At 60.2% G+C, this 453,906-nt stretch carries 442 protein-coding genes, 16 tRNA genes, 1 pseudogene and 1 riboswitch (2 of these 460 running past the window's edge); of the genes and pseudogenes, 169 read left to right on the top strand and 290 right to left on the bottom strand.

Features of this window, described 5'->3' with window-relative positions; all coding sequences use genetic code 11:
- The 8 genes from NBH21_RS06380 to NBH21_RS06345 all read left to right on the top strand — a co-directional run.
- Positions 1-595 carry the 3' portion of a septal ring lytic transglycosylase RlpA family protein gene (locus tag NBH21_RS06380; protein ID WP_250914736.1) on the top strand. It extends 452 nt beyond the left edge of the window, so the window shows 595 of its 1,047 coding nt (coding positions 453-1,047); its start codon lies off the left edge, out of view; the stop codon is at positions 593-595.
- A 55-nt stretch (positions 596-650) separates the two neighbouring features.
- Positions 651-1,808: a D-alanyl-D-alanine carboxypeptidase family protein gene (locus tag NBH21_RS06375; RefSeq protein WP_250914735.1), complete on the top strand. Its 1,158-nt coding sequence runs from the start codon at positions 651-653 to the stop codon at positions 1,806-1,808.
- Between the two features lie 112 nt (positions 1,809-1,920).
- A complete protein-coding gene (gene tmk / locus NBH21_RS06370) occupies positions 1,921-2,613 on the top strand; it encodes a dTMP kinase (protein ID WP_250914734.1) in 693 nt (230 codons plus the stop codon).
- Positions 2,610-3,638, top strand: a complete 1,029-nt coding sequence (locus NBH21_RS06365) for a DNA polymerase III subunit delta' (protein ID WP_250914733.1) — start codon at positions 2,610-2,612, stop codon at positions 3,636-3,638. Before tmk ends, NBH21_RS06365 begins: the two co-directional genes overlap by 4 nt.
- Before the next feature lie 139 nt (positions 3,639-3,777).
- Complete coding sequence (gene metG / locus NBH21_RS06360) at positions 3,778-5,334, top strand: methionine--tRNA ligase (protein WP_250914732.1); 1,557 nt, start codon at positions 3,778-3,780, stop codon at positions 5,332-5,334.
- Positions 5,335-5,339: 5 nt separating this feature from the next.
- On the top strand, positions 5,340-6,122 hold the full coding sequence (locus NBH21_RS06355; protein WP_250914731.1) for a TatD family hydrolase: 783 nt from the start codon (positions 5,340-5,342) through the stop codon (positions 6,120-6,122).
- The gene (locus NBH21_RS06350; protein ID WP_250914730.1) at positions 6,119-6,931 is read left to right on the top strand and encodes an MBL fold metallo-hydrolase; all 813 of its coding nucleotides are present in this window, start codon (positions 6,119-6,121) and stop codon (positions 6,929-6,931) included. Before NBH21_RS06355 ends, NBH21_RS06350 begins: the two co-directional genes overlap by 4 nt.
- 80 nt (positions 6,932-7,011) lie before the next feature.
- Complete coding sequence (locus NBH21_RS06345) at positions 7,012-7,332, top strand: DMT family transporter (protein ID WP_250914729.1); 321 nt, start codon at positions 7,012-7,014, stop codon at positions 7,330-7,332.
- A 285-nt stretch (positions 7,333-7,617) separates the two neighbouring features.
- Here the strand turns inward: NBH21_RS06345 and hpaI are convergent, their stop codons facing one another.
- The 8 genes from hpaI to coaD all read right to left on the bottom strand — a co-directional run bounded on the left by hpaI (position 7,618) and on the right by coaD (position 14,377).
- Positions 7,618-8,424, bottom strand: coding sequence for a 4-hydroxy-2-oxoheptanedioate aldolase (gene hpaI / locus NBH21_RS06340; RefSeq protein WP_250914728.1), 807 nt, complete (start codon positions 8,422-8,424; stop codon positions 7,618-7,620).
- Positions 8,425-8,523: 99 nt separating this feature from the next.
- Entirely contained in the window at positions 8,524-9,087 is a 564-nt protein-coding gene (gene recX / locus NBH21_RS06335) for a recombination regulator RecX (protein ID WP_250914727.1), read from the bottom strand.
- Complete coding sequence (locus NBH21_RS06330; protein ID WP_250914726.1) at positions 9,084-10,256, bottom strand: MFS transporter; 1,173 nt, start codon at positions 10,254-10,256, stop codon at positions 9,084-9,086. Before NBH21_RS06330 ends, recX begins: the two co-directional genes overlap by 4 nt.
- Before the next feature lie 187 nt (positions 10,257-10,443).
- Positions 10,444-11,574 (bottom strand): tRNA guanosine(34) transglycosylase Tgt, encoded by a 1,131-nt coding sequence (tgt, locus tag NBH21_RS06325; protein WP_250914725.1) that lies wholly within the window; start codon positions 11,572-11,574, stop codon positions 10,444-10,446.
- A 4-nt stretch (positions 11,575-11,578) separates the two neighbouring features.
- Positions 11,579-12,664, bottom strand: a complete 1,086-nt coding sequence (gene queA, locus NBH21_RS06320) for a tRNA preQ1(34) S-adenosylmethionine ribosyltransferase-isomerase QueA (protein ID WP_250914724.1) — start codon at positions 12,662-12,664, stop codon at positions 11,579-11,581.
- A 75-nt stretch (positions 12,665-12,739) separates the two neighbouring features.
- On the bottom strand, positions 12,740-13,249 hold the full coding sequence (locus NBH21_RS06315; protein ID WP_250914723.1) for a peptidylprolyl isomerase: 510 nt from the start codon (positions 13,247-13,249) through the stop codon (positions 12,740-12,742).
- A gap of 31 nt (positions 13,250-13,280) precedes the next feature.
- Positions 13,281-13,850, bottom strand: coding sequence for a peptidylprolyl isomerase (locus tag NBH21_RS06310; protein ID WP_250914722.1), 570 nt, complete (start codon positions 13,848-13,850; stop codon positions 13,281-13,283).
- Positions 13,851-13,882: 32 nt separating this feature from the next.
- Positions 13,883-14,377 carry a pantetheine-phosphate adenylyltransferase gene (gene coaD / locus NBH21_RS06305; RefSeq protein WP_250914751.1) on the bottom strand — a complete coding sequence of 165 codons (495 nt, stop codon included), beginning with the start codon at positions 14,375-14,377 and terminating at the stop codon, positions 13,883-13,885.
- 198 nt (positions 14,378-14,575) lie between these two features.
- On the opposite strand from coaD, the gene NBH21_RS06300 reads away from it, so the two are divergent.
- The 3 genes from NBH21_RS06300 (at position 14,576) to NBH21_RS26045 (ending at position 15,172) form a co-directional block, all read left to right on the top strand.
- On the top strand, positions 14,576-14,749 hold the full coding sequence (locus NBH21_RS06300) for a hypothetical protein (RefSeq protein ID WP_250914721.1): 174 nt from the start codon (positions 14,576-14,578) through the stop codon (positions 14,747-14,749).
- 80 nt (positions 14,750-14,829) lie between these two features.
- On the top strand, positions 14,830-14,979 hold the full coding sequence (locus NBH21_RS06295; RefSeq protein WP_164490805.1) for a hypothetical protein: 150 nt from the start codon (positions 14,830-14,832) through the stop codon (positions 14,977-14,979).
- Positions 14,980-15,037: 58 nt separating this feature from the next.
- The gene (locus tag NBH21_RS26045) at positions 15,038-15,172 is read left to right on the top strand and encodes a hypothetical protein (protein ID WP_257791094.1); all 135 of its coding nucleotides are present in this window, start codon (positions 15,038-15,040) and stop codon (positions 15,170-15,172) included.
- Between the two features lie 131 nt (positions 15,173-15,303).
- On the opposite strand, the gene gyrA is transcribed toward NBH21_RS26045, so the two are convergent.
- On the bottom strand, positions 15,304-18,123 hold the full coding sequence (gene gyrA, locus NBH21_RS06290; protein ID WP_250914720.1) for a DNA gyrase subunit A: 2,820 nt from the start codon (positions 18,121-18,123) through the stop codon (positions 15,304-15,306).
- A gap of 187 nt (positions 18,124-18,310) precedes the next feature.
- On the opposite strand from gyrA, the gene NBH21_RS06285 reads away from it, so the two are divergent.
- Positions 18,311-18,940: a MarC family protein gene (locus NBH21_RS06285; RefSeq protein WP_250914719.1), complete on the top strand. Its 630-nt coding sequence runs from the start codon at positions 18,311-18,313 to the stop codon at positions 18,938-18,940.
- A gap of 184 nt (positions 18,941-19,124) precedes the next feature.
- Here NBH21_RS06285 and NBH21_RS06280 read toward each other — a convergent pair whose 3' ends face one another.
- Positions 19,125-19,658, bottom strand: a complete 534-nt coding sequence (locus tag NBH21_RS06280) for a single-stranded DNA-binding protein (RefSeq protein WP_250914718.1) — start codon at positions 19,656-19,658, stop codon at positions 19,125-19,127.
- A gap of 263 nt (positions 19,659-19,921) precedes the next feature.
- Between NBH21_RS06280 and uvrA the strand changes: the two genes are divergently transcribed.
- The 3 genes from uvrA (at position 19,922) to NBH21_RS06265 (ending at position 25,478) form a co-directional block, all read left to right on the top strand.
- Positions 19,922-22,843, top strand: coding sequence for an excinuclease ABC subunit UvrA (uvrA, locus tag NBH21_RS06275; RefSeq protein ID WP_250914717.1), 2,922 nt, complete (start codon positions 19,922-19,924; stop codon positions 22,841-22,843).
- Between the two features lie 26 nt (positions 22,844-22,869).
- Entirely contained in the window at positions 22,870-23,670 is an 801-nt protein-coding gene (locus tag NBH21_RS06270; protein WP_250914716.1) for a DUF72 domain-containing protein, read from the top strand.
- A 161-nt stretch (positions 23,671-23,831) separates the two neighbouring features.
- Entirely contained in the window at positions 23,832-25,478 is a 1,647-nt protein-coding gene (locus tag NBH21_RS06265) for a Na/Pi cotransporter family protein (RefSeq protein WP_250914715.1), read from the top strand.
- Here the strand turns inward: NBH21_RS06265 and NBH21_RS06260 are convergent.
- Positions 25,470-26,945, bottom strand: coding sequence for an NAD(P)H-hydrate dehydratase (locus NBH21_RS06260; protein ID WP_250914714.1), 1,476 nt, complete (start codon positions 26,943-26,945; stop codon positions 25,470-25,472). The genes NBH21_RS06265 and NBH21_RS06260 overlap by 9 nt on opposite strands.
- Before the next feature lie 44 nt (positions 26,946-26,989).
- Here NBH21_RS06260 and NBH21_RS06255 point away from each other — a divergent pair, with 44 nt between their 5' ends.
- Genes NBH21_RS06255 through glnA form a run of 3 tightly spaced genes read left to right on the top strand, consistent with a single transcriptional unit; the run spans position 26,990 to position 29,100 of the window.
- On the top strand, positions 26,990-27,265 hold the full coding sequence (locus NBH21_RS06255; RefSeq protein WP_250914713.1) for a hypothetical protein: 276 nt from the start codon (positions 26,990-26,992) through the stop codon (positions 27,263-27,265).
- 26 nt (positions 27,266-27,291) lie between these two features.
- Entirely contained in the window at positions 27,292-27,630 is a 339-nt protein-coding gene (locus tag NBH21_RS06250; RefSeq protein ID WP_006727717.1) for a P-II family nitrogen regulator, read from the top strand.
- 60 nt (positions 27,631-27,690) lie between these two features.
- On the top strand, positions 27,691-29,100 hold the full coding sequence (gene glnA, locus NBH21_RS06245) for a type I glutamate--ammonia ligase (RefSeq protein WP_163905517.1): 1,410 nt from the start codon (positions 27,691-27,693) through the stop codon (positions 29,098-29,100).
- A gap of 229 nt (positions 29,101-29,329) precedes the next feature.
- On the opposite strand, the gene NBH21_RS06240 is transcribed toward glnA, so the two are convergent.
- Positions 29,330-30,370 carry a TAXI family TRAP transporter solute-binding subunit gene (locus NBH21_RS06240; RefSeq protein ID WP_250914712.1) on the bottom strand — a complete coding sequence of 347 codons (1,041 nt, stop codon included), beginning with the start codon at positions 30,368-30,370 and terminating at the stop codon, positions 29,330-29,332.
- A 19-nt stretch (positions 30,371-30,389) separates the two neighbouring features.
- Positions 30,390-31,451 carry a coiled-coil domain-containing protein gene (locus NBH21_RS06235; RefSeq protein ID WP_250914711.1) on the bottom strand — a complete coding sequence of 354 codons (1,062 nt, stop codon included), beginning with the start codon at positions 31,449-31,451 and terminating at the stop codon, positions 30,390-30,392.
- 261 nt (positions 31,452-31,712) lie between these two features.
- On the opposite strand from NBH21_RS06235, the gene NBH21_RS06230 reads away from it, so the two are divergent.
- Both NBH21_RS06230 and hspQ read left to right on the top strand, forming a co-directional pair.
- Complete coding sequence (locus NBH21_RS06230) at positions 31,713-32,642, top strand: DMT family transporter (RefSeq protein ID WP_250914710.1); 930 nt, start codon at positions 31,713-31,715, stop codon at positions 32,640-32,642.
- Positions 32,643-32,716: 74 nt separating this feature from the next.
- Positions 32,717-33,046, top strand: a complete 330-nt coding sequence (gene hspQ, locus NBH21_RS06225) for a heat shock protein HspQ (RefSeq protein WP_250914709.1) — start codon at positions 32,717-32,719, stop codon at positions 33,044-33,046.
- 110 nt (positions 33,047-33,156) lie between these two features.
- Here hspQ and NBH21_RS06220 read toward each other — a convergent pair whose 3' ends face one another.
- Positions 33,157-33,792, bottom strand: coding sequence for an invasion associated locus B family protein (locus NBH21_RS06220; RefSeq protein ID WP_250914708.1), 636 nt, complete (start codon positions 33,790-33,792; stop codon positions 33,157-33,159).
- Between the two features lie 269 nt (positions 33,793-34,061).
- On the opposite strand from NBH21_RS06220, the gene NBH21_RS06215 reads away from it, so the two are divergent.
- The 4 genes from NBH21_RS06215 (at position 34,062) to NBH21_RS06200 (ending at position 38,525) form a co-directional block, all read left to right on the top strand.
- Entirely contained in the window at positions 34,062-35,864 is a 1,803-nt protein-coding gene (locus NBH21_RS06215; protein ID WP_250914707.1) for an extracellular solute-binding protein, read from the top strand.
- 122 nt (positions 35,865-35,986) lie between these two features.
- Positions 35,987-36,658 carry a DsbA family oxidoreductase gene (locus tag NBH21_RS06210; protein ID WP_250914706.1) on the top strand — a complete coding sequence of 224 codons (672 nt, stop codon included), beginning with the start codon at positions 35,987-35,989 and terminating at the stop codon, positions 36,656-36,658.
- A gap of 57 nt (positions 36,659-36,715) precedes the next feature.
- The gene (locus tag NBH21_RS06205) at positions 36,716-37,663 is read left to right on the top strand and encodes a DMT family transporter (RefSeq protein ID WP_250914705.1); all 948 of its coding nucleotides are present in this window, start codon (positions 36,716-36,718) and stop codon (positions 37,661-37,663) included.
- A gap of 238 nt (positions 37,664-37,901) precedes the next feature.
- A complete protein-coding gene (locus tag NBH21_RS06200) occupies positions 37,902-38,525 on the top strand; it encodes a GntR family transcriptional regulator (RefSeq protein ID WP_250914704.1) in 624 nt (207 codons plus the stop codon).
- Between the two features lie 59 nt (positions 38,526-38,584).
- Here the strand turns inward: NBH21_RS06200 and NBH21_RS06195 are convergent, their stop codons facing one another.
- The 5 genes from NBH21_RS06195 to cysG all read right to left on the bottom strand — a co-directional run bounded on the left by NBH21_RS06195 (position 38,585) and on the right by cysG (position 43,529).
- Entirely contained in the window at positions 38,585-39,397 is an 813-nt protein-coding gene (locus NBH21_RS06195; RefSeq protein ID WP_163905497.1) for a ferredoxin--NADP reductase, read from the bottom strand.
- A 174-nt stretch (positions 39,398-39,571) separates the two neighbouring features.
- On the bottom strand, positions 39,572-40,084 hold the full coding sequence (locus NBH21_RS06190; RefSeq protein WP_250914703.1) for a DUF934 domain-containing protein: 513 nt from the start codon (positions 40,082-40,084) through the stop codon (positions 39,572-39,574).
- A gap of 10 nt (positions 40,085-40,094) precedes the next feature.
- Positions 40,095-41,765: a nitrite/sulfite reductase gene (locus NBH21_RS06185; protein WP_250914702.1), complete on the bottom strand. Its 1,671-nt coding sequence runs from the start codon at positions 41,763-41,765 to the stop codon at positions 40,095-40,097.
- An 8-nt stretch (positions 41,766-41,773) separates the two neighbouring features.
- A complete protein-coding gene (locus tag NBH21_RS06180; protein WP_250914701.1) occupies positions 41,774-42,088 on the bottom strand; it encodes a DUF2849 domain-containing protein in 315 nt (104 codons plus the stop codon).
- A 1-nt stretch (position 42,089) separates the two neighbouring features.
- Entirely contained in the window at positions 42,090-43,529 is a 1,440-nt protein-coding gene (gene cysG, locus NBH21_RS06175; RefSeq protein WP_250914700.1) for a siroheme synthase CysG, read from the bottom strand.
- 277 nt (positions 43,530-43,806) lie between these two features.
- On the opposite strand from cysG, the gene NBH21_RS06170 reads away from it, so the two are divergent.
- Both NBH21_RS06170 and mazG read left to right on the top strand, forming a co-directional pair.
- The gene (locus NBH21_RS06170; protein WP_250914699.1) at positions 43,807-44,388 is read left to right on the top strand and encodes a deaminase; all 582 of its coding nucleotides are present in this window, start codon (positions 43,807-43,809) and stop codon (positions 44,386-44,388) included.
- Positions 44,389-44,405: 17 nt separating this feature from the next.
- Complete coding sequence (gene mazG, locus NBH21_RS06165) at positions 44,406-45,242, top strand: nucleoside triphosphate pyrophosphohydrolase (protein WP_250914698.1); 837 nt, start codon at positions 44,406-44,408, stop codon at positions 45,240-45,242.
- 31 nt (positions 45,243-45,273) lie between these two features.
- Here mazG and hflX read toward each other — a convergent pair whose 3' ends face one another.
- From hflX to dusB, 9 genes are all read right to left on the bottom strand, one after another.
- A complete protein-coding gene (gene hflX, locus NBH21_RS06160) occupies positions 45,274-46,674 on the bottom strand; it encodes a GTPase HflX (protein ID WP_250914750.1) in 1,401 nt (466 codons plus the stop codon).
- Positions 46,670-46,921: an RNA chaperone Hfq gene (gene hfq / locus NBH21_RS06155; RefSeq protein ID WP_099057781.1), complete on the bottom strand. Its 252-nt coding sequence runs from the start codon at positions 46,919-46,921 to the stop codon at positions 46,670-46,672. The genes hflX and hfq overlap by 5 nt, the downstream gene beginning before the upstream one ends.
- Positions 46,922-47,030: 109 nt before the next feature.
- Complete coding sequence (locus NBH21_RS06150) at positions 47,031-47,894, bottom strand: D-amino-acid transaminase (protein ID WP_250914697.1); 864 nt, start codon at positions 47,892-47,894, stop codon at positions 47,031-47,033.
- 128 nt (positions 47,895-48,022) lie between these two features.
- Positions 48,023-49,399, bottom strand: a complete 1,377-nt coding sequence (gene trkA, locus NBH21_RS06145; RefSeq protein ID WP_250914696.1) for a Trk system potassium transporter TrkA — start codon at positions 49,397-49,399, stop codon at positions 48,023-48,025.
- A gap of 58 nt (positions 49,400-49,457) precedes the next feature.
- Positions 49,458-50,822: a nitrogen assimilation response regulator NtrX gene (ntrX, locus tag NBH21_RS06140; protein WP_250914695.1), complete on the bottom strand. Its 1,365-nt coding sequence runs from the start codon at positions 50,820-50,822 to the stop codon at positions 49,458-49,460.
- Positions 50,812-53,082, bottom strand: a complete 2,271-nt coding sequence (locus tag NBH21_RS06135) for a sensor histidine kinase NtrY-like (protein ID WP_250914694.1) — start codon at positions 53,080-53,082, stop codon at positions 50,812-50,814. Before NBH21_RS06135 ends, ntrX begins: the two co-directional genes overlap by 11 nt.
- A 193-nt stretch (positions 53,083-53,275) precedes the next feature.
- The gene (gene ntrC / locus NBH21_RS06130; RefSeq protein WP_250914693.1) at positions 53,276-54,727 is read right to left on the bottom strand and encodes a nitrogen regulation protein NR(I); all 1,452 of its coding nucleotides are present in this window, start codon (positions 54,725-54,727) and stop codon (positions 53,276-53,278) included.
- The gene (locus NBH21_RS06125) at positions 54,727-55,860 is read right to left on the bottom strand and encodes a two-component system sensor histidine kinase NtrB (RefSeq protein ID WP_250914692.1); all 1,134 of its coding nucleotides are present in this window, start codon (positions 55,858-55,860) and stop codon (positions 54,727-54,729) included. The genes ntrC and NBH21_RS06125 overlap by 1 nt, the downstream gene beginning before the upstream one ends.
- The gene (dusB, locus tag NBH21_RS06120; RefSeq protein ID WP_280924968.1) at positions 55,857-56,861 is read right to left on the bottom strand and encodes a tRNA dihydrouridine synthase DusB; all 1,005 of its coding nucleotides are present in this window, start codon (positions 56,859-56,861) and stop codon (positions 55,857-55,859) included. The genes NBH21_RS06125 and dusB overlap by 4 nt, the downstream gene beginning before the upstream one ends.
- A gap of 187 nt (positions 56,862-57,048) precedes the next feature.
- Between dusB and NBH21_RS06115 the strand changes: the two genes are divergently transcribed.
- On the top strand, positions 57,049-58,263 hold the full coding sequence (locus NBH21_RS06115; RefSeq protein WP_250914691.1) for a bifunctional 2-C-methyl-D-erythritol 4-phosphate cytidylyltransferase/2-C-methyl-D-erythritol 2,4-cyclodiphosphate synthase: 1,215 nt from the start codon (positions 57,049-57,051) through the stop codon (positions 58,261-58,263).
- The gene (locus NBH21_RS06110; RefSeq protein ID WP_250914690.1) at positions 58,260-58,757 is read left to right on the top strand and encodes a CinA family protein; all 498 of its coding nucleotides are present in this window, start codon (positions 58,260-58,262) and stop codon (positions 58,755-58,757) included. The genes NBH21_RS06115 and NBH21_RS06110 overlap by 4 nt, the downstream gene beginning before the upstream one ends.
- Before the next feature lie 19 nt (positions 58,758-58,776).
- On the opposite strand, the gene NBH21_RS06105 is transcribed toward NBH21_RS06110, so the two are convergent.
- The 16 genes from NBH21_RS06105 to NBH21_RS06030 form a co-directional block, all read right to left on the bottom strand.
- A complete protein-coding gene (locus NBH21_RS06105; protein ID WP_250914689.1) occupies positions 58,777-59,226 on the bottom strand; it encodes a type II toxin-antitoxin system RatA family toxin in 450 nt (149 codons plus the stop codon).
- 40 nt (positions 59,227-59,266) lie between these two features.
- Positions 59,267-60,670 (bottom strand): pyridoxal phosphate-dependent decarboxylase family protein, encoded by a 1,404-nt coding sequence (locus tag NBH21_RS06100; protein WP_250914688.1) that lies wholly within the window; start codon positions 60,668-60,670, stop codon positions 59,267-59,269.
- Positions 60,671-60,852: 182 nt separating this feature from the next.
- Entirely contained in the window at positions 60,853-61,422 is a 570-nt protein-coding gene (locus tag NBH21_RS06095) for a P-loop NTPase family protein (protein ID WP_250914687.1), read from the bottom strand.
- Positions 61,423-61,496: 74 nt separating this feature from the next.
- Positions 61,497-62,480 carry a lipoyl synthase gene (gene lipA, locus NBH21_RS06090; RefSeq protein ID WP_250914686.1) on the bottom strand — a complete coding sequence of 328 codons (984 nt, stop codon included), beginning with the start codon at positions 62,478-62,480 and terminating at the stop codon, positions 61,497-61,499.
- 42 nt (positions 62,481-62,522) lie between these two features.
- On the bottom strand, positions 62,523-62,777 hold the full coding sequence (locus NBH21_RS06085; RefSeq protein WP_250914685.1) for a GlsB/YeaQ/YmgE family stress response membrane protein: 255 nt from the start codon (positions 62,775-62,777) through the stop codon (positions 62,523-62,525).
- A gap of 65 nt (positions 62,778-62,842) precedes the next feature.
- A complete protein-coding gene (lpdA, locus tag NBH21_RS06080; RefSeq protein WP_250914684.1) occupies positions 62,843-64,288 on the bottom strand; it encodes a dihydrolipoyl dehydrogenase in 1,446 nt (481 codons plus the stop codon).
- A gap of 77 nt (positions 64,289-64,365) precedes the next feature.
- The gene (locus NBH21_RS06075; protein WP_250914683.1) at positions 64,366-64,605 is read right to left on the bottom strand and encodes an HP1242/YdcH family protein; all 240 of its coding nucleotides are present in this window, start codon (positions 64,603-64,605) and stop codon (positions 64,366-64,368) included.
- Positions 64,606-64,695: 90 nt separating this feature from the next.
- Positions 64,696-65,334 (bottom strand): SGNH/GDSL hydrolase family protein, encoded by a 639-nt coding sequence (locus NBH21_RS06070; RefSeq protein WP_250914682.1) that lies wholly within the window; start codon positions 65,332-65,334, stop codon positions 64,696-64,698.
- A complete protein-coding gene (locus NBH21_RS06065) occupies positions 65,331-65,783 on the bottom strand; it encodes a hypothetical protein (RefSeq protein ID WP_250914681.1) in 453 nt (150 codons plus the stop codon). The genes NBH21_RS06070 and NBH21_RS06065 overlap by 4 nt, the downstream gene beginning before the upstream one ends.
- Positions 65,784-65,799: 16 nt before the next feature.
- On the bottom strand, positions 65,800-67,140 hold the full coding sequence (locus NBH21_RS06060; protein ID WP_250914680.1) for a pyruvate dehydrogenase complex dihydrolipoamide acetyltransferase: 1,341 nt from the start codon (positions 67,138-67,140) through the stop codon (positions 65,800-65,802).
- Between the two features lie 15 nt (positions 67,141-67,155).
- Positions 67,156-68,547, bottom strand: a complete 1,392-nt coding sequence (locus NBH21_RS06055; RefSeq protein ID WP_250914679.1) for a pyruvate dehydrogenase complex E1 component subunit beta — start codon at positions 68,545-68,547, stop codon at positions 67,156-67,158.
- Between the two features lie 18 nt (positions 68,548-68,565).
- Positions 68,566-69,612, bottom strand: coding sequence for a pyruvate dehydrogenase (acetyl-transferring) E1 component subunit alpha (pdhA, locus tag NBH21_RS06050; RefSeq protein ID WP_250914678.1), 1,047 nt, complete (start codon positions 69,610-69,612; stop codon positions 68,566-68,568).
- Between the two features lie 148 nt (positions 69,613-69,760).
- On the bottom strand, positions 69,761-70,078 hold the full coding sequence (locus tag NBH21_RS06045; RefSeq protein ID WP_250914677.1) for an FtsB family cell division protein: 318 nt from the start codon (positions 70,076-70,078) through the stop codon (positions 69,761-69,763).
- A gap of 142 nt (positions 70,079-70,220) precedes the next feature.
- Positions 70,221-71,495, bottom strand: coding sequence for a phosphopyruvate hydratase (eno, locus tag NBH21_RS06040; protein WP_163905456.1), 1,275 nt, complete (start codon positions 71,493-71,495; stop codon positions 70,221-70,223).
- A 208-nt stretch (positions 71,496-71,703) separates the two neighbouring features.
- Positions 71,704-72,552, bottom strand: a complete 849-nt coding sequence (gene kdsA, locus NBH21_RS06035; protein ID WP_163905455.1) for a 3-deoxy-8-phosphooctulonate synthase — start codon at positions 72,550-72,552, stop codon at positions 71,704-71,706.
- Positions 72,549-73,442: a VOC family protein gene (locus NBH21_RS06030; protein WP_250914748.1), complete on the bottom strand. Its 894-nt coding sequence runs from the start codon at positions 73,440-73,442 to the stop codon at positions 72,549-72,551. The genes kdsA and NBH21_RS06030 overlap by 4 nt, the downstream gene beginning before the upstream one ends.
- A 217-nt stretch (positions 73,443-73,659) precedes the next feature.
- Here NBH21_RS06030 and lexA point away from each other — a divergent pair, with 217 nt between their 5' ends.
- Positions 73,660-74,370, top strand: coding sequence for a transcriptional repressor LexA (lexA, locus tag NBH21_RS06025; RefSeq protein ID WP_099057759.1), 711 nt, complete (start codon positions 73,660-73,662; stop codon positions 74,368-74,370).
- Here the strand turns inward: lexA and NBH21_RS06020 are convergent.
- Positions 74,351-76,837 (bottom strand): ComEC/Rec2 family competence protein, encoded by a 2,487-nt coding sequence (locus tag NBH21_RS06020; RefSeq protein ID WP_250914676.1) that lies wholly within the window; start codon positions 76,835-76,837, stop codon positions 74,351-74,353. The genes lexA and NBH21_RS06020 overlap by 20 nt on opposite strands.
- Positions 76,838-77,171: 334 nt before the next feature.
- Between NBH21_RS06020 and gltA the strand changes: the two genes are divergently transcribed.
- The 6 genes from gltA (at position 77,172) to NBH21_RS05990 (ending at position 84,231) form a co-directional block, all read left to right on the top strand.
- On the top strand, positions 77,172-78,461 hold the full coding sequence (gene gltA / locus NBH21_RS06015) for a citrate synthase (protein WP_250914675.1): 1,290 nt from the start codon (positions 77,172-77,174) through the stop codon (positions 78,459-78,461).
- Positions 78,462-78,766: 305 nt separating this feature from the next.
- On the top strand, positions 78,767-80,659 hold the full coding sequence (locus NBH21_RS06010; RefSeq protein WP_250914674.1) for a peptidylprolyl isomerase: 1,893 nt from the start codon (positions 78,767-78,769) through the stop codon (positions 80,657-80,659).
- A gap of 21 nt (positions 80,660-80,680) precedes the next feature.
- A complete protein-coding gene (trpD, locus tag NBH21_RS06005) occupies positions 80,681-81,703 on the top strand; it encodes an anthranilate phosphoribosyltransferase (RefSeq protein WP_250914673.1) in 1,023 nt (340 codons plus the stop codon).
- Between the two features lie 9 nt (positions 81,704-81,712).
- The gene (trpC, locus tag NBH21_RS06000) at positions 81,713-82,528 is read left to right on the top strand and encodes an indole-3-glycerol phosphate synthase TrpC (protein ID WP_250914672.1); all 816 of its coding nucleotides are present in this window, start codon (positions 81,713-81,715) and stop codon (positions 82,526-82,528) included.
- A complete protein-coding gene (gene moaC / locus NBH21_RS05995; protein WP_250914671.1) occupies positions 82,525-83,010 on the top strand; it encodes a cyclic pyranopterin monophosphate synthase MoaC in 486 nt (161 codons plus the stop codon). The genes trpC and moaC overlap by 4 nt, the downstream gene beginning before the upstream one ends.
- Positions 83,011-84,231, top strand: coding sequence for a molybdopterin molybdotransferase MoeA (locus tag NBH21_RS05990; protein WP_250914670.1), 1,221 nt, complete (start codon positions 83,011-83,013; stop codon positions 84,229-84,231).
- Between the two features lie 23 nt (positions 84,232-84,254).
- Here the strand turns inward: NBH21_RS05990 and NBH21_RS05985 are convergent, their stop codons facing one another.
- The 5 genes from NBH21_RS05985 to NBH21_RS05965 form a co-directional block, all read right to left on the bottom strand.
- The gene (locus tag NBH21_RS05985) at positions 84,255-84,677 is read right to left on the bottom strand and encodes a hypothetical protein (protein WP_250914669.1); all 423 of its coding nucleotides are present in this window, start codon (positions 84,675-84,677) and stop codon (positions 84,255-84,257) included.
- Between the two features lie 132 nt (positions 84,678-84,809).
- Entirely contained in the window at positions 84,810-86,447 is a 1,638-nt protein-coding gene (locus NBH21_RS05980; RefSeq protein WP_342452002.1) for a CTP synthase, read from the bottom strand.
- Between the two features lie 134 nt (positions 86,448-86,581).
- Positions 86,582-86,983, bottom strand: a complete 402-nt coding sequence (gene secG / locus NBH21_RS05975) for a preprotein translocase subunit SecG (RefSeq protein WP_250914667.1) — start codon at positions 86,981-86,983, stop codon at positions 86,582-86,584.
- Positions 86,984-87,076: 93 nt separating this feature from the next.
- Positions 87,077-87,847 (bottom strand): triose-phosphate isomerase, encoded by a 771-nt coding sequence (tpiA, locus tag NBH21_RS05970; protein WP_163905434.1) that lies wholly within the window; start codon positions 87,845-87,847, stop codon positions 87,077-87,079.
- 160 nt (positions 87,848-88,007) lie between these two features.
- The gene (locus NBH21_RS05965; RefSeq protein ID WP_250914666.1) at positions 88,008-88,895 is read right to left on the bottom strand and encodes a lipase family protein; all 888 of its coding nucleotides are present in this window, start codon (positions 88,893-88,895) and stop codon (positions 88,008-88,010) included.
- Between the two features lie 219 nt (positions 88,896-89,114).
- On the opposite strand from NBH21_RS05965, the gene parE reads away from it, so the two are divergent.
- Together parE and NBH21_RS05955 are read left to right on the top strand one after the other, a co-directional pair.
- Positions 89,115-91,184, top strand: a complete 2,070-nt coding sequence (gene parE, locus NBH21_RS05960; protein ID WP_250914665.1) for a DNA topoisomerase IV subunit B — start codon at positions 89,115-89,117, stop codon at positions 91,182-91,184.
- A gap of 523 nt (positions 91,185-91,707) precedes the next feature.
- Positions 91,708-95,793 carry a putative Ig domain-containing protein gene (locus tag NBH21_RS05955; protein ID WP_250914664.1) on the top strand — a complete coding sequence of 1,362 codons (4,086 nt, stop codon included), beginning with the start codon at positions 91,708-91,710 and terminating at the stop codon, positions 95,791-95,793.
- Positions 95,794-95,927: 134 nt separating this feature from the next.
- On the opposite strand, the gene NBH21_RS05950 is transcribed toward NBH21_RS05955, so the two are convergent.
- Both NBH21_RS05950 and NBH21_RS05945 read right to left on the bottom strand, forming a co-directional pair.
- Positions 95,928-97,658, bottom strand: coding sequence for an ABC transporter ATP-binding protein (locus NBH21_RS05950; RefSeq protein WP_250914663.1), 1,731 nt, complete (start codon positions 97,656-97,658; stop codon positions 95,928-95,930).
- 143 nt (positions 97,659-97,801) lie between these two features.
- Positions 97,802-98,263: a GNAT family N-acetyltransferase gene (locus NBH21_RS05945; RefSeq protein ID WP_250914662.1), complete on the bottom strand. Its 462-nt coding sequence runs from the start codon at positions 98,261-98,263 to the stop codon at positions 97,802-97,804.
- 165 nt (positions 98,264-98,428) lie between these two features.
- Between NBH21_RS05945 and NBH21_RS05940 the strand changes: the two genes are divergently transcribed.
- Positions 98,429-98,863 (top strand): hypothetical protein, encoded by a 435-nt coding sequence (locus NBH21_RS05940; protein ID WP_250914661.1) that lies wholly within the window; start codon positions 98,429-98,431, stop codon positions 98,861-98,863.
- A gap of 9 nt (positions 98,864-98,872) precedes the next feature.
- Here the strand turns inward: NBH21_RS05940 and NBH21_RS05935 are convergent, their stop codons facing one another.
- Positions 98,873-100,009 carry a DUF2336 domain-containing protein gene (locus tag NBH21_RS05935; RefSeq protein ID WP_250914660.1) on the bottom strand — a complete coding sequence of 379 codons (1,137 nt, stop codon included), beginning with the start codon at positions 100,007-100,009 and terminating at the stop codon, positions 98,873-98,875.
- A gap of 91 nt (positions 100,010-100,100) precedes the next feature.
- On the opposite strand from NBH21_RS05935, the gene NBH21_RS05930 reads away from it, so the two are divergent.
- Positions 100,101-100,823 carry a hypothetical protein gene (locus NBH21_RS05930; protein WP_250914659.1) on the top strand — a complete coding sequence of 241 codons (723 nt, stop codon included), beginning with the start codon at positions 100,101-100,103 and terminating at the stop codon, positions 100,821-100,823.
- 8 nt (positions 100,824-100,831) lie between these two features.
- Here the strand turns inward: NBH21_RS05930 and NBH21_RS05925 are convergent, their stop codons facing one another.
- Together NBH21_RS05925 and NBH21_RS05920 are read right to left on the bottom strand one after the other, a co-directional pair.
- Positions 100,832-101,446, bottom strand: coding sequence for a flavin reductase family protein (locus NBH21_RS05925; RefSeq protein WP_250914747.1), 615 nt, complete (start codon positions 101,444-101,446; stop codon positions 100,832-100,834).
- Positions 101,446-102,030, bottom strand: a complete 585-nt coding sequence (locus NBH21_RS05920; protein ID WP_250914658.1) for a nitroreductase family protein — start codon at positions 102,028-102,030, stop codon at positions 101,446-101,448. Before NBH21_RS05920 ends, NBH21_RS05925 begins: the two co-directional genes overlap by 1 nt.
- Before the next feature lie 108 nt (positions 102,031-102,138).
- Here NBH21_RS05920 and NBH21_RS05915 point away from each other — a divergent pair, with 108 nt between their 5' ends.
- Positions 102,139-103,089, top strand: coding sequence for a hypothetical protein (locus NBH21_RS05915; RefSeq protein WP_425340376.1), 951 nt, complete (start codon positions 102,139-102,141; stop codon positions 103,087-103,089).
- A gap of 16 nt (positions 103,090-103,105) precedes the next feature.
- On the opposite strand, the gene NBH21_RS05910 is transcribed toward NBH21_RS05915, so the two are convergent.
- The 4 genes from NBH21_RS05910 to NBH21_RS05895 all read right to left on the bottom strand — a co-directional run bounded on the left by NBH21_RS05910 (position 103,106) and on the right by NBH21_RS05895 (position 107,030).
- Positions 103,106-103,948: a lysophospholipid acyltransferase family protein gene (locus NBH21_RS05910; RefSeq protein ID WP_250914657.1), complete on the bottom strand. Its 843-nt coding sequence runs from the start codon at positions 103,946-103,948 to the stop codon at positions 103,106-103,108.
- Positions 103,949-104,050: 102 nt separating this feature from the next.
- A complete protein-coding gene (gene thrS, locus NBH21_RS05905) occupies positions 104,051-106,072 on the bottom strand; it encodes a threonine--tRNA ligase (protein ID WP_250914656.1) in 2,022 nt (673 codons plus the stop codon).
- Between the two features lie 117 nt (positions 106,073-106,189).
- Entirely contained in the window at positions 106,190-106,576 is a 387-nt protein-coding gene (gene yidD, locus NBH21_RS05900; protein ID WP_250914655.1) for a membrane protein insertion efficiency factor YidD, read from the bottom strand.
- 4 nt (positions 106,577-106,580) lie between these two features.
- A complete protein-coding gene (locus tag NBH21_RS05895) occupies positions 106,581-107,030 on the bottom strand; it encodes an iron-sulfur cluster assembly scaffold protein (RefSeq protein ID WP_250914654.1) in 450 nt (149 codons plus the stop codon).
- Between the two features lie 278 nt (positions 107,031-107,308).
- Here NBH21_RS05895 and folE point away from each other — a divergent pair, with 278 nt between their 5' ends.
- The 3 genes from folE to NBH21_RS05880 all read left to right on the top strand — a co-directional run bounded on the left by folE (position 107,309) and on the right by NBH21_RS05880 (position 109,503).
- Positions 107,309-107,914 (top strand): GTP cyclohydrolase I FolE, encoded by a 606-nt coding sequence (gene folE, locus NBH21_RS05890; RefSeq protein ID WP_250914653.1) that lies wholly within the window; start codon positions 107,309-107,311, stop codon positions 107,912-107,914.
- Positions 107,915-107,978: 64 nt separating this feature from the next.
- Positions 107,979-108,446 (top strand): phosphoribosyl-AMP cyclohydrolase, encoded by a 468-nt coding sequence (hisI, locus tag NBH21_RS05885; RefSeq protein WP_250914652.1) that lies wholly within the window; start codon positions 107,979-107,981, stop codon positions 108,444-108,446.
- 103 nt (positions 108,447-108,549) lie between these two features.
- Positions 108,550-109,503, top strand: coding sequence for a patatin-like phospholipase family protein (locus NBH21_RS05880; protein ID WP_250914651.1), 954 nt, complete (start codon positions 108,550-108,552; stop codon positions 109,501-109,503).
- 55 nt (positions 109,504-109,558) lie between these two features.
- On the opposite strand, the gene NBH21_RS05875 is transcribed toward NBH21_RS05880, so the two are convergent.
- On the bottom strand, positions 109,559-109,993 hold the full coding sequence (locus NBH21_RS05875; protein WP_250914650.1) for a CBS domain-containing protein: 435 nt from the start codon (positions 109,991-109,993) through the stop codon (positions 109,559-109,561).
- Positions 109,994-110,219: 226 nt separating this feature from the next.
- Complete coding sequence (locus NBH21_RS05870; RefSeq protein WP_250914649.1) at positions 110,220-110,972, bottom strand: rhomboid family intramembrane serine protease; 753 nt, start codon at positions 110,970-110,972, stop codon at positions 110,220-110,222.
- 343 nt (positions 110,973-111,315) lie between these two features.
- Here NBH21_RS05870 and NBH21_RS05865 point away from each other — a divergent pair, with 343 nt between their 5' ends.
- From NBH21_RS05865 to NBH21_RS05840, 6 genes are all read left to right on the top strand, one after another.
- Positions 111,316-111,927: a PilZ domain-containing protein gene (locus NBH21_RS05865; protein ID WP_250914648.1), complete on the top strand. Its 612-nt coding sequence runs from the start codon at positions 111,316-111,318 to the stop codon at positions 111,925-111,927.
- Positions 111,928-112,523: 596 nt separating this feature from the next.
- Positions 112,524-113,135 (top strand): transglutaminase-like cysteine peptidase, encoded by a 612-nt coding sequence (locus NBH21_RS05860; protein ID WP_250914647.1) that lies wholly within the window; start codon positions 112,524-112,526, stop codon positions 113,133-113,135.
- A 269-nt stretch (positions 113,136-113,404) separates the two neighbouring features.
- Positions 113,405-114,196 (top strand): hypothetical protein, encoded by a 792-nt coding sequence (locus NBH21_RS05855; protein WP_342452001.1) that lies wholly within the window; start codon positions 113,405-113,407, stop codon positions 114,194-114,196.
- 134 nt (positions 114,197-114,330) lie between these two features.
- Positions 114,331-115,782, top strand: a complete 1,452-nt coding sequence (locus tag NBH21_RS05850) for a D-alanyl-D-alanine carboxypeptidase (RefSeq protein ID WP_250914744.1) — start codon at positions 114,331-114,333, stop codon at positions 115,780-115,782.
- A 46-nt stretch (positions 115,783-115,828) separates the two neighbouring features.
- Positions 115,829-116,098: a hypothetical protein gene (locus NBH21_RS05845; protein ID WP_250914646.1), complete on the top strand. Its 270-nt coding sequence runs from the start codon at positions 115,829-115,831 to the stop codon at positions 116,096-116,098.
- 27 nt (positions 116,099-116,125) lie between these two features.
- Positions 116,126-116,653 carry a gamma carbonic anhydrase family protein gene (locus NBH21_RS05840; protein WP_250914645.1) on the top strand — a complete coding sequence of 176 codons (528 nt, stop codon included), beginning with the start codon at positions 116,126-116,128 and terminating at the stop codon, positions 116,651-116,653.
- A 21-nt stretch (positions 116,654-116,674) separates the two neighbouring features.
- Here the strand turns inward: NBH21_RS05840 and NBH21_RS05835 are convergent, their stop codons facing one another.
- The 3 genes from NBH21_RS05835 to NBH21_RS05825 are packed head-to-tail and all read right to left on the bottom strand — an operon-like array spanning position 116,675 to position 118,846.
- Entirely contained in the window at positions 116,675-117,070 is a 396-nt protein-coding gene (locus NBH21_RS05835) for a Fur family transcriptional regulator (protein ID WP_099057726.1), read from the bottom strand.
- Between the two features lie 5 nt (positions 117,071-117,075).
- On the bottom strand, positions 117,076-117,891 hold the full coding sequence (gene znuB / locus NBH21_RS05830) for a zinc ABC transporter permease subunit ZnuB (protein WP_250914644.1): 816 nt from the start codon (positions 117,889-117,891) through the stop codon (positions 117,076-117,078).
- A complete protein-coding gene (locus NBH21_RS05825; RefSeq protein WP_250914643.1) occupies positions 117,884-118,846 on the bottom strand; it encodes an ATP-binding cassette domain-containing protein in 963 nt (320 codons plus the stop codon). The genes znuB and NBH21_RS05825 overlap by 8 nt, the downstream gene beginning before the upstream one ends.
- 105 nt (positions 118,847-118,951) lie before the next feature.
- On the opposite strand from NBH21_RS05825, the gene znuA reads away from it, so the two are divergent.
- Together znuA and NBH21_RS05815 are read left to right on the top strand one after the other, a co-directional pair.
- Positions 118,952-119,968, top strand: a complete 1,017-nt coding sequence (gene znuA / locus NBH21_RS05820; protein WP_250914642.1) for a zinc ABC transporter substrate-binding protein ZnuA — start codon at positions 118,952-118,954, stop codon at positions 119,966-119,968.
- Positions 119,969-120,051: 83 nt separating this feature from the next.
- Complete coding sequence (locus NBH21_RS05815; protein ID WP_250914641.1) at positions 120,052-121,245, top strand: GTP-binding protein; 1,194 nt, start codon at positions 120,052-120,054, stop codon at positions 121,243-121,245.
- A gap of 121 nt (positions 121,246-121,366) precedes the next feature.
- Here NBH21_RS05815 and lpxB read toward each other — a convergent pair whose 3' ends face one another.
- The 14 genes from lpxB to NBH21_RS05745 all read right to left on the bottom strand — a co-directional run bounded on the left by lpxB (position 121,367) and on the right by NBH21_RS05745 (position 135,573).
- Positions 121,367-122,554 carry a lipid-A-disaccharide synthase gene (gene lpxB / locus NBH21_RS05810; protein ID WP_250914640.1) on the bottom strand — a complete coding sequence of 396 codons (1,188 nt, stop codon included), beginning with the start codon at positions 122,552-122,554 and terminating at the stop codon, positions 121,367-121,369.
- Positions 122,551-123,426, bottom strand: a complete 876-nt coding sequence (locus tag NBH21_RS05805; protein WP_250914639.1) for an LpxI family protein — start codon at positions 123,424-123,426, stop codon at positions 122,551-122,553. The genes lpxB and NBH21_RS05805 overlap by 4 nt, the downstream gene beginning before the upstream one ends.
- A 3-nt stretch (positions 123,427-123,429) precedes the next feature.
- Positions 123,430-124,245, bottom strand: coding sequence for an acyl-ACP--UDP-N-acetylglucosamine O-acyltransferase (gene lpxA, locus NBH21_RS05800; RefSeq protein ID WP_250914638.1), 816 nt, complete (start codon positions 124,243-124,245; stop codon positions 123,430-123,432).
- Complete coding sequence (fabZ, locus tag NBH21_RS05795; protein ID WP_250914637.1) at positions 124,242-124,709, bottom strand: 3-hydroxyacyl-ACP dehydratase FabZ; 468 nt, start codon at positions 124,707-124,709, stop codon at positions 124,242-124,244. The genes lpxA and fabZ overlap by 4 nt, the downstream gene beginning before the upstream one ends.
- Positions 124,702-125,766: a UDP-3-O-(3-hydroxymyristoyl)glucosamine N-acyltransferase gene (gene lpxD / locus NBH21_RS05790; protein ID WP_250914636.1), complete on the bottom strand. Its 1,065-nt coding sequence runs from the start codon at positions 125,764-125,766 to the stop codon at positions 124,702-124,704. The genes fabZ and lpxD overlap by 8 nt, the downstream gene beginning before the upstream one ends.
- 51 nt (positions 125,767-125,817) lie before the next feature.
- Positions 125,818-128,175, bottom strand: a complete 2,358-nt coding sequence (bamA, locus tag NBH21_RS05785; RefSeq protein WP_250914635.1) for an outer membrane protein assembly factor BamA — start codon at positions 128,173-128,175, stop codon at positions 125,818-125,820.
- Positions 128,176-128,368: 193 nt separating this feature from the next.
- Positions 128,369-129,502 carry an RIP metalloprotease RseP gene (gene rseP / locus NBH21_RS05780; protein WP_250914634.1) on the bottom strand — a complete coding sequence of 378 codons (1,134 nt, stop codon included), beginning with the start codon at positions 129,500-129,502 and terminating at the stop codon, positions 128,369-128,371.
- Positions 129,503-129,536: 34 nt separating this feature from the next.
- Positions 129,537-130,370, bottom strand: a complete 834-nt coding sequence (locus tag NBH21_RS05775; protein WP_250914633.1) for a phosphatidate cytidylyltransferase — start codon at positions 130,368-130,370, stop codon at positions 129,537-129,539.
- A gap of 8 nt (positions 130,371-130,378) precedes the next feature.
- Positions 130,379-131,122, bottom strand: a complete 744-nt coding sequence (locus NBH21_RS05770) for an isoprenyl transferase (protein WP_250914632.1) — start codon at positions 131,120-131,122, stop codon at positions 130,379-130,381.
- A 44-nt stretch (positions 131,123-131,166) separates the two neighbouring features.
- Complete coding sequence (gene frr, locus NBH21_RS05765) at positions 131,167-131,727, bottom strand: ribosome recycling factor (RefSeq protein ID WP_250914631.1); 561 nt, start codon at positions 131,725-131,727, stop codon at positions 131,167-131,169.
- Between the two features lie 50 nt (positions 131,728-131,777).
- The gene (gene pyrH / locus NBH21_RS05760; RefSeq protein WP_250914630.1) at positions 131,778-132,500 is read right to left on the bottom strand and encodes a UMP kinase; all 723 of its coding nucleotides are present in this window, start codon (positions 132,498-132,500) and stop codon (positions 131,778-131,780) included.
- Between the two features lie 102 nt (positions 132,501-132,602).
- Positions 132,603-133,529, bottom strand: a complete 927-nt coding sequence (gene tsf, locus NBH21_RS05755; RefSeq protein WP_250914629.1) for a translation elongation factor Ts — start codon at positions 133,527-133,529, stop codon at positions 132,603-132,605.
- A 247-nt stretch (positions 133,530-133,776) separates the two neighbouring features.
- Positions 133,777-134,544: a 30S ribosomal protein S2 gene (rpsB, locus tag NBH21_RS05750; protein WP_250914628.1), complete on the bottom strand. Its 768-nt coding sequence runs from the start codon at positions 134,542-134,544 to the stop codon at positions 133,777-133,779.
- 198 nt (positions 134,545-134,742) lie between these two features.
- The gene (locus tag NBH21_RS05745; protein ID WP_250914627.1) at positions 134,743-135,573 is read right to left on the bottom strand and encodes a cell envelope integrity EipB family protein; all 831 of its coding nucleotides are present in this window, start codon (positions 135,571-135,573) and stop codon (positions 134,743-134,745) included.
- A 118-nt stretch (positions 135,574-135,691) separates the two neighbouring features.
- Here NBH21_RS05745 and NBH21_RS05740 point away from each other — a divergent pair, with 118 nt between their 5' ends.
- The 5 genes from NBH21_RS05740 (at position 135,692) to NBH21_RS26035 (ending at position 138,820) form a co-directional block, all read left to right on the top strand.
- The gene (locus NBH21_RS05740) at positions 135,692-136,162 is read left to right on the top strand and encodes a RidA family protein (protein WP_250914626.1); all 471 of its coding nucleotides are present in this window, start codon (positions 135,692-135,694) and stop codon (positions 136,160-136,162) included.
- A complete protein-coding gene (locus NBH21_RS05735; RefSeq protein ID WP_250914625.1) occupies positions 136,159-136,893 on the top strand; it encodes a glycerophosphodiester phosphodiesterase in 735 nt (244 codons plus the stop codon). Before NBH21_RS05740 ends, NBH21_RS05735 begins: the two co-directional genes overlap by 4 nt.
- Positions 136,894-136,903: 10 nt before the next feature.
- A complete protein-coding gene (locus tag NBH21_RS05730; protein WP_250914624.1) occupies positions 136,904-138,094 on the top strand; it encodes a GNAT family N-acetyltransferase in 1,191 nt (396 codons plus the stop codon).
- A 69-nt stretch (positions 138,095-138,163) separates the two neighbouring features.
- Complete coding sequence (locus NBH21_RS05725; RefSeq protein WP_250914623.1) at positions 138,164-138,589, top strand: HIT family protein; 426 nt, start codon at positions 138,164-138,166, stop codon at positions 138,587-138,589.
- A gap of 102 nt (positions 138,590-138,691) precedes the next feature.
- Positions 138,692-138,820, top strand: coding sequence for a hypothetical protein (locus NBH21_RS26035; protein ID WP_257791093.1), 129 nt, complete (start codon positions 138,692-138,694; stop codon positions 138,818-138,820).
- Between the two features lie 6 nt (positions 138,821-138,826).
- Here the strand turns inward: NBH21_RS26035 and NBH21_RS05720 are convergent, their stop codons facing one another.
- Positions 138,827-139,684 (bottom strand): urea carboxylase-associated family protein, encoded by an 858-nt coding sequence (locus NBH21_RS05720; RefSeq protein WP_250914622.1) that lies wholly within the window; start codon positions 139,682-139,684, stop codon positions 138,827-138,829.
- 122 nt (positions 139,685-139,806) lie between these two features.
- Here NBH21_RS05720 and NBH21_RS05715 point away from each other — a divergent pair, with 122 nt between their 5' ends.
- Positions 139,807-140,688, top strand: a complete 882-nt coding sequence (locus tag NBH21_RS05715) for a LysR substrate-binding domain-containing protein (protein ID WP_250914621.1) — start codon at positions 139,807-139,809, stop codon at positions 140,686-140,688.
- Positions 140,689-140,729: 41 nt separating this feature from the next.
- On the opposite strand, the gene NBH21_RS05710 is transcribed toward NBH21_RS05715, so the two are convergent.
- The 8 genes from NBH21_RS05710 to cysE all read right to left on the bottom strand — a co-directional run bounded on the left by NBH21_RS05710 (position 140,730) and on the right by cysE (position 147,400).
- Positions 140,730-141,065 carry an AzlD domain-containing protein gene (locus tag NBH21_RS05710; RefSeq protein WP_250914620.1) on the bottom strand — a complete coding sequence of 112 codons (336 nt, stop codon included), beginning with the start codon at positions 141,063-141,065 and terminating at the stop codon, positions 140,730-140,732.
- Complete coding sequence (locus NBH21_RS05705; protein WP_250914619.1) at positions 141,062-141,814, bottom strand: AzlC family ABC transporter permease; 753 nt, start codon at positions 141,812-141,814, stop codon at positions 141,062-141,064. Before NBH21_RS05705 ends, NBH21_RS05710 begins: the two co-directional genes overlap by 4 nt.
- Positions 141,815-142,003: 189 nt before the next feature.
- Entirely contained in the window at positions 142,004-142,420 is a 417-nt protein-coding gene (locus NBH21_RS05700) for a nuclear transport factor 2 family protein (protein WP_250914618.1), read from the bottom strand.
- Between the two features lie 190 nt (positions 142,421-142,610).
- Entirely contained in the window at positions 142,611-145,082 is a 2,472-nt protein-coding gene (gene clpA / locus NBH21_RS05695; protein ID WP_250914617.1) for an ATP-dependent Clp protease ATP-binding subunit ClpA, read from the bottom strand.
- Between the two features lie 9 nt (positions 145,083-145,091).
- Positions 145,092-145,442: an ATP-dependent Clp protease adapter ClpS gene (gene clpS / locus NBH21_RS05690; RefSeq protein ID WP_099057701.1), complete on the bottom strand. Its 351-nt coding sequence runs from the start codon at positions 145,440-145,442 to the stop codon at positions 145,092-145,094.
- A gap of 249 nt (positions 145,443-145,691) precedes the next feature.
- Positions 145,692-146,045, bottom strand: coding sequence for a phasin family protein (locus NBH21_RS05685; RefSeq protein ID WP_250914616.1), 354 nt, complete (start codon positions 146,043-146,045; stop codon positions 145,692-145,694).
- A 199-nt stretch (positions 146,046-146,244) separates the two neighbouring features.
- Positions 146,245-146,448, bottom strand: coding sequence for a DUF3126 family protein (locus NBH21_RS05680; protein ID WP_099057700.1), 204 nt, complete (start codon positions 146,446-146,448; stop codon positions 146,245-146,247).
- Between the two features lie 127 nt (positions 146,449-146,575).
- The gene (gene cysE / locus NBH21_RS05675; RefSeq protein WP_250914615.1) at positions 146,576-147,400 is read right to left on the bottom strand and encodes a serine O-acetyltransferase; all 825 of its coding nucleotides are present in this window, start codon (positions 147,398-147,400) and stop codon (positions 146,576-146,578) included.
- A 74-nt stretch (positions 147,401-147,474) separates the two neighbouring features.
- Between cysE and NBH21_RS05670 the strand changes: the two genes are divergently transcribed.
- Positions 147,475-148,278 (top strand): enoyl-CoA hydratase-related protein, encoded by an 804-nt coding sequence (locus NBH21_RS05670; RefSeq protein WP_250914614.1) that lies wholly within the window; start codon positions 147,475-147,477, stop codon positions 148,276-148,278.
- Here NBH21_RS05670 and NBH21_RS05665 read toward each other — a convergent pair.
- Positions 148,275-149,060, bottom strand: a complete 786-nt coding sequence (locus NBH21_RS05665) for an alpha/beta fold hydrolase (protein ID WP_250914613.1) — start codon at positions 149,058-149,060, stop codon at positions 148,275-148,277. The genes NBH21_RS05670 and NBH21_RS05665 overlap by 4 nt on opposite strands.
- A gap of 168 nt (positions 149,061-149,228) precedes the next feature.
- Here NBH21_RS05665 and NBH21_RS05660 point away from each other — a divergent pair, with 168 nt between their 5' ends.
- Complete coding sequence (locus tag NBH21_RS05660; protein WP_112830162.1) at positions 149,229-149,474, top strand: zinc-finger domain-containing protein; 246 nt, start codon at positions 149,229-149,231, stop codon at positions 149,472-149,474.
- A 25-nt stretch (positions 149,475-149,499) separates the two neighbouring features.
- Entirely contained in the window at positions 149,500-150,666 is a 1,167-nt protein-coding gene (locus tag NBH21_RS05655) for an FAD-dependent monooxygenase (protein ID WP_250914612.1), read from the top strand.
- Between the two features lie 2 nt (positions 150,667-150,668).
- On the opposite strand, the gene NBH21_RS05650 is transcribed toward NBH21_RS05655, so the two are convergent.
- Positions 150,669-151,859, bottom strand: coding sequence for a cystathionine beta-lyase (locus tag NBH21_RS05650; protein WP_250914611.1), 1,191 nt, complete (start codon positions 151,857-151,859; stop codon positions 150,669-150,671).
- A 359-nt stretch (positions 151,860-152,218) separates the two neighbouring features.
- On the opposite strand from NBH21_RS05650, the gene NBH21_RS05645 reads away from it, so the two are divergent.
- The 4 genes from NBH21_RS05645 to NBH21_RS05630 all read left to right on the top strand — a co-directional run bounded on the left by NBH21_RS05645 (position 152,219) and on the right by NBH21_RS05630 (position 156,488).
- A complete protein-coding gene (locus NBH21_RS05645; protein WP_250914610.1) occupies positions 152,219-153,247 on the top strand; it encodes an amino acid ABC transporter substrate-binding protein in 1,029 nt (342 codons plus the stop codon).
- A 96-nt stretch (positions 153,248-153,343) separates the two neighbouring features.
- Entirely contained in the window at positions 153,344-154,537 is a 1,194-nt protein-coding gene (locus tag NBH21_RS05640) for an amino acid ABC transporter permease (RefSeq protein ID WP_250914609.1), read from the top strand.
- Position 154,538: 1 nt separating this feature from the next.
- Positions 154,539-155,696: an amino acid ABC transporter permease gene (locus NBH21_RS05635; RefSeq protein WP_250914608.1), complete on the top strand. Its 1,158-nt coding sequence runs from the start codon at positions 154,539-154,541 to the stop codon at positions 155,694-155,696.
- Positions 155,697-155,714: 18 nt separating this feature from the next.
- Positions 155,715-156,488 carry an amino acid ABC transporter ATP-binding protein gene (locus NBH21_RS05630; protein WP_163905316.1) on the top strand — a complete coding sequence of 258 codons (774 nt, stop codon included), beginning with the start codon at positions 155,715-155,717 and terminating at the stop codon, positions 156,486-156,488.
- 96 nt (positions 156,489-156,584) lie between these two features.
- On the opposite strand, the gene NBH21_RS05625 is transcribed toward NBH21_RS05630, so the two are convergent.
- Positions 156,585-157,340 (bottom strand): nuclease, encoded by a 756-nt coding sequence (locus NBH21_RS05625; protein WP_250914607.1) that lies wholly within the window; start codon positions 157,338-157,340, stop codon positions 156,585-156,587.
- Positions 157,341-157,938: 598 nt separating this feature from the next.
- On the opposite strand from NBH21_RS05625, the gene NBH21_RS05620 reads away from it, so the two are divergent.
- Positions 157,939-158,511, top strand: coding sequence for a transglutaminase-like cysteine peptidase (locus NBH21_RS05620; protein WP_250914606.1), 573 nt, complete (start codon positions 157,939-157,941; stop codon positions 158,509-158,511).
- 153 nt (positions 158,512-158,664) lie between these two features.
- On the opposite strand, the gene NBH21_RS05615 is transcribed toward NBH21_RS05620, so the two are convergent.
- The 5 genes from NBH21_RS05615 to NBH21_RS05595 form a co-directional block, all read right to left on the bottom strand.
- Positions 158,665-158,741, bottom strand: a tRNA-Arg gene (locus NBH21_RS05615).
- A 63-nt stretch (positions 158,742-158,804) separates the two neighbouring features.
- Positions 158,805-159,110, bottom strand: a complete 306-nt coding sequence (locus NBH21_RS05610; protein WP_250914605.1) for an ETC complex I subunit — start codon at positions 159,108-159,110, stop codon at positions 158,805-158,807.
- Between the two features lie 512 nt (positions 159,111-159,622).
- Positions 159,623-159,696: transfer RNA gene (locus NBH21_RS05605), tRNA-Pro, on the bottom strand.
- Between the two features lie 92 nt (positions 159,697-159,788).
- Positions 159,789-160,265, bottom strand: coding sequence for a DUF192 domain-containing protein (locus NBH21_RS05600; protein ID WP_250914604.1), 477 nt, complete (start codon positions 160,263-160,265; stop codon positions 159,789-159,791).
- A 13-nt stretch (positions 160,266-160,278) separates the two neighbouring features.
- Positions 160,279-160,857: a cold-shock protein gene (locus NBH21_RS05595; RefSeq protein WP_250914603.1), complete on the bottom strand. Its 579-nt coding sequence runs from the start codon at positions 160,855-160,857 to the stop codon at positions 160,279-160,281.
- A gap of 184 nt (positions 160,858-161,041) precedes the next feature.
- On the opposite strand from NBH21_RS05595, the gene gloA reads away from it, so the two are divergent.
- The 4 genes from gloA to NBH21_RS05575 all read left to right on the top strand — a co-directional run bounded on the left by gloA (position 161,042) and on the right by NBH21_RS05575 (position 162,994).
- Complete coding sequence (gloA, locus tag NBH21_RS05590; protein WP_250914602.1) at positions 161,042-161,482, top strand: lactoylglutathione lyase; 441 nt, start codon at positions 161,042-161,044, stop codon at positions 161,480-161,482.
- A 159-nt stretch (positions 161,483-161,641) separates the two neighbouring features.
- Positions 161,642-162,442, top strand: coding sequence for a hypothetical protein (locus tag NBH21_RS05585; protein WP_250914601.1), 801 nt, complete (start codon positions 161,642-161,644; stop codon positions 162,440-162,442).
- Positions 162,443-162,628: 186 nt separating this feature from the next.
- Positions 162,629-162,703 (top strand) — tRNA-Glu (locus NBH21_RS05580).
- Positions 162,704-162,919: 216 nt separating this feature from the next.
- Positions 162,920-162,994, top strand: a tRNA-Glu gene (locus NBH21_RS05575).
- A gap of 97 nt (positions 162,995-163,091) precedes the next feature.
- Here NBH21_RS05575 and recJ read toward each other — a convergent pair.
- The 6 genes from recJ to NBH21_RS05545 all read right to left on the bottom strand — a co-directional run bounded on the left by recJ (position 163,092) and on the right by NBH21_RS05545 (position 169,183).
- On the bottom strand, positions 163,092-164,894 hold the full coding sequence (gene recJ / locus NBH21_RS05570; RefSeq protein ID WP_250914743.1) for a single-stranded-DNA-specific exonuclease RecJ: 1,803 nt from the start codon (positions 164,892-164,894) through the stop codon (positions 163,092-163,094).
- A gap of 168 nt (positions 164,895-165,062) precedes the next feature.
- Entirely contained in the window at positions 165,063-165,272 is a 210-nt protein-coding gene (locus tag NBH21_RS05565; protein WP_250914600.1) for a hypothetical protein, read from the bottom strand.
- A gap of 248 nt (positions 165,273-165,520) precedes the next feature.
- The gene (locus NBH21_RS05560; protein WP_250914599.1) at positions 165,521-165,739 is read right to left on the bottom strand and encodes a hypothetical protein; all 219 of its coding nucleotides are present in this window, start codon (positions 165,737-165,739) and stop codon (positions 165,521-165,523) included.
- A 208-nt stretch (positions 165,740-165,947) separates the two neighbouring features.
- Positions 165,948-167,267: a homoserine dehydrogenase gene (locus NBH21_RS05555; RefSeq protein ID WP_250914598.1), complete on the bottom strand. Its 1,320-nt coding sequence runs from the start codon at positions 167,265-167,267 to the stop codon at positions 165,948-165,950.
- A gap of 62 nt (positions 167,268-167,329) precedes the next feature.
- A complete protein-coding gene (locus NBH21_RS05550; RefSeq protein ID WP_250914597.1) occupies positions 167,330-168,547 on the bottom strand; it encodes an LL-diaminopimelate aminotransferase in 1,218 nt (405 codons plus the stop codon).
- A 228-nt stretch (positions 168,548-168,775) separates the two neighbouring features.
- On the bottom strand, positions 168,776-169,183 hold the full coding sequence (locus NBH21_RS05545; RefSeq protein ID WP_250914596.1) for an SHOCT domain-containing protein: 408 nt from the start codon (positions 169,181-169,183) through the stop codon (positions 168,776-168,778).
- Positions 169,184-169,292: 109 nt separating this feature from the next.
- On the opposite strand from NBH21_RS05545, the gene NBH21_RS05540 reads away from it, so the two are divergent.
- From NBH21_RS05540 to radC, 4 genes are all read left to right on the top strand, one after another.
- Positions 169,293-171,188 carry a PHA/PHB synthase family protein gene (locus NBH21_RS05540; RefSeq protein ID WP_425340375.1) on the top strand — a complete coding sequence of 632 codons (1,896 nt, stop codon included), beginning with the start codon at positions 169,293-169,295 and terminating at the stop codon, positions 171,186-171,188.
- A gap of 88 nt (positions 171,189-171,276) precedes the next feature.
- Positions 171,277-171,996: a DNA/RNA nuclease SfsA gene (gene sfsA, locus NBH21_RS05535; RefSeq protein WP_250914594.1), complete on the top strand. Its 720-nt coding sequence runs from the start codon at positions 171,277-171,279 to the stop codon at positions 171,994-171,996.
- 38 nt (positions 171,997-172,034) lie between these two features.
- The gene (gene map / locus NBH21_RS05530) at positions 172,035-172,871 is read left to right on the top strand and encodes a type I methionyl aminopeptidase (RefSeq protein ID WP_250914593.1); all 837 of its coding nucleotides are present in this window, start codon (positions 172,035-172,037) and stop codon (positions 172,869-172,871) included.
- A gap of 3 nt (positions 172,872-172,874) precedes the next feature.
- Positions 172,875-173,723, top strand: a complete 849-nt coding sequence (radC, locus tag NBH21_RS05525) for a RadC family protein (protein ID WP_250914592.1) — start codon at positions 172,875-172,877, stop codon at positions 173,721-173,723.
- A 31-nt stretch (positions 173,724-173,754) separates the two neighbouring features.
- Here radC and recQ read toward each other — a convergent pair whose 3' ends face one another.
- Positions 173,755-175,614: a DNA helicase RecQ gene (gene recQ / locus NBH21_RS05520; protein ID WP_250914591.1), complete on the bottom strand. Its 1,860-nt coding sequence runs from the start codon at positions 175,612-175,614 to the stop codon at positions 173,755-173,757.
- A gap of 182 nt (positions 175,615-175,796) precedes the next feature.
- On the opposite strand from recQ, the gene sthA reads away from it, so the two are divergent.
- On the top strand, positions 175,797-177,227 hold the full coding sequence (sthA, locus tag NBH21_RS05515; RefSeq protein ID WP_250914590.1) for a Si-specific NAD(P)(+) transhydrogenase: 1,431 nt from the start codon (positions 175,797-175,799) through the stop codon (positions 177,225-177,227).
- A 59-nt stretch (positions 177,228-177,286) separates the two neighbouring features.
- A complete protein-coding gene (locus tag NBH21_RS05510; RefSeq protein WP_250914589.1) occupies positions 177,287-177,448 on the top strand; it encodes a hypothetical protein in 162 nt (53 codons plus the stop codon).
- A gap of 72 nt (positions 177,449-177,520) precedes the next feature.
- Here NBH21_RS05510 and tig read toward each other — a convergent pair whose 3' ends face one another.
- The 4 genes from tig to NBH21_RS05490 all read right to left on the bottom strand — a co-directional run bounded on the left by tig (position 177,521) and on the right by NBH21_RS05490 (position 181,149).
- Positions 177,521-179,002: a trigger factor gene (gene tig / locus NBH21_RS05505; RefSeq protein ID WP_250914588.1), complete on the bottom strand. Its 1,482-nt coding sequence runs from the start codon at positions 179,000-179,002 to the stop codon at positions 177,521-177,523.
- Positions 179,003-179,190: 188 nt separating this feature from the next.
- A tRNA-Leu gene (locus NBH21_RS05500) sits at positions 179,191-179,275 on the bottom strand.
- 183 nt (positions 179,276-179,458) lie between these two features.
- Positions 179,459-180,049 (bottom strand): GDYXXLXY domain-containing protein, encoded by a 591-nt coding sequence (locus tag NBH21_RS05495; protein WP_250914587.1) that lies wholly within the window; start codon positions 180,047-180,049, stop codon positions 179,459-179,461.
- The gene (locus NBH21_RS05490) at positions 180,046-181,149 is read right to left on the bottom strand and encodes a DUF2157 domain-containing protein (protein ID WP_250914586.1); all 1,104 of its coding nucleotides are present in this window, start codon (positions 181,147-181,149) and stop codon (positions 180,046-180,048) included. Before NBH21_RS05490 ends, NBH21_RS05495 begins: the two co-directional genes overlap by 4 nt.
- A 662-nt stretch (positions 181,150-181,811) precedes the next feature.
- Here NBH21_RS05490 and NBH21_RS05485 point away from each other — a divergent pair.
- The 3 genes from NBH21_RS05485 (at position 181,812) to trmFO (ending at position 183,892) form a co-directional block, all read left to right on the top strand.
- Positions 181,812-181,958 carry a DUF1127 domain-containing protein gene (locus NBH21_RS05485; protein WP_250914585.1) on the top strand — a complete coding sequence of 49 codons (147 nt, stop codon included), beginning with the start codon at positions 181,812-181,814 and terminating at the stop codon, positions 181,956-181,958.
- A gap of 259 nt (positions 181,959-182,217) precedes the next feature.
- A complete protein-coding gene (locus NBH21_RS05480) occupies positions 182,218-182,361 on the top strand; it encodes a DUF1127 domain-containing protein (protein ID WP_099059989.1) in 144 nt (47 codons plus the stop codon).
- Positions 182,362-182,476: 115 nt separating this feature from the next.
- A complete protein-coding gene (trmFO, locus tag NBH21_RS05475; RefSeq protein WP_250914584.1) occupies positions 182,477-183,892 on the top strand; it encodes a methylenetetrahydrofolate--tRNA-(uracil(54)-C(5))-methyltransferase (FADH(2)-oxidizing) TrmFO in 1,416 nt (471 codons plus the stop codon).
- A gap of 226 nt (positions 183,893-184,118) precedes the next feature.
- Here the strand turns inward: trmFO and NBH21_RS05470 are convergent, their stop codons facing one another.
- The 5 genes from NBH21_RS05470 to yajC all read right to left on the bottom strand — a co-directional run bounded on the left by NBH21_RS05470 (position 184,119) and on the right by yajC (position 188,905).
- Positions 184,119-184,580: a hypothetical protein gene (locus NBH21_RS05470; RefSeq protein ID WP_250914583.1), complete on the bottom strand. Its 462-nt coding sequence runs from the start codon at positions 184,578-184,580 to the stop codon at positions 184,119-184,121.
- An 80-nt stretch (positions 184,581-184,660) separates the two neighbouring features.
- The gene (locus NBH21_RS05465) at positions 184,661-185,521 is read right to left on the bottom strand and encodes a phytoene/squalene synthase family protein (RefSeq protein ID WP_425340388.1); all 861 of its coding nucleotides are present in this window, start codon (positions 185,519-185,521) and stop codon (positions 184,661-184,663) included.
- An 11-nt stretch (positions 185,522-185,532) separates the two neighbouring features.
- A complete protein-coding gene (locus tag NBH21_RS05460) occupies positions 185,533-185,928 on the bottom strand; it encodes an Mth938-like domain-containing protein (protein WP_250914742.1) in 396 nt (131 codons plus the stop codon).
- Between the two features lie 8 nt (positions 185,929-185,936).
- Positions 185,937-188,489, bottom strand: coding sequence for a protein translocase subunit SecDF (gene secDF / locus NBH21_RS05455; RefSeq protein ID WP_250914581.1), 2,553 nt, complete (start codon positions 188,487-188,489; stop codon positions 185,937-185,939).
- A 65-nt stretch (positions 188,490-188,554) separates the two neighbouring features.
- Entirely contained in the window at positions 188,555-188,905 is a 351-nt protein-coding gene (yajC, locus tag NBH21_RS05450) for a preprotein translocase subunit YajC (protein ID WP_163905137.1), read from the bottom strand.
- Between the two features lie 214 nt (positions 188,906-189,119).
- Here yajC and NBH21_RS05445 point away from each other — a divergent pair, with 214 nt between their 5' ends.
- A complete protein-coding gene (locus NBH21_RS05445) occupies positions 189,120-189,992 on the top strand; it encodes an ATP-binding protein (protein ID WP_250914580.1) in 873 nt (290 codons plus the stop codon).
- 83 nt (positions 189,993-190,075) lie between these two features.
- Here NBH21_RS05445 and NBH21_RS05440 read toward each other — a convergent pair whose 3' ends face one another.
- The 14 genes from NBH21_RS05440 to NBH21_RS05375 form a co-directional block, all read right to left on the bottom strand.
- Positions 190,076-191,641 carry a peptidoglycan DD-metalloendopeptidase family protein gene (locus tag NBH21_RS05440; protein WP_250914579.1) on the bottom strand — a complete coding sequence of 522 codons (1,566 nt, stop codon included), beginning with the start codon at positions 191,639-191,641 and terminating at the stop codon, positions 190,076-190,078.
- 160 nt (positions 191,642-191,801) lie between these two features.
- Positions 191,802-192,443, bottom strand: a complete 642-nt coding sequence (locus NBH21_RS05435) for a protein-L-isoaspartate(D-aspartate) O-methyltransferase (RefSeq protein ID WP_425340374.1) — start codon at positions 192,441-192,443, stop codon at positions 191,802-191,804.
- A gap of 8 nt (positions 192,444-192,451) precedes the next feature.
- Positions 192,452-193,225 carry a 5'/3'-nucleotidase SurE gene (surE, locus tag NBH21_RS05430; RefSeq protein WP_250914577.1) on the bottom strand — a complete coding sequence of 258 codons (774 nt, stop codon included), beginning with the start codon at positions 193,223-193,225 and terminating at the stop codon, positions 192,452-192,454.
- Positions 193,226-193,241: 16 nt separating this feature from the next.
- Positions 193,242-194,525, bottom strand: a complete 1,284-nt coding sequence (gene serS / locus NBH21_RS05425; RefSeq protein WP_250914576.1) for a serine--tRNA ligase — start codon at positions 194,523-194,525, stop codon at positions 193,242-193,244.
- Between the two features lie 113 nt (positions 194,526-194,638).
- Positions 194,639-195,454 carry a twin-arginine translocase subunit TatC gene (gene tatC / locus NBH21_RS05420; RefSeq protein ID WP_250914575.1) on the bottom strand — a complete coding sequence of 272 codons (816 nt, stop codon included), beginning with the start codon at positions 195,452-195,454 and terminating at the stop codon, positions 194,639-194,641.
- A complete protein-coding gene (gene tatB, locus NBH21_RS05415; RefSeq protein ID WP_250914574.1) occupies positions 195,451-196,161 on the bottom strand; it encodes a Sec-independent protein translocase protein TatB in 711 nt (236 codons plus the stop codon). Before tatB ends, tatC begins: the two co-directional genes overlap by 4 nt.
- A 48-nt stretch (positions 196,162-196,209) precedes the next feature.
- Positions 196,210-196,407 (bottom strand): twin-arginine translocase TatA/TatE family subunit, encoded by a 198-nt coding sequence (locus tag NBH21_RS05410; RefSeq protein WP_250914573.1) that lies wholly within the window; start codon positions 196,405-196,407, stop codon positions 196,210-196,212.
- A gap of 33 nt (positions 196,408-196,440) precedes the next feature.
- A complete protein-coding gene (locus tag NBH21_RS05405; protein WP_250914572.1) occupies positions 196,441-197,547 on the bottom strand; it encodes an ABC transporter ATP-binding protein in 1,107 nt (368 codons plus the stop codon).
- A gap of 99 nt (positions 197,548-197,646) precedes the next feature.
- Positions 197,647-198,384, bottom strand: coding sequence for an SMC-Scp complex subunit ScpB (gene scpB, locus NBH21_RS05400; protein WP_425340387.1), 738 nt, complete (start codon positions 198,382-198,384; stop codon positions 197,647-197,649).
- Positions 198,385-198,392: 8 nt separating this feature from the next.
- Positions 198,393-199,190 (bottom strand): segregation and condensation protein A, encoded by a 798-nt coding sequence (locus NBH21_RS05395; protein ID WP_250914571.1) that lies wholly within the window; start codon positions 199,188-199,190, stop codon positions 198,393-198,395.
- A gap of 71 nt (positions 199,191-199,261) precedes the next feature.
- A complete protein-coding gene (nagZ, locus tag NBH21_RS05390) occupies positions 199,262-200,290 on the bottom strand; it encodes a beta-N-acetylhexosaminidase (RefSeq protein ID WP_250914570.1) in 1,029 nt (342 codons plus the stop codon).
- A gap of 116 nt (positions 200,291-200,406) precedes the next feature.
- Positions 200,407-203,265, bottom strand: a complete 2,859-nt coding sequence (locus NBH21_RS05385; protein WP_250914569.1) for an SPOR domain-containing protein — start codon at positions 203,263-203,265, stop codon at positions 200,407-200,409.
- Positions 203,266-203,330: 65 nt separating this feature from the next.
- Positions 203,331-205,091: an arginine--tRNA ligase gene (gene argS / locus NBH21_RS05380; protein WP_250914568.1), complete on the bottom strand. Its 1,761-nt coding sequence runs from the start codon at positions 205,089-205,091 to the stop codon at positions 203,331-203,333.
- 65 nt (positions 205,092-205,156) lie between these two features.
- Complete coding sequence (locus NBH21_RS05375; RefSeq protein ID WP_250914567.1) at positions 205,157-206,374, bottom strand: deoxyguanosinetriphosphate triphosphohydrolase; 1,218 nt, start codon at positions 206,372-206,374, stop codon at positions 205,157-205,159.
- Positions 206,375-206,582: 208 nt separating this feature from the next.
- Here NBH21_RS05375 and erpA point away from each other — a divergent pair, with 208 nt between their 5' ends.
- Together erpA and xth are read left to right on the top strand one after the other, a co-directional pair.
- Positions 206,583-206,912, top strand: a complete 330-nt coding sequence (gene erpA, locus NBH21_RS05370) for an iron-sulfur cluster insertion protein ErpA (protein ID WP_250914566.1) — start codon at positions 206,583-206,585, stop codon at positions 206,910-206,912.
- Between the two features lie 4 nt (positions 206,913-206,916).
- A complete protein-coding gene (xth, locus tag NBH21_RS05365; RefSeq protein WP_250914565.1) occupies positions 206,917-207,705 on the top strand; it encodes an exodeoxyribonuclease III in 789 nt (262 codons plus the stop codon).
- Between the two features lie 64 nt (positions 207,706-207,769).
- On the opposite strand, the gene exoR is transcribed toward xth, so the two are convergent.
- From exoR to NBH21_RS05320, 9 genes are all read right to left on the bottom strand, one after another.
- The gene (gene exoR, locus NBH21_RS05360) at positions 207,770-208,564 is read right to left on the bottom strand and encodes an exopolysaccharide production regulator ExoR (RefSeq protein WP_250914740.1); all 795 of its coding nucleotides are present in this window, start codon (positions 208,562-208,564) and stop codon (positions 207,770-207,772) included.
- Between the two features lie 537 nt (positions 208,565-209,101).
- Positions 209,102-210,274, bottom strand: coding sequence for an OmpP1/FadL family transporter (locus NBH21_RS05355; protein ID WP_250914564.1), 1,173 nt, complete (start codon positions 210,272-210,274; stop codon positions 209,102-209,104).
- Positions 210,275-210,678: 404 nt separating this feature from the next.
- The gene (locus NBH21_RS05350) at positions 210,679-213,522 is read right to left on the bottom strand and encodes a valine--tRNA ligase (protein ID WP_250914563.1); all 2,844 of its coding nucleotides are present in this window, start codon (positions 213,520-213,522) and stop codon (positions 210,679-210,681) included.
- 122 nt (positions 213,523-213,644) lie between these two features.
- A complete protein-coding gene (locus tag NBH21_RS05345) occupies positions 213,645-214,514 on the bottom strand; it encodes a PopZ family protein (protein ID WP_250914562.1) in 870 nt (289 codons plus the stop codon).
- A gap of 168 nt (positions 214,515-214,682) precedes the next feature.
- The gene (locus NBH21_RS05340) at positions 214,683-216,074 is read right to left on the bottom strand and encodes a TolC family outer membrane protein (protein ID WP_250914561.1); all 1,392 of its coding nucleotides are present in this window, start codon (positions 216,072-216,074) and stop codon (positions 214,683-214,685) included.
- Between the two features lie 256 nt (positions 216,075-216,330).
- On the bottom strand, positions 216,331-217,002 hold the full coding sequence (locus NBH21_RS05335) for a protein-L-isoaspartate O-methyltransferase family protein (RefSeq protein WP_250914560.1): 672 nt from the start codon (positions 217,000-217,002) through the stop codon (positions 216,331-216,333).
- Between the two features lie 181 nt (positions 217,003-217,183).
- Positions 217,184-217,516, bottom strand: coding sequence for a hypothetical protein (locus NBH21_RS05330; protein ID WP_250914559.1), 333 nt, complete (start codon positions 217,514-217,516; stop codon positions 217,184-217,186).
- Between the two features lie 117 nt (positions 217,517-217,633).
- A tRNA-Cys gene (locus NBH21_RS05325) sits at positions 217,634-217,707 on the bottom strand.
- A 172-nt stretch (positions 217,708-217,879) separates the two neighbouring features.
- The gene (locus NBH21_RS05320; RefSeq protein ID WP_250914739.1) at positions 217,880-218,164 is read right to left on the bottom strand and encodes a hypothetical protein; all 285 of its coding nucleotides are present in this window, start codon (positions 218,162-218,164) and stop codon (positions 217,880-217,882) included.
- Between the two features lie 162 nt (positions 218,165-218,326).
- Here NBH21_RS05320 and NBH21_RS05315 point away from each other — a divergent pair.
- From NBH21_RS05315 to sseA, 6 genes are all read left to right on the top strand, one after another.
- A tRNA-Asn gene (locus tag NBH21_RS05315) sits at positions 218,327-218,401 on the top strand.
- Positions 218,402-218,669: 268 nt separating this feature from the next.
- Positions 218,670-218,906, top strand: a complete 237-nt coding sequence (locus NBH21_RS05310; protein ID WP_250914558.1) for a hypothetical protein — start codon at positions 218,670-218,672, stop codon at positions 218,904-218,906.
- Positions 218,907-219,146: 240 nt separating this feature from the next.
- Complete coding sequence (locus NBH21_RS05305; protein ID WP_250914557.1) at positions 219,147-220,589, top strand: cryptochrome/photolyase family protein; 1,443 nt, start codon at positions 219,147-219,149, stop codon at positions 220,587-220,589.
- A 307-nt stretch (positions 220,590-220,896) separates the two neighbouring features.
- Positions 220,897-221,937 carry a cysteine synthase A gene (locus tag NBH21_RS05300; RefSeq protein WP_250914556.1) on the top strand — a complete coding sequence of 347 codons (1,041 nt, stop codon included), beginning with the start codon at positions 220,897-220,899 and terminating at the stop codon, positions 221,935-221,937.
- A 4-nt stretch (positions 221,938-221,941) separates the two neighbouring features.
- Positions 221,942-222,679, top strand: coding sequence for an alanyl-tRNA editing protein (locus tag NBH21_RS05295; protein WP_250914555.1), 738 nt, complete (start codon positions 221,942-221,944; stop codon positions 222,677-222,679).
- Between the two features lie 39 nt (positions 222,680-222,718).
- Entirely contained in the window at positions 222,719-224,158 is a 1,440-nt protein-coding gene (sseA, locus tag NBH21_RS05290; RefSeq protein WP_250914554.1) for a 3-mercaptopyruvate sulfurtransferase, read from the top strand.
- Between the two features lie 75 nt (positions 224,159-224,233).
- Here the strand turns inward: sseA and NBH21_RS05285 are convergent, their stop codons facing one another.
- On the bottom strand, positions 224,234-225,073 hold the full coding sequence (locus tag NBH21_RS05285; protein ID WP_250914553.1) for a DUF4344 domain-containing metallopeptidase: 840 nt from the start codon (positions 225,071-225,073) through the stop codon (positions 224,234-224,236).
- A 167-nt stretch (positions 225,074-225,240) separates the two neighbouring features.
- Between NBH21_RS05285 and NBH21_RS05280 the strand changes: the two genes are divergently transcribed.
- Positions 225,241-225,711 carry a DUF1203 domain-containing protein gene (locus NBH21_RS05280; RefSeq protein ID WP_250914552.1) on the top strand — a complete coding sequence of 157 codons (471 nt, stop codon included), beginning with the start codon at positions 225,241-225,243 and terminating at the stop codon, positions 225,709-225,711.
- 102 nt (positions 225,712-225,813) lie between these two features.
- Here NBH21_RS05280 and ald read toward each other — a convergent pair whose 3' ends face one another.
- Positions 225,814-226,932, bottom strand: coding sequence for an alanine dehydrogenase (ald, locus tag NBH21_RS05275; protein WP_250914551.1), 1,119 nt, complete (start codon positions 226,930-226,932; stop codon positions 225,814-225,816).
- Positions 226,933-227,089: 157 nt separating this feature from the next.
- On the opposite strand from ald, the gene NBH21_RS05270 reads away from it, so the two are divergent.
- The 3 genes from NBH21_RS05270 (at position 227,090) to NBH21_RS05260 (ending at position 230,174) form a co-directional block, all read left to right on the top strand.
- Entirely contained in the window at positions 227,090-227,551 is a 462-nt protein-coding gene (locus NBH21_RS05270; protein ID WP_250914550.1) for an Lrp/AsnC family transcriptional regulator, read from the top strand.
- A 102-nt stretch (positions 227,552-227,653) separates the two neighbouring features.
- On the top strand, positions 227,654-227,989 hold the full coding sequence (locus tag NBH21_RS05265; RefSeq protein WP_250914549.1) for a PilZ domain-containing protein: 336 nt from the start codon (positions 227,654-227,656) through the stop codon (positions 227,987-227,989).
- A 196-nt stretch (positions 227,990-228,185) separates the two neighbouring features.
- Positions 228,186-230,174: a bifunctional 2',3'-cyclic-nucleotide 2'-phosphodiesterase/3'-nucleotidase gene (locus tag NBH21_RS05260; RefSeq protein ID WP_250914548.1), complete on the top strand. Its 1,989-nt coding sequence runs from the start codon at positions 228,186-228,188 to the stop codon at positions 230,172-230,174.
- A 173-nt stretch (positions 230,175-230,347) separates the two neighbouring features.
- Here the strand turns inward: NBH21_RS05260 and NBH21_RS05255 are convergent, their stop codons facing one another.
- On the bottom strand, positions 230,348-231,349 hold the full coding sequence (locus NBH21_RS05255; protein WP_250914547.1) for a LysR family transcriptional regulator: 1,002 nt from the start codon (positions 231,347-231,349) through the stop codon (positions 230,348-230,350).
- A 138-nt stretch (positions 231,350-231,487) separates the two neighbouring features.
- On the opposite strand from NBH21_RS05255, the gene NBH21_RS05250 reads away from it, so the two are divergent.
- On the top strand, positions 231,488-232,102 hold the full coding sequence (locus NBH21_RS05250; protein ID WP_250914546.1) for an FMN-dependent NADH-azoreductase: 615 nt from the start codon (positions 231,488-231,490) through the stop codon (positions 232,100-232,102).
- Here the strand turns inward: NBH21_RS05250 and NBH21_RS05245 are convergent.
- From NBH21_RS05245 to NBH21_RS05235, 3 genes are all read right to left on the bottom strand, one after another.
- Positions 232,099-233,361: a GGDEF domain-containing protein gene (locus NBH21_RS05245; RefSeq protein ID WP_250914545.1), complete on the bottom strand. Its 1,263-nt coding sequence runs from the start codon at positions 233,359-233,361 to the stop codon at positions 232,099-232,101. The two genes, NBH21_RS05250 and NBH21_RS05245, sit on opposite strands and share 4 nt — an antisense overlap.
- A gap of 137 nt (positions 233,362-233,498) precedes the next feature.
- A complete protein-coding gene (gene amt, locus NBH21_RS05240) occupies positions 233,499-236,699 on the bottom strand; it encodes an ammonium transporter (RefSeq protein WP_250914544.1) in 3,201 nt (1,066 codons plus the stop codon).
- 140 nt (positions 236,700-236,839) lie between these two features.
- Entirely contained in the window at positions 236,840-237,163 is a 324-nt protein-coding gene (locus tag NBH21_RS05235; RefSeq protein WP_250914543.1) for an HlyU family transcriptional regulator, read from the bottom strand.
- A 213-nt stretch (positions 237,164-237,376) separates the two neighbouring features.
- On the opposite strand from NBH21_RS05235, the gene NBH21_RS05230 reads away from it, so the two are divergent.
- Positions 237,377-238,312, top strand: coding sequence for an alpha/beta hydrolase (locus NBH21_RS05230; RefSeq protein WP_250914542.1), 936 nt, complete (start codon positions 237,377-237,379; stop codon positions 238,310-238,312).
- On the opposite strand, the gene ilvA is transcribed toward NBH21_RS05230, so the two are convergent.
- Positions 238,305-239,555 carry a threonine ammonia-lyase gene (gene ilvA / locus NBH21_RS05225; RefSeq protein ID WP_250914541.1) on the bottom strand — a complete coding sequence of 417 codons (1,251 nt, stop codon included), beginning with the start codon at positions 239,553-239,555 and terminating at the stop codon, positions 238,305-238,307. The two genes, NBH21_RS05230 and ilvA, sit on opposite strands and share 8 nt — an antisense overlap.
- Positions 239,556-239,657: 102 nt before the next feature.
- Here ilvA and NBH21_RS05220 point away from each other — a divergent pair, with 102 nt between their 5' ends.
- The 3 genes from NBH21_RS05220 (at position 239,658) to NBH21_RS05210 (ending at position 242,010) form a co-directional block, all read left to right on the top strand.
- The gene (locus tag NBH21_RS05220) at positions 239,658-241,112 is read left to right on the top strand and encodes a TrkH family potassium uptake protein (RefSeq protein ID WP_250914540.1); all 1,455 of its coding nucleotides are present in this window, start codon (positions 239,658-239,660) and stop codon (positions 241,110-241,112) included.
- Positions 241,113-241,198: 86 nt separating this feature from the next.
- Positions 241,199-241,795, top strand: coding sequence for a hypothetical protein (locus tag NBH21_RS05215; protein ID WP_250914539.1), 597 nt, complete (start codon positions 241,199-241,201; stop codon positions 241,793-241,795).
- A gap of 129 nt (positions 241,796-241,924) precedes the next feature.
- Positions 241,925-242,010: transfer RNA gene (locus NBH21_RS05210), tRNA-Leu, on the top strand.
- 100 nt (positions 242,011-242,110) lie between these two features.
- On the opposite strand, the gene NBH21_RS05205 is transcribed toward NBH21_RS05210, so the two are convergent.
- Both NBH21_RS05205 and wrbA read right to left on the bottom strand, forming a co-directional pair.
- Entirely contained in the window at positions 242,111-242,368 is a 258-nt protein-coding gene (locus NBH21_RS05205; RefSeq protein ID WP_250914538.1) for a PilZ domain-containing protein, read from the bottom strand.
- Between the two features lie 145 nt (positions 242,369-242,513).
- On the bottom strand, positions 242,514-243,110 hold the full coding sequence (gene wrbA, locus NBH21_RS05200) for an NAD(P)H:quinone oxidoreductase type IV (protein ID WP_163905048.1): 597 nt from the start codon (positions 243,108-243,110) through the stop codon (positions 242,514-242,516).
- Between the two features lie 297 nt (positions 243,111-243,407).
- Here wrbA and NBH21_RS05195 point away from each other — a divergent pair, with 297 nt between their 5' ends.
- The 3 genes from NBH21_RS05195 (at position 243,408) to gpt (ending at position 245,864) form a co-directional block, all read left to right on the top strand.
- Complete coding sequence (locus tag NBH21_RS05195; RefSeq protein WP_250914537.1) at positions 243,408-244,196, top strand: competence/damage-inducible protein A; 789 nt, start codon at positions 243,408-243,410, stop codon at positions 244,194-244,196.
- Between the two features lie 95 nt (positions 244,197-244,291).
- Positions 244,292-245,134 carry a universal stress protein gene (locus NBH21_RS05190; protein ID WP_250914536.1) on the top strand — a complete coding sequence of 281 codons (843 nt, stop codon included), beginning with the start codon at positions 244,292-244,294 and terminating at the stop codon, positions 245,132-245,134.
- A 232-nt stretch (positions 245,135-245,366) separates the two neighbouring features.
- Positions 245,367-245,864, top strand: a complete 498-nt coding sequence (gene gpt / locus NBH21_RS05185) for a xanthine phosphoribosyltransferase (protein WP_250914535.1) — start codon at positions 245,367-245,369, stop codon at positions 245,862-245,864.
- A gap of 84 nt (positions 245,865-245,948) precedes the next feature.
- On the opposite strand, the gene NBH21_RS05180 is transcribed toward gpt, so the two are convergent.
- Complete coding sequence (locus NBH21_RS05180; RefSeq protein ID WP_250914534.1) at positions 245,949-246,359, bottom strand: winged helix-turn-helix transcriptional regulator; 411 nt, start codon at positions 246,357-246,359, stop codon at positions 245,949-245,951.
- 54 nt (positions 246,360-246,413) lie between these two features.
- On the opposite strand from NBH21_RS05180, the gene NBH21_RS05175 reads away from it, so the two are divergent.
- Positions 246,414-246,740 carry a nuclear transport factor 2 family protein gene (locus NBH21_RS05175; protein ID WP_250914533.1) on the top strand — a complete coding sequence of 109 codons (327 nt, stop codon included), beginning with the start codon at positions 246,414-246,416 and terminating at the stop codon, positions 246,738-246,740.
- A complete protein-coding gene (locus NBH21_RS05170) occupies positions 246,737-247,519 on the top strand; it encodes an SDR family oxidoreductase (protein ID WP_250914532.1) in 783 nt (260 codons plus the stop codon). Before NBH21_RS05175 ends, NBH21_RS05170 begins: the two co-directional genes overlap by 4 nt.
- Positions 247,520-247,558: 39 nt before the next feature.
- Here NBH21_RS05170 and NBH21_RS05165 read toward each other — a convergent pair whose 3' ends face one another.
- The 3 genes from NBH21_RS05165 to NBH21_RS05155 form a co-directional block, all read right to left on the bottom strand.
- A complete protein-coding gene (locus tag NBH21_RS05165) occupies positions 247,559-248,092 on the bottom strand; it encodes an SRPBCC family protein (RefSeq protein ID WP_250914531.1) in 534 nt (177 codons plus the stop codon).
- Complete coding sequence (locus tag NBH21_RS05160; protein WP_250914530.1) at positions 248,089-248,457, bottom strand: ArsR/SmtB family transcription factor; 369 nt, start codon at positions 248,455-248,457, stop codon at positions 248,089-248,091. The genes NBH21_RS05165 and NBH21_RS05160 overlap by 4 nt, the downstream gene beginning before the upstream one ends.
- Positions 248,458-248,586: 129 nt before the next feature.
- Positions 248,587-250,491 carry a methyl-accepting chemotaxis protein gene (locus NBH21_RS05155; RefSeq protein ID WP_250914529.1) on the bottom strand — a complete coding sequence of 635 codons (1,905 nt, stop codon included), beginning with the start codon at positions 250,489-250,491 and terminating at the stop codon, positions 248,587-248,589.
- Between the two features lie 807 nt (positions 250,492-251,298).
- Here NBH21_RS05155 and NBH21_RS05150 point away from each other — a divergent pair.
- Both NBH21_RS05150 and NBH21_RS05145 read left to right on the top strand, forming a co-directional pair.
- The gene (locus tag NBH21_RS05150; RefSeq protein WP_250914528.1) at positions 251,299-255,111 is read left to right on the top strand and encodes a vitamin B12-dependent ribonucleotide reductase; all 3,813 of its coding nucleotides are present in this window, start codon (positions 251,299-251,301) and stop codon (positions 255,109-255,111) included.
- A gap of 318 nt (positions 255,112-255,429) precedes the next feature.
- Positions 255,430-255,717, top strand: coding sequence for a GIY-YIG nuclease family protein (locus tag NBH21_RS05145; RefSeq protein WP_250914527.1), 288 nt, complete (start codon positions 255,430-255,432; stop codon positions 255,715-255,717).
- 397 nt (positions 255,718-256,114) lie between these two features.
- Here NBH21_RS05145 and NBH21_RS05140 read toward each other — a convergent pair whose 3' ends face one another.
- Complete coding sequence (locus tag NBH21_RS05140; RefSeq protein ID WP_113442880.1) at positions 256,115-256,318, bottom strand: DUF1059 domain-containing protein; 204 nt, start codon at positions 256,316-256,318, stop codon at positions 256,115-256,117.
- A 132-nt stretch (positions 256,319-256,450) separates the two neighbouring features.
- Positions 256,451-256,882 carry an OsmC family protein gene (locus NBH21_RS05135; RefSeq protein ID WP_112830248.1) on the bottom strand — a complete coding sequence of 144 codons (432 nt, stop codon included), beginning with the start codon at positions 256,880-256,882 and terminating at the stop codon, positions 256,451-256,453.
- A gap of 993 nt (positions 256,883-257,875) precedes the next feature.
- Between NBH21_RS05135 and NBH21_RS05130 the strand changes: the two genes are divergently transcribed.
- On the top strand, positions 257,876-258,187 hold the full coding sequence (locus NBH21_RS05130) for a DUF1883 domain-containing protein (protein ID WP_250914526.1): 312 nt from the start codon (positions 257,876-257,878) through the stop codon (positions 258,185-258,187).
- A 12-nt stretch (positions 258,188-258,199) separates the two neighbouring features.
- Here NBH21_RS05130 and NBH21_RS05125 read toward each other — a convergent pair whose 3' ends face one another.
- Positions 258,200-259,510, bottom strand: coding sequence for a replication-associated recombination protein A (locus NBH21_RS05125; RefSeq protein WP_250914525.1), 1,311 nt, complete (start codon positions 259,508-259,510; stop codon positions 258,200-258,202).
- On the bottom strand, positions 259,507-260,913 hold the full coding sequence (locus tag NBH21_RS05120; RefSeq protein WP_250914524.1) for a DegQ family serine endoprotease: 1,407 nt from the start codon (positions 260,911-260,913) through the stop codon (positions 259,507-259,509). Before NBH21_RS05120 ends, NBH21_RS05125 begins: the two co-directional genes overlap by 4 nt.
- 168 nt (positions 260,914-261,081) lie before the next feature.
- Between NBH21_RS05120 and NBH21_RS05115 the strand changes: the two genes are divergently transcribed.
- Together NBH21_RS05115 and NBH21_RS05110 are read left to right on the top strand one after the other, a co-directional pair.
- On the top strand, positions 261,082-261,435 hold the full coding sequence (locus NBH21_RS05115; RefSeq protein ID WP_250914523.1) for a lysozyme inhibitor LprI family protein: 354 nt from the start codon (positions 261,082-261,084) through the stop codon (positions 261,433-261,435).
- Between the two features lie 145 nt (positions 261,436-261,580).
- Positions 261,581-263,917, top strand: a complete 2,337-nt coding sequence (locus NBH21_RS05110) for a calcium-binding protein (RefSeq protein ID WP_250914522.1) — start codon at positions 261,581-261,583, stop codon at positions 263,915-263,917.
- A gap of 235 nt (positions 263,918-264,152) precedes the next feature.
- On the opposite strand, the gene ilvD is transcribed toward NBH21_RS05110, so the two are convergent.
- On the bottom strand, positions 264,153-265,988 hold the full coding sequence (ilvD, locus tag NBH21_RS05105; RefSeq protein ID WP_250914521.1) for a dihydroxy-acid dehydratase: 1,836 nt from the start codon (positions 265,986-265,988) through the stop codon (positions 264,153-264,155).
- A 226-nt stretch (positions 265,989-266,214) separates the two neighbouring features.
- On the opposite strand from ilvD, the gene NBH21_RS05100 reads away from it, so the two are divergent.
- The 3 genes from NBH21_RS05100 to msrQ all read left to right on the top strand — a co-directional run bounded on the left by NBH21_RS05100 (position 266,215) and on the right by msrQ (position 268,511).
- Entirely contained in the window at positions 266,215-266,703 is a 489-nt protein-coding gene (locus NBH21_RS05100) for an RICIN domain-containing protein (protein WP_250914520.1), read from the top strand.
- Positions 266,704-266,907: 204 nt separating this feature from the next.
- The gene (gene msrP / locus NBH21_RS05095) at positions 266,908-267,855 is read left to right on the top strand and encodes a protein-methionine-sulfoxide reductase catalytic subunit MsrP (protein WP_250914519.1); all 948 of its coding nucleotides are present in this window, start codon (positions 266,908-266,910) and stop codon (positions 267,853-267,855) included.
- Positions 267,856-267,857: 2 nt separating this feature from the next.
- Positions 267,858-268,511, top strand: coding sequence for a protein-methionine-sulfoxide reductase heme-binding subunit MsrQ (gene msrQ / locus NBH21_RS05090; protein ID WP_250914518.1), 654 nt, complete (start codon positions 267,858-267,860; stop codon positions 268,509-268,511).
- A gap of 60 nt (positions 268,512-268,571) precedes the next feature.
- On the opposite strand, the gene NBH21_RS05085 is transcribed toward msrQ, so the two are convergent.
- A complete protein-coding gene (locus NBH21_RS05085; RefSeq protein ID WP_250914517.1) occupies positions 268,572-269,060 on the bottom strand; it encodes a DoxX family protein in 489 nt (162 codons plus the stop codon).
- A gap of 467 nt (positions 269,061-269,527) precedes the next feature.
- Between NBH21_RS05085 and NBH21_RS05080 the strand changes: the two genes are divergently transcribed.
- Genes NBH21_RS05080 through NBH21_RS05070 form a run of 3 tightly spaced genes read left to right on the top strand, consistent with a single transcriptional unit; the run spans position 269,528 to position 271,725 of the window.
- Positions 269,528-269,965, top strand: coding sequence for a YciI family protein (locus NBH21_RS05080; RefSeq protein WP_250914516.1), 438 nt, complete (start codon positions 269,528-269,530; stop codon positions 269,963-269,965).
- 29 nt (positions 269,966-269,994) lie between these two features.
- Positions 269,995-270,417 carry a VOC family protein gene (locus NBH21_RS05075; RefSeq protein ID WP_250914515.1) on the top strand — a complete coding sequence of 141 codons (423 nt, stop codon included), beginning with the start codon at positions 269,995-269,997 and terminating at the stop codon, positions 270,415-270,417.
- A 48-nt stretch (positions 270,418-270,465) separates the two neighbouring features.
- Positions 270,466-271,725 carry an RNA polymerase sigma factor gene (locus NBH21_RS05070; RefSeq protein ID WP_250914514.1) on the top strand — a complete coding sequence of 420 codons (1,260 nt, stop codon included), beginning with the start codon at positions 270,466-270,468 and terminating at the stop codon, positions 271,723-271,725.
- Between the two features lie 142 nt (positions 271,726-271,867).
- Here the strand turns inward: NBH21_RS05070 and NBH21_RS05065 are convergent, their stop codons facing one another.
- The 32 genes from NBH21_RS05065 to rpsL all read right to left on the bottom strand — a co-directional run bounded on the left by NBH21_RS05065 (position 271,868) and on the right by rpsL (position 292,002).
- On the bottom strand, positions 271,868-272,329 hold the full coding sequence (locus NBH21_RS05065) for a GNAT family N-acetyltransferase (RefSeq protein WP_250914513.1): 462 nt from the start codon (positions 272,327-272,329) through the stop codon (positions 271,868-271,870).
- A gap of 221 nt (positions 272,330-272,550) precedes the next feature.
- Entirely contained in the window at positions 272,551-272,976 is a 426-nt protein-coding gene (rplQ, locus tag NBH21_RS05060) for a 50S ribosomal protein L17 (protein ID WP_099057576.1), read from the bottom strand.
- A gap of 125 nt (positions 272,977-273,101) precedes the next feature.
- On the bottom strand, positions 273,102-274,112 hold the full coding sequence (locus NBH21_RS05055) for a DNA-directed RNA polymerase subunit alpha (RefSeq protein WP_112830265.1): 1,011 nt from the start codon (positions 274,110-274,112) through the stop codon (positions 273,102-273,104).
- Between the two features lie 100 nt (positions 274,113-274,212).
- Positions 274,213-274,602: a 30S ribosomal protein S11 gene (gene rpsK / locus NBH21_RS05050; RefSeq protein WP_007598338.1), complete on the bottom strand. Its 390-nt coding sequence runs from the start codon at positions 274,600-274,602 to the stop codon at positions 274,213-274,215.
- Positions 274,603-274,737: 135 nt separating this feature from the next.
- Positions 274,738-275,106 (bottom strand): 30S ribosomal protein S13, encoded by a 369-nt coding sequence (rpsM, locus tag NBH21_RS05045; RefSeq protein WP_099057574.1) that lies wholly within the window; start codon positions 275,104-275,106, stop codon positions 274,738-274,740.
- A gap of 227 nt (positions 275,107-275,333) precedes the next feature.
- Positions 275,334-275,984 (bottom strand): adenylate kinase, encoded by a 651-nt coding sequence (locus tag NBH21_RS05040; protein ID WP_250914512.1) that lies wholly within the window; start codon positions 275,982-275,984, stop codon positions 275,334-275,336.
- Positions 275,981-277,321, bottom strand: a complete 1,341-nt coding sequence (gene secY / locus NBH21_RS05035) for a preprotein translocase subunit SecY (RefSeq protein WP_250914511.1) — start codon at positions 277,319-277,321, stop codon at positions 275,981-275,983. The genes NBH21_RS05040 and secY overlap by 4 nt, the downstream gene beginning before the upstream one ends.
- A gap of 230 nt (positions 277,322-277,551) precedes the next feature.
- Positions 277,552-278,031 carry a 50S ribosomal protein L15 gene (gene rplO, locus NBH21_RS05030; protein WP_250914510.1) on the bottom strand — a complete coding sequence of 160 codons (480 nt, stop codon included), beginning with the start codon at positions 278,029-278,031 and terminating at the stop codon, positions 277,552-277,554.
- A gap of 16 nt (positions 278,032-278,047) precedes the next feature.
- Positions 278,048-278,257 carry a 50S ribosomal protein L30 gene (rpmD, locus tag NBH21_RS05025; RefSeq protein ID WP_006728669.1) on the bottom strand — a complete coding sequence of 70 codons (210 nt, stop codon included), beginning with the start codon at positions 278,255-278,257 and terminating at the stop codon, positions 278,048-278,050.
- Between the two features lie 14 nt (positions 278,258-278,271).
- A complete protein-coding gene (gene rpsE, locus NBH21_RS05020) occupies positions 278,272-278,841 on the bottom strand; it encodes a 30S ribosomal protein S5 (protein ID WP_099057569.1) in 570 nt (189 codons plus the stop codon).
- A gap of 143 nt (positions 278,842-278,984) precedes the next feature.
- Positions 278,985-279,347, bottom strand: coding sequence for a 50S ribosomal protein L18 (gene rplR / locus NBH21_RS05015; RefSeq protein ID WP_250914509.1), 363 nt, complete (start codon positions 279,345-279,347; stop codon positions 278,985-278,987).
- Between the two features lie 12 nt (positions 279,348-279,359).
- Positions 279,360-279,893 carry a 50S ribosomal protein L6 gene (rplF, locus tag NBH21_RS05010; RefSeq protein WP_163904986.1) on the bottom strand — a complete coding sequence of 178 codons (534 nt, stop codon included), beginning with the start codon at positions 279,891-279,893 and terminating at the stop codon, positions 279,360-279,362.
- 42 nt (positions 279,894-279,935) lie between these two features.
- A complete protein-coding gene (rpsH, locus tag NBH21_RS05005) occupies positions 279,936-280,334 on the bottom strand; it encodes a 30S ribosomal protein S8 (RefSeq protein WP_099057566.1) in 399 nt (132 codons plus the stop codon).
- A gap of 12 nt (positions 280,335-280,346) precedes the next feature.
- On the bottom strand, positions 280,347-280,652 hold the full coding sequence (gene rpsN, locus NBH21_RS05000; protein ID WP_099057565.1) for a 30S ribosomal protein S14: 306 nt from the start codon (positions 280,650-280,652) through the stop codon (positions 280,347-280,349).
- 33 nt (positions 280,653-280,685) lie between these two features.
- A complete protein-coding gene (gene rplE, locus NBH21_RS04995; protein ID WP_250914508.1) occupies positions 280,686-281,243 on the bottom strand; it encodes a 50S ribosomal protein L5 in 558 nt (185 codons plus the stop codon).
- The gene (gene rplX, locus NBH21_RS04990) at positions 281,236-281,544 is read right to left on the bottom strand and encodes a 50S ribosomal protein L24 (protein ID WP_163904984.1); all 309 of its coding nucleotides are present in this window, start codon (positions 281,542-281,544) and stop codon (positions 281,236-281,238) included. The genes rplE and rplX overlap by 8 nt, the downstream gene beginning before the upstream one ends.
- A gap of 13 nt (positions 281,545-281,557) precedes the next feature.
- Positions 281,558-281,926 carry a 50S ribosomal protein L14 gene (gene rplN, locus NBH21_RS04985; RefSeq protein WP_007770138.1) on the bottom strand — a complete coding sequence of 123 codons (369 nt, stop codon included), beginning with the start codon at positions 281,924-281,926 and terminating at the stop codon, positions 281,558-281,560.
- Between the two features lie 236 nt (positions 281,927-282,162).
- Complete coding sequence (rpsQ, locus tag NBH21_RS04980; RefSeq protein ID WP_046792687.1) at positions 282,163-282,399, bottom strand: 30S ribosomal protein S17; 237 nt, start codon at positions 282,397-282,399, stop codon at positions 282,163-282,165.
- Between the two features lie 13 nt (positions 282,400-282,412).
- Positions 282,413-282,613 (bottom strand): 50S ribosomal protein L29, encoded by a 201-nt coding sequence (gene rpmC / locus NBH21_RS04975; RefSeq protein WP_099057562.1) that lies wholly within the window; start codon positions 282,611-282,613, stop codon positions 282,413-282,415.
- Positions 282,614-282,624: 11 nt separating this feature from the next.
- Entirely contained in the window at positions 282,625-283,038 is a 414-nt protein-coding gene (rplP, locus tag NBH21_RS04970) for a 50S ribosomal protein L16 (protein ID WP_009109534.1), read from the bottom strand.
- A 38-nt stretch (positions 283,039-283,076) separates the two neighbouring features.
- Positions 283,077-283,799: a 30S ribosomal protein S3 gene (gene rpsC, locus NBH21_RS04965; RefSeq protein WP_099057561.1), complete on the bottom strand. Its 723-nt coding sequence runs from the start codon at positions 283,797-283,799 to the stop codon at positions 283,077-283,079.
- On the bottom strand, positions 283,799-284,188 hold the full coding sequence (gene rplV / locus NBH21_RS04960; RefSeq protein WP_099057560.1) for a 50S ribosomal protein L22: 390 nt from the start codon (positions 284,186-284,188) through the stop codon (positions 283,799-283,801). Before rplV ends, rpsC begins: the two co-directional genes overlap by 1 nt.
- Before the next feature lie 2 nt (positions 284,189-284,190).
- The gene (gene rpsS, locus NBH21_RS04955; protein ID WP_062282885.1) at positions 284,191-284,469 is read right to left on the bottom strand and encodes a 30S ribosomal protein S19; all 279 of its coding nucleotides are present in this window, start codon (positions 284,467-284,469) and stop codon (positions 284,191-284,193) included.
- A gap of 16 nt (positions 284,470-284,485) precedes the next feature.
- Entirely contained in the window at positions 284,486-285,322 is an 837-nt protein-coding gene (gene rplB / locus NBH21_RS04950) for a 50S ribosomal protein L2 (RefSeq protein ID WP_163904982.1), read from the bottom strand.
- A 17-nt stretch (positions 285,323-285,339) separates the two neighbouring features.
- Complete coding sequence (locus NBH21_RS04945; RefSeq protein ID WP_163904980.1) at positions 285,340-285,633, bottom strand: 50S ribosomal protein L23; 294 nt, start codon at positions 285,631-285,633, stop codon at positions 285,340-285,342.
- On the bottom strand, positions 285,630-286,250 hold the full coding sequence (rplD, locus tag NBH21_RS04940; RefSeq protein ID WP_099057556.1) for a 50S ribosomal protein L4: 621 nt from the start codon (positions 286,248-286,250) through the stop codon (positions 285,630-285,632). The genes NBH21_RS04945 and rplD overlap by 4 nt, the downstream gene beginning before the upstream one ends.
- 12 nt (positions 286,251-286,262) lie before the next feature.
- Positions 286,263-286,901, bottom strand: a complete 639-nt coding sequence (gene rplC / locus NBH21_RS04935; protein ID WP_099057555.1) for a 50S ribosomal protein L3 — start codon at positions 286,899-286,901, stop codon at positions 286,263-286,265.
- 173 nt (positions 286,902-287,074) lie between these two features.
- Positions 287,075-287,383 carry a 30S ribosomal protein S10 gene (gene rpsJ, locus NBH21_RS04930; RefSeq protein WP_006728688.1) on the bottom strand — a complete coding sequence of 103 codons (309 nt, stop codon included), beginning with the start codon at positions 287,381-287,383 and terminating at the stop codon, positions 287,075-287,077.
- 298 nt (positions 287,384-287,681) lie between these two features.
- Positions 287,682-288,857, bottom strand: a complete 1,176-nt coding sequence (gene tuf / locus NBH21_RS04925; RefSeq protein WP_163904961.1) for an elongation factor Tu — start codon at positions 288,855-288,857, stop codon at positions 287,682-287,684.
- A gap of 93 nt (positions 288,858-288,950) precedes the next feature.
- On the bottom strand, positions 288,951-291,050 hold the full coding sequence (gene fusA, locus NBH21_RS04920; RefSeq protein ID WP_163904976.1) for an elongation factor G: 2,100 nt from the start codon (positions 291,048-291,050) through the stop codon (positions 288,951-288,953).
- Positions 291,051-291,081: 31 nt separating this feature from the next.
- A complete protein-coding gene (rpsG, locus tag NBH21_RS04915; protein WP_099057553.1) occupies positions 291,082-291,552 on the bottom strand; it encodes a 30S ribosomal protein S7 in 471 nt (156 codons plus the stop codon).
- Positions 291,553-291,630: 78 nt separating this feature from the next.
- A complete protein-coding gene (gene rpsL, locus NBH21_RS04910) occupies positions 291,631-292,002 on the bottom strand; it encodes a 30S ribosomal protein S12 (RefSeq protein WP_003507760.1) in 372 nt (123 codons plus the stop codon).
- Positions 292,003-292,505: 503 nt separating this feature from the next.
- Between rpsL and NBH21_RS04905 the strand changes: the two genes are divergently transcribed.
- Positions 292,506-292,799, top strand: coding sequence for a transcriptional regulator (locus NBH21_RS04905; RefSeq protein ID WP_163904974.1), 294 nt, complete (start codon positions 292,506-292,508; stop codon positions 292,797-292,799).
- Between the two features lie 72 nt (positions 292,800-292,871).
- Here NBH21_RS04905 and NBH21_RS04900 read toward each other — a convergent pair whose 3' ends face one another.
- The 14 genes from NBH21_RS04900 to NBH21_RS04835 form a co-directional block, all read right to left on the bottom strand.
- A complete protein-coding gene (locus NBH21_RS04900; RefSeq protein ID WP_250913284.1) occupies positions 292,872-293,927 on the bottom strand; it encodes a cytochrome-c peroxidase in 1,056 nt (351 codons plus the stop codon).
- A 181-nt stretch (positions 293,928-294,108) separates the two neighbouring features.
- Entirely contained in the window at positions 294,109-298,323 is a 4,215-nt protein-coding gene (rpoC, locus tag NBH21_RS04895; RefSeq protein ID WP_250913283.1) for a DNA-directed RNA polymerase subunit beta', read from the bottom strand.
- 183 nt (positions 298,324-298,506) lie between these two features.
- A complete protein-coding gene (gene rpoB, locus NBH21_RS04890; protein ID WP_250913282.1) occupies positions 298,507-302,643 on the bottom strand; it encodes a DNA-directed RNA polymerase subunit beta in 4,137 nt (1,378 codons plus the stop codon).
- 260 nt (positions 302,644-302,903) lie between these two features.
- Complete coding sequence (gene rplL / locus NBH21_RS04885) at positions 302,904-303,284, bottom strand: 50S ribosomal protein L7/L12 (protein ID WP_250913281.1); 381 nt, start codon at positions 303,282-303,284, stop codon at positions 302,904-302,906.
- 67 nt (positions 303,285-303,351) lie between these two features.
- Entirely contained in the window at positions 303,352-303,870 is a 519-nt protein-coding gene (gene rplJ, locus NBH21_RS04880) for a 50S ribosomal protein L10 (protein WP_250913280.1), read from the bottom strand.
- 344 nt (positions 303,871-304,214) lie between these two features.
- Positions 304,215-304,910 (bottom strand): 50S ribosomal protein L1, encoded by a 696-nt coding sequence (gene rplA, locus NBH21_RS04875; protein ID WP_163904965.1) that lies wholly within the window; start codon positions 304,908-304,910, stop codon positions 304,215-304,217.
- Positions 304,911-304,912: 2 nt separating this feature from the next.
- Positions 304,913-305,344: a 50S ribosomal protein L11 gene (gene rplK / locus NBH21_RS04870; RefSeq protein WP_099057545.1), complete on the bottom strand. Its 432-nt coding sequence runs from the start codon at positions 305,342-305,344 to the stop codon at positions 304,913-304,915.
- 149 nt (positions 305,345-305,493) lie between these two features.
- A complete protein-coding gene (gene nusG / locus NBH21_RS04865; RefSeq protein WP_099057544.1) occupies positions 305,494-306,024 on the bottom strand; it encodes a transcription termination/antitermination protein NusG in 531 nt (176 codons plus the stop codon).
- Positions 306,025-306,042: 18 nt separating this feature from the next.
- Positions 306,043-306,243 carry a preprotein translocase subunit SecE gene (gene secE, locus NBH21_RS04860; protein ID WP_112831869.1) on the bottom strand — a complete coding sequence of 67 codons (201 nt, stop codon included), beginning with the start codon at positions 306,241-306,243 and terminating at the stop codon, positions 306,043-306,045.
- Between the two features lie 192 nt (positions 306,244-306,435).
- Positions 306,436-306,511: transfer RNA gene (locus NBH21_RS04855), tRNA-Trp, on the bottom strand.
- Between the two features lie 200 nt (positions 306,512-306,711).
- Positions 306,712-307,203, bottom strand: a complete 492-nt coding sequence (locus NBH21_RS04850; protein WP_250913279.1) for a GNAT family N-acetyltransferase — start codon at positions 307,201-307,203, stop codon at positions 306,712-306,714.
- Between the two features lie 197 nt (positions 307,204-307,400).
- Positions 307,401-308,576: an elongation factor Tu gene (gene tuf / locus NBH21_RS04845; protein ID WP_163904961.1), complete on the bottom strand. Its 1,176-nt coding sequence runs from the start codon at positions 308,574-308,576 to the stop codon at positions 307,401-307,403.
- Between the two features lie 220 nt (positions 308,577-308,796).
- A tRNA-Gly gene (locus NBH21_RS04840) sits at positions 308,797-308,870 on the bottom strand.
- A 23-nt stretch (positions 308,871-308,893) separates the two neighbouring features.
- Positions 308,894-308,978 (bottom strand) — tRNA-Tyr (locus tag NBH21_RS04835).
- 207 nt (positions 308,979-309,185) lie between these two features.
- Here NBH21_RS04835 and rlmB point away from each other — a divergent pair.
- Genes rlmB through NBH21_RS04820 form a run of 3 tightly spaced genes read left to right on the top strand, consistent with a single transcriptional unit; the run spans position 309,186 to position 312,101 of the window.
- A complete protein-coding gene (rlmB, locus tag NBH21_RS04830; protein WP_250912770.1) occupies positions 309,186-310,070 on the top strand; it encodes a 23S rRNA (guanosine(2251)-2'-O)-methyltransferase RlmB in 885 nt (294 codons plus the stop codon).
- Positions 310,067-310,843 carry an HAD-IIB family hydrolase gene (locus NBH21_RS04825; RefSeq protein WP_250912769.1) on the top strand — a complete coding sequence of 259 codons (777 nt, stop codon included), beginning with the start codon at positions 310,067-310,069 and terminating at the stop codon, positions 310,841-310,843. Before rlmB ends, NBH21_RS04825 begins: the two co-directional genes overlap by 4 nt.
- Positions 310,844-310,883: 40 nt before the next feature.
- Positions 310,884-312,101 (top strand): glycosyltransferase family protein, encoded by a 1,218-nt coding sequence (locus NBH21_RS04820; RefSeq protein ID WP_250912768.1) that lies wholly within the window; start codon positions 310,884-310,886, stop codon positions 312,099-312,101.
- 21 nt (positions 312,102-312,122) lie between these two features.
- Here the strand turns inward: NBH21_RS04820 and NBH21_RS04815 are convergent, their stop codons facing one another.
- The 3 genes from NBH21_RS04815 to NBH21_RS04805 all read right to left on the bottom strand — a co-directional run bounded on the left by NBH21_RS04815 (position 312,123) and on the right by NBH21_RS04805 (position 313,468).
- On the bottom strand, positions 312,123-312,611 hold the full coding sequence (locus tag NBH21_RS04815) for a hypothetical protein (protein ID WP_342451992.1): 489 nt from the start codon (positions 312,609-312,611) through the stop codon (positions 312,123-312,125).
- A gap of 116 nt (positions 312,612-312,727) precedes the next feature.
- Positions 312,728-312,940, bottom strand: a complete 213-nt coding sequence (locus NBH21_RS04810; protein WP_099057536.1) for an alkylphosphonate utilization protein — start codon at positions 312,938-312,940, stop codon at positions 312,728-312,730.
- Positions 312,941-313,392: 452 nt separating this feature from the next.
- Positions 313,393-313,468 (bottom strand) — tRNA-Thr (locus NBH21_RS04805).
- 167 nt (positions 313,469-313,635) lie between these two features.
- On the opposite strand from NBH21_RS04805, the gene NBH21_RS04800 reads away from it, so the two are divergent.
- On the top strand, positions 313,636-314,409 hold the full coding sequence (locus NBH21_RS04800; protein WP_250912767.1) for an NAD kinase: 774 nt from the start codon (positions 313,636-313,638) through the stop codon (positions 314,407-314,409).
- Between the two features lie 10 nt (positions 314,410-314,419).
- Complete coding sequence (locus NBH21_RS04795) at positions 314,420-314,977, top strand: hypothetical protein (RefSeq protein WP_250912766.1); 558 nt, start codon at positions 314,420-314,422, stop codon at positions 314,975-314,977.
- 30 nt (positions 314,978-315,007) lie between these two features.
- Here the strand turns inward: NBH21_RS04795 and NBH21_RS04790 are convergent, their stop codons facing one another.
- The gene (locus NBH21_RS04790; protein WP_250912765.1) at positions 315,008-315,661 is read right to left on the bottom strand and encodes a TetR/AcrR family transcriptional regulator; all 654 of its coding nucleotides are present in this window, start codon (positions 315,659-315,661) and stop codon (positions 315,008-315,010) included.
- A 158-nt stretch (positions 315,662-315,819) separates the two neighbouring features.
- On the opposite strand from NBH21_RS04790, the gene NBH21_RS04785 reads away from it, so the two are divergent.
- Positions 315,820-317,058 (top strand): multidrug effflux MFS transporter, encoded by a 1,239-nt coding sequence (locus NBH21_RS04785; protein ID WP_250912764.1) that lies wholly within the window; start codon positions 315,820-315,822, stop codon positions 317,056-317,058.
- A gap of 56 nt (positions 317,059-317,114) precedes the next feature.
- On the opposite strand, the gene prfB is transcribed toward NBH21_RS04785, so the two are convergent.
- From prfB to NBH21_RS04770, 3 genes are all read right to left on the bottom strand, one after another.
- A protein-coding gene (prfB, locus tag NBH21_RS04780) for a peptide chain release factor 2 (protein WP_250912763.1) occupies positions 317,115-318,243 on the bottom strand; the annotation gives its coding sequence in 2 pieces (ribosomal slippage) (positions 317,115-318,173 and positions 318,175-318,243; 1,128 coding nt in all).
- Between the two features lie 102 nt (positions 318,244-318,345).
- Positions 318,346-320,802 (bottom strand): penicillin-binding protein 1A, encoded by a 2,457-nt coding sequence (locus NBH21_RS04775; protein ID WP_250912762.1) that lies wholly within the window; start codon positions 320,800-320,802, stop codon positions 318,346-318,348.
- A gap of 220 nt (positions 320,803-321,022) precedes the next feature.
- Positions 321,023-322,213, bottom strand: a complete 1,191-nt coding sequence (locus NBH21_RS04770) for an N-acetylmuramoyl-L-alanine amidase (RefSeq protein WP_250912826.1) — start codon at positions 322,211-322,213, stop codon at positions 321,023-321,025.
- 757 nt (positions 322,214-322,970) lie between these two features.
- Here NBH21_RS04770 and NBH21_RS04765 point away from each other — a divergent pair.
- A complete protein-coding gene (locus tag NBH21_RS04765; RefSeq protein ID WP_250912761.1) occupies positions 322,971-325,859 on the top strand; it encodes an Rne/Rng family ribonuclease in 2,889 nt (962 codons plus the stop codon).
- A gap of 140 nt (positions 325,860-325,999) precedes the next feature.
- Here NBH21_RS04765 and NBH21_RS04760 read toward each other — a convergent pair whose 3' ends face one another.
- On the bottom strand, positions 326,000-327,157 hold the full coding sequence (locus NBH21_RS04760; protein ID WP_250912760.1) for a pyridoxal phosphate-dependent aminotransferase: 1,158 nt from the start codon (positions 327,155-327,157) through the stop codon (positions 326,000-326,002).
- Positions 327,158-327,359: 202 nt separating this feature from the next.
- On the opposite strand from NBH21_RS04760, the gene NBH21_RS04755 reads away from it, so the two are divergent.
- From NBH21_RS04755 to aat, 5 genes are all read left to right on the top strand, one after another.
- Positions 327,360-328,121 (top strand): DsbA family protein, encoded by a 762-nt coding sequence (locus tag NBH21_RS04755; RefSeq protein ID WP_250912759.1) that lies wholly within the window; start codon positions 327,360-327,362, stop codon positions 328,119-328,121.
- A 132-nt stretch (positions 328,122-328,253) separates the two neighbouring features.
- The gene (gene aroQ / locus NBH21_RS04750) at positions 328,254-328,691 is read left to right on the top strand and encodes a type II 3-dehydroquinate dehydratase (protein ID WP_250912758.1); all 438 of its coding nucleotides are present in this window, start codon (positions 328,254-328,256) and stop codon (positions 328,689-328,691) included.
- 22 nt (positions 328,692-328,713) lie between these two features.
- A complete protein-coding gene (accB, locus tag NBH21_RS04745; RefSeq protein WP_250912757.1) occupies positions 328,714-329,184 on the top strand; it encodes an acetyl-CoA carboxylase biotin carboxyl carrier protein in 471 nt (156 codons plus the stop codon).
- Between the two features lie 4 nt (positions 329,185-329,188).
- Positions 329,189-330,538, top strand: a complete 1,350-nt coding sequence (gene accC, locus NBH21_RS04740) for an acetyl-CoA carboxylase biotin carboxylase subunit (RefSeq protein WP_250912756.1) — start codon at positions 329,189-329,191, stop codon at positions 330,536-330,538.
- Between the two features lie 12 nt (positions 330,539-330,550).
- Positions 330,551-331,165, top strand: a complete 615-nt coding sequence (gene aat / locus NBH21_RS04735; protein WP_250912755.1) for a leucyl/phenylalanyl-tRNA--protein transferase — start codon at positions 330,551-330,553, stop codon at positions 331,163-331,165.
- A 162-nt stretch (positions 331,166-331,327) separates the two neighbouring features.
- Here aat and NBH21_RS04730 read toward each other — a convergent pair whose 3' ends face one another.
- The 6 genes from NBH21_RS04730 to gatB form a co-directional block, all read right to left on the bottom strand.
- The gene (locus NBH21_RS04730) at positions 331,328-331,567 is read right to left on the bottom strand and encodes a hypothetical protein (RefSeq protein ID WP_250912754.1); all 240 of its coding nucleotides are present in this window, start codon (positions 331,565-331,567) and stop codon (positions 331,328-331,330) included.
- 106 nt (positions 331,568-331,673) lie between these two features.
- Positions 331,674-332,060 (bottom strand): DUF2155 domain-containing protein, encoded by a 387-nt coding sequence (locus NBH21_RS04725; RefSeq protein ID WP_237351882.1) that lies wholly within the window; start codon positions 332,058-332,060, stop codon positions 331,674-331,676.
- A 146-nt stretch (positions 332,061-332,206) separates the two neighbouring features.
- Positions 332,207-332,605 (bottom strand): NADH:ubiquinone oxidoreductase subunit NDUFA12, encoded by a 399-nt coding sequence (locus tag NBH21_RS04720; RefSeq protein WP_250912753.1) that lies wholly within the window; start codon positions 332,603-332,605, stop codon positions 332,207-332,209.
- A gap of 105 nt (positions 332,606-332,710) precedes the next feature.
- Entirely contained in the window at positions 332,711-333,178 is a 468-nt protein-coding gene (locus NBH21_RS04715; protein ID WP_250912752.1) for a GNAT family N-acetyltransferase, read from the bottom strand.
- A gap of 120 nt (positions 333,179-333,298) precedes the next feature.
- The gene (locus NBH21_RS04710; RefSeq protein ID WP_250912751.1) at positions 333,299-333,799 is read right to left on the bottom strand and encodes a GNAT family N-acetyltransferase; all 501 of its coding nucleotides are present in this window, start codon (positions 333,797-333,799) and stop codon (positions 333,299-333,301) included.
- Positions 333,800-333,803: 4 nt separating this feature from the next.
- Positions 333,804-335,306: an Asp-tRNA(Asn)/Glu-tRNA(Gln) amidotransferase subunit GatB gene (gatB, locus tag NBH21_RS04705; RefSeq protein WP_250912750.1), complete on the bottom strand. Its 1,503-nt coding sequence runs from the start codon at positions 335,304-335,306 to the stop codon at positions 333,804-333,806.
- Between the two features lie 148 nt (positions 335,307-335,454).
- Here gatB and NBH21_RS04700 point away from each other — a divergent pair, with 148 nt between their 5' ends.
- Positions 335,455-335,784, top strand: a complete 330-nt coding sequence (locus tag NBH21_RS04700) for a DUF1294 domain-containing protein (RefSeq protein WP_250912749.1) — start codon at positions 335,455-335,457, stop codon at positions 335,782-335,784.
- Here the strand turns inward: NBH21_RS04700 and NBH21_RS04695 are convergent.
- The 4 genes from NBH21_RS04695 to NBH21_RS04680 form a co-directional block, all read right to left on the bottom strand.
- Complete coding sequence (locus tag NBH21_RS04695) at positions 335,781-336,287, bottom strand: GNAT family N-acetyltransferase (RefSeq protein ID WP_250912748.1); 507 nt, start codon at positions 336,285-336,287, stop codon at positions 335,781-335,783. The genes NBH21_RS04700 and NBH21_RS04695 overlap by 4 nt on opposite strands.
- A gap of 372 nt (positions 336,288-336,659) precedes the next feature.
- Complete coding sequence (gatA, locus tag NBH21_RS04690; RefSeq protein WP_250912747.1) at positions 336,660-338,141, bottom strand: Asp-tRNA(Asn)/Glu-tRNA(Gln) amidotransferase subunit GatA; 1,482 nt, start codon at positions 338,139-338,141, stop codon at positions 336,660-336,662.
- An 87-nt stretch (positions 338,142-338,228) separates the two neighbouring features.
- Complete coding sequence (gene gatC, locus NBH21_RS04685; protein WP_250912746.1) at positions 338,229-338,516, bottom strand: Asp-tRNA(Asn)/Glu-tRNA(Gln) amidotransferase subunit GatC; 288 nt, start codon at positions 338,514-338,516, stop codon at positions 338,229-338,231.
- Positions 338,517-338,584: 68 nt separating this feature from the next.
- Positions 338,585-339,289, bottom strand: a complete 705-nt coding sequence (locus NBH21_RS04680; protein ID WP_250912745.1) for a metal-dependent hydrolase — start codon at positions 339,287-339,289, stop codon at positions 338,585-338,587.
- Positions 339,290-339,397: 108 nt separating this feature from the next.
- On the opposite strand from NBH21_RS04680, the gene ruvX reads away from it, so the two are divergent.
- A complete protein-coding gene (gene ruvX, locus NBH21_RS04675) occupies positions 339,398-339,889 on the top strand; it encodes a Holliday junction resolvase RuvX (protein WP_250912744.1) in 492 nt (163 codons plus the stop codon).
- On the opposite strand, the gene NBH21_RS04670 is transcribed toward ruvX, so the two are convergent.
- The 4 genes from NBH21_RS04670 to NBH21_RS04655 all read right to left on the bottom strand — a co-directional run bounded on the left by NBH21_RS04670 (position 339,829) and on the right by NBH21_RS04655 (position 342,905).
- A complete protein-coding gene (locus NBH21_RS04670; protein ID WP_250912743.1) occupies positions 339,829-340,158 on the bottom strand; it encodes a DUF6105 family protein in 330 nt (109 codons plus the stop codon). The genes ruvX and NBH21_RS04670 overlap by 61 nt on opposite strands.
- Entirely contained in the window at positions 340,155-340,304 is a 150-nt protein-coding gene (locus tag NBH21_RS04665) for a hypothetical protein (RefSeq protein ID WP_250912742.1), read from the bottom strand. Before NBH21_RS04665 ends, NBH21_RS04670 begins: the two co-directional genes overlap by 4 nt.
- A 176-nt stretch (positions 340,305-340,480) precedes the next feature.
- Positions 340,481-341,083 (bottom strand): AAA family ATPase, encoded by a 603-nt coding sequence (locus tag NBH21_RS04660; protein ID WP_250912741.1) that lies wholly within the window; start codon positions 341,081-341,083, stop codon positions 340,481-340,483.
- A gap of 169 nt (positions 341,084-341,252) precedes the next feature.
- Positions 341,253-342,905 carry an acyl-CoA dehydrogenase family protein gene (locus NBH21_RS04655; RefSeq protein ID WP_250912740.1) on the bottom strand — a complete coding sequence of 551 codons (1,653 nt, stop codon included), beginning with the start codon at positions 342,903-342,905 and terminating at the stop codon, positions 341,253-341,255.
- Positions 342,906-343,027: 122 nt separating this feature from the next.
- Here NBH21_RS04655 and NBH21_RS04650 point away from each other — a divergent pair, with 122 nt between their 5' ends.
- Genes NBH21_RS04650 through dprA form a run of 4 tightly spaced genes read left to right on the top strand, consistent with a single transcriptional unit; the run spans position 343,028 to position 347,074 of the window.
- Positions 343,028-343,984 carry an aspartate carbamoyltransferase catalytic subunit gene (locus NBH21_RS04650; protein ID WP_250912739.1) on the top strand — a complete coding sequence of 319 codons (957 nt, stop codon included), beginning with the start codon at positions 343,028-343,030 and terminating at the stop codon, positions 343,982-343,984.
- The gene (locus tag NBH21_RS04645) at positions 343,981-345,273 is read left to right on the top strand and encodes a dihydroorotase (RefSeq protein WP_250912738.1); all 1,293 of its coding nucleotides are present in this window, start codon (positions 343,981-343,983) and stop codon (positions 345,271-345,273) included. Before NBH21_RS04650 ends, NBH21_RS04645 begins: the two co-directional genes overlap by 4 nt.
- A 24-nt stretch (positions 345,274-345,297) precedes the next feature.
- Positions 345,298-345,915: a glycerol-3-phosphate 1-O-acyltransferase PlsY gene (plsY, locus tag NBH21_RS04640; protein ID WP_250912737.1), complete on the top strand. Its 618-nt coding sequence runs from the start codon at positions 345,298-345,300 to the stop codon at positions 345,913-345,915.
- Between the two features lie 4 nt (positions 345,916-345,919).
- Entirely contained in the window at positions 345,920-347,074 is a 1,155-nt protein-coding gene (gene dprA, locus NBH21_RS04635; protein ID WP_250912736.1) for a DNA-processing protein DprA, read from the top strand.
- On the opposite strand, the gene NBH21_RS04630 is transcribed toward dprA, so the two are convergent.
- Positions 347,027-347,254: a hypothetical protein gene (locus NBH21_RS04630; protein ID WP_250912825.1), complete on the bottom strand. Its 228-nt coding sequence runs from the start codon at positions 347,252-347,254 to the stop codon at positions 347,027-347,029. The two genes, dprA and NBH21_RS04630, sit on opposite strands and share 48 nt — an antisense overlap.
- A 268-nt stretch (positions 347,255-347,522) precedes the next feature.
- On the opposite strand from NBH21_RS04630, the gene topA reads away from it, so the two are divergent.
- The 6 genes from topA to rpmG all read left to right on the top strand — a co-directional run bounded on the left by topA (position 347,523) and on the right by rpmG (position 355,175).
- Complete coding sequence (gene topA / locus NBH21_RS04625) at positions 347,523-350,186, top strand: type I DNA topoisomerase (RefSeq protein ID WP_250912735.1); 2,664 nt, start codon at positions 347,523-347,525, stop codon at positions 350,184-350,186.
- A 107-nt stretch (positions 350,187-350,293) separates the two neighbouring features.
- Entirely contained in the window at positions 350,294-352,552 is a 2,259-nt protein-coding gene (rnr, locus tag NBH21_RS04620; RefSeq protein ID WP_250912824.1) for a ribonuclease R, read from the top strand.
- A gap of 19 nt (positions 352,553-352,571) precedes the next feature.
- On the top strand, positions 352,572-353,024 hold the full coding sequence (locus NBH21_RS04615; protein ID WP_250912823.1) for a DUF983 domain-containing protein: 453 nt from the start codon (positions 352,572-352,574) through the stop codon (positions 353,022-353,024).
- Complete coding sequence (locus NBH21_RS04610) at positions 353,021-353,725, top strand: NUDIX hydrolase (RefSeq protein WP_250912734.1); 705 nt, start codon at positions 353,021-353,023, stop codon at positions 353,723-353,725. Before NBH21_RS04615 ends, NBH21_RS04610 begins: the two co-directional genes overlap by 4 nt.
- A 10-nt stretch (positions 353,726-353,735) precedes the next feature.
- On the top strand, positions 353,736-354,920 hold the full coding sequence (locus NBH21_RS04605) for an MFS transporter (RefSeq protein ID WP_250912733.1): 1,185 nt from the start codon (positions 353,736-353,738) through the stop codon (positions 354,918-354,920).
- 87 nt (positions 354,921-355,007) lie between these two features.
- Positions 355,008-355,175, top strand: a complete 168-nt coding sequence (rpmG, locus tag NBH21_RS04600) for a 50S ribosomal protein L33 (RefSeq protein WP_006727600.1) — start codon at positions 355,008-355,010, stop codon at positions 355,173-355,175.
- 856 nt (positions 355,176-356,031) lie between these two features.
- On the opposite strand, the gene NBH21_RS04595 is transcribed toward rpmG, so the two are convergent.
- Together NBH21_RS04595 and NBH21_RS04590 are read right to left on the bottom strand one after the other, a co-directional pair.
- Positions 356,032-357,405, bottom strand: a complete 1,374-nt coding sequence (locus NBH21_RS04595) for a PleD family two-component system response regulator (protein WP_250912732.1) — start codon at positions 357,403-357,405, stop codon at positions 356,032-356,034.
- Positions 357,406-357,419: 14 nt separating this feature from the next.
- Entirely contained in the window at positions 357,420-357,791 is a 372-nt protein-coding gene (locus NBH21_RS04590) for a response regulator (protein WP_099057498.1), read from the bottom strand.
- 137 nt (positions 357,792-357,928) lie between these two features.
- Between NBH21_RS04590 and NBH21_RS04585 the strand changes: the two genes are divergently transcribed.
- Both NBH21_RS04585 and NBH21_RS04580 read left to right on the top strand, forming a co-directional pair.
- Positions 357,929-358,222 (top strand): DUF3572 domain-containing protein, encoded by a 294-nt coding sequence (locus tag NBH21_RS04585; RefSeq protein ID WP_250912731.1) that lies wholly within the window; start codon positions 357,929-357,931, stop codon positions 358,220-358,222.
- Positions 358,223-358,858 (top strand): hypothetical protein, encoded by a 636-nt coding sequence (locus tag NBH21_RS04580; RefSeq protein WP_250912730.1) that lies wholly within the window; start codon positions 358,223-358,225, stop codon positions 358,856-358,858.
- Here the strand turns inward: NBH21_RS04580 and NBH21_RS04575 are convergent.
- A complete protein-coding gene (locus NBH21_RS04575; RefSeq protein ID WP_250912729.1) occupies positions 358,855-359,448 on the bottom strand; it encodes a GNAT family N-acetyltransferase in 594 nt (197 codons plus the stop codon). The genes NBH21_RS04580 and NBH21_RS04575 overlap by 4 nt on opposite strands.
- A 72-nt stretch (positions 359,449-359,520) precedes the next feature.
- Here NBH21_RS04575 and NBH21_RS04570 point away from each other — a divergent pair, with 72 nt between their 5' ends.
- Positions 359,521-360,807 (top strand): DNA polymerase IV, encoded by a 1,287-nt coding sequence (locus NBH21_RS04570; protein ID WP_250912728.1) that lies wholly within the window; start codon positions 359,521-359,523, stop codon positions 360,805-360,807.
- A gap of 74 nt (positions 360,808-360,881) precedes the next feature.
- Here NBH21_RS04570 and NBH21_RS04565 read toward each other — a convergent pair whose 3' ends face one another.
- Positions 360,882-362,627 (bottom strand): GNAT family N-acetyltransferase, encoded by a 1,746-nt coding sequence (locus NBH21_RS04565; protein WP_250912727.1) that lies wholly within the window; start codon positions 362,625-362,627, stop codon positions 360,882-360,884.
- A 291-nt stretch (positions 362,628-362,918) separates the two neighbouring features.
- Between NBH21_RS04565 and NBH21_RS04560 the strand changes: the two genes are divergently transcribed.
- A complete protein-coding gene (locus tag NBH21_RS04560; protein WP_250912726.1) occupies positions 362,919-363,692 on the top strand; it encodes a YoaK family protein in 774 nt (257 codons plus the stop codon).
- 158 nt (positions 363,693-363,850) lie between these two features.
- Entirely contained in the window at positions 363,851-365,098 is a 1,248-nt protein-coding gene (locus tag NBH21_RS04555; protein WP_250912725.1) for a L,D-transpeptidase family protein, read from the top strand.
- Positions 365,099-365,224: 126 nt separating this feature from the next.
- On the opposite strand, the gene dnaE is transcribed toward NBH21_RS04555, so the two are convergent.
- From dnaE to NBH21_RS04425, 26 genes are all read right to left on the bottom strand, one after another.
- Positions 365,225-368,707, bottom strand: a complete 3,483-nt coding sequence (dnaE, locus tag NBH21_RS04550; RefSeq protein ID WP_250912822.1) for a DNA polymerase III subunit alpha — start codon at positions 368,705-368,707, stop codon at positions 365,225-365,227.
- Positions 368,708-369,254: 547 nt separating this feature from the next.
- Positions 369,255-369,944, bottom strand: a complete 690-nt coding sequence (locus tag NBH21_RS04545) for an ABC transporter ATP-binding protein (RefSeq protein ID WP_250912724.1) — start codon at positions 369,942-369,944, stop codon at positions 369,255-369,257.
- A gap of 13 nt (positions 369,945-369,957) precedes the next feature.
- Positions 369,958-371,265 (bottom strand): lipoprotein-releasing ABC transporter permease subunit, encoded by a 1,308-nt coding sequence (locus NBH21_RS04540; protein WP_250912723.1) that lies wholly within the window; start codon positions 371,263-371,265, stop codon positions 369,958-369,960.
- Between the two features lie 21 nt (positions 371,266-371,286).
- Entirely contained in the window at positions 371,287-372,609 is a 1,323-nt protein-coding gene (gene proS / locus NBH21_RS04535; protein WP_250912722.1) for a proline--tRNA ligase, read from the bottom strand.
- Positions 372,610-373,105: 496 nt separating this feature from the next.
- Entirely contained in the window at positions 373,106-373,375 is a 270-nt protein-coding gene (locus NBH21_RS04530) for a DUF1467 family protein (protein WP_250912721.1), read from the bottom strand.
- A gap of 202 nt (positions 373,376-373,577) precedes the next feature.
- A complete protein-coding gene (gene mce / locus NBH21_RS04525) occupies positions 373,578-373,982 on the bottom strand; it encodes a methylmalonyl-CoA epimerase (protein WP_250912720.1) in 405 nt (134 codons plus the stop codon).
- 58 nt (positions 373,983-374,040) lie between these two features.
- Entirely contained in the window at positions 374,041-375,708 is a 1,668-nt protein-coding gene (locus tag NBH21_RS04520) for a ribonuclease J (protein WP_250912719.1), read from the bottom strand.
- Between the two features lie 18 nt (positions 375,709-375,726).
- Entirely contained in the window at positions 375,727-376,488 is a 762-nt protein-coding gene (locus NBH21_RS04515; protein ID WP_425340373.1) for a biotin--[acetyl-CoA-carboxylase] ligase, read from the bottom strand.
- Positions 376,489-376,490: 2 nt separating this feature from the next.
- Positions 376,491-377,936 (bottom strand): NADH-quinone oxidoreductase subunit NuoN, encoded by a 1,446-nt coding sequence (nuoN, locus tag NBH21_RS04510; RefSeq protein WP_250912717.1) that lies wholly within the window; start codon positions 377,934-377,936, stop codon positions 376,491-376,493.
- Between the two features lie 18 nt (positions 377,937-377,954).
- Positions 377,955-379,466, bottom strand: a complete 1,512-nt coding sequence (locus NBH21_RS04505; protein WP_250912716.1) for an NADH-quinone oxidoreductase subunit M — start codon at positions 379,464-379,466, stop codon at positions 377,955-377,957.
- The gene (nuoL, locus tag NBH21_RS04500) at positions 379,466-381,466 is read right to left on the bottom strand and encodes an NADH-quinone oxidoreductase subunit L (protein WP_250912715.1); all 2,001 of its coding nucleotides are present in this window, start codon (positions 381,464-381,466) and stop codon (positions 379,466-379,468) included. The genes NBH21_RS04505 and nuoL overlap by 1 nt, the downstream gene beginning before the upstream one ends.
- A gap of 7 nt (positions 381,467-381,473) precedes the next feature.
- Positions 381,474-381,782 (bottom strand): NADH-quinone oxidoreductase subunit NuoK, encoded by a 309-nt coding sequence (gene nuoK / locus NBH21_RS04495; RefSeq protein ID WP_099057480.1) that lies wholly within the window; start codon positions 381,780-381,782, stop codon positions 381,474-381,476.
- Positions 381,783-381,809: 27 nt separating this feature from the next.
- Entirely contained in the window at positions 381,810-382,424 is a 615-nt protein-coding gene (locus NBH21_RS04490) for an NADH-quinone oxidoreductase subunit J (RefSeq protein WP_250912714.1), read from the bottom strand.
- Positions 382,425-382,573: 149 nt separating this feature from the next.
- Positions 382,574-383,065, bottom strand: coding sequence for an NADH-quinone oxidoreductase subunit NuoI (gene nuoI / locus NBH21_RS04485; RefSeq protein ID WP_099057478.1), 492 nt, complete (start codon positions 383,063-383,065; stop codon positions 382,574-382,576).
- Positions 383,066-383,104: 39 nt separating this feature from the next.
- Positions 383,105-384,148: an NADH-quinone oxidoreductase subunit NuoH gene (nuoH, locus tag NBH21_RS04480; protein WP_163904856.1), complete on the bottom strand. Its 1,044-nt coding sequence runs from the start codon at positions 384,146-384,148 to the stop codon at positions 383,105-383,107.
- A 12-nt stretch (positions 384,149-384,160) separates the two neighbouring features.
- Entirely contained in the window at positions 384,161-386,242 is a 2,082-nt protein-coding gene (gene nuoG, locus NBH21_RS04475) for an NADH-quinone oxidoreductase subunit NuoG (protein ID WP_250912713.1), read from the bottom strand.
- Positions 386,243-386,423: 181 nt separating this feature from the next.
- Positions 386,424-387,125 (bottom strand): NADH-quinone oxidoreductase subunit E, encoded by a 702-nt coding sequence (locus NBH21_RS04470; protein WP_250912712.1) that lies wholly within the window; start codon positions 387,123-387,125, stop codon positions 386,424-386,426.
- A 12-nt stretch (positions 387,126-387,137) separates the two neighbouring features.
- The gene (nuoF, locus tag NBH21_RS04465) at positions 387,138-388,442 is read right to left on the bottom strand and encodes an NADH-quinone oxidoreductase subunit NuoF (RefSeq protein WP_250912711.1); all 1,305 of its coding nucleotides are present in this window, start codon (positions 388,440-388,442) and stop codon (positions 387,138-387,140) included.
- Between the two features lie 11 nt (positions 388,443-388,453).
- Positions 388,454-389,470 (bottom strand): NADH-quinone oxidoreductase subunit NuoE, encoded by a 1,017-nt coding sequence (nuoE, locus tag NBH21_RS04460; RefSeq protein WP_250912710.1) that lies wholly within the window; start codon positions 389,468-389,470, stop codon positions 388,454-388,456.
- Positions 389,471-389,488: 18 nt separating this feature from the next.
- Complete coding sequence (locus tag NBH21_RS04455; RefSeq protein WP_250912821.1) at positions 389,489-389,734, bottom strand: hypothetical protein; 246 nt, start codon at positions 389,732-389,734, stop codon at positions 389,489-389,491.
- Complete coding sequence (locus NBH21_RS04450; protein ID WP_250912709.1) at positions 389,731-390,921, bottom strand: NADH-quinone oxidoreductase subunit D; 1,191 nt, start codon at positions 390,919-390,921, stop codon at positions 389,731-389,733. The genes NBH21_RS04455 and NBH21_RS04450 overlap by 4 nt, the downstream gene beginning before the upstream one ends.
- Before the next feature lie 21 nt (positions 390,922-390,942).
- Positions 390,943-391,545 (bottom strand): NADH-quinone oxidoreductase subunit C, encoded by a 603-nt coding sequence (locus NBH21_RS04445; RefSeq protein WP_250912708.1) that lies wholly within the window; start codon positions 391,543-391,545, stop codon positions 390,943-390,945.
- Between the two features lie 18 nt (positions 391,546-391,563).
- Positions 391,564-392,145, bottom strand: a complete 582-nt coding sequence (locus NBH21_RS04440; RefSeq protein ID WP_099057469.1) for a NuoB/complex I 20 kDa subunit family protein — start codon at positions 392,143-392,145, stop codon at positions 391,564-391,566.
- Entirely contained in the window at positions 392,136-392,501 is a 366-nt protein-coding gene (locus tag NBH21_RS04435) for an NADH-quinone oxidoreductase subunit A (protein WP_250912707.1), read from the bottom strand. Before NBH21_RS04435 ends, NBH21_RS04440 begins: the two co-directional genes overlap by 10 nt.
- Positions 392,502-392,735: 234 nt before the next feature.
- Positions 392,736-392,812, bottom strand: a tRNA-Asp gene (locus tag NBH21_RS04430).
- A gap of 79 nt (positions 392,813-392,891) precedes the next feature.
- Positions 392,892-392,968, bottom strand: a tRNA-Asp gene (locus tag NBH21_RS04425).
- Positions 392,969-393,303: 335 nt separating this feature from the next.
- Between NBH21_RS04425 and NBH21_RS04420 the strand changes: the two genes are divergently transcribed.
- Positions 393,304-393,379, top strand: a tRNA-Val gene (locus NBH21_RS04420).
- Positions 393,380-393,771: 392 nt separating this feature from the next.
- Here NBH21_RS04420 and NBH21_RS04415 read toward each other — a convergent pair.
- Positions 393,772-394,458 carry a DUF2161 domain-containing phosphodiesterase gene (locus NBH21_RS04415; RefSeq protein ID WP_250912706.1) on the bottom strand — a complete coding sequence of 229 codons (687 nt, stop codon included), beginning with the start codon at positions 394,456-394,458 and terminating at the stop codon, positions 393,772-393,774.
- A gap of 296 nt (positions 394,459-394,754) precedes the next feature.
- On the opposite strand from NBH21_RS04415, the gene NBH21_RS04410 reads away from it, so the two are divergent.
- Positions 394,755-395,765 carry an isopenicillin N synthase family dioxygenase gene (locus tag NBH21_RS04410; RefSeq protein WP_250912705.1) on the top strand — a complete coding sequence of 337 codons (1,011 nt, stop codon included), beginning with the start codon at positions 394,755-394,757 and terminating at the stop codon, positions 395,763-395,765.
- Positions 395,762-396,532 carry an alpha/beta fold hydrolase gene (locus NBH21_RS04405; RefSeq protein ID WP_250912704.1) on the top strand — a complete coding sequence of 257 codons (771 nt, stop codon included), beginning with the start codon at positions 395,762-395,764 and terminating at the stop codon, positions 396,530-396,532. Before NBH21_RS04410 ends, NBH21_RS04405 begins: the two co-directional genes overlap by 4 nt.
- 81 nt (positions 396,533-396,613) lie before the next feature.
- On the opposite strand, the gene NBH21_RS04400 is transcribed toward NBH21_RS04405, so the two are convergent.
- From NBH21_RS04400 to clpP, 6 genes are all read right to left on the bottom strand, one after another.
- On the bottom strand, positions 396,614-398,812 hold the full coding sequence (locus NBH21_RS04400) for an esterase-like activity of phytase family protein (protein WP_250912703.1): 2,199 nt from the start codon (positions 398,810-398,812) through the stop codon (positions 396,614-396,616).
- Positions 398,813-398,897: 85 nt separating this feature from the next.
- Complete coding sequence (locus NBH21_RS04395) at positions 398,898-399,845, bottom strand: DMT family transporter (RefSeq protein WP_250912702.1); 948 nt, start codon at positions 399,843-399,845, stop codon at positions 398,898-398,900.
- Between the two features lie 173 nt (positions 399,846-400,018).
- A riboswitch (FMN riboswitch) is annotated at positions 400,019-400,174 on the bottom strand.
- A gap of 148 nt (positions 400,175-400,322) precedes the next feature.
- Complete coding sequence (hupB, locus tag NBH21_RS04390) at positions 400,323-400,598, bottom strand: DNA-binding protein HupB (RefSeq protein WP_163904834.1); 276 nt, start codon at positions 400,596-400,598, stop codon at positions 400,323-400,325.
- Positions 400,599-400,803: 205 nt separating this feature from the next.
- The gene (gene lon, locus NBH21_RS04385) at positions 400,804-403,221 is read right to left on the bottom strand and encodes an endopeptidase La (RefSeq protein ID WP_250912701.1); all 2,418 of its coding nucleotides are present in this window, start codon (positions 403,219-403,221) and stop codon (positions 400,804-400,806) included.
- A 425-nt stretch (positions 403,222-403,646) separates the two neighbouring features.
- Positions 403,647-404,924, bottom strand: a complete 1,278-nt coding sequence (gene clpX, locus NBH21_RS04380) for an ATP-dependent Clp protease ATP-binding subunit ClpX (RefSeq protein ID WP_250912700.1) — start codon at positions 404,922-404,924, stop codon at positions 403,647-403,649.
- A 296-nt stretch (positions 404,925-405,220) separates the two neighbouring features.
- Positions 405,221-405,853, bottom strand: coding sequence for an ATP-dependent Clp endopeptidase proteolytic subunit ClpP (gene clpP, locus NBH21_RS04375; protein ID WP_163904828.1), 633 nt, complete (start codon positions 405,851-405,853; stop codon positions 405,221-405,223).
- A 366-nt stretch (positions 405,854-406,219) separates the two neighbouring features.
- Here clpP and NBH21_RS04370 point away from each other — a divergent pair, with 366 nt between their 5' ends.
- Both NBH21_RS04370 and NBH21_RS04365 read left to right on the top strand, forming a co-directional pair.
- Positions 406,220-407,482 (top strand): GGDEF domain-containing protein, encoded by a 1,263-nt coding sequence (locus tag NBH21_RS04370; RefSeq protein WP_250912699.1) that lies wholly within the window; start codon positions 406,220-406,222, stop codon positions 407,480-407,482.
- A 47-nt stretch (positions 407,483-407,529) separates the two neighbouring features.
- On the top strand, positions 407,530-408,774 hold the full coding sequence (locus NBH21_RS04365; protein WP_250912698.1) for a cytochrome P450: 1,245 nt from the start codon (positions 407,530-407,532) through the stop codon (positions 408,772-408,774).
- A 16-nt stretch (positions 408,775-408,790) separates the two neighbouring features.
- Here the strand turns inward: NBH21_RS04365 and NBH21_RS04360 are convergent, their stop codons facing one another.
- From NBH21_RS04360 to NBH21_RS04350, 3 genes are all read right to left on the bottom strand, one after another.
- Positions 408,791-410,089, bottom strand: coding sequence for an MFS transporter (locus NBH21_RS04360; RefSeq protein WP_250912697.1), 1,299 nt, complete (start codon positions 410,087-410,089; stop codon positions 408,791-408,793).
- 59 nt (positions 410,090-410,148) lie between these two features.
- Positions 410,149-410,565 carry a MarR family winged helix-turn-helix transcriptional regulator gene (locus tag NBH21_RS04355; protein ID WP_250912820.1) on the bottom strand — a complete coding sequence of 139 codons (417 nt, stop codon included), beginning with the start codon at positions 410,563-410,565 and terminating at the stop codon, positions 410,149-410,151.
- Positions 410,566-410,673: 108 nt separating this feature from the next.
- Positions 410,674-411,564 carry a LysR family transcriptional regulator gene (locus NBH21_RS04350; protein ID WP_250912696.1) on the bottom strand — a complete coding sequence of 297 codons (891 nt, stop codon included), beginning with the start codon at positions 411,562-411,564 and terminating at the stop codon, positions 410,674-410,676.
- A 96-nt stretch (positions 411,565-411,660) separates the two neighbouring features.
- Between NBH21_RS04350 and NBH21_RS04345 the strand changes: the two genes are divergently transcribed.
- Entirely contained in the window at positions 411,661-412,083 is a 423-nt protein-coding gene (locus NBH21_RS04345) for a CidA/LrgA family protein (protein WP_250912695.1), read from the top strand.
- Positions 412,055-412,768, top strand: coding sequence for an LrgB family protein (locus NBH21_RS04340; RefSeq protein ID WP_425340386.1), 714 nt, complete (start codon positions 412,055-412,057; stop codon positions 412,766-412,768). Before NBH21_RS04345 ends, NBH21_RS04340 begins: the two co-directional genes overlap by 29 nt.
- A gap of 25 nt (positions 412,769-412,793) precedes the next feature.
- Here the strand turns inward: NBH21_RS04340 and NBH21_RS04335 are convergent, their stop codons facing one another.
- Both NBH21_RS04335 and NBH21_RS04330 read right to left on the bottom strand, forming a co-directional pair.
- Positions 412,794-413,138, bottom strand: coding sequence for a cupin domain-containing protein (locus NBH21_RS04335; RefSeq protein ID WP_250912693.1), 345 nt, complete (start codon positions 413,136-413,138; stop codon positions 412,794-412,796).
- A gap of 49 nt (positions 413,139-413,187) precedes the next feature.
- The gene (locus NBH21_RS04330; protein WP_250912692.1) at positions 413,188-414,471 is read right to left on the bottom strand and encodes an O-acetylhomoserine aminocarboxypropyltransferase; all 1,284 of its coding nucleotides are present in this window, start codon (positions 414,469-414,471) and stop codon (positions 413,188-413,190) included.
- Positions 414,472-414,637: 166 nt separating this feature from the next.
- Here NBH21_RS04330 and NBH21_RS04325 point away from each other — a divergent pair, with 166 nt between their 5' ends.
- Positions 414,638-415,066 carry a DUF6455 family protein gene (locus NBH21_RS04325; RefSeq protein WP_250912691.1) on the top strand — a complete coding sequence of 143 codons (429 nt, stop codon included), beginning with the start codon at positions 414,638-414,640 and terminating at the stop codon, positions 415,064-415,066.
- A gap of 26 nt (positions 415,067-415,092) precedes the next feature.
- On the opposite strand, the gene NBH21_RS04320 is transcribed toward NBH21_RS04325, so the two are convergent.
- Positions 415,093-415,521 carry a CoA-binding protein gene (locus NBH21_RS04320; RefSeq protein ID WP_250912819.1) on the bottom strand — a complete coding sequence of 143 codons (429 nt, stop codon included), beginning with the start codon at positions 415,519-415,521 and terminating at the stop codon, positions 415,093-415,095.
- A gap of 160 nt (positions 415,522-415,681) precedes the next feature.
- Here NBH21_RS04320 and NBH21_RS04315 point away from each other — a divergent pair, with 160 nt between their 5' ends.
- Complete coding sequence (locus tag NBH21_RS04315; protein WP_250912690.1) at positions 415,682-416,017, top strand: hypothetical protein; 336 nt, start codon at positions 415,682-415,684, stop codon at positions 416,015-416,017.
- A gap of 39 nt (positions 416,018-416,056) precedes the next feature.
- Here the strand turns inward: NBH21_RS04315 and NBH21_RS04310 are convergent, their stop codons facing one another.
- From NBH21_RS04310 to NBH21_RS04300, 3 genes are all read right to left on the bottom strand, one after another.
- Positions 416,057-416,518: a CoA-binding protein gene (locus tag NBH21_RS04310; protein ID WP_250912689.1), complete on the bottom strand. Its 462-nt coding sequence runs from the start codon at positions 416,516-416,518 to the stop codon at positions 416,057-416,059.
- A gap of 129 nt (positions 416,519-416,647) precedes the next feature.
- Positions 416,648-417,079 carry a VOC family protein gene (locus NBH21_RS04305; protein WP_252759571.1) on the bottom strand — a complete coding sequence of 144 codons (432 nt, stop codon included), beginning with the start codon at positions 417,077-417,079 and terminating at the stop codon, positions 416,648-416,650.
- A 183-nt stretch (positions 417,080-417,262) separates the two neighbouring features.
- On the bottom strand, positions 417,263-418,093 hold the full coding sequence (locus NBH21_RS04300) for an enoyl-CoA hydratase (RefSeq protein ID WP_250912687.1): 831 nt from the start codon (positions 418,091-418,093) through the stop codon (positions 417,263-417,265).
- Between the two features lie 108 nt (positions 418,094-418,201).
- On the opposite strand from NBH21_RS04300, the gene NBH21_RS04295 reads away from it, so the two are divergent.
- The 7 genes from NBH21_RS04295 (at position 418,202) to NBH21_RS04265 (ending at position 423,275) form a co-directional block, all read left to right on the top strand.
- Positions 418,202-418,630, top strand: coding sequence for a PaaI family thioesterase (locus tag NBH21_RS04295; RefSeq protein WP_250912686.1), 429 nt, complete (start codon positions 418,202-418,204; stop codon positions 418,628-418,630).
- Positions 418,631-418,905: 275 nt separating this feature from the next.
- The gene (gene rplM, locus NBH21_RS04290; protein ID WP_099057446.1) at positions 418,906-419,370 is read left to right on the top strand and encodes a 50S ribosomal protein L13; all 465 of its coding nucleotides are present in this window, start codon (positions 418,906-418,908) and stop codon (positions 419,368-419,370) included.
- 2 nt (positions 419,371-419,372) lie between these two features.
- The gene (gene rpsI, locus NBH21_RS04285; protein WP_250912685.1) at positions 419,373-419,840 is read left to right on the top strand and encodes a 30S ribosomal protein S9; all 468 of its coding nucleotides are present in this window, start codon (positions 419,373-419,375) and stop codon (positions 419,838-419,840) included.
- Between the two features lie 148 nt (positions 419,841-419,988).
- On the top strand, positions 419,989-420,333 hold the full coding sequence (locus tag NBH21_RS04280) for an antibiotic biosynthesis monooxygenase family protein (protein WP_250912684.1): 345 nt from the start codon (positions 419,989-419,991) through the stop codon (positions 420,331-420,333).
- A gap of 17 nt (positions 420,334-420,350) precedes the next feature.
- Complete coding sequence (gene speB, locus NBH21_RS04275) at positions 420,351-421,304, top strand: agmatinase (protein WP_250912683.1); 954 nt, start codon at positions 420,351-420,353, stop codon at positions 421,302-421,304.
- A 69-nt stretch (positions 421,305-421,373) separates the two neighbouring features.
- Entirely contained in the window at positions 421,374-422,306 is a 933-nt protein-coding gene (gene argC, locus NBH21_RS04270; RefSeq protein ID WP_250912682.1) for an N-acetyl-gamma-glutamyl-phosphate reductase, read from the top strand.
- 141 nt (positions 422,307-422,447) lie between these two features.
- The gene (locus NBH21_RS04265; protein WP_250912681.1) at positions 422,448-423,275 is read left to right on the top strand and encodes a DODA-type extradiol aromatic ring-opening family dioxygenase; all 828 of its coding nucleotides are present in this window, start codon (positions 422,448-422,450) and stop codon (positions 423,273-423,275) included.
- A gap of 132 nt (positions 423,276-423,407) precedes the next feature.
- Here NBH21_RS04265 and NBH21_RS04260 read toward each other — a convergent pair whose 3' ends face one another.
- The 3 genes from NBH21_RS04260 to NBH21_RS04250 all read right to left on the bottom strand — a co-directional run bounded on the left by NBH21_RS04260 (position 423,408) and on the right by NBH21_RS04250 (position 425,726).
- A complete protein-coding gene (locus NBH21_RS04260; RefSeq protein ID WP_250912680.1) occupies positions 423,408-423,875 on the bottom strand; it encodes a cupin domain-containing protein in 468 nt (155 codons plus the stop codon).
- Positions 423,868-424,506 carry a TetR/AcrR family transcriptional regulator gene (locus tag NBH21_RS04255; RefSeq protein WP_250912679.1) on the bottom strand — a complete coding sequence of 213 codons (639 nt, stop codon included), beginning with the start codon at positions 424,504-424,506 and terminating at the stop codon, positions 423,868-423,870. Before NBH21_RS04255 ends, NBH21_RS04260 begins: the two co-directional genes overlap by 8 nt.
- Before the next feature lie 116 nt (positions 424,507-424,622).
- Positions 424,623-425,726 carry a COX15/CtaA family protein gene (locus NBH21_RS04250; RefSeq protein WP_250912678.1) on the bottom strand — a complete coding sequence of 368 codons (1,104 nt, stop codon included), beginning with the start codon at positions 425,724-425,726 and terminating at the stop codon, positions 424,623-424,625.
- Positions 425,727-425,854: 128 nt separating this feature from the next.
- Between NBH21_RS04250 and NBH21_RS04245 the strand changes: the two genes are divergently transcribed.
- Together NBH21_RS04245 and NBH21_RS04240 are read left to right on the top strand one after the other, a co-directional pair.
- Positions 425,855-426,064 (top strand): DUF2842 domain-containing protein, encoded by a 210-nt coding sequence (locus NBH21_RS04245; protein ID WP_099057439.1) that lies wholly within the window; start codon positions 425,855-425,857, stop codon positions 426,062-426,064.
- Positions 426,065-426,193: 129 nt separating this feature from the next.
- Positions 426,194-427,462, top strand: coding sequence for a GNAT family N-acetyltransferase (locus NBH21_RS04240; RefSeq protein ID WP_250912677.1), 1,269 nt, complete (start codon positions 426,194-426,196; stop codon positions 427,460-427,462).
- A gap of 20 nt (positions 427,463-427,482) precedes the next feature.
- Here NBH21_RS04240 and NBH21_RS04235 read toward each other — a convergent pair whose 3' ends face one another.
- Positions 427,483-429,735, bottom strand: coding sequence for an exopolysaccharide transport family protein (locus tag NBH21_RS04235; RefSeq protein WP_250912676.1), 2,253 nt, complete (start codon positions 429,733-429,735; stop codon positions 427,483-427,485).
- Positions 429,736-429,923: 188 nt separating this feature from the next.
- Between NBH21_RS04235 and NBH21_RS04230 the strand changes: the two genes are divergently transcribed.
- The gene (locus NBH21_RS04230) at positions 429,924-430,499 is read left to right on the top strand and encodes a polysaccharide biosynthesis/export family protein (protein WP_250912675.1); all 576 of its coding nucleotides are present in this window, start codon (positions 429,924-429,926) and stop codon (positions 430,497-430,499) included.
- 3 nt (positions 430,500-430,502) lie between these two features.
- Complete coding sequence (locus tag NBH21_RS04225; protein WP_250912674.1) at positions 430,503-431,654, top strand: glycosyltransferase family 4 protein; 1,152 nt, start codon at positions 430,503-430,505, stop codon at positions 431,652-431,654.
- A gap of 13 nt (positions 431,655-431,667) precedes the next feature.
- On the opposite strand, the gene ftsH is transcribed toward NBH21_RS04225, so the two are convergent.
- Positions 431,668-433,494 carry an ATP-dependent zinc metalloprotease FtsH gene (gene ftsH / locus NBH21_RS04220; RefSeq protein WP_250912673.1) on the bottom strand — a complete coding sequence of 609 codons (1,827 nt, stop codon included), beginning with the start codon at positions 433,492-433,494 and terminating at the stop codon, positions 431,668-431,670.
- 222 nt (positions 433,495-433,716) lie between these two features.
- On the opposite strand from ftsH, the gene NBH21_RS04215 reads away from it, so the two are divergent.
- Genes NBH21_RS04215 through NBH21_RS04195 form a run of 5 tightly spaced genes read left to right on the top strand, consistent with a single transcriptional unit; the run spans position 433,717 to position 438,218 of the window.
- Positions 433,717-435,276: an undecaprenyl-phosphate glucose phosphotransferase gene (locus NBH21_RS04215; RefSeq protein WP_250912672.1), complete on the top strand. Its 1,560-nt coding sequence runs from the start codon at positions 433,717-433,719 to the stop codon at positions 435,274-435,276.
- Positions 435,273-436,517, top strand: a complete 1,245-nt coding sequence (locus tag NBH21_RS04210) for an O-antigen ligase family protein (RefSeq protein ID WP_250912671.1) — start codon at positions 435,273-435,275, stop codon at positions 436,515-436,517. The genes NBH21_RS04215 and NBH21_RS04210 overlap by 4 nt, the downstream gene beginning before the upstream one ends.
- Entirely contained in the window at positions 436,475-437,662 is a 1,188-nt protein-coding gene (locus NBH21_RS04205; protein WP_250912670.1) for a glycosyltransferase, read from the top strand. The genes NBH21_RS04210 and NBH21_RS04205 overlap by 43 nt, the downstream gene beginning before the upstream one ends.
- A 51-nt stretch (positions 437,663-437,713) precedes the next feature.
- Entirely contained in the window at positions 437,714-438,010 is a 297-nt protein-coding gene (locus NBH21_RS04200) for a helix-turn-helix domain-containing protein (protein ID WP_250912669.1), read from the top strand.
- 58 nt (positions 438,011-438,068) lie between these two features.
- Positions 438,069-438,218 (top strand): hypothetical protein, encoded by a 150-nt coding sequence (locus tag NBH21_RS04195; RefSeq protein WP_250912668.1) that lies wholly within the window; start codon positions 438,069-438,071, stop codon positions 438,216-438,218.
- Between the two features lie 85 nt (positions 438,219-438,303).
- Here NBH21_RS04195 and NBH21_RS04190 read toward each other — a convergent pair whose 3' ends face one another.
- Together NBH21_RS04190 and NBH21_RS04185 are read right to left on the bottom strand one after the other, a co-directional pair.
- Positions 438,304-439,320 carry an extracellular catalytic domain type 1 short-chain-length polyhydroxyalkanoate depolymerase gene (locus NBH21_RS04190; RefSeq protein ID WP_250912667.1) on the bottom strand — a complete coding sequence of 339 codons (1,017 nt, stop codon included), beginning with the start codon at positions 439,318-439,320 and terminating at the stop codon, positions 438,304-438,306.
- 260 nt (positions 439,321-439,580) lie between these two features.
- Positions 439,581-439,657, bottom strand: a tRNA-Pro gene (locus NBH21_RS04185).
- 411 nt (positions 439,658-440,068) lie between these two features.
- Here NBH21_RS04185 and NBH21_RS04180 point away from each other — a divergent pair.
- Positions 440,069-440,629, top strand: a complete 561-nt coding sequence (locus NBH21_RS04180) for a transglutaminase-like cysteine peptidase (RefSeq protein ID WP_250912666.1) — start codon at positions 440,069-440,071, stop codon at positions 440,627-440,629.
- Positions 440,630-440,673: 44 nt separating this feature from the next.
- Here the strand turns inward: NBH21_RS04180 and NBH21_RS04175 are convergent, their stop codons facing one another.
- From NBH21_RS04175 to NBH21_RS26225, 7 genes and pseudogenes are all read right to left on the bottom strand, one after another.
- Positions 440,674-441,213 (bottom strand): MerR family transcriptional regulator, encoded by a 540-nt coding sequence (locus NBH21_RS04175; RefSeq protein ID WP_250912665.1) that lies wholly within the window; start codon positions 441,211-441,213, stop codon positions 440,674-440,676.
- Positions 441,214-441,328: 115 nt separating this feature from the next.
- The gene (locus NBH21_RS04170) at positions 441,329-441,667 is read right to left on the bottom strand and encodes an integration host factor subunit alpha (RefSeq protein WP_099057427.1); all 339 of its coding nucleotides are present in this window, start codon (positions 441,665-441,667) and stop codon (positions 441,329-441,331) included.
- A 109-nt stretch (positions 441,668-441,776) separates the two neighbouring features.
- Complete coding sequence (locus tag NBH21_RS04165) at positions 441,777-442,748, bottom strand: beta-ketoacyl-ACP synthase III (protein WP_250912664.1); 972 nt, start codon at positions 442,746-442,748, stop codon at positions 441,777-441,779.
- A 21-nt stretch (positions 442,749-442,769) separates the two neighbouring features.
- A complete protein-coding gene (gene plsX, locus NBH21_RS04160; protein WP_250912663.1) occupies positions 442,770-443,816 on the bottom strand; it encodes a phosphate acyltransferase PlsX in 1,047 nt (348 codons plus the stop codon).
- A 99-nt stretch (positions 443,817-443,915) separates the two neighbouring features.
- Positions 443,916-444,473: a YceD family protein gene (locus tag NBH21_RS04155; RefSeq protein WP_250912662.1), complete on the bottom strand. Its 558-nt coding sequence runs from the start codon at positions 444,471-444,473 to the stop codon at positions 443,916-443,918.
- Between the two features lies 1 nt (position 444,474).
- Entirely contained in the window at positions 444,475-444,978 is a 504-nt protein-coding gene (locus NBH21_RS04150) for a ubiquinol-cytochrome C chaperone family protein (protein ID WP_425340385.1), read from the bottom strand.
- A pseudogene (locus NBH21_RS26225) lies at positions 444,951-445,049 on the bottom strand (hypothetical protein); the annotation flags it as partial. The gene NBH21_RS04150 and the pseudogene NBH21_RS26225, both read right to left, overlap by 28 nt.
- A gap of 241 nt (positions 445,050-445,290) precedes the next feature.
- Here NBH21_RS26225 and NBH21_RS04145 point away from each other — a divergent pair.
- Positions 445,291-445,788 carry an outer membrane protein assembly factor BamE gene (locus tag NBH21_RS04145; protein WP_425340372.1) on the top strand — a complete coding sequence of 166 codons (498 nt, stop codon included), beginning with the start codon at positions 445,291-445,293 and terminating at the stop codon, positions 445,786-445,788.
- A 76-nt stretch (positions 445,789-445,864) separates the two neighbouring features.
- On the opposite strand, the gene NBH21_RS04140 is transcribed toward NBH21_RS04145, so the two are convergent.
- The 8 genes from NBH21_RS04140 to NBH21_RS04105 form a co-directional block, all read right to left on the bottom strand.
- The gene (locus NBH21_RS04140) at positions 445,865-448,003 is read right to left on the bottom strand and encodes a sodium-translocating pyrophosphatase (protein WP_250912659.1); all 2,139 of its coding nucleotides are present in this window, start codon (positions 448,001-448,003) and stop codon (positions 445,865-445,867) included.
- Positions 448,004-448,154: 151 nt separating this feature from the next.
- On the bottom strand, positions 448,155-449,384 hold the full coding sequence (locus tag NBH21_RS04135; RefSeq protein ID WP_250912658.1) for an MFS transporter: 1,230 nt from the start codon (positions 449,382-449,384) through the stop codon (positions 448,155-448,157).
- A gap of 18 nt (positions 449,385-449,402) precedes the next feature.
- The gene (gene nusB, locus NBH21_RS04130) at positions 449,403-449,882 is read right to left on the bottom strand and encodes a transcription antitermination factor NusB (RefSeq protein WP_163904762.1); all 480 of its coding nucleotides are present in this window, start codon (positions 449,880-449,882) and stop codon (positions 449,403-449,405) included.
- A 6-nt stretch (positions 449,883-449,888) separates the two neighbouring features.
- Entirely contained in the window at positions 449,889-450,347 is a 459-nt protein-coding gene (ribH, locus tag NBH21_RS04125; RefSeq protein WP_250912657.1) for a 6,7-dimethyl-8-ribityllumazine synthase, read from the bottom strand.
- Between the two features lie 338 nt (positions 450,348-450,685).
- Entirely contained in the window at positions 450,686-451,771 is a 1,086-nt protein-coding gene (gene ribD, locus NBH21_RS04120; RefSeq protein WP_250912656.1) for a bifunctional diaminohydroxyphosphoribosylaminopyrimidine deaminase/5-amino-6-(5-phosphoribosylamino)uracil reductase RibD, read from the bottom strand.
- A gap of 3 nt (positions 451,772-451,774) precedes the next feature.
- Positions 451,775-452,251, bottom strand: a complete 477-nt coding sequence (gene nrdR, locus NBH21_RS04115; protein WP_099057418.1) for a transcriptional regulator NrdR — start codon at positions 452,249-452,251, stop codon at positions 451,775-451,777.
- Positions 452,252-452,260: 9 nt separating this feature from the next.
- Positions 452,261-453,550: a serine hydroxymethyltransferase gene (gene glyA, locus NBH21_RS04110; protein ID WP_250912655.1), complete on the bottom strand. Its 1,290-nt coding sequence runs from the start codon at positions 453,548-453,550 to the stop codon at positions 452,261-452,263.
- A 140-nt stretch (positions 453,551-453,690) separates the two neighbouring features.
- Positions 453,691-453,906, bottom strand: the final stretch of a protein-coding gene (locus NBH21_RS04105) for a putative bifunctional diguanylate cyclase/phosphodiesterase (protein WP_250912654.1). The gene runs 1,839 nt beyond the window's last position; the window shows 216 of its 2,055 coding nt (coding positions 1,840-2,055); its start codon lies off the right edge, out of view — the gene reads right to left on this strand; the stop codon is at positions 453,691-453,693.

The raw sequence follows: 453,906 nt of genomic DNA, 5'->3' as shown, positions 1-453,906 counted from the left end.
CGACCGGGGTCCGTTCCATTCGGACCGTATCATCGACCTTTCCAACAAGACCGCCGACATGCTGGACATGGCCCATAGCGGCACCGGCAAGGTGCGCGTGCAATATGTCGGCCCGGCACGCATGGACGGCAACGACATGCCCTACCTGATGGCCTCCTACAGCAAGAAGGGCGACCGCTTCCCGGCCATCAATCCGCAGGGCCAGATTGCCAGCGGCGTGATGGTCGCTTCCGCCCAGAACACCATGCCGCAGAGCATGACGCTTCAGGCGCCCGCGATCCAGACGAGCCTTGCCGGACCGACCCCGTCCGGCGGGCCGGTTCCGGTCGCGCAGTCGGTTGCTCCGGCCGTGGCCGCCTTCGACCAGTTTGTCCTCCTGCCTGAATTCGGCCCCATGCCCTATCCGCGCCCGCTCGACGGCCATTACCTGCGTTTGCCGGCCGGTGTTCCCGCGTCTGCCTATGCGGAAGGCGCCACCGTTCCTCGCTCCGCGCTTGCCTTCGACGCCATTATGGTGCGCAATGACGGCCTGACGGAGGCATCGATTCTCGCCTCGGTCAGACGCGGCGCCACCAAGCTTTCCGGCGGTCGCTGAACGCTATCGTCGAGTATGCCTGCGCTGATGCAGGCAGGAGCAGCAGAAGAGGACCATGCGACAGAGCCTTGCCCTTGCCGTCCTCCTCCTGGGTTTTCTTATACCGATAGGCGCCGTGGCGCAGAAGGCGCCCAGCCCGACTTTCGAGACGAAGGCGGCACAGGTGCTGCTGGCCGAGGCTTCAACCGGCACGGTCCTGCTTTCGAAGGGAGAAGCCACACCTTTCCCGCCGGCATCGCTTGCCAAGATGATGACGCTGGAAGTGGTGTTCGATGCGTTGAAGCGCGGCGAGATCAGCCTCGATACGGTCTATCGGGTTTCTGAATATGCGTGGCGCACAGGCGGCGCACCTTCGCGTACATCGACGATGTTTGCCGCGCTGAAATCGGATATCCGCGTCGAGGATCTGGTGAAGGGCATCGCCATCCAGATGGCCAATGATGGCTGCATCATCCTTGCCGAGGGCATGACCGGCAGCGAAGCAAAGTTCGCCGAACGCATGAACGAGCGGGCAAAGACGCTCGGCCTGACGGGCAGCCATTTCGCCAATTCCACCGGCCTGCCTCATCCGGACAACCGGACGACACTTTCTGACATGATGCGGCTGGCGCGCCATCTGCAGGCGACCTATCCGGATTTCTACCGGTTGCTGTCGCAGCCTGAATTCGAGTGGAACAAGATCCTCCAGCGCAACCGCAACCCTATGCTGGCATCCGGCGCCGACGGCCTTGCGACCGGCTTTGCCGAAGGGTCCGGCTATTCCATCGTAACATCTGCGGAGCGGCAGGGCAGGCGGCTTTTCCTGGCGATGAACGGCGTCGCCAGCGACAAGGAGCGCACAGAGGAAGCCAACCGGTTGCTGGACTGGGGCTTCACGACCTTCGAGATGCGCAGCCTGTTCAAGGCCGGGGAAACGGTCGGCGAGGCAAGCGTTTATGGCGGAGACAAGGGCAAGGTGGCGCTGGTGACACCGCTTCCCGTCGATGTCTACGTGCCGATCAACAACCCCGAACGGCTGCAGGCGAAGATCGTCTATCACTGGCCGCTCAGGGCGCCGGTGGCCGAAGGCGCGGATGTCGGCAACCTGACGATCTATTCGGGCGAACGGCCGTTGCGTGAACTGGCGCTAAAAAGCGCGGAAACGGTGGGCGAGGGGACGCTGCGCCAGAAAGCTTTAGATGCGGTCTTCGAACTTCTGTTCTTCTGGCTCTGACCTAACCCGAAATTTTGCAGGCCGGTTTACAGTTTAACTGATATGGCGATTACGCTATTGAGGCATAGATCATCTATATTAGTATTTATTCGCAAAGGGCGGAGCAGAGAGAGTGTCGAGCGATAAGGGATTGTTCGTGAGTTTCGAGGGCGGAGAGGGGGCCGGCAAGTCCACCCAGATCCGCCGGCTCGCTGACGCGCTCAGACGCCGTGGTCTCGATGTGATCACCACGCGCGAGCCTGGCGGATCGGCCGGCGCGGAAGCATTACGCCATGTGCTGCTGTCCGGTGCGGCCGAATCCTACGGCGTACGCATGGAAGCCCTGCTTTTCGCAGCCGCCCGCAACGACCATGTCGAAACGGTCATCCGACCGGCGCTCTCCAAAGGTTTCGTCGTGCTCTGCGACCGCTTCATGGATTCCTCGCGAGTCTACCAGGGTGTCACAGGCAATCTCGAGCCGGACTTCATCGACGCGCTGGAACGGGTCGCCGTCGATGGCATCGTGCCGGACCTGACGCTGATCTTCGATCTGCCAGCGTCCGTTGGCCTCGAACGTGCGCGCGGCCGATTGCAGCCGCATCTCGGCAATACCACCGAACCGGACCGCTTCGAGAAGGAAGAGGTCGAGACCCATGAAAAGCGGCGGCAGGCCTTTCTCGATATCGCCGCCGTCCAGCCGGAGCGCTGTCGCGTTGTCGATGCAGAGCGCCCCGTCGCCGAGATCGGCGAATATGTTCTCGGGCTTATCGAGCCACTTCTGACCTTGAAGGCACGGGCCGTCACAGAGCAGGTCGGCGCGCAATGAGCGAAGAACGCTACGGGGTGCTGGAAGGGGCCATCGCACCTGCCCTGAACACGAAGCTTTTCGGCCACACGCAAGCGGAGGAGTTTCTCGCCGGAACCTACCGGTCGGGCAAGGGGCATCATGCCATTCTGATCGAAGGGCCGGAAGGAATCGGCAAGGCGACGCTCGCCTTCCGCTTCGCCAATCACGTTCTCTCCAATCCCGATCCGCTGAACGCTCCGGAGCGGATCGCCGATCCCGATCCTCAGTCATCCGTCAGCCGGCAGATCGCGGGCGGCGCCAGCCACAATCTCCTGTATCTGACCAGGCCGGTGGACGAGAAGACGGGCCGCGCCAAGAGCGCGATCACGGTGGACGAGGTGCGGCGGGCAGGGCACTTTTTCTCGCAGACATCAGGCACCGGCAACTGGCGCATCGTCATCATAGACCCGGCCGACGACCTGAACCGCAACGCGGCGAACGCCATCCTCAAGATCCTTGAGGAGCCGCCGAAGCGGGCGATGTTCCTTGTGCTTTCGCATGCGCCGGGACGCCTGCTGCCGACGATCCGTTCCCGCTGCCTGCCGTTGAAGCTTGACGCGCTTCCGGAAGATGCGATGCGGCGGGCGCTGGGGCAACTCGGCCTTTCTATCGGCGAGGCGCAGGCTGGAGCGGTCCTGTCACTTGCCAAGGGAAGCGTGGCGCAGGCGCTGAAGATCGTCAATTACGGGGGGGCCGACATCATCGAGGCCTTCGAGAAGATCCTGACCGGCGAAGGTCCGGCAGCCCGCAAGACGATGCACCAGCTTGCCGATGCCCTTAGCGGCAAGGACAGGGAAGTTGCTTTCGGCTTTTTCTCGGAACACCTGAGCGAATATCTGGTGGAGACCGCCCGGCGGCTGGCGATTGGCGGCGATCTTGGCCGGGCGGAGCGCTATGCGCGCCTTTCGACCTCGATCAACGAACAGTTTGCAACGGCCGGCGCCTATAATCTGGATCGCAAACAAACCATTCTCGAAGCCCTGACGGCCATATCGCAGGCCTGAATGGCGGCAGTGCGCCGGGTCTTATGCGCCTGCGCCACGCCTGCCGTTCGCAAAACTTGCTGTTTCTAAAGGCGCAAGAATGCTCTAAGAGCGGCATGATTTCATAAAAGCGCAATCGACGCGGACAACAAGATCAGCCATGACCGAAAAGTTCTACATCACCACCGCCATCGCCTATCCGAACGGCAAGCCGCATATCGGCCACGCCTACGAACTGATTGCGACCGACGCCATGGCGCGGTTCCAGCGGCTCGACGGGAAGGACGTCTTCTTCCTGACGGGAACGGACGAACATGGCCAGAAGATGCAGCAGACGGCGCGGGCCGAGGGTATCTCGACCGAAGAGCTGGCCGAGCGAAATTCCAACGAATTCCGCGCGATGGGCAAGATGCTGAATGCGTCCAACGACGACTTCATCCGCACGACAGAGCCCCGCCACCACGAGGCATCGCAGGAAATCTGGAAGCGGATGGCCGCCAATGGCGACATCTACAAGGACAGCTATGCCGGCTGGTACTCCGTGCGCGACGAGGCTTACTATGCCGAGGACGAAACCCAGGTGCGCGCCGACGGCGTTCGCTACGGACCGCAGGGCACGCCGGTCGAATGGGTTGAAGAGGAGAGCTACTTCTTCAAGCTTTCCGCCTATGAGGACAAGCTGCTGAAGCTCTATGAGGACCAGCCCGAATTCATCGGTCCGGTCGAGCGAAAGAACGAAGTCGTTTCCTTCGTGAAGTCGGGCCTCAAGGACCTCTCGATCTCACGCACGACGTTCGACTGGGGCATCAAGGTGCCGGATGATCCGAAGCACGTCATGTATGTCTGGGTCGACGCCCTGACCAACTACATCACGGCCACCGGCTATCTGACCGACCAGAACGGCCCCCGGGCGAAATACTGGCCGGCCGATGTCCATATCATCGGCAAAGACATCATCCGCTTCCATGCCGTCTACTGGCCGGCCTTCCTGATGTCCGCCGGCCTGCCGCTGCCGAAGAAGGTCTTCGCCCATGGCTTCGTGCTCAACAAGGGCGAGAAGATGTCGAAGTCGCTCGGCAACGTGGTCGATCCGGCGAACCTGGTGAACCATTTCGGTCTCGATCAGGTGCGGTACTTCCTGCTGCGCGAAGTCTCCTTCGGACACGACGGCAGCTATAGCGAGGAAGCGATCGCGACCCGCATCAATGCGGACCTTGCCAACGGCATCGGCAATCTTGCCAGCCGTTCGCTGTCGATGATCGTCAAGAACTGCGATGCGAAAATCCCGGAACCGGGCGAACTGACGGACGCCGACAAGGCCATGCTGGCGACCGCCGACGCGATGATCGCCACTTGCCGCGAAGAAATGAGCCGTCTGGCGATACACAAGATCGTCGCGACGATCATCGGCACGGTGAACGAAGCCGACCGCTATTTCGCCGCTCAGGAGCCCTGGGTTCTGCGCAAGACCGATACGGCCCGCATGGCGACCGTGCTCTACGTCACGGCCGAAGTGGTGCGCCAGATCGCCATCCTGTTCCAGCCGATCATGCCGGCCTCCTCGGCCAAGCTGCTGGATCTCGTCGCCGTGCCGGAAGACAAGCGCAGCTTCGCCTTCCTTGGCGAGGCTGGTCGTCTGACGCCCGGCACCGTGCTCGATGCACCGACGCCGGTCTTCCCGCGCTATGTGGCGCCTGAAACGGACGCGAAGGCCTGACCGCCATGCTGATCGATACCCATTGCCATCTCGACTTTGCCGACTTCGAATCCGAGCGCGACGAACTGGTCGCGCGGGCTCACGCAGCCGGCGTCGCTCAGATGGTGACGATCTCGACCCGTGTCAGGAAACTCGACACGCTGCTGGCGCTAAGCGAGCGTTTTCCGACCGTGTTCTGCTCGGTCGGAACCCATCCGAACAATGCCGACGAAGAACTGGATATCACCACCGAGGATCTGGTGCGGCTTTCGGCCCATCCGAAGGTCGTGGCAATCGGTGAAGCGGGACTCGATTATTTCTACGACACCCAGAAGCCCGAAGACCAGAAGACCGGGCTTCTGCGCCATATCGCGGCCGCGCGTGAAACCGGATTGCCATTGGTGATCCACAGCCGCAGCGCCGATGACGACATGGCAGCCATCCTGACGGAAGAAACAGGGAAGGGGGCCTTCCCCTTCATCCTGCATTGCTTTTCCTCCGGCGAGGCGCTGGCAAAGACCGGCATAGAACTCGGCGGCTACGTCTCGTTCTCGGGCATCCTGACCTTCCCGAAGTCGACCGAGTTGCGCGATATCGCCAGAGGCCTGCCGCTCGACCGGCTCCTGGTAGAAACCGACGCGCCATATCTCGCGCCGAAGCGCTGGCGCGGAAAGCGCAACGAGCCTTCATACGTGGTCAATACCGCCGAAGTGCTGGCTGAAACCATGGGCGTCAGCTTCGAAGAGATGGCCCGGATCACGACCGACAATGCATTCCGCATCTTCTCCAAGATGCCGAGGCTTGCATGAGTTATCGGCAGCGCTTCACTATCCTTGGCTGCTCGTCGTCTCCGGGCGTACCGCGCATCAACGGAGACTGGGGCGCATGCGATCCGAACAACCCGCGCAACCGGCGCACCCGCGCGTCCTTCCTGATCCAGCAGATCGGTCCTGACGGTGGCATGACGACGCTGGTGGTCGATACCGGCCCGGATTTTCGCGAACAGATGATCGCTGCCAAGGTTCAGCATATCGACGCCGTCTTCTACACTCACGCCCATGCGGATCATTTGCACGGGATCGACGATCTTCGCGGATATTTCGTTTCGCACAACAGGCGCATTCCGATCCATGCCGAACCCGAAGCCATGCGGCGAATTCGCCTGGGTTTCGGCTATTGCCTCGAAACACCTGATGGCAGCAATTATCCGCCAATCGTAGAACCAGTCGTGATCGAGGATCTGGATAGGCCGATCGAAATCAACGGCGCGGGCGGTGCCATTCGGCTGCAGCCACTGGTGCAGCAACACGGCGATATCATTTCGCTTGGCCTAAGGATCGGCGACGTTGCCTATTGCTGCGATGTCAGCGCGTTTCCGGACGAGACGGTTGCAAGGCTCGACGGGCTCTCGGTCCTGATCATCGACGCTCTGCAATACCGGCATCATCCGAGCCATTTTTCGCTGGAACAGGCACTGGGCTGGATCGAGCGGCTGAAGCCCGCGCGCGCCATCCTTACGCATATGCATGTGCCGCTCGATTATGAGACCGTGCTGGCTGAAACACCACCGCATGTGGAGCCGGCCTACGACCAGATGACATTTGAAGTCGACGTTTAGGCGTCAATGTCGAACGCGCCTGAGAATACGCCCCGATCACATTGATTTCAAACAACTTCCTTTCATCGGAGGGAGCAATCTTGGCCTGGATCATCCTTGTTGCGGCCGGCGTCCTTGAAGTCGTGTGGGCTTATTTCATGAAGCAATCCGCGGGCTTTACGCGCGTGGTGCCGACGGCCGTCACGGCGGTCGCGATGGGCGCCAGCATTCTGCTGCTGTCGTTTTCCATGCGAACGCTGCCACTCGGCACGGCGTATACCATCTGGACAGGCATCGGAGCCGTCGGCGCGTTTCTCGTTGGAATCATCGTGCTTGGCGAACAGGCAAGCGCCATGCGCATCCTTGCGGCAGTCCTGATCGTTGCGGGTCTGGTCCTCATGAAGGTATCGACGGATAGCTAATCGGCGGGTGCGCAACTATAAGCATCTGGTTCGATTTATGGATTTTAGTTCCATAATCTATCTTATGCGATTTTTTGTTTGTATGATTGGAGCGGTATCCTGACATTCTCGCCTCTCGAATCCGGACGGTCTGTTGGGCGGATTTCCTGAACGGTCCGGACGATATCGCAAAATAGGATGTGATGGGACCCGGACGTTTTTCGACCGGGTCCACCGAAGGCCGCGGTTGCCGACGGTGAATTTTTGGGTTCAGACACCTGAAAATGCAAGCAAACTTACGGTTGCCTAGTAGACCTTGGCGCCGGCTGAGCCCTTGGCGGCCTCGATGACCTGGAAATCGGCCAGCAGCTTTGCGGCGGCCTCTGCAAAGAGCGTCACGTCATTGCCGATGGCCACGAAGGTCGCGCCGAGTTCGACATAACGCTTCGACAATCCGAGGTCGCCGATCAGGATCCCCGCCGCCTTGCCGTGCGACTGAATCTTCAGGATTGCCTTTTCGACCTCCTCCTGCACCTCCGGCGCTCCGGGATTGCCAAGATAGCCCATATCGGCCGCCAGATCGGCCGGACCGATAAAGACGCCATCAACACCCTCAGTTGCGGCAATGGCATCGAGCGCGGCAAGGCCTGCCCGGCTCTCCACCTGCAGCAACAGGCAGATCTCGTCATTGGCGGTCTGAACGTAATCCTCGATACGGTTGAAATCCGAGGCACGGGCAATGGCCGCGCCGACACCGCGTATGCCATGCGGCGGATAGCGGACCGCCTGTACCATGGCTTCCGCCTGCTCCCTGCTGTGAACCATGGGCACCAGCAGGCTCTGCGCGCCGATATCGAGCAACTGCTTGATAATCCGTGTTTCTCCGATCGGCGGACGGATCACCGCATGGCTCCTGGAGCCCTTCATCGCCATAAGCTGGGAGACCATCAACGGGATATCGTTCGGCGCATGCTCGCCATCGATCAGCAGCCAGTCGTATCCGACGCCTGCGGATATCTCCACGGTATAGGGATTGGCGAGCGCCTGCCAGAAGCCGATCTGGGTCCGATTTTCCTTGAGGGCCTGTTTGAAATGGTTTTTCGGCGCAGGCATGGAATATCCTCGAATCTGGTTGTCGCGATGCTTGGGAAACGGTCTACACCTTTCCCGCCAAGCTTCCTATTCGCCGATGCTAGCACCTGCCCCGGCTTTTCACCCCAATGGCAACTCGGCCAGCAACTCCTCGGCTTCCTCGAACGACATGTTCATGATCCTGCTGCCGAATTCGAAGCTGAAGCCGTTGCGGGCGAAAGCGGAAAATTCCTTCGCCTTGCGCTTCTCGTCCAGTTCCACGCGACGAAACGGTCCGAAGGCACGCTTGCGCGCAAAGACAAGCGCCGCTCGAAAATCGTCGGTGTCCTCCAGCGCGTCAGCGATGATCTCGCGGTCAACGCCCTTTTCCGCAAGCTTGCGCGCGATGACACGCCGCGATTTACCGGCAGCCGTCGAGGAACGCACCCTTACCTCGGCATAGGATTGATCGTCCAGCGCGCGCATCTGCCGGCCGAATTCCACGGCGGCAAGCGACAGCGCCTTGATCTGCGCTTCGGAAATGCCTTCAAACTTCTGGCGTGCCTTGCGAGCGATGGCGGTCGAAAGCTCGTGCTCGGTCATCATCTTGCGCGACAAACGGTAAGCCGCGGAATTCTTCACCCAAGCCAGCATGCGCAGGGTCGGAACCGTTGCCTCGGCCTCTGTGTCGTCGCCCTCGTTCATCGCGCCTCTTGTCCGACGTTCTCATCTCTTTGAAGGCCCCGCCCCTCGGACACCGGCGCCATGAAGAACGCAAGCAGCGTCAGAGGCAGGATCGCCACGAAGCTGGTGGCGATTCCGTAGAGTTCGGCGACACTGCCGAGTAAAGGCGGAATGCCGATGGTCGCGATCAGCATCACCATGGACAGCGCCGCAAGATTCTCCGCCGGCGAGTTGACGCTGCGCATCGAAATGACCGTGGAGACGGCCAGCGGATAATTGAAGGCAACCCCGCAACCGATCAAGGCCAGCGCGATGGCCGCAAGCCACTCGTTCTCGAAATTGAGGATGATGCCGAGCCCCAGCGCGACAGAGACGGCGGAGGCGCGCAGCAGGATCGAGGGGCGGAAGATCTCGCGCAACCAGTCACCGGAAAGGCGGGTTACGCCCATGCCGATGGTGAAGAAGGCGAAGAGCAGCCCTGCCCTTGCCGGATCTGTCGTGATGCGCTCGCGGATCAGAAACATGCCCCAGTCGTAAATCGCGCCTTCGATGATGGCCAGCCCGAACAGCATGAGCGCGACCAGAAGAATGCCACGTGTCGGCCGGATGAAGATCGGCGTGTTTCCGCTCGATCTGGCAGCGGTCAAACTGCTCATCTCCGGGGTGATCCTGAGAACCACCAGCGCACAGACGAAGACAAAGACACCGATTGCGGCGAGATGCCCGACCGGCATTATGCCCTGCCCTGCGGCCCAGCTCGAGGCCATCGTGCCCAGAAGCAGGCCAACCGACCAGAAACCATGGCTGCGCGACAACACCTTGACGCCGCTCGATTGCTCGATGCCGGTGGAAATCATGTTCTGCGCCACGTCGAGCATGGTGCGGATGAAGGCGAAGAAGACGAAGCAGGCGACGAAACCGGCATAGGGCACGATCGCCAGCAGCGGCATCACGAAGCTGAGGATCATAAGGCTGAGAGCGGCGGTACGCCGTGGGGAGAGCCAGTTGTTGATCTTGCCGGCAATCGGCAAAGCCAGAACTGTGCCAAGCGCCCCACCGAGGAGCGCCAGACCAAGCGTCGCCTTGTTCACCTGCATCGACGCCTGAATGCCCGGCAGGCGGGTAAACAGGGAAATGAACAGGACGGAATTGCAAAAGAAGATCAGCGCCGGCGGCGCGAGAATAGGCATGGGGGAGGACCGGAAAACGGGAGGCGAACACGGAATGTGCGTGCATTGCGTCGCACAAACCGCGGTTGCGGGCAAGCCCCCGCAACCCGTCTAAATCCCCGCTTTCATGAGGTGAAAATCCCGCCACCCATTGTTCGGGAAGCGCTTTTTATCCGCCTCCCGACGATCACTTTTTCGCGATCCGATTTCAGCGGGCGTCGATATCGCCCTTTGCCCACATCTCCATGGTCTCCGCCATGAAATCCGCAAAGCGCCCCTCCTCGATCGACTTGCGGATGCCCTGCATCAGCTCCTGATAATAGGAAAGATTGTTCCACGACAGCAGCATGCCGCCGAGCGCCTCGTTGGAGCGGACGAGATGATGGAGATAGGCGCGCGAATAATCGCGGGAGGCCGGGCAATTCGATTCCTCATCCAGCGGCCGCATATCTTCTGCATGACGGGCATTGCGGATATTGACCTTGCCACGCCGGGTGAAGGCGAGTCCATGGCGACCGGAGCGGGTTGGCATCACGCAGTCGAACATGTCGATGCCCTGCGCGACGGACTTCAGGATGTCATCGGGCGTACCGACGCCCATGAGATAACGCGGCTTTTCCGTCGGCAGCACGGGAAGCGTGATGTCGAGCATCTTCAGCATGACCTCCTGCGGCTCACCAACAGCGAGACCGCCGACGGCATAGCCCTTGAGATCGAGCTGTTTCAAACCTTCGGCCGACCGGACGCGCAGTTCGGGAACGTCGCCGCCCTGGACGATGCCGAACATCGCCTTGCCCGGCTGCTCGCCGAAGGCAACGCGGCAACGCTCGGCCCAGCGCAGGGACATTTCCATGGCCCGCTCGATTTCCTTCGGCTCAGCGGGAAGAGCGACGCATTCGTCGAGCTGCATCTGAATGTCGCTGTCCAGCAGTCCCTGGATCTCGATCGAGCGTTCCGGCGACATGTGATGGGTCGAACCATCGACATGGCTCTTGAAGGTCACGCCCTGTTCGTCGAGCTTGCGCAGGCCCGACAGCGACATGACCTGAAAGCCGCCGCTGTCGGTCAGGATCGGATGCGGCCAGCGGATCAGTTCGTGCAGGCCGCCTAGACGAGCGACGCGCTCCGGACCGGGCCTGAGCATCAGGTGATAGGTGTTGCCAAGAATGATGTCGGCGCCCCCTTCCCTGACCTGATCGAGATACATGGCCTTGACGGTGCCGACCGTGCCGACCGGCATGAAGGCGGGCGTGCGGATCACGCCGCGCGGCATGGCGACCTCGCCGAGGCGAGCCTTGCCGGATGTGGCCTTGAGGGTGAACTGGAACTTTTCGTGCATCGGTTCAGGGATCTTTCCGGAACAGCAGGCTGGAATCGCCGTAGGAATAAAAACGGTAGCCGGTTTCGATGGCGTGGGTATAGGCGGCCCGCATGGTATCGAGGCCGGCAAAGGCCGACACCAGCATGAACAGCGTCGAACGCGGCAGGTGGAAATTGGTCATCAGGATATCGGCAGCTCGGAATCGATAGCCCGGCGTGATGAAGATATCAGTCGCGCCGGACCAGGCCAGAACCTCGCCCGCCTCGGTCGTTGCGCTTTCCAGCAACCGGAGCGATGTGGTGCCGACGCAGACGATGCGCCCGCCCCTCGCCTTTACGGCATTGAGTGCGCCGGCGGTCCCGGCGGAAACATAACCAATTTCGTGATGCATTTTGTGGTCGGCGGTATCATCAGCCTTGACCGGCAGGAAGGTACCCGCCCCGACGTGAAGGGTCACGAAATGCCGTTCGACGCCGGCGGCATCGAGCTTTTCGAAGAGTGCGGGCGTGAAATGCAGCCCAGCGGTCGGGGCTGCGACGGCCCCCTCTTCCCGCGCATAGATGGTCTGGTAGTCCTTGCGGTCCTGACTGTCTTCCGGCCGCTTGGCGGCGATGTAGGGCGGCAGCGGAATATGGCCGACGGAAGCGATGGCCTGGTCAAGGTCCGGCCCCGACAGGTCGAAAGCCAGTTCGATTTCGCCGGCTTCGCCCTTCTCCGCCACGGTCGCCGCCAGCGTACCGAGCAGGCAGGTTTCTCCGGAATGGCCGAATTCGATGCGGTCGCCGGCCTTGATGCGCTTGCCGGGACGGGCAAACGCCCGCCAGCGATTGGCCGCGACACGCATATGCAGGGTGCAGGAAACCGGAGTGCGTTCCGCCCCTTCCCGCAAACGGACGCCTTCGAGTTGGGCCGGTATGACCTTGGTGTCGTTGAAGACCAGAGCGTCGCCCGGCCTCAGGAAAGCGGGCAGGTCATAGACGTTCCGGTCTTCCAACATGGGGACGCCGTCGGGACGCACAACCAGCAGGCGCGCGTGGTCACGCGGGCTTGCGGGCCTCAGTGCAATGCTTTCTTCCGGAAGATCGAAGTCGAAGTCGTCTACACGCATGGCAACATCATTTCATCAAACGCGAAAACCCGCCCGGGCGCAAAGCGCCGGGGCGGGTTCCATTTTCCCGGACGATCAGGCGTCGGCAGCGACCTTCATCGAAACGATGGAGTCGGGATCGCGCACGGGCTCGCCGCGCTTGATCTGGTCGATGACTTCCATGCCTTCGATGACCTGGCCCCAGACCGAATACTGCTTGTTCAGCCACGGCGCATCGGTGAAGCAGATGAAGAACTGCGAGTTTGCCGAGTTTGGGTTCTGCGAACGGGCCATGGAGCAGGTGCCGCGCACATGCGAGGTGGCGGAGAATTCGGCCTTCAGGTCCGGCTTGGAAGAACCGCCCATACCGGCGCGTGCCGGGTTGAAGCTGTCGCCACCCTGCTTGCCGAACTGCACGTCGCCCGTCTGGGCCATGAAGTCCTCGATGACGCGGTGGAAGACAACGCCGTCATAGGCGCCCTCGCGCGACAGTTCCTTGATCCGCGCGACATGGCCGGGAGCCAGGTCCGGGAAAAGTGAAATCACGACACGACCCTTCGTGGTTTCCATGATGATGGTGTTTTCCGGATCCTTGATCTCGGCCATAGTCTTACTCCCTGTTTGCGGGCCTCAGCCCTCAGTTTCTGCCGACAGTTACCTTGATCATGCGATCCGGATCGGAAACTTCGCCGTTTCCGCCCTGGCCACGCTTGATCTTGTCGACATATTCCATGCCCGCCACGACCTTGCCGACGACCGTGTACTGGCCATTCAGGAAGCCGCCTTCGGCGAACATAATGAAGAATTGCGAATTGGCAGAGTTCGGGTCCTGAGCGCGCGCCATGCCGATGGTACCGCGCTCGAAGGGAACGCCCGAGAACTCGGCCGGAAGATCCGGCAGGCTGGAACCGCCGGTGCCGGCAAGCTTCGGATCGTAACCGTCGTTCATGTCGCCGTACTGGACATCACCGGTCTGGGCCATGAAGCCATCGATCACGCGATGGAAGGCGACGTTGTCGTATTCGCCTTTCTTCGCCAGTTCCTTGATCTGCGCAACATGCTTCGGCGCAACATCCGGCAGCAGTTCGATGACAACCGGACCGTCCTTGAGCTGGATAGTCAGATAGTCGTCGTTGGATGCGGCACGCACCGAACCCGCGGTCGCGAAGGCCACGACGAGCGCGGCAGCAATACGAAAGAGTTTCATGATCACTCCAAAGACTAAAACAAGAAAAGGCCTCAGCGGCCGAGCTTCGATTTCAGGGCGGCCAGCACCGCCGGCGGCACAAAAGCACTGACATCGCCCCCCATTGCGGCGATCTGGCGAACCAATGTGGCGGTAATAGGCCGCGAGGCGGTTCCGGCAGGCAGGAAAATGGTCTGAAGGTCCGGCGCCATCTGATAGTTCATGCCGGCCATCTGCATCTCATAATCGAGATCTGTTCCGTCGCGCAGGCCGCGCAACAGCAATGTTGCACCATTGGTACGCGCCGCATCCACTGCAAGATTGTCGAAAGAAACCACGTCGATATCCGACGCGCGTCCGGGAAGCGCTTCCGCCAGCGAACGGCGGATCAATTCGGCGCGTTCATCGTAGCTGAACAGCGGTGTCTTTCCAGGATGAATGCCGATCGCCACGATCACCCTGGAGACGACGTTCAACGACTGGACCAGCACGTCGAGGTGACCATTGGTCATCGGATCGAAGGAACCTGGATAAAAAGCAGTCGTCATGGCAGCCCGATGGTTGTGTCGTCGCCTTTTGTCATGGAAGAGCGCCCGCCGCAAGTGATTTGGCCCCTCGCTTCAGCGCTTCTAAGCCGCGCCGGAAAGATGAACAACCGCTGAATGGAGCATTCAAGGGCGCTTCAGCAGGTCGGGTCCATAGTGGCCATGCTGGTTCACCGGAACCAGCCCACCTGAGGCCCTTTCATGCTCGCTGTCCTGTCTATCCTCGCAATCGCCATCTCCTACCTCCTGGAAATGGCAGTTCTTCTCGTCCGGGCCTTTCTGGCCACCGGCGAAGCCTCCTCGACCGGCAGCAGGGAAGATGAACGCCAGATGAACGGGCCGTTAAGGCGCGTTTCAGATGCACCTCTCTATTAACAGCGTCCAGTCGCTACGGAACCAATAATCCGCCAGCGCATTTTCACGGCAAATATGCCGTTTTCGAAAGGATCACGACTATGCCCGACAAAGTAACCCTGATCAATGTGGTCTGGATGTTGATGATGACGGCAATGGTTGCCACCTCCATGACCTTCTACATGGCTGACAACAGCAAGGGCCAGTTCGGCCCGCCGATGACGGCGCGCTACCACACCTTCGGCCATTAATCCGAAATAAAAACATTCGCGCTAAACGTTCAACCGCCGCGGAAAAGAAAGGAAGTCCATGTTCATAACACTGACAGTACTTGCTGCCTTGATCAGCGGCATGTTCGTTGCCTCGGTCGCCTCGACGATCTCCGCGCTTCGGCGCGAGAGTGATGACTACAAGGCCCTGATCGAACGCCACAGGGCGTTCTGATCCGGCGAGACCTGTCTCGCCGACAAAAGCCGGTCGGATCCACACGAGCGGCGCGAAAAGTTTCACAGACCTCCAAAGAAAAAGCCCGCCGGATTATCCAGCGGGCTTTTTCTTTATATTCGTGAAGCTCCCTATTCCTCGGAGCCATCCGGAGAGCCATCAGACGCCTCGGTCACGGCATCCGTTTCCTCACCGAGCACCGCATCGTCTTCCTCATCGGATTCCGGTTCCGAAATCCGTTCGACGGAAACGACCTTCTCGTCCTTGGCGGTAGAGAAGATGGTAACGCCCTTGGTGGCACGGCTCGCGATGCGGATGCCGTCCACCGGAACGCGGATCAACTGACCGCCATCGGAGACCAGCATGATCTGGTCCTTTTCGTCGACCGGGAAAGCCGCGACCTGTTCGCCGATTTCCGAAGTCTTCGACGTGTCGGTGGCACGGATGCCCTTGCCGCCGCGACCCGAGGTACGGAAGTCGTAAGAGGATGAACGCTTGCCATATCCCTTTACGGAAACGGTCAGCACGAACTGTTCACGCTCCTTGAGGTATTCGTAGCGTTCATCGGACAATTGCCCTTCTTCCACCACTTCCTCGCCAACGAGAGCGATATCCTCTTCATCGACGCCGGCAGCGCGGCGTTCGGCGGCCGAGCGCTTCAGATAGGCGGCACGCTCCCACGGCTCTGCATCGACGTGGCTGACGATGGTCATCGAGATGATGCGGTCACCATCGGCCAGCGAAATGCCGCGGACACCGATCGAATTGCGGCCCGCGAACACGCGGACTTCATCGACAGGGAAGCGGATCGCCTGGCCAAGCGCGGTCGTCAGCAGGACGTCGTCACCGGGGATACCCAAATCATGGTTCGGCGCCGTGCAGGTCTCGACGGAGAGGATCTCATCACCCTCTTCCTCGAGCTTCATGGCAATCTTGCCGTTGCGGTTGACCTGCACGAAGTCGGACAGCTTGTTACGGCGCACCGTACCGCGCGTGGTCGAGAACATCACGTCGAGATTGTCCCAGGTGCTCTCGTCCTCGGGCAGCGGCATGATGGTCGTGATACGTTCGCCCGGCTCCAGCGGCAGCATGTTGATAAGCGCCTTGCCGCGCGACGTCGGCGTACCGATCGGCAGACGCCAGACTTTCTCCTTGTAGACGATGCCGCGCGAAGAGAAGAACAGAACCGGTGTGTGCGTGTTGGCAACGAATAGCCGGGTAACAAAATCCTCGTCGCGGGTCGCCATGCCGGAACGGCCCTTGCCGCCGCGACGCTGGGCGCGATAGGTCGTCAGCGGTACGCGCTTGATGTAGCCGAGGTGAGAAACCGTTACGACCATGTCTTCGCGCGCGATCAGATCCTCGTCGTCCATCTCCAGACCGCCGTCGATGATCTGGGTACGGCGCGGTGTGCCGAACTCGTCGCGTACCGCGGCAAGCTCTTCCTTGACGATGGTCTGGATGCGAATGCGCGAAGACAGGATATCGAGATAATCCGAGATTTCCGCGCCGATCTTGTTGAGTTCCTCGTCGATTTCGTCGCGGCCGAGGGCCGTCAGGCGGGCCAGACGCAGTTCGAGGATGGCACGGGCCTGCTCTTCCGAGAGGTTGTAGGTATTGTCCTCGTTAATGCGGTGACGCGGATCGTCGATCAGTCGGATCAGCGCGTCCACATCATGGGCAGGCCAGCGGCGCTCCATCAACTGCTCGCGCGCCGTCTGCGGATCCGGTGCGCGACGAATAAGGCTTATGACTTCGTCGATGTTGGCAACCGCAATCGCGAGACCGACCAAGACGTGGGCACGGTCACGCGCCTTGCGCAGAAGATATTTCGTTCGCCGGCTAACAACATCCTCGCGGAAGGCAACGAAGGCGCGCAGCATGTCGAGCAGCGAGAGCTGTTCCGGCTTGCCGCCATTCAGCGCCACCATGTTGCAACCGAAAGAAGTCTGCAGCGGGGTGTAACGATAGAGTTGGTTCAGGATGACATCGGCATTGGCGTCACGCTTGAGTTCGATGACAACGCGGTAGCCTTCGCGGTCGGATTCGTCGCGCAGGTCGGAGATGCCCTCGATGCGCTTGTCGCGCACCAGTTCGGCCATCTTCTCGATCATCGTCGCCTTGTTCACCTGATAGGGAATTTCGCTGATGATGATCTGCTCGCGATCGCCGCGCATCGGTTCGATGCGCGCAACGCCACGCATGATGACGGAACCGCGGCCAGTCTCATAGGCCGACCGGATGCCGGAGCGACCGAGGATCAGAGCGCCGGTCGGGAAGTCCGGTCCCGGAATGATTTCCATCAGTTCGGGTAGTTCGATCGCCGGGTTGTCGATGACCGCAATACAGCCGTCGACGACTTCAGAAAGGTTGTGCGGCGGAATGTTTGTCGCCATACCGACAGCGATGCCGCCTGCGCCGTTGACGAGCAGGTTCGGGAACTTGGCGGGAACGACGACCGGCTCCTGCAAGGTGCCGTCATAGTTCTCGCGGAAATCGATGGTTTCCTTGTCGAGGTCATCGAGAAGGGCGTGAGCGGCCTTCTCCAGACGGCATTCCGTGTAACGCTGGGCTGCCGGCGGGTCGCCGTCGACAGAGCCGAAGTTGCCCTGACCATCGATCAGCGGCAGGCGGAGCGACCAGTCCTGCGCCATACGCGCGAGCGCGTCATAGATCGCGGCATCGCCGTGCGGATGGTATTTACCCATCACGTCGCCGGTAACGCGGGCCGACTTCACGTATTTCTTGTTCCAGTCGACCCCCATCTCGCTCATGGAGAAGAGAATACGACGATGTACCGGCTTCAGTCCGTCTCGGACATCGGGGAGCGCGCGGCTCACGATTACGCTCATCGCGTAGTCGAGATACGACCGCTGCATTTCTTCCATGATGGAAATCGGCTCGATGCCTTGCGGGAACTTGCCGCCGCCGGGAGTGCTTTGCTCAGTCAAATCAGGTCACGATCTCTGTTCGGAATCACTGGAGAGTTTATAGCCGAAAGGGCACAGAAGCGCCAATTTCGCCCCGGGTTTTGAACAGCTTTTGCGGCGGTGGAAAGGCAAAACGATCAAGAACTTGCCGTATCGCTTGCCAAGCGGGGCAGGCTCGCATTTAAATCGCCGGAAAACGGGGGACGAGATGGCTGGCGCAGACGCGATGATCAACGCATTCACCACCCTTCTGGTGACTGTAGACCCGCCGGGACTCGCCCCGCTGTTCCTCGCTATGACCCAGGGCATGAGCACGGCGCAACGCCGGCAGGTGGCCGTGCGCGGTTCCGTCATAGCCTTTGCCATCCTTGCGGTCTTCGCCCTCTTCGGCGCGGGCATCCTTGCAGCGCTCGGCATTTCCATGGGCGCATTCCGCATAGCCGGCGGGCTGATGCTCTTCGCCATCGCGTTCGAAATGATCTTCGAGAAGCGCAACGAACGCAAAGAGAAGACCACCGACAACGCCATCACCAAGGACCACATCCACAATCTCGCCGTCTTTCCGCTGGCCATTCCGCTGATCGCCGGACCGGGTGCGATATCGGCCACCGTGCTGATCGCCGGCACGATGGAAGGCATTGCCGGCAAGGCGCAACTGATCGGCGTCATCGGGGTCTGCCTTGCGCTGGTTCTGCTGGCACTCAGCCTCGCCGAACCGCTCAATCGCTTCCTCGGCGTCACCGGCCGCGCACTTCTCACCCGCCTTCTCGGCGTGCTTCTGGCGGCCCTTTCGGTGCAGTTCGTGGTTGACGGCGTGAAATCGGCCTTCGGCGTCTGAACCACCTCCAGGCCACACGTCACGCACCTGAGCGACAATCAGCAGACCCACAAGGCGCTCCGGCGGGTCTCTACCGCCTTCTCGCAGGAACAAACACCTCGCCATGCAAAAGAGCCGCCCACGATATCATCGTGAAGCGGCCCTTCAATTCTACAGACGAAACTCTGCCGGATGGCAGCGTGCCTCAGAACGGGATGTCATCGTCCATGTCACGGGAGAAGCCACCGCCGGACGGTGCGCTCGCACCGCCGCGACCGCCGGAGCCGGATGCGCCGCCGCGCGAGGGAGCGGGAGAGCCGTAGTCGTCCCCATAACCGCCGCCACCGAAATCACCACCGCGGGAAGCGCCCTGCCCGCCGCCTTCGCCGCGACCGCCGAGCATGGTCAGGTTCGCATTGAAGCCTTGCAGCACCACCTCGGTCGAATAGCGATCCTGACCGCTCTGGTCCTGCCACTTGCGGGTCTGAAGCTGGCCTTCGATATAGACCGTCGAGCCCTTGCGCAGATACTGTTCAGCCACCTTGCAGAGACCTTCATTGAAGATCACCACGGTGTGCCACTCGGTCTTTTCCTTGCGTTCGCCGGAATTGCGGTCGCGCCAGCTTTCCGACGTCGCGATGCGCAGGTTGGCAATCGGTCGACCGTCCTGGGTACGGCGGATTTCCGGGTCAGCCCCGAGATTGCCGATCAAAATTACCTTGTTGACGCTACCAGCCATATTACTCACCTTGCTGCCGCTCAAGCGGCGTCCGAAAACCTAGTCGATTTTTACCTTATCCCATCCGAAGGCGCGAATGAGTTGTCATCCTCTGTAATCCACAACGAAAATGTTCTTTGTTTGTTCTAATTAATCACTAGGATGGTGTCAATAGAATCGCATTACGGCCAACAAAACATCCTTCCGCCTCGACAGGGGCCGACAGATCACTAAATAAGGACTGCTCTCCTCCCGAGAGACCCTTTTCCATCCGAGCCTTGTCCATGAGCGAACTGAAGAGCATCTCCATCCGCGGCGCGCGCGAACATAATCTCAAGGGGATCGACCTTGATCTGCCGCGCAACAGCCTGATTGTCATGACCGGCCTGTCCGGTTCTGGCAAGTCATCGCTTGCCTTCGACACCATCTATGCGGAGGGACAGCGCCGCTATGTCGAAAGCCTTTCGGCCTATGCACGCCAGTTCCTCGAGATGATGCAGAAGCCGGATGTCGACCAGATCGACGGCCTGTCGCCCGCGATTTCCATCGAACAGAAGACGACCTCGCGCAATCCGCGCTCGACCGTCGGTACTGTGACCGAGATCTACGACTATATGCGCCTCCTCTTTGCGCGTGTCGGGGTTCCCTATTCGCCGGCGACCGGCCTGCCGATCGAGAGCCAAACCGTGTCGCAGATGGTCGACCGCATCGTTGCCTTCGAGGAAGGCACCCGTCTTTATATTCTGGCGCCGATGATCCGCGGACGAAAGGGCGAGTACAAGAAGGAACTCGCCGAACTGATGAAGAAGGGCTTCCAGCGCGTCAAGGTCGATGGGCAGTTCTATGAAATCGCTGATGTTCCAGCGCTGGACAAGAAATACAAGCACGATATCGACGTCGTTGTCGACCGTGTCGTGGTGCGACCGGATATCGCCGCCCGCCTCGCGGACAGCCTGGAGACCTGCCTGAAGCTCGCCGACGGGCTGGCGGTTGCCGAATTCGCCGACAAGCCGCTGCCGCCGGAAGAAACTGCGGCTGGCGGGTCGGCCAACAAGTCGCTGAACGAAACCCATGAGCGGGTGCTGTTCTCGGAGAAGTTCGCCTGCCCCGTTTCCGGCTTCACCATACCGGAAATCGAGCCGCGGCTGTTCTCCTTCAACAATCCCTTCGGCGCCTGCCCGACCTGCGACGGTCTGGGTTCGCAGCAGAAGATCGATGAAGCGCTGATCGTGCCGGAAATCAACCGGCGGCTCAACGACGGGGCAATCGCGCCCTGGGCGAAGTCGTCGTCGCCCTACTACAACCAGACGCTGGAAGCGCTGGGCAAGGCCTATGGCTTCAAGCTTTCCAGCAAATGGTCCGATCTGAACGCAGCTGCCCAGAAGGCCATTCTTCACGGCACGGACGAAAAGATCGAGTTCCACTACGCCGACGGAGCACGCTCCTATTCTACGACAAAAACTTTCGAGGGCATTGTTCCCAATCTCGAGCGCCGCTGGAAGGAAACCGACAGCGCGTGGGCGCGCGAGGAAATCGAACGCTTCATGTCGGCGGCCCCCTGCCCGGCCTGCGCAGGATTCCGTCTGAAGCCTGAAGCGCTTGCGGTCAAAATCAACGGTCTGCATATCGGCCAGGTGACCGACATGGCGATCCGTATCGCCGGCGGCTGGTTCGAGGCGCTGCCCGCCAAGCTTACCGATAAGCAGAACGAAATTGCTGTCCGTATCCTGAAGGAAATCCGCGAACGGCTGCGCTTCCTCAATGATGTCGGCCTCGACTATCTCAGCCTGTCGCGTAATTCCGGCACGCTGTCCGGGGGCGAGAGCCAGCGCATCCGGCTGGCGTCTCAAATCGGCTCGGGGCTAACAGGCGTTCTCTACGTGCTCGACGAACCGTCGATCGGTCTTCACCAGCGCGACAATGCCCGGCTGCTCGATACGCTGAAGCATCTGCGCGACATCGGCAATACGGTGATCGTCGTCGAACATGATGAGGACGCGATCCTGACGGCCGACTATGTCGTCGATATCGGACCGGCCGCCGGCATCCATGGCGGTCAGGTGGTGGCCGAAGGGTCGCCATCGGAGATCATGGCCAATCCGAATTCGCTAACCGGCAAGTATCTTACCGGCGAACTCGGGGTTGCTGTGCCTGAAAAGCGGCGCAAGCCGAAGAAGGGCCAGCAGATCAAGGTGGTCGGCGCCAAGGGCAACAACCTCAAGAACGTTACGGCCTCCATCCCGCTCGGTGTCTTCACCGCCGTGACAGGCGTTTCGGGCGGCGGCAAGTCGACCTTCCTGATCGAGACGCTCTACAAGTCGGCAGCACGCCGCGTCATGGGCGCGCGCGAAAACCCGGCCGAACACGAGCGGATCGACGGTTTCGAATTCATCGACAAGGTGATCGACATCGACCAATCGCCGATCGGCCGCACGCCACGCTCAAACCCGGCGACCTATACCGGCGCCTTCACGCCGATCCGCGACTGGTTCGCGGGTCTTCCCGAGGCGAAGACGCGTGGCTACCAGCCGGGCCGTTTCTCCTTCAACGTCAAGGGTGGCCGCTGCGAGGCCTGCCAGGGCGACGGCGTCATCAAGATCGAGATGCACTTCCTGCCCGACGTCTACGTCACCTGTGATGTCTGCCACGGCAAGCGCTACAATCGCGAGACCCTCGACGTGCTGTTCAAGGGCAAGTCGATTGCCGACGTGCTCGACATGACGGTGGAGGAAGGCGTCGAATTCTTCTCCGCCGTCCCGGCAGTACGCGACAAGCTGCAGGCGCTCTTCGATGTCGGTCTCGGCTACATCAAGGTCGGCCAGCAGGCGAACACGCTTTCCGGCGGTGAGGCGCAACGCGTCAAGCTTGCCAAGGAACTGTCGAAGCGCTCGACCGGCCGCACGCTCTATATTCTCGATGAGCCGACCACTGGCCTGCATTTCCACGATGTCGCCAAGCTTCTGGAAATGCTGCAGGAACTGGTCAACCAGGGCAATTCGGTCGTGGTCATCGAGCATAATCTCGAGGTTATAAAGACCGCAGACTGGATCATCGATTTCGGCCCCGAGGGCGGCGACGGCGGTGGCACCATCGTTGCCGAGGGCACGCCGGAAGACGTGGTGAAGGCAGAAAAATCCTATACCGGCCAGTTCCTCAAGGAGCTGCTGGAACGCCGCCCAGTGAAAAAGCGCCAGGCGGCGGAGTAAGGACAACACGAGGGAGGAGGACAGGCATGTCGGCAGGAACAATCCGCACCGGGATCGGTGGCTGGACCTTCGATCCGTGGGAAGGCACCTTTTATCCATCCGACCTCGCAAAGAAACGGCAGCTCGAATATGCGAGCCGCCAGCTTACGGCGATCGAGGTGAACGGCACCTATTATTCCAGCCAGAAGCCCGCGACCTTTGCGAAATGGGCTTCCGAGGTGCCGGAGGATTTCGTCTTCTCGCTCAAGGCGAGCCGTTTCTGCACCAATCGCAAGGTGCTTGCTGAGGCCGGACCTTCCATCGAGAAATTCCTCACCCAGGGCATCACCGAACTCGGCAAGCATCTCGGGCCGATCCTCTGGCAATTCATGGGTACGAAGAAGTTCGAGCCGGAGGATTTCGAGGCCTTCCTCTCGCTCCTGCCCAAGACGCAGGATGGAATTACGCTCCGCCATGTGGTGGAACCGCGGCATGACAGTTTCCGTACTCCGGAGTTTGTCGAACTGCTGGCGAAGTACAATGTCGCAGCCGTCTGCGCCGACCATCACGACTATCCGATGTTTCCGGATATCACCGCGGATTTCGTCTATTCCCGTCTCCAGAAAGGAACGGACGAAACGCCAAGCTGTTATCCTGAAAAAGAAATCGACGAATGGGCAAGGCGTTTCAGAGCCTATGCGGAAGGTAGCGTTCCCGGCGATCTGCCGTTGATCGCGCCGGAGCGGAAGGTCGAAAAGAAACCGTGCGATGTCTTCGCCTTCTTCATCACCGGCGGCAAGGTGAACGCTCCGAATGGCGCGCGCCTGCTGCAATCCAAAGTAAGCTAAAGCCTTGATCGCCACCAATCGGCGGCAAATTGTGACAATGGCGAATCTGGACTAGGTTCAGTCGCAGAGACGATCACATTCACCGTGAAACGGTTGAAACTCGCGTTCTTTGGCCGAGTCGCCGGTGCGTCTTCAGCTGCCGCTTCTGTCATTGAGGTATCATGTCGGGCATTGCCGTTTTCATCAATCTTGCCGGCGCGGTCGCCCTGCTTTTGTGGGCGACGCGAATGGTGCGAACGGGTATCGAGCGTGCCTATGGCAATGTCCTCAAGGAGAAGTTGCGGCTTGCGCTCGGCAACCGTGTCACTGCAGCCGTTGCCGGCTTTTTCTTCGCCATCGCGCTGCAGAGCGCGACCGCTGTCGCGCTGATCATCTCCTCCTTCGTGGCCGGCGGCTATGTCAGCTCGGCCATTGGCATCGCCACACTGCTCGGTGCGGATCTTGGTTCGGCCTTCGTGGTCAGGGTCCTGCGCTACGATCTTTCCCTGCTGATCCCGATCCTGCTGCTGATGGGCACGATTGCCTTTCGTGCTTCGGAGGCGCGCGACTGGCGTCAGGCAGGCCGCATCCTCTTCGGCCTTGGTCTGCTGCTGCTTTCGCTCCGCCTGATCGGAGAATCCTCGGAACCGTTGCGCAGCAGCGAGATCCTGCCGATCATCTTCAACTACCTCTCGCGCGACTGGATCACTGCCTTCCTGCTTGCGGCGCTGCTAGCCTGGGCTTTTCATTCCAGCGTCGCGACGATCCTGCTTTTCGCCTCGCTCGCAGACAAGCATCTGCTGCCGCCACCGCTGATCATTCCGCTGGTGCTGGGCGCGAATTTCGGTGCCGCCGTGATCGGCGCCATCCTGACGAAAAATGCTGAAAGAAGCGCTCGTGTCGTGCCGCTTGGCAATGTGGCGATCCGCGGGCTGGGAACGCTCGTCGCGCTGGCGCTGCAATATGCCCTGATCCTCCATCCCGAGCGCTTTTCGAGCCAGCCGGGTGATGCGGTCGTCTACGTGCATCTTGCCATCAACGCCGCAGTGCTGATCTTTGGCCTGCCGTTCAGTGGCATCGTGGCGAAGGGACTGGAAGGGCTGCTTGTGGCGCCCGCAGCCAAGACCGACGAGCAGACGCGGCTTTCTGCGCTCAATCCGGCCGACCTTGCCAATCCGAGGCAGGCCATCAGCAATGCCACCCGTGAGGTCCTGACCGTTTGCGAAAAGACGGAGGTCATGCTGAACTGGATCTTCGAACTCTATGAGCGTTGGGATCCGAAGAAGATGCAACGGATCGAAGCACTCGACGACGAGATCGACACGATCCATCGCGACATCAAGTTCTACCTCGCGCGCATTTCGCAAACGGCATTGGACGAACAATCGGCCGCGCAATGCCAGAACCTGCTTGGCGCCACGATCAAGATCGAGCAGGCAGCCGACATCATCTCGCAGAACATGCTGACCCGCGCCCGCAAGAAACACGACCGAAACACTGCCTTTTCAGCCGAAGGATGGACGGAACTCTCTGCAATGCATATCGAAGTGGTGAAGAACGCTCGCCTCGCCTTCAACCTTCTCGTCAATCGCGACATCGAACATGCGCGCCAGCTGGTCGACCGGAAAGAAGCCGTGCGCAACCTCGTGCGCACCAGCGAGGAGCAGCATCTTCAGCGCCTGCGCAGCGGCAATGCCGCCAGCTTCGAATCGAGTTCCCTGCACATCGACACCATGCGCGACCTCAAGGAAATCAACTCGCTGTTCGCCTCGATCGCCTATCCGCTGCTCGAGGAGGAAGGTCTGCTGAGGCACAGCCGGCTATTGTAGCGGCTGCACCGCCGCGAGAAGATCTTCGGCAGTCATCCCCTGCCCAGCCCGGCCTGCGGCCTCCCCGTGCAGCCAGACACCGGCTGCAGCGGCCTCGAAAGCTTGAACGCCCTGGGCCATCAGCCCGCCAATGATGCCCGCCAGCACGTCCCCTGAACCTGCGGTGGCAAGCCATGGCGGCGCATTCTCGTTGACCAACGCCCGGCCATCGGGGCCGGCAATCACCGTGTCGGCCCCCTTGTAAACGATCACGGCTTTGGCCCGCTTCGCCGCGGCAATCGCCATATCGATCTTGCTCAGATCCGCATCGACAACGATATCCGGAAAGAGGCGCCCAAACTCGCCTTCATGCGGCGTGAGGACAAGCCGGGTCTCGCCGCTTTCGAACGCCCCGAACAGCGCCTGCGGTTCCTCGCGAAACGAGGTGATGCCATCGGCATCCAGCACCAGCCGACGGTTACACAGCGTGAGCGCGAAGCTGCGGGCTTTCACTCCAACGCCGAAACCGGGGCCAAGCACGAAGGCGGTGCGCCGTTCGTCGGCGAGATATTCCGCCAATGCGGCGTCATCCTCCACCGGTTTCAGCATGACGGCCGTGGAATGCGCGGCATTTACAGCGAGCGCCTCCACCGGAGAGGCGAGCGTCACGAGCCCCGCCCCGCTCTTCAATCCCGCCTCGGCCGAGAGCCGCGCGGCACCCGTAGCCGTCGCCGGACCAGAGAAGACGGTGAGATGACCGCGCCGGAATTTGTGGGCATCCGCCGAGAGAGAGGGAAGCACCGAAACCCAGGCCGAGGGAGTGTTCACCGACACGCCATCCGCATGCTGGCTGACAATGCGCCAGGGAATGCCGATGTCATAGACCTCGACTTCACCACACAACTGCCGTCCCGGCAGCAGAAGATGACCCGGCTTCCGGGTCATGAAAGTCACGGTATGGCTGGCCCGGAAGGCTGCGCCCAGCACCCTGCCCGTCCGACCGTCGAGACCTGACGGAAGATCCACGGCGATGACCGGTACGCCGGCGCTTTCGACCGCGGCGATGATATGCGCGACCTCTTGCGGGACATCGCGCGCAAGCCCTGCCCCGAAGATGGCATCAATGACGAGGTCGCCCGAAGCTGGCTCGTAGTTGGCCAGAGGCGATCCAGTCACATGACAAAGAGTACGGGCTGTTGCGGCATCCCCCTTCAGCCGCTCCGGATCGCCGAGGTAATAAAGTGCTACACTGGCGCCGGCCTCCTGCAGGGCGCGAGCAGCCACGTAACCGTCGCCGCCATTATTTCCCGGACCGCAAAGAACGACGAAACGAAGGGCGCCCGGATGAAGTTTCAGAGCCGCGGCCGCAACTGCGCAGCCAGCCATCTCCATGAGACCAAACGAATTGATCCCCGATGCTGCAGCGGCAGCATCGACCGCGGCCATAGCCGCCGGCGTCAAAAGGCTTCTGTAACGCTCATTTTCCATGCACTTATCGAAGCAGATTACTTGCATCCCGAAAACCACATCAAGTGGCCGCGACAAGCGGCACACAAATTAATCAATTGACTATTTTTTGCTCTTTTGGAACTGCATATTTAATCATCACGTCTTTTTCGGCAGATGCGACTGCGACCAAGATACCGAAAGAAAATAACAGAATTCCACGCAAATGGGCTGGTATTTTACCCGGCATTGCGCAAGATTTGGCTCAGGAGCGCAGGAAATCGGGAGTTTTTCCTAAAATCGCTATCCAAACTGGCACGTTACGTGCATCAGACTGGGCGAGCGGGAGTGACCTGCTTTAATGAGGGAAGCGGAGAGAAATTTTCTCATGAAAAAGATCGAAGCGATCATCAAGCCTTTCAAGCTCGACGAAGTGAAGGAAGCGCTTCAGGAGGTCGGCCTACAGGGTATTACCGTAACGGAAGCCAAGGGCTTTGGTCGTCAGAAGGGCCATACGGAACTCTACCGGGGTGCAGAATATGTCGTTGACTTCCTGCCGAAGGTGAAGGTCGAAGTCGTACTGGCCGATGAAAACGTAGAAGCCGTGATCGATGCTATTCGAAACGCGGCCCAGACCGGTCGAATTGGAGACGGAAAGATCTTCGTGTCCAATGTGGAGGAAGTAGTGCGCATCCGTACCGGTGAAACCGGTATTGACGCCATTTGACAATGCCCCTGCCTTCGGGCCGGGTCGTAATATCGTCATCTCACTCAAGGAATTCGAAAAATGACGACCGCAAATGAAATTCTGAAACAAATCAGGGACAACGACGTCAAGTTCGTCGACCTGCGCTTTACCGATCCGAAGGGCAAGCTGCAGCATGTGACGATGGACGTATCGTGCGTCGATGAAGACATGTTCGCGGATGGCGTCATGTTCGACGGTTCCTCGATCGGCGGCTGGAAGGCGATCAACGAGTCCGACATGGTGCTCATGCCGGACACGGACACGGTCCACATGGACCCGTTCTTCGCCCAGTCGACCATGGTCATCATCTGCGATATTCTCGACCCGGTTTCCGGCGAGGCCTATAACCGCGACCCGCGCGGCACCGCCAAGAAGGCTGAGGCCTATCTGAAGGCATCGGGTATCGGCGACACGATCTTCGTCGGTCCGGAAGCTGAATTCTTCATTTTCGACGACGTCAAGTACAAGGCCGATCCCTACAACACCGGCTTCAAGCTCGACTCGACCGAACTGCCGTCCAACGACGACACCGATTACGAGACCGGCAACCTCGGCCACCGTCCGCGCGTCAAGGGCGGTTACTTCCCGGTTCCGCCGATCGACAGCTGCCAGGACATGCGTTCTGAAATGTTGACGGTTCTCACCGAGATGGGCGTCGTCGTCGAGAAGCATCACCACGAAGTGGCTGCTGCCCAGCACGAACTCGGCATCAAGTTCGATGCGCTGGTTCGCAACGCCGACAAGATGCAGATCTACAAGTATGTGGTCCATCAGGTCGCGAATGCCTACGGCAAGACCGCCACCTTCATGCCGAAGCCGATCTTCGGCGACAACGGCTCTGGCATGCACGTCCACATGTCTATCTGGAAGGACGGCAAGCCGACCTTCGCCGGCGACGAATATGCTGGCCTGTCTGAAAGCTGCCTCTACTATATCGGCGGCATCATCAAGCATGCCAAGGCCATCAACGCCTTCACAAACCCGTCGACCAACTCCTACAAGCGTCTGGTCCCCGGCTACGAGGCTCCGGTTCTGCTTGCCTACTCGGCCCGCAACCGCTCCGCTTCGTGCCGCATTCCGTTCGGCTCGAACCCGAAGGCAAAGCGAGTAGAAATTCGCTTCCCCGACCCGACCGCAAACCCCTATCTCGGTTTTGCCGCCATGCTGATGGCCGGCCTCGACGGCATCAAGAACAAGATCCATCCGGGCAAGGCCATGGACAAGGATCTCTATGATCTGCCGCCGAAGGAACTGAAGAAGATCCCAACGGTTTGCGGCTCGCTGCGCGAAGCCTTGGAGAGCCTGGACAAGGACCGCAAGTTCCTGACCGCCGGCGGCGTTTTCGACGACGACCAGATCGATGCCTTCATCGAACTGAAGATGCAGGAAGTCATGCGTTTCGAAATGACCCCGCATCCGGTCGAGTACGACATGTACTACTCGGTCTGATCAATTTGCCCGTCTGCGCGATGCAGGCGGGCAACCTGCTAGGAAAAGGCGGCGGTTCATTCGAACCGCCGCCTTTTTCATCACCCAAAACAGAGCGCGCCTATTTTCGGTAATCACTAGCGCATCGGCCTGAAAATCGGAATCGATTTTCGGAAAGCTCGATGCGTAGATTCAAGATGTTAGAGCGTCCTTTGTGCGTCCAAATGGACGCACGGCACTCTAATGCTTGTCACTGCTTCTTGAGACGCTGCTTGAGGAGATTGAGGTATTCCTCATTGGCATCCGGAGCCTTTGGAACCGTCGGCGCGGGAACCATGCAATTGGGCTTGTAATCGAGTGCCATCCCGACTTTCACGCAGCTTCCGACCTGCCAGCCCGGCGGCAGCGCGCTCAGGTCTACCGACTTCCATTTCGGATGGCCGGTCTCTTCAAGCTTGGGCAAGCCATTCAGGATGAGGTTCGAGAAATCGGACACAGAGCGGCAACTGTCGCGATGATAGGCATTCTTCTTTGGATCATAGTCGTAAGTCATCAGCACGGCTTTGACCGCGACCAGATCGACCGGCTGTTGCTGAAAGCTGTAGGTGGCCGCGGGGACGGTGACCGGCGTGTAAGTCGCCAGAAGGGGCGTATCCTTGATCGGCAGAAGATGGAACTTGCCGGGATCTATCGCGGTGTTGGCGAAGAGTTGTGCTGGCGCGCCGGCGACGTAGAAGAGCGCATCGATCTCGCCGGAAAGCAGTTTCGGCAGCGCTTCGTCTGGATTGATGGTCAAGCGCTCGTCGGCCTTCACCTGAAGGATGTCCAGCATCAACGTCGCAGTGAGATATGTACCGCTATCCGCCTTGCCGATGGCGATCTTGCGACCGGCTAGTCCCTTGAGATCGGCAATGTCCGTTCGAGCGAGGACGTGTACCTCTTCATTGTAGAGCGGGAACATGATGCGCACGCCGCGCACAGCCTGCTGCACTTCGGGATCGTTGGCCTCGAAGGTCTTCAGATATTCGAGAACGTCGCTCTGAACGATACCGAACTGGGTGTTGCGGCGATTGCGGACGCCGACGAAGTTTTCCAGCGACCCCGCGCTTTCCACGACATTGAGGTTCATGCCGCAGCTCGCGCCCAGCGCGGCGATGTCGCGGCCGATACGGATATAGGTTCCGCTCGGCCCACCGGTCATGATGTTACGTTCGAAGGTGTCCGCGGAGGCCACTCCCGCGACAAGCGATATCGCCACGGCACCAAGAATTGCAGACAGTCTCGATACCATTGGCACCACTCCCCTTTTTTCAACAGTCGCTTTTCAGATCGCGCATCAGGTTTCGAAGCGTCACGAGCGGAACACTTGGAAAGACCGCCCGGAGACCTGTGGTCACGCACTGGCCTGAAACCAGCATATCCCGCAGACGCTGCCGGTTATCGGACGTCAGCCGATCGATGCCCGGGGTGCCGGCGAGAACCTTATCCACAAGCGCCACGTCCCGCGCGGCTTCCTCCGCGGATGGGTTCTCGGCGGCGGCCGGCGGTGACTGAGGCTCAGTTGCCGCTGAAGGGCTACCCGCATCACGCTTTAGCCGCTGTACCTCTGCGGTCAACGCCGCATTCTTCTGCTGCTCGGTATCAAGGGCGGCGTGTAGCGCGGCGACGTCGGCTCTTGCACCGTCCACAGCCTTCTCAAGTGCCTGCCTTTGCAACTGGGCCTTGGCGGCATCCGCCTCATTTGCCGCAACCTTGTCCGAAAGCTCGGCGATCTGTCTGTTGAGACGTGGTATTTCTTCACCGCGAAGACGGTCTATTTCCCGCTGCCCGTCGCCTTGCCGCGCGGCCATTCTCGCCTGCAGATCGGCGATTGCGGCATCTGCCTGAGCACGGGAATCGGCGGCGCTCTTTTCCGCCTCGGCAAGTAATGCAGCCTGCGAACGCAGCTTATTCCGCTCGCCATCAAGCTCTTGCGACAGGCTGTTCGAGCGCGCGCGCTCCGCCTGCAAGGCGTCGCTGATGCGCGCGACCTCCTCTGCCATGGCGTCGAGTTCCGATCGCTGGAGATCCAGCTTGGTCTGCAGCTCCGCGGCCTCGCCTTCGGCAGGTTCGATGCCGGCTTCGTTCTTCTGTTGTGCGGCAAGGGCCTGCCCAAGCTTCTGCCGGGTATCCGCGAGTTCTCCGGAAAGCTCGGAATTTCGCTGCTCCACTGCGGCCAGCCGGGAGGCTGCATCGCCGGAGAGATAACGCAGATAGCCATAGCCGGCGCCACCGCCGAGCGCTAGCCCGAGCACCAGTGCAAGAATCACAGGCGCCGCGGACGCACCGCGCCCCCCAACGGGCTGACTGTCCCTGCCCCACTGATTGCTCACGACATCTCCCGGCTCGACCGCAACCCTGCCGGCAAAAATGGAAAGGTCGCCTTGTCTGAAAAGGCTTCCGAGCGAACTTCATGACCGGCTTACTGCCAGTTGGGTAGCGTGAATTGGCATCCCATGCAAGCTTGCCGGTCCGGGCAGAATTGCGGTCACTTGACGCTTTCCAATCCGGCGCGCTCTTTGTAGTGTCGCCGGCGTTGCGCGCCACACGAACAGCAATGTCGCCTCCACAGATCCTCAAGACCGGTGCCATTCATGTCCACATCAGAAGCGCACGCAGCAAGACCAGCCGACTGGGCTCTATTTCTGCTGACGCCGATATTCTTCTCGACAAACCTGATCTTCGGACGCGGCATCACTGGTGAGATCGCGCCCTTCACCACCGCCTTTCTGCGATGGGCAGGCTCGGCCGCGATCATCTTTCCGTTCGTCTATGCGGAGCGTGATCTTTGCATCGCCTTTGTGCGCGCGAACAGGGGGCTTTGGCTGTTTCTCGGCTTTCTCGGCATGGGGATCTGCGGCGGCTTCGTCTACTGGGCGCTGACGCTGACGACAGCCTCGAATGCGACGCTGATCTACACCACGTCTTCGCTCTTCATCATTCTGCTGCAATGGCTCCTTCATGGCCGTAAGATGAGCCGGGGCGAGCTTGCGGGCATGTTGATCGCGTTTGCCGGTGTGACGGCGATCGTGCTCAAGGGCGACATAAACGCTCTGCGGCACTTCAGCTTCAACCTCGGAGACCTCGGCATTCTGGTCGCGGCAATAGCTTTCGCGATCTATTCGCTGCTGCTGCGCCACCCGGCCGCAAGAGCCATGCCGCCTCTGCCGCTGTTCGGCCTTCTGGCGTTGTCCGGGGCGCTGGTACTGGCGCCTCCCGCCCTTTACGAAGCCGTCAACGGCGGACTGCTTCCGGACAGCGTAAGCGACTGGACGAAGCTTGCGGGTATTATCGCCTTCGCCTCACTCGCGGCGTTCTACTGCTTCACCCATACGGTGCGCGTGTTTGGTCCCGCGGTCGCCGGCATTACACTCTACCTGATGCCGCCGATGTCGATCCTGATGGCGGTCGTCTTTCTGGGAGAGACTTTTGAGATCTACCACGCGGTCGGCATCGTGCTCGTGACCGGCGGAGTAATCCTTGCAACCGCACCACGGCGGGCGAGCAGCGTCAAATCCGCCTGACTGCAGGCCCATGCGTCAGGGACTTGATATCCGATCCATTTCTCCCCAGATATTAATGGAAAGGAAGTGGAGCCATGAAACAACGAAACGCTAAGTTTGGTATCGGGGAAGTTGTCCGCCATAAGGTCTTTCCGTTCCGCGGCGTCGTGTTCGATGTGGATCCGGAGTTTGCCAATACCGAGGAATGGTGGAACGCCATTCCTACGGAAGTGCGCCCGAGCAAGGACCAACCCTTCTACCACCTGCTCGCAGAAAACGCCGACACCGAATATGTCGCCTATGTCTCGGAACAGAACCTGGAGCGCGACACCAGCGACGAGCCGTTGCGCAACCCTCATGTGCAGCAGATCTTCGTTGAAGAGCAGGCCGGACGTTACCGTCCGAGGCAGAACTTCGCCCACTGACGATATGTCGACGGCGTGATCCGTTTACAAGTCGAGGATGACGAACCCCGTGAAAAACGAAAGGCCCGCTCGCGCGGGCCTTTTCTCATTTCCAACCTGTGAAAGCGGGCTTACTGGCCCTGCTTGGCAGCGTTCTGGGCGTCGTTGATCGCCTTGTTACGCTCTTCCTGCTTCTTCTGCATGGCTTCCTGCAGCAAACGCTGGCGCTCTTCGGCCTGCGACTGGGTCATCGCCTCGCCATCATAGGCGCCGGTGAATCCTTCGAGCACGATCTTGATCGGGTTCGGGGCGCGGCGGAAGTTGATCGAGGTGAAGACGACTTCATTGCCCTTCTTCAGGCTCGCGATCAGCGCGTCCGTCAGCGGAATTTCAGCGGTGCAGCGATCCGGCAGGCAGACCGTGTAGTCGAGCTTGGTGCCCTTGCCGCCGTCGATCTGCATCATGATGCCCGGGGGGATCAGGCGCGCAGAAGGAACGGTAACCTGCAGGAGCTTGCGATTGATCTTGCCTTCGATCGAGATCAGGCCGACCGCAGTGATAAGCTGGCCGTTCTGAGCGGTCTGCTGGTTCTGGACCACACAGACGTCAGCGTCTTCCTGCTTGGTGCAGGTCTTGAACCACTTGGACGGTGCGCCCGGAGCTGCCGCTTCCTGAGCCTGCGAGACGGCCGGAACCGCAGCGGCGCCAAGCGTCAGAACCAGAGCAGACAGGGCCGTCCGCGTAACTTTGCTTGCTTTGAACATCATAACCTAATCCGTCTCCTGAAAACCGGTATCGAGACCGCGACCCTCCGCGGCACTCCCTAGTCAGTTGCCCGTCAACTGTCGTTCAAATGAGGCAAATACATGACCTTGGTTGTCGGGACCACCTGTTACATCGCGCGGTGCGGAATATCCAGTCCCTTCTTTGGCCAGACCCAGCAACCTGACGCCATTTTCAGGACGTGGTGTGTTGGTTTTATGGTGTTCATGATAGTTTTCCGCAGATTCTTCGGTTACGGCAAAGAGGAAACGACGTGCGTCGCCTGTTACTCGGTCTGATTTTTCTCCCCTTTTGCGGTTTGGCCCAGGCCGAACCGGTCCATGGCATAGCAATGCACGGCGAACCGGCGCTGAGCGCCCGTTACCAAAGTTTCCCCTATGCCAATGCTCAGGCGAAGAAGGGCGGCAAGATCAATTACGGCGTCGTCGGAACGTTCGACAGCCTCAATCCCTTCGTGCTCAAGGGCATGCGCACCACGGCCCGCGGCATATGGGATCCGGAATACGGGAACCTGTTCTACGAATCGTTGATGACGCGCTCCAGCGACGAGCCGTTTTCCCTTTACGGCCTTCTCGCCGAGACGGTAGAGATGGATGCCGACCGGACCTACATCCAGTTCAATCTCAATCCCAAGGCCCACTGGCAGGACGGCAAGCCGGTAACGCCCGAGGATGTTATCTTCTCCTTCAACCTGCTGCAGGAAAAAGGGCGACCGCCCTATAACCGGCGCATGGCAGTGGTCGACAAGCTGGAAAAGGTCGGAGAAAACAGCGTCCGCTTCACCTTCAACGACAAGGCCAATCGCGAAACGCCGCTGATGATCGCCATGTCGCCGATCCTGCCGAAACATGCGACGGATGTGGCCAACTTCGACCAGAGTTCGCTTGCTATTCCTGTGGCGTCGGGACCTTACAAGATCAAGGCGATCAAGCCCGGCGAAAAGATCACCTGGGAACGGGATCCGGACTATTGGGGCAAGGACCTGCCATCCAAGGCCGGATTCGACAACTACGATGAAATCTCCGTGACTTACTTCCTGCAGGATTCGACACTGTTCGAAGCCTTCAAGAAGGGAGACATCGACGTTTATCCGGAAGGCGATTCCGGCCATTGGGCGCGCGCTTACGACTTTCCGGCCGCGCAGAACGGCGATGTCGTGAAGGAGACTTTCCAGCCCGGCCTGCCCTCCGGCATGCTGGGCTTCGTCTTCAATACGCGACGTCCGCTTTTTGCCAACGAGGACGTACGCGAGGCGCTATCGCTCGCCTTCGATTTCGAATGGGTCAACAAGAACCTCTACAGCAGCGCCTTCAAGCGCAGCCAGAGCTTCTGGCAGAACTCCGCCCTCGGCGCGTTCGGCAATGCGGCCGACGAGCGGGAGATCGCGCTTCTTGGTGCCGCCAAGGACCGCATCGATCCGGCAATCCTTGCCGGTACCTATGCAATGCCGGTGACCGACGGCTCGGGCGCGGACCGCAAGGTTCTGCGCCAGGCGGTCAACCTGCTCAACAAGGCCGGCTATGCCATCAAGGGCGGCAAGATGGTAGATGCTTCGGGCCGGCAGCTCGCCTTCGAGGTGATGACCCAGAACGAGGGGCAGGAGAAAATGGCGATCGCCTATCAGCGCGCCCTCTCTCTCATCGGCATCGCCATGTCGATCCGTACCGTGGACGACGCCCAGTACCAGTCGCGCTCCAACAGCTTCGACTATGACATAATCGTCAAGGCCTACACCTCCTCGCTTTCACCGGGCGCCGAACAGATCAACCGATGGGGTTCGTCCTCACGCGACGCACAGGGCAGCTTCAACTATGCGGGCGTCGCCGATCCGGATATCGACCGCATGATCGACGCTCTCGTCAATGCGCGCAGTGCCGAAGATTTCCAGGCAGCAGTCCGGGCCTATGACCGCCTTCTCGTCGCCGGCCACTATGTGGTGCCGCTCTACCATATCGGCGAGCAATGGATGGCACGCTGGAAACACGTGGGACGGCCGGAAAGGACCCCGCTCTACGGCTATCAGTTGCCGGTCTGGTGGGATGCCCGGGCACAATAAGGATCGGAAAAGCCGGAACGTCAGATAGTTACTTGACGGTAACCGGTTGAAATGGATGCGAATTGGCCCTACTTCGCGACGACGAGTGCTATTCGCGACCCCGCCGCCGGAAAGGAACCAGCATGCTGCGCATCACCATCGACCTCGTTTCGGATGTCGTCTGCCCCTGGTGCTTCCTTGGCAAGGCAAGGCTGGACCTCGCGATCGCTGAGGTTCAGGACGAGATTGGCGTCGACATCAACTGGCGCCCTTACCAGCTCAATCCCGACTATCCGCCGGAAGGTGTGGACCAGCAGGTCGAGCTTGCGAAAAAGCTCGGAGGCAAGGCCAATATGGATCGAGGCCATGAGCAGCTCAGCGCGCTCGGCCGCGAGGTCGGCATCGCCTTCAATTTCGAGGCGATCAAGGTCGGACCGAACACACTCGATGCGCACCGCCTGATCCATTGGGCAGGCGTCGAAGGACGTGAGGTGCAGGACCGCGTCGTTTCCGCACTGTTCAAGGCCAATTTCGAAGAGGGTCATAACGTCGGGGACAAAGCCGTCCTGGCTGATATCGCCGAATCGGCAGGTCTTGACCGCAACGTGATCGCGCAGTTGCTGGAAAGCGATTCCGACAGGGCGGAGGTACTCGGCGAAATCGATGCGGCCCGGCAGATGGGTGTCAACGGCGTACCGTTCTTCATCTTCGACCAGCAATATGCGGTCAGCGGCGCACAGACTCCTGACGTGCTCGTCAACGCACTGCGTGATATTGCGAGAATGAAATCCGAAGCGCTTGCAAAACTCAATTGACGCGCGGCAGGAACGATCCTAAGCACGGGTTCATCCTCCCCCAGGACTTCAATCGCCGTGCGCTCAGATTTCATCCTACGAGGCATTCTTATTGCCTTCGCATCCTTTGCCGCGTTCTCCATTAGTGATGCCAGCGTCAAGCTGATCGAAGGACGTCTCTCTCCACTCGAATCCGGTTTCTTCGGCGCCTGTTTCGGCCTGTTCGCCCTGCCCTTCCTCCTGAAGCGCAACGACCAATGGCTTGATATCGTCAGGACGACCAACAGGCCTCTCTGGGTCCTGCGCTTCGTTTCCGCAGGACTCGGTACGATCGGCAGCGTGACGGCCTTCACACACCTCTCCATGGCAGAAGCCTTCTGTCTAATCTTCCTGCTGCCGTCCTTCGTCACCATCATGTCGGTGATCTTTCTGAAGGAAGCCGTCGGGATTAAACGCTGGAGCGCCGTCATTATCGGATTTCTCGGCGTTCTCGTCGTTCTGCGCCCGGGATTCCGGGAATTGTCGATCGGACATCTGGGCGCAGTGTTCGCCGGTCTCGGCGGTGCGCTGTCGATCGTCATCTTCCGGGCGATCGGACCATCCGAAAAGAACATCTCGCTCTACGGCGCAGGCCTTCTCGGAACTCTGCTGGTCTGCGGTATCGCCATGATTCCCTATTTCACATGGCCGAGCGGCGAGGAATGGCTGTTGCTTGCAGGTTACGGCCTGCTTGCAGCCCTTGGCAACGTCCTGCTGATGTATGCCGCCTTCTACGCGCCTGCAGCCGTCGTCGGCCCGACGCAGTACAGCCAGATGCTCTGGGCCATCCTCTTCGGCTACCTGATCTTCGGCGACCACGTCGACGTTCCGATGCTGGTCGGCATTGCGTTGATCGTGGGGTCCGGCCTCCTCACGCTGTCGCGGGAAAGGACCCGTGGTGTTGCCCTGCCCCCGCCGGTCGCGGGCAACAGCCAGGCCGCGCTTGCAATCAAACCGGAAGACGAAAGTTCGTCGGAGACGCGGTAATCAACCTGCCGACAAGGCGGGCGGCCGAAAACCGCCTGCCTTGAACATGACGAGTCGACGCCGCGCGCTTGGCGGTGACGTCGCCAGATGTCCTTTCCCCCTGATTTCTGCGGTACCGGAGCATGCCTCGGATAGGATAGAAGCTGTTGAAGACACTGCTGATCAGCGTTGATATATCAATGCAACTTGCTGTTTCGAATGCGACATGGCAGAATTTGATATATCAGCGGAGGATGCCATGATAAAACCTTCCGGCTCGCACAGTCACCTCGCCTATCTCACGCTCGAACAGCAGATCGTCACGCTGAAGCTGGCGCCCGGCGCATTGGTGAACGAACGACAACTTATTGAATTGTCCGGTTTCGGCCGAACACCGGTGCGCGAGGCCATCCAGAAGCTGGAATGGCAGGGGCTGATTGTCGTGAAGCCGCGGGTCGGCCTCCAGATATCGGAAATCCATAACGAGGATCACCAAGCGATCATGGCGGTCAGGCGTCGCCTGGAACCTTACGCCGCAAGACTGGTGACCGAAAACGCCGACGCCGATCAGCGCGCCGCGCTTGTCGAATGCGCCAAGGCGATGACCGGGGCTGCGGCTGCAGGCGATTTCGATGCGTTCTTCACCGCCGACAAGCAGTTCGATGAAATCATCGAGGACGCCTGCCCCAACAGCTTCCTGATCTCGGCGCTGGAGCCTCTGCTTTCCCACTCCCGCCGTCTCTGGTTCGCAAAAGCCACGAACACCAGAATGGATCGTTCGGTTTCGCTGCATGTGGCCGTCATCCGCGCCATCCAGCAGGAAGACGGCAACGAGGCGGAAAATGCGATGCTGGCGCTTATCGACTATCTCGCCGAAAACTGATGCCAAAATACAAAACGCCCGACCAAAGACCGGGCGTTTCATCGAGAGATATACGTTGATCAGCCGACGAATGCGCGCTCGATCACGAATTCTGCGGGCTTGTTGTTGGCGCCTTCGTTAAGGCCGGCCTTTTCCAGCAAAGCCTTGGTATCCTTCAGCATTGCCGAGGAACCGCAGATCATGCCTCGGTCGACAGCCGGATCCAGCGGCGGCACGCCCAGATCGGAATAAAGCTTGCCGCTCTCCATCAGGTCGGTGATGCGGCCTTTGAACGGAAAATCTTCGCGGGTGACGGTCGCGTAGTGCTTGAGCTTGTCGCCGACGATTTCATTGAGGAATTCGTGATTACGGATCTCCTCGACGAGGTCGAAGCCGTATTTCAGTTCGGCAACCTCACGGCAAGTATGCGTCAGGATCACTTCCTCGAACTTTTCATAGGTCTCGGGATCGCGAATCAGGCTTGCGAAAGGTGCGATGCCGGTACCGGTCGAAAACATGTAGAGGCGCTTGCCCGGGGTCAGCGCATCAAGCACCAGCGTGCCGGTCGGCTTCTTGCGCATCAACACCCGGTCACCCGGCTGGATACGCTGGAGATGCTGGGTCAGCGGACCATCCGGAACCTTGATCGAGAAGAACTCCAGTTCCTCGTCCCAGGCCGGACTCGCGATCGAATACGCACGATAGACGGGTTTTTCGCCCACCATCAGCCCGATCATCGCAAACTCGCCGGAGCGGAAGCGGAAGCCGGCCGGACGAGTCATGCGGAAACGGAACAGACGATCGGTATAGTGCGTGACGCTGAGTACGGTCTCGGCATACACGCCTTCCGGCACGATCAGTTCGGCGTTGTCTGTCTTGGCAGGAGCATTCATAGGCTTGTCGATCCTATCCGTCTTTCGATCCAGTCGCGACAGCCTATAAACCAGACCGTCGCATTCCACAATTGCATCGGGATGAAGTCTTGGTACCGATGCCATGCACCATAGATATGGCAGCGTCCTTGACTTCCATCAAAGGTCGCCGCTCACATATCTCATTTTCCATATTTATGCACCAGCCGTTCCCAGACGACGCCAGCTGAACCCGCCGGCAACGGCAGAATCTCTTGCCGTCGGCTGGTATCGCTGGGCGATGCCCGGCAGACGGCCGTCCTCCAGTCGCTTCAAAGCCACTGCATTGGTCACCGAAAAGCTGTCAAATCCGGTACGCAGCATCAGGGGCACCTGATCGATCAGGACATCGCCCACCGCGCGGACTTCGCCGGTGAAACCCAGCCTCTGACGCAGCAGCATTGCATGGCTGAAACCCCTACCATCATTGAACGCCGGAAATGCGACGGCAATCAGGTCGATACGGTCGAGATAGGGTTCAAGCCGGGTCACATCGTCGGCAGGCGACACCAGAACGCCAAAGCCGCCTTCGTTGGTCTCATCGGCTGCCACGATAAACGCTTCGAGGTCGAGCACGGCGCGCTCGTCTTCGCCGGCCTTGCGCTCCTCGGTTTCAATCACCCAGCGATCGTTCTCGACGAAGCCGGTTTCCTTCCAGATCTTGCTCATCTCACATTCCTCAGGCGGCTTCGGCGGCTTCGCCGTAAAGGGCATCCTTGAACGGCTTCGGGCCGACCCGGCGATAGGCTTCAAGGAAGGTCTCCTTCGGATCAAGCCGCAGACCGAGATAGGTGTCGACGATCCGCTCTACGGCATCCGTCACGCGATCCGGCTCGAAGCCGCGACCGATGATCTCGCCGATCGACGTGTTCTCGTCACCGGAACCACCAAGCGTGATCTGGTAGAGTTCGGCACCCTTCTTCTCGACACCGAGCAATCCGATATGTCCGACATGGTGATGGCCGCAGGCATTGATGCAGCCGGAAATCTTGATCTTCAGTTCGCCGATTTCAGCCTGACGGGCCGGCGAGCCGAAACGCCTCGAAATCTCCTGCGCTACCGGGATAGAGCGGGCATTCGCCAGCGCGCAATAGTCCAGGCCGGGACAGGCGATGATATCCGTGATGAGGCCGGCATTGGCGGTTGCGAGACCGGAAGCCTCCAGCGCCTGATAGACGCTATAGAGATCGGCCAGCGCTACATGCGGCAGGATAAGGTTCTGTTCATGGCTGACGCGGATTTCGTCCTGCGCGTAGCGCTCGGCAACGTCAGCCACAACGTCCATCTGCTTGTCGGACGCATCACCCGGCGTGCCACCGATGGGCTTCAGCGAAATCGTCACCATGCCGTAGTCGGGATGGGTATGTGGTTGCACGTTCTGGCTCGCCCAGGATGAAAAGGCTGCATCGGCCTTCTTCGCACGGGCCAGCGCTTCCCAGCCTTCCGGACGGTCGGACAGAACCGGCGGAGCGAAATAGTTCTCGATGGCGCGGATATCGGCGTCCGGCAGCTTCAGTTCGCCATCACGGATGTGGTCGAACTCGGCCTCGACCTGCCGGGTCAGTTCCTCGACACCGGTCTCGTGGACGAGGATCTTGATGCGCGCCTTGTACTTGTTGTCGCGACGACCATGCAGGTTGTAGACGCGGACGATCGCGGTCACATAGGTCAGCAGGTCCTCTTCCGGCAGGAAGTCGCGGATCTTCTTGGCGATCAGCGGCGTACGGCCCTGCCCGCCACCGACATAGACGGCAAAGCCGAGATTGCCGGCCTCGTCCTTCTTCAGGTGAAGGCCGATGTCGTGCACCTGGATCGCGGCGCGGTCGCGCGGAGCGCCGGTGACGGCGATCTTAAACTTGCGCGGCAGGAAGGAGAATTCGGGATGAACCGAAGACCACTGGCGCAGGATTTCGGCATAGGGACGCGGATCGGCGACCTCGTCGGCGGCAGCGCCGGCGAAATGGTCGGCGGTCACGTTGCGAATGCAGTTGCCCGAGGTCTGGATGGCGTGCATCTCGACGCTTGCCAGATCCGAGAGGATATCGGGTGTGTCGGAAAGCTTCGGCCAGTTGTACTGGATGTTCTGCCGTGTGGTGAAATGACCATAGCCACGGTCATACCTGCGGGCGACATGGGCCAGCATGCGCATCTGCTTCGAGTTCAGCGTGCCATAAGGAATGGCGACGCGCAGCATGTAGGCATGAAGCTGCAGGTAGACGCCATTCATCAGGCGCAACGGACGGAAGGCGTCCTCGGCGATCTCACCACTCAGACGACGCTGCACCTGATCGCGAAACTGCTCGACGCGAGCAGAAACGAAAGCGTGGTCGAATTCATCGTAACGATACATGTCTGTCCTCAGGCGGCAATGAAATCGGGATCGGCATGGCCATGGCCGTGCGCATAGGCAATGGTGGGACCCTCGGCGCGGATGCGTTCGCGCAGGCGCAAGGGCCAGAGCACACCGTCCTTCTCCTCGACATCGATGACATTGACGTCAAGCACGATGTTGCTGGCGAAGGCCTGGCGGCCTGCTTCTTCCAGCGCGGCAATCGCTTCGGCATGCCGGGCGACGAAGGCATCCTGCAGTTTTTCCGTCCACTGGCCGCCGGCATCGAGCCAGACGGCGATGCCGTCGCCAAGGCGGTTGGCGGTCAAGACTTTCTGGGCCATGTCAGGTCCTCTCGAAGTGGGAAAGGCTGGCGATCTTGCCGCGCAGCGGTTCGGAACGGGAGAAATTGCCGCCGGCAACGGCATCGCCGATGATGACCATCACCGGACCGGTCAGCTCGGTGCGATCTTCAAGCACCGGCAATTCATCCAGCGTGCCATGAAACAGTCGGCTGTGGGCGCGACCGGCATTTTCGACGACCGCAACGGTGGTATCCCGCGCAAGGCCGGCTGCCATCAACCGGGTGGCGACGGATGCCGCAACGCTGCGGCCCATATAGACCGCGACGGTTGCGCCCGAGAGGGCGAGACGCGCCCAGTCGGGCAATGCTTCGCCATGGAGATCATGCCCCGTGGTGAAGACCAGCGAGGAAGCAACGCCGCGAAGCGTCAGCGGCAGTTCGAAATCGGCGGCCGCGGCGAAGGCCGAGGTGATACCCGGCACGATTTCATAAGCGACGCCTGCAGCGCGAAGCGCCGCCATCTCCTCGCCGGCACGACCGAAAACCAGCGGATCGCCCGACTTCAAGCGAACGACGCGCTTGCCCTCGCGACCAAGCTCAACCAGCAGATCGTTGATCTCTTCCTGCGACTTCGAATGGCAGCCCTTGCGCTTGCCGACAGCAATACGGTCCGCATCCCGTCGGCCCATATCGATGACCGGCTGCGGCACCAGCGCATCATGGACGATGACATCGGCTTCCATCAGCAGCCGGTGCGCCCGCAGCGTCAGGAGATCCTCGGCACCCGGACCGGCGCCGACAAGAAACACCCGACCGAGTTCGCGCTCGCCGCTCTCGGCGATCAGGCGCACAGCGTTGCGACGAGCATTGGTGATATTGCCCTCACCCACGGCATCGGCAACATCGCCGCTGAAGAAACGCCGCCAGAACTTGCGACGCATGGTGCCGCGCGGAACGCTGCGCTCGACGCTTGCACGAAACTCTTCCGCCAGTCGGGCAAGGCGACCGAGCGACCGCGGCAGGCGGCGATCTATCTCGGCGCGGATCATCTGCGCGAGAACCGGGCCGGCGCCTTCCGTTCCGATCGCAACCGCGATTGGCGCACGGTTCACCAGAGCGGGCGTGTAGAAATCGCAGAACTCGGGCTGATCGACTGCATTGGCCGGGATCCGGCGCGCACGAGCGGCAGAGACGATCCTCCGGTCCAGCTCGGCATTACCCGTCGCGGCAAAGACCAGCGCGGCGCCATCCACTTGACCGGGATGGAAGGACTGCGCCACCCGCTCGATCGCGTGCCGTTCCAGAAAATCCGCATAGTCAAACTCGGGAGCGACCGCGTGAGCAATGATGCGCGCTTTGGTGTTACTCAGCAGCCTCGCCTTGGCGAACGCTTCCGCGCCGTCGCCAAAAACGGCGACAGCGGCATCCTCGACCTTGAAGAAGGCCGGGAAAACCGAAAGCTTGTTATGGCCTGCGCCCATGGTCACGATCCAGTTGTGTAGTGAGCGCCAATATCACCTTTTTGGGCTGGCGATAGAAGAAACAGAAATCCCCCGCCGCTCGGCACCGCACATTTCTTTGCTAGGCTTTCGGCGGATGCGAGCAAAAGTCACCGAAGGGTGATAAATCCACAATTTCTATCGTTTAATTGGGATTTCCTGTTGAAAAAAGCTGGCGACAAACGATGTTTTTTGCTTTCGACCCTATCAGGCCGACGATAGGATCGCACCGCAGCAAGCCACGGGGACGCAGCTATAGATGACGGATATCACTTCTCGCCTGCTCGATGTCATCGAGCACGACATCCTTCCGCTGACGGAAGCCGGAGTTGCAGCCGGCAACAAGGTTTTCGGCGCGGCGATTCTCAGAAAATCCGACCTGTCGCTGGTGCTGGCGGAAACCAATAATGAGCTCGAGAACCCGTTGTGGCACGGCGAAGTGCATACGCTGAAGCGCTTCTACGAACTCGAGGAAAAGCCTTCGACTAAGGACTTGATCTTCCTTTCGACCCACGAGCCCTGCACCATGTGCATGTCGGCGATCACCTGGGCCGGCTTCGACAATTTCTATTACTTTTTCAGCCACGAGGACAGCCGCGATGCCTTCGCGATCCCGCATGACCTGAAGATCCTCAAGGAGGTCTTCGGACTGGAGCCCGGCGGCTATCGCAAGTCGAACGCCTTCTGGAATTCCTATGCACTGTCCGATCTGGTGGCCGTAAAGGACGCGGCGGAACGGGAGAGCCTGACGGAACAGTCCAGGCGCATCCGTGCAGTCTATGACCGCCTCTCCGGGCAGTATCAGTCCGGGAAATCGGACAACGACATTCCGCTCAACTGAGCCGGCAGGACGACCGCATGGAACCCTCCAAGGACATCTCACGCCTGATCGAGATCATGGCCGCACTTCGCGATCCGAAAACCGGCTGCCCGTGGGACATTGTCCAGACCTTCGAGACCATCAAGCCTTATACAGTCGAGGAGGCGTATGAGGTTGCCGACGCAATCGAGCGCAACGATCCCGACGATCTCTGCGAAGAACTGGGTGACCTGTTGCTACAGGTGGTGTTCCATGCCCGCATGGGAGAAGAAGCTGGCCTCTTCTCGTTCGGTGACGTGGTCGAGGCCATCACGCGAAAGATGATCCGCCGCCATCCGCACGTCTTCGCCGTCTCCGACGCGGACACGCCGGAAAGCGTGAAAGCTCAATGGGATGAGATCAAGCGGCAGGAAAAGCGCGAACGGGCCGAACGGCGGGCGCGGCGCGGCACGGCCGAACACGACGTGAAGGCCGGTCATCTCGGCGACGTACAGAGGAGTTTCCCCGCACTCACCGAAGCGTTGAAGCTGCAGGAACGTGCGGCCAAGGTCGGCTTCGACTGGTCGGAACCGGAGCCGATCCTCGACAAGATCGAAGAGGAAATCGCCGAACTGCGCGAGGCGCTGGCGGAGGGAAAGCCGGAAAAGATCACCGACGAACTCGGCGACCTGATCTTCGCCCTCGTCAACATCGGACGCCATGTGGATGCCGATCCGGAACAGGCACTGCGTGGAACGAATACCAAGTTCCGTCGCCGTTTCAGTTATATAGAAAATTCTCTTAAAGAAAACTCTGAAACTCTGGAAGATGCGACGCTGGAGCGAATGGAAGAACTCTGGCAGGCGGCAAAGGCGATCGAACGGCAGCTGGACTGACGCTCAAAGTACGCATCCATAGAGTTCCGCCCTACCGCTCCCAGTCTTCCTTTTCCCGCTTCGGGCCACCGCCGAGCTTGCGCTCCAGCTCCAGCGCCTGACGTTCCGTGAGGCGCAGGTCGAGGCTGACGGTGCCGTCTTCGTGGTCCTCTCGAATGTCGACGATGGCGTTTTCGTAGGCCCAGGAAATCAGCGCATGCTTGTCCGCAGGAACGACGACCGTGGTTTCGGTCAGGACACCCGAAAGGCGCTCGGAAATCACGTCCATCAACCGATCGACGCCCTCGCCCGACATGGCGGAAACGGGGATGACATTCTCCCTGCTCTGGGCCTTCTGCAGGATCGCATCGTGGCTTTCGGGATCGAGACGGTCGATCTTGTTCCAGACCTCGATGATGCGCTCCGCCCTCTCCTTCTCGTCGATACCGAGATCGTCGAGAATGCGCAGGACGTCCGTTGACTGCGCCGGATTATCCGGGTCAGACATGTCACGCACATGCAGGATGAGGTCGGCTTCCAGCACCTCTTCGAGCGTGGCACGGAAGGCGGCGACCAGATGGGTCGGCAGGTCGGAGATGAAACCTACGGTATCGGACAGAATGACTGTGCGGCCATGCGGCAGCTTCATGCGGCGCAGCGTCGGATCGAGCGTTGCAAACAGCATGTTCTCTGCCAGCACGCCTGCGCCGGTAATGCGGTTGAAGAGCGTGGACTTGCCTGCGTTGGTGTAGCCGACCAGCGCCACGATCGGATGCGGCACCTTGCGACGCTTGGCGCGATGCAGTTGCCGCGTCCGGACGACCTGTTCCAGTTCCCGTTCGAGCCGGACGATCCGGTCCTGCAAGAGACGGCGGTCGGCTTCGATCTGGGTTTCACCCGGACCACCCATGAAGCCCGCACCACCGCGCTGGCGTTCAAGGTGGGTCCAGCTCCGGACCAGACGGCCCTTCTGGTAGTTGAGATGGGCAAGCTCGACCTGAAGCGTGCCTTCCTTGGTGGAGGCGCGACGGCCGAAGATTTCCAGAATGAGACCGGTGCGGTCGATGACCTTGGCGCGCCATTCCTTCTCGAGGTTGCGCTGCTGTACCGGCGTCAGGGGATGATCGACGATGACGAGGCCGGCATTGTGCTCATCGAGAAGCGCCGACACTTCCTCGATCTTGCCGGTTCCAAGAAGCGTCGCCGGCCGCGGCTGGTTGACGGGCACGATGATGCCCGCGCCAATCGTGAGGTCGATGGCCCTTGCAAGACCAATCGCCTCTTCCAGTCGGCTCGCATTGGAACGCGTGGGAGCAAGCGTTTCGGCTGCTGCCGCGCCACGTGCCTGTTTCAGGACGGGGACGATGACAACAGCACACATGTCATCCCGGTGTTTTTCGTTTTCCGGGATGATCGAATCGTTTTTGGTGTCGCGAGTGGTTATGGCTTCAATCCTGTGACGAAGCGTTGTCTTCGCTCTCGAACATCTGCATGGGCTGGCCCGGCATGATGGTCGAGATGGCGTGCTTGTAGACCAGTTGCGAATGGCCGTCGCGACGCAGCAGAACGCAGAAATTGTCGAAGGAGGTCACAACGCCCGTGAGCTTGACGCCGTTGATCAGGAAGATCGTCAACGAAATCTTCTGCTTGCGGACGGTGTTGAGAAATAGATCCTGCAGATTCTGAGAACGTTCCGCCATAGCGTCGCTTCTTTCTTTCTTGCCGGCTCATTGGCCGGTATAATTATTCTTTAAGCTTATCAGCCTTGTAAGGACTGTCCCTGATAGGCCCTTCACCGTGAAGGTGGTATCAAATCGCCGTCTTTTCCGCAATGTCGAAAAAAGCGCTCCGGATTTTCTCCGAAATCGTTCCGGGATAGCCGTTTGCGATGGAAATGCCGTCGATTTCGACAATCGGAAAGCAAATACTCGTCGCCGCGGTAATAAAGACCTCGCGCGCCCCAAGCATTTCCTCGCGCGAAAACTCTCTTTCACGGATCGAGATTCCCAGAACCTTGGCCACGTCCATCAGCGTCGTGCGGGTGATGCCGCGCAGGATGCCGTGTTCGGCCGGCCGTGTGACGAGATTGCCCTCGGCGTCGACGATCCAGACATTGGTCGCCGCACCTTCCGTCACCATGCCCCGGGGATCGATGAAAATCGCTTCCTGAGAACCGGCCTCCTTGGCCGCTTGGCGGGCGAGCGCATTCGGCAGAAGGCCGACCGTCTTGATGTCCACCCGGTCCCAGCGATTGTCGGGCACGGTTATCGCCTTGATGCCGGAGGCGTTCTTGCGGGCGATCACCGAAGGATCGGTGCTCTTGGCCGTTACCACCAGCGACGCCGGCGTATCCGCTGACGGGAAGACGTGATCCCGTTTCGCAACTCCGCGCGTCACCTGCAGATAGAACAATCCGTTCTTCACATGATTGCGACGGACAACCTCGCGGATCACCTGTACCAGCGCCGCACGCGACATGGGCGGGCGGATACGGATTTCAGAAAGGGAACGATCGAGGCGATCGAGATGCCGGGTCAGATCCACGATAAGCCCGTGACGGATCTCACATACTTCATAGACGCCATCGGCGAACTGGTAACCGCGGTCCTCAATGTGAACGCTGGCCTTGTTATGCTGGACATAGCGACCGTTGACATAGGCAATTCTCGGCATCACGGCCTTCCGGAAACTGGATTTTCGAGATTAGAGCGCCGATCTGATGGAATCAGGTCGGCGCTCTAAGGTTTTCTTTTTGAAGCATAATCTTGTCGATCCTCGTTTCACTCCGGTCGGATTATGCTCTAGAAATACTGAATGGAAACGCGGAACATCTGTTCAACAACACGGACGGCATCGGCTGTGGCGAACATGACAACCCGGTCCTTCGCCTTGATCCGTGTTTCGCCGTTCGGCCGGATCACCGCCTTGTCGCGATAGATCGCACCGATGCGAAGCCCAGGCGGCAGGTCGAGATCGCGGAAAGGCCGTCCGACAAGCGGTGATGTCTCCAGCGCTTCGGCCTCGATCACTTCGGCCATGCCTTTCTGTACGGCATAAACTGACAGGATGCGCCCTTTGCGGACATGCTGGAGGACGCGCGAGATCGTTACGGCGCGCGGATTGATGTGTGCATCGATGCCCACACCCGTCGCCAGCTCCTGAAAGCCCGGATTGTTGATCAACGCCATGGTGGAGCGGCAACCCATGCGCTTGGCCATGGCCGCGCCGAGAATGTTGATTTGATCGTTGTTGGTGAGGGTCACCATCAGATCGGCTTCCTGAATATCGGCCTGCTGCAGGATCGCCTGATCGAGCGCGGAACCGTGCAGGACGATGGTGCTCTTCAACCGCTCCGATATCGCGACCGCCCGTTCGCGGTCGCTCTCGATAATCTTGATTCTGGTCCTCGGCTGCATCTTCTCGATGGTGCGAGCGACGTATTGCCCGATATTTCCGCCGCCAGCGATGACAATGCGGCCCGCCTCCTGCTCATCATGACCGAACAGACCAAGCGTGCGGCGCGTGTGATCGCGTTGGCAGATGACATAGGCAAGATCGCCAACCAGCAATTGGTCGTTTGACTGCGCGACATGAAGCCTGCCGTTACGATAGATCGCCGTCACCGTCGCCATAAGGTCCGGGAAAAGCTGGCTCAGTTGATGCAAAGGCGTATTGAGGACCGGGCAATCCTCCATGCATTCGATGGCGACCATGGCAATATGGTCTTCCGCGAAGCGGACGATATCCGTCGCCCCGGGGAAGGAAATACGCCTCAGGACCATCTTGCCAACTTCGATCTCGGGGGAGATCGTTACATCGATCGAGATGTGTTCCCGGCTGAAGAGATCGGCATATTCCGGCCGCATGTAATTCTGAGCGCGGATGCGTGCGATCTTGGTCGGCACGTTGAAAAGCGCATGCGCGACTTCGCAGGCGACGATGTTCACCTCATCGTAGAGCGTCACGGCAATGATCATGTCGGCATCGTCGGCACCGGCCTTGGCCAGCATGTCGGGATGGGCACCATGGCCGACATAACCACGAACGTCGAGCGTCTCCGTGATGTGCGCTACCAGCGATGCCGAGGTATCGATGACCGAAACGTCATTGTCCTCCTGGGACAAGCGCTCCGCGATACCGTAGCCAACCTGTCCTGCCCCGCAGATGATGACTTTCATGATGCCTCTTCATGCAATGGGAATCAGGCGGCCCTGTCAGGGCCGCCTGCCACATGACTTATACGCCAAGCGACTTCAGTTTGCGATGAAGTGCGGAGCGCTCCATGCCGACAAACTCAGCCGTGCGTGAAATATTCCCGCCGAAACGGTTGATCTGCGCGATCAGGTAGTCGCGCTCGAACATCTCACGCGCCTCGCGCAGGGGCAGCGTCATGATATGGGTATCGTTGCGAGCCGAAACCTTCGGCAGCATTTCCGACAGGTCCTGCGGCAGGATCTCGGCGGAAATCGGCGTATCCGGGCTATCCCCCTGCGCCAGGATCATCAGGCGCTCGATGTTGTTGCGCAGCTGGCGGATATTGCCCGGCCAGTCATTGGCCTGCAGGACCGCCATTGCGTCATCACCGATCCGCCGCTGACGGATACCCGCCTGCTCGGATACCTGACGCATGAACATGTCGACCAGGAAGGGAATGTCCTCCCGCCGTTCGGCAAGAGCCGGAACCTTGATCGGCACGACGGCGAGCCGGTGGAACAGATCCTCCCGGAATTGCCCCTCCGCGATCATGCCTTCGAGGTTGTAGGCGGAAGACGAGATGACCCGCACATCGACCTTGACGCGCTTGGAACCACCGACACGTTCGAACTGCTGTTCGACCAGAACCCGAAGGATCTTGTTCTGGGTCTCGCGTGGCATCTCGCCGATCTCGTCGAGATAAAGGATACCGCGGTGGGCCTCCTCCAGCGCGCCGATGCGGCGCGGCTGGCCCGGCGTGCCTTCGGTGCCGAACAGCGCGATCTCCATGCGATCAGGCGTGATCGCCGCCGCGTTGAGCGTCACGAAGGGGCCGCTCGCGCGGCTCGACCGCTTGTGGATCATGCGTGCGACCAGTTCCTTGCCAGAACCGGAAGGGCCGAAGATCATGATGCGGCTGTTGGTCGGGGCAACCTTTTCGATCGTCTGACGAAGCTGTGAAACGGCAACCGAAGTACCTATCAGCTCGACGGCATCGCCCGTGCGCTTCTTGAGTTCGGAAACCTCGCGTTTCAGCTTGGAATTCTCGAGCGCGCGCTCCGCGATCAGGATCAGGCGATCCGCCTTGAACGGCTTCTCGATGAAATCGAAAGCGCCGCGCTTGATTGCCGAAACGGCCGTCTCGACGTTACCGTGGCCGGAAATCATCACGACGGGAAGATCCGGATGCCGCGCCTTGATCTCGTCCAGCAGCGACAGGCCGTCCAGCCGGCTGCCCTGCATCCAGATATCGAGAAATACGAGACGCGGCGCGCGATCCGAAATCGCAGCCAGCGCGCTGTCGGCATCATGAGCGGTGCGGGTTTCGTGCCCCTCGTCGCTGAGGATGCCGGAGACGATCTCGCGGATATCCTCTTCGTCGTCGACTACCAGAATATCAGAGGCCATGGACCATTTCCTTATCGCTTTCATTGCCCATGATGGTCATTGTCTCAAGACGCGGCAGGACGATGCGGATCATAGCACCCCTGCCCCGGTCGAAATCGGCGGGAGCGTCATGCAGCTCCAGCTGACCACCATGTTCTTCAATAATCTTCTTCACGATTGCGAGCCCGAGGCCGGTGCCCTTCTCGCGCATCGTCATGTAGGGTTCGAGAATGCGGTGCCGGTTCTCCACCGGAAGGCCGCGTCCGTTGTCGATCACATCGACGACGAAACGGTCCTGCTCATGATCGAAGGACGAACGCACCATGATCCTGCCGCCATCCGGCAATTCCTCGCTCGGCACGGCCTCGATCGCCTCAACCGCATTCTTGATGAGGTTGCCGACGGCCTGCGACAGCATGCGAGCGTCGAAACTGCCCTGCAGTGGTTCGTTGCCGAATTCACGAGTAAACTTAATGCCGTGCGTGCCCATCTCGCGCAGAAATACGGCATCGCGCAGCACGTCGCGCAGATCAGAGCTCTGCTTTGCCGGCTTCGGCATCCGGGCGAAAGCGGAGAATTCATCGACCATGCGTCCGATATCCTCGACCTGGCGGACGATGGTGTCGGTACACTGGTCGAAGACGGCGCGGTCGTCCTCGGCGATATGCTTGCCGTAGCGGCGCTTGAGGCGTTCGGCGGAAAGCTGGATCGGTGTCAGCGGATTCTTGATTTCGTGGGCGATACGGCGTGCAACGTCCGCCCAGGCAGTCGAGCGCTGGGCAATGACGAGATCAGTGATATCGTCGAGCGTGATCACGTAGGAATCCTCGGAACCGCGGGTTTCCTCGCGCGTCACCTGAACGTTCAGCGTCCGCTCCTTGCCGCCCCGGATCAGATTGATCTGCTCGCGATATTCGCCGCGATGACGCACGGCGGCTTCCGCCAGCACACGGTCCACCTCAGGAGCGACGAGACTGAGCTTCTGGCCGATCAGATCCTCGGAAGCCGTCGCAAGGAAGTATTCGGCGGACGGATTTACGATGGTGATGACCCCGTCATCCTCCACACCAATGACTGCGGCCGTCACGCCGGAAAGCACGGCTTCGATGAAGCGTCGCCGGTCGTCCACCTCGTCCTTGGCTTCAAGGATTTCGTCGCGCTGGCTGCGGATCTGGGTAATCATCTTGTTGAAGGTTCGCGACAGGCTGCCGACATCGCCATCAGCGGAACGAACCGGCACGATAACATTCATATTGCCCGAGGCAACGTTATCGGCGGCGCCAATCAGCAGACGGATCGGCCGGACGATACGGTCTGCGACAGCGATTGCCGTCCAGATCGCGGCCAGCAGTACGATCAGCGCAAAGCCAAGATAGAGAATGGCGAAAGCGATCTGCAGCGTGGTGCGACCATCCTCCATCGCCTTGTATTCGGCGGTGTTCTCCTCCATCAGCCGCATTGCCGACATGACCTTCGGATCGACGGCGCGGATTGTGTAGAGGTAAGTGCCCGAAATGGAATCGAGCTTGATGATCGCGCCCACGAGGTTGGTCACACCCGGCGGAATGAGCGTCGGCTGGCCGGCAGCAGCACTTTCCAGAGCGTCCTTCGGGATAGCCGGCAGCGGCTTTTCGGTTGTTATGTCAGCCTGCGTGATCGAAGAGCCGTCCTGACGCACAAGAAAGGCGCCGAGCATGCCGCGTCCCTTGGTCTGGCGGGTCAGGAGCTGCACGAAGCCGGTGCGATCGAGATAATAGAGCGCGCGATTGCGTTCCAGATCATTCGCCATCGAGATCGTCTGGCCCTGAAGGTAGCTGGCGTTTTCCAGCATGTAGGCCTGCGCGACGTTCATCGATGAAGACACGATGGACTGCGTTCTCAGGGAGAACCATCGGTCCAGACCGACATTCAGCGTGATACTTGCGAAGATCGCGACGAGGATTGCCGGCGTTATAGCCACAATCGAGAACAGCACCACGATACGGACATGCAGACGGGCCGCGGCGCGGCCGCGTGTGCGCGCCTTCAGGAGCCGCGTCACCTCGCGACCGATGAGGAACATCAGGCCGACGATGAAAAGAGAATTGACGATCGCCGAGGCAACCAGAACCTGGGACGTAGGTTCGATGGGCGTGAGACCGAGCAGCACGGGCAGTGTGAAGATGGCGCATGCAAGCGCGCCGCCGGCGACCAGGAGGCCGGGCAAGGCAAAGGACGCGCGACGGTCATGGGCCGTCGCGGCGTCGAGATCCGTTGCGGACGCGGCCATCCGACTGACCATGAAAACTCCCGCGCCCTGCCTGCAGAGCCCAATTCGATGCTGCACCTCGGACCGAACCCGAAAGCGGGTCGATCACTTCCCTCGCGTCACACTCCCACCCGATCCTGTCAAACCGGCAGGACCGGAGTACGCGAGGCTTCGTGACTTTTGAGCAACGCAATGTGGCGAAATTGCAACGGGCCTTGCAGCTTTGTCAAGCCGAGCGGGAACTGCGGTAGACCGAAACTCCCAGCTCGCGGATCTTTTTGCGCAACGTATTACGGTTGAGCCCGAGCAGATCGGCAGCCTTGATCTGGTTGCCACGCGTCGCGGTGAGCGCGGCAAGAATCAGCGGATATTCCATTTCGGTGAGTACCCGGTCATAGAGGCCCGAAGGCGGCAGGGCGTCGCCGAAGCTTGCGAAATAGGTTCGCATGTTTTCCTCGACGGCCTGCGAAATCGTCATGGAGCCCGCCGGCACGCCCACCTTGGCGATCGGGCTGTCGGCAATGTCGGAGCGCAGTTCCTGCTCGACGATTTCGCGGGAAATCACGTCCTGCGGATAGAGCGCCATCAGGCGGCGGACGACGTTTTCCAGCTCGCGGACGTTGCCCGGCCAGGCATAGGCCTTCATCACCTCCAGCGCCTCGTTGTCGAATCGCTTCGGATCGAGGCCTTCCTTTTCGCCCTGCTGGATGAAATGGCGGACCAGATCCGGAATATCTTCCGCGCGGTCGCGCAGTGGCGGCAGGCGCAGCGGCACGACGTTCAGTCGATAATAGAGGTCTTCGCGGAAGAGGCCCTGGTTGATCGAATGCTTCAGGTCCTTGTTGGTCGCGGCAACGATCCGGACGTCGGTGCGGATCGGCGTGCGACCGCCCACGGTCGTATATTCGCCCTGCTGCAGCACGCGCAGCAGACGGGTCTGCGCATCCATCGGCATGTCGCCGATTTCATCGAGGAAGAGCGTGCCGCCTTCTGCCTGTTCGAAACGGCCGGTGGAACGGGTCTGAGCACCGGTGAAGGCACCCTTCTCGTGACCGAAAAGTTCCGATTCGATCAGGTCACGCGGGATCGCGGCCATGTTGATGGCGACGAAAGGACCGTTGCGGCGCTTTCCGTAATCATGCAGCGCACGGGCGACCAGTTCCTTACCGGTGCCCGATTCGCCGGTGATCATCAGCGTTAGGTCGGTCTGCATCAGGCGCGCGAGAACGCGGTAGATTTCCTGCATGGCCGCAGAGCGACCGACCAACGGCATGCCATCCTGCATGTCGTCGTCGAGACGGGCCGGCTTCTTCTTCGGTTCGGCAAGCGCACGGCCGATGATGGCTATCAGCTCCGTCAGATCGAAGGGCTTCGGCAGGTAGTCGTAAGCGCCCTTCTCCGAGGCCTTGATCGCGGTCATGAACGTGTTCTGGGCGCTCATGACCAGCACCGGCAAATCGGGCCGTGCCTTCTTGATGCGCGGCAGGAGATCGAAGGCGTTCTCGTCCGGCATGACGACGTCGGTGACGACAAGGTCACCCTCACCGGCGGAAACCCAGCGCCACAGGGTGGCGGCATTGGACGTGATCCGGACTTCGTAGCCGGCGCGGGTCAAGGCCTGATTCAATACGGTGCGAATGGCTGCGTCGTCATCAGCGACAAGAATCGTTGCAGTCATCAGAAGCTTCCTGTGGATTTCGCCGGGGGTTCTTCATCAAGCGGGATGTCCTTGGAGACGGGCATCAACACGCGGAAAGTCGTTCGGTTCGCCTGGCTGTCGCATTCGACGATGCCGCCATGGCCGCCAATGATCTTGGCGACCAGCGCCAGCCCAAGGCCGGAACCATTGGTCTTGGTGGTAATAAAGGGATCGAAAAGATGCGGCAGCAGGTCGGATGGCACACCGGGGCCATTGTCGTGCACGCAGAATTCGAGCGGCAGGGAAATCTTCTCGCGGGATCCGGCAACCGACAGGCGGATACCCGGGCGATAGGCCGTCGTCAGCTGTATTTCGCCATCCGGCCGGTCACCGATCGCCTCGGCGGCATTCTTGATGAGATTCAGGAACACCTGCACAAGCTGGTCGCGATTGGCGTAAACCGGCGGCAGCGACGGGTCGTAGTTCTCGGTGATGCGGATATTTCTGGCAAAACCGGCCTTGGCGATCGCCTTCACATGGTCGAGCACCGAGTGAATGTTCAGGGAAATCCGGTCGACCGGCCGCTCATCGGAGAAGACCTCCATACGGTCGACCAGCGAAACGATGCGGTCCGTCTCGTCGCAGATCAGCCGCGTCAACGCACGGTCTTCGTCTGTGACGGAGGTTTCGAGCAATTGCGCAGCACCGCGGATGCCGGAGAGCGGGTTCTTGATCTCGTGGGCCAGCATCGATGCGAGGCCGGTCACCGAACGGGCTGCTGCGCGGTGCGTCAGTTGCCGGTCGATCTTGTCGGCCATCGACCGTTCCTGGAAGACGATGACCACATCACCCGGCTGGTTGACCACCGGAGCAACATAGAGGTCCACCAGCTTGTCCTGCCCGAGGCGGGGCGAGCTGAGGTCAACCCGGTATTCGTTCACCGGCGCACGGCGTTCGCGGACCTGATCGATCAGCGAAAGCAGCGGGCTGCCGAAGGGAATGAAGGTGGACAGCTTGTAGCGGGACAGATGCGCAGCGCTCGCACCGAAGAATGCCTCGGCTTCCCAGTTCGCGAAAGCGATATGGCCGTTGGTATCGACCATCACTACCGGATTTTGGACCGAGTTGAGCACTGCCATGGCCAGCCCGTTGCCGCCGTTATTCGCGTTCATGCGGCCTCCTGTCGGCTATCTGCGGCGGACAGCGCCTCAGACAGCACGCTGAAAAGCGATTTCGAAACGAAATCGGCGTCCTTCGACGTCATGATTTCTCCCTTGGCGGCAGCAGATGCCTCCGGTGCAAATCGGTCGAGATACCAGCCCAGGTGCTTGCGGGCATGCCTTATACCGACATCGCGCCCGTAATGGCCGAGCATTGCCTCATAATGTTCGCTGACGAGCGCGGGAATCTCGGAAGCGTCAGGACCCGCGCCACCGGCAAGCCAGCCGGCGTGCCAGGGGCGCCCTTGGCACGCCCGCCCGGCCATCACCGCATCGGCACCGGAGCGGCGCAGGATCTCGTCGGCGTCTTCGCGCGTCTCCACATCGCCATTGGCAACCAGCGGCACGGACACCACGTCCCGCACTCTGGCGATGGCGTCCCAATCGGCCCGTCCCTCATAGAATTGCATGCGCGTGCGGCCATGTACGATAATCATCTTCACGCCGGCAGCTTCAGCCCGAAGAGCAATTTCCGGGGCGTTCAGGGAATTCTCGTCCCAGCCCAGCCGCATCTTCAGCGTCACCGGCACCTTCACGGCATTTACCGTTGCCTCGACCAGCGTCAGTGCGTGGTCGGGATCGCGCATCAGTGCCGAGCCGGAATAACCGCCCGTCACCTTCTTGGCCGGACAGCCCATGTTGATGTCGATGATATCGGCGCCATTGGCTTCGGCAATGCGGGCCGCCTCGCCCATCCAGTAGGCTTCACGCCCGGCGAGCTGCACCATGTGCGGATTGATATCGGCACCCTGCAGACGGGACCATGATTCTGGAGCATTGTGAGCGAGTTCACGGCTTGCGACCATCTCGGTCACCACGAGGCCGGCCCCGAAACGCCATGCCAGCCTGCGAAACGGCAAATCGCTGACACCGGACATCGGAGCCAGAATCACGCGATTGCGTATCGCGACCGACCCGATCTCGAATGGCGTATTCAGTGCAGCAGAACTCAAATGATTATCTTTCGGGCACGCTTCAAATTTGCACTATTTTTAGACAGAGATTGTACGCTTGCCAAGTGAAATCCGAGGGGGCGCGATAAAAATTCGGGCAAATGCTGGAAAAACCGAAGCTCAGCCGGTAGACCACGCTTGCGAATTTTTTGTGTCCTTATCTCTTTTACACAGGTCGAACGCTGCAATGCAACAACGCGAAGTTGCCTCTATCGGTATCATTGTCGTGGCGGCAGGACGCGGAGAGCGCGCTGGCGCCTCCGTCGAGGGACCGAAACAGTATCGCAGGATCGGCGGACGCCCGGTAATCGCGCATACCCTGGAGAAATTCCTCGCCTGGAAGAGGTCCGGACCGATCATTGCGGTTATCCATCAGGATGACCATGAACTTTTTGAAAACATGCGACTTTCCCTGAGCGGAGGGAACAGGGTCATTACTGTAAACGGGGGAGCGACCCGCCAGCAGTCCGTTCTGGAAGGTCTACGCGCTCTTTCGCAACACGGCGCAGGTCACGTGATGATCCATGATGCGGTCCGCCCGTTTTTGGACGACGCTCTCCTCAACCGTGTGGCGACCTCTCTCGATGAGGGTAATGCCGGCGCGCTGCCCGTGATGCCGGTTACCGATACGCTGAAGCGATCGAGCGCAGACGGGCACGTCGCCGAAACAGTACCTCGCGCGGGCCTTTTCGCGGCGCAGACGCCACAAGCCTTTGCGCTGCCGGTGATTCTCGGTGCCCATGAAAGGGCCGCGGCGGACGGCCGCAGCGACTTCACCGACGATGCATCAATCGCGGAATGGGCCGGCATTCCGGTGCAGTTGGTAGAAGGTTCGCCCGATAACGTGAAACTGACCGTGAAGAAGGATATCGCCATGGCCGATGCCAAACTTTCCAGCCCCGCAGCCCTGCCCGACGTCCGCACCGGCAACGGCTACGACGTGCATCAGCTGGAACCCGGCGACGGCGTGACGCTTTGCGGCATATTCATCCCCCACGATCAGAAGCTGAAGGGCCACTCCGACGCAGACGTCGCGCTGCACGCGCTCACCGATGCCCTGCTCGCCACCTGCGGCGCCGGCGATATCGGCGATCATTTCCCGCCTTCGGATCCGCAATGGAAGGGCGCGCCCTCTCGGATCTTTCTGGAGCATGCGGCCCGCATCGTCCGCGAGAACGGCGGCACGATCATGAATGCAGACATATCCCTTATCGCCGAAGAGCCGAAGATCGGGCCTCACAGACTGGAAATGCGGGAAAAGCTCTCCGAGATTCTCGCAATCACGCTGGACCGCTGCTCGGTCAAGGCAACCACCAACGAGAAGATCGGTTTCGTCGGCCGTCGCGAGGGCATCGCGGCAATCGCCACGGCGACGGTGGTCTATGGAGTGTCGGTAAAATGACGATCTTTCCAGAAGATATCGAAGCTTCCGCCGCCCGCATCGTTGCCGATTTTTCGGCCCGCGGCCTGACGATCGCAACCGCCGAATCCTGCACAGGCGGCTTGATTGCCGGTGCGCTGACCGAAGTCTCCGGTTCCTCAGCTGCGGTGGACCGTGGTTTCGTCACCTATTCCAACCAGGCGAAGGCCGACATGCTTGGTGTTTCCTCCGAGGTTCTGACGCGCTTCGGTGCAGTATCCCGCGAGACGGCGCTGCAGATGGTCGATGGCGCGCTGCGCCGCTCGGGCGCCAATATCGCCGTTGCTGTTACGGGGGTTGCTGGTCCGACCGGCGGGACGGCTGAAAAGCCTGTCGGCCTCGTTCATCTGGCAGCCAAGAGCCAGAGCGGACTGCTAATCCATCGCGAAATGCGCTATGGCGACATCGGTCGGACGGAAATCAGGCTCGCGACAGTGCGCACCGCCTTCGAACTACTGGTCGCCGTTGCCGGCTGAGCTTTTCAGTGGGCAGTCGTCAGACCGTGTAGACCTTGTCCGCTCGCGCCTCGAAAGCATCCGTGAACATGCGGAAAGCACGGTCGAACATCGACCCCATCAGGGCGCCGAGGATGCGATTCTTGAATTCGTAGCTGATGAAGAAGTTGACGTCGCAGCCGCCATCCGGCCGTTCCTCGAAACGCCAGCGATTATCGAGATATCGAAACGGACCTTCGATATACTTCACGTCGATCAGGCGATCGACCGGCACCAGAAGCACCTGCGTGGTAAAGGTTTCGCGGATCGCCTTGTAGCCCACGGTCATGTCCGCGATCAGCAGTTCCTTACCGTCACGTTCGCGGCGCGAACGAATCGCCAGCGCCTCGCAAAGAGGCAGGAATTCCGGGTAGCGTTCGACATCGGCGACGAGGTCGAACATCTGGGTTGCGGAATGACGAACGGTACGTCTGGTCTCGAATTCTGGCATACCCCCCAGATATTCAATCGGGAAACAAGAGACAAGCCGTCTATCCGCCTTCGACATCGTGAAAGGCCCGGATAATTGCATCCGCGGCCCATGAAGCCTGCTTCTCATCCGTCTGGAAATTCGAGACAGAGAAACGCATGACCTTTCGGCCACGCCAAACTGCCCCGCCGACGAATATTTCTCCCCGCTCACGCAGCAGAGCAATCACGCTTTCCGTCATCCGATCCGCCTCTTCCGGTTCGCTATCGCTTCCGAAACGAACGATCGCCTGGTTCAGCACGACGTCGTTCAGGACGGCAATACCCGGCACGGCGGACACTCTGTCGGCAACCAGCGCCGCAGCCCGGCAATTTCGGTCGATTATGGCCGAGATCCCGTCGCGCCCCAGGTGGCGGATCATTGCCCAGGTGGCAAAGCCCCGCGCGCGCCGGGACAGTTCGGGTACATAGTGCGAGGGATCACGCTCGCCCTGCTCCGCCATAGGCAGGTAGCTTGCGGCAATCGTCATGGCTCGATGATGGCTGTCGGCATCACGGACGATGGCATAGCCGCAGTCATAGGGCGTCTGCAGCCATTTGTGGCCATCGGACGCCCAACTGTCCGCATCCCCGACGCCGGCTCGCAGGTGTCGCCTTGCCTCAACTGTATTTGCCCAGAGCCCGAAGGCGCCATCGACGTGGACCCACGCACCGCAACGCCGCGCGGCCGGTATAAGCCGGCGGAAATTGTCGAACCCGCCAGTGTTGATCTGGCCCGCCTGCAAAATGGCGATCGCGGGTCCGTGGATGCCCGCGCAGGCATTCTCGAAAGCTTCGGGAACAATCCTGCCCTGTCTGTCGGTCGGTATCCGGACCACGCGGTCATGGCCGAGACCGAGAAATTGCAAGGCGGAAAAGACGGTCGCGTGAGCATCATCGCCAATCAGAACCGAAATGGGAGGAGCAGAGAACAGACCCATGGCATCGGCGTCCCATCCCCTTGCGCGAAGTACTGCGCTTCGTGCTGCCGCAAGGCAGGTGAAATTGGCCATGGTCGCACCGGTGACGAAGCCGACCGATGCCTCCCGTGGCAGATCCAGCAATTCCAGAAGCCATTGGCCAGCGACGAGTTCCGCCGCAGCGGCGGCGGGCGCCGCGACGTGATTGCCGGCATTCTGGCCCCAGGCCGAGGTCAGGAAGTCCGCAGCCACCCCCATGGGGTGCGATCCACCGACGACCCAGGCGAAAAAGCGTGGCCCGACCATGAGCTGCAGCCCCGGCGACGCTTTTGTGACCAATTCCTCGAGCACCTGCTCTGCCGGCAGACCGGTTTGCGGAAGCTCAGAAGAGAAGAGAGCGATTTCGGCGGCGTAATCGTTTTCTGCACGCTGCATGCCATTGCTACGAGCTTCGCGAAACTTTGCAGCATGGCGCGCGGCCTGGGTGAAAAGCGAACCGATATCCATTCCGGCCCTTCCTTCTGCCGGATTACCCACACGCAGCATGGGGCGTTAAAAACGGCACTTCCGGCCAAAGAAAGCGTAGGCCTCCGGCCCGTATCGGGCAATAACCCTTTCGGTCGCCAAGGGCGTTCGTAAGGGTGCGTCAGCTGCCGAAAACGCGGGATTAAAAGGTGACGACGGTGTTCTTACCGGTCGTTGCCCAGACCAGCGAGCAGGCGCGCCGCATCGGCATGCGATCTCAGCGTAAGCACCGGTATCTCCCAGGAAAAGGCGGCCAGTTGCGCATCGACCTGAGGGGCGGAGTGCTGCTCGAAATTCCAGACATAGCGCAGGAACTCCAGCGTCACCCTCTCGGGGCAACCGTCCGCCATTTCCGGTCGACTGCGTCCGCGGTAACGGATACCGCGTGACAAGACACCATAAAGCGACACCAGACGCGGCGGCCGCATCCAGATGACGAGGTCCGTTCGCGGCAGCCTGACTGGCAGCGTTCGCGGGTTGGTACCATCCATGATCCAGCGTGGCCTCGCCACGATCTCCGTGATGCGCTCCAACATCTCATCGCGCGGTCGCTGCTGCCAGCCGGGCAACCAGAACACCTCGCGATCCATGGAAATGTGCGGCAGATCCAGCCTCTCTCCGAGTTTGCGGGACAGAGTGCTTTTTCCGCTGCCGGAACAGCCGAGCACCAGCAAACGCTTACATCCCAGCAACAACCGCGCCGCCGTTTCCACATCGATGTAACGGGCAGGCATGGGCGAGGCTCCAATACAAGACGGGCGCTCCGACATCCGGAACGCCCGTGCATAACATATCTACCGGATCGTTTTTAAGCGCCGACCCGAACGGCCTTTTCAGTCTGCATCTTTTCGCGATTGGCCTTCAGACGCGCGAAGTCGTCACCGGCATGGTGGGACGAGCGCGTGAGCGGGCTCGAGGAGACCATCAGGAAGCCCTTAGCATAAGCGACCGTCTCGTAAGACTTGAACTCGTCGGGTGTGACGAAGCTCATCACCTGATGATGCTTGCGGGTCGGCTGCAGATACTGGCCGATGGTCAGGAAGTCGACATCGGCGCTCCTGAGATCGTCCATCAGTTGGAGGACTTCATTCCGCTCCTCGCCGAGACCGACCATGATGCCGGACTTGGTGAACATCGTCGGGTCCAACTCCTTCACGCGCTGCAGGAGGCGGACGGAGTGGAAGTAACGTGCACCGGGACGAACGGTCAGATAGTTGCCCGGAACGGTTTCCATGTTGTGGTTGAAGACGTCGGGCTTTGCGGCGACCACGCGCTCCAGAGCGCCCGGCTTCTTGAGAAAGTCCGGCGTCAGGATTTCGATGGTCGTCTGGGGCGAAGCGGCACGGATCGCCCAGATCACCTTCTCGAAATGCTCGGCGCCGCCGTCTTCCAGATCGTCACGGTCGACGGAGGTGATGACCACATGGGACAGGCCCATCTGTTTCACGGCCTTGGCGACGTTTTCCGGCTCGTCGAGATCGAGCGCGTTCGGCTTGCCTGTCGACACGTTGCAGAAGGCACAGGCGCGCGTACAGATCTCGCCCATGATCATGAAGGTGGCGTGCTTCTTGTCCCAGCACTCGCCGATGTTCGGGCAACCGGCTTCCTCGCAGACGGTGACCAGCTTGTGGCTGCGCACCAGATCGCGCGTCTCCGCATAGCCTTTCGAGGTCGGGGCCTTGACGCGGATCCATTCCGGCTTGCGCAACACCTCGGTATCGGGCCGGTGGGCCTTTTCCGGGTGACGGACTCGCTTCTCCTCGGGATTGGTCCTGTCGAGGATGGTGACCATGGTTCAGCCTTCCTTTGCCGCTGCCATTTGCGGCGAATGAGTTTAGCGTCGCACCAGCTTGACGACGAAGAGCAATATGCAGGCGCCGACAAAGCTGGTGATCAGATAACCGAGCCAGTCGCCTTCCACGAAGACGCCGAAGCGCCGGAAAACCGCGGATGCGATGGCCGCGCCGACGATACCGATGATGATGTTCATCAGTACGCCGAAACGTACATCCATGAACTTACCCGCCAGCCAGCCGGCGAGACCGCCAACGATCAGCATCAGGAACCAGCCGATTTCAAAGCCTGCCATTGCCACATCCTTCCGTGGGATATCCGCGGCCTATATAGGCCGCAGCATAGAACATCACAACAGGCTCAGGCGTTCAACGCGCGGCCATAGGCGTCCAGTACGCTTTCCTTCAGCGTTTCCGAAATGGTCGGATGCGGGAAGATGGTGTGCATCAGCTCTTCCTCAGTGGTTTCGAGGTTCATCGCCACCACGAAGCCCTGGATGAGTTCGGTTACTTCCGCGCCCACCATGTGGGCTCCGAGAAGCTCGCCGGTCTTCTTGTCGAAGATGGTCTTGACCAGACCCTGGTCTTCGCCGAGCGCGATGGCCTTGCCGTTGGCGACGAAGGGGAAGCGGCCGACGCGGATGTCGCGGCCCTGCTCCTTGGCCTTGGCCTCCGTGAGACCAACCGAGGCGACCTGCGGGTGGCAATAGGTGCAACCCGGGATCTTGGCCTTGTCCATCGGATGGACATTCGGAAGGCCTGCCAGCTTCTCGATGCAGATGACGGCTTCGTGCTCGGCCTTGTGCGCCAGCATCGGCGGACCTGCGACGTCGCCGATCGCATAGATGCCCGGTACGTTGGTCTTGCCGTAACCGTCGATGGCGATGAAGCCGCGATCGGTCTTCACGCCGAGCGCCTCAAGGCCGATGTTCTCGATATTGGCCTGAACGCCGACAGCCGAAATCATGCGGTCGGCAGTGATCTTCTCGACCGAGCCGTCCTTCTTCTGGACATGGGCGGTGATGGAGTTTGCGCCCTTCTCGACCTTGGCGACCTTGGCTTCCAGCAGGATCTTCATGCCCTGCTTCTCGAACTGCTTCTTCGCCAGTGCGGATATTTCGGCATCCTCGACCGGCATGACCTGGGTCATGACCTCGACGACTGTCACGTCGACACCCATGGTGCGGTAGAAGGAGGCGAATTCAATGCCGATGGCGCCGGAGCCCATGACGAGCAGGGACTTCGGCATTTCCTCGGGCTTCATCGCCTCGAAATAGGTCCAGATCAGCTTGCCATCCGGCTCGATGCCTGGAAGCGCACGCGGACGCGCGCCGGTGGCGACGACAACGTGCTTGGCAGTATAGGTGCCTTCCGGCAGCACATTCTTCGGAAGCGGAGCCTGCGGCTGCTGGATCGCCTTGGTGGTCTTGGAAACGACGATCTCGCCGGGCTTGGTGAGCTTCGCCTCACCCCATATGACATCGACCTTGTTCTTCTTCATCAGGAAGCCGACACCGCCGTTCATACGCTGCGCGATCCCGCGCGAGCGGGCGACGATCGCCTTCAGGTCCGGCGTAACAGTGCCTTCGACCTTGATGCCGTATTCACCCGGATGCTGGGCGTAATGCAGGATTTCGGCGGAACGCAGCAGCGCCTTAGTGGGAATGCAGCCCCAATTGGAGCAGATGCCGGCCAGATGTTCGCGCTCAACGATGGCGGTCTTCAGGCCAAGCTGGGCAGCGCGGATTGCGGCAATGTAACCGCCGGGGCCGGAGCCGATAATGATGACGTCATAGGCGTTGGACACTGGTCTTCATCTCCCTTTTTGTCCGGAGCGGGCTCCATCCTGCGACGGAGCCCTTCCGAGGGATGAGACCAGCCCGATCAAGCCTTGGTCAGCATCCCGTAGATTTCATCCTTCAGAACCATGCGCTGCTTGCGCATCGTTTCCATCTGCACGTCGCCGACCGGCTCGACCTCGGTCTCGGCGCGATGGATCGCACGGTTCACCTCGCGGTAGTCTTCCAGAAGCTTGCCAAAACGCTCGTCACCAGCCTTCAGCGCGTGCATCTTGTCTGCATATTCCGGAAACTCGTCCTGGATTTCGTGCGGGGTGTTCGACATTCGATATCTCCTCTTTTGTCGGTCGATATCCAAAGCCTAGTCACCCGGCAGCCTTTCTCCTTGATCCTGATCAATTTTCCCGGATCGAAATCACAAACCCAACATCATCCGCACGACCGGCTCGAGACCACGCCCGATGGCGCGCGTATTGGCCGCGTCCAGGTGAATTCCATCAAGCGGCGTGGTCTTCGCCACCAGTCCGGCATCGAAGAAACCGCAACCGTTTTCATCGGCAAGATCCCGGTAGAGACTTGCGAGCATGGCCGATTCGTCCAGCGCGCCCCTGAACGTGGCAGCGAAGGCAGCATTGGCGGTTTCGCAGACCGGAGGCGGCGAAACCACCAGCACATCCGGACCGTCGAAATCAAAACCCCAGTCATGCAGCCTGATCTGCCGGATCAGGCGACCAATACCCTTGGCGGCAGCGATCGCAGTCCCGGCAACACTTTGCTTCATGTCGTTGGTGCCGAGCATGAGGATCACGAGATCCAGAGGCTTGTGCGTTTCCAGCACGCTCGGCAGCAGTTTCACGCCATTGCGGTCGCAATCGGCCAGATGGTCGTCGTAGGCGGTGGTCCGCCCGTTCAGGCCTTCAGCAATGACGTTGACCTCGGTTCCAAGCGCGCGCTGCAGCACGCTCGTCCAACGATCCTCATAGGCATGCCGGCCCATGTTTTCCGGATCGTATCCCCAGGTCAGGCTATCGCCGTAGCAGAGAACGGATTTCAAGAACGCTCTCCCAACGAAAAACGTGACTTCCACGCGAGGTAGGCCCAATGCCCTGCGAGCAGACCAAGCCCCGGCAACAGAAGCGCTATAACGAAGGCCTGATCGACAAAAGACTGTCGATCAGCAAACCGGAGCCACAGCCCAGCAACTCCGGCAACAAAGCAAGCCATCAAGCCTGCCATGATCCAGTGCAGGATCCGCAGACCCAAAAAAAGCCCCACCGACGATGCCAAAAACGCTATCGCAGCGAGCGGCAAAAGGTTCACCCCGACAAGCAAGATATCCTGCGGCACTGCCGGCTCATCTCCGCCGTCCGGCGCCAACATTCCCAGAACCCCGGTGAAGGTTCCGAAGCCGGCAAGGCAAGCAACCAGCGCTGCCTGAAACGACGCTTTCAAGGTGCGCATTTCAATGCTTCGTGTTGCCTTGCCCGCTCCAAGCACCTTCATCAGTGACGGCCTCCGGTCAGACCAGCATGCCCATCGGGCTTTCGATATAGCGCTTGAAGGCCGAAGCGAGTTCGGCGCCGAGCGCTCCATCGATGACGCGGTGGTCGAAGGCGAAGGTCGCGGTCATGACCGTGCCGATCTTGATCTCGCCGTTCTTCACCACCGGCTTTTCAATGCCGGCGCCGATCGAGACGATCGATGCATGCGGCGGATTGATGATCGAGGTGAAGTTCGACACACCGAACATGCCGAGATTGGACACCGCGGTGGTGCCGCCCTGATATTCGTCCGGCTTCAGCTTCTTGTCACGGGCGCGCTTGGCGAGATCCTTCATCTCGTTGGAGATGACGGACAGCGTCTTCTGCTCGGCCTTGCGGATGATCGGCGTAATGAGGCCGTCCGGAATGGCAACCGCCACGCCGACATCCGAATGCTTGTGCAGGAGGCGTGCCGTGGAGGTCCAGGAGGCGTTTGCCGCCGGAACGTCGCGGAGCGCAAGCGCCATCGCCTTGATGATGAAGTCGTTGACCGACAGCTTGAAGGTTGGAACTTCGCCCTTTTCCGTCTTCACCGTCGGGGCGGACTTGTTGATGTCGGCGCGCAGCTTCAGCAGTGCGTCGATCTCGCAATCCATCGAGACGAAATAGGACGGAACGGTCTGGTGCGATTCCAGCAGGCGCGAGGCGATCGTCTTGCGCATGCCGTCATGCGGCAGGACCTCGTAAGAACCCTGCTCGAACAGCTTGAGAACGGCGTCGTCGCCCGCACCCTTGGCAAGGGCGGGAGCCGGAGTGGCGGCCGATGCGGCAGCAGCCGGAGCAGCCTTTGCGCCACCGGACGCAATTGTCTTCTCGATATCGCTCTTGACGACGCGGCCATGCGGGCCGGTGCCGGAGACGACGGAAAGGTCGAGACCGGCCTCCTTGGCCAGACGACGGGCCAGCGGCGAAGCGAAGACGCGATTGCCATCCGACTTTGCCGGTGCAGCAGCAACCGGGGCCGCGGCAGCGACGGGCGCTGCGGCAACCGGAGCAGGCTGGGCAGCAGGTGCGGCTTCAGCCTTCGGAGCGGGAGCGGACGCAGCACCGCCTGCGGCGGCGGCCTGAACATCCTCGCCTTCAGCAGCGAGAACGGCAATCAGGGTGTTGACCTTGACGCCTTCGGTACCGGCCGGAACGAGGATCTTTGCGATCGTACCTTCGTCAACGGCTTCCACTTCCATGGTCGCCTTGTCGGTCTCGATCTCGGCAATCACATCGCCCGACTTGATCTGGTCGCCTTCCTTGACGAGCCACTTGGCAAGGTTGCCCTCTTCCATGGTAGGGGAGAGTGCCGGCATCGTGATGTTGATCGGCATGTGCTTACCCTCCCGTTACTTGTAGCAGACGGTTTTCACCGCCTGGACGACTTCGCCGACATTCGGCAGCGCCAGCTTTTCGAGGTTTGCCGCATAAGGCATCGGAACGTCCTTGCCGGCAATCGTCAGGATCGGCGCATCGAGGTAATCGAAGGCCTGCTGCATGACGCGGGTGGCGATCTCGGTGCCAACCGACGACTGCGGATAACCTTCCTCGACCGTGACGAGACGACCGGTCTTCTTGACCGATTCAACCACGGTCGGGATGTCCATTGGACGGATGGTGCGAAGGTCGATCAGTTCAACGTCGATGCCTTCCTTGGACAGTTCCTCGACGGCCTTGGTGGCATAGGTCATGCCGATGCCCCAGGATACGACCGTGACGTCGGAGCCGGCCTTGTGGATGCGTGCCTTGCCGATCGGCAGGACGAAATCATCGAGCTTCGGCACCTCGAAAGAATGACCGTAGAGGATTTCGTTTTCGAGGAAGATCACCGGGTTCGGATCGCGGATGGCAGCCTTCAGCAGACCCTTGGCATCGGCAGCCGTATAGGGCTGGATGACCTTGAGGCCCGGAATGTGGCTGTACCAGGCCGCATAGTCCTGACTGTGCTGAGCCGCAACGCGGGCGGCCGCGCCGTTCGGGCCACGGAACACGATCGGTGCGCCCATCTGGCCACCGGACATGTAGAGCGTCTTGGCGGCGGAGTTGATGATCTGGTCAATCGCCTGCATGGCGAAGTTGAAGGTCATGAACTCGACGATCGGGCGAAGGCCTGCCATGGCCGCACCGACGCCGACGCCGGCAAAGCCGTGCTCGGTGATCGGGGTGTCGACCACGCGCTTCGGACCGAATTCCTGCAGAAGGCCCTGGGTGATCTTGTAGGCGCCCTGATACTCGGCGACTTCCTCACCCATGATGAAGACATCCGGATTGGAGCGCATTTCCTCGGCCATGGCTTCGCGAAGCGCTTCGCGAACGGTCATGGTCACCATCTCGGTGCCGGCCGGGATATCCGGATCGGCGGCGACGGTTGCGACGGGTGCGGCCGGAACCGACGCGGAAGCAGCCGGCTTTTCGGCTTCGACAGCGGCGGGAGCCGGAGCAACGTCGGCCTTCGGCAGAGCGGCAGGCTTTTCGGTTCCGATGTCAGCGGCGGTTTCGCCATCCTGCAGCAGCACTGCGATTGGCGTGTTGACCTTGACGTTTTCCGTGCCGGCAGCAACCAGAAGCTTGCCGAGCACGCCTTCGTCAACGGCCTCCACTTCCATGGTGGCCTTGTCGGTTTCGATTTCGGCAATCACGTCGCCGGACTTCACGGAATCGCCTTCCTTCTTGACCCACTTGGAGAGGGTACCCTCTTCCATGGTCGGAGAAAGGGCAGGCATGAGAATATCGATTGGCATGGGTTACCCTCTCCCAACTTACAACAGGATATCGGTGTAGAGCTCGGATGCATCCGGCTCCGGGTCGGCCTGGGCGAAATCGGCGCTGTCGGCAACGATGTCGCGGACGTCCTTGTCGATCTGCTTCAGCTCTTCTTCACTTGCCCAGCCCTTTTCCAGCAGGCGATTGCGTACCTGCTCGATCGGATCGTGCTCGGAACGCATCTTCTGCACTTCATCCTTCGAGCGATACTTCGCCGGGTCGGACATGGAGTGACCGCGATAACGATAGGTCATCATTTCGAGGATGACCGGCCCCTTGCCGTTGCGGCAATATTCGGCAGCCTGCTCACCGGCGGCGCGGACAGCTCGGACATCCATACCATCGACCTGAATGCCGGGGATATTGAAGGACACGCCGCGCTGCGAGAAGTTCGTCTGGGCGGAAGCGCGGGAAACGGACGTGCCCATGGCATAGCGGTTGTTCTCGATCACGTAGATGACCGGGAGCTTCCAGAGTTCGGCCATGTTGAAGCTCTCGTAGACCTGACCCTGGTTGGCAGCGCCGTCACCGAAGTAGGCGACCGAGACGAGACCGTTGTCACGATAGCTGTTGGCGAAAGCGAGACCGGTGCCGAGTGACACCTGCGCACCAACGATGCCGTGACCGCCGTAGAAGTTCTTCTCCTTGGAGAACATGTGCATCGAGCCGCCCTTCCCCTTGGACAAGCCGCCACGACGACCGGTAAGCTCGGCCATGACGCCGCGGGCACTCATGCCGCAGGCCAGCATGTGGCCATGGTCACGATAACCGGTGATGACCTGGTCGCCATCCTTAAGCGCCATCTGCATGCCAACGACGACAGCTTCCTGACCGATATAAAGGTGACAGAAACCGCCAATGAAGCCCATGCCATAGAGCTGGCCGGCCTTTTCCTCGAAGCGGCGGATAAGAAGCATTTCGCGATAAGCCTTAAGCTCCGTATCGCGATCGAATTCGCTGATCGCTCCTTCGGTGAAATCCTTCTTCGCAGGCTTGGCCGTAGTTTTGCGGCTGGTAGCAGTCGCGGATTTGCGCGGCGCCATTCATCCCTCCCGTGCGTTATGGTCGAATTTGGTTGGCCGCAGAATAAGCAAGAAAGAGCTCAACCGCAATGCTAGAATTGCATGCCTCACATTCTATGTAAGCACATGAATTTTTTATGAATTTTAAAATTAACCTGATTTTGGATAATCACAAGGCCTTGTCAAAAATGACGATTTCGTCGGGCCTGGACATATTCAGCTGGTAACGCGCCTTCTCATCGATCATGTCACGTTCCAGCGAGCCGTCGCTCATCAGTTCGACCTGCCGCTCAAGCTGCTTGCGCTGAGCCACAAGCTGCGCAAGCTCACCGCTGCGAACCACGCGCTGGCGCCCGAACTCCTGTGCTGCACGCAGACCGAAGTCGCCATGCACGGAATGATAGCCGAAATAGGAAAGAAAGGCGACAGTGACAGCGGGAAGAACGAGGCGTCCGAATTTTCTTTTTTTGTGATGCCTGGTCCACATATGCACGATGTCCTGAAACGCAAAACAGTTCATTCAGATTAGCGTTCAGAGCTTAACCGTTCGTTGACCGAGAGTGATGGCAAACGAAAAAGCCCGCGCCCCTTTTCAGGAGCGCGGGCCGAAAATGCCGCAATCGGAAAAATCAGCCGCGCAGGATGGAGGTGCCGGCATAGGTGGCCTGCGGGCCAAGGGCTTCCTCGATGCGGATCAGCTGGTTGTACTTTGCGAGCCGGTCCGAACGGGCCAGCGAGCCGGTCTTGATCTGACCGCAATTGGTTGCGACGGCGAGGTCGGCGATCGTCGAGTCCTCGGTTTCGCCGGAGCGGTGCGACATGACTGCGGTGTAGCGAGCCTTGTGGGCGGTCTCGACGGCATCGAGGGTCTCGGAGAGCGAGCCGATCTGGTTGACCTTGACGAGGATCGAGTTGGCAACGCCCATCTTGATACCGTCGCGCAGGCGGGCCGAGTTGGTGACGAACAGGTCGTCGCCGACCAACTGCACCTTGGAGCCGATCTTGTCGGTCAGGGCCTTCCAGCCAGCCCAGTCGTCTTCAGCCATGCCGTCTTCGATCGAGATGATCGGGTATTTGGCGGCAAGCTCGGCGAGATAGTCAGCCATTGCTTCCGGCTCGAGCGTGCGGCCTTCGCCTTCCAGAACGTACTTGCCGTCCTTGAAGAATTCGGTGGAGGCGCAGTCGAGTGCCAGGAACATGTCCTCACCCGGACGGTAGCCGGCCTTTTCGATCGACTTCATGATGAAATCGAGAGCAGCAGGCGCGCTTTCGAGACCCGGAGCGAAACCGCCTTCGTCACCTACATTGGTGTTGTGACCCTGGGCAGCCAGTTCCTTCTTCAGGGTGTGGAAGACTTCCGAGCCCATGCGAACGGCGTCGCGGATGTTGTCCGCTCCGACCGGCATGATCATGAATTCCTGGAAATCGATCGGGTTGTCGGCATGCGCGCCGCCGTTGATGATGTTCATCATCGGAACCGGGAGAACGTGGGCGTTCGGACCGCCGACATAGCGATAGAGCGGCAGACCGGAGGATTCGGCTGCTGCCTTGGCGATGGCGAGCGAGACGCCGAGGATGGCGTTTGCACCGAGGCGGGACTTGTTCGGCGTACCGTCGAGTTCGATCATGATCCGGTCGAGCTGGATCTGGTTCTCGGCATCGAGACCGCCGATCGCATCGAAGATTTCGGTGTTGACGGCATCGACAGCCTTCTCGACACCCTTACCCAGGTAACGGCTCCCGCCGTCACGCAGTTCAACGGCTTCATGCGCGCCGGTCGAGGCACCCGACGGAACCGCCGCGCGGCCCATGCTGCCGTCTTCGAGATAGACGTCGACCTCTACGGTCGGATTGCCGCGGCTGTCGAGTATTTCGCGGCCGATGATGTCGGTAATGGCGGTCATGTTGGCTCCCTGATGGCTCTTAGTCGAGAGAAGAGGACGGCCTTCTCTTAATCGAAGCAAGGGAAAATACAATGGCAAGCATATGACATCCCTACCAACGAGGCATCGGGAAAGGCCTCGAAAGAAGGAAAAGGTAAACGGGGCAGAAAACGAGAAACGCCGGCCGCTTTCGGGGCCGGCGCATCATCATCCGGTCAATGGAAGAGCGTCAGTTGCTCTTGGCAATCGCGTCGAACGCGAGGAGCTTCTCCAGAAGCCGCGGCATGTCGTCCAGCCGGACCATGTTCGGGCCGTCGGAGGGAGCATTGTCCGGATCCTCGTGAGTCTCGACGAAGAGCCCGGCAATGCCGACGGCGATTGCAGCGCGCGCCAGGGTCTCGACGAAACGGCGGTCGCCGCCGGTCGAACCGCCCTGCCCGCCCGGCTGCTGCACGGAATGGGTGGCGTCAAAGACCACGGGTGCCCCGGTTTCTGCCATGATCGGCAGTGACCGCATGTCGGAAACCAGCGTGTTGTAGCCGAAGGAAGCGCCGCGCTCGCACAGCAGAACATTAGGGTTTCCGCTGGTGGTTATCTTGTTAAGGACATTCTTCATGTCCCAGGGAGCGAGGAACTGGCCCTTCTTGACGTTGATCACACGGCCGGTCTTTGCAGCCGCGACCAGCAGATCCGTCTGGCGGCAAAGGAACGCCGGGATCTGCAGCATGTCGACCACGGGTGCGACCGCCGCGCACTGCTCTTCCGTATGGATGTCGGTGATGACGGGGAAACCGTATTCCTTCTTCAGGTCGGCAAAGACTTCAAGCGCCTTTTCAAGGCCGATGCCGCGCTTGCCCGAAAGGGAGGTGCGGTTCGCCTTGTCGAAGGATGACTTGTAGACGAGGCCAAGGCCGAGGCGGTCACAGAGCTCCTTGAGGACGCCAGCGATCATGAAGGCGTGATCGCGACTCTCCATCTGGCAGGGACCCGCGATCAGGGCGAAGCGGGCGCTATTGGAGAAAAGCACACGGTTATCGCCCTCGCCCACGAAGACTTCGGAATTGGTGGAATTGCTCATGCGATACCCTCAAAAACAAAAGAAACACCCTGCCCCGCAGCCGGAGGCACGACGAGCCGCGCCCCATGGCGCGCGAATGCGATGCCCCTATCAGCGAGCAGCCGCTCTGTCACGCCGATATCACCGACACGGAAGGCGACCGCCACGGCTTCCAGTCCCCGCCCGCGCGGCCTGGAAGCAATGCCGTAATAGCCGTTCAATCCGGCAGACGTCAGCGCCTCGATGCGAACGTTGGCCGCCTGCAGGCTAATGCCGAACGAATGTGCCTCTATTTCGCGTTGACCGAACACGGTTTCAAGGAGGTACTGAAAATCGGAGGGGTTCTCCTCGCCCAGGACCACGGCGGAAATGCCGAGTACCCCGTTATCATGACGCTCCAGACTGCCCCGATTGGCCGGCAAGGCATTGACGCGCTGACAAGCGAATAGAAAGAAATCGGGAGCGCGCAGATCGCCTGCAAAAGCCAGGCGGAAACCCGCTGTAGTCTCGGCACCATCCGGCAACTTCATCGGACGCTCGAAATACAGCATGTCGCCAGCGGAAAACCCGGCTGCGCCAAAACTTTCGTGGTCGGCGGTCGCGTCAAGGCTCTTGACGACAATCGCCGAGGCACCCTCGCCCCGACGAAAGCGGAACGCCTGATCGCGCGCTACAAAAACGTTTCCGGCACGGGCTGCTGCCTCGCACTCCTCCCGGCTCGCAATCGCCAGGGGCTCCAGATAGGTGTCATCGGAGAAAAATACGCATGCGTTTTCCGTCCCGAATGGATGGCGGGCATCGGCAGCAACGGTGAACCCCAGGTTTGCAAACCGCGTGCGCGCTTCATCCAGCGCCCAGACGGGCAAAACGACATGATCGAGCGCGCGCAGGCCCTCTTGATGACCGGACATTATCGGAGCCCCTTCACTCACCGTTATGATGGCCGCAGGTTTTAGCCTTTTGCCGCTGATTGGCAAGTCGGAGGGACCCCGCAGCCTCATTCAGCAGATCGGCAAGGGAAAATGACGATCATTGATCAGTCCTTCACGGAAATTTAGGCACTTGCGGAACACAAATGGAACAGATAGTGTCTGTTCTGGATTTGTTTCACACTCGGGGCACCGCAACATGCTGACGCGCAAGCAACAGGAACTGCTTCTGTTCATTCACGAGCGGATGAAGGAATCGGGTGTGCCTCCGTCTTTCGACGAAATGAAGGATGCGCTGGACCTCGCCTCCAAGTCCGGCATTCACCGGCTGATTACGGCTCTGGAGGAGCGCGGTTTCATTCGGCGTCTCCCGAACCGGGCGCGCGCGCTCGAAGTCATCAAGCTGCCCGAGGCCTACACGCCGAGCCTGCAGCCGCGCCGGGGTTTTTCGCCAAGTGTCATCGAGGGAAGCCTCGGCAAGCCGCAGCCCGTCAGCCCGCCCAAACCGGTTGCGGAAAACACCAATTCCGTCAACGTTCCGGTTATGGGCCGCATTGCCGCCGGTGTGCCGATCTCGGCAATCCAGAACAATACGCACGACATCACCGTTCCGGCTGAAATGCTGGGTTCGGGCGAACATTACGCGCTTGAGGTCAAGGGCGACTCGATGATCGACGCTGGCATTCTCGATGGCGATACGGTCATCATCCGCAACACGTCGACGGCGAGCCCCGGAGACATCGTCGTCGCGCTGGTCGATGATGAAGAAGCAACATTGAAGCGCTTCCGTCGGCGCGGCGCATCGATTGCGCTTGAAGCCGCCAATCCAGCCTACGAGACGCGCATCTTCGGACCAGACCGCGTGAAGGTTCAGGGCAAACTCGTCGGCCTCATTCGCCGTTATCACTGATTGCGGCTTCGAGCGGCATTGCCGGAGCGGCGGTGTTTCCTTTGATCGCATCGGGAATGCTTTTGTCCGACGTCGATGGCGTTGGCGTCATCTGGAACGTGCCGCTGCGCCAATCATAATAGCGATGCTGCGTCCAGGGTCGCGGCGGACCGTTGAAGGATGCCTCCACGGTAAATTGCCGGGACGTGCGGTCGCCAAGGCGAAGCTCGATTGCGCCACTTCTTCTCAGGGTTTCGGCAGTCATCAGGACAGCACCGGATAGGCAGGCGGGAAAGCTCGTGCGTCGCTCGGAAATCACCAGATCGGCGATATCGCAAGCCTTGCCGACGAGTGCGCCATCCTCAACCGTCGCGATAATCCAGCCGCTGGTCAGCCTTGCCATGCACCATGTCTTCGGCTCACAGATGAAGCGGCCGGCCTCGATATCGGCCAACTTCTTGCGCATCCGCTCTGCGGAGGCGTCCAGTTCCGCCGGCGTTCGCTGTACGCGTCCTCGGTCGGCCGTCTTCTGCGGTGCGGACACGGCGAGTTCAGCGGGAGCTACGTGCGCCTTCAACTGCAGGGCCGCGCTCCACTGATCGTATAGGAAGGATGGCGGGCGAACGCGGTTCGTGGCGACTGTCGCGGGCGGTTGCAGCAATCCAGCCAGTCGGCCATCCTCAGAAACCAGCACGTCTGCGCGTTCCGTACCCACGGGGCCGGCAAGGAGCGCCGAACCGGCGAGGATCAACAGCAGCGTGCCCACATGCCGCCAGACACTGCTTAACAAGGTCAGGAACAGGAGGCCAAGCGAAGCGACCGGCAGGAACCACCCCGGCGGTTGAAGGAAGCCGACACCCTCGCCCCAGCTGGAAACCTCTCGCGCTATGACGAGGACCCATTCCAGACCGACGCCCATTGCGACGAGAAGCGGCGCATCAAGACCGAAGGGCATCAGCAGCATCGCCACTAGGCCCGCCGGCATGACGATCAGCGAAATCAATGGCATGGCGGCGAGATTGGCTTCGAGACTGTGCGGTGCGAGACGATGAAAATGGGCTATGGCGAAGACCGCCGTCGACAGGCCGCCGATCAGGGAGGTCAGGATGGTGCCGGCAATCACGCCCCAACTCCATCGCAATGCGGTTGCGCCGGGGAAGTTTATTTCGGGAAGCCATCGTCTCGCAGGCCTGTCCCGCCACGCCGCATAGCCGGCGATCAGCGCGGCCGTCGCGGCGAAGGACATCTGGAAACTCGGCCCCATAATCGCCGAAGGCGTTACGGCAACGATGACGATCGCAGCCAAAGCTAGGTTTCTCAGGCTGATTGCCGGCCGGTCGAAAAGAACCGCGACGAGCATGATCGCCGTCATAAGGAAGGCGCGAACGGCGGACACCTGATATCCGGAGATAAGCAGATAGGCGAAAGCGCCGATAAGCGCACCGGTGGCCGCAAGCTTCTTGATCGACACCGCGTGGGCAAGTCCGGGCAGCAGACTCAGCAACTTGCGCAGGCCGACGAAGAAGATACCAGCAGCCAGCGCCATGTTGAGGCCGGAAATGGCAGTGATGTGGGCCAGACCGGAAAGTCGTAGCGCCTCGGTTGCCTCCTTCGACATGGACCGCCGCTCACCGGTGATGATGGATGCCGCGAATGCGCCGGGATCGCCCGGAATGACGGAGCGGATGCGGGTTGAAATATCGTCCCTGAGCGAGAAGAGCGCCCGGTCGAACCGCAACCACCATGTCTCCGCCCCTCCTTCATCGGGCCTCGACCGAGACTGCGGCGCGCCCAGGAAAAAACCGACCGCGCCAACGCCATCGAAATAGCTGGCAAAGGCGAAATCATTGAGCCCCGGCAAGGCGGGACCGGATGGCGGAGAAAGACGTGCCCTGCCGGAGAGATACCCTCCAATCGGGGCAGGCTCGTGCTTGCCTCGCGCAAGAAGCGACACGCGCTCCGGCGGCCGGCGGATTTGCGGATCTTCGGTCGCCGTCACTCTCAGCACATATCGCCATTCGCCCTTCGATCCGGCTTCCCGCCGTTCGACGATGCCGGAGACGACGGTGGTCACGGGCGTATCCAGAATGACCGTCCCCTCCCGCCATGTCTCGACATTGGCAAGCAGCATTCCCAAGACGAAAAGAGTGGCGACCAGCAGGCCATAGGCGGTCAGCGGCCGACCGTAACGAACCGCCAGTGCGCCGGCAGCAAAAAGGCCAAGCAGAATGGAGAGAGCAAGCACACCGGGCGGTTCGGCCATGCTGAACCATGTGACGGCGCCTGCTCCCAGGAAGACCGGCACGAAATGGAAGAGGTGGCCATGGGCCTCCTCACGCGCAAAAGCCGCCTTCCCTGCCCGTATAACCCTCGCCGAGCCCTCCGCCAGCTGCAGGGCAGCATTGCGTGTCGGTCTTGGCAGACGGACAACAGGATAGTTTTCTTCTACAACCATCAGCGGCTGGGCGAGCCGGCCGTGAGACTGCATATCCGCGGTTTCCTGCTCGGCGACCTGCCCCAAATGCTCCCCCGGCCCACATCCTCAACAGCCCTGCGCTGCTTTTTATCCGCCGATCAACGGCTGCGGCAAGATGGACGCTCGTTTTGCAAATTAACAATTTTGGCGTGTGCCGAAAAGCATGCAATACCCGAAAGCTTGTTCAATCGATTAAATCCCGCACCTGCCTCTTTAATAGGCTTTTGCGATGCACAATTTGCCCTTTGGATAGCTTGGCATTAACTTCCGTATCATATAGCTACATCCCTACGCTTAAACCCAAGGCGCCCTTCGGGACGCCTCCCGCCAATTCCGGAGGATTAGCATGACGGACAAAAGCGCTTCTTTGAAACTCGGGGAGAAATCGGCCGAATTGGCTGTGAAATCTGGCACGATCGGCCCGGATGTCGTCGATATCGGCGCGCTTTACAAGCACACCGGCATGTTCACCTACGACCCAGGCTTCACCTCGACGGCTTCCTGTGAATCCAAGATCACCTACATCGATGGTGACGAGGGCGTTTTGCTGCACCGCGGCTATCCGATCGAACAGCTGGCGGAAAAGGGTGACTTCCTTGAGGTCTGCTACCTGCTTCTTTACGGCGAACTCCCGACCGCTGCCCAGAAGAAGGACTTCGACTACCGTGTTACGCACCACACCATGGTGCATGAACAGATGAGCAAGTTCTTCTCCGGCTACCGCCGCGACGCCCATCCGATGGCTGTCATGGTCGGCACCGTCGGCGCGCTTTCCGCCTTCTATCACGACTCGACCGACATCACCGATCCGCACCAGCGCATGGTCGCTTCGCTGCGTATGATCGCCAAGATGCCGACGATTGCTGCCATGGCGTTTAAGTACCACATCGGTCAGCCCTTCGTTTATCCGAAGAACGATCTCGACTACGCCTCCAACTTCCTGCGCATGTGCTTTGCCGTGCCGTGCGAAGAGTACAAGGTGAATCCGGTTCTGGCACGCGCCATGGATCGCATCTTCATCCTGCATGCCGACCACGAGCAGAACGCATCGACCTCGACGGTCCGTCTCGCCGGCTCGTCTGGCGCCAACCCGTTCGCCTGCATCGCTGCCGGCATCGCCTGCCTTTGGGGCCCTGCTCACGGCGGCGCGAACGAAGCAGCACTCAACATGCTGATGGAAATCGGTTCCGTAGATCGTATTCCGGAATACATCGCCCGCGCCAAGGACAAGAACGATCCGTTCCGCCTGATGGGCTTCGGCCACCGCGTCTACAAGAACTACGACCCGCGCGCCAAGATCATGCAGCAGACCATGTACGAAGTGCTGGAAGCAACCGGCCATTCGGACGATCCGCTGATGCAGGTCGCACTGGAACTGGAACGGATCGCGCTCAGCGACGAGTACTTCAAGGAAAAGAAGCTCTACCCGAACGTCGACTTCTATTCGGGCATCACGCTGCGTGCACTCGGCTTCCCCACCACCATGTTCACCGTTCTCTTCGCGCTCGCCCGCACCGTCGGCTGGATCGCCCAGTGGAACGAGATGATCGAAGATCCGCAGCAGCGCATCGGCCGTCCGCGCCAGCTCTACACCGGCGCTCCGAAGCGCGACTACGTCGCAGTCTCCAAGCGCTGATCTGCCACATTCAATTGACGAAAACGCCGGTGGAGAAATCCGTCGGCGTTTTTCTTTTATGGCAGAACGCCGCATGCCCGGCGCACGGCGTAAGCCCTCCGCTTCAGTCAAAGACTTGCTTTCAGCAAAACGGTCTCTGCTTGCCGCCTGCTCTCACGCAAAGCTGAATTCGCTGCTCGCTCAATTGTTGCGGAACCGCAAGGCTTTTCGCCATTCTAGCCTTCATTTCCGCCAAGGTTTGATTTAAGGAACGTTTTCTGCTTCGCAGACCCCGCGAAGATCCGCAATGAGGTATTTGAGTTCCGATGCTCACCGTTCTGAGAAAAGCCGCCCATACGACGGTCGCAAAATTGTTGATGCTTCTGCTTGTCGTATCCTTCGGAGTCTGGGGAATCTCAGCATCTCTCTTCAGCTCCGCGAGCAATGCGGTGGTCACCGTTGGCGACCAGACCATCTCGCCGAACGAGTTCAGCCTCGCCTACCAGCGCAAGCTTGCCGAGCTTGGCCGCCGCTTCGGCGTGCAGCTCACCAGCGAGCAGGCCCGCGCGCTCGGCGTCGAGAACCAGGTTTTCGCCGAGCTTTCCGCGGGGGCCGCTCTCGACCAGCTTTCGCAGGACATGCGTCTCGGCCTCTCCGAAGACAAGCTTGCCCAGCTGATCGCCGAGGATCCGGCTTTCAAGTCCGACAATGGCCAGTTCGACCGCCAGCTGTTCACCAGCCGCCTGCGCAATGCCGGTCTTCGTGAGGACGATTATATCCGCGAGCGCTCCAAGGTTGCCGTACGCAGCCAGATCGTCGAAGCGACCTCCGATGGTTTCACCGCGCCGAAGGTTCTCGTCGATGCGCTGAAGAGCTATCGCTACGAGAACCGTGATATCTCCTATATCCTGCTGACCAACGCCAATATCGATCCGGTCAAGGCTCCCGACGACAAGACGCTTGCGACCTGGTTCGACACCGTGAAGAGCCGTTACCGGGCGCCGGAATATCGTAGCCTCAGCTATGTGAAGCTTGAAGCCGCCGATATCGCTGACAAGAATGCCATCACCGACGAAGCGATTGCCGAAGACTATGAAAAGCGAAAGGCAAGCTACGAGATCGCCGGAACTCGGACGATCGAGCAGCTCTCCTTTGAAAGCCGCGAAATGGCGGAAGCAGCGGAAGCCGAACTCAAGTCCGGCACCTCGTTCGATCAACTGGTGACAGACCAGGGCAAGACCGCAAGCGACGTGCTGCTCGGCGAGTTCTCCCGTGACAAGCTTCCCGATCCGGCTCTTGCCGATGCGGCCTTCGCCGTGACCAAGGAAGGCGCGACGACGCCGGTTGTCGACGGGGCGCTCGGTCCGGTCATCCTCCGGGTCACGAATATCAAGGAAGGCCGCACCCGCAGCCTCGACGAAGTTCGCGAAGAGATCCGTGAATCTTTGGCTGATTCCGCAGCGGTACAGGACATCGCGAACGTACATGACCGTTTCGAGGACCTCAGGGCCGGCGGCACGCCGCTCGATGAAGCGGCAAAGGAGCTGAAGCTGACGGCAGTCACCGTCAAAGCCGTCGACCGCAACGGCAAGGACGAGAACGGCAACGACGTCCCCAACCTGCCCGAGCGCCAAGCGCTTCTCGATGAGGCTTTCCAGACGGATGTCGGCGTCGAGGCCCTGCCGGTCAACATCGGCAATGACGGCTATGTCTGGCTGGAAGTGAAGGACATCACCGCCGAGCGTGACCGCACGCTTGAAGAAGTGCACGACAAGGCCGTAGCCGACTGGACTGCCGAGCAGCAGAAAGTGGCACTTGGCGCCAAGGCTGAAAGCCTGAGGCAGCGCGTTGCGCAGGGCGGCACGCTGGAAGACGTCGCGGCAGAACTCGGCCTTGCTGTCGAGACGAAGCTCGGCATCCAGCGCCAGACGGAAGACGCCGTCCTAGGCCCGGCTGCTATCGTCGCGGCCTTCAGCGGTCCGGTCGGCACTGTCGCCACCGCTCCGGGCGGCGACCCGTCCACCCAGATCCTGCTCAGGGTTACCGATGAGCGCGACCAGGGTTCGTCCAACGTGCTGGCCAATGACGATGCCCAGATCACGGAAATCGCCCGCTCTGCCGGCGACGATATCCTCGACCAGATGGTGAGCCGTCTGCAGGCGCAGTATGGCGTCACGATCAACCAGAGCCTTGCCGAACAGGCGATGGTTCGTCGCTAGGCGCAGGGGGAAGAGGAAAGCATGTCCGGGTTGAAACCTTTTATCGCCAAGATCGCGGCTCGGCAGGCGCTGACGCGAGAGGAAGCGAGCGACGCCTTCGAAGTGATGATGTCGGGCGAGGCCAGCATGGCCCAGATCGGCGGTTTCCTGATGGCGCTGCGCGTTCGTGGAGAAACCGTCGACGAGATCGCCGGTGCCGTCTCGATCATGCGGTCCAAGATGGTATCGGTCGAAGCGCCGGAAGATGCCATCGATATCGTCGGGACAGGCGGTGACGGCACCAACACCTACAACATCTCGACGCTCGCCTCGCTGATCGTCGCCGGCGCTGGCGTTCCGGTCGCCAAGCACGGCAACAAGGCGCTGAGCTCGAAATCGGGAACCGCAGACGCCCTCTCTCAGCTCGGCGTGAAACTCGACATCGATCCGGAAACCATCTCGCGCTGCATCCGCGAGGCGGGCATCGGCTTCATGTTCGCACAGATCCATCACCCGGCGATGCGTCACGTTGGCCCTGCCCGCGTCGAACTTGGAACCCGCACGATCTTCAACATCGTCGGCCCACTCTCCAGCCCGGCAAATGTCAAGCGGCAGCTCTTCGGCGTCTATTCGCCGGAATGGCTTTTGCCCGGCGCCGAGGCGCTGCGCGATCTTGGCCTCACGAGCGCCTGGGTGGTACATGGCAGCGGCCTCGATGAGGTCACGACCACCGGACCGACCCAGGTTGCCGCCCTGAAGAACGGCGAGATCACCGCCTTCGAACTGACGCCCGACGATTTCGGCGTGCCGACCGTTTCGCTGGACGCGATCCGCGGGGGTGACGGTGCCGTGAATGCTGCCGCGCTTCGGGAGGTGCTTTCCGGCGCCAAGAACGCCTATCGCGACGTAGCACTCTGCAACGCCGCAGCCTCGCTTATCGTTGCCGGACGGGTCGACAACGTGCGTGACGGCATGGCGCTCGCAAGTCAGGCACTCGATTCGGGTGCGGCGGCGGCCGCGCTCGACAAGCTGATCAAGGTTTCCAATTCCACCGCACAGGGCTAAGCTTGAGCCATGACCGATATCCTGAAACGCATCGAAGTCTACAAGCGAGAGGAGATCGCGGCTGCGAAAGCCGCGTTGCCTCTGGCAGAAGTCAAGGCATGGGCGGCCGACCAGCCTGCCCCGCGCGGATTTTACAAAGCTCTCAAGAGCCGGCGCGATGCAGGACAATTCGGCCTGATCGCCGAAATCAAGAAGGCCAGCCCGTCCAAAGGCCTGATCCGTCCGGATTTCGATCCGCCGGCACTTGCCGCCGCCTATGAGGCCGGCGGTGCTGCCTGCCTTTCGGTCCTGACGGATATGCCGAGTTTTCAGGGTTCGCTCGACTATCTCGTCGCTGCACGCAAGGCCTGCTCGCTGCCGGCATTGCGCAAGGATTTCATGTTCGACGTCTATCAGGTCCATGAAGCCCGCGCCCATGGTGCCGATTGCATCCTGCTGATCATGGCGTCGCTTTCGGACGATGAGGCGAAACAACTCGAGGACGAGGCTTTTTCTACCGGCATGGATGTGCTGATCGAGGTGCATGACGAGGAAGAACTCGAGCGTGCGCTCAAGCTCTCGTCCCCGATGGTCGGCATCAACAACCGTAACCTGCGCACTTTCGAGGTCAGCCTGACGGTCAGTGAACGGCTGGCCCCGATGGTTCCCTCCGACCGGCTTCTCGTTGGCGAAAGCGGCATCTTTACCTACGAAGACTGCACCCGCCTCAAAGCCTGCGGCATCACCACTTTCCTCGTTGGTGAAAGCCTGATGCGCAAGGACGATGTGACTTCGGCGACACGCCTGCTTTTGACCGGCGAAGCCGGGACCATGGCTGCGGAATGAGCGATCTCACCCACATATCCGCCTCGGGAGAGGCGCATATGGTGGATGTCGGCGACAAGACCGACACGGTTCGCATTGCGACCGCAGAGGGCCATGTGCGGATGACTCGCGAGACTCTGGAAACGATCCGCGCCGGCAATGCGAAAAAGGGCGATGTGATCGCGACCGCCCGGATCGCCGGCATCATGGCCGCCAAGCAGACCTCCAACCTCATTCCGCTTTGCCATCCGCTGATGCTCTCCAAGGTGACCGTGGACATTACGGAAGATCCGGCCCTGCCCGGCCTGCGCGTCGTTGCCACGACCAAGCTGACAGGCAAGACAGGTGTGGAGATGGAAGCACTGACAGCCGTCTCCGTCGCATGCCTGACCATCTATGACATGGCCAAGGCAATCGACAAGGCGATGGAAATCGGCGGCGTCAGGCTCGTCGAGAAAATCGGCGGGAAATCAGGCCACTTCCGTCACCCGGAGGCCGAGTAAATGTCCCTCATTCCCGTCGAGGAAGCCCAGCAGCGACTGCTTGGCGCCACGCAACGCGTCAGCCGCACGGAAATACTGGCGCTCGGCGAAGCCGAAGGCAGGGTACTTGCCGCCGACCTTCAGGCGCGACTGACGCAGCCGCCGTTCAATGCATCTGCCATGGATGGTTACGCGCTTCGCGCGGAGGACGCGCCTCTTCCGGGTAGCGAACTCACTGTGATCGGAATCTCAGCCGCCGGACATGCTTTTGAAGGAACGGTCGGCCCCGGAGAAACCGTCCGTATCTTCACCGGTGCTCCCGTGCCGGAGGGGGCCGATTCCGTTCTTCTTCAGGAGGATGCCGAAAAGCTGGATGGCAACCGCATCCGCACCACATTCCCTGTCACGCTCGGCCGCCATGTCCGCCCGCGTGGGCAGGATTTTCTGGAAGGCGAAACCGTCCTGCCAGCGGGTACCCACCTCGACTTTGCCCGGCTGACGCTCGCCGCGGCCATGAACCATGACTGGGTGGCGGTCTACGAAAGGCCCAAGGTCGCTATCCTCGCAACCGGCGACGAACTGGTGCGGCCGGGCCAGACGCCGGGACCAAGCCAGATCATCGGTTCGAACAGCTTTGGAATTGCCGCTCTCGCTCGCGATAATGGGGCGGAAGTCATCGACCTCGGTATCGTGCCGGATGATCGCGAAGAGATCACCCGCGCCATCGAGATGGCCAGATCGCTTGGCGCCGATGTTCTGGTGACGCTCGGTGGCGCGTCGGTCGGTGACCACGATCTGGTGCAGTCGACCCTGATTGCGGCGGGAATGAAACTCGATTTCTGGCGGATCGCCATGCGGCCCGGAAAGCCACTGATGGTCGGCAGCCTTGGGGAAATGCGCGTGCTCGGCCTGCCCGGCAATCCCGTGTCAAGCATGGTCTGCGGTCTGCTGTTTCTCGAACCGCTGCTGGCGAAACTGACGGGCCGCATTCCGTTGCAACGACAGACGACGGCGCTATCTGCATCCGTTCTTCCGGCCAATGACCACAGGCAGGATTACCTGCGTGCACGATTGATGCGCGCAGACGGAAAACTCGTCGTGCAGAGTTTCGGCAAGCAGGATTCCTCGATGATGAAAATCTTCGCGCAGTCGGATTGCCTGATCATCCGTGCGCCCGGTATGCCTGCACTTGAGATCGGCGCCGAAACGCCGATCCTGCTTCTTCGCCCCTTCACCGGCTGACCCGGCGAGGGGCACTACCCACCTCAGACGGCGATCGCTTCTTCCGAGCTTCCGGTATCCTGGTCGACGCCAAGCTGCTGCTTGATGGCTTCCTGGATCGCGTCCTCGATCGCCTTGCGCTCATCTTCCGGCATCGCCGCGAGCTGTTCTTCCGTCAGGTTGTGGTCATCGAGATAGGTCGCGCGAATCTTCTCGGCGAGCGTCATATCCGAGTATTCCAGAAACTTGGAAATGATGTCGTCGTGAGAGGCGCTCTTCTCCGCCTTCTGCGAAGCTTCATATTCGTTCTTGCGCGTTTCGAGAGCTTCTTCGTCACCAAAGGTGAAGGTCGGCTTTTCCTCTTCATCCAGAATTGCGGAAAAACCGGTTTCCGCAGAACTGCTGACCGAATTCGTGGCGTTGCTTACATATTGCGAAGAAAAGAAAGATGATTCACCGATACGCATTAAAGCCTCCTTGGGTTGCAGGCACGATGCCGCAAGAGGCTTGCACGAGACTTGGGACACTCGCGCAGAAAATGTAAAACCCGGCCTCGTGGCCGGGTTCAGATTCGTTAAAACAGCTATTACACGCTGCGATCAGACCAATCGGCTCTGTTCGACAGCAGCTCCGATGAAGCTCGAAAACAACGGATGCGGATCGAGCGGGCGGCTCTTCAGTTCCGGATGATACTGTACGCCGATGAACCACGGATGGTCCGGATACTCGACCGTTTCCGGCAGCAAGCCATCCGGCGACATGCCGGAGAAGACGAGGCCGCAGTTTTCCAGCCGGTCCTTGTAGTCTACATTCACCTCATAGCGGTGACGGTGGCGTTCCGAAATCTCGGTCGACCCGTAGATCTCGGAAATCTTGGTGCCCTTCTTGAGCGATGCCTTATAGGCGCCGAGACGCATCGTGCCGCCGAGATCACCGGCCTTGGACCGCTTTTCGAGCTCGTTGCCCTTCATCCACTCGGTCATCAGGCCAACCACCGGTTCATTGGTCGGACCGAACTCGGTGGACGAAGCCTTTTCGATACCGGCAAGGTGACGGGCCGCTTCAACCACCGCCATCTGCATGCCGAAGCAAATACCGAAATACGGGACATCGCGCTCGCGGGCGAACTGGGCTGCAAGGATCTTGCCCTCGGAGCCGCGCTCACCGAAGCCGCCGGGCACCAGGATGCCATTGACCTTTTCGAGATACGGCGCCGGATCTTCCTTTTCGAAGATCTCGGACTCGATCCATTCGAGCTTGACCTTGACCCTGTTGGCGATGCCGCCGTGATAGAGCGCTTCGATCAGCGACTTATAGGCGTCCTTCAGGCCGGTGTATTTGCCGACGATGGCAATCGTAACCTCGCCTTCCGGCGTACGGATACGGTTGCAGACGTCTTCCCACTGGTCGAGACGCGGCTTGGGCGCCGGCTCGATGCCGAAGGCGGCCAGAACCTCGTTGTCGAGGCCTTCCTTGTGATAGGCCATCGGCACGTCGTAGATATTGGAAACGTCGAGCGCCTGGATGACGGCGGTCTCGCGCACGTTGCAGAACAGTGAGAGCTTGCGACGCTCCGCTTCCGGAATCTCGCGATCTGCACGTACCAGCAGAATATCCGGATGAATGCCGAGCGCCTGCAGTTCCTTGACGGAATGCTGTGTCGGCTTGGTCTTCAGCTCGCCGGCCGCCGGGATATAGGGCATCAACGTCAGATGAACGTAGACGGCGGTGCCGCGCGGCAGGTCGTTGCCGAGCTGGCGGATCGCTTCCATGAATGGCATGGCCTCGATGTCGCCGACCGTGCCGCCGATCTCGCAGATGACGAAATCATAGTCTTCGTTGCCTTCGACGACGAAGTCCTTGATCTCATTGGTAACGTGAGGAATGACCTGAACGGTTGCGCCGAGATAGTCGCCGCGACGTTCCTTGTCGATGATGTTCTTGTAGATCCGACCGGTGGTGATGTTGTCGGTCTTGGTTGCCGAACGGCCGGTGAAACGTTCGTAGTGTCCAAGATCGAGGTCGGTTTCCGCCCCGTCATCGGTCACGAAGACCTCGCCGTGCTGTGTCGGGCTCATGGTGCCCGGATCGACGTTGAGGTAGGGGTCCAGTTTGCGCAGGCGCACGCGGTAGCCCCGCGCCTGCAACAATGCTCCGAGTGCCGCGGCCGCAATTCCTTTGCCAAGAGAGGAAACCACGCCGCCTGTGATGAATACATATCGCGCCATGGGAGTCACCGGATACCTTTTCAGAATTGATTCCGCCAGCCCAAAAGAGCCGAAACCCTACTTTTTTCTTAAGCGGGACGGAATATGCACAAAAGAAAACCGGCGGACCGTTAAGTCCGCCGGAGGGATTGGAAGGCCGACGATCAGTTACCCGTCGGAACGGCGTTCGGATCCGCCTTGGGAGTGGCGGGAGCCGGAGCAGCCGTGCCATCGGCAGCCGGAGCCTGGTTGGCGGCCGGAGCCGAACCCGGAAGCTGGTCGAGAACGCTGGCACCGGGAGCCGTCGGACTGGACTGGATACGATCGAGAATATCCGTCGGCTTCGATTCGAATCGGGCGAGCAGGCCAAGCCCAAGCGAGGTCACAAAAAACAGCGCCGCCAGAATAGCCGTCGTGCGTGTCAGCGCATTGGCCGTGCCGCGTGCCGACATGAAGCCGGAGCCGCCGCCGATACCAAGGCCGCCGCCTTCGGAACGCTGGATCAGGACCACGCCGACGAGCGCCAGCACGATCATGAGATGAATGACAATCAATACAGTCTGCATGGAATTTCCGTCCTGCCCTGAGCGGACAAAATAGCGATGTTTGGCGGCTCTCTACACGAGAGACCGCGCCAATGAAAGCCCCTCGCCCGTTTTTCAGGCGGTGAGTTCTTCATACGCCCTGTATATGGCGAGGAAATCCGCTGCCTTCAAGCTCGCACCGCCGATCAGAGCGCCGTCGACATTGGCAACGCCCATCAGTTCCTTCGCATTGGAAGGCTTGACCGAACCGCCATAGAGAATGCGCATGCCCTTGCCTTCGTCGCCGAAGCGCTTGACCAATTCCGCGCGCATGAAGGCGTGGGCCTCCGCGACGTCGGCAACGGTGGGGGTCAGGCCGGTACCGATCGCCCAGACCGGCTCATAGGCGATGACGGTATTCGCTGCCGTCGCGGCATCCGGCACGGAGCCGGCAAGCTGCCGCTTGAGGATATCAAGCGTCTGTCCGGACTTGCGCTCGTCTGCGGTCTCGCCGATGCAGATGATCGCAGTCAACTCGGCGGCATAGGCGGCCTCTGCCTTGGCACGAACGAGATGGTCGGTCTCGGCATGGTCGGTGCGGCGCTCGGAATGCCCCACGATTACATGGGTGCCGAAGCAATCTGCAATCATTTCAGCCGAGATATCGCCGGTATGAGCGCCGGAAGCGTTCTGATGGCAATCCTGCGCACCGATCATCAGAGGGCTATCGGTGCAAAGCGCGGTTGCGACGTAAAGCAGCGTCGCCGGTGGGCAGATCAGCGTCTCGACCTTTTCCGACAGCGGCGACACGACGCCTTCGGCCATTGCCTTGATCTGGTCGAGCGAGGCCCGCGTACCGTTCATCTTCCAGTTTCCCGCAACAAGCGGACGAACATTCGGTGTCATGTCGATAATCCAACCCCAGCTTCGTTGTCGGGGACCTAGCAAATCAAGGGGGCAATGAAAAGCTTGCGAGGGGAGATTCGCCGCTAAATCAGGCGATATGGTGAAAATCCGGCTCAAATTTGCAGCATTTATTAGCAATCACTGCTATCCGCCGCGAATTTCAGCGGGATTTCAACAGCCAGTTGAGGATCTGTCGCCAGTCGCTCATCCGCACCGGCGTGCCATGGGATCCGGTCTCGAAAAGGGTGAACCGGGTCGGATAACCCGCCTCGTGCAACCGGTCATACAGCGCAATCTGATCGGCCGACGCATAGACGCTGTCACGGCTGCCATGGGTGAAGGCGATCGGCAGCTTGCGCTTGTAAGCCGCACTCTTGGCGAAATCGGGATCAGCCGCGCCACCGAGAATCGCCATGCCGCCGAGCTTTTCGACGACATCGGCATCGCGTGTGACACCCCAGCAGATGAAACTACCCATGGAGGCGCAGGCGAGCACAACCGGTTTTCCCGGTGAACGGGCGGCGATATCGCCGATCAGCGCGGAAACCGCAGCAACGCCTGCTGCATCGAAGGACGCAACGGAGGGGGCGTAATAGGTTCCGCCATTGCGGACGGCGAGGTTCTTCAGGCGATTGAAATTGCCACCGAAGGAATAGTCGTTGGCACCGAGCCTGCGGTCGCCACCCCGTCCATGGATGAAGATGACGGTGAAGGCCGCATCTTCGGCGGCCCCTACCCGCGTCACGTCGAGCGGCCCGGTCGGCAGGGCCAGCGTCTCGTTCACCTGCTGCCGCTTTACGCCGAGATCGACATATCGCGACTTCACCCGCCGTTCGGGAATCTGGTCGCGGCCGTTAATGTCGCGCATTTCCTGATAGTCGACCACTTCGAAATCGCCGCCGTCCCGACTTTCGATGATCGTCGGGCTGGAAAAAAGGTCGTCCTTGAAAGGGGCCAGAGCCTCGGCACGCGCCTGATTGGACAGAAAAACGGTCAAAAGCGACGCAATGAAAGCCGCACTGCGGAAATGAACTGTGGACATTTGCATCGGGAATGCGTCTCCTCGCCCGGTCAGCCTTGCCTTCGCCCCGGCGGACACGCAATGCTTCAATGAAATTTCACGCGGCGGCCCGCAGGCAAAGTCGCGCCTGCCTCGCCTTTCTGGCAAAATCTCGGCGATTCGCAAGAGTGACACGGGTTTCAGGCAATTTGCGCGCAAGGCCCTGCCATTGACGCCGACGCAACCGACAGATTATCGAACGAAGCCATGGACGACAACGATCTCTTCGCCGGACTGCCGCTTGTGCAGAAGACCGAGGCTCCCGAAACGCCGGTGAGCCCTGCCCCACCCCAGGAACAGCCGCGCGCCGCTGCGCCGGTAGCGCGGACACCTGCGCCTGCCGCAGGTGGCGACGACTACGGCGCTTCCTCGATCCGCGTGCTGGAGGGGCTCGAGCCCGTGCGCATGCGGCCGGGCATGTATATCGGCGGCACAGACGAGAAGGCGCTGCACCACCTGTTTGCCGAAGTCATCGACAACTCGATGGACGAAGCGGTCGCAGGCCATGCGAACTTCATCGAGGTCCACCTCGATCTCGATGGCTGCCTGACGGTTACCGATAACGGCCGCGGCATTCCGGTTGAGAACCATCCGCAGGTTCCCGGCAAGTCGACGCTTGAAGTCATCATGACCAAGCTCCATGCCGGCGGCAAGTTCGACGGCAAGGCCTACGAGACCTCCGGTGGCCTTCACGGCGTCGGCATCTCGGTTGTCAACGCGCTCTCCGACATTCTCGAAGTCGAGGTCGCCCGTAACCGCAAGCTCTATCGCCAGACCTTCTCCCGCGGCATACCGCAGGGCGGATTGCAGGAACTCGGCGATGTGCATAACCGGCGCGGCACCCGCGTTCGCTTCCACCCCGACGCACAGATCTTCGGTGACCACGCCAGGTTCGACGCCGGACGTATCTTTCGCATGGCGCGCTCCAAGGCCTATCTCTTCGGCGGTGTCGAGATCCGCTGGAGCTGCGATCCGGGCGTCGTCCCGCCAGGCGGCGAGATCCCGGAAAAGGCCGTCTTCCACTTTCCCGGCGGCCTGAAGGATTATCTGGCGGCAACGCTCGGCAAGGACTTTACCGTCACCCGCGAAATCTTTGCAGGTCGAACGGAAAAGACCGGCGGCCACGGCGCGCTGGAATGGGCGATCACCTGGTATGGCGGAGATCCGCAGGTTCACTCCTATTGTAACACCATCCCGACGGCCGAAGGTGGTACGCATGAAGCGGGTCTGCGCATCGCGCTGACCAAGGGCCTGAAGAACTACGCCGAACTGACGCAGAACAAGCGCGCCAAGGAGATCACCACCGACGACGTGATGATTTCCGCCGTCGGCATGCTCTCAGTTTTCATCCGCGAGCCGGAATTCGTCGGCCAGACCAAAGACAAGCTTGCGACCGTCGAAGCGCAGCGCATCGTTGAAAACGCGTTGCGCGATCCCTTCGACCACTATCTCGCCGACAATCCTGCCGAGGCGGCCAAGCTGCTCGACTGGGTGATCGAGCGGGCGGAAGAACGCCTGCGCCGCCGCAAGGAGAAGGAAGTCAACCGCAAGACCGCGGTGCGCAAGCTGCGCCTGCCGGGCAAGCTGGCCGACTGCTCACAGAACACTGCCGAAGGCGCCGAACTCTTCATCGTCGAAGGCGATTCGGCAGGTGGTTCCGCCAAGCAGGCTCGCAACCGCGCCAACCAGGCCATCCTGCCGCTTCGCGGCAAGATCCTCAATGTCGGCAGCGCCAGCCGCGACAAGCTCATGGCTAACCAGCAGATCGCGGATCTCATCCAGGCGCTCGGCTGCGGTACGCGCTCCAAGTATCGCGACGAGGACCTGCGCTACGAGCGCATCATCGTCATGACCGATGCCGACGTCGACGGTGCGCACATCGCCTCGCTGCTGATCACGTTCTTCTATCAGGAAATGCCGGAGTTGATCCGCGGCAACCATCTCTATCTCGCTGTGCCCCCGCTCTACGTTATCCGGCAAGGTGCGAAGACGGTCTATGCCCGCGACGACGCCCACCGGGCCGAACTGATGGAAACCGTGTTCAAGGGCAAGAAGGTCGAGATCGGACGCTTCAAAGGCCTGGGCGAGATGATGCCGGCCCAGCTCAAGGAAACCACGATGGATCCCGCCAAGCGCACGCTGCTGCGCGTGGGGATTGACGAGGTCGACTTCGAGGGAACCCGCGATGCCGTGGATGCCCTGATGGGCACCAAGCCGGAAGCGCGCTTCCGCTTCATCCAGGACCGGGCAGCTTTCGCGGAAAACCTCGACATCTGAGGCGAGCGAGTTAGACGGCGCGCGGTCGAGCGCCGCCAGCCGATCATCCACACGAGTTTAGCCGGCACGCGTGGGATGCCATAGCCCCCGGCATGCCACATCTGCCAGGCCGATCGCGTGTAACACCGCGCATGCGTCGCCCAATGAAAGCCGTGTGCGCTCAGCCATATGAGAATCGGCTGCAGTCTGGAAGACAGTGTCTCGCTGACAGTCACTCGACGCATTCCATGCTTCCGCCCACAAGATACCTTGTCTACCCGTTCAAGCCGCATTCAGCCCCTTAGTCCGAATGCACGGTCCTTTCAAACCTCGCGCGCTTGCACGAACCGGAATGGCGGCGTCCGCCGACCTGTCGGGATGGTCCGCCCCTCCAGAAATGCACTCAATTTTGGCCCCTCCAGGTCTCCATACGCCCAGTATTGGACGATTGGTCACGCCGTGTTCCGGGCTAGATCTGGCCCCGACACAGATTTCAGCCGTTCTGATTTGAACGCTGGTTGCCACTGCTTGAGTAGTTCATTTCATGTCCAATACGATCATCCACCTATTGCGGCGCCTCGTCGTCAACGCGCTTGCAACGCTCGCCCTCATCATCTGCCTTTCGCAGACGAGCGCCAAGGCCACGGACCTCTACCATGAGGTTTACAGCGGCGAGAGCGTGAGACTCGTCGTGAACGCGTATGGTCAAAACGCCGTGGGTTATGATTATCCGAATGGCCTTCATGGCACTGCGACAGGCGCGCCTGATGGGACCGCCGACCTCATCTACACCTCCAATGCCGGTTACGTCGGACAGGAGGTGATTGTAACGACGGCCTACGGCGGTGCGAATTATGAGATCCCGGTCGCCTCGGACACCCACCATATCACCGTCAAACCACGGATCACTTTCTCGGCAAGTAGTTGGCCGAACGGTAAGAAGGGCGCAGTCTATAGCCAGTCAGTGACCGCCAGCTACAGCGCCAGCTCAACGGCCGTGACCTATTCTCTTGCCGACGGCTCGCTACCTACTGGCCTCAGCCTCGATGGATCGACTGGCACGATCTCGGGAACGCCAACCACTACGGGAAGCTGGACATTCACGTATCGGGCCGTCAACGGCGACGGTTACTCATCGAGCCAGTCGATGACCCTGAAAATCGCCCCTTCTGCCACCGACCTGTCGACCACGGTCGCAGCAAACAGCAGCGGCAACACCATTGCCTTCGCGGTATCAGGAAGCGAACAGGTATCAGCGGTCTCCGCACCAAGCCACGGCTCGACGGGCCTCTCCGGCTCGACGGCAACCTACACCCCCACCGCCGGCTACTCCGGTTCCGACAGCTTTACCTACCTCGTGACGGACAGCGCCACGGGCCTTTCGTCGGCAGCCACAGTGACCATCACCGTCACGGCCCCGACGGTGGCCATATCGCCCTCTACCTTGCCTGCAGGCACCGCTGCCGTTGCCTATAGTCAGACGCTCTCGGGAAACAATGGCACTGCACCTTATGCCTTTGTGGTAACGTCAGGCAGCCTGCCCGCCGGCCTGACGCTTGCGACGAATGGCACGCTGTCAGGCATACCCACATCCGAGGAAAGCCAGACCTTCACTGTCACTGCGACCGATCACTATGGAGCCACAGGAAGCCAAAGCTATACCGTAGCCATCGCCATCGCTGCACCAGTCGCTGGCGACACTTCTGCAACGATCGCGGCCAACAGCGGTAGCAATGCCATCGCGCTCAACCTTTCCGGTGGCGCGGCGTCAACCGTCACGGTCGAGACCGCTGCCGCCCATGGCACCGCCACGGCCTCCGGCGCGGCAATCAGCTATACGCCAACACCCGGCTACTCTGGTTCAGACAGCTTCACCTACACCGCGACCAACGCAACCGGTACCTCGACCGCCGCCACCGTGACCATCACCGTTACGGCCCCGACAGTGGCCATATCGCCCTCTACCTTGCCTGCAGGTACCGCTGCCGTTGCCTATAGTCAGACGCTCTCGGCAGCCAACGGCACCGCGCCCTATATCTTCGCCGTCACTTCCGGCTCGCTGCCCGCCGGTCTCACCCTCTCCACCGGCGGCACGCTTTCCGGCACACCAACGACGGAAGAGACTCGGACCTTCACTATCACCGTAACGGATTTCCACGGAGCCACCGGCAATCAAAGCTATACCGTGGCCATCGCAATCGCCGCACCTGTCGCCAGCGACACTTCAACAACGGTCGCTGCCAACAGCAACGACAATCCCGTCGCGCTCAATCTTTCCGGTGGCGCGGCTTCAACCGTTGCAATTGCTAATGCTCCCGGCCACGGCAATGCCACGGTCTCCGGCGCTGCAATTACATACACACCGACACCAGGCTATTCCGGTTCCGACAGCTTCACCTATACGGCCACCAATGCCAGCGGCACTTCGACGGCTGCCACCGTATCGGTCACCGTCACGGCCCCTACAGTCGCCATTTTGCCATCCTCCCTGCCCCGTGGGACCGCTGCCGTCGCCTATAGCCAGTCGATCACGGCGAACAATGGCACCGCGCCTTATACCTTCGCGGTCACGTCAGGCAGCCTGCCCGCCGGACTGACGCTTGCGACGGACGGCAAGCTAGCAGGCACGCCCACAGCCGAAGGAAGCCAGACCTTCACCGTCACCGCGACGGACGCCTATGGAGCCACCGGAAGCCAGAGCTACACCGTGGCCATCGCAGTCGCAGCACCCCTCGCAGCCGACGTCTCGGCAACGGTCGCAGCCAACAGCAGCAATAATGCCATCACGCTCAATCTCTCCGGTGGCGCGGTATCAACCGTTGCAATCGAGACAGCTCCTGGCCACGGCACTGCCACGGCCTCCGGTGCTTCGATCGCCTATACGCCAACCGCTGGATATTCCGGTTCAGACAGCTTCACCTATATAGCCACGAATGCCAGCGGCACCTCGGCGGCCGCCGCCGTGACCATTACCGTGACGGCGCCAACGCTTGCCCTTTCCCCGACAGGACATTTCACCCTTCGGGAGAACGAAACCTTCTCGCAAACCTTTACCGCCAGCAATGGCGGCGCGCCCTACAGCTATGCGATTACCGGGAGCCTGCCCGCAGGGATCAGCTTCAACGCCGCTTCTGCGACCCTATCCGGCAATCCGACAGTCAGTGGGGAATTCCCGCTGACCCTGACGGTGACCGATACCTATGGAGCCACGACTTCCGCCAGCGTCATTCTCGCCATCGGCGATGCGCTGCCGGTTGCCCCATCCATGTCGAGCGTGACGACCTCCGGCCTGACGACAACGGTCGATCTGACCGAGGGTGCAACCGGCGGCCCCTTCACTGGCGCCGATCTTGTATCACTTTCGCCGCCGTCCGCAGGCACCGCTACCATCATTCTCGGCGACACGGCTGCGGTGGACAGCAGCGCCGCAATCGCCTCGGCCATTCGCGAAGGGCGCTATCGGCTGCGTTTCACCGCAAGCCCCACATTCTCCGGCAATGCCGTAGCAACCTACACCCTGACGAGTGCCACCGGCGTTTCGGCACCGGCGACCGTTACCTTCAGCGTCACGGCCCGTCCCGACCTCTCCGCCGACGCCGATCTCGCGGGCCTCGTCAAGGCTCAGGCGGAGGCCGCCAAGCGTCTTGCCGACAGTCAGATCGACAATGTGCAGCAGCATCTGAAATCGCTGCGCGGCAGACAATGCCTGGAGAACAGCCTCGGCATCAGCCTGACCGACACAGCCGACGGACAGGCACCCATCTCTGGTAGTGCCGGCTGCTCGCCGATTGCCGGTGGAGATCTTGCCTTCTGGAGCGGCGGTTCGATCGACCTCGGCGATACATCAGGCCGGGATGGCGCAAGCGACATCGACCATACCACAGTCTCGCTGACAGCAGGTCTCGACTACAGGCTGACCGACACCTTCATCGGCGGCGTTGCTATCGGCTTCTCGCGCGACCGTTCCGACATCGGTGACAAAGGAACGACCAGCGTCAACAAGGCGGCGAGCGCCACGCTCTACGGTCTCTACCAGCCCGGCGGCGGCTTCTTTATCGACGGGCTGCTCGGCGCCGGTATTCTCGACTTCGATTCGCTCAGGATCACGTCCGTGACCGGACAGGAGGCGGAAGCAAACCGCAGCGGCCGGCAATTCTATGCGGCCGTCACCGGCGGCTACGATTACCGGATCGGCGAGGTTTCCCTGTCATCCTATGGCCGCCTCAGCGGTTCACGCTCCATCCTTGACAGCGTGGAGGAAAGCGGCACAGAATGGGAAAATGCCCTGATCGGTCGCCAGCAGGCAGACAGCTTCACGGCGACGCTGGGCCTCTCACTCGGATACGACATCGACCTTGAAAGCGCTGTCTTGACGCCCGAGCTGACACTGGACTTCTCTCATGATTTCCTGAGCAGCAGCGACACGACCGTAACCTATGCCGACAGCGGTTGGCCAATCGACTATGTGATCCCCGGCTCGGACAGCAGCCGTGACCGGCTGACGGTCGGCTTCGGGCTGACGCTTGTGGCAAGCGAAGCCGGAACGATGACTGGACGCTACAGCGCCACACTCGACCGCGACGGCTTGCAGAGCCAGCGTTTCAACGTCGATCTGTCACGCAAGTTCTAACGGATCGACCCGCAAATCAGAATCGATTTGCGGGTCGATAACGTTTGTTTCAGGAAGCCAGAGCCAGCCTCTGCACGTCCGACTGGATACCCGGCGCTGTCGCAGAGCAGAAATCAAACCGTGAAAGCGGTGGATTACTCCGCCGCGCCCAATTGTCCGAACTGAGCCTCGTATAGCCGGGCATAGCCCCGGCCGGCACGCAGGAGTTCGGTATGGGTGCCGATCTCGGAAATGCCACTCGCGTCCACCACAACAATCCGGGAAGCATCGCGGATCGTTGCCAGGCGGTGGGCGATCACCAGGGTCGTTCGCCCTTCGGAGAGTTCGCTGAGCGACTGCTGGATCGCCCGCTCCGTCTCCGTGTCGAGCGCGGACGTCGCTTCGTCGAGGATAAGAATGGGTGGGTTTTTCAGGAACATGCGGGCAATCGCCATGCGCTGCTTCTGGCCGCCGGAAAGCTTGACGCCGCGCTCGCCGATGACGGTATCGAGCCCCTGTGGCATGCCGGCGATGACACCATCGAGCTTAGCACGACGGGCGGCTTCCATGATCTCGACCTCGGACGCACCGAGACGGCCATAGGCGATGTTCTCGCGCACCGTACCGCCGAACAGGAAGACGTCCTGCTGCACGATGCCGATCTGACTGCGCAGCGAGGCAAGCGTCAGCTTGCGGATATCATGCCCGTCGATGGTGATCGCTCCCGTGGTGACATCGTAGAAGCGCGGCAACAGCGAGCAGAGCGTCGTCTTGCCGGCTCCGGACGGTCCGACGAAAGCGATGGTCTCACCAGCCTTGATGTCGAGATCGATGCCGCGCAGCACCGGCTTTTCCGGGGTATAGCCAAAGCTTACGGACCGGAAGGCGATATCGCCCTTGAACTGCGGTGCCTCGACGGCATCCGGCGCATCGGCGATATCCGGCTCGGTGTCGATGAGTTCGACGAAGCGGCGGAAACCGGCAATGCCCTTGGGATAGGTTTCGATGACGGAATTGATCTTCTCGACGGGCCGGAAAAATACGCCGACCAGCAGCAGGAAGCTGACGAAACCGCCATTCGACAGATCGCCTGACAGCACGAAATAGGCTCCGGTGATCATCACGACCATCTGGATCAGCCGCATGCTCATGTAGCTCATGGAAACGCTGGCAGCCATGATCCTGTAGGCCGCGAGCTTGGTGCGGCGATAGTTCTGGTTGTCCCTTTCGAAAAGCGTGCGTTCGTGCTCTTCGTTGGCAAAGGCCTGCACCACGCGGATGCCGCCGACATTTTCCTCGATGCGCGTATTGAAGTCGCCGACACGGCCGAAAAGCGCACGGAAGTTATCCGTCATCCGCGTGCCGTAACGGCTGGTGACCCAGGCCGTCAGCGGCACGATCGCAGCCGTCAACAGCGCCAGTTCGACATTGATCGACAGCATCAGCAGAAGGGCGCCGATAAAGGTCATGATCGCGATAAACAGGTCTTCCGGACCGTGATGGGCGACTTCGCCGATCTCCTCCAGATCCTTGGTTAGCCGCCCCACGAGATGACCGGTCTTCTCGTTATCGAAATAGCGGAAGGAGAGTTTCTGGATGTGGCTGAAGGCGAGGCGGCGCATATCCGTCTCGATATTGATGCCGAGCATGTGTCCCCAGTAGGTGACGGTCGCCATCAGAACAGTATTGAGCAGGTAGATCACCAGCAGGGCGAGCGAAGCTCCGACGATCAGGCCCCATTGTCCGCTCGGCAGGAGATCGTCGACAAAAGATTTCACGGCCATCGGGAAGCCTAGCTCCAGCACGCCCGACAAGACGGCACAGCCGAAATCGAGGACGAACAGGCCGCGATAAGGCCAATAGAAAGCGAAAAATCTGCGAAGCATGATCAGTCCGTAAGGAATGGAAAGAGACGTCGCCACCGAGACAGGAGGCTAAATGTTGATTTTCTCTTTCATATTTTTGCCACCGCGCCAAGGGCATTACTTGACGCTTCACGGGTGATTTGCCGCTTCGCCGGTACAGGTGGCTAGTCCGCCAGCCGCTTTTCCATGAACAGGCTCAAGGGATCTGGCCTGTAGGAACCGAAGGGCGGAATTTCCACAAATCCGAAACGACGATAAAGCCCGATGGCTTCCGGCTGGCTTATACCCGTTTCGAGACAGATGGCCGCAAGTCCCGTGGCGCGAGCGCAATCCTCCAGAGCTTCCATCAGAAGGCGGCCGATAGCAAGGCCGCGTGCTTCGGGCGACACGAACATGCGCTTGATTTCGGCGGTACCATCGCCAGACACCACGAGTGCGCAGCATCCGACGATTTCGCCATCCTTCCGCGCCACGAAAAACGACACCTCGGGCTTTTCCAGCGAGGCTACGTCAAGCAGGTGATTGCTCTCGGCCGGATAGAGCGTCGCCATATAGGCATCCGACTGTTGGAGAAGGGCAATCACTGCCTTCTGACGGACCGGTTCGCGGGCAATGGTGACGGGCATGGCGCTTTCCTTCCACAATAAGGCGGAAGCTTCAGCCAAATGTCGCCGGTCGGTCAAGATCGCCGCCGCGACGCCCTGCTATCGTCTTGCTTCGGCTGCATTCCTCTGATTGAAAGTGAGGGAAACACATCGATATCACCAGCCATTTTCGAAAACGGGTTTCACATGCAAGCCGCCCTTATCGTCATGACCATTCTTGGCTGCGACGACAGCGTCAACGAATGCCATTATGTAGCAACGGCACAACAGCATTTCGTGTCCGTGGAACTTTGCGATGCCGCCACGGAGAAGGTGCTGGAAGGGTATTCCGGTATCAACTACCCGATGGTGGTTGCCGTATGCCAGCCACCGGACAAACAGACGGCGGACATGCAGACACCCCCGGAAGGCGCCGCCAAGCCGGCGGTCGATGAACCGGCCCCTCTGCCCGGCCCGGCCGCCTCGCTGCCGGAGGAGGAGCGCCAGTCGCTTGCCGCCCGTGCAATCTCCAAGATCCGCAACGTGCTGCCCGAAACCTCCGACATCAAGATGGTGTTTGCAACGCCGCTCCACGTCGTTGCAGACGGCTATTCCTGGGTGGCCAAGAAGATCGTTCCGTAACAGGCGGCCTCAGGCCGCGAAAGCGATGCCGTTCGCGTAGTCGCGGGCGATACGCCGCTCTTCCGATATGGCCAGCTTCTCGACCATTTCCAGAAGCTCCATCGTGGCCGCCGGACGGTGGGCACCATCGCGGTAGCGCGCCATCAGGCGCGGGGCGATATTGTCCACATCAGTTGCCTGGGACGACAGGACGGCATTACGCCATAGCATGATCGCATCGACGAAAAGCGGGCTGATGTCACGGGCAAGACCAACGCTTTCGAGCAGCGCACGCACGGAGTGGAAGCGTCCGGTCGCGAGAATGGCCCGGACACGCCGCTCTTCAAGACCGGAAAGTGCGACAACGACCGACGCGAAGAAATCCGTCCGCCCGACGCATAACGCATGCATCAGGAAGGCGGGCGTCAGACGCCCCTCCATCCGTAGCTGTTCGACCAGTGACGGCAGCTCCTCGGGCGTAGCCGTCCCGGCGATGACGATGGAGGCAGCCGCCCCAGCCTCGCGGGCCAGCCGCTCCATGCGACGCGCACCGATGGCGGCGAGAACGAAATCGGAACCGGTCAATGCTTCGGTAACATAACCGACAAGGATCTGGCGTACTGCTGCGGGGAGGTCTTCGCGAGCCAGCAGAAGCGCCCTCACCTCGTCTTCGGCACCGTGACGTTCCGCGATTCGCCGAAGGGTCAGCCGGGAGATTCCAGCGCTTGTATTTTCCAGCAATACACAGACTTCACCTGCATCGCCTATCTCCGCAAGAGCGGCTGCGACGACGCGCGACAGCGACGGGCGGGCGGCAATAAGGGCTCGCGTCTCGGCATTGCCGCGACCGGCAAGATCGACGAGATCCATATCGCCCAGCACTGGCGAACGCAGGATCGCAGCCGCGGCAATTTCCGGCTGGTCCTCGGCAAGAGAGACCATCAGACCGCGCGGAGCAGATTCGGATTCGGCCAGAGCTTCGGCCAGCGCCAGGCGCACGCGCGGCGAAGGATCGTCCAGCAGGCAGGTCATCGCCATATGGGCAGCCTGCCGTTCCTGGGCAGTCATGTTGGAGCGAAGATAGGCCCTTGCAAGCGCATTGGCTGCCCGTGCCCTGTCCCCCGCCTTGGCCGTCTCTACCCAACGAAGAAAAGCTGCGACGATCACTGCAAAACCCAACCAAGCCCTGAGAAGCCGCGTAAGATCACTTGGCTTATGGTTTCACGGTAACGGCAAAAGGTTTAACATTCAGTTCACCATGTTCATTAACCGGGAGGCCGATCTGGCCAGCGACGACAACGACATCCTCAAGGGACCTTCACTACGGATCCTGCTCGCGATCACTCCCTCATTCGAGGCCAGAGACGTGGCGCATGCGGTGGATGCAATCGTAGTGAACGACAGCGGTCAGCCCCGTAAGTCCTCCCTTGAGGAAGGCCATGGCGGTATTCCGCACCTTGCCTATCTCGACAACAATCCGGACAACGATGCGCTTGCGGCGCAGCTCGCGGTGCTGATGGAATCGCTTCCACAGGGAATCGTGCTCGGCAATACGCGGAACGGCTCGGACCTCCAGCGGCTGGATACGCTGCTTTCCGCGGAAGAAGCCATCCGGCAGCTTCCCGTCGGTGCAACCGCAATCCTTGCGGTGATGGGAGACAATCCGGCAGGATTGCTCAATGCAGAGAGTTTTACGGGACGGACACCGCGCCTTAAAGGACTGGGATGCAATACGAGCGCTCTGAGGCGTAACGGCGGAGCGGCCGGAACACCTCGGCTTGCCGCGGATATCACGTTGCTGGCCGCGTCCCACGCCGGCGTGCCCGCCTTCAGCTGGCTCGAGCCGGATTTGTCGGGCAAGGCTCTTGCAGAAGCTTGCACCCGCGCCCGGCAGGATGGCTTTACTGCACTCGTCACGTCCCAACCGACGCAGGTCGCAGCGATCCTTGCGACCCGCGACAGCGATGCAGAAACACCCTAAGAAGCCGGTTAGAGCTTCTTCGGCGCCTCGGGGCGAAACATTTCGAAGACCGGCGCCTGTTCGGCGAAGTCCATGTAGCCCATGCGCGCCACCGGCCGCGCCAGCGCCACATCGAACCGGCCGTTGCGGATGACGCTCTCGTTAATGTGGATGCCGACAACCTGGCCGAACACGGCATGGCTGTCCGAAGCGCCACCCTCCAGCGTTTTCAGGGTGTGGACCTCCGTCACGCGGCATTCGAGCGCTGCTACGGCTTCGCCGACGAAGGGAGCGGAAACCAGTCGCCCTTCCACCGGGGTCAGGCCTGCAATCTCGAATTCACTCACACCGTAAGGAACGACGACCGAGGAAAGGTTCACCTTTTCCACCAGATCGAAGCCTACGAAGCTTGCGGTGAAGACGCCGGTCTCCTCGGCATTCTTCAACGAGTCTTTGCGGCCGCTGGAGGAAAACATGACGACCTTCGGCCGGTCGCTCACGGCATTGAAGAAGGAATAGGGGGAAAGATTGACCGATCCATCCCGCCCGCGCGTGCCGATCCAACCGATCGGCCGAGGCGCGACGATCGCCTTGAACGGATCGTGGGCGAGGCCGTGGCGGTTGGTTTCCGTCTCGTAGAACATCAGGCGCCGTCTCCCACCCATGTAACCACATCCGCAAGAGCCGGGCGCGGTCGCTCGACCGCAGGAAAGGTCGTGGAACCGATATGGATAAAGCCCGCCACCTTCTCGCCCGGCTTGATCCCGAGCAGCGGATAGGCCCGCTCGTCATAGGCAAACCATTCGGTCAACCAGTTGGATACGAAGCCGACGGCATTGGCCGCCATCAGGAGATTGAGGCAGACCGCGCCGGCAGACATCACCTGCTCCCACTCGGGGATCTTTACATGCGGGGCGGCCGTACTGACTACCGCTATCACGACAGGAGCGCGGCTGAAGCGGGTGCGCTCGACATTGACCATTTCCTCGGAAAGGTCCGGATTCTTCTGAACCGCCATGGCGAGCAGTTCTTCGCCTATGCGACCCCTCTCCTCACCGCGGTAAACGATAAACCGCCAGGGGGCGATCTTGCCGTGATCCGGCACACGGACGGCCAATGTGAGAATCTGCTCGAGTTCGTCGGTCGTCGGTCCCGGCTCACTCATCTGGAAGGCGGGAATGGAACGGCGAACGGCGAGATAATCGATAAGTTTCATATCATTTTTCATTCAAGGGCACTTTCCGGCTTTCTCGATGGCGGACACGTCTTGAAATTGCCATCGCATTGCGATTGAAGTTGCTGTCATTGGAGTAGAAGTCAACCAATTGTGCGATACATGATCCGCCATTCCCGCGCTGCCCGCTTGTTGTTCGTCGTGGCGGCAACATTGTTTGCCATGACATCCGCGCGCGGTGAAGACGCATTCCAGTCGTTCAAACAGCTCAACGGCACCACCAAGATGCCGAAGCTGAACGCGTTTTCCCCCAATTTCAGCCAGACAGCACCGTCGCGATCCACATCAAAGAGTGTTGCGCTCGAAGCCAAGCTCACCAGCGATGGCGAACCGATGCAGCAGGGCCTCTCGTGGCGTGTCTTCAGCCCAATCCCCGGCAGCGACGGTAAGCTGCCGCTTCTCGCAAGCGTCGAAGGCGGTTCGGCCGACTTCCAGCTCGAGCCGGGCGATTATTTCGTCAATGTTTCCTTCGGCCGCGCGGGTGCCACGAAAAAGCTGTCCGTGCCGCGCGAAGGCGAAGTCGAAAAGCAGGTTCTGGTGCTCGATGCAGGCGGCATCCTGCTGAATGCCGTGTCTGGCTCCGACACCCGTATTCCGGCCAAGGAACTGAAATTCGACGTCTATTCGGCCGAAGTTCAGGCCGATGGCGAGCGTGGCCTTGTGCTCGAGGATGTGAAGCCGGACACGATCGTCCGCCTTAACACCGGCACCTATCACATCGTTTCCGAATACGGCTCGGTCAATGCCGTGGTACGTGCCGACATCAAGGTGGAGGCCGGCAAGCTGACTGAGGCAACCATCCAGCACCGTGCGGCTCAGATCAATCTCAAGCTGGTCTCGGAAGCCGGCGGCGAAGCGATCGCCGACACCGCATGGTCGGTCCTTGCCTCTTCGGGCGACATCGTGGCTGAAAGCGTCAGCGCCTTCCCGGTCATGGTGCTGGCGGAAGGCGAATATACCGCGATTGCCCGCAACAAGGACAAGATCTACCAGAAAGACTTTACCGTCAGCGCCGGCCAGAACGTCGATGTCGAACTGCTTCTGACGAAGTAAGCCGCACGCTTGCGGTTCAGCCGGCCTTTTTCAACGCTATACGGCGACGCGCCGGCGCCATGGAGAAGACGGCATCATAGAGCCGCGCAAGGATGTCCTTGCGATCCGGGATGGCGCGAAGATCCTCCCAGTTCAGCAGATCCCCGATACGGGCCGATATGGTCGATCCCGAAAGACGTCGGAACTCGCGGATCAGCAGCGAAATTCTGAGCGTAAGCGACAGCTTGCTGGCCAGATGGAAAAGCCGGCCGTTCTGCCCCTCGAAATAGACGGGGATCACATTCGCACCGGCAGCCTGGATGAGCTTTGCCGGAAATATCTTCCACGGCAAATCTTCCGCGCGACCAAAGCCCCGGCGAGCGGTCGCAACACCACCGGCCGGAAACACGATCACGGTCACCCCTTCCTTCAGGAGCCTCACCGCCTCATGGCGTGTCCTCATGTTGATCGCCATCGCTTCCTTGGTCTCCTCGAAGGAAACGGGTAGCGAATAAGGCGCCATTTCCGGCACCTTCAGCAGTTCATTGTTGATCAGCACCCGGAAGGGACGTCCGAGTTCCTCGGCCAGCGCCAGAATGGCAATACCGTCTCCGATGCCGAACGGATGGTTCGCGACAATGACGACAGGGCCTTGCGGAAGATTGGCCGGCGGCCATTGCCCCTGCACCTTCAGGTGCACATCGATGAGATCGAGCATCTTGCCGAAGACACGGTCGGTCTTGCCGACGATATCGGTGCGCCAGATGTCATAGAGACGGGCAAAGCGATCGCGGCCGGAAAGCCCCTCGATCGACCGGATGAACCAGCGTTTCAGGCGCGGGTCACGTTCATTGGCGTAGGAAAGCTCATCGAAACGCAAGGTATTCCCCTTAACCAGCGTTACATATTCCAAAGGCCGTATAACAATGATGTGACAAATGTCTGACAGGACCTGTTCGCAGGCCCTGTCGGACAATCACAATCAGGCGGAGGCTTTGCCCGCCAGCTTCCGCTTCAGGTCCGGTGCCGTGGCTTCCAGCGACAGGGCCTTGATCGCTTCGTCGAGCGTCATGGCGGTCTGATCCTGAGAACCCAAACGGCGGATGTTGACCGTCCGCTCTTCGGACTCGCGCTTGCCGCAGACGATGATCACCGGAACCTTGGTCACCGAATGCTCGCGGACCTTGTAGTTGATCTTCTCGTTACGGAAGTCGGTTTCGACCTGAAGACCGGCGTCGCGCAACGCATCCGCCACTTCCTGTCCGTAACCGTCGGCTTCGGAGGTGATGGTCGCAACCACAACCTGCGTCGGCGCGAACCACAGCGGCATGTGGCCGGCGAAGTTCTCGATCAGGATGCCGAGGAAGCGTTCCATGGAACCGCAGATCGCCCGGTGAATCATCACCGGCTGCTTCTTCTCCGAACTCTGGTCGATGTAGAAAGCCCCGAAGCGTTCCGGCAGGTTGAAATCGACCTGCGTGGTGCCGCACTGCCAGTCACGGCCGATGGCATCCTTCAGGGTGTATTCGAACTTCGGACCGTAGAAGGCGCCCTCGCCCGGCAGAATGCCGGTCTTGATGCGTCCGCCGGACTGTTCCTCGATGGTCTTCAGCACGTCCATCATCACCGTTTCGGCGCGATCCCAGAGCTCGTCAGAGCCGACACGCTTCTCTGGACGGGTCGAAAGCTTCACCACCACTTCCTTGAACCCGAAGTCCTCATAGACCGACAGGATCAGGTCGTTGATGCGCAGGCACTCGGCCGCCATCTGCTCTTCCGTGCAGAAGACGTGCGCATCATCCTGAGTGAAGCCGCGCACACGCATCAGACCGTGCAGGGCGCCGGACGCTTCGTAGCGATGGACGAGACCGAACTCGGCGAGGCGCACGGGCATGTCGCGATAGGACTTCAGGCCATGCTTGAAGATCTGCACGTGTCCCGGGCAGTTCATCGGCTTCAGTGCGAAAACGCGCTGGTCGGCCTCCTCGTCATCGGCATTGGTGAAGGCATGCGCGGACTTCACCGCAAACATGTTCTCCTGATACCAGCCCCAGTGACCGGAGGTTTCCCAGAGCGATTTGTCGAGCACCTGCGGAGCGTTGACTTCCTGATAGGCGCCGGACAGCCGGCGACGCATGTAGGCCGTCAGGGTCTGGAACATGCGCCAGCCCTTGCCATGCCAGAAGACAACGCCCGGACCTTCTTCCTGGAAATGGAACAGGTCCATTTCGCGGCCGATCTTGCGGTGGTCGCGCTTTTCGGCTTCCGCGAGAACATGCAGGTAGTTGTCCAGCTGTTCCTGCTCGGCCCAGGCCGTTCCGTAGATACGGGTCAGCATCGGACGAGTGGAATCGCCGCGCCAGTAAGCGCCCGCCACCTTCATGAGCTTGAAAGCGGTGCCGACCTGGCCGGTGGAGGCCATGTGCGGACCCCGGCAAAGGTCGAACCAGTCGCCCTGCCTGTAGATCTTCAGGTCCTGTCCTTCCGGGATCGCATCGACCAGCTCGACCTTGTAGGCCTCACCCTTGTCGGCAAACACGTCCCGCGCCTTGTCGCGCGACCAGACTTCCTTGGTGAAGGCCGCGTTCTTCTGGATAATCTCCTTCATCTTCTTTTCGATCTTCGGAAGATCTTCCGGAGTGAAGGGCCAGTCCTCGCGGGTATCCGGATGGACACGCTTGAAGTCGTAATAGAAGCCGTTTTCGATCACCGGACCGATGGTGACCTGCGTGCCGGGCCAGAGTTCCTGCACGGCTTCAGCCATCACATGGGCGGCGTCGTGGCGGATGAGTTCCAGCGCACGCGGATCGGTGCGGGTAACGATTTCAATGGCGCCGTCAACAATGGGATCGGAAAGATCGCGCAGGGAGCCGTCGAGCGCAATGGCGACAGCCTTCTTGGCAAGCGACTTCGAAATCGACTCGGCGACATCGCGACCGGTCGTGCCGGCAGCAAAACTGCGGACGGAGCCATCGGGAAATTTGAGGGAAACAGATTCAGACATGAATATCTCCTTATCCAGTCCCGCCAACGAATGCGGGTGGTGATTGAAAGCCGAACCAATCGGAGCGGCCTGTAACGCGGCGCGTCTTAGTCTGAAACCGCAAAGAAGTAAAGAAAATCAGGCGTTGCCGCCGATATCCCGCCGTTTGCGGCCGGCCCGCCAGTAGCGCCACGGCGCCCACCAGCGATAGGCCCTGTCCAGCGCATCCGGCACCGGATCCACGCCCCAGGTGCCGCCGGGTCCGCAGCGCCCCACCCGGAACAGAGTGAGCCATCCGCCTGCCCATAGACCATGACGGGCGATCGCCTCGTAACCGTATTCGGAACAGGTCGGCATGTGGCGGCAGGAGTTGCCGATCAAACTGGAAAGCGTCAGCTGGTAGAGCCTTATGAACGCCATCCCGAGAAGCCGGTCGGGCGTCTTGCGAAATGGGCCGGCATAGTTTCGACCACGCGGAGCTTCCGCCCGGGGCCGATCATGGCCGCAGCCCGGATGGTCACACATCGGGTCAGCCCGCCCTGACGGTCGCAGCCGTGCAGGCTTCGATCTGGTCGACACAATCCACGACAGCCTCGAAGGTCAGCATAGTGGAGGCATGGCGGGCCTTGTAGTCGCGAACCGGTTTCAGGAACCGCATGTCCTCGAAGCGGCCGGAGGGACCCTCGCCACCATCCTTCAGCATGGCCAGCATATCGTCACGGGCGGTGCGAACCTCCTCGGCAGTCGCTCCCACGACATGGCGGGCCATGATCGAGGAAGACGCCTGGCCAAGTGCACAGGCCCTCACCTCATGGGAAAAGTCGGTCACGACACCGCCTTCCATCTTTAGATAGACCTTGACGCGGGAGCCGCAGAGCTTCGAGTGTTTCTCGGAGACGGCATCGGCCTCATCCAGCCGGCCGGTTCGGACGATGTTACCCGCGAAATCGAGAATCTTGGAATTATATATGTCGTCCATGGCAGGTCTTTATGGTCTCCTGAACCCTTATACGATCAAGGTGGCGAGCGCGTTGTAATCACTTTACGCAACACACTGTTGCACTGACATTCCTTCACTCTGCCTTTAACGCCATTATATGAGAGTTGAGAATTCGATCCAAACAAAACAAGGGCGGCGCCGGTCCGTCGCTCAAGAATTGAAAGAACGGACTTGCCAAGATGAACCGAGTTACGCATTTACAGGCGGAAAAAGCGAAACAAACGGTCCGTACCACGAAGAACCGGGAGACCATGGGCATGGATGCCATCGTCAACAAGCTATCGTCCGAGACCGACCGCCCGAGCCGGGAAGAGGCTGAAGCGGCCGTCCGCACGCTGTTGCGCTGGGTTGGAGACGACCCCAACCGCGAAGGGTTGCTCGACACGCCGAAGCGCGTGGTCAAGGCCTATCGTGAGCTGTTTGCCGGCTACGATGCAGATATCGACGACGTTCTCGGCACGACCTTTGAAGAAGTCGCGAGCTACAACGATATCGTGCTGGTGCGTGACATCCCGTTCTTCTCGCATTGCGAACATCACATGCTGCCGGTGATCGGCAAGGCGCATGTCGCCTATTTGCCCGATGGTCGCGTGCTCGGCCTTTCCAAGATCGCCCGTGTGGTGGAAGTTTATGGCCGCCGCCTGCAGACGCAGGAAGCGATGACGGCGCAGATCGCCAATGCCATCGAGGAAACCCTGCGCCCGCAGGGCGTTGCCGTCTTCATCGAGGCCGAGCATATGTGCATGGCCATGCGCGGTGTCCAGAAGTCCGGCTCCACTACTCTGACGACCACCTTCACAGGCCGGTTCAAGGACAATGCCACCGAGCAGGCCCGCTTCATGTCGATGGTGCGCGGCCGCTGAGCGGCGGATCTATCGTCCCTTTCAGGCCTCCCTCCCATTCAGGCCTCCTTTTCAGGAATGCATTATGACGACGATCACCTTCGATCCGCCTCCGTCCGACAAGCACGCACTTGAGGAAGACACGCACTTCACGCCGAAGTTCGACGAAAAGGGCCTGCTGACTGCCGTCGTCACGGACGCGCGCGACGGCGAACTTCTGATGGTCGCCCACATGAATGCCGAGGCTCTCGCGCTGACGCTCGAAACGGGCATTGCGCATTATTACAGCCGCTCGCGCGGGAAAATCTGGAAAAAGGGTGAAAGTTCCGGCAATCTGCAAGGCGTAAGGGAAATCCGGACCGATTGCGACCAGGATGCCGTCTGGCTGAAGGTCGAGGTGGCTGGCCACGACGCTACCTGTCACACAGGGCGTCGATCCTGCTTTTATCGTAGCGTATCGCTTTCCGGCGATGCGGCGCGCCTCGACATCACCGACAATCACCGTCACTTCGATCCCGATGCCATCTATGGCGGACCGGACAAGAAGGCCTGACGGATCATTTCCGGACACGCCCACTCCGCCGCGAAACGATTTGGTAAGCATCCGGTGCGCTAATGATGCACTGGGAGTTGTTCAGCCGTGAGGAAGTGCGGAGATGCTGAACTGGAGTATCAAGGGTAATGCGTCCGCACGGAATGCGGCAGCAGGGGGAACGACGGCTGTAGCACCGCCGCCCCTCGAACCACAGAAACCGAAAAAGACCAAGATCGCGCTTGCCCTTGGCGGCGGAGCGGCTCGCGGCTGGGCACATATCGGTGTTCTCCGGGCTCTCGACGAGGCGGAAATCGAAGTCAGCATGATTGCCGGCACCTCGATCGGCGCGCTGGTTGGCGGCTGTTATCTCGCTGGAAAGCTTGATGAACTCGAAGCCTTTGCCCGTTCACTCACCATGCGTCGGATCGCATCGCTCCTCGATCTCACGATCGGTGGCGGCGGCCTGCTCGGCGGCATGCGCCTGACAAAGAGAATGCAGGAGCATCTGCAGGGCCTCATGATCGAGGACCTGCCGAAGCCTTTCGTCGCTGTCGCTGCCGAACTCAAGAGCGGCCACGAGGTGTGGATCGAAAGCGGCCACCTCATCACGGCGCTGCGAGCCTCATATGCGCTTCCGGGCATCTTCGAACCCGTCAACTGCAACAATCGGACGCTGATCGACGGCGCCTTGGTCAATCCCGTGCCGGTATCCGTCTGCCGTGCCTATGAGCAGCCGCTGGTGGTCGCGGCCAACCTGCATTACGATCTCTTCGGTCGTTCCGCTGTCGTCAAGCACAGGGCCGGCGAACTCAAGGATGTTTCCGACGCACCTCCAAAGGATCGCCACAGGCTCGGTCTGACCGGGGTGATGGTGCAGGCCTTCAACATCATTCAGGATCGCATTTCACGCGCAAGGCTCGCCGGCGATCCGCCGGACCTCGCACTCCATCCACGGCTCAACGATATCGGGCTTTCCGAATTCCATCGCGCCGGAGAAGCAATCGAGCGGGGCTACGAGGAAACGAAAGCGCGCATCAACGATCTCAAGCGACTGCAGGAAACCTTCACCCGCTGACGAGACGTTTGCCGGCCGGAGGTCGCTCCGGCCGAACACTTGTGAGCCCGGCTGCTCAGCCTGCGATGTAAGCCTTGATCTGTTCTGCTTCGAGTTCGATCTCGCGAATACGTGACTTCACGACGTCACCGATCGAAATAATGCCACAGAGCTTTCCCTGTTCCTCGACGGGCACGTGGCGGAAGCGGCGACTGGACATCATTTCCATCAGTTCGTTGACGGTGGTGTCCTCGCGGCAGCGATGAACGTTCGATGTCATCACCGCAGAGACCGGCTTGTCGAGCGCAGCACCTGCCGACTGGCCGATGGCGCGAACGACATCGCGCTCGGTGAAGATGCCCACGATACGGCTCTCCATGCCGACGACCACGACGGCGCCGATCCTGTTTTCTTCAAGTACGCGGGTTGCTTCGGCCAGTGTCACGTTGGGGCCGACGGTGACAACGTTGCGCCCCTTCACCTCGAGTATGCTCCTGACGGATACAGACATATTCTCCTCCTTGGCAATCATTGAACCCTTATCGAACGCCACAACCTCCATGCGGTTTCCGATTGGGCAAATGGTGCCTGTTATCCAAGGAGATTGCAATATGCGGCAGAATCTGCCTCGCCGGCGCATCGTGCATTCCGAAAACCGGAGCAGATTTTCAGAAAGCCCGATGTGCAGGTTCAAACAGTTGGAGTGTGCTGTGTGCGTCCGACTGGTGGCATCGCACTTAGCGATTGCGCGGATCACGTACCGGATCAAAGAGCCCGAAACCCAGGAATCCGAGCAGGAAACCGCCGATATGCGCATCCCAGGCAACGGCCGCACCGACATCTCCGAAGAGCGGTATACCAAAGGCAACCACGAGATTGCCGACGAACCAGACGAGGATGAAGACCCGAACCGTCTTCTGCTTGAGGGCATCGAGGATCGATAGCCTGGGCGGATGATAGCCGAAGAACGAAGCTGCCTGTCTTGCCCGTCCGCCAAAGGCGAATCGGCAGGCAGCGCCCATGAATGCCGACACAGCGCCGGACGCGCCAATCAGGATCGTCGGCTGTCCCCAGTTGACGGCAGTGTGCAGTGCGGCGCCCGCAGCCGACGAGATCGCCCACAGCAAGAGGAAACGTCCAAGTCCGATCCTGCGGAGAACCGGTGTACCGAATGCCGCCAGCCAGAGACCGTTGAAAGCCAGATGCTCAAGGCTGCCATGAAGCAGGGAATACGTAACGGGCGTCCAGAGCCATTCATATCCCTGGCCGGACAGCGGATAGGCATAGCGGATCGGAGAAAAGCCGAACTCGATCGTCATCCAGTCCGCCATTTCCGGCGACAACAAGACAGTCTGGACAAAGTAAATCGCCGCGAGCAGTATCAATGAAAGAAGAATGCCCGCCGGAAGATTGAAAACCGGCTCTCTTCGAGGCTTTTCATCCTCCGGCAAGAGTCGCTCCTCTGCGGACTGCGGCGTCTGTTCGTCCATCGGGTCCTACCTCTGCAAGCCAGCGAACGCTCTATCCGCCTCACCAGCGAGCCATAACGCAGCGCGCGTACAAAAAAAAGCCGTCCGGCCGGAGCCGAACGGCTTATCGGGTCCCCCAGGGTTCAACCCCTACCCGACAGTTGGTGCTGAAGCAGATTGCTTCGATACGTCTTGACGTTCCATTTGCCACAGCCGCGGCGCCCGCGCAACGAAAAGGAAATATTAACCTTAACTACAGGAGCCGGTCCAAACTTTCCAGTCCGACGGGCATAGTCAAAGAACGTTATGTTAACAGCTTGCCGCTAAGCATTTCACCATCGCGAAATATTTCAAACGTTCGTCCATGTATTCCTTTCAAGCAACGCAGAACAGCAATACGGCTCCTCCTGCACAGCAGCGCGCCTTCCAGCGCGTCGCGGTGAACCTGCAGGGCCGTCTGATGCTTGCCAATTACGAGGAGTATGTCTGCAAGGTGATCGACATGTCGCCGGGCGACGTCAATTTCGCCTGCGCCGGCCGACCGCGCGCCAACGAGCGGGTCATTGCCTATATCGACCACCTCGGACGCATCGAAGGCACAGTCACCAAGCTGACCGAGGACGGTTTCGTCATTTCCATCGTCGCGACCGGCCGCAAGCGTGAAAAGCTTGCGGCACAGCTGACCTGGATTGCCAACAAGCACGAACTCGGCCTGCCCGAGGATCGTCGCCACGACCGCCTGACACCGCGCAACACAGTGGCCCAGCTCACCCTTGAAGACGGCCGCCGCTACCCCTGCCGCCTGATGGACCTGTCACTTTCGGGCGCCGCCGTCGATATCGACATCCGCCCGCCGATTGGCACCGCGGTTCAGCTCGGCAACATGCGCGGCCGCATCGTGCGTCACTTCCTCGAAGGCGTCGCCATCGAGTTTCTGTCGCTGCAATCGCGCGAAGCCCTCACCGAATTTCTCTAAGTAGCCAGCTTCCGGCTCGAAACCGCTCGCTTGTCGTGGCGGCCCCTTGCGCGCACTTTCATCAGAGAATCCAAAATCTATACATCGAGCCTCTCCGAGGATCGATTCCGATTGTCGAGCCGATATTCTGGCATTCACGCCGGGTTCAGGCGACTGTCTGTATAAGAAACACCCCTTCATCACACTCTTGTGAAAAATCTTTCGCCCGAATTTCATCTCGCCGCCCTCTGGCGGATCCTTGGGTGTTGACCCGACGCGGGGTGAACGATTGGGGTCACAGATCAAGCGTACTCCGCCACCCATCGGAGGTTGGAAATCGGCCCGCACCGCGAGATAATTGAAAAGCGAATTTTTCCATTTAATTTCATTAAGTTACACTGCTGCCAAACCCTCATCGGGAAATACGCATCGCCCAAACAAGGTAAAATTCAACGAAATTTTTCATCGAATTCCTCTTAAGTTTTACTTTTATTTTATACTTGTTTTATTCTGTTTATCTGCAAGTTTAAATCTATTGAACCTCTTATTTTACTTCGACATTTTGCGAGAGATCAAAATATACGTGTCATGTTGGCTCCATCGCAGGGAGACAACAAATGACAAAAAAGAAAACTCTGGGGATTGGATTTTTAACCGCCGCGCTACTTGGAGCGCTCGCCGCGCCGGCCGCCGCAGTACCCGCCAGCATGAAGATCATCGGCAAGGCAAATCCGCCGATCGGTCACTACGAATTCTGCAAGACCTATGCGAGCGAATGCCGGCCAGCCAGCGGCGATACGGGCCCGACCCTGCTGACCGAGGATAACTGGAAAGTCCTGCTCGACGTGAACTACACCGTCAACAGCTCGATCACGCCGATGACCGACATGGAGATCTACGGCGTAGAGGAGCGCTGGGCCTATCCGCGCACCGTCGGCGATTGCGAAGACTTCGTCCTCCTCAAGCGCAAGCTTTTGATGGAAAAGGGGTTCTCGCCAGCTGACCTGTTGATTACAGTCGTATTACAGCCGAGCGGAGAAGGTCACGCGGTGCTGACGGTAAGAACCGACCGCGGCGACTTCGTTCTCGACAACATGCGCAACAAGGTGCTGCTCTGGTCAGACACGGAATACACCTACCTCAAGCGCCAGTCGACCGATGATCCCGGCCGCTGGGTCAAGCTTCAGGACGGTCGCGCACCCGCAGTCGGCAGCGTCGGCACGAACTAGCCCGCGAGCAGGCTTCACTGCTTCTGGCCCGGTCTGTCCCCCGCATACCCCGTCCCCGACCGGAGCCAACGAGCCGGTCCCGCTCATCCCGGGACCGGCTCACTTTTTTTCGACCGAATGCCTGTGCGGCACCTGGCGCCACCGCGACCCTTTACGCGGCGTTAACCATCTTCATCGACGCTCACCCACGATAAAAGATCAAGGATTCGAAAGCCGACCGCCGATGACGACACTGGGCGGAGGCTGCGAGTTGCACACCGGGGCAAGGGATGGGCATGGCAAACACGGCAGACGATGCGCACCACCACAGCCCGCTGATATCCAATCGCTTTCTGTTCATCGTAACCTCTGCGATCGCCGCCCTCGCCCTTCTTTCTCTAGCAGTCCATGTCTTCGGCCGCAGCTTCGGACAGGAGCTGGTGCTTGCCGGCCATAGCGATAGCACGGCCAGTTTCACCGTCGCCATCGGGCAGGACCAACTGCAACTGGAGGCGAACACCACCCGCTTCGAGGACCAGCGCCGGGATGGCGAGAGCGAACGGATCGACCTCTATCTGCTCTGGCCGGAAATGACCGGCTACAGCAAGGACCTGAGGCGTCGGTTCGACGACATAGCAAGCACCGACTCCCTGATTTTCCTGCAGCTTTCACAGAGCACCATGTCCCGCGACATGTCCGGTCGGGTGGAGCCGATCTATTCACTCCTGTTCGGCGGCTCACCGCAAAATGGTCCGGCCGGACTTACGCTTCACAAGTTTCGCCGGGGCACCGGCTACGACAACGAGACGCTGCTCACCGCAGACCTTCCCGACGGGACACGCTACGCCGTCCGCTGCATCCTTCCCGCCGATCCATCGCTGGCCACCAGCGGCGATTGCCAGCGCGACATCCATGTCGGGAAGGACCTGACGGTTCTCTACCGGTTCTCAAGCCTGATGTTAAAGGATTGGCTGGCTATCGACACGGCCATCCGGGGTCACATTGAAGCACGCATCAAGGCCCCGCCCCTCGCGCCCTCCCATAAAATGCAACGGGATCCGGCAAGGAATGATTCATTATAAACCTCTTGGTAAGGCTGCGGCCGTAGACTTTCCCGAATTGGGCACGTGGGGGCGAGCCCGGATCCCAGATGATCAGCATTTAAAGAGTTCTTGCGGTGCAGAATAGAATTGGAAGTCTCAACCTCGCGCGAAAGATGCAGAAGCTGGCGGCGGCCGCTCTGGTTTTCGCGGCAGCAGTCGGTGTCAACGTCGGCTCGGCCGATGCCGCGCCCAAATATGCCGGCATTGTTGTCGACGCCGGCACGGGCAAGGTTCTCTACAGCGAGGATGCCGACAGCCTTCGCTATCCAGCGTCCCTCACCAAGATGATGACGCTCTATCTCACCTTCGAGGCGCTCGAAGCGGGTCGTATCCGCCTGGACAGCAAGGTGCCGGTATCGGCCAACGCTGCTGCGGAGCCTCCGTCGAAACTCGGCGTTGGTGCGGGTCGTTCGGTAACGGTCGAGCAGGCAATTCTTGCTCTCGTGACGCGATCCGCCAATGACATGGCAACAGCCCTTGGCGAATATCTCGGCGGCTCCGAAAGCCGTTTCGCCCAGCAGATGACCGCCAAAGCCCGCAGCCTCGGCATGACCAAGACCACCTATCGTAACGCCAACGGCCTGCCCAATACGGCGCAGATGACCACCGCCCGCGACCAGGCCCGTCTCGGCATCGCGCTTCGGCAGCATTTCCCGCAGTACTTCGGTTACTTCTCCACCCGCAGCTTCCAGTTCGGCAAGCAGACAATCGGCAATCATAACCGCCTTCTCGGTGCGGTTCGCGGCGTCGATGGTATCAAGACCGGCTACACGCGGGCGGCTGGCTACAATCTCGTGACGTCGGCCCAGGCTGACGGCCGCTCGATTGTCGGCGTCGTGATGGGCTCCTCCTCGGGCGCCAAGCGCAACGAAACCATGAAGCAGCTCGTTCTGCGCTATATGCCGAAAGCCTCCCGCTCCGGCGGCGGTGGCGACCTGATCGCCAAGGTCAACACATCGGTAGCCCCGTCTGTGGCTGCCGCTGCCGCGGAAGAGCCTGCAGTCTCCGCCAGCACACCGCGCTTGCCTTCCGACGGCCCGCTTCCCGATACGCGCTACAAGAATGGCGCCGTCGCTTCGGCCTTCGCCGCACCGGCAAACGACAACGGTGCCGCAGCGGCGCTGAAGGCCGCTACGGGAACACCGGAACGCCCGCTTTCCGCAGGAGTGCCCGTTCCGCAGCCGGCTCCGGCCTATATGCCGAACGTAAAGGCCTCAGCCGCACCGCAGTCTCTTGCGGAAGAGGAAGAATCCGTCGCACAGGCAGCCGTGAAACCGGTGGATCTCGACCAGACGACAACGGCCTCCACTCAGCCTTCGACGGGTTGGGTCATCCAGATCGGCACCTCGCCGGATCGGGAACAGGCCATGACACTCCTGCGCAAGGCGCAGGATAAAGGCGGCAAGGTATTGCGTTCCGCCACCCCTTTCACCGTCGCCTACAACAGTGGTTCGGAGCAACTTTATCGCGCGCGGTTCGGTGGCTTCGACGACCAGAAGACAGCGGTTAATGCATGCAAGAGCTTGAAAAAGGTGGGTATTGGCTGCTGGGCTGCAATGCAGTGACAGTCGCCTCCCGACCTCGATTTTTATCGCGTACGAGGTAACGAACATGGCATCGAACGAAAAGCACTTAGAATTCGCGGCGAGCCAGGACAACGAAAGCCGCGGAGGGCATTACGGCCTGCATCCGCTGCACGAGGCTGCGTTCCGGCTTGCCGATCTCGGACTTAGCCGTAAGCGCTCGCGCACCAAGGATCTGATCGGCCTGCTGCTCTGCCACGGCGCACGCGCCTGGCGTTATTCGCAGCCGGAAGCCAATATCCACCTGCACGTCTCTTCGCAGGCCGGCCGTTTTCCTGTTCTTCTGCGCCTGCGCTGAAGACGGCTGAACGACGGATACCATTCCATGCCGCTATATTCGCTCGGAAATCTTTCGCCGAAGACACCCCATGAGGGGCGTTTCTGGATCGCGCCCGACGCTCATGTGATCGGGCAGGTCGATCTCGGCGAGGACGTCGGCATCTGGTTCGGAGCCGTCCTGCGCGGCGACAACGAACCGATTGTCATCGGCGAACGGACCAATATTCAGGAAGGCGTGATGATCCATACGGACCCGCGCTTTCCTGTGACGATCGGCAGGGGCTGCACGATCGGGCACCACGCCATCATTCATGGCTGCACGATCGGCGACAATTCCCTGATCGGCATGGGCGTTACCGTTCTGAACGGCGCGAAAATCGGCAGCAACTGCCTCGTTGGCGCAAACGCGCTGATTACCGAGAACAAGGAATTCCCCGACAATTCGCTGATCGTCGGTTCACCCGCCCGGGTCGTCAGAACCCTGGACGAGGCCTCGGCGGCAGGGCTCACCTTGTCGGCGGAAAACTACGTACGCAACTGGCAGCGCTTCGCCCGCAATCTCAAGCAGATCTGATTCAGCGGGGTTGGTTGCCGGTCAGGCGCATTCGGCGCAGAGGCCCCGGATCTCGATCGTCGTCTTTTCCGCCTTGAAGCGCTGGCCCTTGGCCCAGTCCGCCAGCCGATGATCGATGGCGTGATCGTGGAATTCGCTGACACGGCCGCATTTGTTGCAGATCGCGAAGGCGACCGTGCCATGATGGCAGCAATCCTGCTTGGGATGGGCGCAGACCACGAAGGAGTTGATGCTCTCAAGGCGATGCACCAGCCCCATCTCGACCAGCTTGTCGAGCGCCCGATAGACCTGTAGCGGCGCCCGGAACCCGTGATCACGCAGGCGGTCAAGGATCCCGTAGGCCGAAAGCGGTCCAACCGATTCCGTCAATGCGTCGAAGACAAGCGATTGGTTCTTCGTCAGTTGTGGCGTTGTCATGGGGCCTATCCCTGCCTGTTCGTCTCTGCACCCTCGCGTCCGGGCTTGGGTAAAAGACTCAAGAGAAAGAGTACAAGGGCCGCCACGACAATCGAAGGGCCGGACGGCGTATCATAGGTCAATGATCCGAAAAGACCAAAGACGACGGCGACTGCGCCGATGAGCGATGCGAAGACCGCCATAACCTCGGGCGTCGTTGCAAACCGACGCGCTGTAGCGGCGGGAATGATCAACAGCGACGTGATCAGCATGATTCCAACGATCTTCATCGCAATGGCGATCACCAGTGCCATCAGCAGCATGAAGGCAAGACGCGCCCGCTCGGGCTGCAATCCCTCGGCCTCGGCAAGTTCCGCATTGACGGTCGCAGCCAGCAGCGGACGCCAGAGCCAGGCGATCATGCCAAGCACCACAGCGCCGCCGACCCAGACGACGACGATATCGGTGCTGTCGACCGCAAGGATATCCCCAAAGAGGAAGGCCACCAGATCGATGCGCACCCGGGTCATGAAGGCGACCATCACGAGGCCGATCGCCAGTGTCGCGTGGCTGAGTATGCCGAGCAGCGCATCAGCCGAGAGTGCCTGCCGCCGCTGCAGGAGAAGCAGCAGAAGCGAGACCATCGACGCCACGACGAAGACGCTCACCATCAGATTGAGCGACAGCAGCAGCGAAAGCGCGACACCGAGAAGCGCAGAATGGGCCATGGTATCGCCGAAATAGGCCATGCGACGCCAGATGACGAAACAGCCGAGCGGACCGGTGGTCAGCGCCAGCCCGATACCCGCCAGCATTGCGCGCAGGAAGAAATCGTCAAACATGATTGTTCTCCCTGCTCTCGTCCGCCGGGGTTAGAACGGCTCCCCCGCCTGTCGCTTCCTGATCAATCCCGCCATGCACATGGCCATGATGGTGATCTTCGTGATGGTGGTCATGGTCGTGTTCGCGATGCTGATGGTCCTCATCATGATGATGGTGGCCATCACCCGGATGGCAATGTTCGGTTACGCTGCCATCGCTGTGCATGACTCGACCGTCGGGCAGATGGGTATGGTCGTGATCGTGGCTGTAGACAGCGAGCGTGCGGCCTGCATTGGCGCCGAAGAGCCGCATATATTCCGGGCTCTGGCTGACGGCCGCCGGGGTGCCGCGGCAACAGACATGACCGTTGAGGCAGATGACGGTGTCCGTTTCGGCCATGACGACGTGCAGGTCGTGGGAAATCAGCAGGATGCCGCAACCGGTGGAATTGCGGATCGAGGTGATGAGATCGTAGAGCGCGATTTCGCCGGAGAAATCCACGCCTTGAACCGGTTCGTCCAGTACCAGCAGGTCGGGCTTGCGGGCGATGGCGCGGGCAAGCAAGGCGCGCTGGAATTCCCCGCCCGACAGATGCTGCACCTCTGCAGATGCGAGATGGGCAATGCCCACGGCCGCCAGCACCAACTTGATCTCGTTCTCAGGCAAAGGTCCCGTAAGGCTCATCAAGCGCTTGACGGTCAGCGGCATGGTCCAGTCGACGGCCAGCTTCTGCGGTACATAACCGACGCGAAGACCGGGCTTGCGCTCGACCCTGCCCTCATCCGGCTTCAGCACGCCGATCGCCATCTTGGCGCTCGTCGACTTTCCGGAACCGTTCGGACCGATCAGCGTGACGATCTCTCCGGGCGCCACGGAAAATTCGACGCCGCGAACGAGCCAGCGCCCGCTTCTGCGGATGCCGGCCTCCTGCAGCATGACCAGCGGCTGATCGTTTCTAGTTTCTGGCTGGGACATCGTGACCCCGAAAATTTGTTGTTGCACGACGCTATGCCACACGTTATAGCGTTACGCAATGAATGTAATATTATTACATAACACATTCAAGATGGAGATACCCCTATGATCAAGTCCCGCGCCGGCCTTTTCACCACCACGGCAGCTCTTCTATTTATGCCTTCGCTCGCCTTTGCCGCGCCGCCGGAAGTCGTGGTGTCGATCAAGCCGATCCACTCGCTCGTGGCAGCCATCATGAAGGGCGTTGCGGAACCGAGCCTGATCGTGGAGGGCGCGGCTTCCCCCCACACCTATAACATGAAGCCGTCCAATGCCCGGGCTCTCGAACATGCCGACGTGGTCTTCTGGGTCGGCCCCGGACTTGAGGCTTTTCTTGAAAAGCCGCTCGATGCCCTGGCCGGCAAGGCCAAGGTCGTCGAACTTGAGGACGCTCCCGGCATTACCAAGCTGCCCTTCAGGGAAGGCGGCGCTTTCGAAGCCCATGATCATGGCGAACATGACGAGCATGCCGAGGGCGAGCATCATGACGACCACGGAGCAGAGCATGCTGAAGCCAGCGGTGAGGAAGCCGGGCATGCCGATGAACATCATCATGACGAACATGGCGGCACGGACATGCATCTCTGGCTCGACCCGATGAACGCCAAGGTAATGGCCGGTGCTATCGAGGCGACGCTGATCGAGGCCGATCCTGCCAACGCCGCGCGCTACAAGGCGAACGCCAAGGCGCTGGACGACGAACTGACCGCGCTGGACAAGGAAATCGCCGAAACCGTTGCGCCTGTCGCCGACAAGCCCTTCATCGTCTTCCACGATGCCTACCAGTATTTCGAACACCGCTACCATGTCCGCGTCGCTGGCTCGATCACCGTCAGCCCGGAGACGATGCCCGGTGCGGAGCGCGTGTCCCAAATCCATGCCAAGGTCAAGGAACTCGGCGCGGCCTGCGTCTTCGCCGAACCCCAGTTCGAACCGAAGCTGATCAAGGTCGTTACGGAGGGCACCGACGCGAAGAGCGGTACACTCGATCCCGAGGGCGGCGCCATCACGGAAGGCCCCGAGCTTTACTCAACGCTTCTGCGCGGCATGGCCAAGTCTCTGGCTGACTGCTTGTCCCATTAAGCTTGTACTCTGCGGAGGGCGGACGGAAGTCCGCCTTTTCGCGGCCTTTAGTTGTTACAGTATTACGTTTTGGAGTTTGTCACATGGACAAATTGCCTGTCACTGTTCTCTCCGGCTTTCTCGGAGCGGGCAAGACAACCCTGCTCAACCACGTTCTTTCCAATCGAAGCGGTCTCCGTGTTGCGGTGATCGTCAACGATATGAGTGAAGTGAACATCGACGCGGCGCTGGTGCGCGATGGAGACGCCGCACTTTCCCGGACGGAGGAACAACTGGTCGAAATGACCAACGGCTGTATCTGTTGCACGCTTCGCGACGATCTGCTGCGCGAAGTGCGGGATCTCGCCGTGCAGGGCCGGTTCGACTATCTGCTGATCGAGGCGACCGGTATTGCCGAGCCACTTCCCATCGCCACCACCTTCGATTTTCGCGATGACAATGGACAGAGCCTGTCCGATATAGCTGAGCTCGACACCATGGTGACCGTGGTCGACGCGGCAAATCTGCTGAACGACTATTCCTCCTCCGATTTTCTCGCGGACCGAGGCGAAACGGCGGGCGATGGCGACAATCGAACCCTCGTAGACCTGCTGGTCGAGCAGATCGAGTTCGCCGATGTCGTCGTGCTCAACAAGATCGGAACCGCGACACCGGAACAGCGCGACGCCGCGCTCAAGATCATCGCCGGCCTCAACCCGGATGCGCGGGTGATCGAGACGGATTTCGGTGCCGTCGCACCGCGCGACATCCTTGGAACCGGTCTGTTTGACATCGACAAGGCGGAAACCCATCCGCTTTGGTTCAAGGAACTGAACGGCTTCAAGGACCATGTGCCGGAAACGGAGGAATACGGCATCCGTTCCTTCGTCTACAAGGCGCGCCAACCGCTCGACCCCACGAAATTTCAGGCCTTCATCGACCGCGCCTGGCCGGGTGTCATCCGCACCAAGGGCTTCTTCTGGCTGGCGACGAGGCCGCATCATGTCGGCTCAATCAGTCAGGCGGGGGCGCTGGTCCGGACCGGCCGCATGGGCCTCTGGTGGGCGTCGGTACCTCGCGAACGCTGGCCTGACGATGCCGGGTTCAAGCGTGCCATGGCGCCCTATCTCGATCCGGAATGGGGCGACCGCCGGCAGGAGATCGTGTTCATCGGCGCCGATCCCATGGATGAGAGGCGGATAACGGCGGAACTCGACGCCTGCCTCGTGCCCGCCGAGAATTTCACGCCATCGGCATGGAGCAAACTGCCGGACCCCTTCGCCTCCTGGACACAGTAAATCCGCATCCCCGCCTTGAGAAATCCGGACCGATGTCGCGCATGGCATTGATCCGGAAGGGCCTGCCGGTTTGGAAAAGGCAGCCGCCGGCAGGTCCGCACCCGTTTCGAGCGGGAATGCCTCAGGCGTTTTGGGGAAGAACGCCCTTGTCGCGCAGGAGATCGAGGACGATCCGTGCGCCCTCTTCGCCGGCGGGACGATCCGTCGCAAGCCGCTTCCATGCGAGATCGAAACCGGCCAGCATGGCCTGCCGCTCGAGCGTATCGGTAGCGAGCCTTTCCGCCATGCGCAGGAGATTACCCGGCCGCACGTAGTCGTTCAGATATTCCGGCACAATCGGATAATCTGCGATCAGGTTGGGAAGCGCCCCGGTCCAGATCTTGATGCGGTGACTGATGAGCGTCATCAGCCAGTCGGTCTTGTAGGTGGAAACCATGGGTACCGTCGCCAGCGCCAGTTCAAGGATCACGGTACCGGAAGCAGCAATCGCTGCGTCGGCCTCGGCAAAGGCCTGCCATTTCGCATCCTCGCCGACGAGAACCTCGGGCTTCAGAGCCCAGTCGGCGATCATCTGGCGCACGCGTGCTTCCTGACGCGGCACGGTCGGCAGGAGGAACCGGCTCGGCCCGTTTCTCTCGGTAAACTCGACCATGGCCTGCCCATAGACCGGCAGCAACGCCGAGATCTCGGCCCCGCGCGAACCGGGAAGCAGCATGATCGTCTTCTGCTCGTCAGCCCGCCTGGGCGGCTTTCCCGCGCGCGCGGCACGCGTTTCCAGCAGCTTGGCATTGGTCGTGAGACGATGGCCGACGAAATGCGTCGGGGGACCACCGAGGCGACGCATCACCTCCGGCTCGAAGGGCAGGACGGCCAGCACCGCGTCGACGTAGTCGAGCATCGCCTTGGCGCGATATTCCTTCCATGCCCAGACGCTTGGGCAGACATAATCCACCACCGGAAGATCAGGCAGAGCTTTGCGAACCCTTTTCGCCACGCGATGGGTGAAATCGGGACTATCCACGATCAGCAGCAAGTCAGGCTTCGCGGCGACGATGGCCCTCGCCGCCCGCCGGATCAGCGAGAGGAAACGCGGCAGGCGGGCAAGCACCTGCGTAAGCCCCATGACTGAAAGCTCGGAAAAATCGAAAAGGGAACGCAGGCCTTCGCGCTCCAGCGCGTCGCCACCCACGCCAACGAGTTCAACCGGTCCGCCATGGCGCTTTTTCAGCGCGGCGATCAGGTCTCCACCCAGAAGATCGCCGGAGACTTCGCCGGCGATAACAGCAATCTTCAGCGGACGGTCACTCACATCACGCCTCCCGGCAAGCCGCGATCGATGCCAATCACGAAAAGGCCCGCCTCGTTGGCCGCCGCAATCGTCGCCTCGCGCTCGATCACCAGCGCCCGTCCGGCTTCGACGGCGACGCCGGCAAGACCCGCTCGCTTGGCATTTTCCACGGTCGAGCGGCCGATTGACGGCAGATCGGCGCGAAGATCCTGCTGCGGTTTGCACAGCTTGACCAGCACCCCCCTGCGGCGCTGTGAAATCCGGCCCTCATCCCTCAACCGCGCAACGCGTGCGAGCATGGCATCGGTTCCCTCGACCCCTTCGAGCGCCACGATACGCCCGCCGACAGTGACAGCGCCCTGCCCGACATCAAGCCGCCCGAGTGCTTCAGCTGCCTCGGCACCCTTGGCTATGTCACGCAAATCGTCCTCGTTTGGCGATATGGCGCCAAGCGGACCGGTAGACGCAAGAAGATCGGGCGCAATGTCCTGAACGCCGATAACATGGCAGCCCAGCCCCTCAATCAGCGAAATCACCATCTTGAGGACGGCGTCGTCACCGCCAGCAAGCAGCGTCTTCAGCGCCAAAGGCAGTTTCATCAGCGCCTTCAGGTTGACGTGGATTTCGCGAAAGCCCGGACGGCGCTTGACGCCGCCGGAGAGCACGACGCGTCCGATATCATGGCGGCGAAAAAGCGCGGACAAGCCCGCAACGTCGCCGACGCCCACCACGGCATTGTCAAAACCCTGCCATTGCTGATCGGCTTCGTCCTTCAGTCGCAGAATGAAGGGATCCTCACCGGATCGCCGGGCTGCTTCCGCCACATAAAGAGGCAAAAGGCCGCTTCCGGCGACGATCGCCAGACGACCCGTTCCTGCCTTGGCCGGCGCCATGCGTCAGTTCTTGCCGCGATGCGGAGAAGAAAGCGCCCTGTCGCTTTCGGCAGCGATGAAATCCAGGATCTCGATAACCTGCGGGCAATCGAGATACTCTTCGCGGATCGCTTCGGCATTGACGCGGGCGGAACCCTCGCCTTCGAATATCTGCTTGAAAGCGCGACGGACCTGATGGATCACCGACCGCTCGATGCCGGCTCGGGTCATGCCGACAACATTCAGGCCGCCGAGGATACCCGGGTTTCCGTTGAGCATGCCGTAAGGGATGACATCATAGCTGACCGCCGAGAGACCGCCGATGAAGGCCTGCCGACCGATGCGGGTAAACTGGTGCACGGCCGAACCGCCACCAAGGATCACCCGATCCTCGACCTTCACATGGCCAGCCAGCATCACGTTATTCGACAGGATGATGTGATCGCCGAGAATGCAATCATGCGCCACATGGGAATTGGCGAGAAACAGGTTGTTGTTTCCGACAACCGTCTTGCCGCCGCCTTCGGCGGTGCCGGTGTTCATCGTCACGCCTTCGCGCATCGTGCAATTGTCGCCGATGGTCAGCGTCGTTTCCTCGCCGGCGTGATGAACGCTCTGCGGATCCCCGCCGATCACCGCGCAGGGAAAAATCTTCGCATTGCGGCCGATCGTCGTCAGGCCGGATAGAGAGACATGCGATACCAACTCGCTGCCATCGCCGAGCTTCACCCGGGAGCCAACATGACAGAACGGACCGATCCTGACGTTTTCGCCAATCACGGCACCGTCGTCGATGACGGCAAGGGGATGAATACTGGCGCTTGCGGCGATCATGCTCATTTGTCTTCCTTGCGCATGATCATGGCACCGATGTCTGCTTCTGCGACCAGCGCGCCATCGACCTTGGCATCGCAGTGGAACTTCCAGATGTTGCCGCGCTGCTTTTGCTTCACGACATGGTATTCGACGCGATCGCCCGGCACAACCGGGCGGCGGAAGCGGGCATTATCGATCGTCATGAAGTAGACGAGGTTCCCGCCCTGTCCTTCCTTACGCGCGCAGATCGCGCCCGCCGTCTGGGCCATGCCCTCGATCAGCAAGACACCCGGCATGATCGGGGCTTCCGGAAAATGGCCAGTGAAATGCGGTTCGTTGGCCGTCACGTTCTTGATGCCGATTGCGGAATTGTCGCCGTCGATCTCGATGATCTTGTCCACCAGCAGAAAAGGATAGCGGTGGGGCAGATACTTCATGATCTGGAGGACATCGGCCGAACCCAGTTCCGTCTTAACGTCCTCAGTCATTCTTGCCCTCCTTTTCCTTGTTGCGGCTATCCGTACGGCTCAACATTTCGGCGACTTCGCGAAGGTAATCCTTCATCGGGCGCGCCGGTATCCCGCCATAGCGTTCACCCGGAGGCACATCCGAAAGGACGCCGCTCATTGCGGCGATCTGTGCGCCGTCGCCGATGGTGATGTGACCATTGACCCCGCAGGCTCCGCCGATCATGACACCGTCGCCAATGCGGGTGCTGCCGGCGATACCCACCTGGCTGACGATGCCGCAATGGCGACCGATGCGGACATTATGACCGATCTGCACCAGATTATCGATCTTGGTGCCTTCGCCGATCACCGTATCGTCCATCGTGCCACGGTCAATCGTGGTGTTCGCGCCAATCTCCACGTGATCCTGGATGATGACGCGGCCGACCTGCACGATCTTGATCATGCCACGAGGCCCCGGCGCATATCCAAAGCCGTCCTGCCCAATACGGGCACCATTGTGGATGATGACATTGTTACCGATCAGCGCCACCTGAACCGTGGCACCAGCGGCGACAGTGCAGTTTCGGCCGATGCGCACGCCACGACCGATAACGGCCCCTGCGCCAATATGACTGCCGCTGCCGATTTCGACATCCGCGCCGATCACAGCCATAGGCTCGATGCGCACGCCCGGCTCCAACCGTGCCGAAGCATCGACGAAAGCCGCCGGTGAAATAGCCTCGGCCTCATCGACCATTTCAACCGGGCGAAGACCCGACGGGAAAAGCAGACCACCCGCCATGGCGAAAGCCATAGCCGGAGCCGAACTCAGAAGCACCGGAATATGGTCGGGAATAAGCGACCGAAGCGCCTTGTCGCAGATAATCGCTGAAGCCTCGCAAGTCTTCAGCTCTTCTTTGCTGCGACGGGACAGGATGTAACAAATGTCCCCTGCGCGCGCGCGATTAACGGGCGCGACCGACCGGATCATCCGATCGCCCGCACCCTGATCAAGCAATTCCGCCCCCACATGAGCGGCGATCGACGCAAGCGCGATCCCCTCATGGGGCGGAAAAAAGTGATTATGCTCCATCAGCCAAAGCCCCAGAACGTTGCGCCGCAAGCAGCCTTTGGGCCACGGACCTTAGAACTGGTTCGCCATGCTGAAGCGGAAGTTCTGAACTTCGTCGTAATCTTCCTTGGCAACCGGAACCGCGTAGTCGAAGCGCAGCGGTCCGAACGGCGACAACCATACGATACCGGCACCAACCGATGCGCGGAGCGACATGTCGGTACCAACAACCGTCGAGTTGCCGGTGCTGACGTCGTTACCGTAGAGCGTACCGGCATCCGCGAAGATCGCACCGCGCAGATTGAGGTCCTGCGGAACGAGCGGCATCGGGAAGCTGGCTTCAGCCGAAGCCGTGAAGTAGGTCGTGCCGCCGAGAGCATCGTCTCCCGCACGAGCGCCGATACCCTGGGTATCGAAGCCGCGCAGTTCCTTGCCACCGATCTGGAACTGATCGAAGACATTCAGCTTGCCATCGGTCGCGATGACATGACCAGCGCTGGCCGAGACGGAACCGATGACGTCAAACTCATCAGACAGAGGGTGGAAGTAACGGAACTTGCCGTAGACCTTGTAGTAGTCCGAATCTCCGCCGAGACCCGCATATTCATGCGTGAAGCTGGCGTAGATCCCTTCGCGCGGCATGGTACGATCATCGAGCGTGTTATAAACGAACGAATGACCGATGATCGACTGCTTCCACGGGCTTTCTTCGATCAGATCGATATACGGATCGGAAAGCGTGTCGTCCGAGGTATGCGCGATACCGTCAGTGCCGAAGGCGCCGTCTTCCTTATACTTGATCTGCTTGTAGGTGTAGCGAACCGTCGTAGCCAGATCCTCGGTGATCGGCGCCGTGATACGGAAGGTGACACCCTGCTCCTCATATTTGTAGTCCGAGTTGCTGCTGGTCTGGCTCTTGAACAGGTCGAAACCCGCAGCCAAGCGATAGCCGAGGAAATACGGTTCGGTGAAGGAGAAGTTGTAGGTACGGCTATCTTCGAAACCACCACCTACGGCAAGACGAATAAACTGACCGCGACCAAGGAAGTTCTTTTCTTCAACAGAAGCTTCCAGAACGAGACCATCGCCACCGACGGAATAGCCGGCACCGATACCGAACGAACCGGTCGGCTGATCTTCAACGTCCACAACGAGAACGACACGATCCGGAGCGGTACCCTGCTGCGTCGAAATGTTCACGCTGGTGAAGTAACCAAGGGCCTCAAGGCGACGCTTCGCACGGGTGATGGTTTCCTGGTTGAAAGCATCGCCTTCGGAAAGGTCGAACTCGCGACGAATGACATAGTCACGCGTACGGGTGTTGCCACGGATTTCGATGCGCTCGACATAAGCGCGCTCGCCCTGATCGACGAGATACGTCACGCCGATGGTGTTGTTGCCGAAGTTACGATCACCGCGCGGAACGACGCGGGCGAAGGGATAACCCTTGGCCGCAACGCGCTGGGAAATCGATTCCATGGACTTCTGGATGTCCTTGGCGCTGTAGGTGTTGCCGGCATGGGTTTCGAGAAGCCCCTGCAGTTCGGCGCCATCCACACCCTCGACCGTCGATTCAACCTTCACGTCGCCAAACTTGTAGCGCTCACCTTCGTCAACGGTGATCGTGATGGTGTACTCGTTGCCAGCCTCATTCAACGAAACGTCGGAAGAAACGACCCTGAAGTCGGCATAGCCGTGATTGTAGTAGAACTGGCGTAGCGCCTCTTCGTCAGCGCGCAGCTTGTCCTCGTTGTAAACGTCCTTGCGCGTCAGGAACGACAGCATGCTGGACTGCTTGGTCTGGATGACCGACTGCAGACGACCGTCGCCGTAGGCGTTGTTGCCAACAAAATTGATCTTGGAGATCTTGGTACGCTCGCCCTCATTGACCACGAAAGCCACATTAACGCGGCCTTCCGCGACCGGAACGACCTGCGTCGTCACTTCGACGTCGCTGCGACCGATGCCGGCATAGGCTTCCTTGATGCGCGAGATGTCTGCAGCAGCCAAAGCTTCGCTGTAGGGACCCATCGGCTGCGTCTGAACGATGCCTCTAAGCTTGTCGTCCTTGATCTTACGGTTGCCGTTGAAGACGACCTGATTGATCAACTGAGCTTCGGAAACGCTGACCACAAGTGTGCTTCCGGAAACGGAAATGCGAACATCGGAGAAGAAGCCGGTCGCATAGAGCTGCTTGACGGATTCATCGATGTCCGCGTTCGAGAAGCTCTGACCCGGCTTGATTGAGATATTCGAGCGCACAGCCTCAGGGCTGACACGCTGGGCGCCCTTGACCTCGATACGCTGGATCACGGCAGCCTGGGCCGCAATGGCCGATGCAAGGACAGCTACACCTGCGCCCGAAGAAACAACACCAGCAGACAGCGCGACCGCCGATACTGCGTTCAAAAATCTTGAACCAGCCTTCATGTGTATTCTCAACCTTCTTCCATTGTCCCGAAGCCGTACCCCGACTCCGGCCCGTGTGTGGTTTTACCGGGTTTTACCCTACAAGCAAGGGCGGACGTTAATTTCTATTTACTTCGTTTACATGCGTGGCCCAATCGCCACTATCAGTTTGAAACATCGTAAACAAATCCCTACAAAATTGGCAGGACGCCCCTCAGCCAATCAGCCTGCTGATGTCGTTCCAGGTTGCAAAGACCATCAGTGACACGATCATCGCCAGTCCAATGCGGAAGGCGATCTCCTGTGCACCGGGACCTACCGGTTTCCCACGCAACGCTTCAAGCGCGTAGAGGAGGAGATGGCCGCCGTCAAGGACCGGAATTGGCATCAAGTTCAGAAGTCCAAGGGAAACGGACAGAACGGCCGCCAGATTGACGAGCGCAACGATGCCGAGCGTCGCCATCTGGCCGGATGCCTGAACGACCCTCACCGGGCCTCCAAGCTGATCGGCGTTCATTCGGCCGGCGATGAGATTCGAGAGGTAGTCCACGGTGCCGGTGACGATATGCCACGTCTGGCGGGCGCCCTCGCCCACGGCCTGCAGCGGCGTCAACTCAACGATGCGGAAATTTCCGGACTGCTGGTTGGTGACGATGCCGATCTGGCCGACTTCCATCTTATTGCCGAAGCGATCGGAGGTTTCCACCCGACGCGGCGTCATGTTAAGGCCGAGTTCGCTTCCGTTGCGACGGACAGTCACGACAACAGGGATTTCTGGTCGCATGCTGATATAGCGGACCACGTCATCAAAGGTTTCTACCGCTTCGCCGTCCAGCGCCATGAGAACATCGCCCGGCTGAACGCCTGCCTCGGCGGCAGCGCTGTCGGCCTTGACCTCGGCGACGACAGGATCGGCGACGGGTTTGCCCATCGTGCCGAATAGAACGGCGAAGATAGCGATTGCCAGGACGAAATTCGCAATCGGGCCGGCAGCAACCGTGACGGCTCTTTTCCACAGCTTGGCGCCTGCAAGCGTCTGCGCCTTTTCCTCGGCCGTCAGTTCTTCCAGTTCCTTACCATCCGGCCGGCTTGCCGCATCGGCATCGCCGAAGAACCGAACATAACCTCCAAGGGGAATAGCCGAGATTTTCCAACGGGTTCCGTGTCCATCGGTAAAACCGACCAATTCTGGTCCAAAGCCAACCGAAAAGGCGAGCACGCGAATGCCGGAAAGGCGTCCGGCAAGATAATGGCCGAACTCATGCACGAAAACGAGCAGGGAAAGGACAATCACGTAAGGCAGGATGTAGCCGACGAGAAAGCCGAAAAACGCGGTAATATGTTCCATCATCCCATTCCGTTTACGGCGTTCCCGGCCCCTGTCAAAGACCGAACAGGAACGCCCCGAGCGATGTCACCGCCCCCTTGCCAATTGCAGAGAACCCTACAGCAAGAAAGAAGGCTGCAAAACAGGCAAAAACAAGTCCGTCCACCCGATCCATGACACCACCATGCCCCGGAATGAGGTGGCTCGAATCCTTCACGCCGAAACGGCGCTTGATAAACGATTCGAAAAGATCGCCGATCTGGCCCGAGACCGAGAGCAAAAGAGCGATGACGGGGATCCAGAGGCCAACCGACTGGAAGTAGGCAAGCGCCAGCGCCGTCCCGGCCAATACGCCGGCGATCGTACCGCCGATCGCTCCGGACCAGGTCTTGCCGGGAGAGATTTTCGGCGCAAGCTTCGGTCCGCCGATCGCCCGCCCGACGAAATAGGCCAGGATATCCGTCGCCCACACAACCGCGAAGACGAAGAGCATGGCGGCGAAGCCAACCGAATCCTCGCCGCGGATCGCAGCAAGGGAAATGGCGCTGAGCCCGGAATAGAAGATGCCGCCGGCCTGCCACCACCGCCAGTTACCCGCAATCGACGGCAGGACGGCGGTTACGACCAGACCTGCAAAGAGCGGCACGGTCATGTCCGGGGAGCCGAAAAGCATATTGGCGCCAACGGCTGCAACCGAAAACCAGCCGAAAGCGTGGCCTCGCATGTTGCTTTCGCCGAGCTGCGTCATTCTGGACCATTCGTAATAGACCAGAAGGCCTATCAGCACGGAAAGCAGACGGAAGGCAAAACCTCCCAGCCAGGTGGCCGTGAGAACGATTGCGGCGAGAACGATCGCCGAATAGATGCGGAGCGTTAGTTCCCGGGACATCAACGCGGCTACGATCCCAGCGCCACGGCCTTGTCCGCAACCCCGCCAAAACGGCGGTCACGGGCGGCGTAACGCTCCAGGGCGGCGAAGAAGACCTCGCGACTGAAGTCCGGCCAGTATTCCGGTACGAACATCAGCTCCGAATAGGCGGCCTGCCAGAGCAGGAAGTTGGAGAGCCTCTCCTCGCCGCTGGTGCGGATGATCAGGTCCGGATCAGGGATGCCGGCGGTATCGAGACGGCTGTCTACCAGTGCACCGTTCACATCGGCGGCCTTGAGCCGGCCTTCCTCGATATCTCTGGCGATGGTTGCCATGGCGCGCGCCATTTCGTCCCTCGCCCCGTAATTGAAGGCAATGACCAGCGTCAGGGCGGTATTGTCCTTGGTGGTCTCTTCCGCCTCCAGCAGCAGGGACAGAATGTCCCCCTGCAGGTTGACGCGATCACCGATGATGCGAATGCGGACATTCTCGCGATGAAGTTCCGCCAGATCGCGCCGGATGAACATCTTCAGGAGGCCGAAGAGATCGTTGACCTCGGCCTCCGGCCGGCGCCAGTTCTCCGACGAAAAGGCGAACAGCGTCAGATAAGCCACTCCCGCGTCCGCGGCGGCCCGCACGATTTCACGCACCGATTCGACACCCTTGCGGTGGCCAACCGCGCGCGGCAGGCCCCGTGCATTCGCCCAACGACCGTTGCCATCCATGATGATGGCGACATGTTCCGGGGCGCGGCAGTTTTCGGCTTTCGACATGGACGGTTCCGGTTTGAACAACTCGTACAGGGCGGCGGACCGCATCAAACCTGCATGATTTCCTTTTCCTTGTCGACGAGCAAGCGGTCGACTTCGGAAATCGTATCGTCGGTCATCTTTTGCACCTTCTCGGACTGTGAGCGGCTGATGTCCTGCCCAATCACACCGTCCTTCTCGGCCTTTTTAAGGCCGTCCATGCCATCACGGCGAACGTGGCGAATCGCCACCTTGGCCTTTTCGGCATAGTCATGCGCAACCTTGACCAGCGACTTGCGGCGTTCCTCGTTGAGTTCCGGCAGAGGAATACGCAGGTTCTGACCGTCGATGATCGGGTTCAGGCCGAGGTTGGCTTCGCGAATTGCACGGTCGACGGCGTTGACCATCGACTTGTCCCAGATCGAGATGCCGAGCATGCGCGGCTCCGGCACTGTGACGTTCGCCACCTGGTTCAGCGGCACGCGCGAGCCGTAAGCCTCCACAGTCACCGGATCGAGAATGTTGGCCGACGCGCGCCCCGTGCGCAGCGAGGCGATATCGTGCTTGAATGCGTTGATGGCGCCGTCCATGCGGCGCTTGATGTCGTTGAGATCAATGCCTTCGCTCATGATGAACTCCCTTTATTCTTCGTTCGACGTTCCCGGGAAGGAAAGCCGTGTCAATGATCGGTAACGATGGTCATGAGACCGGCGCCCGAGAGGATATCGCAGAAGCCGCCTGCCTCGTGGATCGAGAAGACGATGATCGGAATGGCGTTTTCGCGCGCAAGGGCCACCGCCGCCACATCCATGACGGCAAGCCCCTTATCCAGAACCTCGCTGTGCGTGAGCTTGTCGAAACGGGTCGCTGTAGGATCCTTCTTGGGGTCGGCGGAATAGATGCCGTCCACCTGGGTGCCCTTGAAGATCGCTTCGGCGCCGATTTCGGCAGCGCGCAGTGCTGCGGCCGAATCCGTGGTGAAGAACGGATTGCCGGTACCGCCGGCGAAGATCACCACCCTGCCCTGGGACAGATGGTGCAGCGCTCCGCGCTGGGAGAAACTTTCGCAGATTTCCGGCATGGCAATCGCCGAGAGCACGACGGTATCGACGTCCAGCTTGCGCAGCGATGTCGCAAGCGCCAGTGCGTTGATGACGGTGCCCAGCATACCCATGTGGTCGCCGGTCACACGGTCGCCACCCTTGGAAGCAACGGCGACGCCGCGGAAAATATTGCCGCCGCCGACGACAACGCCGACCTCGACACCCATGGAACGCGCCCGAGCGATGTCGGAGGCGATACGGTCGGCTACTGCAACGTCAATGCCGAAGCCCTGGCTGCCCATCAGGGCTTCTCCAGAGGCCTTCAGAAGAACACGCTTGTAGATGGGCTTGGAAGACATGCTGGCTCCTAGGGATTGATCTGATGCCGGATACACGAAGGGCATCGCGTTGTCACGCGATGCCCGACTTTTTCCCTAACATGGTCCACGACCAATGAGCGATCAGCCCTTGGCAGCAGCGGCAACTTCGGCAGCGAAGTCGCTCTCTTCCTTCTCGACGCCTTCGCCAAGCAGCAGGCGGGCCATGCCGACAACCTCGATCGAGGCGCCAGCAAGCTTTTCAGCGTCCTTGACAGCCTGGCCGACGGTGATGTCCGGGTTGATGACGAAGGCCTGCGACAGAAGCGCGACTTCTTCGAAGAACTTGCGCATGCGGCCTTCAACCATCTTTTCGATGATGTTGTCCGGCTTGCCGGAAGCGCGGGACTGCTCGATGAAGACGTTGCGTTCGCGTTCGGCTACGGCTGCGTCAACTTCTTCAGCGCGGATGGCGAGCGGGTTGGTTGCAGCAATGTGCATGGCAACCTGACGGCCGATCGAGGTCAGGACTTCCTTGTCACCAACAGACTTCAACGCGACGAGAACGCCGAGCTTGCCGATACCATCGCCGGCAGCGTTGTGGACGTAGGTGGCAACAACGCCGTGCTCGACTTCGAGCTTGGCAGCGCGACGCAGGGTCATGTTTTCGCCGATCGTGGCGATCGCGTCCTTAACCGTGTCAGCAACGGACTTGCCGGTTGCCGGGTAGGTTGCAGCCGATATCGCATCGACGGAGCCGTCGGTGTTCAGCGCAACGCTTGCGATGCCGCGGACGAGGTCCTGGAAGGCATCGTTGCGGGCAACGAAGTCGGTTTCGGAGTTGAGTTCGATGGCGACAGCCTTGTGGCCGGCGCTGGCAATGCCGATCAGACCTTCAGCGGCGGTGCGGCCCGACTTCTTGTCGGCCTTGGCGATACCCTTGGCGCGCAGCCAGTCGATTGCGGCTTCGATGTCACCGTTGGTCTCGGTCAGAGCCTTCTTGCAATCCATCATGCCTGCGCCAGACTTTTCGCGCAGTTCCTTCACCAGTGCAGCAGTGATTTCAGCCATTGTTTGCCTCTTATCGTTTCACGCGACGCCGTGCGAAAATGCCATCGGCGCCTGTTTTGGGCACGAGTTGTACCCGGAAGTGTGACATCGTGATGAAGCCGAACCATCACGTCGAATTCGCCACGGCTCAGGGATTGCACCCACGGCCGGGCCGGCCTTTAAAAACGAAACCGGCCGCCAACCCGATTGGCTGAGTGGCGGCCGATTGCAACGATACTGCGATGGCGGGCGAACCCGCCATTTGGAATCAGGCGCCGGCTTCGCCTTCGAGAGCAGGCTCGACCGGAACGTCGGCGGAAGCGCCGATGTCGCGGCCAGCAGCACCCTGCTGACGAGCGATGCCGTCGATGGCAGCGCGGGCGATCAGGTCGCAATACAGCGAGATCGCGCGCGAAGCGTCGTCGTTACCCGGGATCGGGTAGTCGATCAGGTCCGGATCGCAGTTCGAGTCGATGATCGCAACGACCGGGATGCCGAGGCGCTTGGCTTCGTCGATCGCGATCTTTTCCTTGTTGGTGTCGATGATGAACATCAGGTCCGGCGTGCCGCCCATGTCCTTGATACCACCGAGGGCCTTGTCGAGCTTTTCGCGCTCGCGCTCAAGGTTCAGGCGCTCTTTCTTGTTGTAGCCGGACTGTTCCGAAGCCAGGATCTCGTCGAGCTTGCGCAGGCGCTGGATCGAGTTCGAAATGGTCTTCCAGTTGGTCATCATGCCGCCGAGCCAGCGGGAGTTGACGTAGTACTGGGCCGAACGCTTGGCCGAGTCGGCAATCAGCTCGGAAGCCTGACGCTTGGTGCCAACAAACAGGACGCGCCCGCCACGGGCGACGGTGTCGGACACGACCTGAAGGGCGCGCGACAGCATCGGAACGGTCTGAGCCAGGTCGATGATGTGGATGTTGTTACGATCGCCGAAGATGTACGGCTTCATCTTCGGGTTCCAGCGATGCGTCTGGTGACCGAAGTGAACGCCAGCTTCCAGAAGCTGACGCATGCTAAAATCGGGCAATGCCATGCCTTTTACTCCTTTTCCGGTTTAACCCCCGCAAAGCAAACAGCGCCCTTTTTCGGCGCCACCGGCGGAAACGGCCGGATTTCTCCCGGTCGATCCCAAGCTTCGCGTGTGGAATGGTGCTGCCCTTATAGGGCTTGTCCTTGGAAATCAAGAGTATTGCGTGACAAAATCGAGGGAATACCTCCTCTTGCCGCAATCTCAGCGAGGCTTACAGTCTCCCGAACCCAAGACCTCGAGATTGGTCAGCTTGCCGCTGAGGATGAAATCGCCGTAGTCAAGCGTCAGATCCTGGGTGATGCCGTTTTCATAGAGCTTGAAGGACTGGGTATAGATCGGCAGAACGTCACCAACGGCCTTTTCGTCGTAATAGGCGATGGACACAGGCCAATAGGCGCTGCCGGCCAAAGCCTCGGACGCTTTGTCTTTCGATTCGGTCGTGACAGGCTTGCGCTCAGGGCCGACGATCGTGGTGGTCAGGTAGCTTTTATCGCCGTCCTCCGAGCCATCGAATATGCGCGCCTCGAAGAAGGTTCGGCCCTTGCGGGCATTATCGATGACTTCGAGCATGTGCTCGGCCGGGAACCGGCTGTCCGCCAGCTCAACCGCACGCTTGGCGGGTTCCGAAAGCTCGATCTTCACCTTGCCGTTCTCGTCGGCGGCCGCGCCGCTCACATCCTTGTCGAGCTGGTCATCGGTGAAGGACTTAGTCTCGAAGCGGAACTTGCCCTTGGCGAGATCCTCGAAGGTGAAGCTCTGCTGATCGGTGACGCGAACCTGTTCGCCGGTATCGATCCGGGTGACAAAGCGGAAATTCGTCGTGTAGCCGGCGCATTCCGAACCGCTGAACTCATAGACCATGCGGCCGCGCATGCCCTCGATGCCGGAGCGGTCGGACGCCTGCTTCAACTCGATATCGTAGACTGCGCGGTGCGGCACCAGGCCACCCGCGACCGCAGCATTCGCCGATACACCCGTCATGCTGAGCGCTCCGAAGGCAACCAGCACAACGGCAAATGACGAACGAAACATCGATATCCTCCTGTTGGACTCTTTCGCGATGTTATAAGAACAGATCCGGCAAAAGCGAGACCTGCTTTGGTCACCACAGGATTCTTTTTCAACTTACCAACAGATCCGGGAAACACACATGTCCGATAGCATCGACGGTCGCCTGGCAGCCATGGGCATTCAGCTGCCGGAAGCAGCCGCCCCCGCAGCCAATTATGTACCCTACGTCATCAGCGGCAACCTTCTTTATCTTTCCGGCCAGCTGCCGATTGAAGGCGGAAAAGTGGCGGTCACCGGCCTCGTCGGCTCCGATGTCGCGCTTGCCGATGCGCAGCGGGCTGCCGAACTCTGCGCCATCAACATCCTGGCCCAGGCCAAGTCCGCCCTTGGCGGCGATCTTTCCCGGATCGTACGTGTCATCAAGCTCAACGGTTTCGTTGCGTCGGCTTTCGGCTTCGTCGAGCAGCACCTCGTCATCAACGGCGCCTCCAACCTGATCGCCAACGTTCTCGGCGAGGCCGGCAAGCATGCCCGCGCCGCCGTCGGGATGGCGGCGCTGCCACTCAACGCCGCCGTCGAGATCGATGCGATCCTGGAGATCAAGGCGTGACGTCCGCAGACTGGATCAAGGAACGTCCGGTCGCCCATCGCGGCTATCACGACATGAACAAGCAGGTTTGGGAGAATACGCTTTCGGCCTTTTCTCGGGCGGTTGATGCCGGCTTCGCCATCGAATGCGACATCCAGCTTTCGTCCGACAGCGTGCCGATGGTCTTTCACGATCACGACCTGCAGCGCCTCTGCGGCCTGAAGGGTGAGGTGCGAGAACGCACCGCAGGCGAACTGGGCATGCTTTCGATCGGCGGCACCGCCGACCGCATTCCGACGCTCAGGCAGATGCTCACCCTCGTCAAGGGACGCGTGCCGCTGGTCATAGAACTCAAGGGCATCAGCGCCGAAGAGGATGACGGCCTCGCCGAAGCCGTGCTCGACGTACTGGAAGGCTATGAAGGCAAGGTCGCGCTGATGAGCTTCGACCACTGGCTGCTGAAGGACCTCAAGTCCCTCGAATGCCCCTACCCGGTCGGGCTGACGGCCGAAGGCGCGGATCCGGAACAGTTCTTCGTCCACGACGAAGCCATGCAGCTCGGACTGGATTTCGTCTCCTACTGCGCACCCCATCTGCCGAACAGCTTCGTCACAGCCCTCAGGGAAAAAGGTATTCCGGTCATCACATGGACGGTCAGGGATGAAATCATGCGTGAGCATACCTATAAGTATGCGGACCAGATGACCTTCGAGGGTTTCGATCCGCGCGAGACGCCGGTCGCAACCGCCTGACGGGAGACACATGACAGGAGAGCTGACGATCCGGATCGAGAGATCCTTTTGCGCGATCGCACCGGAACGCTGGGCTGAGCTTTCCGGCGCCCGCCGGGGATTGAAGGATTATAACCCCTTCAACTCCCATGCCTTCCTGTCCGCGCTGGAGGAATCGGGCTCGGCCACGGCGCAGACCGGTTGGCTCGGCCATCACCTTCTCCTCGAAAACGGCGACGGCGCACTTATCGGCGCCGTCCCCTGCTACCTCAAGAACCACAGCCGGGGCGAATATGTCTTCGACCATGGCTGGGCCGACGCCTTCGAGCGCGCCGGCGGCCGCTATTATCCGAAACTTCAAAGCGCCATTCCGTTCACACCCGCAACAGGGCCGCGCCTGATGGCGGCCATCGGGCAGGATGACAGCGCTATCCAAACTGCTCTAGCCGGTGGATTGCGGCAGGTCGCAGACGAACTCGGCGTTTCCTCGGCGCACGCGACCTTTGTGCCGGAGAAAGAGATGCCGCTCTTCGAAGCGGAGGGTTTTCTGCATCGCACGGATCAGCAGTTCCATTTCATCAATGAGGGCTACGCCAACCACGAGGCGTTTCTGGAAACGCTCGCCTCCCGCAAACGCAAGGCGCTGAAAAAGGAACGCCGTGCCGCGCTCGAGAACGGCATCACCATCGACTGGCTGACCGGATCGGATCTTACCGAGGATATCTGGGACCAGTTCTTCGCCTTCTACATGGATACCGGTAGCCGCAAGTGGGGCAAGCCGTACCTGACCCGCATGTTCTATTCGCTGATCGGCGAACGGATGGCGGACGACGTCTTGCTCGTCATGGCAAAGCGCAACGGCAAATATATCGCAGGCGCCATCAATTTCATCGGCGCCGACACGCTGTTCGGCCGCCATTGGGGCTGCGTCGAGGATCACCCCTTCCTGCATTTCGAGGTCTGCTACCACCAGGCAATCGACTTCGCTCTCGCCAGGGGTCTCAAAAAGGTCGAGGCCGGCGCGCAGGGCGAGCACAAGCTTGCGCGCGGCTACCAGCCGGTGACCACCCATTCCGCTCACTATATTGCCCATGCCGGGCTAAGGAAGGCGGTCTCCGACTATCTGGAGCACGAGCGGCGGGAGGTCGAGCAGATCGGCGACTATCTCGACGAGCACACACCCTTCCGCAAGGGTGAGCGGCAGCAGCGCGAAGACGACTGATCGACCAAAGCCATTCTTGATCCCGGACAACGGATCGCATTAAGTGGCGCCGACAATGAGGAGATACCCATGACCAGCCCGGCCTATGATCAGAACAACATCTTCGCCAAGATCCTGAAAGGCGAGATCCCCTCCGTGAAGCTCTACGAGGACGACGATACCCTCGCCTTCATGGATGTAATGCCACAGGCGACCGGCCATCTGCTGGTCATTCCCAAGGTCGGCTCGCGCAACCTCCTTGATGCCGATCCGGCCGTGCTCGCCAAACTGATACCGGTCGTGCAGAAACTCGCGGTCGCGGCCAAGGAAGCTTTTGAAGCCGATGGCGTGTTCGTCGCCCAGTTCAACGAACCGGCAGCCGGACAGACCGTCTATCACCTGCACTTCCATGTCATTCCGCGCCACGAGGGCGTGCCGCTCAAGCCGCATTCCGGCAAGATGGAAGACATCGAAGTACTGAAAGCCAATGCGGAGAAAATCAAGGCCGCACTCTGACTTTCCGCCTGAGCGTCGCGCGCCGATAGGAGCCTACCGCGCGGCGCGCGGCTCTAAAACTTGCAAGGCTATTGCCGCCACACAGATGGAAGGAAAACCCGGATGAAGAACGACTTCTATTACGCGATCGTCGGGCAACACACGAACACCAACGAGGGCCTGGGCCGGATTCTCGGGGTCATCATCGCCTTCATCGTCATCTTCGGCGGCCTGTTCTGGCTGATCGGCTGAAGGCCTTCACCGCTCCGGGCTGACATAGCCGTTCCGCTCCGGGAACGGCCAGTCCTTCAAGAGTTTGGCATCGGGCCGGAAGATTTCGACCTTCAGCGGATAGCACGCGGCTGCATCGCTCGAATGCTCGGAACTGCAATCGCCACCCGGGCAGGCCGACAGGCCGCCGAGAAGATCGATCTCGGCGAAGAACTCGATGAAATCGCCCGGCCGAACCGGGCTCGCCTTCATGAAGTATTGATGCGTGTCGCGGGTGAAACCCGTACACATGAAAACATTGAGCACGTCGTGCACATGAGGTTCGGCCTCCGAGAAGCCCATATCCCGCGCACCGGCAAGTGCCCGCGTCAGGTTCGAGTGGCAGCAGTGATGATAGTCGCCACCGGACAGCAGCCTGTTGGTATAGGGATCGCAGCGGGTACCAATGACATCGTGAACGCTGCCGCCGTCGTCATCGAATCCGTACCAGGCAAGCGTATCGTGGGTGATCGTCGCCATCGGCCTCAGATAGGGAAGCGTGCTCCAGAGACGGTCGCCAACCGTGACGTGGGTGGCATGCAGGGCACGGGTCTTGCCGCTGAAGAAACGCTCGGAGAGATCGTTGGCATTCCACAGGTTGAGGTCGCCGACCTGTGATCCCTCGACGCTGACGATGCGGAAGAAATGGCCCTTCGGCACGTTGAACGTCCGTCCGTCACGCGGCGGCACGATGACTTCGTCGATCTTTTCGAGACCGGCCCGGGCTTCATTGAGCAGCCCCATATCCGGGATCGGAAGCGCTCCATTGGGATAGACGACCACCGGCTTGACGGCACGCCGTTCGGCGGCATCGGTGGGAACTGCTATCTCGGGTCTGATATTCATGGAGATCTTCCCTATTGCTGCGCGTTGAAGATGATCGATCGCCGGAAACTGCACGCTGGCAAAGCCCCTGACAAGACGGCTTCTCCTTGCCTCAAGGGCAAGCATGGCTTAGCCATGGAGATATGAAGCTCCCGCCGCTCCCCAGTCTGCGTGCCTTCGAGGCCGCTGCCCGCAAGGAAAGCTTCCGTCATGCCGCCACCGAGCTTGGCATGACGGCAGCAGCCGTCAGCCAGCATGTCAGGACCCTTGAGGACTGGTTCGGGGTAGCACTCTTCGAACGCAGCGCCCGCGGTGTCCGGCTGACCGCAGAGGGTCGGGATTTCAGCCGCACCGTATCGACCAGCCTAGAAGCGATCGCCTCAGCGTCAGAACAGCTCTCGGCTGCGCGCCAGCGACGGCAGGTGCGCCTCGCTTGCCTGCCATCGGTGGTCTCCCACTGGCTCGCCCCTCGTCTTCCCGCCTTCCGTGCAGCGCATCCCGAGATACAGGTGGCTATCAGCTATGCTGCCGGTGCCGAGACACCCACACCGGCGAAAGCAGATCTCCTGATCACACACGGCGTCAGATCATCACCGGACGCACTGCCAATCCTCAGTGCCGCAACCCGCCCGACTGCGGCGCGCGACTATGTCGAACGGAAAGGCCCGTTTCCTGATGCCTCCTATCTCGCCCGTGCGGATCTGCTGCATGACGAAGACAAGGCGGCATGGAGAAGATGGTTTGCCGAAGGAGGAATTCCAGCACCGACAGAATCCGGTCCCCTGTTCGCGGATTTCAACCTGCTGGTCAGTTCGGTGACTTCGGGCCTGGGCGTGGCGCTCTGCCCAACCGCCCTGATCGCAGCTGAACTGGCGCGCGGCGAATTGCAGATCCTTTTCGAACGGGCAAGCGATACGGAAAAATATTATTGGCTGATAGAGGCGGATCGACCGACACCGGAAGTCGTGCTCATGCGCGACTGGCTACTCTCGGAGGCCCGAAAATCAGGGCAACCCCAACCTTGAAATTCCGGCAAGTATATCGTTTCCCGCCAGTGGCGGCTCCATCAATACAGGGTGATTCCGACAGCAAGCAGCGCAAGCGACACGACGACGCCGACGATGACCCGCTCTCCTGCCAGCAGGAAGGCCAGAAAGCCGAGGCCTGCCGCACCCAGCCGCATCCACAGCGGCGTGTGTTCAAGGCTGCCGGTCGGAAAGACGATGAGCTTTGCGGTGACGGCCATGACCAGAGCGGTGGCAACCGCCCTCACCCACGAAAGCGCTTCCGAACCCTCGTTCAAACGGTTGCCGGCCACGACGCCGAGCCAGCGCCAGATATCGGTCGCAAGCCAGCCGGCGACCAGAATCACGACGTATGGCCACCAGTCAGCCGCGCTCATGGCTCGCCTCCTTCGGCCTGTAATCTCCTTGCGCGAACCACATAACGGTCGAGCAGATAGGCCAAGGTGCCGCCTCCAAGACCGACGATCAGGATGTCGAATCCCGGCGCGACAAGTGCCAGTAGCGGGCCGCCGATGACACCGACCACGAAGGCTATCTTGACCACGGAATGGCGGGCCGACGCCCAGATCGACGCGACGAAATAGACCGGCGTAAGGAAGAACAACACTCCGGCAACGGGCGGAGGAAAGGTCGAGACGAGACCATAGCTCAACCCCACCAGTATCGTGTTGACCACCACCAGCGTCAGACCGAAACCCGCGAAATAGGCGGTGCGCGCCTCTCGCGGCACGGTCTTCAAGGTGCCCATGGCGAAGACCCATGCGGTGATCGCGACGAAATGGGAGAGAAAGAGCAGCAGCCAGGTCGGCGTGCGTTCGTTGCGCATTTCCGGAACGAGAGAGGCGACCATGGGCATCATACGGATCGAGGAAAGCGACACGGCGAGAAACATCGCCAGGATATTCGCCCCGCTCGCCATCATACCGATCAGGATCATCTTCGCCGGCAAGGCCCACACCATCAGCGTCATCAGCATCGCCTGCTCGCGGGAAATTCCCGATTCGAGCGCAAAGGCGGCGAACCCAACGAAGGAGGTCATGAGGATGATCGCAGGCAGGCTGAAGATGCCCGCCGCACCCTTTGCCGCCCAGCGCAGCGAGGTGAATTGAGAAGCAGGCTGGGTCATTGAAGAGAAGCCACGGGAAACCGGAATGCGCGGGATGGATCTTCCAGACCTACACCGTTCGAACCCCGGATCGCAAGGCTGTACATATTCCGTCCCCTGCGTCGGAATTTGCGAAAGAAGAGCGGGAGCCGATTTTTCGAGGCGTAACGGAGACGCGGTCAGTCCAGCCGAAATCAGCACGGAGAGGAATTAGCGCATTCCGTCAGGTCCGCCGCTGACCGATATCAACAGCCAAACATCACCGTCTTTCTTGTAGACCTCGGTCCAACGCCCCGCCACGGACTTGCCACCCGTGTCCGGCGTCTCGACCTCGGCCTGATAGCTGTAATGGACCACGCCCACCTCATGATCGAAGACGGTCACCTTGAGGGGTTTCAGCCGATATCGCAAAACGCGTGGCGAATAAGGCCCCACCGAAGCGATCGCGGCTTCATAGTCATGGGGCGTATCCGTGCCCGTGACCCAGCCGGAATAACTGCGATGCAGAAATTTGCGGACAGGTTCCACCTCGCGGCGGCGAGCAACCTCCCATAGCGCCTTGACGTGATCCCACAACTGGCGCTGTTCATCCGTGAAACTGATATCCTCTCCACGGTCCGTTTCCATCACGTTCATCCGCTCGTACCAAGCTACCCGTCGAAGGCTACGCGCCAAGGCAAACCGTCGCAACCTGAACATAGGGATGGTTGCTTTCGATCACGGGATCGTCATTACTCGAAAAGCAAAACCCCGGATCGCTTTCCGATCCGGGGTTTCGACAATTGCAGCGAGGCTCAGGCAAATCAATGCCGCGATATCAGCCTTTCTTGGGCACTTTCGGCACGGAGCCACGACGCTTCGGCGGTGTTTCGGCGACTGTTTCCGCTGCCTCAGCTTTCGCCTTGGCCTTGCGCGGCTTCTTCTTCGTTTCCACCGGCTCGGCAGCGGCCTCGACAAGCTCGGCTTCCGGCTTCGGCTTTACCGGAGCGGCATCGGACACAGCTTCGAGATCGAGAACCTCGGCGCCTTCTTCGTCCTTCTTGACGCCGACCTTGACCACGCCACCCTTCCGCAGCTTGCCGAACAGGATCTCGTTGGCGAGCGGCTTCTTGATGTGCTCCTGGATGATCCGCGACAGCGGCCGGGCACCCATCTTTTCGTCGTAACCGCGCGTGGCAAGCCATGCGATGGCTTCCGGTGCGAGGTCAAAGGTGACATTGCGCTCGGAGAGCTGGGCTTCGAGCTGCATGACGAACTTCTGCACGACCTGATGGATGACTTCCGTCGGCAGCGGGGCGAACGGAATGGTCGCATCCAGACGGTTGCGGAACTCCGGCGTGAACAGGCGGTTCAGCGCCTCTTCATCCTCGCCGGTCCGCTTGGACGAACCGAAGCCGATAGCGGACTTCGCCATTTCGGAAGCGCCCGCATTGGTCGTCATGATCAGGATAACGTTGCGGAAGTCGATCTTCTTGCCGTTGTGGTCGGTCAGCGAGCCGTGATCCATCACCTGCAACAGGATGTTGTAGATGTCCGGATGCGCCTTCTCGATTTCGTCGAGCAGCACGACCGAATGCGGATGCTGGTCGACGCCGTCGGTCAGCAGACCGCCCTGGTCGAAGCCGACATAGCCGGGAGGTGCACCAAGCAGACGCGAAACCGTGTGCCGCTCCATGTATTCCGACATGTCGAAGCGCAGCAGTTCCACACCGAGCGAAGCGGCGAGCTGCTTGGCAACCTCGGTCTTGCCGACGCCGGTCGGACCGGAGAAGACATAGCAGCCGATGGGCTTGTTCGGTTCGCGCAGACCTGCACGGGCAAGCTTGATCGAGGTCGAAAGTGCCTCGATGGCCTTGTCCTGGCCGTAGACGACCGAGCGCAGTTCCTTTTCAAGGTTGGCCAGCACCATCTCGTCATCCTTGGACACCGTCTTCGGGGGAATACGGGCCATGGTGGCGATCGTTGCCTCGATCTCCTTCTCGGTGATCAGCTTGCGCCGCTTCGAAGCAGGCAAGAGCATCTGGGCCGCGCCCGTCTCGTCGATCACGTCGATCGCCTTGTCGGGCAGCTTGCGGTCCGAGATATAGCGCGCCGAAAGCTCGACGGCCGACTTGATCGCCTCGTTGGTGTAGCGGAGCTTGTGATAGTCCTCGAAATAGGGCTTGAGGCCCTTCATGATCTCGATCGCATCATCGACCGACGGCTCATTGACGTCGATCTTCTGGAAGCGACGAACGAGCGCACGGTCCTTCTCGAAGAACTGGCGATATTCCTTATAGGTGGTCGAACCGATGCAACGGATCGCACCGGAAGACAGCGCCGGCTTCAGAAGGTTGGACGCATCCATCGCGCCGCCCGAGGTGGCGCCTGCACCGATCACGGTATGGATCTCGTCGATGAAGAGAACCGCTCCGGGGTAATCCTCGAGTTCCTTGACGACCTGCTTCAAACGTTCTTCGAAATCGCCACGGTAACGCGTGCCCGCAAGCAGCGTGCCCATGTCGAGCGAGAAGATGGTAGCATCCGCAAGCGCTTCCGGGACTTTACCCTCGACGATCCGCTTGGCAAGACCCTCGGCAATCGCCGTCTTGCCGACGCCGGGATCACCGACGTAGAGCGGGTTGTTCTTCGAGCGGCGGCAAAGCACCTGAATGGTGCGGTTCACTTCTTCGTGACGGCCGATCAGCGGGTCGATGCGGCCGCTCTTGGCCTTCTCGTTCAGATTGACGCAGTAGGCCTTGAGCGCCTCCTGCTTGGTCTTGGCGGAACCCTCTTCCTGCTCGCGGGCTTGCTTGGCTTCGCCGTCGCCTTCTTCAGCACCGCGCGGCGGACGAACCTGGGCGGCGCCCGGTCGCTTGCCGATCCCGTGGGAGATGTAGTTGACGGCGTCGTAGCGGGTCATCTCCTGCTCCTGCAGGAAGAAGGCCGCATGGCTCTCCCGTTCTGCGAAGATCGCAACGAGGACGTTGGCACCGGTCACTTCTTCGCGGCCCGATGACTGCACGTGGATCACGGCGCGCTGGATGACCCTCTGGAAGCCGGAGGTCGGCTTGGAGTCCTCATCGTAGCCGGTGACCAGATTGGCAAGCTCATTGTCGACATAATCGATCACCGTCTTGCGCAGGGCATCGAGATTGACATTGCAGGCGCCCATCACGGCCGCCGCATCAGCATCATCGATCAGCGCAAGCAACAGGTGCTCGAGCGTCGCATATTCATGGTGCCGCTCGTTGGCGTAGGTCAGTGCCTGATGCAGCGCCTTTTCGAGGCTGGGAGAAAATGTTGGCACGTCAGATCCTCACTTCTTTTCCATGACGCATTGCAGCGGGTGTTCATGCTGCCTTGCGAAGTCCATCACCTGGCTTACCTTCGTTTCGGCGACTTCGTACGTGAAGACACCGCATTCGCCCACACCGTGATTGTGAACATGCAGCATGATGCGGGTGGCGGCTTCCCTGTCCTTCTGGAAGAAGCGCTCCAAAATGTGGATCACGAACTCCATCGGGGTGTAGTCATCGTTCAGCAACAGGACGCGGTACAGGTTCGGTTTCTTCGTCTTGGGCTTGGTGCGCGTAATGACGGACGTGCCACGGTTGGCATTGTCCCCTTCGCGTCCATTGCTCTGCATGAAGACCGGCTTGGCGATCATTTCAGTTTATTCTCCATTGTCCGGCCGATTTGCCAAAGACGCAATGCGACGGACGAACACTCAGGACAGTAAGGTAGTTCATATTCCGGTGATTTTAAGCCCCCCGGTGCTCACTGCAAACAGAATCGCCGCAACGCACCGAAAAGGCTGAAAAGAGTCAAAGCCTATATCAGCCCCTTAAAAGCGCAAGACCGGCCGCACCACGTGCGGCCGGTCTTGAAAACCCGGCAAAATACCGTTGAAAAGCAATCAGGCCGCAGCGGAGAACGGCGAAGAAGACGTCGCCTTGGCAATGGTCGCCTCGTAGGGCTTGTAGACCGTCTTTGCGAGATCGGCATACATCTCACCCATCTTCGTCGCTTCTGCGACGAACGACTCATAGGACGACTTCAGGAAAGTCGTCTGCAACTCAAACGCGCTCTCGACACTTTTTGCGCCTGCAAGCGTTTCCACGAAGGTGGACGCGTCCTGGAAGGACTTCTTGGAATATTCGGACGCTTCCGTCGCGATCGCCTGGAAGCCCTTGCCGATTTCTGCGTAATTTTTCAGCAGTGCATCCATGGCTTCCTTGCCCTTCTTATTGGCTTCATCGAAGTTAAACATGCGCGACATCCTCCTGCTCGTGCCGTTTTTCAATGCAGCGAACGATAGCAGATGCACAATTTTGGTCAAGTAGTCTTGTGCGTCGCAATATCCCTCAATGGTTGCATTTGTAATCAAAACAAAAAAGCCGACCGCAACACGGCCGACCCTTCAACCCTTGAAAAGGAAAACATATATCAGTTGCTATGCAACTTTCAGATTAGAGATCGACGTCCAAAATGGCCATCGAAAAATTGTAGGAAAGATCGCCGTCTTCTTCGTCCTTGAACACCACGCCAAGGAACTCTTCGCCCGCATAAACTTCGGCAGAGTCGTTCTTGCGCGGACGTGCCTTAACGGAAATGCCCGGACCGAACATCCGCTTGAAATAGGCGTCGAGTTTCTTGATTTCTTCGGGCTTCACTTAAATTCTCCGTATCGATTCAATTCGGGCCGCTTGTCGCATGCACCGTCCGCAGATGTAAAGACGCAAACGGCGACACTCCCGCCCGGGAACCATGCTTTACCGGGCGGTTATGGCCACTTTGGGATCAATCCTCGGCAGCAAGCATCTGGTCCATGGAACGGGCCGGCTCGGCGCAACCTGCCTCCCCGACAACGCGAGCCGGAACGCCGGCTACCGTCGACCCCTTCGGCACCGGCTTCAGCACCACCGAACCGGCAGCAATACGCGAGCAGCAACCGACTTCGATGTTGCCGAGCACCTTGGCTCCGGCACCGATCATGACGCCGTCGCCGATCTTCGGATGACGATCGGCGCCTTCCTTGCCGGTACCGCCGAGGGTCACACCGTGCAGGATCGAAACGTTGTCTCCGATGCGCGCCGTCTCGCCGACCACGAGACCGGTCGCATGGTCGAGGAAGATGCCCTTGCCGATCCGGGCAGCCGGATTAATATCCGTCTGGAAGACGCTGGAGGAGCGGCTCTGCAGGTATAGAGAGAAGTCGCGCCGGCCGCGGTTCCACAGCCAGTGGGCCAGACGATGGGTCTGGATGGCGTGGAAGCCCTTGAAATAGAGGACCGGCTCCATGAAGCGGGTGCAGGCCGGGTCTCGGTCGTAGACAGCCTGGATGTCGACGCGCACAATCTGGCCCCATTCAGGCCACTCGCGCAGCATTTCATCGAAAGCCTGGCGCAGCAGGATCGCCTGCAGATCCGGGTGATCGAGGCGTTCACAGATCCGGTAGATGACGCAGTCCTCAAGCGAGCGATGATTGAGAATCGTCGAATAGAGAAAGGTTGCAAGCAACGGGTCATGCTCGGCGGCCGACCGTGCCTCAGCCCTGAGGCTGTCCCAGATCGGGTCCATCGACATTACATGTTCTCTCTTGAGGAATTCGCTCTTTGCGGCCATCGCCGGTCTCCTCGTTTCATTCTAGACGACATTATATAGTCCATCCTCGATTCAACATAAATGGGCTCCGAGAAATGAAACACACCAGTGAATTCGCCGCCGGCAAGATCCTCGCTTCAAGCCAGAATGGCGTGGGTATCCTGACGATCGACAACCCGGAGCGCAAAAACGCAATCAACGCCGCGATGTGGCGCGCCATCCCCGAAGCGATGCACTGGCTCGCCACCTGGGGAGAGGCCCGCGTGATCGTCCTCACCGGTGGCGGCACCCGGGATTTCAGCGCCGGCGCGGATATTTCCGAATTTCCGACAGTACGCAAGGACACGGCAACGGCGAAGGTTTACGAAAGCGAAAACAGCGCAGCCTTCGCGGCAATTAGAAACTCTCGCGTCCCGGTGATCGCCGCCATACGAGGCATCTGCTACGGCGGCGGCTTCGGGCTGGCGGCAGCAGCGGACCTGCGCATCGCGGCCGAAGACGCCGCATTCGCGGTACCTGCCTCGCGTCTCGGCCTCGCCTATCCGGCGGATGCCGTGCAGGATTTCTTCCACGCGCTCGGTCCGCAGATTTCGCGCAAGATGCTGTTCACCGGCCTTGCCGTTGGCGCAACAGAGCTCTCCACTGCCGGCTTCCTGATCGAGGTCACCGCTTCCGCTGCCCTCGACGCGGCGGCACTGTCGCTCGCGGAAATCATCGCGGCCAATGCGCCGCTGTCGATACAGGCTTCAAAGCTCGCACTTCGCGCCGTCGCAACAAACGACGACGACCTCTTGCGCGAAGCGGAAATCATCGGGGCGACAACCTTCGACAGCGCTGATTACGCAGAAGGACGCGCAGCTTTCGCAGAAAAGCGCCGACCGGTTTTCAACGGGCGTTAGACGCCCTCAAGCTCGCGATAGAACTCAAGAACAGCCTTCTTGAACACCCGGTCGCCAACAGCCAGCATGTGGTCGCGGTTCGGAATGTCGATAGCCTGCGCATGAGGCATCAAGGCGGCCAGTTCGTGCGGCGAGCCCGCGATGTCGTCCTTCGTTCCGACGGCGATCAGAGTCGGCGCCTCGACCCTTGATATATCCGCGCGACTCACCAGTTCCCTCGAGGTACTGATGCAGGCGGCGAGCGCGAAACGATCCGAATGGGTCTGCTCGGCAAACTGCCGGAACATGCGGCCGCGCGCATGGGTCACATCATCGAGCGACGGCGCGAGAAGCGCTTCTGCAATCGGATCCCAGTCACCGACACCGTCGCACAGGCCGATCCCCAGCCCGCCGAAGACGAGGGATCGAACACGGTCCGCATGCTCGATCGCGAGAAAGGCGGAGATGCGGGCCCCCATCGAATAGCCCATGACATGGGCCTGCTCGATGCCGAGATGAGTCAGCAGTGCTGCGGCATCTCCGGCCATCAGGGAGGGATAGTAGGCCTCCTGCTCATGCGGCCGGTCGCTTGCACCATGTCCCCGATTGTCGAGGGCGATCACGCGATAGCCAGCCTCACCCAGGGTCCTCAGCCATCCCGGATAGACCCAGTTGACGTTTGCCGTCGAGGCGAAGCCGTGAATCAGCAATACCGGCTCACCCGCGGGATCCCCCTCGTCGAAATAGGCCAGTTGGAAGCCATCATGCATGAAGGAAGAGAAAGGAGGCGCATCGAGATTCATCGGTCATTCCTGTCGGCAACATTGTGGCGCAACAATATTGAAAGCTGCGTCGGCCTCAAACCCCTCTCGATGTGTTTTTCTGTGACTCCCTATCGTGTTTGGCTCTACCCTTTTCAAAGGAAGGAAGATAATGTCCCGGCACTTTCGAATGGCATAGCGGAGAAAAACATGGCCGGGCACAGCATTCCCCATTTCCAGAACGACGGCGGTCACGCGGTGATCGAGATCGGCGTGAAGGAATTCATGTGCACGGGCGCATCGGCTCCCTTCGACCATCCGCATATCTTCATCGACATGGGACATGACGACGAGAAGGTGTGCTCCTATTGCTCGACGCTCTACAAGTACAACCCGTCCCTCAAGGCGGAGCAGACCAACCCGCCGGGTTGCGTCTACCACGTGAAGGCGGCCTGAGCGGCGCTCCTGATCGGCCAGTTCCATGACCATCAAGACCGCCGCCATCATCGGAGCAGGCGTGGCGGGCTTGACTGCTGCGCTTTCGCTCGCACGGCATGGCATCCATGTCGATATCCTGGAACAGGCACCGCAACTCGGTGAAGTGGGAGCCGGTCTCCAGCTCTCGCCCAATGCTACCCGCATTCTCGCCGAACTCGGCGTATTGCCGGACATCGAACGCCATTGGCTGGAGCCGGACGAGATCCGGCTCGCCTTGGGCACGTCTCTCAAGCCACTTGCCACCGTTCCTGCCGGGCGCTTCGCCCGCGAGCGCTGGCGCGCGCCCTACGGCGTCCTTCATCGCTCGACGCTGCAACAGGCGCTGTTGACCGCGGTCATTCGTAATTCCCTTTGCAGGCTCCATCTTGGACAGCGGATCGAAAGCGCCACCCCCTCGGCGATCGAGACCATAACCGGGACGAGGCCGGAACTGGTGATCGGAGCGGATGGCGCGTGGTCTCCGGCGCGAAAACTGATCGAGGGCAGTCCGAAGATCGCCTTTTCCGGCAACATCGCCTGGCGCTTTACCGTTCCCGCCGCCGGCGCCCCCGCCTTCCTGAACAATCGCTGCGTTACCGCCTTTCTCGGCCCCAAGACGCATCTGGTCTGCTATCCACTGAACGAAATCGATGGCTTTAATTTAGTCGCCATCGCCGCGGGGATGAATCCCGGCGAAACCTGGGCGGCTCAGGGAAGCGATATCCAGCACGGCATGCTGCTGGCGCAGTTTTCCGGTTGGAATCCCTTCATTCTGGCGCTTCTCGCGGGCGTGAAACAGGCGACATTCTGGCCGCTCTATGAAGCCTCGCCGGGACGCTGGCAGAACGGTCGCGACACTGTCCTGATCGGGGATGCGGCCCACGCAATGATGCCATTCTCAGCGCAAGGCGCGGTCATGGCCATTGAGGACGGGTTCGAGCTAGCCGGTTATGTCTCCGGCTCCCTTCCTCTCCCTCAGTCGCTTGCGGCATTCGAAACCCTCCGCAAGGCGCGCGCGGGTCGCGTAAAGGCGCGCGGTGCCTTCAACAAATTCGTCTATCATGCCCGCGGACCGGTTCGCGTTGCGCGCGACATCGTTTTGTCGCTGCGCCAGCCGCAGAGCCTCGCCGCTGATTTCGACTGGCTCTACGGCTATCGCGCAAAGGGTTGAACTCAGATCGCCGCCGCGGCGGCGAAGCCCTTTTCAAGATCCGCGATAATGTCCTCGACATTCTCCAGACCGATCTGAAGGCGGATGACCGGACCTTCTTTCGGCGCCTTGCAGATCTTGCGATCGTCGAGATTGACCATCACGGCAAGGCTCTCGTAACCGCCCCATGAATAGCCGAGACCGAAAATATCGAGGCTATCAAGGAATGCCCGCGCCTTGGGCTTGAACCGGGCCGGATCGTCAACCGCCAGCACAAAGGAGAAGATGCCGCTCGCGCCCTTGAAGTCGCGCTTCCAGATCTCGTGACCCGGGAAGCTCGGCAAGGCGGGGTGCAGCACGGTTGCAACATCCGCCCTGCCCTCAAGCCACTGGGCCACAGCAAGAGCCGCCTTCTGGTGGGCCTCGAGGCGCAACCCCATGGTCCGGAGGCCCCGCAGGATCTGATAGGAATCATCCGGAGAGACGCAGATACCAAGTGTGATCCTCGCCTCGTCCAGCGCGCGCCAATAGGTCTCGTTGGCCGAGACGGTACCGAACAGCACGTCCGAGTGACCGGACGGATATTTGGTCGCCGCATGGATCGAAATGTCGGCGCCGAAATCAAGCGGACGAAAATAGAGCGGCGTTGCCCAGGTGTTGTCCATCGTCACCACGCAACCGTGCTTGTGCGCAACATCGGCAATGACGCGAATATCCTGCATTTCGAAGGTGTTGGAACCCGGCGCCTCGGTATGCACCAGCTTGGTGTTCGGCTTGATCAGGGCTTCGATGCCCGCGCCGATAGTCGGGTCGTAATATTCGACGCTCACGCCGAGACGGGTGAGCATCGTATCGCAGAAATGACGGCACGGCGAATAAACCGAATCGACGATCAGGGCATGATCGCCGGCAGACAGGAATGCCAGGAAAGGAACGGTGATCGCAGCCAGGCCCGAGGGAACGAGAATGGTGCCGGCGGAGCCTTCCAGTTCATCGATCGCATTGCAGAGCGCATCCGTGGTTGGTGTAGCCCGTGTACCGTAGGTGTATTTCTGAGCACGCGTTTCCATCGTCCGCGTGTCGGGAAACAGCACCGTCGAGGCACGCACCACCGGCGGATTCACGAAGCCGAAGAAATCCGACGGATCGTTGCCGATATGGCAAAGTTTCGTGTCCGTACCGGCTTTGGCCAGCATCTCTTTTCGGTTCTTCATGGGTGATTTGTACCTTTGCTGAGGGGGTCTTTCGATCGACATTTGTGACGACCTGCATCCAACCGGTCAAGTGGCGCCAAGTGACGGAATGATATGTGTAAAGCGCAACCCAAAGCGTTTGCAGCCGGCGATTTTTTGTTCATTGCCTGCCTCAACGAGCCGAAAACTGCCTCATTTTCAATCGGCTTTAGCAAATTGCCGCCTTTCTGCCCGATTTCAACCATCAACACTTGACCACACATTCATTTACGACTGTGATAGGTCGTCCGCTCCGGGAGGCCAGCGGACCGGCGAGCACGACCGTACACAGTTACGCAACTCGCTGTGAGGCAAAAGACAACAAGATAAGGGTTGGGAAAATGAACAAGAAGATTCTGTCCGCCGCGCTCGGCGCCGCAGTTCTCGGTTTCGGCGCTGCGGCTGCCAATGCTGGCGTGCTCGACGACGTGAAGGCGAAGGGCTTCGTCCAGTGCGGCGTGAACGGCTCGAATCTCGCCGGCTTCGGCGCGCAGGACTCCTCGGGTAACTGGACCGGCCTCGACGTCGATCTGTGCCGCGCCGTCGCTGCTGCCGTGTTCGGTGATGCCACCAAGGTCAAGTACACGCCCCTTTCGGCGAAAGACCGTTTCCCGGCGCTGCAGTCTGGCGAAGTGGATATGCTTGCCCGCAACACCACCTGGACGATCAGCCGCGATTCGCAGCTAGGCTTCGATTTCCGCGCGGTAAACTATTATGACGGCCAGGGCTTCATGGTTCCGAAGAGCCTGAACGTGAAGTCCGCGCTGGAGCTCTCGGGCGCTGCAGTCTGCGTACAGTCCGGCACCACGACCGAACTCAATCTCGCCGACTACTTCAAGGCCAACAACCTTGAATACAAGCCGGTTGTTTTCGAAAAGCAGGAGGAAGTCGACGCTGCCTACCAGTCCGGCCGTTGCGACGTCTACACGACCGACCAGTCGGGCCTGTATTCGATCCGCCTGTCGCTTTCGAACCCGGCCGACCACGTGATTCTGCCGGAAATCATCTCCAAGGAGCCGCTCGGCCCGGGCGTTCGCCAGAACGATTCCAAGTGGTTCGACATCGTGACCTGGGCACACTACGCCATGGTTACGGCCGAAGAGTTCGGCATCACCTCGGCCAACGTCGATGAGATGACCAAGTCGGCCAACCCGGACATCAAACGCTTCCTCGGAGAGGAAAAGGACCAGACGATCGGCAAGGATCTCGGCGTGGACGAGAAGTGGGCCTACAACATCGTCAAGCAGGTCGGCAACTACGGCGAGAGCTTCGAACGCAACGTCGGCGAAGGCTCGAACCTGAAGATCCAGCGCGGCCTCAACGCTCTGTGGACCAAGGGCGGCCTGCAATACGCCCCGCCGATCCGCTAAGGCGACCGGCATTCGTGGGGAGGCGCGCCTCAGCGCCTTCCCACTGGTCATAAATGAAGAAGACGGCCCCAAACGGCTGCGAAGAGGGGATAACGCATGGCAGTGGTCGCCACCAACGGAGACGGCGCTGGCCGTCCGGTACAATCATTCATTTACAATCCGGCTGTCCGGCAGTTTGTCTATCAAGCGCTGACAGTCATAGCGATAGTCTGGATTTTCTGGTTTGCCGGTTCCAATGTGATCGCAAACCTCCAGAAGGCCAACATGACAGCCGGTTTCGGCTTTCTCAACGGTCGCGCGGGTTTTGACATCGCGCAGACGCCGATCAGCTACTCAAGCGACGAATCCTACGCCAGGGCACTGCTCGTCGGCTTCATCAACACTCTGATCGTTGCAGCCTGCGGCATCGTCACCGCTACCGTCATCGGCCTACTGGTCGGCATCGGTCGCCTTTCGAACAACTGGCTGATCGCGCGCCTGACGACCGTCTATGTGGAAGTCTTCCGCAACATTCCGCCGCTGCTGGTCATCTTCTTCTGGTACAAGGGTGTGTTGTCGCTGCTTCCGGACGTGCGCGCGTCTCTTGAGCTGCCGCTCTCCATCTTCGTGAGCAACCGTGGCATCTACATGCCGGCTCCGGTATTCGGCGAAGGCGACTGGGCCATACTCGCCGCGTTTATCATCGGCATCGTTGTCGCCATCGTCTACACGAAGTGGGCGAACAGGCAGCAATTGCTGACCGGTCGTCGCCCTCCGGTTCTTCTGGTCAATATCGCTCTGATCGTCGGGTTGCCGTTCGTCGTCTTTGCGGTACTCGGCTTCCCGTTGACCTTCGACATTCCGGAACTCGGCAAGTTCAACATGCGCGGCGGCACAGTCATCGGCCCGGAATTCCTATCGCTCTATCTGGCTCTTTCCTTCTACACCGCAGCCTTCATCGCCGAGATCGTGCGGGCCGGGATCAAGGGAGTGTCGAAAGGACAGAACGAAGCAGCCGCGGCACTTGGTATCCGCTCGGGTCTCACGACCCGCCTCGTCGTGCTGCCGCAGGCGCTACGGATCATCATTCCGCCGCTCACCTCCCAATATCTCAACCTGACTAAGAACTCATCCCTGGCGGTCGCTATCGGTTACGCCGATCTCGTGGCAGTCGGCGGAACGATCCTCAACCAGTCCGGTCACTCGATCGAGATCATCGCGATCTGGATGGCGATCTACGTGTCGATCAGCCTTGCGACATCGCTGTTCATGAACTGGTTCAACGCCAAGATGGCCCTGGTGGAGCGCTGAGATGGACAAGAACTCCGTTTCCTACGTACGGCACGAATTCCTACCTGCCCTTCCCGCCCCGACCAGTGACGGTTCCGCCAGCGGCTGGTTGCGCAAGAACCTCTTCTCCACGCCGCTCAACAGTCTGATGTCCGTTCTGTTCGGCGTGGTGATCGTCTGGTTTGTCGTGTCGAGCATCGACTGGCTCTTCCTTTCGGCGGTCTGGAGCGGCGACGGACGCGCGGCCTGCGCCACCATCGCCCAAGGCGGCACGCAGCCAGATGGCTGGAGCGGCGCTTGCTGGGCCTATGTCGGTGACTGGTTCACCCAGTTCATGGTGGGGTCCTATCCCCGCGACCAACTCTGGCGCCCGATCCTGATCGCCATCCTGTTCGTTAGCCTGCTTGCCTCGATGCTGATCCCGTCCTTCCCCCGCAAGGGACTGAACGCGATCCTGCTGCTGGTAGCCCTGCCAATCCTGGCCTATGTCCTTTTGCTCGGTGGCTACTTCGGTCTCAGCCACGTCGAGACGACCCAGTGGGGCGGGTTGATGGTAACGCTTATCCTCTCCTTCGTCGGCATCGTCGTGTCATTGCCAGTCGGGATCCTGCTGGCGCTCGGACGCCGGTCGAAAATGCCGATCGTGAAGGCTGCCTCCGTTGGCTTCATCGAACTGGTGCGTGGTGTTCCGCTGATCACCGTGCTGTTCATGGCCAGCGTGCTTCTGCCGCTGTTCCTGACGCCCGGCAACAACATCGACAAGTTCCTTCGCGCGCTGATCGGCGTATCCATCTTTGCGTCCGCATACATGGCGGAAGTGATCCGCGGCGGTCTGCAGGCCATCCCGAAAGGCCAGTACGAAGGTGCCGATTCACTCGGTCTCAGCTACGGGCAGAAGATGACCTTCATCATCATGCCTCAGGCGATGAAACTTGTCATTCCGGGCATCGTCAATACCTTCATCGGCATGTTCAAGGACACCTCGCTGGTGTCGATCATCAACATGTACGACCTGCTGGGAATCGTGAAGGCGAGCTTCGGCGACGCCAACTGGCTGACACCGGTCACGCCACTCACGGGCCTGATCTTCGCCGGTTTCATCTTCTGGCTCTTCTGCTTCGGCATGTCGCGATATTCCGCCTTCATGGAACGACATCTCGACACTGGCCACAAACGATAATTCAGGGAAACACCACACATGGCTAACACGCAACCTGCCAAGATGACCGTCTCCGACACCGATGTGATGGTCGAAATCATCAACATGAACAAGTGGTACGGTGATTTTCACGTGCTGCGCGATATCAACCTCAAGGTGATGAAGGGCGAACGTATCGTCATCGCCGGCCCGTCCGGCTCGGGCAAGTCGACGATGATCCGCTGCATCAACCGCCTTGAGGAACACCAGAGCGGCAACATCATCGTCGATGGAACCGAACTGACCAATGACCTGAAGAAGATCGATGAAGTGCGGCGCGAAGTCGGCATGGTGTTCCAGCACTTCAACCTCTTCCCACACCTGACCATTCTTGAAAACTGCACGCTGGCGCCAATCTGGGTGCGCAAGATGCCGAAGAAGGAAGCCGAGGAAGTCGCCATGCATTTCCTCAAGCGAGTGAAGATCCCCGAACAGGCCAACAAGTATCCCGGCCAGCTTTCCGGTGGCCAGCAGCAGCGCGTGGCGATTGCTCGCGCTCTGTGCATGAAGCCCAAGATCATGCTGTTCGACGAGCCGACCTCGGCGCTCGACCCGGAAATGGTCAAGGAAGTGCTCGACACCATGGTCGGACTTGCCGAAGAAGGCATGACCATGCTCTGCGTGACCCATGAAATGGGCTTCGCCCGCCAGGTCGCCAACCGCGTGATCTTCATGGACCAGGGGCAGATCGTCGAACAGAATTCTCCGGCCGAATTCTTCGACAACCCGCAGCACGAGCGCACCAGGCTGTTCCTCAGCCAGATCCTGCACTGATCAGCAATGTGATGTTATGAATAAAGCCCGCCGGTCGGTTCAGACCGGCGGGCTTTTACATTCCCGCATAGTTGTTCGTCCGGAGCTGTCCCGACCTCAGGGGCACCAGGGATCCTGCTTGCCCATTCGGGGTTTGGCCAGCCCTTCTGAAACGAGAATCGAGCCCAGAGACCGGCCGTTCCGGGCCACGACGCGCGCACCGCCGGCTTCCTGTCCCCTCAGCGAGGAAAACTCGAAGTCGCCGCCATTCAGCAGATCGCGCAGCCGTACCTTGGCAGCAAAGCCCTTCTCCCGCTCCTGCTGGCAACGGGCCCCCTCGGTGGCGGGCGCAACGATATCGGCGAGCGCGATACGGGTCTTGTGATACCAGAAGGTGTCGCCGCTCGATACGCAGTTATCCAGGCCTGATGTTCCACAGAAATAGAACTTGCCGGAAAATCCCTTGCCGAGCAGGATGGTATCCGTCCTGCGCTCATCCGGAGCCGCCGGCTTGGCCGCGACCTGATTGACAGTTGCGCCACCGACCGGAGCCGGTGGAACGGGGCCGGTGGAGCGCTTCGCCTCCTGTTTCGGCTTTTCCGCGGGTGCCACAGCATTTACCGTCGTCTGCCGCTCCTTACGCTCCGGCTTGTTCGCAGCCTCGGTTCGTAGGGCCGTCGGCTGAACCCTCTCCTTCCCGGAAAGGTAGGCCAAAACCGGTGCGGGCAGTTTATCGCGGTTATCATAGGCAGCGATGCCTCCAGCCACGACAAGCAACGCACCCAGCCACGGCCAGACGCTACCTGAGCTCTGCCGGCTTGCGGCTTTCTTGCGCTTGCGTGGCGCACGTTTCATCTGGGTGGTGCCTGCCATGGGAGCCTCTCTTCTGCGAGGTTTGACACTCCAAGGGTTTGCTCAAGATTGGTAAATACTTGCTGAACTGTCCCGATATGGATCGCTTCATGCACCGGATTTCACGCGCCGCCACTGCGTGGGCGCCGAACACGCTCAAAGAGACAAAAACGGCCAACCCATTGAGTGCATTGAGCCCACTCATTCGCCGACTAATAGATAGAAAGGATTATATCCATCAATAGCCCCATCAGGCGGCTTCACAAAGCCTGCAAGAAATGTGCAGATTCCCTATCACCTGAAACGGTGGGGAGGAACAACAATATGACAACAAAAACAAACCTCTGCACGAACAGAGGCCGATGTCCGGATACATCCGCGATGGAGCTTTCGCCGGAAAGATGCGCCCCTCGCGGGGGATAGCGACCATCGAAACGCGAAGCCTTAAGGTCTCGCGCGAAACAGGAAGAGAATAGCGCCTTTATTGACCGGGCAGATGCCCGGGACGGTCGCCTGCGCTCTTTCACACCCTTTCCATGATGATGATTCTGCCGCGGACGGCACCGTTCCACGGAGCCTGATCGCGTGCCGATGATTCGCTCGTAATCGGAGGCATGCGATGCGTGCCGTGCGTATCTGCGTTACTGCCGCTCTCCCCCTGATGTTCATCCCCACCGCGTCTGCTTGGGCCGCCGAACGTTCCACCCCGATCCGCGCCGCCTTTCTGGAGGAAAAAGCGGCTGCGCTCGCACCCTATGCCTTCGTGCGCTTCTGCGTCGAGGCGCCAGAAGAATGCACGCCGAAACAGGGAGCCGAGAACGTGCGTCTGAGCGCCGATGTCGCCCTCGACATTGCTTCGATCAACAAAAGTGTCAACCACGGGATCGCGCCACGCAACGACAGGCGCGGACGCGACATCTGGACTTTATCCCCCCGTTATGGCGATTGCGACGACTATGCGGTTACCAAGAGAAGAAGACTTGTAGAGGCTGGTCTGCCCGCCCGCTCTGTCCGTCTCGCCATAGGGCGCACGCCGGACGGCCAGGGACATGCCGTCGTCATCGTCAGAACCAGAAATGCGGATCTCGTTCTGGATAGCCGGAGCGATGCAATCAAACGGGTGAACGAGGTCGACCTCGTCTGGATCAAGATGGAGTCCGCGGATAATCCGAAATGGTGGTATGCGCTTTAAGAGATTGCACTTCGGGCGCGAAGGCAAGGCGCAAGGGACCGCGGCGGAAAGAAGAGGCCCCGTAATCGGACCCACTGGGAACAAGCTTTAGTCGCAACAGAAATCCAGTGCGGTCGCACCTTTATATATATATCAATACGTTATGGGTGTGTTTGGCGACCCCTGCAGGAATCGAACCTGCGACAACCTGCTTAGAAGGCAGGTGCTCTATCCAGCTGAGCTAAGGGGCCGTTCCATCCCGTCGTTTATGCCCGACGGGATCATGCGGGCATCGGCAAGGTTTCAGACAGTCCTTAGTGAGTCCAGGGCTGAAGGCGGTTGAAGCGGAAATTATCGGTGTAGGAAACGACCTGACGCTTCGCTTCCTTCGGCTGGATCACACGATATTCGATGCCTTCGCGCTTGGCATAGGCTTCCGCCTGCTCCAGCGTATCGAATACGAGCTTCAGCTGCTGCCGGGTATCGGCGGAGCTGGTGTAACCCATGATGGGATCGATCTTGCGCGGAATGGCCTGATCGAATTCGAGGATCCAGACATGGGTCTTCGCCTTGCCGGACTGCATCGCGGTCTTTGCGGGGCGGTAGATCTTCGCGGGCATGGTCGCGTTAAACTCCAGAAGTGACGGCAGGAAGATCCTTTTCCGTCGTTTGATCTTGGCACCTGCCGCAGATCATATGACCGCGGCGAATTCGAACAGTCGAAGTGCAGAGATTCGAAATCGATTAGATCTTTGAATTTCAACACCTTTGAAACACGATCGACAATTCGCAACGATCGCGTTTCCGTTCCAAATTCTCAAGTGTTCTTGCCCCATTTGGGCAATTCGATCAACTCATATTTTGGACCGTATTCCGCCCGCTCCAGCTTGAGGATCGGGACACCCCCGGAATAGGAGCGATGTCATCTCCCCGGACCAGAAGGATGAAGAAGGCCGAGCCGACAAGAATCGAGCAATCCGGATTATTCGCAGCAGCCCTTGCGCGCCGGAAAAGGAGCATTCAGCGCTTCAAGCATAGCCAGAAAGCGCGTCCGCACCCACAATCCGATCACGGTGCATATTCAGATATATATGGAAAACTGAATTCCTCAATCATATCAATGAGGAAGATCTCGGAGTGGAGAGATTCGAACTCCCGACCCTCTGGTCCCAAACCAGATGCGCTACCAGACTGCGCTACACTCCGTTGCAGTGATAAAGTCGCAATACACGGTTCGCCATTGAGCCGCAACATTAAAAAACCGGTATCCGCATGATGATCTGCGCGGTCGGCACTGGCTATTTCGACTGGGTTGCCATTGCTGCAATGGTGACCTGGGCGCCGCGACCAATTCCCAGTTCGGCGGCGCGACCGCCCCGGATTTCCAGCACGAAGCGAACCGGCCCGCCGGATGAAATGATCGATTCGGAATAAGGAACGGCGCCGCTGGCCACCCGCTGAACACGTCCGGCCCCATCGATGAACAGCATGTCCAGAGAAAGTGGAGTATTCTTCATCCACATCATCACGTCCCGCTCCAGACCGAAGTCGAAGATCATGCCTTCGTCATCACCCAGCTTTTCGCGATACATCAAGCCACGCTCGCGCTGCTCAGGACTCAAGGCCAGTTCGACCTGAAACTCGTGCGATTTGCCTTCCGGCGTTTCGATACGCAGTTGGCTTCTTTCAAAACGGACATCATCGGCAGCAAAAAGACCTGCCGGTACCAGAAACAGAAAAAGCGCCATAAGGGCGCTCTTTGCAAGTTTTGTCATTTTCACACGAACCTCAATGCGCACGGGCAGCCGGCGCCGGATTGTCGGGGTGGATCTCGGCGGCCATCAGGCCCTTGTCGCCGGGACCGAAACGGACCAGCACGGTCTGTCCGGGCCGCAATTCGGTCAGACCGAATCGGCGCAGGGTCTCCATGTGCACGAAGATGTCTTCGGTTCCCTCGCCGCGCGTCAGGAAGCCGAAGCCCTTGGTGCGGTTGAACCACTTGACCAACACGCGCTCCAGACCGCTCGTCGGCGTAACCTGTACGTGAGTACGCACCGGCGGAAGCTGCGAAGGGTGAACGGCCGTCGACTGGTCCATCGAGAGAATGCGGAAAGCCTGGTAGCCGCGATCACGCTTCTGGATCAGGGCAACGATACGGGTTCCTTCCAGAATGGTCTGATAGCCATCACGGCGCAGGCAGGTCACGTGCAGCAGCACATCCTGCATCCCGTTGTCCGGTATGATGAAGCCAAAGCCCTTGGCTACGTCGAACCATTTCACGACGCCGGTGATTTCGATCAGGTCAACGGCTTCGCCGGACAGTTCCTCGAAACCAGAGAGCCCTTTCGGTAAAATCCTGTCCGCCATCTCCCAAGCCCCTCGAAAACGCGTCACACGGTAAAGTTAATCGATTCTTGACGCTCAGATTAACATTCTCGTAATGGATCTGCGCAAGTCCTAGATTCAGATATTCCCAGATGCTTTTTGGGCTATGAGGCTTGCTCGAAACTTTCGCCTGTTCCATATCCCTACAGTCATATGGAGAACCTTCATGCGTTATCTTCACACAATGGTTCGCGTCAAAGATCTCGACGCCTCCCTAGATTTTTACTGTAACGTTTTCGGACTCACCGAAATCCGCCGCATGGAAAACGAGAAGGGTCGCTTCACTCTTGTTTTCCTCGCAGCACGCGACGATATCGATGCTGCCCGGAATAACTCCGCTCCCTGTCTCGAACTAACCCATAACTGGGATCCGGAGGATTATACCGGAGGACGGAATTTCGGTCACCTCGCCTATGAGGTCGATGACATCTACGCCATCTGCCAGAAGCTGATGGATCGTGGAGTGACGATCAACCGCCCTCCCCGCGACGGCCACATGGCTTTCGTTCGCTCTCCCGACGGCATTTCCATCGAGATCCTGCAAAAGGGTGAGAGCCTGCCCGGGGCAGAGCCCTGGCTCTCCATGCCGAATACCGGGGTCTGGTAACTATTGGGAGGCTGGCACCCGCCTCGCACAAGCTATTCCTTCTAGCCTGATGCCTTGAATGGTTCGCCGTATCCGGCGCACCGCACTCGGACCACAGTGAGACGGGCAGTCGGAAAACCGCTGTGCGTGTTGCTTGAGCCGACCAAGAGGTATCTACGCATGGCATCTCGCTTCGTCCGGGCTAATCCCGCCATCCACTCGCTGCTTGTCGGCGCCAGCCTGCTGGCGCTGGCCGGCTGCCAGACCAATCAACTGGTCGAGACCATGGAAGTCGGCGATGCCGCGCCCGAGACGTCTGCTGCCGTTCCCAAGAAGAACAAAGGTGCCCTGCCCGCGTCCGCTTCCGCTTACACCGATCCGCTCGTCGTCAGCGTTCCCAACAGCAAAAAGGTACCTGCCTCGGCGCACGCCAAAGCGCCTGCCTCCCCGGATCCCGTCCAGCAGGTTGCGGCACCCGCCAATCTCGGTGAACTGACCATGCAGCCGACCACGGTATCCGCCGGTCGCAGCAGCATTTTCTCGGCACCGGCCCAAGCCGCCATGCCGGAATCGGAAGACCTGACGGCTGGTGCCGAAACGACGTCCCTTGCTGCGAACGGCAACGCGTCTTCCAGCATCGTTCCCACCGACCTGCCCTCACGGGCCGTCAGTCCCATGAACAAGAGCCTCTTCAGCGCCGATCTGCCGGAGCCAGTCGAACCCGCGCGAGAAGCCGCCGTCATGCCCGATTATTCGGAACCGGCTGCTCCGACGAAATATGATGCGGCCGAGCCAGTCTCGCTTGCAGAGGAAGAGGGGCAGAAGTCTGCCACCGCGGTTCCAGCCACTGCAGCGGAGCCCGAGGTCGCCTCGGCAGACGCCCCACAGAAGAAGCGAAAGTGGATGCCGTCCCTCTCCGAACTCCTCTCCGGAGGTAGGAAGAGCAAGGCCGAGCCGAACGCATCGACAGAGACCCGCTGAAGCGCCTGTTGCCTGCCTCTTTTGTCAAACGTCGAAAACCAGCATGATCGCCAACATGCTGGTTTTGTTCATTTATCGATCTATTTTCCACAGGCTGGCCGCGACTGTCATTTTTTTGCAAGAAATCGAAATTTGCCGCTTGCGGGAATAAAACGACCTGACTATAAGGGCCTCCACGGAGCGCACGCGCCCTTCGTCTATCGGTTAGGACACCAGATTTTCATTCTGGGAAGAGGGGTTCGACTCCCCTAGGGCGTGCCACTCCTGTTTCATTTCCCCCCAATAATATCGTGATTAAAAGCCGCGTCATAGCGGTTCGCCAATGCGAATTGTCCGCCAAAATACCGGCTCATGCGGGTATTCCGTCTGTCTTCCACGGCCTTGAATTTTTTTCGAAATTAGAATGAAAAAACAGCAAGATTCCGCTTGCGGCTTTTTCAAACCCTGCATATAAGGGCGCCACACCACGAAGCGCACGCGCCCTTCGTCTATCGGTTAGGACACCAGATTTTCATTCTGGGAAGAGGGGTTCGACTCCCCTAGGGCGTGCCACTTCATCTCTCATCAGATTATCAAAAAATGATGCCTGGCGAGCGGTCGAGCCGCCGCTAAGCGATAGCTTTGTAGCGTCTTACTTGCCTTGGCTGCCTTACGGGGCTTTGGCAGCATCGAGGATGCGCATCTGCACGCGCCTTGTACCCTGCCAGTGATCGGCGCTCAGAGAGCCGGCAACATGAACCTGCATGCCGCGGCTCTTCAGCAGGAAATCGCCAAGCGGGGTTTCAGCGGCACGGAAGGCAATCCCGTCGACTCGCGAACCGTCCTGCGCCTCGAGCGTGACCTTTACATGCGTCGTGCCGACAGGCCGTGCATCCTTCAGACGATGGGACGGAATGGCGAAGATCGGCTGTGGATGACCGGAGCCGTAGGGACCGGCCGATTCGATCTGATCAATCAGCGCCACGGTGGCCGCGGACGCACCGAGTGCTCCATCGATCTTCAGGGCGCGGTTGGCGGCAAGCGTCGCAACCTGCGCGGAGGACGCCTCGTCGAAGAATGTCCGCAGCCGCCCGAGATTCGCACGCTCGACGGTAAGGCCAGCAGCCATCGCGTGGCCGCCGCCCTTGAGCAACAGGCCGGCATCCACGGCAGCCCGCACCATGCGACCCATATCGAACCCATTGATCGAGCGGCCGGAGCCTGTGCCCCGTCCTGAAGGATCAAAGGCAATGGCAAAAGCGGGCCGCCTGAATTTCTCTTTAATACGCGCAGCAAGCAGACCGACGATGCCGGGGTGCCAGTTATCTCGCGCGGTCACGATCACGGAAGCCGATTCCCCCGTGCCGTATTCGGCAAGCACTTCCGCCTCCGCTTCGGCCAGCATCACGGCCTCCATCGCCTGGCGTTCGCGATTGAGTTCATCCAGCCTTACGGCGATCTCGTCGGCCTGTGCGGCATCATCAAGGGTCAAAAGGCGGCTTCCGAGTGCCGCGTCACCGATACGACCGCCGGCATTGATTCTCGGTCCGACCAGAAAGCCGAAGTGATAGGGCGTTACCGGGCCGCCAATGCCTGCCACCCGCAGCAGCGCGGCGAGACCTGCATTATTCTGGTGGCGCGCGGCGATCAGGCCCTTCACGACATAGGCACGGTTCAGGCCCTTGAGCGGCACCACATCGCAGACGGTGGCGAGCGCCACCAGATCGAGCCACGCCAGGAGATCGAGCGAACGCGCCTTCGGATGACCAGCCTCGCGCAGCATGCGCAGAGTGGCCACAAGCACCAGGAAGACCACACCGGCGGCGCAGAGATGCCCTTGCCCAGAAAGATCGTCCTCGCGATTCGGGTTGACCAACGCGAGGCAGGCCGGCATCTCGTGCCCCATCTGGTGATGATCGATCACGACGACATCCATCCCGCGATCGGTAGCCGCGGCCAGTGCATCGATGCTGGTGGAGCCGCAGTCGACCGTGACGATGAGCTGTGCGCCCCTGTCGATCAACTGGCCGATCGCAGTCGGGTTTGGCCCATAGCCTTCGAAGATGCGATCCGGAATATAGATTTCTGCCTCGACGCCGAAGTGGTGCAGGAAACGATAGAGCAGCGCGGAGGATGCCGCCCCATCGACATCATAGTCACCGAATATCGCGACCTTCTCGCCGTCCCGGATCGCCGTGACCAACCGTTCACCGGCTTTCGCACAGTCGGTAAGACGCAAAGGATCAGGCATGAGGGAGCGAATGGTCGGATCAAGGAAGGCCGGGGCTTCATCGACACCCACGCCACGTCCGGCAAGAACGCGCGAAACGATCTCCGGAAGACCATGCAACTGGCTGATCGCAAGCGCCCTGTTCTGCCCTGCCTGATCAAGACGGGAAACCCAGCGCTGCCCTGAAACAGACTGCTCGACGCCCAGAAACGCGCGCGGGACAGGATCTACCGGTTCTTCCATGCGTGAAATGCCCATTATACCTGCTCTTCTTCTACAGGTCCTCGGGCAAATGAACAGCCCTTCGGGCTTTCACAAGAGGATGTCCGCGCAGTCTTCCACGACGCACGCAACGATAAGCCGATCAGCGAAGCGGTTTCCCATGAATGGGATGCTTGTCAGCAAAGCGTGTCAGGCAAGAAGCCAGGCAACTGAGCCGAACGGGATCATCATCAAGGATACGAAAAGAAGGATGATCGCCCAGTTGCGGATGCCTTCGAAGTCATCGTCCTCCAGCCGCCTGACTTCGCTGACGCTCCACGGAGCGATCTGAACACTCTGCCAGCCGGAGTCATATCCCCGGACCGGCGACAGATGTGCCGATTTCTTAATGTGGATCATTCAAGGCTCCTCCCAAGACCCCTAAATCATCGGAATGAATAAAATCTACGCTGCTCTGCAGAAATATGCGAGAGCCCTCGCGGCGCATTTTACAAAAAAATGAAAATATACTCAGATATAAGCAATTTATACTGCAATGCAGCATAAAAACAAAGACCAACTACCTCCCATTTTTTGCATTGCAAAACAAGCAAGTTAATCTGTCTGTGCAAATTTCAGGACGACAGCTTTGAGCGATTCGCTCCGGATCAGAAAATCAGTAAAGCGAGGCCGATCAACGGCAGCACCGACAGCGCCAAGAAGATCAGAATCATTGCCCAGTTGCGTCCGCCCTCGAAATCGTCGTTTTCCGATGGCGGATCGTCGGGCCAATCCTCAATAAAAGCTTCACCTGAGTCTTTGCCTTTTACCCCGGTATTCTTGCCAGATATCGCCGTTATTTGCGGCGGCATTCCTGCATAGGACATAAGGGCCCTCCCCCCCTGAGAACCAGCACAACCACTGGATGACTATTATAACATTATTCCATCCAATGCCACGATCATATTCATTACATGTGATATGTAAATATTCATACTTATGGATATGATCGGACCGTCCAAAAGCAACGAACCCGCCGTGCAGAGCGCGGCGGGTTCGTTGTTATGGTGTTTTTGAGAGAAGCCGCGCTTTCGCTCAGGCGGTTTTCGGACGTTCGATGCGGATCACCTGCGGTTCGCCGATCAGGTAGCCTTCGTGCTTGATCGCCGAGACGGCCTTGCGAACGGCATTCTCCATCGTCGCATGGGTGACGAGGACGATCGTCACCGGAGCGTCAGCGGTCGTATGCTGGGAACGCTGCACGATCGACTCAAGCGAAATCCCGTTTTCCGCCATCTTGGTCGCAATGCTGGCGAAGACGCCGGCGCGATCCACCACCGAAAGCCGGATGAAGTAACCGCCTTCATGGCTCTTCATCTTCGCCTGGCGGTAGGGCTCCAGAAGAGCTGCGGGACGGCCGAGCACCGGCACCTGCTGGGCGCCCGGACGGCTCTTGGCGATATCGGTGATATCACCGAGAACAGCGGAAGCGGTGGCATTGCCGCCGGCACCGGGGCCGACCATCAGCAGTTCACCGAGGATATCGGATTCGAGCGCCACGGCGTTGGTCACGCCATCCACCTGGGCAATCACCGAGTCGAGCGGCACCATGGTCGGATGGACGCGCTGTTCGATACCGGTTTCGGTACGCTGCGCGACACCGAGCAGCTTGATGCGATAGCCAAGTTCGGCCGCCGCATTGATGTCCTCGATCGAAATATTGCTGATGCCTTCCAGATAGATATCGTCAGCGGCGATTTCGGAACCGAAGGCGAGCGTCGTCAGGATGGCAAGCTTGTGAGCGGTGTCGTTACCCTCGATATCGAAGGTCGGATCGGCCTCTGCATAGCCCAGTCGCTGCGCTTCCTTGAGGCAAGCCTCGAAGGAAAGTCCTTCCTTCTCCATCCGTGTCAGGATGTAGTTGCAGGTGCCGTTCATGATGCCGTAGACGCGCGAAAAATTGTTGCCGGTCAGGCTTTCGCGCATGGCCTTGATGACCGGAATGCCACCGGCAACCGCAGCTTCGTAGTTGATCAGCAGACCTTTTTCTTCCGCAAGGCGCGCGAACTCCACGCCGTGACGGGCGAGCAACGCCTTGTTTGCGGTCACCACATGGACGCCACGGGCAAGTGCGGCACGCACGGACTTGTCCGCCGCGCCATCGGCGCCGCCGACAAGTTCAATGAAAACGTCGATATCGGCGTTCTCGGCGAGAGCCACGGGATCATCGAACCAGGTAATGCCGGAAAGATCGACGCCGCGATCCTTGTTTCGGTCGCGAGCGGAAACCGCGGTAATCGTGATCGCTCGACCGCAGGCAACCGCAAGCGCGTTGCTACGCTGCTGTATGATCCGGACGAGCGAGGCACCGACGGTACCCAGACCCGCTATGCCAATTTTCAGGGCATCAGCCATGGTTCTTTCCTGACATTTCGAATTCGGAAGTCGGGCGGCCACGAACGGGCCGCCCCTGGATCTCAACGGTGGGCGTTGAGAGAAATCACATTATGCATGGTATCGTCTGCCGTCGAGAGGAAGCGCTTCAGATTGCGCGCGGCCTGACGGATGCGGTGCTCATTCTCCACCAGTGCGATACGGACGTACTCATCGCCCTGCTCGCCAAAGCCAATGCCGGGAGCAACCGCGATATCGGCCTTCTCGACGAGCAGCTTGGAGAATTCGAGCGACCCCATGGCGCGGAACTTTTCCGGGATCCTGGCCCAGGCGAACATGGTGGCGGCTGGCGGCGGAACCTCAAAGCCAGCCTTGCCGAAGCTTTCGACCAGCACGTCGCGGCGACGCTTGTAGATGGAGCGAACTTCCGCGATGTCAGAACCGTCGCCATTCAGGGCATGGGTCGCGGCCACCTGGATCGGCGTGAAGGCACCATAGTCAAGGTAGGACTTCACGCGGGTCAGCGCCGAAATCAGACGCTCGTTGCCGACGGCAAAGCCCATGCGCCAACCGGGCATGGAGAAGGTCTTCGACATGGAGGTGAACTCGACGGCGATATCCATCGCGCCTGGAACTTCCAGCACGGACGGCGGCGGCGGGCCATCGAAGTAGATTTCGGAATAAGCGAGATCGGACAGGACAATGATGTCGTGCTTCTTCGCAAACGCGATCACATCCTTGTAGAAGTCCAGCGAGGCGACCTGCGCCGTCGGGTTGGACGGGTAGTTGAGGATCAGCGCCAGCGGCTTCGGGATCGAGTGCTTGACCGCGCGCTCGAGTGGCGGGAAGAAGGTTTCGTCCGGCTCGACCGAGATCGAACGAATCACGCCGCCGGTCATCAGGAAGCCGAAGGCGTGGATCGGATAGGTCGGATTGGGGCAAAGCACCACATCGCCCGGCGCAGTGATCGCCTGCGCCATGTTGGCGAAGCCTTCCTTGGAACCGAGCGTGGCGACGATCTGGGTGTCCGGGTTGAGCTTCACGCCGAATCGGCGGGCATAATAGGCAGCCTGGGCGCGGCGAAGGCCGGGGATGCCCTTGGACGAGGAATAACGGTGCGTGCGCGGGTCCTGGACCACCTCGCAGAGCTTGTCGACGATGGCCTTCGGCGTCGGAAGATCGGGGTTACCCATGCCGAGATCGATGATATCGGCGCCACCGGCTCGCGCGCTCGCCTTCAAACGGTTGACCTGTTCGAAAACATAAGGCGGCAAACGCCGAACTTTGTGAAACTCTTCCATCTTCAACCCCTGGGACCGTGCGGATTTCTGCCGCGACAGGCGCGTTCGTTCTTCTGGCCATCGCCCATCCCGCAACGAACCGCAAAACCGGGACAGGACGAGTGTAATGCATGGAATGCGGTAGCGGCAAATTTTGGCGCAAATCCGCAAGCCGCCGACAAAACTTCAGGAAACAGGCGCCGGTTGCATTTGAGTTGCTTTGCTTAAAAACAGCCTGAAACGCAAGCGCTATTTGGTGATCTGAGCCTGAGTCTCGGCGCCGTGCTGAGCCGCGAGCTTGCGCAATTCCTGCACGCGACGCTGATATTCGGCTTCCGAGATCGCGCCGGAACGACGGGCGGCGCCGAGCGAGGACAACTTCCGCTGCAGATCGCCGGCTTCCTCGTTGCTCATCTGAACGCTCGCCGCGGTCAGTGATCCGGAGAAATCCGGATAACCATCGGGAGTGGTCGAGGAGACCGTCGGACCGACAGGCGCATCCGGATCATCGACCGTCACTTCCAGCGAGGCCGGCGTGGACGAGGCAGCGGCGGCCTTATCCTTCGTCGACGTGCAACCGGACAACAGGAGAATCGCGGCGGCGGCACCAAGCCCGAGACGCGCTGCCATTCCGTTTGTCCAAGTGCTGTCGATCATTATCGGTATCCGCTGCCGGTCGTGGTTCGGTTGAGGTCGAAAGAGCGGACTGCTTAACTGTCAGTCCGGGCTTTCGTATTGCTGGAACTTGTAGTCGTTTTCGGGCAGGATGTGCAATTACAAAAGACGCCGGAAAAACGATCCTGGGGAGGACGGCTTGAGCAGCGAACGCGAAGACGCGCGACAGAATGGTTCGGGAACGGCTGGCTTCGACCCCAAGCTGATCGAGCCATACATCGTCAGGGATCCAGAAACGCTCGCCGTCAACGTCGCGCGGGCGATGGAAAACCTCGGGAAAGCCGCGTCTACCTGGCTTGCGCCGCGCGAACGTGGCGAGATTGTCGATCCGGTTTCGGAACCGATGACCGAACTCGTCAAGACGATGTCGAAGGTCACCGAATACTGGATGGCCGACCCGAAGCGCACGCTCGAGGCGCAGACCCATCTTATGGCCAGTGTCTTCACCATGTGGTCGCGCACGCTTTCGCGATTCTCGGGAGCCGCCAGCGACCTGCCGCCCGAACCGCCGATCAAGGACAAGCGTTTCACCGACGAGGACTGGCAGCGCAACCCGTTCTTCGATTTTCTGCGGCAGGCCTATGTCATCCTCAGCGACTGGGCGGAAAAGCTGGTCAACGAGGCGGAGGGACTGGACGAACACACCCGCCACAAAGCGGCCTTCTACGTTCGCCAGATCACGGCGGCGCTTTCACCGACCAATTTCGTCGTCACCAATCCGCAACTCTACCGGGAGACGGTCGCGAGCCACGGCGCCAATCTCGTCAAGGGCATGCAGATGCTGGCGGAAGACATCGCCGCCGGACGCGGAGAGCTTCGACTGCGCCACACCGACACCAGCAAATTCGCTGTCGGCGAAAACATGGCAGTCACGCCCGGAAAGGTGATCGCGCAGAGCGACATCTGCGAAGTGATCCAGTACGAACCCTCGACCGAGACCGTCCTCAAGCGGCCACTGCTGATCGTTCCGCCATGGATCAACAAGTTCTATATTCTTGACCTCAACCCGCAGAAATCCTTCATCAAATGGTGTGTGGCTCAGGGGCACACCGTGTTCGTAATTTCCTGGGTCAATCCGGACGAGCGTCATGCCGACAAGGGCTGGGAATCCTATATTCATGAAGGGATCGACTTCGCGCTCGATACAGTCGAGAAGGCCACCGGCGAGCGGGAGGTGAACGCCATCGGCTACTGCGTGGGCGGTACGCTGCTGGCCGCAGCTCTTGCTTTGCATGCCCGGCAGAAGGACCGTCGCATCGCAAGTGCGACCTTCTTCACCACACAGGTCGACTTTACCTATGCGGGCGACCTCAAGGTCTTCGTCGATGAAGCACAGATTGGCGGACTGGAAGAGCGCATGCGCCAAACCGGTTATCTCGACGGCTCGAAGATGGCGGCAGCGTTCAACATGTTGCGCGCCTCCGAACTCATCTGGCCATACTTCGTCAACAGCTACCTGAAGGGCCAGGACCCAATGCCCTTCGACCTGCTCTACTGGAATTCCGATTCCACTCGCATGGCGGCGGCGAACCATTCCTTCTATCTGCGCAACTGCTACCTCAACAACAATCTGAGCGAGGGCCGGATGCAACTCGCCGGCAAGACCTTGTCTTTAAAGGACGTGACGATCCCGGTCTATAATCTCGCCACTCGCGAGGATCACATCGCGCCCGCCAAGTCGGTTTTCGTCGGCAGCGCGCTGTTTGGCGGCCCGGTCGAATACGTGCTGAGCGGTTCCGGCCACATCGCCGGCGTGGTCAATCCGCCCGACAAGGTGAAATACCAGTACTGGACGAACGGCGCTCCCGTCGGTTCCTATGAGGATTGGGCCGCGAATGCGAAGGAAACCGCTGGCTCATGGTGGCCCCACTGGCATGCCTGGATCGAGGCGCTCGACAGCGAACGCGTGCCCGCCCGCAAACCAGGCGGCGGTGCGCTGAACGCCATTTCGGATGCTCCCGGAACCTACGTTCTGGCGCGGGTCTGAAGTTCAAGGGCAAGTTTAACAGCAATCCTGTTCCTTATCCTGTTGTCGCAAGGTTTGCGGCGACTGCCGCAAAGCGCTACATCCTCCCATGCTCTTCGATCCGCCCCTCGTCCCTGCCCGTCTGATCCAGCGATACAAGCGCTTCCTGTTCGACGCCGTTCTGGAGGATGGCCGAGAGATCACCGGCTTCTGCCCAAACACCGGATCCATGCTCGGCCTCACCACGCCCGGTTCGCGGATCTGGCTTTCGGAGCATGACAATCCGAACCGCAAATATCGCCACGCGATGGAACTGGTCGAGGTGGAAGCCGCGGTCGTCGGAGTCAATACGGCGCTGCCGAACCGACTGGCCGAGGAGGCCATTCTCGCCGGCATCGTCGGGGATTTCGGCAGCTATCCCGTGCTTCGCCGCGAGCAGCGTTATGGCCGCAATTCACGGATCGATATCCTGCTCAGCGGACCAGACCGGCCGGATCTTTATGTCGAGGTAAAGAACGTGCACTTCACCCGCAGCGCCGGTCTTGCGGAATTTCCGGATACGGTCACCGCGCGCGGCGCCAAGCATCTGCGGGAGATGGCAGATATGGTCGAGGCCGGTCACCGGGCCGCCATGGTCTTCCTCATCCAGCGCGACGATTGCGACCGCTTCCGGCTTTCCGGCGATCTCGATCCTGTCTATGCAGCGGCCTTTGCCGAGGCCAGCGCTCGCGGAGTGGAGGCTTATGCGGTAAAATGTGCCGTATCGCCTGCGGAAATCACACCCTCAGGGTTGATCGAGATAGACGAACCGGTCCTTGCTGTTTTATGACTTTAAGGGAAATCGCAGACCAGACCGAAAGCATGTGAATGGTGACCTATGTCGATGCGGCAACCGCGCCGCTCAAGAATACCGGGGCAATCAGGCTCTACAGTCAGGAAGACTTCGCCGGGATGCGCAAAGCATGCCAGGTGACGGCCCGCTGTCTTGACGAATTGGCCGCCATCGTGAAGCCGGGCATAACGACCGACGCGATCGACCGCTTCGTTTTCGAGTTCGGCAAGGACAACGGCGCCCTGCCCGCGACGCTGAACTACCGGGGCTACACCAAGTCCGTCTGCACCTCCATCAACCACGTCGTCTGTCACGGCATTCCCAACGACAAGCCACTGCGCGAAGGTGATATCGTCAATATCGACGTGACCTATGTCGTTGACGGCTGGCATGGCGATTCCAGCCGCATGTATCCCGTCGGTGAAATCAAGCGCGCTGCCGAGCGGCTACTCGAGGTCACCTATGAATGCCTGATGCGCGGCATCGCCGTGGTCCGTCCGGGCGTACGCACCGGCGCCATCGGCGAAGCGATCCAGACCTATGCCGAGGCAGAACGCTGCACCGTGGTGCGGGATTTCTGCGGTCATGGCGTCGGCAAGCTCTTCCACGACAGTCCCAACATCCTGCATTACGGTCGCTCCAACGAGGGACCGGAGCTGCGCGAGGGCATGATCTTCACCATCGAGCCGATGATCAATCTCGGCCGGCCGCATGTGAAGGTGCTTGCCGATGGCTGGACGGCCGTCACGCGAGACCGGTCGCTCACGGCGCAGTACGAACACGCCGTCGGTGTTACGGCAACAGGCTGTGAAATCTTCACGCTCTCACCCGGCGGCCTTGACCGTCCCGGTCTTCCGCCTCTCAAAGGCTGATTCATGGCCCGCCCCCCGCTTTCTGACCTGCCGGACATCGATATTTCCGCCGCGACAGAAAGCGGATCGGACGAGGATACGGCCGAGATTCCCGACGAGCGCGGTTTCTTTGCGGAACAGACAGCGAAGACAGGCAATCTGAAGAAACGCACGCCGGTCAGCGAAGTCGTCGAAACGGCGGAAGCCCATTATCACGGCCATCGCGATCGGCTTCGCGCCCGCTTCCGGGACGGCGGCGACGGCGCACTCGCCGATTACGAAATTCTCGAATTATTGCTCTTCCGGCTCATTCCCCGCCGCGACACCAAGCCGATCGCCAAGGCGCTGATCGCACGCTTCGGCTCGCTTGCCGGCGTGCTCGGTGCCTCGCCCGCCCTCCTGCAGGAAGTCAAGGGCATCGGCGAAACCGTAGCCCACGACCTCAAGCTGATCGCCACCGTCGCCCAACGCATGCTGAAGAGCGAATTGCGCGGCAAGCAGGTGCTGGCGTCCTGGTCGTCGGTCATCGACTATTGCCATTCGGCCATGGCCTACGAGACGACGGAACAGTTTCGCATTCTCTTCCTCGACAAGCGCAATGCGCTGATTGCCGACGAGGTGCAGGGTCGCGGCACCGTCGACCACACGCCTGTCTATCCCCGCGAAGTGGTGAAACGGGCCCTGGAACTCTCCGCCACCGCCCTTATTTTAGTCCACAATCATCCAAGTGGTGACCCGACCCCTTCGCGCGCCGATATCGATATGACGAAGCTGATCATCGACACGGCGAAGCCGCTCGGCATCACCGTTCACGATCACATCATCATTGGCCGTGACGGCCATGCGAGCCTCAAGGGCCTGAGGCTCATCTGATCGCTCCGGCGACGTTGGCCAGCAGAACTTCCTACCGCTGATGCGAGCGGATGACGGCCAGAAAATTGTCACCGTATCGCTCCAGCTTCGCTTGCCCGACGCCAGAAATACCGAGCAGCGCATCGCGGCTGGTCGGCCGTTCCGTGGCAAAGGCAATAAGCGTCGTATCAGGGAAGACGACGTAGGGTGGAACGGAAAGCGCCTTGGCGATCTCCATTCGGGTGGCGCGCAGAGCCTCGAAAAGCTCCATATCGGCCCCTTCGAGAGCATTCCTCGCATTGGCCGCGCGCGCGCCGGCGTTCTTTGCGGCCTTGCCCTTTGTCGGACGGTCCTTGCGGAACAGGACCTGACGTTCGTGCCGGAAGACCGCGCGGGCCTCCGGTTCGAGCTTCAACGCACCGAAAGCCTCATGATCGACGCGCACTAAGCCAGCGGCAAGCAGCTGCCGGTAGACGGACTGCCATGTCCTTGTCGGCAGGTCACGGCCCGCGCCGAACACCGGCATGTCGACATGACCGAAGCGTATCGTTCTCTCATTCTCGTTGCCGGTCAGCACATCTATCAGGTGTCCGGTGCCGAAGCGTTCGCCCGTGCGATAGACCGCAGCCAGCGCCTTGATCGCCGCTTCCGTTCCATCCCAGGTCTCGACCGGTTTCAGGCAGGTATCGCAGTTGCCGCAATTGCCGGGATGCGTCTCGCCGAAATGGGCGAGGATTGCCTGCCTGCGGCAGCCGGCCGTTTCACAGATCGCGAGCAGCGCGTTCAGCTTGGCGCGCTCCACGCGCTTAATGTCGTCGCCGGCATTGCCGCCGTCGATCATCCGGCCACGCTGGATGACGTCGGCCATGCCGTAGGCCATCCAGACTTCCGATGGCAGGCCGTCGCGCCCGGCGCGACCGGTCTCCTGATAATAGGCCTCGACGGAGCCCGGCAGGTCGAGATGGGCGACATAGCGGACGTTCGGCTTGTCTATGCCCATGCCGAAGGCAACGGTCGCAACGAGGCAGAGGCTCTCTTCCTTCAGAAAGGCATCCTGATGGGCATCGCGAAGTTCTCGCTCCATGCCCGCATGATAGGGAAGCGAACGTATCCCCTGGGTGTTCAGCCATTCGGAGGTTTCCTCGACCTTGGCGCGCGACAGGCAATAGACGATGCCGCTCTCACCTTCGTGCCTTGAAAGGAAACTAAGCAGTTGCTGGCGCGGCTGGTCACGTTCCACAATCTCATAGGCAATGTTCGGGCGGTCGAAGGATGTGGTGAAGACCGTGGCGTCCTCAAGCCCGAGCCTTGCAATAATATCCTCGCGCGTGTGCGGATCGGCAGTCGCGGTCAGCGCCATGCGCGGCACGCCAGGATACTCTTGCGCCAACCGTCCGAGATCGCGGTATTCCGGTCTGAAGTCATGTCCCCACTGGGACACGCAATGGGCTTCGTCGATGGCGATCAGCGCAATCTTCGTATTGCCGATCATCTCCCTGAAGGCAGGTGTGACGATCCGTTCCGGGGTGACATAGAGGAAATCCAGTTCACCGCGATCCAGCGAACGGCGGAGGTCGACAAATTCATCACGTCCCAGCGAGGAATTCAGTGCAGCGGCCCGCACGCCGAGCTGTTTCAGCGCCTCCACCTGATCGCGCATCAGGGCTATCAGCGGCGACACGACGAGACCGACGCCATCGCGACAGAGGGCCGGCACCTGAAAACACAGGGACTTTCCCGCACCGGTCGGAAACAGAACCACCGCATCGCCACCTGCAACGACCTGGGCCACGACATCGGCCTGCTTGCCACGGAAAGCCGGATAGCCGTACACCTGCTTCAGGACGGAAAGCGGATTTCTCGCGCCCTCGCGGTCGAACAGGGGATCGGTGCGGCTTGTCGTCAGTTCCATGGAATCGCCTTCGTGGGGAAGTCGCCATTATGCACAGCGGGACCGCGACTGCGAGCCTTCACGTCTTCATGCGCAGTCCCGACGGGACCGATAACGAAACAGTCAGAATGACCTGCTATTTCTTGCTGCAGCGCGGCAAATCGCCGCTTCCGATTCGCATTCAGGTCTGAGGGGCACACCAGATGAACAGTTATGACTTCGTTGTCGTCGGCAGCGGACCGGCGGGACGGCGGGCCGCCATTCAGGCCGCCAAGCTCGGCAAGCGCGTGCTGGTCATCGAAAAGGGCACGCGGGTCGGCGGCGTTTCCGTCCATACCGGCACGATCCCCTCGAAGACGCTGCGTGAAACGGCCCTCAACCTCACCGGCTGGCGTGAACGCGGCTTCTACGGCCGCGCCTATCGGGTGAAGCAGGAAATCAAGGCGGAAGATCTTCGCCGCCGTCTTCTCATCACCCTCGATCACGAGGTCGACGTTCTCGAACACCAGTTCTCCCGCAACCGTGTCAGCCAGATGCGTGGCACGGCCCGCTTCATCGATCCCAAGACGCTGGAAGTGGAGAAGGAAGACGGCGAGGTCCTGCGCGTACAGGCGGAGGCCGTACTGCTTGCCGTCGGCACCCGGCCCTATCGGCCGGCTCATATCCCCTTCGACGGCACGAGCATTCTCGACAGCGACGAAATCCTCGAGATCAAGGAACTGCCGCGTTCGATGGTGGTGATCGGCGCGGGTGTCATCGGCATAGAATATGCGACGATCTTCAGCGCGCTGGACACCGCCGTCACGGTGGTCGAGCCCCGCGACACGATGCTTGAATTCATCGACAAGGAAATCGTCGAAGATTTCTCCTACCAACTGCGTGACCGCAACATGAAGCTGATCTTCGGCCAGACGGTGGAGAAGGTCGAGAAGGAGCCGAGCGGCCGTTGTCGCGTCACCTTGCAGAACGGCCGCGTTCTCACGGCGGAAATGGTGCTCTTCGCAGCCGGCCGCGTCGGCGCAACCGATCTTCTCAACCTCGAAGCCTGCGGTCTCGTGGCCGACAGCCGCGGCCGCATCAAGGTCGATCCGGAAACCTTCCAGTCCTCCGTGCCGGGCATCTATGCCGCAGGCGACGTCGTCGGCTTTCCGAGCCTCGCCTCGACCTCCATGGAACAGGGCCGCATCGCCGCCCGCCATGCCGTCGGCGCACCGTCGCAGGATCCGCCGCAATACTTCCCCTACGGAATCTATGCCGTGCCGGAAATCTCGACCTGCGGCCTGACCGAGGAAGAGGTCCAGCAGCGCGGCATTCCCTATGAATGCGGTATCGCGCATTTCCGGGAGACGTCCCGTGGCCATATCATGGGTCTCGACAGCGGCTTGCTGAAGATGATCTTCTCGATGAAGACCCGTCGCCTTCTCGGCGTTCACATCGTCGGAGAAGGCGCGACCGAACTCGTTCACATCGGCCAGGCCGTACTGAACCTGAAAGGCACCGTCGAATATTTCGTCGAGAACACCTTCAACTATCCGACACTCGCCGAAGCCTACAAGATTGCAGGCCTCGATGCCTGGAACAGGATGGGCGAGCTGAAAAAGGAACCGCAGGACGCATTGAAGGTCTCCTCGTGACCTGATCGAATAGGCCGGTCGGACTTTATCCTCGCCGGTCTATTCGAACGGGAGAGATCATGACGAGCGATCAGGCCTCGGCTCCGGGGATCAATCAGGCGATCAGGATCGAACGCGTCTCGCGCATCTGGGCGCCGAGCGACAGCCTCTTTCCCAACCGCAGCGAGGCAGAGCGCATGCAGGCCACTTACGACACCTATCGTGTCAGGCCGTTGGATTGAAACGACAGCAGGTAGCAAAACAAAAAGGCCGCCCTTGAGGCGGCCTTTCCGTATGCAATCAGATATCGAAGATTATTCGGCGTCGCCTTCGGCGGCCTTCTTCTTCGGAGCAGCCTTCTTCTTCGGAGCGGCTTCTTCGCCTTCGGCAGCGTCGTCAGCCTTGGCAGCTGCCTTCTTCTTCGAAGCAGCCTTCTTGGCAGGCTTGTCGCCTTCTTCTGCTTCGTCGTCAGCCAGAAGCTCTTCCTTGGAGACCTTCTTGTCGGTGACGTCGATTTCGCTCAGCAGCTTGTCGATGACCTTTTCTTCGAACAGCGGAGCGCGCAGCGAAGCGGAAGCGCCGGGGGTGTTACGGAAGAAGTCGAGGATCTGCTTTTCCTGGCCCGGGAACTGCTGAAGCTGGGCGAAGAGAGCCCGCTGCATTTCATCCTCGGAAACCTCTACGCCACCCTTCTCGCCGATTTCGGAGAGAACGAGTCCGAGACGAACGCGACGCTCGGCCAGGGTGCGATATTCTTCGCGAGCCTGCTCCTCGGTCGTGTCTTCGTCTTCGAAGGTCTTGCCGGACTGGGCGAGATCGGTGTTGATCTGGCGCCAGATGTTATCGAACTCGGCGTCGATCAACTTGGACGGAGCGTCGAACTTGTACATAGCGTCAAGCTGATCGAGGATCTGGCGCTTGACCTTCTGGCGAGTGACGTTGCCGTACTGGCTTTCGATCTGGCCGCGAACGATTTCCTTAAGCTTGTCGAGCGATTCGATGCCGAGCTTGGTCGCCAATTCGTCGTTGATCTCGATGGCGGCGGGAGCGGCAACATCCTTGACGGTGACGTCGAAGGTGGCTTCCTTGCCGGCAAGGTTCTTCGCCGGATAGTCTTCCGGGAAGGTCACGGTGATGGTCTTCTCGTCGCCGGCCTTGGTGCCGATGAGCTGGTCTTCGAAGCCCGGAATGAAACGGCCGGAACCGAGAACCAGTTCAGCGTCAGAATCGGTGCCGCCGTCGAAGGCAACGCCGTCGACCTTGCCGACGTAGTCCATGGTGATGCGGTCGCCATCAGCAGCCTTGCCCTTCTTGGTTTCGAAGGAACGGGCGCTTTCCGAGATCTTGAGGATCTGTTCGTTGACTTCCTCGTCGGAAACTTCGACGACTTCGCGAACGACCTTGATGCCCTCGACGGACTTCAGCTCGATCGGCGGGAGGATTTCATAGGCCATGGTGAATTCGAAGTCGGCCTGAGCGGTCAGGATCTTTTCAGCTTCGGCTTCGTCCTCGGTCATCGCGATTTCCGGCTGGGTCGCCGACTTTTCGCCACGCTCGGAAAGGATGGAGGTCGGCTTTTCGCGGAGGATCTCGTTGACGAGGTCAGCCATGATGGACTTGCCGTACATCTTCTTCAGATGACCGACGGGAACCTTGCCCGGACGGAAGCCGTTGATGCGGACCTTGTCCTTGGCATCGGCGAGACGCTCGTTCATGCGAGCTTCCATGTCCTTGGCCGGAATAACGACCTTGATTTCGCGCTTCAGCCCTTCAGCGAGCGTTTCGATAACCTGCATGTTCATACCTTCATGTCGTGGCGGCCGTGCTCGGGCAGCCGGTTGTTTCCCTGAGCACGACGCCGGAATTCAAATGATTTCCCGGGCGTGGCTGCGACGCAATCCTCAAGCATTCTGCCAGGCAATATGGCGCTAAGAGCGATGTGAACGGCTTCTATTCCGTCCCGCATCTACCCGCGCGGAAAACCTGGTGCGGGTAGAGAGACTTGAACTCCCACGCCTTGCGGCACCAGAACCTAAATCTGGCGTGTCTACCAATTTCACCATACCCGCGTCCAAGAGAACCGCATGCTGCCTTCAGCATGGCCCCTCCGGAGCGCGCGTCTCTATATCACCCGTTTTTACACACGCAAAGGAAAAATGACACGCAAACCCCGGCTCCCACGGGAATCAGCGGCAGCCACCCGCGTTCCCATGCTCCGCCATGATCGACAGAACGATTACCGGTGAGACAACTCAGTATAGCGGTTCTTCATAGAGCGGTTTGCCGTCGATCCGCAATTCGCGAATCTGGGCGAGCCCTCCCGCGCTGACGCGCACGGCGACGCTGACCGCTCCTTCGTTGCGCTCTTCCTCGATCGGACGCCCCTCGCCTTCCGGCACATAATAGCGCTCTATCCCGTAGTCGACCCGGAGGCTCCCTCCGTCATCTCCGGGAAGCGCATAGGGACGGAACGGCTGCGTGTGCATGACGACCGTTCCTTCCACGGGCGGAAGCCTTGCGAAGGACGCCTCATCAATTACCCAGAAGCCGTCTGTTCCCGGCTTTAGCCGCACATCCATTTCGGCCAAATCATAGGGCTGCGGCCTGTCGCCCTTGATCAGGGCAACCGGCACGTTCGAAACATCATAGGAAAGAATGACATAATCTCCGCGCAGAAGGTCGCGCGGATCGACCGGCGCGGTCTTCAGCAGAATTTCCGTTCCCGAACGCAGGACGGAAGCGCGTTTCTCGATCACTCCAGCCAGAACGACCGTCTGCACAAGGGAGAGAACGACGGCAATCGCAAGGTAACGGCTAAGCGGACGTCGGAACATCTCGATCATTGCACGACCTCCTTGTCCTTGCGGGCGAAGAGCTTTTCGAGCTTCACCACGATAAATGCCAGCACCGCGACAACGAGACCGGCGAGCAGGAAGAAGGCGGACGTGCCGAGCATGGAATCAATGGTCACAAAGGACAGATAGAGGACCTCCGCCGCAAAGATCACATAGGCAAGATAGCGAACCGCTCCGTTATCCCTGCCCTCCAGCGACAGCGCGAGCAACGTCGCTCCAATGGTCAGAAGCGCCAGCAATGCCAATTCGCTGCCCTCGGTCCAGTGGAAATGCAGAAAAGCCAGACCGAGTAGCGCCAGTAAGAAGGTATAGAAAGCCGGAGATGCGCCACGCTGGCGGGCTAGAGCGGAAATGGGTGATTGCGGCAGCGTCACCGCAAGGAAGGCCAACGCACCCACAACCACAAAGAGGATCGCCACTCCAACATCCGTATGGAGCGAATAGAGCCATGCACACCAACCGAGCAGCAAGATATAAATGAGATGCCGCGACCGCTCGGCCCCCGTCCACTGCGCGAGGACCGCCAGGATGACGCCTGCAACCGGCGGCCAGAAGGCATAGAGCCCCTGCCACTCCGCATCATATTGTTCGAGATAGGCGCCAAAGACGGCAAAGGCCAGCAAATCTGCAAAAACGGTGAGCGCCGCCGAGCGGAAGGCCGCAGCCGACACCACAGTCATCACAAACCACAGCAGCATGGCATCGAGCGTATCGCCGGAGAGATGATAGAGTTGGCCGATCAGGGCGATGGCTCCGCCGAAACTCGCGGCACCTAGAACGAGGAGTGCCGCACCAAGCCTGTCCGCACCGCGACCGAAGGAAAGCGCCGCGGAAAGATAAAAGATCCAGATCAGCAGGATGATGCCGACAACCTTCGTGAGACGCGGTATCTCCTGCCAGTTGGCGGCAACCAGAAGCAGGATCGACGCGGCGATCAGCACTGCCGCCAGAATCATCAGCACGCCGCCAACGCTGAAGGATGATTTTCGGGAATCGTATTCCTTCAGCAGCAATTCCGCTGTCGCCGAGGGAATCATCCCCTTGTCGACCCAGATGCCCAGATCCCGCTGTAATCGCCCCCGATACATCGATCCTCCCTTAGGTGATTGCTGGAGAGAGCAACCCAAGGCCGTCTCTCTTCACTCCTTGTGCGCACTCTGGTCCGCACCACCGAGAAAGACAATCGCCAAATCGCCACCCGCCACGCCCCTCGGAAGGGACACCATGCATCTTGCGCATGGCTTCCATGAATATATCGCACTGCACAAAAGCGAATATATGAGGTATACAGAATTCAACGAGATCACGAGGAGCCAATCTGGTTCCGGAGATATTCGGTGGATGATCCACCTGACAGTTTCGGCCTGTGCACTCCTCCTCCCAGCACAGTGTCGATTTGACCAGCGACACTCCTCCTCCCAGTCGCAGGTCTCCCAAAATGACGCTCACCGGACCTCCTCCCCCGGTGAGCGTTATTTTTTTGCGCCGTTCGCTGGCGTTTCGTTGCACTTCGTCGATCTTGTGCATCGCGAAAGAACTTCCCCACCCATATCACCGAACCTGCGATGCTGCATTGCTCGCCAAAAAATTCGGCAATTTACCAATCATCAACCATTGCCCCATGCGTCATTCGCATAGGTGTCATACAGGTTTGAGCCTTCATCTCTTTCGCGACGCAGCATATATTAGTGTCATGAGATCAGGAGGCGCCCTAAAGAGGAGCGCCACAGAGATAGAAAAGAGGCACATCATGAACTTCGCTCGCTCGCTCAACAACTGGCGCAAATATCGTCAGACCGTAACCGAACTCGGCCGCATGACCGACCGCGAACTTCGCGACCTCGGCATTGGCCGTGAAGAAATCCGTCGCGTTGCGCGTCAGGCCGTCGCCGGCTGATCCAGCCAGCGTTAGACCTTGAAAAAGGCCTCCCGTTTCGGGGGGCTTTTTTGTTTGCCTGACGTTTCCTCGCACAGCCCGAAGGCGTGCCTATTTCTTGCCCTCTGCCTCCATATGCGCCATCCCCCTGCACAAATGCATGGCAGTCGCTTATAATTTGCACTGCACAATCTTGTTTTACGGGCGTATAAGAAGGTCAATCGCTGATGCGGAATGAGCCGCAAGACCAGCGCAAAAGATAACACTCGAGGAAATGACCATGAACCCGATCCGCATTGCAAAGAACTGGATTAGCTACCGCCGCACGATGGCCGAACTGGGCAACCTGTCCAACCAGGCGCTCTCTGACATCGGCATCACCCGTTACGAAATCCGTAACATCGCTTCGCGCTCCTTTCGTTAATCGATAAGGCAGCAGCGAAAGCTTCGTGAACGGCGCCATTCGGCGCCGTTTTTGATTCCGGGACCCGGAATGGAAATGATTGGAAGCCGGGCCTGCCCGTGATAAGCAGCCGGCCATGACAAACACCACCATTTCCCCCATTCACGTGATCGGCGGCGGGCTCGCCGGTTCGGAGGCCGCCTGGCAGGCGGCGCAGACTGGCGTGCCGGTTATCCTGCACGAAATGCGCGGCGTGCGCGGCACGGACGCCCATAAAACGGACGATCTCGCAGAACTTGTCTGCTCCAACTCCTTTCGTTCGGACGACGCGACCTCAAACGCCGTCGGCGTGATCCATGCGGAAATGCGACTTGCCGGTTCACTGATCATGGCCTGCGCGGACAAGCATCAGGTTCCGGCCGGCGGCGCGCTTGCCGTCGACCGCGACGGCTTTTCCGCTGCCGTTACAGAGGCGATTTCCACGCATCCGCTCATCACCGTCGTTCGCGAGGAAGTTCGTGGCCTTCCTCCGAAGGAATGGGGGCTTGCGATCGTTGCAACCGGCCCCCTCACCTCGCCGGATCTCGCCGAGGCCATCCGCGCCGAGACCGGCGAGGATGCGCTGGCCTTCTTCGACGCCATCGCTCCCATCGTCTATCGTGACAGCATCGACATGGATGTCTGCTGGTATCAGTCGCGCTACGACAAGGTTGGACCGGGCGGCACTGGCAAGGACTACATCAATTGCCCGATGGACGAGGCACAGTACAATGCCTTCGTCGATGCGCTCATTGCGGGTGACGCCGTCGGCTTCAAGGAATGGGAGGGTACGCCCTATTTCGACGGCTGCCTGCCGATCGAAGTCATGGCTGAACGGGGCCGCGAGACCCTCCGCCATGGTCCGATGAAGCCGATGGGCCTCACCAATGCGCACAACCCGACCGTCAAGGCCTATGCGGTAGTACAGTTGCGTCAGGACAATGCACTCGGCACGCTCTACAACATGGTCGGTTTCCAGACCAAGCTCCGCTATGGCGCACAAGCCGAGATCTTCCGGATGATTCCGGGCCTTGAGAATGCGGAATTCGCACGCCTCGGCGGCCTGCATCGGAACACCTACATCCATTCCCCGGTCCTGCTCGATGCCTCGCTGCAGCTTAAGAGCCGCCCGGGTCTTCGGTTCGCTGGTCAGATCACCGGCTGCGAGGGGTACGTCGAAAGCGCATCGGTTGGTCTGTTGGCCGGCAGGTTTGCCGCAGCGGAGCGCAAGGGCGAGGCTGTCCGGCTGCCGCCGGCGACAACTGCGCTCGGCTCGCTTCTCAACCACATCACCGGCGGGCACATCGTCAGCGACGAAGAACCGGGCAAGCGTTCTTTCCAGCCGATGAACATCAATTTCGGCCTGTTCCCGGAACTTGAGCCGGGATCGATTGTCAAGCCGGAGGGCGTCAAGCGCTTCCGCGGCAAGGACAAGACGATCATGAAGCGGCAGCTCGTAGCCGCCCGCGCGCTGGCCGACTGCAAGACCTGGCTTGGTTCAGCCGATAGCTGAGCCCAACGACGTCGAAAGCATAACGAATTTGCGGAACCGCTTCCTGTTATCAGGTAGCGGCTCTTTTTTGGGTTGGGATAGAGGCCACAAAGACGAGTGTCCCTGAGCGCCATGCCGCTAGAGCGCCGTGCGTTCAAATGGACGCACAAAGGACGCTCTAACATCTTGAATCTACGCATCGGCCCGAAAATCGGTTCCGATTTTCGGGCCGATGCGCTAGCGAAAATCAGGCGGTCGGCAAAGCGCCAGCGGGCGGCGTGTCGCGTCCGGCCGGGGCGACGTAGTTTCCAAGCAGCCAGAGCGAGACCTCCGCAGCTTCCGATGCCGACGCAAAGGCGAATTCGCCATTGTGGAACGGCGCATCGAGGAACTCGATGGCAAAGCCACGCCCATTCGCAAGATCGCGTACCCGGACGGTGCCCGGCTCGATCAGATGGCAGGCATAGTGGCCACGAAGACTGCGCATGAAGCCGGCCTTGTTGTCGTGCAGGCGCACGAAAACCACCTTGCCATCGGCCGTGGCGTGGAGATTGCGAATCGCCTCCTTGGGAAAGGCACGACCGAATTCCATGATGGCGAGGCCCGTGTCATGCAGATTGTCCTCGGCAGCCCGCTTCGTCATACGCGTCGAATAGTACGCGAAGACCGCAACCAGCACTAATATCAGCGTCCAAGTGACCAAGCTCACGCCATGCCTCCAATTCCAGGCCGGTATTCCGGCGGCGGGAGAAGCGATAACAGCCGAGCCTTGCGCGAATTTGACCGCGATCAGAATCGCCCGGCATAGGCCGCGCGCATCATTTTTAGCTGCCGGCGCCACTGGGCCAGCCTGATGTCCCCTTCGAAAACAGCAGCGCGAGCGCGCTGCGCCGCAAGAAGCACGGGTTCCGCCAGCGCCACCGGCAGATAGGCGGAAACGATACTGCGCGGCAGTTTGCCCTCGGTGCGCGCCTTGCGCAAGTGATCGAGGCCGAGACCCGCGAAAGCCTCCACGGCGGCTCCGATCCGCTCCTTATCCTTGCCGGCAAGGAATGTATCACGGTCCAGTCCGACAGCCGAGAGAATTTGCAGCGGCAGGAAAAGCTGACCACGGGCACGGTGGGTCGGCATCAGCAGCGTCGCCCCGGCAATGGCCTGAGCGACACCCGCATGCCCTGCGATATCCGCGCAGGCTGGCGCGGCGGCCGGATCAAGCACCAGACTGGCAAGCTGGATCAGCGCCGCAGCAGTCTCGCCGGCATAACCCTCAAGCATAGCCGTAGTCTCAACCGGATCGTCATAGAGATCGAAAACCCGCGCATCGACCATGCCTTGCAGTGCCGCGACCGGCAACCGGTGTTCCTTGATGGCTCTCAGCAGTTCGGCAGCAAGCGGATTGGCCTCGGTGGAGCCATGTCCCGAGCCGGCCAGAAGGTCGCGCCAGTATTGCAGCCTAACTTCGCCCGGCAGGGGTTCACGGACAAGATCGCGGATCCGGGCAATTTCCGCATTGAAGGCATAGAGTGCAGCCAGCGCTCCGCGTTTCTCCGCTGGTGACAGAAGACAGGCAAGATAGCGATCACGATCCGTATCGCGTAATGTTGCAAGGCTGACGGCGGCGTTGTCGGGCAACTGCTGGTTCACGGAAATCTCCGGTTTCCTCAGACAGCGATGACCGCGGCTGCCACCGCGCGCTGCTCGGCCAGCATGATGTTGTAGGTGCGCACGGCGGCTCCGGTGCTCATCGGGTCACTGGAAATGCCTCGTGCCTTCAATGCCGCCTTGAGATCGGCGGGCAAGGGACGAAGCTGTTTACCGGTACCGACCAGCAGCACTTCGATATCCTTCGACTCGTCCAGCACACGTTCAAATGCAGCAAGCGCCAGAGGTGCTCCCTCTTCCAGCTCCCAACCATAGACCCCGGAAGGCAGAAGCAGCAGCGAGCCACGATGAGACATATCCGCGAAACGGAAACCGCCATTGCCGTAGGCATCGATCGGTGCCCGACCGGGAAAATGGGCCTGTCGAATAACGATCCCCTTGCCGGGCGGCCCCAGCGCCACGATCAGGCCTCAACCTTGCCGGAGACCGGACGCGATTTGTCGACATCGTCCTTCTGGAAGGTTTCAGGCCGCAAACGGAAGGCGATCAAAACCGGTGCGGCGATATAAACCGACGAGAAGGTACCGACCAGAACGCCAAACAGCATGGCCAGCGTGAAAGAGGAGATAACCTCGCCGCCGAAGAGATAGAGGGCGACCAGTGCCAGGAAGGTGGTCGAACCGGTCAGAACCGTACGAGACAGCGTCTGGTTGATCGAGGTGTCGATCAGGACGTTGAGCGGCATCTTCTTGTAACGCCTGAGGTTTTCTCGCATTCGGTCATAGACCACGACGGTATCGTTCAGTGAATAACCGATGATGGTCAGGATCGCCGCGATACTCGTCAGATTGAATTCAATCCCGAGGAAAACAAACAGGCCGAGCGTCAGGATCACGTCGTGCAAGGTTGCGATGATCGCGCCCACGGCGAACTGCCATTCGAAACGGAACCAGATGTAGATCAGGATGAACAGCAGCGAAACGCCGACACCGATCGTCGCGGTCTTGGTCAATTCGCCCGATACGGCTGGACCGACCACTTCGACACGCCGGAATTCATAGGTGTCCTCAAGCTCGTCGCGAACCAGCGTGATTGCCGACTGCTCCGCGTTTTCGCCGCCTTCCTGCGCCTGGATACGGATCAGGACGCTCGACGGATCGCCGAAACCCTGAGCCTGGATTTCGCCAAGGTTGAGCTGGCTGAGACGGTCGCGGATGTCGGCTATATCGGCCGCGCCGTTGCGCGCCTTCACCTCGATGATCGACCCGCCTTTGAAATCGATGCCGAGGCTGAGGCCGACGGTCATGAAGCCTACCAGCGACGCCAGCGTCAATGCGCCGGCAATGGCGAAGGTGTAGCGGCGGATCGCCATGAAGCGAATGTTCTGTGCATCGAAAATTCCGGTGCGAACGCCCTTCGGCAGATGCTTGGGACGGCGCCAGCGATACCACATAGCCATCAGCCAACGCGTCATGGTGAAGGCGGTGAAAACCGTAGTCACGATACCGACGGCAAGCGTGACGGCAAAGCCGCGCACAGGGCCTGAACCAAGGAAGAAGAGAACCAGCGCCGCAATAAGTGTCGTCAGGTTGGCATCGATGATCGTAGCAAAGGCCTTGTTGAAGCCGGTATCGATCGACTGGATCAGCGACCGCCCGCTTTTGACCTCTTCGCGAATACGCTCGTAGACGAGAACGTTGGAGTCCACCGCCATACCCATGGTGAGCACGATACCCGCGATACCCGGAAGGGTCAGGGTCGAGCCGATCAGCGTCAGAACGGCGATGATCATGATGACGTTCGCGGCAAGTGCGATATTCGCCATCACACCGAAAGTGCCATAGAAACCGAGCATGAAGAGCACGACGAAGATCGCGCCGATACCGCTTGCCGTGACGCCGGCATTGATCGAGTCCTGACCGAGACCCGGGCCGACGGTCCGTTCCTCGACCACGGTCAAGGTCGCCGGCAGGGCACCTGCGCGCAGCAGGACCGCAAGGTCGTTGGCGCCTTCGACGGAGAAGTTGCCGGAAATCTGTCCGGAACCGCCGATGATCGGCTCACGGATGACCGGTGCCGAAATAACCTGATCGTCGAGAACAATGGCGAAGGGACGACCGACATTCTGTTGCGTCGCCTGGGCGAAACGCTGCGATCCCTTGCTGTCGAAGCGGAAGGTGACGACCGGTTCGTTATTCTGCTGGTTGAAGCTTGCCTGGGCGTCGACGAGGTTTTCACCCGAGACTAGCGCACGCTTCTCCACGAGATAGGGAACCGCAGGGTCGTCAACCGAATAGAGAACTTCCGAGGTTGCGGGCGGACGGCCATTGATCGCTTCCTCAACCGGCATGCTCGTGTCGACCATGTGGAAGGACAGCTTGGCAGTCTGGTTCAGCAGCGACTTCAGGCGCTGCGGATCCTGCAGCCCCGGAACCTGGACGATGATGCGGTCATTGCCCTGCCGCTGGATCAGCGGCTCGGTGGTGCCGAGTTCATCGACGCGACGACGGACGACTTCCTGGGACTGGGTGAGTGCCGAGGACGCACGGTAGTCGATACCGGCATCCGTCAGGTTGAAGCGGAGAAGAGTGCCCTCTTCCGTCAAGGTCACTTCCTGAACGGAACCGCCGGTCAGGCCGCCGACGCTTACGGGGGCGGTGATATTCTCCAGCGCCTTCTTCGCCGGCTCGACCTTGTCTGCATCGGTGATGCGAACCTGGATCTGCTGGCCGACGCCGGAAAGGCCGGTGTAACGGATGCCCGCATCGCGTAGCGCGGCACGGATATCGCTGACCGTCGTTTCGAGACGCTCCTTGACGATATCGGCACGCTCGATCTTGAGCATGATGTGGGAACCGCCCTGAAGGTCGAGACCGAGCGTTACCTGCTTATGAGGAAACCATGACGGAAGAAAACTGAGCTGTTTCTCGCTGAAGACGTTGGGCAACGCCACCAGCGTGCTCACCAGCACGGTGAGCCAGATAAGGGTGGTCTTCCAGCGAGAAACGTACAGCATGAAACTCTCGAAATCAGAGGTCTTATTCAGGCAATCCGGGGCCGGTCATGCCGGCCCGGCTGCAATCAGGAGGCAGCAGCCTCGGTCTTGACCGGCTCGCCCTTGACGCGAACTTCGGCGATGTACGTGCGCAATGCGCGGATCTTGACGCCATCGGCGATCTCGATCTCGAGTTCCTTGTCGTCGATTACCTTGGTAACCTTGCCGACGATGCCGCCACCCATGACGACCTGATCGCCGCGGCGGATCGAAGTCAGGGTTTCCTCGCGCTTCTTCATCTGCTGGCGCTGCGGACGGATCAGCAGGAAGTACCAGATCAGCATCAGCGGTGCGAAAAGGAACAGCATTTCAAGGCCGGAGCCGAATACACCGCCGGTAGCAGTTCCCTCTTGGGCGAAGGCTTCAGTAATGAACATCAATAACTCCCTAGACAAGCCAAGCGCGCGGGCAACCGCTGGCCCCCCGCATCAGGTCGCCGGAATATAGTAACCGGCCATGTGAATGCAACAGAAACAGCCGTTATGCGTACCGTTTTACCGCCTCATACCCTTTCGAGCTGCAAAACGCCATGCTACCGCCCGGCAAAACCGCGACAGGTATCGACCGCAACACGCTTGGGAGGGAATCGCGATGTCCGAAGACATCAATCTTTCGCTGCTGCAGGAAATTCGCCGACTGACTGCAGCCGTCGAACGGCTGGCTGGTCCTGGCCCCGCCGAAATCGACTGGAACGCTGCCGACTGCTTCGTCTGGAGCCCGGCGCGCAACGAACTTCAGCCGGTCAAGCGGCCGAACCGCATAGCGCTGAAGCTCATCCGCGGCGTCGACCACGTACGCGACATCCTGCATGAAAACACGCTGCGTTTCGCAGATGGCTTCCCGGCCAACAACGTGCTGCTCTGGGGCGCGCGCGGCATGGGCAAATCTTCGCTCGTGAAGGCAGTTCATGCCGATGTCCGGGCAGAGACCGGTGTATCATTGAAACTCGTCGAGGTGCATCGCGAGGATATCGCCACCTTGCCCGCTCTTCTCGATATGGCCAAGGATACCGAGCATCGGGTCATCGTCTTCTGCGACGACCTGTCGTTCGACCATGACGACACGGCCTACAAGTCCCTCAAGGCCGCGCTCGACGGCGGCATCGAGGGTCGGCCCGACAACGTTCTCTTCTACGCGACATCCAACCGGCGCCATCTGCTTCCCCGCCATATGATGGAGAATGAACAGTCCACCGCCATCAATCCTTCAGAAGCAGTGGAAGAGAAGGTTTCGCTGTCGGATCGTTTCGGTCTGTGGCTCGGCTTCCACAAGTGCGGTCAGGACGACTATCTGGCGATGATCGACGGTTACGCCGAACATTTCGCCCTGCCGCTCGACCGGGAGCAACTCCATCGCGAGGCACTGGAATGGGCGACCACGCGCGGCGGCCGCTCGGGTCGCGTGGCGTGGCAATACATTCAGGATCTCGCCGGTCGCCTGCGGGTCAGAACCGACCGCCCCTGATTGCACCGGGTCTGAAAGTTCCAAAAAACAAGAAAAGGCCCGGGGTTTCCGGGCCTTTTCATTGCCTGCCTGGGACGCAATACCTATTCCAGGAAAGTCATCGGGTTGACCGGGGTCGCATCCTTGCGGACCTCGAAGTGCAGCATCGGGCGCTTGACGTTGCCACTCATGCCGGAGGTGGCGAGCTGCTGTCCGCGCTGAACCTTCTGGCCGCGCTGGACCGAAAGCGTATCGGCATGACCATAAACAGTGACCGTCCCGTCGTCATGCCGTACCAGAACCGTGTTGCCGAGTTCCTTGAGGCCATTGCCGGCATAGATGACCACACCATTCTCGGCAGCCTTGACCGGCGTGCCTTGCGGTACGGAAATGTCAATGCCGTCATTGCGCTTGCCCTCGACATTGGCGCCGTAGCCGGCGACGACTGCGCCACGTGCCGGCCAGCGATACTTGCCGATGCCAGTGGCTTCGGGCGCATCTTCCTTCGTATCGACGGAAGCGACTTCACTGACGGACTGGGTGGCAGCCGGCGGTTTGTAGGCAGCCGGGGCCGGCTTGTTGTCCTTGGCCGGAACGGAAGCGGTCTTCACCGGATCGGCGACCGGTGCCTTGTCTGCGGCAGATGCGACCTTGCTCGGGGCGCCGGGCATCGTCAGCTTCTGGCCGATGCGGATGTTGCCATCCGTAATGCCGTTCGCCTTCTTCAGCGCGTCGACGGATACGCCGTTCGCCTTGGCAATCTTATTGAGAGAATCGCCCGGCTTCACGACATAGGGAGCAGGCCCGGCGCCTGCGCCGGCATCAGCCTTGCCCGTGGCGCTCGACGCCATGTTCTGCGACTTGTCGCGGGTCGTCGGCGTGCTTGGCAGCACAGCGACATTCTGCTCCGGCGACTGGGGAGCGAGCGGCTTCTGGCCATTCGCCGGCAGACCGGAGGCATCGGCCGCGGCGCGCGCGGCATTCTTCTGTCCGGCAAAGGACGGAATAATGACGAGCTGGCCGGAGGCGGCATCGGAGGAATGGGTCAGGCCGTTGGCCTTCAGAATTTCCCGCTCCGGCACGCCATAGCGCTGGGAGAGCGTCGCGATGGTTTCGCCGGGCTTCAGCGTCACGCGGGTGGCGTTCGCAGCCGACCAGCTGCCGGCGGGACGCGTAGTACCGGTGGACAGTTCGTCGGCATTGAGGTTGCGCGGCGGAGCACCGAGAGACGCCGTCTGCGTGTTCTTCGGAGCCGAAGGGAACGGCTGCGCAAGAGCGGCCTCGCGCTCGGCATTGCGGGACGTCGCGGACGGCGGAGCCAGTTCGGCGCGCTGAACGGATACCGGAGCAGCGGCGCTACGTGCGACAGAAGGTGCGCTCTGCGAAGGATAAGAGGGCTGCGCCGACGGATACGGCTGGCTCATGGCCTGCTGGCGAGTCGAATAGTCCGGTTGCGCGCCGGCGATATCCTGCGAGGGCACCAGTCCCTGCCCCTCGACGCCAGTGATATGACGCCTTGGCGTCGAGGCCGTCGTCATATTGTCGGTTGAAAAGACGGAACTGAAGCGGGACGCATCCGAACTGCACCCGGTGGCGACGCCAGCCAGCAGCATTGCCACGGCTATACGGACGATTGGCAGTCCGGCTTTCAGCGATACACTTTGACGCATAACTCGACCCACATTCTACGCAACTTGATGTGGTTTGATTAAAGCGCGTTAGTGTTACCGGGCGGTTAACTTGCAGGAATCACTGTGAATATTTTCGGAAACCCGCACATTGCCAAGGTTTTCAGGGGCAAAGGGGTTTCAGACAACGGCCGCCAACAATTCAGAGGAAAGACGCGATCTTGGGCACGAGCGGCAGATAGGGCGCCTCGAACAGATCCTCACGCTCGAAACGGCTGCCGGTCTTGATGAGACGCACCATGACACAGGTATTCTCGCCGGTGACAAGCGGTGCGAGGAACATGCCGCCCGAGACGAGCTGTTCCGAGAAAAATCGGGGCATGGCAGGAAAAGCCGCGGTCGACAGGATCCGATCGAAGGTGCCTTCGCCTGACAAACCGTTGCTGCCATCGGACTGCCTCAGCACCACATTGCGCAGCCCAAGATTATCGAGACGCTGCTGCGCACCGGCGAGCAAGGTCTTGTACCGATCGATGGAAAGCACCCGTTCGGCAAGCCGTCCGAGCACCGCCGACATAAAGCCGCTGCCGGTGCCGATTTCCAGCACGCGCTGCCCGGGCTTGACCTGCAGCAGCGACAGCAAGCGCACCGCGAGGTCCGCGCCTTCCATGAAGGATCCGCATTCGAGCGGGATCGAGCGGCTCGAATAGGCGTCATCGGAATATTGCGGCGGAACGAACAAAGAGCGTGGCGTCTGTTCGACAGCAGTCAGGAGATCAAGATTCGAGATCCCCTCCGACCGGAGCCTGAGCACGAGAGCCGCGAAGCCCTCCTTTTCCATCATGGCCGACTTCAACCCGCAGCTCCGAAACCCAACGCCTTCGCAAGACGATCCTGCGCGGCATAGTCCGTCATGTCGAGTTTCAGCGGGCTCACCGAGATCTTGTTTGCCTTGATGGCCTGCAGGTCCGTTCCCTCGCGAAAGCGGCTGCCACGGTCACCGAAGCGCAGCCAGTAATAGGGGAAGCCCCGGCCGTCCGCGCGCTGTTCGACTTCCAGACCAAAATCGAGCTTACCCTGTGACGTCACCTCAATGCCCTGCACCTCCGAAGGCGCGCAGCGGGGGAAGTTGACGTTGAGGAACGTACCATCAGGGAGATCGGCCTCAATGAGCTGCGCCAGCAGCTTTGGTCCCAGCGTCTCGGCGACTTCCCAGGGAATGATCCGGCCACCGTTTTCATATTCGTAAAGCTGGCTGAACGCGACCGAGCGGACGCCTTGCAGCGTGCCTTCGATGGCACCGGCCACGGTTCCGGAATAGGTTACGTCATCAGCGAGGTTGCCCCCGGCATTCACGCCGGACAGAACCAAGTCGGGCTTTCTGTCGAGAACCTCGCGCACCGCCATGATGACGCAGTCCGTCGGGGTTCCGCGCAGCGCAAAGCGCTTGTCGGCCACCTTGCGGAGGCGCAGCGGCTCCGAGATCGTCAGCGAATGGGCAAGGCCGCTCTGATCCGATTCCGGGGCAACGACCCAGACATCGTCCGAAAGAGTCCGGGCGATGCGTTCCAGCACAGCCAGGCCTTCGGCATGAATGCCGTCATCATTGGTCAGGAGAATGCGCATACCGTATCTCCTTGCCTCAGGCTGCCTTCTCGATCTTGTTCAAACCGCCCATATACGGCAGCAATGCGTCCGGAATGGTGATCGACCCGTCTTCGTTCAGGTAGTTTTCCATGACCGCGATCAGGCAACGGCCAACCGCCGTGCCGGAACCGTTCAGCGTATGCACGAAGGTCGTGCCCTTGCCGTCCTTGCCGCGATAGCGCGCATTCATACGGCGGGCCTGGAAGTCGCCGCAGACCGAGCAGGATGAAATCTCGCGATAGGTGTTCTGCCCCGGAAGCCAGACTTCGAGATCGTAGGTCTTGCGCGAACCGAAGCCCATGTCGCCGGTGCAGAGCGTCATCGTGCGGAAATGCAGGCCGAGACGCTTCAGCACTTCCTCGGCACAGGCCGTCATCCGCTCATGCTCTTCGATCGAGCTTTCGGCATCGGTGATCGAAACGAGTTCGCACTTCCAGAACTGGTGCTGACGCAGCATGCCGCGCGTATCGCGGCCGGCCGAACCAGCCTCGGAACGGAAGGACGGCGTCAGAGCGGTAAAGCGCAGCGGCAGCTTTTCCTGCTCGAGGATTTCGCCCGACACCAGATTGGTGAGCGTCACTTCCGCTGTCGGGATCAGCCAACGACCATCGGTGGTCTTGAACAGGTCCTCGGCAAACTTCGGCAGCTGGCCGGTGCCATACATGGCCTCGTCGCGCACCATCAGCGGCGACGACACTTCGGTGTAGCCATGCTCTTTGGTGTGGAGATCGATCATGAACTGGCCGAGCGCCCGTTCAAGCCTCGCGAGCGGGCCGGTCAGGACGGTAAAGCGCGCGCCAGACAGCTTTGCTGCGCGCTCGAAGTCCATGTAACCAAGGCCTTCGCCGATTTCGAAGTGCTCCTTGGCGGGATGGTTCCAACCGGGCTTCTGGCCGACGACGCGTGCAACCACGTTGTCGTGCTCATCCTTGCCGACCGGCACATCATCGAGCGGAACGTTGGGTATGCGCGAAAGCTGGTCCGTGAGTTCCGCGGAAACGCGGCGCTCCTCTTCCTCGGCCGCCGGCATGGTGTCCTTCAGCGCCGCAACCTCTGCCTTCAGCTTCTCGGCAAGCTCGGCGTTCTTCTGCGCCATCGCCGCGCCGATCTCCTTGGAGGCGGCGTTGCGGCGGGATTGCATGTCCTGAAGCGACTGGACGACGGCCCGACGCTTTTCGTCGAGCGCAATCAGTTGCGCAGCCAGTGGCTCGGCGCCGCGCTTGGCCAGCGCAGCGTCAAGGGTCTCGGCGTTTTCACGGATCCATTTGATATCAAGCATCGTCGTTCCAGGTCGTCTTGCGGTGATCGTCGGATCGGACCTGGCGGGTGCCCTGTCCGGCCCCATGGATGCATGCTCGCGATGAAGAAGGCCGGGTAACGAGGGCTGACGCCCTATTCGCCCTTCTCGCCTGCCTCGTCCGCCGGAACAAGCGCATCCGCAGCCCGCCGGCGCTCCACGAGTCGTGCAGCATAGATGGCTACCTCGTAGAGAAGGATGGTCGGCAAAGCAAGACCGATCTGGGACATAGGATCGGGCGGTGTCAGCACTGCGGCGATGATGAAGGCAACGACGATGAAATATTTGCGCTTTTCAGCCAACCACTTGCTCTCAAGGATGCCGACACGCGCCAGCAGCGTGGTCACAACCGGCAACTGGAAGACCAGACCGAAGGAGAAGACCAGCGTCATGATCAGGCTCAGATATTCCGAAACCTTCGGCATCAGCGAGATCGCGACCTCGCCCTCGCCCGGCGCCTGCTGCATAGCGAGGAAGAACCACATCACCATGGGCGTGAAGAAGAAGTAGACCAGCGCGGCACCCATCAGGAACAGGACCGGTGAGGCGACAAGGAACGGCAGGAAGGCCGCCCGCTCGTTCTTGTAGAGACCGGGTGCAACGAACTTGTAGATCTGAGCGGCGATCACCGGAAAGGCGATGACCATGGCGCCGAACATGGCCACCTTCACCTGCGTGAAGAAGAACTCCTGCGGCGCCGTATAGATGAGTTCGGCCTTGGAGACATCGAGACCGGCCCACAACACCGCCCACTTGTAGGGGATGACCAGCAGGTTGAAGAGGTGCTTGGCAAAGGCAAAGCATGCGATGAAGGCGACGAAGAACGCACCCAGCGCCCAGATCAGGCGAGTACGCAGTTCGATCAGGTGCTCGATCAGCGGCTGCGGCTTGTCTTCAATGTCGCCGCTCATGCACGGTCCTCGGTCTTTGTCTTACGGGGTTTGCTGGTCTTGGCGGCCTTGGCAGGCGCCACCTCATCGGCTGCCTTGGGAGCAGCGGGCTTGCGGGTCCGCTTGGCGGGGGCTGCTGCGTCGACCGCAGGTGCCGGAACGGGTTCGGCAGCCGCCTTGGGTTTGCGGCTACGGCTCGCCGGCTTGGCAGTTGCCGCCTTGACCATTTCTGCTACGGCAGTATCTGGTGTCGCCACCGGCGCTGCGACGGGAGCCGGAGAAGCGGCCGGTGTTGCCACCGGCGCAGGCTGAGATATCTCGGGCGGGGTACCAACCAACGTAGCGGGAACCTCCGGCAGAACCGGTGTCGCGGCAGCCTCGGCGGGCTTGTCTTCGACGGGCGGCATCACGCTCTTGTTGTCGGGTTTCGTCGCCTTCTGCAGGTCGGCCTTGATGTCGTTGCCCATCTGGCGAAGCGGATTGATCGCATCGCGCAGGGAGGTTGCCGGATTGAGCTTGCGCGCCTCATCCACGCTCTGACGAAGATCGTCGAGTTCAGCCTCCCGCAGGGCTTCGTCGAACTGTGCACGGAACTCTCCGGCGGTACGACGAAGTCGCGCGGTCATTTTGCCGAACGCACGGATCATTGGCGGCAAGTCTTTCGGCCCCACCACCACGATCAGGATCACCGCGATGACGAGTAACTCGCTCCAGCCTACATCCAGCATCAAAAGGCTCCCGAAGCCATATCAGAGGCCGACGAGCGGCCGTACGCGTTACTTGGTTTCTTCGACCTTGTGATCGACCGTCTTGCCCGGAGCCTGGTTATCAGCATCCTCGTCGGACATGCCCTTCTTGAAGCTCTTGATGCCCTTGGCAACATCACCCATCAGTTCCGGGATCTTGCCACGACCGAACAGCAACAGGACGATGGCCAATACGATCAGCCAGTGCCACATGCTAAAAGAACCCATTACTGTCACTCCTTGTTTGCGTGTCCCATCGATTTAAGATGTTTCACCCCGTTTTACAAATACGAAAATGTCCTGTGAATTCACTGTTACCGTGACGTCCTTGCATCCCGGCGCCAGAACGTCCGCACGAATGCGTGAACGGACCGGCCGTTCGGTCCCGGGAACCGCCAATTCCAGCAATTCGACGACACCGAGAAAGCGACGCGACAGGATACGCGCCGGTATTTCACCGCCCTCTTCGCGCACGACAATGCCTGAAAGACGGATCGCAACGGATACCGGGCACCCCTCCTGCATTCCCGAGACCGCGGTCTTTCCAAGCGGCGTCTCGACCTGACCGCCACGCACCACGCCGGAAAACTCGTTGATTTCCGAAAAGAAAGCGGCAGTGAAAAGATCGGTCGGCCGACGATAAAGATCGTCCGAGGTCCCGACCTGTACAAGACGGCCGTCCCTGAGCAGCGCGATCCGGTCAGCCATGCGCATCGCCTCTTCGGCGTCATGCGTAACCACGACGGCGGTTGCTCGCGTCTCGCGCAGGATCGCCAGCGTATCGGCACGAATAGTGTCTTTTAATCGAGAATCAAGGCCGGAAAAGGGCTCGTCCATCAGCAGGATGCCGGGGCGTGGTGCAAGGGCGCGGGCAAGCGCCACGCGCTGCTGCTCCCCGCCCGAAAGCGCGTGGGGATATTTATCCGCATAGTGGGCGAGCCCGACGCGCTCCAGCGCGATCATGGCTTCCGCCGTCGCCTCCCTGGCCGGCAACGCCGTCAGCCCGAAACGCACATTGTCCAGCACGTTCATATGCGGAAACAGCGCGAAATCCTGGAACATCAGTCCAATGCCGCGCTTCTCGGGAGGGACAAAGCCGGAGGGACCGGCAACCTCCCGCTCGTTCATCAACAGGCGACCTGAAGACTGAACCTCAATCCCGGCGGCAATCCTCAGAAGCGTGGTCTTACCCGATCCCGATGGACCGAGCAGGCAGAGAACCTCGCCGGCCTTCGCAGTCAACGAGACACCGCGAATGGTCTCCTTGCCGTGATAACCATGGCGGATATCCTGAAAACTGAGACTGGCGGCGAAGGTCACCCCTGCCGTGCGTCTCGCCTCTGTGCCATCGACCGCGACCGAATTCATGCCATCATCCGCAAGGCCACTGTCAATGCGCCGCATGACGAAGACGAACCGTCAACGTGCATTTTCAAAGCAAACCTCGTCATCCAACAAAACATGATGCTATTCGTCCGCTTCACCGCCCGGTGTCAAGAGACCGAGTTCTTCAAGATCGAGTTGGGTGATGGGATCCTCGTCCTCGGCAAGGTCGTCATTGCCGATCGGCAGTGGCACGGAGATGTTGGGCGGAATGCGACCAGAGAGCAGCCCCGCCCCCTTGAGTTCTTCGAGACCCGGCAGGTCGCGCAGCTCCTCCAGACCGAAATGATCGAGAAAATCCCGTGTCGTACCAAGTGTCACAGGCCGCCCCGGTGTACGGCGGCGACCGCGAAAACGCACCCAGCCCGCCTCCATCAGCACATCCAGCGTACCCTTGGATGTCTGGACACCGCGAATATCCTCGATTTCAGCGCGGGTGACCGGCTGGTGGTAGGCGATGATCGCCAGCACCTCGAGAGCGGCGCGGGACAGCTTTTTTGCCTCGGTATCATCCCTGCGAATGGCAAAGGAAAGATCGGCGGCAGTGCGGAAAGCCCAGTGATCGTCGACCTGCAGCAGGTTGACCCCGCGCCCGGCATAGTCATCCTTCAGGCGCTTCATGATGGCGCGGACATCGGTTCCGCGCGGCAGACGGTCGCCAATGAAGTTTTCGGATACCGGTTCGGCGGAGGCAAACACCAGCGCCTCGGCGATCCGCATGGCCTCGTTTTCCAGGCGCAGGCTCTCGGCTCTCGGCGGGGCCGGCTCATCCGAAGCCTCGGCTTCGGCCTCGAAGAAATCCTGATCCTGCGGCTCTCCCATCATGCGTCCTATTCCACCGACGAGAGGTCGGTAGCACGCGGGCCGCCGCGCATATAGATCGGCTGGAAAGCGCCTTCCTGACGGATCTCCAGCCTGCCCTCGCGCACAAGTTCGAGCGAGGCGGCGAAAGCGCTGGCAATCGCGGTCACCCTTTCCTCTTCCGAGGTAAGGTAACGCAGCAGGTATTGCTCGAGCGCCGTCCAGTCGGCGATTTCGCCGATCATGCGCGTCAGAATGGCCCGCGCATCCGACAGGGCCCACACCTTGCGCCGCTCTATCGTCACCTGGGTGATTGCCTGCCGCTGGCGAAGGGCGGCGTAGGCCGTCAGCAGGTCGTAAAGCGTGGCCTCGTAGGAATTTTCGACGCGGGTCGGCACATGTTCCGGCGCACCGCGCGCATAAACATCCCGACCAAGACGGTTACGATTGATTAGGCGGGTCGCAGCCTCGCGCATGGCTTCGAGACGCTTCAGGCGGAAGGCGAGCGTTGCCGCCATTTCCTCGCCCGAGGGACCGTCATCCTTGGCCTGCTGCGGAATAAGCATGCGGGATTTCAGGTAGGCGAGCCACGCAGCCATGACGAGGTAATCGGCGGCAAGCTCGATGCGGATGCGCCGGGCGCTTTCAATGAACTGCAGATACTGCTCGGCCAGCGCCAGCACCGAGATACGCGCAAGATCGACCTTCTGATTGCGCGCAAGAAACAGAAGAAGGTCGAGCGGACCTTCGAAACCGGCGACGTCGATCACGAGAGCCGGTTCGCCCGTCAGACGTTCGGCAGAGGTTTCCTGCCACAACGGATCCATCGGTGTGGCCGGGCCAGCGCCGGCGGGCGAATTCCGCGCCGTAGTCGGGGGCGTAGCTCCGGTTCGCGACATCAGGCGGTAGCCCTCAACCCATCGAATTCATTACGGATATCGGCTTCTGCATAGAGATCGACCTGGCCGAAGGCCCTTTCAACGGCATCTGCACGCGCCTTAGCCTTGCCGGAGAGCACGGGTGCTGTGGCGACAACCGCACGCATCTCCTCCATCACTCCATTGCAGTGGAGAACGACATCGCAGCCACCGGCAACGATTGCGGCGGCGCGCTCGGCTATCGTTCCCTTCAGGGCATTCATCGACACGTCATCGGACATCAGCAATCCATCGAAACCGATCTCGCCGCGGATGATTTGGTCAATCACCACCTTCGACGTCGATGCCGGATGATCCGGATCGATGGCGGAGTATACCACATGCGCGCTCATCGCCATCAATTCGTTGCGCAACCGGCGGAACGGCGGAAAATCATGCGCCGAGAGATCTTCATGGGAGGTCGTTACGACCGGCAATTCATGATGGCTGTCCGCCATACCGCGGCCGTGACCGGGCACATGCTTCATCACCGGCAGCACGCCGCCGGCTTTCAGGCCCGCAGCGGCCGCCTCGCCCATCTCGCCGACCGTCACCGGATCGGTGCCATAGGCCCGGTCGCCGATGACATTGCTTGCACCTTCTACCGGCACATCGAGCACCGGTAGGCAGTCGACATTGATGCCGAGCTTCAGAAGATCGAAAGCATGGAGGCGCGACATCAGCCACGCCGCGCGCAGGCCGAGCGCCTTGTCACGCCGGTAAAGTTCTCCGAGTACGGCAGCCGACGGGTAGCGTGGCACGATCGGCTCGCGGATGCGCTGTACCCGTCCGCCTTCCTGATCGATCAGGACCGGAGCGTTGCGCCCACCGACGGTGTCACGCATTTCGGCCACGAGATCGCTTATCTGCGCCGGCTCAGAAAGGTTACGGGCAAAGACGATGAAGCCCCAGGGCTGCTCGTCGCGATAAAGGGACTTTTCGTCCGCAGTCAGCGAAAGGCCGCTGCAGCCGAGGATCATGGCTTTCGCCGGGGCGTATTCTTGGGTCATGAGCGAATCATAGAAGGGATGGTTGCAAAGCCGAAGCGCTACAGAGCGTCATACACAAAAAAGGAGGCGAAAACCCAAGGTTTCCGCCTCTTTTCCAAACTTCGGAACGGCCGCCCTTATTTGGTGACCAGGCAGCTTCCGCCAGCGGCCTTGTAACGCTCGCAAAGCGACTGGGCATCCGCCTTGCTGCCGGCCGAGATACGGACGCGGTAGTAAGTGCCCTTGCCGGCGATTTCGGCCTTCTTGATCTCGTAGGCGTGACCACCCACGACGCTCGCGAACTTGCCCGAAATGCTCTTGTAGGACTTCTCCGCCTCGGCTTCGGAAGGAAGCGAAGCGACCTGGATGAAGTAGCTGCCGGGGGCTGCGGCGGCAGGCGCCGGAGCGGGTGCGGACGGAGCCGGAGCGGGCGCGGACGGAGCCGGAGCGGGCGCGGACGGAGCCGGAGCTGCTGCCGCCGTTTCGGTGGCAACCGGCTTTGCCGGAGCGGCAGCTGCTGCCGGAGCTGCGACCGTTGCCGGCTTGCTGGCCGGGCTTGCGGCAGGCGCAGTTGGCCGTGCGGTCGGCACGGCAGTCGCCTGTTCTGTAACCGGGGCCACTTCCTTCACAGGAGCAGGAGTTACAGCCGGCGCTGTGGGTTCCGCCGGCTGAACACGCCCGCTGGTCGGTGCGGCAAGTGCCGACTTGGTTTCAGCGGCCGGTGCCGTCGTCTTTTCGGCAGCAGCCGGCTGGATCGGTTCCGGCTCGGCCGGCGTTTCCTGCGCGACGAGGGTGCCGTCCGGACGGACGATCATGGTGCGCACCTTGCGCGGTGTGATCGTCGTCTGGTCGCCATCAGAATCAGCCTGAGCCTCCGTCTGGTTCCCGGACGGCAGCAGACGCGGATCTTCTGTCTCGCCGACAGGAGTACCCATTGCCTCAGTGTCGTTTTCGCCTTCCAGCGGAAGCGTTTCCGGGATCAGCGTCTTCTGGACGACATCCACCGGCTCCTCGCTGGAGGAAATCAGGTTCTGCTGCTTCGGCTCTTCAACGCCAGCGCCTGCGACGCGGTCGTAGACGGCCTTGTCCTGGTTCGGAACAGACTTGCCGCCCCGGTCTTCCGGAACCACCTTGACCGGCTCCTTGTCAGCCGTGATGACCGGCGGCGTGCCGGACGAGATACCCGGAACGCTCGATCCGCTGAGCCAGGCATAAAGCCCGCCCGCGCCGAGCAGGAGAACAACGGCAACGGCAGAGCCCGTCAAAAGAAGCCGACGGGTCGAGCTGCGCGCGGCGGCAATGCCTTCCTGCGGCTCAAGCGGAATGTTGATACGGCCGGAAGCATTATTGCCCCTGTATTCCTCTGGCTTGCTCAGGGTTCGACGGAAATCTTCTTCCAGCGCCCGTTCGAAAGCGTCAAAGTCATCGAGCGGCGCCTGCTGTGAAGCAACCGGGGCCTTTGCGGGTGCGGCAGCCGAGGCTGCGGCGACCGTCGCTGCTGCCGCGACAGGAGCAGCCAGATGAACCCGCGAGGGAGCGACCGGAGCCGGAGCTGCGGCTTCTTCGAACAGTGAGGCAAGCTCGGTGTCAAGGTCGAGATCGTAGTCGTGATGGAAAGCCGCCGGCGGCTCCTTGGCTTCCGGAACAGGAACTTCCGGCACGTCCATTTCCGCGACAGATTCCGGGTGCTCCTCCTGTTCGGCGATCTCGGTCGGATCGAAAGGCAGCGGCTCGTCGGTCAGATCGAACGATGGCTCGACGACGGCACGCTCCGGCGCACGCGGCTGAGGTGCTGCACGCACGGGCTCCACGGCAAAGGTCGGCTCGATCATCCGCGCAGGCTGAACGACAGCCTGCGGGCGCGGCGCAACCGCTGCGACAGGCGCCGGGGCCACGGGCCGGGCGGCGCGCATATCGGCATCGGCCTCGATGTCGGAGAGATCCAGTTCGATATCGTCGAGCTGCAGATCGAATTCGGAATCGGCGAAGGGATCGAAAGTCTCGTCTTCGATGGCCTGACGTACAGGCGACGACACCACCGGCGCTGCGGCAGGTTGAGAGCTGAACGATACCTGAGAGACCGGTGCCGGCGCCTTTGCCTCGCCGGCGGCCAATTCGTCGGCAAAGGAAAAGGTGAACGACGGTTCGGCGCGCGCAACGGGTGCGGCAGGAGGCACCGGCGCGGATTGCGCAACAGGTGCCCTTCCGCCATCCGCTTCCGCAATCAAGTCGTCGAAACCGAAGAAATCATCGACCCTGGCATCAGCCTTTACCGGCTCTGCGACGGATGAGGCGACCTGCGAGGCCGGAGACCAGTCGAAATCCTCAGCCGGTAGCTCGGCTTCCAGCGAGAAATCGTCGAGCGCGAAATCGCCCTCGTCGGCCCTGGCCGCAGCAACCGTCTGCGATGGGACCGAGACAACAGGCTCGACCGGCTGCACATTGCGCGCGGCGGACACCGGCGGGGCCGTCGAAAAATTGGCGAGAGGAAGACGGAAGCGAGAGGCAGTTTCCGTCTCCGGCGCCGAAACTGCTACAGGAGCTGGAGCCGCTACGGGAGCGACCCGCTGCCAGTAAGCCTCCTCTTCCGGCTCGGAAACCGCAAGCTCAAGCTCATCGGCCAGATCGACGTCGAAGGACGGCTCTTCGCGATAACTATCATAAGAGGGTTCGGGAGCAGAGTAGGACGGAGAGACTTCCGGCTCGCGATACGTATCTTCCACGCGGGGAGCCGACGGGACCGCCGGCGCCTCTTCGGCCCGCACGACAGCCGGCTCTACCGGCTGCGGAGCATCATAGACCTCAAATTCGCGCAGCAGTTCGTCTTCAAGATTGAAGTGATCTTCGTCGGACGGAGACACGCGCGCTGCCGGGGCGGACACCTGAGGCTCCGCCGGCTCGAAGCCGACGATACGAGCAAGCTCAGCCAACGGATCGTCGTCCGCAAAGCTGTCATTGCCATATCGGCTGCTGTAGGCTGCTTGCTTTTGTACCATTACAACTTCCACTCACTTACGCGACAAAACGCTTGCCAGTGCAATGTGGGGAAATGGTGACGATACTATCGCATTTCTACCGGAGCTTCAGTGCCAGTTATGGACAATCCGGACTTCAGAACAGAGGCGACAGCATGCACCAGCCCAAGCCTGGCGATGCTCAATTGTCGATGTTTATCGTTAACAAAACGTAATTCGGGCGAATCCTTGCCCTTGTTCCAGTGAGCATGGAAAGAACTTGCCAGATCGTAGAGATAAAAAGCAAGCCTGTGAGGCTCCTGAGACTGGGCTGCAGCCTCAATAATCCGGGGATATTCGGCGAGTTTGGCGATAAGCTGCAGCTCGGCAGGATCGTTGATCTGGCCTTTCACGGCAGAGGCAAAATCGAGACCGTCGATGTCCAGATCCGGGAAAGCTTCACGCGCCTGCCGGAAGACCGACATGCAGCGGGCATGGGCATACTGCACGTAGAAGACCGGATTATCCTTGGACTGTTCGGTCACCTTTGCGAAGTCGAAGTCCAGCGGCTCGGAATTCTTGCGATAGAGCATCATGAAGCGGACCGGATCGCGGCCTACCTCTTCCACGACGTCACGCAGGGTCACGAAGTCGCCCGAACGTTTGGACATCTTCACCGGCTCACCTTCACGGTAGAGCTTGACGAGCTGGCACAGCAGCACGGTGAGCTTCGACTTGCCTTCCGAGACGGCGCGATTGACCGCTTCCAGACGCTTGACGTAGCCGCCATGGTCGGCGCCGAGCACATAGATCATCTCGGAATAACCGCGATCGAACTTGTCCTTGAAGTAGGCGACGTCGGCGGCGAAATAGGTGTAGCTGCCGTCCGACTTCATCAGCGGACGGTCGATATCGTCACCAACCTCCGTGGAGCGAAACAGCGTCTGCTCGCGGTCTTCCCAGTCTTCCGGCAGCTGGCCCTTCGGCGGCGGCAGCGTGCCGCGATAGACATGTCCCTTGAAGGTCAGGTCATTGATCGCGGTGCGGATCTTGGCGGCACCGTTGGCGTGCAGCGTACGTTCGGAGAAGAAGATACCGTGGTGGACGTTCAGCGTCGCGAGATCCTCGCGAATCATGACCATCATCGCGTCGATGGCGCGTTCCTTGACGATCGCCATCCAGTCTTCCTCGGGCATCTGGTGCAATTTCACACCATATTCCTGAGCCAGCGCCTGCCCGACCGGGACGAGATAATCGCCCGGATAAAGACCGGACGGGATTTCGCCTATCTCCTCGCCAAGCGCTTCGCGATAACGCAGGAAGACGGACCGGGCCAGCACGTCGATCTGGGCGCCGGCGTCGTTGATGTAGTATTCCTTATCGACCTCGAAACCGGCGAAGGCCAGAAGATTGGCCAGCGCGTCGCCAACGACAGCGCCGCGGCAATGGCCGACATGCATCGGCCCCGTCGGATTGGCGGATACGTATTCGACATTGACCTTGCGGCCCTTGCCGAGCGATGAGCGGCCGAAATCCGTACCTTCCGTGATCACCGTCGACAGCAGACGCTGCCAGTAGCCGGTAGACAGGCGGATGTTGATGAAGCCGGGGCCGGCGACAGTCACGTCGGTGATGTCGGCGTCCTCCTTCAGCTTGTCTCCGATCACTTCGGCCAGTGCGCGAGGATTGGTGCCGATGCCCTTGGCCAGAACCATGGCGGCATTGGTCGCGGCATCGCCGTGGCTCGAGTCGCGCGGCGGCTCGACGACGATGCGGCTGAAATCGAGGGTTGAACGCTTTTCCTTGATGCTGTCGATCTGTTCGAGGGCGTTCTTAATTCTCGTTTCGAAATCGGCGAAGAGGTTCATGACGTTTACCTGACGCAGGCGCTCGACCGGGAGGCCTGGCAAATTGAAAGAAATCGAGGGGGTGCCTATCGCAAATCGGGAGTGTGGTCAAACAACTCCCTGTGGGTACGCAGCGCATAGGTATCCGTCATGCCCGCGAGATAGTCACCGACATGGCGCGCCCTCGCCTGCGAATTGAGACCGGCGATGTGATCCACCCAATAGTGGCTCTTCATCAGGCTAGGATCCGTCATGTAGGCGCGGAAGAGATCGGTGACGATCTGCGCCGCACCTGCACGGATGCGCATGATGTCGGGGTGGCGGTAGATACGGCTGAACAGCAGCTTCTTGATCTGCCGGTCGGTCGCGGCCATTTCGTCCGAGAAGGTGGCGATCGTGCGATCGGCGGCGCGCACGTCCGCCGCACTCATCGGCCGCACGGCCTTCAACCGCTCCTGCGCGACACCGATCACGTCCTCGACCATGCGGGTGATCTGCCGGCGCATGATCTCGTGGGTAAAACGATCCTCATCGAGATGCGGGTAGCGATCGCGCACCTCCCGCATCAGGCCGGCGAGGAAGGGCACGTCTTCCAGCATTTCGAAGGTCAGGTAGCCCGAGCGCAGGCCATCGTCGATATCATGGGTGTTATAGGCGATGTCGTCGGCGATAGCCGCAACCTGGGCCTCCAGACCGGCATAGCTTGCAAGTTCCAGATCGTGGATCTCGCAATAGTCGAGTATCGGCTGCGACACGGGGCCTCGGGTCCCCTCGCCGTCCCGGGTCAACAACGGACCGTTGTGCTTCACCAGTCCTTCGAGCGTTTCCCAGGTCAGGTTAAGGCCGTCGAACTCGGCGTAACGCCGCTCCAGCTTGGTGACGATGCGCAGCGACTGGGCATTGTGATCGAAGCCGCCATAGGGCTTCAGCACCTCGTCGAGCGCATCCTCTCCGGTATGACCGAAAGGCGTATGGCCGAAATCGTGGACCAGCGCCACGCCCTCTGCGAGATCTTCGTCAAGCTTCAGCGCACGGGCGAGTGCGCGGGCTACCTGCGCCACCTCGATCGTATGGGTGAGCCGCGTACGATAATGATCGCCGTCAGGTCCGATGAAGACCTGAGTCTTGTGCTTCAGGCGACGAAAGGCGGTGGTATGGACGATGCGGTCGCGGTCGCGCTGGAAATCGGAACGCGTGGGGCTTCCGCCTTCCGGGAACAAACGGCCCCGAGTCGTCCAGGGGTCAGTCGCATAGACCGCCCTCTCGCCGGAGCCGAAACCAAGGGCACTTCTGTCAATCGTCATTGCTTGTCCTGCCTGCAGCCCATTGACGCCATTGCGCAGCCTTCATACCTATAGCAAATCAGCCGGCAAGGCTGAGTTTAGCGAATGTCGGATACATAAGCTTCATTCCCCTTCGCGAAAGTCTCAATCTTTCGTGTCCCGCGTTTGAAGCTCCTCCGTTTCCGGTTGCCAACCCGCGGGCCTTGAACCCGTCAGGAGGACATAGACCATGGATGAAACCGTTACCATTTCCGATGCTGCTGCCAAGCGCATCGCCGCAATCGTCGCCAGCGAAGCCGACAAGAGCGCATTGCGCATTTCGGTGGAAGGCGGCGGCTGTTCCGGCTTTTCCTACAAGTTCGAACTGGACAAGGGCCCGCAGGACGACGACATCGTCGTGACCAAGGACGGCGCGACGCTGCTGATCGATTCGATGTCGATCGCCTACATGACCGGATCGGAGGTCGATTTCGTCGACAACCTGCTCGGCCAGTCGTTCCAGATCAAGAACCCCAATGCGGTCGCAAGCTGCGGCTGCGGCACCAGCTTCTCGGTATAGTCTTATGAAAATAGCCACCTGGAACATCAATGGCGTAAAGGCCAGGATAGCCAATCTCGTCCAGTGGCTCGAAAGCTCGGCTCCCGACATCGTCTGCCTGCAGGAAATCAAGTCGGTGGACGAGGGTTTCCCTCGCCTTGAGATCGAGGCCCTCGGCTATCACGTCGAAACCCATGGGCAGAAGGGTTTCAACGGCGTGGCGCTCCTGTCGAAAAGCAAGCCCGACGAAGTCAATCGCGGCCTGCCCGGCGACGACACCGATGAGCAGGCCCGTTTCATCGAAGGCGTTTTCTCGGTTACAGGCGGTGTGGTCCGGGTGGCCTCCCTTTATCTGCCGAACGGCAATCCGCCTGACGATCCGGTCAAGTATCCCTACAAGCTCGCATGGATGGAGCGCCTGAAGGCATTCGCCGAGAGCCGGCTGACCTTGGAAGAACCGTTCATTCTGGCGGGTGACTACAATGTCATTCCCGAACCGCACGATTGCCGCGATCCCAGGCAGTGGGAAACGGATGCCCTTTTCCTGCCGGCGACGCGCGCATCTTTCCGCCGCCTCGAAAACCTTGGCCTGACAGACGCCGTGCGAGCGACAAGCGACGACCCCCTGCTCTACTCGTTCTGGGATTATCAGGCCGGCGCCTGGCAGAAAAACAACGGCATCCGCATCGACCACCTGATGCTGTCGCCCGAGGCGAATGACCGCCTTCTCTCCGCCTCGATCGAGAAACACGTAAGGTCGTGGGAAAAGCCGTCGGATCATGTTCCGGTCACGGCCATCTTCGATTTTGCCTGAAAATCGGAATCGCTTGTTTGGCGGGCCGGAAATGCCCGCACACAGTCCTCACGCTGAGGTGTGATTACTCGTTCTGACTGTAAACCTGAGGGGCGAGCGCCACGGCGACGCGACGGTCGTCTTCGCTGGCCAGAGAGAAGGCCTGTTCCTGAAGGTCCTGCATCCAGCCGCAATCCTTCGGTGGACACCTCTCCACGGCAGCTGTCAGGAAAGCCAGACCACGCACCGTCTGTCCCTCCTGGAAGAGCACATTGCCGAAAACCGACATAGCGCCGGCATGGCCGCTCTTACGGGCCAGGTTCAGCCATTTCTTGGCCTGCTGGACATTCGTCTTGCCGCCTTCGCCCGCCAGAATCATGCGGGCAAGCTGGAACTGCGCCTCAGGCACGCCGAAGGTCGAGGCTGCCTGGAAATAGAGCTGGCGGGCTTGGGAAAGATCGATCTGCACCGGACTGCCAGGAATGCCCTGACGATAATAGCGAGCGAGCGACAGCAGGGCGTTGACGAAGAAGCCGGTGTCTTCCGAGCCGGGTTCGACGCCTTCGCTAGCGATTTCCGAATAGATCTTGAAGGCTTCGAAATCATTCTCGACCACGCCGTCGCCATCGGCATACATGTTGGCAAGAGCCCAGCGCGAACCGGTGTGGCCCTTTTCGGCAGCGTAACGATAGGCCTCAACAGCCTCCTGCTTCTGTCCGTTCTTGTAGGCCTTGAAGCCGAACTTGAAGAGGTCGAAGGGACCGGATTCCTTACTCACGCCGGAGTTGATATCGAATGCATTCCCGGAATTGCCCGCAGCAAGAAACAGAGCTGCCGCAAGAAGCAATGTCGCCGGAGACTTCCAGTCAGAATTGAACATAATTCCGTATTTCTTCCACAAAACCGACGACATCAGCCCATCCGCTCGTTCGATACCGAAGGACCGGCTGCATCATTGGAACGATTTAGCGCGAAAGCATGAACACCAAGTTCATCGCCGAGTCGCAACTCAATGTATCCGGCGCCATCTCCGGCGCCCGCATCGAATTCAACCTCAGCAACACTACGAGCCCTTTCTGGCAAGACTGCGACTGCCGCATCGCAACGTAGCCTCCATCCCGAGATTTCGACGTCACGCCACGCTGTCCCCGCAACGATGGCTGAATTCTGAGGGTATTCCCCGCTCACTTGCCCCATTCTTCACTCACGCTACGCCCACCGAGAAACGCTCTCGCCGTCTCTTGAGACCATCGCTGCGCTTCGTTTGTGGCGGGAAATGGACAAAATTGGCAGGGCTGCGCGCCAAAAAGAAGGATTGGCCAACTGTTGCAGTTTCATCACAGATCCGATAACGCCCAAAAGACAAAAAGCCCGGACTGAACCGGGCTTTTCGAATATTTTCGCCAGAACGTCGACGTCAGAAGGAAATTCGGTAGGAACCGGACACGGCGTAGGCCCAGTCGCCATCCGCCGTCGCGTTGTAGGTGGCACCCTTCGCGACAGACTGGCTGCCTGCGGTCATGTAGCTGATGCCCGCACCGAAGCGCAGTTCACCCGGACCCGCCTTGATCGCCGTACCGGCAGCAATCGTCCAGGTGTCGGTCATGATATCGGCACCAGTGCCAACACCCTTGTCCCAGGTGAGGTTGATGGTACCGGCAACTTTCTCGGTGAAGGCATGCGCTACGCCGGCCTGGATGGTCCAGCCATCCTGCCAGTTGTAGATATCCTGATAGGGGGTCCCGGCGATGTTGTAGTTCAGCGCATCGAGTACGCTCCAGTCGGTCCACTTGACGGAGCCGTAGACCAACCAGCCCGGTGCCACGCCCGACTGAACGCTGAGCTTCAGGGACTGCGGCAGAGAGCCGTAGCCGCTGGCAATGCGCGAGATCGGAGCGACGTCCAGATCATAGGAACCGCTGTCGGTCTCGTGATCGATCTGCGAGCGGTACATCAACTGGACGCGCAGGGCGTATTCCTTGATTTCATAGGCAGCACCAAGGCGATAGCCATAGGAACCGCTGTCATCGAGGTACAACGTGCCGCCGCGGTTGCGTGCTGCCGGCGGCAACAGTGCGTTATAATCATTTGCGACGTTGTGGGCGGTGTAGCTGAAGTCCTGAATGAAGCCACCGCCGAGAACGTGCACGACGCCTCGACCGGCATCGAAATTCACGTCACAGGTTGCCGCATATTCGTTGGTGTCGAAGCCCTTGTAGCCATATGGATTGTTGCCGTTCAGCAAAGCGGCGACCTGTGCATCCGGACCGTAGTTCGAGTCCGCACCGAAGGGTTGGGTATAGGTGAATGCGCAAGCCAGACGGTCATGCAGCTTCACCTTCATCGCGACGCTCGGAATCCAGTAGGCATCCGAGAACACGCCATCGTCGTTCGCGACCCCTCCCGTGGTCTCGAACTCACGCTGCGGCGATACCCAGGTTGCGCCCGAGCGGATAACGACAGTCCCGTCCTCATAGAGAATGTCGGTATCAGCTTCGCCGCGTGAAAAACCGCCTGCATTGGCCGCACCGGCAAAGGCCGCGGCGCTCAAAAGGCAAAGCAAGGTTCGTTTCATGAGTTTAGTTGCCATCTGTCTCCCCACTCCTGGCAAACACTAAGAAGCCCATTTTAGCGAGCAGAGGGGTAATAACAATCTAACGACACCTCACCAGAACGAGTGAGGCACCTTGCATTTCTTACGTAAATTTTCTTACCTTAACGTAAGAAGTCATTTTCTTCAGATATTTTTGCTAAAAACTGTAAAATATCCGCAATATTCAGAAACAAAATTCCAAATCTCACTGAACTTGTTGCAGCGGCGACACAGCTGAAAAATACTGTGCCTTTCATCACAATCCCGCTCCGAGACCATTCCGACATGAAAAATGCTGCTCTGCCTGTTGCAGAGCAGCATCATAATACCCCTGAAAAACCAGCAAAAAACGCAGACTACAAGGAAGCGCCGCAGCAAAAAGATTCGCTGCTGGCTGGTCGTCAACCGGCTTCGGCAACCCGCTTCAGTGCGGTTTCCAGGCTGGCCCGCTGTACCTCAAGCTCGGCGAAGCGCTCGCGTTCTGCCGCAACGACCTCCGGATTGGCGTTCGCCACGAACTTCTCGTTGGCGAGCTTGGACGCGATACGCGACTTCTCCTGTTCCACCTTGCCGATCGCCTTTTCGAGACGGGCCTTCTCAGCGGAGAGATCGATGAGCGAACCAAGCGGCAGGCAGGCGGTCGCCTCACCGACAACGATCTGTGCAGCTCCCTTCGGAGCCTCGCTGGCAAGAGCAATGCTCTCGACTCGGGCAAGGCGCTTGATCGAGGCTTCGTGGCGGGCAAGACGTTCACGCGTAACGCCATTCGAACCGACCACGACCAGCGGCGCAACGGCGGCCGGCGGAACGTTCATTTCGGCGCGGACCGAACGGATGCCGGTGACGAGATCGATCAGCCAGTTGATGTCGGCAGCGGCGCTGTCGTCGATAAAGGTCGGCGTCGGCCAGTCGGCATGGCAAAGCAGCATGTCGCGCGCCTTGCCCTCGCCTGCCGTATGCGCCCAAAGCTCTTCCGTCATGAAGGGCATGAAGGGGTGCAGCAGCTTGTAGGTCTCGTCGAGCACATAGGCCGCGCAGGCCTGAGCCTCGGCCTTTGCCGCAGCGTCGTCGCTGGCGAAGACCGGCTTCAACAGCTCCAGATACCAGTCGCAGAAGCTGTTCCAGACAAAGCGGTAAAGAGCGCCTGCCGCATCGTTGAAGCGGAAGGTGGCGATGCTCTCGGTCACTTCGCGCTCGGTGCGTGCAAGTTCCGTCAGGATCCAGCGGTTGATGGTCAGCGTCGTCGTTTCCGGCAGGAAGTGCGGATCGTTGGCAACACCGTTCATCTCGGCAAAACGCGTTGCGTTCCACAGCTTGGTGCCGAAGTTGCGGTAGCCGGCGATACGAGCCGGATCGAGCTTCACGTCACGACCCTGCGCCGCCATGATGGCGAGCGTGAAGCGCAAGGCATCTGCGCCGTATTCGTCGATCAGCTCCAGCGGATCGATGACGTTGCCCTTGGACTTCGACATCTTCTGGCCGTTCTTGTCGCGGACCAGCGCGTGGACATAAACCGTGTGGAACGGCTCGACGGGATTGCCGTCTTCGTCCTTCATGAAATGAAGGCCCATCATCATCATGCGGGCGACCCAGAAGAAGATGATGTCGAATCCGGTGACGAGCACGTCGGTCGGGTAATATTTGGCAAGCTCCGGCGTATCGCCCGGCCAGCCGAGCGTCGAGAACGGCCAGAGCGCAGAAGAGAACCAGGTATCGAGAACATCCTCGTCACGCGTCAGGATTTCGCCCGGCGCGAAGTTTTCAAGCCGCTCCTGAACCCAGGCCTTCCACGGACCTTCATGGGCGAGATAGTGCTGGACGGCAGCGTCGAGCGCTTCTTCCTCGGACTTCTCAACGAAGACCTGACCGTCCGGACCGTACCAGGCAGGAATTTGGTGTCCCCACCAGAGCTGCCGGGAGACGCACCACGGCTGGATGTTTTCCATCCACTCGTAATAGGTCTTGTCCCAATTCTTCGGAACGAACTTGGTACGGCCTTCGCGAACGCTCTCGATCGCGGGCTTGGCCAGCGTCTTGGCATCGACATACCACTGTTCCGTCAAGCGCGGCTCGATCGGCACGCCACCGCGGTCGCCATGGGGAACCATGTGCTTGTGCGGCTCGATCTTGTCGAGCAGACCTTCCGCCTCAAGGATATCAACGATGCGCTTGCGGGCATGGAAGCGATCCTGCCCCTGTAGCGTTTCCCAGACTTCCTGCTGCTCGCGAGTCGGCGTCAGGCCTTCGAGGAAATCGTCATTGTCCGTGATGGTGACGGTTGCATCGACATTCAGGACGCTGATCATCCGGAGACCGGTGCGCTTGCCGACATCGAAGTCGTTGAAATCGTGTGCAGGCGTCATCTTGACGGCGCCGGTGCCGGCGGTCGGGTCCGGATACTCGTCGGCGACGATCGGGATCTTGCGACCGACGATCGGCAAGACGACATGCTTGCCGACGATCGACGCGTAGCGCGCATCGTCTGGATGAACGGCAACGCCGGTATCGCCCAGCATGGTTTCCGGACGAGTCGTCGCGACGACCAGATAGTCTCGCGTTTCGAACTCCGTCGGCTTACCCTCTTCGTCGAAGGCAATCGGGTGTTCGTAAGTAACGCCTTCTTCCAGCGGGTAGCGCAGATGCCACAGATTGCCGTTGACCTCGACCTGCTCGACCTCAAGGTCGGAAATCGCGGTCAGGAGCTTCGGATCCCAGTTTACGAGACGCTTGTCCTTGTAGAGCAGGCCCTGCTTGTAAAGCGTGACGAAAACCTCGAGCACGGCCTCTGACAGACCTTCGTCCATGGTGAAGCGTTCGCGCGACCAATCGCACGATGCGCCGAGGCGCCGCAGCTGATTGAAGATCAGACCGCCGGATTCAGCCTTCCATTCCCAGACCTTCTCGACGAAGGCCTCGCGGCCCATCTCGCGACGGCCCGGAAGCTGCTGTTCCATGAGCTTGCGCTCGACGACCATCTGGGTGGCGATGCCGGCATGGTCCATACCCGGCTGCCACAGCACGTCCTTGCCACGCATCCGCTCGAAGCGGATCATGATGTCCTGAAGCGTGTTGTTCAGCGCATGGCCCATGTGCAGCGAACCGGTCACGTTCGGCGGCGGAATCACGATGGTGAAAGTGTCCTCGCCCGGCTTGGCGTTGGCACCGGCGCGAAAGGCGTCGGCCTCTTCCCATGCCTTGGCGATCTTCGGTTCGACTGTGGTTGAATCGTAGGTCTTTTCGAGCATTTTCTGACCAGACTTCGAGGTTTTTCTTGTTGGGTTGTAAATAGGATGGCCGACCCCGAGTCAACAAGAAAGCCGCCCCGGTTGCCGGAGCGGCCATGTCCCTTAACCCGGCGAAAAAGGAATTAGCGACGCGGTCCGCGGGCCACGCGTTCGATTTCCTCGCGTACCAGACGTTCGACCAGCGTGGGAAGATTATCGTCCAGCCATTCCTGCAGCATGGGGCGCAGCACCTCCTCGGCCATCTCGTCCAGCGAACGACGCTGCTGGCCGTCGATAGCTGCCGCAAGCTCACCGAAGGAACGGGAAACCTGCTCCACGGTGGCGGCGGAAACGAGGGCGTTGAAACCGGCAGCGACCGGAGCCTGGACCTCGGGCATTGCCGGCTCTGCGAAAATCGGAGCAGCAGCCGTTGCGGCCTCGACATCGGCAATTGCCGCAGCTTCGAAAGCTGCGGTGTCGAGCGCGACCGGAGCCGGGTCGACGGCTACGGTTTCTGCAGGCACCACGACGGCGCGGGCAAACTGGGGCTCCATGGGGCGGGCAGGAGCCGCACGCAGTTCCGCCATGCGGCTCGTCATGACCGGGCTTTCGGCGCGAAAGGCTGCGGCCTGCTGCGGCGCCTGCTCTACCGGAGCCATGCGGTCGGCACGCTCGGATGCCGAACGGACGCGCGCAGCGAGATCGGCAAGAGAAATATTCTTGGCCTGAACCTTTTCAACGGGAGCAGGCTGGGCAGCGTAGGATTCTGCCGATTGCTGGACCGGCATGCCCGCATCGTTGGCAGGAACAATATCCGCAGCAGCGTAGGACAGATCGTCTTCCACCGTCAGATGAACCGTGTCGTCCATCTCGTCCTCTTCGCCACCATAAACCGGCGGCAGGGAGCCGGACATGGCCTTGTCGCCGCCCGGATCATTGCTTTCTATGATCCGGCGGATCGAGGCCAGAATTTCTTCCATGGACGGTTCACGCGCTACATTTGGCTGAGCCATATTCATCCCCGTTGGTCCCGTATTTGACCGCCTGCTGCAGCGCAGTATCGCATGCGCAGCAAACTGATTCGCGTTCACCTTAGGATACGCCTACGGGGAAAAAAATCACGGTTGCGCCGGGAAATGGTGCTGATGCACAGCTTTCTTCGGACAGATTTCCGTGAACGCTCAGCGGCCGTCCGGCGTACGCAAGCCAAACCATGCGTCCTTGACGGCCTCATAGTGCTCTTCGGCGCGATATTCCGCGACTTCAAGGCCCTGGCTCTGAACCGTCAGGCGGCCCGATGCCGCAAGGACCGCGTAGCTGGCGACCACGGCATTGCGCTGATAGCCGACCAAGCTTTCCTTCGCCTCAAGCACTGTCTGCTGGGCATTGAGAACGTCGAGCGTCGTCTTCTGGCCGACATTGCGCTCTTCGATGACGCCCTGCAGCGCAAGATTGGCGGCGGAAATCTGCTTGCGGGCAGCAGAAATTGCGGCGGTTGCCGCCTCCATCTGCGCATAGGCCGCGGTAATCTGCTGGACCACCTCCGCGCGGGCGGAATCAACCAGTATCCTCTGCTCGCCCAAGGTTTCCTTCGCCTTGCGGATCTGGCCGTATTCGGCACCGCCCTGATAGATCGGGATCTTCAACTGCGCCGAGACACTGGCCACGCTGTTGTCCGGACTATCACCGCCGGTCGACGGTTCATTGGTCCAGTTCCGCCCGACATTTCCCTGGATCACAACGCCCGGCAGAAGACTGCCTTCGGCGGACTTTACCTGGTAGCCGGCAGCATTGACGGCGTGGAGCGCCGCCAGAACCGAGGGATGCTCGCGAATGCCGATCTGGACGGCGGCATCGAGATTCGGAGGCAGGGCCTTGCTTGCCGGTGAAGGTTGCTTGATGCCGCTCGGTGCCACGCCGACGATCTGCAGATAGGTCGCCTCGCTCTGCTTGAATTCGGCCACGGCCGCGGAAAGCAGGGCCTGCGAACCGGCAAGCTGCGCCTCGGCCTGACTGACGTCGGTACGTGTGCCCTCGCCCACCTGCAGACGGGCATTGGCGGCGTTCAACTGCTCCTGCAGGAACGCCAGGTTCTGCTTGCGGATAACGACGATCTGCTGGTCGCGAGCCACATTGGCATAGGACTGCACGGCCGCGAGCAGGATAGAGATTTCATTGGCGCGAAGGCTTTCGCGATTGGCGAAAACGCCGGATTCGGCGGCCCGGACATTGTTCAGGGTCTGGAAACCGTCGAAGATCTGCTGGGTAATGGAAATGCCAACCGTCTGGTTGTTGTAACCATAATCAGGAATCCCGCCGCTGATATTGGAAACGTTGACGGCGCTTGCGGTGGCCGTCGCGGCGACCTGCGGCCGCATGCCGGCCTTGGCAATGGTGACGTTTTCGTCGGTCGCGCGCAATGCCGCGCGGGCGGCGTTGAGATCCGGGTTGTTCTCATAAGCCTTGGCCATGGCCCCGTAGAGGCTCTCGGCGGACGCCGTCACAGGCGCGATCGGCATCAAAAGCACAGGCAGAACAACGGAAGCGAGCGCAGTTTTCCGGATGAACGACATATTCCACTCCCCAACTAAGAACGGCCGACGGAATATCCCCACTCCGCGCCGGTGTTTTAGACCGGCAGCACGTCCGTGAAGCTTCAACGCTTTCCGTACATTAGATGACCTGCTGCCGCCTCGACTGCAACAAGACCACCGTCCTCATAAGGGAGAAACACAGACATCGTTGCGCAACGGCAACATTCTCATTCAGTTTTGACTAAATCAATCGCCCGAAGGGAGGAGCCCCCCGAAGAATCGGGGGGTAGATCGATTAGAAAACGAATTCTTCGGCCTTGCGGAAGCCCGGCAACGGTCGAACCGCGGTGTTGAAGTAATCGTTATAGGAATAGGATTTTCCGGTGCGGACATAGAGGCGCGCCCGGGAGGCGTTGCCGTATCCGACGACGGCGACCAGGCGCCCGCCTTCGCGAAGCTGGGAAAACAGGCCTTCCGGTACTTCCTCGACGGAACCGTTGATGAAGATCACGTCATAAGGCGCCTCGGCAGCATAACCCTTTTCCATATCGCCAGTGACGACGGCAACGTTGTCATAGCCGAGTTCCGAGAGCTTTTCCGTGGCGGATGCTGCCAGCGCCTCGTCGCTTTCGACCGCGACGACCGAACCGGCCACCAGCGAAAGAACTGCGGCCGCATAGCCAGTTCCGCAGCCGATCTCGAGTACGAGGTCATCCTTGGTGATCGCGCCAAGCTGCAGGAGCTTGGCAAGCGGCGACGGCTCCATGATGTAACGGGCGGGACGGCCGTTGGCTGCCGGCGCGATCTGCATGTCTTCATCGATATAGGCAAGAAGCTTCAGATTGGCGGGAACGAAAGCTTCGCGCGGCACCGTCAGGAATGCCGTCAGCACGGAATGCGACGTCACGTCGGTCGTGCGAATCTGGTTGTCCACCATCTTGATGCGTGCTGCTTCGAAGTCCATCATTTCCTGTCGCCCCATATCCGGCCGCGTTGCGTCACGAGTGTCTTAATTGGAGCCGCCGCGGCTTTCAAGACATTGCGCAGTGCCGCATGCGTTTCTCGGGCACAGAGATGCATGAGCGACACCCGAGGACGAGGAGACCGCTCAGCACGGCACGCCCCGCGGAGCCGGCACCCGGCCCTCATCAATCCTCGATCGTATAGGTGTCGACCTCGCAGAAATCGATCTTGTCAGAGACATCCTGATATTCGGCGCTATCCTCGAACACCGCCCTGACACGGTACTCACAGACATCACTTCCGCCGACGAGAGTGAGCGTTCGAGATTTGCCCTTGCCGAGACCATGCTTGTTCAGCAACTCGAGGCGCTGGCCCTTGCCATTTGCCGGAGAGGCAAAGAACTTCACGATCATGCCTTCGGTTTCGTTCTCCAGCGTCACGTTGAGATTGCCGGCCAGAGCCGGAGCGACAGAGAAAATGCACAGAGCGGCGATGGCGGGCATGAAATGGCGACGCATGATCAGGTTCCTCCTTGCTGGAGGCTTCATGCTCTAATCCATTGCATGAAAGGCGCAATCCGCCGAGATCGTCCAACTTTGTGCGGATCGGCATAAAGTAATCAATAAGGAAGGAGATGGAGGCCTCGCCCGGAATCGAACCGGGGTGCAAGGATTTGCAGTCCTCTGCGTAACCACTCCGCCACGAGGCCATTCCAAACTTAAAAGCGTGTGGTGGCGCGGATTTAGACGGGATGCCGGGAAACCGCAAGAGGGATTTTCCGAAATCTACTTTTTAATTGTTCGAAACAGACACGACGCCGATGAGACCGTCGCAAGAGGGCAATCGACCGGAGCGACACGCCCGTTCATGCGCGACGGGCATCAGCCCCGCCCTGCCCGGTTCACCTGTGGGTAACGTTTCCGCCACCAGATCGCCACGCGCCGTCTTTTTCTCCGAACGGAGGGAAGGTCGTGGGAGAGCACCAGCAGGCCGAGCGGTACCATCCAGAATCCGAGCACGGGCAAGAATCCGAGGAAGCCGCCGCCGATCAACAGCGAGCCGGTAATGATGCGCCCCGACCGGGACCGGGGGAACGGCAGCTCGAAACGACCGAGCACAAGTTTTCCACGGTCGCCATCGATGCGGTATTTTCCCTTGCCGGCCATTCGAAACCCTTTGGATTCATGGAAAAACGCGCCCAAAGGCACTGCGCAAAAGATGGGGGCGGAGAAAAAATATGCAAGCTTGTCACATTTTTTTTCAAAAAACCGCTTGGCAAATCGAACAGGCATTTGTATTAGCCCACTCACACCGCGGCGAGCGGTTGTTCCCTGGTAGCTCAGCGGTAGAGCACTCGACTGTTAATCGATAGGTCGTCGGTTCGAATCCGACCCGGGGAGCCAAAGAATTCAAGGCCTGCGCAGAAATGCACAGGCCTTTTTCTTTTGCATTTTCAATGTCCTGCGTAACAGCGCAAAACCACGGGCGGCGACACTCCGGCCTTCTCCTTTTTCGTTTGGACTAAATTTCGGCTACCCTTTCGCCCAGACACCTGAAAAAAATCCAGCGGCAGTCCCATCACAATCCGAGATCTTTCCGGGCAGCGAAACCCGCTCTTCATTTTTGCCTGATATCAAGCGGCCATAATATTGTGATCAGGAGAGAGAATATATGTGGCTCCAGCTTCATGACGGGGACGGTTTCCCCTTCTTCGTGAACATGGACAATGTGGTGGACTTCCGCTGGTATGAGCGGGAAAAATACACCTGCCTGCTGACGACGGCTCCCGTCGCCGAAAAGCTGCACAGACTCTATGTCCGCGAAAGCGCGGTGGAAATCATGAAACTGATCGGCGATCAACAGGTAAGAACGGCGCGTCTGACGGCCGCCGCTGTAGCCACGGCCTGACACCACCACAATCTGCCATTTTGAGAATCGAACATGACGGGCAGGACCGCTGGCGGCCTGCCCGTTTTCCATTCAGGACAACCCACCTGTTCAAGCATCTGCAAGAGACTAAACACTATCTGACCCGTGAACTGCAGTACTCCCGCGACGTTGCATGCAAGAAGCCGCATATAACGCTAATCTTCTACGGCACTTCCGGCGTAGAGTGGTTTTGACGCAGCAAATTCGGGCCATATCTTCATGACATCCCTCAGCCGGTCGCCGATCATCGTCTGGTTCCGCAAGGACCTCAGACTTCGTGACAATCCTGCCTTGGCAACCGCAGTGGAAAGCGGGCGACCGGTCATTCCGGTCTACATTCTGGAGCCTGCCTCTACGGGAACCGGACCGCTGGGAGCGGCACAGGCCTGGTGGCTGCACCATTCCCTGTTGGCGTTAGCTGCGTCGCTGAAGGATATCGGAAGCAATCTCGTTTTGCGCAGCGGCCCCGCTGAAGCCGTCCTGGCGTCTTTGATTTCGGACACCAATGCGAACGCGGTCCACTGGAATCGACGTTACGATCCACCCGGCGTCGCGATCGACACAGCCCTCAAGGAAGCCCTCGCCACGAACGGACTGACGGTTCGCAGCTTCTCCGGCCAGTTGCTGCACGAACCGACGCGGCTGAGGACTGGCGGCGGAACACCCTATCGTGCCTACACGCCTTTCTGGAGGGCGCTAGAAGCATCCGGCGAACCTCCGGAGCCTGTGCCCGCCCCGACATCGCTTACCTGTCCGGCCAAATGGCCTGGCAGCGATAATATTGAAGACTGGAAGCTTTTGCCGACACATCCCAACTGGGCCGCGGAGTTTGCGGATGTCTGGCAACCCGGCGAAGCGGGAGCTCAGGAACGCCTCGCAAGGTTCATCGAGAACGGTATCGGAGACTATCGCCACGGGCGCGACTTCCCTGCCCGTTCGAACACGTCGAGACTTTCACCCCATCTGTCGCTCGGCGAAATCTCACCTGCGGACGTCTGGCATGCCACGCGGGGCCTTGGTGCTTCCGTCAGTGCCGAAGACGTCATCCACTTCCGCAAGGAACTGGCCTGGCGCGACTTCTCCTACCATCTGCTTTTCCATTTTCCGGAGCTTGCGACGAAAAACTGGAATCCGCGATTCGATGCGTTCTCCTGGTCTGGATCGCAGGACCTGTTCCATCGCTGGACACATGGCCGGACCGGCTATCCGATCGTCGATGCCGGAATGCGCGAACTATGGCGCTACGGCACGATGCACAACCGTGTCCGCATGATCGTGGCATCCTTCCTCATCAAGGACCTGCTGATCGACTGGCGGGAGGGCGAGCGCTGGTTCCGCGATACGCTGGTCGATGCCGATCCGGCGTCCAATGCCGCAAGCTGGCAATGGGTAGCGGGATCGGGAGCGGATGCCGCCCCTTTCTTCCGCATTTTCAATCCGATCACCCAGGGGGAAAAATTCGACCCGGACGGCGATTACGTGCGCCGGTTCGTGCCGGAACTTGCCGGCCTCGACGCCAGATACATTCACAAACCGTTCGAGGCGCCACAGGCCGCCCTCAACGAAGCAGGCGTTCGGCTCGGCGACACCTACCCCCTCCCGATCGTCGATCATCGCAAGGCGCGCAGCATGGCGATGGCTGCCTATCAATCTCTGGAATAAAGATCGGGGTACGCCGGGCCACCATTTCACGCCCTCCTCGGTGAGAATCACCGGTGAGTCGGGCATGGTTTTTCAGAAGCAGCAGGGCGGTTGAAATGTGTTTTCTTGCCTTCCTGCGCTTGTGGCCGGAAAAGTCGCGACTGAGAGTGCCGTGCGTCCATTCGGACGCGCGAACTACACTCTAAGGTCTTGAAGTCACGCATCGCGCTTTCCGGAAATCGATTCCGATTTTCAGGCCGATGCGCTAGGGTCCAAACCCGATAAGGGTTTTGGCCCTATCTTCCGTGAAAGAGAAGGCAGATCCCCCATGTCATTTCATCCATCCGTTCTCGAGGCCATCGGCAATACGCCGCTTATCCGCCTGAAAGCTGCGTCTCAGGCGACCGGCTGCACCATTCTGGGCAAGGCCGAGTTCCTCAATCCCGGCCAGTCGGTGAAGGATCGCGCCGCGCTCTTCATCATCCGTGACGCGGAACGTCGCGGCCTGCTTCGTCCGGGCGGCGTAATCGTCGAGGGTACGGCCGGCAATACCGGTATCGGCCTGACACTGGTCGCGAAGGCGCTTGGCTACCGCACCGTCATCGTCATTCCGGAAACCCAGAGCCAGGAAAAGAAGGATGCGCTGAAGCTGCTCGGCGCCGAACTGGTCGAGGTACCGGCCGTTCCCTACAAGAACCCGAACAACTATGTGAAGCTCTCCGGCCGCCTTGCCGAGCAACTCGCCAAGAGCGAGCCGAACGGCGCGATCTGGGCCAACCAGTTCGACAACGCGGTGAACCGCGAGGCGCATATCGCCACCACCTCCCGCGAAATCTTCGAACAGACCAATGGCGAAGTGGACGGCTTCATCTGCTCGGTCGGCTCCGGCGGTACGCTGGCCGGCACCGGCATCGGCCTGCGCAACCTGAAGCCCGAGGTGAAGATCGGCATTGCCGATCCGGAAGGTGCCGCCCTTTATGAATACTACAAGAACGGCGAGTTAAAATCGTCGGGCTCCTCGATCACCGAGGGCATCGGCCAGGGCCGCATCACCGCCAATCTTGAGGGCTTCACACCCGATTTCGCCTATCAGATCCCGGATGCGGAAGCCCTTCCGATCATCTTCGACCTCGTCGAAAATGAAGGGTTGTGCCTCGGCGGCTCCTCCGGCATCAACATTGCCGGTGCAATCAGGCTTGCGCGCGACCTCGGTCCGGGCCATACCATTGTGACCGTGCTTTGCGACTATGGCACCCGCTATCAGTCGAAGCTCTTCAACCCGGATTTCCTGCGTTCCAAGAACCTGCCGGCACCGGGCTGGATCGGGCACAAGGCACAGTTCCCGTTGCCATTCGAATCTCCAGAGTGATCTCATGCCGACCACCGCTCTCTACCGTGACGACTTCTATCTCTCGACATGCGAAGCGGTGGTAACGGCGGTACATGAAGGCGGCGCGGTCGAGCTCGACCAGACCTGTTTCTATGCAACCTCGGGCGGTCAGCCCGGGGATACAGGCGTCTTCGAGCGCGCCGACGGCTCGAAGATCGCCGTCGCGGTCACCCGTCACGGTGAAACCAAGGACATCATTCTGCATCAGCTTGCCGAGGGAGAGGCCCTGCCCTTAGTCGGCGAAAAGCTGGTCCTGCATATCGACTGGCCGCGTCGCTACAAGCTGATGCGCATGCATGCCGCCTGTCATCTCCTGTCCGTCGTCTGTGCCTATCCCATCACGGGAGCTGCCGTCGGCGAAGACGAGAGCCGAGTGGATTTCGACATGTCGGAGACCATCGACAAGGGTCAGGTGACGGCCGATCTGATGCGACTCGTCCAGGAAAATCATCCAATCTACGTGCAGTGGATCACCGACGAGGAACTGATCGCCAATCCCGGCATCGTCAAGTCGAAGAACGTCCGTCCGCCTGTTGGCATGGGGCGCGTCAGCCTCGTCTGCATCGGCGAAAACTCCAGCGTTGACAGCCAGCCCTGCGGCGGCACACATGTGTCGGAAACACAGGAAGTCGGGGCGATTCACATCGCCAAGATCGAGAAAAAAGGCAAGGAAAACCGTCGGTTTCGCATCCGCTTCGGTGCACCGGACGCCTCAGCCTGACCTCTGGGCCAAAACCTACAGATCATATGGGAGAAGACCATGCCTGCGGAAAAAAGCCGTTTCGTCGTGTCCGCCGACTGGGTGGAAAAACAGCTCGGCGCACCGGAGTTCCGAATTGTCGATGCCTCCTGGTATCTGCCGGCCCATAACCGCAACGGCGCGGCGGAATATGCCGCCGGCCACATTCCGGGCGCGGTGTTCTTCGATCAGGACGCCATTGCCGACCATTCGACCGGACTTCCACACACCCTTCCGACACCGTCATATTTCGCCGAGGAAGTCGGCAAGCTCGGCATTTCCGCCACCGACACCATTGTCGTCTATGATGGTCCGGGCTTCTTTTCCGCGCCGCGGGTCTGGTGGATGTTTCGGGTCATGGGCGCACAGGCCGTCTACGTGCTTGATGGCGGCATCGATGGCTGGAAGGCCACGGGCCGGCCGCTGGAAACCGACCTGCCGGAACCGAAACCTGCCACATTCGAAATCACTTTCGATCGCAAGCGCGTAACCTCCTTCCCGCAGATGCTGGATATCGTCGACGCCGGTTCACGGCAGATCGCCGACGCCCGCTCGACCGGCCGCTTTACCGGCGAGGAAGCCGAGCCCCGCGCCGGCATGCGTTCCGGCCACATGCCGGGCGCCCGCAGCGTTCCTGCTTCCATTCTCTCTGAAAACGGTCACCTCAAGGACCTGGCGACCCTCCGTTCTATCTTCACCACCGCTGGTATCGATCTTTCCCAGCCGGTGGTCACGAGTTGCGGGTCCGGGGTCACGGCAGCGGTCGTCACGCTCGCGCTGGAATCCATCGGCCACAGTGACAACTCGCTTTACGACGGATCCTGGTCGGAATGGGGTTCGAAGCCGGAGACGGAAACACCGATCGTTACCGGCGCGGCCGAGCCGATCGCCACACCGGCACACGGACCGCTCACGGCTACGGTAACGACGCTGGAGATGACATCGCCTCCGAAGGCCAGCCTGCCGGTTCCGGTGAATATCCAGACGGCGATCATGCGGACCCATGAAATTCCGCTGCCCTTCTACCGATTCCTTCACCGTCAGGTGGGAGCCCGTTGGCACTGGTATAGCCGGCTCAGAATGAGCGATGCCGAACTCAAAACGGCAATCCACGATCCGAGGGTCAACATTTCCGTGCTCTACGTGAACGGAGCGCCTGCCGGTTTCTTCGAGTTCCTGCAGCAGAGCGAGGAACTGGTCGAGCTTTCCTATTTCGGCCTGATCGAGCATGCGCTCGGCCTTGGTCTCGGCAAGTGGTTCCTCCTGCAGGCCCTTTATTCGGTCTGGCAGGGCAATCCCAAGAAAGTGGTCGTAACGACCAATTCGCTGGACCATCCGCGCGCACTCCAGCTCTATCAGCAGTTCGGTTTTTCGCCGGTGGAAACCTCCAGCGCGCTTGTCGATCCGATCAGCGAAACGGAACTCCTGCAGCTTCTCAAGCGCGACAACATCGCGCTCTGATCCAGCCTTTCAATCGGGGAAAGCGCCGCGCTCCGGAGAGAACGCGGCGCTTTTTTTATCCGATGCAGGGCGTGTTCAGTTCTTCCCCTTCTCACGCTTGAAGTAGCCGTCGATCAGCATGAGATGCTGCACGGCCAATTCGTAGCAATAGGTGATCTCGCGCGCCTGCGGGTTCCAGAAGGCGTTGACGACGCCACAGCTCTTGGCCGTCAGCTTGATACCGTCATCGAATTTGTAGCTGGTGCCGATGCCCTCGGAAACGAGTTCCAGTACGCTTGCCTCCTTCAGCATGTCCGCAAAGATCTGGACATCCGGATTGTCGGCCGGCTCGTAGGAGACATTGAGCGGCTTGCCCTTGCCCTCTTCCGCCTGATGCGGCTCCAGAAGCGAGAACCAACTGTCCTTGGCATGCTGGTACTCCCCCTCGCATTCCTCCCGGCGTTCCCTGGGGAAATCGAGCGAGTCGGCGAAATTCTCGAAATACTTCGCATCCGCCCCGACCATCATGCAGACGATGGCATAGGCGCGCTGGCGATCGAGACCGTGAGTGTCGAGGAAGTCGGTTTCGTTCAGATCCTCCTCCCGCGCCTCATCCGACAGAAACCAGCCATCGGCCGCATCCTGCATGGCAACGTCGAGTTCCTCGACATCGGCCTCCAGCAGCAGGATCGAGGACAGCGCGTCGACGGCATCCTCCTCGCGACCCAGAACCGGCAGGCCGAATTCCGAGATCAGCATGTGGCCGGCCTCATGAAACAGCGTGAAGATCGCATTGTTGACCATGAAGGTCCGCGCCTCATCCAGCTGCTTTTCGGTCAGCTTTGCCTCCTTGGCAGCCTTGGCCTCCAGGGGGCCGACACCCGCTACGACAACGACCATCAGCGCCGCCGCCAGTCCGATCGACAACCTCCTCATGAGACCCCCTGTTCTTCTGAAGAGCGAAAATGCGGCAGGAAGCTAGGACAGTTGAAGGAGAGGGAGAATCGCCAAATCTGGGCGGATATCAGCCGGCAAGGCAAGATTCGGGTGGGCGAGCTTCGTCATGAGCGGGACAATGGCCCACCATCAGAAGGAAACACCTCATGACGACCATCACGTTCACTGCCATGCCGAGCGATCAGGCGGCGTCCTACCGCTGCGGGGAAGCGGATGCCTATGGCCTCGCGCCCGAGAGACGCATGACATCCGGCACCGGCTATCCCTGCCGCCACTGCCTTTCGGACATCGGCGACGGCAAGCCGTACCTGACGCTAGCCTATCGTCCCTTCCCGGCTCTTCAGCCCTACGCCGAAACGGGTCCGATCTTCATGCATGCGGAGGAATGCCCCCGCTATGTCGGGGAGGATGTACCGCCGATCCTCAAAAGCAGTCCGGATTACATCCTGCGCGGCTATGGTCATGACGACCGCATCGTTTACGGCACCGGCGCCGTCACCCTGCGCGAAAACGTCGAGTCGCGCGCGGCCGAACTCCTGGCACGACCGGATATCGCCTATGTGCATGTCCGCTCTGCCCGCAATAATTGTTACCAGTGCCGGATCGACCGCGCCTGACCGAACATGAAAAAGGGCCGGCCGATGGGAGAGCCGGCCCTTTCGGCCACGGCCACGCCGAAGAAGCGGACCTGACATCGCGCTTGCCGTGGCACCGGTTTCTCAGGCGGCGTTCAGCGCCAATTCGGGTGCCTGCAGGTCATATCCCAGCGCCTCCGCAACAGGACCATTGGTGACCCTGCCACGGTGGACGTTAAGACCATTGCGCAGATGCCGATCCTCGGCGATTGCCCGCCCCCCCCTATCCGCAAGCGCCAGACCATGCACCAGCGTGGCATTGTTGAGTGCATGGGCCGAGGTCACCGGAACGGCGCCCGGCATGTTGGCGACGCAGTAATGCACGATGCCATCGACCTCATAGGTCGGATCGGAATGGGTGGTGGCGTGGGAGGTCTCGAAGCAACCACCCTGATCGATCGCCACATCGACGATGACCGCTCCCTTCTTCATGCCGGAAAGCATTTCGCGGGTGACGAGTTTCGGCGCGGCCGCACCGGGGATCAGCACCGCGCCGATGACGAGGTCAGCCGAGAAGACTTCCTGTTCCAGCGCATCGATGGTCGAATAGACGGTGTGTATACGACCGGCGAAGAGTTCGTCGAGCTGGCGCAGACGCGGCAGTGAGCGATCGATGATGCTCACGTCCGCGCCAAGCCCCGCCGCCATGCGTGCGGCATGCAAGCCGACCACGCCGCCCCCGATCACGGTCACCTTGGCCGGAAGGACGCCCGGAACGCCGCCAAGCAGAATGCCACGGCCGCCATTCGCCTTCTGCAGAGCCGTCGCCCCCGCCTGTATCGCAAGGCGTCCCGCCACTTCAGACATGGGTGCCAGCAACGGAAGCCCACCACGATCGTCGGTGACGGTCTCATAAGCGATGGCGGTCACGCCGCTTGCCAGGAGGCCCTTCGTCTGCTCCGGATCGGGAGCCAGATGCAGGTAGGTGTAGAGGATCTGGCCATCACGCAACTGCACCCATTCGGAGGGCTGTGGTTCCTTGACCTTGACGATCATGTCGGACTTTTCGAACACGTCCTTCGCGCTCGCGGCAATCCTTGCGCCGGCAGCCATGTAGGCCCCGTCGTCCGCGCCGATCCCGGCCCCCGCGCCTGTTTCGACAAGCACATCGTGGCCGTGAGCCACATATTCGCGTACAGCGCCGGGCGTCAGTCCGACGCGATATTCATGGTTCTTGATTTCCTTGGGACAGCCTACGCGCATGGGTTCCTCTCTTCTCGCCGACCTCGAGCCGGTCTCTGGTTGAAAGCGGGAAATTGAACCACCGAATGCGCGGAATGTCCTTGCAAAATGGAATTGCCAAAACCGCACCATTCGCAGAAAATTGCGTTTTTCTGAGAAAACTTCGAAAGATCCACGAATGGGTGAACTCGACAGCATCGATCTTGCCATTCTGAAGGCGCTTCAGCAGAACGGCCGCATGACCAATGCCGAACTGGCAGAAAAGGTGGGCCTCAGTCCGTCGGCCTGCTCAAGGCGGCACGATATTCTCGAAAAGACCGGCGTCATCAGCGGCTACTATGCCCGGCTGTCGCACAGGGCGATCGAGTACAAGATGATGGTAATCGTCCACATTTCGCTCTCCGGACAGTTCGCCAAGACACTCAGCGAATTCGAGGCAGCGGTGAAACGCTGTCCGAACGTTCTGGTCTGTTACCTGATGTCTGGCGAATACGACTATATCCTCAGGGTCGCGGCCAAGGATCTCGAGGATTATGAGCGGATCCATCGCGACTGGCTCTCCGCGCTGCCGCATGTGGTCAAGATCAACTCCAGCTTTGCCCTTCGGGAAGTCATGGAGCGGCCCAATGTCGGCCTATGACGGGCGGAAAATCCGAAATCCGTTGTATTTTAGCGATCACATTTAATCAGCATCTACGCCTGGTTGCCATAATGCCCCGAAATCGCACACCATGGGGTAGCTATGGAACACAGACTGCAAATAGAGGGACGCAAGACGACCCGTAGCCGCGTCCGCATGAAGGGCAGAATCAGGCATCTCAACCAGGAAACCGACGGGCGTATCTACAATATCTCGCGCACGGGTATCGGGATTGAGTTGCTTGGGCAGTTGCATGTCGCAAGGGGCAGCAACGTCATTATCCAGACGGACGACATCGGCCTGATCGAAGGCACCGTGCGCTGGGCCTATGGCGGCTATCTCGGCATTCAGATCAACCAAAGTTCCAATTCCCTGGCGCAGATGTCGGCGTATTTCCGCAATTACCATCAGGAAGTGCGGCCTGTTCTCGTTCGTTGAGAAAAGGGGTGCCCTCCTCCGATCCGGCAGGATCACACGTTTAATCTCCAAAGCGCGGGCGGCCCTTCGGCCATCCGCGCTTCCGTCATGAAAAATCCTCACCGTGGTCATCATATCCCTGTCATTTTCGGGATGCACTTCTCGAAAAACAGACATACTCTCCCGGCCCGAGAGGATATTCATGAAGGAGCCCGCCATGCCATCTTTGATCGACCTCCATCCGATCTCCCGCCGCTCGTTCATTGGTGGCTTCGCAGCAACGACTGCGCTGATCGCGCTGCACCCCTTTGCGGCCCGCGCCAACGGCAACCAGGCTCACCTTCGCCTGATGGAAACCACCGATATCCACGTCAACGTGATGCCGTATGACTATTATGCGGACAAGCCGAACGACACGATGGGCCTGGCGCGCACGGCAACCTTGATTGATTCGATCCGGGCGGAAGCGGGCAACTCCATCCTGGTCGATAACGGCGACCTCCTTCAGGGCAATCCGATGGGCGATTACATGGCCTACAGGAAAGGCATGAAGGCTGGCGACCTTCATCCGGTTATCAAGGCAATGAATGTGCTCGGTTACGACTGTGGCACCGTAGGCAACCACGAGTTCAACTACGGCCTCGACTTCATGTTCAACACGCTGGCCGGCGCGAACTTCCCGATCGTGTGCGCAAACTTCACCAAGGGCCAGCTCGCCAGCGATCCGAAGCAGGACGAGCTACACTTCAAGCCCTATGTGATCCTCGAAAAATCGATCAAAGACGGAGCCGGCCAGATGAGCCCCATCAAGGTCGGCTTCATCGGCTTCGTACCGCCGCAAATCATGGTGTGGGACGCCAAGAATCTCGAAGGCAAGGGCCAGACACGCGATATCGTCGAGGCGGCTCGAGCATGGGTACCCGTCATGAAGGAGGAAGGCGCCGATATCGTGATTGCGCTTTCCCATTCCGGCATCGACGGCCATGGCCAATCCGATCGTATGGAAAATGCCTCGCTTTATCTCGCAGGCGTCGAAGGTATCGATGCCGTCTTTACCGGACACCAGCATCTGGTCTTTCCGGGACCGAAGGATTTTGTCGATGTGCCGGGTGCCGACCCGGTGAAGGGCTCGCTACTCGGCAAACCTGCTGTCATGGCCGGCTTCTGGGGCTCGCATATGGGCCTTATCGACCTGCTCCTGGAAAAGGACGGCAATGGCTGGAAGATCCTGGACTTCACCTCCGAAGCCCGGCCGATCTATCATCGTGACGAGAGCCGCAAGATCGTCGCCAATGTGGCCGACAAGCCCGAAGTGGTGGCAAGCGTCGCCGCCGAACATCAGGCCACACTGGAATATGTCCGTACCCCGGTCGGCAAGACCTCGGCACCGCTCTATTCCTATTTCGCCCTGGTGGCCGACGATCCGTCGGTACAGATCGTCTCGAACGCGCAGACCTGGTATGTCAGGAACCTGCTGAAGGAAGGCGAATTTAAGGATCTGCCTCTCCTCTCGGCCGCCGCCCCTTTCAAGGCTGGCGGACGCGGTGGTGCGGACTACTATACCGACGTTGCCGCAGGCGATATCGCCATCAAGAACGTCGCCGACCTCTATCTCTATCCGAACACCGTACAGGCGGTGAAGATCACCGGCGAGCAGGTGAAGAACTGGCTGGAAATGTCGGCCGGGATCTTCAACCAGCTCAAGCCCGGCGAGAAGGATCAGCCGCTCATCAATCCGGACTTCCCATCCTATAATTACGACGTTATCGACGGCGTTACCTACCAGATCGACCTGTCGAAGCCCGCACGTTTCGACAAGGACGGCAAGCCGGTCCATCCGGAAGCAAGCCGCATCGTCAACCTGATGTTCGACGGCAAGCCTATCGATCCTGGTCAGGAATTTGTTGTCGCCACCAACAACTACCGCGCGGGCGGCGGCGGCAAGTTCCCGGAAATCGCCGCCGACAAGGTCATCCTCGTCGCGCCCGACACCAACCGCGACGTTATCGTCCGCTACATCGTCGATCAGGGCACGATCAATCCGGCCGCCGATGGCAACTGGGCCTTCGCGCCGATGGAAGGGACGACGGCGATCTTCGAGACCGGTCCGAGGGGCCGCGATTACGCTGGTGCAGTGAAGGGTGCGAAAATCGAGGATGCCGGCAACGGGGCCGAAGGCTTCGCCAAGTTCCGTCTCATTCTCTGAAGCGTGTCGCGATCTTTCAGATTCGCTTTTTGCGCTTTAAGTTTTTGTTTGATCGCACGTCGTTGCTGCAAAACCACTGCACACTTTAGCGCGACAGGCACTAGAGCGCCGTGCGTCCATTTGGACGCACGGCGCTCTAACATCTTGAATCTACGCATCGGCCTGAAAGTCGATCAGACCGCTTCGCGCAACACAGCCGGAGCGGTTCTTTTCATTCTCGCTGCCGCCGGATCGTCGTCACTGGTGATATGCGCGATGGCATCCGTCATGTTGTCGGGGCAGTTCGACAGGCGTTCGGCCATGCGATCGACAAGCCAGCGACCGGCCGGCCCCGGCGGCGTGGCAACGCGCCAGAGAGCTGCCAACGGATATTCGAACTGCTCGTAGGGTTCGACATCCAGCCGGACGAGACGTCCGTCCTTGATATCGTCCCGCACCATGGCGAGAGGCACCCCACCCCATCCGAGGCCGGCGAGCACCAGCCTGTGCTTGGTGGTCATGTCACTGACGTGCCATCTGCGCCGGGAAATGATGTTGAAGCCCCGATCGTCGAGCGGCCGGGCGCTATCGGTCACGACGATCTGCACGTCGTCAACAACATCGGCGAAGCTCAGCCGCCGTCCCAGCGCCGCCAAACGATGCTGCGGAGCGGCGACTGGAACGATAAAGGAATGGCCGATCTTCCGCTCGACGACACCGCCGCTGGCCTCCTTGGCCGCGCCGCCGATGGCAATGTCCGCGTTCCCCTCGTCAACCATTCTCGCGACGAAGAAGGGGGAGCCGACCGTCAGGTGCAGCGGCACCGTGGGGAAAGTCTGCTGGAAAAGCGTCAACACCTCCATAACCGTGAAGTCCGGCACCATGACGCTGACGGCCACCGATAATTTCGGCTCCAGCCCTTCTGTCAGAGCCTTGGTACGTGCCCTCAGACCATCGAGATCGGCGATAATGCGCTTGGCATCCTCCAGCACTGCCTGCCCCGCCTCGGTCAACGTCGGCTGCCGCGCGCCGCTACGCTCGAACAGCGAGAGCTGCAGTTGGGCCTCCAGATTGCCGATCGTGTAGCTAATGACGGACTGAGCCCGGTTCAGACGTCGCGCTGCGGCGGAGAAACTGCCGGTTTCTGCAATGGCAACAAAGACCTGCAGCTGATCGAGTGTGGGATTGGGCAACATGCTTCTATCCAAATTATCGATTGAGAGGATCGATATTATCACAGTTTTTTCGATTGGTCGCAGAACTTATCTGTCTTGTACCGCAAAGGTCTCCTCCCTGGACCTGCGGAGACCAATTCCAGATCAAGAGGTAAGACCATGTCCTCCATTCTTCTCGTCCGCGGCAGCACCCGTGGTGACGATTCTCTCTCCACCAAGATCGCCCTGCAGCTTGTCGAAGAACTGCAGAAGAAGGCCCCCGGCTCCACTGTCGTGGACCGTGACCTTTCCGCAAATCCCCTGCCGCACATCGGCAGCGACTTCTCCTCGGCAATCCGTCTTGCCCCGGCAGATCGCACGCCCGCTCAGGCCGAAGTCATCGCCGTCTCCGACGCAGCGGTTGACGAACTGCTGGCTGCCGACACGATCGTTCTCTCCAGCGGCTTCATCAACTTCGGCATCTCCTCGATCCTGAAGTCCTGGGTCGATCACATCGCCCGCGCCGGTCGCACCTTCAACTACACCGAGAACGGCCCGGTCGGCCTCTTGAAGGGCAAGAAGGCTTACCTCGTGATTGCTTCCGGCGGCATCTACTCCGGCGACGCAGCCGCTCTGGACTTCGCTGAGCCCTATCTCCGCCGTGTCCTGAACTTCATTGGCATCACCGACATCGAGGCGATCCGCATCGAAGGCGTTGCATACGGTCCGGAAGCTGCGGAGAAGGCAATCGGCGCCGCTCAGGCTCGCGCCCAGGAACTGGCCAAGGCTGCCTAAACCTCTGCGATCGGCCGGCCCACGATCCGGTTCCGGCCGTCGCTCTTGGCCTGATAAAGCCGCTCGTCTGCCGATGACAGCAGACCGTTGAAACTGCCGCCGTCCTCCGGGGCGGCAGCAATGCCGAGACTGATGGTCACGGCCTCGCCAGTGGGATTGATGACCCCGTTGCGGATGGCCGCGCACAGACAATCCCCAAGCGTCATGGCGTCCGCATAACTCGTGCGCGGGCACATCACCACGAACTCCTCGCCGCCGAAGCGGAAGAGATGGTCCTGCGACCTTATTGTGGACTGAAGACAGCCAGCAATCTCCTTCAACAATTGATCGCCGCGCAGGTGGCCGAACCGGTCATTGATCGACTTGAAATGGTCGACGTCGATAATCATCAGGCTTGCCGGCGCATCCGCCTTCAACGACTCACGCAGAAGACGCGGAGCCTCGATCTCCATGCGGCTGCGGTCGAACACCCCGGTCAATACGTCACGTCCCGTCCGGGACAACAGGTCTTCGTAGCGTTCGCGGAACGTCAGATCGCTGAAGACATCCCGGATCGGACGCCGGGAATGCATGGCTCCGCCGCCACGCAGCATCCAGTGGTAAAGTGCAAACATGACCGAATACAGGACGACCGACACCATCTTCGCCCGCCAACCGCCCCAGAACACGTCCAGAGGCGTATCGAACAGATAGTTCAGAAGCGCGAAGAATCCGACCTGGTCGAAGGTCAGGACCAGTGCGCCCGAGAGCCAGAACCGTGCGAGAGGAAGACGTGGCATCAACCGGCCAAGCCGTTCGTACAGGAGGATGATGCCGATCGAATCGAGATAGAGCAGCGTCGTGCCCCAGACCATCAGCAGGCCCATTTCCCGCAGGAAAGTCATATCCGCGGCCTGAGCAGCGGTGGGCTCGACCGTCTGGTGCAGCAGCAGAAGCTGCGCCATGGCAACCGTCACCAGATTGCCCAGGAAGAGCCCGTAGATCGGCTGGCGGACGGTGGACGCATCCTCCTTGATGTAGAGCATCAGGATCAGCATCAGCTTGCCGGCGAAAAAGACCGAGGATCCCGGCGAGACGACACCGAAGGGAAGCTCGATGTAGAAGACAGCGGCGAGATAAGTCTCGACGAAATGCATGACGCCAAGTGCGGTCAGGAACACCCCAAGGCCGATACGATGCCGGAAATGAAGGAGCGCCGTCATCAGGACAAAATAGAGAACCGCTTCGCTGACAAACAAGGCCAGGTTCCACGTCTGCATGCTGGATGTCCCTCAGTTCAGGCAGCAGGTCGCCGCCGTGCTTTCGCATTATCAGGCTTCGCCGTCATTCGAAAGGAGACGCCGGGTTTATCCGGTGCACCGGGCCAACATCTTTTTGCCGTTGCAGTATCCGGCCTTTAACGCATCAGGGCGCGTTGGGTTGCGGGCGTCTCAACCGAGCCGTGAATTTCCGCAGCGAGACCGGCCACGACCTCCGCCGGCACCGTAAGCGCGATCTTGTCGAGCGGCTGCGGCCGGCCGAGCAGGTAGCCCTGCAATTCGTCACACCCGGATCGCGCGAGGAACTGCGCCTGTTCAAGCGTCTCGACACCTTCGGCGACGACGGTCATGCCAAGCCGTCCGCCAAGATCGATGATCGAGTGAACAATCGCCTCGGCGCTGGCCTCCTCTCCGAGATTGGCCACGAAACCGCGGTCGATCTTGATCGTGTCAAAGGGATAGCGGCTGAGATAGGACAGCGAAGAATAGCCGGTGCCGAAATCGTCGAGCGCGATCGCGTAGCCGCTCGTCTTGAGCTCGTTGAGAATCTTCAAGGCGCGCTTGTCATCGTCGATCAGCACGCTCTCGGTGATCTCGAGTTCCAACCGTTTCGTTTCGATGCCGGCCCGGCGCACGATTTCGTCCAGGCGACGGCGAAAGTCGGTGTGACGAAACTGGATCGCGCTGACATTGATGGAAAGTCTGCGAACGTTCTCCTCAAGGGAGAGCATGCGGCAAGCCTCGCGAATAACCCACTCGCCCAACGCGATGATCTTGCCGGACGCTTCGGCAACCGGAATGAAATCGACAGGGCTGACGATACCGCGGTCCGGATGGTGCCAACGCAGCAGAGCCTCGTAGGACGTGATTTCCGCGGAAACCACATCGACACGCGGCTGCAGGAAAAGCTCGAACTCACCCTTTGCGATGCCGGCATCGAGATCCACTTCCAGGGCACGGCGCTTCTCGATCAGCGTATTCATGCCAGGCTTGAAGATCTGGAACGTGTTCCGACCTGAATTCTTGGCGTGGTAAAGCGCCACGTCCGCGCGACCGACCAGTTCCTCGACCGTTTCAGCGTGATCGGGGCACATGGCCGCGCCAACGCTGACACCGCACTTGATGAGATCGCCGGCCCCTACTTCGAAGGGCTTCCGGAACGACTGCGCCAACCGGCCGCAGAAATCCTCCACCTGAGCCTGAAAATTGATTCGGGACAGGATGATGGCGAACTCGTCGCCACCGAGCCGAGCGGCCACGTCGTGACGCCCCAGTATCCGCTGGAGCCGCTCCGCCGTTTCGCGGATCACGGCATCGCCAGCGGGGTGGCCGTGGATGTCGTTGATATCCTTGAAGTGGTCGAGGTCGATCATCACTACGGCGCATCCGCCCAGACGCCTGATGTCCTTTACGCTGTCAGCAAGCCTCTGGTTGAACAGGGCGCGGTTCGGAAGAGAGGTCAGCGGATCGTGCTGCGCGAGGTACCGAATCTGGTTCTCGACGCGCTTGCGCTCGCGAAGATCGACGAGGCAGCCGATGCGCATCGGCCTGCCGCGATAGACGATCTCGCGTCCCTTCGCCTCGACCGGTACGATTTCGCCATCGTCGCGCAGCAGGTCGATCTCCATGTCGAATCCGCCTTCGGCGCTTGTCATCGCATCGATCTCGGATTGATCCGCCGCAGCAAGGAAACTCCTGATCGGCCGGCCAATCAGTTCCGAAAGAGGAATGCCGATCAACTCCGCCAGCTGGTCGTTGCCGTCGACGATGATCCCGTCGTCGTAGATGACGATGGCCTCGAAGGTGGCGTTGGCGAGTGCCGTGACACGTTCCGCCTCTTCGTGGTCACGCTTCAGCGAGCGTTCCTCCTCGCGCGCCTTCTCCTCGATCTGGATGTTGTCCATCAGCCGATTGAAGAGCGCGGTCAGCTTTTCGGCCTCGTCTCCGGCTTCTACCGGCAGCCTACGGCTCAGGTCCGCCGTGCCCGACAAGAGATCCGACAATGCCTGCTCCACATGGCCGACACCTAGCCGGCTGCCGTGTTCGGCAACGTTCAAGCCTATTTCCTCGACTTCGCCGGAGACGCGGATACCCAACGTCTTGTCCAGTATCTTGAAGAAAATCCAGCCGAGGCCGAACGCCCAATAGAAATTCAATGCCGAGCCGAATGCCTGCACATAGAGTTGCTCGAAGCGTCCGCCAGCGGGCAAGCGGTCAACCGGAGCCAGCAGCGCCAAAGCGAGCGTGCCGGCAACACCGGCAAAGCCGTGCACGCCGATAGCACCCACGGCGTCATCGACCTTGAGCTTCCGCTCCAGGAAATCGTTGGCGAACATCGCCACCGCGGCCCCGAGAGCGCCGACGATGAGAGCGCCACCGGGTTCGAGCACATGGCAGCCGGCCGTCACAGCGACCAGTCCGCCCAGCATCCCACAGAGCGACTTCTCCGGCAGAACGACCCGATCCTGCATATAGCCGAGCACATAGCCGACGCAGCAGGCAATGCCGCCGGCGAGCACCGTATTGAGGATGATCGGAGCCACGTCCGCATTGGCCGAAAGCGTGGAACCGCCGTTGAAGCCGATCCAGCCGAAGAACAGGACAAGGGCGCCTGTCGTCGACAGAACGGGACTGTGGCCTGCGATCCGGACCGGTCTTCCCTCGCTATCATAGCGTCCCTGCCGCGGGCCGATGACGACGCAGGCAGCAAGCGATATCCAGCCGCCCGTCGCATGAACCACCGTGGAGCCGGCAAAATCGACGAAACCGAGATTGGCTAGAAAGGCGCCGGAATTTGGACCCAGCGCCGTACCCCACGCCCAGTGCACAAAGAGCGGATAGATCAGCGCCGAAAGGAAGATAGAGCCGAAAACATAAGCCGCAAGCTTCATGCGCTCGGCAACGGCACCCGAGACGATGGTTGCGGCCGTGCCGCAGAACATCACCTGAAAGACGAAGAACGCAGCTTCCCAGCTATCGAGTTTCTGCAGAAAGAAGAAATCGCTATCGAAGCCAATCGGGAGCCATCCGGAAGCACCAAAGGCAAACATGAAGCCAACGGCAGCGAAGGCGACGGCCCCGAAAACGAAATCCAGAAGGTTTTTCTGCGCGACATTGATCGAATTCTTGGAACGCACCATTCCGGCTTCAAGAAGGAGGAAGCCGACCTGCATCATCATGACCATACCGGCAGCGGCCATCAGCCATGCAAGATCGGCTGCCGGAGAGGCCACATCGCCTGCTGTTGATGCGGCAATGCCCTTGGCCGGTGCTGCAAGGGCAGCGATTGCCAGCGCCACAAGCCGGAGAAACGGGTGAACAATAGATAAAAATCGCAAGGTGCGAACCGATTCAACAAGATATTGATCGGTCAATACAAGCGGTAATCATTTAAGATTACGTGTTCGTGACGGGTGGTTTTTTGCGATGCGGGAAGACCGTGATGCGCTACGCGGTCGCAACTGCAGACCGACGCCCGTCAGACGTTGCGTGACTTCTCGCCGTCGGAAAACAGGGAGGCACCGTTCTGGTCGATGATCTGGCGCGCCTTGCGGAAGGTGCATTCGAGCGCATCATCGAGCGAGGTGAAGATGTCGGCCCGGATGAAAGTGCGTTCCAGTGCCTCGCCGTTCACCTGCTTTTCGATCTTTCCGGCCAGCCGATACTGACTGCCCTCGCGGATCGGCGCTGCGTGGATCAGACAATCCTGATAGGCCTGAGGCTCGGCAGCCGGCGCGGACGGTGCGGCTCCCTTGGAGCCACCGGTGAAAACGGACAGGATGTTCGAAAGAAAGGAAGCCATGGCGATTGGCTACCACATAGAGTGACAGAGAAAAAGTCCCGAGCCGTCCGGAAAGACCGGAAATTGCGGAAGGTCCATCAAAGGGCGATACAAGCGACAAGATGGCCCGTCTCTCCACAGGGCCCGTCTCTCCACAGGGACTGACATCGTCTTGTCTTTCCAACAGGACAGGCTAGGCTTTCAACCGAACCACGGAGCAGAGCCGGGCCGTCCATGCCGAGCCCATTCGCGCTGATCGCCCGCCATCGCGCCGGGCCTTGTCCGCATTTCGATCCGGCGGCCATCGGGGTCGATCCGGATGAATACCTGGCTTTGTCCGAGGCCAGGTATGCAGATATCAGGTCCCACGCATTCAAGCAGATCGTCTGGGCAGACCCAAACGGTAAGACGCGGAGCCCCATCTCGATCATCTACATCCACGGCTTCTCCGCCACGGCCGGCGAGCTGCGCCCCCTGCCCGATCTGGTCGCGACCTCACTCGGCGCAAATCTCTTCTTTACCCGGCTCACGGGTCATGGACGTTCGGGCGACGCCATGGCCGAAGCCAGCGTGGAGGAATGGCTTGAGGACTATGCGGAAGCGCTTGCGATCGGCGAACGGCTCGGCGAGAAAGTCGTGGTAATGGCCTGCTCGACCGGCGCCTCACTTGCCACCTACGCGATGTCGCTGCCGCAGTTTTCCGGCCGCGTCGCTGCCGCGGTCTTTCTGTCACCGAACTACGGCATCGCCAATCGCGGCGCATTCCTGCTGACGTTTCCCTTCGCCCGCAATATCGCCCGTCTGGTCCTTGGCTCCCACCGGCAGTTCGAGCCGACAAACGCCGCCCACGCAACGCTCTGGACGACGGCCTATCCAGTCGAAGCCCTTTTGCCGATGGCGCGGCTTGTTAAGCTTGCTGCCCGTTGTCCGGTAGAAAGCATTGCAACACCAGCGTTTTTCATCCAGTCGCCGTCCGACAGAATCGTTCGCTTTGACAAGACTGTCGCCGTTTCAAACCGCTGGGGCGGGGCCCATCGGCTGCTCGATCCCGGCCCCATCGGCGATCCCGAGCGGCATGTCGTTGCCGGCGACGCGTTGTCACCCGAAACGACAAGAGCCCTGGCCCGGGTGATCGTCGACTGGCTGAAAGAACTGCCCTCGCTCAGATGATCAGGTTGGCGAGGATTTCGTTCTCGGTGATATCCTCGTAGCCGAGGCCCGCCGCTTCGAAGCGGCTCGCCAGTTCGGCAAAGTTCTCCCGCCGGCTCGTTTCGATGCCTATCAGGATCGAACCGAAATTACGGGCGGATTTCTTCAGGTATTCGAAGCGGGCGATATCATCGTCCGGCCCCAGCAGGTTGAGGAAATCGCGAAGCGCGCCCGGGCGCTGCGGCAGGCGAAGGATGAAGTATTTCTTCAGCCCCGCATATCGCATCGCGCGTTCCTTGACGTCGGGGAGACGCTCGAAATCGAAATTGCCGCCGGAGACGACCGCAACCACCGTCTTGCCCTCGATTCGCTCGCGCGGAAGGAGATCCAGTGCGGCAATCGACAGAGCGCCTGCCGGTTCCAGAACCACCCCCTCGACGTTGAGCATGTCGCTCATCGTCACGCAGATGGCATTCTCCGGTACGATCACCACCTGCTCGGGGGGAAAGCCCTTGAGGGCGGCGAAATTCAGGTCGCCAATCCGGGCGACAGCTGCGCCATCGACGAAATTGTCGACCTTGGGCAGCGTCACGATCTTTCCGGCCTCGAGGCTCTTTCGGAGGCTCGGCGCACCGGCCGGCTCGCAGAAGAGGAAGGAATCCCGGCCAAGGCGATCCGCCAGATAGCCTGTAACGCCGGCGGACAGGCCACCGCCGCCAACCGGAACGATGACGAGATCAGGCGCAACATCCTCAGGCAACTGCTCCGCGATCTCGGCCGCCACCGTCGCCTGCCCCTCAATGATATCCTCGTGGTCAAAGGGCGGCACCATATAGCCACCGATCACCTCGACATGTTCGCGGGCCGCCGCATAGCACTGGTCGAAGATATCGCCGAACAGGCGGATGGTGATGAACTCGCCACCGAACACGCGGGTCTTGTCGATCTTCTGCTGCGGTGTGGTGACCGGCATGAAGACGATTCCCGGCACACCGAAATGTCTGCAGACGAAGGCAAAACCCTGGGCGTGATTGCCGGCGGAGGCGCAGACGAAGGTTTTGCCCTCGGCGCCATCGGCCACGATCTTGCGCAGGAAATTGAAGGCGCCACGGATCTTGTAGGATCGCACAGGCGTCAGATCCTCGCGTTTCAAGTAGACATTTGCGCCGTAACGGGCGCTCAGATGCTCGTTGAACTGCAGCGGCGTGGCGGGGAACAGGCCCCGCATGGCTTCCAGCGCTGCCTCGACGTCCTTGTGCGTCACTTTTTCCATCCGTTGAATTTTCGGGTCGGTGTCGCTATGGCATAGACAGGCGGCGGAGACAAAGCCTGTTTGCGCACGACCTCGAAAACCGGGTTCTCATCCTTGAACGCCAACACCCTCCGAGCCGTTGTCTACATCGCCTCCCTTTGCGGTCTCTATCTTTCTATCGCAATGCTGGTTCCGGCGATGGTCGACCTTTATTACGGCCATCCGGACTGGCGTGTCTTCACGACCTGCGCCTTCATGGTCGGGGGAGTGTCCCTGCTTGCCGCCATGGCGACACGCGGTGCGCCGCCGATGTTCACGAAACGGCTCGGCTTCCTGCTGGTCAATGTGCTCTGGGCCGTATTCTCGCTGGCCGGCGCAGTACCTTTCATGTTTTCCGACGCCGACCTCAGCTTTGCCCAGGCCCTGTTCGAATCGATTTCCGGCATCACCACCACCGGTTCGACAGTGATCGTCGGGCTTGATTCGATGCCACCCGGCCTCTTGATGTGGCGATCGCTGCTGGCATGGCTCGGCGGTATAGGCATCGTGGCTCTCGGACTGTTCGTTCTCCCCTTCCTGCGCGTCGGCGGCATGTCCTTCTTCAAGATGGAATCCTCCGACACCAGCGACAAGCCATTCGCCCGGCTCGCCACCTTCACCCGTGCCTTCATCGCCATCTATGTCGGCATCACGCTGGCCTGCGCCATCAGCTACGCCCTTGCTGGAATGAGCCGCTTCGACGCAATCAACCACGCATTTTCTACCGTCGCCACCGCCGGTTTTTCGACCCACGATGCCTCTTTCGACTATTTCAAAAGCAACGCCGTCTTGTGGGTGTCGACCTTCTTCATGACAATATCGAGCCTGCCATTCTCGATCCTGATCGTGCTGGCGGTTCGTGGTCGCCTGGATGCGTTGCGCGATCCGCAGATCGGCGTCTTTCTGGGGTATGTCATCGCCTTTTCATTGTCTGCGGCGATCTACAACCACCTGCGGAACGGCGAACCTTTCCCTGACGCCCTGACACACGCTTTCTTCAACTTCTCGTCCATCCTGTCCACCACCGGTTTCTCCAGCCAGGATTATCTGGGATGGGGACCGTTCACCGTCATGGCCGCGTTTTTCGCCACCTTCATCGGCGGCTGCTCGGGGTCCACGGCCGGCGGCATCAAGGCCTACCGCTTTGTCATCCTGTTCAACATCCTTGGTACAGGCCTGAAGAAGCTGATCTACCCCAACGCCGTCTATTCGGTGCGTTACGGCAGCCAGACGGTCGATGCCGAGACACAGCGCACCGTCTTCCTGTTTTTCAGTGCCTACATCTTTCTCTGGGTGCTCGGCAGCATGGCTATGGCCGCTCTGGGTTATGACATGATGACATCGACTTCCGCCGTCATCACGGCACTCTCGAATGTCGGTCCGGGCGTCAGCCCGCAGATAGGCCCGGTCGGAAATTTCTCGAGCTTCAACGACCCCGAACTTTATGTCATGTCGATCATGATGCTGCTCGGACGTCTGGAAATCCTCACAGTGCTTGTGCTGCTGATGCCAATTTTCTGGCGCAACTGATGAAAGAGCCAGCCCTGCCGGCTTGACGGCGCGCCGCTTTCTTCCAGACTTGACGCGGGTGACTCGCAGGCGGGGATGTCGTGCATATGAGGAAAATCACAAGTTACGGGCTGAAACTGGCTGCACTTGCAATCTCGGCCGCTTTCCTGACTTCGGAAGCGTCCGCCGGAATGCTTGCGACAGCCGCGGCGGAGGCCGAGAAAAAGGCCGACAGGAGCGATTTCGTCGGCGCATTCGAAGCCATGCGCGACGCCTTCGCCGATTTTGGCGGCCTCCTGCCCCTCACCGTAGGCAAGGCGGTCTTCGTGACCGAAAGGCCGAAGGGCTACGGCGCCTACAAGCCGAGAAAGGAACCGGTCTTCGAACCCGGAGAACCGCTGATCACCTATGTGGAACTCATCGGTCTCAATTGGCAGAGGCAGGATGACGGGTTGCAGCATTCGAACTTCACGGTCGATTTCGAACTGATCGACAGCAAGGGCGAAATACTGGCCAGCCAGAAGAATTTCGGCACATTCTCGTTTGCCGGCTATGCGAGAAACCAGGAGATGTACACCCACCTCACCCTCGATATCGATGGTGCGGCCCCGGGCGCCTATCGTCTGCGCTACACGGTCAACGACACGCTCGGCCAGAAAACCACCAGCGTCGAACAGCCCTTCACTGTCGTCGCCCACCGCTGAGCAAGCCTCGCCCTGCACAATTGACGCGAAATCATGTGCTCGGGGCGCAAACAGGGGCGTCCCGGCCGAACACATTCAAGAACAGCAGCCCTTGACCGAATCCGCCAAGTGCTGGACATAGAAGCCCGCGCGGACGTGGCGAAACTGGTAGACGCAAGAGACTTAAAATCTCTCAGCCTTTGGCTATACGGGTTCGACCCCCGTCGTCCGCACCAATTGATGAATGTCATCCGGCGTTTTCGGACACCAACCGCCTCATCAGGGACGAGCACCGTTCAGGTGCAGTCCGCGCCAGTCGCACGATGAGATCCGGGGTCAGGCCGCGTTTACCGCATCGAAGGAAACACCGAGTTCCTTGGCATTGCGCCAGCACGCCCTGCAGGGGCGGATGCTGCCGTCCTCGAATCTCAGATTGAATTCGTCCGGTATGCCGGCCGTGGTTTCCATCACCAGCTTTGCTCCGCCCTCGGAGAGATTGCGGACCATGCAGTCGAAGGTGGAATACCCGCCCGGCAGAATGATGCGCGCCGCCTTCAGGGCCCGCGACCTTGGTTGAGCTCTGCGTTCATTCATGGCCGTTCATCCTGTCCTCTCTGACAGAATTCAGCGCCGCAAGTGCCTAATTTTTCGTTTCAAAAACCATAAAACAGTGACCGAAGTCACAAAAAAGGCGGAGGAAAATCCTCCGCCCTATCATTGATCAAGTATCGAAAGCCGATCAGGCGAGCTTTGCAGCAAGCTTGGCGACGTGCGCGCCCTGGAACTTGGCGGCTTCCAGTTCGACTTCCGAAGGCTGGCGCGAGCCGTCGCCGTCCGTGATCGTCGATGCGCCGTAAGGCGAGCCACCCTTGACGGCATCAACGCCCATCTGGCCCTGGAAGGCATAAGGCAGGCCGGCAACAACCATACCGTGGTGCAGCAGGGTCGGGATGAAGCCGAGAATGGTGGATTCCTGACCGCCGTGCTGAGTTGCGGACGAGGTGAAAACCGAACCTACCTTGCCGACCAGCTTGCCGGTGAACCACAGACCGCCGGTCTGGTCCCAGAAGTTGCGCATCTGCGAAGCGACCGTGCCGAAGCGGGTGCCAGCGCCGACGATGATGGCGTCGTAGTTTTCCAGTTCCGCCGGGGTTGCGATCTCGGCCTTCTGGTCGAGCTTGAAATGGGAGCTCTTGGCGACTTCTTCCGGAACCAGTTCGGGAACGCGCTTGACGGTGACTTCGGCACCAGCCGACTTTGCACCTTCGGCCACGGCATAGGCCATGGTTTCGATGTGACCATACGAAGAGTAGTAGAGTACGAGTACCTTTGCCATTGGCTTGCTTTCCTTTGCTGGGATTGCCGGTTGAGGTTGGCCGCTGAGCAGCCGTTTCAGGAAGTCGAAGATCATGTCAGATGTTCCGTCGTGATCGATGACGGGAATTTATAGCAGCCATCTGTCGTTCACCAGATGACGACACTGAGACGGAGTGTTCAATCCCGGTGAACGATTTATCCTTGCATTTGCCTTACCGACATACTTCCGCACGCGAACGACGGAACAATGCCCTTGCTTCCGAGAGAGACGGGACTAGGTTCTGCACACGACGCAATATCGGGATCCCTCACCTCCATGACACAAGCCACCATCAAGACGGCCGCCATGCTTGCCATCGGCGACGAACTGCTTTCGGGCCGCACCAAGGACAAGAATATCGGCCACCTTGCCGACATGCTGACGGTTGCCGGCATCGACCTCAAGGAGGTGCGTATCGTCGGAGACGAGGAGGAGGCAATCGTTGCCGCGCTTGATGCGCTGCGCAGCCGCTACGATTACGTTTTCACCTCGGGCGGCATAGGTCCGACCCATGACGACATCACCGCCGACGCCGTATCGGCGGCTTTCGGGGTGCCGTGCGAGCACGATGCCGATGCGATGCGCCTGCTTGGTGCGATGTATGAACGTCGCGGCATGGAATTCACCGAGGCCCGTCAACGCATGGCCCGCATGCCGCGCGGTGCGCGTCACATTCCCAATCCGGTCTCCACCGCACCGGGCTTCGTCATCGGCAACGTGCATGTGATGGCCGGCGTTCCCCAGGTCTTCCAGGCCATGCTGGACAATGTGATCTCCACCCTTCCCGCCGGTGCGAAGGTGATTTCCCGTTCCATCGCCTGCCCGTTCGGCGAGGGCGATATCGGGACGCTTTTGGCCGGCGTGCAGAAGGCGCATCCGGATACCTCGATCGGCTCCTACCCGCAGTTCGATGGCCAGCGCTTTTCGACCGAACTCGTGGTGCGCGCCCGCGATGCGGCAGCCGTCGATGCGGCGGCCGTCGCTATCGAGGCGATGATCGCGGCGATCTCCGCGGAGAAGGATGCCGCTCGAGCCAAGGACCTTGGTACCGGGGAACTGGCCTGAGCCGGCTCTCTATTGACCGAAGTCAAGGAAGGGACCAGTCTCCGGCGGCAATATGTTGAAGCGGGACCGATTTGAACACCGCCGAGGAGACCACCATGGGTTACAAGACACTTCTTGCCGTTCTCGATTTGCAGAAGGACGCGCAGCAAATCACTGATTTTTCCATTTCCCTTGCAGAACAGTTCGGAGCCCATGTCGTCGGGCTGCATGCAGAGGCGCTCGCGGCCGTTCCGCTGGTCGCGCCGATGGAAATCCCGGATCCCGCGACCGTTCAGGCGCTGCAGGACATGGCCCACAAGGAGACGGTGGAGGTGGAGAAAGTCTTCCGCTCCACCGCCGAGCGGAACGGCACCTCTCATGAATGGCGCAGCTTCGTCTCTTCCGCGGGATATAGCGCCGCGTCGCTCATCGACAGCGCCCGAACGGTCGATCTGGTTGTTGCTGGCCAGGGCGAAAGTGGTCTGCTTTCGGAAAGCCGCGCCGATCTTGAAAACTTCCTGTTCGAAAGCGGACGTCCGGTCCTTCTGGTTCCCTATATCCTCAAGCAGCCGAAGCCGATCAAACGCGTACTGATCGCCTGGAACGGTTCGCGAGAAGCGGCACGCGCCACCTTCGACGCCCTGCCCTTCCTCAAGGCGGCCGAAGCGGTCGAGGTGTTTTCCGTCGATCCTCCGGAAACGTCGATGCAGTCGGCTGAGATGGCGGGTGCCGAAATCGCGGCCACGCTGGCGCGCCATGGCGTCAATGTCACCGTCGTCCGCCAGGAATCGGACAATATTCCTGCCTCTGCCGCCATCGAGAACCGCCTCTCCGACAGCTCCATCGACCTGCTGGTCATGGGTGCCTACAGCCACAAGCGCTGGTGGGAAACCCTGTTCGGCGGCGTGACCCGCACCGTGCTCGATTCGATGACGGCGCTGACGCTCCTTTCGCGATAAGGCTGGAGAGGGCCGAGAAGCCCTTGCCTTCGGCCCCGAAATGCCGCTAATAGCAGCGGCCAGAGACCTGACCCCTTTGTGGGCGACACTCGCGCGGCTTGTCCGCGCGTTTGCCGTTTTTGGCAATGACGCGTCGATGACGACGTGCAGCTCCGCAACGGACCGGTCTTCAAAAAGGATGCCGGCCGGCCGGCGAATACGAAACCCTCGCCCTTGCGGAGCTTTTAGTCTGATGTCCCTGCCCGATAAAGCCTTTCCCGTCTCCTGGGATCAGTTCCACCGCGATGCGCGCGCTCTTGCCTGGCGGCTGGCAAGCCTCAATCAGGAATTCCGTGGTATCGTCTGTATCACCCGCGGCGGTCTCGTACCGGCGGCGATCATTTCGCGCGAACTCAATATCCGCCTGATCGATACCGTGTGCATCGCCACCCGCCACGATTACGTCAATCAGGGCGAAACGCAGCTCCTGAAGGGCATCACGCCCGAGCTTGCCACGGACGGTGGCGCCGGCGTGCTCGTGGTTGACGACCTTACCGACACGGGCAAGACGGCACTGGAAGTGCGCGAAATGCTGCCGAAGGCACACTTTGCCTGCGTCTACGCAAAGCCGAAGGGCGTCCCCACCATCGATACCTTCGTCACCGAGGTTTCGCAGGACACCTGGATCTACTTCCCCTGGGACATGGGCTTCACCTATCAGGAGCCGATCGCCAAGGGCAGCAAGGGCTGATTCTTCCAGTCCCACACTGACGCTGGAAGCCCGCCGGATGGCGGGCTTTTTCGCGTTTCGACCCAATGTGTCCCTTCACCCGCATCAGCCTGCCCCTTCTCCGTCGGATCCGGCAGCTGCCACGGACATGTCCTCGCGGAGTGCGGCCCAGGTCAGCAATGAGTCGAGCGCGGGGCACAGCGCCTGCCCCCATTCCGTCAGGCAATATTCCACCTTCGGCGGCACCTGATGGTGAACGATGCGCCGCACGATGCCGTCATTTTCCAGCTGCCGGAGCTGCTGAATGAGCATCTTCTGAGAGACACCAGGAATTGCCCGCTCCAGATCGGAAAAGCGAAGAACCCGGCCGCCGAAAAGATGGAACAGGATCACAAGTTTCCATCGGCCTTCGAGAAATTTCAAAGCCTTTTCGACACCTTCCGCCGCAGTATCCCTCGTATATCCGTGTTCCTTACCTTTAGGTGAGTACCTTACTTTTTCGTGCGTTCTTGTCATTTTTTCAGGATAGAGCGATCTCTTCGGTAAAGCAAACGAACCGGGAGAACCGCAATGCCGATCACCTTGCCGAAACCGATCGCAGCCTATTTCGCCGCCGACCGGATCGACAGCGCAGCCATGACACAATGTTTTACCGAGAACGCCATCGTTGTCGATGAAGGAAAGACGCATACCGGCCGGGCTGCGATACGACGCTGGAAGTCGAATGCTTCCGCGAAATTCGACTATGTCAGCGAGCCCATCGCGGTCACCGAAAAAGACGGCAGCATTGTCGTCACCGGCCGCGTCACGGGCAACTTCCCCGGAAGCCCCGTCGATCTGAAATACACCTTCGTGCTGGAAGGCGAGGCGATCGCAAGACTGGAGATCACCCTATGAGTTTCGACCTCGGCCTCAGAGATGCCCGCGCATTGGTGACGGGCGGCACGAAAGGCGTCGGCGCCGCCGTGGTGGATGCTTTGCATCAGGCAGGTGCAAGAGTGATGGCGACGGCGCGCAACCCGCCGGACGTCGCTTCGGAAAAGGCCCACTATGTTGCGGCGGACATCACCACAAGCGAGGGCTGCGCGAAGGTCGCGGCCGCAGCCGTGGGGCATCTCGGCGGCGTGGACATCCTTGTCAACGTGGTGGGTGGCTCCACGGCCCCTCCCGGCGGTTTCGCCGCCCTGGATGACGACGAATGGCTCAGGGAATTGAGCCACAATCTCCTGCCCTCCGTTCGCCTCGACCGGGCATTGCTTCCGGGCATGATCGAGCGTGGAGCCGGTGTCATCGTACATGTTACATCCATCCAGCACGAACTGCCCCTGCCGGAGTCCACCACGGCCTATGCGGCGGCGAAGGCTGCGCTTTCCACCTACAGCAAGAGCCTCTCGAAGGAGGTAACGCCGAAAGGCATACGAGTGGTTCGCATTTCGCCGGGCTGGGTCGAGACGGAAGCGGCCGTCGCCTTGGCAGAGCGCCTCGCCAATCAGGCGGGTACGGACTATGAAGGTGGCAAGAAGATTATCATGAACGCACTTGGCGGCATCCCGCTCGGTCGCCCGGCAAAACCGCGCGAGGTGGCAGATCTCATCGCCTTCGTGGTTTCGCCGCGTGCCGGCGCGATCACCGGCACGGAGTTTGTCATCGACGGCGGTACCGTGCCGACAGCCTGATGGTTCGCCGGCATCGCGCCCGGAACCTTGGAACACACGTCAACCCGGCAGCCGGCGTTCGTATTCCTGGCGCAGGCGCGCCCAGCCATCCCAGAACGGCTCGGTGCGTCCGCCCGAAAGTGCCGCAGCGAGCACTTCGAGATGCATGTGCCAGCCGGCGCCGATCATGATCTCGTTGGTCCGGTCGCTGATCCGCCGGTGAATGACGGTCATCAGCACCTCGCCACCTCTCGGCTCCAGAGTAAAGGACACCTCACCTCGCTCTCCCCAGGAGAACACAAGACGCTGCGGCGGATCCACTTCGATGACGCGGCTCTGCATGCGGTGTTCCTGCGGAAATTTGTCAGGGCGTTTGCCGGGCGGATCAGTCAACTCATCGTTTCGCCAGACGAGTTCGAAGGGCGCTCCCGGCTTCATTTCCATCGTTCCGGAAGCGAGCCACTTTCGGCGCAGGTCACTGTCCGTGAGATAGGACCAGACGCGTTCGACGGGTCCGGGCAGAAGCCGCTCGATCTTCAGGGTGGCGGGCTCGATCAGCTCGCCAAAGGCATGTATGCCTGCAAGTTCGGTCATTGCTCTTCTCCTCTTTCACGGGTCCGGGCCTCATGCCCGTCCTCCTCACGAAGCAAGCGCTCGAGCTCATCGAGACGGCCGGTCCAGAAGCGCTCGTAGAATTCAAGCCATTCATGCGCCCTGGCGAGAGGCCCCGGCTCAAGAGTGCAGAAATGGGTGCGGCCCTTCACGTCCCGTCGAATCAGACCGGCTCCTTCAAGCACCTTGATGTGCTTGGAGGCCGCCGCCAGAGACATATCGAAGGGCGCGGCAAGCTGACTGACCGTCCGCTCTCCAGAAGCGAGATCGCGCAGCATCCGCCGACGCGTGGCATCGCCGAGAGCGCGAAAGATGTCGTCCAGAACGGGATTCATATATTCAACCATAATGTTAAATATATTTCGATGAGCCACGATAGTCAACCAATTGGTTGAACATATAAGTTGCTGAGCGTACCAAACAAAAAAGGCGCCGCATCGCTGCGGCGCCGTCGATTGTGAAAATGACAAGCGGCGTTACGCAGCGTAGCGCGACTGGCCCGCATAGGATCCGCTTTCCAGACGGAAGCGGCCGAGCTGTTCCTGTAGCTGACGGGCTTCGCCGGCCAGCACCTCGCTGGAAGCGGTGGTTTCTTCCACCATGGCGGCGTTCTGCTGTGTCATCTGGTCCATGTGGTTGACCGAGGTGTTGATCTCGCCGAGCGCCGAGGATTGCTCCTGGGAGGCACGGGCAATGCTTGCCACATGGTCGTTGACGCGGTTAACCAGATCCTCGATCTCGGTCAGCGCCTTGCCAGTGGACAGCACCAGCGAGACCCCGCCGTTCACTTCCTCGGCCGACGCCGTGATCAGCGTCTTGATTTCCTTGGCGGCGTTGGCGGAGCGCTGGGCGAGCTCGCGAACTTCCTGGGCAACGACGGCAAAACCACGGCCTGCCTCGCCCGCACGGGCAGCCTCCACGCCGGCGTTGAGCGCCAGCAGGTTGGTCTGGAAGGCGATCTCGTCGATCACCGAGATGATCTGGCTGATCTTGTGCGAGGACTGCTCGATACGGCCCATGGCGTCGATGGCGCTGCGGACGATGGCGCCCGACTTGCCGGCGCTTTCCTTCGTCTCGTGCACCATGCGGCTTGCTTCGTTTGCACGCTCGCTGGAGGTACGGACGGTCGTGGTGATCTCCTCGAGCGCGGCTGCGGTTTCTTCTAGTGCCGCTGCCTGCTGTTCGGTGCGTCGGGCCAGCTGGTTGGCGGCAGAGCTCAGTTCACCGGAGTTGGAGGTGATCGTGCCGGCCACCGAGCGGATATTCAGCATCGTGCCGCGTAGCGTATCCATGGTTGTGTTGACGTTCGCCTGGAGTTCGGCGAATGCGCCCTGGAACTGGCCCTGCATTTGCTGCATCAGGTCGGCATCCGACAGTGCTGCCACGACGCGGCGGACTTCGGTGACGCCCCGGTCAACACTCTCCACGAGTTCGTTGACGCTTGCTGCAAAACGCTGCAGGTCCTCATCCTCATAGGTCTTGGAGATGCGCTTGCTGAAATCGCCGGCAACGGCAGCGGCGACGATACCGCTGATGCTGCTCTGGAGATCCTTGCTCTGGGCGTGCAGCGCAGCTTCCTGGGTTTCCATTTCCCGCATCTGCTGTTCATTGGCCTGAAAGACCTGCAGCGCCCGCGCCATCTCGCCGATCTCGTCCTTGCGGTCGGTGCCGGGAATGGTCTCGCCGAGCTTGCCGGCGGCGAGGCTGGACATGACGTCGGTGAGGTGCCGGATCGGCTTCACGATGCCGCGGCTTGCCAGCAGGAAGCTCGCGGCAACGCCGGCAACGATACAGAAGACGGCCGTTGCAAAAAGAACGGTAACCGTCAGGCCGGAAGCTGCGAGCGCATCGGCGCGGGACTTCGCAAGTGATTCGGCCGACGAGGTGCTGTAGAGCTTGACGGTGCTTGTCACGGTCTTCTGGGCGTCCAGAACCTTGTCGAGTTCGGCAGCCATCACCGCGCGATCCTTGCCGGCCTCGGTTCCGGCAACAGCCACCATTTCACGGATCTTGCCGAAATAGGCGTTCAGCGTAACGCGGATGTCTTCCAACAGCTTTTGCTCGTTGGCGTCTGCCGTCGAGGCGATCTTCGGCAGACGATCCAGCATCTCCTTGGAGCGCTTGTCCGTCTCTGCGGCGAAATCGGCGGCCTTTTCCGGTGCAAGCGCAAGCTGGTAGGTCATGCGGCTGATGGCGATGATGTCGACGCGAAGATCCATGGCTTCGCGCGCCACTTCCTCCCGAGCGCCCGTATCCTTCAGAGACGAACCGAGGGAGAAGAGCCCCTGCGCGCCGACCGCGGCGATAATGCCGGCAGCACAGCCCATAAGAACGACCAGAAGACTGATCTTCTTCAGGATAGACAGATTGACGATGTTCATGTGGATATCCTGTGGGGCGGCCCGGCTCATGCTCGGCGGCAGCCCGTCCCTTACAACCCGCAAGTCATTTGGGGTCAACTTGGCATGATTTTGCAGGATATCTGTTTCAAATTGGTTGCACTTTGCACCCATTTTTTCGACACGATCACTTTTTTGACAGAATCCTGCATAGCACCCGGCCTATCTGGTTGGCATCGCCGCGAATCAATGTGCGCCGCAGCATCCATCATTCGCCTGCACGGTATCGCAGATGCAGAGGGCGTGCCGGATTGGCACAGGCGACGATGTGCCTGGCTGCATTTTTGCCACAGGCAACGCCTCCCGCTTGAGGCATCGCTCACAAACCACTGATTTCCTTGGATTCGCCTCTATCCCCGTTTTCCACAGCCGGGAGCCACAAGATGTGGTATTAACCATTTCGCATCAAACCAGCCCTTGACGGAATCGGCTCTTTCAAAGTTAATGCTTCCTTATGTTGCGGCGGCGACTGGACCGGACGGTAACGAGGCCGGTTCGTTTCAAAAAAATCGACAATCGAGTGCGGGGCGCCGGTTCATGAGGAGCTGCGTCGAACCGGTGATTGCGTGTGCGATTTTGGCCGCCAAAACGCGATTGGGGACTGGCAGCAAGAACTTGTTAACACTATATCTAGTAGGCTTGCAGCCGTAATCAACACAATATAGACGGACACTCATCTCCGGATGAATGACCTGACGGACGAAATGACAAACCGGCTGCGCGGCAAGCGCTTGCAGACGGACGGGGCTTTTTGCGCCTATAATGGCGCGCCAGATGCGAGGGACGAAGATGCGTATCGAACGACGTTTTACCAAGCCAGGCCAATCGGCCTATGCGGAGATCGAATTCCGCAAGGCCGTGAGCGAGATCAAGAACCCCGACGGTTCGATCGTCTTCCGGGCGGCGGATATCGATGTTCCGGCTCAGTTCAGCCAGGTTGCGACCGACGTTCTCGCGCAGAAGTATTTCCGCAAGGCCGGTGTGCCGAAGGCGCTGAAAAAGGTCGAGGAGAATGACGTCCCCTCCTTCCTGTGGCGCTCCGTACCCGACGCCGAAGCCCTGAAGGCGCTTCCCGAGAACGAGCGATTCGGTTCCGAAAGCGACGCCCGCCAGGTCTTCGACCGTCTCGCCGGCACCTGGACCTACTGGGGCTGGAAGGGCAAGTATTTCACGTCCGAGGAAGATGCCCTCGCCTTCCGGGACGAGCTTGCCTACATGCTCGCCACCCAGCGCGTGGCTCCGAATTCCCCGCAGTGGTTCAACACCGGCCTGCATTGGGCCTATGGCATCGACGGTCCCGGCCAGGGCCATTTCTACGTCGACCCCTTCACCGGCAAGCTCGTCAAGTCCAAGTCGGCCTATGAGCATCCGCAGCCGCATGCCTGCTTCATCCAGTCCGTGGAGGACGACCTCGTCAACGAGGGCGGCATCATGGACCTCTGGGTCCGTGAAGCACGCCTGTTCAAATACGGCTCCGGCACCGGCTCCAACTTCTCCTATCTGCGCGGCGAAGGCGAAAAGCTTTCCGGCGGCGGCCGCTCGTCCGGCCTGATGAGCTTCCTGAAGATCGGCGACCGCGCCGCCGGCGCCATCAAGTCGGGCGGCACGACCCGCCGTGCCGCGAAGATGGTCGTCGTCGACATCGACCATCCGGATATCGAAGCCTATATCGACTGGAAGGTGAAGGAAGAGCAGAAGGTTGCGGCGCTGGTCACTGGCTCCAAGATCGTCGCCAAGCACCTCAAGGCCATCATGAAGGCCTGCGTCAACTGCACGGCCGACAACGACGCCTGCTTCGACCCGAACGAGAACCCGGCTCTGAAGCGTGAAATCCGCGCGGCCAAGAAGGACCAGGTTCCGGAAAACTACATCAAGCGCGTCATCCAGTTCGCCCAGCAGGGCTACAAGGATCTTGAGTTCAAGACCTATGACACGGACTGGGATTCGGAAGCCTATCTCACCGTTTCCGGCCAGAACTCCAACAACTCCGTCTCGCTGAAGGACGACTTCCTGCGCGCCGTCGAGAATGATGGTGACTGGAACCTGACCGCCCGCAAGGACGGACGCGTCATGAAGACGCTGAAGGCCCGCGACCTCTGGGACAAGATCTCCTATGCCGCCTGGGCATCGGCCGATCCGGGCCTGCATTTCAACACGACGATGAACGACTGGCACACCTGCCCGGCTGCCGGCCCGATCCGCGCGTCGAACCCGTGCTCGGAATACATGTTCCTCGACGACACGGCCTGCAACCTGGCTTCGCTGAACCTCCTGCAGTTCAAGGATGCAGCGACCAAGAAGATCAACATCGCCGACTACGAACACGCCGTCCGCCTGTGGACCGTCGTTCTCGAAGTATCGGTGATGATGGCGCAGTTCCCGTCGCGCCAGATCGCCGAACTCTCCTATGAATACCGCACGCTCGGCCTCGGCTACGCCAATATTGGCGGCCTGCTGATGTCGTCAGGCATTCCGTACGACTCGGCTGAAGGCCGCGCCATCTGCGGCGCGCTTACCGCGATCATGACCGGCGTTTCCTATGCGACCTCGGCCGAGATTTCCTCGGAACTCGGTCCGTTCCCGGGCTATGCGCCGAACCGCGACAACATGCTGCGCGTCATCCGCAACCATCGCCGGGCCGCCCATGGCGAGACCTCGGGCTATGAAGGCCTGTCGGTTGATCCGGTCGCACTCATCCACGCCGATTGCTCCGATCCGGCCCTGATCGCCCATGCCAAGGCCGCCTGGGACAAGGCGCTGGAACTCGGCGAAAAGCATGGCTACCGCAACGCGCAGGTCTCGGTTATCGCCCCGACCGGCACGATCGGCCTGGTCATGGATTGCGACACGACCGGCATCGAGCCCGATTTCGCTCTGGTGAAGTTCAAGAAGCTCGCCGGCGGCGGCTACTTCAAGATCATCAACGCTGCCGTTCCGGAAGCGCTGCGCACCCTCGGCTACACCGAGAGCCAGATCGCCGAGATCGACGCTTACGCCGTCGGCCATGGCAACCTGAACCAGGCACCGGCCATCAACCCGTCGACGCTGAAGGCCAAGGGCTTCACCGACGAGAAGATCGAAGCCGTCAACGGCGCGCTGAAGGCCGCCTTCGACATCAAGTTCGTCTTCAACCAGTGGACGCTCGGCGCCGACTTCCTGAAGGGCACGCTCAAGGTTTCCGACGAGCAGCTTTCCGACATGAGCTTCAACCTGCTTGAGCATGTCGGCTTCACGAAGAAGGAAATCGAGGCTGCGAACATCCACGTCTGCGGTGCGATGACGCTGGAAGGCGCTCCCTTCCTCAAGCCCGAGCATCTGGCCGTGTTCGATTGCGCCAATCCCTGCGGCAAGATCGGCAAGCGCTACCTCTCGGTCGAAAGCCATATCCGCATGATGGCAGCGGCCCAGCCGTTCATCTCGGGTGCGATCTCCAAGACGATCAACATGCCAAACGAGGCAACGGTCGAGGATTGCGGTGCAGCCTACATGCTGTCGTGGCGTCTGGCGCTCAAGGCCAACGCGCTCTATCGCGACGGCTCCAAGCTCTCGCAGCCGCTCAACGCCGCGCTGATCGAGGACGAGGAAGACGAGGATGCACTCGAAGACCTGATCCAGCAGCCGGTTGCCGCACAGGCGGTCACCGTCACCGAAAAGATCATCGAACGGGTGATCGAGCGGGTCGTGCGCGAGCGGGAAAAGCTTCCGAACCGCCGTCAGGGCTACACCCAGAAGGCCACCGTCGGCGGCCACAAGGTTTATCTCCGCACCGGCGAATTCGGCGACGGTCGCCTCGGCGAGATCTTCATCGACATGCACAAGGAAGGTGCGGCCTTCCGTGCGATGATGAACAACTTCGCCATCGCGATTTCACTCGGCCTGCAATACGGCGTTCCGCTCGAGGAATATGTGGAGGCCTTCACCTTCACCAAGTTCGAGCCGGCCGGCATGGTTCAGGGCAATGACGCGATCAAGAACGCCACGTCGATCCTCGACTACGTGTTCCGCGAACTCGCCGTCTCCTATCTCGGCCGTCACGATCTCGCCCATGTCGATACGTCGGACTTCTCCAACACCGCGCTCGGCAAGGGCATCCAGGAAGGCAAGACCAACCTGATCTCCACCGGCTGGACCCGCGGCTATAAGCCGACGCTGGTTTCCAACGGCAATGTCGACCGCTCGCTGGCCGAACCGAAGGGTGCGGCAACCGCCTCCCCCGCCAAGGCATCCGGTGGCGCCAACGTGACGGCATTTTCCGGCAACGCGGCCCGCAAGCTGGAAGTGACGACCGCCATCTCGACCTCCGAAATCGTCGCCTTCAAGCGCGATTACGAGGAACGCGCTGTGGAACTGGCCGAGGAGATCGCCGAGGACGTGGCGGACGAGAAGTCCCAGGACAAGACCGCGCTCTTCTCCGACAAGGCTGCCGCCGACGCTGCTGCCGCCAAGGCGGAAGCCAAGAAGCTCGAGGCCGACCGCCGCATGCGCTCGATCGCCCAGGGCTACACCGGCAACATGTGCTCCGAGTGCCAGAACTTCACCATGGTCCGCAACGGCACCTGCGAAAAGTGCGACACCTGCGGCGCGACGAGCGGGTGTAGCTGATCTCTAGGTCCGATTGAGCAAATTTCGACTGGCAAAGCCCGGAAACATGGTTTCCGGGCTTTGTTCTATCTGCATCTTTGCAAGAACGCGTCGACGGTTTCGCTATCTCTCCGTCATTCCTGTGCTTGTCACAGGAATCCAGCGGGCGAGCGTCTGCGAGCCGAGAAGACAACAGTCTCATACAGCCGTGTCTTCAAATGTCTTCCGCGCGATGGACATCGCGCTGCTGGATCCCGGCACAAGGCCGGGATGACGGGAAACGTTGGCACGGCATGACACTGCCTTTGCGTATTCGGCCGGTCGTGCCATCCTACCTACATGCGTCAGGGCTATGTCTACATCCTTGCTTCCAGACGGAACGGCACGCTCTACACCGGCGTGACCAGCGACCTCGCGCGCCGCCTTCATGAACACCAGCATGACCTCACACCGGGCTTCACGAGCCGATATGGCGTCAAGACGCTTGTCTGGTTCGAGATCCATGACCTGATTACATCAGCCCTGACGCGGGAAAAGACCATCAAGAAATGGCCAAGGGCATGGAAACTCAATCTGATCGAGAGCGTGAATCCCGACTGGGATGATATCTCCCACTATCTGCTGTGATCCCGTTTCCGCGATACCGCCGAAGTCGAACGGGACAATGAGGGGGTACCGGAAATCAGTGCAGATCCGACAATAGCGGTGTTCCATACGTCATCGCCGATAGCCGCATGCGAAAATCCGCCACGAATTCGTCGGTGTCGGTTATGCGAAGATCGCCTCCACAACCGTCATTCCTGTGCTTGTCACAGGAATCCAGCCGGCGAGCGTCTGCGAGCCGAGAAGACAATTGTCCCGTCGCTACGAGCGGCCAAACATTCTCCAGCCCGATGGACATCGCACTACTGGATCCCGGAACAAGTCCGGGATGACGGGGAAACGTGAGCTCATGTCCTTACAGGGTTCCCACTCGCCACCCCCTCCGCAAAGGAGGTGGCGCTTGGCTCCCATCATCCCGGCGTCATGCGACGTTGCGGGATGGTTCCATCTTGTGGATGGCCTTCTTGATTTCCTGGCGGAATGCGGGGGTGTCGTGTTCGCCATGAACGGCAACGGCATGCTGCACGGCGGCGTTGACGAGTTCCTCCGTGGTGTCTGCCGAGATGGCGACGGTGCATTTCATTTCGCTCGGGAATTCACGGCAATCGATATATTGGCGTGACATTTTCTCCTCCTCACGAAGCTCCGGCCGGGGCGGCCGGAAAGCGGAAATTATACGCCCATTATCGGGGACCGGCAAACGACAAACGCTGCCCGCCGGCCCCCTCAAGCCTTTCGCAATCGGGAGCAAAGCCCCTCAGCCGAAGGTCACATTCAGGCTGATCGGAACGGCGGCCAGCGCCTTCGAGACCGGGCAGCCGGCCTTGGCCTTTTCGGCAATGCCGCGGAAGGTCGCCTCGTCCGTGCCGGGCACCTTGCCGCGCAGGCTGAGTTCGATCGCGGTGATCGCAAAGCCGCCGCCGACCTGATCGAGCGTCACCTTGGCCGTGGTATCGAGGGCTTCCGCGGTGAAGCCGGCATCCCCGAGTTCCTTGGAGAGCGCCATGGTGAAGCAGGCGGCGTGCGCCGCGCCGATCAGTTCCTCCGGATTGCTGCCCGGAACACCCTCGAAACGGGTCTTGAAGCCATAGGGGTGCTCTTTCAATGCGCCGCTCTCGGTGGAAACCGTTCCGCGCCCGTCCCTCAATCCGCCGCTCCAGTGGGCGGAACCACGCTTTTCAATGGCCATTCTCTTTCTCCTCAGAGGTCGGTCAGCATTTCGACCCACAATGTAATGCGTGAAGACAAAATCTGTTCCGGAGACAGTAATCATTTCAGATCCTCCTCCTCGGTCGCGCAGCCGTGCTCTGGTCTTTGCCGCAAAGGACCAATGTGTCTGCACCATCCGCCAGCCTCCGCCCTTTCGAGATAGACTTAAAATCGATGAGAGAAGCCCACAGGGCCGGTTCGCTCGGCTTTTCCGCCGGGGAACATGTCGCACAAAGGTGTACGGCGGTTTGTGGCAACGACATGCGAGGAGACAGGGACCAAAGCGTATGGAGCGATCCTGAAAGATCGCGCCCCTCACCCGCGCCCTTCCCCGTTTCCCCTCCAAATCCCCGCCCCTTGCGTCCGTGCCTACAATCCATCCGTCCCGTCGCGGTTACACCGGCTTGCGTTGCCGGCGAGGCGGGACCGGTGATCCGGTTGTCTGTTCGAAACGCGGAACAGGCTCCGGGGGCTGGATGAGAATGGTCTCCCTCTCGTCTGAAACAGGGCGGGGCGTGCCTGCAGGGCACACATGACTGGACCGGCGACTGGCCGCCAAAACGGCCTTTCGTGGCGTCACGAACGAAAATGTTCGCGAGCGCAACCCTGGGAAAGGTGCCGTCATCCGCGCAGAGAGACCGAGTTCGTCCGGAAAAACACACCGAACGGGGCGCCGGAAGGTGTCACTTATTTTTATTTTGCGAGGCAGCTTCCAGCGCCCCGACCGACCCTCCGCAGGGAGGGACATCGAAATGCAGCACGACACGGGGCCTCCGGCTCGCGTGAAGGAGAACCCATGCCCACCACGGAAACACGACAGGATATGCCGGAGCCGCCAGGCGGCGAAGGCGGACGAGCCGGCCGGAAGCCGGTGCTACGGCATCGAACCACCATGCGCGGAGAACCCTTCCTTAACCCGGATGCGGCAGATTGCGGAGTTGAATTGAAGGGCACCGAAAATACGAGGAGCCGAATGTCCAAGCCGAGCTTCCGCTTTAGCCACTACGATCTGCAGGAATTGCGCGCCGGGACGATCATCGAAGTGACGCTTTCCGCAGTCAACAACGTGCGGCTGATGACACCGGGCAATTTTCAGCGCTTCAAGGAAACGCTCGATTTCAAGTATCTCGGCGGCGTGGCGAAAAAATCTCCGATCAAGCTCACCATTCCGGAAAGCGGCCACTGGCACCTGATCGTCGACATGGAAGGCCATCACGGCCTTGCCGATTCCTCGGTGAAGACGATGGTTGCCCCGCATGCGCCGAAGATGAGCAAGGCCTCCTGAGGCTTTCGGGCGTCAGCTGCCGCGCTCGCGACGCAGCTTGGACCACCAGTCCAGCCGCTTGCGGATCTCCCGCTCGAAACCGCGTTCCGGCGGATCGTAGAAGGTCTTGCGCCCCATCTTCTCGGGAAAATAGTCCTGGCCGGAAAAGGCGTCCGGCTCGTCATGGTCGTAGCGGTAGCCTTCGTTATAGCCCTCGGCCTTCATCAGCTTGGTCGGCGCATTGAGGATATGCTTCGGCGGCAGCAGCGAGCCGTTCTCCTTGGCAGCCCGCATCGCCGCCTTGTAGGCGACATAGACGCCATTCGATTTCGGCGCGGTGGCAAGATAGACACAGGCCTGTGCCAACGCCAGTTCCCCCTCGGGCGAGCCGAGATAATCATAGGCATCCTTGGCGGCATTGCAGATGACGAGCGCCTGAGGATCGGCAAGACCGATGTCCTCGACAGCCATCCTGACCAGACGGCGCCCCAGATAAAGCGGATCTTCGCCGGCATCGAACATGCGGCAGAGGTAATAGAGCGCAGCATCCGGATCGGAGCCGCGTACCGATTTATGCAGGGCCGAGATCAGGTTGTAATGACCGTCCTGTCCCTTGTCATAGACGGGCGCGCGGCGCTGGACGATCCTCGCCAGACCGTCGGTATCGAAAACCTCGTCCTTGCGGGCAGCGCGCCAGACTTCTTCGGCAAGCGTCAGCGCGGCGCGACCGTCGCCATCCGCCATGCGGATCAGGGCAGCACGAGCATCCTCGTCCAACGGCAACGGCCGGTGCTCCGTTTCCTCCGCCCGCTTCAGGAGCGTACCGAGGCTCTGCTCGTCATGGGGCTTGAAGGTCAGCACCCTCGCCCGGGACAGAAGAGCGGCATTGAGTTCGAAGGACGGGTTTTCTGTGGTGGCGCCCACCAGGATCACCGTGCCGTCTTCCATCACGGGAAGGAAACTGTCCTGCTGGGCTCGGTTGAAACGATGGATCTCGTCGACGAAAAGCAGCGTCTGACGTCCCTCCATCCGTCGCAGGCGCGCAGTCTCGAACACCTTCTTCAGGTCCGCGACGCCAGAAAAAATCGCCGAGATCTGCTCGAAAGCAAGCCCGGCCTGCCCGGAGAGCAGCCGGGCAATCGTAGTCTTGCCGGTGCCGGGAGGGCCCCAGAAGATCATGGAGCCGAGCGAGCCTGAATCGATCATGCGGGCGAGGACACCATCCTCGCCCGTCAGATGTTCCTGGCCCGTCACCTCGGCCAGCGTCTTCGGCCGCAGGCGGTCGGCCAGCGGTCGGCGGGCCTCCACTTCCTGCGGGACCTGCGGCGCGAAGAGATCGCTCATCTGAAAACCTGTCTTATGCGCTGACCGTCACGCTCGATTTCGACGCGCCAGAAGCCGGGATCGCCGGCGGCGATCTTGGCCATGTTGGCGCTCGTACCAACCGAATCGCCGTTGACGGAAATGATGATATCGTGCGGCGCGAAGCCGAGGCGGGCAGCAGGCGAGCCCTGGGCGATATCGGTGATCACCACGCCCATGACTTCCGACGGCATCTGCAGTTCATAGGCCAGCTTCGGAGAAAGGTTGGCGACCTTGGCACCGGCAAAAGGATTGCGGCCCTCGATCAGCCTTTCGTCCCGAGGCGTGGTTTCCGGCGCACCGGCCAGCGTCATGGTGATCTGCTTTTCGGCACCGTTTTCGCGAACCGTGAGCTTGACCGCCTTGCCGAGGCCCGCCGTAGTGAGCCGATATCCCAGCGCATCCGGATGCTCGACCGAAACGCCATCGACGGCCGTCACCACCTGCCCGGCCTTCAGACCGGCCTTGGCGGCGGGGCCTCCATCGACGACGCGAACCACCAGCGCTCCGCGCACCTTGTCGAGACCGAGTGCTTCGGCCACGTCGGAGGTCACCGGATCGAAGCTTGCGCCGACATAGGGACGCTCGAAGCTGGTCGCACCACGGTCCGCGGCACCGAGGAACACCTTCACCAGATTGGCGGGAATGGCAAAGCCTACGCCGTTCGAGCCGCCACCCTTGGAAAAGATGGCCGAATTGATGCCAATCAGTTCGCCCTTCATGTTCATCAGCGCGCCGCCCGAATTGCCGGGATTGATCGCAGCATCCGTCTGGATGAAAAAGCCGAAATCGCCTTCGGTTACCTGATTGCGCGCCAGCGCGGAAACGATGCCCGAGGTGACCGTCTGGCCGACACCGAAGGGATTGCCGATCGCCAGCACGAGATCGCCGACCTCGATCGCATCCGAATTGCCGATCGGCAGGGTCGGCAGCTTTTCATGGGCGTCGATGCGCAGCACCGCCAGATCGAGCCGCTCGTCCTTCAGCACGACCTTGACCGGAAACTCGCGACCATCGGCCAATGCCACCTTGATGTCGTCGGCACCTTCGATGACGTGGTTATTGGTGACAACCGTACCGTTCTCCTCGACGATCACGCCGGAGCCGAGCGAGGACTGCTTTTCGGTGCGGTTCGGCATCTGCTGGCCGAAGAACTGTTCGAAGAAGGGGTCACCGGCAAAGGGCGACGCCCGCCGTTGCACGATCCGTTCGGCATAGACATTCACCACCGCGCCGTGGGTCTGCTTGACCAGCGGCGCAAAGGACGTCTGCATCTCAAGCTGCGTCTGCGGAACGGTCTTGGCATCCTGGGCAAATGCCACGCCAGGCCCGGCCAAAGACAGCGCGAGCAGCGTAGTCGCCGCATACCGAACAATGCCTTGCATGAAAGTCTCCTGCTGTTCTCGATCGTGTTTTAGTGCGGCCGATGGACGAAGGGAATGGAAATGTGGCCGCTTGTGTCCTGCGCTGATGATTTAGGCGTGAATCGAACAAAACCAAGGCATTGACCGTTACAAGTCGGTAATGTCCGAGGCTTTGCGAGGAGAAACGAGATGCGCCCTGTTACCGCCGCCACGATCCTGACGATTGCAGCCAGTTCCCTGACCGTCACCACCGCAAGCCTTGCTGCCAGCTTCGACTGCGACCGCAAGGACCTTGCCGCCGACGAACGCGCCATCTGCGATAACCGTGCACTCAACGATCTCGACGTGAAGATGGCGACGAGCTTCGAGCTGATTGCTGGACTGCTCGCCATGGGCAATCGCGGGGACTTGCAGGACCAGCAGTCCGCATGGCTGAAGAAACGGCAGGCCTGTGAGGGCGATACGCTATGCCTGCGCAACGCCTATGACGAGCGGATGAAGCAGCTCGAAGACACCTACAACAATCTCGGCAGACCTCTGTAAGTACGAATACATCTACATATGGATGAAATATTGGAAACATGGCGCAATAGGTAGATTGCTGAGTCAAAATTAACCCTTACTTAATATTTGACCGTCGTGATGGAGAGTATGGGGTTCAGGGGCTGTGCAACATTGAGGCCAGACCATGACTGATACGATCTATCTGCCGGAAAATGCTACCGACAAGGACATCGCGACAGCCATCGCGAGCCTGACATCGGGGGGAACAGTGGTCCTCCCCGAAAATGCCGATATAACCGTTACGGCACCGATCGTCGTGCGTGTCGATGCGCAGGACATCGCGGTCGACCTCAACGGCAGTACCCTGACGACGACCGGCAACTTTGCCGCCATCGATGTGTACGGACATGAGAAGACGCTTGATGGCGTAACGCTTGGAACGGACACTGCCGGGAATGCGACCATTACCTATGACAGCCTGCCGGAAGGTATCGAGGTCGGGAGTTGGCTGAAGGTCGTCTCGGACGATGCGCTTCCCGGCGACCATGTCGATGGCAGTGACAACGGCCTTTATACCAATCTCGGTCAGGCAGCCCAGGTCATCGCCATCGACGGAAATACGGTTGTCCTCGACGGCTCGCTGCTAGAGCAGGAACTCTACACGACCAACGTCCGGGCAGGCCTCTACGCGGAAGGCAGTATCTCGGTCACGAACGGTCATCTCGCCGGGCAGTTCACCGAAGTCACGAGTTCGGGCCAACCCTTGCTTCGGGTGCGCTCGCTGACCGACACATCGATCAGCGATATCAGCGTACAGAATGCCGGAAACGGCATAACACTGGTCAACAACGTCAATGCCGAGGTGACGGATGTTTCCGGCTCCTATGTCCATTCGGTCGTCCAGTCGGCCACCTCGCTGAACACATCGATCAACGGGCTCTTCGCCGAACACGTCAATCACGGCGTGCTCGTTCACACGACGGGCACCGCAACAAACGCGGCATCGACCTCTAACTACGGGGCGGATATCCAGCTCGTTGCGACGAATTCCGTGGTCTACGACGCGGCGCTCGCGGCTTACGACTTCCACTCGGAAAGCCGCGACGGGCTCTACACCGATGTGCTCGCCTTCGAATCCCGCATGTTCGGAGACCTTCGCGGCATCGGCAACACATTCTCCGACAGCGCGGGCGCCGGCAACACTTACGGCGTCCAGTTCTACGAATATGGCGACGGCGACGGTCGGGATGCGACGGTCGATAATCTGACGCTGCGTGAGACGACCAAATACAGCTTCATCATCAGCGGCAAGCCTCTCGGAAATGTCGTGACCGACAGCAGCTTCGAAAGCTACGGCAAGGGCTACAGCATCTCACCCAGCGCGGTCGAGTTCATCAATACGACGGTCGAGGAAAACGTCGTCGGGGACGACGACACGCTCACCGGGACCAGTGCGGATGACAAGCTTCTCGGCGGACAAGGTCTCGACGCCCTCTTTGGGGGAGACGGCAACGACTATCTCTGGGGCGGCACCGGTGCGGATACCCTCGAGGGCGGCGACGGGCGCGACCGCTTCGCCTACAACGCCCTCGATGAAGGCGGAGATCTGATCACCGACTTCAAGACCGGTGATGGCGGCGACGTAATAGACGTTTCCGTGCTCGGCATCCGGCTTGGCTGGGATCAGGAGGATTACCTTGCTGAAGGCCTGGTGCAGGTCGTGCAATCCGGTACGGACGCTCTTGTTCAGGCCCGCGATGACGACAACGGCTGGACGACCATCGCGACGCTCGATAACGTGCTGGCCAGTTCGTTCACCGCGACCAATCTGCAGGTAAAATTGTCCGATCCGTTGCCGGAGGTCGAGACGCCCTCGACACACATTTACGGAACATCTGCCGCCGAATGGCTCTATGGATCAGCCGGAGCGGACATCTTTCATGGTTCCGCTGGCAATGACTCCTATATCTTCAACAATGCCATGGACCGGGTGGCGGGCGACACGGACGACGGGATCGATTCCGTCTGGGCTTACGTCGGCGTCGATCTGCGCGGCTCCAACGAAATCGAGAACATCCGGCTGAAGGAAGACGCCGGCGGGGCCACGGTGTTCGGCAATGACGCGGCAAACCTCATCACCGGAAACAGCCAGTCCAACACCATTGTCGGCGGTCTCGGCGTGGACAGCCTCTACGGGAAGGGCAGCGCCGATACCTTCGTCTTTGCCGAAGCCGGCAAGGACAATGCCGACAGCGTTTGGGACTATAGCGACGACGACCGTATCGCGCTGGAAAGCCGCTTCTTCACCGGGCTGGACAAGGATGGCGACGGGGTGCTGGATCAGGACGCCTTCACGTTCGGCGCGACAGCCACGATCGATGGCCCGCAGATGATCTACAACAACACAACCGGCAAGCTTTATTACGACGGTGATGGCACTGGCGGAAACGCCCCTGAGCTGGTGGTCAACCTGCCGACCGCCAAGAGCTACTTCGATATCGGGCACATCATATTGCTGTAGGCCTGCCCTACCCGATCCGGCATGACAAGGCCCACGCATTCGGCATTGTGGAACACCTGTCAGTCGCGACACAGCGAGGCGGGCTCCCTTTATCACCCGAAGTCGCCGGAAATCCCCGCGACACCGTGGAGCAACTGACTTTTAATCAGTAGGTCCAGGGTTCGAAACTCAGAAAACACGAACGCCGGCAACACAGGTTACCGGCGTTCTTAATTTCAGCAGTGTTCCGCCGGTCTTATTCCGGCAGGATGCGTACGGCGCCCTTGTCGGCCGAGCTTGCAAAGGCTGCGTAGGCCTTGAGCGCGGTGGTGACGTTGCGCTTGCGGGGATGTTCCGGCTTCCAGCCGGCCTTATCCTGAGCGGCGCGACGGGCTGCCAGTTCGCCCTCCTCCACCAGCAGCTTGATCGTCCGGTTCGGGATATCGATCTCGATGGTATCGCCCGCGCGGACGAGGCCGATGGTGCCGCCGTTTGCGGCTTCCGGCGAAACGTGGCCGATGGAGAGACCCGAGGTGCCGCCGGAGAAACGGCCGTCGGTGATCAGCGCGCAGGCCTTGCCGAGGCCCTTCGACTTCAGATAGCTCGTCGGATAGAGCATTTCCTGCATGCCGGGGCCGCCCTTCGGGCCTTCGTAGCGAATGACCACGACGTCACCGGCCTTGACCTCGTTATTGAGGATGCCCTTGACGGCGGCGTCCTGGCTTTCGAACACGACGGCCGGGCCGGTGAACTTCAGGATCGACTCGTCAACGCCAGCCGTCTTCACGATGCAGCCGTCGACCGCGATGTTGCCCCGCAGGACAGCGAGACCTCCATCCTTGGAGAAGGGATGCTCGACCGAACGGATGACACCCGCTTCGCCATCGATATCCAGATCCTCCCAGCGGGCGTTCTGCGAGAAGGCGACCTGGGTCGGAACACCGCCGGGCGCCGCCTTGAAGAATTCACGCACAGCCTCGGAATTGGTGCGGGTGATGTCCCAGCGGTCGATGGCATCGCCAAGCGTTGCAGCATGAACCGTCGGGCAATCGCGATTGATGAGGTTGCCGCGGTCGAGTTCGCCAAGGATGCGCATGATGCCGCCGGCGCGGTGCACGTCTTCCATGTGCACATCGTTCTTGGCAGGAGCGACCTTCGACAGGCACGGAACCTTGCGCGAGAGACGATCGATATCGTCAAGCGTGAAATCGACTTCCGCCTCATGGGCGGCGGCCAGGATATGCAGCACCGTGTTGGTGGAACCGCCCATGGCGATGTCGAGCGCCATGGCGTTCTCGAAGGCAGCCTTGGAAGCAATGGTGCGCGGCAGCGCGGTGACGTCATCCTGCTCGTAATAGCGGCGGGCAAGATCGACGATCAGGTGGCCGGCCTCGACGAACAACCGCTTGCGATCGCCATGGGTGGCGAGCGTGGAGCCGTTGCCGGGCAGCGAGAGACCGAGTGCTTCAGTCAGACAGTTCATGGAATTGGCTGTGAACATGCCAGAGCAGGAACCGCAGGTCGGGCAGGCCGAACGCTCGATGGCCTGAACGTCTTCGTCGGACACCTTGTCATCGGCGGCAGCGACCATGGCATCGACGAGATCGAGCGCATGCTTCTTGCCATGCAGAACGACCTTGCCGGCTTCCATCGGACCACCGGAAACGAAGACGACCGGGATATTGAGGCGCAGCGAGGCCATCAACATGCCGGGGGTGATCTTGTCGCAGTTGGAAATGCAGACCATGGCGTCGGCGCAATGGGCATTGACCATGTACTCGACGGAATCGGCAATGAGTTCGCGCGAAGGCAGCGAATAGAGCATGCCGTCGTGGCCCATGGCGATGCCGTCATCGACGGCGATCGTATTGAATTCCTTGGCGACGCCGCCGGCAGCTTCGATCTCGCGGGCGACGAGCTGGCCAAGATCCTTCAGGTGAACGTGGCCCGGAACGAACTGGGTGAACGAGTTCACCACGGCAATGATCGGCTTGCCGAAATCGCTGTCCTTCATGCCCGTGGCGCGCCAAAGGCCGCGCGCACCGGCCATATTGCGGCCATGGGTCGTGGTTCTTGAACGATAGGCTGGCATCTTGTGGTCTCTTGCTTGTTTCTATGAAAAACTGCCACCGGCAGGACTTTGGGTGTCTCTTCTAGCCGATTTCCCGCGGATCGACACTATCACAAGCCGAAAAAGTGGTACGGTTCGTTTCCACCACTCGCGCAAGCGCTTTTCTCGCCTGCGTCCGTTGGCACACGGAACCCAGACTGCCCATTTGTATGTTATCAAATTTATCCCGGCTGGAGAAGTTATCGTCATGACAGGCATAAACAAACCGATTGCTCTCTGCTTCGCCGCCATTGTCGGCGCGAGCTCCGCAGTTGCCGAAGACCTCCCGAAAGATCCTGTTGCCATCAAGAATGGCGCCAGCGGATTGTGCCTCGACATATCGCAGGAAAGTCAGGCGGAGGGTGCCGGCATCGTCCAGTCGGAATGCAAGGACGGCGACAGCCGGCTCTGGCGCATCGAGCAGACCGATAACGGCTACCGCATCGTCAACAAGAACAGCAGCCTGTGCCTCGACGTTCGCGGGGGCAGCCGCGCCAACGGTACCCCGACCATCCAAGCGACCTGCAATGACACCGTCGACCAGCTCTGGCGCATCGCACCGTCGAGCAGCGGCAATTCTCTCGCCAATGTGAAGAGCAATCTTTGCCTGAACGTTCCCAATTCCGTCCGCCGCCCTGGTATCGCGATCGTGCAATGGCCTTGCCGCACGAGCGCCGGACAGAGCTGGAGCTGGTAACCTCCCGCCCCCATCAGCATTCCACAGAGCACCCGAAGGTCAGCCCCGGCGGCGGCGACAAACCATGAAGCCGCGGGGCCTCCAGTCACGGGGCGAACACGAAAATGTGCCGAGCGAGATTATTTTCAGTCACATGAAACTCTAATGCGCGGCGCAACGTAGTGTTAAAATGAACGCTAATGGTCAAAGCGAAGGACCCGCATCATGCCACGCTACCGCGCCCCGCACATTGCATGCTCCGAAATCACACCCCAAAAATCCTACCTGAACCGACGTTCCTTCATCGGGGCGGCTGCGGCTGGACTGGCGATGGCCGCGACACCTGAGGCCTATGCGGCCGCGCTCGAAGCCAAGCCGGGCAAGTACACGCTGACCGAAAAGCTGACGACCAAGCAGGACGCCACGACCTACAACAACTTCTATGAATTCGGGACGGGCAAGGCCGATCCCGCCGCCAACTCCGGCGACTTCAAGCCGCATCCATGGACGGTCGAGATCGGCGGGCTTGTCGCCAAGCCGCAAACCATCGACATCGAAACGATCATGAAGGACTTCGTCATGGAAGAGCGCGTCTACCGGATGCGCTGCGTCGAGGCGTGGTCGATGGTGATCCCGTGGATCGGCTTCCCACTTTCCGCCCTGCTGGATCGGGTCGAGCCGCTTGGAAGCGCGAAATATGTCGCCTTCGAAACCGTCGTCAGGCCGAAGGAAATGCCGGGGCAAAGCGGTTTCTTCCAGCCCCTGCCATGGCCTTATGTCGACGGCCTGCGCCTCGATGAGGCCCGCCATCCGCTGGCGATCCTCGCCACCGGTCTTTACGGCGAGACGCTGCCCAATCAGAACGGCGCGCCGCTGAGGCTCGTCACGCCGTGGAAGTACGGCTTCAAGGGCATCAAGTCGATCGTGAAGATCACCCTGACGGAGAAGCAGCCGCCCTGCACCTGGAACATCGCCGCGTCCAACGAATATGGCTTCTATGCCAACGTAAATCCCGCGGTCGACCATCCACGCTGGAGTCAGGCCACCGAACGTCGCATCGGCGAAGCCGATGGACTGTTCGGCGGCGCGAGGATCAATACCCTGCCCTTCAACGGCTATGCCGATGAGGTTGCCGGTCTCTATTCCGGCATGGACCTGACGAAGTTCTTCTGACCATGGCCACATCGGTACTTTCCGCGCGGTTGAAACCGGCGTCCGTCTGGGCGCTTTATGCCATCGGGCTCGTTCCCGGCCTTTATGCCTTCTATCTCGGCATCTATGGCGGGCTGGGAGCCGACCCGGTACGCGCCTTCGAACACATGCTAGGCCTCTGGGCCCTGCGCTTCCTCTGCCTCGGCCTGCTCGTCACGCCGGTCCGCGACCTGTTAGGCATTAACCTAATTAGCTACAGGCGCGCATTGGGACTACTTGCCTTTTATTATGTGCTGGCCCACTTCACCGTCTACCTGACGCTCGACCGGGGATTGATCTTCTCCTCGATCCTCGGCGACATCGCCAAGCGACCCTACATCATGCTCGGCATGGCGGCGCTTCTGATGCTCATCCCGCTGGCGCTGACCTCGAACAAATGGTCGATCCGCCGGCTGGGGAGCCGCTGGAACACGCTGCACAAGCTCGCCTACGCGGTCGCCGCGGCCGCCGTTCTGCATTATTCGCTTTCGCTGAAAGCCATAACGGCCGAACCCGCCTTTTATCTCGGCGCGGTAACGCTGCTGCTCGCCTACCGGGTGGTCCGGCGGCGCATCCTGGACTGGAAGCGCGGCAGGAAGGGTGCAGTCATGCGGCCGCAGCGCTCCGCAGGCACCTGAACATCGAAAGGCCGGCGCGAACGCCGGCCCCCTGCTCTCCTGCATTCGCCCGCGGGCAGATCAGAAACGCTTCCTGAGCAACCGGTCGAGCGAGAGATAGCCGCCGCCGAAGGCCGCGGCGAGGAAGACGCCGCCCGTCCAGAAAAGCGAGGCAAGTTCGGCCTTACCCTGAACCTGATGCAGGAATTTCGCACCACCATCGATCAGCCTGACCTTGGCCTCCGGAGTAAAGAACTCGCTGCCGGCCTTCAGCGCATCGATCCCGGCCTGGGTCAGGAAGGCGTCTCCGTAGGGATGCGTGAAATGAAACAGCAGGGTGATCGCCAGCATGACGCCGTTTGCAAGAGCGATCGGACGGGTGAAAAGGCCGAGGGCGATGAACATTCCGCCGAAGAATTGGAGGATCGCAAGGAAGGGCGACCACAGCCAGCCGGGGTAGAAACCGAGATTTTCGACGAAACCGACCTGCGCCAGCGGCGCAGTGATCTTCGGCCATCCTTCGATGACAAGCATGCCGCCGACCGCCAGCCGGAATATGCTCCAGGCCATGGGCTGGGCGACCTTGTCATAGAACGGCCCCAAAGCCGGGATGAGCAGTCTTTCTTTTGTATTATCAAAGACTTCAATGGACATTTCATGCCTCACAATTTGCTCGTTGCAATGGTTGGAGGGTAGGTCCGGCGGGCGAAAAACGCTTGACTCAGGTCAAGTTCACAGCGCTAAAATCGCCCTTGAAATTGAACAGTCCGTTCAATTTCTAGCATTCACATCTGCGTGATTCCGCCTTTTGTCAGCCCTGGAGAAACGTTGAACTCCGAGGAGTGAAGATTATGTGCTCCACCAAACCGCCGGAATTGTTCCTTCGCAGGCAGGTTGCCAACAGCTTCCAGGCAGACGTTTCGATGCATGACGAAAGAAATTTCATGCCCTTGTCGATTCCGTCGTCTTTCATTCGTCGTAAGATCACGCACCCAGGTGGAAGAAGCCGTGTGCAACTCACAAGAGGAGAATGAACGATGCGTGTAGTGGTATTCGTCAAGGCTACGGAAGACAGCGAAGCGGGCATCATGCCCTCCAACGAACTCGGCGAGGCGATGGGCAAGTTCAACGAGGAACTGGTCAATGCCGGTATCATGCTCGGGGGCGATGGATTGAAGCCCTCATCCAAGGGAAAGAGGGTCGCCTTCGACGGGGCAAGCCGCCGGGTTATCGACGGGCCTTTTGCCGAGACGCGGGAACTCGTGGCCGGCTACTGGCTCTGGGAGGTCAAGGACATGAACGAGGCAGTGGAATGGGTGAAACGCTGCCCAAACCCGATGCCTGGCCCGAGCGAAATCGAAATCCGCCCCGTCTATGAGCTTTCCGACTTTGCCGATGCGCTGACGCCGGATGTCATAGCGCTGCACGAGCGCACCGGGGAAAAACTCTCAGAGCGAAGCGGCAAGGACGGCTGAAGCCGGATAACGACAAGGGAGGAACGAACTTGACCAGAATGATCTTCATCAACCTACCCGTGCGCGATCTTTCGGCGGCGGGGAAATTCTATGTCGCTATCGGCGGCACCAAAAACCCGAACTTTTCCGACGAGCGATCAACCTGCATGCTCTTATCCGATGCGATCGGCGTGATGCTGCTGACCCATGATCGCTATTCCGGCTTCACCAGCCGGAAGATTGGCGATGCCCGCAGGGAGAGCCAGGTTTTGATTGCGCTCAGTGTAGAAACGCGTGACGACGTTGACCGGACACTGGAAAAGGCCATAGCAGCCGGGGGCAAGGCCGACCCCAATCCCGTGCAGGAGCATGGCTTCATGTATAGCCGGAGCGTCGAGGACCCGGATGGATATGTCTGGGAGATCATGTGGATGGATCCCGCATTCGTCTCGGGCGAGAAGCCCACGTCTTGACGGCCACCTCACATTGACTGCCACCAGAGCGCCTTCATAATCCTATCGATGAAGGCTTCGGAAACACACAGGACGGTCGAAACCGTCTACCGCATGGAGCGTGCCCGGCTGATCGCCGGGCTCGCAAGAATGTTGCGCGATATTGGGCTCGCCGAGGAACTGGCGCAGGACGCGCTTGTCAGCGCACTTTCCGTCTGGCCGAAGAGCGGAGTTCCCGCCAATCCCGGCGCATGGCTGATGGCTGCGGCCAAGCGGCGAGCCATAGACCACTTCCGCCGCCGCCGGATGATGGAGCGCAAGCATTCGGAGATCGAGCGCGAGCTTGAGCGCGAAAACATCGATGCGATCGGGGAGATCGAAGCGCGGATGGACGACGACATAGGCGACGAACGCCTGAACCTCATCTTCACGGCCTGCCATCCCATCCTTTCCACCGATGCGCGGGTGGCACTGACCCTGCGCCTAATCGGCGGCCTGAGCACCGGGGAAATCGCCCGCGCCTTTCTGGCCAGCGAGCAGACGATCGCCCAACGCATCGTCCGGGCCAAGAAGACGCTGGGCAATGCAGGCGTTGCCTATGAGGTGCCGCACGGCGCCGAACGGGAGCCAAGGCTCGGCTCCGTTCTGGAAGTGGTCTATCTCATCTTCAACGAAGGCTATGCGGCAAGCGCCGGCGACGACGCCATCCGGCCGCAGCTTTGTCACGAAGCTATGCGCCTCGGCCGCATACTGGCCGCTCTGACACCGGACGAGCCGGAAGTCCACGGATTGCTCGCCCTGATGGAAATACAGGCCTCGCGGTTTCCGGCGCGCACGTCTTCCGACGGCACTCCGATTCCCCTCTCCCATCAGAACCGCGCACGCTGGGACCGGCTGCTGATCCAGCGGGGGCTTGCGGGCCTCGAACGCGCCGGGAGTCTTGGCGGTATGAACGGCGTCTACGTACTTCAGGCGGCGCTCGCCGCCTGCCATGCCCGGACAAGGCACTACGAGGATACCGACTGGAAGCAGATCGCTACGTTGTACGACCGATTGCTCGATGCATGGCCCTCACCCGTCGTCGGACTCAACCGGGCGATTGCCCATTCCATGGCCTATGGAGCAGAGGCAGGGCTCGCCTTGCTGTCCGAACTGGAGGGCGAACCGGCACTCAAGGACTACGCGCCGCTTCACGCGGCAAGCGGCGATTTTCTACAACGGGCCGGAAGACGGGCGGAGGCGAAGGCCGCCTTCGAACGGGCGGCAAGGCTTTCAGGGAACGAACAGGAAAGGGCCTTCCTTTCAGCGCGCGCCGCTGGCGGCGGCTGAACCGGCCCGTCAAGCCGCAATGCGCCGGAGCATTCCCGGTGAAGACGGGGCGACAACGCACGACAACGAGCAGCGAGGTTGTCGTGGGCCATGAGAGGGATCACCTTCGGAGCCCCCCGCCCTGACGTAACCGGTGCTCTTCTCACACGTAGACAGAAGGTGGCCGCACATATCGCTGGCGAAGCAAATCATCCACCTGCCAGACTTCCGCCGGTGCGAAGCCACAAGTCTGATAGAAGCGATTGGCGGCATCCGCTTCGGCGCTTTCTCCTACGAAGGTGTCCACATAGATAGGTGAATTGGCAGGGACGGCCGAAATAGCCTTCTCCACCAGCGTCCTGCCAACACCACGCCTTCTATACTCCGACGAAACTGCCAGCCATCGTATCCAGTGCTCGCGACCCGTGCCACCAATCAAAACGCCACCGATCAACGTCACGTTGTTTGTACCTATCCGGGCACAATATGCCTGTTTCTGCGCGATCTTGCGTCCGAGGATTGCTTCGAAGTGCGGCATCGGACCGAATAGCGGAATCACCTGCTCAGCCAGCAACATCCAGGGATCGATGTCATTGTGCTCGGCTAAAGTAATCTGAATCTCCATGTGCGTCCGCCTCGCCAATCTCGACCTTGCTGTAACAGACAGACGCCCGCAACCTCTTCTGGCTGTATAAATCCACAGTCTTTGCAAGCAAGATGATCTCCGGCAACATGGCAAACCCCTGCAACGCGCGAAATGATTGTCGCCCGGCAGAGCAGCTTTAACGCAAAAAGCCGGGTGATCGCTCACCCGGCTTTTTCGATTCTGTCCCTTTCGGGAAGAAATTATGCGGCTTCGGCAGCTTCGGCTTCAGCAGCGACGCGAGCCTTGTCGGCCGCGCCCTTGGCATCGACGTCGCGCTCGACGAATTCGATGACGGCCATGGCAGCGTTGTCGCCCTGACGGAAACCTGCCTTCATGATGCGCAGGTAGCCACCGTTACGGTTGGCATAACGCGAAGCGATGGCGTCGAAGAGCTTCTTGACGGCATCCTGGTCCTGGATCTGCGAGATCGCCTGACGACGAGCGTGCAGGTCGCCGCGCTTGCCGAGGGTGACAAGCTTCTCGACGATCGGGCGAATTTCCTTCGCCTTGGGCAGGGTGGTGACGATCTGCTCATGGGTGATGAGCGAAGCAGCCATGTTGGCGAACATCGCCTTACGGTGGCTGGCGGTACGGTTCAGCTTGCGACCGGCTTTCTGGTGGCGCATTGCTATTCTCCTTTAATGCAGGCTTCGCTTCGCACTTCGAGCGGCCCTGCCGTTTCCTGACACATACAGGCATCCGCCTGCAGTTTGACTGGAAAGGCAGAGGTGAGCCTGCCTTCTTATGACGCTTAGTACTGGTCTTCGTAGCGCTTGGCGAGATCTTCGATGTTCTCGGGCGGCCATGCCGGTACTTCCATGCCGAGGTGCAGGCCCATGGAAGCGAGAACTTCCTTGATTTCGTTCAGCGACTTGCGACCGAAGTTCGGAGTGCGGAGCATTTCTGCTTCCGTCTTCTGAATGAGGTCGCCGATATAGACGATGTTGTCGTTCTTCAGGCAGTTTGCCGAACGGACCGAAAGCTCGAGTTCGTCGACCTTCTTGAGGAGGGCCGGGTTGAACGCAAGTTCGGTGACCGATTCTTCTTCGACTTCCTTCTGCGGTTCGTCGAAGTTGACGAAGACCGACAGCTGGTCCTGAAGGATACGGGCAGCAAAAGCGACCGCATCTTCACCGGTGACAGAACCATCGGTTTCGATGGTCATCGTCAGCTTGTCGTAGTCGAGAACCTGTCCTTCGCGGGTGTTTTCCACCTTGTAGGACACCTTCTTGACCGGCGAGTAGAGGCTGTCGACCGGGATAAGGCCGATCGGAGCATCTTCCGCGCGGTTACGCTCGGCCGGGACGTAGCCCTTGCCGTTGTTGACCGTGAACTCCATGCGGATCTCGGCGCCCTCATCGAGGGTGCAGATGACATGAGCGGGGTTAAGGATCTCGATGTCGCCAACCGTCTGGATGTCGCCGGCGGTGACAACGCCCGGGCCCTGCTTGCGCACGACCATGCGCTTTGCGTCGTCGCCATCCATCTTGATGGCGATTTCCTTGATGTTGAGCACGATGTCGGTCACGTCTTCCCGGACGCCCGGGATCGACGAGAACTCATGCAGCACGCCGTCGATCTGCACGGCCGTGACAGCTGCACCGCGAAGCGACGACAAAAGAACGCGACGGAGCGCGTTGCCGAGGGTCAGACCGAAGCCGCGTTCCAGCGGCTCGGCAACGAGCGTTGCCTTGGTGCGACCCGACGAGGTGAACTCCACCTTGTTCGGCTTGATCAATTCCTGCCAATTCTTCTGGATCATGATTTTACCTTCCGTTCGTCGCCACCATCCAATCGTGACGACCGAGCATTAGAAGCACCAAAACGAGCGCATGAGCGCTCGCCGGCGGGATGAAAGATGATCAGACGCGGCGCTTCTTGCGCGGACGGCAGCCATTGTGCGGGATCGGGGTCACATCGCGGATCGAGGTGATCATGAAGCCGGCAGCCTGGAGGGCGCGGAGAGCGGACTCACGACCGGAACCCGGACCGCAAACTTCCACTTCCAGAGACTTCATGCCGTGTTCCTGAGCCTTCTTGGCGCAATCCTCAGCAGCGATCTGAGCAGCAAACGGGGTCGACTTACGCGAACCCTTGAAGCCCTTGGCGCCAGCCGACGACCAGGCAATAGCATTGCCCTGTGCGTCGGTGATGGTGATCATCGTGTTGTTGAACGTCGAATTGACGTGGGCAACGCCCGAAGAAATGTTTTTGCGTTCGCGACGGCGAATGCGGGTGGCTTCCTTGGCCATAACTTCCCTTTCATTGATCTTGACACCGCCGTAACACCAGCGGCTACACCCAGGAAGGGCTGGAGACAGCCCTTGCCAAACTCAAAGAAGGCCGGCACTGCTGCGCCAGCCTCCCCTCCGGACCAAACCGGAAAATTACTTCTTCTTACCGGCGATCGCCTTTGCCGGACCCTTGCGGGTACGAGCATTGGTGTGCGTGCGCTGACCGCGAACCGGAAGACCGCGACGATGACGCAGGCCGCGGTAGCAGCCAAGGTCCATCAGACGCTTGATGTTCATTGCGGTTTCGCGACGCAGGTCGCCTTCGACCTGATAGTCACGGTCGAGGATTTCGCGGATTGCGAGGATTTCCGCATCCGTGAGCTGATGAACGCGGCGATCAGCCGGGATACCGACCTTCTCGATGATCTCCTGCGCGAATTTCGGACCGATCCCGTGAATGTAACGGAGCGCGATTACTACGCGCTTCGCGGTCGGGATGTTGACGCCAGCGATACGTGCCACGCCTATTCTCCTTGCTTCCAGTTGCCAGCCGGCAAGTGGTGTCTCGTTACACGGCCCTTATGGGCCGCAATTACAAATCAGGTTCTCAACAAGTCAAAACGATCGAACCCGGTCTTCCACTATGGAAGAACGCGCCGACCGCTCAAATGTCGCGAGTTGGCGCGCTGTTTAACGGAATCAGCTGCCAAAAGCAACCGGTTCCGTAAAGATTCTTGTACCCGCCAGACTCAGAGCCCGGCGAGAATAGCCTCGATATCCGTCGTAACGTTATCAATCTCGCCCATGCCGTCGACGGAATGCAGCTTGCCCTTGGCATAGTAGTAGCCGATGAGCGGCGAGGTTTCCTTGTAATACGCCTGCAGGCGAGTACGAACCGTATCACGGTTGTCATCCGGACGACGCTTGAAGTGCGTCGAACCGCACTTGTCGCAAACGCCTTCGACCTTCGGCTTCAGATTCGTATCGTGATAACCCGTGCCACAGTTGGCACAGGTGTAACGACCGGCGATTCGATCGGCCAAAATCTCGTCATCCACCTTGATTTCAATGACGGCCGAAAGATCGAGCCCCTTGTCGGAGAGCATCTTTTCAGTCGCATCGGCCTGAACCAGCGTGCGCGGGAAGCCATCGAGAATGAACCCGTTGGCACAGTCCGGCGCATCGATTCGCTCAGAGACAATGGCAATAACGATCTCGTCGGAAACCAGCTTGCCGGCGTCCATGACGGCCTTCGCACGCTTGCCCACCTCAGTGCCAGCGCTTACCGCTGCACGAAGCATATCACCGGTCGAAAGCTGCGGAATGCCATGCTTGTCAACGATTCTCTGGGCCTGCGTCCCCTTGCCCGCTCCCGGCGGACCCAAAAGGATAAGTCTCATCGTCCCCTCTTTCCTCCACGCAATTTCGACTTCTTGATCAGGCCCTCATATTGCTGCGCGATCAGATGCCCCTGGATCTGTGCTACAGTATCGAGGGTGACGCTGACAACAATCAAAAGCGACGTACCACCAAGGGATAATGGCACACCAGTTTGCGAAACCAGGATCTCGGGAAGAATGCAGACGAAGACGAGATAGATCGCGCCGATGACCGTGATGCGGGTCAGCACGTAGTCAATGTACTCCGCGGTACGCTCACCGGGACGAATGCCCGGAATGAAACCGCCATGCTTCTTCAGATTGTCGGCCGTGTCCTTCGGATTGAAAACGATGGCCGTGTAGAAGAAGGCAAAGAAAGCGATCAGGGCAGCATAAAGCACCATATACAGCGGCTGGCCGTGACCGAGCGCCGAAATGATCGTCGTCGCCCAGGTCGGAAGCGTGGTGGTTCCAGCGAAACCTGCAGCCGTCGCCGGCAGCAGCAGCAGCGAAGACGCGAAGATCGCCGGGATAACGCCCGAGGTGTTGAGCTTCAGCGGCAGGTGCGAGGTGTCGCCCTGGAACATGCGGTTGCCGACCTGACGCTTCGGGTACTGGATCAGCAGACGACGCTGGGCGCGCTCGACGAAGACGATCAGGGCGATAACGCCAATAGCAACAACGATAACGGTCAGGATAAGCGCAGTCGAAAGCGCGCCGGTGCGGCCGAGGTCGAGAGTGTGGGCCAGTGCCGTCGGAAGACCTGCTGCGATACCTGCGAAGATGATCAGCGAGATACCGTTGCCGATTCCGCGCGAGGTGATCTGCTCACCGAGCCACATCAGGAACATCGTGCCGCCAAGCAGCGTGATAACGGTCGAAATGCGGAAGAACCAGCCCGGATCGATCACGAGGCCGTTGCCGCTTTCGAGGCCGACCGCAATGCCATAGGCCTGCAGCGTGCCGAGCAGCACCGTACCGTAACGGGTGTACTGGTTGATGATCTTGCGGCCCTGCTCACCCTCTTTCTTGAGGTTCTCGAGCGCAGGCACGACCGAGGTCATGAGCTGCACGATGATCGAGGCCGAAATGTAGGGCATGATACCGAGGGCGAAGATCGCCATGCGCTCTACAGCGCCGCCCGAAAACATGTTGAACAGGCCGAGGATACCTCCGGACTGCCCCTGGAAAGCGGCGGCATAGGCCTCCGGGTTGAGGCCGGGCAGCGGAATATGAGTGCCCAGGCGATAGACCAGCAAGGCGGCCAGAGTGAACCACAAGCGCTTCTTCAGATCCTCCGCCTTGGCGAAGGTCGAGAAGTTGAGGTTCGAGGCCAATTGTTCCGCTGCAGAAGCCATGAAATTCTCCGCAAAACCAAATCCGGCTGAGCTTTGTCAGACCGAAGGTCATTCGTCCAATTGTTTTAAAGAAAACCGGGCGCGGGAGAGATTGCGGTGCAATCGCATGCCTCACCCTTGTTTTCCAGAATGTCCCGGAAGACGGACGAAAGCCCGCCCATGGGCAGTGAGGCTCACATATGGGAGCAAGATCGCCCGGTGTGAAGCACCCCGGGCGATCGATCTGTCAGTTATTCAGCGGTTTCCGCAGCTGCTTCGAGCAGCTTGATGGTGCCGCCTGCCTTCTCGATCTTCTCGACGGCTGCCTTGGAGGCGCCGGCAACTTCGATCGTCAGCTTTACCTTCAGTTCGCCGTCGGACAGGACACGAACGCCGTCCTTCGGGCGACGGATCACGCCGGCAGCCTTGAGAGCAGCAGCGTCAACCGTTGCCTTTGCGTCGAGCTTGCCAGCATCGATCGCGGTCTGGATACGGCCGAGCGAAACGGTGACGTATTCAGAAGCGAAGATGTTGTTGAAGCCGCGCTTCGGCAGGCGACGATAGATCGGCATCTGGCCGCCTTCGAAGCCGTTGACCGCAACGCCCGAACGAGCCTTCTGACCCTTGACGCCACGGCCGCCGGTCTTGCCCTTGCCGGAACCGATGCCGCGACCTACGCGAATACGGTCCTTGGAGGCGCCTTCGTTGTCCTTGATTTCATTCAGTTTCATGATGACTTCCTCCGTCTCACTTCTCGTCGACGACGCGAACGAGATGCTGGACAGCACGGATCATGCCGCGAACCGAAGGGGTATCCTCCAGGGTGCGGACCCGGTGCATCTTGTTGAGGCCCAGACCAACCAGCGTTGCGCGCTGAACTGCCGGACGGCGAATAGGCGAACCGATCTGCTCGACCGTGATCGTCTTTGCTTCAGTCTTCTTCGTAGCCTTAGCCATGGATCAGACTCCTCTTATTCTTCAGACGCGTTGCCGGAAGCGGCACGGCGAGCCTGCAGCGTAGCATACTTGATGCCGCGCTGAGCTGCGATGTCCTTCGGATGCACCTGATGCTTCAGGGCGTCGAACGTGGCGCGAACCATGTTGTAGGGGTTCGACGAACCAGTCGACTTGGCGACGACGTCGTGCATGCCGAGCGTTTCGAAGACAGCGCGCATCGGACCACCGGCGATGATACCGGTACCAGCCTTGGCGGAGCGCAGCAGAACCTTGCCGGCGCCATGACGGCCGTTGACGTCGTGATGCAGCGTACGGCCGTCACGCAGCGGAACGAAAATCAGTTCGCGCTTGGCGGCTTCGGTTGCCTTACGGATAGCTTCCGGCACTTCGCGTGCCTTGCCATGGCCGAAACCGACCCGGCCCTTCTGGTCGCCGACGACGACGAGAGCAGCAAAGCCGAAACGACGGCCGCCCTTCACCACCTTGGCGACGCGATTGATGGCGACCAGCTTGTCAACAAACTCGCTGTCGCGCTCCTCACGGTTCTGGCGATCTTCGCGAGAACCACGCTTTTCCTGTGCCATTGTCCTTTTCCTTTTTCTTTTCCGGGTGCAATCGGCAGATTACGAAAAATTTCGCCCTGCCCTTTTACGGGGTCAGCGGCGAAATCCGGGAAACCGGCAAATGCCGGAAATCCGCCCGGGTAACCCCGGACGGATATTCGAGATCAGAAGGTCAGACCGCCTTCGCGAGCTGCTTCTGCCAGGGCCTTGATACGGCCGTGATAGATGAAGGCGCCACGGTCGAACACGACTTCCTTGACGCCAGCCTTGGCGGCGCGCTCTGCAACGAGCTTGCCGACGGCTGCAGCGGCTGCAACGTCCGCACCGGTCTTCAGCGAAGAACGCAGATCCGTATCGAGGGTCGATGCGGCAGCGAGCGTACGACCAGCGACATCGTCGATGACCTGAGCGTAGATGTTCTTCGACGAGCGATGTACCGACAGACGCGGACGGCCATTGGCCACCGCCTTGATCTGACGCCGTACGCGATTGGCACGACGTACAAGTGCTTCTTTCCTGCTTGCCATTTCGCGCGTTCCTTACTTCTTCTTGCCTTCTTTGCGGACGATCCGCTCTTCGGCATACTTGACGCCCTTGCCCTTGTAGGGCTCGGGGCCGCGATATTCGCGGATCTCAGCAGCGACCTGACCGACCTGCTGCTTGTTGATGCCGGAAACCACGATTTCCGTCGGCTTCGGAACGGCAATGGTGATGCCGACCGGCGGCTCGTAAACCACGTCGTGGCTGAAGCCGAGTGCGAGCTGCAGGTTCTTGCCCTGCATGGCAGCACGGTAACCGACGCCGTTGATTTCGAGCTTGCGCTCGTAGCCGTCCTTCACACCCTTGAAGATGTTCTCGACCATCGTGCGGGACATGCCCCACTTGGAACGAGCATCCTTGGTTGCGCTGCGCGGCTGAACGACAACAGCGTTGTCTTCGAGCGTTACCGAGATCTCGTCATTCGCGACGAAGAAAAGTTCACCCTTAGGGCCCTTGGCAGTAACCTTCTGGCCATCAACAGTGGCCGTGATCCCTGCAGGAACCTGAACGGGCTTTTTACCGATACGAGACATTGTTTAATCCTGTCTGTTCGTTCTGGAGATCCCTGCCCTGTCTTAGAAGACCGAGCAGAGAACCTCGCCACCAACGTTCTGTTCGCGAGCCTGGTGATCGGCCATCACACCCTTCGGAGTCGAAAGGATGGTGATGCCGAGGCCGTTCGCGACCTGCGGGATGGACTTGACCGAGACATAAACCCGGCGGCCCGGCTTGGAGACACGGCCGATCTCGCGGATGACCGAAGCACCTTCGTAGTACTTCAGTTCGATCTGCAGTTCGGACTTGCCATTGTCATAATCGACCTGGGAATAGCCGCGGATATAACCTTCGGCCTGCAGGACATCGAGAACGCGTGCGCGCAGCTTTGAAGCCGGGGTGGATACCGAGCTCTTGCGGCGGGCGGCGCCGTTACGGATACGGGTGAGCATATCGCCCAACGGATCAGTCATCGTCATTTGCCCGTCTCCTTACCAGCTCGACTTCACAACGCCCGGCACCTTGCCGAGGTTGCCCAGCTCGCGAAGCGCGATACGCGACATCTTGAGCTTGCGGTAGAATGCACGCGGACGACCGGTGACTTCGCAACGGTTGCGAATACGGGTCTTGGAGCCATCGCGCGGCAGATCTGCCAGCTTCAGGGTTGCCTTGAACCGTTCCTCGATCGAAAGGGACTGGTTCATGATCACTGCCTTCAGCGCGGCGCGCTTGGCGGCCTGCTGGGCAACTGTCTTGCGGCGGCGCTTGTTCTTTTCAACTGCGCTTGTCTTCGCCATATCGAAGTTCCTCTTCTACGCTCGTCGTTACGGTTACGTACGGAACGGGAAGTTGAACTCTTTCAGAAGAGCCCGAGCTTCGTCGTCCGTATTTGCCGTCGTGCAAACGATGATGTCCATGCCCCACATCTGATCAACCTTGTCGTAGTTGATCTCAGGGAACACAATGTGCTCCTTGATGCCCATGGCGAAGTTGCCACGGCCGTCAAAGCTCTTCGGGTTCAGGCCACGAAAGTCGCGAACGCGCGGAAGCGCGATGTAGACCAGGCGATCCAGGAATTCATACATCCGGGCGCCGCGCAGAGTGACCTTTGCGCCGATCGGCATACCTTCGCGGACCTTGAAGCCAGCGATGGAGTTACGTGCACGGGTGATGACCGGCTTCTGGCCAGCGATGGCAGCCAGGTCAGCAGCAGCAACGGTAGGCTTCTTCGAATCAGCCGTCGCTTCGCCAACACCCATGTTGATCACGATCTTTTCAAGCTTCGGGATCTGCATCTCGTTAGCGTAGGAGAACTGCTCCTGCATAGCGGCGCGAATCCGGGAAACGTACTCTTTCTTGAGCCGCGGCTCATACTTTGCCTCAGCCATCGATCACATCTCCCGAACGCTTGGCCACACGAACCTTCTTGCCGTCAACAACCTTGAAACCGACGCGGGTCGGCTTGCCGTCCTTGTCAGCAACAGCAAGGTTCGAAAGATGAATCGAAGCTTCCTTGTTGATGATGCCGGCTTCCTGGGTCTGCGTCTGGCGCTGGTGGCGCTTCACGACGTTGATGCCACGGACGACAGCACGGTCTTCCTTCGGCATAACCTGGATAACTTCACCGGAACGACCCTTGTCCTTGCCGGTCAGTACGACGACCTTGTCGCCCTTACGAATCTTTTGCATCGTCGTCGCTCCCTTACAGAACTTCCGGAGCCAGCGAGATGATCTTCATGTGGTTCTTGGCGCGAAGTTCGCGCGGAACCGGTCCGAAGATACGGGTGCCGATCGGCTCTTTCTTGTTGTCGATAAGAACGGCTGCGTTGTTATCGAAGCGGATGACGCTGCCGTCCGGACGACGGATGTCCTTGGCGGTACGCACAACAACCGCCTTCATAACATCGCCCTTCTTGACGCGGCCGCGCGGGATGGCTTCCTTGATCGAGACGACGATGATGTCGCCGATCGAAGCGTACTTGCGCTTGGAGCCGCCCAGCACCTTGATGCACATGACACGACGTGCGCCGGAATTATCCGCCACGTCGAGGTTAGTCTGCATCTGAATCATGTCAGGTCGCCTTCTTGTTGTAACCGGAACGGTTGGGCACGTCGGCCCCCTATCCCGGCTTATGATAAATTTCGATTGTCGCGCGGAAGAATGTTGTCAGGGTGGTTTCCCTTCAAGGGACCTTCCGTGCGCTCAAAGCAAAAGAACGCCCCGTGCCGGAGCGTTCCTGCGCCAATGGCCTGCTTCATACAGATTTTTGCGCAAGGTGCAAGCCCTCGCGCAAAACTCCGTGAAAATTAAGCCTGGGCGGCAATAACCGTCCAGCGCTTGTCCTTGGAGATCGGTGCGCATTCCTCGATGGAAACAACATCACCAACCTTGTACTGGTTGTTCTCGTCGTGAGCCTTGTACTTCTTGGAACGACGAACGGTCTTCTGAAGCAGCGGGTGGGCGAAACGGCGCTCGACACGTACAACGACGGTCTTTTCGTTCTTGTCGCTGACGACAACGCCCTGCAGAATGCGTTTAGGCATGTTCTTCTGGTCCTTAGGCCTTGGCTTCTGCCGCCTTCTGGCGGGCGATTGTTTTGACGCGAGCGATGTCCTTGCGGACTTCGTTGATTCGCGAAGACTTCTCGAGCTGGCCGGTAGCCTTCTGGAAGCGCAGGTTGAACTGCTCCTTCTTCAGCTTGGCAAGCTCGTCATTCAGCTGATCGGCGCTCATGGCGCGAACGTCTGCGGCTTTCATGGGCGTGATCCTTACTCTGCAATGCGCTGAACGAAGCGCGTCTTGACCGAGAGCTTGGCCGAGCCGAGACGAAGCGCCTCGCGGGCGATCTCCTCGGAAACACCGTCGATCTCGAACATCATTCGGCCGGGCTTGACCTTGCATGCCCAGTATTCGACGGAGCCCTTACCCTTACCCATACGGACTTCGGTAGGCTTTGCCGTTACCGGAACATCGGGGAATACCCGGATCCAGACGCGACCTGCGCGCTTCATATAACGCGTGATTGCACGACGAGCAGCTTCGATCTCGCGGGCGTTGACGCGGTTCGGCTCAAGAGACTTGAGACCGAACTCACCGAATGCCAGGTCGAAACCGCCCTTGGCTACACCCTTGATGCGGCCCTTGAACTGCTTGCGATATTTTGTACGCTTTGGCTGCAACATTTTCTTGTTTCTCCGAACTTATCTTTCGCCAGCGACAATCAAGCGTTCTCGCGGCGGCGTTCGCCACGTTCACGGCTTGCCGGACCCTGCGCGTCGCCCTCGAGTGCGCGACGTTCGGAAGCCATCGGATCGTGCTCAAGGATTTCGCCCTTGAAGATCCAGACCTTCACGCCGCAGATACCGTAAGCGGTTTCGGCTTCAGCCGTACCGTAGTCGATGTCCGCACGCAGCGTGTGCAGCGGAACGCGACCTTCGCGGTACCATTCGGTACGGGCGATTTCCGCGCCGCCGAGACGACCGGCGCAGGTGATCTTGATGCCTTCGGCGCCAAGACGCATAGCCGACTGAACAGCACGCTTCATCGCACGGCGGAAAGCAATGCGACGCTCGAGCTGCTGGGCGATCGACTGAGCAACCAGGGTTGCGTCGACTTCCGGCTTACGAACCTCAACGATGTTGAGGTGCGTTTCGGAGCTGGTCATTTCGGAAAGCTTCTTGCGGAGCTTTTCAATGTCTGCACCCTTCTTGCCGATGATCAGACCCGGACGAGCCGAGTGGATCGTGACGCGGCACTTCTTGTGCGGACGCTCGATGACCACCTTGGCGATACCGGCCTGCTTCAGTTCTTCCATCAGGTAAGCGCGGATCTTCAGATCCTCGTGAAGCAGCTTGCCGTATTCGGCGTTGTCGGCGAACCAACGGCTATCCCACGTGCGATTGATGCCCAGACGGAAACCGATCGGATTGATTTTCTGACCCATTATGCGGCCTCCACTTTGGCTTCGACTTCGCGCACGACGATGGTGAGGTGTGCGAACGGCTTTTCGATGCGCGATGCGCGGCCGCGGCCACGAGCGTGGAAACGCTTCATGACGATCGACTTGCCGACGTAGGCTTCCGCGACGATGAGCTGGTCAACGTCGAGGTCGTGGTTGTTTTCGGCGTTTGCGATTGCAGACTCGAGCGTCTTCTTGACGCTGCCGGCGATCCGCTTGCGCGAAAACTCGAGGTCGGCCAGAGCGCGGTCAACCTTCTTGCCGCGGATCAGCGCGGCAACCAGGTTGAGCTTCTGGGGGCTGACGCGGAGCGTGCGCGCAACTGCCTGCGCCTCGTTGTCCTTCAGCCGGCGTTCGGCTTTTGCCTTGCCCATGATTACTTCCTCTTCGCCTTCTTGTCCGCACCGTGACCGTAGTAGGTCCGGGTCGGAGCGAATTCACCGAACTTGTGTCCGACCATGTCTTCGTTGACGCTGACCGGAACATGCTTGCTGCCGTTGTAGACGCCGAAGGTGAGACCGACGAACTGCGGCAGGATGGTGGAGCGACGGCTCCACATCTTGATCACTTCGCTACGGCCGCCTTCGCGAACCTTCTCAGCCTTCTTGAGAAGATAGCCATCGACGAACGGGCCTTTCCATACTGAACGAGCCATTTCTGACTAACCTCTCTTACTTCTTCTTCAGGTGGCGCGAGCGCATGATGAACTTGTCTGTCGACTTGTTCGAACGGGTGCGCTTGCCCTTGGTCGGCTTGCCCCACGGCGAAACCGGGTGACGACCACCGGAGGTGCGACCTTCACCACCACCGTGCGGGTGGTCGACCGGGTTCATGACAACGCCGCGGTTATGCGGACGCTTGCCACGCCATACGGTACGACCAGCCTTGCCGTCGTTGATGTTGCCGTGATCCGGGTTGGAAACGGCGCCAACGGTGGCGAGGCACGAACCCGGGACGAGACGCTGCTCGCCAGAGTTCAGACGAAGGATTGCCATGCCGGCATCGCGGCCGACGAGCTGTACGTAGGTGCCAGCCGAACGAGCGATCTGACCGCCCTTGCCCGGCTTCATCTCGACGTTATGCACGATCGAGCCGACCGGGATGTACTGCAGCGGCATGGTGTTGCCGGGCTTGACATCGACGGCCTTGTCGGACGCGATGACCTTGTCGCCGGCAGCGAGGCGCTGCGGGGCCAGGATGTAAGCCTGTTCGCCGTCTGCGTAGGTGACGAGAGCGATGAACGCGGTGCGGTTCGGGTCGTATTCCAGACGCTCTACCGTGCCTTCAACGTCAAACTTGCGACGCTTGAAGTCAACGAGACGGTAGGTGCGCTTGTGACCGCCGCCGATGAAGCGGGCGGTGATGCGACCGAGGTTGTTACGGCCGCCGCTCTTGGAGAGACCTTCCGTCAGCGCCTTGACCGGCTTGCCCTTGTACAGGCCCGAACGGTCGACGATGACCAGCTGACGCTGGCTCGGGGTCGTCGGATTGTAGCTTTTCAATGCCATTTTTCTTGTTCCCTACCTCAGACGCCCGTCGACACGTCGATGGACTGGCCTTCGGCGAGCGTTACGATCGCCTTCTTGACGTCCTTCTGCTTGCCGGCGAAGCCGCGGAAACGCTTGACCTTGCCCTTGCGCAGCAGCGTGTTCACGGCAGTGACCTTGACACCGAAAAGTGCTTCGACAGCAGCCTTGATTTCCGGCTTGCTCGCACCCTTGGCGACGTTGAAGACGACCTGGTTCTGTTCGGATACCATGGTCGACTTTTCAGTGATCGACGGAGAGACGATCACGTCGTAGTGGCGAAGATCAGTCATTTGAACCGCTCCTCCAGAGCTTCAACCGCAGCCTTGGAAAGCACCAGCTTGCCGCGACGCAGGATGTCATAAACGTTGATGCCCTGAACCGGCAGAACATCGACGTTCGGGATGTTTGCGGCAGCGAGCTTGAAATTGCCATCGATCTCGGCGCCGCCGATTACGAGTGCATTGGTGAGGCCGAGCGAAGCGAAGCTGCCGATCAGAGCCTTGGTCTTTGCTTCAGCAGCGACGAGCTGGTCGACGATGATGAGGTCTTCAGACTTCAGCTTGGCGGACAGGGCGTGGCGCAGAGCGAGTGCACGAACCTTCTTCGGCAGGTCATGGGCGTGGCTGCGAACAACCGGGCCATGAGCCTTACCACCGCCGCGGAACTGCGGAGCACGAGCCGAATGGTGACGAGCGCGGCCCGTACCCTTCTGCTTGTACATCTTGGAGCCGGTGCGGGAGACTTCGCCACGGGTCTTGATCTTGTGGGTGCCCTGGCGCTTGTTTGCCAGCTGCCAACGGATCACACGGGCAATGATGTCTTCGCGCGGCTCAAGGCCGAAAATCGCATCCGACAGAGAAACCTTGCCGGCGTCCTTGCCCTCGAGGGTCTTGACGTTCAATTCCATTGGTTTGGCTCCTTACTTCGCCGACTTTACGGCGTCGCGCACGATGATCCAGGAACCCTTCGAACCGGGAACAGCGCCCTTCACAAGGATCAGACCACGATCTTCATCGGTCGAAACGACTTCAAGATTCTGGGTAGTGACGCGAGTCTGACCCATGTGACCAGCCATGCGCTTGCCCTTCCAGACCTTACCCGGATCCTGGTTGTTACCGGTCGAACCGTGCGAACGGTGCGAAACCGAAACGCCGTGGGTTGCGCGCAGACCACCGAAGTTGTGGCGCTTCATGGCACCCGCAAAACCCTTACCGATGGTCGTGCCGGTGACATCAACCAGCTGGCCGGCCGAAAAATGGCCTGCGGTGAGCTGGGAGCCGACATCGATCAGATTATCTTCCGAAACGCGGAACTCGACGAGCTTCGCCTTCGGTTCAACGCTGGCAGCGGCGAAGTTGCCACGCATGGCCTTCGAAGTATTCTTAACCTTCGCCTGGCCAGCGCCGAGCTGCACGGCGGTGTAGCCGTTCTTCTCGACGGTGCGCTGAGCAACGACCTGTACGTTATCCAAACGCAGAACTGTTACCGGGACATGCTCGCCGGCGTCGTTGTAGACGCGGGTCATTCCCACTTTCTGTGCAATCACACCTGAACGCATTGGTTCATTCCTCTTGAGAGTCGAGTCAGAGCCCAAAAGCCCCTTCCCTTGCCTCTTTGTTTAAGGATTCCGTTCCGGCCCTTCCGGACCATGCGGTTTCCCGTTTCGAGAAGTCGTTGGCAGGTCTTGCCACGTACCTTCCTTGTTATTTCGGCTCTCGCCGGAATTCCTTCTTAGAGCTTGATCTCGACGTCTACGCCTGCAGCCAGGTCGAGCTTCATCAGAGCATCAACGGTCTGCGGGGTCGGATCAACGATATCGAGAAGACGCTTATGCGTGCGCATCTCGAACTGTTCGCGGCTCTTCTTGTCGACGTGAGGCGAACGGTTAACAGTAAATTTTTCAATGCGAGTCGGAAGCGGTACCGGGCCGCGAACGCTTGCACCGGTGCGCTTTGCGGTCGAAACAATCTCCCGCGTGGAGGCATCGAGAACCCGGTGATCAAACGCCTTGAGGCGGATGCGGATATTCTGGCCGTTCATTCGACTTGTCCTTATTCGTTTTCTTGCGCCCCGCATACGCAGAGACAGTGAATTACCAATACTGGTCGGCCCCGGATTATCAAAAATCACAAGGACACCGTGAAGGGCGCCCCTGTCACTTGCTATTCTCAGAAACCTGCCAGGTCTCGATCTTCAAGAGATCGACTCAACGCAGCGAAAATCGGACGACGAAGTCATCGTCCGCTTTCTTCGTGGCCGGCACATACAATGCCAGCAAAGATTCGTCAATCGAATATTGAAGAAACGGAGAGGCGATCTCTCGCCGCTCCGTATTCAATCACTCGATGATGGATGCGACGATGCCGGCGCCGACGGTACGGCCGCCTTCGCGGATCGCGAAGCGCAGCTTTTCTTCCATCGCGATCGGAACGATCAGCTCAACCTGAACCGTGACGTTGTCGCCAGGCATGACCATTTCCGTGCCTTCCGGCAGAGAAACGATACCCGTCACGTCCGTCGTGCGGAAGTAGAACTGCGGACGGTAGTTCGTGAAGAACGGCGTATGACGGCCGCCTTCTTCCTTCGTCAGGATGTAGGCTTCGGCCATGAACTTCTTGTGCGGCTTGACAGAGCCCGGCTTGCACAGGATCTGACCACGCTCGACGCCGTCACGGTTAACACCGCGAACCAGTGCGCCGATGTTGTCGCCGGCCTGGCCCTGGTCGAGCAGCTTGCGGAACATTTCAACGCCGGTAACCGTCGTCTTCGAGGTCGGACGAATGCCGACGATCTCGACTTCTTCACCAACCTTGACGATGCCACGCTCGACGCGGCCGGTCACAACCGTACCACGGCCCGAGATCGAGAACACGTCTTCGATCGGCATCAGGAACGGCTGGTCGATCGGACGTTCCGGGGTCGGAATGTACGCGTCGACTTCTTCCATCAGCTTGCGGATGGCGTTTTCGCCGATTTCCTTGTTCGAGTCTTCCAGAGCGGCAAGAGCAGAGCCCTTGACGACCGGGATGTCGTCGCCCGGGAAGTCGTAGGAAGACAGAAGTTCGCGAACTTCAAGCTCGACGAGCTCGAGAAGTTCTGCGTCGTCAACCTGGTCGACCTTGTTCAGGAACACCACGATCGCCGGAACGCCAACCTGGCGAGCGAGCAGGATGTGCTCGCGGGTCTGCGGCATCGGGCCGTCAGCGGCCGAGCAAACCAGGATCGCGCCGTCCATCTGCGCAGCACCGGTGATCATGTTCTTGACGTAGTCGGCGTGGCCGGGGCAGTCAACGTGCGCGTAGTGGCGGTTGGCCGTCTCGTATTCAACGTGGGCCGTCGAGATGGTGATGCCGCGAGCCTTTTCTTCCGGCGCTGCGTCGATCTGGTCATAGGCCTTGAATTCGCCGAAAAACTTCGTGATCGCTGCCGTCAGAGACGTCTTGCCATGGTCAACGTGGCCAATCGTGCCGATGTTAACGTGCGGCTTCGTGCGCTCAAACTTACTCTTTGCCATTTCGGGCTCTCCATTCTTCTTGAGCCCAGAGGGCTCCAATTCGTGTGATCGCCCCGGCCCGAGGCCGGGGCGTATTTCAGGTGGGTATTCCGATTACTTCTGACCGGAATACTTTGCCTGGATTTCGGTCGCGACGTTCGACGGAACCGGAGCGTAGTGATCGAAGGTCATCGAATACTGCGCGCGGCCCTGCGACATGGAGCGCAGGTTGTCGACGTACTTGAACATGTTCGCCAGCGGTACGTGAGCGTTGATGACGATCGCGATGCCGCGCTGTTCCTGACCCTGGATCTGACCACGGCGAGAGTTCAGGTCACCGATAACGTCACCGACGTAGTCTTCCGGCGTTACGACTTCGACCTTCATCATCGGCTCGAGCAGCTGAGCGCCGGCCTTCTTGGCTGCTTCACGGAAGCAGGCACGCGATGCGATTTCGAAGGCGAGAACCGAGGAGTCGACGTCGTGGAAGGCACCGTCGATGAGGGTGGCCTTGACGCCGAGCATCGGGAAGCCAGCGAGCGGACCAGAAGACAGAACGCTTTCGATACCCTTCTGAACGCCCGGGATGTATTCCTTCGGAACAGCACCGCCAACGATCTTGGATTCGAACACGAAATCTTCGCCATCCGGGTTCGGTTCGAAGACGATCTTGACGCGCGCGAACTGACCGGTACCACCGGACTGCTTCTTGTGCGTGTAGTCTTCTTCGTGCTGACGCGTGATGGTTTCGCGGTAGGCAACCTGCGGAGCACCGACGTTGGCTTCAACCTTGAACTCGCGACGCATGCGGTCGACGATGATATCGAGGTGAAGTTCGCCCATGCCTGCGATGATCGTCTGACCCGATTCCTGGTCCGTCTTCACGCGGAAGGACGGATCTTCAGCAGCCAGTCGGTTGAGCGCGAGGCCCATCTTTTCCTGGTCGCCCTTGGACTTCGGCTCGATCGCGATCTGGATGACCGGCTCGGGGAATTCCATGCGCTCGAGGATAACCGGCTTCAGCGGATCGCAGAGCGTGTCACCCGTCGTGGTTTCCTTCAGGCCGGCGAGAGCAACGATATCGCCTGCAAAGGCTTCTTCGATGTCTTCACGGCTGTTGGAGTGCATCTGAAGCATACGGCCGACGCGCTCGCGCTTGTCCTTGACCGTGTTCAGGACCGACGAACCCTTTTCGAGCTTGCCGGAGTAGATGCGCGCAAAGGTCAGCGAACCGACGAAGGGGTCGTTCATGATCTTGAACGCGAGCATCGAGAGAGGCTCGCTATCGTCGGCGTGACGCTCGATTTCGGCTTCGGTCTTGAAGTCGATGCCCTTGATCGCCGGAATGTCGAGCGGCGACGGCAGGTAGTCGACAACTGCGTCGAGAAGCGGCTGAACACCCTTGTTCTTGAACGCGGTACCGCAGAACATCGGGTGGAACTTCACGTCGATGGTGCCGCGACGAACCAGCTGACGGATCTTTTCGTTGTCCGGCATCTCGCCGTTCAGATAAGCTTCCATCGCTTCTTCGTCGATCTCGACAACCGTCTCGATCAGCTTTTCGCGATATTCTTCAGCCTTGGCCTTCAGGTCTTCCGGGATTTCGACGACGTCCCAGGCAGCGCCCAACGACTCATCGCGCCATACGAGCGCGTTCATCTCGATCAGGTCGACAACGCCCTTGAATTCGGTTTCCGCACCGATCGGGAGCTGCATGACGACAGCGGTTGCGCCAAGACGGGTCTTGATCATCTCGACCGAGCGGTAGAAGTCCGCACCGGTCTTGTCCATCTTGTTGCAGAAGATCATGCGCGGAACGTTGTACTTCTCAGCCTGACGCCAGACGGTTTCCGTCTGCGGCTCTACGCCGGCGTTGGCATCGAGAAGAGCGATCGCACCGTCGAGAACGCGCAGCGAACGTTCAACTTCAATGGTGAAGTCAACGTGGCCGGGGGTGTCGATGATGTTGAAGCGACGCATCTTGCCGTCGCGACCCTTCCAGAAGGTCGTGGTAGCAGCGGACGTGATGGTGATGCCGCGTTCCTGCTCCTGCTCCATCCAGTCCATGGTAGCAGCGCCGTCGTGCACTTCGCCGATCTTGTGAGACTTACCGGTGTAGTAAAGAATACGCTCGGTGGTCGTGGTCTTGCCGGCATCGATGTGGGCCATGATGCCGAAATTGCGGTAGTCTTCGATTTTATATTCGCGAGCCATACGGACTGCCTTTCAATATTCGATCGGTTGATTACCAGCGGTAATGCGAGAAGGCGCGGTTCGCGTCTGCCATCTTGTGCGTGTCTTCACGCTTCTTGACTGCAGAGCCACGGTTGTTGGCAGCATCCATGAGTTCGCCGCAGAGGCGATCGATCATGGTGGTCTCGTTGCGCTTGCGAGCAGCAGCGATGAGCCAACGGATGGCAAGAGCCTGGCGACGTTCGGGGCGAACATCTACCGGAACCTGGTAGGTCGCACCACCAACGCGGCGGGAACGCACTTCAACATGCGGCGCGATGTTATCGAGCGCCTGATGGAAGACGCCGAGCGGCTCCTGCTTCAGCTTGCCCTGAACGGAATCGAACGCACCGTAAACGATGCTTTCAGCCACGGACTTCTTGCCGTGAAGCATGATGGCGTTCATGAACTTGGTGACAACGAGATCGCCGAACTTCGGGTCCGGATTGATTTCGCGCTTTTCTGCACTATGGCGACGGGACATACTTTTTGTCTCTCAACTTTTGATGACGCTTTACCACGCGGAGAACCTCGCGCAGCGCCGATAAATCTGATTGCCGAATTACTTCGGACGCTTCGCACCGTACTTCGAACGACGCTGCTTACGGTTCTTGACACCCTGGGTATCGAGAACGCCGCGGATGATGTGGTAACGCACACCCGGCAAGTCCTTTACACGACCGCCACGGATCATGACGACGGAGTGTTCCTGCAGGTTGTGACCTTCGCCCGGGATGTAGCCGATGACTTCGAAGCCATTGGTCAGGCGGATCTTGGCGACCTTACGCAGAGCCGAGTTCGGCTTCTTCGGGGTCGTGGTGTAAACGCGGGTGCAAACGCCACGCTTCTGCGGATTTTCCTGCAGAGCAGGAACCTTGTTGCGCTTTACCTGTGCCTGACGCGGCTTGCGGATAAGCTGGTTTACGGTAGGCATATACCCATCCCTTGCAAAATCTTGTCTCTAAAGCCCTCTCGGACCCCATTTAGCCGTTGCCGGCGGTGATCGCACAATTTCCTTCATGCGCAAAATGTGGCCCGATCCGCTCTTCGCGGATGGACCACAAAAGGCAGAGGACGCACACTTCGCGCGTCTTGCGTGCAGCATTTGTGTTCGTCAACGTGCGAAAAGGACCCTGTTTGAGGTGAACTTCAGAACAAGACGTTCCGAAAAGCCTAACCTCACATAGGCTCCGATGGCCGGCGTACTACTGTTTTCACCGGGTTCCGTCAAGTCTCAATCGCAAATTAATGCCGGAACGCAGGGTCTTCGGCCACTTCGGCCCCTCTTCTGCACCCAAAACGGACCGCATGCAATAAATAGGCTTTAGCATTCGATCAAAACACCATAGATAATGGCCAAAGCCGTATGGCGCGCCCTCTCCTTCCCCCTCTCGATTCGACCGGGAGGAATCAACTAGGCCGGAAAAGACCGACACCATGATCTCCACGCCAGACAACGACAACAATTTCGATGATCCGATGGTATTCATCATCATCGCCAAGGCCTATGAGGTCGAGGGCGGAGAGGGCATCGACCTGCATATCATGCTAACGGCGGCGGATGACGATTCCGCCGTGCGTGCAGCTCTCAATGCGCTGTCGGAAGAAGGTTTTCTCGAAGCAGATCTCGACCAGATCGGCATGGTCACCTCTCCCCCGGATGAGGAACCTCATGCCTCTGCCTACCAGGGCGCCTTGGAGGGAGAAGTCGCGATCATCCGCTTCAACTGAGTTCCTTCCCATAATACGGAAGGGCCGCCGGATTTCCGACGGCCCTTCTCTTTTTTCGGCACTCAGGCCGGATCAGTTCTTGACCACCTCGCCGCTCGGCTTGGGGGTGGTATCTGTCTCAGCCGGCAGCACCGGATAGGTGACCTCCGGCATCTTGCCGGTCAGAGAGTCGAGGAATGCGACGATCAGGGTGACTTCTTCGTCGTTCAACTCCTCACCCAGCTGGGCTGTGCCCATGATGGCAACCGCCTGCTTGAGGTTCCAGACCTTGCCGGAATGGAAGTAAGGGGCCGTCAGGGCGACGTTACGCAATGGCGCAGCGCGGAAGACGTAGGAGTCGTCCGCCGTGTTGGTGACGGCAAAGCGACCCTTGTCATTTGCGGGCAGCACATCGGCACCAGGCTTCTCGATCAGGCCGAAGGGGTAATATCCCTCACCGCCGACATTGATACCGGTATGGCAGGACGAGCAGCCCTTATCCATGAAGAGCGCCAGACCCTGTTTCTGCTCCGTGCTCATGGCGGCGTCATCACCGTTCAGATAGGCGTCAAACGGTGCGGGCGTGATCAGGGTTGCTTCGAACGCCTCAATCGCCTTGGCGAAATTATCGAAGGTGACCGGGTCTTCCTCACTGGGAAAGGCGGCCTTGAACCATTCGACATATTGCGGCATCGACTTCAGCGTCGCCACGACCTGGGTCGGAGTATTCGCCATCTCCACGCCAGCCTGCACCGGTCCCTTGGCCTGAGCCTTCAGATCTTCGGCGCGACCATCCCAGAACTGGGCAATATTGAAGACCGCATTGAGTGCAGTCGGCGCGTTGCGCGGGCCTTTCTGCCAGCCGTGACCGATCGAGGTCTCGAGGTTGTCGTCGCCGCCGGTCGCAAGGTTGTGGCAGGAATTGCACGAGAAAACGCCCGATGCCGAGATGCGGGGATCAAAGAACAGCGCCCTTCCGAGCGCGATCTTCTCAGGCGTGATCGGATTGTTGGCCACCGCGGGGATGGTGGACGGCAAAGGTCTGAAAGCGCCGAGCGCAGTTTCCCTGAGGTCCGCGGGGACGGGATCGGCGGAAAACGCCGAGGTTGCCAGAAGCAATACTGCGACCGAAGTCAGTAGTCTTTTCATAATAGCCTCCGTTCGTTGTGAACGAGACTAATATTAGAATAATTCTAAATCGCAGCTTTGCGCTCGATCAATGCTTAGTGCCGGCGAATATGGGGTGCAACGAAAAAAGGCGCCCGAAAGCTCCGGGCGCCTCTCAATCGTCAAGTGTGCGGTGCGACAAAAGCGCACCGCCCGATTTGGCTTATTCTGCGGCCGGAGCGTTCTCGACCGAAGCGAGATCCTGCAGCATCGGGGTTGCGACATCCGCACCCGTACCCTTCTTGCGCTCCTCGAGGATGAGCTCGTCGCGATTCGTCGCAATGCGACGGATCTGCGTCATGGTACCGCCGGTACCAGCCGGGATGAGGCGGCCGACGATGACGTTTTCCTTGAGGCCCTGCAGCGTGTCGGTCTTGCCGGCGATCGCAGCTTCCGTGAGAACCTTGGTGGTTTCCTGGAAGGATGCGGCCGAGATGAACGACGGGGTCTGCAGCGAGGCCTTGGTGATGCCGAGAAGGACCGGATCGCCGTAAGCCGGCTTCTTGCCTTCCTCGACCAGGCGCTCGTTGACCTCGTCCAGTTCGATCCGGTCGACGTTGTCGCCGACGATATACTGGCTGTCGCCGGAGTCGGTGATCTCGACCTTCTGCAGCATCTGGCGAACGATCACCTCGATGTGCTTGTCGTTGATCACAACGCCCTGCAGTCGGTAGACTTCCTGGATTTCGTTGACCAAGTAGGAAGCGAGTGCTTCCACGCCCTTGATCGCCAGGATGTCGTGCGGAGCCGGGTTACCGTCGAGGATGTAGTCGCCCTTTTCGATGTAGTCGCCATCCTGAAGATGGAAGGGCTTGCCCTTCGGGATCAGGTACTCGACCGGCTCGACACCGTCTTCCGCCGGCTCGATGATGACGCGACGCTTGTTCTTGTAGTCGCGGCCGAGGCGGATCGTACCATCAATCTCAGCGATGATGGCGTGATCCTTCGGACGACGGGCTTCGAACAACTCGGCAACACGCGGCAGACCACCGGTGATGTCCTTGGTCTTGGCGCTTTCCAGCGGCGAACGTGCAAGCACGTCACCCTGGGAGACCTTCTGGCCGGGTTCAACCGACAGAATTGCGTCAACCGACAGCTGGAAGCGGGCTTCGCCACCGCGGGAAAGCTTCAGGACATTGCCGGAAGCATCCTTGATGACGATCGCCGGCTTGAGGTCGGCGCCACGCGGCGTCGAACGCCAGTCGATAACCTGACGCTTCGTGATACCGGTCGACTCGTCGGTCGCTTCCAAAACGGAGAGACCGTCGACAACATCCTCGAAGTGTACGATACCTTCGACTTCCGTCATCATCGGGCGGGTATACGCATCCCACTCCGCAAGACGCTGACCGCGGCGGACCTTGTCGGCATCATCCACGAAGACCTTCGAACCGTAGGCGACACGCTGCGACGAACGCTCGACGCCGCGCTCATCCAGAATGGTGATCGCCATGTTGCGGCCCATGGCAATGAGATTGCCTTCCGAGTTGCGCAGCAGGTTACGGTTCTTGATCGCGATCGTACCTTCGTACGATGCTTCGAGGAACGACTGGTCGACCACGTTGGCGGTGCCGCCAAGGTGGAAGGTACGCATGGTAAGCTGGGTACCCGGCTCACCGATCGACTGCGCGGCGATAACACCGACAGCTTCACCCATGTTGACCGGCGTACCGCGGGCGAGATCTCGACCGTAGCAGACCGAGCAAACGCCCGTCTGTACCGCGCAGGTCAATGCCGAACGGATACGGATGGACTGGATGCCAGCCTTCTCGATTTCGACGACGTCGGCTTCGAGGATCATGCGGCCTGCATCGACGATGCGGGCACCCGTGACCGGATGATCGATATCATCCAGAGCGGTACGACCGAGGACACGTGCGCCGATGGAAGCCACCACCTGACCGGCATCGACGATGGCAGTCATGGTAAGGCCGCTCTCGGTACCGCAATCGACCAGATTGACGATGCAATCCTGTGCGACGTCGACGAGACGGCGGGTCAGGTAACCGGAGTTCGCGGTCTTCAAGGCGGTGTCTGCCAGACCCTTACGGGCACCGTGGGTCGAGTTGAAGTACTCGTTAACGGTCAGGCCTTCCTTGAAGTTCGAGATGATCGGCGTCTCGATGATTTCGCCCGACGGCTTGGCCATGAGGCCGCGCATGCCGCCCAGCTGACGCATCTGGTTCGGAGAACCACGGGCGCCCGAGTGGGACATCATGTAGATCGCGTTCATCGGCTTCTGGCGACCGGTCTCGGCGTCGAATTCGACGGCCTTAATACGGGCCATCATGTCTTCGGCGACCTTTTCGGTAGCCTTGCCCCAGGCATCAACGACCTTGTTGTACTTCTCGCCCTGAGTGATCAGGCCGTCGTTGTACTGCTGTTCGTATTCCTTCACCAGAGCTTCGGTATCGCCGACGATCTTCACCTTGCTGTCCGGAATGACCATGTCGTCCTTGCCGAACGAAATGCCGGCACGGCAAGCATGGGCGAAGCCGAGCTGCATGATGCGGTCGCAGAAAATGACCGTGTCCTTCTGGCCGCAATGGCGGTAGACCGTGTCGATCATCTTGGAGATGTTCTTCTTGGTCATTTCCTGGTTGCAGATGTCGAACGGCACGTTGACGTTCTTCGGCAGCAGTTCGCCGATGATCAGACGACCCGGAGTGGTGTCGAAGATCTTCGAAACCGGGTTGCCTTCGGCGTCCACGGTTTTGAAGCGGCCCTTGATCTTGGCATGCAGCGTGACGACCTTGTTTTCCAGAGCGTGCTGCAGCTCGCCCATGTCGGAGAAGGCCATGCCTTCGCCCGGCTCGTTCTGGTTCAGGATCGACAGGTAGTACAGGCCGAGAACCATGTCCTGCGAAGGAACGATGATCGGGGCGCCGTTTGCCGGATGCAGGATGTTGTTCGTCGACATCATCAGCACGCGGGCTTCAAGCTGGGCTTCGAGCGACAGCGGCACGTGAACGGCCATCTGGTCGCCGTCGAAGTCGGCGTTGAAGGCGGTGCAGACGAGCGGATGCAGCTGGATGGCCTTGCCTTCGACCAGGGTCGGTTCGAAGGCCTGGATGCCCAGGCGGTGCAGCGTCGGTGCGCGGTTCAGGAGAACCGGATGCTCGCGGATGACCTCGTCGAGGATATCCCAGACTTCCGGCTTTTCCTTTTCAACCAGCTTCTTGGCCTGCTTGACGGTCGAGGAGTAACCCTTGGCATCGAGGCGGGCATAGATGAACGGCTTGAACAGTTCGAGCGCCATCTTCTTCGGCAGGCCGCACTGGTGCAGCTTGAGTTCCGGACCGGTCACGATGACCGAACGGCCGGAATAGTCGACGCGCTTGCCGAGAAGGTTCTGGCGGAAGCGTCCCTGCTTGCCCTTGAGCATGTCGGACAGCGACTTCAGCGGACGCTTGTTGGCGCCGGTGATGACGCGGCCGCGACGGCCGTTGTCGAACAGCGCATCGACAGATTCCTGCAGCATGCGCTTTTCGTTGCGGATGATGATGCCCGGTGCGCGCAGTTCGATCAGGCGCTTCAGACGGTTGTTACGGTTGATGACGCGACGATAGAGATCGTTGAGGTCAGAGGTCGCGAAGCGGCCGCCATCGAGCGGAACCAGCGGGCGCAGGTCCGGCGGGATGACCGGGACGACCTTCATGATCATCCATTCCGGGCGGTTACCGGATTCCATGAAGTTCTCGACGATCTTCAGGCGCTTCATCAGCTTCTTCTGCTTGAGATCCGACGTGGTGTCGGCAAGCTCGGAGCGCAGATCGCCAGCGATCTTCTCGAGGTTCATCGAAGCAAGCATTTCATAGATGGCTTCAGCACCGATCATGGCGGTGAACTGGTCTTCGCCGAACTCGTCGACGGCCATCATGTATTCTTCTTCGCTGAGAAGCTGGTTTTCCTTGAGCGAGGTCAGGCCCGGCTCGGTCACGATGTAGTTCTCGAAATAGAGAACGCGCTCGACATCCTTCAGCGTCATGTCGAGCAGTGTCGAGATACGCGAGGGAAGCGACTTCAGGAACCAGATGTGGGCAACGGGGGCTGCGAGCTCGATGTGGCCCATGCGCTCGCGGCGAACGCGCGACAGCGTGACTTCGACGCCGCACTTTTCGCAGATGATGCCCTTGTACTTCATGCGCTTGTACTTGCCGCACAGGCACTCGTAGTCCTTGATAGGTCCGAAGATGCGCGCGCAGAACAGACCGTCACGCTCGGGCTTGAACGTACGGTAGTTGATGGTCTCGGGCTTCTTGATCTCGCCATAGGACCAGGACAGGATCTTCTCCGGGCTCGCGATCGAGATCCGGATGGAATCGAAGTGCTGTGCCGGCACCTGCGGGTTGAAAAGGTTCATGACCTCTTGGTTCATGCCTATCTCCTTAACGGGCGATGTGCCCTTGCTTGGCACTGAAAGCGGCGAATTCCCGGGCCACCGCATCAGGCCTTAGAATGACAATAACCGCAAAATGCGGCGAAACTCCCTGCCCTTCCGAACGTTCCGAAGGGCGGGATACGTGCGCTGCCTCGCGACAGCGCACGCCTTGTCAAAACATCATTCCGCCGCGTCGGGCAGGCTGGCCTCGGCTGCAGCATCGATCTTGGAGTTCTCAAGCTCGACGCTAAGACCCAGCGACCGCATTTCCTTGACGAGAACGTTGAAGCTCTCCGGAATGCCGGCCTCGAAGGTGTCGTCGCCACGGACGATCGCTTCGTAGACCTTGGTACGACCGGCCACGTCGTCCGACTTCACCGTCAGCATTTCCTGCAGGGTGTAGGCGGCGCCGTAGGCTTCCAGAGCCCAGACTTCCATTTCCCCGAAGCGCTGACCGCCGAACTGCGCCTTGCCGCCCAACGGCTGCTGGGTAACGAGCGAGTAAGGACCGATCGAACGGGCGTGGATCTTGTCGTCAACCAGGTGGTTGAGCTTGATCATGTACATGTAGCCTACGGTCACCTTGCGGTCGAAGGGCTCACCGGTCCGGCCATCGTACAGAACCGACTGACCGGACGAATGCAGGCCGGCGCGCGTCAGCATGGCTGCAACGTCGGGCTCATGCGCACCGTCGAAGACCGGCGTCGCAATGGAGACACCCCTGCGGGACTGTTCCGCCAGCTTGACGAGCGAATCATCGTCGAAGTTGGAGACTTCATCCTTAGCCTGAGACGCGTAGACTTCCGTCAACTCGGTCTTCAGGTCGGTAATGTCCATCGTCTTGCGATACTCGTCGAGCAGCTCGCCGATCTTCTTGCCCATGCCTGCACAAGCCCAGGCAAGATGGGTCTCGAGGATCTGGCCAACGTTCATTCGCGAAGGAACGCCGAGCGGGTTCAAGCAGATATCGACATGCGTACCGTCTTCAAGGAACGGCATGTCTTCGACGGGCACGATACGCGAGACAACGCCCTTGTTACCGTGACGGCCGGCCATCTTGTCGCCCGGCTGGATCTTGCGCTTCACAGCAACGAAGACCTTGACCATCTTCATGACGCCCGGAGGCATTTCGTCGCCGCGCTGGACCTTTTCGACCTTGTCCATGAAACGCTGTTCAAGGCGCGACTTGGATTCGTCGTACTGGCCACGCAGGGCTTCGATCTCGCCCTGGACCTTCTCGTCCTCCACGGCGAACATCCACCACTGCGAACGCGGGTATTCGGAAACGACCGCATTCGAGAGCTCGACGCCCTTCTTGAAGCCCTTCGGACCTGCAACCGAAACCTGACCACGCAGCATGTCGAGCAGGCGACCGTAGACGTTACGGTCGAGGATCGCCTGTTCGTCGTCGCGGTCCTTCGCGAGGCGTTCGATTTCCTCGCGCTCGATTGCCATCGCACGTTCGTCCTTCTCAACGCCGTGGCGGTTGAAGACGCGAACTTCGACGATGGTGCCGAACGTGCCCGGAGGCATGCGCATGGAGGTATCGCGAACGTCGGAAGCCTTTTCACCGAAGATGGCGCGCAGAAGCTTCTCTTCCGGCGTCATCGGGCTTTCGCCCTTCGGCGTGATCTTGCCGACGAGAATGTCGCCCGGAGCGACTTCCGCACCAATGTAGACGATACCGGCTTCGTCGAGGTTCTTCAGCGCTTCTTCCGAAACGTTCGGAATGTCGCGCGTGATTTCTTCCGGACCAAGCTTGGTGTCACGCGCCATCACTTCGAATTCCTCGATGTGGATGGAGGTGAACACGTCGTCGGCTACGATACGCTCGGACATCAGGATCGAGTCTTCGTAGTTGTAACCGTTCCACGGCATGAACGCGACGAGCGCGTTGCGGCCGAGAGCCAGGTCACCGAGATCGGTCGACGGACCGTCAGCGATGATGTCACCCTTGTTCAGAACGTCACCAACAGAAACCAGCGGGCGCTGGTTGACGCAGGTGTTCTGGTTCGAACGCTGGAACTTCATCAGGCGGTAGATATCGACGCCGGACTTCGACGGATCGAGGTCTTCGGTGGCGCGGATAACGATACGGGTCGCGTCAACCTGGTCGACAACGCCGCCACGACGGGCAGCAATAGCTGCGCCGGAGTCACGGGCAACGACCGGCTCCATGCCGGTACCGACGAACGGAGCTTCCGCACGCAGGAGCGGAACGGCCTGACGCTGCATGTTCGAGCCCATGAGAGCGCGGTTGGCGTCATCGTTTTCGAGGAACGGGATCAGAGCCGCTGCGACGGAGACAAGCTGCTTCGGCGAAACGTCCATCAGGTTGATGGTGTCGCGCGGAGACAGCATGACTTCGCCGGCGTGACGGCAAACCACGAACTCTTCAACGAACGCGCCTTCGGCAGTCAGCTCGGAATTGGCCTGGGCCACGTAATACTTGGCCTCTTCCATGGCGGAGAGGTAGATCACGTCCTTGGTGACAACGCCGTCGACGATCTTGCGGTACGGGCTCTCAATGAAGCCGTACTTGTTGACGCGGGCGAAGGTGGCAAGCGAGTTGATCAGACCGATGTTCGGGCCTTCCGGCGTTTCGATCGGGCAAATACGGCCGTAGTGGGTCGGATGAACGTCGCGGACTTCGAAGCCTGCGCGCTCGCGGGTCAGACCACCCGGGCCAAGAGCCGAAAGACGGCGCTTGTGGGTGATTTCCGAAAGCGGGTTCACCTGGTCCATGAACTGCGACAGCTGCGAGGAGCCGAAGAATTCTCGGACGGCAGCTGCTGCCGGCTTTGCGTTGATCAGGTCCTGCGGCATGACGGTGTCGATTTCGATCGACGACATGCGTTCCTTGATCGCACGCTCCATGCGCAGCAGGCCGAGGCGGTACTGGTTTTCCATCAGTTCGCCGACAGAACGAACACGGCGGTTGCCGAGGTTGTCGATGTCGTCGATTTCACCCTTGCCGTCGCGCAGTTCGACCAGCATCTTGACCACGGCCAGGATGTCGTCCTTGCGCAGAACGCGAACGGTATCTTCCACCTGCAGGTCGAGGCGCATGTTCATCTTGACGCGACCGACGGCCGAAAGGTCGTAGCGCTCGGCGTCGAAGAACAGCGAGTTGAACATGGCTTCCGCGGAATCCATGGTCGGCGGCTCACCCGGACGCATGACGCGGTAGATGTCGAACAGCGCGTCCTGACGGTTTTCGTTCTTGTCAGCCGACAACGTGTTGCGGATATAGGCGCCGACGTTGATGTGGTCGATGCCCAGAACCGGGATCTCGTCGAAACCGGCACCCAGAAGGTGCGCGAGGCTCTTCTCGTCGATCTCGTCGCCGGCTTCCATGTAGATCTCACCGGTCGACACGTTGACCATGTCTTCAGCGAGATAGTTGCCATAGAGATCCTCGTCGGAAGCCTTGAGAGCCTTCAGGCCCTTGTCGGTCAACTGGCGAAGCAGGCGCGGAGTCAGTTTCTTGCCGCCTTCGACAACGACTTCGCCGGTATCGGCGTCGATCATGTCGGAAATGGTCTTGGCGCCCTTCAGCGTTTCCGGCTGGAAAGGAATGCGCCAACCCTTGCCGTCACGGGCGTAGGTCGACTTGGTGTAGAAGGTCGAGAGAATTTCCTCGCCGTCCATGCCCAGCGCCATCAGCAGCGACGTCACCGGAATCTTGCGGCGACGGTCGATACGGGCGTGAACGATGTCCTTGGCGTCGAACTCGATGTCAAGCCAGGAACCGCGGTACGGGATGACGCGGGCGGCAAAAAGCAGCTTGCCCGAGGAGTGGCTCTTGCCCTTGTCGTGGTCGAAGAACACGCCCGGAGAGCGGTGCATCTGGGACACGATAACGCGTTCGGTACCGTTGACGATGAAGGTACCGTTGTTGGTCATCAGCGGCATGTCGCCCATGTAGACCGACTGTTCCTTGATGTCCTTGATCGACCGGGCACCGGTATCCTCGTCGATATCGAACACGATGAGGCGCAGCGTCACCTTGAGCGGCGCTGCGTAGGTCAGGTCGCGCTGACGGCATTCGTCCACGTCAAACTTCGGCGGCTCGAATTCGTATGAAACGAATTCCAACATGGATGCGCCGGAGAAGTCGGTGATCGGGAATACGGACTTGAAAACAGCTTGAAGTCCCTCGTCGGGACGGCCGCCTTGCGGCTCGTCGACCATGAGGAACTGGTCATAAGAGGCCTTCTGAACCTCGATGAGGTTCGGCATTTCCGCGACTTCTGGGATTTTTCCAAAAAACTTGCGTACGCGCCTGCGACCGTTAAACGATAGGGTCTGAGCCATCGTCGCTCCTTGTCAATTTTGCATCCGGGCCTGCAACAGACGGACACCGCTGGCCAGTCGGCTCCGTCAATCAATGGATCGTTCAATCTCGTCTCGCTTTCCAGAACCTGCGGCCGGATTGCCGGAAGCCCTGGTGGAGACCATCCTCTTGAAGAACCCATTACCCAAAAGCCGTTTTACCGGCTTTTGGGTAATAGTTTCAAAGGAACAAGCAGTCGGGAGAGAGCGATACCACCCTCTCCCAACGACCATTTCCGATATTACTTAACGTCGACCTTGGCGCCGGCGTCCTCAAGCTTCTTCTTGAGGTCAGCAGCTTCAGCCTTCGAAACGGCTTCCTTGACAGCCTTCGGAGCGCCTTCGACGAGGTCCTTGGCTTCCTTGAGGCCGAGACCGGTGATAGCGCGAACTTCCTTGATCACGTTGATCTTGTTAGCGCCGGCGTCCGTCAGGATGACGTCGAATTCGGTCTTTTCTTCTTCAGCAGCAGCAGCAGCGCCTGCACCGCCAGCAACAGCGGCAACAGCCACCGGAGCAGCAGCGGAAACGCCCCACTTCTCTTCGAGCAGCTTGGAAAGCTCAGCAGCTTCCAGAACGGTCAGCGAGGAGAGGTCTTCAACGATCTTTGCGAGATCAGCCATTTTATTAGTTCCTTATAAGTGTTCGGTTCGATTCGAACTGGTTTGATATGAACAGCGAAAAACCGCCTTACGCGGCTTCGTCCTTCTTGGCATAGGCCGAGAACACGCGAGCAAGCTGGCTTGCCGGCGCTGCAACAACGCCTGCGATGCGGGTAGCCGGAGTCTGGATCATGCCCAGCAGCTTCGCACGCAGTTCATCCAGCGAAGGCAGGGTCGCAAGCGACTTGACTGCATCGGCGGTGAGCGTAGTTGTTCCCATGGCACCACCGAGGACAACGAGCTTGTCGTTGGTCTTGGCGAATTCCATGACGACCTTCGGAGCCGTAATAGGATCATTGCTGAATGCGATCAGCGTCTGACCCTTGAAGAGATTGGTCATCCCTTCCGACTCCGTGCCCTGAAGAGCGATCTTGGCCAGGCGGTTCTTCGCGACTTTGACGGTGCCGCCAGCAGCGCGCATCTTCGAACGAAAATCGTTCATCTGCGCAACCGTGACACCAGCATAGTGGGCCACAACAACCGAACCGGAAGCCTTGAAGACTTCGTTCAGTTCTGTGACGAATTCGCGTTTTTCCGCTCTTTCCACTGTCTGTCTCCAGTAGACGGGACCGCAATCCTGCAGGCCCCATCGGGTTTGCCTTTTGCCTCAAGGGATCCAAACTCGTCAGATCCCAAGCGACGCTTGAGGATCCTGTCCCCTCGCACTGTCACCCGAAGGCTCCAGGCACAAGGCACACTAGGCTCGAACCGACACTTCAGCGGTGCATGGCACCTTAGAAAAATCTCGGGTCTTACCCGTCTCATGCCGGCATATATTAAGGCCGAAGCCGCCAGCAATCTCGGACAGGAAATCCGGGTTTCCCCGGATACTCCCGGCCCCGAAGGACCGGGAATTCTTTAAAACCGGGATCCCTGGGGATCCCGGAGAAATCAGGCCGTAACGGTCGACGGGTCGATCTTGACGCCCGGGCCCATGGTCGACGAGATAGCTACGCGCTTGACATAGTTACCCTTGGCGCCAGCCGGCTTTGCCTTGACGACGGCGTCAGCGAAGGCCTTGATGTTTTCTTCGAGCGCCTTGGCGTCGAAGGAAGCCTTGCCGATACCGGCGTGAATGATACCGGCCTTTTCGACGCGGAACTCAACGGCACCGCCCTTGGAAGCCTTGACAGCTCCGGCGACATCCATGGTTACCGTACCGACCTTCGGGTTCGGCATCATGCCACGCGGGCCGAGAACCTTACCGAGACGACCGACGAGCGGCATCATGTCCGGGGTCGCGATGCAGCGATCGAAATCGATCTTGCCGCCCTGGACGATTTCGACCAGTTCTTCCGCACCAACGATGTCTGCACCAGCAGCCTTGGCTTCATCAGCCTTGGCGCCGCGAGCGAAGACGGCAACGCGAACATCGCGGCCCGTACCGTTCGGCAGATTGACAACGCCGCGAACCATCTGGTCGGCGTGACGCGGGTCAACACCGAGGTTCATTGCGATTTCGATGGTTTCATCGAACTTGGCGACGGCACGTTCCTTGACCATGACGATGGCGTCGGTCAGAGCAACAAGCTTAGTCGGATCAACGCCTTCGCGGATCTTCTGAATGCGCTTTGCGAGCTTAGCCATGATCAACCTACCACTTCCAGGCCCATGGAGCGGGCGGAACCCTCAACCATTGCCATTGCGCCTTCGACGTCAGCAGCGTTCAGGTCCTTCATCTTGCCTTCGGCGATCGCACGGACCTGAGCCTTGGTGATGGTACCGACCTTCGCACCCTTGCCCGGAGTCTTGGAACCGGAGGTGATCTTTGCTTCCTTCTTCAGCCAGTAGGTAACCGGCGGCTGCTTCATCGCGAAGGTGAAGGACTTGTCCTGGTAATAGGTGATGACGACCGGAATCGGCATACCCTTTTCCATTTCCTGCGTGGCGGCATTGAACGCCTTGCAGAATTCCATGATGTTAATGCCACGCTGACCAAGTGCCGGGCCGATCGGCGGGGACGGGTTAGCCGATCCTGCCTTGACCTGGAGCTTGAGCTGGCCTGCAACTTTCTTAGCCATATCTCTCTGCCTTTCATTGCGAACCGGTTGCCCGGCTCAATATGCCGAAACAAGTCCGGCGGCTGCGGTTGCGTGGTACGTCTGGAAAGCCCGGCTTACTAGGCCACCATCCTCCCACGCGGATCAGGGAGTCACCTCCCCTTGTCCGATCAGACCTTTTCGACCTGACCGTATTCCAGCTCGACAGGGGTCGCACGGCCGAAGATCGAAACCTCGACCTTGAGACGCGACCGCTCCTCGTCGACATCCTGAACAATGCCGTTGAACGAGGCGAACGGACCATCGGAAACACGGACCTGTTCGCCGATCTCGAAGGAGACGGACGACTTCGGCCGCTCGACACCTTCCTGAACCTGACCAAGAATACGGTCAGCTTCATAATCCGGAATCGGAACCGGCTTATTGTCGGAACCGAGGAAGCCCGTAACCTTCGGAGTATTCTTGATCAGATGATAGGCCTCATCCGTCAGGTTCGCCCGCACCAGCACATAGCCGGGAAAGAACTTGCGCTCGCTATCGACCTTGCGACCGCGACGGACCTCAACAACCTTCTCGGTCGGAACGAGGATCTTCTCAAAGAGATGCTCAAGACCCTTCTGCCGAGCCTTGTTCTCGATGTCTTCCGCGACCTTTTTCTCAAAATTCGAATACGCGTGGACGATATACCAACGTGCCGCCATGTCCGTGTCCGCCCTTAATTAGTTGCCGAGGCTCAGAACGAGTCTGAGCAGCCAACCGATCAGCTGGTCGGCGGCAAAGAAAAACAGCGAGGCAAAGACAACCATGGCCAGAACCATAGCGGTCGAAATCATGGTCTCGCGACGCGACGGCCACGTGACCTTGGACGTCTCGGAGCGGACCTGCTGCAGAAACGCGAATGGATTTGCCTTGGATGCCATTTAATGCCCACGCATTTACGGCGCGTAAAGCCGAACTAATCAGCCCCACGCACCGCGTGTCTGTTTAAACCCTACATAAAGATCGATTCCCGATTTAACAAGAGGGAATCCGACCTTCAGCGACATTTCGGCCAGCGCCCATCCGCAGACTTATAGCCTATCGTCGCTGAAATACTAGCGCCGAACCGGACATGGCAGGGGCAGAGGGGCTCGAACCCCCGACCTGCGGTTTTGGAGACCGCCGCTCTACCAACTGAGCTATACCCCTAGGCCGTTCCCGACAAGCTTCGATTCTGAACCGCCGCTTTCGAGCTTGGCGCTCTTTAAGGTGCCCCGACGAGAATGGCAAGCAGGTTTTTGTTTTTTCCCAATCACCTGCAACGAATTTTCGTCGCGCGCCGTTTCCGGAGGTCAGCCGATCCACCTTCTTCGGCCACGTAAAAGGCAGAGACCTGGCGAAACATCTTATTACGCCAGCGCAATCCGGTAGAATTTGGTATCCACAGCCATGCGCGGAAAGCGCTCCGGCAGGGCATTTTCACCTATCTCCAAAAACCCGTTCTTCTCGTAGAATCGGTGTGCTGCCAGGAATTTCGCGGTCGTCCCCAGATAGACTTCCCCAAAACCCCTACCCTTCGCCTCGGCGAGCAGTCCTTGGAGCAGCGCAGTCGCCACGCCGAATTCCCGGCCACGCCATGCTTCGGCAACAAACATCTTCCGAAGCGCCGCCTGCCCCTCGCCTATGTCCTTGAGGCCAATGGTCCCAACGATCACACCATCGATCTTCGCGACCCAGAAGTCGCCGCTTCCGACCTGATAGAAGCCGGGAATATCGCTCAGGTCCGGCTGATCGGCTGCTGAGATCGGAATTTCAAACTCTTCGCGCTGAATCGGCAGAATGACATCGATCACACCCTGCACATCCCCTTCGGTAAACCGGCAGATCACCACCTCGCTCATAACATCCCCGTCCTTTTCCATGTACCTACAAACGAAAAACCCCGCTGTTTCCAGCGGGGTTCTCTGCAATCCCGTTAGGGAGAACAATCACTCGATGATGGATGCAACGATGCCTGCGCCGACATTCAAATCGCGCTTGCGCGCCATTTGAACACTTCTAGTGTCGTCAGCAGCTTACGCCATCGCCCCGTCCATCATCACTCGATGATGGATGCGACGATGCCGGCGCCGACGGTACGGCCGCCTTCGCGGATCGCGAAGCGCAGCTTTTCTTCCATCGCGATCGGAACGATCAGCTCAACCTGAACCGTGACGTTGTCGCCAGGCATGACCATTTCCGTGCCTTCCGGCAGAGAAACGATACCCGTCACGTCCGTCGTGCGGAAGTAGAACTGCGGACGGTAGTTCGTGAAGAACGGCGTATGACGGCCGCCTTCTTCCTTCGTCAGGATGTAGGCTTCGGCCATGAACTTCTTGTGCGGCTTGACAGAGCCCGGCTTGCACAGGATCTGACCACGCTCGACGCCGTCACGGTTAACACCGCGAACCAGTGCGCCGATGTTGTCGCCGGCCTGGCCCTGGTCGAGCAGCTTGCGGAACATTTCAACGCCGGTAACCGTCGTCTTCGAGGTCGGACGAATGCCGACGATCTCGACTTCTTCACCAACCTTGACGATGCCACGCTCGACGCGGCCGGTCACAACCGTACCACGGCCCGAGATCGAGAACACGTCTTCGATCGGCATCAGGAACGGCTGGTCGATCGGACGTTCCGGGGTCGGAATGTACGCGTCGACTTCTTCCATCAGCTTGCGGATGGCGTTTTCGCCGATTTCCTTGTTCGAGTCTTCCAGAGCGGCAAGAGCAGAGCCCTTGACGACCGGGATGTCGTCGCCCGGGAAGTCGTAGGAAGACAGAAGTTCGCGAACTTCAAGCTCGACGAGCTCGAGAAGTTCTGCGTCGTCAACCTGGTCGACCTTGTTCAGGAACACCACGATCGCCGGAACGCCAACCTGGCGAGCGAGCAGGATGTGCTCGCGGGTCTGCGGCATCGGGCCGTCAGCGGCCGAGCAAACCAGGATCGCGCCGTCCATCTGCGCAGCACCGGTGATCATGTTCTTGACGTAGTCGGCGTGGCCGGGGCAGTCAACGTGCGCGTAGTGGCGGTTGGCCGTCTCGTACTCAACGTGGGCCGTCGAGATGGTGATGCCGCGAGCCTTTTCTTCCGGCGCTGCGTCGATCTGGTCATAGGCCTTGAATTCGCCGAAAAACTTCGTGATCGCTGCCGTCAGAGACGTCTTGCCATGGTCAACGTGGCCAATCGTGCCGATGTTAACGTGCGGCTTCGTGCGCTCAAACTTACTCTTTGCCATTTGAATGCTTCCTATGATCGAAATGGGTTGCCCCGGCGAACCGGTTTGGTCCCGCCGTTTAAGGCTTTCGCGGGAATTGCGCAAGACTTAATTGTTTTCGCTTGGAGGCGCCTCCGAATCACCGCGCAATAGCGCCAGCGCACATGCGCGACGAAGAGACAGCAAATCACACGAACGAAATATTCCGTGCAAAAACAACAGCTTGCTAGATAGATGAGAATGGAGCGGGTAGCGGGAATCGAACCCGCGTATTCAGCTTGGAAGGCTGCTGCTCTACCATTGAGCTATACCCGCGGCATGTTCGATCCGAGAACGAATGGTGGAGAGAGTTGGATTTGAACCAACGTAGGCGAAGCCAACGGATTTACAGTCCGTCCCCTTTAACCACTCGGGCATCTCTCCAGTTATTCGTCCGGATCAGCGACCAAGCTTTTCAGTCGAGACCGTCGAGGCGTTGGCCCCGCGATCTGTGGCGGCTATATGACCGCCCCTCCTTCTCATGTCAACACGATGAATGACGAAAATTTCCGAATTTTTTTCATCGAGCCTGTGGACGACCGGCGCCAGCGCAGGTCTATCGCCCACGTTCTCCTGCCGTTATAAGGGCGCATGGCAAAAGATCCGAAAAACGACAAATCCGCCCGCGACAGTCACTACGCGACCCTGCGCCGCCAGGTTCGCGACAGCAAGCGCGAAAGGGGCGAAATTCCGACGCCGCAGCCGCAGAAGCACCGCAAGTCCGCGGCCGACTGGACGCCGCCGCAGCTGGCGCCGGATCAGGTACAGCTTTATGGCCTGCATACCGTGCGAGCCGCGATCGAAAACCCCGAGCGCAAGCTGATCAAGCTTTCGGTTACGCAGAACGCGCTGGTGCGACTCGACATCGGCCCGGTCGACCAGCTCGGCTTTCCTGTGGAAATCGTCAGCCCGCAGGATCTCGACAAGGTGCTCGGACCCGATGCCATCCATCAGGGCGTGATGCTGGAGACGAGGCCCTTGCCCGCCCGCCGGCTCGATGCGCTGAAGGACAGCCCCCTTCTGCTCGTTCTCGATCAGGTGACCGATCCGCATAATGTCGGCGCCATCATGCGCTCGGCTGTCGCCTTCGGCGCCGGCGCAGTCATCACCACCATGCGCCACAGCCCGACCGAGTCGGGCGTTCTCGCGAAATCGGCCTCCGGTGCGCTGGAACTTATTCCTTATATCCAGATCACCAATCTCGCCGATGCACTCGAAGAATTGCACAAGCTCGGCTTCTTCTCCGTCGGCCTTGATTCGGAGGGACCTGCTCCGATGGAGGAAACCCTTTCCGGCGACCGGATCGCCCTAGTGCTCGGGTCGGAGGGCAAGGGTCTTCGCCAGAAAACCCGCGATACCGTCAGCGCTCTTGCCCGTCTCGACATGCCGGGCGCGATCAAATCGCTCAACGTATCGAACGCGGCCGCCATCGCACTTTATGCCACCCGTCAGCATCTCGTGAAGCGGAAGGCATGATCGTCGTCTTTACCGACCTCGACGGAACGCTGCTCGACCACGACAGCTACTCCTTCGAGCCGGCAAAGCCTGCACTTCATCTGCTTGCCGAGCGGGGCATCCCGCTCATTCTCGCCAGCAGCAAGACGGAAGCCGAAATGCGGCCGATCGCTGACGCGATCGGTATCGCCTCTCCCATGATCGTCGAAAACGGTGCTGGAATCGTCGACCTTCCCGGGCGCAAATCCGAAGTCGCGAATCATTACGAATCATTGCGCGCGTTTCTTCAGAGCCTGCCTGAGGAAATCTCCGGGCTGTTTCAGGGATTCGGCGATTGGAGCGACGACGAGGTGGCTTCGCGCACCGGCCTTTCGCTCGCGGCTGCAAGGCTTGCCCGGAAACGCCGATTCTCCGAGCCCGGCCTATTCTCCGGCACCGACCGGCAGAAGGCGGAATTCATCGCGCACATCGAAGCGGCCGGATACGATGCGGCACAGGGAGGGCGTTTCCTCACCCTGATGCCCAGGACATCCAAGGCCGAACGGATGGCCGAGATCGTTGCATATTACCGCGACACTCTGGGCGAGGACGTACGCACCATCGCGCTTGGCGATGCACCGAACGACCTCGCCATGCTGCAGGCGGCGGATACCGGCGTCATCATCGCCAATCCGTCGCACACACCGCTTCCTGTCACGGAACGGGAAACACACGGTATTATCCTGCGTTCGCCCATACCGGGTCCCGCAGGCTGGAATCACATGATCCACACGCTCGTTGAAACGGGGTTTTAGACGCACGGCCGCAACCGTGCCTTTTCAGAAAGGACTAGATATGGCGGATTTTCATCAGAACGGGGTGGTCGCCACCCTGCACAATCTGCGCGAACGCTCGATCGAGCGCATGGAACGGGAACTCGAGCTTTTCTCAGCCAATCGACCCGTCACCCTGATCATCCCCTCCCTCTACTCCGAACTCGATGCGCCGGCTCTCGACCATATCGTCGGCGAACTTTCTCAGGTTCCCTATATCTCCGAGATCGTCATCGGCCTCGATCAGGCCGACCGCGAGCAGTTTGCGCAGGCTAAGGCCTATTTTTCCCGGCTGCCGCAAAACCATTCTATCCTCTGGCATGACGGGCCACGACTCAGCGCCATAGATGCGCAGCTGGCCGAGGCCGACCTCGCGCCCGACCAGCCCGGCAAGGGACGCAATGTGTGGTACTGCATTGGATATGTTCTGGGCGGCCACAATTCCGGGGTTGTTGCGCTGCATGATGCCGATATCGTCACTTATTCCCGCGAAATGCTTGCACGTCTCATCTATCCCGTCACCAATCCGAGTTTCCCCTACGTTTTCTCCAAAGGCTATTATCCGCGCGTCTCCGACCACTCCCTGAACGGACGTGTTACGCGGCTCCTGGTCACTCCGCTGCTTCTCAGCCTCGAACGCGTGATTGGTCATCACCCCTACATCGATTATCTCAAGGCATTCCGCTATCCGCTGGCCGGCGAGTTCGCCATGCGCACGCATTTGCTGCCGGACATCCGCATCCCTTCGGACTGGGGTCTGGAAATCGGTGTTCTGTCAGAGCTCTGGCGCAGCTTTTCAAACAACAAGATTTGCCAGGTGGATATCGCTGACAGCTATGACCACAAGCATCAGCCGCTTTCGGCCGACGATGCGACAGCCGGCCTTTCGCGCATGTCGATCGACATCACAAAAGCACTGTTGCGCAAGCTCGCAACGGATGGCGTCGTATTCAGTCAGGAGAGCCTGAGAACACTGAAGGCTACCTATTTCCGCAATGCACTCGATCTCGTCGAGATCTATCACAACGACGCGCGCATGAACGGATTGACCACCGACCGGCACCGGGAAGAACTTGCTGTCGAGCTGTTTGCCGCCAATCTCATGGAGGCCGGCAACGCCTTTCTCGACATTCCGAACGCAACACCGTTCATGCCGAGCTGGAACCGGGTGCAAAGCGCCCTGCCCGACCTCATCCGCCAGATGCACGAAGCCGTCCGGGCAGACAAGGACGAAGACTGACCAGCCTCGCCCGCCCGGAGTTCAGGCTGTCGCCGGATGGAAGCGATTGACCGCCAGATAGCCGGCGGCGAGAAAGGCAAGGAGCACAACGCCCTGCACTGCTGCGAAGGGCGGCTCCGAGCCGGTCGGGGCCAGCGTATTCAGCGCCGGCACCTTGAGGAAGGCCTGCACCACCAGCACGAAGACGTTGAGATAAAGAGAGGCGGTGGAACAGAGAAGGAAGACGATCCGCCAGCGGCCCGCCAGATGAAATCGATAGAGGGCGGAGAGCGCGCCGACCAGCGTTGCCAATGTAATGATGCCCACCCCGATCGCCGGCGTGAACCCGCCGAAGGGAAAGAGGAAGCCGGTAATTACCGTCGCCAGCGTGCTGATCAGGAAAACCGCGGTCCAGCCGGACATGCGATCCGATTTCAGCCAGCCATAAAGAACGACAAGCCCCGTCGCGATACCGACGAGGCTCAACAGCACATGAAAAAGTGTGAAAGGCGTCATTGCGAAGATCATCATGAAGCTCCGTCATCAATTGCCGTAGCTTCAGTAGACGCACAACTATGCCGCCTGTAAATTACGATTTCTTGCCTTAACGCAAGTTTCTCCCGGCAATACTGCCGAAAAACAGGCGATCAGGCCTTCTTCAGAAACTCGGTGCGCAGAACCAGCCCCTTGATCTTGGCATGACGGCATTCGACTTCCGCCGGATCGTCGGTCAGATGAATGCCCTTGATCATCGTGCCGCGCTTCAGCGTCTCCGACGTCCCCTTGACCTTCAGATCCTTGATGAGAGTGACGTTATCGCCCTCGTTAAGCACCGTACCGTTCGAATCCCTGACTTCCATGATGGTTTCCCCTGTCCGTGACCATGCGGCGGGCTTATCCGGGCGAAGCGCCTATGTCCAGCGCCACGGGCGAGAAATGCCGAAGCCGCTGGAGCCGCAGCAAAGTTCCCACAAGTCCTCACCTACATTTAGCTACACACCTAATTTCCTAAATACACAAACTTAAAATCTTTTATCCAACCAAACGTTTATCCCCATAGGCCGCCCCTGCCCCAGAGTTTTCGATCATCACGCCTTTTCAGAAAAGGACCCGTTACCGATGGAACATCATTCCTACCACAGGAACGAGAAGGCGAAGCCGGCGGACAATCGGAATGCGCTGGGAGAAAAGCGATCTGGCAAAAGTTTTGTGGACCGCCTCCCGCTCCGGGAAAGGCAACTCAAGCACAGACCTGCCGGATTGCCGTCGAGGCGCAACGCCGCCAAACTCTCGCTAAGCCATTGAAAATGAATGGTGCCCCCGCCAGGGTTCGAACCCGGGACCCCCTGATTACAAATCAGGTGCTCTACCAACTGAGCTACAAGGGCAGTGGAGGCGTCAATAAGCGTATTTCTTGCGGCGGTAAAGAAAAATTTCGGTGAGCAGTCGCGATAGCCCACAGTCTCTCCCGCCCGAGCGACCAAAGGGACGGCAAAACGCCTTGTCGCTTCCAGCCTTTATCATGTACGACAGGAGCAGTTTCAAAGGGCTACCCATGTCTCGTTCGTTCCGGTCGCTTTCCTTCCTCGCCTCCAATACCGAAGAGGCACAGGCCTCCCGCAAGGAGTTGATTCGCCTTTATGGCGATGTCGCACCGGCCGATGCCGATGTCATCGTGGCGCTGGGCGGGGACGGTTTCATGCTGCAGACGCTGCACGAGACCATGAATTCCGGCAAGCTGGTCTATGGTATGAACCGCGGCTCGGTCGGCTTCCTGATGAACGACTATTCGACCGAGAATCTAACGGACCGGATCGCCGCCGCCGTCGAGAACGATTTCCATCCGCTCAAGATGACAACGACCAATGCCGACGGGACCACCTCTATCGCGCTTGCCTTGAATGAAGTGTCGCTGCTGCGACAATCCTATCAGGCCGCGAAGCTCAAGGTGATCATCGACGGTCAGGTGCGGCTGGAAGAACTGATCTGCGATGGGGTGATGGTGGCCACCCCCGCAGGCTCCACCGCCTACAATCTGTCTGCTCACGGCCCCATCCTGCCGCTGGAAGCGCCGCTTCTCGCGCTCACCCCGGTCAGCCCCTACAGACCCCGCCGCTGGCGCGGCGCACTTCTACCGAACAAGGTCAACGTCGACATAATCGTGCTGGAGGTCGAGAAGCGGCCGGTCAACGCCGTCGCCGACCATACGGAGGTGAAGTCCGTCATCCGCGTGCAGATCGCCCAGTCAGAGGATACCACCGCCAGTATCCTGTCCGATCCGGACAGATCCTGGTCCGACCGCATCCTCGCCGAACAGTTTTCGAATTGAGGGAAATCCCATGAGCCCTTCCCTGCCTTTTCGCACCCCGCTTCTTCGCGCCGGCCTTGCCACCCTGCTCCTTTCCAGCGTCGCCGCCCATGCTGACGATATCGACCAGCTGCCGGTGACAGCCACCTTCGTGATCAGCGGCGGCTTCTGGGAGGGCGATGTCGGGGAAATCGAATCGGCCCCGGATGTCGCAGGCAACGGCACGGCAACGCCTGCGCCAACCCAGCCGACCGCACCACAGGTCGGTGAGAAGACCGAGATGCAGCGCGGCTATTACAAGCTCATCGCCATTCGTCAGCCGGACCGCACCGCAAAGATCTACCTGCAGCAGATCCTCTCGGCCGAAAGCGGCCCGAAGGTTCTGGAAAGCGTGGAACTTGAGGAATTCTCGGCGATCAAGGCCTATGTCACAGATATCCGGCCGGAGGATTCGACCGGAGTCAGTCGCCAGCCAGGCCTCTTCGCCACCGTCTACCTCAAGACCGACCCGCAGCAGATGGAGCCGGAAGGCTGGACCGTGCTGATCGATGAGTTCGGCGACATCAGGGTCGAGCGCGAGACGAACTGACGGCGCTCACTTGCTTGCCAGGAACAGGCATCAGCGTTTGCCGAACGCCTTCAGGAAGGTGTGAACGGCGTTCCTTGCCAATCCTTCAAGTTCGCTCTCCGGGATCGGGATGCCAAGCTGCAGGTCGCTTCGCACATCCGACATGACCAACGCCATGAACTGGCGAGCCGCCAGCGACGGATCCTCGATATCGAGGTAGCCGCCAAGGGCGAGCTGCGCGAATCGGGCCGCCATGGCCGGGTGCTTGCGACCGGGACCATATTCCCGCCACGTCGTAAACAGCTCAGGATGGCGTGCGCCTTCGAGCGACAGCAGACGCAGAAGCCAGCGGCCGCTCGGCTCGCATACGGCAACCTTCAGGAGACGGGCGGCAAAAGCGCAAAGATCGGCTTCAAGGTCCGCTGGCGCATCCGGAAAGGTCTCGAGCACCGAAAAAAATCCGGCGCTGGAACGCTGGGTGATTTCGGTGACAACCGCCCGGAACACTTTTTCCTTGTCGCCGATCTGATTGTAGACCGTCTGGCGCGATACATTCGCTCGCACGGCAATCGCGTCGATACTTGCGCCGGAATAACCGCTCTCGGAAAAAATGGCTGCAGCGGCATCGATGATGGCGTCGCGTTTGGTGCGGTTGCCAGTGTCGTTGCTTTGCGGGAGATTCGGGGCCTGATGTGTCTGATCCATGCCTCACCATAGAGGGACTTGACTAATTGGACAATTGTGTCCAAAATTTTAGACATACATAGTCAAATCATCGCGTGACCTTGTCCCGCTCGTTGCCAAACCCTTTTCCGTCTTCCTCTCCCTCCGCGGCAGCTGCCCCGGTGACGCAAAGGTATTTCATGCTGCAGAAATCTCCGCCTCTCTCCAGAAACCCCGCCTCATTGCCGATCGTCCTGGGCCTGCTGACGGCAATCGGGCTCTTCGCAATCGACATGTATCTGCCATCCTTGCCGGAAATCGGTGCGGGATTGAACGCCGACAGCGGTGCCGTGCAGGCCAGCCTCATTTCCTTCTTCGTCGCGATGGGATTGTCCCAGCTCGTCTATGGTCCCGTCTCCGACATGGTCGGGCGCAAAAAGCCGCTGTTCTTCGGCCTCGCCCTTTTCGCCATCGGGGCGGTCGGCTGCGCGCTATCGCCATCGGTGGAATGGCTGATCGCCTTTCGGGCGCTGCAGGGCGTCGGCGCTTGCGCCGGCACGGTGCTCTGTCGGGCAATCGTGCGCGATCTCTTCACCGGCATCGCCGCCGCGCACCTGATGTCGCGTCTGATGCTGGTCTTCAGCGTATCGCCTATCCTCGCCCCGCTTGTCGGCAGCATGATTACGGCGTTCGGAAGCTGGCGCGTGATCTTCTGGGTCATGGTCGCGACCGCAGCACTCGGTGTCATTCTCGCCGCCACGCTGCTTCCGGAAACGCGCTCACCGGAGGCCCGCAGCGAAAGCAGCGTCGGCAGCGCTCTTGCCTCTTACGGCACGCTGTTGCGCGATCCTCATTATCTCGGCCTGGTGCTGATCGCCTCCTTCGGCATGTCGAGCTACATGATCTATGTGGCCAACTCGTCCTTCATCCTGATCGAGCACTATGGACTGACGCCGGGATATTACAGCGTGCTGTTCTCGCTGAATGCCGTTTCCTTCATCGGTGCTTCACAGATGAATGGTCGCCTCTCCCGCCGCTTCGGCCTGCAACGGCTGATTCGCTTTGCCGTCTGCGGCTTTGCAGCAGCGGCAACCACGCTCTTCCTCCTGTTCGAATTCGGTCTCGGCAGCCTGCCGCTCATGGCAGCCCTGTTGTTTGTGGCCTACGGCTTCCTCGGCATGGTTATTCCGACCTCTGCCGTCCTTGCACTCGAGGCCCATGGTCGGATAGCAGGCACGGCGTCGGCACTGATGGGCACGCTGCAATTCGTCACCGCCTCCAGCGTGATCGGCGTTGCCAGCCTGTTCTTCAACGGCACGGCGTTGCCGATGGTCGCGACGATAGCCGCCTGCTCGCTGACGGTGCTGCTGCTCGCAACGGCCACGCTCCGATCACCCGCCGCAGAACCGCGAACCGAGCCGGCAGAAAAGCGCTCCTGAACGAAAAACGGCGGGGTCTTGGCCCCGCCGTATCTCTTTTGTCCATGAACTATCGATCAGTCGATGTCGGCGACCGCATCCGCCTTGCCGCTGATGCGGTGGGCAAGTGCCGCTTCCATGAACTCGTTCAGGTCACCGTTCAATACGGTATCCGGATCGGTGCTTTCGACGCCGGTGCGCAGGTCCTTCACCAGCTGGTAGGGCTGCAGCACGTAGGAGCGGATCTGGTGACCCCAGCCGATATCCGTCTTGGATGCGGCTTCTGCATTGGCTGCAGCCTCCCGCTTCATCAATTCGGCCTCGTACATGCGGGCGCGCAGCATTTCCCACGCCTTGGCGCGGTTCTTGTGCTGCGAACGCTCCTGCTGGCAGGCGACCACGATGCCGGTCGGAATGTGCGTGATACGCACAGCCGAGTCGGTGGTGTTGACGTGCTGACCGCCAGCGCCCGACGAACGATAGGTATCGATGCGGCAGTCGCTTTCGTTGATCTCGATGTTGATCGAGTCGTCAACGACCGGATAGACCCAGACCGACGAGAAGGACGTGTGCCGACGCGCGTTCGAGTCATAGGGTGAAATGCGCACGAGGCGGTGAACACCGGATTCGGTCTTTGTCCAGCCATAGGCATTGTGGCCCTTGATCAGAACGGTCGCGGATTTGATGCCGGCTTCTTCGCCGTCATGCACTTCCAGCACCTCGACCTTGAAGCCCTGTTTTTCGGCCCAGCGGATATACATGCGCAGCAGCATATTCGCCCAGTCCTGGGACTCGGTACCACCGGCGCCGGAATGAACTTCCAGATAGGTATCGTTGCCGTCGGCTTCGCCAGAGAGCATGGCCTCGACCTGAAGACGGCCGGATTCGGCCTTCAACGCCTTTAGGCCTTCCTCTGCCTCCTTGACGACCGCCTCGTCGCCCTCTTCCTCGCCCATCTCGATCAGCTCGATGTTATCCTTCATCTGCTGTTCGAGACGCTTCACGCCCGCAATGCTCTCATCGAGCTGCTGGCGTTCGCGCATGAGTTTCTGCGCTTCCTGGGCATCGTTCCAGAGGTTCGGATCCTCTGCCCTGTTATTCAACCAGTCCAGTCGCCTTATCGCCTGGTCCCAGTCAAAGATGCCTCCTCAGCAGGCTTATGGCCTGCTTGATTTCGTCGACTACGTTCTCGATTTCTGCACGCATTTCGCTTGTTTTCACCTCGGATCGAATTGCTGAGGGGTGAATAGTGTCGGCCGCCCCCGATGTAAAGGGGCGGCCGACAGCATTCAGGATTTCAGGAGCGGCTCAGAAAAGACCGCCGGCGCCGGATGTCACGGCCTGATTGGCCTGCGGCGAATCCCTGAGAATTTCTTCCGGCGCCGCATAGCCATCCATGCCGATGACCGAGAAGCTGTCGGCCGGGCCGGTGCCGGGCTTGAAGGCCTCGACGATCGTATCGGGATCGCCTTCTGCCGCGAGCATGCCGGTCTTCCGGTTGATCGGAATGAGGCTCATGCCCTCCGGAATGTGGAACATGCCCGGCGGCGTGCCGACGACGGCCGCCTGCATGAACTCGTTGAAGATCGGAGCGGACATCGAACCACCGGTCGCACCGCGACCAAGCGGAGCCGGGTTGTCCATGCCGACATAAAGACCGGCGACGAGGTCGGGAGTATAACCGACGAACCAGGCGTCCTTTTCGTCGTTGGTCGTGCCGGTCTTGCCTGCCACGGGACGGTCGAGCTTCACCTTGCCGGCAGCGGTACCGCGCTGGATGACGCCTTCCATGATCGAGGTGATCTGGTAGGCGGTCATCGGATCGAGAACCTGCTCGCGATTATCAACCACGGTGGGCTCTTCCTGCCCCTGCCATTCATCGGCATTGCAGCCCTCGCAGGTGCGTTCCTCGTGACGGAAGATGGTCTTGCCGTAGCGGTCCTGAATGCGGTCGATCAGGGTCGGCTGGATCTGCTTGCCGCCGTTGGCAAGCACGGCATAGGCCGAAACCATGCGCAACACCGTCGTCTCGCCGGAACCGAGCGACATCGCGAGAACCGGATTCATCTTGTCGTAGATGCCAAAGCGCTCCGCATATTCGGCAACGAGGTTCATGCCCATGTCATTGGCAAGGCGAACCGTCATCAGGTTACGCGACTTCTCGATGCCAAGACGAAGCGTCGAGGGACCGGCGGAACCGCCGCCATAGTTCTGCGGTCTCCAGACCTGGCCGCCGGAAACGAATTCGATCGGCGCGTCCATGATAACCGAAGCCGGAGTATAGCCGTTATCCAGCGCGGCGGCGTAGACGAAGGGCTTGAAGGACGAGCCCGGCTGACGCATGGCCTGTGTTGCGCGGTTGAATTCCGACTGGGCGTAGGAGAAGCCGCCGACCATTGCGAGCACGCGGCCGGTATGGGGATCCATGGCGACAAGGCCGCCCTGAACCTTCGGCGGCTGGCGCAGGCGATAGCTGCCCGGCCTGGAATCCCCCAGAGCCTGGACATAAACGACGTCGCCCGGCTTCAGGACGCCATCGGGCGATTTTGCCGACTTGCGGTCGCTGGAGGCGGAACGATAGGCCCAGTCCATGTCCTCGGCGGCAATACGGCCGGTCTCGCGTTCAGCGCCAACCTTGCCGTCACCGCCCTTGGCGGGCTGCAGGCCGATATCGACCCGGCTGGCAGACGTATCCAGCACGACGGCAACCTTCCATTCGGGAACATCGCTCAGGCCATCGACCTTGCCAAGCTCGACACCCCAGTCGCCGGCAACGCTGATATTCTTGATCGGGCCACGATAGCCGCGCCGCTCGTCATACGTAATGAGGCCATCCTGAAGGGCCTTGCGGGCCGCAATCTGGATATTGGGATCGAGCGAAGTGCGAACCGAAAGACCGCCTTCGTAAAGCGCCTTGTCACCATACTTCTCGATGATCTGGCGACGGACTTCCTCGGAAAAGTAGTCCGACGCGAAGAGATAGGAACCCGAGCGGCGAAGCGTCACACCGAGCGGCTGCTTCTTGGCTTCCTCGCCATCGTCATGAGCGACGAAACCGTTCTCGACCATACGGTCAATGACCCAGTTGCGGCGCTCCAGCGCAGCTTCGGTGTGACGGAAGGGATGGTAGTTGGACGGTCCCTTGGGCAGTGAGGCGAGATAGGCGGTCTCGGCGATCGTCAGTTCCGTCACCGACTTGTCGAAATAGGTCAGCGCCGCGCCGGCGATGCCATAGGCATTCATGCCGAAGAAGATCTCGTTCAGATAAAGCTCAAGGATCTTGTCCTTGGAATAGGTCTGTTCGATGCGGAAGGAGAGGATGGCTTCCTTCACCTTGCGGTCCATCGTCTGGTCCGCCGAGAGAAGGAAATTCTTCGCCACCTGCTGGGTAATCGTCGAGGCACCGACCGGGCGGCGACCCGAGCCGAAGTTCTGCAGGTTGACCAGGACGGCGCGAGCGAGGCCGTAAACATCGACGCCGGGGTGATTGTAGAAGTTCTTGTCTTCGGCGGAAAGGAATGCGGCCTTCACACGGTCCGGAATTGCCTGGATCGGCAGGAACAGGCGGCGTTCGCGGGCATATTCCGCCATCAGGGCGCCGTTGCCGGCGTGGAAACGCGTCGTTACCGGCGGGGCATAGCTCGACAGAACCTCGTAGTCGGGAAGATCCTTCGTCACGCCCGCCAGATAGACGGCAGCGACAACCGCAACGCCAAGGGCGAGAACGGATGCCAATCCGAAGAAATATCCAATCAGTCTGATCATAATCGAGCTACCGCGATGGCTTTCGGTTCGGCGCGCAATGGCAAGCATCGCACATACCGTGGCGTTTTGCACGTCAGGCCCTGCTTGGCAAGACGCGGCGGCAAGCATTGATTCCAATGCATCAAAGCATCAACCGCTTCATTCCGGAGTAACGGCCGGATTGTGAGGAAAATAGGGCCGCATGCGGCCTCCCGAACTTCACCCACAGGCCAATCCCCGTCTATCCACCGTTCGCAACGACCGGAGAACGATAGCGTTTGATCGCATCGGCGAGCAGCGACGCGATCTTTTCGCGCCACTGCGGGTCGAGCAGCAGCTTTTCGTCATCTTTGTTGGAAAGGAAACCCAGTTCCAGCAGGATCGACGGCACGTCATGGGCCTGCAAAACCCTGAAGCCGGCAGAGCGATGCGGATTATTGATCAACTGGACCTGCCCATTGAAGGAGCCGATAACCGCATTCGCCATGGATACGGAAAAGGCCTGCGTTTCGCGCCGCGTCAGATCGAGCAGGATGTCGGTGACTTCGGTCGGCTCGCTGGCGAGATCCACGCCCGCAACGGCATCCGAGAGGTTTTCGCGCTCGGCGAGATCAGCCGCCATATGGTCGGAAGCGGTGTCGGAGATCGTATAAACGGTGGCGCCCCGGATACCGCTCTGGCGCAGGGTATCGGCGTGGAAGGAGATCAGGAGATCAGCCCGATGCTGCCGGGCGATGGTCACGCGCTCGGAGAGAGAGAGAAACTCGTCCCCTTCTCTCGTCAGGAACGCCGTGATTCCCTTTTCATTCTTCAGACGCTCGGCCAGCGCCCTGGCGAAGGCCAGCGTGATTTCCTTTTCCGGCGTCTTCGTCTCCGCACCGGCGGCGCCCGCATCGATGCCACCATGGCCCGCATCAATCGCGATCACGAATTCGTCATCCTTGGCCGGATCGGTGGCCGCAACACGATCGCCGCGCAGATCGACCGCAGCGGATGCTCCCCCACCCCAGGTCTGGGTGGCGACGAGCGTATCGAAATCCGGTCGCGACACCATCTCGGCGTCGAGCACGAGACGGTAGCCATTGCCACCCTCGTCTTCCTTGACCTCGGCGGAAGCGAGCTTTGCAGGGCGCTCGGCGGTGAGCACCAGCCGCGCCGAATTGGCATCCATCGCGCCGAAGCGGATCTCCTTGAATAGACCCGTGGGTTTCAGGTCGGCGTTCGGAAAGGTGAAGGCGGTTGCCGGCATATCGACGACGATCCGGTCCGGCTTGGCCATATAGCGGACCTCGACCTCGGGCTTGCGGTCGAAATCGATGACGATGCGGGTGCGGGCGCGGTCACCGGCAATGCGCGCCGAATAAGCGAGCAAAGGCCCCTCCTGCTCGGCCTGTACCGCGGTCACTTCCGTTGCGGGGATGGCAATCAGCATCGATATGGCAAAAAGCCGTGCGGCCCATGGAAGACCGGCATTGGGCAGAACCCGAGCCACAAAGCTTCGAATGACAGACAATCCGTTTCCCCGTAACGATCGCACCGTATCGCTTTGCCGCTGCGATCCGCCACAAACCTGTAAACCATCAATATCGACCGGCTTTCAACCGGACCGCGGATATGCCGGCAGTGTCCCCAGCAATGCGCGCAACCCCGTCCGGACGATGAATCGACCGATACGCAGTCTTGCCCGCTAATCAATCGATATTATGGCGTAAATTCGTTTCCCCTTGCTATTGTGACACAGAAAACATACAACGCACATGAGGGTTAAAAGTGCCCACGGGATAGAATCGCCGCAGCGGCTGCCAACCTTGCAAGGACTGGCGCCCAGTTAGCCGGACATTCATCCGCCGTTTCTGCACTTTTGTCCTGAAACTGGTTTAACACGCCGGCCCGGCCGGCATTAGTAACAGGTGGTTTCCACCAAAAGCTCTTCAACAGAGCACTCATCGGGTCCCGAGGGGCCTATGTCATTGTCGTTTTCGTTCGGTCATTAATGTCGTTGCAGCAGGGATTGAACAAATTGGGCGAGCCGGGACACTTCAGTCTCCCGAATGCCGTTCGATTGCTGGCAGCGAACTCCCCCGAATGGAGACCTATATATCCGGCGCAAGGCCCGCAGAGCACCACCCGCACCATTGTACAGCGAGCGGGTGATCTCCTTTTAGGCAGCGCCGAGGAGCACAGCTTAAATGGCAGACAAAATGCTGATAGACGCGTCTCACGAAGAAGAGACGCGCGTCGTAGTCGTACGCGGTAACCGCATCGAAGAATTCGATTTCGAGTCGCAACACAAGAAGCAGATCAGGGGCAATATCTACCTTGCCAAGGTAACCCGGGTCGAACCCTCTCTTCAGGCGGCTTTTGTCGATTACGGCGGTAACCGCCACGGCTTCCTGGCTTTCGCCGAAATCCATCCCGACTATTACCAGATCCCGCTCGCCGACAGGCAGGCGCTGCTGCATGCAGAAGCGGAAGAGCACCGCAAGGAAAACGACGTCGAAAGTGACGAACCGCTCTCCGCACCCGTGGATCTTTCCACCCGGGACCAACCCGACACCGGCATCGTTTCGATTATGGAGACGATAGAGACCGTCGAGGACGAAGCTCCTGAAGCCAAGACGGAAGAGGTTGCGGCGGAGGTTGTTACCGAAGCTGCCGAGGAAGCGCCGGAACCAAAGGCGAAGCCGAAGCGCACCCGCAAGCCGCGCGCCAAGAAGACAGTCGAACCGGAAGCACAGGCTGCAGAAGCCGCCTCCGAGGATGAAGGCGGCAGCGACACCATGGCGGCTATGGTCGACATGGACGAAATCTCCGAGGATGCCGACGGCCGCCGCGGCCGCGACGACGATTTCGAAGATGACGACGACGATCACGTCGAAGAGAAGGAAGAGATCGAATCCGTTGGCGCAGAAGACGCCATGGAAGAGGTTCCGGACCGGATCGTTCGCAAGCCGCGCAAACAGTATCGCATCCAGGAAGTCATCAAGCGCCGGCAGATCCTGCTGGTTCAGGTTGCCAAGGAAGAGCGCGGCAACAAGGGCGCGGCTCTGACCACCTATCTGTCGCTGGCTGGCCGTTATTCGGTGCTGATGCCGAACACCGCGCGTGGCGGCGGCATCTCCCGCAAGATCACCAATCCGCAGGACCGCAAGCGCCTGAAGGAAATCGCCCGCGGCCTCGACGTGCCGCAGGGCATGGGCGTCATCCTGCGCACCGCAGGCGCCAACCGCACCAAGGTCGAGATCAAGCGCGACTTCGAATACCTGATGCGCCTGTGGGAGAACGTCCGTACGCTGACGCTCAACTCCACGGCCCCCTGCCTCGTCTACGAGGAGGGATCGCTGATCAAGCGCTCGATCCGCGACCTCTATAACAAGGACATCAGCGAGGTCATCGTTGCCGGCGAGGAAGGCTATCGCGAAGCGAAAGACTTCATGAAGATGCTGATGCCGAGCCACGCCAAGGTGGTTCAGCCCTATCGCGATCTTCATCCGATCTTCTCGCGCTCCGGCATCGAGGCCCAGCTTGACCGCATGTTGCAGCCGCAGGTGACGCTGAAGTCCGGTGGCTACATCATCATCAACCAGACGGAAGCGCTGGTTGCGATCGACGTCAACTCGGGTCGCTCGACGCGGGAATACTCGATCGAAGACACTGCCTTGCAGACGAATCTTGAAGCAGCGGAAGAAGTTGCGCGCCAGCTGCGACTGCGCGACCTCGCCGGCCTGATCGTCATCGACTTCATCGACATGGAAGAAAAGCGCAACAACCGCGCTGTCGAGAAGAAGCTCAAGGATTGCCTGAAGAACGACCGCGCCCGCATCCAGGTCGGCCGGATCTCGCATTTCGGCCTGCTCGAAATGTCGCGCCAGCGCATTCGCGCCTCGGTGCTGGAATCGACGACGCAGCTTTGCCCGCATTGCGGCGGCACGGGTCTCATCCGTTCGCAGTCATCCGTTGCCCTGCATGTCCTGCGCGGCATCGAGGAATTCCTGCTCAAGAGCACCCTGCACGACATCACCGTGCGCACGACGCCGGAGACGGCTCTTTACCTGCTCAACCAGAAGCGCGGCACGATCGTCGATTACGAGCGCCGCTTCGGTGTGACGATCACCATTGATTCCGACGAATCTGTCGGACACCAGCATTTCGCTATCGATCGCGGCGAAGCCGTCGCCAATCCGGTGAAGATCGAAAGTCTGATGCAGCTTCTGCCCGAGCCGGAAGAGGACGACTACGTTCCGGAGCCCGAGGACGAGGAAGAAGAGGAAGTCGTTGTAGCGGCTGCACCGGCTGCCCAGCCTGCCGCCAGCGGCAATGGCGAGGAGCAGGGTAATCGCAAGCGCAAGCGCCGCCGCCGCCGGCGGAACAAGAACGGTCAGGGTCAGGGCAATGCTGCTGCCTCGACTGACGGCGACGAGGACGGCATCTCCGACGAAGGCGACGACATCGAAGGCGAAGGCGAAGGCGACGATGAAGGCGCTGTAGAGGCTGCCGGCGAAGCTGTTGAAGCTGAAGGAGAAGCATCGGGCGACGACAGCCAGAAGCGCAAGCGCCGTCGTCGCGGAAAGCGCGGTGGACGTCGCAACCGTCCGGACGAAGAAGGCACGGAAAACGCGGAAGCTTCCGGCGATGACGAGAGTGATGGCGAAAACGAGTCTGACGACTCCGACACCGAAGCTGCTCTGATCGAAGTGATCGCCGAGCAAAGCGTTGCGGAAGAACCGGCCGCTCAGGCAACCATCGAATCCGCCGAAGAACCGGTTACGCCGAAGCCGCGCCGAACCCGCAAACCAAAGGCCGCCGTTTCGCCGGTGGAAGAACCCGTCATCGCGGAAGAGACGCCGGCTCCCCTGCCGGAAATCATCGAGGAACAGGATGCCGTCGCGAGCATCGCCGTCGAAGAAGCGGTGGAGCCGGTAGACAGCGCCGAAGAGGCGAAGACCACTCGCGCCAATCGCGGCTCGAACGTGGTTTCCTCCGAACCGGTAGTGACCTCCAACAAGACATCCGAGGAAGGCGACGAGCCGACCAAGCCGAAAAAGGGTGGCTGGTGGCAGAAGCGCGGCTTCTTCTGAGCCGCTACTTCCAACGGAACCCGAAACAAGAAAGGCCCTGCAATGCGGGGCCTTTTCTTTGTTTGGACATCAGATTGCGGGAAGTTCCGCCTCAGAAAATGAGTCCGGAAACGGCTGTAATCCCTTGATTATGGATTCTTTCAGACGATCCAGCGGGCGATGCGATCCGTCGCCTCGAACATTTCCGACATGGTTCCGGCATAGGACATGCGAAGCGCAAGGTGACCATCGACGGGATCGAAATCCATGCCGGGCGTTGCGGCCACATTGATCTCGGCCAGCATGCGCCTCGCGAAAGCCATGCTGTCGTTGGTGAAGCGGGACACGTCGACATAGGCGTAGAAAGCGCCATCCATGGGCGAAAGCAGGGGCATGCCGAGTTGCGGCAGTCGCTTCAGTAGAAATTCGCGATTGGCCGCACAACTCGCCTTGTAGTGCTCCAGTTCCTCCCCCGCCCCCAAGGCGGCAATTGCCGCAACTTGCGAAAGCTCCGGGGCCGAGATGTAGAGGCTCTGCGCCAGGCATTCCATCGGCCTGACGGCCTCTTCGGGAAGAACCATCCAGCCGACCCGCCAGCCAGTCATGCAATAGTATTTCGAGAAGGAATTGATGATGACAACATCGTCGCCGAATTCGAGCGCGGTCGCCTCCTCGCCGGCATAGGTCAGGCCGTGATAGATCTCGTCGGAGATGAGGCTGATACCCTGCCCCTTGCAGTAGTCATAAACCGCGCGCAATTGCTCCCGGCCGGTGACCGTGCCCGTGGGGTTGGCGGGGCTCGCCAACAGAACGCCCTTCAGCCGCACGCCCGCCTGTGTCTGGGCAGCTTCCAGGCTTTCCGGAGTCAGAGTGAAACCGGTTCCGGCATTGACCGACACCTCCACCACCTTGAGGCCGAGCGCAGAAAGGATGGCCCGATAAGCGGGATAGCCGGGCCTTGCAATCGCCACGGCATCGCCAGCATCGAACAGCGTTAGGAAAGCCAGATTGAAACCTGCCGACGAACCCGTAGTCACGGCGATACGGACCGGATCGATCGAAACCCTGTGGCGCTCCCTGTAATAGCCCGCGAGCCTCTGTCTGAGTTCGACGAGACCGAGGGCGTCGGTGTAACCGATACGGCCATGGGCGAGTGCGTCACGGGCTGCAGCGAGCGCCGCCTGCGGCGCCGGATGACCAGGCTGGCCGACGGCCATGGAAATTACCGGCGCGCCGGCCTGACGGCGTTTGGTCGCTTCGGCGAGGACGTCCATGGCGTGGAAGGGTTCGACTGCACTGCGTCTTGATATGGATACCACGGCTTAAACTCTTTCTTCTGGGCGCCAGACATTTGCCGTATTATTCCGGTGTTCACAATGGCGAGAGCGCGACGCTGCGGCCATTTTTCCGATTTCCCTTGCCATGGGCCGCCGCTACGCTATTGCACGAAGCAGCGCCGCACCGACAATGCGTGCCGACAGCCAGACACCGCTTCGGCGGAAAAGGATCAAGAGGAAAGACATGACCCTGACGTTCAGGAAGCTCGCCGCGACGGCGCTCGTCATCCTGCCGGCGATACTGCCGACGGCCGCACTCGCGCTCGACGAGGTGCAGAAGAAGGAAATCGGCGAGTTCATCAAGGAATACCTGATCGCCAATCCGGAAATCATGCTGGACGTGCAGGACGCTCTCGAGAAGAAGCAGTACGAGGCCCGCCAGCAGCAGGCATCGGCGGCCGTCGGCGACAACAAGGGCGCACTGTTCTCCTCCGAACACGACATTTCGCTCGGCAATCCGAAGGGGGACGTCACCGTCGTCGAATTTTTCGACTACAACTGCGGCTACTGCAAGCGGGCGCTGTCGGACATGGACAAGATCCTTTCCGAGGACAAGAATGTACGCTTCGTGCTCAAGGAATTCCCGATCCTCGGCCCCGACTCGCTTGCGGCCCACAAGGTTTCCTACGCATTCCGCCAGATCGCGCCTGAAAAATATGGCGAGTTCCACCGCGCCCTCCTCGGCGGCAAGGGACGCGCCGATGAACAGGCGGCCCTCGACGTCGCGTCGTCTCTGGGCGTGAGCGAGGATCAGATCCGCGCCAAGATGAAGGCCAGCCCGAACGATGCCCAGGTCAAGGAAGCCTACCAGCTTGCCACCAGCCTCGGCATCACCGGCACGCCTTCCTACATCGTCGGCAACGAGGCCGTGTTCGGCGCCATCGGCTCTGAAGCGATCGAACAGAAGCTCGCCAACGTCCGCACCTGCGGCAAGGCGACCTGCTGAGAGGCATCAACGCCGCCGTCACCTTCACATCCCGCGATTTCCGGGGGAACGCTCCGTCGTTTGTCCGCAAGGGGCTTTCCCTTGCGGGCCTGCCAGTCTATAGGAGGCGGTTGAAAGTCGACGGAACCGCATATGAGCAAGATCATTTACGTCCTGAACGGCCCCAATCTCAATGCCCTCGGCAAACGGGAGCCAGGGATTTACGGCGGCAAGACGCTCGCCGATATCGAGACGGACTGCAAAACGGTCGGTGGCGATCTTGGTTTTTCCGTCGATTTCCGTCAATCGAACCATGAAGGCGTGCTCGTCGACTGGCTTCACGAAGCAGGAGACAGGGCCGCAGGTGTCGCGATCAATCCTGGCGCCTACGGCCATACATCGATCGCGCTGCATGATGCGATCCGGGCCATTTCGATACCGGTGGTGGAGGTCCATATCTCCAACATCCATGCGCGCGAGGAATTTCGCCATAAATCGATGATAGCGCCCGCCGCGAAAGGCATGATCTGCGGCTTCGGCCCTCATAGCTACATCCTGGCGCTGCACGCGCTGAAGAACATCACGCAATAACAAGAATACAGGACCCCATTCCATGGCTGAAAAGAAATCGGGAATCGATCAGGCTCTGATCCGTGATCTGGCCAACATCCTCAACGAGACGGATCTCAGCGAGATCGAAGTCGAGCAGGAAGATCTGCGCATCCGCGTTTCGCGGGCAGCGCCGCAGATGATGGCAATGCCGCAGATGCCGGCCTATCAGGTCGCAGCTCCGGTTGCACCGGCCGTCGCTGCAGTGCCGGTTGCCGCCGCAGAGCCGGCCCGCAATCTCGCCAATGCCGTGGCGGCCCCGATGGTCGGCACCGCCTACCTCGCTCCAGCTCCCGGCGCCCGCCCCTTCATCGAAGTCGGCTCCATCGTCAAGGAAGGCCAGACCCTCCTGATTATCGAAGCCATGAAGACCATGAACCAGATCCCGGCGCCGCGCTCCGGCAAGGTCGTGGAGATCCTCGTGGAAGATGGGCGCCCGGTCGAATATGGCGAGCCGCTGGTCATCGTCGAGTAAGCCGATGAGCACCATTTCCAAGATCCTCATAGCCAACCGCGGCGAGATTGCGCTGCGCGTCCTGCGTGCCTGCAAGGAACTCGGCATCGCCACCGTTGCCGTTCATTCCACGGCCGACGCCGATGCAATGCATGTCCGGCTGGCCGATGAAAGCGTGTGCATCGGCCCGCCGCCGTCGCGCGACAGCTATCTGAACATCCATCAGATCGTTGCTGCCTGCGAGATCACCGGCGCCGATGCCGTGCATCCGGGCTACGGCTTCCTGTCCGAGAACGCGAAGTTTGCAGATATTCTGGAAGCCCACGGCATCACCTTCATCGGACCAACCGCCGAGCATATCCGCCTGATGGGTGACAAGATCACCGCCAAGCAGACAGCTGTCGAACTCGGCATCCCGGTCGTTCCGGGCTCCGATGGCGAGGTCACTTCTGAGAACGTGCTGGAAACCGCACGGCAGATCGGCTTCCCGGTTCTCATCAAGGCAACCGCCGGCGGCGGTGGTCGCGGCATGAAGGTCGCCAAGACCGAAAGCGATCTGGAAGAAGCCTTCAACACCGCCCGGACTGAAGCGGCTGCCGCCTTCGGCAACCCGGCCGTCTACATGGAAAAGTATCTCGGCAAGCCGCGGCACATCGAAGTGCAGGTGGTCGGCGATGGTGCCGGCAATGCGATCCATCTCGGTGAACGCGACTGCTCGCTGCAGCGCCGCCACCAGAAGGTCTGGGAAGAGGCCAACTCCCCCGCCCTCAACGTCGAGCAGCGCATGCGGATCGGCCAGATCTGCGCCGACGCCATGAAGAAGATGAAGTACCGGGGCGCCGGCACGGTCGAGTTCCTCTACGAAAACGGCGAGTTCTATTTCATCGAAATGAACACCCGCCTGCAGGTGGAACACCCGATCACCGAAGCCATCACCGGCATCGACCTCGTGCATGAGCAGATCCGTGTCGCCTCCGGCGCCGGCCTGTCGGTCACGCAGGACGAGATCGCTTTCCATGGCCACGCCATCGAGTGCCGCATCAATGCCGAGGATCCGCGTACCTTCGTTCCCTCACCGGGCACGATCACGCATTTTCACGCTCCGGGCGGCCTAGGCGTTCGCGTCGATTCAGGCGCTTATGCCGGCTACAAGATCCCGCCCTACTACGACAGCCTGATTGGCAAGCTGATCGTGCATGGGCGCACCCGCGTCGAATGCATGATGCGCCTGCGTCGCGTGCTCGACGAGTTCGTCGTGGACGGCATCAAGACCACGCTGCCGCTGTTCCAGGATCTGGTTGCAAACCAGGACATCGCCAACGGCGACTACGACATCCACTGGCTGGAAGACTATCTGGCCAGAACCTCCGCATGAGGTGAATGAAGAATGGCAGGGCGCCGCAGCAGGGATCAGAGGATCACACCCGAACTCCTGTTGCGCGCCTATTCCATAGGCCTCTTCCCCATGTCGGACGCGGCCGACGATCCGGAAATATTCTGGGTCGAGCCCGAACTGCGCGGCATCCTGCCGCTCGATCAGTTCCATGTTTCCAAAAGTCTCGCCAAGGCCATTCGACAAAAGCCTTTCGACATCCGCTTCGACACGGCGTTCGACGCGGTGATCGCGAAGTGTGCGGAAGAAGTCGAAAACCGTCCCAGCACATGGATCAACGAAACGATTCGCGAACTCTACGGCGCGCTACACCGTCTCGGCCATGCTCATTCGGTGGAAGCCTGGGAAGGTGATGAACTGGTCGGCGGTCTTTACGGCGTTTCGCTGGGTTCGGCCTTCTTCGGCGAAAGCATGTTCTCCCGCCGGACCAATGCCTCGAAGATCTGCCTGGTCTATCTGGTGGAACGCCTGAAGGCACGCGGCTTCACTCTGCTCGATACCCAGTTCACGACCGAACACCTGAAAACCTTCGGCGCGATCGATATCCCGAAGGAAGGCTATCTGAAGCTCTTGGACAAGGCGATGCAGTCGGACACCCTGCCCTTCTGAGAGGCGGCTAAAGCGCATCTCGATGTTTCAGGTTCGCTCCCAGCGCTTTAGGTCATTGTCTTGTCGCATGCCGTTGTCACAAAACCTCCGCACACTTTTGCGCGACATGCTTCAACCTCTCATATGTCACCAAAAGCCGCCATTGGGCGAAATCCAGCGTAGCTAAGCGGCGTTGAGGTCCGTTGTTTCGCCAAACTGGATCAGCAGACGCGGGCTCGTCATATCCCCGGACTCCTCGTCCACCTGGATCGCGTAGGCGGCGACCCCTATATGACGACCGGCCATGGCCGTCGCGATCTTCTCGGCGGAAGCGGCATTCGACGCCTGACGCATCTCACCCGGCACCAGATTTCCACGATTTTTCTTGAACGGCAATACGATGAACTTCTCGGACAGGGACATATCGGAACTCCTATTTGTTCCCTATTTGTTCAAACCGGAAGCAAATGTCAACAGATTCGGGACCTGCTGGCAGTTGGTCGACTTATAGTTTGGCAAAATACCTGAATTAATTGGTCTTGGCGGGCGCTGGAACGTCGGAAGCCTGCTTGCAGCCGGTCAGCCAGACGTCATAGATCGCGTGTTCAACGGCGTTGAGCGCCGGGCTGTCGGCAAACATCCATCCGGAAAAGATCCGACGAATCTTGCGATCGAGTGTGATTTCATCGACTTCTACGAAGCCATCGACCTTCTGCGCTTCGGTTTCGTCACGCGAGTAGCAGACTTTCGGCGTCACCTGTAGCGCGCCGAACTGGACGGTCTCGTCGATATAGACGTCGAAGGAAGTGATGCGGCCGGTGATCTTGTCGATACCGGCAAATTCAGCCACGGGATTGGAGATGCGGGCCGCCTTTGCAGGCTCGTTTCCGACCAGAGCAACGATACCGACAGCCATGACCGCTGCACAGACGATACCAGTGGCCGAGCCCAACCCGGAACGCTTCATATCCGCCATTCTCCCGCTTTTGTTTTCCGACGGCCCATAAAGAAAAAGGGCCTCGTTACCTTGGCCCTATAGTCCAATTGTGGCCAAATCGGGTGTCAGTTGCCGGGCGTCCAGGCGTCGTAGTCGCCGGTAACCCGCGGACGCTCGCCCACGACGGCAAGAGAGCCAGGGGGACGATAGGCAAGCGCGGTACCGGTCTGGTTTTCGCGGTGCGGCTTTTGCCATTCGCGCGCCTTGTAGTCTTCCTTGCTCGGCGGAACGTCGGTGCGGTAGTGCATCCAGCCGTGCCAGCCGGTCGGGATTTTCGAAGCGTCAGCGTAGCCCTTGTAGATCACCCAGCGGCGCGGAAGGCCGAAAGACGTGGTGCCGCCCTCATAATAGACATTGCCCATTTCGTCTTCGCCGACGCGCTTACCGTTGCGCCAGGTGAAGAATCGCGTTCCCATGGTCTGGCCGTTCCACCAGGTGAAAACCTGCAAAAGAAGCTGCTTCATGTCTTTTCCTTGGGCTTTGCCGAAAAGGCAATGCACTTGCTAAAAACGTCTTCCGCTTATGCAGCCTTGCAGCGCCGTTGTCTAGTGATTCGCGCCGCCCGGAGGTCATTTCAGCTTCAACTTGAAGCCAAGGTGACTCTGGGCAAAACCGAGCCTCTCATAGAAGCGATGAGCATCCTTGCGCGCAGCATTGGAGGTCAGTTGGACGGCCCGCATGCCCTTTCTTTTCGCCTCTTCGATGCAATGACGGATCATCGTCGCGCCGATGCCCTGCCCCCGGCAATCCCGGCGGGTAAAGACGGTTTCGACAATCATCGAGGACCCGCCGCGGCCGGAAAGCGTCGTCGTGACAAGGGTCTGGCAGGTAGCGACGACCTCTCCGCCCCGCTCGGCAACATAGAGCGTTTCATTGGGAGATGCGGAGATGCTGTCGAAGGCGGCAAGATAGCCAGGAAGAGCCGCCGGATCCGTCGTATCCCCGTGACCGCCGACGGTGTCGCCCGCCAGAATGGCTGCGATGGCTGCCACATCCTCCCTCAGTGCTTCCCTGATGACGATATCCGATCCTTGCATGCTTTTCCCTTCCCGTCTGTTTTCAGCGGAACCTACAAAGTACGACAGGACGGTCGTGTGACGACTGGAGATTTTGCACGGGAATTTTCGTACACGCCAAACGGCGAGGGAAAGGGCGGCTTAGAACTCCAGCCGTTTTTCCATGATGATCGCCGGCAGGCCGGAATTCGGCGCGCCCCATTCCTCCATACGGTCGACTTCGGTGAAGCCGAGACGCTCGTAGAAAGACATCGCGCGAACGTTCGGAAGCGCCACTTCGACCCGCATGATCTCGGCATCGGGGAAGCAGGTCTCCAGCTCCGCGAAGATATCGCGGCCGATCCCCTCGTTCTGGCAGGACGGTCGGACGTAGAGCTGATGCAGCATCACCGTCTTCGCCATCTTGGGATACATGGCGGCATAACCGAGACCACCGATTTCCCGTCCGCTATCGGCAACAAGAAACTCGGCGCCACGCTTTCCGATGCGTGCCTTGATGGCGTTTGCGGAATGCCAGCCATCGACCATCTGGCGCACCTTGTCTGCACCGTAGAACGGATCGTAGGTTGAGTGGAAGGTTTCGTCGAGCAGGGTCTTCACCTGCCCGACGTCACGCTCGCTCGCGGTGCGAACGAAATACAAGGGATTACTCCTCGATGCCGAGCTTGGCCTTGACCAGCGCCTGCACGGCCTGCGGGTTGGCCTTGCCGCCCGTCGCCTTCATCACCTGACCGACGAACCAGCCGGCAAGCGTGGGCTTGGCCTTGACCTTCTCGACCTGATCCGGGTTTGCGGCGATGATCTCGTCGACAGCCTTTTCGATGGCGCCGGTGTCGGTCACCTGCTTCATGCCACGAGCTTCGACGATCTCTGCCGGATCGCCACCTTCGGTCAGAACGATCTCGAACAGATCCTTGGCGATCTTGCCCGAAATGGTTTCAGCCTTGATGAGGTCGATGATCGCGCCGAGCTGGGCCGGAGAGACCGGCGTTTCCTCGATGCTCTTGCCGGTGCGGTTGAGCGCTCCGAGCAGATCGTTGATAACCCAGTTCGCAGCCGTCTTGCCATCGCGACCGGCCGCGACTTCCTCGAAGTAGTCGGCAATTGCCTTCTCCGACACCAGAACGGAGGCGTCGTAGATCGACAGGCCGAGATCTCGGACGAAACGAGCCTTCTTGTCGTCAGGCAGCTCCGGCAGGTCCTTCTTCAGTTCCTCGATGAAGGCATCGTCGAATTCGAGCGGCAGCAGGTCCGGATCGGGGAAATAGCGATAATCATGCGCGTCTTCCTTCGAGCGCATGGACCGGGTCTCGCCCTTGTTCGGGTCGAAGAGGCGGGTTTCCTGATCGATCGAACCGCCATCCTCCAGAATGCCGATCTGGCGGCGTGCCTCGTATTCGATAGCCTGGCCGATGAAGCGGATGGAGTTGACGTTCTTGATCTCGCAACGCGTTCCGAACTCGCCGCCCGGCCTGCGTACGGAAACGTTGACGTCGGCGCGCATGGAGCCTTCGTCCATGTTGCCGTCGCAAGTGCCGAGATAGCGCACGATGGAGCGCAGCTTGGTCATGTAGGCCTTGGCCTCGTCAGACGAGCGCATGTCCGGCTTGGAGACGATTTCCATCAGCGCGACGCCCGAACGGTTCAGGTCGACATAGGACATCGTCGGATGCTGGTCGTGCATCGACTTGCCGGCGTCCTGCTCGAGGTGCAGACGCTCGATGCCAATCTCGATATCCTCAAACTGGCCCTGACGGTCGGGGCCAAGTGAGATGATGATCTTGCCCTCTCCTACGATCGGGTCCTTGAACTGGGAGATCTGGTAGCCCTGCGGCAGGTCCGGATAGAAGTAGTTCTTGCGGTCGAAGATCGAACGCTTGTTGATCTGCGCCTTCAGGCCCAGTCCGGTGCGGACCGCCTGCTTGACGCATTCCTCGTTGATGACCGGCAGCATGCCGGGCATGGCCGCATCCACCAGTGAAACGTTGGCATTCGGCGCATTACCGAAGGTGGTCGAGGCGCCGGAGAAGAGCTTCGAATTGCTCGTCACCTGCGCGTGAACCTCCATACCGATGATCACTTCCCAATCGCCGGTGGCGCCGGGAATGAAACGTTTCGGGTCAGGCGTGCGCGTGTCAACTAGGGTCATCAGATGCTCGTGTCATGCGTGGAGTTTTCAAGCCCGTGAGGTAGAACAAATGTCGCGGTGGCGCAAGGCTTGTCCAGCCTTGCGGGGCAAGACATCAAGCCCGCAAGAGGCTCATCAATCGTTAATCCGCTTCATGCAGCATGGGTGGATGGCTCCCGGGACCCTTACGCTTCTCGCCATCGCTGCGCTCTACAATGTCGTGGTGTTCTGTGTCTATTGGCTGGACAAGGACGCGGCCCGCAATGGCGAATGGCGCATACGGGAAACCACATTGCTCTCCCTCGCCCTGTTCGGCGGCGGTGTGGGCGCATTACTTGCCCAGAGGCTTCTCCGCCACAAAACGCGCAAACAGCCGTTTCCCGTCGCCTTGCCGACATTCTTCGTCGTGCAGATTACGGCCGCGTCAGCCGTCCTCATCGCTCCCGAAAGGGCCGCAGCCGCATTGGATGCGGTGCTCCGCTCCTTCGCAGGAAACTAGAATTCCGCATAACCAGTGCCGGCCGGCTCCACGAGCTGCTTGGACATGCCAACGGTCTGGACGTCGCGGTCGAGCTTCGGGTTATAGGCAATGGTCAGCCAGTGGACCGAATAGCCATGTTTCTCGAAAAAACCGACAGCGTCCCGATTGAGAGCGTGTGTTTCCAGCGACGCCTTCTCGAAGCCCTGTTTGCGGATCTCGTCCTCCACCTCTTCCAGCAGAACCGAACCCAGCCCCTGCCCCTGATGTTGAGGATCGATCCAGAAGTCGGTGATGTTCTCATCAAGCTGTTCGCGGGCTGCCCATCCGACTACGGCACCGCCGCTTTCCACGACGGAAATCGTGATCCAGCGGCTACGGGTGAAGTTCTGGAAGGCCTGACGGGCATTTTCCAGCATCGGGCTCGTCTCGCCGACCGGAATCATCGCCTGTTCCCAGGAACGAATACCGATATCTGCAAGCAGATCGGCCTCTTCCTGTCGTGCGGTGCGAATATTTGCCATGCCCTCTCCCGTGTTTCGCGGAGTAGAACACCCGCAACAAGGTTTGGCCAGAGGTTGTATTACATCAAACGAGAAAAACAGCATTTCTGTTTATTTTCAATATTTTAAATCAGGAATGACCGGGTTTCTCGTTCTCGCATACTGAACCAGCAAACGATCTCGTTGATCGACTCGCCTGAATGTGAACCGGGGCGAGATATTCCGCCGGATGCAGAAGAGAACCATCAGTCCCCGCGTTGATGAAGACTGTTCCGTCCGAGGGCTTCCACGAAGGACGCCCGCCCGGGAAGAGGAATGAATTTCAACCTGCAAAAATGACTTCGCCGGCCACGATGTGACCGGCGACAATCATTGTCCGAATTTTCAGTTCGCCTACCACCACTTGGCGGGCGTGAACTTGCCGGCGGCCTGTTCGATGACGTGGGCAGTCTTGAACAGCGTTTCTTCCTCGAAAGGCTTGCCGATAAGCTGGAGGCCGAGCGGCAGTCCCTTGCTGTCGAGACCGGCCGGAACGGAGAGGCCCGGCAGTCCGGCCATGTTGACCGTTACCGTGAAGATGTCGTTCAGGTACATCTTCACCGGATCGGCAGCGAGCTCCTTATCGCCGATGGCAAAGGCGGAAGACGGCGTTGCGGGCGTCAGGATGGCGTCGACGCCGGCGTGGAAGGCGATTTCGAAGTCGCGCTTGATCAGCGTGCGGACCTTCTGCGCCTGCAGATAATAGGCATCGTAGTAACCAGCCGACAGCACGTAAGTGCCGATCATGATACGGCGCTTGACTTCGGTGCCGAAGCCTTCGGCGCGGCTCTTCTCGTACATGTCGGCAATGTCCTTGCCGTCGACCCGCAGGCCGTAGCGAACGCCGTCGTAACGGGCAAGGTTCGACGAAGCCTCAGCCGGAGCGACGATGTAGTAAGCTGGAAGCGCATACTTCGTGTGCGGCAGGGAGATGTCGACGATCTCGGCACCGGCTTCCTTCAACCATGCGATGCCCTGCTGCCAGAGCGTCTCGATCTCGGCCGGCATGCCCTCGACACGGTATTCCTTCGGGATACCGATCTTCATGCCCTTCAGGGACTGACCGAGCGCGGCTTCGTAATCCGGCACCGGCAGATCGACAGAGGTCGTATCCTTGGCGTCGACCGACGCCATGGACTTCAAGAGGATGGCAGCGTCGCGAACGTCTCGAGCGATCGGGCCAGCCTGATCGAGCGAGGACGCGAAAGCGATCGTGCCCCAGCGAGAGCAACGGCCATAGGTCGGCTTGATGCCGACGGTGCCGGTAAAGGCGGCTGGCTGGCGGATCGAACCGCCGGTATCGGTTGCGGTGGCGCCGGCGCACAGATGTGCGGCAACGGCAGCAGCCGAACCGCCCGACGAACCGCCGGGAACCAGATTTTCGTTAGAGCCCTTCGCCTTCCAAGGGTTGACCACAGGGCCGTAATGGGACGTCTCGTTGGACGAACCCATGGCGAATTCGTCCATGTTCAGCTTGCCGAGCATGACCGCGCCGTCATCCCAGAGGTTCTGGGTCACGGTCGATTCGTATTTCGGCTTGAAGCGGTTCAGGATGTCGGAGCAGGCTTGGGTGTGGATGTCGCGGGTGGCGAACAGGTCCTTGATGCCGAGTGGAATGCCCTCCAGCGCGCCAGCCTTGCCGGCCTCGATTCGCTCGTCGGAAGCCTTGGCCATCTCGCGGGCCTTTTCCGGCGTGACGGTGACATAGGCATTGATCGCGTCATTGGCCGCCTCGATCGCCTGGATATAGGCGTCGGTCAGCTCGACGGCCTTGATCTCCTTCGCCGCCAGTTTGGCGCGGGCTTCGGCAATGGTGAGGCTTGTCAGTTCGCTCATGATGTCGGTTCACTTCAAAATAGCGGCGCCCGGGAGGCGGCCAGAGAGGGAATGCAGGACGGATGCGGCGTCGCGAAGCCGAAAGGCTTATTCGACGACCTTCGGCACCAGGAAGAAGTTGCGGTCCGTTTCCGGCGCGTTGGCGACGATGTCATCGGCCTTGTTGCCGTCGGTGACCACGTCGGCGCGCTTTTTCATCGCCATGGGCGTGACGGACGTCATGGGTTCGATGCCCGTCACGTCGACCTCGGAAAGCTGCTCGACGAAGCCGAGGATGCCGTTGAGCTCTCCCATCATGCGCTGTGCTTCTTCCTCGTTGAGGGCGATGCGGGCCAGATGTGCCACACGCTTGACGGTCTTGAGATCAACGGACATCGGTATTCTCCAGGTCTTATGTTTCCTTCGCTATAATGGCCGTCAGGCCATGGCGCAACGGGGATTTCTCAGACTTCCAGGCTATGGCCGGGCTTCGGCGTCTCTACCTTGGTCTTCGTCCCCTCCATGCCGGCCACGAATTTCTCCGGCGTATGGTCGATGATCGGGAAGGAACCGTAGTGGCAGGGGATGGCCGTCTGGAACTCGAAGAATCGCTGGCAGGCCAATGCCGCCACCGCGCCGCCCATTGTGAAGCGGTCGCCGATCGGCACGAGGCCGATATCCGGCTGGTGCAGTTCGTTGATGAGCTTCATGTCCGAGAAGATGTCGGTGTCACCCATGTGCAGGAGCGAGGGTTCATCGTCGATGTGCAGCATCAGGCCGTTGGCATTGCCGAGCGCATGGGAGACGCCGTCCTCGGTGATCTGCGCGGACGAATGCAGCGCATTGGTGAAGGTCACCGTGAAGCCGTCGAAGGCAACGGTGCCGCCGGTATTGCCCATCTCGATCTTCGAAACCCCCTTGGAACCGAGCCAGGCGGCCAGATCGGCGTTGGCGAGCACGGTTGCGCCGGTTTCATTGGCGAGACGGATGGTATCGCCGACATGGTCGCCATGGCCATGGGTCAGAAGGATATGGGTGACGCCGGCCGCGGCATCCTTGAGGTCAAGACCCGCAAAACCCGGGTTATGGGTGAGAAACGGGTCGATCAGGATGCTCGCTTTGGCCGTGTCCAGACGAAAAGCGGAATGGCCGAGCCAGGTGATTTTCATGGAAGACTCCTTTGGGGGACAGGAAGGCGAAATTGTTTCGTCGGATAAAAATATGGCATATGGCCGTAACGGAAAGTAGCGACCACGGCCACCAGTGAGGAAATCACGATGACGACACTGACGATCGAGGAACTGGCGGAGACCCTTGCGCCCCTGCAGCCGGTCGCTGGGCTTGACCTCGGCACCAAGACGATCGGCCTTTCCATGTCTGATATTGGCCTGCGTTTCGCAAGCCCGCGCCCGGTGATCAAACGGATAAAATTCACGAAGGATGCAGAGGTCCTGCTCGATTTCGCCGCCCGGGAAAAGATCGCTGCCTTCGTCATCGGCCTGCCGATGAATATGGACGGTTCGGCCGGGCCGCGCGTTCAGGCCACTCGCGCCTTCGTGCGTTCGATGTCGGAAAAAACCGATATCCCCTTCGTCTTCTGGGACGAGCGGCTATCGACGGTAGCAGCGGAACGGGCGCTTCTGGAAATGGACGTTTCCAGGGCCAAGCGCAGCGAGCGGATCGACTCGGCCGCGGCCAGCTTTATCCTTCAGGGCGCACTCGACAGGTTGTCGACGCTGCGCAGATCTTCTGATACCGAGGGTGCCTGACGGGCTTTCCACCACGCGATGATCTTTCGACGGCGGCGAAAGCCGATGATCGCGAAAACCAGAAGGCTGTCGAAGGCGATGGCGCGCGCCACCAGCGGCGGAATCGTTTCCGGGGGAATGCCGAGGATGTGGCCGTAAATCTGGAATACCAGATCATGCGCCTGCCGCGTGAGCATGAAGATACCGAAGCTCATATCGTAATAGGAGAGCCCGTACCAGCTTCCGAGCAGGGCGATGGGGGCAGCCCACAAAATCAGGAAGGTCTTCATGCCGCCCTCTCCTCATACATACCTGTCGATGGCCAGTAGCGCACCGTCCACCGAAGCAGAGCCATGGCGCTCAGGACCGTGGCCGGAACGGCGATATCCAACGCAAGTACCGCGAAAAACGCCATCATGACCAAAACCAAAGTCATTCTTGTCATTCTGGTTTTTTGCGCCCCGCTGATCCGGTCTGTCCCTGTGCGGGAAACTGACCCCTTAACAGGAGCGACGCAACGTAAACCATTTGTTAAGGTTAACGGGCGTTGGGGATAACGCAAGAGCGAGCATCCGGAAAGCACCAAAACCCGCCAGAAGACGCCGTCCGACCTCAGCCCGGCTCTTGTTGCGCAAGCGTCGAGAGAATGAAGTCCGCCCTCTCCCCGACACCGGCCCTGGGCACCTCGACAAGTTCATAACCAAAGCGCCTATAAGCGTTTTCGAGGTATCGAAACGCTTCGATGGCCGTCTCCAGCCCATGGCGTCGCTCGGCGTCGTTCCTGTAGATTTCCGGCCATGGCGGCAGCAGGAAGACCTGCCGGTGATAGCGCAGCCTTTCCGCTGCCCGGAGATAAACCGGGGGAACGATATGGCCCGCCTGTTCCAACCCGGCGATCTGATCGACGATTCCCCGGTCGAAGAAGGTTCGTCCTCCCCTGCACGCCGCCTCCGTCATGAAATTGATCGAGCGGGAGATGGTCAGTTCGACAAAGAGCGGCAGGTTCGCCCATGGCAGCGCTTCGCCATCGATGAAAAGCTGTTCGCGAACCACCTGCCGCCCGGGTTCCTCGCATGTCGCAAAGCCTCGCCGCGACAATTCCTCGAGCAAGGTCGACTTGCCCCCGCCGGAGCAGCCGGAAATCATGACGAGATCGTCGCGACGGGCAGCAATATTTTCAAGGCGATATTCGCCTTCGTTCAGAACATGATTCATGAAGGTCTCCTTTGCCGGCACGGCAACAGGTGAGTGGGATCGGGTCATCATGAGGGGGAAGAAACGCGCGAAGAGGGCCGGAAACGGCGCATATGCGTCGACACCGGGGAGACTACCCCCGGCTTACCATGGACTCAAGATCAGAACGCTCAGTTGGCCTGGAAGGCGATCAGGTCGCTGCCGGGTAGAGAAGATCGAGGACGTAGCGCGCGTCGAAACGGGCATCGAGCACGCCGTAGGTATGACGCCAGCCGCCCGCGAGCCGTGATTCGAGGAAGGCGTCGGCAATTTTGCCGGCGCCCAGCCGGTAGAGTTCGGCCGCCGAAGCAACCAGCGCCATCTGTTCGATCAGCAGGCGTGCCGCCCCTTCGTCGCGTTCGGCAAGAGCGGTCGCCGCGCGCAGGACTTCGACGGTCTTCTTGCCGGAGGGGCCGAGATCCCGTTCGAAACCCGCAAAGAGCGTGTCGATCAGATCCTTGCCACGCTCGAGAACGCGCAGGACGTCCAGCGCCATGACATTGCCCGAGCCTTCCCAGAGCGCCGCCGCCGGTGCCTCCCGATAATGACGGGCGATCGGCCGTTCCTCAATGTATCCGCTGCCGCCGATGCATTCCATCGCCTCGTAGATCAGCGCCGGCGCGATCTTGCAGATCCAGTATTTCACCACCGGCGTCATGACGCGGGCATAGGCCGCGTCAACAGGGTTTTCCCGGGCGCGGTCGAAGGTGTCGGCAAGCTTGAAGGCAAGCGTCGTAGCGGCGGCGACGTCAAGAGCCATATCGGCCAGCACGCGCGTCATGATCGGCTGATCGATCAGTTTCTTGCCGAAGGCCGAACGCCCCCGGACATGATGCACGGCTTCCGCCATCGAGGCGCGCATGATGCCGGCCGAGGCCAGTGCGCAGTCGAGCCGGGTCAGCGTCACCATGTCGAGGATGGTGCGGATACCATCACCCGGCGTGCCGAGCAGATAGCCGAATGCATCCGAGAACTCGACTTCCGCCGTCGCATTCGAGCGGTTGCCGATCTTGTCCTTCAGCCGCTGGAATTCGAGGCCGTTTCCAGAACCGTCTTCGAGCAGGCGCGGCACGAGGAAGCAGCCCATGCCGTCCTTCGTCTGGGCCAGCATAACGAAACCGTCGCTCATCGGAGCGGACATGAACCACTTGTGGCCGGAAAGGCGGTAAATCCCCTCGCCCACCCGTTCGCCGGAAGTAGAGATCGCCCGCACATCGGTGCCGGCCTGCTTTTCCGTCATGCCGATGCCGAGCGTCACGGCCGTCTTCTGCAACGGTGGCTTGTTCGACGAATCATACTTCCGTGACAGGATCTTCGGCGCCCATTCCTTTTGTATATGCGGCGCGGTCACGAGAGCGGCAACCGATGCGCTGGTGGTCGTCAACGCTCCGAGATGGCCGGTTTCGAGCTGGGCGGTGAGGAAGAAGCGGGTGGCGCGGGCCTTGTGTTCGTGGCCGCGGGCATCCGGCAGGTTTTCCCAGACGGAAGAATGCAGGCCGACGGACATGGAGCGGCGCATCAGCGCATGCCAGGCCGGATGGAACTCCACCACATCGAGCCGCTCGCCACGAACGCCGTGGGTGCGCAGCACCGGCGGGCTCTGGTTCGCCATGCGGGCGAGTTCCTGCGCCTCGTGCGAGGTCACATATTTGCCGATGACGTCGTATTCCTCGCGCAGCCCGCGCGACAGGCTGGCCGTCAGATCGACAAGCAGCGGGTCGGAACGATAGGCGTTTACACCGGACCAGGGTTTCGGCTGGTTCAGGGCAGCGAGTTTTTCTTCAGTCCGGTTCATTGAGCTCATGTCGATCTTCTAGCGGAAATGCGCTCGTTTAACATGGGGAGGGCGTGACTATCCACATAGCATATGCTTGCCCCTTGGCCCGGCAATCTTTATAGACCCCGTGACATCTCAGGAGGACGTCCATGGTCTTCTTTCCTCACCGCCACCTTCTTGGCATCAAGGGCCTTACTGAACAGGATATTACCTACCTGCTCGACAAGGCCGACGAAGCCGTCAAAATCAGCCGCCAGCGCGAGAAGAAGACTTCCACGCTTCGCGGTCTCACCCAGATCAATCTCTTTTTCGAAGCCTCCACGCGAACGCAATCCTCGTTCGAACTGGCGGGTAAACGTCTTGGCGCCGACGTGATGAACATGTCGGTCGGCAATTCGTCCGTCAAAAAGGGCGAGACGCTGATCGACACGGCCATGACGCTCAACGCCATGCGACCGGATGTTCTGGTCGTCAGGCACTCCTCGGCCGGCGCTGCGGCTCTTCTCGCGCAGAAGGTCGCCTGCTCGGTCGTCAATGCCGGCGACGGACAGCACGAGCACCCGACCCAGGCGCTGCTCGATGCGCTGACGATCCGCCGCGCCAAGGGCAAACTCTCGCGCATAATCGTGGCGATTTGCGGCGACGTGCTGCATTCGCGCGTCGCGCGCTCCAACATCCTGCTGCTGAACGCCATGGGCGCGCGGGTGCGGGTGGTTGCGCCGCCGACCCTGCTTCCGGCCGGCATCGCACACATGGGCGTGGAAGTCTTCCACGACATGAAGGAAGGCCTGAAGGACGCTGATGTCGTGATGATGCTGCGCCTTCAGCGCGAACGAATGTCCGGCGCCTTCGTGCCATCTGTACGCGAATACTTCCACTTCTACGGCCTCGACGCCGAGAAACTGAAGGCTGCGAAGGACGATGCGCTGGTCATGCATCCGGGGCCGATGAACCGCGGCGTCGAAATCGCCTCCGAAGTGGCCGACGGCCCGCAGAGCGTGATCGAACAGCAGGTCGAGATGGGGGTCGCCGTGCGCATGGCCGTCATGGAAGTGCTGCTCGTCTCGCAGAACCAAGGCCCACGTACGGAAGGAATGGGTGCATGAGCAGGCCTCTCGTCTTGAAGAATGTCCGGATCGTCGATCCTTCGCGCAATCTCGACGAAACCGGCACGATCATCGTCGATGCCGACGGCCGCATCGTGACAGCGGGCCGCGACGCACAGAACCAGGGCGTGCCCACGGGCGCTGAAGTCCGGGATTGCGCCGGCCTCACTGCCATTCCCGGTCTTGTCGATGCCCGCGTCTTCGTTGGAGAACCGGGAGCCGAACACCGCGAGACCATCGCGTCAGCCAGCCGCGCCGCCGCAGCCGGCGGCGTCACCTCCTTCATCATGATGCCCGAAACCGATCCGGTCATCGATGACATCGCGCTGGTGGAATTCGTTCGCAAGACAGCCCGCGACAAGGCCATCGTCAACGTCTATCCGGCAGCGGCCCTGACCAAGGGGCTCACCAGCAACGAGATGACGGAAATGGGCCTGCTCAGCGAAGCCGGCGCCGTCGTCTTCACCAACGGCCGCCACGGCCTTCACGACACGCAGGTCCTGCGTCGTGCCATGACCTATTCGCGGGAATTCGGCGCCATCATCGCGCTTGAAACGCGCGAGAAGTATCTCGCCGCGAATGGCGTGATGAACGAGGGCCTGCTGGCGAGCTGGCTCGGCCTTTCGGGCGTACCGAAGGAAACCGAGGTCATTCCGCTGGAGCGTGATCTGCGGATCGCCGGCCTTACCCGCGCGAAATATCATGCGGCCCAGATTTCCGTGCCGGAATCGGTCGAGGCGATAGAGACGGCCCGCAAGCGCGGCACGAACGTCACCTGCGCGGTCTCGATCAACCACCTGACGCTCAACGAAAACGACATCGGCGAATACCGCACCTTCTTCAAGCTCTATCCGCCGCTTCGCTCCGAGGACGACCGGGTGAGCATGGTTCAGGCGCTGGCCGAAGGCAAGGTCGACATCATCGTCTCGTCGCACGATCCGCAGGGCGTCGATACCAAGCGCCTTCCCTTCGGTGAAGCGGAAGATGGCGCCATCGGCCTCGAAACCATGCTGTCGGCTGCGCTGCGGCTGCATCACAGCGGACAGGTTTCGCTGATGCGGCTGATTGACGCAATGTCGACCCGACCCGCCGAGATTTTCGGCCTCGATGCCGGCACATTGAAGCCCGGCGCGCCCGCTGATATCACCCTCGTCGATCTCGACGAGCCTTGGCTGGTGTCCAAGGATCTGCTGTTGTCGCGCTCCAAGAACACGCCGTTCGAGGACGCCCGTTTCTCGGGTCGGGCCGTTGCGACCTATGTCGCCGGAAAGTGTGTGCATTCGCTCTAAGACGTAGCCAAGGGGAAGAAAGACGTGCCTGAAGTGAACTACCTCTCCATCGGCTGGCCGGCGCTGATCGCGGTGCTCAGCCTCGGCTATCTCCTCGGTTCCATTCCCTTCGGCCTCGTCCTGACGCGGCTCGCCGGCCTGGGCGACCTGCGCTCGATCGGCTCGGGCAATATCGGTGCGACCAATGTGCTCAGAACCGGCAACAAGAAACTTGCCGCCGCAACGCTGCTGCTCGACGCGCTGAAGGCGACCGCAGCCGCGGTGATCGCGCAGGCGGTGTTCGGTCACAATGCCGGGCTGCTGGCGGGCTTTGCCGCCTTCATCGGCCACCTCTTCCCCGTCTGGCTCGGCTTCAAGGGCGGCAAGGGCGTCGCCACCTATATCGGCACGCTGCTCGGGGTCGCCCCGCTGATGGTGCTGGTATTCGCCATCGTCTGGCTGTCGATCGCCTACCTCTCCCGCTACTCATCGCTGTCCGCTCTGGTTGCAACCCTTGTCATTCCGGTTGTCCTGTGGATACTGGGTGCGCAGGAAGCTTCCCTCGTCACCTCGGCCATGACCGTCATTACTTACTGGCGGCACAAGCCGAATATCGAGCGGCTGATCGCCGGGACGGAAAGCAAGATCGGGCAAAAGGGATGACTGCATGCCGGCAGGCAGCGCAAGACGAAAGGGGATTGCGCTGACAGACCGGCAAAGGATCGCCTGGTTAAGGCTGATCCGCAGCGACAATGTCGGCCCCGCTACCTTTCGCGACCTCATCAACCATTTCGGTTCGGCCGAAGCAGCAATAGAGGCGCTACCGGAACTTTCCCGCCGGGGAGGATCGACCCGTTCGATCCGGATCGCCTCGGAAGGCGAAGCCATTCGGGAACTCGAGACGGCCACCCGCTTCGGCGCCCGTTTTCTCGGTATCGGCGAACCGGACTACCCTTCCGCCCTGAGGCAGATCGACGCGGCACCTCCCCTTCTCGCGGTTAAAGGCGATCTGACGACGGCTTCTCTGCCGAGCGTCGGTGTGGTCGGTTCCCGCAACGCATCGATCAGCGGGGCGAAATTCGCCGCGATGATATCCCGCGATATCGGCCGTGCAGGTTACTCCGTCATTTCAGGTCTGGCGCGCGGCATAGACACGGCCGCCCATCGCGCAAGTCTCGATACCGGAACGATTGCCGCCATGGCCGGCGGACTCGATCAGCCCTATCCTCCCGAAAATCTCGCCCTATTTCGGGAAATCTGCGATGGTCGCGGACTGGCGATTTCCGAAATGCCGTTCGGATGGGAGGCCCGCGCGCGGGATTTTCCCCGGCGCAACCGGCTTATTGCCGGAGTTGCCCTGGGTGTCGTCGTAATTGAGGCCGCGGCACGCTCGGGATCGCTCATCACGGCGCGTCTGGCCGGCGAGTTCGGGCGGCTGGTTTTCGCCGTTCCCGGTTCACCGCTCGACCCGCGATGCGAAGGCACCAACGGCCTGCTGAAAGACGGCGCCACGGTGACGACGCGCCCGGAGGATGTATTGCAGGCACTCGCCCCGATTTCGGAAATCGATCTGTTTACGCCACCGCAGGCAAATGAGCCCGATAATGGAGAGCATGACCGCCCCATGACGCCGCCACCCAGCGAAAGCGATCGGACACGCATCATCGATGCGCTCGGACCGACCCCGGTGGAGGTGGATGACATCATTCGTCATACTGGACTGGCCGCCCAGTCCGTCTATCTGGTGCTTCTGGAACTTGATATTGCAGGCCGCCTACACCGGCATGCGGGTGGCCTTGTTTCCATTTCCATGATGGATTGACAGCGAACGGCGGCCGGCCTGCACGTCACCTGCCTCCACATAGGCCATCTCGATAAGATAGCAGAGCATCTCGGCACCCTCGCTTTCGGCGACCGAGCGCAACTCGCCGAGCATCTGCCGAATATAAGCTATATTTTCCAGTGTATCGGCGCCGCCTGCACCGTTTATTTTCGAAACCATTCCATCGCTCGCAATTTGTGTCCGGAGCACACCGAACACCCTCAAATCATCTGGAAAAAACGATAGCTCATTTATCTTAAATTGCAATCTCAAGTTAATCTCTCAAAGGTTGCATTACGTTGCATACTGCAGAAAATATGCGTTACCCCTTGACCGCGACCGAATCCCTGTCCATTTCGGGGAACCGGTTTTCGAGGCGCAGTCCTTGAGACGAGGCCGCAAGAACGCTGCCGAATTAGAAGCACTGATTGAGGTGCAGAGAAAAACAATGAATGTCGTAGTCGTAGAATCTCCTGCCAAGGCCAAGACGATCAACAAGTATCTCGGTTCCGGATACAAGGTTCTGGCTTCGTTCGGCCATGTGCGGGATCTGCCGGCCAAGGACGGTTCGGTGCGGCCGGAAGAAGATTTCGAGATGCTCTGGGAGGTCGACAGTGCCTCACAGAAACGCATGAAGGACATTGCCGACGCGGTCAAATCGTCCGACGGCCTCATTCTCGCGACCGACCCGGATCGCGAGGGAGAAGCGATTTCCTGGCATGTGCTCGACCTGCTCAAGAAGAAGCGGGTTCTGGGCGACAAGCCGGTGAAGCGCGTCGTCTTCAACGCGATTACCAAGAAGGCCGTGCTCGACGCGATGGCGCATCCGCGCGATATCGACATTCCCCTGGTCGATGCCTACCTCGCCCGCCGTGCGCTCGACTATCTTGTCGGCTTCAACCTGTCGCCGGTGCTGTGGCGCAAGCTGCCCGGCGCCCGATCCGCCGGCCGCGTGCAGTCGGTGGCGCTTCGCCTCGTCTGCGACCGTGAAAACGAGATCGAGCTCTTCGTCGCGGAAGAGTACTGGAACATCTCGGCGCTGCTGAAGACGCCTCGCGGCGATGAATTCGAAGCGAAGCTCGTTTCCGCCGACGGCAAGCGCATCCAGCGCAACTCCGTTACCAACGGCACGGATGCCGGCCGGATCAAGGAAATGCTGGAAAGCGCGCGCTATGCCGTCGACAGCGTCGAGGCCAAGCCGGTCAAGCGCAATCCCGGCCCGCCCTTCACCACCTCCACCTTGCAGCAGGCAGCATCGTCGAAGCTTGGCTTCTCCGCTTCGCGCACCATGCAGGTCGCCCAGAAGCTCTATGAAGGTATCGACATCGGCGGCGAGACGGTGGGTCTCATTACCTATATGCGTACCGACGGCGTACAGATGGCGCCTGAGGCCATCGACGCTGCCCGCGCCGCCGTCGCCGACCAGTTTGGTGCGCGTTACGTGCCGGATAAGCCGCGCCTCTATTCCACCAAGGCGAAGAACGCCCAGGAAGCGCACGAAGCCATCCGCCCGACCGACTTCAACCGGTCGCCCGATCAGGTGCGCCGCTTCCTCGACGCCGACCAGTTGAAGCTCTACGACCTCATCTGGAAGCGCGGCATCGCCAGCCAGATGGCTTCGGCCGAAATCGAGCGGACTACGGTCGAGATCCTTGCGACCCGCGACAGCGAGAAGGCAGGCCTTCGCGCCGTGGGTTCGGTCATCCGTTTCGACGGCTTCATCGCGGCCTATGTGGACCAGCGGGAAGATGGCGAAGGCGGAGATGACGACGAAGACGGCCGCCTGCCCGAGATCAATGCCCGCGAAGCGCTGGCCAAGCAGAAGGTCAATGCCAGCCAGCACTTCACCGAGCCGCCGCCGCGCTACTCGGAAGCCTCGCTGATCAAGAAGATGGAAGAACTCGGCATCGGCCGTCCTTCCACCTATGCCGCGACACTGAAGACGCTTTCCGACCGCGAATACGTCGTCACCGAAAAACGCAAGCTGATCCCGCATTCCAAGGGCCGGCTGGTGACAGCTTTCCTCGAAAGCTTCTTCACCAAGTATGTCGAATACGACTTCACCGCCGATCTCGAGGAAAAGCTCGACAAGATCTCGGCTGGCGAACTCGACTGGAAGCAGGTTCTGCGCGACTTCTGGAAGGACTTCTTCGCACAGATCGAGGACACCAAGGAACTGCGCGTCACCAACGTGCTGGACGCCCTGAACGAGGCTCTGGCGCCGCTCGTCTTCCCGAAGCGGGAGGACGGCTCCGATCCGCGCATCTGCCAGGTCTGCGGCACCGGCAACCTCTCGCTGAAGCTCGGCAAGTACGGCGCCTTTGTCGGCTGCTCGAACTATCCGGAGTGCAACTACACCCGCCAACTCTCCTCGGAAGGTGGGGCGGAAGCCGAAGCCGGTGGTGGCAACGAGCCGAAGGCGCTCGGCAAGGATCCCGTCACGGACGAGGAAATCACGCTGCGGACCGGCCGTTTCGGACCCTATGTGCAGCGTGGCGACGGCAAGGAAGCCAAGCGCTCATCCCTGCCGAAGGGCTGGACGCCGTCGATGATCGATCTGGAGAAGGCGCTCTCGCTGCTTTCGCTGCCGCGCGAGGTCGGGGCGCATCCCGAAGGCGGCAAGATGATCTCGGCCGGCCTTGGCCGCTACGGACCTTTCGTGCTGCATGACGGCACCTATGCCAATCTGGAAACGATCGAGGACGTTCTTTCGATCGGCCTCAATCGTGCTGTCACGGTTCTGGCTGAAAAGCAGAGTAAGGGCCCGGGTGGACGCGGACGGGCAGCCCCCGCCGCGCTGAAGGAAATGGGCGAGCATCCCGATGGCGGCGCGATCACCGTTCGCGATGGCCGTTACGGTCCCTATATTAACTGGGGCAAGGTCAACGCCACGCTGCCGAAGGGCAAGGACCCGCAATCGGTGACGATGGAAGAGGCGCTTGCGCTGATCGCCGAGCGGGCCGCCAAGGATGGCGGCAAGCCGGCCAAAGCCAAGAAGGCTCCCGCCAAGGCGACAAAGGCCAAGGCTGCGGATGCCGACGAAGCCGCGCCGAAGAAGAAATCCGCCGCCAAGCCGAAGGCCAAGGCGGCATCGAAGACGAAGAAGAGCTGAAATTGACAAGACCACCGCGCGATACCGACACTGACACCGCCCCCCGCAACCGGCGGGAGCGGCGCGCGGAAAGGGCAGCAGGCGCTGCAAAGAGCGGCAAGCAACCCATCATCCATGGGGCTGTTCCGCCGCGCGAAGTGCTTCTGGAATTCATCGCCGACAATCCCGACCGCGCCTCCAAGCGCGAAATCGCCAAGGCGTTCGGCCTGAAGGGCGATGCACGCGTCGAGCTCAAGGACCTGTTGCGCGCGATGGAAGATGACGGCCTTCTCCAGAAGAGCCGCAAGTCGCTGGCACGTCCCGGCGCGCTGCCGCCCGTCACCGTTCTCGACATCACCACCCGTGACAAGGACGGCGAACTGATCGGCCGACCTGCGGAGTGGGACGAGGAGCTGGGTGTTGCACCTGCCGTTGCGATCCGCCAATCGAGCGCGGACCGTGCCAAGGGCAAGGCCCCGGTCGGTGGTCTAGGTGACCGCGTTCTCGCCAAGATATTCCCGTCGAAGGATCGGGCCGGCCCCGCCTATACCGCGCGGATCATCAAGGTCATCGACAAGCATCGTAACGCCCTGCTCGGCGTCTACCGCGAAATGCCCGGCACCAGTGGCGGACGGCTGATGCCGATCGAACGGCGTGGCGAGGAGTTGCAGATCGATGCAGCCGATCTCGGGGACGCCAAGGACGGCGATCTCGTCGAAGCGGAAGTGCTGCGTTCCGGCCGCTTCGGCTTGACCCGTGCCCGCGTGCTTTCGGTGATCGGCTCGGTCGCGTCCGAGAAGGCGATCTCGATGATCGCCATCCATGCGCATGGCATTCCCTACATCTTCCCGCAATCGGTCATTTCCGAGGCGGAGGATGCGAAGCCCGCATCCATGTCGCATCGTGAAGACTGGCGCGACCTGCCGCTGATCACCATCGACCCGGCGGACGCCAAGGACCACGACGACGCCGTCTATGCCGAACTGGACCCCTCTCCCGACAATCCGGGTGGCGTAATCGTCACCGTCGCGATTGCCGACGTCTCCTGGTATGTGCGGTCAAAATCCGCGCTCGACCGGGAAGCGGTGAAGCGTGGCAATTCCGTTTATTTCCCGGATCGCGTCGTGCCGATGCTGCCGGAGCGGATTTCCAACGATCTCTGCTCCCTGCGTGAAGGCGTGGACCGGCCGGCGCTCGCCGCCCGCATGATCTTCTCGAAGGAAGGCCGCAAGGCGGGCCACACCTTCCATCGTATCATGATGAAGAGCGCGGCCAAGCTCTCCTACCAGCAGGCGCAGGCCGCCATCGACGGCAAGACGGACGACAAGACGGGACCTTTGCTGGAACCGATCCTCAAGCCGCTGTGGCATGCCTACGAGATCCTGAAGCGCGGGCGCGACCGGCGCCAGCCGCTGGAACTAGACATGCCGGAACGCAAGATCATCCTCAAGGAAGACGGCACCGTCGACCGGGTGCATGTGCCTGACAGACTCGATGCCCACAAGCTGATCGAGGAGATGATGATCCAGGCGAACGTCGCCGCCGCCGAGACGCTGGAAAAGAAACGCCAGCCGCTGGTCTACCGCGTCCACGACGCACCGACGCTCTCCAAGCAGGAAGCGCTGCGCGAGTTTCTGGGGACCATCGGGCTCTCGCTCGCCAAGGGCAACCTGCGCTCCAATTCGTTCAACGGCATCCTCGCCAAGGCTCTAGACACGCCGCACCAGACCATGGTCAACGAGATGGTGTTGCGCTCCCAGAGCCAGGCGATCTACAGCCCCGAAAACATCGGCCATTTCGGCCTGAACCTCTTGAAATACGCCCACTTTACCTCGCCGATCCGCCGTTATGCCGACCTGATCGTGCACCGGGCGCTGGTGGGCTCTCTCGGGCTTGGCGAAGGCGGCATCACGCCCGAGGAAGAAGCTGCACTCGACGATATCGCAGCGGAGATTTCGACATTCGAGCGCCGCGCCATGGCGGCAGAGCGGGATACCATCAACCGCCTGATCGCCCACCATCTGGCCGGTCGTATCGGCGATGAGTTCGCCGGTCAGGTTTCCGGTGTCACCAAGGCCGGTCTGTTCATTGCCCTGCCGCAGTTCGGCGCCGACGGCTTCATTCCCGTCTCGACGCTTGGACGCGACTACTACATCTATGACGAGGCCCACCAGGCTCTGTCCGGAGAGAAGACGGGCACGGGATACCGTCTCGGCGATTCCGTCGAGGTGCGACTTGTGGAAGCCATTCCGCTCGCCGGCGCCCTGCGCTTCGAAATGCTGAGCGAAGGTCGGCCCATGCCCGTCGCGGTGCGCTCCTTCCACAAGTCGACACGGCGCGGCGCGATGAAGAAGCCCGGGACAAGGCCCAACCGGCCACGGAGGTAAACACATGGAGGGTGTGAGGATGGAGGCCGGAAACACGCAGGAGCCGACACGGTTCGGCGGAGAGGAATTGCCGGAGCGTCGTCTCGGGCAGTCGATAAAACGCGGCCTTCTCAACACATGTCCGGCCTGCGGCAGCGGCAAGCTGTTCCGCGCCTACCTGAAACCGGTCGATACCTGTGCTGCCTGTGGCGAGGAGATCTTCCATCACCGCGCCGACGACCTGCCGCCCTATCTCGTCATCATCGTTCTCGGCCATGTCCTTCTCGGCGGCTTCATGATGACGGACCTCATATTCCCGGCATCCGACTGGGTGCATCTGGCGATCTGGGTGCCGATTGCAATCATCACCTCGCTGATCACCATCCAGCCGATCAAGGGTGGAGTCATCGGCCTGCAATGGGCACTGAGGATGCACGGCTTTGGCGGTGATGCAGGCGAGCCGGGAGAATTCCACCAGAAGACCGGCTCATGACATCCCATCCCTTCGAGGCGCAGGACAAGGCTTCCGCTTCGAAAGCGAAGCTGCGACCCAGGGATGCAGCATCGCTGATCCTCATCGATCGTGCCGGCAGTCGCCCCCGGGTGCTGGTCGGCAAGCGCGGCAGCAAGCATGCCTTCATGCCGGATCTCTACGTGTTTCCCGGCGGCAGGCGAGACCGGCAGGACCGCAACCTTCCCTTCAGGCGCGACCTTCACCCGACCGTGCTGGCACGGCTGACGGGCGGCCTCGACGACCCCTCGCTTGCCGGGCGCTGCCGTGCGCTTGCGCTGGCTGCGTTGCGTGAACTCGATGAAGAGACAGGCCTCATCATCGGAACCCTCGAAACCGGCGGAAACCAGCACAGCCGCTTCAGCGCCGATCTCGGCGCCCTGCGCTACGTGGCGCGTGCGATCACGCCGCCCGGCAATGTGCGCCGCTTCGACACCCGTTTCTTCCTGACTTTCTGCGACGAGACCGGCGTCGATCCCGGCGCGATCCGGGATTCCGCCGAGTTGCAGGACCTGCAATGGCTTGACATGCACGATGTTTCCGGTCTGAACATGCCGGCCATCACCAGGACGATCCTGGAAGATGTCAGGACGCAGATGAAAGACGATCCGTCTTTACCTTTTGGAAGCGACGGACCGTTCTACTTCTCCCGGCGCGGCCGATTCTTCCGCGATACGATTTAAGGGCCGACTCATGACAAAGCCGTCCAACGGCGATAACTGCCATCGCGAAGAGATTCACTGGCCGTCTCTCATCGCTGCTGTCGTCTCCATTTCCTCGGTCGGCATCGCCATCGGTCTCGGACTGCCCCTGCTTTCGATCATTCTCGAAAAGCGCGGGATCTCGTCCACGATGATCGGGCTTAATTCCGCCATGGCAGGCATCGCGGCCATGGTTGCCGCGCCAGTGACCATGAAGCTCGCCCATAGCTATGGCGTTGCCAAGACAATGCTCTGGGCAGTCCTCATATCGGCGCTGAGCGGCCTCGGCTTCTATTACGCGGACCAGTTCTGGATGTGGTTCCCATTGCGGCTTGCCTTTCATGGCTCCACCACCACCCTCTTCATTCTTTCCGAATTCTGGATCAACGCCGCGGCCCCGCCCCGACGGCGAGGCCTCGTTCTCGGGATCTACGCCACCGTGCTCTCCGTCGGCTTCGCCGCCGGGCCCCTGCTCTTCTCATTGATCGGCAGCGAGGGTGTCCTGCCGTTCCTGGTGGCCGCTATCGCGATCCTGGCGGCGGCGGTACCGATCTTCATTGCGCGAGGGGAAAGCCCTGCCCTCGACACCAAGCCGGAGCGGCACTTCTTCCGCTATATCCTTCTCGTGCCCACCGCGACGGCAGCCGTCTTCGTCTTCGGCGCGGTGGAGGCCGGCGGCCTTTCGCTCTTTCCCATCTACGCCACGCGCTCCGGCTTCACCGAGTCGCAGGCAGCACTGCTGCTGACCGTCATGGGCATCGGCAACATGGTCTTCCAGATCCCGCTCGGCATGCTGTCCGACCACATGAAGGATCGCCGCGTCCTGCTCGGCGTCATGGCCACCGTCGGCCTCGCCGGCTCGCTTGCCCTTCCCTGGCTCTCGCAAAGCTGGCTGCTGATGGCCGCTGTCCTGTTCTTCTGGGGCGGCAGTGTCTCGGGGCTCTATACCGTGGGTCTCAGCCATCTCGGCTCGCGACTCACCGGCTCGGATCTCGCAGCCGCCAATGCGGCCTTCGTTTTCTGCTATGCAGTGGGCACCGTAGCCGGGCCGCAAGCCATCGGCGCTGCCATCGATATTTCGGGCAATCACGGATTTGCATGGGCGATTGCAGGTTTCTTTGCACTCTATGTGCTTGTTTCGCTGGGCAGATTGTTTTTTAAACCCAAACGGACTTGACTTTTCGGGCGCGATTTGTAGTTTCGCGCCAGATTTGCCGTGGGCCTTTGATCGTCCGCGGCTTCGTTTATTAAAGGCAGGACGACCATGGCCAAGGCTACAACCATCAAGATCAAGCTGCTGTCGACGGCCGACACGGGCTTCTTTTACGTCACCACGAAGAACAGCCGTACGATGACGGAAAAGATGACGAAGACCAAGTACGACCCGGTCGCTAAGAAGCACGTCGAATTCAAGGAAACCAAGATCAAGTAATCCTTGGTCTGACCGGTTTCGGCGGAACAGGCGCGTTGCCAATGCAGCGCGCTTTTTTCGTTTGCGCGGTTTAAAAATCAAGTCGGCATCTACGGCAACGAGACTTCTCGTTCCGGACCATCCTCGAAATGCTCGCAACAAAAAAGGCACCGCGCCTGCCCGGCAGCGGTGCCTTCTTGTGTTCGGGGGCCGGTCAACATGCAAAAACGGCACGAGGAACCGCTAAATATTGCATGTCAACCGACCGACCCCACGACCCAGGAGATGCGGCGGACCTGAGCATCATGGGGTATCACTTGCCTCTCTCGAAGGCGTTTTCTTTATTGAGTACAACTTCCCTCAAAACGAATTGAAAATCAACATTTTCTTAACCGTTTCGCAGATCCGTTGCGCCTATGGTTAAGATCACCGTCAAACGCCTTGTTCCTTCCAAATCGAAAGTACGGGTATATTTGCAAAAATTTTAAATACTCTCAAAATTACTTCGATTTGAGTATTAGAAAAAAATGGCTTCATGGACGGAAACGCACATGCCCGGCAGCATTTGAATCGCCCGAAGCCCGATTCGCATAGCCATCGGCATGTACAGATGACCAGCGCCTCAGAGGCACAACATGAAAACACTTCAGCGCGGCTAAAAACTACAATTTCAGGTCGCAATACGACCTTGGAACGGCTCAATATTACTATTGCCGACAGGTTCTCATACGCGGCAGCGAAAACTGTGAACCGCGGAACCAACATTGGTCTGGATAGTGTTTCAGGCTTCGATCAGGCGCAATCCCCCAATACGGGAGGTTGACAGCTGCCCAGAAGTCAAATCCAACAGAATCTAGGAACGCCGGTACTCTGTCGATCAGGCCGCGGATGCCACCACACGGTTTCGACCACTCGCCTTTGCCTGATAAAGAGCCCTGTCGGCCTGCTTCATCAATTGCTCCGGGGTGTCGATATCAGGTCCGAGCGTTGCGATCCCCATGGAGGCGGTAACTTCAAGGCTTCCCTCGGCGGATCTCAGGACGAACGGCCGGGATTCGATAATGCCACGCAACCGCTCGGCAATCATCGCGGCGATATCAGCCGGCGTATCCGGCATAACCACGACGAATTCCTCACCGCCATAACGGCAGGCGAGATCGGCGCCGCGAACGGTTGAACGAATTCTTGTCGCGAATTCCTTCAATACGTCATCGCCGGCGTCGTGGCCATTGCTGTCGTTTACCTGCTTGAAGCGATCGATATCGACCATGCAGACGGAAAGCGGGCGACCACGCGCTTTCGCCCGCGCGAAGAGTATCTTCAGATGATTGTCGAGATAGCGCCGGTTATGAAGCCCGGTCAGACCATCGGTCACGGCCAGTTCGATCGTCTGCTTCACGCTGTTGCGAAGCCGGTCGTTCAGGCGCTTGCGGCGGATCTGGGTCAGCGCGCGGGCCACGAGTTCGTTCGGGTCCAGCGGACGCATGATGTAATCGTTCACACCGAGATCGAGCGCCCGAATGACAGTCGCCTCATCGTTGTGCTCGGTGATGAGCAGCAGCGGGATGAAACGGGTGCGCTCCAGCGAGCGAAGCTGCGAGCAAAGGCGCAAAGGATCGTAATCATCTAGGTTTCCATTGACGATCACGAGGTCGAAAGGATTTTCCGCAGCCTCGAAGACGGCCGCCTGCGGGTCAGACATGGCGCTAACGACGGCAATCGGCTTCAGCGTCTTAATGATGCGTTCCTGGGATGCGGCGCGGCTGTCGACCAGCAGGACCTGCGCCGGCTCGTCCAGCCGTCCGTCGGTCAAGCGTATCGGGTCTTCGACACCGATGTTGTGGGCGGCTTCGGCACGTATCCTGAGTTCATCGCTGAGCGTCTTCAGGCGCACAAGGCTCTTCACGCGGGAGATGAGTTGCAGGTCGTTGACGGGCTTCGTCAGAAAATCGTCGGCACCGGCTTTCAGGCCGCGAACGCGATCGGAGGGCTGATCAAGCGCAGTGACCATCACAACGGGAATATGGGCTGTGCGCGGATTGGCCTTCAGCCGCTCGCAAACCTCGAAGCCGTCCATTCCTGGCATCATAATATCGAGAAGAATGACGTCGACCTGGGTACGGTCGCAGATGTCGAGGGCATCATGGCCGTTATCGGCCGTCAGGACGTCGAAATACTCGGCAAGCAGTCGGGCTTCCAGCAGCTTGACGTTTGCTGGAATGTCGTCGACGACAAGAATTCTCGCAGTCATCCCTCACCCTTCCCTCAAGCGTCGCCGAGATAGGTCTTGATCGTCTCGATGAATTTCGGCACCGATATGGGCTTGGAGACATAGGCCTCGCAGCCACCCTGACGAATGCGTTCCTCGTCACCTTTCATGGCAAAGGCCGTGACCGCAATGACAGGGATCACATGCAGTTCCGGATCTTCCTTCAACCACTTGGTCACTTCCAGTCCGGAAACCTCCGGAAGCTGAATGTCCATCAGGATCAGGTCGGGACGGTGCTTGCGGGCGAGATCGAGCGCTTCCATGCCATTGCGCGTCTGGATCGTCTCGTACCCGGAGGCTTCGATAAGATCGCGGAAGAGCTTCATGTTCAGCTCATTGTCTTCGACAATCATTACCTTCTTGGGCATAAACCAGTCCTTCGATCCCGTCCGGCGCCCTGCAGAAGGTCAATTACCGACAGCAGTCTGCACTTTCCGTGTCATGGCATGCTAAGGTGATTTGGTTGAGAAATAGGTAACTCGGCACGGAAATACGGAAAGCCATGATGAAAAACAGTAATATAGGCGCAAACGCCGAAGAAACCGCCGTCTCGGTGCTCGCCTGGCTTGCCAACGAGCCCGATATGCTCGGCCGGTTTCTCGCGCTTTCCGGCACAAGGCCCGACCAGCTGCGCCCGTCGATGTCCGACCCCGCCTTTCTCGCCGGCATGCTGGATTTCCTGATGGCGCACGAACCGACGCTGCTCGCCTTCTGCGAGGCGACAGGAACCGCGCCGGAAGATGTGGTAAGTGCCGCGCATCACTACACCGGTCCGACCCTCGGCTCGGGAGAATATTGAATGGATCCGGACCTCGGGACAATACCCCTCACCGGCCGCCCGCTCGTCGTCTGCGATGTGGACGATGTCGTGCTTGAATTCGTCACCCCGTTCGGGGCCTTTCTCGAGAGCCGTGGGCATCGCCTCATTCCCCGGTCCTTCCGCCTGCATGGAAATATCGTCAATGTTGAAGACGAGACAGTCCTCGAGGCCGACGTCGTCACCTCCTTGATCGAAACCTTCTTCGCCGTTCAGGAAGAGTGGCAAACCCCGTTCGCCGAGGCTGCGGAAGCGCTTGAAGCGATAAGCATCGAAGCAGACCTCGTGTTTCTCACCGCCATGCCGCCGAAACATGCCGCCGCCCGCCGTCGGCTGCTCGACCGGTTCGGCCTGCACTATCCGATGATCGCGGCGGATCAGGCCAAGGGGCCTCTCGTCAACCGCCTTCATGGCGGACGCTCGCTCCCGGTCGCCTTTATCGACGATATGGTGTCCAACCTCCATTCTGTCGGCGAGCATGTTCCGGAATGTCTTCTCGTTCATCTGCCCCCACCAGTTGAAATTCACAAATTCGCGCCTGCTGCCGGCGATCATGTGCGCAAGGCGCAAGGGTGGACGGAAGCCCGCGCCCTCATCGGCGCTCACATCACCGGCTAAGCCGCAACGTCGAGCACAAGCCGCATCAGCGGACGCCCGGCCTTGCGTTGCGCCACCTCCTCAAAGCCTGCGGCAGCGAAGATATTGACCGGCCCCACAAAGAGACTGACCGATTTCGATTGCTTCGCCCGCTCCATGGGACAGGCCTCGACAAGTCGGGCACCGCTCTGCCTGGCAAAGTCAACGGCGGCGCCCAACAGGGCATGGCTCAAGCCCTGCCCTCTCCTTCTGTTCGTCATCATGAAGCAGCTTACGGCCCATACTTGGGGATCGTTCGCATCCGCCTCGTTCAACGGCCGGGACACGGTACGCGGTGAATTCCAATTCGGCACATCGGCCCTCGGACCGACCTGTACCCAGCCGAAAGGCTCGCCATCAATATAGCCGATGACACCGGGCGGTGGCTGCCTCTCGACCCTGGCCTGCATGAAGGCCTTCTTTTCCGCAGCCGATGCCTCTTTTCGTTCCGCCGCCGACATCCTGAAATAGGTGCACCAACAGCCATAACAGGCACCCTGCGGCCCCATAACGACCTCGAAATCCGCCCAGAGATCCGGCGTCAATGGACGGGCGAAGAATTCCCCCTGCATATGTCATTCCCCTCACTTGTCAGGAGGAAAGCTAGCGCCTAATGTCGCTATGTTCAACCTTTGTTCTCAATCATGACGACTGAAAACGCAGAATTTCCGGGCTTTTGTCGCGACTGCCTGCGTGGGCAGCCGGAGGGATTGAGGCGTTGCAAGGCCTGCGGCAGCCCGAGGCTCGTCTATCATCGAGAACTCTACAACCTGACGCTCGCCCATATCGACTGCGATGCCTTCTACGCGTCGGTGGAGAAACGCGACAACCCGGAACTCGCGGACAAGCCGGTGATCGTCGGTGGGGGCAAGCGCGGCGTCGTTTCGACCTGCTGCTATATCGCCCGCATTCATGGCGTACGCTCCGCGATGCCGATGTTCAAGGCATTGGAGGCCTGTCCGCAGGCTGTGGTCATCAAACCAGACATGGAGAAATATGCCCGCGTCGGCCGGCAGATCCGGGCAATGATGGAGGAACTGACTCCGCTCGTGCAGCCGCTGTCGATCGACGAAGCCTTCCTTGAGCTCAAGGGTACCGAACGGCTTCATCACGACCCGCCCGCACGCGTGCTCGCCCGCTTCGCCCGCAAGATCGAGCAGGAAATCGGAATTACCGTTTCGGTCGGCCTCTCCTACTGCAAGTTTCTGGCGAAGGTCGCCTCCGACCTGCAGAAGCCGCGTGGTTTCTCGGTGATCGGCGAGGAGGAAGCGGTCTCCTTCCTGGCACCGAGGCCGGTGACGACGATCTGGGGCGTCGGCAAGGCCTTTGCTGCCACGCTGGAAAAGGACGGCATCCGCACCATAGGCCAGTTGCAGGAAATGGACGAGACCGACCTGATGCGCCGCTACGGCACGATAGGCCAGCGGCTTTCGCGCCTCTCACGCGGTATCGACGACCGGGAAGTCCACCTCAACGACCCCGCAAAGAGCGTTTCAGCCGAAACCACCTTCTTCGAGGATATCTGGCGCTACGACGACCTCGTCGTGCATCTGCGCTCATTGTCCGAGAAGGTCGCATGGCGTCTCAAAAAAAGCGGGATTGCAGGCCAGACGGTGGTGCTGAAGCTGAAGACCGCCGACTTCAAGGGACGCACGCGTAACCGCCGGCTTGATGATCCGACCCAGCTTGCTGACAGGATCTTTCGCACCGGGCTTTCGCTGCTCGAGAAGGAAACCGATGGTACGCGTTACCGCCTGATCGGCATCGGCGTCACGGACCTGACAGATGCAGCAACCGCCGATCCACCCGACCTGATCGATGAACAGGCCGGCCGGCGCGCCAGGGCAGAGGCCGCCATGGATAAGCTTCGCGACAAATTCGGCAAGGGAACCGTGCAAACGGGCTACACCTTCGACCGTGGAAACAAGTAGCTGCGCATGCCAGCAGTCTTCGACCGTATCTTGGCGTAGAGAAGGAATTCTTTTCGATTCGGATCGGATGAAAATCACGCGGGCCCCGGCTCGACAGCCATGGCAGGTTCCTCGCTCCGCTGCGTCGCAACGACCTGCTCCACCAGTGCAGCGCAAGCGGCAACCGCGCCCGGATGAGACGGCTGATGCGACAGCAACGCTCGAAAGTCCCGTAACGCCTCGTCGAACCGGCCGATGCTCTTTAGAAGGCCACCGCGCCCAAACAGGGAAGCGGCATGTGCGGGATCGATGGAAAGTGCGCGATCATAGGTCTTTATCGCGGCCGGAAAATCCTTCAGAGCCATCAGGGCATTGGCATAATTGCAGAGTGCCGGCACCGAATCCGGCCGGATATCGAGCGCCTGCCTGATCCAGTCCCTCGCCACATGCGCCTCGCCGCGCTGCAGGCACACCAGACCCAGCTGATGCATGGCGCCGAAATGGCGGGGAACCAGTGAGAGGATATTCCGATACTCGCGCTCGGCAGCGTCGAGATGGCCTGCACGATGCCGGGCCGAGGCATTGGCAAAGTCACTGGCATGACGTTTCAGAGCCTCCAGCCGCTCCGCCTGCTCCCTGAATGCGGTCTCACCGGGCCATCTCTGCCTTGCCTGCCGCAGGCCCAATCCAGCCTTTGCGATGTCGCCTGACTTCAGGAAAGTCTCCACCTGCTTTTGGACTGCCGACAGACTTGCATTGTCCAGCACACGCTCAAGGTCATCGTTCACAGGTGACAGGATGCGAAAACGCTCGATAATCCGTCGCCCCGCCCCCAGCCTGAATTTGTAAGCAAAATCGCCGGTGCCGAGATCGTAGGAAATGAAACCCTCCGCAATCGCCTGCCGGATGACGCAGGCATGCAGCAGCAGACCCGGAGAGGGTTTTCGAAACGACAGATCCCGGCTCACCAGAAAGCAGACAAATTGCCGTCGAGCTTCGTCGATGAGATAGATATGGACAGCGAGCGGCCTGCCGCCCTGCCACAATGCGAAGACCCGCAGAACACCGGCGCGAAAGCTATTCGGAAGCATGTGACGCGCGCATTCCAGCAGCCAGGTCGCATATTTCGGCTGACCGGCCATCCATTGTTTGCCCCAGAGATCGTTGAAGAACGCAAGGTGAGTATCGATCGTGTCGGCATCCGCCTCCGTCACACGAAGATCATTGACCGGATCATCGAGATCCCTGAGAGCGCGACGCACATCCTGGCGCGTGCGACTGCCAAGCGAGGTCGCGAGGTAGGTCTCGAAATCCTGCGGAAGGTCAACATAGGCATAGACATCATGATCGATCCGGTCGCCATTGTCCGTGACATGTCGCGGGCGCACGACCTTGTCGATGGCATATCCCCTCTGCAGCAGATGCCTGAACAACAGTTCGATACGTCTTGAGGACATGAAGACATCGTGAAAATCCAGCTGCCGCCACGGTGCGAGACACAAGGCCTCTGCCAACGCCGAGATTGCCGCCTCCTCTTCCTGCGGATCGCAGAGAAATCCCGTGTAAACAGCGAAATAGGCCCCGCCCATAAGGAGGCTGGTGGAAAAGCCCAATTCCTCGGAAAAATCCGTGCGACGGCGAAGCGGGAGAAACGCGATATAGCGTCCATCTGTCTTTTGCCTGACCGCAAGGACGCTCCATGCGCCGGCGCGTTCGAACCAGTGCGCCATCCAGATCCACGACAGAAAGCAATGCGCATCGGGATCACGCGCGAACAGCGCGTCCCACGCGTCCTTGACGCCCTCGAAATCCGACGGTGTATCGATCACCTCAACCTGCATGCCATCGCTCCCCCTCGACGCCTGCCGGCAGAAGATTGCACGCACCTGAGTTTACGGCAAGCGGGAGCAGCCGACGGCCACTACTCCATCAGCATAACACGAAGTTACCTATCGGGATTGCCAATTACCTGAACGGCTTCCGCGGCAGCCAACGGTTACTTCGCCTGGATTCAGAACGGTACGACACGACGAAGGTCAAAACTTGAATTTCGTACAATGGCTCTCGTCGTATATCGTGAAGGCCATCCTCCAACCGTTTCATCGACACGCCTGAGTCGATAACCTGATCCCATGAACCAGCCCATGCATCGCCATCCGCAGTTTCGTATTTTCCGAACCGTCGTCGCCCATGCCCGCACAGGACCGAACGATCTTCTTCTCGGGGTGCTCCTGGCTTTCGTGGCCGGTGCCACCAATGCCGGCGGCTTTCTCGCAATCGGGCAATACACCTCGCATATGTCGGGCATCATCTCGTCCGTCGCCGACAATCTGGCACTCGGCCTGTTCGCCTTGGTCGGAGCCGGATTGGTGATGCTCCTGAGTTTCACCGCCGGAGCCGGCAGTTCGGCAATCCTGATCAACTGGGGCCGCAGGAACGCCCGTCGAAAGCAATATGCCTACCCGATAGCGCTGGAAGCGGTGCTACTGCTGAATTTCGGGGCCATAGGCTCTGTCATCAGCCACATCCCGCAGGCGGGCGTGTGGGTGGCCGCCCTGCTCTGCTTCATCATGGGCCTACAAAACGCGACGATCACCAAGATCTCCGGCGCGCGTATCCGCACCACGCACATGACGGGCATGGTAACAGATATCGGCATCGAACTCGGCAAGCTCGTGTACCGGCTATTCGACCGGCAATCCATACAGCCGCCCGTGCAGCCTGACATGCGCAAGCTGAAGATCCTTCTGCGCGTTGTCGGCATGTTCCTGCTCGGTGGCCTTGTCGGCGCTCTCGGCTTCAAACATCTCGGCTACGGCTTCAGCATGCCGCTTGCAGCCCTTCTTCTGGCGCTCGCAAGCCCCCAGCTCTTTTTCGCGAACAACCGACGCGGAAAAATCGCCTGAAATCAATCTCGCAGACAATCGTTGAGATCGTGCCGGCAAGATACGGGCTGGCACGGCTGGTCAAACACAAGGTTGTGATGAGCCATACCTCTTCAAACTTTCCTTAAACTTCGGCGACTATTTTAGCCGTATCTGTATTGCGTATGGGATCGTTTAGTATGTTCAAGTCCCTTGCCGTTTCCCTCGGCCTTCTTTCTGCGACCTCACTCGCTTCCCCTGCCCTTGCAGGCAATGGCGGCACCCTCCAGATCTTCGTCTCCAAGACCGACCAGTCACTTGTCGTCTATGACGGCGAACAGATCGTGGCGACTTCGAAGGTCTCGACAGGCAAACAGGGACACACGACCCCTTCCGGCATCTTCTCGATCCTCGAAAAGCGCAAATATCACGAGTCCAATCTCTATTCGAATGCGCCCATGCCCTGGATGCAGCGCATTACATGGTCGGGTGTCGCCCTTCATGAATCGAACAGCGTGCCGAACTACCCGGCCTCTCATGGCTGCGTGCGTCTGCCGGGCGACTTTGCCAAGGCGCTATTCTCCATGACCGAACGTGGCGCGCATGTGATCATCACGGATGATCCCGTGCGCCCGACGAGCATCAGCCACCGCACGCTGTTTTCACCGCGCATACCGACGCCGGATGGCATGCTGCTTTCCGATGCACAGCTCCGCCCGACCACTATCGACGCCTCCTTCAAGTCGGTCCAGGTGGCGATGGTGGATGTTATGCCCAAGGCAGGCGCTTCCGCCAAGGTCATTCTCGAAGAGCCTTCACCCCTGCGGATCCTCATCACGCGCCGCGGCATGCGCGAAACCATTCTCGATGTGCAGCAAGTGCTGGCGGAACTCGGCTTCGACGCAGGCGTACCGGATGGCCACATCGGCGCCTTGACCATTTCCGCCGTCAACGGCTTCAAGCGCTGGAAGGAGATATCCACCAAGGGCGAACTGATTACGCCGGAATTCGTGGAGGCGCTTTACAAGAGCGCCGGTCGCGGCGAACCGCCACGCGGCCAGATCATGGTCCGGCAGGATTTCAAACCGGTCTTCGAGGCTCCGATCGACATCTCCAACCCGGAGATTGCTCTCGGTACGCATTTCCTCGAGGCTACCGATGTCAGCCGTCTCTCGGGCAAGGCCGAGTGGCTTGCGGTGACGTTGGAAAACGACCTGCCGTCGAAAATGATGAAGCGCCTCGGCATCACCGAACCGGCCGGAGATCCCGCACTTCACGATGCCGCAAGCGCGCTTGACCGCATCCATATCCCGGAAGACATTCGCCACCGCATCGAAGGAATGCTGAGCGAAGGCAGTTCGATCACCATTTCCGACAATGGCATCAGCATGGAAACCGGCCAAGGCACCGACTTCATCACACTCACCCATCGGTCACGGAAGGGCTGACACGGAAATCGCCGGCATGCTCTCAGCCTGCCGGCGCCATAGGAAACCAATAGCGGCCCTTCACCGACTGAACGCGCCCTCAATCATGATCGTGAATTGACGAGCTATCCGCCCGCCACGGGCCGATCACACCAGTTCGACATCCACCACACCCGGGGCGGCCCGCATGGCAGCCGCAATCTCGGGCGAGATCCGGTATTTCTCGGTGAGTTCGACCTCGATCTCCCGCTTGCCGTCCTCCTTGATGACGATGAACGAGACGAGACCGTCACCACGCGTATTGAGGTGAGCGGCGACCGTTTTCAGGGGCCCGCTGTCGCGCACATAGACGCGCAACGCCTTCTGCATCTGGACCGACTTCTCCTCAAGCGACTGTGCCGTCTGGATGCGCAGGCCGATGCCCTCGGGGCGTTCATCCGCCTGAACGGTGATGACCAGCGACTTTCCGGCTTCGAGCAGATCGCGGTACTGATTGAGCCCCTCGGAAAAGAGCACGGCTTCATACTGGCCGGAGGAGTCCGACAGCGTGACGATGCCCATCTTGTTGCCGGTGCGGGTCTTGCGCTCCTGACGCGACGTGACCGTGCCTGCCAGACGTCCGGCGGTCGCTCCCTGCCGCACCGACTGGGCGAAATCAGCGAAGGTCTGCACCCGCATCTTTTCCAACAGCGAGCGATAGGAATCGAGCGGATGGGCGGTCAGGTAGAAGCCGAGAACCTGAAATTCGCGCAGCAGTTTTTCCGAGGGTAGCCAGGCGTTATAGGTGGGGAAGGCGATCTTCTCCGGCCCGCTGGCCCCGCCTGATCCAAACATGTCGGACTGTCCGCTAACGGCGTTCTCCTGCGCGCGCTGGGCATAACCGAGAACACGGTCGAGACCGTTGACCAGTTCGGCGCGATCATGACCGAAGCAATCGAAGGCGCCGGCCGAAATCAGGCTTTCGAAGACGCGACGGTTGATCTGCTTGGGATCGATGCGCAGGCAGAAATCCTCGATCGAGGCGAAAGGCCTGTCGCCCCGGACTTCGACGATGTGCTCGGCGGCGGAATCGCCCACGCCCTTGATGGCGGCCAGAGCGTAATAGATGCGGTTCTCGCCCACCTCGAAACGGCGGTAGGACGTCTGGACCGATGGCGGAACGACAGTGATACCGAGACGACCGGCGTCCTGCCGGAAGTCGTTCAGCTTTTCGCTGTTGGCCATATCGTAGGTCATGGTCGCGGCGAGGAATTCGACCGGATAGTGCGCCTTCAGATAGGCTGTCTGATAGGAAACAATGGCGTAGGCGGCCGCATGCGACTTGTTGAAGCCGTAGTTCGCGAACTTGGCCAGGAGATCGAAGATGACATCCGCCTGGTTCTTCGACACGCCGTTCTTGACGGCGCCATCGACAAAACGGGCGCGCTGCTTGTCCATCTCCTCCTTGATCTTCTTACCCATGGCACGGCGCAGCAGGTCGGCTTCGCCGAGCGAATAGCCCGACAACACCTGCGCGATCTGCATGACCTGTTCCTGGTAGACGATAACGCCCTGGGTTTCCTTGAGCAGGTAATCGATCTTCGGATGGACCGACTCGATTTCCTCTTCGCCATGCTTGCGTGCGTTGTAGACCGGAATGTTTTCCATCGGACCGGGACGATAGAGCGCCACGAGCGCAATGATGTCCTCGATGCAGTCGGGTTTCATGCCGATCAGCGCCTTGCGCATGCCGGCACTTTCCACCTGAAACACGCCGACCGTCTCGCCGCGCGACAGCATCTCGTAGGTCTTCTTGTCGTCAAGCGGGATCGCCGAGAGATCGACCTCGATGCCGAGGCGGCGAACAAAATCGACCGCGGTCTTCAGGACCGTCAGCGTCTTCAGACCAAGGAAGTCGAACTTGACGAGGCCTGCCTGCTCGACCCACTTCATGTTGAACTGGGTAACCGGCATGTCGGAACGAGGATCGCGATACATCGGCACGAGCTTCGACAGCGGACGGTCGCCGATCACGATGCCGGCTGCGTGCGTCGAGGCGTGGCGATAAAGACCCTCGATCTTCTGGGCGATATCGAGAAGACGGGCAACCACCGGCTCTTCCTCGGCCGCTTCCTGCAGCTTCGGCTCCTCCTCGATCGCCTTGGAAAGCGGTGTCGGGTTGGCCGGATTGTTCGGCACCAGCTTGCAGATCTTATCGACCTGACCATAGGGCATTTCAAGCACGCGACCGACATCGCGCAACGCCGCGCGTGCCTGCAGCGAACCGAAGGTAATGATCTGCGCCACCTGCTCCCGCCCGTACTTCTGCTGCACGTAGCGGATCACCTCTTCACGGCGGTCCTGGCAGAAGTCGATATCGAAGTCGGGCATCGAGACGCGTTCCGGATTGAGGAAGCGTTCGAACAGCAACGAAAAACGCAGCGGATCGACGTCGGTAATGGTCAGTGCATAGGCAACCAGCGACCCCGCACCCGAACCACGACCGGGACCGACCGGAATGTCATGCTGCTTCGCCCATTTGATGAAGTCCGCAACGATCAGGAAGTAACCCGGGAACTTCATGCGCTCGATGATCGAAAGCTCGAACTCCAGTCGCTCGCGATAGTCCTTCTCCTCGAACCCTTCGGCCATGCCGAGGGCTGCCAATCGCCGGTCGAGGCCTTCGACCGCCTGCCGACGCATCTCTTCGGCCTCGGCCCTCTCCGCCTCTTCCGGGTCGGAGCCGACGCCGGCGAAGCGCGGCAGGATGGGTTTGCGAGTATCGACGAAGAACGAGCAACGCTTCGCAATCTCGATCGTGTTTTCCAGCGCCTCCGGCAGATCGGCGAAAAGCTCGCACATCTCCTTCCGGCTCTTGAGATAATGATCCGGCGTCAGACGGAAACGGCTGTCATCCGAGACGATTGCGTTATGGGCGACAGCCATCAGGGCGTCATGGGCTTCGTAATCGGCCTTGGTCGGGAAGAAGGCCTCGTTCGTCGCGACCAGCGGGAGATCGTGCTCATAGGCAAGCGCCACCATGCGGCGTTCGTGACCCCGATCATATTCGCCGTGACGCTGCAGTTCGACATAAAGCCGATCGCCGAACAGGCGCTTCAACGTCAAAAGGCGAGCCTCGGCCTGCGGCCGATGCCCTTCCCTCAGAGCGACGTCCACGGGACCCTTGGAGGCACCCGTCAGTGCAATCAAGCCTTCGGTTCCACGCTCCTCCAGCCAAGAAACGCTGATATGCACCGCCTGGCTCGAATCCCCGCCGAGGTAGGCGCGGCTGACGAGATCGACGAGGCGTTCCGCCCCTTCATCGTCGGCGGCAAGTAAAACGATGGCGGGATAGCCGGCGAGTTGTCCGGGGCGTCTTTCGCCCTCGGCATCCTCCATATCGATCGACATCTGGCAGCCGATGATCGGCTGAATGCCGTCCCCGATCGCCTTTTGGGAAAATTCGAGCGCCACGAACAGATTGTTAGTATCCGTGATCGCGATGGCGGGCTGATTGTCGGAAACTGCCTTGCCCAGTATCTTCTTGAGCGGCAAGGCACCTTCAAGCAGCGAATAGGCCGAGTGCATCCTCAGATGGACAAAGCCCGGGCCCTCCTCGAAGACACCCGATCCGGCTTCCGCAGTTGCCATATCACCCATTCCCGTACGATCTCCAACCTGCAAGGACTCGGCTCAATTCTCGACCGACCGAGCAACGAAGTCCAGACCGCATTGGCAATGCCGAGATGATCTCTACAGAAATGCGACAGCTGTCAAAGAGCCAGCACAAGCACCGATACGCTGGCGACGAACATGGTAATGGAGGCGAATGCGGCGACATCACGAAGAATTTCAGTCATGGCTCTCCCCTTACTCTTTATGTTTCCATTTTGTTCAACCTATGTTCACATGTCAACCAAAAAAAACCTTGATAATGAATGCAACGGGAACACAGCCGGAGAGAGCTAGAGCGCCGTGCGTCCATTTGGACGCACGGCGCTCTAATATCTTGAATCTACGCATCGAGCTTTTCCGAAAATCGATTCCGATTTTCGGGCCGATGCGCTAAGCGCATCCCAATCTTGGCATGAACACGACAAGGCATGGCATGCCAGTCACCCTTTGGCAGCCATTGTACAGGCTCGGAAAAAACAAGAAAGCAGGGGCGGCAAAAGGCACCCCCGCGCGTCGCCGGATGTCAGACGGTATAGTCCACGACCTTCCCGTCAACCAGGGTGACACAACGGTCCATGCGCGAAGCAAGATCATGGTTGTGCGTCGCGATCAGGGCCGCCAGGCCAGACTGACGCACCAGCGCCTCCAGCGCCGAGAAAACGTAGGATGCCGTTTCCGGGTCGAGATTGCCGGTCGGCTCGTCGGCCAGCAGGATGAGCGGCGCATTGGCCACGGCACGGGCAATCGCCACGCGCTGCTGTTCGCCACCGGAGAGTTCGGCCGGGCGGTGATCGCCGCGGTGACCGATGCGCATGTAATCGAGAAGCTGCGCCGCGCGCTCGCGCGCCTCCTGTTTGGAGAGGCCGGCGATCAGCTGCGGCATCATGATGTTCTCCAGAGCGGAGAATTCCGGAAGCAGGTGATGGAACTGGTAGACGAAGCCGACGGAGTTGCGGCGGATGGCCGTGCGCCGGTCATCCGACAGCCCCTGACAGGCGACACCACCAATGGTGACTTCGCCCGCATCCGGATGTTCCAGCAAACCGGCCACATGCAGCAGTGTCGATTTGCCGGTTCCCGATGGAGCGACGAGCGCGACGGTCTCGCCGCGGCGAAGGCTGAAATCGGCGCCCTTCAGGATGTTGAGCATGGTCTCGCCCTGCCCGTAATGGCGGTCGATGCCGGTAAGCGAAAGAACAGTCTTGGAGGCCATCGGAAACGGTTCCTTATTCGTAGCGCAGGGCCTGGACCGGATCGAGGCGCGAGGCGCGCCAGGCCGGGAAGATCGTCGCCAGGAAGGAAAGGCTGAGGGCCATGACGACGACGGAAACCGTCTCGCCGACATTCATGTCGGCCGGCAACTGGCTGAGAAAATAGAGCTGGGGATCGAACAGGACCGTGCCTGAAACCCAGGAGAAGAACTGCCTGATGGACTCGATGTTGACACAGACGATCACACCGAGAAGTACGCCTGCGAAGGTGCCGACGGTACCGATAGCCGCACCGGTCATGAAGAAGATGCGCATAACCGAGCTGGATGTCGCCCCCATGGTGCGCAGGATGGCAATGTCGCTCGACTTGTCCTTCACCAGCATGATGAGGCCCGAGATGATGTTGAGCGCGGCGACCAGCACGATCAGGGTGAGGATCATGAACATCACGTTGCGCTCGACCTGCAGGGCTGAGAAGAAGGTCTGGTTACGCTGACGCCAGTCGGTGATGAAGATCTGTCGGCCGGCAGCCTCCTCCACCTTGGGGCGCAGTTCGTCGATGGCATCCGGATTGGAAACGAAGAGCTCGATCGATTGAACGATGCCTTCGGCATTGAAATAAAGCTGCGATTCCTCAAGGGGCATGTAGATGATCGAGGAATCGTATTCCGACATGCCAATCTCGAACACGCCGGAAACCGGGTATGACTTGACCCGCGGATTGACGCCGAGCGGGGTGACATCGCCTTCCGGCGAAACGAGCGTAATCGTATCGCCTGCCCCGATCCCTAGTTCCGAGGCCATGCGCGACCCGATCAGGACGCCCTGCCCCGCGGCAAAGCCTACGAGATCGCCCTGGCGGATATTGCTGGAGACTTCCGAAAGCTTGGTCAGGTCGTCAGGCCGGATGCCGCGCACCAGAGCGCCCGTGCCGGCTCCGGCGCGGCCGGAGGCGAGCGTCTGCCCCTCGACCAGCGGAAGAGCCATGGTCACGCCGGGAATGGCGGAAAACTTCTGGGCGAGGTCGGCATAGTTATCGAGCGGGCCATCGACCGGCTGCACGATCATATGGCCGTTGATACCGAGAATGCGGGAGATCAGTTCGGTACGGAAGCCGTTCATCACCGCCATGACGATGATCAGCGTCGCAACGCCGAGCATGATCCCGACGAAGGAGAAGCCCGCGATCACCGAAATAAAGGCCTCCTTCCGTCGGGCGCGCAGGTAGCGCCAGGCAACCATTCGCTCGAAGGCGGAAAACGGGCGGCCGACAGATCCCTGTCCAGCCGCTTCCGTCGCGTTGCCGGCGACTGCACTCGTCATTTGGTCTCCTCGTCCCGGCCGTCAGCCGATCAGCTTGTTGATGGCCGCTTCGACGGTCATCGTCTCGCGCGCACCGGTCTTGCGGTCCTTCAACTCGATTTCGCCATTGGCAACCGAGCGCGGACCGGCAATCACCTGGGTCGGCACGCCGATCAGGTCGGCAGTGGCGAACTTCGTGCCGGCGCGGTCGTCCGTGTCGTCGTAGAGCACGTCCTTGCCGGCATTGGAAAGCGCCTGATAGAGCCGCTCACAGACTGCGTCACACTGTTCATCGCCGGCCTTCATGTTGATGACCACCGAATCGAACGGAGCGACCGAAGCCGGCCAGATGATTCCGTTCTCGTCATGCGATGCTTCGATGATGGCGGGAACAAGGCGGGTCGGGCCGATACCATAGGAACCCATGTGGACAGGGTGCTCCTTGCCGTCCGGACCCTGAACCTTGGCCCCCATCGGCTCGGAATACTTGGTACCGAAATAGAAGATGTGACCGACTTCGATGCCGCGTGCTGAAAGGCGATCGCCTTCCGGGATCGCGTTGAAGGCAGCCTCGTCATGCATTTCCGACGTGGCGGCATAAACCGAAGTCCACTTGTCGAAGATCGCCTGCAGGCCGGCAACATCGTCGAAGTCGGTGTTTTCGGCCGGGATATCGAAATCGACGAACGCCTTGTGGCTGAAGACTTCCGATTCACCGGTGTCGGCGAGGATGATGAATTCGTGGCTGTGGTTGCCGCCGATCGGGCCTGTGTCGGCGCGCATCGGAATGGCGCGCATGCCGAGCCGCGCGAAGGTGCGCAGGTAAGCGACGAACATCTTGTTGTAGGAGTGGATCGCATCCTCGCGGGTCATGTCGAAGGAATAGGCATCCTTCATCAGGAACTCGCGCGAGCGCATGGTGCCGAAGCGCGGACGGATCTCGTCACGGAACTTCAGCTGAATATGATAGAGGTTCAGCGGCAGGTTCTTGTACGACTTCACGTAGGAACGGAAGATGTCCGTGACCATTTCTTCGTTGGTCGGGCCGTAGAGCATCGGCCGATCCTGCCGGTCCTTGATACGCAGCATCTCCTTGCCGTAATCGTCATAACGGCCGCTTTCCTGCCAGAGTTCGGCCGACTGCAGCGTCGGCATCAGAAGCTCGATCGCACCTGCCCGGTTCTGCTCTTCGCGGATGATGCCGTTGACCTTGTCGAGGACCTTCTTGCCGAGCGGCAGCCAGGAATAAATGCCCTGGGACTGCTGACGGACCATTCCCGCGCGCAGCATAAGACGGTGAGAGACAATTTCGGCTTCCTTCGGGTTTTCCTTCAGGATCGGCAAGAAGTAGCGCGACAGACGCATAACAGGGTTCCAGACGTTGGTTTTCCCGCCAAACTGGCGGAATCAGCGATGACGAGGGTGTTTCCCGAAGCGTACATAGCGGTTTCCTCACCCGAAGAAAACCCGCATCGGGCGAGGCAACAGGTCGGCTCCACGACCATCCCCGAACATCGCGTTGGCGCTTGGAAACGGCAGACAGACGCAGGTTTTATGTCAAAGCTGCGACATTTACGTCCGGGGAGATTTTTTTTGGTAACTGTAGCAAAATTGCAAAAAATATGGTGACAAGGCGCACTTCTTGAGCTAGTTTTAGCTCACAAAAGAGGCAAGGAGATTAAATTCTTGTCTATTTCGCGGTCAAGTCTTGGGAGGATCAGATCTTAGGCGCGCTAGTTCGCTGCCCCTTAATTGGTGAAGGATCACGCGATAATTGAAACAAGGTCTTCGGACCTTGTTTTTTTTTGCCTTTAAGCGACATCACCCGGCCGGAGGCACGGAAACACTCCGCCTTCTCACATCAATCGAATTTGGGAACGATGTTCGGCAGGCTGTCCATGCCAAGGCCAAACCAAGTGGAGGCCGCATACCAGCCTCCAAAGATCACACCTGAAACCAGCGTCGTCCAAAGCACGACCCTACCGCCGCGAAAATGAGCCGGAGCGCTTTCGATGCTGCCGGGGACCACCTCTTCGGCTTCGGCCTGCGTCTTCATGCCGATCGGCAAGATAGCAAAAAGCGTAATCCACCAGATGACGAAGTAGACGGCGAAGGCAGAAACGAACTGCATCGATATGGCTCCCGTTTTTCTCCGGGCTCATCAGGTCGACCCGGCTGACGATGAGATATAAGCCAGTGCGGGCCAGCGAGCAAACAGAGAGAACACAACGCCCCCGTGATGATCCAAATTTCACACGCCGCGCTCTGTCTCCTTGCTCCATCGCATGTCGCTATCGCAAAACCGTCAGGCTTTTCGCGCGGCTTGCTTCAGCTCAGATCTGCTCGAGTTCGATCAGGGTGCCGTAGAAGTCCTTCGGATGCAGGAAAAGCACCGGCTTGCCATGGGCGCCGATCTTCGGCTCGCCACCGCCCAGAACACGGGCGCCACCGCCTGCCAGCTGGTCACGCGCGGCCAGGATGTCCTCGACCTCGTAGCAGATGTGATGCATGCCGCCGCCGGGGTTCTTTGCAAGGAAAGCGGCAATCGGTGAATCTGCGCCGAGCGGTTCCAGCAACTCGATTTTGGTGTTCGGCAGTTCGACGAAGACCACCGTCACGCCATGTTCGGGCAGAGCCTGCGGTTCGGAGACGCGGGCTCCGAGGGTGTCGCGGTAGGAAGCGGTCGCAGCCGCCAGATCCGGTACGGCGATGGCGACGTGGTTTACTCGTCCGAGCATGACAATCTCCTGAATGTGAAGCGGCGCGAACCTATACCAGTGCGCCGCCGCCCGTCACTCAGACTTTCGTCACGAACACGGTGACGATCGGCTTCTTGCCCCATGCCTCGTTGGCGGTTCCGCGCACGGCACGACGAACGGCTTCGCGCAGGGTGTCGAGATCCTTGCGGCGCGCTCTCGGAATGCTCTCCACCGCGCCGAGAACGGCATCATAGAGCGTGTCCTCCATGGATTCGCCCTCGTCGTCATATTCCGGCAGGCCGAAGGGAACGACGTCGGGATCACCCACGAACTCGTAGCGGCTGTCGAGCAGCACGTTGACCGCGACATGGCCGACATAGGACAGCTTGCGCCGATTGGAGATGCCCATTTCGTCGAGATCGCCGAGTAGCTTGCCATCCTTGTAGATGCGGCCGAACGGCGCCTGATCGATCACTTCGGCGGGACCGGGCGCGAGACGCAGGACGTCTCCGTTGCGAACGCGCGGCACGGTCTTGATACCGGATTGAAGGCCGAGTTCCATCTGGGCCATGAGATGTGCGGCTTCGCCATGAACAGGCACGAGGATCTGCGGCCGGGTCCATTCGTACATCTGCTGAAGCTCGTTGCGACGCGGATGCCCTGATACATGCACCAGCGCATCGCTGTCGGTAACGATATGAATGCCCTGCTCCACCAGACCGTTCTTGATCTCGAGGATCGCCTTCTCGTTGCCGGGAATGGTGCGCGAGGAGAAGACGACAGTATCGCCCGACGTCAAAGCGACATGGCGCATTTCGTCGCGGGAAATCTTCGCGAGCGCTGCGCGCGATTCCCCTTGGGAACCGGTCAGGATGATGACGACCTTGTCGCGCGGAATGAAGCCGAACTCGTCCTCCGCAATGAAGGGCTTCAGGCCCTCCATAAGACCAAGATCGTTGGCGACAGCGACGACACGCTTCAGCGAACTTCCGAGCAGCAGCACTTCGCGGCCAGCGGCTTCCGCCGCCTGGGCGATGGAGCGGATACGGCCGACATTGGACGAGAAGGTGGTGATCGCCACCCTGCCCTCGGCGGTCTCGATGATCTTGCGCAAACCCTCGGACACTTCCTCTTCCGAGGGGGAAACGCCGTCGCGCATGGAGTTGGTGCTGTCGCACAACAGGGCCAGAACGCCCTCGTCGCCGATGGCGCGGAACCGGGCTTCGTCGGTCAGCGGACCGAGCGACGGATTGTGGTCGATCTTCCAGTCGCCGGTGTGGACAACGTTGCCCAGCGGCGTGCGGATCACCAGCGACATCGGTTCCGGGATAGAATGGTTTACGCCAACGGCTTCGATGGAGAACGGGCCGACATTGATCACATCGCCCGCCTTGAAGGGCGTCACGGGGATATCGGCGCGTGATCCCTCATAGTCGCGCTTGGCCTCCAGCATGCCGGCGGTAAATCCGGAGGCGTAGACCGGCACATTCAGCCCCGGCCAGATGTCGTTCAGGCCGCCGTAGTGATCCTCATGGGCATGGGTGATGATGATCGCCTTGAGATTCTTCTTTTCGGCCTCGATGTAGCTGACATCGGGCAGGACGAGATCGACGCCCGGCAGTTCGGGACCGGGAAAGGTGACGCCGCAATCGACCATGATCCATTGCCGGTTCGACGGCGTACCATAGCCGTAAAGTGCCAGATTCATGCCGATTTCGCCAACACCGCCCAGCGGCAGAAATACCAGTTCTTCGTTTTTCGCCATTACTCTTCTAATTCCATCTCACCCGAAAAAAACATCGCCGGCGGCGATCGCCATGTGCCCGTCGGGGCCACGGTCGAGTATCAACATCCCCTTATCATCGATTCCGGCAAATTGGCCGGAAATCGAACGGTCCGGCAGGTTTACCGTGATTTTTTCGCCGATCCCGCAGGCGACCTTGCGCCACAGTGCGACGACATCGGCGATGCCGCGCCCCCGGTCCCATATCGAAAGAACATCCGCCATTTCCGAGAAGAGATGGGCAAAGAGCACTTGCGGCGCGACCGCCGCGCCGTTCTCTGCCAGGCACGTCACGGGATAGGCGGGCGCATCCGGCTTGTTGGCGATATTGATGCCGATACCGATCACCAGCGCCTGCCGGCCATCGGTCAGCCTCTCGCTTTCCAGGAGGATGCCGCAGGTCTTCTGCCGCCCGATCAGGATGTCGTTGGGCCACTTGACCTCGAGCGGCGGAGCATCCGCGGGCAGCACATGACGGATCGCACCGTGCACGGCAAGCGCGACCGCAAGCGGCAGCGATGTCAGCCGCTCCATAGGTGCGGGATCGATCAGCAGCAACGACGCATAGAGATTGCCGGGCTCGGACATCCAGGGTCGACCCCTGCGTCCACGTCCGCCGCTCTGGCTTTCGGCGGTGATCCATAGAAAACCGAAATCGCCCGCGCGAGCGCGGGCGAGACATTCCGTATTGGTCGACGCAACGGCGCCGAGCGCCTCGTGCCGGAAATCATCGAGCGAGATCCGGCCCTCTTTGCCAGCCACGCTCAATTAAAGAGCGTCTTGGCTGCGGCCTCCGCGGCGGTGCCGAGCGGACCACCGAAGAGAACATAACCGACGACGAACAGGCCGGAGAGACCGAAGACGAGACGAAGCTCGCCAGCGATCCGGGTGAACTCACCCTTGGCTTCGTCGAACCACATGACCTTCACGACACGGAGATAGTAGAAGCAGCCGACGACCGACGACAGCACGCCGATGATGGCGAGAGCGTAGAGCTTGGCTTCGATGGCCGCGACGAAGACGAAGTACTTCCCGAAAAAGCCTGCGAGCGGCGGGATACCGGCCAGCGAGAACATCAGGGCGGTGAGCACGAAGGCCATGAAAGGCTTGGTGGTCGAAAGACCGGCGAGATCGTCGATATTCTCGACATTGCCGCCTTCCTTGCGACGCATGGCCATGATGCAGGCGAAGGTGCCGAGCGTCATAAAGAGGTAGATCATCATGTAGACGATGACGCCGGTAACACCGGTCTCATTGCCGGCAGCGAGACCTACCAGCGCGTAACCCATGTGACCGATCGACGAATAGGCCATCAATCGCTTGATGTTGCGCTGGCCGATCGCAGCGAAGGAGCCGAGCAGCATGGAGGCAATCGAGATGAAGACGATGATCTGCTGCCACTGGTCGAAGATCGGCTGGAAGGCATCGATGACGATGCGCACCAGGATCGCCATGGCACCGATCTTCGGGGCTGCGGCCAAGAATGCGGTGACCGGCGTCGGCGCGCCTTCGTAAACGTCCGGCGTCCACATGTGGAACGGCACGGCCGAGATCTTGAATGCGAGACCCGCGAGCACGAAGACGAGACCGAAGACCACGCCGAGCGAGGCACCGCCGTTTGCCAGCACGCCGGCGATTTCGGCAAAGCCGATATTGCCGGTGAAGCCGTAGACCAGCGACATGCCGTAGAGCAGCATGCCCGAGGACAGGGCGCCGAGAACGAAGTACTTCAGGCCGGCTTCAGTCGAGCGCAGGCTGTCGCGATTGATCGCGGCGACGACATAGAGCGCAAGCGACTGAAGCTCGAGCGACAGGTAGAGCGAAATCAGGTTGTTGGCGGAGATCATCAGCATGACGCCGAGGGTCGCCAGAACCAGCAGGACCGGGAATTCGAACTTGTCGAGGTGATCGAAACGCGCGTGGCCGACGGCCATGATCATCGCAGTGATCGAACCGATCAGCGCCAGCACCTTCATGAAGCGGGCATAGCCGTCCGCGACGTAGGCACCGCCAAAGGCGGAACCTTCTGTCGGCACGAGCACCAGCCAGACGCCGGAGATGATGAGCAATGCCACGGCAAGGCCGGTTACCGTCGTCGCCGACTTTTCGCCGGCGAAGACACCGATCATCAGCAACGCCAGGGCGCCAACCGCGAGGATCAGTTCCGGCGTGACCAGATGCAGACTTGCAAGGAGTGTTTCAGCGGTCATGTCCAAGGGATCCTGTCGTCAGTTCACTGCAAGCGCCACGTTACGTGCCGCCTCGATAGCCGTGGAATAGTTGTTCACCAGAAGCTCCACCGACGCAGCCGTCGCATCGAAGATCGGAGCCGGATAGACGCCGAAGAAGATGGTGAGCGCGATCAGCGGATAGAGGATCAGCTTCTCGCGGAGCGAAAGATCCAGCATCGCCTTGAGGCTGTCCTTTTCGAGCGCACCGAAGACAACCCGGCGATAGAGCCAGAGCGAGTAACCGGCCGAAAGGATCACGCCGGTGGCGGCGAACAGCGCAACCCATGTGTTGGCGCGGAAGACGCCGATCAGGGTCAGGAATTCGCCGATGAAACCGGACGTGCCCGGAAGGCCGACGTTCGCCATGGTGAAGATCATGAAGGCGACGGCGTATTTCGGCATGTTGTTGACGAGGCCGCCATAGGCCGCGATGTCGCGGGTGTGGAGACGGTCATAGATGACGCCGACGCAGAAGAAGAGCGCAGCGGAAACGAAACCGTGGCTGATCATCTGGAAGATCGCGCCCTGCACACCCTGCGTGTTGGCGGCGAAGGTACCCATCGTCACATAGCCCATGTGCGCAACCGACGAATAGGCAATGACCTTCTTCATGTCTTCCTGCATCAGCGCCACCAGCGAGGTGTAGACGATAGCAATGACGGAAAGCGTGAAGACCAGCGGCGCGAAGTAGTCGGATGCGAGCGGGAACATCGGCAGCGAGAAGCGCAGCATGCCGTAGCCGCCGAGCTTCAGCAGGATACCGGCCAGGATCATCGAGCCCGCGGTCGGCGCCTGAACGTGCGCATCCGGAAGCCAGGTGTGAACCGGCCACATCGGCATCTTCACGGCAAAGGATGCGAAGAAGGCAAGCCATAGCCATGTCTGCATGCCGGCCGGGAACTTGTGGCCGAGGAGCAGTGTGATGTCGGTCGTGCCTGCATCCCAGTACATTGCCATGATGGCGAGCAGCATCAGCACCGAGCCGAGCAACGTGTAGAGGAAGAACTTGTAGGATGCGTAAACGCGATCCTTACCGCCCCAGACGCCGATGATGATGAACATCGGGATCAGGCCTGCTTCGAAGAACACGTAGAAGAGAACGATGTCCAGCGAGACGAAGACGCCGATCATCAACGTTTCGAGCAGCAGGAAGGCGATCATGTATTCCTTGATGCGCTTCTCGACCGACAGCCAGCTTGCGAGGATGCAGAAGGGCATCAGCAGCGTGGTCAGGATGACGAAGAGCATCGAAATACCGTCTACGCCGACATGATAGGAAATGCCGGTGGTAAGCCATTCATGCTTTTCGACCATCTGGAAGCCCGGATTCGAATTGTCGAACCCGATCCAGATGAAGAGCGAGACCACGAAGGTGAATACCGTGGTCAGCAACGAGACATTGAGAATGTTGCGGCGACCCTGGGCAGAATCCTGACGCGTCAGGAGGAGGAGCACAATGCCGACGAGCGGCAGAAAGGTGACCGTCGAGAGAATAGGCCAGTCGGTCATCAGAAGGAACTCCCGAGCATCATCCAGGTAACGAGGGCTGCGATACCTATCAGCATCGCGAAGGCATAGTGGTAGAGGTAGCCCGACTGCAGTCGGACGACCTTCTGGGTTACATCAGCAACCCCGGCGGCAACGCCGTTCGGGCCGTAGGTATCGATGAGCCCGATGTCACCCTTCTTCCAAAGGAAGCGGCCAAGAGCCTTGGCGGAGCGGACGAAGAGGAAGTCGTAGAGTTCGTCGAAGTACCACTTGTTGAGCAGGAACTGGTAGAGAACGCGATGCTGCTCGGCGAGCTTCTTCGGCGTCGACGGCGACTTGATGTACATGTACCAGGCGGTAACGAAACCAAGGACCATCGCGATGAACGGGCTGAGGGCAACCCAGGCCGGCACGTGGTGGAACTCGTGCAGCAGTTCATTGTGTTCCGCAGTAAACAGCGCGCCCTTCCAGAACTCTAGATACTCCTCGCCATAGAAGCGGCCTTCGAAGATCCAGCCTGCCAGAACTGCACCGATCGCCAGAAGGTAGAGCGGTACGAGCATGACCTGCGGAGATTCATGCACATGGTGCATGACGTCGGCAGATGCGCGCGGCTTGCCGAAGAAGGTCAGGAACATCAGTCGCCAGGAATAGAAGCTCGTGAACAGAGCGGCGATGACCAGCAGCGTGAAGGCAAAGCCCGAGAGCGGCGAATGCGAAGCATAAGTCGCCTCGATGATTACGTCCTTCGAGAAGTAACCGGCGAAACCGATCGGAGTGAACGGAATGCCGACGCCGGTGATGGCGAGCGTACCGATCAGCATCATCAGGAAGGTCACCCTGATGTGCGGACGCAGGCCGCCCATGTAGCGCATGTCCTGCTCGCCATCGACGGCATGGATGACCGAGCCGGCACAAAGGAACAGGAGGGCCTTGAAGAAGGCGTGCGTGAACAGGTGGAACACGGCAGCGCCGTAGGCCCCTACTCCAAGTGCCACGAACATGTAACCAAGCTGAGAACAGGTCGAATAGGCGATGACGCGCTTGATGTCGTTCTGCACCAGACCGACGGTCGCGGCAAAGAAGGCGGTGATCGCACCGATCAGGGTGACGACAGTCAGCGCATCCGGCGACAGTTCGAACAGCGGCGACATGCGGGCGACGAGGAAGACGCCGGCGGTAACCATGGTTGCGGCATGGATAAGTGCCGAAACCGGGGTCGGGCCTTCCATCGCGTCCGGCAACCAGGTGTGCAGCAGGAACTGGGCCGACTTACCCATGGCGCCCATGAAGAGCAGCAGGCAGATGGCAGTGATAGCGTGGCCCTTGTCGAGGTTCATGCCGAAGAGGTTGATGACGGCCTCACCGGCTTCCGCACCTTCGTGCGGCAGATACGTCTGCGCGGCGGCGAAGATGGTTTCGAAATTGATCGAGCCGAAGAGAACGAAAATGCCCGAGATGCCGAGAATGAAGCCGAAGTCGCCGACGCGGTTAACGATGAAGGCCTTCATGGCGGCAGCGTTGGCCGATGGCTTCTTGAACCAGAAACCGATCAGCAGGTACGAGGCCAGACCCACGCCTTCCCAGCCGAAGAACATCTGCAGCAGATTATCGGACGTCACCAGCATCAACATGGCGAAGGTGAAGAGCGACAGGTAGGAGAAGAAGCGCGGGCGATGCGGATCGTGGTGCATGTAGCCCATCGAATAGATGTGCACCAGCGTCGATACCGAGTTGACCACGACCAGCATGACGGCGGTCAGCGTGTCGATGCGCAGCGACCATTCGACGTCGATGCCACCGGACTGGATCCAGCGCAGCACTGAAACCTTGATCACTTCATGGCCTTCGCCATGGGCGAGCGCGACGTTGAAGAAGACGATCCACGAGAGGATAGCGACGATCACCATCAGGCCGCTGGTGATGTATTCCGAAGCCTTGGCGCCGATCTGGCGGCCGAACAGGCCGGCAATGATCGATCCGATCAGCGGAAGAAAGACGATAGCCTTATAGAGAAGCATAGCCGTATCAGCCCTTCATCATGTTGATGTCTTCAACTGCGATCGAGCCGCGGTTGCGGTAGAAGACGACGAGGATTGCGAGGCCGATCGCGGCTTCCGCGGCCGCCACCGTCAGGATGAACAGGGCGAAGACCTGGCCGACCATGTCGTTCAGGAAGGAAGAGAAGGCCACCATGTTGATGTTCACCGCCAGCAGGATAAGCTCGACCGACATCAGGATGATGATGACGTTCTTGCGGTTCAGGAAGATGCCGAAGACGCCGAGCGTGAAGAGGATGGCACTGACCGTCAGGTAGTGGGAAAGACCGATTTCCATAATATTGTTTCCTTGACCTCTCTAGCCTCAGACGCCCTGACCCGGCTTGACCTTGACCACCTTGACGGCGGTCTCGGGCGTACGGGCAACCTGGCGGGAGATATCCTGCCGCTTGATGTTTTCACGGTGGCGAAGCGTCAGCACGATGGCGCCGATCATGGCCACCAGAAGCACCAGGCCGGCGATCTGGAAGAAATAGACATAGTTTGTATAGAGAACGTCGCCGAGGGCGGCAGTGTTGGTGCGCTCCGTCAATGCCGGGATCGGCATGGTGATCGCATCCTTGGCAGCCGGAGAAATCGCAGTACCGCCGACCACGATGACCAGTTCGGCTGCGACCACCAGACCGATCAGCGCGCCGATCGGAGCGTATTTCAGCACGCCCGACCGCAACTCGGTGAAATCGATGTCGAGCATCATCACCACAAAAAGGAAGAGAACCGCGACCGCGCCGACATAAACGACCAGCAGGATCATGGCGAGGAATTCAGCCCCCGTCAGCAGGAACAGCCCCGCGGCGTTCACGAAGGTCAGGATCAGGAACAGAACCGAGTGAACCGGGTTCCGTGCCGAGATGACCATGAACGCGGAAGCCACCGCGACAAACGCGAAGAGATAGAAAAAGAGAGCCTGAAGACCCATGTTGGTGCCTTTTCATCTTCCCCCGGACGAGGGCCCCTGCCCTTCGCCCGATAAAGCGCCACCGGCATCCCCACCGGCGCACTCCGTTTCAAATCTGTGCCATGGCGGCGTCCCATCGGGTTCCCGCCAAGGCGTCGTCATGCCGCCTGTCAGCGGTACGGTGCATCCAGCGCGAGGTTCCGCGCGATTTCCCGTTCCCAGCGGTCGCCGTTGTCCAGCAGCCGCTGTTTGTCGAAGTAAAGCTCTTCGCGGGTCTCGGTCGCGAACTCGAAGTTCGGCCCTTCGACGATCGCATCCACCGGGCAGGCTTCCTGGCAGAAGCCGCAGTAGATGCACTTCACCATGTCGATGTCATAACGCACCGTGCGGCGGGTGCCGTCGTTTCGACGCGGGCCGGCTTCGATGGTAATCGCCTGGGCGGGACAGATCGCTTCACAAAGCTTGCAGGCGATGCAGCGTTCCTCACCGTTCGGATAGCGACGCAGGGCATGTTCGCCGCGGAAACGCGGAGAGACCGGACCCTTTTCGAAAGGATAGTTGATGGTCGCCTTCTGGCGGAAGAAATAGCGCATCGACAGGAAAAAGGCGCCGACGAACTCTTTCAGGAACAGGGAACTGACAGCCTGGGAAAGACCAGCCATCTCAACCTCCAAATCTGCCGAGTGAACGGATGGCCATGATCATGCCCATCCCATAAACTTCAGCACGAATGCAACGATGACCACCATGGCGAGCGAGATCGGAAGGAAGACCTTCCAGCCGAGACGCATGAGCTGGTCGTAGCGGTAGCGCGGAACGAATGCCTTCACCATGGCGAACATGAAGAATACCAGCGTCGCCTTGATGATGAACCAGATGATGCCCGGGACCCAGTTCAGGAACCATACGTCGACCGGCGGCAGCCAGCCTCCGAGGAACAGGATGGTGGTCAGCGAGCACATCAGAACGATGGCGGCATATTCGCCGAGCATGAACATCATGTACGGGCTGGAGCCGTATTCGACCATGAAGCCAGCAACGAGTTCGGATTCAGCTTCCGGCAGGTCGAAAGGCGGACGGTTGGTTTCCGCAAGCGCCGAGATGAAGAACACCACGAACATCGGGAACAGGGCCAGCCAGTGCCAGTCGAGGAAGGAATTCGGCAGGCCGATCATGGTGCCGAGACCGTCCTTCTGCGCATAGACGATGTCAGACAGGTTCAGCGAACCGACGCAGAGCAGAACGGTGACGATGACGAAGCCTATCGAGACTTCATAGGACACCATCTGCGCCGCCGAGCGAAGCGCGCCGAGGAACGGATACTTCGAGTTCGAAGCCCAACCGCCCATGATGATGCCGTAGACTTCGAGCGACGAGATCGCGAAGACATACAGGACGCCGACGTTGATGTTGGCGATCACCCAGCCATCTGCAACAGGCACCACGGCCCAGGTGGCCAGTGCCAACAGCACGGTGACGAGCGGAGCGAGAAGAAACACGCCCTTGTTCGCGCCTGCCGGAATGATCGGCTCCTTGAACACGAACTTCAGAAGGTCGGCGAAGGACTGGAACAGCCCCCAGGGACCGACCACGTTCGGGCCGCGGCGCAGCTGGACAGCTGCCCAGATCTTGCGGTCTGCGAGCAGGATATATGCGATGAAGACCAGGAGGCAGACCAGAAGCAGCAGCGACTGGCCGATCATGATGGCCGCCGGCCAGACATAAGTGGAAACGAAGTTGTCCATGATCCCCTGCCCTTACTCTGCCGCAGCCTTGAAGTTGTTGCGGGCCAATGCCGAGCACTCGGCCATGACGGCCGACGCACGTGCAATCGGGTTCGTCAAATAGAAGTCTTTGACCGGCGACGCAAACACGGATTTCGTCATCTGCCCGGCTTTTTTCGCAATTGCGGCAATTTCGCTGCTGGCGCCCGGAAGGATCTCATCGAGACCGGCAAAATGCGGGTATTCGGCATAAAGCTTGGCGCGAAGCGCAGTCAGCGAGTCGAAGGGCAGCTTCTTGCCGAGCACGTCGGAAAGCGCGCGAATGATAGCCCAGTCTTCGCGGGCATCGCCCGGTGCGAAGCCAGCGCGGTTGCCCATCTGGACGCGTCCTTCGGTGTTGACCCAGATGCCCGACTTTTCGGTGTAGGTCGCGCCCGGAAGGATGACGTCGGCATGATGTGCGCCGTTGTCGCCATGGCTACCGATATAGACGGTGAACTTCGCACCCTTGCGGGTGAAATCGAGTTCGTCAGCGCCGAGAAGGAAGAGAACATCAGCGGAAGCCAGAAGATCGGCTGCGGCAGCACCGCCCTCACCCGGCACGAAACCGAGATCGAGGCCACCGACGCGCGAAGCGGCTGTGTGAAGTACAGAGAAGCCGTTCCATTCCTCGGTGAGCGCACCGACGGCTTCAGCGAGCTTTGCAGCATTCGCCAGAACCGTCGCGCCTTCAGCACCGACCAGAGCGCCCTGCCCTACAATGATAAGCGGGTTCTTGGCAGCCTTCAGCTTTTCGACGAAGCCGCTCTTGCCAGCGACGAGGTCGGCCAGCGTCTCGGTGCCTGCACCAAGGTATTCATAGGGATAACGCAGCTCGCCGCCTTCGCCGATCACGCCGATCGGCAGGCCGCCGCGACGCCAACGCTTGCGGATGCGGGCGTTGAGCACGGCAGCCTCGTAGCGTGGATTGGCGCCGACAATGAGGATCGCGTCGGCGGCTTCGATGCCTTCGATCGTTGCGTTAAAGAGGTAGCTTGCGCGGCCGAGCGACGGATCAACTGCCGTCCCATCCTGGCGACAGTCGGTGTTGACCGAACCGAGCGCATTGAGAAGCGCCTTCAGCGCATACATTTCCTCGACGGAGGCGAGATCGCCGGCGATGGCGCCGATCTTCGAACCAGAGGTAGCGGCGACCGCCGACTTGATGGCGGCAAAAGCTTCCGCCCACGTGGCTGGCTGCAGGCGACCGTCACGACGGACATAGGGGCGATCGAGACGCTGGGTCTTCAGGCCGTCCCAGATGAAGCGGCTCTTGTCGGAAATCCACTCCTCGTTGATCTGCTCGTTGACGCGGGGCATGACGCGCATGACTTCGCGGCCGCGGGTATCGACGCGGATCGCCGAACCGAGAGCGTCCATGACGTCGATCGATTCGGTCTTGTTGAGTTCCCATGGACGGGCCGTGAAGGCAAAGGGCTTGGAGGTCAGCGCGCCAACCGGGCAGAGGTCGACCACGTTGCCCTGAAGCTCCGAAGTCATGGCCTGCTCGAGATAGGTGGTGATCTCGGCATCCTCGCCGCGACCGATCAGGCCGAGTTCGGCGATGCCGGCAACTTCGGTGGTGAAGCGGACGCAACGCGTGCAGTGAATGCAGCGGTTCATCACGGTCTTGACCAGCGGGCCGATATACTTGTCTTCGACCGCGCGCTTGTTTTCCGAGTAGCGCGACGAGTCGATACCGAAGGCCATGGCCTGGTCCTGCAGGTCGCACTCACCGCCCTGATCGCAGATCGGGCAATCCAGCGGGTGGTTGATCAACAGGAATTCCATCACGCCTTCGCGGGCCTTCTTGACCATCGGCGTGTTGGTGAAGACTTCCGGCAGCTCGCCGTTCGGACCGCCGCGGATATCGCGCACGCCCATGGCGCAGGATGCAGCCGGCTTCGGCGGGCCACCCTTTACCTCGACGAGGCACATACGGCAGTTGCCGGCGACCGACAGTCGTTCATGAAAACAAAAGCGCGGGACTTCAGCGCCGGCTTCCTCGCACGCTTGCAACAGCGTGAAATGATCCGGGACCTCGATCTCTTTACCGTCGACTTTCAGCTTTGCCATATTCGCCTTCCTGCCTCACGCATAGTGCGCATTGCACCGCAGCTTTCGCTCCGGCAAGCGGGACCATCCAATCTCGACTGGCGTCCCGCCGTTTATTCCCTCTTCCAGCCCCTTTCGGAACCGGATATTCCTCATTCTCACCGGACTTCGAGACACCCTCACGAAGAGCGTCCCGCGATCCTCAATTCTTTGGGCCTGCGAGCTTGCGCGCCTGACCAGACCAATCGTCGCGCACCGCCCGGCCACCCAGGCCGATTTCCTTGTCCAGCGCCTCCAGCGCTGCAGCATCCAACGCCGCCAGCTGGGCAAAGCGGCGAATGCCCTTTTCATTGAGCACCTGCTCCAGCTTCGGACCGATACCTTCGATCTTCTTCAGATCGTCAGTCTTGCCGGAAGTCCGTCCGGCCTTCGGCGCCTTCGCTGCTGGCTCGACGGCCGCAGGTTTTTCAGCCTTCACCACCTTGGCGGCCACCTTGCGCTCCTTGGGAGCGGGAGCCGCAGCCACTTTCGCCTCAGCCTGCTTGACCGGAGCCTTGCGTGGCTTGCGCGCAACGACAACGGGTTCTGCAGCCTCTGAGGCATCCCCGGTCGGCTCGGAAGGAGCTGCCGGTGCTACATCGGCGCCAAGCTTTTCTTCCTCAAGCTTGCGGGCCAGCTTGTTGGTCGCTTCCACCGCCCCCTGAAGGGAGCCGAGAAACACGCTGGTCATGTGCGTGGCCAAACCGAAACCGATTGCAGTCGCCGCCGCAAGCGCTGCGGCCGGATGGGCCATCAGCGGATGCAGCGGAACATGCGGCATGTCCTTGAGAACATCGGCGACACGGCTGAAGTCAGCCGGATCTGCGGCATTCCCTTCTCCAGTCTTGTCCGATGCCTTGGCCATTGCCGCTCTTCCTTATTCGGCCGCTTCCATGACAACGCCATGCGCCATGGCGTTGCGGGTGTACTGATCGATGCGGGCCTCGATTTCCGGACGGAAATTCCGGATGAGACCCTGGATCGGCCATGCCGCTGCGTCGCCGAGCGCGCAGATGGTGTGGCCTTCAACCTGCTTGGTCACCTGGAACAGCATGTCGATTTCGCGCTTCTGGGCATTGCCCTTCACCATGCGCTCCATGACGCGCATCATCCAGCCGGTGCCTTCACGGCACGGCGTGCACTGGCCGCAGCTCTCATGCTTGAAGAAGGCCGCGATGCGCCAGATGGCCTTGATGATGTCGGTGGACTTGTCCATGACGATCATGCCGCCGGTGCCGAAGGAGGACTTGACCTCGCGCAGACCGTCGAAATCGAGCGTGACGTCCATCATGTCTTCGGCCTTGACGACCGGGCACGAGGCACCGCCGGGGATGACGGCGAGGAGGTTATCCCAGCCGCCACGGATACCGCCACCGTGCTTCTCGATCATCTCACGGAAAGAGATGCCCATGCTTTCCTCGACGGTGCACGGCGTGTTGACGTGACCCGAGATCATGAAAAGCTTGGTGCCGACGTTGTTCGGACGGCCGAACGAGGAGAACCAGCCAGCACCGCGGCGCAGGATCGTCGGGGTAACAGCGATCGATTCGACGTTGTTGACCGTCGTCGGGCAGCCGTAGAGACCCATGTTCGCCGGGAACGGCGGCTTCAGGCGCGGCTGGCCCTTCTTGCCTTCAAGGCTTTCGAGCAGCGCGGTTTCCTCGCCGCAGATGTAAGCGCCGGCGCCGTGGTGAACGATGATGTCGATATCGTAGCCGAGCTTGTTGTTCTTGCCGAGCAGGCCGGCATCGTAGCACTCGTCGATGGCAGCCTGGAGAGCTTCACGCTCGCGCATGAACTCGCCCCGCACATAAATGAACGCATGGTTTGCACCCATGGCGAAGGACGCGACCACGCAGCCTTCGATCAGCGTATGCGGATCGTGGCGCAGGATATCGCGGTCCTTGCAGGTGCCGGGCTCGGATTCGTCGGCATTGACGACGAGGTAGTGCGGACGGCCGTCGGATTCCTTCGGCATGAACGACCACTTCAGGCCGGTCGGGAAGCCCGCGCCGCCACGGCCGCGCAGGCCCGAAGCCTTCAGTTCGTTGATGATCCAGTCGCGACCCTTTTCAAGGATCTGCTTGGTTCCATCCCAGTGGCCACGGCTCATGGCGCCCTTCAGCGACTTGTCCTTGAGGCCGTAGATGTTGGTGAAGATACGATCCTGATCCTTCAACATGTCCTACCCCCTTACCGCGGCTTCTTGCCGAAAACTTTGATGTATTCGGCTTCGCCACCCTTGGCGAGCGCCTTGGCCTGCTTGACCCAGTCGTCACGTTCGATGCGGCCCGAGAACTTCAGGTAACTGTCGACCCATTCGCGCTCGGCCTTCTTCCAGCCGGCGATCTGGGCAAAGGTAAAGATACCGATGCTGTGGAGCACGCCTTCGATCTTCGGACCGACGCCCGAGATCATCTTGAGATCGTCGGGGGTTTCGGGCTTTTCGATACCCGCCGGACGGTTCTTGTCGTCAAGCGAAGGCTGGGATGTAGCAGCGCTTTCAGCCTTCGCAGGAGCTTCGGTCTGCGGTGCGGCGACAGCAGCAGCCGGTGCAGCTTCGGCAGGCGCAGCCTTCGCCTTTGCCGCCGGCTTGACGTCGGCGTCGGTCAGGGCGGTAAGGCCACCGGCCGGAGCGGAGTTGAAACGGTCGATCTGTGTGCCCGGCTTGATGTCGGAGCCCTTGCCAGCCTGGAAACGGTCGATGATGTGCTCGAGCTGGGTCGGCGTCAGGTCTTCGTAGCTATCCTTGAAGATCATGACCATCGGCGCGTTTACGCAGGCGCCCTGACACTCCACCTCTTCCCAAGAAAGCGTACCGTCGGCATTGCGCTCGAAGGGCTCGGCGTGAATCTTGCTCTTGCAGACCTTGATAAGGTCTTCCGCGCCGCGCAGCATGCAAGGCGTGGTACCACAGACCTGAACATGGGCGCGCGTACCGACCGGCTTCAGCTGGAACTGCGTGTAGAAGGTCGCGACTTCCAGAACCCGGATATAGGGCATGGAAAGCTTTTCAGCGACGAATTCGATGGCCGCTCGCGTCACCCAGCCGTCCTGCTCCTGAGCCCGCATCAAAAGCGGGATGACCGCCGACTGCTGGCGACCCTCGGGATACTTGCGGATGGTTGCATCAGCCCAGACCGAATTTTCCTCGTTGAAGGAAAAGCCTGCCGGCTGGAATTGCTCTTCGGCTAGTCGACGAACGGACATACTTCCTCGCCCCTTGTCTCAGTTTATGGATCCACACCGCGAACGCGTCAGAGACGTGAATTCGCAGGCATAGGCCGTCTTGTCTTTCTGCAGGAACACGATGATCTTCGAACCGCTTTCGCTGGAGGTTCTGATTTCGTAGCCCTGCTTGATGAGATCCGCCATGCTGGTGGTCGAGCTGCTCGAAGAGACGGTCGCTTCCTGAGCCTGCGCCTGAACGGCGGAAGCCAGAGCGAGAACCGTGAGCAGCCACACCTTCATCAGCGGTCAACCTCTCCGAACACGATGTCGAGCGAGCCAAGGATTGCCGAAACGTCAGCGAGCTGATGCCCCCGACAGATGAAATCCATGGCCTGCAGGTGCGCGTAACCCGGAGCGCGAATCTTGCAACGATAAGGCTTGTTCGAGCCGTCGGAGACGACGTAGACGCCGAATTCGCCCTTGGGGGCTTCGACTGCGGCGTAAACCTCGCCCTCAGGCACGTGATAGCCTTCGGTGTAGAGCTTGAAGTGGTGGATTAGTGCTTCCATCGACCGCTTCATCTCGCCACGCTTCGGCGGCACGACCTTACCGTCGAGCGAGGAAACCGGGCCGGTCTTCGCATCGCCAAGCAGACGATTGACACACTGCTTCATGATCTTCACCGATTCACGCATTTCGATCATGCGGATCAGATAGCGGTCATAGCAGTCGCCGTTCTTGCCGATCGGAATGTCGAACTCGAGTTCCGAATAGCATTCGTAGGGCTGTGCGCGACGCAGGTCCCAGGCAGCGCCGGAACCGCGAACCATGACGCCCGAGAAGCCCCAAGCCCATGCGTCTTCAAGAGCCACGACGCCGATGTCGACGTTACGCTGTTTGAAGATACGGTTGCCGGTCAGAAGCGCGTCGATATCGTCGAGCGTCTTCAGGAACGGATCGCACCACTTGCCGATGTCCTCGATGAGCTGGTGCGGCAGATCCTGATGCACGCCGCCCGGACGGAAATAGGCCGAGTGCATGCGCGCGCCGCAGGCACGCTCATAGAACACCATCAGCTTTTCGCGCTCTTCGAAGCCCCAGAGCGGCGGCGTCAGCGCACCGACGTCCATAGCCTGGGTCGTGACGTTCAGAAGATGCGACAGGATACGGCCGATTTCCGAGTAGAGAACGCGGATCAACTGACCACGAATCGGGATCTCGACGCCGAGCAGCTTTTCCACTGCCAGCGAATAGGCATGCTCCTGATTCATCGGCGCGACGTAATCGAGACGATCGAAATAGGGCAATGCCTGCAGGTAGGTCTTGGTCTCGATCAGCTTCTCGGTACCGCGATGCAGCAGGCCGATATGCGGATCGACGCGCTCCACGATTTCGCCGTCAAGCTCCAGTACCAGACGCAGAACGCCGTGGGCCGCCGGATGCTGCGGGCCGAAATTGATGTTGAAGTTGCGGACGTTATGTTCAGTCATGGCAACAAACCTTCCGCCGTCTTACTGGGCCGCTTTCTCATCGCCGGGCAGCACGTAATCCGTGCCTTCCCAAGGCGAGAGAAAGTCGAAATTCCGGAATTCCTGCTTCAGTTCGACAGGCTCATAGACGACGCGCTTGGCGTTGTCGTCATAACGAACCTCGACGAAACCGGTGGTCGGGAAGTCCTTGCGAAGCGGATGCCCCTCGAAACCGTAGTCAGTGAGGATACGTCGCAGATCCGGGTGATCGGTGAAGAGCACGCCATACATGTCCCAGGTTTCACGCTCGAACCAGTCGGCGCCCGGGAAAACCGAACAGGCCGATGGTACTGGCTTGTCTTCGCCGGTTGCGACCTTGATGCGGATACGAAGATTCTGGCGCGGCGACTGCAGGTGATAGACCACGTCGAAACGGTCTTCCCGCTCCGGATAGTCGACGCCACAGATATCGATCAGATTGACGAAACCGCAGTGCACGTCGTCGCGCAGGAAGGTCAGCAATGCGATGATGTTTTCCGGCGTTGCAGTCAGGTTTAGTTCGCCGAAACGAATCTCCGAAGAGGCAATGAGCGCACCGCGCACCTCTGAAAGGTAGGATGCAAGCTCGTTCAGGGCTTCACTCATCTTTTCGCGTCCCTTGGCTTAGCGCTCGATCGTTCCGGTGCGGCGGATCTTCTTCTGCAGCAGGAGCACGCCGTAAAGCAGTGCTTCTGCCGTGGGGGGACAGCCGGGAACATAGATATCGACAGGCACGACGCGATCGCATCCGCGCACCACCGAGTAGGAATAGTGATAGTAGCCGCCGCCATTGGCGCAGGAGCCCATCGAAATGACGTAACGCGGCTCTGGCATCTGGTCATAGACCTTGCGGAGCGCGGGCGCCATCTTGTTGGTCAGCGTGCCGGCGACGATCATGACGTCAGACTGACGCGGGCTGGCGCGCGGAGCGAAACCGAAGCGCTCGACGTCATAACGCGGCATGGAGAGCTGCATCATCTCGACCGCGCAGCAGGCGAGACCGAAGGTCATCCACATCAGCGAACCGGTACGAGCCCAGTTGATCAACTCGTCCGTCGAAGTAACGAGAAAACCCTTGTCGGCGAGTTCATTATTAATCTCACCGAAGAAAGCATCATCGCTACCGATCGGCTTGCCGGTATTGGGATCGATGATCCCCTTGGCCTGCGGAGCAACGAGCGTCGTGTTGGACTGGACTACTCCCATTCGAGTGCCCCCTTCTTCCATTCATAGATAAAGCCGATGGTGAGCACACCAAGGAACACCATCATCGACCAGAAGCCGAACCAGCCGAGGTCACCGAAAGACACTGCCCAAGGGAACAGGAAGGCGACTTCGAGATCGAAGATGATGAAGAGGATCGACACCAGGTAGAAGCGGATGTCGAACTTCATGCGGGCATCGTCGAAAGCATTGAAGCCGCATTCGTAAGCCGACAGCTTTTCAGAGTCGGGAGCCTTGAAGGCGACGGCGAACGGCGCAATCAAAAGCGCCAAGCCAATCACAAGGGCAATACCGATAAAGATGGCGATCGGAAGGTAGGAACTGAGCAGTTCAGTCATCATATCCATCCCTGCTTGTCTCGAATGCCGGGCGGCATTTTTGGCACTGGGCCGACAAGCCGAAAGAAGAGTTGCAACGAGCCGTCGTTAGCGCAGCCTGCCCGCTTGTGCAAGCCCGAGCGCCGGCTTTTCACGCGATACATCATGCGGCCCATCGAGGTGTAAAGCGGCAGCGCAATAAAGTCCAGAGAGCCACATTGCGAAGCAGCATAAAGTTATGAAGGAAAACAAAAATGGCGCGAGTGACGGGGCTCGAACCCGCGACCTCCGGCGTGACAGGCCGGCACTCTAACCGACTGAGCTACACCCGCGCATGAATGGATCAACCGTTGGTCAATCCGGCCTTGACGTCGGCATCCCTGCCTCGACAAGCAAGATACTTTTCAAGAATGGCGCGAGTGACGGGGCTCGAACCCGCGACCTCCGGCGTGACAGGCCGGCACTCTAACCAACTGAGCTACACCCGCGCATTTCTTGAAAGGCGTCTCCGCCTTCCCGAACCGGCCTAGGCCCGTTCGATGAGCGGCTAACTACGGGGTTCGGTTATTGGTGTCAAGCAGGATCGAAGACAAATCCATGACAGATCGAATTTTATCTGCGCCGACAATTCGCCCGCCTGTGGACGAAGAAAACGACCGCGCCATTCGATAAAAGAAAAAGCCCCGGAATTCGGGCTTTTTGATATCCCTCCTCCAAGCGACACACAAAAAAAGCAAAAAAACTTCACAAACACTCTTGCGGTTTTTCCGCGATCCGCATAGATCACGGCCACCGACGCGGCGGGACTAACCCGGTCAGCGAAGGGCGATTAGCTCAGTTGGTAGAGCGCCTCGTTTACACCGAGGATGTCGGGAGTTCGAGTCTCTCATCGCCCACCATTTCCCCTTAAAACTTCTTATTGTGATTTGGTTGAGTTTACGCTCAGCCCGCCAAGCATTTATTTCGGCAGTTCAACCCGCCTGCCGGATATTTGATGCGCGTCGGGAAAATCCTCCTCAATCGTCATCAGTCACCATCAGCCCTACCCTCCCCGCGGCTTGGCAACTCGCTCACCTGTGCCCGGTCCAGGAATCACAAGAAACTCTGCAGCCCCATGCGAACTGCTTGAGGTTTCGACAGAGGTTTGCAGTGATTCATCGCGACCAATCGGATCGGCGCGCTTCATCCCGCAGGGACGATTGCGATTCGTGTGTACACAGGGAGCGTCACAAACCGACCGTGGAACCCGGAAAATGTTAGCGAAGGATGCCGACTCCGTAAGTCTTCCTTCTTAGACGGTCTCCGACGGCACCTTGTCATTCCTCGGCATCTTATCGGACCATGCGATGAGCGCGGCATGGCCTGCAGAGTTCAGGCCATAAACCCCGCGCTCGATTCGATCGAACCAGCCATAGACATTGGACTGCAGGATTTTGGCCACCTCGGGAGCGATCGACTTGAGGTCGCGCGGGCGGGCGGGACCGCTCGCGAGGACTTCCGCGATGACAAGCGCCTGCTGGCGGTAGGCCGTCATCTGCGGCATGCGGGTCGAGCCGCCAGCAATCGGATCGCCCCGGCGGCGGCGGAATTCTTCGACGATCCGGGAGCGGCGCTTGTTGTTGCGCCGGGGCTTCCACGGTCCCGGCTCAACGATGACGTCGACGCGGCCCGAGGCAGCGACCGTCAGCAGACCGAATCCCAGGAAATGGCAGAGTTTTTTCACGCGGGCATCGCCCTCCCGTCCACGTCCCGTCTTGGAAGCCTCGACAGCGAGCCAGACCTCATCGCAGACGGTCGTGCGTTCCACCGCCTGGAGGACGAGTTCCAGAGTGAAGCTGCGTTTCAGCTCGCCGATGACGACAAGCTCCGTCACATCCTGCGAGATTGCCACGACATCGCAGCTTCGTATCTCGCCCTTCACCTCGAATCCCATGCCTTCGAGGAACTGCTTTACGGGGGGATAGAGGTCTGCTTCCAAGTCGGAGGTCTCATAGTGGAAAAGTTGGACGAAGACTACCGGGTGCGCGTTAACAAAGCGACGGTTTCTCGCCGGGTCTGTGCATGTAGGGGCGATCCGTGTTGAATGCCAGTTCTGTTGCACTCACCGCAGCCGCTCGTTGCGCATTGCGCAATTCATAGGCATTTTTTGGATCCATCTATTTTATAGCCACCTCCACCGTTGCAATGCATTGGTGCGTTGCAATAGCCTCCCGTTCAAACCAGCGCCCACGCCCTCCAGGAAAGTCGGCGCGAACTCGAACAGGAGAGAGATCCATGAACGCATCCTTGCTCGGCGCGCGCTCCGTAGAAACCGCAACGCTTCCGGTCATCGACATCTCCGGTCTCTCCTCATCCTCTGCGGAAAAACGCGCGGCGGTCGGCGAAGCGTTGCGACAGGCCTGCCTCGACAAGGGTTTCTTCTATTGCGCCGGCCATGGCATTCCCCAGGGGCTGATCGATGCGGCCTTTGCCGAATCCAGGGCATTCTTCGAGCGGCCCATCGAGGAAAAGCTGACCGTCGACAAGGTGCATTCCTTCTGTAACCGCGGCTACGAGCACATGCGCGGCCAGACGCTCGAGGCGGGCGCTCCGGCAGACCTCAAGGAAGGCTATTACATCGGGCCGGACCTGCCGATGGACGATCCACGCGTCGTGGCCGGAAGGTTCAATCGCGGACCGAACCAGTGGCCCGCCGACCAACCGGGTTTCAGGCCGGTGATGATGGCCTATTTCGCGGCGATGACCGACCTCGGAGAGCGGCTGATGCGTGGCATGGCTCTTTCGCTGGGCCTGCCGGAGAATCACTTCGATGCATTCGTGCGCGAGCCGCTCGGAACGCTCCGCCTGCTGCACTACCCTCCGCAGCCGAAGGATGCCGCGCCCAATGAAAAGGGTGCCGGCGCGCATACGGATTTCGGCGGCCTGACGCTGCTTCTGCAGGATGATGCCGGCGGACTGCAGGTGTATGATTCTGCGAGCGACAGCTGGATCCATGCCGATCCCATTCCCGGCACTTTCGTCGTCAATCTCGGCGACATGATCGCACGCTGGACCAATGACCGCTATCGCTCGACGCTTCACCGGGTGGTCAACGAGAGCGGCCGCGAGCGCTATTCGATTCCCTTCTTCTTCGTCGGCAATCCCGATCACGTGGTCGAATGCCTGCCAAACTGCCTCGCCTCCGGCGAGGAGCCGAAATACCCCGTCACAACAGTAGAGGATCACCTGAAAGCCATGTACCAGCGTACCTATGCAGCAGCACCGGCATCGGCGGGCAAGGCATGAGCCGCAAGCTCCCCGTTCTTCTGATCCACGGCGCGTGGCAGGGTTCCTGGGTCTGGGAGGCGTTTGCTCCCCTGCTCGAAGCATCAGGTTTCCAGCCGATCCCGGTCGACTTGCCGGGCAACGGCGCGGACGATACGCTGCCGGAAGCGGTCAATCTCGGTCTCTACATTTCCCATCTGCGCTCGCTCATCGAGGCTGCCGGTGCGCCTGTGGCGGTGATCGCCCATTCCGGTGGAGGCAACGCCGCTTCCGCCCTTGGCGAGGCAATGCCCGAAGCCATCACGGGGATCGTGTATGTGGCCGGCATGATGCTACCTTCGGGCATGGGCTTCGGCGACATCGTGAAGGAAGCCCTGCCCTCACATCCCGAGGCAGGCGGTATCTCGCCTCATCTCGTATGGTCGGAAGATGGGCTTGTCAGCAGCGTGCCAGCGGAAGCCGCAGCACGGCACTTCCTCAATGACCTGCCGCGTGAGACGGCGCTCGCCGCAGCGGCAAAGCTCACTCCGCAGCCGGAAGGCGGGCGGGCGTCGGCCCAGTCGCTCACGGCAGAGCGATTCGGCCTGATACCGCGTCTCTATGTCGAGGCGACCGACGACCAGTCGGTGTTTATCTACCTGCAGCGTCGGATGCAGGAACTGGTGCCCGGCGCCGAAGTGGCAACGCTGGATACCGGCCATGCGCCGCATGTCTCGGCTCCGGGTTTGCTGATCGGGCCTGTTGCCGAATTCCTGAAACGGACGGGCGCATCGAATTCGAGCGTATGAAATTCAGTACCATGAAATTGAGGAAGGCCGGGTGATCGCTCACCCGGCCTTCCTGATTCTTCATATCGGGACGCCGATGGGTCAGTTGGTGCCCTTCAGGTCGACCGGGAAGAACAGGGTCTCGCCCGAGCTGTCGTCCACGCCATCGTTATCGGTGACGGCAAAGGCCTTGCCGGCGGCGTCGAAGGCAAAGCCTTCCAGCTTGTCCACGACGTAGCCGTTCGTGGCGTTCTTCAGGTCCGGAATGAAGTCATGGGCTTCTTCCTTCTTCACCAGCGGCAGCTTGTCGCCGAGCTTTGCAGGCTTCAGGTCGGCAATGGCAACGCGGTAGAGCTTCTTGAGCTTGGCGTTGTCGCCCACCTGATTGTCACGCTCGACGATGTAGACGTAGTCGCCATGGGCGGTGATTTCAGAAAGACCGACCCAGCCGTCTTCAGCCTTTTCGAGCGGATAGCTGACAGCGCCCCATTCCTTGGCCTTCGGGTTGTAGGAAACGAGCTTGACGGTGCCCTTCTCGTCGTCCTTCCATTCGCGCTGAACGGCCATCCAGAGCGTCAGGTCGTCGCCCTTGCCGATCGAGGTGATGCCTTCGAGGCCGAAGCGGGTCTGGCCTGCGAGCAGTTCGACCGGGAAGCCGATCTCGGACTTGATCTCGCCCTTGGCATCGACATTGTAGATGCCGTGGCCGACAAGCTTGGCCGGATCGCCTTCGGAAGCGAGCCAGAAGCCGCCCTTGCCATCCAGCGTGATGCCTTCGATGTCGAGCTTCTGGGCTGCGGCACCGCCACGCGTGACCGGCAGAGCCGTCGTGATGACAGCCGGCTTCTGCGTCGCGTCGATCGTGAAGATCGTCGGCTGCGAGGAATAGAAGCTGTCATTGACCGCATAGAGCGTGCCAGCCTTTTCAGCATCGCCGACGAGACCGGAGAGAGCACCCCAACCAATCGGAGCGCCGTCAACGATGTCGGAACGGATCATCGGATAAGCGGGCGTGCCTTCGGCAAGTTCATAAATCATGACATGCGAGCGAGGACCACCGTCTTCGCCGAGATCGGCTTCGTTGGCGGTGGCGAGCAGGTTACGGCCGGGAATGGCGACGGCGCCTTCCGGCGAAACGCCCGACGGCAGGAGCTGCACGAGTTCCGGCTCAGCACCCGTGTCCTTGTAGACCGCGGCGATGGAGGCGCGCTCGGAAAGGACGAAGAAGTACTTCTGGCCGTTGAAGGTCGCGGCTTCCAGGCCTTCGAGCTCGACGCCCTTGGACTTGGCGCGCTTGTCCGGGAAGTGACCGATCTGGGCGATGGCGAGTTCCAGAGACGGGCCGGACTCGTAGAGTTCCTTGCCGGTCTTGTCGAAGATGGTGAAGCTGCGCGAACCGCCTTCATAGTCGCCTTCGTTGGCGATCACGAGACGGTTATCGTCCAGCCACTTCAAGGCGTCGGGCTCGCGCAAGACGCCTTCCTTCTTGCCGGTGAACTTCAGCGCGCCATCGCTCTTGGTGTCGATGCCGGCGAGATCGACCTTGCCTGCCGAGAAGTGGTTCTTCACTTCGCCAGTCTTGCCGTCGATGATGACGATATGGTTGTTTTCCTGAAGCGTCAGGCCGATTTCGCCGAGATTGTTGACCGAGACGAATTCCGGTTCCGGATCTTCCGGGGCGATTTCGGCAAGACCGGTCAGGGTCACGTGCTTGATCGAAGCGCAATCGGCAACGCCGTCCTTCAGCGAGACGATGACGAGATCGCCGGCCGGCATCTGCGGCAGCTTGCCTTCGTTGAGCTCTTCGTCACGCTCGTTTTCAATGGCGATGGCAGCAAAGGTCTTGTCCGGCGAAATCGCGACGGAATCAGGCTGACCGCCGAGATCACAGGTAGCGTCGATCTTCTTGGAGGCGACATCGACGATGGCGAGCTTGCCGGACGGCTTCTGCTTGCTTTCCGACGTGTTGACGGCCACCAGAGCCTTGGCACCGACGACGGCGACGGAGGTCGGCTCGCCGCCCATCATCAACGCGCTACCGGCCTTCGGGGCCTTTGCATCGGTGATGTCGGCAAATCCGATCGCGCCGAGCGGGCTGTCGGAATAGATCAGCGTGTTGCCGTCTTCGGTCGCCGTGATGATTTCAGCCGAAGTCGTGGAGAGCTTGTCCTTGTCGGCCGGCAGGTTGGTGGCGACGGGGAAGGATGAGATACGGTTGAAAACCTGGTCTGCCGCGGCCGGCGCCGCAACAGAAGCCAGCAGCGCGGCTGTCAAGGCGGCGAGGGAAATGGAATACTTCATGGGGAGGCCTCCTGTTTCCATGAGTAAGGAACAAGAGGCTTTTGCGTCACGTGCATGACACGCACATGACATTTGGCGAATTTTGTCAGGATTGGGGCAAAGGCAGCGAACCATCCTCTTCGCCCCGCTCCTCCCGATACGGCTCCCGCTCCCGGCGCATCTCGCTGACCATCAGGAAAAGCGAGGCGCCAAGGATCAGGATTGCCCCGAGCCAGAGGTATCCGGCGGGCGCATAACCAAAGACCAGCCAGCCCGCGAGTACGTTGAGCGGCAGCTTCAGGTCGTCGAATGGCTGCACATAGGCCACATCGGCGGTGCTGTAGGCCAACGTCAGGAAATGTTGCCCGACCACGGTCAAAAGACCGGCCAGGAGCAGAAGAGCCAGCACAATTCCTCCAGGAACGGCAAAGCCCGAGGCTGCGGCAAGTCCGGCATTGATCGGCGTCAGCAGCACGAGCAGCCAGACCGTAATTGTCTCCGGTCTCTCATGGGCGGTCAGGTTCTTCATCATCAGTGACGCCCCGCCCCAGAGCAGGGCCGATAGAACCGGCAGGAAGGCGGCGGGAGAAAATACATCCGACCATGGCTGCAGGATAATCATCGCCCCGCAAAAGCCTGCGAGCGTCGCCAGCCATCGATTGCGACCAACCGTTTCTCCGAGGAAGACACGCGCGCCGACGATGATGAAAAATGGAGAGGTCATCACCAGCGCGATGGCCTGCCAGATCGGTACGGTGGCAAGCCCGATGACCCAGGCCTGCACACCAAGCGCTGCGAGGATAACCCGCCCCAGATGACGACCAGGATACCGCGTCCTCAACGATCCGAACCCAAGCCGGAAAAGCAAAGGTAGGGAAAAAAGGAGAGCAAAGGCATATTGCCAGAAGGCAGCGGAAACCGCCGGAAAGCCGAGGCTCATCGCGACCCATTGGGTGACGACGTTGAGAATGGCGAAGGCGATGCCCGCAAGCACCATGAAAGCGGCACCGGCGACGGCGCTGGAACGATGAGGAGCATGGAAGCTCTGATTCATGTCTTTCTTCCTTTGAGAAAGAGACCAACACAAATCAGGACGCATGAGGATAAATGCGCGGGGAGCGACAAGGCATTCCCCTCACCTGCCGCGCCGAGGCCTTAGCACACGGCGACAGGCGGTCGCGAGCCTTGCCCCGGACCAATCATCCGAAGCCGGGCACGCAGCCGATACCTCATTCTCTTTCATCCGGACTATGACCGTCGGCCCCGGAGTCACACCGGATCTGCTGACCCTTCCGATGCCTTGGGCTTCGGAAGGCGCTCGCGGGCTTGGGAACTGAACCCCTTACCGCCGGTGGGGATTTTCACCCCGCCCTGAGAACGAATGCCGACCTCCGTCTGGAAACCGGCGATTGGATCGATACGCCAGCATGCACCGGCAGGCAAGCCGCTGAAACGGAAAAGCCCGGCACGAGGCCGGGCTCAAATTGCGATGCCAAGTCTTCGCTCCATCCGAGCGAAGGTAGCCAGCTGATTAGCTGTTTACAGCGTCCTTCAGGCCCTTGCCGGCCGTGAACTTCGGAACGTTGCGAGCCGGGATATCGACTTCAGCGCCGGTCGACGGGTTGCGGCCCTTGGAGGCTTCGCGACGAGCAACGGTGAAAGCACCGAAGCCAGCGAGGCGAACATCGCCGCCGGTCTTCAGCTCTGCCTGAACCGTTTCGAAAACGGCGTCGACGGCGGAAGCTGCATCGGCCTTGGTGAGGCCGGCCTTTTCGGCGACCGCGGATACGAGTTCGTTCTTGTTCATGTTTCCACCCTTTCTGACTGGTATGAAACGACTCAATGGATAAGTCGGGCGGACAATACGTAAGCATCTGCCCTACGCAACTGAAAAGCACCGCAATCGCCCGGAAAACAAGACGTTTCAGGGAGTTTGCACAAAAAAGGCTGGCAAAAATGCCAGCCTTTTTCCGTTCGATGTGTCAATTTGGCAAGATTAAGGCAAAAGAGCCTCAATGTGCCAAGGAAGCGCCGGTTTCATCGACCCCTTCCACGGTGCCGATTGCCGGAGTTTCAACGGTTCCGTCCCATTCAATCGGTTCAGGTACACGAACCAGGGCGTGCTTGATGACTTCGCCCATCCGCGATACCGGAACGATCTCGAGGTTGTTCTTCACGTTGTCCGGAATGTCAGCCAGATCCTTGGCGTTTTCTTCCGGGATCAGAACCTTCTTGATGCCGCCGCGCAGAGCGGCAAGCAGCTTTTCCTTGAGACCGCCGATCGGCAGGACGCGACCGCGAAGGGTAACTTCACCCGTCATGGCGACATCCTTGGAAACCGGAATGCCGGTCATGATCGAGACGATTGCAGTCGCCATGGCGATACCGGCGGACGGACCGTCCTTCGGCGTTGCGCCTTCCGGAACGTGCACGTGGATATCGCTCTTGTCGAACCGCGGCGGTTCGATACCGAAATCCACAGCCCGCGAGCGGACATAGGATGCGGCAGCCGAAATCGACTCCTTCATGACGTCCTTCAGGTTGCCGGTAACCGTCATGCGGCCCTTGCCCGGCATCATTACGCCTTCGATGGTCAGCAGTTCGCCGCCGACTTCAGTCCAGGCCAGACCGGTAACGATACCCACCTGATCCTCGCCTTCGGCTTCACCATGCCGGAAGCGCGGCACGCCAAGATAGTCGTGAATGTTCTCGGCTGTAACGGCGACGGACTTGACCTTGCCCTTGATGATCTCGGTGACCGCCTTGCGGGCGAGCTTCATCAGTTCGCGCTCGAAGGAACGGACACCGGCTTCGCGGGTGTACTGCTGGATCACGGCCATCAGCGCATCGTCGCTGACCGAAAATTCTTCCGGACGCAGCGCATGTTCCTTGATGGCCTTGGGCAGCAGGTGCCGCTTGGCGATTTCCCGCTTTTCATCTTCCGTGTAACCGGCGATGCGGATGATCTCCATGCGGTCCATCAACGGGCCCGGGATGTTCAGCGTGTTGGCCGTGGTGACGAACATCACGTTGGACAGGTCGTATTCCACTTCCAGGTAGTGATCCATGAAGGTGGAGTTCTGTTCCGGATCCAGCACCTCGAGCAGAGCCGACGACGGATCGCCACGGAAATCCATGCCCATCTTGTCGATTTCATCGAGCAGGAAGAGCGGGTTGGACTTCTTGGCCTTCTTCATCGATTGCACGATCTTGCCGGGCATCGAACCGATATAGGTGCGGCGGTGACCACGGATCTCGGCCTCGTCACGCACGCCGCCGAGCGCCATGCGGACATATTCGCGGCCGGTCGCCTTGGCGATCGACTTGGCGAGCGAGGTCTTGCCGACGCCCGGAGGGCCGACGAGGCAAAGGATCGGGCCCTTGATCTTGGTCGCACGAGCCTGAACGGCGAGATATTCGACGATGCGCTCCTTGACCTTGTCCAGACCGAAGTGATCCTCATCGAGGATCTTCTCGGCGGCATTCAGATCAACCTTGACCTTGGACTTCTTGCCCCAGGGCAGGCCCAGCAGCCAGTCGAGGTAGTTGCGAACAACCGTCGCTTCCGCCGACATGGGGCTCATGTGGCGCAGCTTCTTCAGTTCCGCATCGGCCTTTTCCTTGGCTTCCTTGGACAGCTTGGTCTTGGAGATGCGCTCTTCCAGCTCGGCCATCTCGTCACGGCCATCCTCGCCGTCGCCGAGTTCCTTCTGGATCGCCTTCATCTGTTCATTCAGGTAATACTCGCGCTGGGTCTTCTCCATCTGGCGCTTGACGCGCGAACGGATGCGCTTTTCGACCTGAAGGACGGAGATTTCGCCTTCCATGAAGCCGAGGGCTTTTTCGAGACGCTGCTTGACGCTGACGGTCTCGAGCATCTCCTGCTTCTCGGTGATCTTGATCGACAGGTGCGATGCGACCGTATCCGCCAGCTTCGAGTAGTCCTCGATCTGGCTCGCGGCGCCAACGACTTCCGGCGAGATCTTCTTGTTCAGCTTGACGTAGTTCTCGAACTCGGAGACGACCGAGCGGGACAGAGCCTCGATCTCGACGGCGTCTTCGGCCGGCTCAGCGAGAACCTGCGCCGTTGCCTCGTAGAACTCTTCACGCGCGGTGTAGGTGTCGATGCGGGCACGCGCCCTGCCCTCGATCAGCACCTTGACGGTGCCATCCGGCAGCTTCAGGAGCTGAAGAACGTTGGCGACGGTCCCGACCTCGTAAATGGCGGAGGGTTCCGGATCGTCATCGCCGGCGTTGATCTGGGTCGCCAGCATGATCTGCTTGTCGGAGCCCATGACCTCTTCGAGAGCGCGAATGGACTTCTCGCGCCCGACGAACAAAGGCACGATCATGTGTGGGAAAACCACGATGTCGCGCAGAGGCAATACGGGATAGATATTGCTCTCGTTTGCTGCAGACGTTTTCGACATTTCACTTCCTTTCCGATGTCCCAGGCAAGCCCGGGACCAAATGCCATACCCCGAAGGCGACAGGCATACTTCTTGCTCCTCCAAGAAATGGAGTTCTCAGAACGCGAATTCAAGCCTGCCGCCCGTGCACCGCCACCGACAATGTGACGATGATATTACAGTCAGTGGCCCAAACCTACAAATAACCCGTTGGTCTGGCCCGACGCGAGACGAGCGGCCAGCCCGGCGATCCGATCTGCGGCAGCTGCCGCGAGCGAAGCACTTCGTTCTTTTCTAACCCAAGCCGTGGCCGGCGAAAACCGGCGTATTAACGATTTACGGTAGCGGCTGAGGCCACGGATCAAAACAACACTGGAAAACAGCTTCGGAAACGAAAAAGGCCCGCCACAAGGGCGGGCCTCAATGGCAATTTCAATCCGTCGCGGTCAAGCCGAGGCGTTGGCCTTTTCTTCCTGACGGTCGGCATAGATGTAGAGCGGCCGGGAATTGCCGTTGACGACATCGTCGGAAATGACGACTTCGCGAACGCCTTCCAGTTCCGGCAGTTCGAACATGGTGTCGAGCAGGATCTTTTCCATGATCGAGCGCAGGCCGCGGGCACCGGTCTTGCGGACGATCGCCTTGCGGGCGATCTCGCGCAGGGCGTCCTCGTGGAAGGTCAGCTCGACGTCTTCCATCTCGAACAGGCGCTGGTACTGCTTGACGAGCGCATTCTTCGGCTCGGACAGGATCTGGATGAGGGCGTCCTCGTCAAGGTCTTCCAGCGTCGCCAAAACCGGCAGACGACCGATGAATTCCGGGATCAGGCCAAACTTGACCAGATCTTCCGGCTCCAGTTCGCGCAGCACTTCGCCGACACGCCGGTCGTCCGGAGACGACACGGTCGCACCGAAGCCGATCGATGTCTTTTCTCCACGCGCGGAGATGATCTTGTCGAGACCTGCGAAGGCACCGCCGCAGATGAACAGGATGTTCGTCGTGTCGACCTGCAGGAATTCCTGCTGCGGATGCTTGCGGCCGCCCTGCGGCGGCACAGAGGCAACCGTACCTTCCATGATCTTCAAGAGCGCCTGCTGCACGCCCTCGCCCGACACGTCGCGTGTGATGGACGGATTGTCCGACTTGCGGGAGATCTTGTCCACTTCGTCGATGTAGACGATGCCGCGCTGGGCACGTTCGACGTTGTAGTCAGCCGCCTGCAGAAGCTTCAGGATGATGTTCTCGACGTCCTCACCGACATAGCCGGCTTCGGTCAGCGTCGTGGCATCAGCCATGGTGAACGGCACGTCGATAATGCGCGCGAGCGTCTGGGCAAGATAGGTCTTGCCGCAGCCGGTCGGGCCGACGAGCAGGATGTTCGACTTCGCAAGCTCGACCTCTCCGCCCTTGGAGGCGTGCGAGAGGCGCTTGTAATGGTTGTGCACCGCGACGGAGAGGATCTTCTTGGCCTGCTTCTGGCCGATCACGTATTCGTCGAGAATCTTGATGATGTCCTGCGGCGTCGGAACGCCGTCACGGGACTTCACCATGGAGCTCTTGTTCTCCTCGCGGATGATGTCCATGCACAATTCGACGCATTCATCGCAGATGAACACCGTCGGGCCGGCAATCAGCTTGCGGACCTCGTGCTGGCTCTTGCCGCAGAAGGAACAATAAAGGGTATTCTTGGAGTCACCGCCGTTGCTACCGCTGACCTTGCTCATATCTTCATCCTTCCAGCACGCCGCCCCTCCGCCTCGACGGAGGGCGGTCACTCTCTACGCCCGGCGCTGATCGCCCTTCGGCCCCAGGCTCATTCGATCCTAAGAGGTACTAGCCGGTCCACACGACCCACAAACCAGAACCGGCGGCAACGAAACCCCACAGACCGCAAGCTATGTCATAAAAATTCAACACAGCCTTAATAGTTACTATTAGCGCTTTCGCAGCCAGATTAAACCCCTTACGTGATCACGACCGCTTCAGTTCATTGCAGTCGTGATCATATCGCAACGGAGCATCAGGCTGCCGGCACGCCCTCGATTTCCTGGCGCGAGGTCAGGATCTTGTCGATCAGACCCCAGTCCTTCGCCTCGCCGGCCTCCATGAAGTGGTCACGATCAAGCGTCTGCTCTACTTCTTCATAAGTGCGGCCGGTGTGCTTTACGTAAACTTCGTTCAGGCGACGCTTCATCTTGATGATGTCACGAGCATGGCGTTCGATGTCCGAAGCCTGGCCCTGGAAGCCGCCCGAGGGCTGGTGAACCATGATGCGTGCATTCGGCGTCGCAAAACGCATGCCCTTCTCGCCGGCAGCGAGCAGAAGCGAGCCCATGGATGCAGCCTGACCGATGCAAAGCGTCGAGACTGCAGGGCGAATGAACTGCATGGTGTCATAGATCGCCATGCCGGCGGTCACGACGCCGCCCGGCGAATTGATGTAGAGGGCGATTTCCTTCTTGGGGTTCTCGGCCTCGAGAAACAGCAATTGCGCGCAGACGAGCGAAGCCATGGTGTCTTCGACCGGCCCAGTGAGGAAGATGATGCGTTCCTTCAGCAGGCGGGAAAAGATGTCGTAGGAGCGTTCGCCGCGATTGGTCTGCTCCACGACCATCGGCACCAGAGCCATGGCGGTATCAACTGGATTTCTCATGTCCGTCCTTTGTCAGCCTGTTCCCCGAACACTCGATGCGCGGCGGGAATCACGTAATATCTGTCAATCCCTACATAGAGTGTCCGCACCCTCGACTTCAAGACGCGAGCTTCGGATATCCTTAATCGTCAAGCGCTGGTCTCTGCCGTCGGCGTAAGGCTTTTGCGGCAAATTTCCTAATCTTTCCGAATGCCTGGGAAGCCACTTCACAAGAAACGGCTCATATGGTGAACGTTCGGTAACGTTCAATACGGGGATAGAAAAACTGGGGACGGCCATGGCATCGCCGTTTTCGTAGGAACTGATTAACCTGTCTTCATCACTTTGAAGTCATATTCTCAAAAAACCAATTCAGGATCGACCACTGTGCTCGATGTCAAAACGGCGTTCCTCCTCTGGGCGACAGAAGCCGGCACGCTGGCGATGCTGCTGACCGTGGTCTGGTTGCGGGCGCGCAGCGAAAAACACTACCTGATGTTCGCGCTGGGCTTCGCGGCACATGCGACCGGTATCGTGCTCGTCACTTTCCGCGGACAGATCCCTGACTTCGTCTCGATCCACGTCGCGAACTTTACCGCGCTTTCGGCCTACGGTTTCTGGCTGTCTGGTGTGCGCTACCTTGACACACGTCCGCCCCTCTCCATCGCAGCGATACCGAGCCTCATCTGGGTCGCCGGAAATCTCCTGCCTATCGTGCGGGAAACCTTCGCCTATCGGGTGGCTCTTTATGACGTCGCTGCGGCGACGGGCTACCTGATGATGGCTGCCGTGGTGACGACCGCCCGCTTCAGTTCCGATCGCCATCGCAAGGCGCTGATTGGCATCTGGCTTACACAGGGGGTGCTGAATCTCGGGTTTGCTGTGGCTGTAGCGATAAACAACCCCGCCAACTTCAAGGAGATTTCGATCAGCGGTCTGGTGGGGATTGCCGGCATTGTTGGTTTCGTGGGCTCCATCGCCGTTCTGGCAAAAATCCTGATGGACCGCTCCGCCGACAGGCTGCGAATGCTTGCGCTGACCGACCCGCTGACCGGCGCCCTCAACCGGCGAGGACTGCTCGACGAGTTCGAAACCATTCGCAACCGCGCCGGTGAGACGAAACGCAACGTCGCGTTGCTGGTGTTCGACCTCGACCGATTCAAGAAGATCAACGACAGTCACGGACACCAGGCCGGGGACGCTGTGCTGACGAGCTTTACGCAGTCCTGCCGATCGCTGATGCCCTCTAATGCCTGTTTTGGCCGCAGCGGCGGCGAGGAATTCGCCGCCCTGCTGGATGTTACCAGCATGCACGACGCGGTTCTGGTGGCTGAGGCAATCCGGCGTACCGTCGCGGACAAACCGGTCGCCTTCGGTGGCCAGATCATCCGCGCCACGGTGAGCATCGGCATTACCACCCTGCCTGCTGCGGAAGCGGATTTCGACCGCCTGATGAGTGGCGCGGACCGCGCGCTTTACAAGGCCAAGGCACGGGGAAGAAACCGCACGGCCGTCTTGACCGGCGAGAAGGTACTCTGCGTTCCTTCGTCGACACCTCAAGCCATTGACGAGCAGGCGGACAGGCAGGTCGCAGCATTGCGACGCCTGCAGACAGTCGCCTCCTCGCAACAGGATCTTTACCGCTCCTGAACACGCCCCCTTCCGGCCAAGCCTCGGATTAGATAGATAATTTCCCCATGACCGACCTGCCCTTCCTTTCCATCGACAAGGCTTCACGCCGCGTCAGCCTCGACGGCCGCGATCCGGCTTTCTATTCCGATCCGAACCGGGTCTACGCGGCGCTGCATGCCGAATGTCCGACCTTCTACTGGGAGGAGCAGAAGCAGTGGTTCGTGACCGGCTACGACACGGTGAACGCGCTGTTGCGCGACCGGCGTTTCGGCCGGCAGATCCTGCACATCGCGACCCGCGAAGAACTCGGCATGCCCAAGCCTGCCGACCACACGCGCCATTTCGACGCCGCGGAGGCTCACTCCCTTCTGGAACTGGAACCGCCGGAGCACACCCGGCTGAGGACGCTCGTCAATCGCGCCTTCGTCTCGCGGCACGTTGAGAAGATGAAGCCGGAGATCGAGGAGCTTGCCAACCGGCTGATCGACGCCTTCGAGAAGGATGGCAAGACAGAACTGCTCTCCTCCTTCGCCGATATCATTCCGGTGACCATGATCGCCCGCATGATCGGCATTCCCGAGGAGATGGGCCCCCAACTGCTCAAGTGGTCCCACGACTACGTGGGCATGTACATGTTCAAGCGCACCCGTGCCGACGAGGAAGCAGCCGATCGCTCGGCACAGGAATTCGCCGACTATGTGCGCAGCATGATCGCGGAGCGTCGCGCCAATCCGCAGGACGATCTCCTCAGCCACATGATCCACACCGCGCACAAGGGGCAGTACCTCACCGAGGACGAGCTTATCTCGACCACGATTGTGCTGCTGAATGCCGGCCATGAAGCTACGGTGCATCAGATCGGCAATTCGGTTCGCGTCATCCTTGAAAGCGGCCTCTCCCCTGCCGAGATGTTCCGCGACGAGAAGGCGACCGAAAGAACAGTAGAGGAGACGCTGCGCATCTGCGCTCCTGTCCACATCTTCCAACGTTATTGCCTGGAGCCGGCGGAAATCGACGGTGTGTCGTTCAAGCGCGGCGACAAGGTGAGCATGATCCTTGCCGCCGCCAATCTCGATCCGTTGAAATTCTCGGATCCGCTGGCCTTCCGGCCGGAGCGCGACGAGGCGCCGAACCTCTCCTTCGGCGCGGGTATCCATTTCTGTATCGGCGCGCCGCTGGCGCGCCTCGAGCTCAACATCGTACTGCCGCTGCTGTTTCATCGGCTGCCCGGTATGCGGATCGTCGCTCCTCCACGGGTGAAGGACGTCTATCACTTCCATGGGCTGGAGCGGCTGGACCTCGCCTGGTAGACGAGGTCCTCCACGATCATTGGGCTGCCTGAACGACCGTATCGTGGCGGACGGTCTTGCCGATCGCAAGAACCGACAGGGCCGCCAACAGGCACATGAAACCGGCGATGTAGACGGCCGGCAGGAAGGTCTCGTAATCCGTCCTGATATAGCCTGCCCCGAAAGTGGCAGTTGCGGCGCCAAGCTGATGGGCAGCGAAGATCCAGCCGAACACGATGTTCGCCTTGTCGCGACCGAAATTCTCCACTGTGAGCTTGACCGTCGGCGGCACCGTGGCAACCCAGTCCAGACCGTAGAAAACGGCAAAGATCGATAGCGTTACATAGTCGAAGCCCGAGGCAGACAGGAAGATCAGCGAAAGGCCGCGCAGGCCGTAGAACCAGAAGAGCAGCCAGCGATTGTCGAAACGGTCGGACAGCCAGCCGGCACCGAGCGTGCCGATGAAGTCGAAGATACCGATCATCGCCAGCATGCCGGCGGCACTGACCGCTGCCACACCATAATCGCCACAGATCGAAATCCAGTGAGTCTGAATCAGGCCGTTAGTGGAGAGACCGCAGACAAAGAAGGTGAAGAACAGGATCCAGAATACCGGCTTCACCGAGGCTTCGCGCAGGGCGGCAACCGGCGCCACGAGAAGAGACGACAGTCGCGCCGAGCGGATGGGGGCCGGCTGCAGTTCACGGCTGCCATAAGGCGCCAGACCGAGATCGGCGGGATAGTTGCGCATCAGCGCCAGCACGATCACCATGGCAAGCGCCAGCACCGCAACGTTGAGCGACAGGGCAACACGCCAGCCATAGGCCTCCGTGAGGCTTGCGAGCAGCGGCAGGAAGATAAGCTGACCTGTTGCATTACTGACCGTCATCAGGCCCACGACGACGCCACGGCGCGCATGGAACCACCGGGTGGCGACGGTTGCGCCAAGAACGAGCGCTGTCATGCCGGTGCCAACCCCGACCACGATGCCCCAGAGCACGACCATTTCCCAGAGTTCCGTCATGCGGAAGGACAGGAGAATACCGCCACCGATCAGCGTGAGAGCCACGCCGATCACGACGCGCATGCCGAAATGGTTCATCAGAGCAGCGGCGAACGGCCCGAGCAATCCGAAGAGCGCGAGGCGGATTGCCATAGCAGAGGAGACTTCCTCCGTGGTCCAACCGAATTCACGGCTGAGCGGCGCGATCAGGACACCGGCCGATCCCATGGCGCCCGCGGTCGCGAGCATGGTGAGGAAGGTAATCCCGGCAACGACCCATCCGTAATGGATGTTACGTGCCGCCAGGTAATTGGCCAGTCTGGCTGAGATCAAGGTCGTTCTCCTGTGGTTGCAGCCTGTCGAGCAAGCGCGCAATTCATTTCCATATTTCGTTAATTAGCTAAACCATCAATTATCGTATCAAGCGCCGACACGATCCCTTCAAGACCGTCCGGCCCCAGCCTCCTTGAGATGCGCGCCTGGACCCCTTCCCAGATCGGCAGAGCCTGCTCCAGCAGAGCCTCACCCTTCTCCGCCAAAGTAAGGATATTCTCCCTGTGATCCTCCCCCGGCGCAGCAGCCACGAGACCCATGCGCTCAAGGATCTTGGTGTTGCGACCGACGGTCGAACGGTCGAGTTCCATCTTCTTCGCCAGATCAGTCAGGGAAACCGGCTGGAAACGCCCGATGTTTCTCAACTGACTGAACTGCGTAACATTGATGCCAAGCGGCGCCAGCGCCTCATCATACAATGACGTGAGGCGCCGGGAGGCATTACGGAGCGCGATGCAGTAGCAGGAGGATTTCATCATTATGCGGGTATATACCCGTGCATTGACAAAACGCAATACTCTCGACATCAAAGAGACGCGGAGACCACCGAGGGATAGCGATCCAGTGACATAGACAAGCGTGGCTCAGGGTGCCGGAGGCATGTCTGCTGAACGGGCGAGTTCCAGCCATGCCTTCGCCGCGAAGGACAGATAGCCGCCACGCCGCCAGACCCAGGCCATATGCCAGTCCATCTGTGGCGAATGCACCGGAATATGGGCGACACCCGGACGAACGCGCCGTTCGGCAATCATCCTCGGCAGGAAGCCGATACCGAGACCTGCCCCGACCAGTTCGACGATGAAGTTGATCTGTCCGCTGCGGGCCGCGATCACCGGATCGAATCCGGTCTCCTTGCAGGCATCGAGAATGATCGGATTGAGGGCGAACCCGGCATCGAACAGGACGAACGGCATGGACTGGAGGTCATGAAGGGCAACGCCCTCCTGTCTTGCAAGCGGATGATCTTCCGGAACGAGGACGTGCAGCGGTTCGCGCGTCACCTCCTGCCATTCGAAACGATCCGGCACCGGCAACAGCGAAGCACCAAGCTCCACCTCCCCTGTCATCACCAGTTCCTCCAGCTTACGACTGCCATGCTCGACAAGCTGGATCTCCACTTCGGGATGGCGGCTGCGATAGATGGCGAAGAGAGGTGCGAAGAGTGCGTCGCTGCCAATCGGAGGAAGCCCGAGTTGCAGGCGTCCGCGGCGCAGGCCACGCAGCTCGGACAGTTCGGCCAGAAGGTCCTCGCGTTGCGCCAGCATGGTCTGGGCGCGGCGAAACACGATCTCGCCCGCATCCGTCAGCGCAACCTTGTGGCCGGCCCGGTCGATCAGCTCAAAACCCAGTTCTTCCTCGAGCTGGCGGACCGCCTTGCTCACTGCGGACTGGGTAATGAACACCGTCCGGGCCGCCTGGGAAAAGCCGCCTTGACGAATGACCTCGACAAAGGCGCGAAGCGTGCGGATCTCCATGATTATTCCAATTCGGACTTATTTCTATAACATCAATTCATTTTGCTCATAGCACAATAACGCCTATATTTCCAGCAACCATACAAGGTGCTGAAAATGTCATCCCGCAACATCGCCCTCCTCCTCCGCCGTCAGCTGCACTCGAACCGTCTGGTGCAGATCGCCATCATCGCGGCCTTCTGGCTGGCTGGAGAAGCGGTCGTGCGTCTGCTGTCGCTACCGGTCCCCGGCGGCGTCATCGGCATGGCGATGGTGCTGTTGCTTCTGGCGAGCGGGCGCCTGCGGCCGGCCAGCATGCGCAACGGCGCGCGCTGGCTGCTTGCGGAAATGTTGCTTTTCTTCGTTCCGGCGGTTCTTGCCGTGCTTGATCACCAGGAATTCATCGGTCTTCTCGGCCTCAAGGTTCTTGCGGTCATTCTGGGCGGCACGATTGCCGTCATGGCTTCCACCGCGATTGCCGTCGATGTCGGTTATCGCTTCATGCTCGCCCATGGAGGCGACCGTGCCCTTCGCCAGTAATCCCGCCCTGCTGACCGCCTTCTGGTCAGCAGCCACCATCTTCTTCTACATCGTCTCGAAGGTGATCTACCGGCGCTGGCCGCAAAGCTGGCTTTCGCCGCTGATCGTCACGCCGATGGCGCTGATTGCGCTCGCCCTGCTGCTGCGGGCCAATTATGCGGAATATATCCACGCCACACACTGGCTGGTCGCCATGCTCGGCCCCGTGACGGTTGCCTTCGCGATCCCGATCTTCGAGGAACGCCATACGATCCGTCGCTACTGGCCGGTACTGGCCTTCGGCGTGGTCGTCGGCAGCACCACCGCAATGCTGACGGCATGGGCTCTTGCGAGCCTGCTGAGCATCGACGGCGCATTGCGTCTCAGCCTGCTGCCACGCTCGATCAGCACGCCCTTCGCCATGACCATTTCTCAGGACATCGGCGGCGTGCCGGATCTGACGGCCATCTTCGTGGTTATCACGGGGGTCTGCGGTGCGGCGCTGGGCGAAACCCTGCTGCGCTTCCTGCCGATCCGCTCGACGCTTGCCCGCGGAGCTCTTTTCGGCATGGGCGCCCATGGGGCGGGCGTGGCGAAGGCCCACCAGATCGGCTCGGAGGAAGGCTCGATTGCCGGCCTCGTGATGGTACTGGTCGGTCTCGTCAATGTTCTGGCCGCGCCGCTGATCAGCATGTTGCTGCGCTGACGGCGCGACCTGATCGTTTCAGCCCTCAGAGCTTGATGACGTAGTCCTTGAGGGTCGTCTCGATGACCTCCCAGGTGCCCTTAAGGCCCGGCCGCACGATCAACCGGTCACCCGCCCTCAGGTGGATCGGTTCGCAACCATCCTCGGTGAGGATCGAATGGCCCTCGTGGATATGGAAATATTCCCATTCGTCGTAGGAAACCTTCCACTTGCCCGGCGTCGCCTGCCAGACGCCGGAAAACAGCGAATCGTCGCGATCCTCGATGTTCCAGGTGGTGAAACGGGGATCGCCGGCAATGATCTGGTCGGCAGCGGGTGCGCCCTCCTCCGGTTCGATGCCGGTGAGGTCGAATGTCAGGGAATTCGTCATTGGTTCTCCGATGCGCCGCAGCCCCGGAGCTACGGCGCGGTTGCTTTGATCAGACCTTGGCGAGTGACTGCTCAAGATCGCCGATAATGTCCTCGGCGTCCTCGATGCCGACCGACAGACGCACGACATCCGGCCCGGCACCGGCCGCAATCTGCTGTTCCTCGGAAAGCTGGGCATGGGTGGTGGAGGCCGGGTGAATGACCAGCGAGCGGGTGTCGCCGATATTGGCAAGGTGCGAGAAGAGCTGCAGTCCCTCGACAAGCGCCTTGCCCGCGGCATAGCCGCCCTTCACGCCGAAAGTAAAGACCGCGCCGGCGCCCTTCGGTGAATAACGCTGCTGCAGGGCATGGTTCGGATCGTCGGGCAGGCCGGCGTAATTGACCCACGCCACCTTGGGGTGCTGCTTCAGCCAGGTCGCCACCCGCAGGGCATTTTCGCAATGACGCTGCATGCGCAGCGGTAGCGTCTCAATGCCGGTGAGAAGCAGGAATGAGTTCATCGGCGCAATCGCGGGGCCGAGGTCGCGAAGGCCAAGCACGCGGCAGGCGATAGCGAAGGCGAAGTTGCCGAAGGTCTGGTGCAGGACGACGCCGGAATATTCCGACCGCGGCTTCGACAGCATCGGAAACTTGTCGGACTGCGACCAGTCGAACGTGCCGCCATCCACAATAATGCCGCCCATCGAATTGCCGTGGCCGCCGAGGAACTTCGTTGCCGAATGGACCACGATATCCGCACCATGTTCGAGGGGGCGAACGAGATAGGGGCTCGCCATGGTGTTGTCGACGATCAGCGGCAGGCCATGACGGCGGGCGACATCGGCGATTGCGGCGATATCGACGAAGGTGCCGCCCGGATTGGCAAGGCTTTCGATGAAGATGGCACGCGTGCGATCATCGATCTGGGCAGCGAAACTTTCCGGATCGGCGGGATCGGCCCAGCGAACCTGCCAGCCGAAGTTCTGGAAGGCATGACCGAACTGATTGATCGAGCCGCCGTAGAGCTTCTTTGCCGCAACGAAGTTATCGCCCGGCTGCATCAGCGTATGGAACACCAGCATCTGGGCTGCGTGACCCGAGGCGACCGCCAATGCCGCGGTACCGCCTTCCAGAGCCGCGACGCGCTCCTCCAGCACAGCCTGAGTCGGGTTCATGATGCGGGTGTAGATGTTGCCGAACTGCTTCAGCCCGAACAGTGCCGCAGCATGGTCGGCGTCATTGAAGACATAGGCTGTGGTCTGGTAGATCGGCGTGATCCGTGCACCCGTCGTCGGGTCCGGCTGGGCTCCGGCATGGACCGCCAGCGTGGCGAAACCCGGATTGTCTGTCGTCATGATTGTAACCTCCCTTGATTTGGTTGGGCGGATCATAACGTCTGGTCATCGGTTGTCAGCCGGGTTTTTCGTCACGCCGGCGAACGGCCCGTCCTGCAGGATTGATCGAAGTCAATGCGGCCACATCGCCAGAGGCTCAGGATCGCCTCAAAATGGAGGTGTTTCGATGGAAACTGCAGTCAACGATGCTACCAGAACTGTTTTTTCGCGCCTGGCCGGCTGGTTCGCCAGAAGCTGGGAAAGCTCGGCTGAAGCCGACATGATCGCTTCGCTCGACGATTCGACGATCCGCAATATCGCCCATGACTGCGGGATTACGCCCGACCAGCTGATCGAGCTTGCCAAGGTCGGCCCCCACGCCGCCGATGAAATGCTGGCGATGATGCGCGCGCTAAACATCGACCCGACCGAAGTGGAACTGCGCTTGCGCAACGAATTCCGCGATATGCAGATCACCTGCTCTCATTGCGCCTCGAAGGGCGAATGTCGCAAGGATCTGGCGCGAGGCGCCGCGTCCGAGAATTTCGGCCACTACTGTGGCAATGCCGAGCATCTCAATGCGCTTCGCGCCAATCCGGACTTCCTGATCGCGTAAAACGCCGAACTGCGCCCAGGACTGTTTCAGAGACCGAGGCGCGGAATTTCGATGGCCGGGCAATGGTTCATGACGACCTTGATCCCGGCCGCCTCCGCCCTTGCGGCGGCGTTGTCGTCCCTCACTCCGAGCTGCGACCAGATTGCCTTCGGGCGCGTTTCCAGCGCCAGCGCATCATCGACCACCTCGCCCAGATATTCGGAAGCACGAAAAACGTCGACCATGTCGATCGGTTCTCCGATATCGGCCAGCCGCGCGACGGTCTTCTGGCCGAGGATTTCCTTACCGGCCTGCCCCGGATTGACGGGTATCACCTTGTAGCCGCGGGACAACAGAAACCGCATGACGCCATAGCTCGGCCGGTCGGGCTTCGGCGAGGCGCCGACCAGAGCGATCGTTCCAGTGCTCTTCAGGACTTCAGCAAGATAGGCATCGTCATAGCGGTCGTGGTCGATGGTCATCAGCATCCTCGTTCATGGCGGCGTAAGGCGAATTGCGCTATGGTTCGCGTGATAAGAGATAGATGGGACTTACCCAGCCAGCAACAAGGGATGGAAGAGAAGCAGGACCTGCGGTCAGAGGCCTGCTCGCTCCGGAACGAAGAGAGACATATCGATGAAAAAGCTTGTTTTATTGGCCGTCGCCGCAACCGTCGCCTCATCGCCTGCGCTGGCGATCTCACGCTATAATTCTCCGTCGATGACATGCGAGGCGGCGCGCGCGGCCGTATTGAGCCAGGGCGCGGTTGTCCTTCGCTACCCGTCGAAGCGCGTGGCCGGCATGACGCTCTATGATCGCTATGTGCGCGACAACAACCAGTGCGAACAGCATGATTATGCCGCCCGCGCCTATGTTCCGACGCGCGACAATCCCCGCTGCCCGGTTCTGGCGTGCAAACCGGTCGACGACAGTAACGGCTCCATGTTTCATCGCCCCTGGATTCGCTTCTGATACAAGCGCGCCCAGCCGCGGCTGCGGACGCCTTCCCGTTCAGGCCGCGGAGCGCGGCCGGGATGCGTGCTGGAGTTCGTAGACCAGCGGATATTCGCTCACCAGCGCGCGATCCATCACAACCCGGACGCCGGCGGCTTCGGCACGCGATGCTGCCTCATCATCACGAACGCCCAGTTGGCCCCAGATCGCCCTCGGCAATTCCGGAAGCCTCAAAACCTCCTCGACAACCGCCCCAAACTGATCGGCCCGACGGAAGACATCGACGATATCGATATCGACCGGAATATCGATGAGCCTCGCATAGATCGGCTGGCCCAGCATGGTCTGACCAGCATATTTCGGATTGACCGGGAAAACGCGATAGCCCTTGCCGAGCAGGAAGCCGGTAATCCAGTGACTGGGGCGCCTGTTATCTACCGACGCGCCAAGGATCGCCACGGTTTTCGCGGAATGCAGAATTTCGGCTAGATAGGCTGCTGGGTAGGAATCGTGTCTCATGGAAATCTCCTCCCGGCCGTATACGGCCTCGCGAACAGTCCCCCTGCTCCGATACTTATATAGCTTCCTCCTTAACAAGGCCTAGCGATAACAGATCAAATACAACCTATTCGGGAATGCATGGGATCGCTATTCCGGCAAAGCAAGATGTCCATGCTCGTCCATCGGAGCGAACGGATTGTGCGCAACTTCCCATAGATGACCGTCGGGATCGGCAAAGTAGCCGGAATATCCGCCCCAGAAGACCTTCTCCGGCTTCTTCACCAGAGTGGCGCCGCAGGAAATCGCAAAATCGACGACGGCATCGACTTCCTCGGGGTTTGAGACATTATGGGCGAGCGTGATGCCGGAAAAACCGACGGGCGTATTTTCCACTCCCGCATCCTCGGCGAGAGCGGCTCGCGAAAAGAGTGCAAGCACGATCCCCTTGAGCTGGATGAAGGTTATAGCCTCCTGCGAAGCGCTCGACCGGCCCCAGCCAAGCCGCTCATAAAAGGCGGTGCTGCGGGCTACATCCGCGACACCAAGCGTAATCAAGGATATGCGGCGGTCGATCGACATGACTGCGTTCTTTCCTTCAGCCATTAACTTCCCGTTTGTTCTTCCTATGTTTACTTTTGGTTTTCGTAAATATTAGTGCAACCTTATGGTTGCAATCGTTCGTATCATGATCTTTTTAATATATAATTGATAGTTACAACAATATACAATTGAAACCAAAAGTAGCCACAGACCGAGGGAGAGTTACTCCCCGGTCCAGGTCGGATGACGCTTGTCGAGAAAGGCGCCGATACCTTCGGCGGCGTCACGCGCAAGCATGTTTTCGACCATGACCCGCGCCGCATAGTCGTAGGCCTCTTCCAGCGGCATATCGATCTGGTGATAGAATGCTTCCTTGCCGATCTTCAGCGTTAGCGGCGACTTGGACGCGATCACGGACGCGTATTTGTCCACGACCTGGGCGAGATACTGCTTCGGCACGATCCGGTTGACGAGACCGAAATCCTTGGCAGTGGAGGCGTCGATGGTCTCCCCCGTCAGCAGCATTTCCATGGCCTGCTTGCGATGCGCGGCGCGGCTGATGGCAACCATCGGCGTCGAGCAGAATAGGCCGATATTCACGCCCGGCGTGCAGAATGTCGACGTATCTGTACAAATGGCCAGATCGCATGAAGCCACGAGCTGACAGCCCGCAGCCGTCGCCAGCCCATCGACCTCGGCGATCACCGGTTTCGGCAGGTGCGTGATCCTCAGCATCAGGTCGGCGCAAAGCCGCATGGTTTTTTCAAAGAACGCCCGGCCACGATCCGGATCCGCACGATGGGCCGTCATTTCCTTCAGGTCATGGCCCGCCGAAAACAGCTTGCCGGAAGCGGCAAGGATGACAACGCGCACTTCGGGGTCGCTGCCTGCCGTCTCCAGCGCGACCATCAGGGCCTCCATCGTGGCGATGGACAGGGCATTGGCAGGAGGATTGTTGAGCGTAAGACGCAGCACGCCATGCGAAAGAGCCGACAGCACCGGCCCCTCTCCCGCCTCGCCTGCGCTCTTCTTGAACGACACCACTTCTGCCATGACAACCTCCCGGTCTTCTCGTTTTCATATTCGCGGAAGCCTGCCATAAATGCCGCTGGCTTTGCCATCGAAAATCGAAGCATTGGACAAAGGGAGGAACCGTCCGACATGCAGCCGATCATGACCGCCGCGGAAATCAACCAGTTTCTGGAAACGGATTTTCCGCAGATCCACACGGATGGACGCGTGTTCACTGTGACAACGGTGGAGCCCGGAGCGGTGACGATGACCTTCGACCCGTCGGATCGACATCTGCGACCTGGCGGCACGGTCTCCGGTCCGGCCATGTTCGCGCTCGCCGATGTCTGCGCCTATGCCGCGGTACTCGCCCATATCGGACCGATGGCTCTTGCCGTCACCACCAGCCTCAACATCAACTTCCTTCGCCTGCCGAAGCCCCAGTCGATCACATGCACATGCCGCATCCTGAAGCTCGGCAAACGGCTTGCGGTCATCGACGCCATCCTCGGTCAGGAGGGAGGTTCCGAGCCGATCGCCCAGGCGACCGCCACCTATTCCATTCCGCCGAGGGGCTGAAAGAGCCGAAATGCAGCCGATTCCATGCCCTCGTCGCCATCCGGAAATGAGGTAAAATAATACCCCATTTACATGGTATTGTTTTTGCTACATTTTTCCGAAGATCGCAGAAATCTGGCACTATTGACCGCAACACAGCCTCAGCTTATACACCGCGCAAGTTTGCGGCCCGCTCGGACCGCATTCTTTTTTCGTGCATCAGATGTACGAAACCAAGCAACAAGAAACGCCCGATCGCCTCACGGTGCGCGGGTCCAAAACGGAAAGATAACACCATGTCTACCTTCGTTCAGAAGCCCGCCGAGGTGGAGAAGAAGTGGATCATCATCGATGCCGAAGGCCTCGTTGTCGGTCGCCTCGCCTCCCTCATCGCCATGCGCCTGCGCGGCAAGCACAAGGCCACCTACACCCCCCACGTTGACGACGGCGACAACGTCATCGTCATCAATGCCGAGAAGGTCGCCCTGACCGGCAAGAAGTATTCCGACAAGAAGTACTACTGGCACACCGGTTATCCGGGCGGCATCAAGGAGCGCACGGCTCGCCAGATCATCGAAGGCCGCTTCCCGGAGCGCGTCATCGAGAAGGCTGTCGAACGCATGGTTCCGCGCGGCCCGCTCGGCCGTCGCCAGATGAAGAACCTGCGTGTTTATGCCGGTTCCAACCATCCCCATGAAGCCCAGCAGCCGGTTGCCCTCGACGTGGCCAAGCTGAACAGCAAGAACGTAAGGAGCGCCTGATAATGGCTGACCTCTCTTCCCTGAAGGACCTCGGCACCACCGAGCAGGCCGCCGCTCCGGCGCATGTCCGTAAGGTCGATTCCCTCGGCCGCTCCTACGCTACCGGCAAGCGCAAGAACGCTGTCGCCCGCGTATGGGTAAAGCCAGGTTCCGGCAAGATCACCGTCAACGGCCGTGACTTCACGACCTATTTCGCCCGTCCGGTTCTGCAGATGATCCTGCAGCAGCCGATCGTCGCTGCTGCCCGCACCGGTCAGTTCGACATCATCGCTACCGTTACCGGCGGTGGTCTCTCCGGTCAGGCCGGTGCCGTTCGTCACGGCCTGTCCAAAGCTCTCACCTACTTCGAACCGGGCCTGCGCTCGATCCTGAAGAAGGGTGGCTTCCTGACCCGCGACAGCCGCGTTGTCGAACGCAAGAAGTACGGCAAGGCCAAGGCCCGTCGTTCGTTCCAGTTCTCCAAGCGTTAATCGCTGGAAATCCGGAAACGGAATTCAAGGCGGGGCTTCGGCTCCGCCTTTTTTCGTTTCGGGCGATCCATCAGGATTTCGAATTGGTGCATCACGCTGTCATCACAAAGATCGAACGCAGAAACCTCAACCTGCCGGAATCCGCCACATGCCGACAACGACCGCCTCCCCCTTTGCACACCTGCCCGAACCACCTTATTACGTGGTCATATTTTCCTCGCGCCGCACCGAAGGCGATAACGGCTATGGCAACATGGCGGAGACGATGGCCAGACTCGCCAGCGAGCAGCCGGGATATCTCGGGGTAGAGAGCGTGAGTGACGCCGACGGTTTCGGCATCACCAATTCCTACTGGGCGGACGAGGAGAGCATTCGAGCATGGAAGGCCGTGGTTTCCCACGCCGCCGCACAGAAGTTCGGACGCGAGCGTTGGTACGAGGAATATCAGGTCCGGGTGGCACGAGTGGAACGCGCCTACGGTTTTGCAGGATAAGAAAGAGGGAAACGACAATGGCGAGCAAATCCATCGACAATGCCTTCACCGCCAGGACAGTTCGCGGCGCGGCGACAGATCCGACCTATGCCGGCGCACTTTCCTTCATGCGCCGCAAGTTCTCGAAGTCGCTGAAGGATGTCGATGCGGTCGTCCTCGGCATTCCCTTCGACGCCGCCGTATCCAACCGGCCCGGGGCCCGCTTCGGGCCGCAGGCGATCCGGCGCGCCTCCGCGATCTTCGACAACGATCCGCAATATCCGTTTTCCCGCGACCTCTTCGAAAAGATGGCGGTTGTCGATTATGGCGACGTCCTGCTCGACTACGGCAATCACCAGAAAACGCCCGGCCTGATCGAGAAGGAAGCCGCAAAGATCATTGCGTCCGGCGCCTATCTGCTCGGCCTCGGCGGCGATCACTTCGTAACCTGGCCGCTTCTCAAGGCCCATGCTGCCAAGCATGGGCCGCTGGCGCTCGTGCATTTCGACGCCCATCAGGACACCTGGGATGACGATGGCAAGCGGATCGACCACGGGTCATTCGTCTGCCGCGCCGTACGCGAAGGCGTGATCGACCCGACCCATTCCATCCAGATCGGCATCCGGACCCACGCGCCGGAGGATTTCGGTATCCGCATCCTGCACGGCTACGAAGTCGAGGACCTCAGCGCACAGACGATCGCCGACCGTATCCTCGCCCATGTCGGCAGGAAGCCCTGCTATCTCACCTTTGACATCGACTGCCTCGACCCGGCATTCGCCCCGGGAACCGGAACGCCGGTTGCCGGTGGCCCTTCCTCGGCCAAGATGCTCTCGGTTCTGCGCAAACTCGGACCGCTCGACATTCGCGGCTCCGATATCGTCGAGGTAGCACCCGCCTACGACCACGCGGACATCACCGCCATTGCGGGCGCGACGGTCGCGATGTATATGCTCGGCCTGCGCGCCGAGAAGCTTGCGACACGCACCTGACATATTGATCCAGCATTCTACGAAACAGATTCCGGAATTTCCACCAACCTCCTGACAGGGGACGATAAAATGACAGCGAAGATCTTCATCGACGGCGAACATGGCACCACGGGACTGCAGATCCGCACCCGCATGGCCGGCCGCCGCGACGTCGAACTGCTGTCCATCCCCGAGGCGGAGCGGCGCAATCAGGCGATGCGGGAAGATATGCTGAACAGCGCCGACGTCGCCATTCTCTGCCTGCCCGATGATGCTTCGCGGGAAGCGGTGCAGATGGTTTCCGGCAACAACAAGGTCCGGATCATCGACACCTCAACGGCCTTCCGTATCGCCCCGGACTGGGCCTATGGTTTTGCCGAGATGGACAAGGCGCAGACTGAAAAGATCCGCTCCTCCCGTTTCGTCGCCAATCCCGGCTGCTACCCGACCGGCGCAATCGGCCTCATCCGGCCGCTTCGCGCTGCCGGCATCCTGCCTGACGGTTATCCGGTCACGGTCAACGCGGTCTCCGGTTACACCGGTGGCGGCAAGCAGATGATCGCCCAAATGGAAGACCAGAGCCGGCCCGACGCCATCACGGCCAACAACTTCCTTTACGGGCTGACGCTAAAGCACAAGCATGTGCCGGAGATGAAGACCCACGGCCTGCTCGACCGCGCGCCGCTTTTTTCGCCGTCGGTCGGTCGTTTTGCGCAGGGCATGATCGTGCAGGTGCCGCTTTTCCTCGATGACCTGAAGGACGGCGCGACGATCGAGACGATCCATGCGGCCCTTGTCGCGCATTATGCCGGGCAGGACATCGTCAGCGTCGTCTCGCTTGAGGACAGCGCCAAGCTCGCTCGGATCGATGCCGAGGAACTGACAGGTCAGGACACGATGAAGCTCTTCGTGTTCGGCACGCAGGGCGGCCCGCATGTCAATCTTGTCGCGGTTCTGGACAATCTCGGCAAGGGTGCTTCCGGTGCAGCCGTCCAGAACATGGACCTGATGCTTTCCGCCTGAGGCTCGGCTTCAACGTTCGCAAAAATTGACGAACGGCAGCCTTGCCGTTCACCCTGAGTGAACGATTCGTCTTCTGAACGACGGATCGTTTGACCTTGGCGATCTTGCTATATTCCGCCTCATCAACAGATGAGGCACGAAATGAGCGACACCCGTTTTCCGGTCTATTTCATCCCCCATGGCGGTGGTCCTTGGCCCTTCATGCAGTTTCCGGCGGGACCGGACGGCAAGAAGCCGTGGGCGGATCTTTCGGACTTCCTGAAATCGCTTCCGAGGGATGTCGGCCGCACGCCGAAAGCCATTCTCATGGTGTCCGGCCATTGGGAAAAGGAACCGGTGCCGACTCTGAGTTCGGCCAGCCGCCCCGGAATGCTCTATGATTATTATGGCTTTCCGCCCGAAACCTACGAACTCACCTACCCTGCTCCGGGCGCTCCCGATGTGGCGCACCGGGCAAGGCAGCTTCTCGAAACGGCAGGAATTCCGGCTGCGGAGGATGACAAGCGCGGCTACGACCACGGCGTCTTCATCCCGCTGATGGTCGCCTATCCCGATGCCAACGTGCCTGTCGTGATGATGTCGCTCAAGAACACGCTCGACGTTCCGAGTCACGTCGCGATAGGTAAGGCACTGGAACCCCTACGGGACGAAGGCGTGCTGATCATCGGTTCCGGCATGAGCTACCACAATATGCGGATGTTCTTCCACGACAATCCCGAGCACAAGCAGCAGGCCATCCGCTTCGACGACTGGCTAAGCGATGTGGTCGCAATCGAGGACCCGGAGCAGAGGGCGGCAAAACTTGCGACTTGGGAGCGAAACCCGGACGCACAGGCCTGCCACGTTCCTGACCACGACCACCTCGTGCCCCTGTTCGTCGCAGCCGGAGCCGCTGGCCAGGACGCCGGAAGACACATCTTCCGCGGCGAATTCCGCGGCAAGCCCTACTCCGGCTACAGATTCGGCTGAGGTCACAAGATCTGCTCTCGACAATCTCGGCAAGGGTGCTTCCGGGGCAGCCGTCCAGAACATGGCCCTGATGCTTTCGGCCGGAAGGACGGCGGCCCGCCGCCGGCCTTCTGTCGGAAACGATCCGGGACGTCACGCTGCAAGAATATGGATGCCGTAAGTCTCGGTGAGCGCCATGATGCGACCGATCGCCTCGGGCGTCGGCGGACCGGCCGGCGGCTCGTGGCTGGCAGCAGCCTCGAAAAATTCCATCATCCGGTCGTCTATGACGGACATCATCAGCGCCGGCGCCTGCGAGGCGTTACGATAGGCGTGCGGCGCATGGGCCGGAATGGTCACCACGTCGCCGGGTACGGCCTCGGTCTCGGTCGGCTTGCCATCGATCAGGGCCCAGATCGTCACCGTGCCCTGCAGGATGCGAAAGATCTCCGGTGAGGCATGGGTGTGCGGCGGCGTACCGCTGCCCGGCGGCACGGCCACGTCGATGACATTGAAGCCGGTGCCTTCCAGCCTGCCGCGCTTCATCACCTCGTCGCCCATCACCCACATCTTTCCGGCGCTTGCGGCCGGATGCACTTTTGCTGAAAAATTGTCATTCATTCCCGTCTTCCTCCAACCGTTCGTCCTTCGACAGGCGCCCTTCCCGTCTTGCCGCATCGAGCAGGGCACCGATCGCCCATGCGGCCGCTTTTCCAGCCTCCATTCCCGACAGACCCCAGTAATCCTTCATGGTCTGCCAGGCGGTGGCGCTGAAAAGAAGCTGGACCGTCGCTTCGATCTGCCTTGCCCGTTCGGGGTCCAGATTGTCCGTCACATCCGAGAGGCTTTTGCGGAACGCCGCCTGCCGCTCGCCGTTCGCCTGCAGGCGCATCTGCCGGCCGGCGCCGCTCGCATGGGAGGCGCGCACGATGCCCTCGATACCGTCCAGCGAAGCGAAGAGTTCCGGCGGCAACTCCACCAGATCCCGCTCGCTTTCCGGCCAGAAGCGCACGCCGAGCGAGGCGTTGGCGCTTTGCCAGAAGGCCGACAGCAGGCCCTCCTTGGTCGGAAAATGCCGGAAGATGGTGCGGCGGTTCACACCGCTCACCTCCGCCAGTTCGTCGAACCCGAGCGCATTGTCGGGGTCGGCTTCCAGCATAGTTCGCACGCCCGCGAGAATTTTTTCGCGGGTGGCCTGCGCCTGCTCCGCCCGCAACGGGCTCTCGTATTTTGTCACTTTCAATGTATTCATGTCATTATTGGTGACATCAACCGCAGGCGACGTCAAGCAGGAAAAACGGCGACGAAAAAGGCGGGCGGAATTTTATCCGCCCGCCTTCCGATGGGATTGGGAATGGGGTGGTAAACTCAGCGGCGCAGGACGACCGCCGTCTCTGGCGCGTATTCACCGTAAAACCCGCGCCAGTGGGCGATGGCGAAGCCGAGGACGATCAGGGCACCGCCCTGGTGGGCAAGGGCAGCGTCGAGTGGCACCTGCAGGAGCAGCGTGGTGATGCCGATGGCCGCCTGGATCGTGATCAGGGCGAAGAGCACAATGCTGCGGCGGGCGTGGGTTGTCTGGGGTGCGGCCCTCAGCGACTGGATCATGTGCCACAGCGCGACTGCCAAAAGCAGATAGGCACCAAGGCGGTGGACGTACTGAACCGTCTTGGGGTTTTCGAACAGATTGATCCACCATGGCTGCTGGATGAAGAGATCGGATGGGACGACCGCTCCGTCCATCAGAGGCCAGGTATTGTAGGCAAGGCCCGCGTCCAGACCGGCGACAAGCGCTCCGAGATAGATCTGGAACAGGGCGAGGAAGGCCAGCAGCCCGGCCCAGCGACGCGATGTCGCAGTCGGGGGAGCATCCCCGCTATGCGGCGACAAACCGCGCATGATCCACATGCAGGCGGCAAAGATCAGACAGGCGATGACGAGATGTGTTGCGAGGCGATACTGGGAAACGCTCGTAAGCTTGCTCAGCCCCGACGACACCATCCACCAGCCGATGAAACCCTGAAAACCGCCAAGAGCCAGCAACCCGACCAGCGGCCAGCGCAGACGACGCTCCACCTTGCCCGTCAGCCAGAAATAAAGAAGCGGCAGAGCGAAGATCAAGCCGATGCTGCGGGCCAGCAGGCGATGCGCCCATTCCCACCAGAAGATCGACTTGAACTCGTTGACCGTCATGCCCTTATTGATCTGCTGGTACTGCGGAATACGCTGGTAAAGCGTAAATTCCTCTTCCCATTCCGCTGCCGAAAGCGGCGGAATGACACCATGGATCGGCTTCCACTCGGTGATGGAAAGGCCGGAGTCGGTCAGCCGCGTGGCGCCTCCCACCAGAACGAGACAGAAAAGCGTGACCAGCACGACGCCAAGCCATATGCGGATCGCGCGTCGATTGCGTCCGCTGCGCTCCATTGCCTGACGAACCTGGATCTCGGTGGTGCTTGCCGCGTCAGTCATTCTGCCATCCTCGTTTATGCTGTTGATTTGCATCACTTGGCCATGCAAAACAAGACCTCTGCCCCGCTGGCGGGCATTCACGCCCGCTCCCAATAGGCCCGTTCGCAAGAAGACAAGAAGGATAGACGATGCCCGCCCGGTTGCGCTCGTTCATTGGCACGATCCTCATCATCATCCTCGTCGTCGTCTATGCGATCGTCGCGACCACCATCGCCTCGAGCCTGCTCGCGACCTCGCCGTGGTGGGTGCATCTCCTCTACTTCCTGCTGTCCGGCCTGCTGTGGATCCTGCCGGCCATGCTGATCATCAAGTGGATGGCCGGCCCCGTCCGCAAATGACTGAAGCCGCGGCAGTTAACCGACCGATAACCGCACTCGGCGGAAAAACTGCGGCGAAGCCTGTTCGCTAACCGATTTTCTGCGCGCCTAGGCTAGTCTCCCCACAGTCTCGTCGGACGGGAGAGTATTGTGCAGACATCGCCGGTGGAATTTCCAAGCCTTGCGGCCATAGACCGCTTGAGCCGCACAGAGCATGCGGAGCTTCCGCACGCCGGTGTAACTGCAGCCAGCAGCGCCCTCGACATCACATTGCACGAGAGCATTGAGCCGCTCGAAAAGGAATGGCGCGCCCTCGAAGCCGACCCGATCAACTCGCTTCACCAGAGCTATGACTGGTGCCTCGCCTGGGCAAAGACCCATCGCAATCCGCTTGCCATCATCAGGGGCAAACGCGGTGCGAAGACCGCCTTCATCCTGCCGCTGGAAATCGTTCGTGCCAGCATGGTGCGGTCCGCGCAGTTTATCGCGGCACGATACAACAACATCAACAGCGGACTGTTTTCCGCCGATTTTCGGGTGGAATCGAATGCCGCTGAGGCCACGCAGATCGCGCAGGCGATCACTGGTCTGCTTGCCGGCAAGGCCGATCTCGTCAACCTGCAAAACATCCCGCTGGAATGGCGCGGCGAGAAAAGCCCGTTTGCGGCGCTCCCTGCTATTGAAAACCAGAATCACGCCTTCCAGCTGCCGCTGACGACGGATTTCCAGAAGACCATCGGGCAATTGAACGCCAAGCGCCGGCGCAAGAAATTTCGCGGGCAGGTTCGCAAGATCGAGGCCACCGGCGGTTTCGAGCATTTCGTCGCCCGGTCGGCACGCGAAAAGACCGCCCTGCTCAATCTCTTCTTCGAGCAGAAGGCGATCCGCTTCAAGGCGCTCGGATTGCCGAACACGTTTCAGGCGCCCGAGACGCAGGCCTTCTTTCACCTGCTCCTGGAAGCGGACGGAAGCTGTCTCGATACACCACTGGAACTGCATGCCGTGCGGCTCAAGGGCCAGTATGACGGCAGGATAGCCGCCATTGCCGGCCTGTCACGCAAGGGCGACCACGTGATCTGCCAGTTCGGCTCGATCGACGAGAGCCTGCTGCCGGAGGCAAGCCCAGGCGAATTGCTGTTCTGGCTGATGATCGAGCGTTGCTGCGAGGAAGGGGCTGCGCTCTTCGATTTCGGGCTTGGCGATCAGGAATACAAGCGACGCTGGTGCACGGTCGAAACGGTGCAGCATGACATCCTGCTGCCGATCAGCGCCGCCGGTCATTTGGCGTCCTTCGCCCAGCGGGGCGTTGTTCGCACCAAGGCGGTAATCAAGGGCAATCCGCAGCTTTATTCATTCATCCAGAGACTGCGGGCGCATGCCGACGACATGCCGACACAGGCGACCGGCACCGACGATTAAGCCTGTCAGGCCGAGATATTTCAGGCAGCGTCGCGTTTGCTCTGCCCTGCCGAAGCCGTGGCCTTGCCGGTCATCAAAACGAGATCGGTATAGCCGACCTTTTCGAAGGCTTCCATGATTCGGACTAGTTCTTCCATGTCCGGCTCGGGCGCCGACAGGATGATTTCCTGTTCGCCGCTCCGGCTCAGACGCGCAATGCCCTGAACATCGGCAGGACCGCATTCGACCAGCACCAGATCATAGGCTTCCGATAGCGCATCTGTGATCATCGAGAGGCGATCGGCACCACGCATGGCCTGCCGGATATCGGCATTGCCCTGCGGCACGATGTCGGCGTCGGAAAGGCGATCCGGGTGGATCGTCTCGAAGAAGGGGGCCGTGCCGCACAACAGATCGGTGATGCCCGGAAGGTCCCGGCGCGAAGCCATCAGCCAGGTCGGACACGCCGAACCCGTCATGTCGATCAGCACGACCTTCAAGCCTCGCTCCGCAACCTCACGCGCCAGCATCACGGTCGCCGTCGAACCTTCGTCACCAGAGGGCGAGATGACCAGCGCGACCCCGACGCGATCATCCACCAGATAACGGGCGACGGCCTCGATGGAGAATTCGTCCGCCGGCTCTTCCTCCGAAAACTCAAGCGTCTGCTCCATTTCTTCCGCCGGTTCATCGTCCGGGGCGACGGAAAGCAGGCTTGCCGGAAGCTCCTCGTGAGCAACGGCAACGGGAGCGTGCGAAACCGTCGCCTCGGGCACCACCGGTCTTTCGACGGCGGCGGCTCGCGGCATGGCAACCGGTTCGGCGGAGGGAGTGTCATCGACCTTGTCCCTCGCCTCGGCACGAGCATGCGACGGCACCGAAATCTCGCCTTCAACCGCACGGAGCGCCCGACCGCTGAACAGTTCCGACAACATCACGACAATGGCGCTCAGAATGAATGCGGCGAGCGCCACGACGATGGTAATCGGCAGAACTTTGGGAAAGTTCGGCTCGTTCGGCTCAACGGCCTGCGATACAAGGCGGGCATCCGCCGGGCTCGCATCCTTGGCCATTCGGGTGGTCGCCTCGCGATAGCGGGCCAGGTAGGTCTCGAGGAGCTGGCGCTGGGCGGTAGCTTCGCGCTCCAGAGCCTTCAGGCCAACCTCGTCCTCGCCGGCGCGCGCGGATTCGGCCTTGACGGTGTTGAGTTGCTGAATGAGTTGCGTCTCGCGAGCGCGGGCGACAGTCGCCGCATTTTCGAGCCCGGCCGCAACCCTGGCGGATTCGGTGGCAATCTGCTCTCTAATGCCGGCAAGCTGTGATCGAAGAGCCTTCATCTGCGGGTGCCCTTCGAGCAGCGTCGTAGAGAGATCCGAGATCTGCGCTCGGATGGTGGATTCCGTGCCCTTCAATCGCTGGATGGCCTCCGAGCCGGCAACAGCCTCAAGCGTTTCCGTGGAACGTCCCGCTTTCAGCGCATCGCGCACGTCCTCCGCCCGCGCCTCGGCGTTGGCACGCTCGCCACGAACGCGCGCCAGTTCGGCGGAAATGTCGCTCAGCTGCTGGGAGGAAAAGGTCGATGTTTCGCTGAGGGGCAACAGACCGGCGGAGGCACGATAGTCGGCGACCTTCTTCTCGGCCTCCTGTACCTTCTCGCGAAGGTTGGAGATTTCCGGCTCCAACCAACGCGCAGCTTCCGAATTGCTGTCGAGCTTTGCCCCGCTCTGGATCGCGCTGTAGACCTTGGCGATCTCGTTGGGAATGGCTGCAGCAAGCTTCGGGTCTTCTGAGTTGAACTCGATGCCGATGACGCGCGATTTTTCGACCTGATAGACCTGCAGTTTCTCCTGGAAAGTCTTGAGTACCCGTTCTTCGGGCGCCAGATCGAGCGGGTTCTTCTTCAGGCCGAGGAGGACCAGAAGGTGCGAGACGACGGAAGGATTGGTATCCGGGTCGAATTCCTCCAGTTCGTATAGCTTGAGATCGCGCACGACCTGCTTGATCAGGTCCACCGACTGAAGAAGCTGCACCTGGCTGACGATGTTCAACTCATCAAGAACGGGCTCGGCCGTCGTCCCTGCCCGGTCTGTCGCAGAGTAATTGGGCTGCCGCGGCTCGATCAGGATACGCGCCTCGGAACGATAGCTCGGCGAGATGAGGTTTGCTCCCGCAAAGGCAAGGCCACCGGCGAGCGCCGTGACCGCCAGAATGCGCAGACGTCTTTGCCACACGGCTCGAAAGAGCTGCGCCAGATCGATATCCACGTCCTGTTGCCCGTTGCCTACGCTCGACATGCCATACTCCCGGTACAAATCCGGACGGATAGTAAAGGAACATGGTAACCCAAGCGTTAACCGCCGTATTCTTAGCGAGGCGACGACTATCCTCTTCGCTCCAGCATCAATACCGTTCTTTACCTCGCGTTAACCCTAATCGAATGATAACGAAGCATCGGAATTCTGTACCGGGAGCGCGTCGGCGCATGTCATCGTTTGGTGTTAAGGGAATAGTCTGGCTGCTCGCCGCGCTGGCTCTCGCCGTGCTGGGCGGCTGCGCGACATATAAGCCTGCGCCCAAGGTCTTTCATGAGGCGACGATACAGCCCTACCGGCTCGACAGCGGCGACCGGCTCCGGGTCACCGTCTTCGAACAGGCAAGCCTGACCAACACCTATACCGTCGACCAGGCCGGCTATATCGCCTTCCCGCTGGTTGGACAGGTGGCCGCCCGCGGCGCGACCCTGCCCCAGCTCGAAGGCGTGATCGCCCAGAAACTTCGCCAGGGGTATCTGCGCGATCCCGACGTCTCCATCGAGATCGACCGCTACCGTTCCATCTTCGTCATGGGCGAAGTCGGCCAGCCGGGTCAGTATGCCTATGTACCCGGCATGACGGTGCTTAATGCGATCGCCGTTTCCGGCGGCTTCTCCACCCGCGCCAACCAGCGTGATGTCGATGTCACCCGAAAGATCAACGGGGAGATTCTGACCGGCCGCGTGCCGATCACCGATCCCATTCTTGCCGGCGATACGATCTACGTCAGAGAGCGGCTTTTCTGATCGATGCCGCCCCCCTCACCCCTACGCATCGTGCACTGTTTCCGGTCCCCGATTGGCGGCATCTTCCGCCATGTGCGTGACCTTGCGGAACAGCATGCGCGCGCGGGACATGAGGTCGGCATCCTGTGCGACAGCTCGACCGGTAGCGAGCATGAAGACCGGATGTTCGAGCAGATCCGGCCGTATCTGTCGCTGGGCCTGACGCGCATGCCGATCCAGCGTTCGATAGGGTTCAGCGATGCTGCGGCATTGCATGCCAGTTACAAAGAAATAAGGAGCTTGCAGCCGAATGTGTTGCACGGCCACGGCGCCAAGGGCGGCGCGGTCGCACGCATCATCGGCTCAGCCTTGCGGGTCAAAAAGTATAGCGTTGCCCGCGTCTATTCGCCCCATGGGGGCAGTCTGCATTTCGATCCGAAATCGATGGCGGGCCAGGGGGTGTTTGCAGCCGAGCGCCTGCTCGAGCGCATGACGGACGCACTGGTCTTCGTCTGCGAATACGAACGCCAGACATATGTGCGGAAAATCGGACGGCCACGCTGCGCCGACCGGATGGTCTATAACGGCATCAGTGACAGGGATTTCCTTCGCATACCGCCCCGTTCCGACGGCGTGCACTTCCTCTACCTGGGCATGCTTCGCGATCTCAAGGGACCGGATGTCTTCATCGACGCCTTTGCCCGCACCGAACGCATGGTCGGGCACCCGCTAAGCGCCCTCATCATCGGTGACGGACCGGATCGCGACAAATACGACGCCATGATGCAGCAGCGCGGGCTCGGTCGCCGCATCGGCCTTCTGCCTGCCATGCCGGTCAAGGACGCGTTCGCCATGTCCGACACTGTCGTCGTCCCGTCCCGCGCCGAGGCAATGCCCTACATCGTACTGGAAGCGCTCGGAGCCGGAAAAACCGTCATCGCATCGCGGGTCGGCGGAGTTCCTGAAGCGCTCGGCACCGAAAGCGAGGCGCTGGTGGAACCGGGCAATGCCGAGGATCTGGCTCGTGTGATGACGAAAGCCATCACCACCCAGGGGTGGGGAACCGCGACCATGCCGGATCCGGAGGCCTTCAAGGCAAAGTTCTCCGCATCCACCATGGCAGACCAGATCGCCAGCCTTTACCGGGAACGTCTCGACGCGACACTCCTGAACTGACAGACGCAGCCGGTCATGCTGCCGGGGCGCTCGCAATCGCACTGCTACGCGTCAATGGCGGAAAATCGGCGGGCGTCAGTGTCTCCTTTTCAAGCAGCAGCCTGGAGCCGCTTTCCAGTTCGGAATGCCGCCCCTCCAGCACATGTTTCGCCTGCTGATAGGCATCATCGATCATCGAACGCACGGCAAGATCCACCTCACGCGCAGTGGCCTCGGAGTAGTCCTTAGGCCGCATGCGCATCTGGCCGTCGTCCAGCCACTGGTTACGCTGCGGTTCCAGAACCGCCTGTCCAACTGAGGCATCCATGCCAAAGCGGGTGACGATCTCGCGGGCAATATCGGTCACCTTGGCAAGATCGTCGGATGCACCCGTCGATATCTCTCCGAAGACAATATCCTCGGCCGCGCGACCAGCCAGTAGGACCACCATACGTTCCTTGAGCTCGTCGAAGGTGATCAGGAAGCGGTCCTCCGTCGGACGTTGCAGAGTGTAGCCAAGCGCCCCTATGGAGCGGGGAATGATCGAGACCTTCTGCACGGGATCGGCGGTCTTGAGCGCGGAGGCGACTAGGGCATGGCCCATCTCGTGATAGGCAACGCGGCGCCGCTCCTCTGGATTGAGAATGCGGCTGCGCCGTTCGGTGCCGGCGATCACCCGCTCGACGGCCGCGACGAAGTCCTCCATCGCCACCTTGCCGGCGCTGCGGCGGGTAGCGAGGATCGCCGCCTCGTTGATCAGGTTCGCGAGGTCGGCGCCGGTGAAGCCCGGTGTCAGCCCCGCGATCGCGTCGATATCGACATCCCGGTCGATGACGACGTTCTTCATGTGCACCGCGAGGATCGCCGCGCGGCCCTTTCGGTCCGGGCGGTCGATCACCACCTGCCGGTCGAAGCGGCCGGCGCGCATCAGGGCCTGATCGAGAATCTCGGGACGATTGGTCGCGGCAAGCAGTACGATACCGACGCGCGGGTCGAAACCGTCGAGCTCAGCGAGCAGCTGGTTGAGCGTCTGTTCCTTCTCGTCATTGCCGCCGAAACCGCCGAACGAATTGCGCGCTCGACCGAGCGCATCGAGTTCATCGATGAAGATGATGCAGGGGGCTGCGGCTCTGGCCTGCTCGAACAGATCTCGCACGCGGGCGGCGCCGACACCGACGAACATCTCGACGAACTCAGAACCCGAAATGGAGAAGAAGGGAACGCCCGCCTCGCCGGCCACTGCGCGCGCCATCAGCGTCTTGCCGGTGCCGGGCGGACCAACAAGCAGGATGCCCTTCGGAATACGCGCCCCGAGCCGGCCATAGCGATCCTTGTCCTTTAGGAAGGAAACGATCTCCTCCAGCTCTGCCTTCGCTTCGTCGATGCCGGCGACATCGTCGAAGGTCACGCCAGTCTTGCGCTCGAGATAGATCTTGGCCCGCGACTTTCCAATGTTGATCAGGCCTCCCATGCCCTGGCGCTCGGCAATACCCTTGAAGAAGAAGGACCACAGGGCAAAAAAGACGACGACCGGCAGAACCCATGACAAGATAGTTGTGAGCCAGTTGCTGTCGCTTGCTCCTCTGATCTTCACGCCGGCTTTTTCAAAGAGTTCCGCGAAGGCCGGATCGACTCGGTTCGCCACGAAATACTTGCGACCGTCCTGCGGCTCCTTGTACTCGCCCTGCACCGTCGTTTCAGTGAGCGTAACAGAAGCAACCTTGCCCTGGTTCACCGCATCCAGCATCTCCGTGTAGGTGAGTTGCGCGTAGTCGCGGTAACCGATCCAGGCCTGAAACAGAAGCAGCAACGAGAAGGCGAAGAGAAAGTAGCCGAGGTTGAAAACGTGTTTCTTTTCCATGCGGGAGCGCCTCTCACAAAGTCATAGGCAAAGAAGTCTTCCATTGCACGATCCATCCCGCAAGACGTTGATTTCCGTCAAATCGCGGACGGAGAGTGGAGCCGGTATAACTGTATCAAAACATGACGGATATTTCGCCGTTCCATCGGTTTTTCTGTACCTGATCAAACGTTTCTTAGGACCTTTCCCGTAGGCTGCGACCGCAAAAGGTGAGATCCTCAAATGAACCAGATGGAAAAGTCCGAGCAGTTCGACGTTGACGCGCTGCGCAAGAAGATCTCGGAAAATGCTGCCATGGGCGATGCCAAGCCCGGCGCGGCGGAGAACGTCGAGATGAATCCGCTGGCACGCCAGATTGCTGGGCAGTTTCAGGAATCCAACTATTCCCCGACGATCATCACCGGCCAGCTCCGACTGCTGGAATTCCTCTGCCTGCTCGCCTTCGGCCTCGGCATCCACTACTTCATCTCCGTCAATCCGGCAGAGCATTTCATCGGCATACTGGCTATCAGCCTGATCGGATCGGGTGTTGCCCTGCTGTTGCTACAAGCCGCCGATTGCTATCACATTTCATCGCTGCGGACGCCGCTACGCTCCATGGGACGCTATTTCGGCGCATGGACAGTGGCGTTGGCACTCGTTGCCCTGTCGCTCTTGATCTTCATCAGTAACGGCGTCGATTTCCAGGACTGGTTCGTCATCTGGTACGGCAGCGGCCTTGCCTTCCTGTTCGTCGAGCGCAATCTCGTCGGCTTCGCCATTCGCCGCTGGGGCCGCAACGGTGTGATGGAACGCCGCGCCGTCATCGTCGGTGGCGGCCAGCCGGCCAAGGACCTGATCCGCGCGCTGGAACAGCAGCCAGAGAACGATATCCGCATCTGCGGTATTTTCGATGACCGCGGTTCAGCCCGTTCGCCTGATGTGGTCGCAGGCTATCCGAAGCTCGGCACCGTTGCCGAACTCGTCGAATTCGCCCGTCTTGCGCGCATCGACATGCTGATCATTTCGCTGCCGCTCAGCGCCGAGGCCCGCATCCTGCAGCTTCTCAAGATGCTCTGGGTCCTGCCAACCGACGTGCGGCTCGCTGCCCATTCCAACAGCCTGCGTTTTCGTCCGCGCTCCTATTCCCATGTCGGCGCAGTACCGATGCTCGACATTCTAGACAAGCCGATCCGCGACTGGGACTCGGTGGCAAAACGCATCTTCGATATCTTCTTCAGCCTCGTGGCCCTCTCGCTCCTGTGGCCGGTGTTCATTGGCACCGCCATCGCGATCAAGCTGAACTCCAAGGGGCCGGTCTTCTTCATGCAGAAGCGCCATGGCTTCAACAACGAGGTCATCAACGTCTTCAAGTTCCGTTCGATGTATACCGAGATGAGCGACCCCTCGGCCCGTCAGGCGGTCACCAAGGGCGACCCGCGCGTCACGAAGGTCGGACGGTTCATCCGCAAGTCGTCGATCGACGAACTGCCCCAACTCTTCAACGTGTTGCGCGGCGATCTTTCGCTCGTCGGTCCGCGCCCGCACGCCGTCTCCGCCGCGACCCATGACCGGGTCTATGCGGAAGTCGTCGACGGCTATTTCGCCCGCCATCGCGTCAAGCCCGGCGTGACCGGATGGGCGCAGATCAACGGCTGGCGCGGTGAAATCGACAGCGACGACAAGATCAAGTACCGGACAGCATACGACCTCTACTATATCGAAAACTGGTCGCTGCTTTTCGATCTCAAGATCCTGTTCCTGACCCCCATCCGGCTGTTGAACACGGAAAACGCCTATTGAGTACGATCGAGTTTCAGGCTCCCGTCGTTTTCAGGCCACAGCGCGCGGCACTGGCGATCATCGGTTCCGCGATGGTCGCCTTCGGCGTCTTCCTGTCCGGATTCGTCATTTCGGAACCAGCCCCCTATGAACTGGTTCTGGTGATTCAGGTCGCGATCTGGTTCCTTCTCGGGCTGAAGATTTCCCGCGCGGTTGCCCCCCTCCTGGCATTCCTGCTGGTGTTCAACATCGGCGGTATCCTCTCGCTCACGGTGATGCGGGATCTGGCCGAAGGGCCGATGTACCTCGCCGTCTCCACCTTTCTGGCGCTGACCTCGGTGTTTTATGCGGCAATCATCGAGGATGATTACCGGCGGCTGAGGCTGATCTTCCGAGCCTGGGTGGCCGCGGCCGTAATTACAGCCCTGCTCGGCATACTGGGATATTTCCATGCCTTTCCTGGCGCGGAAGCCTTCACCCGCTATGACCGCGCCATGGGTGCCTTTCAGGACCCGAACGTCTTCGGTCCTTTCCTGATCGCACCGTCGCTCCACCTGATTCATGGCCTACTAACCGGCAGGCTTGCCGGAGCACCCTTCAAGATCGCCGGTCTTCTCATCATTGCGCTCGGTGTCTTCCTGTCGTTCTCGCGCGCGGCATGGGCGCTCTTTCTCTTTTCCGCCATCGCGCTGGTGTTGATCCTGCTTCTGAAGGAACGCACCGGAGCCTTCCGGCTGAAGATCCTGTTGCTCTCGCTCACAGCCGTCGTGCTGTTGGTCGTCGCCGTGACGATAGCACTGCAGTTCGAGCAGGTCCGTAACCTGTTCCTCGATCGCACGACGCTGGTGAAGGAATATGACGGCGGCCATCTCGGCCGTTTCGCCCGCCACCGTATCGGCTTCCTGAATGCCATGGAACAACCGCTCGGCATCGGACCAATGGTGTTCAGCAAGATCTTTCCGGAAGACGAGCATAATATCTGGCTGAAATCGCTGACCAGTTACGGCTGGCTCGGCTTCATCTCCTATATCTCGATGATGGCGTGGACAGTCACCATCGGCTTTCGTTACCTGTTGCGCAATCGCCCGTGGCAGCCCTATCTGATGATTTCCTGGATCGTCGTCCTCGGTCACATGATCATCGGCAACGTCATCGACACCGACCACTGGCGGCACTTCTACCTCCTGCTCGGCATCGTCTGGGGCTGTGGCGCGCTCGAATGGCGCTATCAGCGGGCGCAGCGACGATCCATGCCGACATGACCATGCCTGACACGAACTCCCCGTTGCGCATCCTCCAGGTTCTGGAACCGAGCGGCGGCGGCTCCGGCCGCCATTTCGTCGATCTGTGCGCGGGACTGAAAGCGCGCGGTCACGCCGTGACTGCGGTCTACTCGCCTGTGCGGGCGGAGGAACGCTTCGTTGGGGAACTCAAGGCCCTCGATCTCCGGAAGGTCATCGCACTCCCCATGCTGCGGGCTGTCGGTCCTGCCGATGCATCCGCATGGCAAGCATTGGCGCAGGTGGTGCTTGCGGAAGGTCCGTTCGACATCATCCACGGCCACAGCTCCAAGGCCGGCGCGCTGACCCGCATACGCCTTCCCGGTCCACACGTGCCGCGCATCTATACGCCTCATGCCTTCCGCACGATGGACCCGACGCTCGGGGCCAAGGGTCGTCTGCTCTTCGGCAAGGTGGAAAGCCTGCTCGGGCGCTTCTTCACCGATCGCTTGATCTGCGTCTCGCAAAGCGAATACGAACACGCGCTGACGCTCGGCATTCCGGCGGAATTGCTGCGTGTTGTTGTCAATGGCGTGGGGGACATGCCGCAGGGAAATGGCTCGGCGATCCGCGGGCGTTTGGGACTACCGGACGAAGCCATCGTATTCGGTTTCGTTGGTCGCCTCTCCGCGCAGAAGGCGCCGGAAAGGCTGATCGCCGCCTTTACCAAATTAGCAGCGAACCTCCCTAGTGCACGGTTGCTGATGGTGGGACATGGCGAACTGGAACAGGCGATCCGCCTGCAGCTCGAGACCGCCAATCTTGCAGACCGGGTCACCATCACCGCAGATATCACGGGCGCTGAAGTCATGCAGGCGCTCGACGTGCTGGTCATGCCCAGCCGCTATGAAGCGATGTCCTACGTGATGCTGGAAGCGGCAGCGAGTGGATTGCCGATCATCGTCACTGATGTCGGCGGAGCGCGCAATGTCGTCACGCCCGATGAGAACGGCATCATCGTTGCTAACAATGATGCCCCTTCATCGCTCGCGAAAGCGATGGAGACGCTTGCGGACGAGGCAATACGCGCCCGCTTCGCCGGCAATGCCGCCGTCCGCCGCCATTCTTTCGGCCTTGAAGTCATGGTCGATCAGACGCTCGCGGTTTACCGCGAAGTCCTGAGCTGATCCTTCTTTCGAACCGATTGATTTCGGGCGCGATTTCGCCATATTGCTCTTATGGCTACACCCGCTCAAATTCGTGCCGCACGGGCGCTTCTCGGTATCACCGTCGACCAGCTTTCGGCGAAGAGTGGCATTTCTGCATTCCTGATCCTTCAGACCGAAGCCGAAGAGCAGGCCAATGTCGATCCATCGACGCTTTATGCATTGAAGCAGGCGCTGCAGGCTTCCGGCATACTCTTCATCGGCGATGGCGACAGCCCGCCCGGCGGCGTCGGCGTGCGTTTCGCCGAGCGTGGCGAGGAAGATGATGGAGTGCGCCCGGAAGACCTCAACGCCGCGAACGACGACTAGGGGGAACAATTTCCCTCTTTCCGGATTACTGACCTGTTCAAACAGATCAGGAGCAGTCATGAACCGGAATAATGGTCTCTACCTCATCATCGGTGCACTTGCCGTGGTCGTCATCGGCCTCGGATATTATGTTTATCAGGAAGAGACCAAGCCAAAGGGCATCGAACTCAACATTGGCCGCGACGGCGTGTCGATCGAAGAGAACTGAGGCTTCCGCGTTCATCCCCTCCCCCCACGAACATCAGGCAAGCCGGGAATGCGGGTAACCACACCCTGTCCTGCCAGTCGGAAAATCAGACGCTTGCCAGGAATGTCCGCGCCATGTGCAGCGGAGCGCTGAGTTGCCCTTCGATCATAAAAGGCACTCCGACCTCACCCGGCGTCTTGCGGGGTTTCTTCAAAACCGGCAGGCCATGTTCCATGCCATCGACGAGGCAGAATTCGATCAGCGGTCGGCCCGACCTGTCGGACCAGATGCGGGCGGGGCTTCCTTCGATTGAAACCTCCTTGCCGTCCTCCTCGCGAAGCCCGTAGAGATCGAGCCATTGCGTCAGCGCGGCGCGCGCATTGGCGGTAGAGACCACGCGATCGGCGGTACCATGCCAGATGGATATCGTTGGCCGCCAGTTGATTTCGGGTGAGACCGCGCGCACCAGGTCACCCCATTCCTGCGGTGTGCGGTTTGCGCCCGATTTCATCACCGACAGGGCGGTCATCGCGTCGCGGGCGGAGCCGAAGGGCAGACCTGCAACGATCTGGCCGGCAGCAAAGAGATCGGGATAAGTGGCAAGCAGGGCGGAAGCCATGCCGCCGCCGGCAGACAATCCCTGCAGGAAGATGCGGTCGCGATCGATTCCATGCCGCTCGCAGGCGTTTTCGATCATCTGGCGAATCGACATCAACTCGCCGCGGTCGCGCGCCACCGCGCTGGGCCGGAACCAGTTGAAGCAGAGGTTCGGATTGTTGGACTGGCGCTGCTCGGGGTAAAGCAGGACGAAGCCGCCTTCTCTTGCAAGCATGCTCCAGTTGCTGCCCTTGTCGAAATCCGCGGCCGTCTGAAGACATCCGTGCAGGACGACCATCAGCGCCGGCTTGGTCTGTCCCTTGGGAGGCACATATTCCATCATGCGCAGATGCCCGGGATTGGTTCCAAAGCCGGTGATTTCAGTCAGATGCGGACGAGGACCGCGAAGTCTGGGCCGTGCAGGAGCAATCGGCGTTACGACATCCGCGGCGCGGGCCAAACGCTTTTGCCATTTCTTCTGCTGGGCCGTTATGTAGGAAAACGGCACGGGAATTTTCATACGCATGGAAATGCAGTTTCCGTTCTATTGTTCGGCTCTCACTCCCACGGGAAGGCCCGCCACGGATCTGTAACGGCCGCACTCCGCTACTTCGGGTGCAACGCGCTCACACTCCTCCAGCAGCGGACATAGCCCATATAATGCTGCAACGCAGCAATCATAGGGCAGAATCTGGAAAATTTTACCGAAAAACGTCGCAGCAGCGCGTCACAAATCCGGGAAAACCCGGAACTGACGAATAATTTGCTGGGAAATCAAGAATTTAATGGTCGGGGCGGCGGGATTCGAACCCACGACCCCTTGACCCCCAGTCAAGTGCGCTACCGGGCTGCGCTACGCCCCGACCTGCCGTTAAGGCCTGATCCCATTAGGATTTCCGGCTCCGAAGCGCAAGCGGAAAAATGCAGCAGCGGAGAAAAAGAGGAACAAAGCACGGGAAAAGGACAATTGTCGTTCACGAAGTCCCACCAAGCTCCCACCGGACGCTTCCGATGAGTCGCGGATACCCTCCTGATTGCGCGTCCGAGTAGTACCGTTCCCCTCCCCGGTATTGCCCGACGCGGCCCTCGTTCTTTTCCGACACTCATAAATTCACGAGAATATGAGACCTCAATCATGTTGCATTGCGACATATTTTTGCGATTATCACGGAACATTCTCTCTACTCGATGCTTCGGCCTAAGCAGGTGGTCTGCGCCCCGCCGCTCCACCTGTTCCACAGGGTAAACAGCCATGGAGCCGTGAGATGCCTCTCATGACCATCTGCATCCTTGTCGCCGCTGTCGCGATGTTCTTCTCGTGGTCAGCCAGCGAAACCCAAGCCGGGGGGCGCCCTGCGGCGCCCTTTCTCGAAGAAAAGACTCCCGCGATTGCGCCCTATGCGTTTGTAAAGCTTTGCGTAAACGCACCACGCGAATGCCGTCAAAAAGGTGGCGCAAGCCGAACGCAGCTGAACAGAAAGGTGGAGCTCGCCCTGGAGACGGTCAACACAAGCGTGAATCGGGCCATCCGGCCCGGCTCCGACACCAAGGGTAACGACACCTGGCGCCTATCACCCAGATCAGGAGACTGCGAGGACTATGCAGTTACGAAGCGGAAAAAGCTGATTGATCGCGGGCTGCCTCCCCGCTCCATCCGGCTTGCCATGGCGACGACACCCAGCGGCGAAGCGCATGTCGTGGTCATCGTGAAGACGCCAAAGGCCGATCTTGTGCTGGATAACAGGAATGACGAAATCAAGCCGGTCGACGAGGTCGATCTTCACTGGCTGATGATCGAGTCGGCTGACAATCCCAAGCGCTGGCGCTGGCTCTGATCACTTGACCGTGGGCGGTCGCCGCTTTCAGGAAACTGCAAGCCTCAGCGAACCTGATCGAGAAGGCGCTTGCATTCAAGCAGATCGAAGAGCGCCTCCTGCAGCAGAGCCCTGTCTTCCTTGCCCACCGAGCTCTTGCCGACGGAGATTTCAGGCATGCCGTCGTCGCTGCCGCCGAATCCGAAGAATCGCCCGCTGACTCTCGCCTTGGGACGACCGACCACCTGATCCTCATCCGATGGCCCAAGCTTCGGCTCGTCCGATTTCTGGGCATTGGCTGCGATCAGCGCTTCCATGGTGGCATGATCGCCGGTCGCCACCGCCATCACGAACTTGTTACCGTTGGTCTTCAAGAGCTTCTGCACGCCCTTGATGGTGTAGCCCTGATCGTAGAGCAAATGCCTAATGCCCTTCAGAAGCTCGATATCATCAGGCCGGTAATAACGCCGGCCACCACCACGCTTCATAGGCTTGATCTGCGGAAAACGGGTTTCCCAGAAGCGCAGGACATGCTGCGGCAGGTCGAGGTCTTCGGCAACTTCGCTGATGGTGCGGAAGGCGTCCGGGCTCTTATCCAACTGCATGTTCACGCTCCATGGCTCGCGCGGCAACGCGACTCGCCGTTTATTTCAACGATTTGCAGTGATAAATTCAAGCACCCCATTAGGGGTATTCCTCAAGGGAACAATGCCGAGACCGTCAGGAAGCCGGATTTTGCGGCTTCTGCTTGGCCTTGCGCGACAGGTGAGACCGAAGGATCCGCTGCTTGAGCACGTTGGACGCCTTGAACGTCATGACGCGCCGAGGAGAAATCGGCACCTCCTCGCCGGTCTTCGGATTGCGACCGATTCGCTCGTTCTTGCTGCGCACCTGGAAGGTTGCGAAGGAGGAAAGCTTCACGGTCTCGCCACGCACAATGGCGTTGCAGATCTCGTCAATCACGGTCTCGACGAGTTCCGCCGATTCGGTGCGTGAGAGGCCAACTTTGCGAAAGACTGATTCCGCCAAATCCGCTCGCGTCACTGTCTTTCCGGCCATGTGGTCCCGCCCGCATAAATCAATGATCTTGTTGAAGCGTTGTGAGAGTATTGCCCTTGGGCGTGACGGTCAAGCGCTTGTATGAAATCCTTTATTTCGAATCCCAGGCTTACCAGCGCAAGAGGACGGCACCCCAGGTAAACCCGCCGCCCATCGCTTCGAGCATGACGAGATCGCCCTTCTTGATGCGACCGTCACCAGCAGCGACAGCCAGCGCCAACGGAATCGAGGCTGCCGAGGTGTTGCCGTGCAGGTCGACAGTGACAACGACCTTTTCCAAGGGAATGCCGAGCTTCTTCGCCGAGCCGTCGATGATGCGGCGGTTGGCCTGATGCGGCACCAGCCAGTCGAGGTCGTCCGCCGTGGTTCCGGTGGCATCGAACGCCGCCTCAATCACATCGGTAATCATGCCGACAGCGTGCTTGAACACCTCACGCCCCTCCATCCGGAGATGACCGACAGTGCCGGTGGTCGAGGGACCACCATCGACATAGAGCTTTTCCCTGTGCGTGCCATCGGAACGGAGCTGCGAGGTCAGAACGCCACGATCAGTGGTGCGGCCCTCCCCTTCTGCGGCCTCGAGCACGAGCGCACCGGCGCCGTCACCGAAGAGTACGCAGGTGGTGCGATCCGTCCAGTCGAGAATACGGGAAAAGGTTTCCGCGCCGATCACCAGAACGCGCTTGGCCATGCCGCCGCGAATATAGAGATCCGCTGTCGCCATGGCATAGACGAAGCCCGAACAGACGGCCTGAACGTCGAAGGCAAAGCCATGGTGGATGCCGAGCCGATTCTGAATGTTGACTGCAGTCGCGGGGAAGGTGTTGTCCGGGGTGGAAGTCGCACAGATAATCAGGTCGATATCGGCAGCGGCAAGACCGGCATTATCCAGAGCTGCCTTCGCGGCGGCGGCACCTAGCGATGCGGTCGTCTCGCCTTCGCCGGCAATGTACCGCTGGTGAATGCCCGTGCGCTGCACGATCCATTCGTCGGAAGTTTCGACCAGGTCCTCCAATTCGCGATTGGTCATCACCCGCTTCGGAAGAGACGCTCCGAAGCCGCGAACAACTGCACGGATCATATTAGTTTCCTACCCCTAGGATCATGCCGCTTCGGGACCGGCCGCAGAGGGGTGCCGGGCATGATATTTCTTCAGATCGTTTTCTATCTTCTGTGTCAGGCCATTGCGGGCCATGTCATAACCGACGTCGATTGCCGCCGCAAATCCCTCGGAATCCGTTCCGCCATGGCTCTTGATGACGATACCGTTCAGGCCCAGGAAGACGCCGCCGTTTACCTTGCGTGGGTCCATCTTCTCGCGCAGGCGATCAAAGGCGCCCTTGGCAAGAAGATAACCGATCTTGGCGAGCAAGGTCCGTGACATCGCCGCACGCAGATATTCCGCAATCTGGCGGGCGGTGCCTTCTGCGGTCTTCAGGGCTATGTTGCCGGTGAAGCCTTCGGTCACAACCACGTCCACCGTGCCCTTGCCGAGATCGTCGCCTTCTACGAAACCGAAATAGTCGATGGTATCAAGACCCGCCTCGCGGATCAGACGCCCAGCTTCCTTGACTTCTTCCTGTCCCTTGATCTCTTCCACGCCGACATTGAGCAGACCGACGGACGGACGCTCCAGTTCGAAAAGCGCGCGAGCCATGGCTCCACCCATCAGGGCAAAGTCGAGAAGCTGCTGCGCATCGGCGCCGATGGTAGCGCCAACGTCGAGCACGATGCTTTCACCGGAAAGTGTCGGCCAGATGGCGGCGATCGCCGGACGCTCGATGGAAGCCATCGTGCGGAGGCAGAACTTTGCCATGGCCATCAAGGCTCCGGTATTGCCGGCGGAAACGACGACATCAGCCTGACCGGTCTTCACGGCCTCGATGGAACGCCACATGCTGGAGACGTAGCGGCCACGGCGAAGCGCCTGGCTCGGCTTTTCGTCCATGCCGACCGCCACTTCGCAATGATGGAAGACGGACTTTTCCTTCAGCTTCGGATACTGCGCCAGAAGCGGCATGCAGCGCTCCTGCTGACCGAAAAGAATGAACGTCGTGTCGGGATGCCGCTCCAGCGCCTTGGCAGCTCCGGGAATGACGACCTCAGGGCCGAAGTCGCCTCCCATGACGTCGAGAGAAATTCTGATCACTTATATCTGATCCTTCTTTTCGCTGCCGGGCGAAATTTTCGGCCAAAATACCGTTTTTGCCGCCATGCACAACCCACATCGCCGGGTTTCCGCAGCGCTTCAGTCCTTTTTCCAGTCCTTCAGTACCGCGAAAGGCGAAGGTCGCCGATCGTCTTCGACGGCACCTTCCTGATGCCCTCCAAAGGCCACGCCGGGCTTGCGGGGATAAGGGTCGATGGCGAGCGCCGCAAACTCCGCAACCAGAGCACCAGCATCGATGGCGTCGCCGGAAAAGGTCTCAGGCAGATCCGGACCGTCCGGGTCGAAAACCATTTCGCCGGCCTCGTCGGTCACGATGCGCGCCAACTTCGAACCTTCCGGCACGAAGATCTGGTCGATCTCCTGGTCAATCGCGGTGGTGACCGGCTCCAGCGTCACGACGCAGGACTGAACAATCTCGCCCGTCACGCGTCCCTTGATGCGCACGCCGTCCTTCTTCCAGCGGGCGATCTGAAGTTCCGCGGCTAGGCGGTTCACCGCCAGCACCTTCCACAATTGCGCAAGCCAGACGCTTTCGCGCTCATCGGCCTCCACATGCACCTGCACCGGATTGGCCGATATATGGCCCACCTTCACGAGATATGTGAAGCCACCAGCATCCTTCCTGTTCGTCGTCATATCAGTGTGTTCCTCCGGGAACCACAAGTCGGGCGGATCCGGTTTCGATCACATCCTCGCCCAGACCGGCCAATGCATGTTCGGCCTCGATCATCCAATCGGCCAGACCCTGCATTGAAGGCGCGGTCTCCACCGTTTCCGGGTATATATTGCGTCGAAGCGCCGTCGCCAACTCCTCGCGCTCACCTTTGTCGAGGCAGGACGCATAGGCTTCGAGGCGACCATAAAACATACCGGCGAGTTTCTTCATGCGTTTCGGCACACCCTGATCGCCGATGCCGAGTTCGCGGATGGAATGATCGACATCCTGAAAAAAGGCGTCGACGATTTCCTGGGCGATTTCCTGGCCGCTACGGGGCGAGCGGGCGGTACGGCGAAAAAACAAAATCAGGACGACGGACAGCATTTCGAAGCGGCCCATAACGGTATCCGGCACGCCGAGATCGGTATAGAAGAATGGCGTGCGAGCGATAGATGTCAGCGCCGCATACTGGCGCTCGACAATGAGCCGGTTATGCTTTTTCTGCCGAAAGAAGCCGAATACCATTCAATTCCACCAAAAAGAACCGCAGGAACAAGCCTGCCTGCCCATGCTCTTGTTGCATGATTGCGAAAGCTGGTTTACCGAAGCAGGCGTGAATTGCAATGCCGTTTCTGCCTGCCTGCGACAGCCGGCACGGCATCACCGGTCTCCGATCGCCGGACCGAAAGCGAGTTTGTCGCAGCCGGCCGTTCGTCCCCGGAAAGGCCACAATGGTATGCGCAACAGGTTTGCGGACGTTTCTCCGGAACGTCCATCTCTAGAGTCATGGGAGACTTGCGGTTGGAAATGCGGTACCTCAGATCGAACAGAAACGTTCTCGGATGCACTGCTGTCGCGCTTGCTGTGGCGGTCGGAAGCCTTTCGGGTTGCACCACCCAGGAGGTCTTCCATAACGGTTACGTGGTAGACCAGAGCGCTCTCGACCTCGTGCCGGTCGGCTCCAGCCGCGAGCAGGTGCTGCTGTCGCTCGGCACGCCGTCCACGACCGCGACCTTCGACGGCGAAGTCTTCTATTACATTTCTCAGACGCGCACCCGCTCGGCCGCCTTCATGAAGCAGCGGCTTGTAGAACAGCAAATCCTCGCCATCTATTTTGACAAGGACGGCGTTGTGTCGCAGCGCGCGAACTACACCATGAAGGACGGCAAGGTCTTCGACATGATCTCCCGCACCACTCCGACGGGCGGCAAGGATCTCACCTTCCTGCAGCAGATTCTCTCCGGCGGCGGCGGCGCAGCCAACAGCATCAAGAACATGCTGGGTGGTACCTGACCGAACGGCAGGAGACAAAAAAGAAAACCGCGGAACATCGTTCCGCGGTTTTTTCGTTTGAATATAATTGCCAGCCTCAACCAGCCAGCACGGCCAGCAATAACAGTGCAACGATATTGGTGATCTTGATCGCCGGGTTGACCGCCGGGCCGGCAGTATCCTTGTAAGGATCGCCAACCGTGTCACCGGTGACGGATGCCTTGTGGGCCTCCGATCCCTTCAGATGCTTGACGCCGTCCTTGTCGATGAAGCCATCTTCGAAGCTCTTCTTAGCGTTGTCCCAGGCGCCGCCGCCTGAGGTCATGGAGATCGCCACGAAGAGGCCGTTGACGATGACCCCAAGCAGCGACGCGCCAAGGGCTGCGAAGGCGGAAGCCTTGGAGCCGGAAATCAGCAGCACGCCGAAATAGACGACGAGCGGAGCCAGCACGGGCAGCAGCGAGGGAACAATCATCTCGCGGATCGCGGCCTTGGTCAGCATGTCGACTGCGCGGCCATAGTCCGGCTTGACTGTCCCTTGCATGATGCCCGGATTTTCACGGAACTGTCGACGAACCTCTTCGACAATCGAGCCCGCTGCGCGGCCGACAGCCGTCATCGCGATGCCGCCGAACAGGTAGGGGATGAGGCCACCAAAGATCAGGCCGGCCACCACATACGGGTTGGAAAGATCGAACGAAATTGACCCGATGCCCGAAAAATACGGGTATTTGTCACTGTTGGCAGCAAAATACTGCAGGTCGTTGGAATAGGCGGCGAAGAGCACGAGCGCGCCAAGGCCTGCCGAACCGATCGCATAGCCCTTGGTCACCGCCTTGGTGGTGTTACCAACGGCGTCGAGCGCGTCGGTGGACTTGCGCACTTCCGGCGGAAGGTGCGACATTTCCGCGATACCGCCTGCGTTATCGGTCACGGGGCCGAATGCATCTAGTGCCACGATCATGCCGGCAAGGCCGAGCATGGTGGTCACGGCGATTGCGGTGCCGAAGAGGCCGGCAAGCTGGAAGGTGGCGATGATGCCGCCGACGATGACGATTGCCGGAAGTGCCGTCGATTCCAGCGAAACGGCAAGCCCTTGGATGACGTTGGTGCCGTGGCCGGTCACGGAAGCCTGCGCGATGGAATTGACCGGGCGCTTGTTGGTGCCGGTGTAGAATTCGGTGATCACGACGATCAGGGCCGTCACAACGAGACCGAGAATGCCGCAGATGAACAGGTTCCAGCCCGTAATGTCCTGGCCTCCGACGATGCCGACCGAACCCCAGCCGACGGTCAGCGACGTGGCGGCGCCGAGACCGAGAATCGACAGGATGCCGGTGACGATCAGGCCCTTGTAGAGGGCTCCCATGATCGAGCCGTTCGTCCCGAGCTTGACGAAGAAGGTGCCGATGATCGAGGTGACGATGCAGGCGCCGCAGATTGCCAGAGGATAAGTCATGGCGATTTCGAGCATCGGCGAACCGGCGAAGAAGATCGCGGCCAGAACCATGGTGGCGACGACAGATACCGCGTAGGTCTCGAACAGGTCGGCCGCCATGCCGGCGCAGTCGCCGACATTGTCGCCGACGTTATCGGCAATGGTTGCAGGATTGCGCGGGTCGTCTTCCGGGATACCGGCCTCGACCTTGCCCACGAGGTCGCCGCCAACGTCGGCGCCCTTGGTGAAGATACCGCCGCCGAGACGGGCGAAAATCGAGATCAGCGAAGCGCCAAAACCAAGGGCTACGAGCGAATCGATAACCTCACGGGAACCGCTCTCATGGCCGAGTATCGCGGTCAGAATGTAGAAATAGATGGAAACGCCGAGAAGGGCTAGACCGGCCACCAGCATGCCGGTGATGGCTCCGGACTTGAAGGCGATGTCGAGACCGGCTGAAAGGCTCTGGGATGAGGCCTGCGCGGTGCGCACATTGGCGCGGACCGAAACATGCATGCCGATGAAGCCGGCGGCGCCGGAAAGCACCGCACCGATCAGAAAGCCGATCGCAGCAGTCGGGGAAAGAAGGATCCAGGCGGCGATGAAAACAACGGCACCCACGATGGCAATCGTCAGATACTGGCGAGCGAGGTAGGCCTGGGCGCCTTCACGAATATAGCCCGCAATCTCCTGCATGCGTGCGGTGCCCTGATCGGCTGCCAGCACGGAGCGCGTGGCCCAGATCGCATAGGCCACAGACAGAAGACCGCATAAAATAACAACTGGTAGAACTGTCATTCGCAATACCCTCCCGTATTGCCCGCGCCTCACTCCTCGCGGGCGGTGACATCCGGACTCGGCCCCCTCCTCCGAGGTCGTCCGGCTTGGGGCGAGATTGCTTCGCGCTTTCCTTTACGTCAAGTCCCGCTGGTGTCGCATCACTTGGAGTTCAACCCTTCCTTGCGGCGGCAGTTGCGCGCATCTGCAGGACAACCAGGATGAGGCAGACGATGGTGACGGGCCAGACGACGAGGTTCATGACAGACCAGCCGAATGCCGTGAAAACCTTGCCGGAAGAAAAGGAGGAAAGCGCCACGGTGCCGAACAGGATGATATCGTGAAAGCCTTGCACCTTGTCGGCCTCATGCGGCCGATAGCTCGAGGCGACGATGGCGGTTGCGCCGATGAAGCCGAAATTCCAGCCAACGCCAAGCAGCACCAGCGCGCCCCAGAAGTTCCAGAGTTCGACTCCCATATGTGCGACGATCGCGCAGGCCATCAGAATGAGGAGACCGGCGGCCACCACCTTCTCCGTGCCGAAACGGGAGATCAGCATGCCGGTAAAGAAGCTCGGGGCGAACATGGCGATGACATGCCACTGGATGCCGAGCGTTGCGAGTTCGGAAGAGAAGCCGCAGCCGATGACCATGGCGAGCGGCGCGCCGGTCATCATGAAGGTCATCAATGCATAGGAGCTGATGCCGCAGATCATGCCGGTGATGAAGCGCTGGTTGGTGACAATTTCGCGTAGTGGCCTTGCCGGCTCGCCGTTCTCGCCGGTCTTTCCAGCCGCATCGGGCAGCTTCAGAAAAGCCAGAACCACGATCGCCAGCAGCATCAGCGGCACCAAGCCGATGAACGCGCCGGCGAAGGTGACCGGGGCCATCGCATCCTTCAGCCAGATGGCGAGTTGCGGCCCGACGATTGCCGATACGATGCCGCCGGCAAGAATCCAGGAGATAGCCTTGCCCTTGTAGAAGCTGGGCGAGGCATCGGCTGCGGCGAAACGGATCTTCTGGGTGAAGCCGCCCGAAAGACCGATCAGCATGAGCCCGAAAGCAAAGAGCCAGAAATCGGAGCGGAAAAGCGCAAGTGCCGCCACCGCGCCACCGGTCGCCCCCATCATTGCACCGAGCATGAAGCTTTCGCGTCGCCCCAGAAAGCGTGAAGCGACCGCCACGACGATCGCGCCGAGCGCCACGCCGACGTTGAAACCGGTGAGCGGCGCGGTAGCGAGAGACTTGTCCGCTCCGAGAAGCTGGAAACCAGCAAGGCCACCGACAGCAAAGCTGAGCGGAGCAGCCGAGCCCAGAATGGACTGGGCCGCGGCGAGGAGAAAGACATTGCGTCTGGCAGACCGCAACTGGCCTTCCAACCCCCGAGGCTCAGCAGCGGTCATTCCCGTCAGTCCTTCAGATTATTTATTTGCCGGAGCGCGCACCTGCTTGGCGATGCGGTCGAGGACTGCATTGACGAGCTTCGGCTCATCCTGCTCGAAGAATGCGCGGGCGATTTCGACATATTCCGTGACGATCACAGCAATCGGCACATCCTTGCGCTCGAGCAGTTCAAACGTGCCGGCACGCAGAATGGCGCGGACAGTGCTGTCGATGCGAGACAGAGCCCAGTCGTCCTGCAACGCCTGACGGATCATCGGGTCGATGGTCTTCTGGTCACGCACGACGCCTGCGACGATGGAGCGGAACCAGGAGGGATCGGCCTTCAGGTAGGTATCACCATCGATCTCCTGACCGAGACGGTGGGCTTCGTATTCGGCGACCACTTCAAGTACGCCAGTGCCACCGATATCCATCTGGTAGAGCGCCTGCACAGCGGCAAGGCGCGCTGCCCCGCGCTGGTTGGCGGATTTCACCGGCTGGTTTTCTTCCTTCGACATGTTTCGTCAGTTACCCAGTTTTTCTTTCAGCGCGATCATCGTCAGCGCAGCGCGAGCGGCGAAGCCACCCTTGTCCTTGTCGGAACGGCGAACGCGGGCCCAGGCCTGGTCATCGTTCTCTACCGTCAGGATGCCGTTGCCGATCGCGAGCGATTCGGAGACGGCGAGATCCATGATCGCACGGGAGGATTCGTTCGCGACGATATCGAAATGATAGGTTTCGCCACGAATGACCAAGCCGAGCGCCACGAAACCATCGTAGACCGTGCCTTCATCATCCGCCGCATCGAGCGCCATGGCAATTGCCGGCGGAATTTCAAGTGCGCCGGGAACGGTCACGACGTCATAGGTCGCTCCGGCTTCCTTGAGGGCAAAGGTTGCGCCTTCCAGAAGCGCGTCTGCCATATCATCGTAGAACCGTGCCTCGACGATCAGAAGATGCGGTGCGGATTTCTTCTTTGCCATGATTACGATCCCGGTTTTCAAGAGAGTGCGGCCATTGGCCAGTCAGTGGGGTCAAACCACGGCGCATCGCCAATGGCAAGTGTTTTTAGCTGAAAGACCATCGGTGACAGGCACTACCTCCTCCCTCGAACAATCATTTGCCGGAACAAAACCCACCGCCCGAAGCTTTAAGCTGCAGTCACAACGACGTAGCGAAGGCAGCGCAGCTGTTGCCGCCGCCACAGACAAGGGAGGATTTTAAATGGGTCGCGGCATATTGCTCTGGCTTCTCGGAGTTCCGATTCCGCTCATCATTCTGATCATGCTGTTCTGGCGTTAACGCATCAGAACGGCCAGTCTCAGTCGGGACGGCGGAAGATCTCCAGACGATCCGGTCCGAAAGCGAGCGATCGCTCAAGGACAAACCCCGGTGGCAGCCTCGCCGGAGTTACTGGAGAGGGAATACCGCCCGTCCCGACGACGACGTCGCCACGGAAGAGCCAGACCTCGTCAATCAGTCCCAGATCGAGGAAGGACTTGGCGATGTGGGCGCCCCCCTCCACCAGCAGCGAAGAAATGCCACGGGCAGCGAGCGCGAACAACAGCGCCCCGAGATCCTCGGATTGCAGGACCTCCACCCCGGCCGCCCGAAGAGCATCGCGGCGGCTTGACAAAGCATCGTCATCACCCGGCTCCGAAATGCAGATGACGGGAACCTCGTTCGCCGTTTTCACCAGTTTCGAACCGAGCGGCAATTCGAGCCGGCGATCGAGAACAATGCGGGTCGGGGAGAACTGCTGAAGTCCCGGGAGACGAACGGTCAATTCGGGATCGTCGGCCAGTGCAGTACCGATCCCGACGAGGATCCCATCGATCTCAGCGCGAAGCATCTGCACCTGTGCGCGGGCCAGAGGACCGGTGATCGCCACCTGCCCCTCTCCCTCGCGACCGATCATGCCATCCTGAGAAACGGCAAGCTTCAGAATCACTTGCGGGCGCGCCTTCGTCTGGCGGGTGAGGTAACCGGCAAGCGCCTTTCGCCCTTCCTCCTCCAGAATGCCGCTTTCCACCTCTATGCCAGCCGCCTCCAGCATGCGAAGTCCCCGACCCGACACCCGCTCGTCGGGGTCGGTCACGGAAACGACCACGCGGGCGACACCGCTCGCGATCAGCGCCTCGGCACAAGGCGGTGTCTTGCCATGATGCGAGCATGGCTCAAGAGTGACATAGGCAGTCGCTCCCCTTGCCTTCTCTCCCGCATCGGCGAGAGCCTGCGGTTCGGCATGGGGCCGTCCGCCTTCAGCGGTAACGCCGCGGCCGACGATGACGCCGTCCCAGACGATCACGCAGCCGACGGAAGGATTAGTGGAGGTACGTCCGAGATTCCACCGGGACAGACGGATCGCGGCCGCCATGAAGCGCTCGTCATCGGGCGCCGCGGCCAAGGATCACTCCATGCCGCTATCGCGGGAGATCTTCGCATTGATCTCTGCGATCACCTGCTCGAAGTCTTCCGCATGAGAGAAATCGCGATAGACGGATGCGTAACGGACAAAGCCGACGTCGTCGAGGCTCTTCAGCGCCTCAAGCACCTGCAGGCCGATTTCCTCTGAGGGAATTTCCGTCTCGCCCGAGCTTTCAAGTCTGCGGACAATGCCGGAGACAGCACGCTCGATGCGATCGTTGTCGACCGGCCGCTTGCGCAGCGCGATCTGGAACGAGCGCACGAGCTTGTTGCGATCGAAGGGCACCTTGCGGCCGGTCTTCTTGACGACCATGAGCTCGCGGAGCTGCACCCGTTCGAAGGTGGTGAAACGACCGCCGCAATCCGGGCAAATCCGCCGGCGGCGGATGGAGGTGTTATCCTCCGCCGGACGGGAATCCTTGACCTGGGTATCGTCTGAACCGCAGAAGGGGCAGCGCATGCGTCTTCCTTACATGTAAGGATACATCGGGAAGCGGCCGGTCAGTGCGACCACCTTTTCCCGGACGGCGGCTTCGACGGCAGCATTGCCTTCGTCGGAATTCGCAACCTTCAGGCCGTCGAGAACGTCGATGATGAGGTTGCCGATTTCCTTGAATTCCGCTTCCTTGAAACCACGGGTCGTGCCGGCCGGCGTGCCGAGACGGACGCCGGAGGTGACGAAGGGCTTTTCGGGGTCGAACGGAATGCCGTTCTTGTTGCAGGTGACATAAGCACGGCCGAGGGCTGCTTCCGCCCGCTTGCCGGTGGCGTTCTTCTTGCGCAGGTCGACCAGCATCAGGTGGTTATCAGTGCCGCCCGAAACGATGTCGAGGCCGCCGGCAACCAGCGTCTCCGACAGCGCCTTGGCATTCTTGACGATCTGGGCTGCGTAATCCTTGAATTCCGGTTGCAGCGCTTCACCGAAGGCAACGGCCTTGGCGGCGATGATGTGCATCAGCGGACCACCCTGCAGGCCGGGGAAGACCGCCGAATTGAACTTCTTCGCCAGATCCTCGTCGTTCGTCAGTATGACGCCGCCGCGCGGGCCTCGGAGCGACTTGTGCGTGGTGGTGGTGGCAACGTGGCAGTGCGGGAACGGCGACGGATGCTGGCCACCGGCAACGAGACCGGCGATGTGGGCCATGTCCACCATCAGGTAGGCGCCAACTTCATCGGCAATCTCGCGGAAGCGCTTCCAGTCCCAGATACGGGAATAGGCGGTGCCGCCGGCGATGATCAGCTTCGGCTTGTGGGTGCGGGCCTTTTCGGCAACGGCGTCCATGTCGAGCAGGTTGTCGCCTTCACGCACGCCGTAGGAGACGACGTTGAACCACTTGCCGGACATGTTGACCGGCGAACCGTGGGTCAGGTGGCCCCCGGAATTCAGATCGAGGCCCATGAAGGTGTCGCCCGGCTGCAGCAGCGCAAGGAAGACGGCCTGGTTCATCTGCGAGCCGGAGTTCGGCTGGACGTTGGCGAAGTTGACGCCGAACAGCTTCTTGGCACGCTCGATCGCAAGTTCTTCGGCGATATCGACGAACTGGCAGCCGCCGTAATAGCGCTTGCCCGGATAACCCTCGGCATACTTGTTCGTCATGATCGAACCCTGCGCCTCAAGGACTGCACGGGATACGATGTTTTCCGAGGCGATCAGCTCGATTTCGTGACGTTGGCGACCCAGTTCCTTCTCGATCGCGCCGAAGATTTCCGGATCGGTCTCGGCAAGCGGACGGGAGAAGAAGGCATCTGTGTTCGACATGATTGAATGCTCCTGACGGGTTGATGCCAAGGGGTCTTAACGTCCCGGATGGTCAAGGGCAATACGGGACGCGACATTTGCGCATCAAAGAGCGATGACACGCCCGCAGTCGGAGAAAAATTCAAAAAGGAAAGCGACAATCAGGAGGCCTTGCGCCACTGATGCTGCTCGACAAAGCGCTCCAGATCGGAGGCAGTCATCGGCTTTGCAAAGGCGTAGCCCTGCAATACGTCACAGCCGAGTTCTTTCAGGATATGCGCCTGCTCCATCGTCTCGACGCCCTCGGCGATCACCTCGATACCGAGAGACTTGCCCATGTCTATGATCGAGGATACCAGCCGACGCTTCTCGATGGA

The organism is Ciceribacter sichuanensis (genome assembly GCF_024055605.1).
In the GTDB taxonomy this organism is placed as follows: Bacteria; Pseudomonadota; Alphaproteobacteria; order Rhizobiales; family Rhizobiaceae; genus Allorhizobium; species Allorhizobium sichuanense.
Note: the sequence above shows the minus strand (reverse complement) of the source record. Positions and strands in the feature narration are given on the sequence as shown.

What these genes read in the sequence shown, in the direction of transcription:
- NBH21_RS05085 (WP_250914517.1), bottom strand. Translation starts at nt 269,060, where the DNA reads ATGGCCTGGAGCATATTCCGGCTGGCGGTCGGCGGCATGCTTGTCATC.
- NBH21_RS05145 (WP_250914527.1), top strand. Translation starts at nt 255,430, where the DNA reads ATGCGTCAGGGCTATGTCTACATCCTTGCTTCCAGACGGAACGGCACG.
- NBH21_RS06105 (WP_250914689.1), bottom strand. Translation starts at nt 59,226, where the DNA reads ATGCCAGAATTCGAGACCAGACGTACCGTTCGTCATTCCGCAACCCAG.
- NBH21_RS04570 (WP_250912728.1), top strand. Translation starts at nt 359,521, where the DNA reads ATGACGACTGAAAACGCAGAATTTCCGGGCTTTTGTCGCGACTGCCTG.
- NBH21_RS04230 (WP_250912675.1), top strand. Translation starts at nt 429,924, where the DNA reads ATGTCATCGTTTGGTGTTAAGGGAATAGTCTGGCTGCTCGCCGCGCTG.
- NBH21_RS04720 (WP_250912753.1), bottom strand. Translation starts at nt 332,605, where the DNA reads ATGAAGCAGCTTCTTTTGCAGGTTTTCACCTGGTGGAACGGCCAGACC.
- exoR (WP_250914740.1), bottom strand. Translation starts at nt 208,564, where the DNA reads ATGTTCAATTCTGACTGGAAGTCTCCGGCGACATTGCTTCTTGCGGCA.
- NBH21_RS04825 (WP_250912769.1), top strand. Translation starts at nt 310,067, where the DNA reads ATGATCGTCGTCTTTACCGACCTCGACGGAACGCTGCTCGACCACGAC.
- NBH21_RS06115 (WP_250914691.1), top strand. Translation starts at nt 57,049, where the DNA reads ATGCAACAACGCGAAGTTGCCTCTATCGGTATCATTGTCGTGGCGGCA.
- NBH21_RS05745 (WP_250914627.1), bottom strand. Translation starts at nt 135,573, where the DNA reads ATGTTTCGTTCGTCATTTGCCGTTGTGCTGGTTGCCTTCGGAGCGCTC.
- NBH21_RS05395 (WP_250914571.1), bottom strand. Translation starts at nt 199,190, where the DNA reads ATGGATCCGTTGTGGCAGGAAACCTCTGCCGAACGTCTGACGGGCGAA.
- NBH21_RS05195 (WP_250914537.1), top strand. Translation starts at nt 243,408, where the DNA reads ATGACACAAGCCACCATCAAGACGGCCGCCATGCTTGCCATCGGCGAC.
- NBH21_RS06270 (WP_250914716.1), top strand. Translation starts at nt 22,870, where the DNA reads ATGTCGGCAGGAACAATCCGCACCGGGATCGGTGGCTGGACCTTCGAT.
- NBH21_RS04900 (WP_250913284.1), bottom strand. Translation starts at nt 293,927, where the DNA reads ATGAAAAGACTACTGACTTCGGTCGCAGTATTGCTTCTGGCAACCTCG.
- NBH21_RS05215 (WP_250914539.1), top strand. Translation starts at nt 241,199, where the DNA reads ATGAGGAAAATCACAAGTTACGGGCTGAAACTGGCTGCACTTGCAATC.
- NBH21_RS06055 (WP_250914679.1), bottom strand. Translation starts at nt 68,547, where the DNA reads ATGCCAATCGATATTCTCATGCCTGCCCTTTCTCCGACCATGGAAGAG.
- NBH21_RS05655 (WP_250914612.1), top strand. Translation starts at nt 149,500, where the DNA reads ATGACCATCAAGACCGCCGCCATCATCGGAGCAGGCGTGGCGGGCTTG.
- NBH21_RS05180 (WP_250914534.1), bottom strand. Translation starts at nt 246,359, where the DNA reads ATGACAAGAACGCACGAAAAAGTAAGGTACTCACCTAAAGGTAAGGAA.
- NBH21_RS04585 (WP_250912731.1), top strand. Translation starts at nt 357,929, where the DNA reads ATGAAAAACAGTAATATAGGCGCAAACGCCGAAGAAACCGCCGTCTCG.
- NBH21_RS04560 (WP_250912726.1), top strand. Translation starts at nt 362,919, where the DNA reads ATGAACCAGCCCATGCATCGCCATCCGCAGTTTCGTATTTTCCGAACC.
- NBH21_RS05720 (WP_250914622.1), bottom strand. Translation starts at nt 139,684, where the DNA reads ATGAATATCAGACCCGAGATAGCAGTTCCCACCGATGCCGCCGAACGG.
- NBH21_RS05705 (WP_250914619.1), bottom strand. Translation starts at nt 141,814, where the DNA reads ATGACCCAGCCTGCTTCTCAATTCACCTCGCTGCGCTGGGCGGCAAAG.
- NBH21_RS05865 (WP_250914648.1), top strand. Translation starts at nt 111,316, where the DNA reads ATGTATTCCTTTCAAGCAACGCAGAACAGCAATACGGCTCCTCCTGCA.
- clpP (WP_163904828.1), bottom strand. Translation starts at nt 405,853, where the DNA reads ATGAGAAATCCAGTTGATACCGCCATGGCTCTGGTGCCGATGGTCGTG.
- NBH21_RS05345 (WP_250914562.1), bottom strand. Translation starts at nt 214,514, where the DNA reads ATGGCTCAGCCAAATGTAGCGCGTGAACCGTCCATGGAAGAAATTCTG.
- NBH21_RS05110 (WP_250914522.1), top strand. Translation starts at nt 261,581, where the DNA reads ATGACTGATACGATCTATCTGCCGGAAAATGCTACCGACAAGGACATC.
- nuoK (WP_099057480.1), bottom strand. Translation starts at nt 381,782, where the DNA reads ATGGAAATCGGTCTTTCCCACTACCTGACGGTCAGTGCCATCCTCTTC.
- NBH21_RS05285 (WP_250914553.1), bottom strand. Translation starts at nt 225,073, where the DNA reads ATGAGGAGGTTGTCGATCGGACTGGCGGCGGCGCTGATGGTCGTTGTC.
- NBH21_RS04665 (WP_250912742.1), bottom strand. Translation starts at nt 340,304, where the DNA reads ATGACTTTGGTTTTGGTCATGATGGCGTTTTTCGCGGTACTTGCGTTG.
- NBH21_RS06295 (WP_164490805.1), top strand. Translation starts at nt 14,830, where the DNA reads ATGCCCGACAAAGTAACCCTGATCAATGTGGTCTGGATGTTGATGATG.
- NBH21_RS04470 (WP_250912712.1), bottom strand. Translation starts at nt 387,125, where the DNA reads ATGGCCAAGGCATCGGACAAGACTGGAGAAGGGAATGCCGCAGATCCG.
- NBH21_RS06065 (WP_250914681.1), bottom strand. Translation starts at nt 65,783, where the DNA reads ATGAAGGTGCTTGGAGCGGGCAAGGCAACACGAAGCATTGAAATGCGC.
- NBH21_RS05115 (WP_250914523.1), top strand. Translation starts at nt 261,082, where the DNA reads ATGCGCCCTGTTACCGCCGCCACGATCCTGACGATTGCAGCCAGTTCC.
- NBH21_RS04660 (WP_250912741.1), bottom strand. Translation starts at nt 341,083, where the DNA reads ATGAATCATGTTCTGAACGAAGGCGAATATCGCCTTGAAAATATTGCT.
- fabZ (WP_250914637.1), bottom strand. Translation starts at nt 124,709, where the DNA reads ATGACTGAGGACGTTAAGACGGAACTGGGTTCGGCCGATGTCCTCCAG.
- NBH21_RS04235 (WP_250912676.1), bottom strand. Translation starts at nt 429,735, where the DNA reads ATGTCGAGCGTAGGCAACGGGCAACAGGACGTGGATATCGATCTGGCG.
- NBH21_RS05320 (WP_250914739.1), bottom strand. Translation starts at nt 218,164, where the DNA reads ATGGCCGGCAAGGGAAAATACCGCATCGATGGCGACCGTGGAAAACTT.
- NBH21_RS06195 (WP_163905497.1), bottom strand. Translation starts at nt 39,397, where the DNA reads ATGAATGCTCCTGCCAAGACAGACAACGCCGAACTGATCGTGCCGGAA.
- NBH21_RS06285 (WP_250914719.1), top strand. Translation starts at nt 18,311, where the DNA reads ATGGCTGGCGCAGACGCGATGATCAACGCATTCACCACCCTTCTGGTG.
- NBH21_RS05040 (WP_250914512.1), bottom strand. Translation starts at nt 275,984, where the DNA reads ATGAGACTTATCCTTTTGGGTCCGCCGGGAGCGGGCAAGGGGACGCAG.
- NBH21_RS04670 (WP_250912743.1), bottom strand. Translation starts at nt 340,158, where the DNA reads ATGAAGACCTTCCTGATTTTGTGGGCTGCCCCCATCGCCCTGCTCGGA.
- argS (WP_250914568.1), bottom strand. Translation starts at nt 205,091, where the DNA reads ATGAACCTCTTCGCCGATTTCGAAACGAGAATTAAGAACGCCCTCGAA.
- gltA (WP_250914675.1), top strand. Translation starts at nt 77,172, where the DNA reads ATGACGGACAAAAGCGCTTCTTTGAAACTCGGGGAGAAATCGGCCGAA.
- NBH21_RS04340 (WP_425340386.1), top strand. Translation starts at nt 412,055, where the DNA reads ATGGAGGCGACCGTGCCCTTCGCCAGTAATCCCGCCCTGCTGACCGCC.
- NBH21_RS05550 (WP_250914597.1), bottom strand. Translation starts at nt 168,547, where the DNA reads ATGGAAGAGTTTCACAAAGTTCGGCGTTTGCCGCCTTATGTTTTCGAA.
- trkA (WP_250914696.1), bottom strand. Translation starts at nt 49,399, where the DNA reads ATGAAAGTCATCATCTGCGGGGCAGGACAGGTTGGCTACGGTATCGCG.
- accC (WP_250912756.1), top strand. Translation starts at nt 329,189, where the DNA reads ATGAGCACCATTTCCAAGATCCTCATAGCCAACCGCGGCGAGATTGCG.
- thrS (WP_250914656.1), bottom strand. Translation starts at nt 106,072, where the DNA reads ATGTCTGAATCTGTTTCCCTCAAATTTCCCGATGGCTCCGTCCGCAGT.
- rplX (WP_163904984.1), bottom strand. Translation starts at nt 281,544, where the DNA reads ATGCAAAAGATTCGTAAGGGCGACAAGGTCGTCGTACTGACCGGCAAG.
- NBH21_RS05255 (WP_250914547.1), bottom strand. Translation starts at nt 231,349, where the DNA reads ATGTTGCCCAATCCCACACTCGATCAGCTGCAGGTCTTTGTTGCCATT.
- NBH21_RS05140 (WP_113442880.1), bottom strand. Translation starts at nt 256,318, where the DNA reads ATGTCACGCCAATATATCGATTGCCGTGAATTCCCGAGCGAAATGAAA.
- NBH21_RS04330 (WP_250912692.1), bottom strand. Translation starts at nt 414,471, where the DNA reads ATGACGACAGACAATCCGGGTTTCGCCACGCTGGCGGTCCATGCCGGA.
- lexA (WP_099057759.1), top strand. Translation starts at nt 73,660, where the DNA reads ATGCTGACGCGCAAGCAACAGGAACTGCTTCTGTTCATTCACGAGCGG.
- NBH21_RS04730 (WP_250912754.1), bottom strand. Translation starts at nt 331,567, where the DNA reads ATGTCCCTGTCCGAGAAGTTCATCGTATTGCCGTTCAAGAAAAATCGT.
- NBH21_RS05335 (WP_250914560.1), bottom strand. Translation starts at nt 217,002, where the DNA reads ATGATGGACTTCGAAGCAGCACGCATCAAGATGGTGGACAACCAGATT.
- NBH21_RS04645 (WP_250912738.1), top strand. Translation starts at nt 343,981, where the DNA reads ATGAGCAGGCCTCTCGTCTTGAAGAATGTCCGGATCGTCGATCCTTCG.
- NBH21_RS04795 (WP_250912766.1), top strand. Translation starts at nt 314,420, where the DNA reads ATGAGCCCTTCCCTGCCTTTTCGCACCCCGCTTCTTCGCGCCGGCCTT.
- NBH21_RS04170 (WP_099057427.1), bottom strand. Translation starts at nt 441,667, where the DNA reads ATGGCCGGAAAGACAGTGACGCGAGCGGATTTGGCGGAATCAGTCTTT.
- rpsG (WP_099057553.1), bottom strand. Translation starts at nt 291,552, where the DNA reads ATGTCCCGTCGCCATAGTGCAGAAAAGCGCGAAATCAATCCGGACCCG.
- nuoF (WP_250912711.1), bottom strand. Translation starts at nt 388,442, where the DNA reads ATGTTGAAGGATCAGGATCGTATCTTCACCAACATCTACGGCCTCAAG.
- NBH21_RS05270 (WP_250914550.1), top strand. Translation starts at nt 227,090, where the DNA reads ATGGGTGAACTCGACAGCATCGATCTTGCCATTCTGAAGGCGCTTCAG.
- lipA (WP_250914686.1), bottom strand. Translation starts at nt 62,480, where the DNA reads ATGGTCACCATCCTCGACAGGACCAATCCCGAGGAGAAGCGAGTCCGT.
- proS (WP_250912722.1), bottom strand. Translation starts at nt 372,609, where the DNA reads ATGCGTCTGTCGCGCTACTTCTTGCCGATCCTGAAGGAAAACCCGAAG.
- sfsA (WP_250914594.1), top strand. Translation starts at nt 171,277, where the DNA reads ATGCTCTTCGATCCGCCCCTCGTCCCTGCCCGTCTGATCCAGCGATAC.
- NBH21_RS05235 (WP_250914543.1), bottom strand. Translation starts at nt 237,163, where the DNA reads ATGGCTTCCTTTCTTTCGAACATCCTGTCCGTTTTCACCGGTGGCTCC.
- NBH21_RS04610 (WP_250912734.1), top strand. Translation starts at nt 353,021, where the DNA reads ATGACATCCCATCCCTTCGAGGCGCAGGACAAGGCTTCCGCTTCGAAA.
- NBH21_RS04615 (WP_250912823.1), top strand. Translation starts at nt 352,572, where the DNA reads ATGGAGGCCGGAAACACGCAGGAGCCGACACGGTTCGGCGGAGAGGAA.
- NBH21_RS04815 (WP_342451992.1), bottom strand. Translation starts at nt 312,611, where the DNA reads ATGATGATCTTCGCAATGACGCCTTTCACACTTTTTCATGTGCTGTTG.
- NBH21_RS04250 (WP_250912678.1), bottom strand. Translation starts at nt 425,726, where the DNA reads ATGACTGACGCGGCAAGCACCACCGAGATCCAGGTTCGTCAGGCAATG.
- NBH21_RS04165 (WP_250912664.1), bottom strand. Translation starts at nt 442,748, where the DNA reads ATGATCCGTGCAGTTGTTCGCGGCTTCGGAGCGTCTCTTCCGAAGCGG.
- NBH21_RS05645 (WP_250914610.1), top strand. Translation starts at nt 152,219, where the DNA reads ATGAACAAGAAGATTCTGTCCGCCGCGCTCGGCGCCGCAGTTCTCGGT.
- NBH21_RS05965 (WP_250914666.1), bottom strand. Translation starts at nt 88,895, where the DNA reads ATGCAAATGTCCACAGTTCATTTCCGCAGTGCGGCTTTCATTGCGTCG.
- sthA (WP_250914590.1), top strand. Translation starts at nt 175,797, where the DNA reads ATGAACAGTTATGACTTCGTTGTCGTCGGCAGCGGACCGGCGGGACGG.
- NBH21_RS04545 (WP_250912724.1), bottom strand. Translation starts at nt 369,944, where the DNA reads ATGGCCTCCAAGACTGTTCTTTCGCTTACCGGCATCGACCGCCATTAC.
- rplN (WP_007770138.1), bottom strand. Translation starts at nt 281,926, where the DNA reads ATGATTCAGATGCAGACTAACCTCGACGTGGCGGATAATTCCGGCGCA.
- rpsC (WP_099057561.1), bottom strand. Translation starts at nt 283,799, where the DNA reads ATGGGTCAGAAAATCAATCCGATCGGTTTCCGTCTGGGCATCAATCGC.
- rpsL (WP_003507760.1), bottom strand. Translation starts at nt 292,002, where the DNA reads ATGCCTACCGTAAACCAGCTTATCCGCAAGCCGCGTCAGGCACAGGTA.
- NBH21_RS06185 (WP_250914702.1), bottom strand. Translation starts at nt 41,765, where the DNA reads ATGTATCGTTACGATGAATTCGACCACGCTTTCGTTTCTGCTCGCGTC.
- dprA (WP_250912736.1), top strand. Translation starts at nt 345,920, where the DNA reads ATGCCGGCAGGCAGCGCAAGACGAAAGGGGATTGCGCTGACAGACCGG.
- NBH21_RS05300 (WP_250914556.1), top strand. Translation starts at nt 220,897, where the DNA reads ATGTCATTTCATCCATCCGTTCTCGAGGCCATCGGCAATACGCCGCTT.
- NBH21_RS05265 (WP_250914549.1), top strand. Translation starts at nt 227,654, where the DNA reads ATGGAACACAGACTGCAAATAGAGGGACGCAAGACGACCCGTAGCCGC.
- tpiA (WP_163905434.1), bottom strand. Translation starts at nt 87,847, where the DNA reads ATGACACCGAATGTTCGTCCGCTTGTTGCGGGAAACTGGAAGATGAAC.
- rpsS (WP_062282885.1), bottom strand. Translation starts at nt 284,469, where the DNA reads ATGGCTCGTTCAGTATGGAAAGGCCCGTTCGTCGATGGCTATCTTCTC.
- NBH21_RS05685 (WP_250914616.1), bottom strand. Translation starts at nt 146,045, where the DNA reads ATGTTTAACTTCGATGAAGCCAATAAGAAGGGCAAGGAAGCCATGGAT.
- NBH21_RS06095 (WP_250914687.1), bottom strand. Translation starts at nt 61,422, where the DNA reads ATGCCTGCCCGTTACATCGATGTGGAAACGGCGGCGCGGTTGTTGCTG.
- NBH21_RS05565 (WP_250914600.1), bottom strand. Translation starts at nt 165,272, where the DNA reads ATGATCCACATTAAGAAATCGGCACATCTGTCGCCGGTCCGGGGATAT.
- NBH21_RS04715 (WP_250912752.1), bottom strand. Translation starts at nt 333,178, where the DNA reads ATGCAAGGATCGGATATCGTCATCAGGGAAGCACTGAGGGAGGATGTG.
- eno (WP_163905456.1), bottom strand. Translation starts at nt 71,495, where the DNA reads ATGACCGCCATTACCGACATCATCGGCCGCGAAATACTCGACAGCCGC.
- NBH21_RS04695 (WP_250912748.1), bottom strand. Translation starts at nt 336,287, where the DNA reads ATGGCAAATATTCGCACCGCACGACAGGAAGAGGCCGATCTGCTTGCA.
- clpX (WP_250912700.1), bottom strand. Translation starts at nt 404,924, where the DNA reads ATGAGCAAGGTCAGCGGTAGCAACGGCGGTGACTCCAAGAATACCCTT.
- NBH21_RS05815 (WP_250914641.1), top strand. Translation starts at nt 120,052, where the DNA reads ATGGACAAATTGCCTGTCACTGTTCTCTCCGGCTTTCTCGGAGCGGGC.
- NBH21_RS04245 (WP_099057439.1), top strand. Translation starts at nt 425,855, where the DNA reads ATGCCCGCCCGGTTGCGCTCGTTCATTGGCACGATCCTCATCATCATC.
- NBH21_RS06150 (WP_250914697.1), bottom strand. Translation starts at nt 47,894, where the DNA reads ATGCCGAGAATTGCCTATGTCAACGGTCGCTATGTCCAGCATAACAAG.
- NBH21_RS05625 (WP_250914607.1), bottom strand. Translation starts at nt 157,340, where the DNA reads ATGGCAGGCACCACCCAGATGAAACGTGCGCCACGCAAGCGCAAGAAA.
- NBH21_RS05250 (WP_250914546.1), top strand. Translation starts at nt 231,488, where the DNA reads ATGTCCTCCATTCTTCTCGTCCGCGGCAGCACCCGTGGTGACGATTCT.
- NBH21_RS06190 (WP_250914703.1), bottom strand. Translation starts at nt 40,084, where the DNA reads ATGAGCAAGATCTGGAAGGAAACCGGCTTCGTCGAGAACGATCGCTGG.
- NBH21_RS05375 (WP_250914567.1), bottom strand. Translation starts at nt 206,374, where the DNA reads ATGACGATTGACAGAAGTGCCCTTGGTTTCGGCTCCGGCGAGAGGGCG.
- NBH21_RS04315 (WP_250912690.1), top strand. Translation starts at nt 415,682, where the DNA reads ATGAAAAAGCTTGTTTTATTGGCCGTCGCCGCAACCGTCGCCTCATCG.
- NBH21_RS05385 (WP_250914569.1), bottom strand. Translation starts at nt 203,265, where the DNA reads ATGGTACAAAAGCAAGCAGCCTACAGCAGCCGATATGGCAATGACAGC.
- NBH21_RS05120 (WP_250914524.1), bottom strand. Translation starts at nt 260,913, where the DNA reads ATGCAAGGCATTGTTCGGTATGCGGCGACTACGCTGCTCGCGCTGTCT.
- NBH21_RS05600 (WP_250914604.1), bottom strand. Translation starts at nt 160,265, where the DNA reads ATGACAAAACTTGCAAAGAGCGCCCTTATGGCGCTTTTTCTGTTTCTG.
- yajC (WP_163905137.1), bottom strand. Translation starts at nt 188,905, where the DNA reads ATGTTCATTACTGAAGCCTTCGCCCAAGAGGGAACTGCTACCGGCGGT.
- glyA (WP_250912655.1), bottom strand. Translation starts at nt 453,550, where the DNA reads ATGTCGAACACAGATGCCTTCTTCTCCCGTCCGCTTGCCGAGACCGAT.
- NBH21_RS06060 (WP_250914680.1), bottom strand. Translation starts at nt 67,140, where the DNA reads ATGCCGATCAACATCACGATGCCGGCACTCTCCCCTACCATGGAAGAG.
- NBH21_RS04345 (WP_250912695.1), top strand. Translation starts at nt 411,661, where the DNA reads ATGTCATCCCGCAACATCGCCCTCCTCCTCCGCCGTCAGCTGCACTCG.
- NBH21_RS04650 (WP_250912739.1), top strand. Translation starts at nt 343,028, where the DNA reads ATGGTCTTCTTTCCTCACCGCCACCTTCTTGGCATCAAGGGCCTTACT.
- rplP (WP_009109534.1), bottom strand. Translation starts at nt 283,038, where the DNA reads ATGTTGCAGCCAAAGCGTACAAAATATCGCAAGCAGTTCAAGGGCCGC.
- rpsH (WP_099057566.1), bottom strand. Translation starts at nt 280,334, where the DNA reads ATGACGATGACTGATCCGTTGGGCGATATGCTCACCCGTATCCGTAAC.
- tatB (WP_250914574.1), bottom strand. Translation starts at nt 196,161, where the DNA reads ATGCTGGATGTAGGCTGGAGCGAGTTACTCGTCATCGCGGTGATCCTG.
- NBH21_RS05170 (WP_250914532.1), top strand. Translation starts at nt 246,737, where the DNA reads ATGAGTTTCGACCTCGGCCTCAGAGATGCCCGCGCATTGGTGACGGGC.
- NBH21_RS06250 (WP_006727717.1), top strand. Translation starts at nt 27,292, where the DNA reads ATGAAAAAGATCGAAGCGATCATCAAGCCTTTCAAGCTCGACGAAGTG.
- NBH21_RS04775 (WP_250912762.1), bottom strand. Translation starts at nt 320,802, where the DNA reads ATGATCAGACTGATTGGATATTTCTTCGGATTGGCATCCGTTCTCGCC.
- NBH21_RS06310 (WP_250914722.1), bottom strand. Translation starts at nt 13,850, where the DNA reads ATGAAACTCTTTCGTATTGCTGCCGCGCTCGTCGTGGCCTTCGCGACC.
- yidD (WP_250914655.1), bottom strand. Translation starts at nt 106,576, where the DNA reads ATGTGTGACCATCCGGGCTGCGGCCATGATCGGCCCCGGGCGGAAGCT.
- NBH21_RS04655 (WP_250912740.1), bottom strand. Translation starts at nt 342,905, where the DNA reads ATGAGCTCAATGAACCGGACTGAAGAAAAACTCGCTGCCCTGAACCAG.
- NBH21_RS05930 (WP_250914659.1), top strand. Translation starts at nt 100,101, where the DNA reads ATGTTCATTAACCGGGAGGCCGATCTGGCCAGCGACGACAACGACATC.
- NBH21_RS05495 (WP_250914587.1), bottom strand. Translation starts at nt 180,049, where the DNA reads ATGATCGAGATGTTCCGACGTCCGCTTAGCCGTTACCTTGCGATTGCC.
- NBH21_RS05635 (WP_250914608.1), top strand. Translation starts at nt 154,539, where the DNA reads ATGGACAAGAACTCCGTTTCCTACGTACGGCACGAATTCCTACCTGCC.
- NBH21_RS05665 (WP_250914613.1), bottom strand. Translation starts at nt 149,060, where the DNA reads ATGAATCTCGATGCGCCTCCTTTCTCTTCCTTCATGCATGATGGCTTC.
- gloA (WP_250914602.1), top strand. Translation starts at nt 161,042, where the DNA reads ATGCGTTATCTTCACACAATGGTTCGCGTCAAAGATCTCGACGCCTCC.
- NBH21_RS26045 (WP_257791094.1), top strand. Translation starts at nt 15,038, where the DNA reads ATGTTCATAACACTGACAGTACTTGCTGCCTTGATCAGCGGCATGTTC.
- aat (WP_250912755.1), top strand. Translation starts at nt 330,551, where the DNA reads ATGGCAGGGCGCCGCAGCAGGGATCAGAGGATCACACCCGAACTCCTG.
- NBH21_RS05070 (WP_250914514.1), top strand. Translation starts at nt 270,466, where the DNA reads ATGAAGGCTTCGGAAACACACAGGACGGTCGAAACCGTCTACCGCATG.
- rseP (WP_250914634.1), bottom strand. Translation starts at nt 129,502, where the DNA reads ATGGAACATATTACCGCGTTTTTCGGCTTTCTCGTCGGCTACATCCTG.
- clpS (WP_099057701.1), bottom strand. Translation starts at nt 145,442, where the DNA reads ATGATCGCCAAGCCGGTCTTCATGCAGAGCAATGGACGCGAAGGGGAC.
- recQ (WP_250914591.1), bottom strand. Translation starts at nt 175,614, where the DNA reads ATGGAACTGACGACAAGCCGCACCGATCCCCTGTTCGACCGCGAGGGC.
- NBH21_RS04700 (WP_250912749.1), top strand. Translation starts at nt 335,455, where the DNA reads ATGGCTCCCGGGACCCTTACGCTTCTCGCCATCGCTGCGCTCTACAAT.
- NBH21_RS05405 (WP_250914572.1), bottom strand. Translation starts at nt 197,547, where the DNA reads ATGAATTCGGTCGCGGTCGATGGCACAGAGGCGAGACGCACGGCAGGG.
- gatC (WP_250912746.1), bottom strand. Translation starts at nt 338,516, where the DNA reads ATGTCCGTTGATCTCAAGACCGTCAAGCGTGTGGCACATCTGGCCCGC.
- NBH21_RS05445 (WP_250914580.1), top strand. Translation starts at nt 189,120, where the DNA reads ATGTCCGAAGACATCAATCTTTCGCTGCTGCAGGAAATTCGCCGACTG.
- xth (WP_250914565.1), top strand. Translation starts at nt 206,917, where the DNA reads ATGAAAATAGCCACCTGGAACATCAATGGCGTAAAGGCCAGGATAGCC.
- tuf (WP_163904961.1), bottom strand. Translation starts at nt 308,576, where the DNA reads ATGGCAAAGAGTAAGTTTGAGCGCACGAAGCCGCACGTTAACATCGGC.
- recX (WP_250914727.1), bottom strand. Translation starts at nt 9,087, where the DNA reads ATGAACGAGGGCGACGACACAGAGGCCGAGGCAACGGTTCCGACCCTG.
- nuoI (WP_099057478.1), bottom strand. Translation starts at nt 383,065, where the DNA reads ATGGCTGGTCTTTCCCAGGCTGTCAGTTCCCTGTTCCTGAAAGAGTTC.
- NBH21_RS04450 (WP_250912709.1), bottom strand. Translation starts at nt 390,921, where the DNA reads ATGACTGAACATAACGTCCGCAACTTCAACATCAATTTCGGCCCGCAG.
- NBH21_RS05660 (WP_112830162.1), top strand. Translation starts at nt 149,229, where the DNA reads ATGGCCGGGCACAGCATTCCCCATTTCCAGAACGACGGCGGTCACGCG.
- wrbA (WP_163905048.1), bottom strand. Translation starts at nt 243,110, where the DNA reads ATGGCAAAGGTACTCGTACTCTACTACTCTTCGTATGGTCACATCGAA.
- nuoE (WP_250912710.1), bottom strand. Translation starts at nt 389,470, where the DNA reads ATGTCCGTTCGTCGACTAGCCGAAGAGCAATTCCAGCCGGCAGGCTTT.
- NBH21_RS04365 (WP_250912698.1), top strand. Translation starts at nt 407,530, where the DNA reads ATGACCGACCTGCCCTTCCTTTCCATCGACAAGGCTTCACGCCGCGTC.
- NBH21_RS04410 (WP_250912705.1), top strand. Translation starts at nt 394,755, where the DNA reads ATGAACGCATCCTTGCTCGGCGCGCGCTCCGTAGAAACCGCAACGCTT.
- NBH21_RS04575 (WP_250912729.1), bottom strand. Translation starts at nt 359,448, where the DNA reads ATGCAGGGGGAATTCTTCGCCCGTCCATTGACGCCGGATCTCTGGGCG.
- NBH21_RS04530 (WP_250912721.1), bottom strand. Translation starts at nt 373,375, where the DNA reads ATGCAGTTCGTTTCTGCCTTCGCCGTCTACTTCGTCATCTGGTGGATT.
- frr (WP_250914631.1), bottom strand. Translation starts at nt 131,727, where the DNA reads ATGAGCGAAGGCATTGATCTCAACGACATCAAGCGCCGCATGGACGGC.
- NBH21_RS04395 (WP_250912702.1), bottom strand. Translation starts at nt 399,845, where the DNA reads ATGAATCAGAGCTTCCATGCTCCTCATCGTTCCAGCGCCGTCGCCGGT.
- pdhA (WP_250914678.1), bottom strand. Translation starts at nt 69,612, where the DNA reads ATGGCGCCGCGCAAATCCGCGACTGCTACCAGCCGCAAAACTACGGCC.
- NBH21_RS05825 (WP_250914643.1), bottom strand. Translation starts at nt 118,846, where the DNA reads ATGTCCCAGCCAGAAACTAGAAACGATCAGCCGCTGGTCATGCTGCAG.
- NBH21_RS05155 (WP_250914529.1), bottom strand. Translation starts at nt 250,491, where the DNA reads ATGAACATCGTCAATCTGTCTATCCTGAAGAAGATCAGTCTTCTGGTC.
- tig (WP_250914588.1), bottom strand. Translation starts at nt 179,002, where the DNA reads ATGCAGGTTATCGAAACGCTCGCTGAAGGGCTGAAGCGCGAAATCAAG.
- speB (WP_250912683.1), top strand. Translation starts at nt 420,351, where the DNA reads ATGGCGAGCAAATCCATCGACAATGCCTTCACCGCCAGGACAGTTCGC.
- ntrX (WP_250914695.1), bottom strand. Translation starts at nt 50,822, where the DNA reads ATGGCCTCTGATATTCTGGTAGTCGACGACGAAGAGGATATCCGCGAG.
- secE (WP_112831869.1), bottom strand. Translation starts at nt 306,243, where the DNA reads ATGGCATCCAAGGCAAATCCATTCGCGTTTCTGCAGCAGGTCCGCTCC.
- trpD (WP_250914673.1), top strand. Translation starts at nt 80,681, where the DNA reads ATGTCCGGGTTGAAACCTTTTATCGCCAAGATCGCGGCTCGGCAGGCG.
- NBH21_RS04680 (WP_250912745.1), bottom strand. Translation starts at nt 339,289, where the DNA reads ATGAAAATCACCTGGCTCGGCCATTCCGCTTTTCGTCTGGACACGGCC.
- NBH21_RS05955 (WP_250914664.1), top strand. Translation starts at nt 91,708, where the DNA reads ATGTCCAATACGATCATCCACCTATTGCGGCGCCTCGTCGTCAACGCG.
- trmFO (WP_250914584.1), top strand. Translation starts at nt 182,477, where the DNA reads ATGACAAACACCACCATTTCCCCCATTCACGTGATCGGCGGCGGGCTC.
- NBH21_RS05875 (WP_250914650.1), bottom strand. Translation starts at nt 109,993, where the DNA reads ATGTCTGTATCCGTCAGGAGCATACTCGAGGTGAAGGGGCGCAACGTT.
- NBH21_RS05725 (WP_250914623.1), top strand. Translation starts at nt 138,164, where the DNA reads ATGACCAGCCCGGCCTATGATCAGAACAACATCTTCGCCAAGATCCTG.
- NBH21_RS05840 (WP_250914645.1), top strand. Translation starts at nt 116,126, where the DNA reads ATGCCGCTATATTCGCTCGGAAATCTTTCGCCGAAGACACCCCATGAG.
- NBH21_RS04520 (WP_250912719.1), bottom strand. Translation starts at nt 375,708, where the DNA reads ATGGCGAAAAACGAAGAACTGGTATTTCTGCCGCTGGGCGGTGTTGGC.
- NBH21_RS05710 (WP_250914620.1), bottom strand. Translation starts at nt 141,065, where the DNA reads ATGAGCGCGGCTGACTGGTGGCCATACGTCGTGATTCTGGTCGCCGGC.
- NBH21_RS05230 (WP_250914542.1), top strand. Translation starts at nt 237,377, where the DNA reads ATGCCGAGCCCATTCGCGCTGATCGCCCGCCATCGCGCCGGGCCTTGT.
- NBH21_RS05280 (WP_250914552.1), top strand. Translation starts at nt 225,241, where the DNA reads ATGACGACCATCACGTTCACTGCCATGCCGAGCGATCAGGCGGCGTCC.
- znuB (WP_250914644.1), bottom strand. Translation starts at nt 117,891, where the DNA reads ATGTTTGACGATTTCTTCCTGCGCGCAATGCTGGCGGGTATCGGGCTG.
- NBH21_RS05850 (WP_250914744.1), top strand. Translation starts at nt 114,331, where the DNA reads ATGCAGAAGCTGGCGGCGGCCGCTCTGGTTTTCGCGGCAGCAGTCGGT.
- erpA (WP_250914566.1), top strand. Translation starts at nt 206,583, where the DNA reads ATGGATGAAACCGTTACCATTTCCGATGCTGCTGCCAAGCGCATCGCC.
- NBH21_RS04155 (WP_250912662.1), bottom strand. Translation starts at nt 444,473, where the DNA reads ATGACGACGAACAGGAAGGATGCTGGTGGCTTCACATATCTCGTGAAG.
- accB (WP_250912757.1), top strand. Translation starts at nt 328,714, where the DNA reads ATGGCTGAAAAGAAATCGGGAATCGATCAGGCTCTGATCCGTGATCTG.
- hpaI (WP_250914728.1), bottom strand. Translation starts at nt 8,424, where the DNA reads ATGCCTGCGCCGAAAAACCATTTCAAACAGGCCCTCAAGGAAAATCGG.
- NBH21_RS05065 (WP_250914513.1), bottom strand. Translation starts at nt 272,329, where the DNA reads ATGGAGATTCAGATTACTTTAGCCGAGCACAATGACATCGATCCCTGG.
- NBH21_RS04405 (WP_250912704.1), top strand. Translation starts at nt 395,762, where the DNA reads ATGAGCCGCAAGCTCCCCGTTCTTCTGATCCACGGCGCGTGGCAGGGT.
- NBH21_RS05560 (WP_250914599.1), bottom strand. Translation starts at nt 165,739, where the DNA reads ATGTCCTATGCAGGAATGCCGCCGCAAATAACGGCGATATCTGGCAAG.
- NBH21_RS06315 (WP_250914723.1), bottom strand. Translation starts at nt 13,249, where the DNA reads ATGGCCGAGATCAAGGATCCGGAAAACACCATCATCATGGAAACCACG.
- rpmG (WP_006727600.1), top strand. Translation starts at nt 355,008, where the DNA reads ATGGCCAAGGCTACAACCATCAAGATCAAGCTGCTGTCGACGGCCGAC.
- lon (WP_250912701.1), bottom strand. Translation starts at nt 403,221, where the DNA reads ATGTCGAAAACGTCTGCAGCAAACGAGAGCAATATCTATCCCGTATTG.
- NBH21_RS05740 (WP_250914626.1), top strand. Translation starts at nt 135,692, where the DNA reads ATGTCCGATAGCATCGACGGTCGCCTGGCAGCCATGGGCATTCAGCTG.
- NBH21_RS05260 (WP_250914548.1), top strand. Translation starts at nt 228,186, where the DNA reads ATGCCATCTTTGATCGACCTCCATCCGATCTCCCGCCGCTCGTTCATT.
- NBH21_RS05940 (WP_250914661.1), top strand. Translation starts at nt 98,429, where the DNA reads ATGCAAGCCGCCCTTATCGTCATGACCATTCTTGGCTGCGACGACAGC.
- NBH21_RS05595 (WP_250914603.1), bottom strand. Translation starts at nt 160,857, where the DNA reads ATGGCGGACAGGATTTTACCGAAAGGGCTCTCTGGTTTCGAGGAACTG.
- NBH21_RS04400 (WP_250912703.1), bottom strand. Translation starts at nt 398,812, where the DNA reads ATGAAGTATTCCATTTCCCTCGCCGCCTTGACAGCCGCGCTGCTGGCT.
- NBH21_RS04765 (WP_250912761.1), top strand. Translation starts at nt 322,971, where the DNA reads ATGGCAGACAAAATGCTGATAGACGCGTCTCACGAAGAAGAGACGCGC.
- NBH21_RS04555 (WP_250912725.1), top strand. Translation starts at nt 363,851, where the DNA reads ATGTTCAAGTCCCTTGCCGTTTCCCTCGGCCTTCTTTCTGCGACCTCA.
- NBH21_RS04440 (WP_099057469.1), bottom strand. Translation starts at nt 392,145, where the DNA reads ATGGGAGTAGTCCAGTCCAACACGACGCTCGTTGCTCCGCAGGCCAAG.
- NBH21_RS06045 (WP_250914677.1), bottom strand. Translation starts at nt 70,078, where the DNA reads ATGTGGACCAGGCATCACAAAAAAAGAAAATTCGGACGCCTCGTTCTT.
- NBH21_RS05340 (WP_250914561.1), bottom strand. Translation starts at nt 216,074, where the DNA reads ATGTCGTTCATCCGGAAAACTGCGCTCGCTTCCGTTGTTCTGCCTGTG.
- NBH21_RS04590 (WP_099057498.1), bottom strand. Translation starts at nt 357,791, where the DNA reads ATGCCCAAGAAGGTAATGATTGTCGAAGACAATGAGCTGAACATGAAG.
- NBH21_RS04355 (WP_250912820.1), bottom strand. Translation starts at nt 410,565, where the DNA reads ATGAAATCCTCCTGCTACTGCATCGCGCTCCGTAATGCCTCCCGGCGC.
- NBH21_RS04435 (WP_250912707.1), bottom strand. Translation starts at nt 392,501, where the DNA reads ATGACTGAACTGCTCAGTTCCTACCTTCCGATCGCCATCTTTATCGGT.
- NBH21_RS04295 (WP_250912686.1), top strand. Translation starts at nt 418,202, where the DNA reads ATGCAGCCGATCATGACCGCCGCGGAAATCAACCAGTTTCTGGAAACG.
- NBH21_RS05080 (WP_250914516.1), top strand. Translation starts at nt 269,528, where the DNA reads ATGCGTGTAGTGGTATTCGTCAAGGCTACGGAAGACAGCGAAGCGGGC.
- secDF (WP_250914581.1), bottom strand. Translation starts at nt 188,489, where the DNA reads ATGCTGTACGTTTCTCGCTGGAAGACCACCCTTATCTGGCTCACCGTG.
- folE (WP_250914653.1), top strand. Translation starts at nt 107,309, where the DNA reads ATGGATGCCATCGTCAACAAGCTATCGTCCGAGACCGACCGCCCGAGC.
- NBH21_RS06300 (WP_250914721.1), top strand. Translation starts at nt 14,576, where the DNA reads ATGCTCGCTGTCCTGTCTATCCTCGCAATCGCCATCTCCTACCTCCTG.
- NBH21_RS05805 (WP_250914639.1), bottom strand. Translation starts at nt 123,426, where the DNA reads ATGGCGCCGGCCAAGGCAGGAACGGGTCGTCTGGCGATCGTCGCCGGA.
- NBH21_RS06355 (WP_250914731.1), top strand. Translation starts at nt 5,340, where the DNA reads ATGCTGATCGATACCCATTGCCATCTCGACTTTGCCGACTTCGAATCC.
- ntrC (WP_250914693.1), bottom strand. Translation starts at nt 54,727, where the DNA reads ATGACTGCAACGATTCTTGTCGCTGATGACGACGCAGCCATTCGCACC.
- NBH21_RS05435 (WP_425340374.1), bottom strand. Translation starts at nt 192,443, where the DNA reads ATGATGGAAAAGGAGGGCTTCGCGGCTCTCGTGCTCAGGCTCCGGTCG.
- rpsN (WP_099057565.1), bottom strand. Translation starts at nt 280,652, where the DNA reads ATGGCGAAGACAAGCGCAGTTGAAAAGAACAAGCGCCGCCGCAAGACA.
- rpoB (WP_250913282.1), bottom strand. Translation starts at nt 302,643, where the DNA reads ATGGCTCAGACCCTATCGTTTAACGGTCGCAGGCGCGTACGCAAGTTT.
- scpB (WP_425340387.1), bottom strand. Translation starts at nt 198,384, where the DNA reads ATGGGAGAGCCGCAGGATCAGGATTTCTTCGAGGCCGAAGCCGAGGCT.
- rplK (WP_099057545.1), bottom strand. Translation starts at nt 305,344, where the DNA reads ATGGCTAAGAAAGTTGCAGGCCAGCTCAAGCTCCAGGTCAAGGCAGGA.
- NBH21_RS06085 (WP_250914685.1), bottom strand. Translation starts at nt 62,777, where the DNA reads ATGGCAGGCTTTGAAATCGGCTGGTTCCTGATGCTGATCGTTGGCGGT.
- NBH21_RS05855 (WP_342452001.1), top strand. Translation starts at nt 113,405, where the DNA reads ATGGGCATGGCAAACACGGCAGACGATGCGCACCACCACAGCCCGCTG.
- rplO (WP_250914510.1), bottom strand. Translation starts at nt 278,031, where the DNA reads ATGAAACTGAATGAAATCAAGGACAACGAAGGCGCCTCCAAGGACCGT.
- NBH21_RS04140 (WP_250912659.1), bottom strand. Translation starts at nt 448,003, where the DNA reads ATGACAGTTCTACCAGTTGTTATTTTATGCGGTCTTCTGTCTGTGGCC.
- pyrH (WP_250914630.1), bottom strand. Translation starts at nt 132,500, where the DNA reads ATGTCTTCCAAGCCCATCTACAAGCGTGTTCTTCTGAAGGCCTCTGGA.
- tsf (WP_250914629.1), bottom strand. Translation starts at nt 133,529, where the DNA reads ATGGCTGAAATCACTGCTGCACTGGTGAAGGAACTGCGCGAAAAGTCT.
- rpsE (WP_099057569.1), bottom strand. Translation starts at nt 278,841, where the DNA reads ATGGCACAGGAAAAGCGTGGTTCTCGCGAAGATCGCCAGAACCGTGAG.
- NBH21_RS04540 (WP_250912723.1), bottom strand. Translation starts at nt 371,265, where the DNA reads ATGACGAGTGCAGTCGCCGGCAACGCGACGGAAGCGGCTGGACAGGGA.
- gpt (WP_250914535.1), top strand. Translation starts at nt 245,367, where the DNA reads ATGTCCCTGCCCGATAAAGCCTTTCCCGTCTCCTGGGATCAGTTCCAC.
- NBH21_RS04945 (WP_163904980.1), bottom strand. Translation starts at nt 285,633, where the DNA reads ATGACTGATCTTCGCCACTACGACGTGATCGTCTCTCCGTCGATCACT.
- NBH21_RS06260 (WP_250914714.1), bottom strand. Translation starts at nt 26,945, where the DNA reads ATGGAAAATGAGCGTTACAGAAGCCTTTTGACGCCGGCGGCTATGGCC.
- NBH21_RS05330 (WP_250914559.1), bottom strand. Translation starts at nt 217,516, where the DNA reads ATGCGTCGCCATTTCATGCCCGCCATCGCCGCTCTGTGCATTTTCTCT.
- NBH21_RS05510 (WP_250914589.1), top strand. Translation starts at nt 177,287, where the DNA reads ATGACGAGCGATCAGGCCTCGGCTCCGGGGATCAATCAGGCGATCAGG.
- NBH21_RS06330 (WP_250914726.1), bottom strand. Translation starts at nt 10,256, where the DNA reads ATGCCTATTCTCGCGCCGCCGGCGCTGATCTTCTTTTGCAATTCCGTC.
- NBH21_RS04255 (WP_250912679.1), bottom strand. Translation starts at nt 424,506, where the DNA reads ATGAATACATTGAAAGTGACAAAATACGAGAGCCCGTTGCGGGCGGAG.
- rpsI (WP_250912685.1), top strand. Translation starts at nt 419,373, where the DNA reads ATGGCTGACCTCTCTTCCCTGAAGGACCTCGGCACCACCGAGCAGGCC.
- NBH21_RS05355 (WP_250914564.1), bottom strand. Translation starts at nt 210,274, where the DNA reads ATGGCAACTAAACTCATGAAACGAACCTTGCTTTGCCTTTTGAGCGCC.
- NBH21_RS04200 (WP_250912669.1), top strand. Translation starts at nt 437,714, where the DNA reads ATGGCTACACCCGCTCAAATTCGTGCCGCACGGGCGCTTCTCGGTATC.
- NBH21_RS04905 (WP_163904974.1), top strand. Translation starts at nt 292,506, where the DNA reads ATGATCTCCACGCCAGACAACGACAACAATTTCGATGATCCGATGGTA.
- NBH21_RS04175 (WP_250912665.1), bottom strand. Translation starts at nt 441,213, where the DNA reads ATGCAGTTGGATAAGAGCCCGGACGCCTTCCGCACCATCAGCGAAGTT.
- rplD (WP_099057556.1), bottom strand. Translation starts at nt 286,250, where the DNA reads ATGGAATTGAACGTCAAGACCCTCGAGGGCAAGGACGCCGGCAAGGTT.
- NBH21_RS04310 (WP_250912689.1), bottom strand. Translation starts at nt 416,518, where the DNA reads ATGAGACACGATTCCTACCCAGCAGCCTATCTAGCCGAAATTCTGCAT.
- trpC (WP_250914672.1), top strand. Translation starts at nt 81,713, where the DNA reads ATGACCGATATCCTGAAACGCATCGAAGTCTACAAGCGAGAGGAGATC.
- lpxA (WP_250914638.1), bottom strand. Translation starts at nt 124,245, where the DNA reads ATGAGCATGATCGCCGCAAGCGCCAGTATTCATCCCCTTGCCGTCATC.
- glnA (WP_163905517.1), top strand. Translation starts at nt 27,691, where the DNA reads ATGACGACCGCAAATGAAATTCTGAAACAAATCAGGGACAACGACGTC.
- NBH21_RS04490 (WP_250912714.1), bottom strand. Translation starts at nt 382,424, where the DNA reads ATGGGTCTTCAGGCTCTCTTTTTCTATCTCTTCGCGTTTGTCGCGGTG.
- tuf (WP_163904961.1), bottom strand. Translation starts at nt 288,857, where the DNA reads ATGGCAAAGAGTAAGTTTGAGCGCACGAAGCCGCACGTTAACATCGGC.
- NBH21_RS05160 (WP_250914530.1), bottom strand. Translation starts at nt 248,457, where the DNA reads ATGGTTGAATATATGAATCCCGTTCTGGACGACATCTTTCGCGCTCTC.
- ilvD (WP_250914521.1), bottom strand. Translation starts at nt 265,988, where the DNA reads ATGCCAGCCTATCGTTCAAGAACCACGACCCATGGCCGCAATATGGCC.
- NBH21_RS04595 (WP_250912732.1), bottom strand. Translation starts at nt 357,405, where the DNA reads ATGACTGCGAGAATTCTTGTCGTCGACGACATTCCAGCAAACGTCAAG.
- NBH21_RS04190 (WP_250912667.1), bottom strand. Translation starts at nt 439,320, where the DNA reads ATGCGTATGAAAATTCCCGTGCCGTTTTCCTACATAACGGCCCAGCAG.
- NBH21_RS05950 (WP_250914663.1), bottom strand. Translation starts at nt 97,658, where the DNA reads ATGCTTCGCAGATTTTTCGCTTTCTATTGGCCTTATCGCGGCCTGTTC.
- NBH21_RS06010 (WP_250914674.1), top strand. Translation starts at nt 78,767, where the DNA reads ATGCTCACCGTTCTGAGAAAAGCCGCCCATACGACGGTCGCAAAATTG.
- NBH21_RS05920 (WP_250914658.1), bottom strand. Translation starts at nt 102,030, where the DNA reads ATGAAAAATGATATGAAACTTATCGATTATCTCGCCGTTCGCCGTTCC.
- NBH21_RS05620 (WP_250914606.1), top strand. Translation starts at nt 157,939, where the DNA reads ATGCGTGCCGTGCGTATCTGCGTTACTGCCGCTCTCCCCCTGATGTTC.
- NBH21_RS05860 (WP_250914647.1), top strand. Translation starts at nt 112,524, where the DNA reads ATGACAAAAAAGAAAACTCTGGGGATTGGATTTTTAACCGCCGCGCTA.
- NBH21_RS04135 (WP_250912658.1), bottom strand. Translation starts at nt 449,384, where the DNA reads ATGACCGCTGCTGAGCCTCGGGGGTTGGAAGGCCAGTTGCGGTCTGCC.
- NBH21_RS04205 (WP_250912670.1), top strand. Translation starts at nt 436,475, where the DNA reads ATGGCGCTATCAGCGGGCGCAGCGACGATCCATGCCGACATGACCATG.
- NBH21_RS05055 (WP_112830265.1), bottom strand. Translation starts at nt 274,112, where the DNA reads ATGATCCAGAAGAATTGGCAGGAATTGATCAAGCCGAACAAGGTGGAG.
- NBH21_RS05990 (WP_250914670.1), top strand. Translation starts at nt 83,011, where the DNA reads ATGTCCCTCATTCCCGTCGAGGAAGCCCAGCAGCGACTGCTTGGCGCC.
- NBH21_RS04785 (WP_250912764.1), top strand. Translation starts at nt 315,820, where the DNA reads ATGCTGCAGAAATCTCCGCCTCTCTCCAGAAACCCCGCCTCATTGCCG.
- NBH21_RS04445 (WP_250912708.1), bottom strand. Translation starts at nt 391,545, where the DNA reads ATGAGTGAAGCCCTGAACGAGCTTGCATCCTACCTTTCAGAGGTGCGC.
- nuoN (WP_250912717.1), bottom strand. Translation starts at nt 377,936, where the DNA reads ATGACCGCTGAAACACTCCTTGCAAGTCTGCATCTGGTCACGCCGGAA.
- NBH21_RS04505 (WP_250912716.1), bottom strand. Translation starts at nt 379,466, where the DNA reads ATGACCGACTGGCCTATTCTCTCGACGGTCACCTTTCTGCCGCTCGTC.
- NBH21_RS05545 (WP_250914596.1), bottom strand. Translation starts at nt 169,183, where the DNA reads ATGATCGACAGCACTTGGACAAACGGAATGGCAGCGCGTCTCGGGCTT.
- tgt (WP_250914725.1), bottom strand. Translation starts at nt 11,574, where the DNA reads ATGCACGAAAAGTTCCAGTTCACCCTCAAGGCCACATCCGGCAAGGCT.
- NBH21_RS05880 (WP_250914651.1), top strand. Translation starts at nt 108,550, where the DNA reads ATGCTGAACTGGAGTATCAAGGGTAATGCGTCCGCACGGAATGCGGCA.
- NBH21_RS05245 (WP_250914545.1), bottom strand. Translation starts at nt 233,361, where the DNA reads ATGCAGACGTGGAACCTGGCCTTGTTTGTCAGCGAAGCGGTTCTCTAT.
- parE (WP_250914665.1), top strand. Translation starts at nt 89,115, where the DNA reads ATGGACGACAACGATCTCTTCGCCGGACTGCCGCTTGTGCAGAAGACC.
- ruvX (WP_250912744.1), top strand. Translation starts at nt 339,398, where the DNA reads ATGACGACACTGACGATCGAGGAACTGGCGGAGACCCTTGCGCCCCTG.
- NBH21_RS05480 (WP_099059989.1), top strand. Translation starts at nt 182,218, where the DNA reads ATGAACCCGATCCGCATTGCAAAGAACTGGATTAGCTACCGCCGCACG.
- NBH21_RS06180 (WP_250914701.1), bottom strand. Translation starts at nt 42,088, where the DNA reads ATGGCCCAGAAAGTCTTGACCGCCAACCGCCTTGGCGACGGCATCGCC.
- NBH21_RS05440 (WP_250914579.1), bottom strand. Translation starts at nt 191,641, where the DNA reads ATGCGTCAAAGTGTATCGCTGAAAGCCGGACTGCCAATCGTCCGTATA.
- recJ (WP_250914743.1), bottom strand. Translation starts at nt 164,894, where the DNA reads ATGGAAGAACCGGTAGATCCTGTCCCGCGCGCGTTTCTGGGCGTCGAG.
- NBH21_RS04580 (WP_250912730.1), top strand. Translation starts at nt 358,223, where the DNA reads ATGGATCCGGACCTCGGGACAATACCCCTCACCGGCCGCCCGCTCGTC.
- aroQ (WP_250912758.1), top strand. Translation starts at nt 328,254, where the DNA reads ATGAGCAAGATCATTTACGTCCTGAACGGCCCCAATCTCAATGCCCTC.
- NBH21_RS05670 (WP_250914614.1), top strand. Translation starts at nt 147,475, where the DNA reads ATGAAACACACCAGTGAATTCGCCGCCGGCAAGATCCTCGCTTCAAGC.
- rpoC (WP_250913283.1), bottom strand. Translation starts at nt 298,323, where the DNA reads ATGAACCAAGAGGTCATGAACCTTTTCAACCCGCAGGTGCCGGCACAG.
- map (WP_250914593.1), top strand. Translation starts at nt 172,035, where the DNA reads ATGGTGACCTATGTCGATGCGGCAACCGCGCCGCTCAAGAATACCGGG.
- NBH21_RS04300 (WP_250912687.1), bottom strand. Translation starts at nt 418,093, where the DNA reads ATGGCAGAAGTGGTGTCGTTCAAGAAGAGCGCAGGCGAGGCGGGAGAG.
- NBH21_RS05610 (WP_250914605.1), bottom strand. Translation starts at nt 159,110, where the DNA reads ATGCCCGCGAAGATCTACCGCCCCGCAAAGACCGCGATGCAGTCCGGC.
- nusB (WP_163904762.1), bottom strand. Translation starts at nt 449,882, where the DNA reads ATGTCGAAGGAAGAAAACCAGCCGGTGAAATCCGCCAACCAGCGCGGG.
- NBH21_RS04810 (WP_099057536.1), bottom strand. Translation starts at nt 312,940, where the DNA reads ATGGAAGTCAGGGATTCGAACGGTACGGTGCTTAACGAGGGCGATAAC.
- NBH21_RS05640 (WP_250914609.1), top strand. Translation starts at nt 153,344, where the DNA reads ATGGCAGTGGTCGCCACCAACGGAGACGGCGCTGGCCGTCCGGTACAA.
- NBH21_RS05925 (WP_250914747.1), bottom strand. Translation starts at nt 101,446, where the DNA reads ATGTTCTACGAGACGGAAACCAACCGCCACGGCCTCGCCCACGATCCG.
- hspQ (WP_250914709.1), top strand. Translation starts at nt 32,717, where the DNA reads ATGAAACAACGAAACGCTAAGTTTGGTATCGGGGAAGTTGTCCGCCAT.
- NBH21_RS06020 (WP_250914676.1), bottom strand. Translation starts at nt 76,837, where the DNA reads ATGCAGTCTCACGGCCGGCTCGCCCAGCCGCTGATGGTTGTAGAAGAA.
- NBH21_RS04565 (WP_250912727.1), bottom strand. Translation starts at nt 362,627, where the DNA reads ATGCAGGTTGAGGTGATCGATACACCGTCGGATTTCGAGGGCGTCAAG.
- NBH21_RS05165 (WP_250914531.1), bottom strand. Translation starts at nt 248,092, where the DNA reads ATGACCGAACTTGCAGGCATACATGCCTTTGGCGAGCTGATCGAGCCC.
- NBH21_RS06230 (WP_250914710.1), top strand. Translation starts at nt 31,713, where the DNA reads ATGTCCACATCAGAAGCGCACGCAGCAAGACCAGCCGACTGGGCTCTA.
- bamA (WP_250914635.1), bottom strand. Translation starts at nt 128,175, where the DNA reads ATGAAGGCTGGTTCAAGATTTTTGAACGCAGTATCGGCGGTCGCGCTG.
- NBH21_RS06365 (WP_250914733.1), top strand. Translation starts at nt 2,610, where the DNA reads ATGAGCGAAGAACGCTACGGGGTGCTGGAAGGGGCCATCGCACCTGCC.
- rplQ (WP_099057576.1), bottom strand. Translation starts at nt 272,976, where the DNA reads ATGCGCCACCAGAAAGCCGGTCGCAAGCTGAACCGTACCGCCAGCCAC.
- nuoG (WP_250912713.1), bottom strand. Translation starts at nt 386,242, where the DNA reads ATGGCAAAGCTGAAAGTCGACGGTAAAGAGATCGAGGTCCCGGATCAT.
- rplA (WP_163904965.1), bottom strand. Translation starts at nt 304,910, where the DNA reads ATGGCTAAGCTCGCAAAGCGCATTCAGAAGATCCGCGAAGGCGTTGAT.
- NBH21_RS06375 (WP_250914735.1), top strand. Translation starts at nt 651, where the DNA reads ATGCGACAGAGCCTTGCCCTTGCCGTCCTCCTCCTGGGTTTTCTTATA.
- lpxD (WP_250914636.1), bottom strand. Translation starts at nt 125,766, where the DNA reads ATGGAGCATAATCACTTTTTTCCGCCCCATGAGGGGATCGCGCTTGCG.
- secY (WP_250914511.1), bottom strand. Translation starts at nt 277,321, where the DNA reads ATGGCTTCTGCAGCGGAACAATTGGCCTCGAACCTCAACTTCTCGACC.
- NBH21_RS04800 (WP_250912767.1), top strand. Translation starts at nt 313,636, where the DNA reads ATGTCTCGTTCGTTCCGGTCGCTTTCCTTCCTCGCCTCCAATACCGAA.
- radC (WP_250914592.1), top strand. Translation starts at nt 172,875, where the DNA reads ATGGCCCGCCCCCCGCTTTCTGACCTGCCGGACATCGATATTTCCGCC.
- uvrA (WP_250914717.1), top strand. Translation starts at nt 19,922, where the DNA reads ATGAGCGAACTGAAGAGCATCTCCATCCGCGGCGCGCGCGAACATAAT.
- NBH21_RS05945 (WP_250914662.1), bottom strand. Translation starts at nt 98,263, where the DNA reads ATGCCCGTCACCATTGCCCGCGAACCGGTCCGTCAGAAGGCAGTGATT.
- NBH21_RS04820 (WP_250912768.1), top strand. Translation starts at nt 310,884, where the DNA reads ATGGCGGATTTTCATCAGAACGGGGTGGTCGCCACCCTGCACAATCTG.
- rplE (WP_250914508.1), bottom strand. Translation starts at nt 281,243, where the DNA reads ATGGCTGAGGCAAAGTATGAGCCGCGGCTCAAGAAAGAGTACGTTTCC.
- msrQ (WP_250914518.1), top strand. Translation starts at nt 267,858, where the DNA reads ATGGCCACATCGGTACTTTCCGCGCGGTTGAAACCGGCGTCCGTCTGG.
- NBH21_RS04305 (WP_252759571.1), bottom strand. Translation starts at nt 417,079, where the DNA reads ATGTCGATCGACCGCCGCATATCCTTGATTACGCTTGGTGTCGCGGAT.
- NBH21_RS05130 (WP_250914526.1), top strand. Translation starts at nt 257,876, where the DNA reads ATGTCCAAGCCGAGCTTCCGCTTTAGCCACTACGATCTGCAGGAATTG.
- NBH21_RS06210 (WP_250914706.1), top strand. Translation starts at nt 35,987, where the DNA reads ATGCTGCGCATCACCATCGACCTCGTTTCGGATGTCGTCTGCCCCTGG.
- rplR (WP_250914509.1), bottom strand. Translation starts at nt 279,347, where the DNA reads ATGGCAAGCAGGAAAGAAGCACTTGTACGTCGTGCCAATCGCGTACGG.
- NBH21_RS04325 (WP_250912691.1), top strand. Translation starts at nt 414,638, where the DNA reads ATGGAAACTGCAGTCAACGATGCTACCAGAACTGTTTTTTCGCGCCTG.
- znuA (WP_250914642.1), top strand. Translation starts at nt 118,952, where the DNA reads ATGATCAAGTCCCGCGCCGGCCTTTTCACCACCACGGCAGCTCTTCTA.
- rlmB (WP_250912770.1), top strand. Translation starts at nt 309,186, where the DNA reads ATGGCAAAAGATCCGAAAAACGACAAATCCGCCCGCGACAGTCACTAC.
- surE (WP_250914577.1), bottom strand. Translation starts at nt 193,225, where the DNA reads ATGCGCATTCTCCTGACCAATGATGACGGCATTCATGCCGAAGGCCTG.
- NBH21_RS06350 (WP_250914730.1), top strand. Translation starts at nt 6,119, where the DNA reads ATGAGTTATCGGCAGCGCTTCACTATCCTTGGCTGCTCGTCGTCTCCG.
- NBH21_RS06110 (WP_250914690.1), top strand. Translation starts at nt 58,260, where the DNA reads ATGACGATCTTTCCAGAAGATATCGAAGCTTCCGCCGCCCGCATCGTT.
- NBH21_RS05410 (WP_250914573.1), bottom strand. Translation starts at nt 196,407, where the DNA reads ATGGGTTCTTTTAGCATGTGGCACTGGCTGATCGTATTGGCCATCGTC.
- NBH21_RS06030 (WP_250914748.1), bottom strand. Translation starts at nt 73,442, where the DNA reads ATGTCCGGTCATCAAGAGGGCCTGCGCGCGCTCGATCATGTCGTTTTG.
- NBH21_RS26035 (WP_257791093.1), top strand. Translation starts at nt 138,692, where the DNA reads ATGAAGAACGACTTCTATTACGCGATCGTCGGGCAACACACGAACACC.
- NBH21_RS05350 (WP_250914563.1), bottom strand. Translation starts at nt 213,522, where the DNA reads ATGCTCGAAAAGACCTACGATTCAACCACAGTCGAACCGAAGATCGCC.
- gatB (WP_250912750.1), bottom strand. Translation starts at nt 335,306, where the DNA reads ATGACCCTAGTTGACACGCGCACGCCTGACCCGAAACGTTTCATTCCC.
- dnaE (WP_250912822.1), bottom strand. Translation starts at nt 368,707, where the DNA reads ATGGCAACTGCGGAAGCCGGATCGGGTGTCTTCGAGGAGGGCCCGGGC.
- NBH21_RS05700 (WP_250914618.1), bottom strand. Translation starts at nt 142,420, where the DNA reads ATGGAAACGGACCGTGGAGAGGATATCAGTTTCACGGATGAACAGCGC.
- sseA (WP_250914554.1), top strand. Translation starts at nt 222,719, where the DNA reads ATGCCTGCGGAAAAAAGCCGTTTCGTCGTGTCCGCCGACTGGGTGGAA.
- NBH21_RS05555 (WP_250914598.1), bottom strand. Translation starts at nt 167,267, where the DNA reads ATGGCTGATGCCCTGAAAATTGGCATAGCGGGTCTGGGTACCGTCGGT.
- nusG (WP_099057544.1), bottom strand. Translation starts at nt 306,024, where the DNA reads ATGGCGGCACGTTGGTATATCGTCCACGCGTATTCGAATTTTGAGAAA.
- NBH21_RS05770 (WP_250914632.1), bottom strand. Translation starts at nt 131,122, where the DNA reads ATGTCGAAAGCCGAAAACTGCCGCGCCCCGGAACATGTCGCCATCATC.
- NBH21_RS06075 (WP_250914683.1), bottom strand. Translation starts at nt 64,605, where the DNA reads ATGTCGAACACCCCGCACGAAATCCAGGACGAGTTTCCGGAATATGCA.
- NBH21_RS05295 (WP_250914555.1), top strand. Translation starts at nt 221,942, where the DNA reads ATGCCGACCACCGCTCTCTACCGTGACGACTTCTATCTCTCGACATGC.
- rpsQ (WP_046792687.1), bottom strand. Translation starts at nt 282,399, where the DNA reads ATGCCTAAACGCATTCTGCAGGGCGTTGTCGTCAGCGACAAGAACGAA.
- NBH21_RS04605 (WP_250912733.1), top strand. Translation starts at nt 353,736, where the DNA reads ATGACAAAGCCGTCCAACGGCGATAACTGCCATCGCGAAGAGATTCAC.
- rplL (WP_250913281.1), bottom strand. Translation starts at nt 303,284, where the DNA reads ATGGCTGATCTCGCAAAGATCGTTGAAGACCTCTCCTCGCTGACCGTT.
- NBH21_RS04265 (WP_250912681.1), top strand. Translation starts at nt 422,448, where the DNA reads ATGAGCGACACCCGTTTTCCGGTCTATTTCATCCCCCATGGCGGTGGT.
- NBH21_RS05175 (WP_250914533.1), top strand. Translation starts at nt 246,414, where the DNA reads ATGCCGATCACCTTGCCGAAACCGATCGCAGCCTATTTCGCCGCCGAC.
- gatA (WP_250912747.1), bottom strand. Translation starts at nt 338,141, where the DNA reads ATGAGCGAACTGACAAGCCTCACCATTGCCGAAGCCCGCGCCAAACTG.
- NBH21_RS05150 (WP_250914528.1), top strand. Translation starts at nt 251,299, where the DNA reads ATGCGTATCGAACGACGTTTTACCAAGCCAGGCCAATCGGCCTATGCG.
- msrP (WP_250914519.1), top strand. Translation starts at nt 266,908, where the DNA reads ATGCCACGCTACCGCGCCCCGCACATTGCATGCTCCGAAATCACACCC.
- NBH21_RS05630 (WP_163905316.1), top strand. Translation starts at nt 155,715, where the DNA reads ATGGCTAACACGCAACCTGCCAAGATGACCGTCTCCGACACCGATGTG.
- NBH21_RS05775 (WP_250914633.1), bottom strand. Translation starts at nt 130,370, where the DNA reads ATGTCCCGGGAACTAACGCTCCGCATCTATTCGGCGATCGTTCTCGCC.
- metG (WP_250914732.1), top strand. Translation starts at nt 3,778, where the DNA reads ATGACCGAAAAGTTCTACATCACCACCGCCATCGCCTATCCGAACGGC.
- NBH21_RS06125 (WP_250914692.1), bottom strand. Translation starts at nt 55,860, where the DNA reads ATGAACGCGAATAACGGCGGCAACGGGCTGGCCATGGCAGTGCTCAAC.
- topA (WP_250912735.1), top strand. Translation starts at nt 347,523, where the DNA reads ATGAATGTCGTAGTCGTAGAATCTCCTGCCAAGGCCAAGACGATCAAC.
- nrdR (WP_099057418.1), bottom strand. Translation starts at nt 452,251, where the DNA reads ATGCGCTGCCCCTTCTGCGGTTCAGACGATACCCAGGTCAAGGATTCC.
- coaD (WP_250914751.1), bottom strand. Translation starts at nt 14,377, where the DNA reads ATGACGACTGCTTTTTATCCAGGTTCCTTCGATCCGATGACCAATGGT.
- NBH21_RS06280 (WP_250914718.1), bottom strand. Translation starts at nt 19,658, where the DNA reads ATGGCTGGTAGCGTCAACAAGGTAATTTTGATCGGCAATCTCGGGGCT.
- rplV (WP_099057560.1), bottom strand. Translation starts at nt 284,188, where the DNA reads ATGGGCAAGGCAAAAGCCGAACGCCGGCTGAAGGACAACGAGGCGCAG.
- NBH21_RS06265 (WP_250914715.1), top strand. Translation starts at nt 23,832, where the DNA reads ATGTCGGGCATTGCCGTTTTCATCAATCTTGCCGGCGCGGTCGCCCTG.
- NBH21_RS05310 (WP_250914558.1), top strand. Translation starts at nt 218,670, where the DNA reads ATGTGGCTCCAGCTTCATGACGGGGACGGTTTCCCCTTCTTCGTGAAC.
- NBH21_RS05585 (WP_250914601.1), top strand. Translation starts at nt 161,642, where the DNA reads ATGGCATCTCGCTTCGTCCGGGCTAATCCCGCCATCCACTCGCTGCTT.
- NBH21_RS05835 (WP_099057726.1), bottom strand. Translation starts at nt 117,070, where the DNA reads ATGACAACGCCACAACTGACGAAGAACCAATCGCTTGTCTTCGACGCA.
- NBH21_RS06100 (WP_250914688.1), bottom strand. Translation starts at nt 60,670, where the DNA reads ATGGATATCGGTTCGCTTTTCACCCAGGCCGCGCGCCATGCTGCAAAG.
- NBH21_RS04850 (WP_250913279.1), bottom strand. Translation starts at nt 307,203, where the DNA reads ATGAGCGAGGTGGTGATCTGCCGGTTTACCGAAGGGGATGTGCAGGGT.
- nagZ (WP_250914570.1), bottom strand. Translation starts at nt 200,290, where the DNA reads ATGACCCAAGAATACGCCCCGGCGAAAGCCATGATCCTCGGCTGCAGC.
- secG (WP_250914667.1), bottom strand. Translation starts at nt 86,983, where the DNA reads ATGCAGACTGTATTGATTGTCATTCATCTCATGATCGTGCTGGCGCTC.
- NBH21_RS05540 (WP_425340375.1), top strand. Translation starts at nt 169,293, where the DNA reads ATGTGCAATTACAAAAGACGCCGGAAAAACGATCCTGGGGAGGACGGC.
- mce (WP_250912720.1), bottom strand. Translation starts at nt 373,982, where the DNA reads ATGCTCGGACGAGTAAACCACGTCGCCATCGCCGTACCGGATCTGGCG.
- fusA (WP_163904976.1), bottom strand. Translation starts at nt 291,050, where the DNA reads ATGGCTCGCGAATATAAAATCGAAGACTACCGCAATTTCGGCATCATG.
- moaC (WP_250914671.1), top strand. Translation starts at nt 82,525, where the DNA reads ATGAGCGATCTCACCCACATATCCGCCTCGGGAGAGGCGCATATGGTG.
- NBH21_RS04630 (WP_250912825.1), bottom strand. Translation starts at nt 347,254, where the DNA reads ATGGTTTCGAAAATAAACGGTGCAGGCGGCGCCGATACACTGGAAAAT.
- rpmC (WP_099057562.1), bottom strand. Translation starts at nt 282,613, where the DNA reads ATGAAAGCCGCAGACGTTCGCGCCATGAGCGCCGATCAGCTGAATGAC.
- NBH21_RS05125 (WP_250914525.1), bottom strand. Translation starts at nt 259,510, where the DNA reads ATGAGCGATCTCTTCGCGCCGCAGGTCCCGCAGGAAGTGGAGGCCCGC.
- NBH21_RS04180 (WP_250912666.1), top strand. Translation starts at nt 440,069, where the DNA reads ATGACCATCTGCATCCTTGTCGCCGCTGTCGCGATGTTCTTCTCGTGG.
- argC (WP_250912682.1), top strand. Translation starts at nt 421,374, where the DNA reads ATGACAGCGAAGATCTTCATCGACGGCGAACATGGCACCACGGGACTG.
- NBH21_RS04280 (WP_250912684.1), top strand. Translation starts at nt 419,989, where the DNA reads ATGCCGACAACGACCGCCTCCCCCTTTGCACACCTGCCCGAACCACCT.
- NBH21_RS05485 (WP_250914585.1), top strand. Translation starts at nt 181,812, where the DNA reads ATGAACTTCGCTCGCTCGCTCAACAACTGGCGCAAATATCGTCAGACC.
- NBH21_RS04195 (WP_250912668.1), top strand. Translation starts at nt 438,069, where the DNA reads ATGAACCGGAATAATGGTCTCTACCTCATCATCGGTGCACTTGCCGTG.
- serS (WP_250914576.1), bottom strand. Translation starts at nt 194,525, where the DNA reads ATGCTTGATATCAAATGGATCCGTGAAAACGCCGAGACCCTTGACGCT.
- NBH21_RS05730 (WP_250914624.1), top strand. Translation starts at nt 136,904, where the DNA reads ATGACAGGAGAGCTGACGATCCGGATCGAGAGATCCTTTTGCGCGATC.
- hisI (WP_250914652.1), top strand. Translation starts at nt 107,979, where the DNA reads ATGACGACGATCACCTTCGATCCGCCTCCGTCCGACAAGCACGCACTT.
- NBH21_RS05205 (WP_250914538.1), bottom strand. Translation starts at nt 242,368, where the DNA reads ATGAATGAACGCAGAGCTCAACCAAGGTCGCGGGCCCTGAAGGCGGCG.
- NBH21_RS04225 (WP_250912674.1), top strand. Translation starts at nt 430,503, where the DNA reads ATGCCGCCCCCCTCACCCCTACGCATCGTGCACTGTTTCCGGTCCCCG.
- NBH21_RS05100 (WP_250914520.1), top strand. Translation starts at nt 266,215, where the DNA reads ATGACAGGCATAAACAAACCGATTGCTCTCTGCTTCGCCGCCATTGTC.
- NBH21_RS05650 (WP_250914611.1), bottom strand. Translation starts at nt 151,859, where the DNA reads ATGAAGAACCGAAAAGAGATGCTGGCCAAAGCCGGTACGGACACGAAA.
- ald (WP_250914551.1), bottom strand. Translation starts at nt 226,932, where the DNA reads ATGCGCGTAGGCTGTCCCAAGGAAATCAAGAACCATGAATATCGCGTC.
- queA (WP_250914724.1), bottom strand. Translation starts at nt 12,664, where the DNA reads ATGCGTGTAGACGACTTCGACTTCGATCTTCCGGAAGAAAGCATTGCA.
- NBH21_RS05915 (WP_425340376.1), top strand. Translation starts at nt 102,139, where the DNA reads ATGATCCGCCATTCCCGCGCTGCCCGCTTGTTGTTCGTCGTGGCGGCA.
- hupB (WP_163904834.1), bottom strand. Translation starts at nt 400,598, where the DNA reads ATGAACAAGAACGAACTCGTATCCGCGGTCGCCGAAAAGGCCGGCCTC.
- NBH21_RS04755 (WP_250912759.1), top strand. Translation starts at nt 327,360, where the DNA reads ATGACCCTGACGTTCAGGAAGCTCGCCGCGACGGCGCTCGTCATCCTG.
- NBH21_RS06240 (WP_250914712.1), bottom strand. Translation starts at nt 30,370, where the DNA reads ATGGTATCGAGACTGTCTGCAATTCTTGGTGCCGTGGCGATATCGCTT.
- NBH21_RS05190 (WP_250914536.1), top strand. Translation starts at nt 244,292, where the DNA reads ATGGGTTACAAGACACTTCTTGCCGTTCTCGATTTGCAGAAGGACGCG.
- NBH21_RS04260 (WP_250912680.1), bottom strand. Translation starts at nt 423,875, where the DNA reads ATGAATGACAATTTTTCAGCAAAAGTGCATCCGGCCGCAAGCGCCGGA.
- NBH21_RS04770 (WP_250912826.1), bottom strand. Translation starts at nt 322,213, where the DNA reads ATGCTGATTGCCATCCCCGCAACGGAAGTGACCGCGGTACAGGCCGAG.
- NBH21_RS06135 (WP_250914694.1), bottom strand. Translation starts at nt 53,082, where the DNA reads ATGGTCAGTCGGATGGCCGCGTCCGCAACGGATCTCGACGCCGCGACG.
- rplC (WP_099057555.1), bottom strand. Translation starts at nt 286,901, where the DNA reads ATGCGTTCAGGTGTGATTGCACAGAAAGTGGGAATGACCCGCGTCTAC.
- NBH21_RS05715 (WP_250914621.1), top strand. Translation starts at nt 139,807, where the DNA reads ATGAAGCTCCCGCCGCTCCCCAGTCTGCGTGCCTTCGAGGCCGCTGCC.
- mazG (WP_250914698.1), top strand. Translation starts at nt 44,406, where the DNA reads ATGGAACCCTCCAAGGACATCTCACGCCTGATCGAGATCATGGCCGCA.
- nuoL (WP_250912715.1), bottom strand. Translation starts at nt 381,466, where the DNA reads ATGCTTCTCTATAAGGCTATCGTCTTTCTTCCGCTGATCGGATCGATC.
- NBH21_RS05845 (WP_250914646.1), top strand. Translation starts at nt 115,829, where the DNA reads ATGGCATCGAACGAAAAGCACTTAGAATTCGCGGCGAGCCAGGACAAC.
- NBH21_RS04790 (WP_250912765.1), bottom strand. Translation starts at nt 315,661, where the DNA reads ATGGATCAGACACATCAGGCCCCGAATCTCCCGCAAAGCAACGACACT.
- NBH21_RS06220 (WP_250914708.1), bottom strand. Translation starts at nt 33,792, where the DNA reads ATGATGTTCAAAGCAAGCAAAGTTACGCGGACGGCCCTGTCTGCTCTG.
- NBH21_RS05305 (WP_250914557.1), top strand. Translation starts at nt 219,147, where the DNA reads ATGACATCCCTCAGCCGGTCGCCGATCATCGTCTGGTTCCGCAAGGAC.
- hfq (WP_099057781.1), bottom strand. Translation starts at nt 46,921, where the DNA reads ATGGCGGAACGTTCTCAGAATCTGCAGGATCTATTTCTCAACACCGTC.
- NBH21_RS04350 (WP_250912696.1), bottom strand. Translation starts at nt 411,564, where the DNA reads ATGGAGATCCGCACGCTTCGCGCCTTTGTCGAGGTCATTCGTCAAGGC.
- NBH21_RS04335 (WP_250912693.1), bottom strand. Translation starts at nt 413,138, where the DNA reads ATGACGAATTCCCTGACATTCGACCTCACCGGCATCGAACCGGAGGAG.
- NBH21_RS06170 (WP_250914699.1), top strand. Translation starts at nt 43,807, where the DNA reads ATGACGGATATCACTTCTCGCCTGCTCGATGTCATCGAGCACGACATC.
- NBH21_RS05985 (WP_250914669.1), bottom strand. Translation starts at nt 84,677, where the DNA reads ATGCGTATCGGTGAATCATCTTTCTTTTCTTCGCAATATGTAAGCAAC.
- NBH21_RS05895 (WP_250914654.1), bottom strand. Translation starts at nt 107,030, where the DNA reads ATGGACGACATATATAATTCCAAGATTCTCGATTTCGCGGGTAACATC.
- NBH21_RS05490 (WP_250914586.1), bottom strand. Translation starts at nt 181,149, where the DNA reads ATGTATCGGGGGCGATTACAGCGGGATCTGGGCATCTGGGTCGACAAG.
- tatC (WP_250914575.1), bottom strand. Translation starts at nt 195,454, where the DNA reads ATGAGCGGCGACATTGAAGACAAGCCGCAGCCGCTGATCGAGCACCTG.
- NBH21_RS05135 (WP_112830248.1), bottom strand. Translation starts at nt 256,882, where the DNA reads ATGGCCATTGAAAAGCGTGGTTCCGCCCACTGGAGCGGCGGATTGAGG.
- rplM (WP_099057446.1), top strand. Translation starts at nt 418,906, where the DNA reads ATGTCTACCTTCGTTCAGAAGCCCGCCGAGGTGGAGAAGAAGTGGATC.
- ftsH (WP_250912673.1), bottom strand. Translation starts at nt 433,494, where the DNA reads ATGGAAAAGAAACACGTTTTCAACCTCGGCTACTTTCTCTTCGCCTTC.
- NBH21_RS04725 (WP_237351882.1), bottom strand. Translation starts at nt 332,060, where the DNA reads ATGGCTGTCGGTATCGTTGCTCTGGTCGGAAACGAGCCTGCAAAGGCG.
- NBH21_RS05870 (WP_250914649.1), bottom strand. Translation starts at nt 110,972, where the DNA reads ATGGACGAACAGACGCCGCAGTCCGCAGAGGAGCGACTCTTGCCGGAG.
- cysE (WP_250914615.1), bottom strand. Translation starts at nt 147,400, where the DNA reads ATGGCCGCAAAGAGCGAATTCCTCAAGAGAGAACATGTAATGTCGATG.
- rplF (WP_163904986.1), bottom strand. Translation starts at nt 279,893, where the DNA reads ATGTCTCGTATCGGTAAAAAGCCCGTTCAGGTTCCTGCAGGGATCACG.
- rpsJ (WP_006728688.1), bottom strand. Translation starts at nt 287,383, where the DNA reads ATGAACGGCCAGAATATCCGCATCCGCCTCAAGGCGTTTGATCACCGG.
- kdsA (WP_163905455.1), bottom strand. Translation starts at nt 72,552, where the DNA reads ATGAGCAATTCCACCAATTCCGAAGTCTTCGTGGGCGAGGGCGATAAC.
- rplB (WP_163904982.1), bottom strand. Translation starts at nt 285,322, where the DNA reads ATGGCATTGAAAAGCTACAATCCGACGACCCCGAGCCAGCGTCAGCTG.
- nuoH (WP_163904856.1), bottom strand. Translation starts at nt 384,148, where the DNA reads ATGGACAACTTCGTTTCCACTTATGTCTGGCCGGCGGCCATCATGATC.
- NBH21_RS04215 (WP_250912672.1), top strand. Translation starts at nt 433,717, where the DNA reads ATGAACCAGATGGAAAAGTCCGAGCAGTTCGACGTTGACGCGCTGCGC.
- ribH (WP_250912657.1), bottom strand. Translation starts at nt 450,347, where the DNA reads ATGGCAAAGAAGAAATCCGCACCGCATCTTCTGATCGTCGAGGCACGG.
- rpmD (WP_006728669.1), bottom strand. Translation starts at nt 278,257, where the DNA reads ATGGCTAAGGCTACGAAGAAGACTGAAGCAAAGACGATCACGGTCGAG.
- cysG (WP_250914700.1), bottom strand. Translation starts at nt 43,529, where the DNA reads ATGGGCGCAGGCCATAACAAGCTTTCGGTTTTCCCGGCCTTCTTCAAG.
- NBH21_RS06200 (WP_250914704.1), top strand. Translation starts at nt 37,902, where the DNA reads ATGATAAAACCTTCCGGCTCGCACAGTCACCTCGCCTATCTCACGCTC.
- rpsB (WP_250914628.1), bottom strand. Translation starts at nt 134,544, where the DNA reads ATGGCATTGCCCGATTTTAGCATGCGTCAGCTTCTGGAAGCTGGCGTT.
- rpsK (WP_007598338.1), bottom strand. Translation starts at nt 274,602, where the DNA reads ATGGCCAAGGAAGCCACCCGCATTCGCCGTCGCGAACGCAAAAACATT.